424 protein-coding genes, 7 tRNA genes, 7 pseudogenes and 3 other annotated features (2 of these 441 running past the window's edge) are annotated in these 438452 nt (G+C 65.0%); of the genes and pseudogenes, 255 read left to right on the plus strand and 183 right to left on the minus strand.

Features of this window, described 5'->3' with window-relative positions; all coding sequences use genetic code 11:
* The 7 genes from ACYRGX_RS08185 to ACYRGX_RS08215 form a co-directional block, all read right to left on the minus strand.
* A protein-coding gene (locus ACYRGX_RS08185) for a type 1 glutamine amidotransferase domain-containing protein (protein ID WP_024765053.1) crosses the window boundary here: on the minus strand, nucleotides 1-605 show its 5' portion. It extends 73 nt beyond the left edge of the window; only the first 605 of its 678 coding nucleotides appear in the window; it begins with the start codon at nucleotides 603-605; the stop codon falls past the left edge of the window.
* Between the two features lie 82 nt (nucleotides 606-687).
* Nucleotides 688-1845, minus strand: coding sequence for an iron-containing alcohol dehydrogenase (locus tag ACYRGX_RS08190; RefSeq protein ID WP_010953427.1), 1158 nt, complete (start codon nucleotides 1843-1845; stop codon nucleotides 688-690).
* 252 nt (nucleotides 1846-2097) lie between these two features.
* Complete coding sequence (locus ACYRGX_RS08195; RefSeq protein ID WP_010487172.1) at nucleotides 2098-2646, minus strand: JAB domain-containing protein; 549 nt, start codon at nucleotides 2644-2646, stop codon at nucleotides 2098-2100.
* Nucleotides 2618-3568 carry a recombination directionality factor gene (locus tag ACYRGX_RS08200; protein ID WP_031299400.1) on the minus strand — a complete coding sequence of 317 codons (951 nt, stop codon included), beginning with the start codon at nucleotides 3566-3568 and terminating at the stop codon, nucleotides 2618-2620. Before ACYRGX_RS08200 ends, ACYRGX_RS08195 begins: the two co-directional genes overlap by 29 nt.
* 92 nt (nucleotides 3569-3660) lie before the next feature.
* Nucleotides 3661-4665 (minus strand): YqaJ viral recombinase family nuclease, encoded by a 1005-nt coding sequence (locus tag ACYRGX_RS08205; protein ID WP_103463258.1) that lies wholly within the window; start codon nucleotides 4663-4665, stop codon nucleotides 3661-3663.
* A gap of 79 nt (nucleotides 4666-4744) precedes the next feature.
* Nucleotides 4745-5713 carry a DUF932 domain-containing protein gene (locus ACYRGX_RS08210; RefSeq protein WP_042855646.1) on the minus strand — a complete coding sequence of 323 codons (969 nt, stop codon included), beginning with the start codon at nucleotides 5711-5713 and terminating at the stop codon, nucleotides 4745-4747.
* Between the two features lie 97 nt (nucleotides 5714-5810).
* Nucleotides 5811-6083, minus strand: coding sequence for a hypothetical protein (locus ACYRGX_RS08215; protein ID WP_178097537.1), 273 nt, complete (start codon nucleotides 6081-6083; stop codon nucleotides 5811-5813).
* 281 nt (nucleotides 6084-6364) lie between these two features.
* On the opposite strand from ACYRGX_RS08215, the gene ACYRGX_RS08220 reads away from it, so the two are divergent.
* Complete coding sequence (locus ACYRGX_RS08220; RefSeq protein ID WP_103463257.1) at nucleotides 6365-8389, plus strand: ATP-dependent nuclease; 2025 nt, start codon at nucleotides 6365-6367, stop codon at nucleotides 8387-8389.
* 123 nt (nucleotides 8390-8512) lie between these two features.
* Here ACYRGX_RS08220 and ACYRGX_RS08225 read toward each other — a convergent pair.
* A pseudogene (locus ACYRGX_RS08225) lies at nucleotides 8513-8635 on the minus strand (integrase); the annotation flags it as partial.
* A gap of 58 nt (nucleotides 8636-8693) precedes the next feature.
* Here ACYRGX_RS08225 and ACYRGX_RS08230 point away from each other — a divergent pair.
* A complete protein-coding gene (locus ACYRGX_RS08230; protein WP_103463256.1) occupies nucleotides 8694-8984 on the plus strand; it encodes a hypothetical protein in 291 nt (96 codons plus the stop codon).
* Here the strand turns inward: ACYRGX_RS08230 and ACYRGX_RS08235 are convergent.
* The 10 genes from ACYRGX_RS08235 to ACYRGX_RS08280 form a co-directional block, all read right to left on the minus strand.
* Nucleotides 8976-10226 (minus strand): tyrosine-type recombinase/integrase, encoded by a 1251-nt coding sequence (locus ACYRGX_RS08235; RefSeq protein WP_103463255.1) that lies wholly within the window; start codon nucleotides 10224-10226, stop codon nucleotides 8976-8978. The genes ACYRGX_RS08230 and ACYRGX_RS08235 overlap by 9 nt on opposite strands.
* Nucleotides 10227-10413: 187 nt before the next feature.
* Nucleotides 10414-11514 (minus strand): redox-regulated ATPase YchF, encoded by a 1101-nt coding sequence (gene ychF / locus ACYRGX_RS08240; protein ID WP_473056085.1) that lies wholly within the window; start codon nucleotides 11512-11514, stop codon nucleotides 10414-10416.
* A gap of 32 nt (nucleotides 11515-11546) precedes the next feature.
* Nucleotides 11547-12131, minus strand: a complete 585-nt coding sequence (gene pth / locus ACYRGX_RS08245; protein ID WP_473056086.1) for an aminoacyl-tRNA hydrolase — start codon at nucleotides 12129-12131, stop codon at nucleotides 11547-11549.
* 32 nt (nucleotides 12132-12163) lie between these two features.
* Nucleotides 12164-12781 (minus strand): 50S ribosomal protein L25/general stress protein Ctc, encoded by a 618-nt coding sequence (locus ACYRGX_RS08250; RefSeq protein WP_473056087.1) that lies wholly within the window; start codon nucleotides 12779-12781, stop codon nucleotides 12164-12166.
* Nucleotides 12782-12883: 102 nt separating this feature from the next.
* On the minus strand, nucleotides 12884-13825 hold the full coding sequence (locus ACYRGX_RS08255) for a ribose-phosphate pyrophosphokinase (RefSeq protein WP_473056088.1): 942 nt from the start codon (nucleotides 13823-13825) through the stop codon (nucleotides 12884-12886).
* Nucleotides 13826-13920: 95 nt separating this feature from the next.
* Nucleotides 13921-13995: transfer RNA gene (locus tag ACYRGX_RS08260), tRNA-Gln, on the minus strand.
* A 45-nt stretch (nucleotides 13996-14040) separates the two neighbouring features.
* A tRNA-Gln gene (locus tag ACYRGX_RS08265) sits at nucleotides 14041-14115 on the minus strand.
* 15 nt (nucleotides 14116-14130) lie between these two features.
* Nucleotides 14131-14982, minus strand: a complete 852-nt coding sequence (ispE, locus tag ACYRGX_RS08270) for a 4-(cytidine 5'-diphospho)-2-C-methyl-D-erythritol kinase (RefSeq protein ID WP_473056089.1) — start codon at nucleotides 14980-14982, stop codon at nucleotides 14131-14133.
* A 2-nt stretch (nucleotides 14983-14984) separates the two neighbouring features.
* On the minus strand, nucleotides 14985-15605 hold the full coding sequence (lolB, locus tag ACYRGX_RS08275; RefSeq protein ID WP_473056090.1) for a lipoprotein insertase outer membrane protein LolB: 621 nt from the start codon (nucleotides 15603-15605) through the stop codon (nucleotides 14985-14987).
* Nucleotides 15606-15609: 4 nt separating this feature from the next.
* The gene (locus tag ACYRGX_RS08280) at nucleotides 15610-17334 is read right to left on the minus strand and encodes a tetratricopeptide repeat protein (protein ID WP_473056091.1); all 1725 of its coding nucleotides are present in this window, start codon (nucleotides 17332-17334) and stop codon (nucleotides 15610-15612) included.
* A gap of 182 nt (nucleotides 17335-17516) precedes the next feature.
* On the opposite strand from ACYRGX_RS08280, the gene hemA reads away from it, so the two are divergent.
* The 6 genes from hemA to ACYRGX_RS08310 all read left to right on the plus strand — a co-directional run bounded on the left by hemA (nucleotide 17517) and on the right by ACYRGX_RS08310 (nucleotide 22842).
* Entirely contained in the window at nucleotides 17517-18785 is a 1269-nt protein-coding gene (hemA, locus tag ACYRGX_RS08285; RefSeq protein ID WP_473056092.1) for a glutamyl-tRNA reductase, read from the plus strand.
* Nucleotides 18782-19864, plus strand: coding sequence for a peptide chain release factor 1 (gene prfA, locus ACYRGX_RS08290; RefSeq protein ID WP_473056093.1), 1083 nt, complete (start codon nucleotides 18782-18784; stop codon nucleotides 19862-19864). Before hemA ends, prfA begins: the two co-directional genes overlap by 4 nt.
* Nucleotides 19865-19875: 11 nt before the next feature.
* Nucleotides 19876-20703 carry a peptide chain release factor N(5)-glutamine methyltransferase gene (gene prmC / locus ACYRGX_RS08295; RefSeq protein WP_473056094.1) on the plus strand — a complete coding sequence of 276 codons (828 nt, stop codon included), beginning with the start codon at nucleotides 19876-19878 and terminating at the stop codon, nucleotides 20701-20703.
* A gap of 3 nt (nucleotides 20704-20706) precedes the next feature.
* Nucleotides 20707-21465 carry a molybdopterin-synthase adenylyltransferase MoeB gene (locus ACYRGX_RS08300; RefSeq protein ID WP_473056095.1) on the plus strand — a complete coding sequence of 253 codons (759 nt, stop codon included), beginning with the start codon at nucleotides 20707-20709 and terminating at the stop codon, nucleotides 21463-21465.
* Nucleotides 21458-22246 carry a glutamate racemase gene (murI, locus tag ACYRGX_RS08305; protein WP_473056096.1) on the plus strand — a complete coding sequence of 263 codons (789 nt, stop codon included), beginning with the start codon at nucleotides 21458-21460 and terminating at the stop codon, nucleotides 22244-22246. The genes ACYRGX_RS08300 and murI overlap by 8 nt, the downstream gene beginning before the upstream one ends.
* A 77-nt stretch (nucleotides 22247-22323) precedes the next feature.
* Complete coding sequence (locus ACYRGX_RS08310; protein WP_473056097.1) at nucleotides 22324-22842, plus strand: acyloxyacyl hydrolase; 519 nt, start codon at nucleotides 22324-22326, stop codon at nucleotides 22840-22842.
* A gap of 68 nt (nucleotides 22843-22910) precedes the next feature.
* Here the strand turns inward: ACYRGX_RS08310 and ACYRGX_RS08315 are convergent, their stop codons facing one another.
* Nucleotides 22911-23837 (minus strand): LysR substrate-binding domain-containing protein, encoded by a 927-nt coding sequence (locus ACYRGX_RS08315; RefSeq protein ID WP_473056098.1) that lies wholly within the window; start codon nucleotides 23835-23837, stop codon nucleotides 22911-22913.
* Nucleotides 23838-23987: 150 nt separating this feature from the next.
* On the opposite strand from ACYRGX_RS08315, the gene ACYRGX_RS08320 reads away from it, so the two are divergent.
* Genes ACYRGX_RS08320 through ACYRGX_RS08340 form a run of 5 tightly spaced genes read left to right on the plus strand, consistent with a single transcriptional unit; the run spans nucleotide 23988 to nucleotide 28188 of the window.
* Complete coding sequence (locus ACYRGX_RS08320; protein WP_473056099.1) at nucleotides 23988-24890, plus strand: amino acid ABC transporter substrate-binding protein; 903 nt, start codon at nucleotides 23988-23990, stop codon at nucleotides 24888-24890.
* 8 nt (nucleotides 24891-24898) lie between these two features.
* On the plus strand, nucleotides 24899-25657 hold the full coding sequence (locus ACYRGX_RS08325; protein WP_473056100.1) for an amino acid ABC transporter permease: 759 nt from the start codon (nucleotides 24899-24901) through the stop codon (nucleotides 25655-25657).
* Entirely contained in the window at nucleotides 25654-26340 is a 687-nt protein-coding gene (locus ACYRGX_RS08330; protein WP_473056101.1) for an amino acid ABC transporter permease, read from the plus strand. Before ACYRGX_RS08325 ends, ACYRGX_RS08330 begins: the two co-directional genes overlap by 4 nt.
* Before the next feature lie 21 nt (nucleotides 26341-26361).
* On the plus strand, nucleotides 26362-27096 hold the full coding sequence (locus tag ACYRGX_RS08335) for an amino acid ABC transporter ATP-binding protein (RefSeq protein ID WP_473056102.1): 735 nt from the start codon (nucleotides 26362-26364) through the stop codon (nucleotides 27094-27096).
* A gap of 12 nt (nucleotides 27097-27108) precedes the next feature.
* A complete protein-coding gene (locus tag ACYRGX_RS08340; RefSeq protein WP_473056103.1) occupies nucleotides 27109-28188 on the plus strand; it encodes a threonine aldolase family protein in 1080 nt (359 codons plus the stop codon).
* A gap of 383 nt (nucleotides 28189-28571) precedes the next feature.
* On the opposite strand, the gene phrB is transcribed toward ACYRGX_RS08340, so the two are convergent.
* The 4 genes from phrB to ACYRGX_RS08360 form a co-directional block, all read right to left on the minus strand.
* Nucleotides 28572-29990, minus strand: coding sequence for a deoxyribodipyrimidine photo-lyase (gene phrB / locus ACYRGX_RS08345; protein ID WP_473056104.1), 1419 nt, complete (start codon nucleotides 29988-29990; stop codon nucleotides 28572-28574).
* Nucleotides 29987-30916, minus strand: coding sequence for a MerR family transcriptional regulator (locus tag ACYRGX_RS08350; RefSeq protein WP_473056105.1), 930 nt, complete (start codon nucleotides 30914-30916; stop codon nucleotides 29987-29989). Before ACYRGX_RS08350 ends, phrB begins: the two co-directional genes overlap by 4 nt.
* Nucleotides 30917-30918: 2 nt before the next feature.
* The gene (locus ACYRGX_RS08355) at nucleotides 30919-31878 is read right to left on the minus strand and encodes a YbgA family protein (RefSeq protein WP_473056106.1); all 960 of its coding nucleotides are present in this window, start codon (nucleotides 31876-31878) and stop codon (nucleotides 30919-30921) included.
* Nucleotides 31879-31956: 78 nt separating this feature from the next.
* The gene (locus ACYRGX_RS08360; RefSeq protein ID WP_473056107.1) at nucleotides 31957-32949 is read right to left on the minus strand and encodes an NAD(P)/FAD-dependent oxidoreductase; all 993 of its coding nucleotides are present in this window, start codon (nucleotides 32947-32949) and stop codon (nucleotides 31957-31959) included.
* A 184-nt stretch (nucleotides 32950-33133) separates the two neighbouring features.
* On the opposite strand from ACYRGX_RS08360, the gene ACYRGX_RS08365 reads away from it, so the two are divergent.
* From ACYRGX_RS08365 to ACYRGX_RS08375, 3 genes are all read left to right on the plus strand, one after another.
* A complete protein-coding gene (locus ACYRGX_RS08365) occupies nucleotides 33134-34039 on the plus strand; it encodes a TIGR01777 family oxidoreductase (protein ID WP_473056108.1) in 906 nt (301 codons plus the stop codon).
* Between the two features lie 2 nt (nucleotides 34040-34041).
* Nucleotides 34042-35106 carry a ferrochelatase gene (gene hemH, locus ACYRGX_RS08370; RefSeq protein ID WP_473056109.1) on the plus strand — a complete coding sequence of 355 codons (1065 nt, stop codon included), beginning with the start codon at nucleotides 34042-34044 and terminating at the stop codon, nucleotides 35104-35106.
* Nucleotides 35107-35492: 386 nt separating this feature from the next.
* Nucleotides 35493-36809, plus strand: a complete 1317-nt coding sequence (locus ACYRGX_RS08375) for a methyl-accepting chemotaxis protein (RefSeq protein WP_473056110.1) — start codon at nucleotides 35493-35495, stop codon at nucleotides 36807-36809.
* 14 nt (nucleotides 36810-36823) lie between these two features.
* Here ACYRGX_RS08375 and trmA read toward each other — a convergent pair whose 3' ends face one another.
* Together trmA and ACYRGX_RS08385 are read right to left on the minus strand one after the other, a co-directional pair.
* Entirely contained in the window at nucleotides 36824-37924 is a 1101-nt protein-coding gene (gene trmA / locus ACYRGX_RS08380; protein WP_473056111.1) for a tRNA (uridine(54)-C5)-methyltransferase TrmA, read from the minus strand.
* 81 nt (nucleotides 37925-38005) lie between these two features.
* Nucleotides 38006-39301, minus strand: coding sequence for an NCS2 family permease (locus ACYRGX_RS08385; protein ID WP_473056112.1), 1296 nt, complete (start codon nucleotides 39299-39301; stop codon nucleotides 38006-38008).
* Between the two features lie 592 nt (nucleotides 39302-39893).
* Between ACYRGX_RS08385 and dnaE the strand changes: the two genes are divergently transcribed.
* The 8 genes from dnaE to ispD all read left to right on the plus strand — a co-directional run bounded on the left by dnaE (nucleotide 39894) and on the right by ispD (nucleotide 50967).
* Nucleotides 39894-43415, plus strand: coding sequence for a DNA polymerase III subunit alpha (gene dnaE, locus ACYRGX_RS08390; protein ID WP_473056113.1), 3522 nt, complete (start codon nucleotides 39894-39896; stop codon nucleotides 43413-43415).
* A 155-nt stretch (nucleotides 43416-43570) separates the two neighbouring features.
* On the plus strand, nucleotides 43571-44521 hold the full coding sequence (locus tag ACYRGX_RS08395; RefSeq protein ID WP_473056114.1) for an acetyl-CoA carboxylase carboxyltransferase subunit alpha: 951 nt from the start codon (nucleotides 43571-43573) through the stop codon (nucleotides 44519-44521).
* Between the two features lie 43 nt (nucleotides 44522-44564).
* Nucleotides 44565-45851, plus strand: coding sequence for a tRNA lysidine(34) synthetase TilS (tilS, locus tag ACYRGX_RS08400; protein WP_473056115.1), 1287 nt, complete (start codon nucleotides 44565-44567; stop codon nucleotides 45849-45851).
* A 152-nt stretch (nucleotides 45852-46003) separates the two neighbouring features.
* Nucleotides 46004-47635 carry a CTP synthase gene (locus ACYRGX_RS08405; RefSeq protein WP_473056116.1) on the plus strand — a complete coding sequence of 544 codons (1632 nt, stop codon included), beginning with the start codon at nucleotides 46004-46006 and terminating at the stop codon, nucleotides 47633-47635.
* Nucleotides 47632-48474, plus strand: coding sequence for a 3-deoxy-8-phosphooctulonate synthase (kdsA, locus tag ACYRGX_RS08410; RefSeq protein WP_473056117.1), 843 nt, complete (start codon nucleotides 47632-47634; stop codon nucleotides 48472-48474). The genes ACYRGX_RS08405 and kdsA overlap by 4 nt, the downstream gene beginning before the upstream one ends.
* A gap of 95 nt (nucleotides 48475-48569) precedes the next feature.
* Nucleotides 48570-49859, plus strand: a complete 1290-nt coding sequence (gene eno, locus ACYRGX_RS08415) for a phosphopyruvate hydratase (protein WP_473056118.1) — start codon at nucleotides 48570-48572, stop codon at nucleotides 49857-49859.
* A 68-nt stretch (nucleotides 49860-49927) separates the two neighbouring features.
* Complete coding sequence (ftsB, locus tag ACYRGX_RS08420; protein WP_473056119.1) at nucleotides 49928-50206, plus strand: cell division protein FtsB; 279 nt, start codon at nucleotides 49928-49930, stop codon at nucleotides 50204-50206.
* Nucleotides 50203-50967, plus strand: coding sequence for a 2-C-methyl-D-erythritol 4-phosphate cytidylyltransferase (gene ispD / locus ACYRGX_RS08425; RefSeq protein WP_473056120.1), 765 nt, complete (start codon nucleotides 50203-50205; stop codon nucleotides 50965-50967). The genes ftsB and ispD overlap by 4 nt, the downstream gene beginning before the upstream one ends.
* A gap of 70 nt (nucleotides 50968-51037) precedes the next feature.
* Here the strand turns inward: ispD and ACYRGX_RS08430 are convergent, their stop codons facing one another.
* A complete protein-coding gene (locus ACYRGX_RS08430; RefSeq protein ID WP_473056599.1) occupies nucleotides 51038-52000 on the minus strand; it encodes an IS110 family RNA-guided transposase in 963 nt (320 codons plus the stop codon).
* A gap of 272 nt (nucleotides 52001-52272) precedes the next feature.
* On the opposite strand from ACYRGX_RS08430, the gene ACYRGX_RS08435 reads away from it, so the two are divergent.
* Together ACYRGX_RS08435 and ACYRGX_RS08440 are read left to right on the plus strand one after the other, a co-directional pair.
* Nucleotides 52273-52533: a helix-turn-helix domain-containing protein gene (locus tag ACYRGX_RS08435; RefSeq protein WP_473056121.1), complete on the plus strand. Its 261-nt coding sequence runs from the start codon at nucleotides 52273-52275 to the stop codon at nucleotides 52531-52533.
* A 59-nt stretch (nucleotides 52534-52592) separates the two neighbouring features.
* Nucleotides 52593-53756, plus strand: a pseudogene (locus ACYRGX_RS08440) (IS3 family transposase).
* Nucleotides 53757-53796: 40 nt separating this feature from the next.
* Here ACYRGX_RS08440 and ACYRGX_RS08445 read toward each other — a convergent pair.
* Nucleotides 53797-54108: an HPF/RaiA family ribosome-associated protein gene (locus ACYRGX_RS08445; RefSeq protein WP_473056122.1), complete on the minus strand. Its 312-nt coding sequence runs from the start codon at nucleotides 54106-54108 to the stop codon at nucleotides 53797-53799.
* 86 nt (nucleotides 54109-54194) lie between these two features.
* Entirely contained in the window at nucleotides 54195-55097 is a 903-nt protein-coding gene (locus ACYRGX_RS08450) for a LysR substrate-binding domain-containing protein (protein WP_473056123.1), read from the minus strand.
* 103 nt (nucleotides 55098-55200) lie between these two features.
* Between ACYRGX_RS08450 and ACYRGX_RS08455 the strand changes: the two genes are divergently transcribed.
* Together ACYRGX_RS08455 and fghA are read left to right on the plus strand one after the other, a co-directional pair.
* Nucleotides 55201-56316, plus strand: a complete 1116-nt coding sequence (locus ACYRGX_RS08455) for an S-(hydroxymethyl)glutathione dehydrogenase/class III alcohol dehydrogenase (RefSeq protein WP_473056124.1) — start codon at nucleotides 55201-55203, stop codon at nucleotides 56314-56316.
* Nucleotides 56317-56371: 55 nt separating this feature from the next.
* Nucleotides 56372-57220 carry an S-formylglutathione hydrolase gene (fghA, locus tag ACYRGX_RS08460; RefSeq protein ID WP_473056125.1) on the plus strand — a complete coding sequence of 283 codons (849 nt, stop codon included), beginning with the start codon at nucleotides 56372-56374 and terminating at the stop codon, nucleotides 57218-57220.
* A 48-nt stretch (nucleotides 57221-57268) separates the two neighbouring features.
* Here the strand turns inward: fghA and ACYRGX_RS08465 are convergent, their stop codons facing one another.
* The 4 genes from ACYRGX_RS08465 to ACYRGX_RS08480 all read right to left on the minus strand — a co-directional run bounded on the left by ACYRGX_RS08465 (nucleotide 57269) and on the right by ACYRGX_RS08480 (nucleotide 61932).
* The gene (locus ACYRGX_RS08465) at nucleotides 57269-59662 is read right to left on the minus strand and encodes a TonB-dependent siderophore receptor (RefSeq protein ID WP_473056126.1); all 2394 of its coding nucleotides are present in this window, start codon (nucleotides 59660-59662) and stop codon (nucleotides 57269-57271) included.
* Nucleotides 59663-59771: 109 nt separating this feature from the next.
* Nucleotides 59772-60725, minus strand: coding sequence for a FecR domain-containing protein (locus ACYRGX_RS08470; RefSeq protein WP_473056127.1), 954 nt, complete (start codon nucleotides 60723-60725; stop codon nucleotides 59772-59774).
* Nucleotides 60722-61246 (minus strand): sigma-70 family RNA polymerase sigma factor, encoded by a 525-nt coding sequence (locus tag ACYRGX_RS08475; RefSeq protein ID WP_473056128.1) that lies wholly within the window; start codon nucleotides 61244-61246, stop codon nucleotides 60722-60724. The genes ACYRGX_RS08470 and ACYRGX_RS08475 overlap by 4 nt, the downstream gene beginning before the upstream one ends.
* Nucleotides 61247-61401: 155 nt before the next feature.
* Nucleotides 61402-61932 (minus strand): Dps family protein, encoded by a 531-nt coding sequence (locus tag ACYRGX_RS08480; protein ID WP_473056129.1) that lies wholly within the window; start codon nucleotides 61930-61932, stop codon nucleotides 61402-61404.
* 192 nt (nucleotides 61933-62124) lie between these two features.
* On the opposite strand from ACYRGX_RS08480, the gene ispF reads away from it, so the two are divergent.
* The 7 genes from ispF to rpoS all read left to right on the plus strand — a co-directional run bounded on the left by ispF (nucleotide 62125) and on the right by rpoS (nucleotide 67935).
* Nucleotides 62125-62598, plus strand: a complete 474-nt coding sequence (ispF, locus tag ACYRGX_RS08485; protein WP_473056130.1) for a 2-C-methyl-D-erythritol 2,4-cyclodiphosphate synthase — start codon at nucleotides 62125-62127, stop codon at nucleotides 62596-62598.
* Nucleotides 62595-63623, plus strand: coding sequence for a tRNA pseudouridine(13) synthase TruD (gene truD, locus ACYRGX_RS08490; RefSeq protein WP_473056131.1), 1029 nt, complete (start codon nucleotides 62595-62597; stop codon nucleotides 63621-63623). The genes ispF and truD overlap by 4 nt, the downstream gene beginning before the upstream one ends.
* Before the next feature lie 16 nt (nucleotides 63624-63639).
* The gene (gene surE, locus ACYRGX_RS08495; RefSeq protein WP_473056132.1) at nucleotides 63640-64389 is read left to right on the plus strand and encodes a 5'/3'-nucleotidase SurE; all 750 of its coding nucleotides are present in this window, start codon (nucleotides 63640-63642) and stop codon (nucleotides 64387-64389) included.
* 35 nt (nucleotides 64390-64424) lie between these two features.
* Nucleotides 64425-65060 (plus strand): protein-L-isoaspartate(D-aspartate) O-methyltransferase, encoded by a 636-nt coding sequence (locus ACYRGX_RS08500; RefSeq protein ID WP_473056655.1) that lies wholly within the window; start codon nucleotides 64425-64427, stop codon nucleotides 65058-65060.
* Nucleotides 65061-65078: 18 nt separating this feature from the next.
* Nucleotides 65079-66014: a polyprenyl-phosphate transporter gene (locus tag ACYRGX_RS08505; RefSeq protein ID WP_473056133.1), complete on the plus strand. Its 936-nt coding sequence runs from the start codon at nucleotides 65079-65081 to the stop codon at nucleotides 66012-66014.
* On the plus strand, nucleotides 66011-66841 hold the full coding sequence (locus tag ACYRGX_RS08510; RefSeq protein ID WP_473056134.1) for a peptidoglycan DD-metalloendopeptidase family protein: 831 nt from the start codon (nucleotides 66011-66013) through the stop codon (nucleotides 66839-66841). Before ACYRGX_RS08505 ends, ACYRGX_RS08510 begins: the two co-directional genes overlap by 4 nt.
* Before the next feature lie 98 nt (nucleotides 66842-66939).
* Complete coding sequence (rpoS, locus tag ACYRGX_RS08515) at nucleotides 66940-67935, plus strand: RNA polymerase sigma factor RpoS (protein ID WP_473056135.1); 996 nt, start codon at nucleotides 66940-66942, stop codon at nucleotides 67933-67935.
* A 368-nt stretch (nucleotides 67936-68303) separates the two neighbouring features.
* Here rpoS and fdxA read toward each other — a convergent pair whose 3' ends face one another.
* Nucleotides 68304-68627, minus strand: coding sequence for a ferredoxin FdxA (gene fdxA, locus ACYRGX_RS08520; protein WP_473056136.1), 324 nt, complete (start codon nucleotides 68625-68627; stop codon nucleotides 68304-68306).
* Nucleotides 68628-68769: 142 nt separating this feature from the next.
* A complete protein-coding gene (mutS, locus tag ACYRGX_RS08525; RefSeq protein WP_473056137.1) occupies nucleotides 68770-71370 on the minus strand; it encodes a DNA mismatch repair protein MutS in 2601 nt (866 codons plus the stop codon).
* A gap of 117 nt (nucleotides 71371-71487) precedes the next feature.
* Here mutS and ACYRGX_RS08530 point away from each other — a divergent pair, with 117 nt between their 5' ends.
* The 6 genes from ACYRGX_RS08530 to ACYRGX_RS08555 all read left to right on the plus strand — a co-directional run bounded on the left by ACYRGX_RS08530 (nucleotide 71488) and on the right by ACYRGX_RS08555 (nucleotide 77145).
* On the plus strand, nucleotides 71488-71982 hold the full coding sequence (locus tag ACYRGX_RS08530) for a CinA family protein (protein WP_473056138.1): 495 nt from the start codon (nucleotides 71488-71490) through the stop codon (nucleotides 71980-71982).
* Between the two features lie 115 nt (nucleotides 71983-72097).
* Nucleotides 72098-73141, plus strand: a complete 1044-nt coding sequence (gene recA / locus ACYRGX_RS08535; RefSeq protein WP_473056139.1) for a recombinase RecA — start codon at nucleotides 72098-72100, stop codon at nucleotides 73139-73141.
* A gap of 2 nt (nucleotides 73142-73143) precedes the next feature.
* A complete protein-coding gene (gene recX / locus ACYRGX_RS08540; protein WP_473056140.1) occupies nucleotides 73144-73605 on the plus strand; it encodes a recombination regulator RecX in 462 nt (153 codons plus the stop codon).
* Between the two features lie 115 nt (nucleotides 73606-73720).
* A complete protein-coding gene (gene selA, locus ACYRGX_RS08545) occupies nucleotides 73721-75130 on the plus strand; it encodes an L-seryl-tRNA(Sec) selenium transferase (protein WP_473056141.1) in 1410 nt (469 codons plus the stop codon).
* Nucleotides 75127-77040: a selenocysteine-specific translation elongation factor gene (selB, locus tag ACYRGX_RS08550; protein WP_473056142.1), complete on the plus strand. Its 1914-nt coding sequence runs from the start codon at nucleotides 75127-75129 to the stop codon at nucleotides 77038-77040. Before selA ends, selB begins: the two co-directional genes overlap by 4 nt.
* A gap of 9 nt (nucleotides 77041-77049) precedes the next feature.
* Nucleotides 77050-77145 (plus strand) — tRNA-Sec (locus ACYRGX_RS08555).
* A 90-nt stretch (nucleotides 77146-77235) separates the two neighbouring features.
* Here ACYRGX_RS08555 and ACYRGX_RS08560 read toward each other — a convergent pair.
* Nucleotides 77236-77601, minus strand: coding sequence for a YggL 50S ribosome-binding family protein (locus tag ACYRGX_RS08560; protein ID WP_473056143.1), 366 nt, complete (start codon nucleotides 77599-77601; stop codon nucleotides 77236-77238).
* A 109-nt stretch (nucleotides 77602-77710) separates the two neighbouring features.
* Between ACYRGX_RS08560 and ACYRGX_RS08565 the strand changes: the two genes are divergently transcribed.
* Entirely contained in the window at nucleotides 77711-78259 is a 549-nt protein-coding gene (locus tag ACYRGX_RS08565) for a sugar ABC transporter ATPase (protein WP_473056656.1), read from the plus strand.
* A 5-nt stretch (nucleotides 78260-78264) separates the two neighbouring features.
* On the opposite strand, the gene ACYRGX_RS08570 is transcribed toward ACYRGX_RS08565, so the two are convergent.
* A complete protein-coding gene (locus ACYRGX_RS08570; RefSeq protein ID WP_473056657.1) occupies nucleotides 78265-80349 on the minus strand; it encodes a TonB-dependent siderophore receptor in 2085 nt (694 codons plus the stop codon).
* 176 nt (nucleotides 80350-80525) lie between these two features.
* On the opposite strand from ACYRGX_RS08570, the gene guaB reads away from it, so the two are divergent.
* Nucleotides 80526-81995 (plus strand): IMP dehydrogenase, encoded by a 1470-nt coding sequence (gene guaB, locus ACYRGX_RS08575; RefSeq protein ID WP_473056144.1) that lies wholly within the window; start codon nucleotides 80526-80528, stop codon nucleotides 81993-81995.
* A gap of 82 nt (nucleotides 81996-82077) precedes the next feature.
* Entirely contained in the window at nucleotides 82078-83658 is a 1581-nt protein-coding gene (gene guaA, locus ACYRGX_RS08580; protein ID WP_473056145.1) for a glutamine-hydrolyzing GMP synthase, read from the plus strand.
* Between the two features lie 345 nt (nucleotides 83659-84003).
* Here the strand turns inward: guaA and ACYRGX_RS08585 are convergent, their stop codons facing one another.
* Nucleotides 84004-84894, minus strand: coding sequence for an AraC family transcriptional regulator (locus ACYRGX_RS08585; protein ID WP_473056146.1), 891 nt, complete (start codon nucleotides 84892-84894; stop codon nucleotides 84004-84006).
* A 138-nt stretch (nucleotides 84895-85032) separates the two neighbouring features.
* On the opposite strand from ACYRGX_RS08585, the gene ACYRGX_RS08590 reads away from it, so the two are divergent.
* From ACYRGX_RS08590 to ACYRGX_RS08610, 5 genes are all read left to right on the plus strand, one after another.
* On the plus strand, nucleotides 85033-85776 hold the full coding sequence (locus ACYRGX_RS08590) for an SDR family NAD(P)-dependent oxidoreductase (protein WP_473056147.1): 744 nt from the start codon (nucleotides 85033-85035) through the stop codon (nucleotides 85774-85776).
* A gap of 18 nt (nucleotides 85777-85794) precedes the next feature.
* On the plus strand, nucleotides 85795-86196 hold the full coding sequence (locus ACYRGX_RS08595) for a VOC family protein (RefSeq protein WP_473056148.1): 402 nt from the start codon (nucleotides 85795-85797) through the stop codon (nucleotides 86194-86196).
* The gene (locus tag ACYRGX_RS08600) at nucleotides 86193-87170 is read left to right on the plus strand and encodes a saccharopine dehydrogenase family protein (protein WP_473056149.1); all 978 of its coding nucleotides are present in this window, start codon (nucleotides 86193-86195) and stop codon (nucleotides 87168-87170) included. The genes ACYRGX_RS08595 and ACYRGX_RS08600 overlap by 4 nt, the downstream gene beginning before the upstream one ends.
* 318 nt (nucleotides 87171-87488) lie before the next feature.
* Entirely contained in the window at nucleotides 87489-87899 is a 411-nt protein-coding gene (locus ACYRGX_RS08605; protein WP_473056150.1) for a VOC family protein, read from the plus strand.
* 388 nt (nucleotides 87900-88287) lie between these two features.
* Complete coding sequence (locus ACYRGX_RS08610) at nucleotides 88288-88569, plus strand: LysR substrate-binding domain-containing protein (RefSeq protein ID WP_473056151.1); 282 nt, start codon at nucleotides 88288-88290, stop codon at nucleotides 88567-88569.
* Between the two features lie 155 nt (nucleotides 88570-88724).
* Here the strand turns inward: ACYRGX_RS08610 and ACYRGX_RS08615 are convergent, their stop codons facing one another.
* From ACYRGX_RS08615 to ACYRGX_RS08630, 4 genes are all read right to left on the minus strand, one after another.
* Nucleotides 88725-89960, minus strand: a complete 1236-nt coding sequence (locus tag ACYRGX_RS08615) for an AGE family epimerase/isomerase (RefSeq protein ID WP_473056152.1) — start codon at nucleotides 89958-89960, stop codon at nucleotides 88725-88727.
* Entirely contained in the window at nucleotides 89953-90768 is an 816-nt protein-coding gene (locus tag ACYRGX_RS08620) for an SDR family oxidoreductase (RefSeq protein WP_473056153.1), read from the minus strand. Before ACYRGX_RS08620 ends, ACYRGX_RS08615 begins: the two co-directional genes overlap by 8 nt.
* A 311-nt stretch (nucleotides 90769-91079) precedes the next feature.
* Nucleotides 91080-91940, minus strand: coding sequence for a PA4780 family RIO1-like protein kinase (locus ACYRGX_RS08625; RefSeq protein ID WP_473056154.1), 861 nt, complete (start codon nucleotides 91938-91940; stop codon nucleotides 91080-91082).
* Nucleotides 91941-91980: 40 nt separating this feature from the next.
* On the minus strand, nucleotides 91981-92889 hold the full coding sequence (locus ACYRGX_RS08630) for a LysR substrate-binding domain-containing protein (RefSeq protein ID WP_473056155.1): 909 nt from the start codon (nucleotides 92887-92889) through the stop codon (nucleotides 91981-91983).
* Between the two features lie 99 nt (nucleotides 92890-92988).
* Between ACYRGX_RS08630 and ACYRGX_RS08635 the strand changes: the two genes are divergently transcribed.
* Together ACYRGX_RS08635 and ACYRGX_RS08640 are read left to right on the plus strand one after the other, a co-directional pair.
* Entirely contained in the window at nucleotides 92989-93711 is a 723-nt protein-coding gene (locus ACYRGX_RS08635; protein ID WP_473056156.1) for an SDR family oxidoreductase, read from the plus strand.
* 22 nt (nucleotides 93712-93733) lie between these two features.
* Nucleotides 93734-94243 (plus strand): nuclear transport factor 2 family protein, encoded by a 510-nt coding sequence (locus ACYRGX_RS08640; RefSeq protein ID WP_473056157.1) that lies wholly within the window; start codon nucleotides 93734-93736, stop codon nucleotides 94241-94243.
* A 57-nt stretch (nucleotides 94244-94300) separates the two neighbouring features.
* Here ACYRGX_RS08640 and ACYRGX_RS08645 read toward each other — a convergent pair whose 3' ends face one another.
* On the minus strand, nucleotides 94301-95326 hold the full coding sequence (locus ACYRGX_RS08645; RefSeq protein ID WP_473056158.1) for an alpha/beta hydrolase: 1026 nt from the start codon (nucleotides 95324-95326) through the stop codon (nucleotides 94301-94303).
* A 148-nt stretch (nucleotides 95327-95474) separates the two neighbouring features.
* Here ACYRGX_RS08645 and ACYRGX_RS08650 point away from each other — a divergent pair, with 148 nt between their 5' ends.
* Complete coding sequence (locus ACYRGX_RS08650; protein ID WP_473056159.1) at nucleotides 95475-96302, plus strand: cupin domain-containing protein; 828 nt, start codon at nucleotides 95475-95477, stop codon at nucleotides 96300-96302.
* A gap of 37 nt (nucleotides 96303-96339) precedes the next feature.
* Here ACYRGX_RS08650 and ACYRGX_RS08655 read toward each other — a convergent pair whose 3' ends face one another.
* From ACYRGX_RS08655 to ACYRGX_RS08665, 3 genes are all read right to left on the minus strand, one after another.
* On the minus strand, nucleotides 96340-96771 hold the full coding sequence (locus ACYRGX_RS08655; protein WP_473056160.1) for an energy transducer TonB: 432 nt from the start codon (nucleotides 96769-96771) through the stop codon (nucleotides 96340-96342).
* Between the two features lie 246 nt (nucleotides 96772-97017).
* Complete coding sequence (locus ACYRGX_RS08660; protein ID WP_473056161.1) at nucleotides 97018-97506, minus strand: GNAT family N-acetyltransferase; 489 nt, start codon at nucleotides 97504-97506, stop codon at nucleotides 97018-97020.
* A 317-nt stretch (nucleotides 97507-97823) separates the two neighbouring features.
* Nucleotides 97824-98078 (minus strand): DUF3079 domain-containing protein, encoded by a 255-nt coding sequence (locus tag ACYRGX_RS08665; protein ID WP_473056162.1) that lies wholly within the window; start codon nucleotides 98076-98078, stop codon nucleotides 97824-97826.
* 131 nt (nucleotides 98079-98209) lie between these two features.
* Between ACYRGX_RS08665 and ACYRGX_RS08670 the strand changes: the two genes are divergently transcribed.
* Complete coding sequence (locus ACYRGX_RS08670; protein ID WP_473056163.1) at nucleotides 98210-98608, plus strand: winged helix-turn-helix transcriptional regulator; 399 nt, start codon at nucleotides 98210-98212, stop codon at nucleotides 98606-98608.
* Here the strand turns inward: ACYRGX_RS08670 and ACYRGX_RS08675 are convergent.
* The 5 genes from ACYRGX_RS08675 to ACYRGX_RS08695 all read right to left on the minus strand — a co-directional run bounded on the left by ACYRGX_RS08675 (nucleotide 98605) and on the right by ACYRGX_RS08695 (nucleotide 102485).
* Complete coding sequence (locus ACYRGX_RS08675) at nucleotides 98605-99597, minus strand: 2-hydroxyacid dehydrogenase (protein ID WP_473056164.1); 993 nt, start codon at nucleotides 99595-99597, stop codon at nucleotides 98605-98607. The genes ACYRGX_RS08670 and ACYRGX_RS08675 overlap by 4 nt on opposite strands.
* A gap of 124 nt (nucleotides 99598-99721) precedes the next feature.
* On the minus strand, nucleotides 99722-100147 hold the full coding sequence (locus tag ACYRGX_RS08680) for an organic hydroperoxide resistance protein (protein WP_473056165.1): 426 nt from the start codon (nucleotides 100145-100147) through the stop codon (nucleotides 99722-99724).
* A 134-nt stretch (nucleotides 100148-100281) separates the two neighbouring features.
* Nucleotides 100282-100734 carry a MarR family winged helix-turn-helix transcriptional regulator gene (locus ACYRGX_RS08685; RefSeq protein WP_473056166.1) on the minus strand — a complete coding sequence of 151 codons (453 nt, stop codon included), beginning with the start codon at nucleotides 100732-100734 and terminating at the stop codon, nucleotides 100282-100284.
* A gap of 66 nt (nucleotides 100735-100800) precedes the next feature.
* A complete protein-coding gene (locus ACYRGX_RS08690) occupies nucleotides 100801-101562 on the minus strand; it encodes an ABC transporter permease (RefSeq protein WP_473056167.1) in 762 nt (253 codons plus the stop codon).
* Nucleotides 101559-102485 carry an ABC transporter ATP-binding protein gene (locus ACYRGX_RS08695; protein WP_473056168.1) on the minus strand — a complete coding sequence of 309 codons (927 nt, stop codon included), beginning with the start codon at nucleotides 102483-102485 and terminating at the stop codon, nucleotides 101559-101561. The genes ACYRGX_RS08690 and ACYRGX_RS08695 overlap by 4 nt, the downstream gene beginning before the upstream one ends.
* Nucleotides 102486-102598: 113 nt before the next feature.
* Here ACYRGX_RS08695 and ACYRGX_RS08700 point away from each other — a divergent pair, with 113 nt between their 5' ends.
* Together ACYRGX_RS08700 and ACYRGX_RS08705 are read left to right on the plus strand one after the other, a co-directional pair.
* The gene (locus ACYRGX_RS08700; protein ID WP_473056169.1) at nucleotides 102599-103336 is read left to right on the plus strand and encodes a DsbC family protein; all 738 of its coding nucleotides are present in this window, start codon (nucleotides 102599-102601) and stop codon (nucleotides 103334-103336) included.
* Nucleotides 103337-103416: 80 nt separating this feature from the next.
* Nucleotides 103417-103890, plus strand: a complete 474-nt coding sequence (locus ACYRGX_RS08705; protein ID WP_473056170.1) for a GFA family protein — start codon at nucleotides 103417-103419, stop codon at nucleotides 103888-103890.
* Between the two features lie 860 nt (nucleotides 103891-104750).
* On the opposite strand, the gene ACYRGX_RS08710 is transcribed toward ACYRGX_RS08705, so the two are convergent.
* The 4 genes from ACYRGX_RS08710 to ACYRGX_RS08725 form a co-directional block, all read right to left on the minus strand.
* Nucleotides 104751-107282: a penicillin acylase family protein gene (locus ACYRGX_RS08710; protein ID WP_473056171.1), complete on the minus strand. Its 2532-nt coding sequence runs from the start codon at nucleotides 107280-107282 to the stop codon at nucleotides 104751-104753.
* Nucleotides 107283-107358: 76 nt separating this feature from the next.
* On the minus strand, nucleotides 107359-107820 hold the full coding sequence (locus ACYRGX_RS08715) for a DUF2489 domain-containing protein (RefSeq protein WP_473056172.1): 462 nt from the start codon (nucleotides 107818-107820) through the stop codon (nucleotides 107359-107361).
* Nucleotide 107821: 1 nt separating this feature from the next.
* Nucleotides 107822-108007: an SEC-C metal-binding domain-containing protein gene (locus tag ACYRGX_RS08720; protein ID WP_473056173.1), complete on the minus strand. Its 186-nt coding sequence runs from the start codon at nucleotides 108005-108007 to the stop codon at nucleotides 107822-107824.
* A gap of 5 nt (nucleotides 108008-108012) precedes the next feature.
* Nucleotides 108013-108480, minus strand: a complete 468-nt coding sequence (locus tag ACYRGX_RS08725) for an LEA/WHy family protein (protein WP_473056174.1) — start codon at nucleotides 108478-108480, stop codon at nucleotides 108013-108015.
* Between the two features lie 137 nt (nucleotides 108481-108617).
* On the opposite strand from ACYRGX_RS08725, the gene ACYRGX_RS08730 reads away from it, so the two are divergent.
* Nucleotides 108618-109130: a hypothetical protein gene (locus ACYRGX_RS08730; protein WP_473056175.1), complete on the plus strand. Its 513-nt coding sequence runs from the start codon at nucleotides 108618-108620 to the stop codon at nucleotides 109128-109130.
* Nucleotide 109131: 1 nt separating this feature from the next.
* Here the strand turns inward: ACYRGX_RS08730 and ACYRGX_RS08735 are convergent, their stop codons facing one another.
* Complete coding sequence (locus ACYRGX_RS08735) at nucleotides 109132-109602, minus strand: YchJ family protein (RefSeq protein WP_473056176.1); 471 nt, start codon at nucleotides 109600-109602, stop codon at nucleotides 109132-109134.
* Between the two features lie 2 nt (nucleotides 109603-109604).
* A complete protein-coding gene (locus ACYRGX_RS08740) occupies nucleotides 109605-110102 on the minus strand; it encodes a DUF6231 family protein (protein ID WP_473056177.1) in 498 nt (165 codons plus the stop codon).
* A gap of 424 nt (nucleotides 110103-110526) precedes the next feature.
* On the opposite strand from ACYRGX_RS08740, the pseudogene ACYRGX_RS08745 reads away from it, so the two are divergent.
* The 4 genes and pseudogenes from ACYRGX_RS08745 to ACYRGX_RS08760 form a co-directional block, all read left to right on the plus strand.
* Nucleotides 110527-110883, plus strand: a pseudogene (locus ACYRGX_RS08745) (OmpA family protein); the annotation flags it as partial.
* 175 nt (nucleotides 110884-111058) lie between these two features.
* A complete protein-coding gene (gene dinG, locus ACYRGX_RS08750; RefSeq protein WP_473056178.1) occupies nucleotides 111059-113203 on the plus strand; it encodes an ATP-dependent DNA helicase DinG in 2145 nt (714 codons plus the stop codon).
* A gap of 66 nt (nucleotides 113204-113269) precedes the next feature.
* Nucleotides 113270-114415, plus strand: coding sequence for a serine hydrolase domain-containing protein (locus ACYRGX_RS08755; RefSeq protein WP_473056658.1), 1146 nt, complete (start codon nucleotides 113270-113272; stop codon nucleotides 114413-114415).
* 106 nt (nucleotides 114416-114521) lie between these two features.
* A complete protein-coding gene (locus tag ACYRGX_RS08760) occupies nucleotides 114522-116705 on the plus strand; it encodes an ATP-binding protein (RefSeq protein WP_473056179.1) in 2184 nt (727 codons plus the stop codon).
* A 36-nt stretch (nucleotides 116706-116741) separates the two neighbouring features.
* Here the strand turns inward: ACYRGX_RS08760 and ACYRGX_RS08765 are convergent.
* Both ACYRGX_RS08765 and ACYRGX_RS08770 read right to left on the minus strand, forming a co-directional pair.
* Nucleotides 116742-116870: pseudogene (locus ACYRGX_RS08765) on the minus strand (con-10 family general stress protein); the annotation flags it as partial.
* A gap of 152 nt (nucleotides 116871-117022) precedes the next feature.
* Nucleotides 117023-117328 (minus strand): DUF1652 domain-containing protein, encoded by a 306-nt coding sequence (locus tag ACYRGX_RS08770; RefSeq protein ID WP_473056180.1) that lies wholly within the window; start codon nucleotides 117326-117328, stop codon nucleotides 117023-117025.
* A 159-nt stretch (nucleotides 117329-117487) separates the two neighbouring features.
* Here ACYRGX_RS08770 and ACYRGX_RS08775 point away from each other — a divergent pair, with 159 nt between their 5' ends.
* Nucleotides 117488-118036, plus strand: a complete 549-nt coding sequence (locus tag ACYRGX_RS08775; protein ID WP_473056181.1) for a hydrolase — start codon at nucleotides 117488-117490, stop codon at nucleotides 118034-118036.
* 48 nt (nucleotides 118037-118084) lie between these two features.
* Here the strand turns inward: ACYRGX_RS08775 and ACYRGX_RS08780 are convergent, their stop codons facing one another.
* Entirely contained in the window at nucleotides 118085-118657 is a 573-nt protein-coding gene (locus ACYRGX_RS08780) for a cysteine hydrolase family protein (protein ID WP_473056182.1), read from the minus strand.
* A 142-nt stretch (nucleotides 118658-118799) separates the two neighbouring features.
* On the opposite strand from ACYRGX_RS08780, the gene ACYRGX_RS08785 reads away from it, so the two are divergent.
* Entirely contained in the window at nucleotides 118800-119459 is a 660-nt protein-coding gene (locus ACYRGX_RS08785) for a DUF998 domain-containing protein (protein ID WP_473056183.1), read from the plus strand.
* On the opposite strand, the gene ACYRGX_RS08790 is transcribed toward ACYRGX_RS08785, so the two are convergent.
* Complete coding sequence (locus ACYRGX_RS08790) at nucleotides 119440-120915, minus strand: helicase HerA-like domain-containing protein (RefSeq protein WP_473056184.1); 1476 nt, start codon at nucleotides 120913-120915, stop codon at nucleotides 119440-119442. The genes ACYRGX_RS08785 and ACYRGX_RS08790 overlap by 20 nt on opposite strands.
* 202 nt (nucleotides 120916-121117) lie before the next feature.
* On the opposite strand from ACYRGX_RS08790, the gene ACYRGX_RS08795 reads away from it, so the two are divergent.
* Nucleotides 121118-121834: an AzlC family ABC transporter permease gene (locus ACYRGX_RS08795; protein WP_473056185.1), complete on the plus strand. Its 717-nt coding sequence runs from the start codon at nucleotides 121118-121120 to the stop codon at nucleotides 121832-121834.
* Entirely contained in the window at nucleotides 121824-122132 is a 309-nt protein-coding gene (locus ACYRGX_RS08800) for an AzlD family protein (protein ID WP_473056186.1), read from the plus strand. Before ACYRGX_RS08795 ends, ACYRGX_RS08800 begins: the two co-directional genes overlap by 11 nt.
* 18 nt (nucleotides 122133-122150) lie before the next feature.
* On the opposite strand, the gene ACYRGX_RS08805 is transcribed toward ACYRGX_RS08800, so the two are convergent.
* Together ACYRGX_RS08805 and ACYRGX_RS08810 are read right to left on the minus strand one after the other, a co-directional pair.
* Nucleotides 122151-123152 (minus strand): NAD(P)H-quinone oxidoreductase, encoded by a 1002-nt coding sequence (locus ACYRGX_RS08805; protein ID WP_473056187.1) that lies wholly within the window; start codon nucleotides 123150-123152, stop codon nucleotides 122151-122153.
* 148 nt (nucleotides 123153-123300) lie between these two features.
* Nucleotides 123301-124194, minus strand: a complete 894-nt coding sequence (locus ACYRGX_RS08810; protein WP_473056188.1) for a LysR family transcriptional regulator — start codon at nucleotides 124192-124194, stop codon at nucleotides 123301-123303.
* Nucleotides 124195-124289: 95 nt separating this feature from the next.
* Between ACYRGX_RS08810 and ACYRGX_RS08815 the strand changes: the two genes are divergently transcribed.
* The gene (locus ACYRGX_RS08815) at nucleotides 124290-125456 is read left to right on the plus strand and encodes an MFS transporter (RefSeq protein WP_473056189.1); all 1167 of its coding nucleotides are present in this window, start codon (nucleotides 124290-124292) and stop codon (nucleotides 125454-125456) included.
* Between the two features lie 48 nt (nucleotides 125457-125504).
* On the opposite strand, the gene ACYRGX_RS08820 is transcribed toward ACYRGX_RS08815, so the two are convergent.
* The 4 genes and pseudogenes from ACYRGX_RS08820 to ACYRGX_RS08835 form a co-directional block, all read right to left on the minus strand.
* Complete coding sequence (locus ACYRGX_RS08820; protein WP_473056659.1) at nucleotides 125505-126344, minus strand: methyl-accepting chemotaxis protein; 840 nt, start codon at nucleotides 126342-126344, stop codon at nucleotides 125505-125507.
* Between the two features lie 18 nt (nucleotides 126345-126362).
* A pseudogene (locus ACYRGX_RS08825) lies at nucleotides 126363-127151 on the minus strand (MCP four helix bundle domain-containing protein); the annotation flags it as partial.
* A gap of 165 nt (nucleotides 127152-127316) precedes the next feature.
* Nucleotides 127317-127958 (minus strand): DUF1109 domain-containing protein, encoded by a 642-nt coding sequence (locus tag ACYRGX_RS08830; RefSeq protein ID WP_473056190.1) that lies wholly within the window; start codon nucleotides 127956-127958, stop codon nucleotides 127317-127319.
* A complete protein-coding gene (locus tag ACYRGX_RS08835) occupies nucleotides 127945-128535 on the minus strand; it encodes a sigma-70 family RNA polymerase sigma factor (protein ID WP_473056191.1) in 591 nt (196 codons plus the stop codon). Before ACYRGX_RS08835 ends, ACYRGX_RS08830 begins: the two co-directional genes overlap by 14 nt.
* Nucleotides 128536-128750: 215 nt before the next feature.
* On the opposite strand from ACYRGX_RS08835, the gene ACYRGX_RS08840 reads away from it, so the two are divergent.
* Genes ACYRGX_RS08840 through ACYRGX_RS08855 form a run of 4 tightly spaced genes read left to right on the plus strand, consistent with a single transcriptional unit; the run spans nucleotide 128751 to nucleotide 131107 of the window.
* Nucleotides 128751-129032, plus strand: a complete 282-nt coding sequence (locus ACYRGX_RS08840) for a BufA1 family periplasmic bufferin-type metallophore (RefSeq protein ID WP_473056192.1) — start codon at nucleotides 128751-128753, stop codon at nucleotides 129030-129032.
* A 16-nt stretch (nucleotides 129033-129048) separates the two neighbouring features.
* Nucleotides 129049-129879, plus strand: a complete 831-nt coding sequence (gene bufB, locus ACYRGX_RS08845) for an MNIO family bufferin maturase (RefSeq protein WP_473056193.1) — start codon at nucleotides 129049-129051, stop codon at nucleotides 129877-129879.
* Entirely contained in the window at nucleotides 129876-130631 is a 756-nt protein-coding gene (locus ACYRGX_RS08850) for an HvfC/BufC family peptide modification chaperone (protein WP_473056194.1), read from the plus strand. The genes bufB and ACYRGX_RS08850 overlap by 4 nt, the downstream gene beginning before the upstream one ends.
* An 11-nt stretch (nucleotides 130632-130642) precedes the next feature.
* Nucleotides 130643-131107, plus strand: a complete 465-nt coding sequence (locus ACYRGX_RS08855; protein WP_473056195.1) for a DoxX family protein — start codon at nucleotides 130643-130645, stop codon at nucleotides 131105-131107.
* 36 nt (nucleotides 131108-131143) lie between these two features.
* On the opposite strand, the gene ACYRGX_RS08860 is transcribed toward ACYRGX_RS08855, so the two are convergent.
* From ACYRGX_RS08860 to ACYRGX_RS08870, 3 genes are read right to left on the minus strand one after another with little or no spacing between them, the layout of a single operon-like run.
* Nucleotides 131144-132529 (minus strand): efflux transporter outer membrane subunit, encoded by a 1386-nt coding sequence (locus tag ACYRGX_RS08860; protein WP_473056196.1) that lies wholly within the window; start codon nucleotides 132527-132529, stop codon nucleotides 131144-131146.
* Complete coding sequence (locus ACYRGX_RS08865) at nucleotides 132526-134460, minus strand: MacB family efflux pump subunit (RefSeq protein ID WP_473056197.1); 1935 nt, start codon at nucleotides 134458-134460, stop codon at nucleotides 132526-132528. The genes ACYRGX_RS08860 and ACYRGX_RS08865 overlap by 4 nt, the downstream gene beginning before the upstream one ends.
* Nucleotides 134454-135629 (minus strand): efflux RND transporter periplasmic adaptor subunit, encoded by a 1176-nt coding sequence (locus tag ACYRGX_RS08870; protein ID WP_473056198.1) that lies wholly within the window; start codon nucleotides 135627-135629, stop codon nucleotides 134454-134456. The genes ACYRGX_RS08865 and ACYRGX_RS08870 overlap by 7 nt, the downstream gene beginning before the upstream one ends.
* Here ACYRGX_RS08870 and ACYRGX_RS08875 point away from each other — a divergent pair.
* On the plus strand, nucleotides 135610-135837 hold the full coding sequence (locus ACYRGX_RS08875; protein ID WP_473056761.1) for a hypothetical protein: 228 nt from the start codon (nucleotides 135610-135612) through the stop codon (nucleotides 135835-135837). The two genes, ACYRGX_RS08870 and ACYRGX_RS08875, sit on opposite strands and share 20 nt — an antisense overlap.
* An 84-nt stretch (nucleotides 135838-135921) precedes the next feature.
* Here the strand turns inward: ACYRGX_RS08875 and catB are convergent, their stop codons facing one another.
* From catB to rlmF, 11 genes and pseudogenes are all read right to left on the minus strand, one after another.
* On the minus strand, nucleotides 135922-136554 hold the full coding sequence (catB, locus tag ACYRGX_RS08880) for a type B chloramphenicol O-acetyltransferase (RefSeq protein ID WP_473056660.1): 633 nt from the start codon (nucleotides 136552-136554) through the stop codon (nucleotides 135922-135924).
* Nucleotides 136555-136678: 124 nt separating this feature from the next.
* The gene (locus ACYRGX_RS08885; protein WP_473056199.1) at nucleotides 136679-137104 is read right to left on the minus strand and encodes a GFA family protein; all 426 of its coding nucleotides are present in this window, start codon (nucleotides 137102-137104) and stop codon (nucleotides 136679-136681) included.
* A 152-nt stretch (nucleotides 137105-137256) separates the two neighbouring features.
* Nucleotides 137257-137708: pseudogene (locus ACYRGX_RS08890) on the minus strand (transposase).
* Between the two features lie 368 nt (nucleotides 137709-138076).
* Nucleotides 138077-138535 carry a hypothetical protein gene (locus tag ACYRGX_RS08895; protein ID WP_473056200.1) on the minus strand — a complete coding sequence of 153 codons (459 nt, stop codon included), beginning with the start codon at nucleotides 138533-138535 and terminating at the stop codon, nucleotides 138077-138079.
* Between the two features lie 113 nt (nucleotides 138536-138648).
* Complete coding sequence (locus ACYRGX_RS08900; protein ID WP_473056201.1) at nucleotides 138649-139287, minus strand: HNH endonuclease; 639 nt, start codon at nucleotides 139285-139287, stop codon at nucleotides 138649-138651.
* A 75-nt stretch (nucleotides 139288-139362) separates the two neighbouring features.
* On the minus strand, nucleotides 139363-139689 hold the full coding sequence (locus tag ACYRGX_RS08905; protein ID WP_473056202.1) for a DUF7709 family protein: 327 nt from the start codon (nucleotides 139687-139689) through the stop codon (nucleotides 139363-139365).
* Between the two features lie 579 nt (nucleotides 139690-140268).
* Nucleotides 140269-140646: a cupin domain-containing protein gene (locus ACYRGX_RS08910; protein ID WP_473056203.1), complete on the minus strand. Its 378-nt coding sequence runs from the start codon at nucleotides 140644-140646 to the stop codon at nucleotides 140269-140271.
* Nucleotides 140647-140719: 73 nt separating this feature from the next.
* The gene (locus ACYRGX_RS08915) at nucleotides 140720-141523 is read right to left on the minus strand and encodes an AraC family transcriptional regulator (RefSeq protein WP_473056204.1); all 804 of its coding nucleotides are present in this window, start codon (nucleotides 141521-141523) and stop codon (nucleotides 140720-140722) included.
* 10 nt (nucleotides 141524-141533) lie between these two features.
* The gene (locus tag ACYRGX_RS08920) at nucleotides 141534-142394 is read right to left on the minus strand and encodes a PhzF family phenazine biosynthesis protein (RefSeq protein ID WP_473056205.1); all 861 of its coding nucleotides are present in this window, start codon (nucleotides 142392-142394) and stop codon (nucleotides 141534-141536) included.
* A gap of 13 nt (nucleotides 142395-142407) precedes the next feature.
* Nucleotides 142408-143523, minus strand: a complete 1116-nt coding sequence (locus tag ACYRGX_RS08925) for a metallophosphoesterase (protein ID WP_473056206.1) — start codon at nucleotides 143521-143523, stop codon at nucleotides 142408-142410.
* Nucleotides 143524-143538: 15 nt separating this feature from the next.
* Nucleotides 143539-144498, minus strand: a complete 960-nt coding sequence (rlmF, locus tag ACYRGX_RS08930) for a 23S rRNA (adenine(1618)-N(6))-methyltransferase RlmF (RefSeq protein ID WP_473056207.1) — start codon at nucleotides 144496-144498, stop codon at nucleotides 143539-143541.
* A gap of 115 nt (nucleotides 144499-144613) precedes the next feature.
* Here rlmF and ACYRGX_RS08935 point away from each other — a divergent pair, with 115 nt between their 5' ends.
* Nucleotides 144614-145000: a hypothetical protein gene (locus ACYRGX_RS08935; RefSeq protein ID WP_473056208.1), complete on the plus strand. Its 387-nt coding sequence runs from the start codon at nucleotides 144614-144616 to the stop codon at nucleotides 144998-145000.
* A gap of 41 nt (nucleotides 145001-145041) precedes the next feature.
* Here the strand turns inward: ACYRGX_RS08935 and ACYRGX_RS08940 are convergent, their stop codons facing one another.
* The 8 genes from ACYRGX_RS08940 to ACYRGX_RS08975 form a co-directional block, all read right to left on the minus strand.
* Complete coding sequence (locus ACYRGX_RS08940) at nucleotides 145042-145896, minus strand: SPFH domain-containing protein (protein ID WP_473056209.1); 855 nt, start codon at nucleotides 145894-145896, stop codon at nucleotides 145042-145044.
* Nucleotides 145897-145923: 27 nt separating this feature from the next.
* Nucleotides 145924-146367, minus strand: a complete 444-nt coding sequence (locus tag ACYRGX_RS08945; protein WP_473056210.1) for an NfeD family protein — start codon at nucleotides 146365-146367, stop codon at nucleotides 145924-145926.
* Between the two features lie 15 nt (nucleotides 146368-146382).
* Entirely contained in the window at nucleotides 146383-148212 is a 1830-nt protein-coding gene (locus tag ACYRGX_RS08950; protein WP_473056211.1) for an SLC13 family permease, read from the minus strand.
* A 37-nt stretch (nucleotides 148213-148249) separates the two neighbouring features.
* Nucleotides 148250-148546 (minus strand): winged helix-turn-helix domain-containing protein, encoded by a 297-nt coding sequence (locus ACYRGX_RS08955; RefSeq protein ID WP_473056212.1) that lies wholly within the window; start codon nucleotides 148544-148546, stop codon nucleotides 148250-148252.
* Nucleotides 148547-148655: 109 nt separating this feature from the next.
* A complete protein-coding gene (locus tag ACYRGX_RS08960) occupies nucleotides 148656-151490 on the minus strand; it encodes a valine--tRNA ligase (protein ID WP_473056213.1) in 2835 nt (944 codons plus the stop codon).
* Between the two features lie 76 nt (nucleotides 151491-151566).
* Entirely contained in the window at nucleotides 151567-151956 is a 390-nt protein-coding gene (locus tag ACYRGX_RS08965) for a hypothetical protein (RefSeq protein ID WP_473056214.1), read from the minus strand.
* Nucleotides 151957-151958: 2 nt separating this feature from the next.
* Entirely contained in the window at nucleotides 151959-152384 is a 426-nt protein-coding gene (locus ACYRGX_RS08970; protein ID WP_473056215.1) for a DNA polymerase III subunit chi, read from the minus strand.
* An 8-nt stretch (nucleotides 152385-152392) separates the two neighbouring features.
* The gene (locus ACYRGX_RS08975) at nucleotides 152393-153889 is read right to left on the minus strand and encodes a leucyl aminopeptidase (protein ID WP_473056216.1); all 1497 of its coding nucleotides are present in this window, start codon (nucleotides 153887-153889) and stop codon (nucleotides 152393-152395) included.
* 140 nt (nucleotides 153890-154029) lie between these two features.
* Between ACYRGX_RS08975 and lptF the strand changes: the two genes are divergently transcribed.
* Nucleotides 154030-155145: an LPS export ABC transporter permease LptF gene (gene lptF / locus ACYRGX_RS08980; RefSeq protein ID WP_473056217.1), complete on the plus strand. Its 1116-nt coding sequence runs from the start codon at nucleotides 154030-154032 to the stop codon at nucleotides 155143-155145.
* On the plus strand, nucleotides 155142-156203 hold the full coding sequence (gene lptG / locus ACYRGX_RS08985) for an LPS export ABC transporter permease LptG (RefSeq protein WP_473056218.1): 1062 nt from the start codon (nucleotides 155142-155144) through the stop codon (nucleotides 156201-156203). The genes lptF and lptG overlap by 4 nt, the downstream gene beginning before the upstream one ends.
* A gap of 40 nt (nucleotides 156204-156243) precedes the next feature.
* Here lptG and ACYRGX_RS08990 read toward each other — a convergent pair whose 3' ends face one another.
* The 3 genes from ACYRGX_RS08990 to ACYRGX_RS09000 form a co-directional block, all read right to left on the minus strand.
* Entirely contained in the window at nucleotides 156244-156741 is a 498-nt protein-coding gene (locus ACYRGX_RS08990; RefSeq protein ID WP_473056219.1) for an RDD family protein, read from the minus strand.
* Nucleotides 156742-156854: 113 nt separating this feature from the next.
* Nucleotides 156855-157067 carry a cold-shock protein gene (locus ACYRGX_RS08995; protein ID WP_473056220.1) on the minus strand — a complete coding sequence of 71 codons (213 nt, stop codon included), beginning with the start codon at nucleotides 157065-157067 and terminating at the stop codon, nucleotides 156855-156857.
* A gap of 246 nt (nucleotides 157068-157313) precedes the next feature.
* Nucleotides 157314-157399 (minus strand) — tRNA-Leu (locus tag ACYRGX_RS09000).
* Between the two features lie 107 nt (nucleotides 157400-157506).
* Between ACYRGX_RS09000 and queA the strand changes: the two genes are divergently transcribed.
* From queA to ACYRGX_RS09030, 6 genes are all read left to right on the plus strand, one after another.
* Nucleotides 157507-158556, plus strand: a complete 1050-nt coding sequence (gene queA / locus ACYRGX_RS09005) for a tRNA preQ1(34) S-adenosylmethionine ribosyltransferase-isomerase QueA (protein ID WP_473056221.1) — start codon at nucleotides 157507-157509, stop codon at nucleotides 158554-158556.
* 5 nt (nucleotides 158557-158561) lie between these two features.
* Nucleotides 158562-159677: a tRNA guanosine(34) transglycosylase Tgt gene (gene tgt, locus ACYRGX_RS09010; RefSeq protein ID WP_473056661.1), complete on the plus strand. Its 1116-nt coding sequence runs from the start codon at nucleotides 158562-158564 to the stop codon at nucleotides 159675-159677.
* A 40-nt stretch (nucleotides 159678-159717) separates the two neighbouring features.
* A complete protein-coding gene (gene yajC / locus ACYRGX_RS09015; protein ID WP_473056222.1) occupies nucleotides 159718-160050 on the plus strand; it encodes a preprotein translocase subunit YajC in 333 nt (110 codons plus the stop codon).
* Between the two features lie 67 nt (nucleotides 160051-160117).
* Complete coding sequence (gene secD, locus ACYRGX_RS09020) at nucleotides 160118-161986, plus strand: protein translocase subunit SecD (RefSeq protein WP_473056223.1); 1869 nt, start codon at nucleotides 160118-160120, stop codon at nucleotides 161984-161986.
* Nucleotides 161987-161995: 9 nt separating this feature from the next.
* The gene (gene secF / locus ACYRGX_RS09025) at nucleotides 161996-162898 is read left to right on the plus strand and encodes a protein translocase subunit SecF (protein WP_473056224.1); all 903 of its coding nucleotides are present in this window, start codon (nucleotides 161996-161998) and stop codon (nucleotides 162896-162898) included.
* 86 nt (nucleotides 162899-162984) lie between these two features.
* Nucleotides 162985-163515: a glycine zipper 2TM domain-containing protein gene (locus tag ACYRGX_RS09030; RefSeq protein ID WP_473056225.1), complete on the plus strand. Its 531-nt coding sequence runs from the start codon at nucleotides 162985-162987 to the stop codon at nucleotides 163513-163515.
* Nucleotides 163516-163578: 63 nt separating this feature from the next.
* Here the strand turns inward: ACYRGX_RS09030 and suhB are convergent, their stop codons facing one another.
* Nucleotides 163579-164394: a type III secretion system regulator SuhB gene (suhB, locus tag ACYRGX_RS09035; protein ID WP_473056226.1), complete on the minus strand. Its 816-nt coding sequence runs from the start codon at nucleotides 164392-164394 to the stop codon at nucleotides 163579-163581.
* Between the two features lie 139 nt (nucleotides 164395-164533).
* Between suhB and trmJ the strand changes: the two genes are divergently transcribed.
* The 19 genes from trmJ to der all read left to right on the plus strand — a co-directional run bounded on the left by trmJ (nucleotide 164534) and on the right by der (nucleotide 181056).
* Complete coding sequence (gene trmJ, locus ACYRGX_RS09040) at nucleotides 164534-165304, plus strand: tRNA (cytosine(32)/uridine(32)-2'-O)-methyltransferase TrmJ (protein ID WP_473056227.1); 771 nt, start codon at nucleotides 164534-164536, stop codon at nucleotides 165302-165304.
* Nucleotides 165304-166071, plus strand: coding sequence for a serine O-acetyltransferase (cysE, locus tag ACYRGX_RS09045; protein WP_473056228.1), 768 nt, complete (start codon nucleotides 165304-165306; stop codon nucleotides 166069-166071). The genes trmJ and cysE (ACYRGX_RS09045) overlap by 1 nt, the downstream gene beginning before the upstream one ends.
* A gap of 164 nt (nucleotides 166072-166235) precedes the next feature.
* A complete protein-coding gene (gene iscR / locus ACYRGX_RS09050) occupies nucleotides 166236-166733 on the plus strand; it encodes a Fe-S cluster assembly transcriptional regulator IscR (protein ID WP_473056229.1) in 498 nt (165 codons plus the stop codon).
* A 44-nt stretch (nucleotides 166734-166777) separates the two neighbouring features.
* Complete coding sequence (locus ACYRGX_RS09055; protein ID WP_473056230.1) at nucleotides 166778-167992, plus strand: IscS subfamily cysteine desulfurase; 1215 nt, start codon at nucleotides 166778-166780, stop codon at nucleotides 167990-167992.
* A gap of 41 nt (nucleotides 167993-168033) precedes the next feature.
* Nucleotides 168034-168423, plus strand: coding sequence for a Fe-S cluster assembly scaffold IscU (gene iscU / locus ACYRGX_RS09060; RefSeq protein ID WP_473056231.1), 390 nt, complete (start codon nucleotides 168034-168036; stop codon nucleotides 168421-168423).
* Between the two features lie 10 nt (nucleotides 168424-168433).
* Nucleotides 168434-168757 (plus strand): iron-sulfur cluster assembly protein IscA, encoded by a 324-nt coding sequence (gene iscA / locus ACYRGX_RS09065; protein ID WP_473056232.1) that lies wholly within the window; start codon nucleotides 168434-168436, stop codon nucleotides 168755-168757.
* Between the two features lie 9 nt (nucleotides 168758-168766).
* The gene (gene hscB / locus ACYRGX_RS09070; RefSeq protein WP_473056233.1) at nucleotides 168767-169285 is read left to right on the plus strand and encodes a co-chaperone HscB; all 519 of its coding nucleotides are present in this window, start codon (nucleotides 168767-168769) and stop codon (nucleotides 169283-169285) included.
* A gap of 43 nt (nucleotides 169286-169328) precedes the next feature.
* A complete protein-coding gene (hscA, locus tag ACYRGX_RS09075; RefSeq protein WP_473056234.1) occupies nucleotides 169329-171191 on the plus strand; it encodes a Fe-S protein assembly chaperone HscA in 1863 nt (620 codons plus the stop codon).
* 7 nt (nucleotides 171192-171198) lie between these two features.
* Nucleotides 171199-171537: an ISC system 2Fe-2S type ferredoxin gene (gene fdx, locus ACYRGX_RS09080; RefSeq protein WP_473056235.1), complete on the plus strand. Its 339-nt coding sequence runs from the start codon at nucleotides 171199-171201 to the stop codon at nucleotides 171535-171537.
* A gap of 1 nt (nucleotide 171538) precedes the next feature.
* Nucleotides 171539-171739: a Fe-S cluster assembly protein IscX gene (gene iscX / locus ACYRGX_RS09085; protein WP_473056236.1), complete on the plus strand. Its 201-nt coding sequence runs from the start codon at nucleotides 171539-171541 to the stop codon at nucleotides 171737-171739.
* A gap of 102 nt (nucleotides 171740-171841) precedes the next feature.
* Nucleotides 171842-172273, plus strand: a complete 432-nt coding sequence (ndk, locus tag ACYRGX_RS09090) for a nucleoside-diphosphate kinase (RefSeq protein WP_473056237.1) — start codon at nucleotides 171842-171844, stop codon at nucleotides 172271-172273.
* A gap of 24 nt (nucleotides 172274-172297) precedes the next feature.
* Nucleotides 172298-173443, plus strand: coding sequence for a dual-specificity RNA methyltransferase RlmN (rlmN, locus tag ACYRGX_RS09095; RefSeq protein WP_473056238.1), 1146 nt, complete (start codon nucleotides 172298-172300; stop codon nucleotides 173441-173443).
* 13 nt (nucleotides 173444-173456) lie between these two features.
* The gene (gene pilW, locus ACYRGX_RS09100; RefSeq protein ID WP_473056239.1) at nucleotides 173457-174218 is read left to right on the plus strand and encodes a type IV pilus biogenesis/stability protein PilW; all 762 of its coding nucleotides are present in this window, start codon (nucleotides 173457-173459) and stop codon (nucleotides 174216-174218) included.
* Nucleotides 174215-175228, plus strand: a complete 1014-nt coding sequence (locus ACYRGX_RS09105) for a RodZ domain-containing protein (protein ID WP_473056240.1) — start codon at nucleotides 174215-174217, stop codon at nucleotides 175226-175228. The genes pilW and ACYRGX_RS09105 overlap by 4 nt, the downstream gene beginning before the upstream one ends.
* 36 nt (nucleotides 175229-175264) lie before the next feature.
* A complete protein-coding gene (gene ispG / locus ACYRGX_RS09110) occupies nucleotides 175265-176377 on the plus strand; it encodes a flavodoxin-dependent (E)-4-hydroxy-3-methylbut-2-enyl-diphosphate synthase (protein ID WP_473056241.1) in 1113 nt (370 codons plus the stop codon).
* A gap of 13 nt (nucleotides 176378-176390) precedes the next feature.
* Entirely contained in the window at nucleotides 176391-177701 is a 1311-nt protein-coding gene (gene hisS / locus ACYRGX_RS09115; protein ID WP_473056242.1) for a histidine--tRNA ligase, read from the plus strand.
* A gap of 4 nt (nucleotides 177702-177705) precedes the next feature.
* A complete protein-coding gene (locus tag ACYRGX_RS09120) occupies nucleotides 177706-178344 on the plus strand; it encodes a YfgM family protein (protein ID WP_473056243.1) in 639 nt (212 codons plus the stop codon).
* The gene (bamB, locus tag ACYRGX_RS09125; RefSeq protein ID WP_473056662.1) at nucleotides 178337-179488 is read left to right on the plus strand and encodes an outer membrane protein assembly factor BamB; all 1152 of its coding nucleotides are present in this window, start codon (nucleotides 178337-178339) and stop codon (nucleotides 179486-179488) included. The genes ACYRGX_RS09120 and bamB overlap by 8 nt, the downstream gene beginning before the upstream one ends.
* Nucleotides 179489-179568: 80 nt before the next feature.
* A complete protein-coding gene (der, locus tag ACYRGX_RS09130; RefSeq protein WP_473056244.1) occupies nucleotides 179569-181056 on the plus strand; it encodes a ribosome biogenesis GTPase Der in 1488 nt (495 codons plus the stop codon).
* A gap of 45 nt (nucleotides 181057-181101) precedes the next feature.
* Here der and cysE (ACYRGX_RS09135) read toward each other — a convergent pair whose 3' ends face one another.
* The 6 genes from cysE (ACYRGX_RS09135) to ACYRGX_RS09160 all read right to left on the minus strand — a co-directional run bounded on the left by cysE (ACYRGX_RS09135) (nucleotide 181102) and on the right by ACYRGX_RS09160 (nucleotide 185083).
* Nucleotides 181102-181899 (minus strand): serine O-acetyltransferase, encoded by a 798-nt coding sequence (cysE, locus tag ACYRGX_RS09135; RefSeq protein WP_473056245.1) that lies wholly within the window; start codon nucleotides 181897-181899, stop codon nucleotides 181102-181104.
* 68 nt (nucleotides 181900-181967) lie between these two features.
* The gene (locus tag ACYRGX_RS09140; RefSeq protein ID WP_473056246.1) at nucleotides 181968-182318 is read right to left on the minus strand and encodes a hypothetical protein; all 351 of its coding nucleotides are present in this window, start codon (nucleotides 182316-182318) and stop codon (nucleotides 181968-181970) included.
* Nucleotides 182315-182671 carry a NifB/NifX family molybdenum-iron cluster-binding protein gene (locus tag ACYRGX_RS09145; protein ID WP_473056247.1) on the minus strand — a complete coding sequence of 119 codons (357 nt, stop codon included), beginning with the start codon at nucleotides 182669-182671 and terminating at the stop codon, nucleotides 182315-182317. Before ACYRGX_RS09145 ends, ACYRGX_RS09140 begins: the two co-directional genes overlap by 4 nt.
* Nucleotides 182668-183429, minus strand: a complete 762-nt coding sequence (locus ACYRGX_RS09150; protein WP_473056248.1) for an ankyrin repeat domain-containing protein — start codon at nucleotides 183427-183429, stop codon at nucleotides 182668-182670. The genes ACYRGX_RS09145 and ACYRGX_RS09150 overlap by 4 nt, the downstream gene beginning before the upstream one ends.
* Before the next feature lie 25 nt (nucleotides 183430-183454).
* Nucleotides 183455-183715, minus strand: a complete 261-nt coding sequence (locus tag ACYRGX_RS09155) for a hypothetical protein (protein WP_473056249.1) — start codon at nucleotides 183713-183715, stop codon at nucleotides 183455-183457.
* Between the two features lie 33 nt (nucleotides 183716-183748).
* On the minus strand, nucleotides 183749-185083 hold the full coding sequence (locus ACYRGX_RS09160) for a SagB/ThcOx family dehydrogenase (protein ID WP_473056250.1): 1335 nt from the start codon (nucleotides 185081-185083) through the stop codon (nucleotides 183749-183751).
* A 218-nt stretch (nucleotides 185084-185301) separates the two neighbouring features.
* On the opposite strand from ACYRGX_RS09160, the gene ACYRGX_RS09165 reads away from it, so the two are divergent.
* Together ACYRGX_RS09165 and ACYRGX_RS09170 are read left to right on the plus strand one after the other, a co-directional pair.
* Complete coding sequence (locus tag ACYRGX_RS09165; protein ID WP_473056251.1) at nucleotides 185302-186465, plus strand: pyridoxal phosphate-dependent aminotransferase; 1164 nt, start codon at nucleotides 185302-185304, stop codon at nucleotides 186463-186465.
* Complete coding sequence (locus tag ACYRGX_RS09170) at nucleotides 186462-187244, plus strand: amidohydrolase (RefSeq protein ID WP_473056252.1); 783 nt, start codon at nucleotides 186462-186464, stop codon at nucleotides 187242-187244. The genes ACYRGX_RS09165 and ACYRGX_RS09170 overlap by 4 nt, the downstream gene beginning before the upstream one ends.
* Nucleotides 187245-187248: 4 nt before the next feature.
* On the opposite strand, the gene ACYRGX_RS09175 is transcribed toward ACYRGX_RS09170, so the two are convergent.
* Together ACYRGX_RS09175 and ACYRGX_RS09180 are read right to left on the minus strand one after the other, a co-directional pair.
* Complete coding sequence (locus tag ACYRGX_RS09175; protein ID WP_473056253.1) at nucleotides 187249-188118, minus strand: carboxylate/amino acid/amine transporter; 870 nt, start codon at nucleotides 188116-188118, stop codon at nucleotides 187249-187251.
* Between the two features lie 493 nt (nucleotides 188119-188611).
* Nucleotides 188612-189313, minus strand: a complete 702-nt coding sequence (locus tag ACYRGX_RS09180; RefSeq protein WP_473056663.1) for an endonuclease — start codon at nucleotides 189311-189313, stop codon at nucleotides 188612-188614.
* 195 nt (nucleotides 189314-189508) lie between these two features.
* On the opposite strand from ACYRGX_RS09180, the gene ACYRGX_RS09185 reads away from it, so the two are divergent.
* From ACYRGX_RS09185 to ACYRGX_RS09210, 6 genes are all read left to right on the plus strand, one after another.
* On the plus strand, nucleotides 189509-189832 hold the full coding sequence (locus tag ACYRGX_RS09185; protein WP_473056254.1) for a hypothetical protein: 324 nt from the start codon (nucleotides 189509-189511) through the stop codon (nucleotides 189830-189832).
* Nucleotides 189833-189933: 101 nt separating this feature from the next.
* The gene (locus ACYRGX_RS09190) at nucleotides 189934-190617 is read left to right on the plus strand and encodes a response regulator transcription factor (RefSeq protein ID WP_473056255.1); all 684 of its coding nucleotides are present in this window, start codon (nucleotides 189934-189936) and stop codon (nucleotides 190615-190617) included.
* Nucleotides 190607-191887, plus strand: a complete 1281-nt coding sequence (locus ACYRGX_RS09195) for a sensor histidine kinase (protein ID WP_473056256.1) — start codon at nucleotides 190607-190609, stop codon at nucleotides 191885-191887. The genes ACYRGX_RS09190 and ACYRGX_RS09195 overlap by 11 nt, the downstream gene beginning before the upstream one ends.
* A gap of 177 nt (nucleotides 191888-192064) precedes the next feature.
* Nucleotides 192065-192745: a class I SAM-dependent methyltransferase gene (locus ACYRGX_RS09200; RefSeq protein ID WP_473056257.1), complete on the plus strand. Its 681-nt coding sequence runs from the start codon at nucleotides 192065-192067 to the stop codon at nucleotides 192743-192745.
* A complete protein-coding gene (locus ACYRGX_RS09205) occupies nucleotides 192742-193422 on the plus strand; it encodes a lipopolysaccharide kinase InaA family protein (RefSeq protein ID WP_473056258.1) in 681 nt (226 codons plus the stop codon). Before ACYRGX_RS09200 ends, ACYRGX_RS09205 begins: the two co-directional genes overlap by 4 nt.
* Before the next feature lie 2 nt (nucleotides 193423-193424).
* Nucleotides 193425-193655, plus strand: a complete 231-nt coding sequence (locus tag ACYRGX_RS09210) for a hypothetical protein (protein ID WP_473056259.1) — start codon at nucleotides 193425-193427, stop codon at nucleotides 193653-193655.
* A 117-nt stretch (nucleotides 193656-193772) separates the two neighbouring features.
* Here ACYRGX_RS09210 and ACYRGX_RS09215 read toward each other — a convergent pair.
* The 7 genes and pseudogenes from ACYRGX_RS09215 to ACYRGX_RS09245 form a co-directional block, all read right to left on the minus strand.
* A pseudogene (locus ACYRGX_RS09215) lies at nucleotides 193773-194786 on the minus strand (DUF1513 domain-containing protein); the annotation flags it as partial.
* 54 nt (nucleotides 194787-194840) lie between these two features.
* A complete protein-coding gene (locus ACYRGX_RS09220) occupies nucleotides 194841-195905 on the minus strand; it encodes an imelysin family protein (RefSeq protein ID WP_473056260.1) in 1065 nt (354 codons plus the stop codon).
* Nucleotides 195906-195919: 14 nt separating this feature from the next.
* Nucleotides 195920-197320, minus strand: a complete 1401-nt coding sequence (locus ACYRGX_RS09225; RefSeq protein ID WP_473056261.1) for a di-heme oxidoreductase family protein — start codon at nucleotides 197318-197320, stop codon at nucleotides 195920-195922.
* A 133-nt stretch (nucleotides 197321-197453) separates the two neighbouring features.
* Nucleotides 197454-198809, minus strand: a complete 1356-nt coding sequence (locus tag ACYRGX_RS09230) for an imelysin family protein (RefSeq protein WP_473056262.1) — start codon at nucleotides 198807-198809, stop codon at nucleotides 197454-197456.
* Nucleotides 198810-198942: 133 nt separating this feature from the next.
* Nucleotides 198943-201003: a putative bifunctional diguanylate cyclase/phosphodiesterase gene (locus tag ACYRGX_RS09235; RefSeq protein ID WP_473056263.1), complete on the minus strand. Its 2061-nt coding sequence runs from the start codon at nucleotides 201001-201003 to the stop codon at nucleotides 198943-198945.
* Nucleotides 201004-201424: 421 nt separating this feature from the next.
* Complete coding sequence (locus ACYRGX_RS09240) at nucleotides 201425-202006, minus strand: superoxide dismutase (protein ID WP_473056264.1); 582 nt, start codon at nucleotides 202004-202006, stop codon at nucleotides 201425-201427.
* 221 nt (nucleotides 202007-202227) lie between these two features.
* Nucleotides 202228-202857 (minus strand): LysE/ArgO family amino acid transporter, encoded by a 630-nt coding sequence (locus ACYRGX_RS09245; protein WP_473056265.1) that lies wholly within the window; start codon nucleotides 202855-202857, stop codon nucleotides 202228-202230.
* A gap of 87 nt (nucleotides 202858-202944) precedes the next feature.
* On the opposite strand from ACYRGX_RS09245, the gene ACYRGX_RS09250 reads away from it, so the two are divergent.
* Nucleotides 202945-203838 carry a LysR family transcriptional regulator ArgP gene (locus tag ACYRGX_RS09250; RefSeq protein ID WP_473056266.1) on the plus strand — a complete coding sequence of 298 codons (894 nt, stop codon included), beginning with the start codon at nucleotides 202945-202947 and terminating at the stop codon, nucleotides 203836-203838.
* Here the strand turns inward: ACYRGX_RS09250 and ACYRGX_RS09255 are convergent.
* Entirely contained in the window at nucleotides 203832-204110 is a 279-nt protein-coding gene (locus tag ACYRGX_RS09255; RefSeq protein ID WP_473056267.1) for a hypothetical protein, read from the minus strand. The two genes, ACYRGX_RS09250 and ACYRGX_RS09255, sit on opposite strands and share 7 nt — an antisense overlap.
* 241 nt (nucleotides 204111-204351) lie before the next feature.
* Here ACYRGX_RS09255 and ACYRGX_RS09260 point away from each other — a divergent pair, with 241 nt between their 5' ends.
* Nucleotides 204352-205215: an ATPase gene (locus ACYRGX_RS09260; RefSeq protein ID WP_473056268.1), complete on the plus strand. Its 864-nt coding sequence runs from the start codon at nucleotides 204352-204354 to the stop codon at nucleotides 205213-205215.
* Nucleotides 205216-205274: 59 nt separating this feature from the next.
* Here the strand turns inward: ACYRGX_RS09260 and ACYRGX_RS09265 are convergent, their stop codons facing one another.
* Nucleotides 205275-206327, minus strand: coding sequence for an alkene reductase (locus ACYRGX_RS09265; RefSeq protein ID WP_473056269.1), 1053 nt, complete (start codon nucleotides 206325-206327; stop codon nucleotides 205275-205277).
* Between the two features lie 16 nt (nucleotides 206328-206343).
* Nucleotides 206344-206652 (minus strand): ArsR/SmtB family transcription factor, encoded by a 309-nt coding sequence (locus tag ACYRGX_RS09270; RefSeq protein ID WP_473056270.1) that lies wholly within the window; start codon nucleotides 206650-206652, stop codon nucleotides 206344-206346.
* A 106-nt stretch (nucleotides 206653-206758) separates the two neighbouring features.
* On the opposite strand from ACYRGX_RS09270, the gene ACYRGX_RS09275 reads away from it, so the two are divergent.
* Together ACYRGX_RS09275 and ACYRGX_RS09280 are read left to right on the plus strand one after the other, a co-directional pair.
* Nucleotides 206759-207364 carry an acyl carrier protein phosphodiesterase gene (locus ACYRGX_RS09275; protein WP_473056271.1) on the plus strand — a complete coding sequence of 202 codons (606 nt, stop codon included), beginning with the start codon at nucleotides 206759-206761 and terminating at the stop codon, nucleotides 207362-207364.
* Nucleotides 207365-207470: 106 nt separating this feature from the next.
* Nucleotides 207471-208337, plus strand: a complete 867-nt coding sequence (locus ACYRGX_RS09280) for a universal stress protein (protein ID WP_473056272.1) — start codon at nucleotides 207471-207473, stop codon at nucleotides 208335-208337.
* Nucleotide 208338: 1 nt separating this feature from the next.
* Here the strand turns inward: ACYRGX_RS09280 and ACYRGX_RS09285 are convergent, their stop codons facing one another.
* Together ACYRGX_RS09285 and ACYRGX_RS09290 are read right to left on the minus strand one after the other, a co-directional pair.
* Nucleotides 208339-209139, minus strand: coding sequence for a lysophospholipid acyltransferase family protein (locus ACYRGX_RS09285; protein ID WP_473056273.1), 801 nt, complete (start codon nucleotides 209137-209139; stop codon nucleotides 208339-208341).
* Nucleotides 209136-209888, minus strand: coding sequence for a GNAT family N-acetyltransferase (locus ACYRGX_RS09290; protein WP_473056274.1), 753 nt, complete (start codon nucleotides 209886-209888; stop codon nucleotides 209136-209138). The genes ACYRGX_RS09285 and ACYRGX_RS09290 overlap by 4 nt, the downstream gene beginning before the upstream one ends.
* A 305-nt stretch (nucleotides 209889-210193) precedes the next feature.
* Here ACYRGX_RS09290 and ACYRGX_RS09295 point away from each other — a divergent pair, with 305 nt between their 5' ends.
* Complete coding sequence (locus ACYRGX_RS09295; protein ID WP_473056275.1) at nucleotides 210194-210976, plus strand: oxygen-binding di-iron domain-containing protein; 783 nt, start codon at nucleotides 210194-210196, stop codon at nucleotides 210974-210976.
* A gap of 121 nt (nucleotides 210977-211097) precedes the next feature.
* Nucleotides 211098-212258, plus strand: a complete 1161-nt coding sequence (locus tag ACYRGX_RS09300; protein ID WP_473056276.1) for a phospholipase D-like domain-containing protein — start codon at nucleotides 211098-211100, stop codon at nucleotides 212256-212258.
* 48 nt (nucleotides 212259-212306) lie between these two features.
* On the opposite strand, the gene ACYRGX_RS09305 is transcribed toward ACYRGX_RS09300, so the two are convergent.
* Complete coding sequence (locus ACYRGX_RS09305; protein ID WP_473056277.1) at nucleotides 212307-212708, minus strand: nuclear transport factor 2 family protein; 402 nt, start codon at nucleotides 212706-212708, stop codon at nucleotides 212307-212309.
* Nucleotides 212709-212816: 108 nt separating this feature from the next.
* On the opposite strand from ACYRGX_RS09305, the gene ACYRGX_RS09310 reads away from it, so the two are divergent.
* Complete coding sequence (locus tag ACYRGX_RS09310) at nucleotides 212817-213407, plus strand: GNAT family N-acetyltransferase (protein ID WP_473056278.1); 591 nt, start codon at nucleotides 212817-212819, stop codon at nucleotides 213405-213407.
* Nucleotides 213404-214264, plus strand: coding sequence for a carbon-nitrogen hydrolase family protein (locus ACYRGX_RS09315; RefSeq protein ID WP_473056279.1), 861 nt, complete (start codon nucleotides 213404-213406; stop codon nucleotides 214262-214264). The genes ACYRGX_RS09310 and ACYRGX_RS09315 overlap by 4 nt, the downstream gene beginning before the upstream one ends.
* Before the next feature lie 216 nt (nucleotides 214265-214480).
* Here the strand turns inward: ACYRGX_RS09315 and ACYRGX_RS09320 are convergent, their stop codons facing one another.
* On the minus strand, nucleotides 214481-215128 hold the full coding sequence (locus ACYRGX_RS09320; RefSeq protein WP_473056280.1) for a tetratricopeptide repeat protein: 648 nt from the start codon (nucleotides 215126-215128) through the stop codon (nucleotides 214481-214483).
* 87 nt (nucleotides 215129-215215) lie between these two features.
* Nucleotides 215216-216739 carry a fumarate hydratase gene (locus ACYRGX_RS09325; protein ID WP_473056281.1) on the minus strand — a complete coding sequence of 508 codons (1524 nt, stop codon included), beginning with the start codon at nucleotides 216737-216739 and terminating at the stop codon, nucleotides 215216-215218.
* 111 nt (nucleotides 216740-216850) lie between these two features.
* Between ACYRGX_RS09325 and ACYRGX_RS09330 the strand changes: the two genes are divergently transcribed.
* Entirely contained in the window at nucleotides 216851-217774 is a 924-nt protein-coding gene (locus tag ACYRGX_RS09330; protein ID WP_473056282.1) for an iron-sulfur-binding ferredoxin reductase, read from the plus strand.
* A gap of 64 nt (nucleotides 217775-217838) precedes the next feature.
* Here the strand turns inward: ACYRGX_RS09330 and ACYRGX_RS09335 are convergent, their stop codons facing one another.
* Together ACYRGX_RS09335 and ACYRGX_RS09340 are read right to left on the minus strand one after the other, a co-directional pair.
* The gene (locus tag ACYRGX_RS09335) at nucleotides 217839-218915 is read right to left on the minus strand and encodes an ATP-binding protein (protein ID WP_473056283.1); all 1077 of its coding nucleotides are present in this window, start codon (nucleotides 218913-218915) and stop codon (nucleotides 217839-217841) included.
* A complete protein-coding gene (locus ACYRGX_RS09340) occupies nucleotides 218912-219646 on the minus strand; it encodes a response regulator (RefSeq protein WP_473056284.1) in 735 nt (244 codons plus the stop codon). Before ACYRGX_RS09340 ends, ACYRGX_RS09335 begins: the two co-directional genes overlap by 4 nt.
* 161 nt (nucleotides 219647-219807) lie before the next feature.
* Here ACYRGX_RS09340 and ACYRGX_RS09345 point away from each other — a divergent pair, with 161 nt between their 5' ends.
* From ACYRGX_RS09345 to ACYRGX_RS09395, 11 genes are all read left to right on the plus strand, one after another.
* On the plus strand, nucleotides 219808-220962 hold the full coding sequence (locus tag ACYRGX_RS09345; RefSeq protein WP_473056285.1) for an efflux RND transporter periplasmic adaptor subunit: 1155 nt from the start codon (nucleotides 219808-219810) through the stop codon (nucleotides 220960-220962).
* A 15-nt stretch (nucleotides 220963-220977) separates the two neighbouring features.
* Entirely contained in the window at nucleotides 220978-224115 is a 3138-nt protein-coding gene (locus ACYRGX_RS09350) for a multidrug efflux RND transporter permease subunit (RefSeq protein ID WP_473056286.1), read from the plus strand.
* Nucleotides 224112-225650: an efflux transporter outer membrane subunit gene (locus ACYRGX_RS09355; RefSeq protein ID WP_473056287.1), complete on the plus strand. Its 1539-nt coding sequence runs from the start codon at nucleotides 224112-224114 to the stop codon at nucleotides 225648-225650. The genes ACYRGX_RS09350 and ACYRGX_RS09355 overlap by 4 nt, the downstream gene beginning before the upstream one ends.
* Before the next feature lie 261 nt (nucleotides 225651-225911).
* Nucleotides 225912-226763, plus strand: a complete 852-nt coding sequence (locus ACYRGX_RS09360) for an AraC family transcriptional regulator (protein ID WP_473056288.1) — start codon at nucleotides 225912-225914, stop codon at nucleotides 226761-226763.
* 538 nt (nucleotides 226764-227301) lie between these two features.
* Nucleotides 227302-229380 (plus strand): TonB-dependent siderophore receptor, encoded by a 2079-nt coding sequence (locus tag ACYRGX_RS09365; RefSeq protein WP_473056289.1) that lies wholly within the window; start codon nucleotides 227302-227304, stop codon nucleotides 229378-229380.
* A 71-nt stretch (nucleotides 229381-229451) separates the two neighbouring features.
* Nucleotides 229452-229907, plus strand: a complete 456-nt coding sequence (locus ACYRGX_RS09370) for a hypothetical protein (RefSeq protein ID WP_473056290.1) — start codon at nucleotides 229452-229454, stop codon at nucleotides 229905-229907.
* Nucleotides 229894-230148 (plus strand): hypothetical protein, encoded by a 255-nt coding sequence (locus tag ACYRGX_RS09375; RefSeq protein ID WP_473056291.1) that lies wholly within the window; start codon nucleotides 229894-229896, stop codon nucleotides 230146-230148. The genes ACYRGX_RS09370 and ACYRGX_RS09375 overlap by 14 nt, the downstream gene beginning before the upstream one ends.
* A 4-nt stretch (nucleotides 230149-230152) precedes the next feature.
* A protein-coding gene (locus ACYRGX_RS09380; RefSeq protein ID WP_473053591.1) for an IS3 family transposase occupies nucleotides 230153-231375 on the plus strand; the annotation gives its coding sequence in 2 pieces (ribosomal slippage) (nucleotides 230153-230438 and nucleotides 230438-231375; 1224 coding nt in all).
* Nucleotides 230431-230547, plus strand: a sequence feature (AL1L pseudoknot). Its footprint overlaps the gene before it by 117 nt.
* A gap of 41 nt (nucleotides 231376-231416) precedes the next feature.
* Nucleotides 231417-233018 carry a BCCT family transporter gene (locus ACYRGX_RS09385; RefSeq protein ID WP_473056292.1) on the plus strand — a complete coding sequence of 534 codons (1602 nt, stop codon included), beginning with the start codon at nucleotides 231417-231419 and terminating at the stop codon, nucleotides 233016-233018.
* A 98-nt stretch (nucleotides 233019-233116) separates the two neighbouring features.
* Nucleotides 233117-234274, plus strand: a complete 1158-nt coding sequence (locus ACYRGX_RS09390; RefSeq protein WP_473056293.1) for an iron-containing alcohol dehydrogenase — start codon at nucleotides 233117-233119, stop codon at nucleotides 234272-234274.
* 68 nt (nucleotides 234275-234342) lie between these two features.
* Nucleotides 234343-235839 carry a CoA-acylating methylmalonate-semialdehyde dehydrogenase gene (locus tag ACYRGX_RS09395; protein WP_473056294.1) on the plus strand — a complete coding sequence of 499 codons (1497 nt, stop codon included), beginning with the start codon at nucleotides 234343-234345 and terminating at the stop codon, nucleotides 235837-235839.
* Nucleotides 235840-236231: 392 nt separating this feature from the next.
* Here ACYRGX_RS09395 and ACYRGX_RS09400 read toward each other — a convergent pair whose 3' ends face one another.
* The 3 genes from ACYRGX_RS09400 to ACYRGX_RS09410 form a co-directional block, all read right to left on the minus strand.
* Entirely contained in the window at nucleotides 236232-236633 is a 402-nt protein-coding gene (locus ACYRGX_RS09400; protein ID WP_473056295.1) for a helix-turn-helix domain-containing protein, read from the minus strand.
* A 10-nt stretch (nucleotides 236634-236643) separates the two neighbouring features.
* On the minus strand, nucleotides 236644-236928 hold the full coding sequence (locus tag ACYRGX_RS09405; RefSeq protein WP_473056296.1) for a type II toxin-antitoxin system HigB family toxin: 285 nt from the start codon (nucleotides 236926-236928) through the stop codon (nucleotides 236644-236646).
* 119 nt (nucleotides 236929-237047) lie between these two features.
* Nucleotides 237048-237944, minus strand: a complete 897-nt coding sequence (locus tag ACYRGX_RS09410) for an AraC family transcriptional regulator (protein ID WP_473056297.1) — start codon at nucleotides 237942-237944, stop codon at nucleotides 237048-237050.
* Between the two features lie 121 nt (nucleotides 237945-238065).
* Between ACYRGX_RS09410 and ACYRGX_RS09415 the strand changes: the two genes are divergently transcribed.
* The 3 genes from ACYRGX_RS09415 to ACYRGX_RS09425 all read left to right on the plus strand — a co-directional run bounded on the left by ACYRGX_RS09415 (nucleotide 238066) and on the right by ACYRGX_RS09425 (nucleotide 240401).
* Nucleotides 238066-238566 (plus strand): hypothetical protein, encoded by a 501-nt coding sequence (locus ACYRGX_RS09415; RefSeq protein ID WP_473056298.1) that lies wholly within the window; start codon nucleotides 238066-238068, stop codon nucleotides 238564-238566.
* Between the two features lie 95 nt (nucleotides 238567-238661).
* A complete protein-coding gene (locus ACYRGX_RS09420) occupies nucleotides 238662-239495 on the plus strand; it encodes an oxidoreductase (protein ID WP_473056299.1) in 834 nt (277 codons plus the stop codon).
* Between the two features lie 27 nt (nucleotides 239496-239522).
* Nucleotides 239523-240401 carry an AraC family transcriptional regulator gene (locus tag ACYRGX_RS09425; protein ID WP_473056300.1) on the plus strand — a complete coding sequence of 293 codons (879 nt, stop codon included), beginning with the start codon at nucleotides 239523-239525 and terminating at the stop codon, nucleotides 240399-240401.
* A 148-nt stretch (nucleotides 240402-240549) separates the two neighbouring features.
* Here ACYRGX_RS09425 and yejK read toward each other — a convergent pair whose 3' ends face one another.
* Both yejK and ACYRGX_RS09435 read right to left on the minus strand, forming a co-directional pair.
* Nucleotides 240550-241557 carry a nucleoid-associated protein YejK gene (yejK, locus tag ACYRGX_RS09430; RefSeq protein WP_473056301.1) on the minus strand — a complete coding sequence of 336 codons (1008 nt, stop codon included), beginning with the start codon at nucleotides 241555-241557 and terminating at the stop codon, nucleotides 240550-240552.
* Between the two features lie 227 nt (nucleotides 241558-241784).
* Nucleotides 241785-242462, minus strand: a complete 678-nt coding sequence (locus ACYRGX_RS09435; RefSeq protein ID WP_473056302.1) for an RraA family protein — start codon at nucleotides 242460-242462, stop codon at nucleotides 241785-241787.
* A 293-nt stretch (nucleotides 242463-242755) separates the two neighbouring features.
* Between ACYRGX_RS09435 and ACYRGX_RS09440 the strand changes: the two genes are divergently transcribed.
* The 13 genes from ACYRGX_RS09440 (at nucleotide 242756) to ACYRGX_RS09500 (ending at nucleotide 256373) form a co-directional block, all read left to right on the plus strand.
* Nucleotides 242756-243736: a hydroxyacid dehydrogenase gene (locus tag ACYRGX_RS09440; RefSeq protein WP_473056303.1), complete on the plus strand. Its 981-nt coding sequence runs from the start codon at nucleotides 242756-242758 to the stop codon at nucleotides 243734-243736.
* Between the two features lie 293 nt (nucleotides 243737-244029).
* Nucleotides 244030-245013, plus strand: coding sequence for a TRAP transporter substrate-binding protein DctP (dctP, locus tag ACYRGX_RS09445; RefSeq protein ID WP_473056304.1), 984 nt, complete (start codon nucleotides 244030-244032; stop codon nucleotides 245011-245013).
* A 15-nt stretch (nucleotides 245014-245028) separates the two neighbouring features.
* A complete protein-coding gene (locus tag ACYRGX_RS09450; RefSeq protein WP_473056305.1) occupies nucleotides 245029-245553 on the plus strand; it encodes a TRAP transporter small permease in 525 nt (174 codons plus the stop codon).
* Nucleotides 245553-246848: a TRAP transporter large permease gene (locus ACYRGX_RS09455; RefSeq protein WP_473056306.1), complete on the plus strand. Its 1296-nt coding sequence runs from the start codon at nucleotides 245553-245555 to the stop codon at nucleotides 246846-246848. The genes ACYRGX_RS09450 and ACYRGX_RS09455 overlap by 1 nt, the downstream gene beginning before the upstream one ends.
* A 3-nt stretch (nucleotides 246849-246851) precedes the next feature.
* Nucleotides 246852-247787, plus strand: coding sequence for an SMP-30/gluconolactonase/LRE family protein (locus ACYRGX_RS09460; protein WP_473056307.1), 936 nt, complete (start codon nucleotides 246852-246854; stop codon nucleotides 247785-247787).
* Between the two features lie 123 nt (nucleotides 247788-247910).
* Entirely contained in the window at nucleotides 247911-248654 is a 744-nt protein-coding gene (locus tag ACYRGX_RS09465) for an IclR family transcriptional regulator (protein WP_473056308.1), read from the plus strand.
* 508 nt (nucleotides 248655-249162) lie between these two features.
* Nucleotides 249163-250131 (plus strand): tripartite tricarboxylate transporter substrate binding protein, encoded by a 969-nt coding sequence (locus ACYRGX_RS09470; RefSeq protein WP_473056309.1) that lies wholly within the window; start codon nucleotides 249163-249165, stop codon nucleotides 250129-250131.
* A complete protein-coding gene (locus ACYRGX_RS09475; RefSeq protein ID WP_473056310.1) occupies nucleotides 250128-250610 on the plus strand; it encodes a tripartite tricarboxylate transporter TctB family protein in 483 nt (160 codons plus the stop codon). Before ACYRGX_RS09470 ends, ACYRGX_RS09475 begins: the two co-directional genes overlap by 4 nt.
* A gap of 18 nt (nucleotides 250611-250628) precedes the next feature.
* The gene (locus ACYRGX_RS09480) at nucleotides 250629-252107 is read left to right on the plus strand and encodes a tripartite tricarboxylate transporter permease (protein WP_473056311.1); all 1479 of its coding nucleotides are present in this window, start codon (nucleotides 250629-250631) and stop codon (nucleotides 252105-252107) included.
* Complete coding sequence (locus tag ACYRGX_RS09485) at nucleotides 252107-252895, plus strand: amidohydrolase family protein (protein ID WP_473056312.1); 789 nt, start codon at nucleotides 252107-252109, stop codon at nucleotides 252893-252895. Before ACYRGX_RS09480 ends, ACYRGX_RS09485 begins: the two co-directional genes overlap by 1 nt.
* Nucleotides 252896-253387: 492 nt before the next feature.
* Entirely contained in the window at nucleotides 253388-254368 is a 981-nt protein-coding gene (locus ACYRGX_RS09490; RefSeq protein WP_473056313.1) for a Bug family tripartite tricarboxylate transporter substrate binding protein, read from the plus strand.
* Between the two features lie 47 nt (nucleotides 254369-254415).
* A complete protein-coding gene (locus ACYRGX_RS09495) occupies nucleotides 254416-254862 on the plus strand; it encodes a tripartite tricarboxylate transporter TctB family protein (RefSeq protein WP_473056314.1) in 447 nt (148 codons plus the stop codon).
* 8 nt (nucleotides 254863-254870) lie between these two features.
* Complete coding sequence (locus ACYRGX_RS09500; RefSeq protein ID WP_473056315.1) at nucleotides 254871-256373, plus strand: tripartite tricarboxylate transporter permease; 1503 nt, start codon at nucleotides 254871-254873, stop codon at nucleotides 256371-256373.
* A gap of 240 nt (nucleotides 256374-256613) precedes the next feature.
* On the opposite strand, the gene yjeH is transcribed toward ACYRGX_RS09500, so the two are convergent.
* Complete coding sequence (gene yjeH / locus ACYRGX_RS09505; protein WP_473056316.1) at nucleotides 256614-257867, minus strand: L-methionine/branched-chain amino acid transporter; 1254 nt, start codon at nucleotides 257865-257867, stop codon at nucleotides 256614-256616.
* Between the two features lie 122 nt (nucleotides 257868-257989).
* Between yjeH and ACYRGX_RS09510 the strand changes: the two genes are divergently transcribed.
* On the plus strand, nucleotides 257990-258409 hold the full coding sequence (locus ACYRGX_RS09510) for an Lrp/AsnC family transcriptional regulator (RefSeq protein ID WP_473056317.1): 420 nt from the start codon (nucleotides 257990-257992) through the stop codon (nucleotides 258407-258409).
* A 410-nt stretch (nucleotides 258410-258819) separates the two neighbouring features.
* Here ACYRGX_RS09510 and ACYRGX_RS09515 read toward each other — a convergent pair whose 3' ends face one another.
* Nucleotides 258820-259494 (minus strand): HAD family hydrolase, encoded by a 675-nt coding sequence (locus tag ACYRGX_RS09515; RefSeq protein ID WP_473056318.1) that lies wholly within the window; start codon nucleotides 259492-259494, stop codon nucleotides 258820-258822.
* A gap of 195 nt (nucleotides 259495-259689) precedes the next feature.
* Here ACYRGX_RS09515 and argC point away from each other — a divergent pair, with 195 nt between their 5' ends.
* Nucleotides 259690-260643: an N-acetyl-gamma-glutamyl-phosphate reductase gene (gene argC / locus ACYRGX_RS09520; protein WP_473056319.1), complete on the plus strand. Its 954-nt coding sequence runs from the start codon at nucleotides 259690-259692 to the stop codon at nucleotides 260641-260643.
* Nucleotides 260644-260672: 29 nt separating this feature from the next.
* On the opposite strand, the gene ACYRGX_RS09525 is transcribed toward argC, so the two are convergent.
* Nucleotides 260673-261983, minus strand: a complete 1311-nt coding sequence (locus ACYRGX_RS09525) for a TAXI family TRAP transporter solute-binding subunit (protein WP_473056320.1) — start codon at nucleotides 261981-261983, stop codon at nucleotides 260673-260675.
* A gap of 218 nt (nucleotides 261984-262201) precedes the next feature.
* On the opposite strand from ACYRGX_RS09525, the gene ACYRGX_RS09530 reads away from it, so the two are divergent.
* The 4 genes from ACYRGX_RS09530 to ACYRGX_RS09545 are packed head-to-tail and all read left to right on the plus strand — an operon-like array spanning nucleotide 262202 to nucleotide 266025.
* Nucleotides 262202-263266 carry an acyl-CoA dehydrogenase family protein gene (locus ACYRGX_RS09530; protein WP_473056321.1) on the plus strand — a complete coding sequence of 355 codons (1065 nt, stop codon included), beginning with the start codon at nucleotides 262202-262204 and terminating at the stop codon, nucleotides 263264-263266.
* Nucleotides 263263-264057, plus strand: a complete 795-nt coding sequence (locus ACYRGX_RS09535) for an ABC transporter ATP-binding protein (RefSeq protein WP_473056322.1) — start codon at nucleotides 263263-263265, stop codon at nucleotides 264055-264057. Before ACYRGX_RS09530 ends, ACYRGX_RS09535 begins: the two co-directional genes overlap by 4 nt.
* Nucleotides 264058-264070: 13 nt before the next feature.
* Nucleotides 264071-265273 (plus strand): ABC transporter substrate-binding protein, encoded by a 1203-nt coding sequence (locus ACYRGX_RS09540; protein ID WP_473056323.1) that lies wholly within the window; start codon nucleotides 264071-264073, stop codon nucleotides 265271-265273.
* Nucleotides 265273-266025, plus strand: coding sequence for an ABC transporter permease (locus tag ACYRGX_RS09545; protein WP_473056324.1), 753 nt, complete (start codon nucleotides 265273-265275; stop codon nucleotides 266023-266025). Before ACYRGX_RS09540 ends, ACYRGX_RS09545 begins: the two co-directional genes overlap by 1 nt.
* 47 nt (nucleotides 266026-266072) lie before the next feature.
* Here the strand turns inward: ACYRGX_RS09545 and ACYRGX_RS09550 are convergent, their stop codons facing one another.
* Both ACYRGX_RS09550 and ACYRGX_RS09555 read right to left on the minus strand, forming a co-directional pair.
* Nucleotides 266073-266795, minus strand: a complete 723-nt coding sequence (locus ACYRGX_RS09550) for a pirin family protein (protein WP_473056325.1) — start codon at nucleotides 266793-266795, stop codon at nucleotides 266073-266075.
* A gap of 57 nt (nucleotides 266796-266852) precedes the next feature.
* Nucleotides 266853-267254, minus strand: a complete 402-nt coding sequence (locus ACYRGX_RS09555) for a DoxX family protein (RefSeq protein WP_473056326.1) — start codon at nucleotides 267252-267254, stop codon at nucleotides 266853-266855.
* 131 nt (nucleotides 267255-267385) lie between these two features.
* Between ACYRGX_RS09555 and ACYRGX_RS09560 the strand changes: the two genes are divergently transcribed.
* Nucleotides 267386-268294, plus strand: coding sequence for a LysR family transcriptional regulator (locus tag ACYRGX_RS09560; protein ID WP_473056327.1), 909 nt, complete (start codon nucleotides 267386-267388; stop codon nucleotides 268292-268294).
* Between the two features lie 265 nt (nucleotides 268295-268559).
* Here the strand turns inward: ACYRGX_RS09560 and ACYRGX_RS09565 are convergent, their stop codons facing one another.
* From ACYRGX_RS09565 to ACYRGX_RS09575, 3 genes are all read right to left on the minus strand, one after another.
* Nucleotides 268560-269249, minus strand: a complete 690-nt coding sequence (locus ACYRGX_RS09565; RefSeq protein ID WP_473056328.1) for a fumarylacetoacetate hydrolase family protein — start codon at nucleotides 269247-269249, stop codon at nucleotides 268560-268562.
* Between the two features lie 43 nt (nucleotides 269250-269292).
* On the minus strand, nucleotides 269293-271002 hold the full coding sequence (locus tag ACYRGX_RS09570; RefSeq protein WP_473056664.1) for an IlvD/Edd family dehydratase: 1710 nt from the start codon (nucleotides 271000-271002) through the stop codon (nucleotides 269293-269295).
* Nucleotides 271003-271116: 114 nt separating this feature from the next.
* Entirely contained in the window at nucleotides 271117-272163 is a 1047-nt protein-coding gene (locus ACYRGX_RS09575) for a LacI family DNA-binding transcriptional regulator (protein WP_473056329.1), read from the minus strand.
* 223 nt (nucleotides 272164-272386) lie between these two features.
* Here ACYRGX_RS09575 and ACYRGX_RS09580 point away from each other — a divergent pair, with 223 nt between their 5' ends.
* From ACYRGX_RS09580 to ACYRGX_RS09610, 7 genes are all read left to right on the plus strand, one after another.
* Nucleotides 272387-273538, plus strand: a complete 1152-nt coding sequence (locus ACYRGX_RS09580; RefSeq protein ID WP_473056330.1) for a mandelate racemase/muconate lactonizing enzyme family protein — start codon at nucleotides 272387-272389, stop codon at nucleotides 273536-273538.
* A 107-nt stretch (nucleotides 273539-273645) separates the two neighbouring features.
* A complete protein-coding gene (locus ACYRGX_RS09585) occupies nucleotides 273646-274620 on the plus strand; it encodes a tripartite tricarboxylate transporter substrate binding protein (protein WP_473056331.1) in 975 nt (324 codons plus the stop codon).
* Between the two features lie 22 nt (nucleotides 274621-274642).
* Nucleotides 274643-275101: a tripartite tricarboxylate transporter TctB family protein gene (locus ACYRGX_RS09590; RefSeq protein WP_473056332.1), complete on the plus strand. Its 459-nt coding sequence runs from the start codon at nucleotides 274643-274645 to the stop codon at nucleotides 275099-275101.
* Between the two features lie 39 nt (nucleotides 275102-275140).
* Nucleotides 275141-276649 (plus strand): tripartite tricarboxylate transporter permease, encoded by a 1509-nt coding sequence (locus ACYRGX_RS09595; protein WP_473056333.1) that lies wholly within the window; start codon nucleotides 275141-275143, stop codon nucleotides 276647-276649.
* Between the two features lie 55 nt (nucleotides 276650-276704).
* The gene (locus ACYRGX_RS09600; RefSeq protein WP_473056334.1) at nucleotides 276705-277625 is read left to right on the plus strand and encodes a dihydrodipicolinate synthase family protein; all 921 of its coding nucleotides are present in this window, start codon (nucleotides 276705-276707) and stop codon (nucleotides 277623-277625) included.
* Nucleotides 277618-278622 carry a 2-hydroxyacid dehydrogenase gene (locus ACYRGX_RS09605; RefSeq protein WP_473056335.1) on the plus strand — a complete coding sequence of 335 codons (1005 nt, stop codon included), beginning with the start codon at nucleotides 277618-277620 and terminating at the stop codon, nucleotides 278620-278622. Before ACYRGX_RS09600 ends, ACYRGX_RS09605 begins: the two co-directional genes overlap by 8 nt.
* A 10-nt stretch (nucleotides 278623-278632) precedes the next feature.
* Nucleotides 278633-279802, plus strand: coding sequence for an alpha-hydroxy acid oxidase (locus ACYRGX_RS09610; protein ID WP_473056336.1), 1170 nt, complete (start codon nucleotides 278633-278635; stop codon nucleotides 279800-279802).
* 42 nt (nucleotides 279803-279844) lie between these two features.
* Here ACYRGX_RS09610 and ACYRGX_RS09615 read toward each other — a convergent pair whose 3' ends face one another.
* Together ACYRGX_RS09615 and ACYRGX_RS09620 are read right to left on the minus strand one after the other, a co-directional pair.
* On the minus strand, nucleotides 279845-281095 hold the full coding sequence (locus ACYRGX_RS09615; protein ID WP_473056337.1) for an OprD family porin: 1251 nt from the start codon (nucleotides 281093-281095) through the stop codon (nucleotides 279845-279847).
* A gap of 376 nt (nucleotides 281096-281471) precedes the next feature.
* Entirely contained in the window at nucleotides 281472-281999 is a 528-nt protein-coding gene (locus ACYRGX_RS09620) for a DUF2062 domain-containing protein (protein ID WP_473056338.1), read from the minus strand.
* Between the two features lie 107 nt (nucleotides 282000-282106).
* On the opposite strand from ACYRGX_RS09620, the gene ACYRGX_RS09625 reads away from it, so the two are divergent.
* The 8 genes from ACYRGX_RS09625 (at nucleotide 282107) to murB (ending at nucleotide 288876) form a co-directional block, all read left to right on the plus strand.
* Nucleotides 282107-284326 (plus strand): DNA internalization-related competence protein ComEC/Rec2, encoded by a 2220-nt coding sequence (locus ACYRGX_RS09625; protein ID WP_473056665.1) that lies wholly within the window; start codon nucleotides 282107-282109, stop codon nucleotides 284324-284326.
* A 63-nt stretch (nucleotides 284327-284389) separates the two neighbouring features.
* Nucleotides 284390-285022 (plus strand): MotA/TolQ/ExbB proton channel family protein, encoded by a 633-nt coding sequence (locus tag ACYRGX_RS09630; RefSeq protein WP_473056339.1) that lies wholly within the window; start codon nucleotides 284390-284392, stop codon nucleotides 285020-285022.
* The gene (locus tag ACYRGX_RS09635; RefSeq protein ID WP_473056340.1) at nucleotides 285019-285447 is read left to right on the plus strand and encodes an ExbD/TolR family protein; all 429 of its coding nucleotides are present in this window, start codon (nucleotides 285019-285021) and stop codon (nucleotides 285445-285447) included. The genes ACYRGX_RS09630 and ACYRGX_RS09635 overlap by 4 nt, the downstream gene beginning before the upstream one ends.
* On the plus strand, nucleotides 285447-286463 hold the full coding sequence (gene lpxK / locus ACYRGX_RS09640) for a tetraacyldisaccharide 4'-kinase (RefSeq protein WP_473056341.1): 1017 nt from the start codon (nucleotides 285447-285449) through the stop codon (nucleotides 286461-286463). The genes ACYRGX_RS09635 and lpxK overlap by 1 nt, the downstream gene beginning before the upstream one ends.
* 1 nt (nucleotide 286464) lies before the next feature.
* Nucleotides 286465-286650 (plus strand): Trm112 family protein, encoded by a 186-nt coding sequence (locus ACYRGX_RS09645; protein ID WP_473056342.1) that lies wholly within the window; start codon nucleotides 286465-286467, stop codon nucleotides 286648-286650.
* On the plus strand, nucleotides 286647-287408 hold the full coding sequence (gene kdsB / locus ACYRGX_RS09650; protein WP_473056343.1) for a 3-deoxy-manno-octulosonate cytidylyltransferase: 762 nt from the start codon (nucleotides 286647-286649) through the stop codon (nucleotides 287406-287408). The genes ACYRGX_RS09645 and kdsB overlap by 4 nt, the downstream gene beginning before the upstream one ends.
* Nucleotides 287408-287860 carry a low molecular weight protein-tyrosine-phosphatase gene (locus ACYRGX_RS09655; RefSeq protein ID WP_473056344.1) on the plus strand — a complete coding sequence of 151 codons (453 nt, stop codon included), beginning with the start codon at nucleotides 287408-287410 and terminating at the stop codon, nucleotides 287858-287860. The genes kdsB and ACYRGX_RS09655 overlap by 1 nt, the downstream gene beginning before the upstream one ends.
* A complete protein-coding gene (gene murB, locus ACYRGX_RS09660) occupies nucleotides 287857-288876 on the plus strand; it encodes a UDP-N-acetylmuramate dehydrogenase (RefSeq protein WP_473056345.1) in 1020 nt (339 codons plus the stop codon). The genes ACYRGX_RS09655 and murB overlap by 4 nt, the downstream gene beginning before the upstream one ends.
* A gap of 162 nt (nucleotides 288877-289038) precedes the next feature.
* Here the strand turns inward: murB and rne are convergent, their stop codons facing one another.
* Nucleotides 289039-292188, minus strand: coding sequence for a ribonuclease E (rne, locus tag ACYRGX_RS09665; RefSeq protein ID WP_473056346.1), 3150 nt, complete (start codon nucleotides 292186-292188; stop codon nucleotides 289039-289041).
* A 332-nt stretch (nucleotides 292189-292520) separates the two neighbouring features.
* Complete coding sequence (locus ACYRGX_RS09670) at nucleotides 292521-292745, minus strand: hypothetical protein (RefSeq protein WP_473056347.1); 225 nt, start codon at nucleotides 292743-292745, stop codon at nucleotides 292521-292523.
* On the opposite strand from ACYRGX_RS09670, the gene rluC reads away from it, so the two are divergent.
* From rluC to ACYRGX_RS09685, 3 genes are read left to right on the plus strand one after another with little or no spacing between them, the layout of a single operon-like run.
* A complete protein-coding gene (gene rluC / locus ACYRGX_RS09675; protein WP_473056348.1) occupies nucleotides 292744-293697 on the plus strand; it encodes a 23S rRNA pseudouridine(955/2504/2580) synthase RluC in 954 nt (317 codons plus the stop codon). The two genes, ACYRGX_RS09670 and rluC, sit on opposite strands and share 2 nt — an antisense overlap.
* Nucleotides 293690-294370 carry an HAD-IA family hydrolase gene (locus ACYRGX_RS09680; RefSeq protein WP_473056349.1) on the plus strand — a complete coding sequence of 227 codons (681 nt, stop codon included), beginning with the start codon at nucleotides 293690-293692 and terminating at the stop codon, nucleotides 294368-294370. The genes rluC and ACYRGX_RS09680 overlap by 8 nt, the downstream gene beginning before the upstream one ends.
* Entirely contained in the window at nucleotides 294367-295356 is a 990-nt protein-coding gene (locus ACYRGX_RS09685; RefSeq protein ID WP_473056350.1) for a S49 family peptidase, read from the plus strand. Before ACYRGX_RS09680 ends, ACYRGX_RS09685 begins: the two co-directional genes overlap by 4 nt.
* A 9-nt stretch (nucleotides 295357-295365) precedes the next feature.
* Here the strand turns inward: ACYRGX_RS09685 and ACYRGX_RS09690 are convergent, their stop codons facing one another.
* Nucleotides 295366-295944 carry a Maf family protein gene (locus ACYRGX_RS09690; RefSeq protein WP_473056351.1) on the minus strand — a complete coding sequence of 193 codons (579 nt, stop codon included), beginning with the start codon at nucleotides 295942-295944 and terminating at the stop codon, nucleotides 295366-295368.
* Between the two features lie 110 nt (nucleotides 295945-296054).
* Between ACYRGX_RS09690 and ACYRGX_RS09695 the strand changes: the two genes are divergently transcribed.
* From ACYRGX_RS09695 to ACYRGX_RS09755, 13 genes are all read left to right on the plus strand, one after another.
* On the plus strand, nucleotides 296055-296576 hold the full coding sequence (locus ACYRGX_RS09695) for a YceD family protein (protein WP_473056352.1): 522 nt from the start codon (nucleotides 296055-296057) through the stop codon (nucleotides 296574-296576).
* Between the two features lie 13 nt (nucleotides 296577-296589).
* On the plus strand, nucleotides 296590-296772 hold the full coding sequence (gene rpmF, locus ACYRGX_RS09700; protein WP_268178572.1) for a 50S ribosomal protein L32: 183 nt from the start codon (nucleotides 296590-296592) through the stop codon (nucleotides 296770-296772).
* Nucleotides 296773-296775: 3 nt separating this feature from the next.
* Nucleotides 296776-297786, plus strand: coding sequence for a phosphate acyltransferase PlsX (gene plsX, locus ACYRGX_RS09705; RefSeq protein WP_473056353.1), 1011 nt, complete (start codon nucleotides 296776-296778; stop codon nucleotides 297784-297786).
* A gap of 106 nt (nucleotides 297787-297892) precedes the next feature.
* Nucleotides 297893-298828 (plus strand): ACP S-malonyltransferase, encoded by a 936-nt coding sequence (fabD, locus tag ACYRGX_RS09710; RefSeq protein WP_473056354.1) that lies wholly within the window; start codon nucleotides 297893-297895, stop codon nucleotides 298826-298828.
* A 23-nt stretch (nucleotides 298829-298851) separates the two neighbouring features.
* Nucleotides 298852-299592, plus strand: a complete 741-nt coding sequence (gene fabG, locus ACYRGX_RS09715) for a 3-oxoacyl-ACP reductase FabG (protein WP_473056355.1) — start codon at nucleotides 298852-298854, stop codon at nucleotides 299590-299592.
* Nucleotides 299593-299714: 122 nt separating this feature from the next.
* Complete coding sequence (gene acpP, locus ACYRGX_RS09720) at nucleotides 299715-299951, plus strand: acyl carrier protein (RefSeq protein ID WP_016493661.1); 237 nt, start codon at nucleotides 299715-299717, stop codon at nucleotides 299949-299951.
* A 220-nt stretch (nucleotides 299952-300171) separates the two neighbouring features.
* Nucleotides 300172-301416, plus strand: coding sequence for a beta-ketoacyl-ACP synthase II (gene fabF, locus ACYRGX_RS09725; RefSeq protein WP_473056356.1), 1245 nt, complete (start codon nucleotides 300172-300174; stop codon nucleotides 301414-301416).
* Nucleotides 301416-302225 carry an aminodeoxychorismate lyase gene (pabC, locus tag ACYRGX_RS09730; RefSeq protein WP_473056357.1) on the plus strand — a complete coding sequence of 270 codons (810 nt, stop codon included), beginning with the start codon at nucleotides 301416-301418 and terminating at the stop codon, nucleotides 302223-302225. The genes fabF and pabC overlap by 1 nt, the downstream gene beginning before the upstream one ends.
* A gap of 3 nt (nucleotides 302226-302228) precedes the next feature.
* The gene (gene mltG / locus ACYRGX_RS09735; RefSeq protein ID WP_473056358.1) at nucleotides 302229-303287 is read left to right on the plus strand and encodes an endolytic transglycosylase MltG; all 1059 of its coding nucleotides are present in this window, start codon (nucleotides 302229-302231) and stop codon (nucleotides 303285-303287) included.
* Nucleotides 303284-303916, plus strand: a complete 633-nt coding sequence (gene tmk, locus ACYRGX_RS09740) for a dTMP kinase (RefSeq protein WP_473056359.1) — start codon at nucleotides 303284-303286, stop codon at nucleotides 303914-303916. The genes mltG and tmk overlap by 4 nt, the downstream gene beginning before the upstream one ends.
* Nucleotides 303909-304895 carry a DNA polymerase III subunit delta' gene (locus ACYRGX_RS09745; protein ID WP_473056360.1) on the plus strand — a complete coding sequence of 329 codons (987 nt, stop codon included), beginning with the start codon at nucleotides 303909-303911 and terminating at the stop codon, nucleotides 304893-304895. Before tmk ends, ACYRGX_RS09745 begins: the two co-directional genes overlap by 8 nt.
* 32 nt (nucleotides 304896-304927) lie before the next feature.
* Nucleotides 304928-305278 (plus strand): PilZ domain-containing protein, encoded by a 351-nt coding sequence (locus tag ACYRGX_RS09750; RefSeq protein ID WP_473056361.1) that lies wholly within the window; start codon nucleotides 304928-304930, stop codon nucleotides 305276-305278.
* Between the two features lie 93 nt (nucleotides 305279-305371).
* Entirely contained in the window at nucleotides 305372-306166 is a 795-nt protein-coding gene (locus ACYRGX_RS09755) for a TatD family hydrolase (RefSeq protein ID WP_473056362.1), read from the plus strand.
* A 191-nt stretch (nucleotides 306167-306357) separates the two neighbouring features.
* Here the strand turns inward: ACYRGX_RS09755 and ACYRGX_RS09760 are convergent, their stop codons facing one another.
* On the minus strand, nucleotides 306358-307485 hold the full coding sequence (locus ACYRGX_RS09760; RefSeq protein ID WP_473056363.1) for an aminotransferase class V-fold PLP-dependent enzyme: 1128 nt from the start codon (nucleotides 307483-307485) through the stop codon (nucleotides 306358-306360).
* A gap of 73 nt (nucleotides 307486-307558) precedes the next feature.
* Here ACYRGX_RS09760 and ACYRGX_RS09765 point away from each other — a divergent pair, with 73 nt between their 5' ends.
* The 4 genes from ACYRGX_RS09765 (at nucleotide 307559) to ACYRGX_RS09780 (ending at nucleotide 311141) form a co-directional block, all read left to right on the plus strand.
* Nucleotides 307559-308200 carry a TetR/AcrR family transcriptional regulator gene (locus tag ACYRGX_RS09765; RefSeq protein ID WP_473056364.1) on the plus strand — a complete coding sequence of 214 codons (642 nt, stop codon included), beginning with the start codon at nucleotides 307559-307561 and terminating at the stop codon, nucleotides 308198-308200.
* Between the two features lie 75 nt (nucleotides 308201-308275).
* Complete coding sequence (locus ACYRGX_RS09770) at nucleotides 308276-308881, plus strand: DUF4823 domain-containing protein (RefSeq protein WP_473056365.1); 606 nt, start codon at nucleotides 308276-308278, stop codon at nucleotides 308879-308881.
* A 2-nt stretch (nucleotides 308882-308883) separates the two neighbouring features.
* The gene (locus tag ACYRGX_RS09775) at nucleotides 308884-309450 is read left to right on the plus strand and encodes a DUF1285 domain-containing protein (protein WP_473056366.1); all 567 of its coding nucleotides are present in this window, start codon (nucleotides 308884-308886) and stop codon (nucleotides 309448-309450) included.
* A 77-nt stretch (nucleotides 309451-309527) separates the two neighbouring features.
* Nucleotides 309528-311141 carry an FMN-binding glutamate synthase family protein gene (locus ACYRGX_RS09780; protein WP_473056367.1) on the plus strand — a complete coding sequence of 538 codons (1614 nt, stop codon included), beginning with the start codon at nucleotides 309528-309530 and terminating at the stop codon, nucleotides 311139-311141.
* 50 nt (nucleotides 311142-311191) lie between these two features.
* On the opposite strand, the gene ACYRGX_RS09785 is transcribed toward ACYRGX_RS09780, so the two are convergent.
* Nucleotides 311192-312844, minus strand: coding sequence for an electron transfer flavoprotein-ubiquinone oxidoreductase (locus ACYRGX_RS09785; RefSeq protein ID WP_473056368.1), 1653 nt, complete (start codon nucleotides 312842-312844; stop codon nucleotides 311192-311194).
* Nucleotides 312845-313208: 364 nt separating this feature from the next.
* Here ACYRGX_RS09785 and ACYRGX_RS09790 point away from each other — a divergent pair, with 364 nt between their 5' ends.
* The 6 genes from ACYRGX_RS09790 (at nucleotide 313209) to ACYRGX_RS09815 (ending at nucleotide 318707) form a co-directional block, all read left to right on the plus strand.
* Complete coding sequence (locus ACYRGX_RS09790; protein WP_473056369.1) at nucleotides 313209-313958, plus strand: electron transfer flavoprotein subunit beta/FixA family protein; 750 nt, start codon at nucleotides 313209-313211, stop codon at nucleotides 313956-313958.
* Between the two features lies 1 nt (nucleotide 313959).
* A complete protein-coding gene (locus ACYRGX_RS09795; RefSeq protein WP_473056370.1) occupies nucleotides 313960-314889 on the plus strand; it encodes an electron transfer flavoprotein subunit alpha/FixB family protein in 930 nt (309 codons plus the stop codon).
* Between the two features lie 344 nt (nucleotides 314890-315233).
* The gene (locus tag ACYRGX_RS09800; protein ID WP_473056371.1) at nucleotides 315234-316004 is read left to right on the plus strand and encodes a substrate-binding periplasmic protein; all 771 of its coding nucleotides are present in this window, start codon (nucleotides 315234-315236) and stop codon (nucleotides 316002-316004) included.
* An 86-nt stretch (nucleotides 316005-316090) separates the two neighbouring features.
* Nucleotides 316091-316363, plus strand: coding sequence for a DUF4398 domain-containing protein (locus ACYRGX_RS09805; protein WP_473056372.1), 273 nt, complete (start codon nucleotides 316091-316093; stop codon nucleotides 316361-316363).
* Nucleotides 316360-317160: an OmpA family protein gene (locus ACYRGX_RS09810; protein ID WP_473056373.1), complete on the plus strand. Its 801-nt coding sequence runs from the start codon at nucleotides 316360-316362 to the stop codon at nucleotides 317158-317160. The genes ACYRGX_RS09805 and ACYRGX_RS09810 overlap by 4 nt, the downstream gene beginning before the upstream one ends.
* A gap of 107 nt (nucleotides 317161-317267) precedes the next feature.
* Complete coding sequence (locus tag ACYRGX_RS09815; protein ID WP_473056374.1) at nucleotides 317268-318707, plus strand: aminotransferase-like domain-containing protein; 1440 nt, start codon at nucleotides 317268-317270, stop codon at nucleotides 318705-318707.
* Between the two features lie 165 nt (nucleotides 318708-318872).
* On the opposite strand, the gene dcd is transcribed toward ACYRGX_RS09815, so the two are convergent.
* Entirely contained in the window at nucleotides 318873-319439 is a 567-nt protein-coding gene (gene dcd, locus ACYRGX_RS09820; protein ID WP_473056375.1) for a dCTP deaminase, read from the minus strand.
* A gap of 133 nt (nucleotides 319440-319572) precedes the next feature.
* On the opposite strand from dcd, the gene ACYRGX_RS09825 reads away from it, so the two are divergent.
* Nucleotides 319573-320085 carry a sterol desaturase family protein gene (locus ACYRGX_RS09825; RefSeq protein ID WP_473056376.1) on the plus strand — a complete coding sequence of 171 codons (513 nt, stop codon included), beginning with the start codon at nucleotides 319573-319575 and terminating at the stop codon, nucleotides 320083-320085.
* A gap of 1039 nt (nucleotides 320086-321124) precedes the next feature.
* On the opposite strand, the gene ACYRGX_RS09830 is transcribed toward ACYRGX_RS09825, so the two are convergent.
* The 5 genes from ACYRGX_RS09830 to fni are packed head-to-tail and all read right to left on the minus strand — an operon-like array spanning nucleotide 321125 to nucleotide 327011.
* On the minus strand, nucleotides 321125-322054 hold the full coding sequence (locus ACYRGX_RS09830) for a phytoene/squalene synthase family protein (RefSeq protein WP_473056377.1): 930 nt from the start codon (nucleotides 322052-322054) through the stop codon (nucleotides 321125-321127).
* Entirely contained in the window at nucleotides 322051-323538 is a 1488-nt protein-coding gene (locus ACYRGX_RS09835; protein WP_473056378.1) for a phytoene desaturase, read from the minus strand. The genes ACYRGX_RS09830 and ACYRGX_RS09835 overlap by 4 nt, the downstream gene beginning before the upstream one ends.
* The gene (gene crtY, locus ACYRGX_RS09840) at nucleotides 323535-324707 is read right to left on the minus strand and encodes a lycopene beta-cyclase CrtY (protein ID WP_473056379.1); all 1173 of its coding nucleotides are present in this window, start codon (nucleotides 324705-324707) and stop codon (nucleotides 323535-323537) included. Before crtY ends, ACYRGX_RS09835 begins: the two co-directional genes overlap by 4 nt.
* Nucleotides 324697-325977, minus strand: coding sequence for a glycosyltransferase (locus ACYRGX_RS09845; protein ID WP_473056380.1), 1281 nt, complete (start codon nucleotides 325975-325977; stop codon nucleotides 324697-324699). The genes crtY and ACYRGX_RS09845 overlap by 11 nt, the downstream gene beginning before the upstream one ends.
* Nucleotides 325974-327011, minus strand: a complete 1038-nt coding sequence (gene fni / locus ACYRGX_RS09850) for a type 2 isopentenyl-diphosphate Delta-isomerase (protein WP_473056381.1) — start codon at nucleotides 327009-327011, stop codon at nucleotides 325974-325976. Before fni ends, ACYRGX_RS09845 begins: the two co-directional genes overlap by 4 nt.
* 131 nt (nucleotides 327012-327142) lie before the next feature.
* On the opposite strand from fni, the gene ACYRGX_RS09855 reads away from it, so the two are divergent.
* Nucleotides 327143-328039 carry a polyprenyl synthetase family protein gene (locus tag ACYRGX_RS09855; RefSeq protein WP_473056382.1) on the plus strand — a complete coding sequence of 299 codons (897 nt, stop codon included), beginning with the start codon at nucleotides 327143-327145 and terminating at the stop codon, nucleotides 328037-328039.
* Nucleotides 328040-328060: 21 nt separating this feature from the next.
* On the opposite strand, the gene ACYRGX_RS09860 is transcribed toward ACYRGX_RS09855, so the two are convergent.
* The 9 genes from ACYRGX_RS09860 to ACYRGX_RS09900 form a co-directional block, all read right to left on the minus strand.
* Complete coding sequence (locus ACYRGX_RS09860; protein ID WP_473056666.1) at nucleotides 328061-329035, minus strand: 2-hydroxyacid dehydrogenase; 975 nt, start codon at nucleotides 329033-329035, stop codon at nucleotides 328061-328063.
* A gap of 61 nt (nucleotides 329036-329096) precedes the next feature.
* Nucleotides 329097-329510: a lysozyme inhibitor LprI family protein gene (locus ACYRGX_RS09865; protein ID WP_473056383.1), complete on the minus strand. Its 414-nt coding sequence runs from the start codon at nucleotides 329508-329510 to the stop codon at nucleotides 329097-329099.
* A 53-nt stretch (nucleotides 329511-329563) separates the two neighbouring features.
* The gene (locus tag ACYRGX_RS09870; RefSeq protein WP_473056384.1) at nucleotides 329564-330070 is read right to left on the minus strand and encodes an Hsp20/alpha crystallin family protein; all 507 of its coding nucleotides are present in this window, start codon (nucleotides 330068-330070) and stop codon (nucleotides 329564-329566) included.
* A 110-nt stretch (nucleotides 330071-330180) separates the two neighbouring features.
* Nucleotides 330181-330537, minus strand: a complete 357-nt coding sequence (locus ACYRGX_RS09875; RefSeq protein ID WP_473056385.1) for a DUF1304 domain-containing protein — start codon at nucleotides 330535-330537, stop codon at nucleotides 330181-330183.
* An 88-nt stretch (nucleotides 330538-330625) separates the two neighbouring features.
* Complete coding sequence (locus tag ACYRGX_RS09880; RefSeq protein ID WP_473056386.1) at nucleotides 330626-331726, minus strand: AbrB family transcriptional regulator; 1101 nt, start codon at nucleotides 331724-331726, stop codon at nucleotides 330626-330628.
* Between the two features lie 38 nt (nucleotides 331727-331764).
* Entirely contained in the window at nucleotides 331765-333087 is a 1323-nt protein-coding gene (rimO, locus tag ACYRGX_RS09885) for a 30S ribosomal protein S12 methylthiotransferase RimO (RefSeq protein ID WP_473056387.1), read from the minus strand.
* Nucleotides 333088-333176: 89 nt separating this feature from the next.
* Nucleotides 333177-333440 (minus strand): hypothetical protein, encoded by a 264-nt coding sequence (locus tag ACYRGX_RS09890; RefSeq protein ID WP_473056388.1) that lies wholly within the window; start codon nucleotides 333438-333440, stop codon nucleotides 333177-333179.
* A gap of 70 nt (nucleotides 333441-333510) precedes the next feature.
* Entirely contained in the window at nucleotides 333511-333747 is a 237-nt protein-coding gene (locus ACYRGX_RS09895; protein WP_473056389.1) for a hypothetical protein, read from the minus strand.
* A 146-nt stretch (nucleotides 333748-333893) separates the two neighbouring features.
* Nucleotides 333894-333970, minus strand: a tRNA-Met gene (locus tag ACYRGX_RS09900).
* A 144-nt stretch (nucleotides 333971-334114) separates the two neighbouring features.
* On the opposite strand from ACYRGX_RS09900, the gene dinB reads away from it, so the two are divergent.
* On the plus strand, nucleotides 334115-335200 hold the full coding sequence (gene dinB / locus ACYRGX_RS09905; RefSeq protein ID WP_473056390.1) for a DNA polymerase IV: 1086 nt from the start codon (nucleotides 334115-334117) through the stop codon (nucleotides 335198-335200).
* Here dinB and ACYRGX_RS09910 read toward each other — a convergent pair.
* The 4 genes from ACYRGX_RS09910 to ACYRGX_RS09925 all read right to left on the minus strand — a co-directional run bounded on the left by ACYRGX_RS09910 (nucleotide 335177) and on the right by ACYRGX_RS09925 (nucleotide 341125).
* Nucleotides 335177-337468 (minus strand): putative bifunctional diguanylate cyclase/phosphodiesterase, encoded by a 2292-nt coding sequence (locus tag ACYRGX_RS09910; RefSeq protein WP_473056391.1) that lies wholly within the window; start codon nucleotides 337466-337468, stop codon nucleotides 335177-335179. The two genes, dinB and ACYRGX_RS09910, sit on opposite strands and share 24 nt — an antisense overlap.
* 85 nt (nucleotides 337469-337553) lie before the next feature.
* Nucleotides 337554-337949, minus strand: coding sequence for an META domain-containing protein (locus ACYRGX_RS09915; protein ID WP_473056392.1), 396 nt, complete (start codon nucleotides 337947-337949; stop codon nucleotides 337554-337556).
* Nucleotides 337946-338383, minus strand: a complete 438-nt coding sequence (locus ACYRGX_RS09920) for a hypothetical protein (RefSeq protein WP_473056393.1) — start codon at nucleotides 338381-338383, stop codon at nucleotides 337946-337948. The genes ACYRGX_RS09915 and ACYRGX_RS09920 overlap by 4 nt, the downstream gene beginning before the upstream one ends.
* Nucleotides 338384-338392: 9 nt before the next feature.
* On the minus strand, nucleotides 338393-341125 hold the full coding sequence (locus tag ACYRGX_RS09925) for an ATP-binding protein (protein WP_473056394.1): 2733 nt from the start codon (nucleotides 341123-341125) through the stop codon (nucleotides 338393-338395).
* Between the two features lie 145 nt (nucleotides 341126-341270).
* Between ACYRGX_RS09925 and ACYRGX_RS09930 the strand changes: the two genes are divergently transcribed.
* The 9 genes from ACYRGX_RS09930 to ACYRGX_RS09970 all read left to right on the plus strand — a co-directional run bounded on the left by ACYRGX_RS09930 (nucleotide 341271) and on the right by ACYRGX_RS09970 (nucleotide 352765).
* Complete coding sequence (locus ACYRGX_RS09930; protein WP_473056395.1) at nucleotides 341271-341972, plus strand: response regulator transcription factor; 702 nt, start codon at nucleotides 341271-341273, stop codon at nucleotides 341970-341972.
* Nucleotides 341972-343306, plus strand: a complete 1335-nt coding sequence (locus ACYRGX_RS09935) for a histidine kinase sensor domain-containing protein (RefSeq protein WP_473056396.1) — start codon at nucleotides 341972-341974, stop codon at nucleotides 343304-343306. Before ACYRGX_RS09930 ends, ACYRGX_RS09935 begins: the two co-directional genes overlap by 1 nt.
* A 166-nt stretch (nucleotides 343307-343472) precedes the next feature.
* Nucleotides 343473-345533 (plus strand): TonB-dependent receptor domain-containing protein, encoded by a 2061-nt coding sequence (locus ACYRGX_RS09940; RefSeq protein WP_473056397.1) that lies wholly within the window; start codon nucleotides 343473-343475, stop codon nucleotides 345531-345533.
* Nucleotides 345534-345772: 239 nt separating this feature from the next.
* Entirely contained in the window at nucleotides 345773-346618 is an 846-nt protein-coding gene (locus tag ACYRGX_RS09945) for an alpha/beta hydrolase (protein WP_473056398.1), read from the plus strand.
* Between the two features lie 106 nt (nucleotides 346619-346724).
* Nucleotides 346725-347621 carry a cysteine synthase CysM gene (cysM, locus tag ACYRGX_RS09950; RefSeq protein ID WP_473056399.1) on the plus strand — a complete coding sequence of 299 codons (897 nt, stop codon included), beginning with the start codon at nucleotides 346725-346727 and terminating at the stop codon, nucleotides 347619-347621.
* Between the two features lie 2 nt (nucleotides 347622-347623).
* Entirely contained in the window at nucleotides 347624-348967 is a 1344-nt protein-coding gene (gene rlmD, locus ACYRGX_RS09955) for a 23S rRNA (uracil(1939)-C(5))-methyltransferase RlmD (protein ID WP_473056400.1), read from the plus strand.
* Between the two features lie 91 nt (nucleotides 348968-349058).
* Nucleotides 349059-351311 (plus strand): GTP diphosphokinase, encoded by a 2253-nt coding sequence (relA, locus tag ACYRGX_RS09960; RefSeq protein ID WP_473056401.1) that lies wholly within the window; start codon nucleotides 349059-349061, stop codon nucleotides 351309-351311.
* Nucleotides 351308-352138 carry a nucleoside triphosphate pyrophosphohydrolase gene (gene mazG / locus ACYRGX_RS09965; protein ID WP_473056402.1) on the plus strand — a complete coding sequence of 277 codons (831 nt, stop codon included), beginning with the start codon at nucleotides 351308-351310 and terminating at the stop codon, nucleotides 352136-352138. Before relA ends, mazG begins: the two co-directional genes overlap by 4 nt.
* A gap of 87 nt (nucleotides 352139-352225) precedes the next feature.
* Nucleotides 352226-352765 carry a DUF2058 domain-containing protein gene (locus ACYRGX_RS09970; protein ID WP_473056667.1) on the plus strand — a complete coding sequence of 180 codons (540 nt, stop codon included), beginning with the start codon at nucleotides 352226-352228 and terminating at the stop codon, nucleotides 352763-352765.
* Nucleotides 352766-352825: 60 nt separating this feature from the next.
* Here ACYRGX_RS09970 and ACYRGX_RS09975 read toward each other — a convergent pair whose 3' ends face one another.
* The 4 genes from ACYRGX_RS09975 to purM all read right to left on the minus strand — a co-directional run bounded on the left by ACYRGX_RS09975 (nucleotide 352826) and on the right by purM (nucleotide 355739).
* On the minus strand, nucleotides 352826-352999 hold the full coding sequence (locus ACYRGX_RS09975) for a hypothetical protein (protein ID WP_473056403.1): 174 nt from the start codon (nucleotides 352997-352999) through the stop codon (nucleotides 352826-352828).
* A 312-nt stretch (nucleotides 353000-353311) separates the two neighbouring features.
* On the minus strand, nucleotides 353312-354022 hold the full coding sequence (locus tag ACYRGX_RS09980) for a DUF3108 domain-containing protein (RefSeq protein WP_473056404.1): 711 nt from the start codon (nucleotides 354020-354022) through the stop codon (nucleotides 353312-353314).
* A gap of 8 nt (nucleotides 354023-354030) precedes the next feature.
* Nucleotides 354031-354681, minus strand: coding sequence for a phosphoribosylglycinamide formyltransferase (gene purN / locus ACYRGX_RS09985; protein ID WP_473056405.1), 651 nt, complete (start codon nucleotides 354679-354681; stop codon nucleotides 354031-354033).
* On the minus strand, nucleotides 354681-355739 hold the full coding sequence (purM, locus tag ACYRGX_RS09990) for a phosphoribosylformylglycinamidine cyclo-ligase (RefSeq protein ID WP_473056406.1): 1059 nt from the start codon (nucleotides 355737-355739) through the stop codon (nucleotides 354681-354683). The genes purN and purM overlap by 1 nt, the downstream gene beginning before the upstream one ends.
* A gap of 226 nt (nucleotides 355740-355965) precedes the next feature.
* On the opposite strand from purM, the gene ACYRGX_RS09995 reads away from it, so the two are divergent.
* Nucleotides 355966-357000, plus strand: coding sequence for a DUF2066 domain-containing protein (locus ACYRGX_RS09995; RefSeq protein WP_473056407.1), 1035 nt, complete (start codon nucleotides 355966-355968; stop codon nucleotides 356998-357000).
* Nucleotides 357001-357114: 114 nt separating this feature from the next.
* Nucleotides 357115-357819: a DnaA regulatory inactivator Hda gene (hda, locus tag ACYRGX_RS10000; RefSeq protein WP_473056408.1), complete on the plus strand. Its 705-nt coding sequence runs from the start codon at nucleotides 357115-357117 to the stop codon at nucleotides 357817-357819.
* Nucleotides 357820-357871: 52 nt separating this feature from the next.
* Here hda and ACYRGX_RS10005 read toward each other — a convergent pair.
* A protein-coding gene (locus tag ACYRGX_RS10005; RefSeq protein ID WP_473053033.1) for an IS3 family transposase occupies nucleotides 357872-359037 on the minus strand; the annotation gives its coding sequence in 2 pieces (ribosomal slippage) (nucleotides 357872-358776 and nucleotides 358776-359037; 1167 coding nt in all).
* 97 nt (nucleotides 359038-359134) lie between these two features.
* Here ACYRGX_RS10005 and ACYRGX_RS10010 point away from each other — a divergent pair.
* The 3 genes from ACYRGX_RS10010 (at nucleotide 359135) to ACYRGX_RS10020 (ending at nucleotide 361607) form a co-directional block, all read left to right on the plus strand.
* Nucleotides 359135-359434: a helix-turn-helix domain-containing protein gene (locus tag ACYRGX_RS10010; RefSeq protein WP_473056409.1), complete on the plus strand. Its 300-nt coding sequence runs from the start codon at nucleotides 359135-359137 to the stop codon at nucleotides 359432-359434.
* 4 nt (nucleotides 359435-359438) lie between these two features.
* A protein-coding gene (locus ACYRGX_RS10015) for an IS3 family transposase (RefSeq protein WP_473053591.1) occupies nucleotides 359439-360661 on the plus strand; the annotation gives its coding sequence in 2 pieces (ribosomal slippage) (nucleotides 359439-359724 and nucleotides 359724-360661; 1224 coding nt in all).
* Nucleotides 359717-359833 (plus strand) — a sequence feature (AL1L pseudoknot). Its footprint overlaps the gene before it by 117 nt.
* A 40-nt stretch (nucleotides 360662-360701) precedes the next feature.
* Nucleotides 360702-361607 carry an integrase core domain-containing protein gene (locus ACYRGX_RS10020; protein WP_473056410.1) on the plus strand — a complete coding sequence of 302 codons (906 nt, stop codon included), beginning with the start codon at nucleotides 360702-360704 and terminating at the stop codon, nucleotides 361605-361607.
* A 74-nt stretch (nucleotides 361608-361681) separates the two neighbouring features.
* Here ACYRGX_RS10020 and ACYRGX_RS10025 read toward each other — a convergent pair whose 3' ends face one another.
* The 3 genes from ACYRGX_RS10025 to arsC are packed head-to-tail and all read right to left on the minus strand — an operon-like array spanning nucleotide 361682 to nucleotide 363053.
* Nucleotides 361682-362092, minus strand: a complete 411-nt coding sequence (locus ACYRGX_RS10025) for a DUF2069 domain-containing protein (protein WP_473056411.1) — start codon at nucleotides 362090-362092, stop codon at nucleotides 361682-361684.
* Nucleotides 362092-362703, minus strand: a complete 612-nt coding sequence (gene wrbA / locus ACYRGX_RS10030; RefSeq protein ID WP_473056412.1) for an NAD(P)H:quinone oxidoreductase — start codon at nucleotides 362701-362703, stop codon at nucleotides 362092-362094. Before wrbA ends, ACYRGX_RS10025 begins: the two co-directional genes overlap by 1 nt.
* Nucleotides 362700-363053: an arsenate reductase (glutaredoxin) gene (gene arsC, locus ACYRGX_RS10035; RefSeq protein WP_473056413.1), complete on the minus strand. Its 354-nt coding sequence runs from the start codon at nucleotides 363051-363053 to the stop codon at nucleotides 362700-362702. Before arsC ends, wrbA begins: the two co-directional genes overlap by 4 nt.
* 76 nt (nucleotides 363054-363129) lie before the next feature.
* Between arsC and ACYRGX_RS10040 the strand changes: the two genes are divergently transcribed.
* Together ACYRGX_RS10040 and ACYRGX_RS10045 are read left to right on the plus strand one after the other, a co-directional pair.
* Complete coding sequence (locus ACYRGX_RS10040; RefSeq protein ID WP_473056414.1) at nucleotides 363130-364362, plus strand: YihY family inner membrane protein; 1233 nt, start codon at nucleotides 363130-363132, stop codon at nucleotides 364360-364362.
* On the plus strand, nucleotides 364349-364807 hold the full coding sequence (locus ACYRGX_RS10045) for a TlpA family protein disulfide reductase (protein WP_473056415.1): 459 nt from the start codon (nucleotides 364349-364351) through the stop codon (nucleotides 364805-364807). Before ACYRGX_RS10040 ends, ACYRGX_RS10045 begins: the two co-directional genes overlap by 14 nt.
* 23 nt (nucleotides 364808-364830) lie before the next feature.
* Here the strand turns inward: ACYRGX_RS10045 and ACYRGX_RS10050 are convergent, their stop codons facing one another.
* The 3 genes from ACYRGX_RS10050 to ACYRGX_RS10060 all read right to left on the minus strand — a co-directional run bounded on the left by ACYRGX_RS10050 (nucleotide 364831) and on the right by ACYRGX_RS10060 (nucleotide 368947).
* The gene (locus tag ACYRGX_RS10050) at nucleotides 364831-365766 is read right to left on the minus strand and encodes a hypothetical protein (RefSeq protein WP_473056416.1); all 936 of its coding nucleotides are present in this window, start codon (nucleotides 365764-365766) and stop codon (nucleotides 364831-364833) included.
* An 11-nt stretch (nucleotides 365767-365777) separates the two neighbouring features.
* Complete coding sequence (locus ACYRGX_RS10055; RefSeq protein ID WP_473056417.1) at nucleotides 365778-367490, minus strand: proline--tRNA ligase; 1713 nt, start codon at nucleotides 367488-367490, stop codon at nucleotides 365778-365780.
* Between the two features lie 167 nt (nucleotides 367491-367657).
* Nucleotides 367658-368947 carry an OprD family porin gene (locus tag ACYRGX_RS10060; protein WP_473056418.1) on the minus strand — a complete coding sequence of 430 codons (1290 nt, stop codon included), beginning with the start codon at nucleotides 368945-368947 and terminating at the stop codon, nucleotides 367658-367660.
* A 432-nt stretch (nucleotides 368948-369379) separates the two neighbouring features.
* On the opposite strand from ACYRGX_RS10060, the gene ACYRGX_RS10065 reads away from it, so the two are divergent.
* Both ACYRGX_RS10065 and ACYRGX_RS10070 read left to right on the plus strand, forming a co-directional pair.
* Nucleotides 369380-369811 (plus strand): HIT domain-containing protein, encoded by a 432-nt coding sequence (locus ACYRGX_RS10065; RefSeq protein ID WP_473056419.1) that lies wholly within the window; start codon nucleotides 369380-369382, stop codon nucleotides 369809-369811.
* Nucleotides 369808-370008, plus strand: a complete 201-nt coding sequence (locus ACYRGX_RS10070; protein WP_473056420.1) for a SlyX family protein — start codon at nucleotides 369808-369810, stop codon at nucleotides 370006-370008. Before ACYRGX_RS10065 ends, ACYRGX_RS10070 begins: the two co-directional genes overlap by 4 nt.
* A gap of 4 nt (nucleotides 370009-370012) precedes the next feature.
* Here ACYRGX_RS10070 and ACYRGX_RS10075 read toward each other — a convergent pair whose 3' ends face one another.
* Together ACYRGX_RS10075 and ACYRGX_RS10080 are read right to left on the minus strand one after the other, a co-directional pair.
* Complete coding sequence (locus ACYRGX_RS10075) at nucleotides 370013-370615, minus strand: cold-shock protein (protein WP_473056421.1); 603 nt, start codon at nucleotides 370613-370615, stop codon at nucleotides 370013-370015.
* Nucleotides 370616-370818: 203 nt separating this feature from the next.
* Nucleotides 370819-371289, minus strand: coding sequence for a Dps family protein (locus ACYRGX_RS10080; protein ID WP_473056422.1), 471 nt, complete (start codon nucleotides 371287-371289; stop codon nucleotides 370819-370821).
* A gap of 524 nt (nucleotides 371290-371813) precedes the next feature.
* Between ACYRGX_RS10080 and aspS the strand changes: the two genes are divergently transcribed.
* The 14 genes from aspS (at nucleotide 371814) to ACYRGX_RS10150 (ending at nucleotide 383105) form a co-directional block, all read left to right on the plus strand.
* Complete coding sequence (gene aspS, locus ACYRGX_RS10085; protein WP_473056423.1) at nucleotides 371814-373589, plus strand: aspartate--tRNA ligase; 1776 nt, start codon at nucleotides 371814-371816, stop codon at nucleotides 373587-373589.
* 64 nt (nucleotides 373590-373653) lie between these two features.
* The gene (locus ACYRGX_RS10090; protein ID WP_473056424.1) at nucleotides 373654-374403 is read left to right on the plus strand and encodes a YebC/PmpR family DNA-binding transcriptional regulator; all 750 of its coding nucleotides are present in this window, start codon (nucleotides 373654-373656) and stop codon (nucleotides 374401-374403) included.
* A 133-nt stretch (nucleotides 374404-374536) separates the two neighbouring features.
* On the plus strand, nucleotides 374537-375061 hold the full coding sequence (ruvC, locus tag ACYRGX_RS10095; protein ID WP_473056425.1) for a crossover junction endodeoxyribonuclease RuvC: 525 nt from the start codon (nucleotides 374537-374539) through the stop codon (nucleotides 375059-375061).
* A 55-nt stretch (nucleotides 375062-375116) separates the two neighbouring features.
* The gene (ruvA, locus tag ACYRGX_RS10100; RefSeq protein WP_473056426.1) at nucleotides 375117-375722 is read left to right on the plus strand and encodes a Holliday junction branch migration protein RuvA; all 606 of its coding nucleotides are present in this window, start codon (nucleotides 375117-375119) and stop codon (nucleotides 375720-375722) included.
* A 25-nt stretch (nucleotides 375723-375747) separates the two neighbouring features.
* Entirely contained in the window at nucleotides 375748-376800 is a 1053-nt protein-coding gene (gene ruvB / locus ACYRGX_RS10105; RefSeq protein WP_473056427.1) for a Holliday junction branch migration DNA helicase RuvB, read from the plus strand.
* Between the two features lie 64 nt (nucleotides 376801-376864).
* The gene (gene ybgC / locus ACYRGX_RS10110; protein WP_473056428.1) at nucleotides 376865-377311 is read left to right on the plus strand and encodes a tol-pal system-associated acyl-CoA thioesterase; all 447 of its coding nucleotides are present in this window, start codon (nucleotides 376865-376867) and stop codon (nucleotides 377309-377311) included.
* Nucleotides 377312-377313: 2 nt separating this feature from the next.
* Complete coding sequence (tolQ, locus tag ACYRGX_RS10115; protein ID WP_473056429.1) at nucleotides 377314-378012, plus strand: protein TolQ; 699 nt, start codon at nucleotides 377314-377316, stop codon at nucleotides 378010-378012.
* A gap of 32 nt (nucleotides 378013-378044) precedes the next feature.
* The gene (gene tolR / locus ACYRGX_RS10120) at nucleotides 378045-378503 is read left to right on the plus strand and encodes a protein TolR (RefSeq protein WP_473056430.1); all 459 of its coding nucleotides are present in this window, start codon (nucleotides 378045-378047) and stop codon (nucleotides 378501-378503) included.
* Complete coding sequence (gene tolA, locus ACYRGX_RS10125; RefSeq protein WP_473056431.1) at nucleotides 378503-379543, plus strand: cell envelope integrity protein TolA; 1041 nt, start codon at nucleotides 378503-378505, stop codon at nucleotides 379541-379543. Before tolR ends, tolA begins: the two co-directional genes overlap by 1 nt.
* A gap of 5 nt (nucleotides 379544-379548) precedes the next feature.
* On the plus strand, nucleotides 379549-380847 hold the full coding sequence (gene tolB / locus ACYRGX_RS10130; RefSeq protein ID WP_473056432.1) for a Tol-Pal system beta propeller repeat protein TolB: 1299 nt from the start codon (nucleotides 379549-379551) through the stop codon (nucleotides 380845-380847).
* 56 nt (nucleotides 380848-380903) lie between these two features.
* Nucleotides 380904-381410 (plus strand): peptidoglycan-associated lipoprotein Pal, encoded by a 507-nt coding sequence (gene pal / locus ACYRGX_RS10135; protein ID WP_473056433.1) that lies wholly within the window; start codon nucleotides 380904-380906, stop codon nucleotides 381408-381410.
* Nucleotides 381411-381416: 6 nt separating this feature from the next.
* A complete protein-coding gene (ybgF, locus tag ACYRGX_RS10140) occupies nucleotides 381417-382229 on the plus strand; it encodes a tol-pal system protein YbgF (RefSeq protein ID WP_473056434.1) in 813 nt (270 codons plus the stop codon).
* Nucleotides 382230-382295: 66 nt separating this feature from the next.
* Nucleotides 382296-382970, plus strand: coding sequence for a 7-cyano-7-deazaguanine synthase QueC (queC, locus tag ACYRGX_RS10145; RefSeq protein WP_473056435.1), 675 nt, complete (start codon nucleotides 382296-382298; stop codon nucleotides 382968-382970).
* Nucleotides 382971-383029: 59 nt separating this feature from the next.
* Nucleotides 383030-383105, plus strand: a tRNA-Lys gene (locus ACYRGX_RS10150).
* A 531-nt stretch (nucleotides 383106-383636) separates the two neighbouring features.
* Here the strand turns inward: ACYRGX_RS10150 and ACYRGX_RS10155 are convergent.
* Nucleotides 383637-384632 carry a LysR family transcriptional regulator gene (locus ACYRGX_RS10155; RefSeq protein WP_473056436.1) on the minus strand — a complete coding sequence of 332 codons (996 nt, stop codon included), beginning with the start codon at nucleotides 384630-384632 and terminating at the stop codon, nucleotides 383637-383639.
* 147 nt (nucleotides 384633-384779) lie between these two features.
* Between ACYRGX_RS10155 and ACYRGX_RS10160 the strand changes: the two genes are divergently transcribed.
* The 5 genes from ACYRGX_RS10160 (at nucleotide 384780) to ACYRGX_RS10180 (ending at nucleotide 398508) form a co-directional block, all read left to right on the plus strand.
* The gene (locus tag ACYRGX_RS10160; RefSeq protein WP_473056668.1) at nucleotides 384780-385568 is read left to right on the plus strand and encodes a helix-turn-helix domain-containing protein; all 789 of its coding nucleotides are present in this window, start codon (nucleotides 384780-384782) and stop codon (nucleotides 385566-385568) included.
* A gap of 79 nt (nucleotides 385569-385647) precedes the next feature.
* Entirely contained in the window at nucleotides 385648-388023 is a 2376-nt protein-coding gene (locus tag ACYRGX_RS10165) for a hybrid sensor histidine kinase/response regulator (RefSeq protein ID WP_473056437.1), read from the plus strand.
* A 136-nt stretch (nucleotides 388024-388159) separates the two neighbouring features.
* On the plus strand, nucleotides 388160-390322 hold the full coding sequence (locus ACYRGX_RS10170; protein WP_473056438.1) for a TonB-dependent receptor: 2163 nt from the start codon (nucleotides 388160-388162) through the stop codon (nucleotides 390320-390322).
* Between the two features lie 201 nt (nucleotides 390323-390523).
* Nucleotides 390524-392299: a ShlB/FhaC/HecB family hemolysin secretion/activation protein gene (locus ACYRGX_RS10175; protein WP_473056439.1), complete on the plus strand. Its 1776-nt coding sequence runs from the start codon at nucleotides 390524-390526 to the stop codon at nucleotides 392297-392299.
* Nucleotides 392300-392343: 44 nt separating this feature from the next.
* Nucleotides 392344-398508: a YDG domain-containing protein gene (locus ACYRGX_RS10180; RefSeq protein ID WP_473056440.1), complete on the plus strand. Its 6165-nt coding sequence runs from the start codon at nucleotides 392344-392346 to the stop codon at nucleotides 398506-398508.
* A 76-nt stretch (nucleotides 398509-398584) separates the two neighbouring features.
* On the opposite strand, the gene ACYRGX_RS10185 is transcribed toward ACYRGX_RS10180, so the two are convergent.
* Nucleotides 398585-399807, minus strand: a protein-coding gene (locus tag ACYRGX_RS10185; protein ID WP_473053591.1) for an IS3 family transposase whose coding sequence is annotated in 2 segments (ribosomal slippage) — nucleotides 398585-399522 and nucleotides 399522-399807 — 1224 coding nt in all. Because the reading frame shifts where the segments join, the coding sequence is not laid out codon by codon here.
* Nucleotides 399413-399529 (minus strand) — a sequence feature (AL1L pseudoknot). It overlaps the preceding gene by 117 nt.
* Before the next feature lie 214 nt (nucleotides 399808-400021).
* Between ACYRGX_RS10185 and nadA the strand changes: the two genes are divergently transcribed.
* Nucleotides 400022-401080 carry a quinolinate synthase NadA gene (nadA, locus tag ACYRGX_RS10190; protein WP_473056441.1) on the plus strand — a complete coding sequence of 353 codons (1059 nt, stop codon included), beginning with the start codon at nucleotides 400022-400024 and terminating at the stop codon, nucleotides 401078-401080.
* 8 nt (nucleotides 401081-401088) lie between these two features.
* On the opposite strand, the gene ACYRGX_RS10195 is transcribed toward nadA, so the two are convergent.
* A complete protein-coding gene (locus tag ACYRGX_RS10195; RefSeq protein WP_473056442.1) occupies nucleotides 401089-402522 on the minus strand; it encodes a M48 family metalloprotease in 1434 nt (477 codons plus the stop codon).
* Nucleotides 402523-402631: 109 nt separating this feature from the next.
* Between ACYRGX_RS10195 and ACYRGX_RS10200 the strand changes: the two genes are divergently transcribed.
* Entirely contained in the window at nucleotides 402632-402871 is a 240-nt protein-coding gene (locus tag ACYRGX_RS10200; protein ID WP_473056443.1) for a sulfurtransferase TusA family protein, read from the plus strand.
* A 36-nt stretch (nucleotides 402872-402907) separates the two neighbouring features.
* Complete coding sequence (locus ACYRGX_RS10205) at nucleotides 402908-403969, plus strand: AI-2E family transporter (protein ID WP_473056444.1); 1062 nt, start codon at nucleotides 402908-402910, stop codon at nucleotides 403967-403969.
* Nucleotides 403970-404029: 60 nt separating this feature from the next.
* Here the strand turns inward: ACYRGX_RS10205 and ACYRGX_RS10210 are convergent, their stop codons facing one another.
* Both ACYRGX_RS10210 and ACYRGX_RS10215 read right to left on the minus strand, forming a co-directional pair.
* On the minus strand, nucleotides 404030-404494 hold the full coding sequence (locus ACYRGX_RS10210; RefSeq protein WP_473056445.1) for a peroxiredoxin: 465 nt from the start codon (nucleotides 404492-404494) through the stop codon (nucleotides 404030-404032).
* Between the two features lie 7 nt (nucleotides 404495-404501).
* Complete coding sequence (locus tag ACYRGX_RS10215) at nucleotides 404502-405059, minus strand: glycine cleavage system transcriptional repressor (RefSeq protein WP_473056446.1); 558 nt, start codon at nucleotides 405057-405059, stop codon at nucleotides 404502-404504.
* Nucleotides 405060-405227: 168 nt separating this feature from the next.
* Here ACYRGX_RS10215 and dapA point away from each other — a divergent pair, with 168 nt between their 5' ends.
* The 4 genes from dapA (at nucleotide 405228) to ACYRGX_RS10235 (ending at nucleotide 408344) form a co-directional block, all read left to right on the plus strand.
* Nucleotides 405228-406106, plus strand: coding sequence for a 4-hydroxy-tetrahydrodipicolinate synthase (dapA, locus tag ACYRGX_RS10220; protein WP_473056447.1), 879 nt, complete (start codon nucleotides 405228-405230; stop codon nucleotides 406104-406106).
* 10 nt (nucleotides 406107-406116) lie between these two features.
* On the plus strand, nucleotides 406117-407214 hold the full coding sequence (gene bamC / locus ACYRGX_RS10225; protein ID WP_473056448.1) for an outer membrane protein assembly factor BamC: 1098 nt from the start codon (nucleotides 406117-406119) through the stop codon (nucleotides 407212-407214).
* A gap of 83 nt (nucleotides 407215-407297) precedes the next feature.
* Nucleotides 407298-408164 (plus strand): phosphoribosylaminoimidazolesuccinocarboxamide synthase, encoded by an 867-nt coding sequence (locus tag ACYRGX_RS10230; protein WP_473056449.1) that lies wholly within the window; start codon nucleotides 407298-407300, stop codon nucleotides 408162-408164.
* Nucleotides 408165-408254: 90 nt separating this feature from the next.
* Nucleotides 408255-408344, plus strand: a tRNA-Ser gene (locus ACYRGX_RS10235).
* A 160-nt stretch (nucleotides 408345-408504) separates the two neighbouring features.
* On the opposite strand, the gene ACYRGX_RS10240 is transcribed toward ACYRGX_RS10235, so the two are convergent.
* Nucleotides 408505-409395: a LysR family transcriptional regulator gene (locus ACYRGX_RS10240; protein WP_473056669.1), complete on the minus strand. Its 891-nt coding sequence runs from the start codon at nucleotides 409393-409395 to the stop codon at nucleotides 408505-408507.
* A gap of 106 nt (nucleotides 409396-409501) precedes the next feature.
* Between ACYRGX_RS10240 and ACYRGX_RS10245 the strand changes: the two genes are divergently transcribed.
* Complete coding sequence (locus ACYRGX_RS10245) at nucleotides 409502-410491, plus strand: aldo/keto reductase (protein WP_473056450.1); 990 nt, start codon at nucleotides 409502-409504, stop codon at nucleotides 410489-410491.
* Here the strand turns inward: ACYRGX_RS10245 and ACYRGX_RS10250 are convergent.
* The 4 genes from ACYRGX_RS10250 to ACYRGX_RS10265 all read right to left on the minus strand — a co-directional run bounded on the left by ACYRGX_RS10250 (nucleotide 410488) and on the right by ACYRGX_RS10265 (nucleotide 414418).
* Nucleotides 410488-411252, minus strand: a complete 765-nt coding sequence (locus tag ACYRGX_RS10250) for a ParA family protein (protein WP_473056451.1) — start codon at nucleotides 411250-411252, stop codon at nucleotides 410488-410490. The genes ACYRGX_RS10245 and ACYRGX_RS10250 overlap by 4 nt on opposite strands.
* 79 nt (nucleotides 411253-411331) lie before the next feature.
* Entirely contained in the window at nucleotides 411332-411673 is a 342-nt protein-coding gene (locus tag ACYRGX_RS10255; protein WP_473056452.1) for a YdbL family probable chaperone protein, read from the minus strand.
* A gap of 10 nt (nucleotides 411674-411683) precedes the next feature.
* On the minus strand, nucleotides 411684-411872 hold the full coding sequence (locus ACYRGX_RS10260) for a YnbE family lipoprotein (RefSeq protein ID WP_473056453.1): 189 nt from the start codon (nucleotides 411870-411872) through the stop codon (nucleotides 411684-411686).
* Nucleotides 411872-414418 carry an intermembrane phospholipid transport YdbH family protein gene (locus tag ACYRGX_RS10265; protein ID WP_473056454.1) on the minus strand — a complete coding sequence of 849 codons (2547 nt, stop codon included), beginning with the start codon at nucleotides 414416-414418 and terminating at the stop codon, nucleotides 411872-411874. The genes ACYRGX_RS10260 and ACYRGX_RS10265 overlap by 1 nt, the downstream gene beginning before the upstream one ends.
* Nucleotides 414419-414931: 513 nt before the next feature.
* Between ACYRGX_RS10265 and ACYRGX_RS10270 the strand changes: the two genes are divergently transcribed.
* Nucleotides 414932-415354 (plus strand): tetratricopeptide repeat protein, encoded by a 423-nt coding sequence (locus ACYRGX_RS10270; protein ID WP_473056455.1) that lies wholly within the window; start codon nucleotides 414932-414934, stop codon nucleotides 415352-415354.
* A 3-nt stretch (nucleotides 415355-415357) separates the two neighbouring features.
* Here the strand turns inward: ACYRGX_RS10270 and ACYRGX_RS10275 are convergent, their stop codons facing one another.
* Nucleotides 415358-418834, minus strand: coding sequence for a hybrid sensor histidine kinase/response regulator (locus tag ACYRGX_RS10275; protein ID WP_473056456.1), 3477 nt, complete (start codon nucleotides 418832-418834; stop codon nucleotides 415358-415360).
* A 239-nt stretch (nucleotides 418835-419073) separates the two neighbouring features.
* Between ACYRGX_RS10275 and ACYRGX_RS10280 the strand changes: the two genes are divergently transcribed.
* Nucleotides 419074-419640: a GNAT family N-acetyltransferase gene (locus tag ACYRGX_RS10280; protein WP_473056457.1), complete on the plus strand. Its 567-nt coding sequence runs from the start codon at nucleotides 419074-419076 to the stop codon at nucleotides 419638-419640.
* 53 nt (nucleotides 419641-419693) lie between these two features.
* Here the strand turns inward: ACYRGX_RS10280 and mfd are convergent, their stop codons facing one another.
* Nucleotides 419694-423128 carry a transcription-repair coupling factor gene (mfd, locus tag ACYRGX_RS10285; protein WP_473056458.1) on the minus strand — a complete coding sequence of 1145 codons (3435 nt, stop codon included), beginning with the start codon at nucleotides 423126-423128 and terminating at the stop codon, nucleotides 419694-419696.
* 220 nt (nucleotides 423129-423348) lie between these two features.
* Here mfd and ACYRGX_RS10290 point away from each other — a divergent pair, with 220 nt between their 5' ends.
* The 11 genes from ACYRGX_RS10290 (at nucleotide 423349) to ACYRGX_RS10340 (ending at nucleotide 435255) form a co-directional block, all read left to right on the plus strand.
* The gene (locus tag ACYRGX_RS10290) at nucleotides 423349-424815 is read left to right on the plus strand and encodes a glyceraldehyde-3-phosphate dehydrogenase (protein WP_473056459.1); all 1467 of its coding nucleotides are present in this window, start codon (nucleotides 423349-423351) and stop codon (nucleotides 424813-424815) included.
* 311 nt (nucleotides 424816-425126) lie between these two features.
* On the plus strand, nucleotides 425127-426464 hold the full coding sequence (locus ACYRGX_RS10295) for a Na(+)-translocating NADH-quinone reductase subunit A (protein WP_473056460.1): 1338 nt from the start codon (nucleotides 425127-425129) through the stop codon (nucleotides 426462-426464).
* A 3-nt stretch (nucleotides 426465-426467) separates the two neighbouring features.
* Complete coding sequence (locus ACYRGX_RS10300; protein ID WP_473056461.1) at nucleotides 426468-427679, plus strand: NADH:ubiquinone reductase (Na(+)-transporting) subunit B; 1212 nt, start codon at nucleotides 426468-426470, stop codon at nucleotides 427677-427679.
* Nucleotides 427672-428460: a Na(+)-translocating NADH-quinone reductase subunit C gene (locus ACYRGX_RS10305; protein ID WP_473056462.1), complete on the plus strand. Its 789-nt coding sequence runs from the start codon at nucleotides 427672-427674 to the stop codon at nucleotides 428458-428460. Before ACYRGX_RS10300 ends, ACYRGX_RS10305 begins: the two co-directional genes overlap by 8 nt.
* Nucleotides 428457-429131 (plus strand): NADH:ubiquinone reductase (Na(+)-transporting) subunit D, encoded by a 675-nt coding sequence (locus ACYRGX_RS10310; protein ID WP_473056463.1) that lies wholly within the window; start codon nucleotides 428457-428459, stop codon nucleotides 429129-429131. Before ACYRGX_RS10305 ends, ACYRGX_RS10310 begins: the two co-directional genes overlap by 4 nt.
* Entirely contained in the window at nucleotides 429131-429739 is a 609-nt protein-coding gene (gene nqrE, locus ACYRGX_RS10315; protein WP_473056464.1) for an NADH:ubiquinone reductase (Na(+)-transporting) subunit E, read from the plus strand. The genes ACYRGX_RS10310 and nqrE overlap by 1 nt, the downstream gene beginning before the upstream one ends.
* A 15-nt stretch (nucleotides 429740-429754) precedes the next feature.
* Complete coding sequence (gene nqrF / locus ACYRGX_RS10320) at nucleotides 429755-430978, plus strand: NADH:ubiquinone reductase (Na(+)-transporting) subunit F (RefSeq protein WP_473056465.1); 1224 nt, start codon at nucleotides 429755-429757, stop codon at nucleotides 430976-430978.
* A gap of 2 nt (nucleotides 430979-430980) precedes the next feature.
* Nucleotides 430981-432000, plus strand: coding sequence for an FAD:protein FMN transferase (locus tag ACYRGX_RS10325; protein WP_473056466.1), 1020 nt, complete (start codon nucleotides 430981-430983; stop codon nucleotides 431998-432000).
* A 1-nt stretch (nucleotide 432001) separates the two neighbouring features.
* On the plus strand, nucleotides 432002-432235 hold the full coding sequence (gene nqrM, locus ACYRGX_RS10330) for a (Na+)-NQR maturation NqrM (RefSeq protein WP_473056467.1): 234 nt from the start codon (nucleotides 432002-432004) through the stop codon (nucleotides 432233-432235).
* A 74-nt stretch (nucleotides 432236-432309) separates the two neighbouring features.
* Nucleotides 432310-433704, plus strand: a complete 1395-nt coding sequence (gene sthA / locus ACYRGX_RS10335; protein WP_473056468.1) for a Si-specific NAD(P)(+) transhydrogenase — start codon at nucleotides 432310-432312, stop codon at nucleotides 433702-433704.
* Between the two features lie 141 nt (nucleotides 433705-433845).
* Nucleotides 433846-435255 carry an NAD(P)/FAD-dependent oxidoreductase gene (locus ACYRGX_RS10340; protein WP_473056469.1) on the plus strand — a complete coding sequence of 470 codons (1410 nt, stop codon included), beginning with the start codon at nucleotides 433846-433848 and terminating at the stop codon, nucleotides 435253-435255.
* A 13-nt stretch (nucleotides 435256-435268) separates the two neighbouring features.
* Here the strand turns inward: ACYRGX_RS10340 and ACYRGX_RS10345 are convergent, their stop codons facing one another.
* Together ACYRGX_RS10345 and ACYRGX_RS10350 are read right to left on the minus strand one after the other, a co-directional pair.
* Entirely contained in the window at nucleotides 435269-435763 is a 495-nt protein-coding gene (locus ACYRGX_RS10345; protein ID WP_473056470.1) for a L,D-transpeptidase family protein, read from the minus strand.
* A 23-nt stretch (nucleotides 435764-435786) separates the two neighbouring features.
* Entirely contained in the window at nucleotides 435787-436332 is a 546-nt protein-coding gene (locus ACYRGX_RS10350; RefSeq protein ID WP_473056471.1) for an NUDIX hydrolase, read from the minus strand.
* A gap of 166 nt (nucleotides 436333-436498) precedes the next feature.
* Here ACYRGX_RS10350 and ACYRGX_RS10355 point away from each other — a divergent pair, with 166 nt between their 5' ends.
* The 4 genes in view from ACYRGX_RS10355 to purT are tightly spaced (at most 36 nt apart) and all read left to right on the plus strand, a layout consistent with a single transcriptional unit that may run on beyond the window.
* On the plus strand, nucleotides 436499-437101 hold the full coding sequence (locus tag ACYRGX_RS10355; RefSeq protein WP_473056472.1) for a CoA pyrophosphatase: 603 nt from the start codon (nucleotides 436499-436501) through the stop codon (nucleotides 437099-437101).
* 12 nt (nucleotides 437102-437113) lie between these two features.
* On the plus strand, nucleotides 437114-437632 hold the full coding sequence (locus ACYRGX_RS10360) for a gamma carbonic anhydrase family protein (protein ID WP_473056473.1): 519 nt from the start codon (nucleotides 437114-437116) through the stop codon (nucleotides 437630-437632).
* Nucleotides 437629-437817 carry a DUF1289 domain-containing protein gene (locus ACYRGX_RS10365; RefSeq protein WP_473056474.1) on the plus strand — a complete coding sequence of 63 codons (189 nt, stop codon included), beginning with the start codon at nucleotides 437629-437631 and terminating at the stop codon, nucleotides 437815-437817. Before ACYRGX_RS10360 ends, ACYRGX_RS10365 begins: the two co-directional genes overlap by 4 nt.
* Nucleotides 437818-437853: 36 nt before the next feature.
* On the plus strand, nucleotides 437854-438452 hold the 5' portion of the coding sequence (gene purT, locus ACYRGX_RS10370) for a formate-dependent phosphoribosylglycinamide formyltransferase (RefSeq protein ID WP_473056475.1). The gene runs 583 nt beyond the window's last position; 599 of the gene's 1182 nt are visible here — the first part of the coding sequence; the start codon lies at nucleotides 437854-437856; the stop codon falls past the right edge of the window.

Below are 438452 nucleotides of genomic sequence, written 5' to 3' on the forward strand. Positions count from 1 at the left end.
CCGTCGGTGATGACATGTACCTGCCAGTCGGCGGTCTTGCTGTAGTGGCCGCCCTGAGCCTTGAGCATGTCCTCGACCAGGAACGGCACCACCTGGGTCAGGCCTACAGCCTCCTCTTCGCTGTTGCTGAAGCCGGTGACCGCCTTGCCGGCGACCAATGGCTGGCCGTCGCTGCCCTTGACGTGACGCAGCACCGCGGGCGCATGGCAAACCGCCGCAACAGGCTTGCCGGCGGCGATGGCGCGCTCAATCAAGGCGATGGACGCGGCATCTTCGGCCAAGTCCCACAGCGGGCCATGGCCGCCGGGGTAGAACACAGCATCAAATTCGGCGCCGTTTAAGTCGCTGAGTTTTAGCGTGTTGGCCAGCGCGTGCGTGGCGACTGAATCAATCTCGAAGCGGCGGGTGGCGTCGGTCTGGAAGTCAGGCTCATTGCTCTTTGGGTCGAGCGGTGGCTGGCCGCCATTGGGCGATGCCAGGGTCAGTTGCGCGCCTGCGTCGATAAAGGCGTAGTAGGGCGCGGCCAGCTCTTCGAGCCAGAAACCGGTCTTTTCACCAGTGTTGCCAAGTTGCTCGTGGGAAGTCAGAACGAGGAGGATCTTCATGTGATTTACCTTGCGGATAAAAGTAGTTATGGCTGTTTGGTTATGCGCCGCTAGCGTGGGTGTGCGACGCTAGCGGCACGGCTTAGAGGCTGGCTTCAAGCACCCTGCGGCTGACGTCTAAGCTGACGTCGGCATGTTCGCCGAGTGCGGTTAGGCGGTGAGCGGCGAGCTGGTTGATCAGCGCATCGATGACGTCAGCGCCAAGCTGGTAGGCCGATAGGCGCGTCGGTAGGCCCAGACTCTCGAAGAGTGTCCGGGTCTGTTGTATGGCGGCATCAATGCGCTGTTCTTCGTCCCCTTGGCTTATATGCCAAACCCGCTCGGCGTATTGCAGCAACTTGGCGCGCTTGGCTTCACGGCGAACTTCGAGATTTGCGGGTAACACGATAGCCAGCGTCCGTGCGTGATCGATGCCGTGCTGTGCGGTCAGCTCATGACCAATCATGTGCGTAGACCAGTCCTGTGGCACACCCGCACCGATCAAGCCATTAAGCGCCAGAGTGGCCGTCCACATGAGGTTGGCGCGGGTGCTGTAGTCCGCAGACTCCTCCAGCATCAGCGGACCGATTTCGATCAGTGTTTGCAGCAGCCCTTCGGCGAAGCGGTCTTGCACGCGGGCATCGATTGGGTAGGTAAGGTACTGCTCCATGACATGCACGAACGCATCTACTACGCCGTTTGCGAGTTGGCGGGTAGGGAGGGTCTGGGTCTTAGTAGGATCAAGAATCGAGAATTGCGGGAACACGTGAGGGCTGCGAAACGGCAACTTGTCTTGTGTCGCTCGGCGAGTTACCACACCGCCGTTGTTCATTTCTGAGCCAGTTGCGGGCAGAGTTAGTACGGTACCGAATGGCAAGGCTTGCCGAATACTTGCGCCCCGCGTTTCAAGGATGTCCCAAGCATCACCGTCGTAGCCAACAGCGGCGGAAACGAACTTAGTGCCATCAATGACCGAGCCTCCACCAACGGCTAGTAGAAAGTCCAAGCGATGGATGCGAACCGTATCAACGGCCCTGATTAGCGTTTCGTAGCTGGGGTTCGGCTCTATACCCCCGAACTCCTGCACCTCCCGGAAACCTAATGCCTCTCGGACTTCGTGGAGCGTCCCGCTCGCACGAGCGCTTTGGCCACCATAGAGCAGCAGAATGCGGGCTTCAGTCGGAATCAGCTCATCCAGCCGGGCAATGGTTTGGTTACCGAAGATAATTCGCGTGGGGTTGTGGAAGTCAAAATTGAGCATAGATTTCTCTATTCCTTAAAAGTAGACCAGTCGTATATTTTTTTGGTGAAATTTTTATTGCAGAAGCTCGTCGGCGCGCATTGCGCACCAAATAGCTGAAGATTGGTTAGAAGCTTGCTTCTAAAGGCAACCAAGTTGGTGTGGCATTCGTCTGCATTCCTGGTCCCGAGCCAAAGGCGTTGCCGCCAAGCAGCGTAAGCTCCGCGCGATGTCGAGGGTTGTTGCTAGGCACTGATGATAGGGCATCGGGAGTCATAGGTTTACCGTATCAAAAAAATAGACCGGTCGTCTACTTTCGGTTGTGGATAATCTATACAACGCTGTTTCGATGGTTGCTAATGAAGCAGCAGAAGCTTCATTGGCAGCGCATCGACTGATGCAGCCAAGCGTTACCACGCGGACTTCGCTTTGTAGCAGAAGGATCTGCCTGAGACCCAGTGCCTCACCGGAAGGGTGGTTGTGAACCAGCACGGTTGCCGCGGCGTTGTGCTCCAGAGCAGTCTTGACGACTTCCCGGGGATAGACGCTGGCACTGTCCAGAGTGCCCCGGAACAGTTCGTGAAAGACGATCACCCGGTGCCGGCTGTCGAGCAGAAGCAGGGCGAATACCTCATGCTCGTAGTCGCCCAGCAGCGCCTGCAGGTGGCCGAACACTTCCTTTGGTGAAGTCAGTGCTCGCCCCCGGCGCAGACGCAGATTCGCCAACTGTCGGGCCATCAGCAGGATTTCGGTTTCGGTGACCGGCGACTCGACCAGGTAGGTGCCGGTCGATTCACTGGCCTTCAGCTTGTGCAAGCGCATGGTGGGCTCCTTGAGGGTTATCGGTCGGTGGGGTATGGCGCTGGGCTTGCGCTTCCAGCTTCTCAGCCAGGCTGGGCTTGCTGGAGGTGGCTTGTGGTCTGATTGTTGAGGCGGGCACTTCACCTTCTGGGTAGAACTCTTCAACGATGGCGCTGGCATCCTCCTCGCTGTCCTCGAATGCGCCGTTGCCAAAGCCACGCCGTGCCGCCTCATCCAAGGCATCCTGATTGAATCCTGCTGCCTGTCGCCGTGAATCGAGCTCATTGGCGGTCACCAGCGCTTCGGCCATATCCATGCCGCTGCGCACCGTGAGGTCGGCGTAGAAGATCGGCGTGCCATGGCTTTGTCGGGTGGATTTCCCGCGTAAACGCAGCTCCAGCGGTAGGCAGGCCAGGCGGTTGCCCGAGATGGCCTGGAAGTAATGCAGGCGAGCTGCCAGGGTGCGGATGCTGTTGAAGCCCGTGGTGCGGAACACGAAGCTGCCTAGCGGATCCTCATCACCAATGACCACATTCAGTCGGCCATAGGGCTTGCAGGCACCGCCCTTGGCGAGCGGACAGGCATCCGGTGACGGGCATGGCATCGACTGCATGCCGTCCTGCGTGACCCGCTTGCAGGTTTCGCCATTGCCGACGCAAACCGGGCGCCCCGATTGCCGGTCGAACAGCGTGTAGTCAGCCCGGAAATTCAGCTCCGGTTCGTTGAACAGCAGGCGTACCGGAATGCTGCGCAGCTTGTCGTCCTTGCCCTGACGCAGCTCGTCATTGAGCGGGTGCAGAAGCCAGCCGTCCTTGCCCTGCACCTGGGACGTGATGGTGAATTGGTCATCCTTCTCCGGCAGTCGCTTGCCATTCTTCTCGATGACCTTACCGATGGAAATCCGCCCGAGTACCGGCGGAGTGATAGCCAGACCTTTGAGCATGGTGAGTCTCCTGGAAATGAAAAAAGGCCAGCCACGCAGCGCGAACTGCATCAGCTGGCCAAGGGGGAGGGAAGGGTTGGAACAGCTGGGTTTCAGCCGACCAGGAAGCGTCGTGCACCCGGTTTCAGCAGTGGGTACTTGGCCTGCAGGTAGGGCTTGTCCTTGAGCAACTGAGCGACATCGAGACCGATACTGTCCTTGGCCTTGCGCCAGCTGACGTAGCCGCTGGAGAACTCCGCACGGCTGGCATCGCCCATGGCCTGCTGCAGCATCTGCTTCAGTTCAGCCTCTCGTTTTTCCCGCTCAGCAATCGACTGACGAACAGCCTTCAGCTCGATGTAAGCCGCTGACAGACCAGCATGCTGGCTGAAGTCGACGACCTGGCCGTTGTCCTCCGGGTAGAGGCAGCGCAGGGCCGACTCAGCGGAGGCGGTGCCATCGGCCGGCGGTGGGGTGTCGGTTTCCACGTAGTGCCAGAACTGGCGCTCCAACTCGATCAGGCGAGCGATCATCTGCTCATCCCGCTCGATGCGGTGGATCTCCAGCGTCTGACCACCCAGCAGTACTGCTACATCCGCCGCCTGCTTGCCGGTGACGGCGAGCTGGTGCATCACCTGCAGCTGCACATACTCCGGCACGCCCTCTTTCCAGAGGCGTGCCCCGTTTATGCCGGCTGTCTTGCATTCCAGGATCTGCACATCGTCAGCCCCGATCACCTCGCGGTCGATATTGGCCAGCATCCAGGGCAGCTCTGGATCCGGGTGCTGCAGAACGGCGTTGATACGTCGAACCTTGTTCTTAGTCCGCTTGCTGTAGTGCCAGGCCACGATGGGCTCCAGCACGTTGCCCCAGTACATAGGGCTTTCCTCATCCTGAGGATCGGCCTTGGGCATGCCAGCATCACGACTGGTCTTTTCCATCCACAGCTCCAACTGCGATTTATAGGGGTTGAGGCCTACAGCAGCCGCAGCGTCCGAACTGCCGATGCCTTGCTTGCGGATCTGCAGCCAGTCCTCGCGTGGCAGTTCCTTGGTGCTAACCAGGCGCAGAGCCGGACGGGATTTGCTGGTGCTGCGATTCAATGAAGTGGCTTTCATAGCGTTCACCTTGCAGAAATAGAAACGCCCGACCTGCAACTAAGCGGGTCGGGCGTTATGGGTTGGGGTTGGTAAAAGGTCAGGCGACCAATTGCAGGGCTGTATCCAAGGCGCGTTGCTTGATCTGGGCACCCTGGCCGAACCAGGCGGAGTCGAGGCGATACTCCGTGCTGCGTGCCCGGCGCTCGTGATCGACGTACTCGGTGACGGCATTGAGCAGGCCCCAGGCAGTGCCGCGTGCTGAGTCCAGCTGGCTGCCGCGACCTCGACCTTCGTACAGCTCCTGCACTTTGCGCAGAGCGCGCTCGTTGGGTAGTTGCTCCGGCAGGGCGCCGGTCGGGCTGGTCTCGCACATCACGTTCATGAAAAAGCCTAGCGCCTCGTGCCATTGCACCTTGCGCTCAGCCAAGTGGCGCATGCGGTACATAAAGTCGTCCCATTGCGAGACGGCGATTCCGAGCTGTTTCTTCACCAGGTCGCCGTCGAAGCGGGTGCTGTGCGGAACCTTGATCGCACGACTGGTGCCGTCCAGGGCGATGGTCAGGGTGTTGTTGCAGACTACGCGGATGGTGGTGGGCGTTGCAGTGGTAGCCAGGGTGCCGTCGCAGGAGGTCGCTAGCAGCAAATAGCCATTTACCTGATCGTTGCCCTTGAGTGCAGCGCCCTGCCCAGTACGCGCCAGCGCCCAGAACTTGCGACCGCCCTTGAGCACGCCAGCGGTTTCCAGCTCGTAGCCGGAGACCTCGGTCAGGTCACGATAAAATTCGAGCACTTCCCGAGGCTGCACGGTGTGATAGCGCTGCGAGACCACTGACAGCGGTGCCTTGGTGTCCGAACGGTAGAGCACCTTCTGCTCGGGGAAGGAGTGGATCGCGCCCAGATGGCCGATGGCGTCCGACTTGAAGTGCACTGGGCTTTCCATGATCTGCCAGTCCATACCGGCTTCGCGTTGCCAGACTTCGATGGGCTGTTTCTGCGGCAGGTTGTTGCCCAAGCCGTGCCACGGAGTAGCGCCAACGTAGGCCATTTGTTCGATTTGATGAGCCATGACGAATTTCCTTTGGGTGCAGGCCGGCACAAAGCGCCGCGCAGAGCGCAGCACCGGCAATCAATGAGAGATAAGGAAGAGGAGAGCTGTGACCGGATCAGGCCGGCAGATTGAAACGGTGACCGCAGAGCAGGCAGAGGTTGTGAGCCAGGACATGACGGTCGAGCGATTCACCGAGCTGGGCACCGATCGCACAGCCACCGACGCTGCCGGCCAGGCCGCCGAGAATGGCACCCGATACCGAGCCGAGGGTGATGCCGACCGGGCCGGCGATTACGCCGAGCGCTGCGCCGGCCTTGCCGCCAGCCAAGGCAGCGCTGACGCCACGTGCGAGGCCACCGACTGCGCCGATGGCCGCGCCAGCTTTCATGGCGTGATGGAAAGAAGCGACTTTTGGGGAGTGACAGCGGGGGCACTGCAATGACATGGGACGAACCTCCTTGGTGCTGATGTCATTGCGGTAATGTGTGACTGAGATTTTTTGGAATCGGATTGTCGTTTGGCTGGGTACTTAACTGTCGGAGTGGGCCGAAAGCGACCCGATGCACCCACTCTTCGCGATAGCGGCGTCCGGCCATCCTTATTCCACTTGCTTTCTGTCTAGAATGTCCGCACCTATACAGAGTTGGGCCAACAAGACTGGGGGCAGCCATGAGGCTAGAGTCATTCCGAGTTCGTAACTATCGCTCTATCAATGACAGTGGTGAGATCGCCGTCTCTCGGATTACAGCCCTTCTGGGGCGGAACGAGAGCGGCAAGTCGAATCTGCTTCGTGCGTTGCACAGTCTAAACCCGATTGCAGGGTTTGAAGCTTTGAGACCCATCAAGGATTTTCCCCGGCACAGGCGCCTAGAGGAGTGCACAGACGATACGCCCGTTCTGTCAACGACATGGATGTTAGACGATGAGGACAAAGAGGCTCTGCTTGAGCTTCTTCCGCGAGCCACGGAGGTGTCCCAGGTCGTCATCGGGCGCAGCTATGGCAAGTCTAGGACGGTGAGATTTCCCGAGCTCAAGGCGATTCCCTTCGACGAAACGGACATCAAAGGCAAGGTCAGAAAGGTAGCTGCGGCAGTGCGCGCTGCGGCGCAGAAGCAGGAAACGCCTGGTGCATTGGATGCGGCAGCCGATGCCTTCGAGACTGCTGCATCTGCCACGAGGCAGCGTGATATATGGGCCAGCCAGACTGTGGCGGCGGCGAAGGCTTTACGGACTGCGTTGGCTGGTGCTGATGCTGATTTGACTGACAAGCAGGAGGAGGTGCTCTCCGAGCTTGAGGAGCTGGCTGAGAGCATCGTGGGCGATAAGGCTGCCCAGCAGAAGGCTCGTGACTGGGCTGTTGGCGCAATTCCAAAATTCATCTATGTCGATGAGTACCCAGAACTTGATGGCCATCAAGACATCTCCGCCTACATCCAGCGGAAGTCTCAGGGGCGGCTTGAGGACTCGGACCAGAACTTTGAGAAACTGTGCAAGGTTGCAGGTCTCAATCCCGAAGAGCTTCAGAAGCTTCATGGGCAAAACGATCACGAAACCCGGAATCAACTCGCGAACCGTGCTAGTGCTGTTGTCACCGGCGAGATTAAACGACTGTGGAAAGATCGCGCGCTTAAGATTCGTTTCAACCTTGATGGCCAACACATCGACACAATCATCTCTGATCCAACGAGCACATACGACGTTGAAGTAAATCTCAACGACAGGAGCCGAGGCTTTCAATGGTTCTTCGCTTTCTACATCACGTTTTCGGCTGATACAGACGGAGGCCATGCGGAGAACGCGGTACTCCTGCTAGATGAGCCCGGCCTGTACCTGCATGCCAAGTCCCAATCAGATCTCCTCCATCATCTGGAAGTGGATTTCACCAATCAGATTCTTTACTCCACGCATTCGCCCTTCATGGTGCCGACGCATGCGCTGGACTCAGTCCGTACCGTTAACATTGCGGAGGAAGTCGGCACCACAGTCACGAACGACCCTACGGGAGATGCTAGGACGTTGTTTCCGCTCCAGGCGGCGCTAGGCTATGACCTAGCTCAGAGCCTCTTTGTCGGCCCCAACAATCTTGTTGTCGAGGGAGTTACAGACTTCTGGATCCTGAGCGCCGTCAGCGGCTATGCGTCCGAGAAGGGAAGAACTGCACTGAGTACCGCTCTCACAATGACTCCAGCAGGAGGCGCGCAGAAGGTCTCTTACATGGTTGCGTTGCTGACTTCGGAAGCACTCAACGTTTTGGTTCTTCTCGACACCGAGCGTGACTCTAAGGTGACCAAGGACGAGCTCCTCAAGGCGAAGCTTATCCGTGACCAGAACGTCGTATTCGTATCGGAAGCGTTCTCGCCCCAACCGAACGAAGCAGATATCGAGGACTTGCTCGATCCGGCGGTCTACGAGGCTCTTGTGCGAGAGAGCTATAACAAAGAGCTGAACGGGAAGGAGTTGAAGTTAAATGCCAATATCCCGCGCATCGCCAAGCGCATTGAAGCGGGCCTTGCAGATCTTGAAATCCCTTTCCATAAGACTCGACCAACACGACTGTTTCTCAAGAAAATGGCGACGGAACCGGAAAATGTGCTGCCAGAGCAAAGCCTTGGGCAATTCGAGGCGCTGTTTGCCTTGATCAACGGGCGATTGGAAAAGCACGTTGTTCGGGATCCAAAGCCCTTCGAGAGTTAAAAGTGAATAGGCCACCTCTACGGGTGGCCTGTTCATATCGGGTGTTGCGGGACCATGCGTCCATTCATGCGACGGGTGTGTATCACCTTGGCCAAGTCCTCCACTCTGTTTGTTCGACAGGGGTTAGCGTATCGATACGACCTTTCTGTCCCGATTTTCCTTGATGGCCGACATTGAAAGGTTGCCGGTAGCTGCTTGCTGGATGTGTTCGCTCCACCAAGCCATCATCGGACGTCTGCGCTTAACTCAGTAGTGCCAGCTAAGCGGCTCGTTTATAGTCCTCTGCTTTGACATGGGAGGAGCTATGCAAGTTAAGCCAGTAGGTCAACTCGTTTTCGAGATGAACGGCGTTGAACATCAAGTTTCTGCCAGCCAGCTGTCCCAAGGGGATCTGGAAAAGCAATCAGGTCTGAAAAATAAAGATGACTCGGAGGAGTGGTCAGTAACCTTCACAGCTGAGTCGGAGTTCGGTCAGTTTGTTTGGGTAGTGTCCTTTACCCTAGGCAATGAGGGGGGCGATGTTAATGATTCTGATATGGTTAAAAAGCCCAAAGGTGTAAAAGTGGTCAGGGACGTGTCTTTCAAGTCAGCCTAAGGGCTTTTCCTTTTTCCAGCTGTCCAGCATGTCCGCCCATCTCTGCATCATCATGGCTCGATCACTCAAATACTCGGCATGGTTGTAGGTGCGGCGGACAGCGTTTTGCTCGGTATGGGCGAGCTGTCTTTCGATCCAGTCTGCTGAATAGCCCATCTCATTGAGTCTGGTGCTGCCCGTTGTCCTCGTGGCATGCGGGCTGTATTTACCTCCCCAGCCAAGTGTGTTGAGCATCTGGCGGAATGAGGCCGCAACCATTGGGCGGGTGCGTACGTCGCGGTGAGGAAATACGTGGGTGTATTTTCCTGTTATGGAATGCAGGCCTCGCAGTATTTCGACTGCCTGTCGCGGCAGTGGCACTGTGTGATCTTTGCGCTTTTTCATCCGTTCGGCGGGAATGCGCCAAAGCGCCTTCTCCAGGTCAAACTCTGCCCATTGAGCCTCTACAGCTTCATTGGGGCGGCAAAGAGTCAGCCACATGAGCTGGAAAGCGCAGAGGGTCTCATGGCGCCCGCCGTGAGATTCGACATCGCGTAACAGTTGGCCAATTTCTTCGGTGGAGAGAGGGCGTTTGTGCTGAGTCTTGTTAGCTGGCAGGGCTTTTCGAACGGGGTGTACCGGGTCGGTGCTGGCTCGCAGCGTGGAAATTGCCAGCTCGAAAACTCCGGACATGCTCCGCTTGGCTTCCTGGGCAACAGATGGGCCATTGTCTTGAGTAGCTGCTCTGAGCACTTCCAGAATGTGCACGGGGGTGATGGCCTTAATCGGCAGATCGCCTATTTTGGGAAAAACGACGCGTTCAAGCATGTTGAGTCGTCTGGACTTGGTGATCTCCTCCCAGTCCTTCAGTGAAAGCCACTCTTTGGCGACGGCTTCAAACGTAATGGCCTTCTCGTGGTCGCGCTTCACCCGCTCCTGTTGCCGGTGGTGCGCGGGATTGATGCCCTGTATGACTAGGGCGCGGGCTTTCACGCGCTCATCGCGTGCCTCCGCAAGAGTGAAGCGGCGCCCTTTGCGGCGCTCTTCGGCGTGCTCGGGTGATTCCCCTTTGGGCGCGATTACATAGTCCCCAATCGCGAACACGCTTTCCTTCCTGCCGGTTCCGTCGTTCAGCTCGAACCGATAGCGCCATGCCTTAACCCCGTTAGGCTTCACCTCAAGGTAAAGGCCATTGCCATCTGTGAGCTTGTAGGGCTTTTCCTTGGGCTTGGCGGTACGGCACTCGGTATCGGTAAGCGGCATGGCTGCTCAATCCTGTTATACCCGGTTATATGGGTAGGTGAATTTTTCGATACCCGGTAGCGTACCCGGTAAATATGCGGATCGTATAGATTCTTGTCGGACCTTTTCGGAAAAGAAAAACCCCTTGAGGCTTCATTTCTCAAGGGGTTCTGTGTCCGGTAAGGTCCGGTGAAATACAAATTGCTGTTTAGACGTTGAAGCGGAAGTGCATCACGTCGCCGTCCTTGACGATGTAGTCCTTGCCTTCCAGGCGCCATTTGCCGGCTTCCTTGGCGCCGGCTTCGCCCTTGTAGGCGATGAAGTCGTCGTAGGCGATGACTTCGGCGCGGATGAAGCCTTTCTCGAAGTCGGTGTGGATCGCGGCGGCGGACTGCGGGGCGGTCGCGCCGACCTTGACGGTCCAGGCGCGGACTTCCTTCACCCCGGCGGTGAAGTAGGTCTGCAGGTTGAGCAGCGAGTAACCGGCGCGGATCACGCGGTTCAGGCCCGGCTCTTCCATGCCCATGGTCTCGAGGAACATCTGCATCTCTTCCAGATCGTCCAGTTCGGCGATCTCGGCTTCGATCTTGTTGCACACCGGCACGACGAGGGCGCCTTCCTCTTCGGCGATGGCGTTCACCACGTCGAGGTGCGGGTTGTTCTCGAAGCCGTCTTCGGCGACGTTGGCGATGTACATCACCGGTTTGGTGGTGAGCAGGTGGAAGGTCCTGGCCAGGCGCTTGTCATCGTCGCTGAGGCTTTTCAGCAGGCTGCGTGCCGGCTTGCCTTCCGTGAAGTGCGGGATGAGTTTTTCCAGCAGCGCCTTCTGCGCCACGGCTTCCTTGTCGCCGCCCTTGGCGGTGCGGGTGACGCGCTGCAGTTGCTTCTCGCAGCTGTCGAGGTCGGCCATGATCAGTTCGAGGTCGATGATCTCGATGTCACGCTTGGGATCGACGCTGTTGGCGACGTGGATGACGTTCTCATCCTCGAAGCAGCGCACCACATGGGCGATGGCGTCGGTCTCGCGGATGTTGGCGAGGAACTTGTTGCCCAGGCCTTCGCCCTTCGAGGCACCGGCGACCAGGCCGGCGATGTCGACGAACTCCATGGTGGTGGGAAGCACCCGCTCGGGCTTGACGATGGCCGCCAGGGCGTCGAGGCGCGGGTCGGGCATCGGCACCACGCCGCTGTTCGGCTCGATGGTGCAGAACGGGAAGTTCTCCGCGGCGATGCCGGACTTGGTGAGGGCGTTGAACAGGGTGGACTTGCCGACATTGGGCAGGCCGACGATGCCGCAGTTGAATCCCATGGTGTAACCCTCGCGAGAATGTGGTGGCCGACTCAGGCCTTGTGGCTGTGCAGCTGCTGCATGGCGCGGGTGAAATTGCCGTCGAGGACGTCGGGGAGGACGTCGAGACTGCGCTCGATGGCGCCGTCGAGCAGTTCCTGCTCGCTGCGTGGTGCGCGGCTGAGGACGAAATTGCTGACCTGGCTGGCGTGGCCAGGGTGGCCGATGCCCAGGCGCAGGCGGTGGAAGCCGTTCTGGTTGCCCATCTGGGCGATGATGTCACGCAGGCCGTTGTGCCCGCCATGGCCGCCGCCGGTCTTCAGGCGTGCGCTGCCGGGGGGCAGATCGAGCTCGTCATGGGCGACGAGGAGGGCATCGGGGGCGATGCGAAAGAAGTTCGCCAGCGCCGCGACCGCCTGACCGCTGCGGTTCATGTAGGTGGTGGGAATCAGCAGGCGCACGTCGCGCCCGGCATGGGTGAACTTGCCCACCAGCCCGAAATACTTCTTGTCGGCAACCAGCCGGACACCTTTGATGTCCGCCAGGCGTTCGACGAAAAAGGCCCCCGCGTTATGCCGTGTCTGTTCGTATTCCGGACCTGGATTTCCCAGGCCGACGATCAGTTGCACGGCAGTCACGACGGGGGCCTCTCGAGGGGTCAGGAACAGCCTTATTCGGCTGCGCCTTCGCCTTCGCCTTCTTCCGGAGCCTGGACGCGCGGCTTCTGCACGTTCGCCAGCGGCAGGTCGCTACCGTGATGCAGGGAAACCAGCTCGACGCCTTTCGGCAGTTTCAGCTCGCTCATGTGCACGGTGTGGCCCAGCTCGACCTTGGCCATGTCCACTTCGATGAACTCGGGCAGGTCCTGCGGCAGGCAGGAGACTTCCACTTCGGTCACGAAGTGCAGGATTTCGCCGCCACCGGTTTTCACGCCGGCGCAGATGTCCTGGTTGACGTAGTGCAGCGGCACGGTAGCGGTCAGTTTCTGACCAGCAACCACGCGGGCGAAGTCGGCGTGCAGCACGAAGGCTTTGGCCGGGTGACGCTGCAGCGCCTTGATCACCACGTTTTCGGTGGCGCCGCCGACGTTCAGTTCGATCACGTGGCTGAAGGCCGCTTCGCTCTCGATGAGCTTGGCGAGGTCCTTGGCAACCAGGCTGATGGACTGCGGAGCCTTGTCGCCACCGTAGATCACGGCGGGAACCAGGGCGGCATTACGACGCAGGCGGCGGCTCGCACCTTTCCCCAGGTCGGAACGCACTTCGGCGTTGAGTTTGAATTCGGTCATGTCTATCTCCAATGTGTCTCCGGCCTGGCTTGCGACCAGCCTCGGCCAGAGGCGAAAAAGCCCCGCCGGTAGGGCGGGGCGCTTGTCGTCGGCGCGTCGTCCTTAACGGAACATCGCGCTGATCGATTCTTCGTTGCTGATGCGGCGAACCGCTTCGGCGACTACCGGGGCAATGTCCAGCTGGCGAATGCGCGAGCAGGCCTGGGCCGCGGCGGTGAGCGGGATGGTGTTGGTCACCACCAGCTCGTCGAGTACGGAGTTCTCGATGTTCTCGATGGCCCGGCCGGACAGCACCGGGTGGGTGCAGTAGGCGATGACCTTGGCCGCGCCATGGTCCTTGAGGGCCTTGGCCGCGTGGCCGAGGGTGCCGGCGGTGTCGACCATGTCGTCGATCAGTACGCAGGTACGGCCTTCGACGTCACCGATGATGTGCATCACTTCGGACTGGTTGGCCTTGGGGCGACGCTTGTCGATGATCGCCAGGTCCACGCCGAGGGTCTTGGCCGCGGCACGTGCACGCACTACGCCGCCGATATCGGGGGAGACGATCATCAGGTTATCGAAGCGCTGGTCTTCGATGTCGTCGACCAGGACCGGCGAGCCGTAGATGTTGTCCACCGGGATATCGAAGAAACCCTGGATCTGGTCGGCATGCAGGTCGACGGTGAGGACGCGGTTGACGCCTACCACGGTCAGCATGTCGGCGACGACTTTGGCGCTGATCGCCACACGAGCGGAACGCGGGCGGCGATCCTGGCGGGCGTAGCCGAAGTAGGGGATCACAGCGGTGATGCGCGACGCCGAGGAGCGGCGGAAGGCATCGGCCATCACCACCAGTTCCATCAGGTTGTCATTGGTCGGTGCGCAGGTCGGCTGGATCAGGAAGACATCCTTGCCGCGCACGTTCTCATTGATTTCGACGCTGATCTCGCCGTCGGAGAACTTGCCGACGGAAGCATCACCCAGCGGGATATGAAGTTGACGAACGACGCGACGCGCCAGATCGGGGTTGGCATTCCCCGTGAAGACCATCATCTTGGACACGCGCAGTACCTGCCGGCTGAGAGTGGACCTGATGAACGAAAAAGCTGCTCAAAATCAGACGCGTGAGCGGCTATTTTGAACAGCTTCGCGAAATATGGCAGGGGCGGCTGGATTCGAACCAACGCATGGCAGGATCAAAACCTGCTGCCTTACCGCTTGGCGACGCCCCTAGATAAAAAGTGCAGCTATTCCTGAGCCGCGCTCCTGGAAGGAAATGGCAGGGGTGGCTGGATTTGAACCAACGCATGGCGGAATCAGAATCCGCTGCCTTACCGCTTGGCGACACCCCTGTGGAACTTTCCCTTTCAGGACAACTGCTCGAGTACGCGGTGCGTGATCGAGAAGTTGTTGCCTCGAGCGATGAAACAAGGAAGCGTGCTCGGTAGCTGGCGTGCGACTTTAACAGCCTCGTCGCGCGTTTGGAAGCTTCCGAAGATACAGCAACCTGTTCCGGTCAGTTTTGCTGGAACAAATTTGTTCAGCAAATTCAGCGCGTTACGGATTTCCGGATAACGCCCTTCGACCACGGGTTGACAGTCATTGTGACCTCCCCGCTCAAGAACGGTGCGCACTGTAATGGCCCGCGTATTGCGTGTCAACTCCGGCGCCTGGAAAACTTCCGCTGTACTGACAGACACTTGCGGTACTCCGACGAGGTACCAGGGCTCTGGGAGTACGACCTTCTGCAGGCGTTCGCCGACACCTTCGGCGAAGGCGGCGTGTCCGTGTACGAACACCGGCACGTCGGCGCCCAGTTGCAGGCCCAGCGCAGCCAGTGCGTCGAGCTCCAGGCCGAGGCTCCACAGATGGTTCAGGCCGAGCAGGGTGGTGGCCGCATCGGAGCTGCCGCCGCCCAGGCCGCCGCCCATGGGCAGGCGCTTGTCCAGCCAGATGTCGGCGCCGAGGCGGCAATCGCCCGCCTGTTGCAGCGCGCGGGCGGCACGCACGATCAGGTTGCTGTCGTGGTCGACGCCATCGAGGGCGCCGTGCAACTGGACTCGACCGTCCTGGCGCAGGGCGAAGCCCAGCTCGTCGCCGTATTCGAGGAACTGGAAGAGCGTCTGCAGCTCGTGATAGCCGTCGGCACGGCGGCCGACGATATGCAGCATCAGGTTCAGCTTGGCGGGTGCCGGCAGGCGCAGGGTCGCGTGTTGCATGCTCACTGCCCGAGACGGCGTGGGCGCCACTCGGTGACCACCAGGGTCAGCTCCAGGTCATGGCCGTGCAGTTTGATGCGCTGGGGGAGGGTGAAACCGTCCTGCTCGGCATAGGCCAGGTATTCCACCTGCCAGCCGTCCTGCTGCAGGCGCGCCAGGCGGCTGTCGTCGGACAGTGCGATCTGGCTCGGGGTATCCGGCGCCGGCAGACCACGTACCCACCACAGCAAATGGGTGACTGGCAGGCTCCAGCCCAGTTGCTGGCGCAGCAGGGATTCGGGGGACTCGGCCTGGAACTGGCCCTGGCCGGCGATATCCAGGGTCACCTGGCCGGGGTGCCCGGTCAGGCGGGTCGCGCCGCGGCCGAGCGGGCCCGCCAGGCGGATGTCGAAATAGTCGCGGCGCTGCAGCCAGAACAGCGTGCCGCTGCCGGACTGCCCGGGCGAGCGGATGCCCAGCTTGCCGCTGATCTGCCAGCCATCGAGCTCACCGATGGTGGCCTTGTGCGCCTGCCACAGGGTGCGGTCGCCGTCGCCTTCGACGGTCTCCTGGGGCGTGATGCCGGCACAGCCGGCGAGTACCGCGAGTAGCAGCAGGGTAACGAGCGAACGAAGGGCGAACATGGCCTCAGGGGGTCTCCGAACCGGTCAGGCGTAGCAGGGTGTCACGCAGGATGGCGCTGTCGGGTTGTGCCTTGTGCGCGGCGCCCCAGACCTTGCGCGCCTCGGCCTGCTTGCCTTGGACCCAGAGCACTTCGCCCAGGTGTGCGGCGATTTCGGCGTCCTGGGATTGCTGCAGTGCGCGGCGCAGGTAGTGCTCGGCGCGCGGCAGGTCGCCCCGGCGATAGGCGACCCAGCCCATGCTGTCGAGAATCGCGGCGTCCTCGGCGTTGAAACTGTAGGCACGCTCGATCAGGCGCTGTGCTTCGTCGAGGCGCTCGTTGCGGTCGGCGAGGGTGTAACCCAGGGCGTTGAGCGCCATGGCGTTGTCCGGTTCGCGCTCGATGATGAAGCGCAGGTCGCGCTCGAGCTGCTGCGGATCGCCGCGACGCTCGGCGAGCATCGCGCGGCTATAGAGCAGGCCGAGGTCGTCGGGGAATTGCGCAAGGCCGTCCTGCAGCACCTGCCAGGCGCGATCCAGATCGCCGCTCTGCACCCAGGCCTCGGATTCGATCAGATACAGCTGGATGGCGTAGTCCGGCTGGGCCTGGCGCGCCTGGGCGAGCAGCTCGCTGGCTTCGTCGCCACGCCCGAGGGCGAAGAGGATGTCCGCCTGGCGCAGTTGTGCCGGCAGGTAGTCGTTGCCCGGTGCGACCTGTGCGTATTGCAGCAGGGCTTGTTCGGGGCGTTCCTCGGCCTCGTAGACGCGGCCCAGGTTGAAGCGCGCGGCGTCGACGTGGCTGCCGCGTTCGAGCAGTTGCTGCAGATAGAACTCGGCGTCGTCCCAAGCCTCGGCCTCCATGTTCACCAGGGCCAGGGAAAAGCGCAGGTCGTCGTCGTCCGGGAAGCGCTGCAGCAATTCGGTGAACTGATCGCGGGCATCGTTCATCCGGTCCAGTTCCACCAGCAGGCGCGCATAGGCCAGGCGTACACGCTTGTCGTCGGGGTGCTTGCGCAGACCTTTTTCCAGCAGCGGCAAGCCTTCCTCGGTGCGCCCCAGGCTCTGCAGCAGGCGCACGCGCAGCAGCAGCGGGGCGATGTCGTGATCCTGCGCGGGATTTTCTTCGAGCAGCTTCAGTGCTTCCTCGGCGCGATCGTCCTGCTGCAACAGCAGGGCCTTGCCGAACAGCAGTTGGCCGTTGCCCGGATAGCGCAGCAGCAACCGATCGAAACTCTCCAGCAGGCCGGCGCGGGTGTCCGGGTCGGTGTCCGCGGCGGACAGGGCGAGGAAGTCGAAATGGGTGTCGCCCTGGCCCTTGAGGACTTTCTCCATGTACACCATGGCGTCGTCGTAGCGTCCGCCACGGGCCAGCTGGATCGCCGCGGCGCGCTGGGCGTCGAGGTTCTCCGGGGCGTTGCGTGCCCAGATCAGCGAGGTATCCAGCGCCGCTTGCTCGGCGCCCAGGTACTCCGCGATGCGGAATGCGCGCTCGGCCACCGCTGGATCCTGGGTGACATTCGCCTGCTGTACGTAGTTGCCCAGGGCGATGTCGAAACGGTTGCGCTGTCCGGCCAGTTCGGCGGCCAGCAGCGAATACAGCGTCTCTTCGCTGAACGACCCGTAGTGCTCGGGCGCGGAGGGAGCTTGCGGCGTGGCCTCCTGTACGGGCGGCGTGCCGGAACTGTCCGGGGTAAAGGACTGACAGCCGCCTATCAATGCCAAGGCGGCGAGCAACGCAAGGGATCTGTTCATCTAGGGCGAGCGATTGACCTGCAGGTGTGATCCATCATGACACATGCCCGCAGGCAAGCCCATGGGCGGAGGCGGCCGACGAAACGGCAACAGACCATAGGTTTTCCTTGTCGCCGGACAGTTGTTCTGCATCGGGTGACGTAGGACAATTGCCGGCTTGTTCCGTTCGATCAGCGATCCGCATGGCCTTTCTTGCTCTAGGCATCAATCACAAGACCGCGTCGGTAGACGTTCGTGAGCGCGTGGCCTTCACGCCCGAGCAGACGGTCGAGGCATTGCGCCAACTGTGCCGGATCACTCCCAGCGGGGAGGCCGCGATCCTTTCCACCTGCAATCGCAGCGAATTGTACCTGCAGCAGGACCAGCTCGAGAGTGATGCGGTCCTCGCCTGGCTGGCCAGCTACCACCACCTGAGCCTCGACGACTTGCGGGCCTGTTGCTACGTGCACGCCGACGACGCGGCGGTGCGGCACATGATGCGGGTCGCCGCGGGGCTGGACTCGATGGTCCTCGGCGAGCCGCAAATCCTCGGCCAGATGAAGTCCGCCTATGCCGTGGCGCGCGAGGCCGGCACCGTCGGCCCGCTGCTCGGCCGGCTGTTCCAGGCCACCTTCAATACCGCCAAGACCGTGCGCACCGACACCGCCATCGGCGAGAGCCCGGTGTCCGTGGCCTTCGCCGCGGTGAGCCTGGCGCGGCAGATATTCTCCGACCTGTCGCGCAGCCAGGCACTGCTGATCGGCGCTGGCGAGACCATTACCCTGGTCGCCCGCCACCTCCACGAGCAGGGCGTCAAGCGCATCGTGGTGGCCAACCGTACGCTGGAACGCGCCAGCCAACTCGCCGAGGAATTCGGTGCCCGCGCGGTGCTGCTGGCGGACATCCCCCAGGAACTGGTCGACAGCGATATCGTCATCAGCTCCACCGCCAGCCAACTGCCGATCCTCGGCAAGGGGGCGGTGGAGCGGGCGCTGAAGCTGCGCCGGCACAAGCCGATGTTCATGGTCGACATCGCCGTGCCGCGGGACATCGAACCCCAGGTCGGTGACCTCGACGACGTCTACCTGTATACCGTGGACGACCTCCACGAGGTAGTCGCGGAAAACCTCAAGAGTCGCCAGGGCGCTGCCCAGGCCGCCGAGGAACTGGTCGCCGCCGGTGCCGACGAATTCATGCTGCGGTTGCGCGAGCTGGCCGCGGTGGACGTGCTCAGGGCCTATCGCCAGCGTGGCGAGCGGCTGCGTGACGAGGAACTGGCCAAGGCGCAGCGCGCGCTGGCCAATGGCGTGGATGCCGAGGAAGCGCTGGCCCAGTTGGCCCGGGCGCTGACCAACAAGCTCATGCACGCGCCCAGCGTGCAGATGAAGAAATTCTCCGCCGCCGGCCGCATCGATGCCCTGGCGGTGGCGCACGAACTGTTCGCCCTCGACGAGGGCGCGGATAAGCCATGAAAGCCTCGCTGCTCAACAAGCTCGACACCCTGCAGGACCGTTACGAAGAACTCACCGCGCTGCTCGGCGACGCCGAGGTGATCTCCGACCAGACCAAGTTTCGCGCCTACTCCAAGGAGTACGCCGAGGTGGAACCGGTGATCCTTGCCTACCGCGAGCTGCTCAAGGTGCGTGGCGATCTCGAGGGCGCCCAGGCGCTGCTCAAGGACAGTGACCCGGATCTGCGTGAGATGGCCGAGGAAGAGGTCGCGAGCGCCCGTGAGCGCCTGGACGAGTTGGAGGACCAGCTACAGCGCATGCTGCTGCCGCGCGACCCCAACGACGGTCGCAACGTGTTCCTCGAAGTGCGTGCCGGCACCGGCGGCGACGAGGCGGCGATCTTCGCCGGCGATCTGTTCCGTATGTATTCGCGCTACGCGGAAAAGCAGGGCTGGCGGGTCGAAGTGCTCTCGGAGAACGAGGGCGAACACGGCGGCTTCAAGGAAGTCATCGCCCGTGTCGAGGGCGACAACGTCTACGCCAAGCTGAAGTTCGAGTCTGGCGCGCACCGCGTGCAGCGGGTGCCGGAAACCGAGTCCCAGGGGCGTATCCATACCTCCGCCTGCACCGTCGCCGTGCTCCCCGAACCGGACGAGCAGGCGGCCATCGAGATCAATCCGGCCGACCTGCGGGTAGACACCTACCGCAGCTCCGGTGCCGGCGGCCAGCACGTCAACAAGACCGATTCGGCGGTGCGCATCACCCACCTGCCGACCGGCATCGTCGTCGAATGCCAGGAGGAACGCTCGCAGCACAAGAACCGCGCCAAGGCCATGGCCTGGCTGGCGGCCAAGCTGCAGGACCAGCAGGATGCCGCCGCGCACAAGGAAATCTCCGAGACGCGCAAGCTGCTGGTGGGCTCCGGTGATCGCTCCGAGCGCATCCGTACCTACAACTTCCCCCAGGGGCGGGTCACCGATCACCGTATCAACCTGACTCTGTATTCCCTGGGGGAGGTCATCGGCGGGGCGGTCGAGCAGGTCATCGAGCCGCTGCTACAGGAATACCAGGCCGACCAGCTCGCCGCGCTGGGCGATTGAGACGGCAGTCCATGACCAGTCTCGCCTCCCTGCTCGCCGCCGCCGAGCTGCCCGACTCGCCAAGCCCACGGCTGGACGCCGAGCTGCTGCTCGCCGAGGTGCTGGGCAAGCCGCGCAGCTACCTGCGCACCTGGCCCGAGCGCGAGGCGGATGCCGTGCAGCAGGCGCATTTTGCCGCGCTGCTGGAGCGCCGCCGCGCCGGCGAGCCGGTGGCCTACCTGTTGGGGCGCCAGGGTTTCTGGAGCCTGGAGCTGGAGGTCTCGGCGGATACGCTGATTCCGCGTCCGGATACCGAGCTGCTGGTGGAAACCGCCTTGCAGCTGCTCGACACGCAACCCCATGAGGTCCTCGACCTGGGCACCGGGACGGGCGCTATCGCCCTGGCCTTGGCCAGCGAGCGCGCGGACTGGCAGGTACTCGGTGTCGACCGGGTGCCCGCGGCGGTCGAACTCGCCCAACGCAACGCCCAACGTCTGGGGGTGAAGAATGCGGCGTTCGTGCTCAGCGAGTGGTTCTCGGCGCTGGGCGGGCGGCGTTTCTCTCTGATCGTCGGCAATCCGCCCTATATCGCCGCGGGCGATCGTCACCTTGCCGAAGGCGACGTGCGCTTCGAGCCGTCCAGCGCCCTGGTAGCGGGAGCGGACGGCCTGGACGACATCCGGGCGATCGTCGCCGCCGCGCCTGCGCACCTGCTGGCGGGGGGCTGGCTGGCGCTGGAACATGGCTTCGACCAGGCGGCGGCGGTACGCGAGCTGTTGTCCCATGCCGGTTTCGAACAGGCACACAGCCGCCGCGACCTAGCGGGCCACGAGCGCATCAGTCTCGGTTGCTGGAGGTAGAGGATGTCCCTCGACGACGAAGAACTGTTGCGTTACGCCCGCCAGATACTGCTTGCGCAGATCGATATCGACGGGCAGTTGCGCCTGAAGCAGGCGCGGGTCTTGATCGTCGGTCTGGGCGGCCTCGGCTCGCCGGTGGCGCTGTACCTGGCCGCAGCCGGCATTGGGGAGCTGCACCTAGCGGATTTCGACCGGGTGGATTCAAGCAATCTGCAACGCCAGGTCCTGCACGACAGCAGCACTGTGGGGCAGCGCAAGGTCGACTCTGCACTGGCGCGACTGGGCGCACTCAATCCCCGGGTCCGCCTGGTCCCGCTGCGCGAGGCGCTGGATGGCGACAGCCTTGGCGCGGCAGTGGCGACGGTCGACCTGGTGCTCGATTGCTCGGACAACTTCGCCACCCGCGAGGCGGTCAACGCTGCGTGTGTCGCTGCCCGGGTGCCGCTGGTCTCGGGTGCGGCGATCCGCGCTGAAGGACAGCTCTCGGTGTTCGATCCGCGGCGCAGCGAGAGCCCCTGCTACCACTGCCTTTACGGGCATGGTTCGGACAGCGAACTGACCTGCAGCGAGGCTGGCGTACTCGGTCCGCTGGTGGGGTTGGTCGGCAGCTTGCAGGCCCTCGAGGCGCTCAAGCTGCTCGCCGGCTTCGGCGAACCGCTGGTCGGAAGGCTGTTGCTGGTGGATGCGCTCAGCACGCGCTTCCGCGAATTGCGCGTGCGCCGCGATCCAGCGTGCAGCGTGTGTGGTGCACGCGATGAATAACGCGCCGGTCGGTGTCTTCGACTCCGGCGTCGGCGGGCTCTCGGTGCTGCGCGAGATCCAGGCGCGTCTGCCGGACGAAAAGCTGCTCTACGTCGCCGACAGCGCCCACGTGCCCTACGGGGAAAAGAGTCAGGACTACATTCGCGCGCGCAGTCGCTCGATCGCCGATTTCCTGCTCGCCCAGGGCGCCAAGGCGCTGGTGCTGGCCTGTAACACGGCCACCGTGGCGGCGGTAGCCGAGTTGCGCGAGCGCCACTCGGGGCTACCCATCGTCGGCATGGAGCCGGCGGTGAAGCCGGCGGTGGCGGCGACCCGAAACGGTGTGATTGGTGTCCTGGCCACCAGCGGCACCCTGGCCAGCGCCAAGTTCGCCGCCCTGCTCGACCGTTTCAGCCACGACGTGAAGGTCGTCACCCAGCCCTGTCCAGGCTTGATGGAGTGCGTCGAGCGCGGCGATCTGCGGGGGCCGCGGGTGCGTGCACTGCTCGATGGCTACCTGGCGCCCTTGCGTGCGGCGGGGTGCGACACGGTGATCCTCGGCTGCACCCACTATCCGTTCCTGCGCCCACTGCTGAGCGAACTGCTGCCTGGCGTGCGTCTGGTGGATACCGGTGAAGCGGTTGCCCGGCAACTGCAGCGCCTGCTTGCCGAGGCGGATCTGCTGGCCGCGGGCCCCGGCTCGGCGCGCTTTTACAGCAGTGGCGAGCCCAGGGCGCTGGCCGCTCTGCTGCCTGTACTGTGGAACGCCCCCGGGGAAGTTTCGCCATTACCGGAACTCTAGCGGGTTGCCAGATTCTGATGAGCGGCGGCTATACTCCAAGCCGTGTAGAAATTCTGTCAAAAATAAGGATATGCCTGATGAAGAAGCTCTCTTCCCTGGTTGCTGTAGCCGCCTTGGCAATGGGATACGGTGTGATGGCCGACGCTGCCGGGCTGACCTTTTCGGTAGGCCAGACTGGCGATTCGACGATGGTCTATCGCCTTGGCGCGCAATTCGATTTCGATCGCAGCTGGTGGGAAAGCGCCACTGGACGCCTGACTGGCTACTGGGATGCGGGTTACACCTATTGGGAGGGTGACGATACCTCCAGCAATCACAGTGTTTCCTTCGCTCCGGTATTCGTCTACGAATTCGCCGGGGATTCGGTGAAGCCCTACTTCGAAGCGGGCATCGGTGTTGCCGCCTTCTCCAAGACCCACCTCGAGAGTAACGATCTGGGCTCCTCGTTCCAGTTCGAAGACCGCATCGGTGCGGGTCTGCGCTTCGCCGGTGGTCATGACGTCGGTATCCGTGCGATCCACTACTCCAACGCCGGCATCAGCCAGCCGAACGACGGTGTCGAGGCCTACAGCCTGTATTACCGGATGAACTTCTGATTCGAGCGTTGCCCCTGCGAAGGCCGAGCCCAGTGCTCGGCCTTCGCGTTTTCAGAGGGGCTGTCGACTCACGATTCGCAGAGTGAAGACAACTCGTCGAGCATGACGTGTCTTGCGCACTCGACGAAGCGCGACACAACCCGCGAACGGGCCTGGTGCGTCGGAAAAAGCAGCCCGATGACCACCGGCAGGCTGCCGCTGAACGGGCGTGAGTCGATCTCGTTCAGCGTTGCCTCTTCCCGCGCCGCCAGCGGGTTGATCAGGCCAACGCCCATGCCGGCCCCCACCAGCGCGCAGATCGACGACCCCAGGCTCGCTTCGGCGACGATGGTGCGGTGCACGCCCGCTTCATCGAAGATCCGGTCGGTACGCGCGCGCATCGGGCTGCCTAGGGGAAACGCGATGTACGGCTCATTCATGAAGTCCTGCGGCTCGATGCGCTCCAGTGCGGCAAAGCGATGACCGCGTGGGAACACCGCCACGCAGTTGGTGGTGATGACCGGCTCGACCCGTAGATCCGGTGTGTGGCCATAGAGCATGGCCAGCCCGGTACTGCACAGGCCCGAACGGATCCACTCGTTGACCGTGGCTTCATTGCCGGACTGGATCGAGACCGTGACGTCCGGGTACTCCAACTTGAAGTGGGCCACAGCGCGCGCCAGAAGCCCACCGGCCAGCCGGGGCATCGCAGCGACGGTCAAGCGATCGCGCCCGAAGGATCGGATCACGGCCGCGGCCGATTCCAGGCTGGCAATCCCCGCGAAGGTTTTCTCCACGTCCTCGTAGAACCGCTCGCCATCCAGGGTGGGGCTGAGCCGGCTGCCATTGCGAACGAACAGCGGAAACTGGGTGAGGGCCTCCAACTGCGAAATCAGTCGGCTGATCTGTGGTTGCGAGGTGTGCAGTTGGCGCGCGGCCGTGGTCATCGATCCGCTCAGCATGACGGCGCGGAATGCTTCGATCTGCCGAAGCTTCATTCGGTCGATGGTTTCCATATCAGTTCTGAATCCAGCAATGATCAATAGGAATTGGGCATTACCCTAACCATGTCGGATACTCGGCGCCACTACCGAGCCATCTTTCGGTCGTCAGTCTCTGCATCCATTGCCCGTTTCAGTGGCCGAGCGCTCGGCCGGAGGAAGGAAATGAAAGTTGTGTCCGTCATTGCGGCATCCGCAGCACTCGCTCTGAGCATTAATGCCGCCGCCGAAGGCCGCATCGACAAGATCAAGGAGACCGGCACCATCGTCCTCGGGCACCCGGAGTCCTCGGTGCCCTTCGCCTATCTGGACGACCAGCAGAAGCCCATCGGCTATACCGTGGAGATCTGCGAGGCGGTCGCCGAAAAGGTCAAGAAGGCGCTGGCCCTCGACTCGCTGGACGTTCGCTACAACCCGACGACCTCGGCCACGCGCATCCCGCTGATCGCCAACGGCACCATCGACCTGGAGTGCGGCAATACCACCAACAAGGCGGATCGCCACAAGCTGGTGGCCTTCGCACCCACCACCTTCGTTGCGCAGGTCGTGCTGATGGCTCGCAAGGACGGCGGCGTTGATGTCAACGACCTGTCCTCCTTCAGGGACAAGACCATCGCCGCCCAGGCAGGTGGCCAGACCTTCAAGCTGATTTCGCGCCTCAATGCCGAAAACGACTATGGCATCACCATGGCTCCGACCAAGGACACCGGTGAGACCTTTTTGATGGTGGCCAGCGGCCGCGCGGCCGGTTCGGCGAACGATGACGGGCTGGCCTACGGCGCCGTGGCTTCGGCGAAGAACCCGGATGAGTTCATCGTCGGCACCAAGGGGCTGGAGCTGGCGCCCTACGGCATCGTCGAGCCCAAGGACGATCCGGCCTTCAAGAAGGTCGTCGACACCGCGGTGACCGAGCTGATCGCCGATGGCACCGTGGCCAAGCTGTACGACAAGTACTTCAACTCGCCGATTCCGCCGCGCAACATCAACCTCAAGTATCCCATGAGCGATGCACTCAAGCGGGCGCTGGCCAATCCGACCGATTCGCCTGATCCGGCCGACTACGAGTAATCCACGCGATGAACTACGATTGGCGCTGGGATGTCTTTCTCGAGCTTTCCACGGACGGCGTGAATTCCTACCTGCAGAACCTGCTGGTAGGCGTTGGCTGGACCCTGGCGCTGTCGTTGTCCGCTTGGGTCCTGTCGCTGTTGATGGGGACCGGGCTGGCGATCTTGCGTACGGTGCCGTCCAAGGCGCTGAATCTGGTCGGCACCTGCTACGTCGAGATCTTCCGCAATATCCCGCTACTGGTGCAGATGTTCCTTTGGTACTTCGTGCTGCCGGAACTGCTGCCACGGGATTGGGGCAACGCGATGAAGCAGATGGCCCAGCCCTGGGGCCAGTTCGTCCCCGCCCTGCTGTGCCTGAGCTTCTATGGGACCTCGCGGGTCGCCGAAACCCTGCGCGCCGGCATCCAGGCGTTACCCCGTGGCCAGCGCCAGGCGGGTACCGCGATTGGCCTGACCACCGCGCAGGTCTACCGCTACGTCATCCTGCCCCAGGCCTACCGGATCGTCATCCCGCCGCTGACCTCGGAATTCATGGGCACCATCAAGTACTCCTCGGTGGCCCTGACCATCGGCCTGCTGGAGTTGACCGGGCAAGCCCGGGCCATGCAGGAGTTCAGTTTTCACATCTTCGAGGCGTTTTCCGCCGCGACCGCCGGTTACCTGGTCATCAACGGTTGCGTGGTGCTCGGCATGCGCTGGCTGGAGCGGCGGGTCGCCCTGCCTGGCGTCGGTAGCCAACGGCGAGTTCGGGGGGACATGGTATGACCTTCGACTACCAGGCCATCATCCAGGCGCTGCCGTATCTGTTCGGCACCGGCATGACCTTCACGCTGACGTTGACCGCCGCTGCGGGAGTGATGGGGCTGGTGCTCGGCACCTTGCTGGCCATGATGCGCCTGTCCCGCTTCCCGCTGCTGTCGGTGCCGGCCGGGATATACGTCAACACCATGCGCTCGGTGCCGCTGCTGCTGGTGATCTTCTGGTTTTATTTTTTGATGCCCTACGTGGGGGCCTGGCTGACGGGTGCGTCCCGTCCGCTGAGCATCGGTGCCTACAAGTCCGCGATCATCACGTTCACCCTGTTCGAGGCGGCCTACTTCTGCGAGATCATGCGTGCCGGCATTGGCTCGGTCGCTCGTGGGCAGATGTCGGCCGGGCTGGCGATCGGCCTGACGCACCGGCAGACGATGCAAAGCATCATCCTGCCCCAGGCCTTCCGCAACATGCTGCCTTCGCTGCTGACGCGCTTGATCATCCTGTTCCAGGACACCTCGCTGGTCTACGTCCTGTCGCTGACGGACTTCCTCGGCGCGGCCTCCAAGATCGGACAGCGCGACGGTCGACTCGTGGAGTTCTACCTGTTCATTGCACTGGTCTACCTGATCATCTGCTTCAGCGCCTCACGCCTTGTCAGGCTCCTGGAAAAACGCACGCTGGTCGCGCGTTGAGGCCCAACCGGAAATCTACCGATGATTGAATTCAAGAACGTCAGCAAGTGGTACGGCGACTTCCAGGTACTGAGCGATTGCAGCACGCAGGTCAATACCGGCGAGGTGGTGGTCGTCTGCGGGCCGTCGGGCTCCGGCAAGTCGACGCTGATCAAGACCGTCAATGGTCTGGAGCCGTTCGAGGAAGGCGAGATCATCGTCAACGGGGTTTCGCTGCGGGACCCGAAGACCAATCTCCCGGCCTTGCGTGCCAAGGCCGGCATGGTGTTCCAGCACTTCGAGCTCTTTCCGCACCTGTCGGTCAGCGAGAATCTCTGTCTCGGTCAACAGAAGGTGCTCGGTCGGTCCCAGGAACAGGCCCAGGAGAAAGCGGAGCGCATGCTCGATCGGGTCGGTCTGCTTGCCCACAAGAGCAAATACCCGGCCGCGCTTTCCGGGGGTCAACAGCAGCGGGTCGCGATCGCCCGGGCGTTGTCGATGGACCCTGAGGTCATGCTGTTCGACGAGCCCACCTCGGCGCTGGACCCGGAAATGGTCAACGAAGTACTCGACGTGATGACCGATCTGGCCGGCGAAGGGATGACCATGATGGTGGTCACGCACGAGATGGGCTTTGCGCGGCGTGTTGCCGACCGCGTCATCTTCATGGATGCCGGCAGCATCATCGAGGACTGCACCCGTGCCGAGTTCTTCGGTGACGTCCAGGCACGTCACGAACGGACGCGTCACTTCCTCTCCAAAATTCTCTCGCACTGACGAGGCCTGATCATGTCTTCTATGGCTTCCGACCTCGGTCGGACGGATACCCTTTTGCCGGTCGACCTGCGCAGCGACACGGTCACCCGGCCGACGGCGGAAATGTACGACTGCATGCGTGCTGCCCCACTGGGTGACGATGGGCTCGATTTCGATCCGTCGGTGCGCGCTCTGGAGGAGACGGTTGCGGGGATGCTCGGCAAGGACGCAGGGTTGTTCGTGCCCAGTTGCACCATGGCGAATCTGCTGGCGGTGCTGAGTCAGGCTCAACGCAACCAGCAGGTGGTCGTCGAGGCTAACGCGCACATGTACACCTCGGAGCGTGGGTCCGCGACCTTCACCGGCACCTTCTACCAGGCCGTCAGTGGCGAGCGCGGGATGATGGACCTGGATGCCTTCGACGAAGCGATCCGCGGCGGCAAGCACAAGCCGGACACGACCCTGGTCTGCCTCGAGACCTCTCACAACAACGCCGGCGGCGCCGTCCCGTCCCTGCAATACATGGACGAAATCCGCCAGCGCAGCGCAGCGAGCGGCATACGTATGCACCTCGACGGCGCGCGGCTGTTCAACGCCGCGGTCGCGTTGGGGGTGCCGGTCCGTAAGCTGGTCGAGGGCGTCGACACGGTTTCGGTATGCCTGTCGAAAGGCCTCAGCGCACCGGTCGGCGCGATACTGGCGGGGGACTCCAGCACGCTGGAGCAGGCGCGCCGTCTGCGCCGGATGCTTGGCGGTACCCAGCGCCAGGCCGGCGTGGTGGCGGCCGCGGGTTTGTATGCGGTGCAGCACATGGTGGAGCGCCTGGCCGAGGATCACCGCAGGGCGCGTGCATTGAGCGAAGCCATCAACGGCCTGGGGCTGCCCCTGCTGGCTTCGAAACCGGACACCAATATCGTACAGGTCGACGTATCCGCTACGGGGCACGATAGCGCCACCTGGGTTGGCCGGCTGGACGCCGTCGGTCTGCGCGTCAGGCCGTGGGGGCGCGGCAAGCTGCGTTGCGTGACCCATCGGCACATCACCGATGACGACCTGACGCGGGCGATGGTGTGTTTCCGGCAGGCGCATCAAGCGCTCGAGTCCGGCCTTTGAGCAAGGCATCTCTCGGTGCGGCGATACCCCTAGCGCGCACGGCGCAGCCCTAGGGCCTGTTCCCGTTTCATTCACGGCCGCGCCGGCGCCTGTTTTGCCGCGAGACAAGGCCGCGCCCGTTCCCGACGGGCTTGCGGCATTCACTCCATCCCTGGAGATCGCGCGAGTCGCAGGGCTTACCGGGGTAAGTCCAAGACGAGCAACGCCGTATCGCGGCAAAACAGGCACCGGCCCTGCGGGTTGTGCCAGAAATGACCTGCGCTGTCGTTGCAGGACTTGCCAAGGGAGTGGCCATTGGCTGCGTCCTGCGCCTAACCGCAGGCCATTTCTGGCGAGAACGCGGGGCGGCCATCCGCGGTTCGCGAATGAAACGGGAACAGGCCCTAGGTCAGGTCGCGAAATACCGAGAGTGCCCGATGCCGAGCCTGGTCCAGATCGATGATCGGCGGCGGGTAGTCGGCATTGCCGAACAGGTCGCGGGGCGGCATGTGGATGGCACGGTCGTCCAGATGCGCCAATTCCGGCAGCCACTGGCGAATGAAGCGGCCCTCGGGGTCGAAGCGGCGCGACTGGGTGATCGGATTGAACAGGCGGAAGTAGGGCACCGAGTCGGTACCGGTCGATGCACTCCACTGCCAGCCGCCATTGTTCGCGGCGAGGTCGCCGTCGATCAGATGACGCATGAAGTAGCGCTCGCCTTCACGCCAGTCGATCAACAGGTGCTTGCTGAGGAACATCGCCACCAGCATGCGCAGACGGTTGTGCATCCAGCCCTGGGCGTGCAATTGGCGCATCGCCGCGTCGATCAGCGGGAAGCCGGTGCGCCCTCGTTGCCAGGCTTCGAGTTCGGCGGGGGCATCACGCCAGGGCAGGCGCTCGGTCTGCGGACGGAACGGGCGATGCATGCTGACCTGGGGGAAACCCACCAGGATGTGCCGGTAGAACTCGCGCCAGAGGAATTCGTCGATCCAGGTCGAGGGGCCCGGGCGATTGCCGCTCAGTTCGCCCTGGTTTTCCCGCAGCGCCGCCTGCAGGCACTGGCGTATGGAAACCATGCCCAGCGTCAGGTAAGGCGACAGCTCGCTGGTGCCGGGCTGCGCCGGCAGGTCGCGGCGGTCGTGGTAGTCGAGGATGCGCTCGTCGGCGAAACGTTGCAGGCGTTGCAGCGCCGCGTCTTCGCCGGCCGGCCAGAGTTCGCGCAGCGCGTGGGGCGGCGTCTCGAAGCCCTCCACCGTGCTCGGCAGCGGGTCGCTGGCGATCGCCAGTGTGTCCTGCTTGCGCGGCGCCGCCAGCGGCTGGGGCAAGGCGGGAGCCAAGCGCGCCAGGCAGGCACGCCGGAACTGGCCGAAGACCTTGAAGAAGCCGTCCTGGCGCGTCAGTACGCTGCCGGGGGCCAGCAGGACACCGTCCAGGTGGCTGTGCCAGCCAAGGCCGTTCTCGCGCAGGCGTTCGGCGCAGGCCTCGTCGCGGCGCTGCTCGTTGACGCCGTACTCCGCGTTGACGTGCACGGCGGCAATGGCGTGCTCCTCGCACAGCCGCTGCAGCAGCGCCGGCAGGGACTGCCAGTCTGCGCACTCGCGTACCAGCAGCGGAATGTTGAGTGCGTTCAGGTGTGGTTGCAGCGCGGCCAGGCCTCGCAGGCGCAGGTCGACCTTGGCGGCGGATTCGTCGTGGGCCTGCCATTGCTTGGGCGTGATGACGTACAGCGCCAGGGTGGGGCCTGCCTGCAGGGCGGCATTCAGCGCGCTGTTGTCGAGACTGCGCAAGTCGTCGCGCAGCCACAGCAGTTGATGACGGCTCATGGCAGTGCCCGCAGTTGACGGGTGACGTCGAGGGCTTCGGGCACCAGGGTCAGCTTCTCCAGGGCCGTGAGCTCATCCGCGTGGATGCTCGCCGCCGCGCCGCACAGCAGCACGGGAATCTGGCTCTGTTCGAGAAGCCTGGGTAGTCCGCGGCGCTGCTCGGCGGCGAGCTTGTGTGGCGCGCTGAGCAGCAGTGCGCGGGGCGCCAGATGCTCGAGCGCCAAGCTCAGTTCCGCCATCGGTGGTCCCCAGTCGAAGACCTCCAGGGGCAGGTCATTGCTCGCCAGGGTCCAGGCCAGCAGCCAGGTCTCCGGTTGCAACGGCTCGCCGAGGTTGACCAGTAGCAGAGGTGCGCCACTCTGCTGGCGGTTACTGTGGTAGAGCCGTGCGCCGAGCTTGCTGCGCAACCAGGAGTAGAGGAAGGCGCGCTCCATCTCCGCGCCGAAGCGCCCTTGCCAGCGCAGGCGCAATTCGGCCAGCAACGGCAATAACAGCCGTTCGCAGAGGGTGCGCGGCGGATAGATGGCGACCAGGCGGTTGAAGGTGTCGTCCAGGCGGCGTTCGGCGAGATCGGCTACCGCCTGGGCCAGGCTCTGACGCGCCTGTTGCCAGTCGCTCTCGCCCTCGTCGTGGGCTTCGCTGGGCGCGGCATTGGGTTCGTCGAGCAGTCGACGCACCTGGCTCACCGCCACACCTCGGGCCAGCCAGGCGAGGATGGCCTGGATGCGCTCGAGCTGTTCCTCGGAGTAGAGCCGGTGGCCCTTGGCGGTGCGCTGCGGCTTGATCAGCCCGTAGCGGCGCTCCCAGGCGCGCAGGGTGACCGGGTTGACGCCGGTGCGGCGGGCGATTTCGCGAATCGGCAACAGGGCATCGCCATTGTCGGTATCGAGGTCGAGGTGAAGCGCTGAGGCGGCTTGGTCGTGCATGTCTAGATCGCGTTACGCAGGCAAAGGTCTTCGGGGTGCGGCAGCAGGTAGGCCTGTCGTGCCAGGTAGGGTTCGGGGTGATGGCGAAGGTGATGGCGCAGCAGCGTCAGCGGCACCACCAGCGGTAACTCGCCGCGCCGGTAGCGCTGGATCAGTTCGCTCAGCTCCTGGCGGTCGCTGGCCTGCAGCTCCGCGCTGATGTGTCCGGCCATGTGCTGCAGGGCATTGCAGTGGCTGCCGCGGCTGGCGGGACGCGCCAGCGCCACCATCAGTTGTCCCAGGTAATCGCGCGCCAGCGCCAGCAGCTCGCGCCCGCGGTGCTCCGCCAGCAGGCGTCCGAGACGGGGCACCGCAAGGGGCTCGTGGGCCAGGATCAGGTACTTGTGACGGGCGTGAAAGTCGGTGAGTGCAGCCACGCCGGGTGAGTCGGCGAGCAGTTGGCGGAACTGCGCGTGGACGTAAACGCGCACCAGGAAGTTGTCGAGCAGCACCGGGTCGTTGAGCCGCCCGGCTTCCTCCACGGGCAGCTCCGGGCGCTCGGCGCAGAAGGCCTCGGCGAACAGGCCACGCCCGCGGGGCTCCGGCGGATGCCCCTCGGCGCCGTAGACCTTGACCCGGAAGAGCCCGCAGGACGGTGATTTCTGCATGAACACGAAGCCGTCCAGCTCCTCCTGCTCGCTGGCGGCGAGCCTGCCTTGGGTGCGCAGTTGCGAACTCACATCAGTGGCGCTGCTGGCGATCAACGCACGCGGGGCCGCGGGGTCGCCGACCAAACGCAGTGAAGGACGGGGTGTCCCCAGGCCAATCGCCTGCTCAGGGCACAGCGGTACGAAGTCGATATGTCGCGCCAGTTGCTCGCTGCACAGGCGTGATTCCTTGTGTCCGCCATTGAAGCGGACCGGCTGGCCCAGGAGACAGGCGCTGATGCCCAGACGAGGACGGCATTCCAGAGGGAGCTGCATGGCGGTCACCTTGGTGGCGATCGATACGGTCGAGCCGATGATACCTCAAAAGTTGTACGAGATGGTTTTCTTGTACAGTTATTGGGCGCCGGCCGCGATGATTCGCCGCGCAGCCTCCTGGCCACTTAGCCAGGCGCCCTCAACGCGTCCCGAAAGGCACCAGTCGCCGCAGGCGTAGAGACCGATGCCCGGGTCGCCCAGGCAGCCGATCTCGTGGGCTTCGCTGGGCCGCGCGTAAAGCCAGCGATGGGCCAGGCTGGCCTGCGCGGCGGGTACCGGGCAGCCGAGGGTTTCGCCGAGGGCACCTCGCAGGTGTTCGCTCACCGACTCGCCCGTGCATTCCAGATGCGCCCGGGTCCACTCGCTGGTGGCGTGGAGAATCCAGGTATCCGGCCTGGCGGCGCGCCCGGGCTTGCTGCTCTGGCGGACGATCCAGTCGAGGGCGCCCTGCTGCACGAAGCAGGCCTCCAGGGCGGTCTGCAAGGGTGTGGCGAATTGCAGGGCGACTGCCCAGGTGGGCTCCATGGTTACGCCGGCGGCGACCCCGGCGAGGGTCGGCGCCGCCTCGAGCAGGGTGACGGCCTGGGGGGAGGGGGTCGCCACCAGAACCTGTGAGAACGGGCCGTGGCGCTGGCCGTCGGCATCATCGAGCTGCCAGCCCCGCTCGCCACGGCTGACCCGCGTGACCCGAGTACGCAGGTTGGCCGGCATGTCGCCGAGCAGTCCACGGCTCAGCGCGCTCATGCGCGGCACGCCGATCCAGCGGACCTGCTCGTCCGGCGAGGGGCCGAGTTGGTTGTCGCGCCATTGGAACAAGCGTGGTGACCAGTCCTCCACCCAGCCCTGACGCTGCCAGTGGGCGACTGCCTCAGCGAAGCGGCGGTCGCGGGCGGTGAAGTACTGGGCACCCAGGTCCAGAGTGCCGAGTTCCTCGTGTCGCCGGCTGGCCATACGTCCGCCGCTACCGCGACTCTTGTCGAAGAGCAGTACCTGGCGCCCGGCGCGTTGCAAGGCGTCGGCCGCAGACAGGCCGGCCATGCCGGCCCCGATGATGGCGATGGGATTGCTCATGGAGCACCTCTGTTCTTGGGTTGTGCGTCTCGTCCCGTGGGTCGCCCGGAACGTTTCCAGCCAGTGAGGTGGTAGGCTACGCCGGGCCTTAACTCTTGTACAATCTGGCTGTAATGTATAACGAGACGCCTGGGAATATCTTCTTCAGGTTCGCTAGCTCTGCTGCGTATGAACAGGAGTTGCTATGGATGTTCTGATCAGTGGTGGCACTGGCCTGATCGGTCGCGCGCTGTGCGGGCGCTGGCTGGCCGAGGGTCATCGCCTGGTGGTCTGGAGCCGCGAGCCGGAGAAAGTCCCCGCCCTGTGTGGCGATGGCGTGCAAGGCATCGCGCGGCTGCAGGACTATCCGGCCCAGTACGGGCTGGATTGCGTGGTGAACCTGGCGGGGGCGCCGATCGCCGAGCGTCCGTGGACTGCGCGGCGGCGCCGCGTGCTGCGCGACAGCCGCATCGCCTTGACCGAGCACTTGGTCGCCTGGCTCGCCGAGCGAGGCGGGCCCGCGCCGCTGCTGCTGTCCGGCTCCGCGGTGGGGTACTACGGGGACACGGGAGAGGCACCGGTGGACGAGGCCACGCCGGCAGGTAACGACTTCGCTGCACAGCTGTGCCGCGACTGGGAAGCTGCGGCGCTGGCCGCCGAGCGCATCGGTTGCCGGGTGGTCCTGCTGCGGACCGGCCTGGTGTTGAGTGCCCGCGGTGGTTTTCTCGGGCGCTTGCGTCTGCCGTTCCGCCTGGGCCTGGGTGGGCCGATTGGTAACGGGCGGCAGTGGATGCCATGGATTCATTGGCAAGACCATATCGGCCTGATCGATTTTCTTGTCAGGCAGGGGGACGCCCGAGGTCCTTATAATCTGTGCGCACCACAACCGCAGCGTAATCGCGACTTCGCCCGTGCCTTCGGCGCTTCGCTAGGGCGCCCGGCACGCCTGCCTTTGCCGGCTTTGGTACTGCGAATGGGGCTGGGAGAAATGGCCGGGCTGCTGCTCGGCGGTCAGCGCGCGCTGCCGCAGCGTGCGCAGGCCGCAGGTTACGAATTTCACTACACGGATCTGCAAACCGCCCTGGCCGATCTGGCCGGGGACGAAGGATGACGATGAACGAACACGCGTTGCTGCTGATCAACCTGGGCTCGCCGGCTTCCACTGAAGTCGATGACGTGCGCCGTTACCTCAACCAGTTCCTCATGGACCCGTACGTGGTGGACCTGCCCTGGCCGCTGCGTCGCCTGTTGGTGTCGCTGATCCTGCTGCGCCGCCCGGCGCAGTCGGCGCACGCCTACGCCTCGATCTGGTGGCCGGAGGGGTCGCCGCTGATCGTCATCAGCCGCCGCCTGACCGAGGCCGTGCGCCCCCTGTGGACGCACGGTCCGGTGGAGCTGGCGATGCGCTACGGTGAACCTTCCATCGAGTCCGCACTGCAGAAGCTGGCCAAGCGCGGCGTGCGCCGGGTGACATTGGCGCCGCTCTATCCGCAGTTCGCCGACAGTACGACGACCACGGTACTGGTCGAGGCGCAGCGGGTGATCGCCAGCCATGGGCTGGACCTCGAGTGCAGTAGCCTGGCGCCTTTCTACGACCAGGAGCTTTACCAGCAGGCGTTGGTGGACGCTACCCGGCCTTATCTGGCGCAGGATTTCGACCACCTGCTGCTGAGTTTCCATGGCTTGCCGGAACGGCACATTCGCAAGCTGGTGAAACACCTCGATCCCCGGCACGACCTGCGCGCGGCGGACAGTCGCGGCGTCTCGCCCGAAGTGCTCGAGCGCTGCTACCGCAGCCAGTGCCTGCGTACCGCCGAGCTGTTCGCCGAGCGCGCCGGTCTGGCGCCCGGGCAATGGTCGGTGTCCTTCCAATCGCGCCTGGGCCGGGACAAATGGATCGAGCCCTATACCGAGGCGCGTCTGGACGAACTGGCGGCGAGTGGGGTGAAGAAGCTTTTGGTGATGTGCCCGGCGTTCGTCGCCGACTGCATCGAGACCCTCGAAGAGATTGGCATGCGGGGCCAGGAACAATTCGTCGAGGCCGGCGGGGAGTCCCTGCAACTGGTGCCGTGCCTCAACGATCATCCCGCCTGGGCTCGGGCGCTAGTGGCGCTGTGCGAGCCCACTCGGGACGAGGTGGTGAAGTCGCCGGTCGTCGGCGAGATTCCCCGGGTATGACGCGGCCATCGTGCCGGATGGTGGCCATATGATATTTTTTCGGCGAGTCGTGCCCTGCTCAGGGCAGGTCACCGTTGCAGCTTTCACGACCCTTGCCCATCGTCTTGAAGTGGCTGGGCGCCTTAGCCCGGCCGAGCTCCCGAGGCTGCGCCTGGAAGGTCGACAGATCATGCATTCCTGAACGCCTGTCTCTCCGCCATGACCCGTCCGGGTCCCTGGCGTGGCTTTGTCGCGCGCATATAGGCGCCAGCCGCTTCCAGTTCTACCCGTTTCCCCAATTGACGCGCCCGACATGGATGCTGGACGACCTGCGGTCTGTTCGATACAGGCCGATGACCCCCTGAGTCCGCCGCTAACGCGGGCGGTGCGATAGCGGAGCCCGAACGATGTTCAACAAGGCCCTGAAGGACGCTCTGGCCAACTGCCAGGCACAATTGGCGCGCTACCAGGCGCGCGCGGCGGCGGTGGACAAATCCACCGCGATGATCGAATTCCTGCCCGATGGCACCATCGTCACCGCCAACGAGCACTTTCTGCGTACCGTTGGCTATCGGCTCGACGAGATCGTGGGGAAGCACCACCGCCTCTTCTGCGACGCGGACTACGCGAACGGCACCGAGTATCGCCAACTGTGGCAACGCCTCGCCGCTGGCGAGTACGTTCGCGACCGTTTCCGGCGTGTGGACAAGCAAGGACGTGAGATCTGGCTGCGTGCCTCCTATAACCCGGTGCGTGGCGCTAATGGCGAGGTGACCAGCGTGCTCAAGCTCGCCACGGATATCACCGAGCAGGTACACCAGGAGCAGAAACAGGCGAACATCATCGCCGCCATCGATCGCTCCATGGCGGTCATCGAGTTCTCCCTGGACGGCACGATTCTCTCGGCCAATGCCAATTTCCTGTCCACCACCGGCTACCGGCTGGAGGAAATTCGCGGTCGTCACCATCGCATTTTCTGCGACGATGCCTACGCCAACAGCGCCGACTACCGGGTCTTCTGGGAGCAACTCAACCGGGGCGAGTTCTTCTCCGGGCGTTTTCGACGGGTGCGCAAGTCAGGTGAGGTGCTCTGGCTGAGTGCCACCTACAACCCGGTGTTCGACAGCCGCGGCACGCTCTACAAGGTGGTCAAGTTCGCCTCCGACATCACCGAGAGAGTTCTGCAGCAGGAGGCCGAGTCCCAGGCCGCGACGCTGGCCTACGACATCTCCCGCAAGACCGACCAGGACACCCATGCGGGCTCGCAGATCGTCGGTGACACCATCGCCGTGGTGCAGAGCATTGCCCAGGAAATCGCCGCCGCCGCCGATGGCATCACGGCGGTTAACCAGCAGTCCGAGCACATCGGCAGCATCGTGCAGACCATCCGTGGGATCGCCGAGCAGACCAACCTGCTGGCGCTCAACGCCGCCATCGAGGCGGCACGTGCCGGCGAGCAGGGGCGTGGCTTTGCCGTGGTCGCCGACGAGGTGCGCAACCTCGCCAGGCGCACGGCTCAGGCGACCCAGGAGATCGTCGCGGTGGTCGAGCGCAACCATGCGCTGGCGCAGGAGGCGGTGAACAGCATGCAGAGCAGTCAGGGCAAGGTGGCGCGCGGCGTGGAGCTGGCCCAGCAGGCTGGCGAGTCGATCTCAGGGATTCGCCTCGGAGCGCGCCGGGTGGTCGAGGCGATCGGCCACATCAAGGCGGCGCTGAACGACTAGCGCCTGTTGCCGTTTCATCCACGGCCCTGGCGTCGCTCCAGCAACACCCCGGACTCCATGTGATGGGTCCAGGGGAACTGGTCGAACAGCGCGCAGCGGGTCACCCGGTGGGTATCGGCCAGTTGCGCGATGTTCTGCGCCAGGGTCTCCGGATTGCAGGAGATATAGAGGATGCGCTCGAAGCGCCGGGTCAGCTCGCAGGTGTCGGGGTCCATGCCGGCGCGCGGCGGGTCGACGAACACCGTGCCGAAGTCGTAGCTCTTCAGGTCGATACCCGCCAGCCGGCGGAACGGGCGTACCTCGTTGAGCGCCTGGGTCAGCTCCTCGGCAGACAGACGCACCAGGTTGACGTTGTCGATGCCGTTGTCGGCGAGGTTGGCCAGCGCGGCGTTCACCGAGGTCTTGCTGATCTCGGTGGCCAGCACCTTGCGCACCCGGGTAGCCATCGGCAGGGTGAAGTTGCCGTTGCCGCAATACAGCTCGAGCAGGTCATCCTGGCGCTCGCCGAGTACCTCGCAGGCCCAGTTGAGCATCTTCCCGCAGACCACCCCGTTGGGCTGGGTGAAGGCGCCTTCGGGCTGGCGATAGCGGAATTCGCGGCTGCCCACCTGCATCGCTTCTTCCACGTAGTCGCGGCCGATGACGATGCGCTGGCCGCGCGAACGGCCCACCAGGCTCACTCCCAGCTCGGCGGCCAGCGCTTCGGCGTCGGCCTGCCAGGCGGCGTCCAGCGGGCGGTGGTAGGCCAGGGTGACCAGCGCATCACCGGCCAGGGTGGTGAGAAACTCCACCTGGAACAGCTTGAACGACAGGGCCTTGCTGGCCTGCCAGCCGGCCTTCAGGCGTGGCATCAACTGGTTGATGCGCGCGCTGGCGGTGGGGAACTGCTCGATGAGGATCGGCGTGTGCTTGTCGCCGGGCGCGAACATCGCGTAGTGGCGTTCCTCGTTCTCGCGCCACAGGCGGAATTCGGCGCGCATGCGGTAGTGCTCGCGCGGTGAGTCGAAGACCTCCGGCTCGGGCGCGTCGAACGGCGCGAGCAGTTCGACCAGGCGTTGGCGCTTCTCGGCGAGCTGGGCGGCATAGTGTTCGGCGGTACGGTCTTCGGCGGTCATCGGCGGCGTCGTGCTGGGGCAAAAACGAAAGCGCCGCTCACGAGGAGCGGCGCGTGGGTCGGCAATTGTACGTGTTGCGGCTCAGCCGTTGAACCAGCCGAGCTTGATCACGAACAGCACCGAGAGCACCACCAGGGCCGGATTGAGATCGCGCCAGCGACCGGCGAGCAGCTTGATCGCGGTCCAGGCGATGAAGCCGAAGGCAATGCCGTTGGCGATCGAGTAGGTCAGCGGCATGGCCAGTGCGGCGACGGTCACCGGCGCGGCGACGGTCAGGTCGCTCCAGTCGATCTGTGCCAGCGAGCTGATCATCAGCACCGCGACGAACAGCAGCGCCGGGGCGGTGGCATAGGCCGGCACGGCGCCGGCCAGCGGTGCGAAGAACAGACTGAGCAGGAACAGCGCGGCGACCACGCAGGCGGTCAGGCCGGTGCGCCCGCCGGCGCTGATACCGGCGGCCGACTCGATGTAGCTGGTGGTGGTCGAGGTGCCCAGGGCGGCGCCGGCCATGGTCGCCGTGCTGTCGGCCAGCAGGGCGCGGCCCAGGCGCGGCATGCGGCCGTTTTCGTCGAGCATCTCGCCCTTCTGGGCGACGCCGATCAGGGTGCCGGAGGTGTCGAACAGGTCGACGAAGAGGAAGGCGAAGATCACGCTGAGCAGGCCGATGTCGAGGGCGCCGGCGATGTCCAGCTGGAGCAGGGTCGGCGTCAGCGAGGGCGGCATCGACACCACGGCGTCGAGCTTCGACAGGCCAAGGACGATGGATAGCCCGGTAACCACCAGGATGCCGATCATCACCGCGCCGGTGACCTGGCGCTGGGCGAGGGCGGCGATCAGCACGAAACCCAGACAGGCGAGCAGCGCGCCGCCGGAGGACAGGTCGCCGAGGCCGACCAGGGTGGCCGGGTTATCGACCACGATGCCGGCGTTCTTCAGCGCGATGATCGCCAGGAACAGGCCGATGCCTGCGGCGATGCCGGCGCGCAGTTCCAGCGGGATGCTGTGGATGATCGCCTCGCGGATCTTGAAGATCGACAGCAGGAAGAAAATCGCCCCGGAGAGGAACACCGCACCCAGCGCGGTCTGCCAGGTGTAGCCCATGGTCATTACCACGGTATAGGTGAAGAAGGCATTGAGCCCCATGCCCGGCGCCAGCGCGATGGGGTAGTTGGCGATCAGGCCCATGATCGCCGAACCGATGGCCGCGGCCAGGCAGGTGGCGACGAACACCGCGCCGTGGTCCATGCCGGTCTCGGCGAGGATGCTTGGGTTGACGAACAGGATGTAAGCCATGGTCAGGAAGGTGGTCAGGCCCGCCAGGGCCTCGCGACGGACCGTGGTGTGGTGCGCCTTGAGTTGAAAGAGTCGTTCCAGCATGGAGGCTCCTGTCGGCATCCGGTGTTGTGGGTATGCTGCGTCGTTGCTGCTGCGAAAAGTTGTCTACTTGGTCAGCAAAAACGGCGCGCATCATAGCAAAAGGCTGTCGCGATGAGCGCGCCGGGCTCGCCGGGGCGCCGAACGGACGCAGTCACGACGCGCGTGGGTTTCGCCGGATGCAGTCTAGGGCCTGTTCCCGTTTCATTCACGGCCGCGCCGGCGCCTGTTTTGCCGCGAGACAAGGCGCGAGTCGCAGGGCTTACCGGGGTAAGTCCAAGACGAGTAACGTCGTATTGCGGCAAAACAGGCACCGGCCCGTAGGGTTGTGCCAGAAATGGCCTGCGCTGTCGTTGCAGGACTTGCCAAGGGAGTGACCATTGGCGGCGTCCTGCGCCTAACCGCAGGCCATTTCTGGCGACAACGCGGCTCGCGAATGAAACGGGAACAGGCCCTAGTGCCTCGAAACAGCTGGTGCGTCCACGGCGTTGCCGGATGACTCGGGTGCGTCTCGTCTCGTGGAGCGGCCGTGGTCGTCGTGGCGAGGCTCGCTTGCGCTACAATCCCGCGCTTGATGTTCTGCCCGGGTCCGCTCATGCCTTCCTTTGTCCACCTCCGCCTGCATACCGAATACTCACTGGTCGATGGCCTGGTCCGGGTCAAACCGCTGATCAAGGCGGTCGCTGGCGCGGGCATGGCTGCCGTGGCGGTCACCGACCAGAGCAACATGTGCTCGCTGGTGAAGTTCTACAAGACCGCCATGGGCGCCGGCGTGAAGCCGATCTGCGGCGCCGACCTGTGGCTTGCCCGCGCCGAGGAGGACGGCCCGCTGAGCCGCATCTCGTTGCTGGTGATGGATGCCAACGGCTACCGCAACCTCACCGAGTTGATTTCCCGTGGCTGGATGGAAGGTCAGGACAACGGCATCGTGGTGGTGCGCCGGGAGTGGATCAAGGAAGCGGCCGACGGCTTGATCGCGCTGTCGGCGGCCAAGGAGGGCGAGATCGGTCGGGCCCTGTTGAGCGGAGACACGGCCCAGGCCGAGCGCCTTCTGGAGGAATGGCAGGCGGTCTTCCCGGACCGCTTCTACCTGGAGGTGCAGCGCACCGAGCGGGTCGGCGACGAGGAACACCTGCACGCGGCAGTAGCACTTTCCGAGCGCAGCGGCGTACCCCTGGTGGCCAGCAACGACGTGCGCTTTCTCAAGCCCGAGGACTTCGAGGCCCACGAGACCCGCGTATGCATCGGCGAAGGCCGCCCGCTGGACGATCCGCGGCGCCTGCGCAATTACTCCGACCAGCAATACCTGAAGACTCCCGAAGAAATGTGGGAGCTGTTCTCCGACCTGCCCGAGGCGCTGGAGAACACCGTCGAGATCGCCAAGCGCTGCAACATCGAGGTCGGCCTGGGCAAGTACTTCCTGCCCAACTTCCCCACGCCCAACGGCATGAGCATCGACGACTACCTGCGGCACGCCTCCTACGAGGGGCTGGAGGATCGCCTGCGTATCTCGCTGCCGCCGGACACGCCCGACTACGCGGCGAAGAAGCAGGTCTACGTCGACCGCCTGGAATTCGAGCTGGGCACCATCATCCAGATGGGCTTCCCCGGCTACTTCCTGATCGTGATGGACTTCATCCAGTGGGCCAAGAGCAACGGCGTGCCGGTGGGTCCGGGGCGTGGCTCGGGCGCCGGCTCGCTGGTGGCCTACTCGCTGAAGATCACCGACCTCGACCCGCTGAACTACGACCTGCTGTTCGAACGCTTCCTCAACCCCGAGCGTATTTCCATGCCCGACTTCGACGTCGACTTCTGCATGGATGGCCGCGACCGGGTGATCGACTACGTGGCCGAGAAGTACGGACGCAACGCGGTCAGCCAGATCATCACCTTCGGCTCGATGGCGGCCAAGGCGGTGGTGCGCGACGTGGCGCGTGCCCAGGGCAAGTCCTATGGCCTGGCCGATCGTCTGTCGAAGATGATCCCCTTCGAGGTCGGCATGACCCTGGAGAAGGCCTACGAGATGGAGGAGCCTTTGCGCGACTTCCTGGCGAGCGACGAGGATGCCAAGGAAATCTGGGACATGTCGCTCAAGCTCGAAGGCATCATCCGCGGCACCGGCAAGCACGCCGGCGGTGTGGTGATCGCGCCGACCAAGCTCACCGACTTCTCGCCGATCGCCTGCGACGAGGAGGGCGGCGGCCTGGTCACCCAGTTCGACAAGGACGACGTCGAGCAGGCCGGCCTGGTGAAGTTCGACTTCCTCGGCCTGCGCACCCTGACCATCATCAAGTGGGCGATGGAGACCATCCATCGCATCCAGAAGCGCAACGGCGAGAGCGACCTGGTCGACATCGATCACATCCCGCTGGACGACAAGCCGACCTACCAGCTACTGCAGAAGGCCGAGACCACGGCCGTGTTCCAGCTCGAATCGCGCGGCATGAAGGAGCTGATCAAAAAGCTCAAGCCGGACTGCCTGGAAGACCTCATCGCACTGGTGGCGCTGTTCCGTCCCGGCCCGCTGCAATCGGGCATGGTGGACGACTTCATCAACCGTAAGCACGGCCGCGCCGAGGTGTCCTACCCGCACCCCGACTACCAGTACGAAGGCCTGAAGCCGGTGCTGTCGCCGACCTACGGGATCATCCTCTACCAGGAACAGGTGATGCAGATCGCCCAGGTGATGGGGGGTTATACCCTCGGCCAGGCGGATATGCTGCGCCGCGCCATGGGTAAGAAAAAGCCCGAGGAAATGGCCAAGCAGCGTGGCGGCTTCATCGAAGGCTGTGCGAACAACAAGATCGACGCGGAGCTGGCGGGCAACATCTTCGACCTGGTGGAAAAATTCGCCGGCTACGGCTTCAACAAGTCGCACTCGGCGGCCTACGGCTTCGTTTCCTACCAGACCGCCTGGCTCAAGGCGCACTATCCCGCACCCTTCATGGCGGCGGTGCTCACCGCCGATATGCAGAACACCGACAAGGTGGTGACGCTGATCGAAGAGTGCCGGCACATGAAGCTGCGCATCGTCGCGCCGGATGTGAACAACTCCGAGTTCCGCTTCACCGTCGATGACGATGGGCGCATCGTCTACGGCCTGGGCGCGATCAAGGGCGTCGGTGAGGGCCCGGTGGAAGCCATCGTCGAATGCCGCGCCGAAGGCGGGCCGTTCGAGGACCTGTTCGACTTCTGCAACCGCGTCGACCTCAAGCGCGTCAACAAGCGCACCCTCGAGGCACTGATTCGCTCCGGCGCGCTGGATCGCCTGGGGCCGCATTTCTCCGACGAGCTGCGGGCCTACCAGGCCGGCATCGACCAGAACCGTGCGGTGCTGCTGGCGGCGATGGAAGAAGCCGTGCAAGCCGCCGAGCAGACCGCGCGCAGCGAGCAGAGCGGCCACATGGACCTGTTTGGCGGGCTCTTCGCCGAGCCCGAGGCGGACGTCTACGCCAACCATCGCAAGGCCCGCGAGCTGACCATCAAGGAACGCCTGCGCGGTGAGAAGGAAACCCTGGGGTTGTATCTCACGGGGCATCCGATCGACGAATACGAAGGCGAGGTGCGCCGCTTCGCGCGCCAGCGCATCGTCGAACTCAAACCCGCGCGAGGCGACCAGACCATCGCCGGTCTGATCGTCGCGCTGCGGGTGATGAAGAACAAGAAGGGCGACAAGATGGGCTTCATCACCCTCGATGACCGCTCCGGACGCATCGAGGCCTCGCTGTTCGCCGAAGCCTTCAACCAGGCCAACGCATTGCTGCAGACGGACGCGCTGGTGGTGGTCGAGGGCGAGGTCAGCCACGACGACTTCTCCGGTGGCCTGCGCCTGCGCGCCAAGCGGGTGATGAGCCTGGAGGAAGCGCGCACCGGCCTTGCCGAGAGTCTGCGCCTGCAGGTGCCGGCCAGTGCCCTGGGTGGCGATCGCCTGCGTTGGCTGGCCGATCTGTGCCGCCAGCACCGGGGTGCCTGTCCGCTGACCCTCGACTACCGCAGCGACTCGGCGCGCGCCACGCTGCAGTTCGGAGAGGAGTGGCGCATCGACCCCGCCGATAATCTGATCCAGGCGCTGCGTGACCAGTTCGGTCGCGACAACGTCTTCCTAAACTACCGCTGATCCGCGAGCCCCAGGCCGTGGATCGCACGCACAGGTCTCGACCCCAGGCGCAGCTTTCCGTAAGGTAATGCGCCAGCATGACAAACGTTTTGCCGTTCCGGCGGCAGAACGTGCAGGAGACGAGCCGTTCGCCCGCCGAACCAAGACGGATGCCTATGAACCCGAACTTTCTGGATTTCGAACAGCCGATCGCCGAACTGCAGGCGAAGATCGAAGAACTGCGCCTGGTTGGCAACGACAACGCGCTGAACATCGGCGACGAGATCGCCCGCCTGCAGGAGAAGAGCCAGTCGCTCACCGCGAGCATCTTCGGCAATCTCTCCAGCTGGCAGATTGCCCAGTTGGCACGGCACCCCAAGCGTCCCTACAGCCTCGATTACTTCGCGCAGATCTTCGAGGAATTCGAGGAGCTGCACGGCGATCGTCACTTCTCCGATGACGCCGCCATCGTCGCGGGTACCGCGCGCCTCGACGGCCAGCCGGTGATGGTCATCGGCCACCAGAAAGGCCGCGATGTGCGCGAGAAGGTGCGTCGCAACTTCGGCATGCCGCGTCCCGAAGGCTATCGCAAGGCTTGCCGCCTCATGGAAATGGCCGAGCGCTTCAAGATGCCGATCCTCACCTTCATCGATACCCCCGGCGCCTATCCGGGCATCGACGCCGAGGAGCGTGGGCAGAGCGAGGCGATCGCCTGGAACCTGCGCGTGATGGCACGCCTGAAGACCCCGATCATCGCCACCGTGGTGGGCGAGGGTGGGTCCGGCGGCGCGCTGGCGATCGGCGTGTGCGACCAGTTGAACATGCTGCAGTACTCCACCTACTCGGTGATCTCGCCGGAAGGCTGCGCGTCGATCCTATGGAAGACCGCCGAGAAGGCGCCGGACGCCGCCGAAGCCATGGGGATCACCGCCGAGCGCCTGAAGGGCCTGGGCATCGTCGACCAGGTGGTCGAGGAGCCGCTGGGCGGCGCCCATCGTGATCCGCAGCAGATGTCCGCCAACCTGCGCCAGGCGCTGCTCGAGCAGTTGGACATGCTCAAGGGCATGGACAGCGCTGCCCTGCTCGAGCGCCGCTACGAGCGCCTGATGAGCTACGGCGTCGCCTGACGCCGACGGCGGGAGGCCGTTCGCGCCTCCCGTTACGCTTCCCGTGTCCCTCGACGCCCTGCTGCTCGATCGCCTCGCCCCCTGGGCGTCGGCGCCGCGCTGCTGGGTGGGACTCTCCGGTGGGCTGGATTCCACGCTGCTGCTGAGCCTGCTGGCGCAGCATCCGCAGCGTGAGCGGCTACCGCCTCTGCAAGCCCTTCACGTACACCACGGCCTACAGGCCGACGCCGACGCCTGGGCGCTGCACTGCCAGCGACTCTGTGCGGCCTGGGGCGTGCCGCTGAGTGTGGTGCGCGTGCGGGTCGCCGCGGGCGCCAGTCTGGAGCAGGAGGCGCGGCGCGCCCGTTACGCCGCGTTCGAAGCCGCGCTGGGCGAGGGCGAACTGCTGCTGCTCGGTCAGCATCGCGACGATCAGGCGGAAACCCTACTGCTGCGCCTGCTGCGCGGTGCCGGTGTGCGTGGCCTGTCCGGTATGCCGGCGTCCCGTTCCCTGGGGCGCGGGCAACTGCTGCGGCCCTTGCTGGATATCCCTCGGGCGCAGTTGCGCGGAGAGGCCGAGCGGCGGCGTCTGGACTGGCTGGAAGACCCGAGCAATGCCGACCTCGCACTGGATCGCAATCGCCTGCGACATCAGGTGCTGCCGCTGCTGCGCGAGCGCTGGCCGCAGGTCGATGCGCGCCTGGCCGCCGCCGCCACGCAATGCGCCGAGGACGCCGGCCTGCTCGCCGAGCTGGCGGAGCAGGACCTGGAGCGGGCACTGACACCTTCGCCATTCGCCTGGCTGAACATCGATTCGCTGGCGCTGGCTCCCTTGCTGTGCCTGTCCGGCGCGCGTCAGCGCAATGCCTTGCGTCATTGGCTGGCGCCGCGTACGGCGTTGCCCGATCGACGTCACTGGGCCGGCTGGGAGGCGCTACGCGATGCCGCAGGCGACGCCGCGCCCCGCTGGCGTCTGGTCGCGGGCGAGTTGCGTCGCGCGGAGGGGCGCTTGTGGTGGTTGCCCCAGGGTTGGGATGCAACGCCGCCCGTGACGACGGTCTGGGACGATCCGCGGCACGCATTGCCGCTGCCGGGCAATGGCGAGCTCAGTTGGCGCGGCGAAGCGCCGCCCGGGCCGCTGCGGGTCGACTATCGGCGCGGTGGCGAATCGCTGCAGCTGCCCGGGCGCGGGCGGCGCGATCTCAAGCGGCTGCTCAACGAGGCGGGCATCCCGCTGTTCCTGCGCGAGCGGCTGCCGCTGCTCTATGCCGGCGAACGACTGGTCGCGGTCGCCAACCTGGCGGCAGACGCCGGGCCACGCTGGCGCTTCGCGACGAACAGCGAGGTTTGAGCTGGAAAGGGCTTTCCAGTAGACTACGCTCCCGTCTTGATACCGCTCGCCCGGCGCCTCGTGCACCTGGTGTGCTTCGCCATTGCTCCGCGCAATCGCTCCTTTCGCTTCCCCGCGGCGCCAGCCGCCTCAACGCTGAATCTAGGGTTTATATGACGCGCTACATTTTCGTCACGGGTGGTGTTGTTTCTTCTTTGGGGAAAGGCATCGCCTCGGCCTCGCTGGCGGCCATCCTGGAGGCGCGGGGCCTTAAGGTCACGATGCTGAAGCTGGATCCGTACATCAACGTGGATCCGGGCACCATGAGCCCCTTCCAGCACGGCGAGGTCTTCGTCACCCAGGACGGCGCCGAGACCGACCTGGACCTGGGTCACTACGAGCGGTTCATCCGCACCACCATGACCCAGAACAACAACTTCACCACCGGCCGCGTCTACGCCGACGTGCTGCGCAAGGAGCGCCGGGGTGACTACCTGGGTGCGACCATCCAGGTGATCCCGCACATCACCGACGAGATCAAGCGTCGCATCGTCAAGGGCGCCAGCGATGCCGACGTGGCCCTGGTCGAGATCGGCGGCACCGTGGGCGACATCGAGTCCCAGCCGTTCCTCGAGGCGATCCGCCAGTTGCGCGTGGAAGTGGGCGCCAAGCGCGCACTGTTGATGCACCTGACGCTGGTGCCGTACATCGCCACCGCCGGCGAGACCAAGACCAAACCGACCCAGCACTCGGTGAAGGAGCTGCGCTCCATCGGCCTGCAGCCGGACGTGCTGATCTGCCGCTCCGACCATCCGGTGGACGTGTCCTCGCGGCGCAAGATCGCCCTGTTCACCAATGTGGAAGAGCGTGCGGTGATCAGCCTGGAAGACGTCGACACCATCTACAAGATTCCGTCCGTGCTGCACGCTCAGGGCCTGGACGACATCGTCGTCGAGCGCTTCGGCCTGGAATGCGGTCCGGCCAACCTCGCCGAGTGGGATCGCGTGGTCGAGGCCAAGCTCAACCCCGAGCACGAAGTCACCATCGCCATGGTCGGCAAGTACATGGAATTGCTGGACGCCTACAAGTCGCTGATCGAAGCGATGGGCCACGCCGGCATCCACACCCGGACCAAGGTCAACCTGCGCTACATCGACTCCGAGGACATCGAGAACCAGGGCGTTGGCCTGCTCGATGGCGTCGACGCCGTGCTGGTGCCCGGCGGCTTCGGTCTGCGTGGTGTGGAAGGCAAGATCGCCGCGGTACGGCATGCCCGTGAGAACAAGATTCCCTACCTGGGCATCTGCCTGGGCATGCAGGTTGCGGTCATCGAGTTCGCCCGCGGCGTGTTGGGCTGGGATGATGCCAACTCCACCGAATTCGACAAGTCCAGCACCCACCCGGTGGTCGGCCTGATCACCGAATGGGCCGATGCCGACGGCAGCACCGAAGTACGCAGCGAGGCCTCCGATCTGGGCGGCACCATGCGCCTGGGTGCCCAGGATTGTCAGCTCGAGGCTGGTTCGAACGTCTTCGGCTGCTACGGCAAGGACGTGATCAGCGAGCGCCATCGTCATCGCTACGAGGTCAACAACAAGTTGCTGCCGCAACTGATCGAGGCGGGTCTGAAGATCAGCGGTCGCTCCGCCGATGGCGCGCTGGTGGAAGTGGTGGAGGCGCCGGACCATCCGTGGTTCGTGGCCTGCCAGTTCCACCCGGAGTTCACCTCCACCCCGCGTGACGGCCATCCGCTGTTCACCGGCTTCGTCAAGGCGGCGCTGGCGAACAAGGGGAGCCGCGCATGAGCAAGGTCGTGCGCGTCGGCGCTATCGAGATCGCCAACGACAAGCTGATGGTGCTGTTCGGCGGGATGAACGTGCTGGAGTCGCGCGACCTGGCGCTGCAGATCTGCGAAGCCTACGTCAAGGTCACCGAGAAGCTCGGCATCCCCTACGTGTTCAAGGCCAGCTTCGACAAGGCCAACCGCTCTTCGATCAATTCCTTCCGTGGTCCGGGAATGGAAGAGGGTCTGAAGATCTTCGAAGAGGTGAAGAAGACCTTCGGCGTGCCGGTGATCACCGACGTTCACGAACCCTACCAGGCTGCCCCGGTGGCCGAGGTCTGCGACATCATCCAACTGCCGGCCTTCCTTTCGCGGCAGACCGACCTGGTCGTGGCGATGGCCAAGACCAACGCGGTCATCAACATCAAGAAGGCGCAGTTCCTCGCTCCGCAGGAGATGAAACACATCCTCTCCAAGTGCGAGGAGGCGGGTAACGAGCAGCTGATCCTCTGCGAGCGCGGCTCTTCGTTCGGCTATAACAACCTGGTCGTCGACATGCTTGGCTTCGGCATCATGAAGCAGTTCGAATACCCGGTGTTCTTCGACGTCACCCACGCCCTGCAGATGCCGGGCGGGCGCTCCGATTCCGCCGGCGGGCGCCGTGCCCAGGTCACCGACCTGGCCAAGGCCGGGCTCAGCCAGGGCTTGGCGGGCCTGTTCCTGGAAGCGCATCCGGACCCCGAGCACGCCAAGTGCGACGGCCCCTGTGCATTGCGCCTGGACAAGCTGGAGCCGTTCCTTGCCCAACTCAAGCAGTTGGACGATTTGGTGAAGTCCTTCGCGCCGATCGAGACCGCCTGAGGCGCTCGAAGCGAATCCTGCCGGGCTGCCGTTGTCCACTCTGACGGCCCTGGCCAACCCTTAGTGCGTCACACTGATACGGAGCAACGACAACAATGGCAAAGATCGTCGACATCAAGGGTCGCGAAGTGCTCGATTCCCGCGGCAATCCCACGGTGGAAGCCGATGTGATCCTCGATAACGGCATCGTCGGCAGCGCCTGTGCGCCGTCCGGCGCCTCCACCGGCTCGCGCGAAGCGCTGGAGCTGCGTGACGGCGACAAGAGCCGCTACCTTGGCAAGGGCGTGCTCAAGGCCGTGGGCAACGTCAACGGCCCGATCCGCGACCTGCTGCTGGGCAAGGACCCGGCGGACCAGAAGGCCCTCGACCGCGCGATGATCGATGCCGACGGCACCGAGAACAAATCGAAGTTCGGCGCCAACGCCATTCTCGCGGTGTCCCTGGCCGCTGCCAAAGCCGCCGCCCAGGACGCTGACCTGCCGCTGTACGCACACATCGCTGCGCTCAACGGCACCCCCGGCCAGTACTCCATGCCGGTGCCGATGATGAACATCATCAACGGCGGCGAGCACGCCGACAACAACGTAGACATCCAGGAATTCATGATCCAGCCGGTCGGTGCCAAGAGCTTCGCCGATGCGCTGCGCATGGGCGCCGAGATCTTCCATCACCTCAAGGCCGTGCTGAAAAGCCGCGGGCTGAACACCGCGGTGGGTGACGAGGGCGGCTTCGCTCCCAACCTGTCCTCCAACGAAGATGCCCTCGGTGCCATCGCCGAAGCGGTGGAAAAGGCCGGCTACAGCCTGGGCGACGACGTCACCCTGGCGCTGGACTGCGCTTCCAGCGAGTTCTACAAGGACGGCAAGTACGACCTGGCCGGTGAAGGCAAGGTGTTCGACGCCGCCGGCTTCGCCGACTACCTGGCCGACCTGACCCAGCGCTACCCGATCATCTCCGTGGAAGACGGAATGGACGAGTCCGACTGGGCTGGCTGGAAGGGCCTGACCGAGAAGATCGGCGCCAAGGTGCAACTGGTCGGCGACGACCTCTTCGTCACCAACACCAAGATCCTCAAGGAAGGCATCGACAAAGGCATCGGCAACTCGATCCTGATCAAGTTCAACCAGATCGGCTCGCTGACCGAGACCCTGGAAGCCATCCAGATGGCCAAGGCCGCCGGCTACACCGCCGTCATCTCGCACCGTTCCGGCGAGACCGAGGACAGCACTATCGCCGACCTGGCCGTGGGTACCGCTGCTGGGCAGATCAAGACCGGTTCGCTGTGCCGTTCCGATCGCGTGTCCAAGTACAACCAGCTGCTGCGCATCGAAGAGCAACTGGGCGCGCGCGCCAAGTACAACGGTCGCGCCGAGTTCCGCGGCTGAGTCTGACGTGTTACAAGGAGGGCGGCCCTGGCCGCCCTTTTTTCTTTTTCATCGAGCCGCGCCCGCCTATGCGTAGTCACTACTGGTTGTTCCTGATCCTCGCCTTGCTGCTCGGCGGTTTGCAGTACCGCCTGTGGGTGGGTGAGGGCAGCTTTGCTCAGGTCCGCGAGCTGGGTGATCAGATCGCCGAACAGAAGCGCGAGAACGAACGCCTGCTCGAGCGCAACCGCGTGCTCGAGGCTGAGGTGATGGAGCTCAAGAAGGGGATGGAAACCGTCGAAGAGCGCGCCCGTCACGAGCTGGGCATGGTTCGCCAAGGCGAGACGCTGTTCCAGATCAGTCAATGAGCCGAACTCCTTTCTGGGCGGTGATTCCCGCCGCCGGCGTCGGCAGCCGGATGCGTGCCGACCGCCCCAAACAGTACCTGTTGCTGGACCAGCGCTGCATCCTCGAACACACCCTCGACTGCTTCCTCGAGCATCCCGCGCTGCGGGGCCTGTACCTGTGCCTGGCGCCCACCGACCCTTGGTGGCCGGAGCTCGCCATGGCTCAAGATCCTCGCATCCGGCGTGTCGACGGCGGCGGCGAGCGTGCCGATTCGGTGCTGGCCGGGCTCGAGGCGCTGCTGCGTGATGGCGCCCAGGCCGGTGACTGGGTGCTGGTACACGACGCCGCGCGGCCCAACCTCGCCCGGGAAGATCTCGACCGACTGCTCGATACTCTCGCCGACGATCCCATCGGCGGCCTGCTCGCAGTGCCCGCGCGGGATACGCTCAAGCGCATCGGGGCGGATGGGCGGGTCGCCGCGACCGTCGATCGCAGCGTCATCTGGCAGGCCTATACGCCGCAGATGTTTCGCTTGGGAATGCTGCGTGATGCGCTGGCCGCTGTGCTGGCCACCGGAGCGGCGATCACCGACGAAGCCTCGGCGCTGGAATGGACCGGCCACGCTCCCCGCCTGGTGGAAGGACGGGCGGACAACCTCAAGGTCACCCGCCCGGACGATCTGGAAGCCTTGCGTCAGTTACGGCAGGCGCAATGTCGGCAACGGGGCATTCACCCGGATCACCCTCTCCCCAGCCCTCTCCCGTCAAGGGAGAGGGAGTAGTCCGGCGAGGGACCTGAAGCCCTGCACGAATAGCCCCTCTCCCCTCGCGGGAGAGCAACCGTGTTCCCGGTCAAGCCTGACGACTGTCCCAGGCCGGATTCCAGGGCGTTCCTGTACGCAGGATCGCATTGAGGATCACGAGCAGTTTGCGCATGCAGGCTACGATGACGACCTTGGGTGGCTTGCCGACCGCCACCAGGCGGTCGCTCATGGCTTTGATCTGGGGGTTGTACCGACGAGCGCTTTGGGTCGCCATGTACAGCGCATGGCGAACGGCTGCACGTCCACCCCAGATCCTGCGCTTGCCGCGCATCTGGCCGCTGTCGTGGGCGAAGGGAGCCACACCGACCAGCGCGGCGATCTGTTTGCGCGTGAGCTGACCCAGTTCCGGCAGATCGGCGATCAGCGTCGACGCATTGATATCTCCAATGCCTTTGACGCTTTGCAGCAAGTCATCCTTGGCTTTCCAGGCGGGACTGTCCTTGATCCGCTGACGCATCTCGTCATCGAAATCACTGACGGCCTTCTCCAGCCAGCGGATGTGTTGCTTGAGATGCTTGGAGACCCGAGGGTCGCGCGCTTGAGCCAAGCGCTGGCGCTCCATGACCAGCATCTCGACGGTCTGCCGCCGCCGTGTCAGTACCTCATCGAGTGCTCGCAGCGATTCGTCCTTGAGGGCTCTGGGTTCAACGCCGGTCATCGCGCCGAAACGCGCCAGGACACCGGCATCGACCTGATCGGTCTTGGCCAAAATACCCAACGCCTGGGCGAAACGATGCGTCTGCCGCGGATTGACCACGGCCACCGGGACACCCGCACGCGCCAACTCTGCGGCAAGCTCGGCCTCCAGGCCACCCGTGGCCTCGAGCACAACCAGCTTGAAGCGCTGTTCGAGGGCTTTGGCCACCAGCGCGTCAATGCCTGCCACCGTATTCTCATGCGCCCACGCGGTAGACGCCGGCCAGGTCGCACAGTCCAACCGAGCCTTAGAAACGTCTACACCCAATACCACTTCTGCGTCTTGCTGTTTCATGACGTTGACTCCCTGCCTTGCAATGCGAGCTTCGAGCTCAGGCAACCGTTCGGGTTCTCTAATCAAAACCGCCATAGCGACCCTCGCTCTCCCACGGTCTTGTAACCAGAGGGCTTACGGTCTGCTGCGGCGGGAACAGCCAAAACAACATACAAGGGGTTGGGGATGTCCAAACCGGCAACATGGGTAACAAACGAGACCGGGAGGATGGGTTACACAAGTTACGGTGTGAGCAGGAGGTGCTGCCCATGCCCTGGAAAGAGACTTGTGTAATGGATTTGAAGGTAAAGCTGATTGCCGACTGGCTAAGCGCCCGGTACTCGATTAGTGAGCTCGCCGTGGGCTATGGGCTTAGCCGCAAGACCGTCTACAAATGGATCGAGCGCTATCAGCGGGCGGGAGCCGAGGGTCTGATGGAGCGCTCTAAAGCCCCTCACTGCTGCCCGCATGCGGTAAATCCGCAGGTGGCTGAGCAGATCGTAGCCGTCAAGAAAGAGCATCCCAGCTTTGGTCCCAAGAAGGTGATGGTGTAGTGGTCTACTAACCCCGGACACCTTTTTAGGCGAAGATGATCGCCAGACAGAGGTGTTTGATGAGCAGACCAAGACGTACCTTCACCCCCGAGTTCAAACATGAGGCAGCCTGCCTAGTACTCGATCAGGGCTACAGCTGTGCCGAGGCAGCCCGATCGCTTGATGTGGGCGAAACGGCACTCAGGCGCTGGGTGAGTCAGTTGCAACAGGAGCGTGGCGGTATTACCCCGACAGCCAAGGCTCTCACGGCTGAGCAGCAAACCATTCAGCAGCTCCAGGCGCGGATTAACCGGCTGGAGCTTGAGAAGAAAATCTTAAAGGAGGCTACTGCGCTCTTGATGGCCGAGGAACACGGGCGCAGACGTTGAGTTCGATTCGGCGGCTGGCCGCACGCTATCCGGTACATCTGCTGTGCTCGGTGTTTGAGCTCCCTCGATCCTGCTATTACGCCCACCAGGCCCGTCGCCGTCACATCGATGTCCGGCAGGTAGTTGCGTAGTCGCATCCATGAACTGTTCAGCCAAAGCCGTCGTTCGGCGGGTAGCCGCAGCATCGTGGCCATGTTGAAGGACGAAGGCACGGAAGTGGGCCGTTTCAAGGTTCGAGGCGTGATGAAAGCGCTGGGATTGATCAGCAAGCAGCCCGGTGTTCACGTCTATAATCGCGCCAACGTTGAGCGCCCCGACATTCCCAATCGTCTTGCACGCCAATTCACCGTTGAAGCGCCCAACCGCGTCTGGTGCGGCGATATCACCTACATCTGGACACAGGGACGATGGCATTACCTAGCGGTCGTGATGGATTTGTACAGCCGCCGAGCCGTGGGTTGGGCACTTTCGGAGAAGCCAGACGCCGAACTGGTGATCAAGGCACTCGACAAGGCCTATGCCGTGCGTGGACGGCCAAGTGGCGTGCTGTTTCATAGCGACCAAGGTAGCCAATACGCTAGCCGCAGCTTCCGCCAGCGCCTATGGCGCTATCGCATGACACAGAGCATGAGTCGCCGCGGAAACTGCCACGACAACGCACCGATGGAGCGACTGTTTCGCAGCTTGAAAACCGAGTGGGTACCTGCAACGGGGTACCTGAACCAGGCCATGGCTGAGCAGGATATTGGCCGTTACCTCACGCGCTACAACTGGATCAGACCGCATCAACACAACGGCTTTGTGCCGCCTGCGGTTGCAGAGGAACAACTCAATTCTGTGTCCGGGAATTGTTGACCACTACAGGGAGAGGGGGATCAGCGATTCCCGGAAGGCCCTACTGCCGCAGCCGTCCGATCAGATTGTCCAGCGCGTGGCCCATCTTCTCCGCGGCGCCATCCACCGCCAGGTTCAGGGCATCCGCTTTGTGCGTTACCGATAGCGGCTGGTGATGCTTCATGCGTGCCTCGATCTGGCAGCGCTTGTCCTGGGCGCCGGACTTGCCGGCGTTCTCGTCGCTGATATGCACCTCGATTCGGGTGAGAAAGTCGTCGTAGCGTTCCAGCTCTGCCTCCAGGGTGGCACGTACCTGCTCCTGGCGGGCCTGGTTCATCTGGATGCTGCCGTTGCTGTTGACTTCGATATGCATCTTTCGACTCCTCTGAAGGCGGGTGAGAAAAGCATCACCCTTACCTCTTGTGACGAGGTCCGTGCAGTCGGGTTCCTGCCAAGCAATTACCGGTTGTTACCCGTGTATTCGGGGCACTCGGCGAGACCTTGGCGCAAGGCCTCGATCAACTGGCTGACCTTGGCCGAGAGTAGCCGGCGCTGAGGGTAGACGGCCCAGACCGCGGTGTTCGGTGGCTGGTTGTGCTCCAGCAGACTGACCAGGCGGCCGTCGGCCAGCGGCGCCTGCACGTAGTAGTCCGGTAGCTGGCACAGGCCGAAGCCGCGCAGGGCTGCGTCGAGCACCGCCTGTCCGCTGTTGCAGCGCCAGTTGCCACTGGGACGTACGACGCGCTCGCGACCCTCCTGGCTGAAGCTCCAACTGTCCGAGCTGCCCAGCAGACAGTTGTGTCCAGCCAGTTCGGAGAGCGTGTGCGGGCGGCCGTAACGTTCCAGGTAGGCAGGCGCCGCACACAGGTACATGCGTCGAGGCGCCAGGCGCGTGGCCACCAGCCGTGAGTCGTTCAGGCGCCCCAGGCGGATGGCCAGGTCGTAGCCGTCGTGGACCAGATCCAGGGTGCGGTTGGTCAGCTCGATGTCCACCCGCAATTGCGAATGGCGCGACATGAAGGCGTTCACCAGCGGCACGATGAAGCGCTCGCCATAGGCGGCGGCACAGGTCATGCGCAACAGCCCGGTGGGGGCGCCATGCAGGTCGTTCATCGCCTCGAAGGCTTCCTCGCGGGCTTCGATCAGGTGCTGGCAGCGCGCCAGGAAGGCCTGGCCCGCCTCGGTCAGCGAGACCTGGCGGGTGGTGCGGTAGAGCAGGCGTACCTGCAGGCGCTCCTCCAGGCGAGCGACCTGGCGGCTGACGTGGGAGGACGACACGCGCAGGCGCTGGGCTGCGCGCAGGAAGCTCGCGCACTCGGCAACGGCGACGAACTCATCCAGTCCTTCCCAGCTTGGATGCATGGATTATCCCTGCTTAGCAATAATGAATTTCATGGTGACGGATTATCCCTTAATAGCGATGAATTAAACTGGTGTTTTTCCTCCGTTGCCTGGAGTTTTCCGCATGACTATCAAATCCCGCGCCGCCGTCGCCTTCGCGCCCAACGAACCGCTGAAGATCGTCGAAATCGACGTCGAGCCGCCGAAGGCCGGTGAGGTGCTGGTGCGCATCGTTGCCACCGGTGTCTGCCATACCGATGCCTACACGCTGTCCGGCCAGGATTCCGAAGGGGTATTCCCCTGCGTGCTGGGCCACGAGGGCGGTGGCATCGTCGAGGCCATCGGCGAAGGCGTGACCTCGGTGAAGGTCGGCGACCACGTGATTCCGCTGTACACCGCCGAGTGCGGCGAGTGCAAATTCTGCAAGTCGAACAAGACCAACCTGTGCTCCTCGGTGCGCGCCACCCAGGGCAAGGGCCTGATGCCCGACGGCACCACCCGCTTCAGCTACAACGGTGAGCCGATCTACCACTACATGGGTTGCTCGACCTTCTCCGAGTACACCGTGCTGCCGGAAGTCTCGGTCGCGGTGATCCCGAAAGAAGCGCCGCTGGACAAGGTTTGCCTGCTCGGCTGCGGCGTGACCACCGGCATCGGCGCCGTGCTCAACACCGCCAAGGTGGAAGAGGGCGCCACCGTGGCGATCTTCGGCCTGGGCGGCATCGGCCTGGCGGCGATCATCGGCGCCAAGATGGCCAAGGCCTCGCGCATCATCGGCATCGACATCAACCCGTCCAAGGAAGCCGTGGCGCGTGAGCTGGGCCTGACCGACTTCGTCAACCCGAAAGAGCACAGCAAGCCCATCCAGGAAGTCATCGTCGAGATGACCGACGGCGGCGTCGACTACAGCTTCGAGTGCATCGGCAACGTGCAGTTGATGCGTGCGGCGCTGGAGTGCTGCCACAAGGGCTGGGGCGAATCCACCATCATCGGCGTGGCGCCGGCCGGTGCCGAGATCAGCACCCGTCCGTTCCAGCTGGTTACCGGTCGCGTCTGGCGTGGCAGCGCCTTCGGGGGCGTCAAGGGCCGCAGCCAACTGGCCGGCTACGTGGAGAAGTCGCAGAAGGGCGAGATCCCGCTGGATACCTTCATTACCCACAACATGGGCCTGGACGAGATCAACGACGCCTTCGAACTGATGCACGAAGGCAAGAGCATCCGTACCGTCATCCACTACTGATCGCCGGCCGGCGGTGCGCTCACGGGCGTGCCGTCGGCACCTGCGAGGAGGGGCCATGACCCTGGAAATCGTCTCCAGCAACAAGAGTTTCGGCGGCTGGCACAAGCGCTACCGGCACCGTTCCAGCAGCTTGGGCTGCGACATGGTGTTCGCCGTCTACCTGCCGCCGCAGGCCGAGCGCGAAGGCGCGCGACTGCCGGTGCTGTACTGGCTCTCGGGGCTGACCTGCACCGACGAGAACTTCATGCAGAAAGCCGGCGCGCAGCGCATCGCGGCCGAACTGGGTCTGGTGATCGTCGCGCCGGATACCAGTCCGCGCGGTGAAGGCGTACCGGACGATGCGGGCGGTGCCTACGACCTGGGTCTCGGGGCGGGCTTCTACGTCAATGCCACCGAGCAGCCGTGGGCGCGTCACTACCGCATGTACGACTACGTCACCGAAGAATTGCCACGCCTGGTCGAGGCGAACTTCCCGGTGTCCGACGTGCGCGGTATCTCCGGCCACTCCATGGGCGGCCACGGTGCGCTGGTCTGCGCGCTGAAGAATCCGGGGCGCTACCGTTCGCTGTCGGCCTTCTCGCCGATCGTCAATCCGCTGAATTGCCCGTGGGGCGAGAAGGCGTTCACCGCCTACCTGGGCGCGGATCGCGCGCGCTGGCGCGAGTGGGATGCCTGCGCACTGATCGCCGAAGCCGGCGAGAAGCTGCCGATCCTGGTCGACCAGGGCGATCGTGACGACTTCCTGGAGAACCAGCTCAAGCCCCAGGCGCTGGAAGCGGCCGCCGCGGCGGCCGGTCATGCGTTGACGCTGCGCCTGCAGCCGGGCTACGACCACAGCTACTACTTCATCGCGAGCTTCATCGAAGACCACCTGCGGCATCACGCCCAGGCACTGCTCAGATAGCACGGAGCTCCCAGGAAAGGGCATCGCATCGCCCTTTCCTGGGCCTTCTCAGAAGGTGTAGCGGGTAGTCAGGGTGACGTTGCGCGGTTCGCCCCATGAGTACGTGCTGTAGAAGTCCATGAGCGTCAGGTACTTCTTGTCCAGCAGGTTGTCGACGGTGAGGGTGGCCGACAGCGAGTCGGAGATGTCGTAGCGGGCCATCACGTTGAGCAGCCAGAAGGCCTCCTGGCCGAAATCCTCGTAGCGGCTCAACGGGTCGTTCCATACCGAGCCCCAGGTCCGATCCTGCCAGCGCGCCCCACCCCCGACGGTGATGGGCGCGAAGGCGCCACGCAGTCGATAGGTGCTCTGCAAGGTGAACTGGTTCTCCGGTTCGAGGGTGGAAATCTTCTCTCCCTGCAGACGTGCGATCTTGTGGCTGAAGCCGCCCTGGAGGTGCCAGCCGTCGGCCAGCTCGCCCGAGATCTCGGCTTCGTAGCCCTTGGTCTTCACGCCCTGTAACGCCTGGTAACCGATCTCGCTGGTGCCTGGAACGGTACCGACCGCCTCGCCGTAGTTGTCCTGCTCTATCTCGAAGTAGGCCAGGCTGGCATTCAGCCTGCCGTCGAAGAATTCCGCCTTCAGCCCTGCCTCGTAGGCGTTGCCTTCCAGCGGGGCCAGGGTCTTGGCATCCATGTTGCGGATGCTCTGCGGCTTGAAGATGCTGGTGTAGCTGGCATACACGGAGAAGGTGTCGTCGAGGTCGTAGATCACCCCCGCGTAGGGCACCGGCACGCCGCGTTCGGTGGTGTCCTCTCCGCGGTAGTCGGAGACGCGACTGCCGAGGATCAGCTTGAGGTCGTCGGCCAGGTTCAGGCGCGTGGCCAGGTACAGGCCGCGCTCGTCGATCACCTCTTTGTTGACGCCGGATACCGCGCCCCAAGCGGGCTCGGCGACGTTGCCGTCCCACGCGTAGTAGTCGTCCACGCTGCCGTCGTAGGTGTAGTTCCAGTAGCCTTTGCCATCCCAGTCGCGGTGCGCGAGGCTGCCGCCGATGACCAGTTCGTGCTCGCGTCCAAAAGCCTGGAACGGGCCGCTGAGGTAGGCGTCGGCGGCGTCGCTGACGGTCTCGCCGGTGTACTTGCCGCTCCACAGGCTGACGCCGCTTCCGGTCGCCGGATCGGGGTTGCCCGCGGCAGCGGAGCCGAGGGTGGCGTAGTAGCCGTTGATCTGGTGGTTCAACTGCAGCTTGCCCAGCCAGTCGTTGTCGAAGCGGTGTTCGAGGGTCGCGAACAGGGTGCGCGTGTACTGCTCCCATTTGCTCCAGTCGGTAGCATTGCTGAAGGTGCGCGGGCGATCGTTGAAGTTGCCGTTGGCATCGAAGATGGGATTGCCTCCCCAGGTCGAGCCTCGCGGCAGGTTGTCCTGATAGTCGGCACCCACGGTGAGCACCGTCGCATCGCTCAGGTCTGCCTCGAGTACGCCGTAATAGACGATGCTCTCGCGGCTGTAGCCGTCCTGCACGCTGTGCTTCTTCTGGTAAGCCGCTACGGCGCGGCCGCGCAGGTTTCCGCTTTCGGTCAGCGGGCCGGAAACGTCGAGTTCGCTACGGTAGGTGTCCCAGCGGCCCGCGCCCAGTGTGAGGTGGCCCTGGTAATCGTAGGTGGGCTTCTTGCGGATCAGGTTGATGGTCGCGCCCGGGTCGCCGCTGCCAGTGAGCAGGCCGGTGGCGCCCTTGAGCACCTCCACACGGTCATAGATGGCCATGTCACTGAGCGTGTTACCCGCCGAGTAGGCCGAGTTGCGCGACATCGGGATGCCATCGTACTGGAAGTTGTCGATGGAGAAGCCACGCGCGTAGTAGACGTTTCGTTCGCTGTCGTAGGTGACGATGCTGATGCCGGGGGTGCGCGCCATGACGTCGTCGATCGAGTCGAGGGCGAAATCGTCCATCTGTTGGCGGGTGACGACGCTGATCGATTGCGGAGTTTCGCGCGGGGTCAGTACCAGGCGCGTCGCGGTGGCAATGCTGCCAGGGGTATAGGAACCGCTCTGCTCGCTGATCGTGCCCAGTTGGTTGCTGGTGACCGTCGCCGATTGCAACTCGACGGCAGCGCCTTCGTGGGCGATGGGGTACAGGCTGTAGCGTCCGTCGCTTTCCCTTACGGCCTGCAGGCCACTGCCTTGGAGCAGGCGTTGCAGGCCGTGTTCGACCGTGTACTGACCTTCTAGCCCCGCGCTTTGATGGCCGCGGGTCAGGGCGGGATCGAAGGACAAGACCACCCCCGCTGCGGCGGCGAAGCGGGTCAGTGTCTGTCCCAGGTCGCCGGCATCGAGGTGATAGCTCTGGGTGCCGGGCTCGGCAGCCTGCAACGGCGCTGCCAATGGCAGGCTGAGCAGCGAGCAGAGCAGGACCAGGCGTGCCTCTCGGGATAGGGGGCGGGGTGTGAACATGGGGGGCATGGTGTGTTTCTCTGATCGTCGTTGGCAGAGGGCGCGAGGCCGTCTTTCACAGGTCGAACGAGATCGAGAATTCTTATCATCTATCGGGGGATTTTTTCATTCGCCCGATTCAGACGCGTGGAATCACCCGCGCCCAGAGCCGGGTACGCCACTCGATGTCCACCGGCAGGCTGCTCACCAGGGCGCGGAGCGCCTGCTCGGTGTCATCCAGGTCGAAGGTGCCGCTGATGCGTAGCCCGGCGATGCGCGGGTCGCATTGCAACCAGCCACTGCGATGCTGCTGCAGGCGCTGCAGAAATTCGTCCAGGCGCTCGTCGTTGGCTACCAGCAGGCCGCGGGTCCAGGCATCCTGGCCGATCCGCAGAGCCTGGGGGGGACTGGCTCCCAGGTTGTCCATGTAGCAGCGTTGGCCTGCGCCGAGGGTTTGCCTGTCGCCATTATTGGGGTGGATGCGTACCTCTTGCGCATAGACGGCCACCTCACAGGTGTCTTCTTGCTGGCAGACCGAGAAGCGCCCGCCGAGTGTCTCGATGCGTCCCTGCGCACTGACGACGTAGAGCGGTCGCCGCCGTGATGCCTCGCCGGTATCGACGAGAATCTCGCCACGGCGCAGGTGCAGCAGGCGGCGATGTTCACCGAAGGCAATGTCCACGGCGCTGTCGCTGTTGAGCTGCAACTGGCTGCCGTCCTCGAGCCGAAAGAGCGGGCGTTCGTGGGCGCCGCTGCGGTAGTCCGCCAACCAGCCATTCTGTTGTAGGCGTCTTTCACCTTCCCAGCCCAGTGCGCCGATGCCCGCCGCCAACAGCAGGCCCTTGAGAACCTGCCGGCGGTGTACCTGCTGGCGCGAAGCGAGCGCCAGGGTTCGGCGTCCGGCGGTGGGCAGTCCCTGCATGCGTTGCTGCAGCGCCTGGGCGTGCTCCCAGGCCCAGCGGTGGTCCTCAGACTGCTGCAGCCACTCGCTCCAGGCCTTGTAGCTGTCGCCGTCGGCGTCATCGCTGAGCACGCTGTACCAATGCGCCGCTTGCTCGAGCGCATCCAGGCGCTGCGGGCTCAGGGCCGTCATTGCGCGTGCCGCAACTGGTAGAGCAGGCACTGGTGCACGGCTTTGGCGATATGCCGGTGCACGGTGATAGGTGCGATGCCCAGGCGTTCGGCGATGATGCGTTGCGGCAGACCCTCGAGCTGCGAGAGAAGGAACGCCTGGCGTACCACGTGGCCCAGGCCGCTGAGCATGGCATCGAGCTCGTAGAGCGTCTCCAGGAGAATGGCTCGGCTCTCTTCGCTGATGCCTTCGGCTTCCGGCTGTTCCGCCAGTGCCTGTTGCCAGGCCCGCTCCAGGCGACTGCGGCGGAAATGGTCGATCATCAGTCGGCGGGCAATGGTCGCGAGGTAGCTGCGTGGTTCGCGTATGGCGCTCAGTCGCCCCGCATCATCGTCCTTGCTGAGTATGCGCAGGAACACGTCCTGGGCCAGGTCGGCCGCGAGGTGACTATTGTTCAAGCGACTCGCAAGCCATCCCCGTAACCAACGATGGTGGTCCTGATAGAGGCGGCCGACGCGATGCTGGAAGAGGGGCTCGTGCACGTACGGAACTTTCGATGCTAATGGGAATTATTGTCATCTTATGGTTGCGGGTCGCATCGCGCAAGCGCTCGAAAATCAACCTGTGCGGACGATGAGAGACGAAAAAGGCGCTGTCGAAATAATCGGCAGCGCCTTTTCAGTGATGCCCTGGACGTTTATTCGCTAAGGCTGGAACGCAGCATCCACGCGTTCTGCTCATGCACGCCGATACGCGCCACCAGCATGTCATGGGTGAACAGGTCGCCGGCTTCTTCGGCCATTTCGGCGAATTCGCTCATGCGTCGCGCCACGGCTTCGTTGTCGCGCACCAGCTGCGCGATCATCTGCGGCGTGGATTGGTGCGGAGCCTCATTGTCGATCACCGTCAGCTTGCGAAAGGTCTCGCCGCCGGTGGGGGCTAGTTTGCCCAGCGCACGGATGCGCTCGGCGATCTCGTCAGCGGCCTGGTGCAGCTCGTTGTACTGCTCGTCGGTCAGCTTGTGCAGGCCGTAGAAGTTCGGGCCTTGCACGTTCCAGTGCACGCCGAGGGTCTTGACGTACAGGGTGTAGCTGTCCGCCACGGCTTTACTGAGGGCGTCGGCGACCTTGTCACGCACGCCGCTCTCGACGCTGGTATTCACTTTCTTGGCACTGCTCTTGGCCTTGCTGCTGGCGGTGCTGGACTTGGGCTTGGGTGCTGCAGCCATGATTCAACTCCATGGGTTGGGAACAAATGCGGTTACTCTTATCGACTGCCAAGCGCCGTCAAACATTCCCTGTTTTTTCATTTTCATCGGGGGACGGTCGCTCGAGTGTGTTCGGCTTGCCGCCATGGGTGCCCGCTCGGTCGCGGCCTTCGGGTAGAATCCCGGGCGACTTCCTCAAGGCGTTGTTCCCGCATGCGTATCGGTCATGGCTACGACGTGCATCGCTTCGGCGAGGGCGATTCGATCGTTCTCGGCGGCGTGCGCATTTCCCACTCCCACGGGTTGATCGCCCATTCCGATGGCGACGTGTTGCTGCACGCACTGTCCGACGCGTTGCTCGGTGCCGCGGCGCTGGGTGACATCGGCAAGCACTTTCCGGACAACGATCCGAGCTTCAAGGGCGCTGACAGCCGCGCGTTGCTGCGTCATGTGCTGGGCCTGGTCAGTGGCAAAGGCTGGCGGGTCGGCAATGTCGACGCCACCCTCGTCGCCCAGGCGCCGAAGATGGCTCCGCATATCGATGCCATGCGCGCATGCATCGCCGAGGACCTGCGGGTCGAACTCGACGCGGTCAACGTCAAGGCAACCACTACCGAATCCCTGGGGTTCGTCGGTCGCAAGGAAGGCATCGCGGCCCACGCCGTGGCGCTGTTGCTGCCGGTATGAATGAAGCGCAGTTGCTGGGCCCGCGTGCCCATGGAGAGCCTTGTGGCGTCGCCGTGCTCAAGGAGACGGCCGAGGATTTCCAGGTCGACGAGGTGCTGGACATCCCGCTCTCCGGGAGTGGCGAGCATCTCTGGCTCTGGGTCGAGAAACGTGGCCTGAATACCGAAGAGGCGGCCCGACGCCTGGCGCGCGCTGCGAAGCTGCCACAGCGGGCGATCAGCTATGCCGGGCTCAAGGATCGCCAGGCGCTTACCCGCCAATGGTTCAGCCTACATCTGCCGGGCAAGGCCGACCCCGACTTCGCGGCTGCGGAAGACGACAGCCTGCGCATCCTCGAGCGCACACGGCATTCCCGAAAATTGCAACGCGGCGCGCATGCGGCGAACGGGTTCATCCTGCGTCTTACTCACCTGCAGGCCGATCATGCGGCGCTGGAGGCACGCCTGGCGCGCTTGGCCGAGGCCGGCGTACCCAATTATTTCGGCTTGCAGCGCTTCGGCATCGACGGACACAACGTGGATGCCGCCCTGGACTTCGCCGCCCGTGGCGAGCTTCCCGAATCGCGCAACCTGCGTTCCCGGCTGCTCTCGGCGGGGCGCTCCTGGCTGTTCAACCAGCTACTCGCGCAAAGGGTCGCGGAGGGAAGCTGGGATCGCGCCGAACCGGGCGATCTGCTGGCGTTCACCGACAGCAAGAGCTTCTTTCCCGCCGGCGAGGCGGAATGCCACGATCCGCGCCTGGCGGCACTCGACCTGCACCCCACGGGACCGCTGTGGGGTGAGGGCGAGCAGGGCGTCGGCGGCCGTAGCGCGAGCCTTGAGGCCGCGCTCGGCGAGCGCCAGGGAGCGCTGGTGCGCTGGTTGGAAACGGCCGGCCTGAAGGCCGAGCGTCGCATCCTGCGCCTCCCCATCGCGCGCCTGGCGTGGCATTATCCGGAGCCTGACATTCTGCAATTGCACTTCGTCCTGCCGGCCGGCTGCTTCGCCACCAGTGTGGTGCGCGAACTGCTTGATTTGCGCCCGTAGGGTAGATGGATTTTCGATGCATATTCTGATCGCCAACGACGATGGTGTGTACGCGCCCGGCCTTGCCGCGTTGCACGGTGCGCTGGCGGATTTCGCCGAGTGCAGCGTGGTCGCCCCCATTCAGGACATGAGTGGCGCGAGCAGCGCGCTGACCCTGGACCGCCCGCTGCATCCGGTACGCATGCCCAACGGCTATATCGGCCTCAACGGCACGCCGACCGATTGCGTGCACCTGGGCCTTAACGGTCTCCTCGATCCGCTGCCGGACATGGTCGTCTCGGGTATCAACCTGGGCGCCAACCTCGGCGATGACGTGTTGTATTCCGGCACCATCGCCGCCGCCATCGAAGGACGCTTCGCTGCGCTTCCCGCGTTCGCTTTCTCCCTGGTGTCGCGCCAGCCGGACAATCTGGCCGCCGCCGCGCAGATCGCCCGGGCGCTGGTGGAAAGCCATGCACGCCTGTCGCTGCCTTCTCGCACGGTGCTCAGCGTGAACATCCCCAACCTGCCGCTGGAGCACATCCGTGGCCTGCAGGTGACCCGCCTGGGGCATCGCGGGCGTGCCAAGCCGCCGGTCAAACAGGTCAACCCGCGGGGCAAGGAAGGCTACTGGATATCCGTTTCCGGTGACGCGGAGGACGGCGGGCCGGGGACGGATTTCCATGCGGTGATGAACGGCTACGTGTCGGTCACCCCGCTGCAACTCGATCGCAGCCAGCATGAAGCCTTCGGCGAAGTGGGACGTTGGTTGGAGAACGTGCTGTGACGGTGGGCGACTCGACACTGCGTGGCGGGCGCGGGATGACCTCCCAGCGCACCCGTGACCGTTTGATCCAGCGTCTTTATGAAGAAGGCTTGAGCAACCCGCGCGTGCTCGAGGTGATCCGCCGTACGCCACGCCACCTGTTCGTCGATGAGGCCTTGGCGCACCGCGCCTACGAGGATACCGCGCTGCCGATCGGCCACAATCAGACCATCTCGCAGCCGTTCATGGTCGGTCGCATGACCGAACTGCTGCTGGCGGCGGGCCCCTTGGACAAGGTCCTCGAGGTAGGCACGGGCTCGGGTTACCAGACCGCCGTGCTGGCGCAAGTGGTAGAGCGGGTGTTCTCGGTGGAGCGCATCCAGGGGCTGCAGGAACGCGCCAAGGAGCGCCTGGCCGAACTCGCCTTGCGCAACGTGGTCTTTCGCTGGGGCGACGGCTGGGAGGGCTGGCCGGCGCTGGCACCGTACAACGGCATCATCGTCACTGCTGCCGCCCGCGAGGTGCCCCAGGCACTGCTCGACCAGTTGGCTCCTGGCGGACGCCTGGTGATCCCGGTGGGGGAGGGCGACGTGCAACAGTTGATGCTCGTGGTCCGCGAGGAGCAGGGCTTCGCCCGCCATGTGCTGGATACGGTGCGTTTCGTACCGCTGCTCAATGGGCCGTTGGCCTGAGACTGACCGGAAGGATCCATGAAAGACGCTGTACTGCTGTATGCCAAGGGCCTTGCGATGGGGGCCGCCGACGTGGTCCCCGGGGTTTCCGGCGGTACCATCGCCTTCATCACCGGTATCTATGAACGTTTGCTCGGAGCGATCGCTGCGCTCCCGGCCGCTTTCGCACTGCTGCTGCGTGGCCGGCTGCGCGATGCCTGGCAGCGCGCCGACGCGACCTTCCTGCTGGTGTTGTTCGCCGGCATTCTTTCCAGCGTGTTCGCTTTCGCCGGGCTGATCGGCTACCTGCTGGCCGAGCATCCGGTGCTCATCTGGTCGTTCTTCTTCGGTCTGATTCTGGTCTCGTGCCGGCTGGTGGCCCGGGAGATCGGACACTGGCGGGGCGCCACGCTACCTGCACTGGCGCTCGGGGCGCTGCTGGCCTGGTGGTTGAGTGTCGCCGCGCCGGTGCAATGGGACGCTTCCTTGCCGAATCTGTTCTTCGGTGGCGCGTTGGCGATCTGCGCCATGATCCTGCCGGGTATCTCCGGGAGCTTCATTCTGCTGCTGATCGGTCTCTATCCGGTCGTGCTGGGCGCTATCCATGCGCTCGACCTGCCGCTGCTGGCGACCTTCGCCTGCGGCTGCCTGTTCGGCCTGCTGTGCTTCGCCCGTCTGCTGAGCGCCTTGCTCGCCTCCCGCGGGCGAGACGCCCTGCTGGCGTTCCTCACCGGGCTGATGGTCGGCTCCTTGTTCAAGGTTTGGCCGTGGAAGGCCGTGCTCACTTGGCGTACCGATAGCCATGGTCGCGAGGTGCCCTTGCTCGAGCGCAACCTGTGGCCCTGGGATTATTCGCAACTGGTCGGGCAGGATTCCCAGTGGCTCGCCGCCGTGGCGTTGGCCCTGCTCGCGGTGCTGCTGGTGCTGGTGCTGGAGTGGCTGGGCCAGCGCAACCGCCAGGAGCTTTCGCAATGATTCGCCGTGCCCCGGAATGCTGGCGTGGCGCCGCCGTGGCGCTGCTCGCGGCAGCGGTGCTGGCGGGCTGCAGCAGCGCGCCGCGTGGCGGGGTGCAGGTGGTCGAAGGCAACGGCTCGGTGCACAGTGCGCGCCATCCGGTCACCAGCGGCAGCTACCGCGTGCAACGGGGTGACACACTCTATTCCATTGCATTTCGTTTCGGCTGGGACTGGAAAGACCTGGCACGGCACAACGGCATTCCACAACCGTTCACCATCTATCCGGGGCAGGTGGTGCGTTTTGGCGGTCGTGCCGCGAGCACCGTGGCGGTCGCTCCGCCAGCACCGGTGACGGCCACCGAACCCGCGGCGCAGAGCCTTCCAGCCGCAGTCCCGACGCCACCGAAAGTCATCGCGGCGGCACCGCCACCCAGTACTCCGGCAAGTACTCCGGTGCAGCCGGTGGCGCGTTCGGCGAGCGGCTGGGCATGGCCTACGCAGGGCGCTCTGATCGGTCGTTTTTCCTCAAACGGTAGTTTGAATAAAGGCATTGATATAGCCGGGGAAATGGGCCAGCCTGTCCTCGCTGCATCCGATGGTTCGGTCGTTTACGCCGGCAGTGGCCTGCGTGGTTATGGCGAACTCATCATCATCAAACATAACGACACTTTCGTCAGTGCCTACGGTCACAACCGCAGGCTTCTGGTGCAGGAGGGTCAGCGGGTCAAGGCAGGGCAGACCATTGCGGAGATGGGCTCCACGGGCACGGACCGGGTGAAACTCCACTTCGAGATCCGTCGCCAGGGCAAGCCTGTCGATCCCTTGCAATATCTCCCCAGTCGTTGACTGCGCACATCCTCCGGTAGAAGAAGAACGGGTACGGGCCGCCAGGACACCGGCCAAGCCCCCGCCTGTTGTCTAACTTTTACGAAGGGACAACAAAAATGGTAGTCAACCAAAAAGTGCCGGGGATCGACATGGAAGACGATGTGCTGCTCATGGAGTCGCCGTTAGACGCGGACGACGCCCGGGGGACCGGGGTGCTATTCGATGCAGGCGCCACCAAGGCGGAAGCGCGGCGACAGCATCGACACGTGGACTACACGCGGGCGCTGGACGCCACGCAACTCTATCTCAACGAAATCGGCTTCTCGCCGCTGCTGACGCCGGCCGAGGAGGTGCATTTCGCACGCCTCGCCCAGCGTGGTGACCCAGCCGGGCGGCGGCGGATGATCGAGAGCAACCTGCGCTTGGTGGTGAAGATCGCGAGGCGGTACATCAATCGTGGTCTGTCCCTGCTCGACCTCATCGAGGAGGGCAATCTGGGCCTGATTCGCGCGGTCGAGAAGTTCGACCCCGAGCGTGGCTTCCGCTTCTCCACCTACGCGACCTGGTGGATTCGCCAGACCATCGAGCGCGCGATCATGAATCAGACGCGCACCATCCGCCTGCCGATCCATGTGGTGAAGGAACTCAACCTTTACCTGCGCGCGGCCCGCGAGCTCACCCAGAAACTCGACCACGAGCCTTCCGCCGAGGAAATCGCCGACCTGCTCGAGCGACCCGTCGGCGAGGTCAAGCGCATGCTCGGCTTCAACGAGCGGGTCACGTCGGTCGACGTCTCTCTGGGGCCGGACAGCGACAAGACGCTGCTCGACGTCCTCACCGACGAGCGCCCGTCAGATCCCTGCGACCTGCTGCAGGACGATGATCTTTCGCAGAGCATCGACCAGTGGCTGGGCGAGCTGTCCGAGAAGCAGCGGGAGGTTGTGGTGCGACGCTTCGGTCTACGTGGACACGAGAGTGCCACGCTGGAGGAAGTCGGGCAGGAGATCGGCTTGACCCGCGAGCGGGTGCGGCAGATTCAGGTCGAGGCGCTCAAGCGTCTGCGCGAGATCCTCGAACTCAACGGGCTGTCCAGCGAATCCCTGTTTTGCTGAAACGGAGTCGGGATTTGTAAGTGATATCTTACGAAGTTGTAGGATAAACCATTAAAAAACGGCCCGCCGAGGCCGTTTTTTAATGTGCGACTGTAATTTAACTTTTTGATTTTTATGGAGTTTATAAAATCGCCGACATGGCTTGCAGCAAGTGGCCAGGGATAAAAGGCTACTTGTTATGGTCCGGCGCGGCGATAAGATTGCCCCATGCCAACGGAAACTGGCATAGCCGATAAGGATATTGGCAAGGGATGTTCGAAGGACCGGACCATCAGGAAGATGGCAGGAAATCAGGGACAAGGAACGAAACGGGCGGGGTTATCCCCGCCCTTTTTCGTTTGTGCGCCAGAAAAGGCGCAGCGCGGGAATCAACGTTCCAGATACTGGATCTTGCCGCTGCGACCGTCCCACTCTTCGGCTTCGGGCAGCGAATCCTTCTTCTCGGTGATGTTCGGCCAGACTTCCGCCAGCTCGGCATTCAACTCGATGAACTCCTGCATGTTCGCCGGCACTTCATCTTCGGAGAAGATGGCCTGAGCCGGGCATTCCGGCTCGCACAGGGCGCAGTCGATACACTCGTCCGGGTGGATCACCAGGAAGTTCGGACCTTCGTAGAAGCAGTCCACCGGGCAGACTTCCACGCAGTCGGTGTATTTGCATTTGATGCAGTTGTCGGTGACGACGAAGGTCATTCTGATTCTCTCCTCGGACGGCGGCTCGCACATTCCGTCTGCTGCGGCTTTGTGGCGCGAATGAACGAATCGCCCGTCAGGCTAAACGGGCGATCACAAAAACGCGCGGGATTCTAGCAGTTTGTACGCGCGAAGGCGTGCGTCATAAACGTGTTTTCCATTCATAGAGCAATTCCAGCGCGCGGCGGGGGCTCAGCTCGTCGGGTTGTAGACGCTCCAGCTCCTCCAGCAGAGGGTGCGGCAACGTGGCGAACAGATCGTTCTGCACGGGCGCGGCGGGGCGGCCCGCTTCCACGCGTGGCGCTTCATGGGGCAGGCTGGTGACCTCCAGGCGTGCCAGGTGCTCGCGGGCCCGTCCGATCACGCTGCCCGGCACACCGGCCAACTGAGCCACTGCCAGGCCGTAGCTCTGGCTGGCTGGGCCGGGCAGAACGTGGTGCAGGAAGACGATGCGCTCGTTGTGCTCGGTGGCGTTGAGGTGCACGTTGGCCACTACCGGTTCGCTCTCCGGTAGTACGGTGAGTTCGAAGTAATGGGTGGCGAACAGCGTCCAGGCGCGCAGGCGCGCCAAGTGCTCGGCGGCGGCCCAGGCCAGTGACAGGCCGTCGAAGGTACTGGTGCCTCGGCCCACTTCGTCCATCAGCACCAGGCTGCGGTCGCTGGCGTTGTGCAGGATGTTGGCGGTCTCGCTCATTTCCACCATGAAGGTCGAACGTCCGCCGGCCAGGTCGTCGGAGGAGCCGATGCGGGTGAATATCCGATCGACCAGGGACAGCTCGCAGGCTGCCGCCGGGACGAAGGCGCCGATGTGCGCGAGCAGGACGATCAGGGCTGTCTGTCGCATATAGGTGGATTTACCGCCCATGTTCGGACCGGTGATCACCAGCATGCGGGTGGCATCGTCGAGCGCCAGGTCGTTGGCGACGAAGGGGGTCTCCAGCACCTGTTCGACCACCGGATGGCGGCCCTGGCTGATGTTCAGACAGGGACTGTCGCTGAAACGCGGACGGTTCAGATCGAGGTTCAGCGCGCGCTCCGCGAAGTTGGCCAGTACGTCCAGTTCGGCGAGCGCGGCAGCGCTTTCCTGGAGGTCGCCCAGATGCTCGATGAGCAATTCGATGAGCGCTTCGTAGAGCTGTTTCTCACGGGCCAGTGCGCGGCTCTGCGCGGACAGCGCCTTGTCCTCGAAGGCCTTGAGCTCGGGGGTGATGAAGCGCTCCGCGCCCTTGAGCGTCTGCCGCCGCTGGTAGTCGACGGGGGCCTGTTCGGCCTGGGCGCGCGGCAACTCGATGAAGTAGCCATGGATGCGGTTGTAGCCGACCTTCAGGCCCGGCAGGCCGGTTCGCTGTTTTTCCCGCGCCTCGAGGTCCATGAGGTATTGACCGGCGTTTTCCGACAGCGAGAGCAACTCGTCCAGTTCGGCGTCGTAGCCGCGAGCGAGCACGCCGCCATCGCGTATCACTGCGGGCGGGTTGTCGATGATCGCCTTCTGCAGCAGTGCCGCCAGTTCCGGGTAGGTGCGAATCGCGCGCGCCAGTTCGAGCAGCTGCGGGGCGATCAGGTCGGTCATCGCCTCCTGCAGTTGCGGCAATGCCGCCAGGGCGTCACGCAATCGGGCGAGGTCGCGCGGGCGGGCGTTGCGCAGGCCGATGCGCGCGAGAATGCGCTCCAGGTCGCCGATCTCCTTCAACTGCGGTTGCAGCGGTTCGAAGCGGTAGCGTTCGAGCAGGCAGGTGATGGCGTCCTGGCGGGCTTCGAGCACCTGGCGATCGCGCAGCGGGCGATTCAGCCAGCGCGTCAGCAGGCGCGAACCCATGGCGGTCTGGCAGCGATCCATCACCGATTGCAGCGTGTTGTCCCGCCCGCCCGCGAGGTTGGTGTCCAGCTCCAGGTTGCGGCGGCTGGCACCGTCCAGAATCACGGTGTCGTCCAGACGCTCGTGGCGCAGGCTGCGCAGGTGGGGCAGGGCGGTGCGCTGGGTTTCCTTGGCGTAGGTCAGCAGGCAGCCGGCGGCGCCGATGGCGAGACTCAGCTTGTCGCAACCGAAGCCCTTGAGGTCCTGGACGCCGAACTGCTGGCACAGGCTCTTGTGCCCGGAGTCGCGGTCGAAGTCCCAGGGCGCGCGGCGCTGGCTGCCGCGGCGCTTCTCGGCCGGAAGGCCCTGGGGCCAGTCGTCGGGGATCAGCAACTCCGCAGGACTCAGACGCTCCAGCTCGGCCAGCAGATTCTCCCAGCCGGCAAGTTCCTGGACGCTGAAGCGGCCGCTGGTGATGTCCAGCACCGCCAGGCCGAACAGGCGTTCGTCGCCCAGCACGGCAGCGAGCAAGTTGTCGCGGCGTTCGTCGAGCAGCGCCTCATCGCTCACCGTTCCGGGCGTGAGGATGCGCACCACCTGACGTTCCACCGGGCCCTTGCTGGTCGCCGGATCGCCGATCTGCTCGCAGATCACCACCGACTCGCCCAGCTTGACCAGGCGCGCCAGGTAACCTTCCGCGGAATGGAAAGGAATGCCCGCCATGGGTATCGCCTGGCCGGCCGACTGGCCGCGCGCGGTCAGGGTGATATCGAGCAGGCGGGCTGCCTTCTTGGCGTCCTCGTAGAACAGCTCGTAGAAATCGCCCATGCGATAGAACATCAGTTGCTCGGGATGCTGGTTCTTCAGCTTCCAGTACTGCTGCATCATCGGGGTGTGGGCGGAGAGTCCGGATTCGTTGGGCGCGGCGGCGGCCGGTCTTTTTGACATTGGGTCGTCTGTCTAATGCTTGGCGATTACGAGTGTGTATTGTCGGGGGCTTGAGGGTGGCCGGCAACCGGCCAGGCGCGGGAGAATGCGCTACAACCGCTCTAAGGAGGACGCGACGTGGACGAGATCAGCGCACTGGCCGTGCAACTGGGACGGCACCTGGCGCAGTTGGGGGCTCAGGTCAGTACGGCGGAGTCCTGCACCGGGGGTGGCATCGCCGAGGCGATCACCCGGGTTCCCGGTAGCTCGGCCTGGTTCGAGGCCGGCTATGTGACCTACTCCAATGTTCAGAAGCAGCGCATGCTCGGTGTGCCGGAGACGCTCTTCGCACAATCGGGCGCCGTCAGTCGGGAAGTGGTCGAGGCCATGGCGCGGGGGGCCGCCGAACGAGCCGGGGCCCGCTTCGCGGTGGCGGTAAGCGGCGTAGCCGGACCGGATGGCGGCTCGGCGGAAAAGCCCGTGGGTACGGTTTGGCTGTGTTGGTCCGAGGGCGAGCGGCAGATTGCCTTGCGCAAACTTTTCCCCGGTGATCGCGACGCGGTGCGCCGACAGACGGTCATCTGTGCGCTGCAGGGCCTGATTGCCCTGGCACAAGGCGGCGTGCCCTCCTGATGTTTTCTTTCCGGTGGTCGGTAGGGGTAGGCGAAGTGCACGGCCTATGCTCTAATACTGTCTACTTATACAGTTGTCCTGGCCGCCTGGCCCACTCGAACAGATGAGGAATCCTATGGACGAGAACAAGAAGCGCGCTCTGGCTGCGGCCCTGGGGCAAATCGAGAAGCAGTTTGGCAAGGGCGCCGTGATGCGCATGGGCGATCACGATCGCCAGGCCATCCCCGCCATCTCCACCGGCTCCCTGGGCCTGGACATCGCGCTTGGCATCGGTGGTCTGCCCAAGGGGCGTATCGTCGAGATCTACGGCCCCGAGTCGTCCGGTAAGACCACCCTGACCCTGTCGGTCATCGCCCAGGCGCAGAAGATGGGCGCCACCTGTGCCTTCGTCGATGCCGAGCACGCGCTGGACCCGGACTACGCCGGCAAGCTCGGCGTCAATGTCGACGACCTGCTGGTCTCGCAGCCGGACACCGGCGAACAGGCGCTGGAAATCACCGACATGCTCGTGCGCTCCAATGCCGTCGACGTGATCATCGTCGACTCCGTCGCGGCCCTGGTGCCCAAGGCCGAGATCGAAGGCGAGATGGGCGATGCCCACGTTGGCCTGCAGGCCCGCCTGATGTCCCAGGCGCTGCGCAAGATCACCGGCAACATCAAGAATGCCAATTGCCTGGTCATCTTCATCAACCAGATCCGCATGAAGATCGGCGTGATGTTCGGCAACCCCGAGACCACTACCGGTGGTAACGCGCTGAAGTTCTATTCCTCCGTGCGCCTGGACATCCGTCGTATCGGCGCGGTGAAGGAAGGCGACGAGGTGGTCGGTAGCGAGACCCGTGTCAAGGTAGTGAAGAACAAGGTCGCGCCGCCGTTCCGTCAGGCCGAGTTCCAGATCATGTATGGCAAGGGCATCTACCACAACGGCGAGGTCATCGACCTGGGCGTGCAGCAGGGCCTGGTCGAGAAATCCGGCGCCTGGTACAGCTACCAGGGCAACAAGATCGGCCAGGGCAAGGCCAACGCCGCCAAGTACCTGGAAGACAACCCGGAAGTGGCCAACACCATCGAGCAGGGCATCCGCAGCAAGCTGTTGGCCAACGCGCCCAGCGCCAAAGCGGCGGCCAATGCCGAGGAAGCGGCTGAAGCCGACGTCTGAGCATGAGCGTGCCGGATACGCCCGTCGCCGTACGCCGTGCCGCCATGGACCTACTGGCCCGTCGCGAGCACGGCCGGGTCGAGCTGGTGCGCAAGCTGGAAAAGCGTGGCGCGCCTGCCGAGCTGATCGACAGTGAACTCACCCGGCTGGCCGAAGAAGGCCTGTTGAGCGAAGACCGCTATCTGGAGGCCTACATCTCCAGTCGTGCGCGGGCCGGCTTCGGCCCGTTGCGCATCCGCGAGGAGCTGGCCCTGCGAGGTTTGCCGCGAGACGCCATCGCACAGGCATTGGATGCCGCTGAGGTCAATTGGAGCGAATGCCTGCGCGATACCTGGCAGCGCAAGTTCGCCGGGGTGCTGCCTGCAGACCAACGCGAACGTGCTCGCCAAGGGCGTTTTCTCGTCCAGCGCGGCTACTCTATGGAGATGCTCAACCGCTTGTTCTCCGGGCGCGATCTGGATTGAGCGTTTCCAGACCCGCCATTCACGGCTTGGGTCCGGCTGCGGCATTGCTTACACTCCCAAGGGTTTATCCAGGGAGTGTGTCGATGTCAGCCTCTTCGCTGCCGGGTTCCGGCGCATGAACCTTCGCCTGCCGTCCGTCGATCGATTGCTACGCCATCCCGCCAGCGTCCCGCTCATTTCCCGTTATGGTCGCGAAGCACTGCTCGCTTGCCTGCGTGAGTTGCTCGACGAGTTGCGTGGGCCAGTCCACGCCGGGCAACTTAGCGAGGCCGAACTGGCCGATGCGCTGCTGCTGGGGCGCGTTGGCGAGCGTCTCGCCGTGCGTCATGCCAGCCGGGTACGCCGGGTTTTCAACCTGACCGGAACGGTCCTGCATACCAACCTGGGGCGTGCGCTGTTGCCCGAGGAAGCCGTTCAGGCGATGAGCGAGGCCGCCCGCTATCCGTTGAACCTGGAGTTCGACCTCGCCACCGGTAAGCGGGGTGATCGCGATGACCTGATCGAGGGTCTCATTCGCGAGTTGACCGGTGCCGAGGCCGTCACCGTGGTCAACAACAATGCCGCCGCGGTGCTGCTCAGCCTGTCGAGCCTGGGGGCGCGCAAGGAAGGGGTGATTTCCCGAGGCGAACTGATCGAGATCGGTGGCGCCTTCCGGATTCCGGACATCATGGCCCGCGCCGCCGTTAAGCTGGTCGAAGTGGGCACCACTAACCGTACCCATGCGCGGGACTACGAAGCGGCGATCGGTCCTCGCACTGGACTGCTGATGCGTGTGCATACCAGCAACTACAGCGTGCAGGGCTTTACCGCCAGCGTCAGCACACCGGCGTTGGCGAGTATTGCCCACATGCACCAATTGCCACTTCTGGAAGACCTGGGCAGCGGTAGCCTGGTCGATCTGACGCGCTGGGGGCTGCCCAAGGAGCCGACCGTCCAGGAGACTCTCAAGGCGGGTGCGGATATCGTCACCTTCAGCGGCGACAAGCTGCTAGGCGGCCCCCAAGGCGGGCTCATCGTCGGGCACAAGGACCTCATCGCTCGAATCAAGAAGAACCCCCTCAAGCGGGCCCTGCGGGTGGACAAGATCACCCTCGCCGCATTGGAGGCGGTGCTGGGGCTCTATCGTGACCCGGACCGTCTTGGCGAGCGGTTGACCAGTTTCCGCCTGCTCTCGCGTCCGCAAGACGAAATTCTCGCCCAGGCCCAGCGGCTGCAGCCCGTCATGGCCCAGGCTGTAGGCCAGGGCTGGAGTGTCCAGGCGCTCGAGGCGTTGGGGATGATCGGTAGCGGAACCCAGCCTGTCGCGCGTCTGCCGAGTGCCGCGCTGTGCTTGCGCCCCCAGGTCGCCAAACGTGGCCGCGGTCGCGCCCTGCGGCGTCTGGAGGAGGCCTTGCGTGAGCTGCCGATTCCCGTGATCGGTCGTATCGATGATGACGCCCTCTGGCTGGATTTGCGCCAACTGGATGACGAGGCGGCCTTTCTCGCCGGCTTGCCCATGCTCGATGCCGAGGCGTTGCAGCCATGATCGTCGGCACCGCCGGGCACATCGACCATGGCAAAACGGCGTTGCTGCGTGCCTTGACCGGTGTCGAAGGCGACCGGCGGCGCGAGGAGCGCGAACGCGGCATCACCATCGACCTGGGCTACGTCTATGCGCCGCTGCGTGACGACGGTCCGCTCACCGGCTTCATCGACGTGCCCGGTCACGAACGCTTCGTGCACAACATGCTTGCCGGCGCCAGTGGCATCGACCTGCTGTTGCTGGTGGTTGCTGCCGACGACGGCGTGATGCCACAGACCCGCGAACACCTGGCTATCGTCGAATTGCTGGGTATCCGCCGCGCACTGGTGGCCTTGAGCAAGATCGACCGCGTGGAGCCGTCCCGCGTCCAGCAGGTGCGCGAGGAAATAGCATCCCTGCTGGCACCGGGAGCGCTTGCGGGCGCGCCGATCTTCCCTGTTTCCAGCCAGACCGGAGCCGGCATCGAGGCTCTGCGCCAGGCGCTGGTGGAGGCTGAAGTCGACACCGCCGCACGTGCCGCCGACGGTGACTTCCGCCTGGCAGTGGATCGTGTGTTCAGCGTCGCGGGCGCGGGGGTGGTCGTCACCGGCACAGCCTTCGCCGGGCAGGTTTCGGTGGGCGATGAACTGCTGCTGAGCCCGCAAGGCCGCAGCGTGCGGGTGCGTGGCCTGCACGCCCAGAACCAAGCCGCCGAGCGCGCCTGCGTCGGCCAGCGGGTGGCCCTGAATCTCGCGGGGGAGCGTCTCGCGGTAGAGGATATCCAGCGTGGGAACTGGCTGCTGGGCGACTCCTTGCATGCACCGACCACCCGAATCGACTTCGCCTTCGAACTGCTCGGCGGCGAACGGCCGTTCAAGCACTGGACGCCGGTACACATGCACTTGGGCGCGCAGGACGTCACTGGCCGCGTGGCTCTGCTCGAAGACGAGGAGCTGGCCGCTGGCACGCAGGCCCTGGCGCAACTGGTGCTTAACCGCCCCATCCATGCCGTGCATGGTGACCGCCTGGTGCTGCGTGATGCCTCCGCTCAACGCACGCTTGGCGGAGGCCGGGTACTCGACCCCTTCGCCCCCGCGAGGCAGCGCCGCAGCGAGGCGCGTCTGATGCAATTGCAGGCGCTGTCCAAGGCCGAGCATATGGAGGACGCGCTGCCCAGCCTGTTGTCGCATGCCGACAACGGCCTTGCACCCCAGGCACTCGAGCGTCAGTTCAATCGGCCCGCGTCCGGTTGGCGGCTGCCGCGGCAGGTGCGAGAGGTGCAGACCCGTCAGGGCGTGCGCCTGTTCGATTCGAGCCGCTGGGAAGCGGCGGGTGAGCAGATGCTCACCGCCCTGGCGCGCTTTCATGCGGAGCTGCCCGACGAACTGGGTCCTGATCGTGATCGCCTGCGTCGCTATGCGCTGCCGAAGCTGGAACGCCCCGTGTTCATCGCGCTACTGGAGGAACGTCTGGAGCGCGGCGAGCTACAGGCCAGCGGCCCCTGGCTTCATCTGCCAGATCACCGCGTGCGCTTGACCGACGACGAGGAAGCGCTCAAGGCGCGACTGCTGCCGCTGCTCGCCGCCGGTAACTTCGACCCACCCTGGGTGCGGGACCTCGCAAAGACACTGGAGTGTGACGACGCTAGCGTGCGCCACCTGCTGCGCAAGCTCGCGCGCCTGGGCGAATTGCATCAGGTGGTGCGCGACTTGTTCTATCTGGATGCCAGCATTCGCCGCCTGGCCGCCGAGGCATTGCGCCTGGAGCGCGAAGCAGGGATCATTCGCGCCGCGCCCTTCCGCGATGCCATCGGCATCGGTCGCAAGCGCAGCATCCAGATTCTCGAATTCCTCGACCGCATTGGCTTCACCCGCCGCTTCGGCAACGAGCGCAAGACCCGTCCCGACAGCGCCCTGGCGCAGCCTGCGGACTGACCCAGCACAGGAAGGCAATCGCACCCGGTGGTGCGGCCGGGCTTCAAACCCGGTTGGGGGCGGCAGCCGCTCCCGGGTGGGTTCGACTCCCACTGCCTTCCGCCATCTTTCCGCGTCAACTACATGACCCGCAGAACGCAAAACGCCCGCCCGCAGTGGCTGCGGGCGGGCGTTTTCGGGCGTGGCGGAGGGGGGTTATTCCCAGCCGTACCAGGCGTCGAACAGGTCGCTGGCTTCGGCGTCGGCGATTTCGCTACGGGCCTTGAGCCATTCGATGAGGACCTGACGGTCCTCCTCGCTGGGCGAGTGGTAGCGCTTGGCGGACATCACGGTACCGCGCAGGCCGCTGTCGTCGAAGCTGCCGACGAAGTCCAGTTCGCGTGCTTCTACGGTGTCGATGAAGGCTTCGAGGAGGGCATCGAGGACGTCTTCCGAGAGAGCCTCTACGAAGCTCGCCTTCAGCTCGAACGCATGTTCCTGGAATTCGCCCAGGTAGAGTTTCTTGCGCAGACGGCGCTTCATGCGGGAGAGGTGGGCGGCGTCGGGCGTGGGGTTGACCATGGGTTCGTCCTGCTAGTGTGCGGACCGCCATTATGCCGCTGCTGGGCGAGCGCGGTCACTGTTGGGCGGTGCTATATTGCGCAGCCTTCCGTTGTCTCCGCTTTTCGCCATGCCCAACCAGTTGATCGTCGTTCCGCAGATTTCCAGCATGCCAGGCCATGAGGCCAAGGCGGGTGTGATCCTGCGCTGGCTGACCAACCGTGGCATCGTCGAGGCCTTGCCGACGCGCTGTGGGCGGGGCAGTGGTGGCATGGCCTACGGGATTGGGCCGAACGCCCGGCAGGCGGCACGGCATCCGCACCGTCTGCCGTTCGGGCTGCCGCTCAACGGCATGGAGATCGTCTACAAGCGCTGCGTATTCACGCCCGAGCAGGATTTCCTGGAGGAGGCCGGTTGCCCGAATTGCCGCCGCGAAGTGGGCGTGCCCCTATTCGGCACCCTCGATGAGTGGATCGCCGGCTACAGCGACAACTTCACCTGCCCGGAATGCGGTTTCGAGGACGACATCAACGGTTTCCTCTTTCCCCAGGCCTGCGGCTTCTCCAACCTTGGCTTCATCTTCAACGACTGGGCCGATGCGGGATTGGCGCCGGCGTTCCTGGAAGGCATCGCCGAGCGCTTGGGCTTCGCCGTGCGCGTAGTGCGCGTCGACCTCTGAGTCCGTCAGAAGGCGACGCTGGCCGTCAGGCGCAATTCCCGCGGCTGGCCGACATTCACCTGTAGCGGACTACCGGTGCTCGACGGGTAGTAGTGCTTGTCGAACAGGTTGTCGACGTTCAGTTGCAGGGTGGTCTGGTAGTCCCGCACCGGCAGTTCCCAGCGCAGGAAGGCGTCGCTCACCGTGTAGCTGCTCAGGTAGTAGCTGTTGGCGTTGTCGCCGGCACGTTCGCCGACGTAGCGGGTGCCGGCGCCCAGGTGCCATTGGCCGAGGCCTTCCGCTACTCGCAGGTGGTGAGTGAGGTAGAGGCTGGCGGTCTGCCGTGGCGCCTGGGACAGACGATTGCCTTCGTCGTCCGGGTCGTCGAGGATCTCGGTGTGGGTGTAGGCGTAGGTGGCGATCATCTGCCAGCGTTCGGCGAGACGGCCGGTCAGGTCGATCTCCACGCCCCGCGAGCCGACCTTGCCGGCGGCTTCGCTCAGCGAGTCGCCGCCGACCGTGGTGGTGGTCACCACGTTCTTCTTGACGATGTCGAACAGCGCGACGTTGAGGTTGAGGCCCGGCGTCAGGTCGTAGCGCGCGCCGACTTCGTAGCTGCGACCTTCCTCCGGATCGAACACGTTGTTCTGGTCGTCGACGTCGGTGTTCGGCACGAAGGAGCGGCTGTAGTTGCCGTACAGGCTCAGCGCATCGTTGATCTGGTAGACCAGCCCGGCGAAGGGGATGAAGGTCTGGTCGTTACTGTCCAGGCTGGGCGTGCGCGTGGCGGACAGGCCCTGGATGATGTACTGGTCGTAATGTTGGTAGCGCCCGCCGAGTACCAGGATCCACCGGTCGTCGAGGTGCCAGTTGTCCTTGAAGTACAGCGAGGTCGAGGTCAGCTCGTTGCGCTGGTTGCTTTGCGTCGCGCTGACGGTGCTGGGCTCGGCCAGGTCGCCATAGCGGGGCGCATAGATGTCGATATCGTCGCGGGCACTGGCAGGGTTGCGGTAGGTCTTGCCGCGGTAGTTGTCGTTGACTTCGTTATCGACGCCCAACAGCAGTTCGTGCACCTGGCCGAACAGCTCCTGCTTGCCGATGAAGTCCAGGCTCGCGTAGCGCGTTTCATAGTCGTAGTGCGCGCCATTGCCCACGCGGAGCAACTGACCGTCGGTCAGCGAGATGGGCTGGGCGATCATCAGGCCGTAGCGGTCGTTGTTCCAGGCGTAGCTCAGGCGGGTTTTCCAGGCGTCGCTCAATTGATATTCGAAACGTGCCGTGGCGGTCTCGCTGATGCCGGTGTTGCCTTCCCATTTCTCGCCGAATCGCTTGTCGTAGTCGACGCTGGCGGGATGGCCGTCGACGAACACTGTGCCGCGGTCGAAGGGTGTGCTGTAGTCGTTGTACTCGTAGGCCAGGGTCAGGCTGGCGCGTTCGCCGGTCCAGCTCAGCGAGGGTGCGACCAGCGTGTGCTGGTCGACACCGTAGTTGCGCCAGTAGTCGCGGCTCTGACGCTCGGCGATCAGTCGATAGGCCAACCCGGTGTCGCCCAGCGGCCCGGTGGTGTCCAGGCTCAGGCTGCCGCCGCCTTCGCCGAACGCGCTGCCGCTCAGCTCTGTACGCTGCACGTACTGCGGCTGCTTGCTGATGACGTTCACCAGTCCGCCCGGCTCCAGGGCGCCGTAGAGCAGCGAGGCGGGGCCCTTGAGGACCTCCACCCGTTCGGTGGTGGCGCTGAAGTTGCGCGAAAGGTTGGAGCGTACGCCGTCGCGCAGGATCGAGCCGTCGGCGTTGGTACCGAAGCCGCGCTTGACCAGTGAGTCCTTGGTATTGCCCAGGGTGTTGCCCTGGGAAACGCCGCTGACGAACTTCATCGCCTCGTCCAGCGAGCGCACCTGGTAATCCTCGAGGACCTGCGGAGCGACCACTTGCACGGACTGCGCCTCGTCGCGAATGGCCACGTCGCTCTTGCTGGCCGTGCTGGTACGGTCCACACGATAGTCGCTGGCCTGCTCGGCGCGTGCGGTGACTTCGTCCGCGGGCAGTTCCAGTTCCGCGGCTTGCAGGGCGCAGGCCAGCGGCAGCAGGGTGAAGGGGAGGGTGCGGAGCAAGCGATGGCGATTGGCGTGGGGCACTGAGAACGTCTTTTACATGATAATGATTGGCGATAATCATATGGATGAATCTCGCGAATGAACAGTGCCTGATGCATGCGCTGGCAATTGAGTGCCCTCGCCAGGCTAGGTATAATGCCGCGCTTCCTTTTTCCCGACTGGGAGCCCCCGCCATGCTGCGCATCAGCCAAGAAGCCCTGACTTTCGACGACGTACTCCTGATCCCCGGATATTCCGAGGTGCTGCCCAAGGACGTCAGTCTGAGGACCCGACTGACCCGCGGCATCGAGCTGAACATCCCGCTGCTGTCCGCCGCCATGGACACCGTGACCGAAGCCCGCCTGGCCATCGCCATGGCGCAGGAAGGCGGCATCGGCATCATCCACAAGAACATGACCGCCGAGCAGCAGGCCGCCGAAGTGCGCAAGGTCAAACGCCATGAGTCCGGCGTGGTCAAGGACCCGATCACCATCGATGCCGACGCCACGGTCGCCGATCTGTTCGACCTGACCCAGCAGCACCACATTTCCGGTGTTCCGGTGCTCTACCACGGTGATCTGGTCGGTATCGTCACCTCCCGCGACGTGCGCTTCGAGAGCCGCATGAACGCCAAGGTGCGCGACGTGATGACGCCGAAAGAGCGCCTGGTCACCGTCAAGGAAGGCGAGGACATCGAAGTCGTCCGCAAACTGCTGCACAAGCACCGCATCGAGCGCGTGCTGGTGGTCGACGACAGCTTCAAGCTCAAGGGCATGATGACCGTCAACGACCTGGAAAAAGCCCGCGCCTACCCGCTGGCGTGCAAGGACGAGCAAGGCCGCCTGCGCGTCGGCGCCGCCGTCGGTACCGGTGCCGATACCGGTGACCGCATCGCCGCGCTGGTCGCCGCGGGCGTCGACGTGATTATCGTCGACACCGCCCATGGGCACTCCAAGGGCGTGATCGAGCGCGTGCGCTGGGTCAAGCAGAACTTCCCGCAGGTGCAGGTGATCGGCGGCAACATCGCCACCGGCGAAGCCGCCCAGGCGCTGGTCGAAGCTGGCGCCGATGGCGTCAAGGTCGGCATCGGCCCGGGCTCCATCTGCACCACCCGTATCGTCGCCGGCGTCGGCGTGCCGCAGATCTCCGCGGTGGCCAACGTCGCCTCCGCTCTGGCCGGCACCGGCGTTCCGGTGATCGCCGACGGCGGTATCCGCTTCTCCGGTGACCTGTCCAAGGCCATCGTCGCCGGTGCCTCGGTGGTGATGATCGGTTCCATGTTCGCCGGTACCGAAGAAGCGCCGGGCGAAGTCGAACTGTTCCAGGGCCGTTCCTACAAGGCCTACCGCGGCATGGGCTCGCTGGGTGCCATGGCTCAGGCACAGGGCTCCTCGGACCGCTATTTCCAGGACGCCTCCGCCGGCGCCGAGAAGCTGGTTCCCGAAGGCATCGAAGGCCGTGTGCCGTACAAGGGCGCCCTCGCCGCCATCATTCATCAACTGATGGGCGGTCTGCGTTCCTCCATGGGCTACACCGGCAGTGCCACCATCGAAGAAATGCGCACCAAGCCCCAGTTCGTGCGCATCACCGGCGCCGGCATGGCCGAGTCGCATGTCCACGACGTGCAGATCACCAAGGAAGCTCCGAACTACCGGGTCGGTTAAGCGCCTACCTTGAAATGAGAGACGACACGGGGCTGTTCTTGCAGCCCCGTGTCATTTGCGAATTCCGCCACGAGAGACGGCCATGGCCCATCAAGACATCCACGCCCATCGCATCCTGATCCTGGACTTTGGTTCCCAGTACACCCAGCTGATTGCCCGCCGCGTGCGCGAGATCGGCGTCTACTGCGAACTGCATCCCTGGGACATGAGCGACGAGGACATCCGTGCCTTCGCACCGCGCGGCATCATCCTCGCTGGCGGCCCCGAGTCGGTCCACGCCGACGGCAGCCCGCGCGCGCCGCAGGCCGTGTTCGACCTGGGCGTGCCGCTGCTGGGCATCTGCTACGGCATGCAGACCATGGCCGAGCAGCTCGGCGGCAAGGTCGAGGGTTCGCAGATCCGTGAGTTCGGTTATGCCAAGGTCGACGTGGTCGGCAAGAGCCGCCTGCTCGACGGCATCGAAGACCACGTCGACGGCGACGGCGTATTCGGCCTCGACGTGTGGATGAGCCATGGCGACAAGGTCGTGCAGTTGCCCGAAGGCTTCCACGTCCTCGCCAGCACCCCCAGTTGCGCCCTGGCCGGCATGGCCGACGACGCCCGCGGCTGGTACGGCGTGCAGTTCCACCCGGAAGTGACCCACACCAAGCAGGGCGGTCGCATCCTCTCGCGCTTCATTCTCGAGATCAGCGGCTGCGAAGCCCTGTGGACGCCTTCGAACATCGTCGAGGACGCGGTGCGCCAGGTGCGCGAGCAGGTCGGCGATGCCAACGTACTGCTCGGCCTCTCCGGCGGCGTCGACTCCTCGGTGGTCGCCGCGCTGCTGCACAAGGCCATCGGCGAACAGCTCACCTGCGTATTCGTCGACAACGGTCTGCTGCGTCACAAGGAAGGCGACCAGGTCATGGCCATGTTCGCCGAGAACATGGGCGTGAAGGTCATCCGTGCCGACGCCGAGGCGCAGTTCCTGACCAACCTCGAAGGCGAGGCGGACCCGGAGAAGAAGCGCAAGATCATCGGCCGTACCTTCATCGACGTGTTCGATGCCGAGTCCAGCAAGCTCCACAACATCAAGTTCCTCGCCCAGGGCACCATCTACCCCGACGTGATCGAGTCGGCCGGCGCCAAGACCGGCAAGGCCCATGTGATCAAGTCGCATCACAACGTCGGTGGCCTGCCGGAAGAGATGAACCTGGAGCTGGTCGAGCCGTTGCGCGAGCTGTTCAAGGACGAAGTGCGCAAGATCGGCCTGGAGCTCGGCCTGCCGCATGACATGGTCTACCGCCACCCGTTCCCCGGTCCTGGCCTGGGCGTGCGCATCCTTGGCGAAGTGAAGAAGGAATACGCCGACCTGCTGCGTCTGGCCGACCACATCTTCATCACCGAACTGCGCAACGCCGGCTGGTACGACAAGGTCAGTCAGGCCTTCGTGGTGTTCCAACCGGTGAAATCCGTCGGCGTCGTCGGCGACGGCCGCCGCTACGCCTGGGTCGTCGCCCTGCGCGCGGTGGAAACCATCGACTTCATGACCGCACGCTGGGCGCACCTGCCCTACGAGCTGCTGGAGAAGGTCTCCAACCGCATCATCAACGAGATCGAAGGCATCTCCCGCGTCACCTACGACGTCTCCAGCAAGCCGCCGGCGACGATCGAGTGGGAGTGATCCCGCGCCCGGCACTGCCCGGCACGATCTAGCAAGAAATGCCCTGAAGCCCGCGTAAGTGCGGGCTTTTGGCTTTTGTAGTCTGGTAAATTCAGGTAGCGTTCTGCATCGCCAAGCATGGTTTTTTTATGGCATGGTACGGGGTACCAACTGCATCCGATGTGACCAGCGCATGGGTACGTCTTGACCGGCAGGAATCGACCCAAAGCGGACGTTGAAGTAGGGCAATTACCGGCCAATAGTAGTAGCTCGCAAATAAGTTAAGCCGGCTCATGGAGGACGGTCAGTTCCGACAATGACCACCGCTATCGGCAGCACGCTGATCGGCGTCGGATCTCGCTAAGGTCACAAATCGGCTCTCGTTTCGCTTATGAGTCGCGCAGCATCCCGCGCAGGAGGCAGGCCGAACACCCGTGCATAATCCCGCGTGAATTGCGTGGTGCTTTCATAGCCCACCTCGAACGCGGCGGCCGTGACGCTTTTGGCGCTGGCGACCATGAGTGTTCGGGCCTGTAGCAGGCGAATCCGTTTCTGGTACTGCAAGGGGCTCAGTGTCGTGACGGCTTTGAAATGCCGGTGAAACGCCGAGACGCTCATGGCAGCTTTTTGCGCCAGGCTTTCTACTCGGATGGGTTCAGCAAAGTCTCTCCGAATCCACTGAATGGCCAGGCTCACTCGGGCCATGGCGGTGTCTGGTGCGGCGATCTCTCGCAACATCCAGCCATGTGGGCCTTGTAGAACGCGAAACAATATCTCGCGCTCGTACGCTGGGGCGAGCGCGGCAATAGCATCTGGGTTGCCCATGAGTCGAAGCATGCGCACCCAGGCGTCCATCAACTCTGGCGTGATGGCAGCAACCGAAAAGCCGGGGTCGCTTTCGTACCGCCCCATAGGTTTCGGAAGGTCAGCCAGCAATGTAGCTAGCACTGTCGGATCGAGGGTCAGGCTAACGGCTAGGTAGGGCTCGCCTGTCTCCGCAGCGTGGACAGCCCCTACCGCGGGCAGCTCGATGGACATCACAAAATACGTCGCAGGGTCATACCGAAGGGTGCGGTCGCCCACCGTCATCGTTTTGCTGCCTTGCAGGATCAGGTTGATCATCGGGTCGTAGACGGCAGCGAGCATGTGCTCGGGGATATCGCCCTGAACCATGGCGACTCGCGGAATGCCCGTCTCGGTGCGGCGATTTTCGGCCTTGGCGGCCAAAATACGTAGCTCATTCAGTTGATTTTTCATGGAAGGGATGTTGACCGGAGACCGACGCGCCGTACAAGAAAAAAGCAGAAACAGGCAAGTTTGGAGTAGGAAAGGCTGCGTCGGCGAAGCAGTGCGTCGCTACCGTGATGACTCATTTCATCGACAGCGGAGCACCATATGAGCGTGATCGTCATCACCGGCGGCAGCCGTGGTATCGGTGCCAGTACGGCACGGCACATTGCCCAGCGTGGCACGGGTGTCATCCTGACTTACAACAACAATCCCCAAGCAGCGGCGGGAGTCGTAGGCAGTATCGAGCAGGCCGGCGGTAAAGCCGTTGCGCTCAAACTCGATGTTGGCAACGCGGGCAGTTTCGAAGTGTTTCGAGAAGCGGTCGTGATGACCTTAAGAGACGTCTGGAACATCAGCACGCTCACTGGCTTGGTCAACAATGCGGGGTATGGCCTATTCAACCCGTTGCAGAAGGTCAGCGAAGCCCAGTTCGACGGCTTGTTCAATGTTCACTTGAAAGGTCCGTTCTTCCTGACCAAGGCACTTCTTCCATTGCTGGAAGAAAACGCCAGCATCGTCAACCTGACCAGCGCCACCACCCGCGTCGCCACGGCCGGGGTGGCGCCTTATGCGGCTTTTAAAGGTGGGCTGGAAGTGCTCACGCGCTATATGGCCAAGGAGTTCGGTGATCGGCGTATACGGGCGAATGCGGTTTCACCTGGAGCGATTCGAACTGAGTTGGGAGGCGGGCTCAACGATGAGTTCGAGGCGATGCTGGCTGGGCAGACTGCACTGGGCAGGGTGGGCGAGCCTGAAGATGTAGCGCAGGTCATTGCCATGCTGTTGTCCGAAGACGGCGCCTGGATCAATGCCCAGACCATCGAAGTGGCAGGCGGCTACAACATCTGAACAAGCGAGGGCTATGACATGCTGGATCATGCTTTTCTATCGGTTAGCGACATCGAGCGCTCCATTCGTTTTTACGAAGCGGCACTCTCGCCGCTTGGCATCAACGCACGCCTGGACTACGACGGCAAGGACGGCCCGCCAGGTCATCCGGATCTCAAAGGCTTCGGCGCTAATGGCCGGGTGTTCTTCTGGCTGCGCGAGGGGGTGGTTGAGGGACGGGCTGCTCACGTCGGGTTTGTCGCGAGCAGCAAGGCCGAGGTCAAGGCTGCCTATGCCGCCGCTATGAGCCAGGGAGCCGTTGACAATGGTGCGCCTGGTGCCCGGCTGCATTACGACCCGAATTATTACGCCGCGAATGTGCTAGACCCGGATGGTTACAGTGTGGAATTCGTCTACAAGAACTGGCAGCACGCGCAATGAAGACATTATTGATTTACGGCGCGACGGGTTACACCGGGCGTATGGCCGCTGAGCGAGCGAAAGCACTGGGTTTAACTTTCGAAATAGGGGGACGTACGGTAGATCGACTTGAAGATCTTGCCGCGCAACTGAATGTTCCTTACCGCGTGTTCGGAGCAGATGCTCAGGCGGCAGGGGTGCTGGATGGTATAGATGTACTGTTGAACTTCGCAGGGCCTTTCGCGCAAACAGCCGAGGCTTTGATGCGGGCGTGCATGCAGGCTGGTGTCGACTACCTAGACATCACGGCCGAGATCAATGTCTACCGACTCGCGGAGCGGCTGGGTGCTCAGGCTGGCGAGGTGGGCGTGATGCTGCTGCCTGGCGTCGGCTGGGACGTTGTTCCCACGGACTGCCTGGCTATGCATGTGGCCCAGCGGGTTGCGGGCCCTCATGCGCTGAATATTGCGCTGCAGGTTCCCGGGTCCATGTCGCGAGGTTCGGCGATGAGCGTCAGCGAAATTATCGGCGCAGGGTTGCTCGCAAGGGTCGACGGGGAGCTCGTGGTAACGCCTGGTGCGCAGTCACGCCAGTTTGATTTTGGCGACGGGCCGGTGACGTGCCAGCCGTTATCTTTCGGTGATCTGGTGACGGGGTGGCATTCGACAGGCATCCCCAACATCGCGATGTTCGTGCATATCTCGGGCGAGGCTTTTCCCAAGGGTGACTTATCACAACTGCCTGATGGTCCCAGCGCCCATGAGCGGGACACCCACCGGGCTTGCGCGGTTGCAGAAGTCATCGCGGCGGATGGCAGCGTTGCCATATCCATGATCGAAACGGTAAACGGATATTCCTACACGCCGCTGGCCGCCATTGAAGCTGCGCGCCGGGTGTTAAGCGGCGAGCGCAAGCCTGGTTTTGAAACGCCAGCTCGCATTTTCGGCGGTGAATTTGCCGAGAGCATTGCCGGAACGATCATCACTGATCGCTGACTTCCGTAGTACGCATCAACCTGCTCAGCCCTGGCCCCGTGAACACCCCGTCTCTGCGCAACGTTCTGGGTGAGCGTGCCTAGGAGGTGATTGATGCCCTTAGCGAGGGGGAGCACGCTCGGTCGGATCAGCCAGGCATATGAGATCGGTCAGGCCGCGCTCTTCCTGACGGAGCGATGCATCGAGCTATGTCAGTGGAGCTGAGCTGTTCGCCGATGGTGATGCATCACAGATTTGAGATTCATACGGACCGGCCCCGCGCGGTCAACGACGCGATCTACCAACCGACCGATTCATGAGCGTTTATGGAGATACTTGATGAGTAACTTTGCTGGGTCAACAATCGATCATGTGGGCCTCGGGGTTTCGGACATTTCGCATGCTCAAGCCTTCTACGAACCCGCACTTAAGCCACTTGGGATTGAGTTGCTGATGAGCATCATGGCCGTTCCACCAGCTTCAGCACCTCGACGACTGGGATTTGGCTCTGAAGGAAAGCCGTTTTTATGGTTGCATGCTGCGCTCCCTGCCAGTTACGGGGCGCACATAGCTCTGATCGCAGAGAGTCGTGACGCGGTCGATGCGTTCTATGCGGCGGCCATTGCCGCTGGCGGCCAAGATAACGGAGCGCCTGGCATCAGGCCCCATTACCACCCCAATTACTACGCGGCGTATGTGCTAGGTCCTGATGGAGTGAATCTGGAGGCGGTTTGCCAGCTAACTGCTTAGTGCTGAGCCGCGCACTACTTTCAATTGAGTCACAGCTAGGACGGCGCTTGATCAACATGTTGTTCCCTTGTTTCACTTGGGACATGCAGAAGCGCGTCCGACTCGAACGGGTTCTACCAAATTTCTACGGACAGGTTTGGCTCGGATACGGCTACTGCCGGATGGCTGTTTTTGAATCATCGATCTGCCCGCGGAATATTTAGGCGTTCGTCAAAGGCAGCTTTTGGCCGATTGCGGCCCGTTGCCACCGGCTGCAATCGGCCAAAAGCTGCCTGTCACGAAATACTCAAGGCTATCCCTCACTGGCAGGCAGCCTCAACCTATGCCTGACCGACTTTCGCAGTGACCTGCATAAGCTACTCTTGGGGTTTAAGAGCATCTACGAAACTTGGGGCGATTCAATGACTCGTACGTTGCGGTTGCACCGGGCGGCTCAATCTTCGCCGTTCAGGCGGCCGTAGAAGGACTGGGTATCGCGTTCGCCATCAAGCAGGTTGTCGCTCCCCATATCGCAGAGGGTCGGCTCGTCCCGCTGTTGACCCCATGGTCGGCGCCCTTTTCGGGGTTTCATCTCTGTTGTACCGCGCAACGCCAAATGGCTCTCGCACTACGCGCTTTTATCAGCGAACTTCGTCTGTCGGCTGACCCCACTGTGGGGCGAGACTATTAGCGTGTCGGTCAGGTTTGAGCTCAGGTCAGGGTGCGCGCGCTCCGCTAGCCATGTCCCGGCCTCATAACGAATCGCCTGCGAACGCATCAGGACTACCCCCTGATGACTGTGCATCGGGAGGCTGCTGCCTGCGATCTTGAGGACGAGAGCATTCGTCACACAGGTGTCTCGCGCAAGGCGCCGGCTAGCGAGGCCGATACCGGGATCAACGGCGTCACCGTCGCTTGGAAGTCGTGGTAGAGGTCCTCGCGGGTCGGATACACCACGCCGCTGGGGCGCCCGTCGGCATCGACCTCGTGTCGCCAGCCTCCGGCCTCGTCGTCGACGAGCGTCGTGGCGATGTAGTCCCAGATCTCTCGGTATATTTCCTCGAAACAGGTTTCGCCGGTGCGGCGCAGCAACATCAGCGCCGTATTGGCGGCCTCGGCCTGTACCCAGTAAGGGCGGTTAGCCACGCTGATCTCATCCCGCCAGCCTAGGGTATAGACCATGCCGGGTTTGCCATCTGCGGCCCAGCCGCGGCGCATGGCGCTGTCGAACAGGGTCCGTGCATCCGCCAGTAGCCACGAGGGCGCATCATGCCCATGGGCGATGCAGCCGGCTTCGACTTTCAGCAGCAAACCTGCCCATTCAGCGAAGTGCCCTGGCGTCAGGCCGTAAGGGCGCAGCGAGTCGGTGCGTTGGTCTGCGCCGTAGTCAGGCAACAGTGCCCAATGGGCATCGAAGTGCTCTGGCAGTCGCGCGTCGTGGCGTGTCGGAATCTCGTGGGCGAAGCGCCGCACCAGCGCCAGGGCGCGCTCGAGCCAGCTCCGTTCACCGGTGGCATCGGCCAGCGCCAGGCAGGCCTCGGTGCCGTGCATGTTGCAGTTCGCGCCACGATAGGCCTCGGTTTCGCACCAGTCCGCCGTAAAGCTCGGCAGCAGCACGGCTTCGCTGTCGCTCCAGAAATGCCGGTCGATGACGTCTATCGCAGCCAGCATGAGCTCATCGCCGCGCGAGCAGCGGGCCATGCTGGCCGAGGCGCCGGCCAGGGCCACGAAGGTGTGAAGGTAGGCGTCCTTGCGTGATGGGCCGGCGACATCTGCGAACCATCCTCCGTTTTGCCCATCCCGCAAGGGACCATCCAGCAGCGCCTGGATGCCATGCTCGGCCAGCGCGCGGGCGCCAGGTACGCCCATGAGGGTGGCTAGCGCGTAACAATGCACCATCCGCGCAGTGATGAGACCCTGCGCGGTGGCATCCGCCAACTGCCCGTCGTTGCCCAACACTGCGAAACCGTGTGGCACGAGGGCGCGGCGATAGTGCTCCAGCAAGCGTTGGCCTTCGGCCAGCAGCCAATGGCGATGCGCCGAGCGCTCCACCCACGGGATGCGCTGCGAGGCTTCAGCCATTGGTGATCATCCCGCCGTTGATGTGAAGGGTCTGGCCGGTCATGAAGCTGCTGTCCTGACAGGCGAGGAAGACATAGGCCGGACCCAGCTCGCGGGGTTGCCCCATGCGTCCCATGGGCGAGGACATCTTCTTCAGCATGTCGGCATCGAAGTCCTTGAAGGCCAATTGAATCTCGGTGACCACGGGGCCGGGGGCCACCTGGTTGACGCGGATGCCGCGGTCGAGCAGTTGCAGCGCCAACGCCCGGGTGTAGCCGACGATGCCCGCCTTGGTCGCGGTATAAGGCACCAGCGCCGCATTGCCGACGTACGCATTCACCGAGGTGGTGTTGATGATGCAGCTGCCTTCGCCCATGTGTTCCAGGGCGGCGCGGGTGGTGTAGAAGATGCCACTCAAGTTGACGTCGAAATGCTGCTGCCAGTCTTCGTCGCTGATCTCGGACTGCGCCCCGTACGCCTTCTGCATGCCGGCGTTGTTCACCAGTACGTCGATGCCGCCCCACTGGGCGCAGACCGCCTCCACCGCCGCCTGGCAGCTGGCGCTGTCACCGGTGTTGCCCCGGATCACCAGGGCCTCGGCGCCCTCGGCTTCGATGCCCTGGCGGGTTTCGCGCGCGCTGTCCTCATCCTTGTGATAGAGGATCGCCACCTTGGCACCTTCCCGGGCCATGTGCAGGGCCACGGCGCGGCCGATGCCGCTGTCGCCGCCGGTGATGAGTACGCGTTTTCCGGTGAGCTTGCCGGCGCCTTTGTAGGCATCGTCGATGTATTCGGCAGGTGGCAGGAGTTCATCGATCCGATCTTGCATGGGAATTCCTCGAGCGAGCACAGCGCAGTCGCTGCGCAGTGAGTGTTGGCTAAGCCGTTCAAGGATTACGATGAATCGATCTGCCGACAGTTCCGAGGATGTGACCGGCAGCAGGCGGTTGGGGGCCTCTATCGCGGCGCTTTGCGGACGGCACGAGAAGCCCTCGAAGCGGCTTTGGTTTCCGCCCCTGAAGTCGCGGTTCTTTTCCGTGGGCCGCCATGCCGGCGGCTCCCGGCGCGCTTCGCCGCGCTTGTAGCGTGTGTCCGGTTCGCCGGCGAGGGCGCGGTGTCACCACGCCCCTGGGGGCGTGCCTACCACTCGTCGCGTTCTTGCTCCTCGCGGCCCAACTGACGCGCCAGCGCTTCGGCGCGGGCGTCCTCGATGACCTGGCGCAGGTCGTCCAGGTCGATCTCCGAGGCGTCGGGGGTGTAGCGGCCGGTAAGGGCGGTGTCGGGGCGCAGTCGTCCGTCTTCGAAGAGCGCCCACATCTCCTCGCCGTACCAGGTATCGAGCAGCTCGGGGGCGGAGCGGCCCAGGTAGGCGGTGAGGTTGTTGACGTCGCGCAGCAGCATGGCGCGCGCCTGGTTGTTGCCAGCGGCATCCACCACTTGAGGGAAGTCGATGATCACCGGGCCGTCCGGGGCGACCAGGATGTTGTAGGCCGACAGGTCACCGTGGATCAGTCCGCAGCAGAGCATGCGCACCACCTGGCGGACCAGCACCTGATGAAATTCCCGGGCCATCTCGGCGGGGAGCTCCACCTCGCCCAGGCGCGGCGCGCAATAACCCTCGGCGTCGGTCACCAGCTCCATCATCAGCACGCCATGCACGAAGCCGAACGGCTCGGGCACGCGCACGCCGGCCCCGCGCAACTGATAGAGCGCGTCCACCTCGGTGTTCTTCCAGGCCTCTTCCTGTTGCTTGCGACCGTACTTGCTGGCCTTGGCCATCGCGCGTGACTCACGGCTACCACGGGCCTTGCGGCCTTCCTGGTACTGCGCCCGCTGCTTGAAGCTGCGTTGCGCCATGTCCTTGTAGACCTTCGCGCAACGCACCTCTTCGCCACTGCGCACAACGTACACGGAGGCTTCCTTGCCACTTTTCAGCGGACGTATCACTTCGTCGATGAGGCCGTCTTCGATCAGCGCCTGCAGGGCGGGGGAAGTCTTCATGCAGCTCCGTCATTGCCTCGTGCGGGGGAATGGAACGCCATTATTGCAGCATCGTCGCCGTGTCGCAGCCGCCGCGTACGTGCTCGATCAACGCACGTAGTTTGGCTGGCAGGTGGCGGCGCTGGGGGAAGTAGAGGAAGAAGCCGGGGAAAGGTGGCAAGTACTCCTGCAGCAGTGGGACCAACTCACCCCGCTCCAGGTAGGGACGCAGGTTCTCTTCCAGGGCGAAGGTGATACCACCGTCATTGAGGGCGGTGCGCAGCATCAGGTTGAGATCGTTGGTGGTGATCTGCGGCTGCACCTGCACATCGAACGGCTTGCCGTCCTCGACGAACTCCCAGCGGTGCGGCGCGAGGTGCAGCGACTGGCGCCAGCCGATGCAGCGATGGGCGATCAGCTCGCGCGGATGGCGCGGCGCGCCATGGGCTGCGATATAGGCCGGCGAGGCCACCGCCAGTTCGCGCTGCTCGCCCCCCAGTGGCACGGCGATCATATCCTGCTCGATCACTTCGCCCAGGCGTACGCCGGCATCGAAGCCAGCGGCGACGATATCGAATTCCTCATCGTTCACCGTCACATCCAGTTGGATCTGCGGGCAGGCCTCGGCGAAGCGCGCGAGCAAGGGGCCGGAAAGAAACGGCTCGGCGATGGAGGTGACGGCCAGGCGCAATTGGCCACTGGGCGACTGCGCGGCGCGGGTTTCCTCCAGGCCCTGGGCGATTTCCTGCAGTGGCTGGCGCAGGCGCTCGAGCAGTTGCGCACCGGCCTCGGTGAGGTTCACCGAGCGTGTGGTGCGGGTGAACAGCAGGGCCTTGCAGGCATCCTCCAGGCGTCGTACTCCCTGGCTGGCGGCCGAGCGGGTGATGCCCAGGCGGTCCGCCGCGGCGCGGAAGTTGCGCGTCTCGGCCACGGCGATGAACAGCGGCAGGAGGTTCAGGTCGAGGTTCATTGTCCAGTTTTGCTAAACAAAGGATTCATCAGTGGACCACTACCGAGTATGAGTCGGCAAGCCGAAGCTATGGCTGTCACTCGACGACGGGAGAGTCCCATGCAAAAAGTCATTCTCATTACCGGTGCCTCCAGTGGCATCGGTGCAGGCATCGCTCGTGAGCTGGCGCAGGCCGGCGCCTGGGTACTGCTCGGTGCGCGCCGCAGCGAGCGCATCGAACAACTCGCCGCGCAGATTCGCCGGGCCGGCGGCGTCGCCCTGGCTCGCGAGCTGGATGTCACTTCGCGGCAGTCCATGGCCGATTTCGTGCGCTTCGCCATGGAGACCTGGGGGCGCATCGACGTGCTGGTGAACAACGCGGGTGTCATGCCGCTGTCGCCACTGGCTGCCGGCAAGCAGGACGAATGGGAGCGCATGATCGATGTGAACATCAAGGGCGTGCTGTGGGGCATCGGCGCGGTGCTGCCGCTGATGCGCGAGCAGCAGTCCGGGCAGATCATCAACATCGGTTCGGTGGGCGCGCTGTCGGTGGTGCCTACCGCTGCCGTCTACTGCGCCACCAAGTTCGCCGTGCGGGCGATTTCCGACGGCCTGCGCCAGGAATGTCGGGACATCCGCGTGACCTGTGTGAACCCCGGCGTGGTCGAGAGCGAACTGGCCGACAGCATCAGCGACCCCAGCGCCCGCGAGATGATGCACGAATACCGTGCTATCGCCCTGCAACCGCAGGACATCGCCGTTGCCGTGCGCCAGGCGATCGAAGCGCCGGCGAGCGTCGACACCAACGAGATTACCCTCCGTCCCACTGCCGCAGCGCACTGAACGTGCGCGCAGGGAGACTCCAATGATTGACCTGCAAGCCAATACACGACGCCTGGCATGGCGCTTCATGATTCCGCTCATCATCGTATTAGGGGGGACCGCCCTACCGAGCCAGGCCAGCGAACGCCTGACCGAGCGCAACGAAGCGCTGGTTCGCGATGCCTTCGCGCGCTGGAGCGCCGGCGAGGATGTTTTCGCCGCCCTGCTGGCGGATGACATCGTCTGGCATATCCGTGGCTCCGGCCCGGTGGCTGGCACCTACCGTGGCCTGGATGATTTCGTCGAGCGCGCGGCGCGCCCGCTGACCTCGCGTCTGCGCGGGCCGGTACAGCCTCGTTTGCTTAACCTTTGGGCGCAGGGCGAGCACGTCATCGTGCGCTTCGATGGCAGCGCCACCACCCTCGCGGGTGAGCCGTATCGCAATCAGTTCGTCTGGATCTTCCGCCTGCAAGACGAGCAGGTCGTCGAGGCCGAAGCCTTCCTCGACCTGAATGCCTACCAGACGGTGGTGGACAACACGCCGCTGCCCTGAGCCGCGAACGCGCGAAGGCCGACGGAGCAACCCGTCGGCCTTCGTCATCAGGGCGGCTTACTTCAGGTGCTCGCGCAAGCCGTCCGCCGCCTGTTGCAGTGCGTTGCGCACCGCCGGCACGCCGCTCAGGGCGTTGAGCAGGCCGAAGTCATGGATCAACCCGTTGTAGCGAGTCACCGTGACCTCCACGCCGGCCTGATCGAGCTTGCGCCCGTAGGCTTCGCCCTCGTCGCGCAGCACGTCCAGTTCGGCGGTCTGAATCAGCGTCGGCGGCAGGCCGGCGAGCTGCTCTGAAGTGGCGCGCAAGGGCGAGGCGTAGATTTCGCCGCGCTCCTTGGGATCGGTGGTGTAGGCGTCCCAGAACCACTTCATCATGTTGCGGCTGAGGAAGTAGCCGTTCTCGAACTGCCCGTACGAAGCGGTCTCGAAGTTGGCGTCGGTCACCGGCCAGAAGAGCACCTCGTAGCGGATCTTCGGCGTGCCGGCGGCCTTGGCCTGCAAGGCGACCGAAGCGACCATGTTGCCGCCCACGCTGTTGCCGGCCAGGGCCAGGCGGTTGCCGTCCACACCGATCTCGGCGCCGTGTTCGGCCACCCATTGGGTCGCCGCGTAGGCCTGGTGGATCGCCACCGGATAGTGCGCCTCGGGCGACGGCGTGTAGTCGACGTAGACCGCCGCCGCGCCGGACAGGCTGACCAGGTCGCGGATCAGTCGCTCGTGGGTCGGGTAGTCGCCGAGAATCCAGCCACCACCGTGGAAGAACATGAACACCGGCAGCACCTTGCCTTCGCTACCGGCAGGGCGCACCACCACCAGTTTCAGCGGCTGGCCGTTGGCCTGGATGGTCTTCTGCGTGACCTCGGCGACGGGCAGCTGGGCGCCGGCCTGGGCGTCGCTGAGCACCTGGCGCGCGGCTTTCGGCGAGAGCTGTTCGATCGGTGTGCCGCCGCTGCCGTTCAGGGCATTGAGGAATTCGGCAACCGGACGCAGCGGTTGCGCTTGGCTGGCGTCGGCAGCGAAGCCGGTGCCGATGCTGCTGGCCAGCAGGCTGGCGGCGATCAAGGTCTGGTTCAGGGCTTTCATGGTCGATCTCCTGTCTGAGCGATGGGCGAGGTCGGTGGAACCGTTTCGCCGGGGTGTTTGGCCATTGGCTGGCGACGGGTTAACTTTGCGCTCGGATGCGATACGATTGGTTGCAATAAGTCTCTTAAAGTTGACCGGGAGTATTTTCATGGCAGATCGTCTCGAAGCCCTGCTGACGCACTTCTCGGTGTCCGCGCGGGTGTTCCACGCTGGCGCGCTGTGCGGCATCAACGACCTGGCCGGTGATGGCGAGACCGGACAACTGCATCTGATCCGTGAGGGCGCGGTGGAGGTGCGCCACCCCAGCGGCAGCCCACTGCACATCGAGCGGCCGAGCCTGCTGCTGTATCCCCGGCCGCTGGCGCACCGCTTCGTCACCGACGCCGAGCGCGGTGCGGACTTCGCCTGTGCGCAGCTGCACTTTGGCGGCGGTGCGGCGAACCCCATCGTCGCCGCGCTGCCGGCGGTGGTGTGCCTGCCGCTGGATGAGCTGGACGGTGCCGAGGGTGTGCTGGCGCTGCTCTTCGACGAAGCCTTCAAGCACAACTGCGGGCGCCAGGCGGTGCTCGACCGGCTGTTCGAGGTGGTGCTGATCCAGGTATTGAGGCAACTGATGGAGCGCGGTCTGACGCAGAGCGGCATGCTCGCCGGCATGGCCCACCCGCGCCTGCGCCTGGCGCTGGTGGCGATGCACGAGGCCCCGGCGCAGGACTGGAGCCTGGAGGATCTGGCCGCCAGCGCCGGCATGTCACGCAGCGTGTTTGCCCGCGCCTTTCGCGAAAGCGTCGGCGTCACCCCGGGCGCCTATCTGCAGGCCTGGCGCATTGCCCTGGTGCAACAGGGCCTGCGTCAGGGGCGCTCGCTCAAGCTGCTGGTGGACGAAGTGGGCTACGGCAGCGAAGCCGCGCTGTCGCGCGCGTTCAAGGCGCAGACCGGCCTGGCGCCGAGGCAGTGGCGCCAGGCGAGCGAGCGCTAAGCGCACGTGTGGCCGAATGTTCCGTCCCTGGGGCCTGTTATCCGGCGTCGTACCAAGCAGGCAGTCGAAATGGATACGTTTGCTTCACCGTATGAGTTCGCACAGGACGCCCGTTGAGCATGGCGGGTTTGAAGTACCAGGTTTTCATCGCTGCAAGTACGGCCATGCCGAACTCGACGGTACTGGCGTCCTGGATTTGTGCGCCCGCTACGCGTCCGTTCTCATCGATATGAAAGATCACGGTTGCTTGCCCCGGTATTCCGGCACGTAACGCGTCTTCCGGGTATTCCGGCGCCTGTCCACGAATAAGCGCCGGTGGCGTATCGCAATAAGGCGCTCGACAGAACAGCGCGGCGTACGATTTGAAGGCTTCGGGTTCGAGGGGATCACCCGAGCGTGAGATAAGCATCTGGCACGCGCTTACGAAAAGCAAAGAGGCGAGCGTGGCGACGAGGATCGCTTGTTTCATGGCTTCCTGCCTGTCTGTGGGCAGTGGTGGTCGCCCACTACCGTCGCGGTTTCTGATCGATTCGCTCTTTTAGCGAGATGCTGTCTCTCTCGTCAAGATTGGCCAGTTGGGGTACGTCGCTCGCTGCATTAGGGCTATGCGGCGTGTCTTCGCCGATAGCACGTAATTGTATGCCTTCACGCTCGTGCGACTGCAGGTCCTCGTCGCACTGTCATGTGAGTTCTCTCCGGAGCTGAAGGCCGTGGGCTATGCCATCAGCTCTTGATACATCACATGGCAATTCACCAATCCCAAGGTCTTGTGGCGATAGGCCTTGGGCAGGGTACCGACGATCTCGAAGCCGAGCTTCTTCCAGAGTGCGACAGCGACATGATTGGTGGACACCACCGAGTTGAACTGCATGGCGAGAAAGCCCAGCTCGCGGGCCACCTGCAGCGAGTGTTCGCAGAGCCGGCGGGCGACGCCCTTGCCGCGTGCTTCGGGCGCGGTCATGTAACCGCAGTTGCAGACGTGCTGGCCGGGGCCGGCGGCGTTGGCCTTGATGTAGTAGGTGCCGAGGATCTGCCCGTCTTCTTCGGCGACGAAGGTCGCCCGCGGCAGTTCCACCCAGGTGACCCAGGCCTGTTCGCGGGTCATGGCGGGGTCGTAGGCGTAGGTTTCCTGGGCCTGGATGACCTGCTCGATGATCGGCCAGACCTGTTCGAAGTCCTCGGCGGTGATGGGGCGGATGTTCATGGGTATTCCCTGAGGATGAAGGCGCTCAGTGTGCCATGTTGGATGACGGGCGGGCCTGCATTCTGCACCCAACGACTTACCCGCGAGGCTCGATCCACTACGACTCGGTCGGGCTTGCCACCCGTTCGCGCAAAGAGCGCCTGGGTACCTTGGCGTCAGCGGCCGTCCCGTTGCTGCGGTTATCGATCAGGAGTGCGCTGGAGTGCGGTTTCGGTTGCGAGGTATCAGCCTGCCATCCTGTCCTCTTGGAGGGCCAGACAGGCCAGGCGAGTCGGTGAATACCGGATTGGCCACGGGGGGAGCGGTCTTTTCTGACGTCATCGGGATCTGGCGGTCGTGCTCTGCGACTTGCCCGGAGCGCTGTCAGGAGAGGGTGTTGGTTTCTCCAGGCTGGGCGAGGGTTCCTGACACCATCCGCCAAAGCTGTCCCAGTCCTCGCCGAACAGCTCCTGCGGATGCTGCACCCGCTCGGCACCGTTGCCGCAGGCCAGCTCATGGGCCGGGCAATAGCGGTCGCAGCCCCAGCAAATGCGCTCGGGGTGGGCGGGGTGCAGGGGGAAGCGTTTGCTCATGGCGGGCTCCGCTGGGCTTGGAGCTAGGTTGGGACATTGCGCGCGGGGGCGTATTGATACCGCGCAAAGGATGGCGTGCGGGCCTGGTAGTCCCTAAGCTTACTTCTGGTAAGTGGGTAGGAGGGCTGAACATGGCCGAGGTCGAAATAGCGCAGGGGCTGTCCGAGCGCCTGCGGCGGGGTGAATTGATGTGTGCGGAGTGCCCGTCCCGCGAGGTGCTCAAGCACCTGACCAGTCGCTGGGGCGTGCTGGTGTTGCTGTTGCTGCTGGAGCGCATGCATCGCTTCAGCGAACTGCGCCGCCGCATCGGCGGCGTCAGCGAGAAGATGCTGGCGCAGACGCTGCGCGAACTGGAGGGCGATGGCTTGATCGAGCGCCATGCGCTGCCGGTGGTGCCGCCGCACGTCGAGTACCGGCTCTCGCCGCTGGGCGTGGAAGCCGCCGAGCGCGTACGTGAACTGGCCGACTGGATCGAGCTGAGCCTGCCGCGGATCATCGCGCACCGCGAACAGGCGCTCGAATCGGTCTAACCCATCGGCACCACGGCGTGATAGGGCTTGCCGGCGGCGAAGGCGCTGACGTTGCCGAGGGTGGTCTCGGCGATGTTGCTCAGTGCCTCCCGGGTGAAGAAGCCCTGGTGGCCGGTGATCAGCACGTTGGGGAAGGTGGTCAGTCGCATGAACAGATCGTCGCCGATTACCCGCGCCGAGAGGTCCTGGAAGAACAGGTTTTCCTCTTCCTCGTAGACATCCAGGCCCAGTGCGCCGATGCGCCCGCTCTTGAGTCCCTCGACGACGGCGCGGGTGTCCACCACCTGGCCGCGCCCGGTGTTGATGATCATCACGCCCGGTTTCATCTGCGCGATCGCCTCGCTGCCGATCAGGTGGCGCGTCTGCGGCATCAGCGGGCAGTGCAGGGAGATCACGTCCGCTTCCGCGAACAGCGTTTCCAGCGCTACGTACTCGACGAAGGGCTGGGCGTCGGTGCTGGGATACGGGTCGCTGGCGAGGATGCGGCAGCCGAAGCCGTGCATGATGCCGGCGAAGATCAGGCCGATCTTGCCGGTGCCGATGACGCCGACCGTCTTGCCGTAGAGGTCGAAGCCGAGCAGTCCGTCGAGGGCGAAGTTGCCTTCGCGAACACGGTTGTAGGCGCGGTGCAGGTGGCGGTTCAGACCCATCACCAGGGCCACCGCGTGTTCTGCGACGGCGTGCGGGGAATACGCCGGGACCCGCGCCACGGCGATGCCCAGGCGCTGCGCCGCGTTGAGGTCGACGTTGTTGAAGCCGGCCGAGCGCAGGGCGACCAGGCGCGTGCCGCCGGCATGCAGTTGCTCCAGCACGGGCGCGTCGAGCTCATCGTTGACGAAGGCGCAGATCGCCTCGAAACCCTCGGCGAGGCCGGCGGTATCCGCCGTCAGGCGGGCGTCGAAATAGTTGAGGGCATGGCCGGTCGCGGCGTTGGCCTGGTCGAGGAAGCGGCGGTCGTAGGGCTGGGTGCTGAATACGGCTACACGCATGGCGGGACTCCTGGCAAAGGCGCGGATGGATCAGCAGCGGGCCCTGGGATTCTGGTCGTATTTGCCGTGCATGAACAGGCACGCCCGGCGGAGCCGGGCATGCAGGGGGGGACCGCGCTGGACGTCAGGCCAGGGTCAGGCTGACGTCGATGTTGCCGCGGGTGGCGTTGGAGTACGGGCAGACGATGTGTGCCTGGTCCACCAGGTCCTGGGCGATGGCGCGGTCCAGGCCGGGCACGTGGATGGTCAGCGCCACTTCGATGCCGAAGCCGGTGGGGATGGCGCCGATACCGACGCTGCCTTCGACGCGCACGTCCGCCGGCAGCGGCTGCTTGGCGCGGGCCGCGACGAACTTCAGGGCGCCGAGGAAGCAGGCCGAGTAGCCGGCGGCGAACAGCTGTTCGGGGTTGGTACCGTCGCCGCCTGCGCCGCCAAGCTCCTTGGGCGTGGTCAGCTTGACGTCGAGGACGTTGTCGGAAGAAACGGCGCGACCGTCGCGGCCGCCGGTGGCTTGGGCATGGGCGCGGTAGAGCACTTTTTCGATGGACATGGTCTTTCTCCTGATTTGATGTGGCGCTAAAGTTTTGCGTACAAGGTAATGGGTGAGGTGATAGTAATCGGCGTTTATCTTGTGCGCAAACTATTTTTGAGAGAGAGCGTCGGAGACTTGGCGAAGCGCCTGCTTCAGCCCTTCTGCGCGTCCTGCAGGCTGCTGCGCAGGCTCACCAATTGCTCGGTCAGTTGCCGCAGGTCGTCCAGCGACAGGGTGCAGGCGTCGAGGATACAGCGGGGGAACTCGCGGGCCTGCACCTGGGCCTGCCAACCGGCGTCGCTGACATGCAACTGCACTACGCGCTCATCGCTGGCGCTGCGTACGCGGTGGATCAGGCCGAGGGTTTCCAGGCGCTTGAGCAGTGGCGTCACCGAGCCCGGGTCGGTCTGCAGGCGCGCCGCCAGCTCGCCGACGGTAAGGCCGTCGTGTTCCCACAGCGCGAGCATTGCCAGGTACTGCGGGTAGGTCAGGCCGATGCGCTGCAGCAGCGGCTTGTAGACCTTGGTCATCGCCAGGGAGGTGGAGTAGAGGGCGAAGCACAGCTGGTTATCCAGCATCAGCTCTTTGGGGGTCTCGCGGGCCATGGGAGATTCTCCGGAATTCCGGGGAAGGTTAATGCGCAAAGCATTGGTGTGCCAGCGTCGCCGGCCTCAGCTCTTGATGCGGTAGCCGGTGCGGAAGATCCAGGTAATCAACAGCAGACACAGGGCGAGGAAAGCGAGGGTCATGCCGAAGCTGATCGTCGGGTTGACGTCGGAGACACCGAAGAACGCCCAGCGAAACCCGCTGACCAGATACACCACCGGGTTGAGCAGGGTCACCTTCTGCCAGAACTCGGGAAGCATCGAGATGGAGTAGAAGCTGCCGCCGAGGAAGGTCAGCGGCGTGACGATCAGCGCCGGGACGATCTGCAGTTTCTCCCAGCCATCGGCCCAGACGCCGATGATGAAGCCGAACAGGCTGAAGGTGACGGCCGTGAGCAACAGGAACAGCACCATCAGCAGCGGGTGTTCGATCTCGTAGTCCACGAACAGGCGCGCGGTGAGCAGGATGATGCTGCCCAGGATCACCGACTTGGTGGCCGCGGCACCGACGTAGCCGACGACGATCTCCAGCGGCGAGATGGGCGCCGAGAGGATCTCGTAGATGGTCCCCGCGTAGCGCGGCATGTAGATGCCGAAGGCGGCGTTGGAGACGCTCTCGGTGAGCAGCGCGAGCATCACCAGGCCAGGCACGATGAAGGCGCCGTAGCTGACGCCGTTGACTTCGTTCATATGGGCGCCGATGGCCGAGCCGAATACCACGAAGTACAGCGAGGTACTGATGACCGGGGTGGCGATGCTCTGTGCCAGGGTGCGCCAGGTGCGCGCCAGTTCGAACAGGTAGATGGCGCGGATCGCATAGAGGTTCATACCGGCTCCTTGACCAGACTGACGAAGATTTCCTCCAGCGAACTCTCTTCCGACTGCAGGTCCTTGAATTCGATGCCGTGCTCGGCCAGTGCGCGCAGCAGCTCGGCGATACCGGTGTCCTCGCGCTGGGCGTCGAAGCGGTAGACCAGTGCGTAGCCCTCGTCGGCCAGGCTCAGGTCGTAACTGGACAGCGCCGGCGGCACCTCGGGTAGCGGCTGCTTGAGTTGCAGGGTGAGCTGCTTCTTGCCGAGTTCGCGCATCAGGCTGGCCTTGTCCTGCACGCGGATGATCTCGCCCTTGCGGATCACCCCGATGCGGTCGGCCATTTCCTCGGCTTCCTCGATGTAGTGGGTGGTCAGGATGATGGTCACGCCGCGCTGGCGCAGACCGTGCACCATGCGCCACATGTCCCGGCGCAGCTCTACGTCGACGCCGGCGGTGGGTTCGTCGAGAAACAGGATGTCCGGCTCGTGGGACAGCGCCTTGGCGATCATCACCCGGCGCTTCATGCCGCCGGACAGCTCGTTGATCCGTGCGTTGCGCTTTTCCCACAAGGACAGGTCGCGCAGCAGCTTTTCCAGGTAGGCGTCGTCCGTTTTCTTGCCGAACAGCCCGCGGGAGAAGCGCACCGTCGACCAGACGCTCTCGAAACCCTCGTTGAACAGCTCCTGGGGCACCAGTCCGATGCGGCTGCGCGCGGCGCGGTAGTCACGGATGATGTCGTGGCCATCCACGGTCACCCCACCGCTGCTGGGATTGACGATGCCGCAGACGATGCCGATCAGCGTGGTCTTGCCGGCGCCATTGGGGCCGAGCAGGGCGAAGATCTCGCCGCGCTCGATGGTCAGGTTCACGGTTTTCAACGCCTGATGACCGGAGTCGTAGGTCTTGGTCAATTGTTCGATGGCGATGACGGCGGGCACGGGAAGTCCTTGGGAAGCATTCAAACGGGCGAATTGTAAGCGAACTTGGGACGCGGATCGCCCCGCGGACGTTCCGTGGTAGTCTGCCGCGATCCGTAAACAGAGGTACCACCATGCGCGCGCTTTCCTTCCTGGCCTCGTCGTTGCTGGCCGTCTCCGCCATGCAGGCCTTGGCCGCCGAGCCCGACCAAGCGATCCGCGAGACCCTGCAGGCGCTGCAGCCGGACCTGCCGATCGAGTCCATCGCCCAGAGCCCGTTGCCCGGTCTTTACCAGGTCGAGCTGCAGGGCGGTCGCCTGCTGTATGCCAGCGCCGATGGCCAGTACGTCATGCAGGGCTATCTGTACCAGGTCAAGGACGGGCAGGCGCTGAACCTCACCGAGGCGGCGGAAAGCCGCGGCATCGCGCGGGAAATCGCCAAGGTGCCGGAGAAGGACATGGTGATCTTCCCGGCCAAGGGCACCGCCAAGACCCACATCACCGTGTTCACCGATACCGATTGCCCGTACTGCCAGAAGCTGCACACCGAAGTCCCGGCGCTCAATGCGGCCGGTATCGAGGTGCGCTACCTGGCCTTCCCGCGCCAGGGGCTGGGCTCGAAGGGCTATCACGAGCTGGTGGGCGTGTGGTGCTCGAAGGACCGTGTGGCGGCGATGGATGCGGCGAAGAAGGACCAGGCGCCGGACGGCACCTGCGATAACCCGGTGGAAAGCCAGTTCAAGCTGGGCCAGGCGGTCGGCGTGCAGGGCACGCCGGCGATCGTCCTCGCCGATGGCCAGATGATCCCCGGCTACCAGCCGGCGCCGCAACTGGTACAGGCCGCGCTGGAGGCCCAGAAGGCGGCCAACTAGTCGCTCATCGCGGGGTCCGAAAAGGGACCGGTGCGGCATCGCCGACCGGTCCCTTTTCTTTTGCCCGCGAGGAAATTCCGATGAAACTCGAAGGTTCCTGCCACTGCCGCGCCGTCACCTTCAGCCTGGAGTCGAACCAGGCGGTGCCCTTCATGCGCTGTTACTGCTCGATCTGCCGCAAGACGGCCGGCACCGGTGGCTACGCGATCAACCTCGGCGGTGACCATCGCACGCTGCAGGTCGAAGGCCGCGAGCACCTGGGCATCTACCGCGCGAAGATGGAAAACGGCGAGCGCAGCAGCGGACAACGGCACTTCTGTCGCGAGTGCGGCAGCGCGCTCTGGCTGTGGGACCCGGGTTACCCGGACCTGGTGCATCCGCACGCCTCGGCGATCGATACGCCGCTGCCGATACCGCCGGAAAACGTGCATATCCTGCTCGACTCCAAAGCGGCCTGGGTGCAGGTCGAGGGCAAGCCGGACGATCCGTGTTTCGCGCATTATCCCGAGGAATCCCTGGCGCAATGGCACCAGCGGCATGGGGTGCAGACCTAGGCTGACTTTCGACTTCAGGAGGCCGAGCGGAGGTGTTGCGCAGGGGCGCTGCCTGCGGTCTTTGTAGTTTGTGGTTTTCTGCTTGGGTATGGGCGCGTGGCGCTTTCCTCGGGTGGAACTACCGATTTCGCCTTGCACGGCGAGTCACTTTCTCTTGTCTCGCCAAGAGAAAGTAACCAAAGAGAAGGCGACCCACCATCCGGGTCCGTTCGCTGTGCGAACGGACTTCCCTCGCTCCGGCGCTGCTCCGGGGGCCGGCCCGTACGGTCCATCCCTGGACCGCACAGGCCTCTCGCCGCCGTCCTGGCGGCTCACTCCCCTGCGCAACGCCTGCACTCGGCCTCCTGAAGGGGACCCGGGTGCAGGACGTACCATCGGTGGTCGCTCTGTCTTTGCTTTTCTTGCACGGATTTGCAGACGGCACCGATGCGCCCCGTTGGTCCGGGTGAACGGAATCGTCGTGTAGCAGGTTGAGCCGCCTGGACGGTGGCGAAAGGCGTATCGGGCCATGGATGGCCCGTATACGCCGGGCCTGTGGAACGGCGATGGAGTGAACGAACCCCGTCCGCTCAGCGGGCGGGGCCGGATCGCCGGGGCAATGGTTTTGCGCCCTTTTGCCGGAACAAAAGGGCGTCGCCCAGGAGGGCGAAACCGGGAGTCCCGGAAGAACGCCGACAACCGTCCTTTGGCACCGAAGGCTTGATGCACTGGAGACGCGGAGCGTCGCGGGATGCGTGCCCACGCAGGAGCGTGGGCACGATCAAATCCTGTGCCGCAGCCGCAGCCGCAGCCGCAGCCTGTTTGATCATCCCCACGCGGGAGCGCAGGGAGGATCGACATCGACCGCAATCCCGGTTCCGCTATTTGCCGGGGACCAGCAACAGCCGTTGGGTGCCATACACCTTGTCGCGGTTCTGCGGCTTGAAGGGGAAGCTCAGGTACTGCCCGCGCAGCCAGGCGTCGATGCCATCGGCGTAGTGGGCACTGGCCGGGTTACCGGACTGCCCCGAGCTGTTCACCCCCTGCATCGGCTCCTCGGCGGAGAAGTCGACGACCATGCGCATCGCCGGCACCAGCCAGGTATCGAAGTCCTGCCCCCAGTGATAGGCGGACACGTTCAGCGTGCCATGGTCACCCCCGGCGGCGTAGGGACCGCGGTCGAGGTAACCCTGCACCAGGCTCAGCGAGCTGCGCTGGGACGCCGGTAGCCAGGGAGCCAGGCGGCTGCTCTCGGTACGCCAGGTGTAGCTGTGCAGCTTGCCCCACTGCCAGGCGCCACGGTCGGCGCCCAGGCGGGTCTCCAGGAATTCCACCGAAGCGGCCAGGCTGCGCGCCAGGATGGCCGGCTTGTCCTCGTGCTCGGGCGTACGGCGATCGTCCCAGAACGGGCTGTCCAGGCGTCCGAGCAGATGGTCGGCTTGTGCCGAGTAGGAGTTGTCGGCGGTGTTCACCAGTGCCTGCCAGGCCGGACTGTCCTCGGGGCCCAGTTCGTCGAGGAAGGTCGCTTTCGCGCTTTCCTGGAGGAAGGCGCTGTACAGCGCGGCGTCGGCGGAGTCCGCGGCCATGCGTCCGTCGAACGCCAGCAGGCGGCGTAGCGCCTCGCGGGCCTTGGCGCGGCGTGGCTCGGGGAGGGCGGCAATGGCCTGCTGCAGCGAGGCGACCATCGCCGGGTCCTCGAACATGGCCTTGAGCTTGGCGGCGAAAGGCGTGGTCTGGTCCAACTGCATGGCCATCATGCTGCGGGCGTCCTGACGGCCACGGGCGGCCAGTTCGGCGATGCGCTCGGCGCGCTCGGGGTAGTACCAGGAGTTGGACAGTTGCACGCCGTAGCCGCTGGGTACGCTGCGCTGGTTGGCGCTGCCCAGCCAGCCTTGCGCGGGGTCCTGATCGTAAGGGTAGAGCATCGGGTCGGCGTAGCCGTCCCAGTCGTAGCGGCCCTGCCAGCCGGGGGAGGGGATCAGTCCGCGACCGGCACGGCGGTTGGGATAGCGCCCGGTAACCTGCCAGCCGATGTGTTCGGCGTCGGCGAACACCATGTTCAGCGCCATGGCGCGGATCTTTCCGCTGGCGGCGAAGGCTTCGTCGACGTTGTCGGCACGCGACAGGTCGAAGAAGGCGTCCAGCGAGTGGTCGTCGGCATAGTCGAGGGTGCGCAGGGCAATGCCGTAGCCACTCTGCAGCGCAAGCGGTTGCAGCATGTGCTTGCGTTCGCCGAGCACGCTGTTGAGCAACGGGCCGTGGCGTGTCTCGTAGACGATCTCGCGCACCGGTCTACCGCCCTTGACGATGAACGTCTCGGGGCGTTCGCGGGCTTGCTCCCAGCGGCCATCGGCGAGGTAGTAGAGGTGTCCGTTCTGGCGCTTGAGCTGTTCCAGGAAGAGATCCTGGTTGTCACCCATGACCATGGTCATGCCCCAGGCGACGCGGCCGTTGTAGCCAGCGACCACCGCCGGCACACCAGCCACCGAGACGCCCGCGGCGCGGAATTTCGGCGAATCGATCTGCACGAAGTTCCACATCGAGGGCATCGACAGCGGCAGGTGCGTGTCGTTGGCCAGCAGGCTCTTGCCGCCGCGGGTGCGCGAGGGGGCGAAGGCCCAGTTGTTGGAGGCGGCGACGCCCAGCACGTTGGCCTGGGCGACCTGTTCGGTGGCCTGTTGCAACGCGCTCAGTCCGGGAATCTGGCCATTGAGCTTGAGGCCGGCGAGCTTCTCCGCCTCATCGAACGGCAGTGCTTCGTCCGGGTAGGTGGGCAGCAGCCAGGGCAGCTTGTCGGCGCCGACCTTCTGCGCCATGACCAGTGCGGATATCTCTTCCTGGAGGTTCTGCGCCAGGCCGAAGTTGAGCAGGCAGAAGACCAGCACCGAGTCCTCGGCGGTCCAGTACTCGGGCTGATAGCCGGACTCGGCGAGGTCCATCGGCAGGCGGTCGCGATAACGGTAGAGGTAGGCGTTGACGCCGCGCGCATAGACCTCGAAGAAACGCTGCAGACGCGGCGAGGCGTTGGCCCAGAGCTGTCGCGCATTGGCGCGCAGGTTCAGGGTACGCATGAAACGGTCGATTTCCAGCACCCCGGGGCCGGCCATCTCGGCCAGGCGCCCTTGCGCCATCAGGCGCAGTCCGACCATCTGCGAGAGGCGATCGCTGGCGTGGGTGTAGCCCAGCGCGAAGAGTGCGTCATGGAAGTTGCCAGCCTCGATCAGCGGCATGCCCAGCGGGTTGCGGCGTACGCTGACGCTGGCCGCGAGGCCCTGCAGGCGCTCGCTGCCCTGGGTGGGCGGCAGGCTCTCGGCATAGCGCTTGTCGAGCAGCGATTCGCAGCCGAACAGGCTGCTGGCGACGGTGGCGAGGAGGGTCAGGCGAAGCAGCGGGCGGAACGGGCGCGACGGCATGCGGCGGCTCCAGAAGAGGCGGTCAGTGCAGGGAGGCTAAACGTTAGTTTCGCGGCGCGAGCCGTGCAAGGGGCATTCAGGCGGCGTCGGCGGGCTTGTCCAGGCCTTCGTCGAGCAACCAGCGTGCGGCCTGGCGGGCGGCGGCCTTGTGTTGCAGTTCGAGGGCGCTGAAATGCGCCTCGTGATGGCGTTTCTCCGCCGCCGGCAAGGCCTTCCAGGCCGCGTGGGTGGGGACGTGCGCGGTAGCCTGGTAAAGCTGGTGGAAGACCTCCATGCGGGCATCCTGGCTCAAGTGCACGTCATAGTTGTCCACCAGCACCTTGATGCGGATGGCGCCCTCGATCAGCGGCAACTGCTCGTCCAGCAGGCTGCCGGCGAGGATGCGCAGGTCGTCGCCCAGGCGCGTGTGGCGTTCGCGCTGCGCTTCTTCCAGGCGCCGCCGTTGGGCCCAGACCAGGCGCCATAGGTGCAGTGCGTAGAACGCCAGCGGCAGGATCACCAGCAACGCCAGCGGGAGCGCGACCTGCAGCGGAATCATCTCAGGCCCCGTGGCATTTCTTGAATTTCTTCTGGCTGCCGCACGGGCAGGGGTCGTTGCGGCCGACCTCGCGCAGCGGGTTGCGCTGCGGCTCTTGTGGGCCGTGGTTGCAGTGCGGCCCGTGGACGTGGTGCTGATGGTCGTGCTCGTGGTTGCAATCGGGACCGTGGACGTGTTCGTGTTGCATGGGGGTCACTCTTCGAGGAAACGACTGGGGATTATCTCGCCAATGCGGAACAGGTGCACGTTGCGACCGAAAAATACTCCTCCCGTCTTCACTTCGCCGCTCAGGCGATAGGGAATCGGCCGCTCGGGATCCTTGATGGTCTTGATCACGTTCTTCAGGTGACGCCAGAGATTGGTGCGCACCGGTATCTCGAAATCGGTCTGGGCCCCTGCGGGAATCACGAAGTGCTTGTTGGATTCACCCACGGCCAGCGGTATGCCGTCGAGCGTCACGTCGTAGACCAGGCCGCGGATGGCCAGGCTCATGTCGTTGGGGTTGTCGATCCGAAAGTGAAGGACGAAGCGCTGTTCCAGCAGACGCGCGCGCTCCACCTCGACATCGGTCAGCGCCACCGTCGGGTCCTCGAAGTTCTTGCCGCTGAAGGCGCAGCCGCCCAGGGTGGCTGCCAGGGTCAGCCAGATCGCCATGGCCATGCCCGACCTTCTCGCCTGCTCGAACATCTCGTTCCTCCGTGGGTGATGGATCTAGCGTGCCACATGCCCATGGGCCTGCGTTGGTGCGTCGCACACTGCTGGGCCATACTCTGCAGCACTTCGCTGGGAGTCTGACCATGGATAGTTACGAGATTGCCTTTTCCGGGCGCTTGTTGCCAGGGGTGTCGCCGGAAACCGCAAAGATCAACCTTGCCCAATTGTTCCAGGTGGACGAGCAGCGTATCACCGCGCTCTTCAGTGGACGGCGCATGGTGATCAAGAGCGGCCTGGATGCCACCGGCGCCGAGCGCTATCGCCGAGCGCTGGAGCGCGCCGGGGCGGTGGTCGAGGTGTGCCCGCAGGCGCTCGAGGAGATCGAACTGGCGCCGCCACCGGCTCCCGTCGAGGAAACCCAGCCGAACGAGGCGCCGCGCGACAGCTACGTGGCAGCATTCGCCGATGTGCAGGCGCCGGATTTCGCGGTTGCCCCGCTGGGGGCGGACATGCAGGAAAAAACGCGCGCGCCGCTGGTGCAGGTGTTCGACTTCTCCAACTACAGCCTAGCCCCCCTGGGCAGCGACATGGGGCAGGCCAGCACCGAGCGGACGCCGCCGCCGCCGGACGTTTCCCACCTGCGCCTGCAGGAGTGACTCAAGCCAAGAAGGTGGCGCAGCACTTCTTGAACTTGTTGCCGCTGCCGCATGGACAGGGGTCGTTGCGCCCGGCGCGCAAGGGCACCCCCGCATCCAGGTAGTACCACTGGCCGTCACGCTGGACGAAGGCCGAGCGTTCGTGCTGCGCGTGCTCTCCGGTTTCGTCGTGCCAACGCGCGGTGAAACTGACGAAGGCGTGTTCGGGCTTGCCGCCGAACACCTCGCTTGCCTCCACCTGCAAGCCGAGCCAGGTGCTCGACAGGCTCCACTGCGTCATCGCCGCGCGGTCCAATGCGGCTTGCTGGGCGGGCAGGGTGGTGCGCACCAGGTAGTCGATATCGCCCAGCACGTAGGCGCTGTAGCGCGAGCGCATCAGGCGCTCTGCACAGGGCGCCACAGCGCCGGCATGGAAGCGGCCGCAGCAGTCGTCGAGGTACGCACCGCTGCCGCAGGGACAGATCGCTGGCATGGCTACCACCAGTATTTTCCGAAGTTCTGCGGGTTGGCCCAATGCTTGGCGTTGAGCCAGTCGGGCACCTGCTTGTAATCATGCAGATCATAGGTGAACAAGGTCAGGGTCTGCTCGCCACGCACGAAGCGCTCGCTCGCCTGCAGGCCGAGGGCGAAGAAGTCCGCCTCGCGCCAGTCGCCGCTGGCAAGGTCCAGCAGCAGCGCCAGGCGGTTGGCATTGAGGTTGCGCAGGCCGCCGACCAGCTCCAGGCCGACGCGACGCGGCAGGTGCTCGAGGCAATCGACCAGCAGGACCAGGTCGAAGCGTTGCCCCGCCAGCTCGGCCGGCAATGGGCCGGGGGGCGCGAATGCCAGTTGCACATCGGCCTGTGCGCTGCAGTATGCTTCGAGCGCCGGCCACTCCCGACTGCCGAGCACCAACAGGCGTGCCGGCGCATGACGTTCGAGCAAGGCGGCAAGCACCTCTTGCGGTGTGGATTCGGAAAAGCCGACTATCATTAGGGAACCTCGCAGCAGAACGGGGAGACTAACCACACGAACCCAATGGCACGGGGCCATTCAGCCCACCGCCTGGCGGACTCATATAAAGTTCTTCCAACCCTGAGTTTCGGTCGTGGTGCCGAATCTTCCAAGGAGATTTCCAATGAGCATGATAAGGAAAGCTGTACCGCTGGTTCTCATTTCGGGCGTCCTGACCGGTTGTGCCGGTGTTCAGAAGTCCGACTGGCCGACCTGCGCCGCTATCGGTGGTGTCACCGGTGCCGCCCTGGGCGCGCTGGAAAACAGCACCTATGCGGGCTGGGGTGGTCTGATCGCCGCGGTCACCGCCGGCGGTTACTGCTGGGTCCACGGTGAAGAAGAAACCATCGCTTATGTCGAGCCGGCCCCGATGCCCGCTCCGGCGCCGGCTCCCGAGCCCGCTGCCGAGAACGTGCGCGTGGAACTGGACGTGAAGTTCGACTTCGACCGTGCCACTGTGAAGCCCGAGTACATGGGTGACATCCAGTCGCTGGCCGACTTCATGAAACAGTACCCGCAGACCTCCACCACCGTGGAAGGCCACACCGACTCCGTGGGTACCGACGCCTACAACCAGAAGCTCTCCGAGCGCCGTGCCGCCGCCGTGCGTGACGTGCTGGTCAACCAGTACGGCATCCAGAGCGGTCGCGTTGGTTCGGTCGGCTACGGCGAAAGCCGTCCGGTCGCCGACAACGCCACCGACGCCGGCCGTGCGATCAACCGTCGCGTGGAAGCCGAAGTGGAAGCCCAGGTCAAGTAACAGCGACCCCGGCTCCAAGGAAAACCCCGCCCTTCGTGGCGGGGTTTTTCGTTTCCGCACGGCCCAGGGAACAGGCCTAGCGTCCGTCCGGGAGGATTTCCACTGGCGGTGGGCGTCATGGGCGCTATCATAGGCGGCCTACTGAAGATACATACAGCCTTTGCGGCGCCCGTCCATGCTCAGCACCGAACTCAAGTCCCAGATACAGGGCGCCTATTCCCGCTTCCTCGAGGCCAAATCGCTCAAGCCACGCTATGGCCAGCGGCTGATGATCGCCGAGGTGGCCAAGGTGCTGGGCACCATTTCCACCGATGAGGAAGGCCATCGCGACGGCGATCCGGCGGTGGTGGCGGTCGAGGCCGGCACCGGTACCGGCAAGACGGTCGCCTACGCACTGGCCAGCATTCCCATCGCCAAGGCCGCCGAGAAACGCCTGGTGATCGCCACCGCCACGGTCGCCCTGCAGGAGCAGATCGTCCACAAGGATCTGCCCGACCTGCTGCGCAACAGTGGCCTGTCGTTCTCCTTCGCCCTGGCCAAGGGGCGCGGACGCTACCTGTGCCTGTCGCGCCTGGATGCCCTGTTGCAGGAGGGTGAGGCGCAGAGCGCCACCGCGCAGCTGTTCGAGGAGGAGGGCTTTCGCCTGGAGGTGGACGAGCGTAGCCAGAAGCTGTTCACCCAGATGATCGAGAAACTCGCCGGCAACCGTTGGGACGGCGACCGCGACAGTTGGCCGGAAGAACTCGACGACAGCGACTGGTCGCGCCTGACCACCGATCACAGCCAGTGCACCAACCGGCATTGCCCGAACTTCGGCCAGTGCGCGTTCTACCGGGCGCGCGAAGGCATGACCAAGGTCGACGTGATCGTCACCAACCACGACATGGTGCTGGCGGACCTGGCACTGGGCGGCGGCGCGGTGCTGCCCGACCCGCGCGAAACGCTCTACGTGTTCGACGAAGGCCACCATCTGCCGGACAAGGCGATCGGGCACTTCGCGCATTTCACCCGCCTGCGCAGCACCGCCGACTGGCTGGCGCAGGTGGACAAGAACCTCACCAAGCTGCTCGCCCAGCATCCGCTGCCCGGCGACTTCGGCCGCCTGGTGGAGCAAGTGCCCGAGCTGGCGCGCGAGCTGCGTAGCCAGCAGCAGTTCATGTTCACCGCCTGCGAGGAAATCGGCGATTTCAGCGCCGGCGAAGACATGCAGGGCCGTGAGCGCCCACGCCATCGTTTCGTGGGCGGGATCATCCCCGAGCATCTGCGCGAGCTGGGCCTCGAGCTGAAGAAAGGCTTCTCGCGGCTCAACGACCTGTTCACCCGACTGGCCGACATGCTCAAGCAGGCCATGGACGGCGAGGGCGGTTCGGGCATCGCCAGCCAGCAGGCGGAGGAGTGGTTCCCGCTGTTCGGCAGCCTGTTGTCGCGCGCCCAGGGCAACTGGGAGCTGTGGACCGCCTTCACCAGCGAGGACCCGGAAGACAATCCGCCGATGGCGCGCTGGATGACCCTCGCGGACAATGGTTCGTTCCATGACATCGAGGTCAACGCCAGCCCGATCCTCGCCGCCGAGACCCTGCGTCGGCACCTCTGGCACGTGGCCTACGGCGCGCTGGTGACCTCCGCCACGCTCACCGCGCTAGGGCGCTTCGATCGCTACCGCATGCGCGCCGGCCTGCCCAAGGGCGCCGTCACCGCGGTGGTGCCGAGCCCCTTCCATCATGCCGACGCCGGCCTGCTGCGGGTGCCGGACCTCAAGGCCGACCCGCGCGATGCCGTCGCGCATACCGCGGCGATCGTCCGTGAGCTGCCGGCGTTGGTCGAAGGTGGCCAGGGCACGCTGGTGCTGTTCTCCTCGCGCAAGCAGATGCAGGACGTGTTCGACGGCCTGGATCGCGACTGGCGCAGGCGCGTGCTCATCCAGGGCAACCTGTCCAAGCAGGAGACGCTGAACAAGCACAAGGCGCGGGTCGACGACGGCGAGCCGAGCGTGCTGTTCGGCCTGGCCAGCTTCGCCGAGGGCGTCGACCTGCCGGGGGCCTACTGCGAGCACGTGGTGATCGCCAAGATTCCCTTCGCGGTGCCGGACGATCCGGTGGAGGCCGCATTGGCCGAGTGGATCGAGGCGCGTGGTGGCAACCCGTTCATGGAAATCGCCGTGCCCGACGCCTCGCTGCGCCTGGTGCAGGCCTGCGGGCGCCTGCTGCGCACCGAGGCCGACCGCGGCACCATCACCCTGCTCGACCGTCGCGTTGTCAGCCAGCGCTACGGCCGCGCGATCCTCGACGCGTTGCCGCCGTTCCGCCGCGAGATCGGCTAGGGCCTGTTTCCTTCGCGGCGCGTGGCTGGGACAATGTCCGATCCACATCGCCGCAGGAGCCGTGCCGTGCAGATCCAGGGTTATTTCGACCTGAAATTCGAAGGCGTTCGCAATGTCTTCGCCGAGCTGTTCGACGACCCTCAGCAGCGCGGTGGCGCCCTCTGCGTGCAGGTCGGTGGTGAAACCGTGCTCGATCTCTGGGCCGGGCATGCCGACAAGGACGGCCAGCAGGCCTGGGAAAGCGACACCATCCTCAACCTGTTCTCCTGCACCAAGCCGTTCGCCGCCGTCTGCGCCTTGCAGTTGGTGGCCGAAGGCAAGCTCGAGCTGGACGCTCCGGTGGCGCGCTACTGGCCGGAGTTCGCTGCCAACGGCAAGCAGGGCATCAGCGTGCGGCAGTTGCTTTGTCATCGCGCCGGGCTGCCGGCAATTGCTCGCCCGTTACCGGGCGAGGCGCTCTACCAGTGGGAGGTGATGACCGCCGCGCTGGCCGAGGAAGCACCCTGGTGGACGCCGGGCGAAGCCCATGGCTACGCGCCGCTGACCTACGGCTGGCTGGTCGGTGAGCTGCTGCGGCGGGTGGATGGATGCGGTCCGGGCGAGTCCATCGCCGCGCGCATTGCCACGCCGCTGGGGCTGGACTTCCACGTCGGACTGCCGGACAGCGAGTTCGACCGCGTGGCGCACATCGCCCGTGCCAAGGGCGTGATCGGCGACGCTGCGGCCCAGCGCCTGCTCAAGTGCACCATGACCGATCCCAAGGCGCTGTCCACCCGCGCCTTCAGCAACCCGCCCTCGGCGCTGACCAGCAGCAACAAGCCAGAGTGGCGGCGCATGCAACTGGTTTCCGCGAACGGCCACGGCAATGCCCGCAGCCTGGCCGGCTTCTACGCCGGGCTGCTCGATGGTCGTCTTCTGGAAAGCGAGCAACTGGCGGAGATGACCCGCGAGCACGCAGTCGGCGAGGACCTGACGCTGCTTACCAGCACGCGCTTCGGCCTGGGCTGCATGCTCGATCAGGCGGCCGTTGCCAACGCCACCTACGGACTCGGCCCGCGCGCCTTCGGCCATCCCGGCGCCGGTGGTTCGACCGGCTTCGCCGATCCGGACCGCGACGTGGCGCTGGGCTTCGTCACCAACACCCTCGGCCCCTACGTGCTGATGGACCCGCGTGCCCAACGCCTGGCGAACGAGGTGGCCGCGGCACTCTGAGGCGTCGCACGGCAGCATGGTCGCAGGGCGGTCTTTCGGCTACCCTGCAGCGGGGCGACACGACACGGCCCCGCCGCTTCCCCCAAGTGTCGAGGGACTTGCATCAATGGCCGCATGGCTGAAGGGCGACTCGCCCATGGCGCAAGCCATACGCGACTATCCTTGGGAAGACTCGCCGCTGGGGCCGATCGACGCCTGGCCCGATGTACTCAAAACCACGGTCGGGCTCTGCCTGGGCTCGCACTTCCCCAAGGCCATCGTCTGGGGCGCCGAGCTCATCACCCTGTACAACGATGCCTTCGTACCGATTCTCGGCGGCAAGCCGGTGGCCCTCGGGCGGGCATTCAGTGAGGTCTGGAAGGAGGTCTGGAGCGAGATCCAGCCGATCGCCGAAGAGGCTTTGGCCGGGCGCGCGACCTTCATCGAGGATTTCCCACTGGTGGTCGAGCGCGGCGGCAGTCCGGAGCGCGCCTATTTCACCTTTTGCTACAGCCCGATTCGCGACCACCATGGCACCGTGGTCGGCATGCTCGATACCGTCACCGAGACCTCCGCGACAGTGGTCAGCAACCAGCGCCTGGCGTTTCTCGACCGGCTCGGACGGGCGGTGATCGCCGAGACAGCGCCCGAACGCGTCCTGGCGACCACCACGCGCCTGCTGGGCGAGCATCTGGGCCTAAGCAATTGCGCCTACGCCGACATGGAGCCCGACGAGGATGGCTTCACCATTCGCGGTGACTGGGCGGCCCCGGGTGCGGCGCACATCGTCGGTCACTATCGCCTCGCCGACTTCGGCCCACGTGCGGTGCGTACCTTGCGGGCCGGCGAGCCATTGATTCTGTGTGACACCCAGGCCGAGTTGGAGCCCGTTGCCGCGGCAGCCTTCGCATCCCTTGGTTTGGCGGCCACGCTGTGTATGCCGCTGCTCAAGGACGGAGGTTTAAGCGCGCTGATGGCGATCCACGATCAGCACCCGCGCCACTGGTTGCGGGCCGACCTCGCGCTCTTGCAGGAGGTCACCGGACGCTCCTGGGCTCACATCGAACGGGTGCGTGCCGACAGCGAGAGGCGACGTGCCGCGGATGCCCTTGCAGCGCTCAATGCCACCCTGGAAGAGCGCGTCGAAGAGCGCAGTCAACGCCTGGCGGAAGCCGAGGCGGCGCTGCGCCAATCGCAGAAGCTCGAGGCCATCGGCCAGCTCACCGGTGGGGTGGCCCATGACTTCAACAATCTGCTGACCATCATCCGCTCCTCGGTGCACTTCCTGCATCAGCCGGAGTTGCCCGAGCCGCGCCGTGAGCGCTACTTGCAGATGATCGCCGACAGCGTCGAGCGCGGCGCGCGGCTGACCGGGCAATTGCTGGCCTTCGCCCGCCGCCAGGCCCTCAAGCCGGAAACTTTCGATGTCGGCCAGCGGCTGATTTCCATCGCCGAGATGCTCGATAGCGTCAGTGGTGCGAGCATCCACGTGCAGTTGCAACTGCCCGAGACGCCTTGCCACGTGCATGCCGATCTCGGCCAGTTCGAGACCGCGCTGATCAACATGGCGATCAACGCCCGTGATGCCATGGCCGGGAGTGGCACCTTGACGCTGGGCCTGCAGCCTGACCGGAGTCCTCCGGGCCTTGACTCGGTCAGTGCCTGCTTTGCCGCGATTTCGGTCAGCGATACCGGCTGCGGCATCCCCGCGTCGGTGCTCGGGCGGGTGTTCGAACCCTTCTTCACCACCAAGGCGCAAGGGCAGGGCACCGGCCTGGGACTGTCCCAGGTATTCGGGTTCGCCAAGCAGTCGGGCGGTGAGGTGGAGGTGAATACGGACGAGGGCCGCGGGACGACCTTCACGCTTTACCTGCCGCAGCAGAACATCGTCCTCGACGCGCCAGGCGCTGCCACGGAAGCGCCGTTGCACGTGCCGTCATTGCGGGTGCTGGTGGTGGACGACAACCCCCAGGTCGGCGCCTTCGCCGTCCAGTTGCTGCAGGACCTGGGACATCGGACGCGCTGGCTGGCCTGCGCCGAAGAGGCATTGGATCTGCTGGCGCACGATAGTGCGAAGTTCGATGCGGTACTCTCCGACGTGGTCATGCCCGGCCTGGATGGCATGGCCTTGGCGCATCGCCTGCGCGAGCGGTATCCGCACCTGGCGGTCGTACTCTGTTCCGGTTACAGCGAGGCGCTGGCCGGCGAAGGCTGGCAGGCGTTCGAGTTTCTCGCCAAGCCCTATTCGGCGCGGCAGCTCAGCGATGTCCTGCAACGGGCGATGGCGCAGTCGCGGGCGTTGGTGTCCTAGGGCGTTGCCCCGCCCGGGCGGGACAACGCCCTCCTGCTACTTCGAGCCCCCCTTGCGGCCAGCTCGCGAAGCGCGCTCGCGGTCGTTGGCGAAATTCCCGCCGCTGTTGTGACCGCCTTTACGGCCTGCTTCCGCTGCTCGCTGCCGGTCGTTGGCGAAGTTGCCGGGATTCGAGTTAGCCATGATGGCCTCCGAACGTTTTCCAGTGATGGCGATATGCCGAGTCCACGGCGGCGATCGAGTCGTCACCGTGCCTGTTGCAGACGTTCGAAGCGAAGCGTGGCAAAAACGTTCTGACCATTGATCCCCACGTCCCTTCACTCGGACGACTGGTCATTGCCGGCGCGCGTAGCGCGGCCTTCGGCCTGGCGCTGGCCAACCATGCTGTACAGGCTCAGGGAGGGGGACGCGGAGAGCGTTTGGCGCAGCTCCAGCACCAGTTGCGCCACGGCCCTGACCGAGTCCAGCCGCGCGGCGGGGACCTCGCTGATCAGCAGGGGCTTGGCGCCCTCTGCGGGGCTGATCTCGGTGATCACCTGGCCGCCTTCCTCGCGGCAGCGGCAGACGCAGGGGGCGAACGACGACTCGATGATCGTCGCCACCTTCTCGAAGGAAATGGCCATGGCAGGCGTCTCTCTTGTTGGGGCGTGAGTTGCGCTCTATGAGCATAGACGCCGTTGGTCTCACAGACGGTCCGTCTGATGGACGAACGGGTGCGTTCGTGAAGGAAGTGGCAACAGGACCTAGACTGGGTTCGTCATCAGCGATGCCGGAGCCCCGCGATGCCCCGTTCACTTCTTCGTCGCCAGCAGAGCGTGTTGTTGCTGGTGGATATCCAGGAACGTTTGCTGCCGGCCCTCGCGGACGCTGAACGACTCGTCGAACAGGCCGGCTGGCTGCTGGGCGTGGCGCGTCGGCTGGGTGTGCCGGTACTCGCCAGCGAGCAATATCCGCAAGGGCTGGGCCCCACCGTGGCCTCCCTGGGCGATCAATTGAAGGCGTTCGAAGTCATCACCAAGACGCGCTTCTCCGCGGTGGGCCTGCCCTTGCTGGAGGCGCCCGCGGGGGATCGGGAGCAGTGGGTGGTGGCGGGCTGCGAGGCGCACGTCTGCGTGCTGCAGACGGTGCTCGAATTGTTGCAGCGGGGGCGGCGCGTCTACGTGGTGGATGAGGCGGTCGCCTCGCGGCGTGCTGCCGATCGCGAGCTGGCGCTGCAGCGGATGGTGAATGCCGGCGCGCTGCGCGTCACCCGCGAGATGGTCGCGTTCGAGTGGCTGGAAGATGCGGCCGATCCGGACTTTCGCGACCTGCATCGCGAGTTCCTGCGTTAGCGGCGGTTTTCTCGGCGAGGGTTGTATCGGCGGTGAAGCGTGACCCACCTACAGTCCTGCCAGTTGCTCCAGTGTCACCACCTCGGCCAGGGGTTGCAGCAGTCGGATGGAGTCTTCGTGGTCTTCGGCGCTTGCGGCGGCACAGGCTTCTTCGAGGATCAGCACCTGGTAATCGCGGTCATGGGCGTCGCGCACGGCACTCTGCACCGCCATCGAGGTACTCACCCCGGCGATGACCAGACGCTCGATGCGCCGGGCACGCAGCGCCGGTTCCAGGGATGTGCCGTGGAAAGCGTTGACGCGTGGCTTGATGATCACCAGGTCGGCCAGGCCATCTTGCAATTCCGGATGGAAGGCCATGCCCGGTGATCCCGCGCGCAGCACGCCCAGTTCGTGCGCCTTGCCGAACAGCCGGGATTGGCGTGGCTGGTCTGCGTAGTCCTCGGCGAAACCGACCTTGACCAGCACGTTGAGCCAGCCCTTGTCGGCACCGATGGCCAATGCTCGATTGGCCTTGGCGATGGCATCGCGGCTGGCCACCTGCTCGGCGGAACCGGCCATGCGGCCCTCGGGGTGGGTGATGTCGACGATGTAGTCCAGACCGATGAAGGCGGTGTTCATTAAGAGCCTCACGATGAGTTCGGGGGTGACGGGCGGGCCGTCGCGCGTCTGCATCTGGACCACGAATGCGGCGGGATTGCTCGCTTCGTTGTGTCCCTTGATGGAGAATCGCGGCTCGTCATGAGGGAGATGGGGCAGTCGGATGACCAAGCAGGACGGTGCTTTGCTGGGACTGGGCGCAGCGATTCCAGTCTGGCTTTGCGTGGGAGTGACGCTGACCGCGCGGGCGTATCCCGGCTACAGCCACCTCAGCCAGGCCATGAGCCTGCTCGGCGCCGAGGGTGCGCCGACGCAGGGCTTTTCCGCCTGGGTGAACAATTTCCCGCTGGGTGTGCTCTTCCTGCTGTTCGCGCTGGCACTCGCGCGGCGCTTTGCGTCCTCGCGACTGGCCCTGGCGTCGGCCGCGCTGATCGCTTTGCATGGTCTGGCGAGTTTCGCCACCGGCTACTTCTCCTGCGATGCCGGCTGCGCACCACCGCAGCCTTCAGCGTCCCAGCAGTTGCACAATCTCGCCGGCCTGGCGATGTTCCTCTCGCTGACCCTGGCCAGTGCGCTGTGGGGCTTCCTCGCGGGACCGCTGCTGGGGTCCCGCGGGTTTGCTGCGTTTTCCGCGCTGTGCGTGGTTCTCGCCCTGGTCAGTGTCGCGATGATGGGGCGAGCGCTCGCCGATGGTGAGTGGTTCGGGCTCTACCAACGGATCAATTACGGGGTCTCGGTGTGCTGGATCGCTGGCCTGGCCTGGACGGTGGCGAGTCTGAGAAGTCGCCGCCCTTCACGGATCCTCAACGTCGGCCGCCCTTGAGCGAGCCGAGCAGGCCGCGGACCAACTCGCGGCCGATCTGGTTGCTCAACTGACGCACCGCGCTCTTCAAGGTCTGGCTGGCGACGTCGCCGAGCATGCCGCCGAACACCGAGGCCAGCCCGCCTTGCTCCTGGGTGTCGGGCGCGCTGGCCTGGGCGCTGCGTTCGGCAGCCCTGGCGGTGAGTATCTCGTAGGCGGACTCCCGGTCGATGGGACGGTCGTAGTGGCCGAGCAGCGGCGAGCGGCGGATGTGCTCGGCGCGCTCGGCTTCGCTCAGCGGGCCGATGCGCGATTGCGGCGGGGCGATGGCCACGCGCTGCACCGGCGCGGGCGTGCCCTTGTCCTCCAGCGTGCCGACCAGCGCCTCGCCGGTGCCCAGTTCGGCGAGCGTCGCCAGGGTGTCGAACGCCGGGTTGGCCCGGAAACCGTCGGCGACCGCGCGCATAGCCTTCTGCTCCTTGACGGTGAAGGCGCGCAGGCCGTGCTGGATGCGCAGCCCGAGCTGGCCGAGCACCTCGTCGGGTAGGTCGCTCGGCGACTGGGTGACGAAATACACCCCCACGCCCTTGGAGCGGATCAGCCTCACCACCTGCAGCAAGCGCTCCTGCAATGCCTTGGGGGTATCGCCGAAGAGCAGGTGCGCCTCGTCGAAGAACAGCGCCAGCACCGGGCGCTCCGCGTCGCCGCGCTCGGGCAACTGCTCGAACAGTTCGGCCAGCAGCCAGAGCAGGAAGGTCGCGTAGACCCGTGGCGACTCATGGACCAGGCGGCTGGCGTCGAGCAGGTGGATGCAGCCGCGCCCGTCCGGCTCGGGGTGCAGCACGTCTTCGAGTTGCAGCGCCGGCTCGCCGAACAGAGCGTCGGCACCTTGCTGTTCGAGCGCCGCGAGGCGTCGCAGCAGGGCATTGGCCGAGGCGCCGGTGAACAGTGCACGATCTTCGCCGAGCCGTTCCGGGTGCTCGCGCAGATGATTGAGCAGGGCCTTGAGATCCTTCAGGTCGAGCAGCAGCAGGCCCTCGCGGTCCGCCGCCTTGAAGGCGCCATAGAGCGCCGCCTGCTGGGCGTCGTTGAGCTCCAGCAGGCTGCCCAGCAGCAACGGGCCCATCTCGCTCAGGGTAGTGCGCAGCGGGTGGCCGCTGCGTCCGTGGACGTCCCACAGGCAGACCGGATAGGCATGGGGCTGATGCGCCAGCCAGGGCATCGAGGCGATGCGCTCGGCGACCTTGCCACTGGGTACGCCTGCCGCGCCGAGCCCGCAGAGATCGCCCTTGACGTCGGCGGCGAAGACGGCGACGCCGGCATCGCTGAAGGCTTCCGCCAGGCGCTGCAGGGTTACCGTCTTGCCGGTCCCGGTGGCGCCGGCGATCAAACCGTGGCGGTTGGCCAGGCGCAGGGGATGGGCGATGGGCTGGCCATCGGCGCCGGCACCGAGGAGCAGGGAAGCGGATTGCGACATGGCGTATTCCTGCCTTAGGGCGTTGTAGCCCTAGCATAGCCTCGTCGAGAGGCCCTTTGGCGATAGGCGAGTGCCCATTCACCCAGGTAATGGCTGGCAGCAAATTAATGCGTTTTTCACTGCACCTTGCCTCAGGCATAGTTGCCGCGCCCGTCGCGTTCGCCTTGGCGACGGAGCCCTAGGGGAGATTGGAGAAAGAACGATGTTGGAAAGCGAAGCGCATCTGCACGCGCTTGACCGGGGAATGGTCTGGAGCGGTTTTCGCGCGCTGCTGCCGCTGTCGGTATTCGTCACCCTGTTCGGCGCGGCCTTCGGCCTGGCGGCGGTGCAGGGCGGTCTGGAAAACGGTGTGATCCTGTCGATGAGCGCGCTGGTGTTCGCCGGTGCCTCGCAGTTCGCGGCGCTGGAATTATGGGGGGAACATGTCCCGCTGTTCACCCTGATGATCACCGTGTTCGCCATCAACGCCCGCCACCTGCTGATGGGCGCCACGCTGTTCCCCTGGCTGCGCGAGTTGCCGACGGCGAAACGCTACGGGGTGATGCTGGTGGCCTCGGATGCCAATTGGGCGCTGGCCATGCAGGCCTTCAACCGCCGTCAGCCGGGTCTGGGCCTGCTGCTCGGCGGCGGCCTCGCGCTCTGGACGTTCTGGCTGCTGGGCACCTGGCTGGGGATGGTCTTCGCCGGTGCGATCCAGGACCCGCGCGCGCTTGGCCTGGACATGGTGATGGGCTGCTTCCTGCTGGCAATGGTGGTCAGCGGCGAAAAGAACCTGCGTCTGCTGGCGATCTGGGGCGTGGCGGCCACGGCCTCGTTGCTCGCCTACGGGTATTTGCCAGAGAACAGCCACGTGGTGGTCGGTGCGCTGGCCGGCGGCGTGGCGGGCGTGCTGATACGGGAGAAGCGCCGTGAGCCTTGAAACCACCGGTCTGGGCGCGCTGGTCGTGGTCCTGGTGATGGCGCTGGTGACCCTCGCCACGCGCTGGGGCGGCGTCTACGTGATGTCCTTCATTCCCTTCGGCTACCGCGTGCGGCAATTCATCGGCGCCATGTCCGGCTCGGTGCTGGTCGCGCTGCTGGCGCCGATGGCGGTCGCCGGCGACAACGCCGCACGCCTGGCCCTGCTGACTACCGCGGTGGTCATGCTGCTGCTGAAGAAGCCCTTGCCGGCGATCACCGCCGGCATCCTGGTCGCGGCACTGTGCAGGCAGCTTTGAGCGGGCACCGCGCGGGGCTCAACGCAGGTCCTCGTCGGCCAGCGTGAGGATGATCTTGCCGACCTGTTCGGAGGACTCCATGCGCTGGTGCGCCTGGGCTGCGTGGGACAGGGGGAAGGTACTGTCCACTACCGGCTGCAGCGTCTTGCCGTCCGCCAGGCGCTCCATCCAGCACGCGCGGAAGCGCCCGACCATCGCCTGCTTCTCCTCCGCTGTGCGCGACTTCATCACTGTGCCGATGATCTGCAGGTGGCGGAACATGATGTCGGAGAGGGTCGGATTGACTTCGCCGCCGCCGCCCAGCAGGCCGACCTGAACCAGTCGCCCGCCGTTGGCCAGGGACGCCAGGTTGCGGGCGAAGTAGGGTTGCCCGATGAAGTCGATGATGACGTCCACGCCACGTCCCTGGGTGTGCTCGGCGAGCACGTCGGCGAAGTCCTGCTTCTGGTAGTCGATTACCCGGTCCGCGCCGAAGCGCTCGACCTGCGCGGCCTTGCCGGCCGAGGTGGTGGCGAAGACGCGGGCGCCCGTGGCGCGGGCCAACTGCACCGCCGCCGAGCCCACGCCACCGGCGGCGGCGTGGATCAGGATCGCGTCGCCTGGCTGCAGGCGGCCCAGGTGCAGCGCGGCCTCATGGGCGGTGACGAACACTTCGGGAATCGCCGCCGCTTGCACGTAGTCCAGGTGCGCAGGGATCGGCAGCGCCATGCGGTAGTCGATGCGCGCCTGCTCGGCATAGGCGCCGCCACCGACCACGCCCATGACCCGGTCGCCGATGGCGTAGCCGCTCACCTCGGCGCCCATCGCGATCACCTCACCGGCGATCTCGAGCCCCATGAGCGTCGAGTCGCCGAAGTCCGCACGGCCGTAGCCGCCTTTGCGATGGGTGATGTCCGCGCGGTTCACGCCGGCCGCATAGACGCGTACCAGCAGGTCGGTGGGGCGAACCTCCGGCGTCGGTGCCTCGCCGAGCTGGAGTACCTCGGCTGTGCCGAAGGATTCGAAGAGGATGGCTTTCATGGCGGCGATGCTCCGCTGGGCCGGTGTCACCGGCAGGGGTGGCTGTGGCGATGGCGGTCCGGCTGGGTCGCATCGCGGGGGCACCATCCTGGCGGCAAGCCGGGCGCAGGTAAAGTCATCGCCGTCGCGTCGTCGGTCTCGCGCGTTTTTAGAGGCGGTGCTGCTCGACCAGGAAATCGACGAACACTCGCACCCGTGCCGGCATCGCGGCGCCGCCGACGAACACTGCATGGATCGGCTCGCGGTCGCCGGGGTTCCAGGCGTCGAGCAGCGGCACCAGGGCGCCGCTCTTCAGGTCCTCGGTGACGGTGAATTCGCCGATCCGCGCGATCCCGGCGCCGACCCGCGCCAGCTGGGCCAGCGCCTCGCCACTGCTGCATTCGATATTGCCGTGGACCTTGAGCGAGAACGCCTTGCCGTCGCGCAGGAACGGCCAGTTCGGCTCGGCACGGCGAAAGTTGAAGCGCAGGCAGTTGTGCTGCAGCAGGTCTTCCGGCACCTGCGGTGTCCCGTTGCGACGCAGGTAGTCGGGCGAGGCGACCACCACCTGGCCGGTCTCGCCGATGAGTCGTGCGCTCAGCGGGCTGTCCGGTAGCTGGCCGAAGCGGATTGCAACGTCGGCCTGGCCGGCGAGGATGTCCACCACCTCGTCGCCCAGCATCAGGTCGACGGTGATGTTCGGATAGCGCAGGCTGAAGGCGGCCACCAGCGGCACGATGGACAGGCGGCCGTGGGCGAGTGCCGCGCTGACGCGTAACCGGCCCTTGGGCGCGCCCTGATCGGTGATGGCGTCTTCCACTTCGGCCAGGTCGGCGAGGATGCGCCGGGCGCCACGCAGGTAGGTTTCGCCCTCGGCGGTGAGGGTCAGCGACCGCGTCGTACGCAGCAACAGGCGGGCGCCCAGGCGCCGCTCGCTGCGCGCGATGATCCGGCTGACCGCCGATGGCGTCAGGCCTAGTGCTCGTGCGGCGGCGGACAGGCTGCCTTCCTGCGCCACGCACGCGAAGACCGCCATCTCACCGGATATGCCGTTTAGGTCCATCTGTGCCTCTGAAGCAAAGGTGATTTCCAGAAAAGCAGTCTACCGCCTGCGGGAGCCGAACCGTAGCATGCGCGGCACAGATAAGGAGCTTTGCCATGCGTATCAATCCACCGCTCGTCGCGCTTGCCATCGGTGCCTTCGGCATCGGTGTCACCGAGTTCGCGCCCATGGGCATGCTACCGGGCATCGCCGCCGACCTCGGCGTGTCGATCCCGGTCGCCGGCCTGCTGATCAGCGCCTACGCCATTGGCGTGCTGATCGGCGCACCCTTGATGACCCTGACCACCGGCCGGATTCCCCGGCGCTACCTGCTGATCGGCCTGATGGGCATCTTCACCCTAGGCAACCTGATGTCGGCGCTGGCCAGCGATTACCACAGCCTGCTGATCGCCCGGGTGGTCACCTCGCTCAATCACGGGGCCTTCTTCGGCGTCGGTTCCATCGTCGCCGCCAGCGTAGTCGCCCCGGGCAAGCGCGCGGCGGCGGTCGCCGCGATGTTCATGGGCCTGACCATCGCCACCATCGGCGGCGTGCCGCTGGCCGCCTGGTTCGGTGAACTGCTCGGCTGGCGCACGGCGTTCTGGGGCATTTCCGCGCTGGGCCTGCTGACCATGCTCGCCCTGTGGTTCGCCCTGCCCAACGTAGCGCCGGCGCAGAGCGGTGGGGTACTGGCGGAGTTGCGCGTCCTCGGCCGCGGGCCGGTACTGGCGGCGCTGTCGCTGACAGTGGTCGGCTCGGCCGCGATGTTCACCGTGTTCACCTACATCGCGCCGATCCTGGTCAGCCAGACCCATGCCTCGACCACGTTCGTCACCGCCATGCTGGTGCTGTTCGGTGTGGGCCTGACGCTGGGCAACGTATGGGGCGGCAAGGCCGCCGACCGCTCGGTGGAGCGTACCCTGATCGTCTCGCTGAGCGCGCTGATCCTGGTGCTGCTGGCCTTTACCGTGCTGATGCGCTGGCCGCTGCTGGCTGCCATCTCCATCCTGCTCTGGGGCATCGCCAGCTTCGCCCTGGTGCCGCCGCTGCAGATGCGTGTGATGGACGCAGCCAAGGACGCGCCCAACCTGGCCTCGGCGGTGAACATCGGCGCCTTCAACCTGGGCAACGCGATAGGCGCGGCACTGGGCGGCGCGGTGATCCAGGCGGGCCTGGGTTACCCGGCGATTTCCCTGGCCGGTGCCGGCATGGCCGGGCTGGGCCTGCTGATGGTCTTGCTGTTCGCCTGGCGCGCCCGCGGCAACTGTGCGGCGCTGGCCTAGTCTGTGTCTTGAACGACCGCACCAGCCTTCTTCCTCCTGTTTCATCGACTACACACGAAACCGCCCGACCAGATCATCCATCTGCGCGGACAGCGCCTGCAGGTCCTTGCTGGCCTGGCTCAGTTGGTCGGCGATATGGGTGGTGCCGACGGTCAGCTCGTTGATCTCGACGATGTTGCAGTTGATGTCTTCCACCACGCTGGACTGTTCCTCGGTGGCGGTGGCTACCTGGATGTTCTGATCGCTGATCTGGCCGATGTGGCTGTTGATCTGCTCCAGTGCGGCCGAGGCCTTGCCGGCGTACTCGACCACCAGGGCGCTCTGCCGTTGTCCCTTGAGCATGGCGTCGACCGCCGAGCGGGATTCGCTTTGCAGGCGGTCGATGACCTGCTGGATTTCCTCGGTGGAGGCGCCGGAGCGGCTGGCCAGGGTGCGTACCTCGTCGGCCACCACGGCGAAGCCGCGGCCTTGCTCGCCGGCGCGGGCCGCTTCGATGGCGGCGTTGAGGGCAAGCAGGTTGGTCTGTTCGGAAATGCTGCGGATGGTGTTGAGCGTGGTGCTGATCGCTTCGGTCTGTGCAGCCAGGGCCCCGATTACTTTGGAAGCCTGTTCCAGTTCGCCGTTGAGCGCGTCGATCTGCTGTTGCGCCTGATTGACCACGACACCGCCGTTGCTGGCATGCTGGGTGGCTTCGCGGGCGACATGCGCTGCGTTCTCGGCGTTGCGCGCGATCTCGTTGACGGTCGAGCCCAGCTCGTTGATAGCGGTGGCGACCTGCACGGTGCGGTCGCTTTGCGCGGAGCAGTTGCTCTGGGTCAGGTGGGCGCGCTCGGCGACGTCGCGGGCCATGCTCGAAAGCTGCCGGGAGTCGTCGGCGAGCTGGCGCATGGCGCTGTGAATCTTGTCGATGAACTGGTTGAAGCTGTGGGCAATCATGCTCAGTTCATCCTGCCCGGGCAGGTCGATACGAGCATTCAGGGCCAGGTTTTCGGCGGCCTGGCCGAGGCTGTTCTGCAGTACCGCCACGCGACGGCGCAGTTGGACGACGATCATCCAGGAAAAGATCAGCGAGACCAGTAGCCCGATGGCGATGATAACGATCTGTCGCGTCAGGCCGTTGCCGTAGCTTTTGGCGCTGTGTTCGTTTTGCTGCTCGGCCTGTTGCAGCAGCTCATCGAGCAACTGGTTGGCGTTCTGACGCATCACGCCGTAGGTCTTGGCGTACTGGTCGCGGTAGATCTGCTGGGCCCTGGCGATGTCGCCTGCCTCGAAGGCTGCGAGCATCGGGTTCAGCTCGTTGCTGACCATGCTTTCGAACTGATCCAGCAACTGTTGCGCCTGGGCCTTGCGCTCCGGGTTGACCTGGGCGGCCACCGCCTGGCGCATGGCTTCGCGCATTTCCGGAATGTCTTCGTTGCGGGCGTCCTGCACGCGCGAAGTCACCCCGCGTTCGTCGCGTAGCGGAGTGTCCTGCAGCAGCATCATGTCGAGGCCGACCCGCATGCGCGGTATGCGTGAGGCCACCTCGGCCATGGCGCGCATCGGCTCGGCAGTGTTCAGGTAGAGCGCTTCCGTATCGCGGTGCATGCTGGACATGCTGTTGAGGCTGGCCAGCGCCACGAGCAGCAGGGCGATGCAGGGGATGGCCACCGCCGCGATCAGACGGGTTTTCAGCGAAAGGCTGGTGATGTGCATGGAAAGACTCCGGTGTGAAGACGCATGCGGCGCAGCGCTCAACCATTGAGCATGGCTGATGTTTTACCTTTTGCATCGGCAGCGATAGCCGAGGGGGTAGGGTTCGGCGGGCGCGATATTATTCGATGTCGAACGCCAGCGCTCAGGTCCGATGAGGCCCGTTGCTTACCAGCGCAACAGCCAGGGTCCGAGCAGCGCTCCGGCGATGGCCGGCAGGCACATGCCCAGCAGGTACCAGACGCCCCAGAACGGCACGCCCATTTCCGGGCAGTGCAGGCAGTAGGCGAGGGTGGCGGTGGCGCCGGCGAGCAGGCCGCCAGCGGCACCGGCCAGGCGCAGGCGCGTCGGCGCGAGGCCGCGCAGGGCCCAGATCACGCCGATGAACAGCGGCACCGAGAGCAACCCGATATTTTCCGGACAGGTGCGCCAGGTCTGCCCCAGGACCAGCGCAGCGCGGGCGTCGACGGGCGCGCCGGCCAGCTCCAGCGCAGCGCCCAGCCAGACCATCGCCACCGGTAGTCCCAGCAGGCCCCAGAGCGCGCCGCCGCGCACGCCTGGGCGCGCCAGGCGACTGCTCAGCCACAGGCCGAGCACGGCGAGGCTGCCAGGGAAGGCGACCTTGGCCCAGAACAGCGGCGTTTGCGCGACGTCGGCGAGGTCCGCACGCACGCCGAACAGCGTACCGAGCAGCAGCAACGTGCATAGCCCGCCGCCGAGCAGCGCCAGGGCGAAGCGCCGCGCCAGCAGGTGCCGGGACGGTGGGGCGTCGGCAGTGGCCAGCAGGTCGATCAGGTCATCGGTCTTCATCGCGTTGCGTACCTCGAATCAGTTTCGCCAGGGCCTTGAGCCCCCGGTGGATGCCGACCTTCACGGCGGAGCTGGAAAGCCCGGTCAGGCGCGCCGTTTCTTCCACCGAAAGTCCCTCCAGCTTCACATGCACGATGGGCAGCCGCTGGCGCTCGGGCAACTGCCGCAACAGCTTGCCCAGGTCTCGGCTGGCCTGCGCCGGTTCGTCGTCCTCGGCGGCGAACAGCTCGCCCGCGTCGTCCTCCAGCGGGTCATGCAGTGCCTCGCGACGGGTGAAGGCACGGAAATGGTCGGCCAGCTTGTAGCGCGCGATGGCCTGCACCCACACCGTCAGCGGTTGCTCGGCGCGGTAGGTATGACGGGCGTTATGCACCGCCAGCAGGACTTCCTGGAGCAGGTCCTCGACCTCTTCCGGGCGCTGCTTCAGACGCCGGCGCAGATAGCCGCGCAGGTGCTTGCCGAGCGCCGCGAGGAAGGCCCGATACGCCGCCGTATCGCCGTCCATCCCGCGCAGCAGCAGGGCTTGCAGCTGCGCTTCGCGTGCGATCAACGCTTCCTGTTGGGTAGTTCGCTGCATCGGCCGTTCCGGTTACACCGCGGATGGATTCTGGCGACCGCCGGCGCCCTGGCGATAGCCGGGAGGGGTGGTCTCGGCGCGTACGTTAGCGGGCCTTTCGGGGAAATCACAAAAAATTTTGCAGGGCTGTAACCGAATCCGCGATGCCGGCGAACTACTCACCGAGCCTGCGGAAAACGCTCCGCGGCCACCCCACTCGAACTGGAGTCTGACCCATGAAAAGTCTCAGCATCGCTACCGCCGCTCTCGCCCTGTCCGCCCTGGCCGGCGCCGCCCTGGCCGACGACATGAACAGCCAGGCCGGTACCGCCATGGAGAAATGCTACGGCGTGGCCATGGCCGGCAAGAACGACTGCAAGGCCGGCGCGGGCACCACCTGCGCGGGCAGCGCCAAGAAGGACTACGACGGCATGCATTGGAAGAACGTCCCGGCCGGCACCTGCACCTCGATCAAGACGCCCCACGGCATGGGCTCGCTGACCCCGTCCAAGGGCTGAGCCGAGGCCGCCGACCATGCACGCATCGATCAGCACCGGCGCCGGGCTCGGCCTCAAGGCCGAGCACTACGCCGAAGCCCTTGCCTGCGACGCCCCGGGACTCTGGTACGAAGTGCACCCGGAGAACTACATGGTCGGTGGTCCACGCCTGGCCTGGCTGGAGCGCATCGCCGCGCGGCATCCGCTGTCGCTGCACGGCGTCTCGCTCTCCCTAGCAGCCGACGCGCCGCCGGACGCGGCCCATCTGCAACGCCTGCGCGCGCTGGTCGAGCGCGTGCAACCCTGCTTGATATCCGAACACCTGGCCTGGTCCAGCTGGCGCGGCCAGTACCTGCCGGACCTGCTGCCGTTTCCCCGTAGCCACGCGGCGCTGGCACGCATCGTCGAGAACGTCCAGCGCACCCAGGAGGCCCTGGGTCGACGCATCGCCATCGAGAACCCGAGCCATTACCTGCAACTCGATGAGCACGACTGGGACGAGCTCGACTTTCTCGCCGAACTGGCGCAACGCAGCGGCTGCGGTCTGCTGCTGGACATCAACAACGTGCACGTCAGTGCCCATAACCTCGGCTTCGACGCCGGCGCTTACCTGGCGCGCTTCCCGGCGCAGGCCGTCCTCGAAATCCACCTGGCCGGGCATAGCCAGGACGCGAACGGCGCGCTGCTGATCGACTCCCACGACGCGGCCATCGCCGCGCCGGTCTGGAGCCTCTACCAGGCGCTGATCGAGCGCATCGGCCCTCGTCCGACACTGATCGAGCGCGACGCGCAGATTCCGCCCTTCGACGCTCTGCTCGCCGAGCGCCAGCGCGCCCAGGCGATCCTCGATACGGCGCCGCGCCCATGAAACCTGCCCTCGAAGCCTTCCAGGACGCCTTCGTCGAGGCGCTCTACGGGCGTCCCGCGCCGGGCCTGGAGGCGCTCGTCCAGCAGCCGGCCTTTGAGGTCTACCGCAACACCGTGCTCAAGGGCTGCGTCGACGCGCTGTGCGACAACTTCCCCAGCGTCGAGCGACTGGTCGGCAGCGATTGGCTGCGTGACGCCGCCCGTGTGCATGCCCGCGAAACGCCGCCGGAAGATGCCCGACTGGTGCTCTACGGCGCGCGGTTCGCCGACTTCCTCGACGCCTTCGAGCCTGCTCGCGAACTGCCTTACCTGGGCGACGTGGCGCGCCTCGACCGGCTCTGGCTGGAGGCCTTCGTCGCCGAGCAGGAGCCGGCCCTGGCACTCGCCAGCCTGGCCGGAATCGCACCTTCGGCGCTCGCCGCCTGTTGCCTGGAACCCCGGGCCGGCGTGCGCTGGCGCTGGTTCGCGGACCAGCCGATCTACAGCCTCTGGCGCTACAACCGCGAGGCGCTGCCGCTGCCGGACGAGTTGCCCTGGATAGGCGAGGGCGCCTTGCTGGTCGGCCACGCCGAAGGCGTCAGTTGGCAGCCGCTGGAGCACGGCGGCTGCGCCTTCCTCGACGCCTGCGCGGCCGGCGCCGATCTCGACCGGGCGTCCGAGCGGGCGCTGGCGGCGCAGGCCGATCTCGATTTCACCGAACTGCTCGGCCGGCTGATCGCCGCCGAGGTGTTTCGTCCCCTGAACCCGACCTGAGGTTTGCCCCCATGGACATCACCCACAGCACCCCAACCCCTTCTCCACGTCGGCTCTGGAACGGCCTGGCTGCGCGGCTGCAACGCCTGCTGAGTGACGACCTGCTGTGCCTGGTGGCGCGGCTGGGGATTGCCGCGATCTTCTTCCTCTCGGGGCGCACCAAGGTCGAGGGTTTGCTCAGCATCACCCCGAGCACCTACGAGCTGTTTCGCACCGAATACCTGTTGCCGCTGATCCCGCCGACGTTCGCCGCGCACCTGGCGACCTATGCCGAGCACCTGTTCCCGATCCTGCTGATGTTGGGCCTGTTCACCCGCCTGTCGGCGCTGGCGCTGCTGGGCATGACCCTGGTCATCGAGATCTTCGTCTATCCCGATGCCTGGCCCACGCACCTGTCCTGGGCCGGCCTGCTCCTGCTGCTGATCGGCCGGGGTGCTGGCGGCTGGTCGCTGGACCGGCGCCTGGGGATTGCCTGAACTCGGCGCGGTGAGGGGCGCGTGGGAACGCCGCACCTAACGCTCCGCCTGCCAACCTCCGCCCAATGCGCGCGCCAGGCTGACGCTGGCCTGCAGCCTTTGCAGGCGCAGGGCGGCGGCGTCGTCCTGGGCGGCGTACAGGCTGCGTTGGGTGTCGAGCAGGCTGAGCAGGGTTTCCGCGCCGGCGCGGTAGCGGTGTTCGGCGAGTTCGAAGGCGCGTTGTGCCTGGATCAGGACTTCGGCTTGTGCTCGTTCCTGCGCCTGGCTGCCGGCCACCGCGTTGAGGGCGCTTTCCACGTCGGCGAAGGCGTCGATCAGCGCGCCCCGGTAGTTGGCCAGCAGTTCTTCGCGTTGGGCGCGGCTGAGGTCGAGTTCGGCGGCGAGGCGGCCGCCGTCGAAGATCGGTGCGCTCAGTGCGGCGGCCAGGGAGTACATCGGGTCGGCGAGGATGCGTCGTGCGCCGGAACCCTCGTCGCCGACGCTGGCGCGCAGGCTCAGGCGGGGCAGCAGGGCGGCGCGGGCGGCCTGTACGTCGGCATCCGCCGCCGCCAGTTGGGCTTCGGCGCGGGCCAGGTCGGGGCGCTGGGTGAGCCACTGGCTGGGAATTCCGGCGTCGAGCTGCGGTGCTTGCAGGGCCTCAAGTCGCGTCCGGCTGGCGGGCAGTTGGTCGAGGCGCAGGCCGAGCAGGATCGCCAGCGCGATGCGGGCGTCTTCCCGGGCTTGTCGCAGTGCCTGTAGGTCGCGCCGCTGCACGGCCACCAGGCCGCTCTGCTGGGCCAGCTCCAGTGCCGTGGCGGCGCCGACCTGGCGTCGTGCGGCGACGGTGTGCAGCACCTGCTCGGCATTCTCCAGGTTGAGTTGGCCGACCCGCTCACGCTCGGCCAGACCCAACTCCTGCAGCCAGGCCGAGGCCACCGCGGCGCTGAGGCTGACGCGCAGAGCGTCGCGGTCGAAGCGGCTGGCGGCCAGGCGCTGCGTGGCGGCGTCGCGGTCGGCGCGCAGGCGGCCCCAGAGGTCCAGCTCGTAGCTGGCGGTGAGGCTGGCGGAATGCAGGTTGCCATCGACATCCGGCTCGCCGCCCAGGCGCGCCTCGCGGCTGGCCTGGAGTTCGCCGTCCAGACTCGGCCATAGCGGTGCGCCGGCCAGTCGCGCACGGGCCTCGGCCTGGCGCAGGCGCGCCACGGCGGCGGCGAGATCCGGGTTGGCGTCCAGCGCCAGGTGTTGCAAGCGGTCCAGCTCGGGGCTGGCGAACACCTGCCACCAGTCGGCCAGCAGCGGCTGACCCTGGCTGGCCTCGGCGTGGCTCCAGCGCGGCGCCGGTTGGGGCAGGGCGCTGGGCGGTGTCGGCGCCTGTGTGCAGCCCAGCAGCAGAGCGCCGAGCAGGGGCGTGGAAAAACGGCAGATCATGGTAAGCGTGCTCATCGTGTGGCCAGGGCGATGACGGGGTCCAGGCGCGAGGCGGTGCGTGCCGGCAGGTAGCCGAACAGCAGGCCGGTGACCAGCGAGCAGCCGAAGGCCAGCAGCATCGCCGAGAGCGAGAACACCAGCGGCACGCCCGCCGCCAGCAGCGCGCCGCCGAGCAATAGCGCGCAGGCCACGCCGGCGCTGCCGCCGAGCAGGGTGACCAGCACCGACTCGGTGAGGAACTGCCGCAGGATGTCGCGCTGGCGCGCGCCGGTGGCCATGCGGATGCCGATCTCGCGGGTGCGTTCGCGCACCGTCATCAGCATCACGTTCATCACGCCGATGCCGCCGACCAGCAGCGACACCGCGGCGATCAGGCCGAGCATCAGGGTCATGCTCTGGCGCGTCTGCGCCTCGGCCTGCAGCTTGGCGGCGGAGTTGTAGACGCGGAAGTCGTCGCGCCCGTGGCGCTCGCGCATCAGATTTTCCAGCGCTGCCTGGGTGGCCAGTACCTGGCGACTGTCGCGTACCTCGATGACCGCGTAGCTCTCGTCGCGCAGTGCCGGGAAGACCCGCGCCACGCCGGTGGCGTGGGGCACCAGGACCTGTTCGTCGGGGTAGTTGCCGCCGGCCTCGCTGCCTTTCTCGCTCATCACACCGATCACTTCGAACGGCGAGCTGGCGATCAGCACGATGGCGCCGAGCGGGTCGCTGCCATCGGGGAACAGCTCGCGATAGACCTGCTGGCCGAGCACCGCCACCGGAGCGATCTCGCGGTTCTCCTGGGCGCTGAAGAAGCGTCCGCGTTGCACCGGCCAGTGATGGATCGCCGGCAGGTGCTCGCCGACGCCGAGCACTTCGGTTTGCAGCGCCTGCTCGCCGTGACGGATCAGCGCCGGGTCGCGCAGCACCGGCATCACGCGCGCCACCTGGGGCAACTCGGCGACGGCGCGCAGGTCGTCATCGAGCAGCACGCCGATCGGCCCGCCGCTGCGCGGGATATCGCTGGAGAGGTACATCAGCGCCGCGCCCATCACGCCCATCTCGGCCACCACCTTCTGCTTGGCGCCTTCGCCGACCGCGAGCATGACGATCACCGAGGCCACGCCGATGACGATGCCGAGCAGCGTCAGCGCGGTGCGGAAGCGATGGATCAGCAGCACCCGCCAGGCGCTGCGCAGGGTCTCGCCCAGTTCGGCCAAGCCGGGAGCGGTGTCACGGCGCGGGATGCAGGGTTCGCGGTGTGCGCTGGCCGTTGCGCCACCGCTGTCGCCGACGATTTCGCCGTCGCGGATCTCGATCACCCGCCGGGCCTGGGCGGCGACCTCACGGTCGTGGGTGATCAACACGATGGTGTGGCCCTGGGCGGCCAACTCGCCGAGCAGGGCCATGACTTCCTTGCCGCTGTGGCTGTCGAGGGCGCCGGTGGGCTCGTCGGCGAGGATGATCTGCCCGCCGTTCATCAGCGCCCGGGCGATCGACACGCGCTGCTGCTGGCCACCGGAAAGCTGCTGTGGTCGGTGATCGAGGCGTTCGCCCAGGCCCAGGCGGGTGAGCAGCGCGCTGGCGCGGGCCTGTCGTTCGGCGGCGGGCAGCCCGGCATACAGCGCCGGTACTTCGACGTTCTCCCGCGCCGACTCGGTGGCGATCAGGTGGTAGCCCTGGAAGACGAAGCCGAAGGCCTCGCGGCGCAGCCAGGCGAGGCGGTCGGCGTCGAACCCGGCGACGTCCTCGCCGGCGAAGCGGTACTCGCCGGAGGTGGGCCGATCGAGGCAGCCAAGCAGGTTCATCAGCGTCGACTTGCCGGAGCCCGAGGCACCGACGATGGCGACGAACTCGCCGGCATGGATGCGCAGGCTGATCCCCCGCAGTACCTGCACCGGCGGTGCGCCGTCCTCGCCGCCGTAGGTGCGACGGATGTCGCGCAGCTCGATCAGCGGCGTCACCACTGGAAGCGCGCCAGGCCGGAGCGCGCGTCGCGCTCGCCGGTGACCAGGCGTTCGCCTTCGCTCAGGCCGGCGAGGATCTGCGCCACCTGGCGGTCGCGGGCACCGACGCGCACCGCGCGCAATTCGGCTTCGCCGTCGGCGCCGAGCACCCGCACCCGGTAGTCACCGGGTTCGCCCTGCAGCGTGGCGAGCGGCGCGGTGAGCACGTCCTTGGCGGTGTCGGTGACGAACACCACCTGCGCAGTCATCTGCGGCATCAGCGCGCCGTCGGCGTTGTCGACGTCGAACAGCACGGTGTACTGCACCACTTTTTCCGTGGTGGCGCTGGTGGAGTTGCTGTTTTCGGTCAGCTCGCCCGGCGCCAGCGGTGGCGCGGGCAGCACCTGGCGTACCTGGCTGCGCCATTGCCGGCGGTCGCCGCCGAGGGTGGTGAAGCGCAGCGGCATGCCGTCCTGCACGCGGCGGATGTCGGCCTCGGAGACGCGGGTCCAGCCGGTCATGCTGGAGAGGTCGGCGATGCGCATCAGCGTCGGCGTCTGGTAGGTGGCGTTGAGGGTCTGGCCTTCCTTCACGTCCACCCCGAGCACGGTACCGGCGATGGGTGCGTAGAGGCGGGTGTAGCTCAGCTGCGCCTCATTGCGCTTGAGCAGCGCCTGGCTCTGGGCGATCTGCGCGCGCAGGTTGTCCAGCCGTGCGCGGGCCGCGGCGTGGTTGGCGGCGGCCAGTTGCACCTCTTCCTCGCGGGTGGCGTCCAGACGCGCCAGCGCCCGCTGCCGCTCGTCCTGCTGGCGGGCCAGCAGCAGTTGCGCCTGTTGTTCGCGCAGTTGGGCACGCAGCCCCTCCAGCGCCGCGCGGTCGGCCTCCACCGTGGCCTGGTGCAGGCTGGCATCGATCTCTGCGAGCAACTGGCCTTTCTCCACCTGCTCGCCGGGCTCGACGAGCAGGCGGGTGATCTGCCCGGAGACCTGGGCGCCAACCTCCACCGAATGCCGCGGCTGCAGCGTGGCGATGGCCACCACCGTGGCTTCCACGTCGCCGCGCGCCACCGGAATGCTCTCGTAGCGCGCCGCGGGCGCACGCAGCGACCAGGCAGCGAGCGCCAAGGCGGCAGCGACGAGGACGAGTAGAAGGAGGCGTCGGGGAACGGCAGTGCAAAACGGCAACGGCATGCGCGGGCTCGATCTCTGGCTGAGCAGGGCCTTCCCCGGACGCATGCAAGCGACCCGCAGGAGGGCGACAGAAGCCCTGATGGCGGGCTTCGCTACTGTTCAAGACGGACGAGCGCGCGCGCGCCTGCTACCGTTCGTCGGCTTCGTCGCTACTTACATCGCCATTCTGCAGCAGGACAGCGGTGGGATGGGGCGAGGCGTGCTGTGACTGGTCCCATCGAGCAGGCACCCCGGAAAGAAAGTCGTTTTCTTTCCGTATTCGAGTGGAACCAGTAAATCCTTCATTTGTTTGTCAGGTGCTTGAACGTTGCCAGGCACGATAAAGGCCCGCAATGTCAGATGAACATAAAAGAGGCATTGCCTTTTTAATATGCTCCAAGGGCCAATCCCACCACGCCATTTCCAGTAACATGGAGACTTCCTGTTCTGAAAATCGCTTTCGTAGGGCTTTGGCCGGGTTTCCGCCAACGATCGTATAAGGCTCTACATCCTTGCTTATCAAAGCCCGGCTACCAATTACTGCGCCATGGCCGATCTTTACCCCAGGCATGATCATTACCTCCGCACCGATCCATACGTCGCTTCCTATGACGGTATCGCCGGCGCGCTGGAAGGCATCCGTAGCCTCCGAGAACGCGGGTTCTTCACTCATGTAGAAGAACGGAAATGTCGTAACCCAATCATGTCGGTGGCCTTGATTGCCAGCCATGATAAAAGAAGCCCCCGTTCCTATGGAGCAAAAGCTTCCAATGATCAATTTATCAACATCATCGCGATCTGGCAGGAGGTAGCGAGCGCAATCATCGAACGAATGCCCATGGTAATAGCCTGAATAATAGCTATAGCGGCCTACCTTGATATTTGGGTTCTTGACTTGCTCCGTTAAATACTTTCCCTTGAAGGGGCTTTCAAAGAAGTTCTTCATATAATTCTTACCCGTTGTATTCAAAAAAACGGCTTGCCCCGGCTTGCATGGCGACGAAAATCGCCAGCCATTCTGGCGCCTTGCGATCGGCATAGGCGAGGGCACCTGCGGTGCCAGGCAGGCTTCAGTCTGCAGTCAGTTCATGAATGAACGTCGTTATATCAGGGAGGCCATCATGGTGCACCGCGTTCCCCGAAATGGAATCCCAGGCGGCTTTTGAAGCGGTGCAAAGATGCGCAATGATTTCAACTGAAACTGCATCCACCAGCGCGCCGACTGGAACCCAATAGTAAGCCATTCCCCTGATTTCATTAGGGGTGGGTGAGCCGCACTGGCTACAGAGGTGTGATGAGAAACCGGTTTCTCTAACCCAGCTCTTGATGTGGTCTCGATTTGATATCCAGGAGAATTTCTCAGCAGGAACGAGGGTGCTCAAGTTGGAGGCTGTCCCGCTTTGCAGGCGGCACAAGGAACAGTGGCATTGGTATGCTCTTATGGTTGGCATGTGCAACTCAAAGTGGGTTTTTCCGCACAGGCATTTTCCTTGCACTGAAGCTGCTCCTTCAATTAACTAATGCCGCGTGGTGAAGTGGCTTTCCACTCCCATGGTAAGAAAATCCGTCTGACGCTGCACTCTACATCGCTGCGCTCTGATGGTGTTTCTTATGAAATAACCGGTTACCTATCAAAAAGGGGATGGATTCATTTTCTGGGCTGTCGCTTGGGTCTGCCCTGACCTCGCAGTTCAACCCGCTGCCCTCGGATGCTTTCTACTTCATCGACAAAACGAGCGCTCCCGGTTAGCTGCCCCCTCTGCAGTGCACGGATCAGATCAATCTCGCTCACTGGACGGCTTGGTGCATGAACTCCATGTAGCGCAGACGATTTCGATAGCGCGTAGCTCGTGCCGCCAGCGCCTTCATCAACTGCCCCAGCCCGGTAACAGATTCACCGGGCGCCACCAGCAGGTGGACATGATTGGTCATCAGGCAATAGGCGTAAACCTTGACCCCGAAGACTTCTTTCAGCTCACGCAGATCAGAAATATAACGCTGATAATCCTGCTCCGCGGCAAACACCACCTGCCGGTTATGCCCTCGCTGCACCACATGGTGTGGGTGGTTCGGCAACACAATACGCCCCATCCTTGGCATAACGACCTCCATCCATTGGAATCTTCAACTTGGTCGATCTGGTGAAAAATAAATCTGTCCCTTTTTTTTGCTTTTTTTTGAAAGGCGGCATTCTGAACAGCGTAGACTTTATCATTGATCATTAAGTGCCAAAGAATATCTTTTGATTGCTGGCACTTATGCTTCCCCAAGACCTCTACGGCAGACTTTCTGTTCTTATGGCTAGTTTTATCGCCAGCCAATTTCTTTAGCTCTTCAATATTGGCTGGGGGTTCTGGAGTAAAATTACTCGTTGAGTTCTCCTTCGGTGCCGCTGGGCACGATGAACATAACGCTTTTAACACTTGACCGAAAAAGCGTAGCATTTTTGGGTCAAGTGCTTACTCTTGTTATGCTATGAGTCCGGCCACTTGGGATAATGGGATTCTTAATGATTGATCTGAAGCGGCCCATAGCCTTTGCATTACGACTATTCTTTCATCCGCTCCTTCTTTCACTCTTTTATATCCAGATATTTCTGAGCTATGTATTACGATGGCCTCATCGGACGTGCAGAGAATTGCCCAAGGTTCTGATGAGTACCAAACTACTGCAAACTTGGGCAGGCCATATTCAGGATGATCTCTGAGGGTGCGATTTCCATGGATAGAGAATAGTTGGTGAATTGAATCTTCATCTGATGTAAATGCACGCGAAAGACTATTATCCGCGCATTTTTTTGTGCCTTTCTTTAGCTGCCCGAACCTAGAGGAGTGATGTTTTCTCCAAGCAAAGTGCGTGTGTACAGCAGCAAATTCCGCACATTCATTTTCCTTGTTACGAACGTCTGACCAGGTGAAATTAGTCATTTTTTCTCCTTATTTTTCTCGCATAACGTTTGACGTGAGGGGCCGCCGCAGCGGCGAAGCCGCGAAGGGAACCCACAAGCGCAGCTTGTGGGCGGTCCCTCTCGACGGAATGGTTAGAGAACGCTTTGAGCATGGCGATTGTGATAAGCAATAAATTCTTCACCAATTTGATGCCCCGAAACGGACTTGATGTCTCCGGCTGACAGAGGTTGGGCGAAGTAATCAAGTATGACGTGACAGTTTGGGCAGACAACTATGATGTTTTCCGGTTTGTCAGGACCAAAGTGCGGAGAACCAAGGGGCTTTAGATGGTGTGCTTCCGAGTATGTTTTCCCCGATAGCATGATCTCTGTGGCACACAATTGGCATTTATTGCCATGCAAAAGTTTAATTTTCCTCGCTAACTCTGTATCTCGAAGAACACGATATGTAGTTTGCTCCGAGCGGCCAGGAGATTCAGTGCCAATAGGTAACTGACCAACATCACTTGCAATTGGGGTTTTTGCGAGATTTTTTCTTAACCCCCAAATCCCTGCGCCCAAACCGTGGACAGAAAAGAAGAGATCGTTTCCTGAAGAGAAAGCCTTTGAGTCAGATGAATTCCGCTCAATTGCTCCACGAACTGTGGGTTCGAAAGATTTTGGATGGGGTTCTGGGCGAATCTTTCGAACCTCTTTGTAGATATCAGTGAGGGTTGCAACCCCACCGAGGTTTGAAAGGGCCTGTTCGATGTCATCGGACCACGTGGCCATGGTGTTCTCTAACGCCGAAGCTCAGTTGCCGACCGAAGCGCGGCAGCGCTTTGGGCGGTCAACTGGAGTGATTTGTTAGCTTTTCTCGGCGAGATACTTTTTTGCACATCGACCAACGAAACTGCGCCCTGGGTTTTCACCGCTAATCCATTCATCTAAAGAGAACAAATCGAAAAGTCCCACCTTGATTAAGGTGGGGACAGCAGCTTCAAGTTCTTCCTCAACCGAACCTCGCTCGCCCGAGTTATACAATTCGACGTTACGCAGCATTGTTGCGACCGTGCCCGTTTGCACTCTGCTGCCATCCCGGAGAGTAACCGCTGGAAGCTTCTCTCCTTCCGCGACGATTTTCTTATTGATCGTACTTAGTCGTTCGGTATTTTCTGGCGAAATGTTGGACATGGCTAACTCCTTATAAGAACTTATAGCTAACGATTAAGCTAACTACTATTCGACACCATTTGGGTGAACAAACGCACCAACTGGTGGGTAACATTCTCTTGCTGGCGGCCGTAACGGCTCTAGATCGCGCTATCTGCGCTCCCGGGGCGTTATGCACCAGCCCTGCAAGTCCTTTTGCCAGCATGCTGGCCTGACCGCACATTAGCTTTCATGCTGAGTTCCAGACAAGGGGGCTGTGTCAGTGCCGGAATCACTGGGACGGATTGCCGCGCAATGGGGCGATTGTCCCGTGCGTTCCTGGATGCCTCTGGGCGTACAAAGGGACAGGTTTATTTTTCTGTCCTTTTCCAAGGTGCGCTGTGGGGCAGTCGGCCAGTTGGCCATCGATCAGTGTCAGGCTGTGGGCGCCGATCCTGGGGGCGCCATCGCGCTAGCTGACCTGGATGGGGCCTTCGCGCGCGATGGCGGTGCCTCGCCGGGCGCGGTAGCCGGCGGCGGGGCTTCATCCAGGTGCAGCAGGTGCGCGAGGCAGGCGTTGGCGCCGGTTATCACCGGCGCTTCCATCAGGCTGAACAGGCTCTAGATCCAGATATCGTTCTGCGCCGTGCGCTCACCGCCTTCGTCGCCGGTGTTGAGCACGCCGCGGGGTTCGATGAGCATCAGTTTCACTTCCTTTTCGGCGAAGGGCTTGTGCTCCACGCCGCGGGGCACGACGTAGAGCTGTCCGGCGTCGAGGGTGACCTGCCCATCGCGCAGGTCGATGCGCAACTGGCCTTCGAGTACCAGAAAGGCCTCGTCGGTCTCCGCGTGCGAATGCCAGATGAAGTCGCCTTGCAGGCGAACCACCTTGAACTGGTAGTCGTTCATCTCGGCAAACACCCGTGGCGACCACTGCTCCGTCAGCAGCGAGACCTTGTGCAGCAAGTCGACGGGGGTGTGGGCGATGGCGTTGGACATGGCGTACTCCTTGGAAATGGGAGTCGCCAGCCTAGGTTGTCGTGGGCGCGTCTTCTTGGACGATCGTGCAGCTTCAGCGGTCGCGAAGCATGGCCAGCCAGCGTCCGGGCGGCAGGCCGAAGCCGCGCAGGAAGTGGCGCGACATGTGGCTCTGGTCGAAGAAGCCCGAGGCCAGTGCGGCGTCGGCCAGGGAATGTCCGGCGTGCAGCAACTGCCGACAGTAGGCCAGCCGACGCATGCTCAGGTAGCGGTAGGGACTGGTGCCGTAGAGCGCGCGAAAATCCCGCGACAGGCTCCAGCGGTCGCGGCCGCTGATGCGTTCCAGTTCACCGAGATCGACGGTTTCGCGAAAGTGTTCGTGCAGGTAACCGCGGGCGCGTTCGGCGGCCGGGTAGTCCAGCGCGCGCCGCCCACGTTTACGGCCGCTGGCCTGCTGTAGCGCCAGGGCGAGGTCGTAGATGGCATCGTCTTCTTCGAGGGATTCCAGCGGTTGCTGGATGGCGCCGAGCAGGGTTGCGCTGGCGCGCAGCAGGCGCGGGTCGCTGGAGAGACCGCCGGCGATGAAGGGCAGCGGCTGGCCGCCGAGCACCTGCTGGATCAGCACTGGGTCGAGATAGAGCATGCGGTAGCGAAAGCCCTCCTCGGTGCCGGCCATACCGTCGTGCAGCTCGTCCGGATGCAGCACCAGGGCGCCGCCGGGCAGGCTGTGGCGCATCGCGCCGCGATAGCGAAAGCTCTGCACGCCGGCCAGCGTATGGCCGATGGCGTAGGTGTCGTGGCGATGCGGCTCGTAGCCGTGGCCCTGGAAATAAGCCTCGATGCGCGCGACCTTGCCGTCGTCGTCGCCGTGGATCACCCAGTCGCCGGTTTGCGCCATGGCTTGCCCTTCAGTCGGCCAGTTGGCCGTCGATCAGCGTCAGGCTGTGGCCGCCGATCCAGGGGGCGCCGTCGCGGTAGCTGACCTGGATGCGGCCGTCGCGCTCGATGGCGGTGCCCTGGCGGGCGCGGTAGCCGGCGGCGGGGGCTTCGCCCAGATGTTGCAGCAGGTGCGCGAGGCAGGCGTTGGCGCTGCCGGTCACCGGGTCTTCCACCAGGCTGCCCTGCTGCGGGATCAGCGCACGGATCTCGTAGTCGATTTCGCTGGCGGCGGGATGCCGGGCGTAGAGCGCCACGCCGACGCTGTCGATGGCTTCGGCCAGGGCTTCGACGGCGTTCAGTTGCAGGCGCGTGGCGAGGCAGTTTTCCAGCGAATCCATGGGCACCAGCAGCCAGCCGATGCCGGCGGTGACCAGTGTGGCCGTGCCGGCAGCGCTGGCGTGTTCGCCGAGGGCGCTCTGCAGCAGCGCCCGGGCGTTGTCGTTCAGCACGGTGAAGCGCGCCGGCGGGGCGCGGAAGGCGAGGCTGCCGTCGTCATGTTGCTGCAGTTCGATCAGACCGGCGCCGCACTCCTGCACCAGGCGACCGGGCGTGCGCGGCGCGAGGCCGGTTTCCAGCAAGGCGTGGGCGGTGCCAAGGGTCGGGTGGCCGGCGAACGGCAGCTCGCCGTCGGGGGTGAAGATGCGTACCCGGTAGTCGGCCTCGGGCGTGCTCGGCGGCAGCGCGAAGGTGGTCTCGGAAAGATTGGTCCAGCGCGCGAAGGCCTGCATCTGTGCGTCGGACAGGCCTTCGGCATCGAGGATCACCGCCAGCGGGTTGCCCAGGTAGGAGCGTTGGCTGAACACGTCGACTTGTTTGAAGCGGCGGGGCATGGCGGTTCTCCGGTCAGGCATGACGCAGGGTCAGCAGGGTGATTTCCGAGGGGGCTCCCAGGCGCATCGGTGGGCCCCAATAGCCGGTGCCGCGGCTGATGTAGACGCACAGGTCGCCGAGGCGGTGGATGCCGGCGACCCAAGGTTGCTGCAGGCGCACGAAGTGCATCCACGGCCAGAACTGGCCGCCGTGGGTGTGCCCGGACAGCTGCAGGCGGAAGCCGGCTTCGGCGGCGGCGTCCGCCGAGCGCGGCTGGTGCGCGAGCAGCAGCGGGTAGGCCTCGGCGGGGGCTCCACGGCGGGCGGCGCTGGGGTCCGAGCGCTGCGCCGGGTCATAGACACCGGCGGAGTAGTCGGTGACGCCGGCCAGGGCGAGCTGCGCGCCGCTGTGCTCGATCAGCCGATGTTCGTTGAGCAGCACGGTGAGGCCCATGCGCCGCCATTCGGCGACCCAGGCCTCGGCGCCGGAGTAGTACTCGTGGTTGCCGAGCACCGCGTACACGCCGTGGCGCGCGCGCAGTTGGCCGAGCGGGGCGATCTGTTCGCGCAGTTGTTCGACGCTGCCGTCGAGCAGGTCGCCGGTGAGCACCGTGAGGTCCGGGTTGAGGGCGTTGCAGCGCTGCACCACGCGATCGATCCAGCCTCGGCGGATGGTCGGGCCGACGTGTACGTCGCTCAGTTGCACGATGCGCAGGCCGTCGAGGCCCTGGGGCAGTCCCGGCAGCTTGAGTTCGACGCGCTTGATGCGCGGCGAGCGGCGCGCGTTGAGCAGGCCGGCTAGCGTCATCAGCAGGGTGCCCGCGAGCACGGCCCAGGCGCTGCCGGCGATCCAGGCATGGGGCAGTTCGACGGCGAACAGCGCGAGCACGCCGAGTACCAGCGCGCGCGCCAGGCCCAGTACCAGCAGGCAGGAGAAGCTGCCCATCCACAGCAGGGCGACCCAGGCCACGGGGCGCGGCAGGCTGCGCGAGCGCAGGCCCAGCGGCAGCAGCAGCCAGGACAGCACCAGGAAGGCGACGGCCAGCAGGCGGCCGGGATGCTCCAGCGGCAGGGCGGGAATCAGCGTAGCGCCGAGCAACAGGTGCAGGGCGGCGAGGATGGACATCAGGGTCAGGCGTGAACGCAGCATGTCGCCTCCATCGGCTCAGGGTTGGGTGGCCAGCCAGGCGCGGCGGCCGGCGGCGTCATGGAAGCTCCAGGCGAGGAAGCGGCTGCGCTTTTGGCCCTGGCTCATGGGTTGTTCGCGAATCTCCACGGCGCCGACGCGTCGCAAGGCCTCGCGCAGCGGCGGCAGGTTGCCGGACTTGGAGACCAGCGAGGTGAACCACAGCACCTGCTCGGCGAACTCCACGCTTTCGGCGGCCATGCGCTTGAGGAAGGCCAGTTCGCCGCCGGGACAGTGCAGTTCGTTGGCCTGGCCGCCGAAGTTCAGCGTCGGCAGCTTGCGCGATGGGTCCTGGCGGCCGAGGTTGCGCCACTTGCGGCGGCTGCCGGCACTCGCCTCGGCGGCGCTGGCGTGGAACGGCGGGTTGCACAGGGTGGCGTGCAGCCGCTCGCCGGGCTGCAGGATGCCGGCGAACAGGCGTTGGGCATCGCCCTGGCGACGCAGTTCGATGGCGCCGTGCAGACGGTTGGCGCGGACGATCTCGCCGGCGGCGGCGAGCGCTGTGGCGTCGATGTCGGCGCCGAGCATCTGCCAGCCGTAGTCCAGGTGGCCGAGCAGTGGATAGATGCAGTTGGCGCCGCAGCCGATGTCCAGCAGGCGCACCTTGTCGCCGCGCGGTAGCTCACCCGCGTCCTCGGCGAGCAGGTCGGCCAGGCCGTGGATGTAGTCGGCACGACCGGGCACGGGCGGGCACAGGTAGCCGGGCGGAATGTCCCAGTGCTGCACGCCGTAGAGCTGGCGCAGCAGGGCCTGGTTGAGCAGGCGTACGGCCTGCGGGTCGGCGAAGTCGATGCTGCGCTTGCCATGCGGATTGCGGATGACGAAGCGCGCCAGGGCCGGGTTGGCCTGGATCAGGCGATCGAAATCATAGCGGCCCTGGTGGCGGTTGCGCGGATGCAGGGTGCCTTTACTGGCGGGTGGTGACATGGGGCGGGACATGGCGGAAGGAAGACGGATTGTCCCACAGCCCTGCTCGGTTGTTGCACTACAGTGGTCGAGCAACAGTTGGCCTTGGGATGTTATGTTGTTGCGTCCCTGGTTGCCGGATGCTCCCATGCGCCTGCCTGCGCTATCCCTTCTTCTCTGCGCCGCCTTTGCCCTGCCGGCGCACGCCGAGCTGCCTCGCCTGATGGGCGCCGACGTGCATTGCGTACGCAGCGCCAGCATCCTGCATTGCAGCGATCCACGCGGCAATTTCTACGCGGTGGCGCAGCAGGGCAACCAGTTCTATCTGCGTGGCTTCGATGCGCGCTCGGGATTGTCCTGGGCGCAGACGCTCACGCGCCTGGGGCGTATCCAGTACTTCGCCGGGGCGAGCAGCGATTTCAACCTGTGGACCGGCAGCGGCCGGCGCATCGGCTGGAACCAGGTGAACAGCTTCACCACCGGCGACGGTGAGCGCGGCCAGGTGAGCTGCAATCGTTTGCGCGGGTGTCGCTAGGAGGGCGCGACAGTGACCTCGGCCACTGCCGCGCAGGATGACTAGCCGCGTTTGCCGAGCACGCCGCGCAGGGTTTCCTGCAGGTCCGCCGGCAGCAACACGGTCTTGGCGTTGGCGCTGCTCGCCAGGTTGTCCATGGCGGCGATGTACTTCTCGCCGAGCAGGTACATCATCGGCCCGCTTTCGTTGCCGATGGCGGCGGTGACGCGGCGGATCGCCTCGGCCGAGGCTTCGGCGAGCATCACCTGGGCGTTGGCGTCGCGTTTGGCGGACTCCAGACGGGCCTCGGCCTCGAGGATCGCGGACTGCTTCTCGCCCTCGGCGCGGGTGACCATCGCCTTGCGCTCGCGCTCGGCGGCGGCCTGCAGTTCCATCGCGCGCTGCATCGATTCGGACGGCTTGATGTCCTGGATTTCCACCGACTTCACGGTCAGGCCCCAGTCGACGGCCTCGTCGGCGATGCTCTCGCGCAGGCGCGCCTTGATCTTGTCCCGCGAGGACAGCGCCTCGTCCAGCTCCATCTCGCCGACGATGGAGCGCAGGGTGGTCATTATCAGGTTGCGGATCGCCTCGGAGAAATCAGTGACGCCGTACACCGCCTTGACCGGATCGGTGACCTTCACGAAGGCGATGGCGTTGGTCAGGATCACCGCGTTGTCACGGGTGATGACCTCCTGCTCCTGCACGTCGAGGATGATGTCCTTGGTGATCAGCTTGTAGGCGACGTTGTCCAGGTAGGGGATGAGGATGTTCAGACCCGGACGTAGCGTGGCGTGGTACTTGCCCAGTCGTTCGACCACCCATTCCTCGCCCTGGGCCACCAGGCGCACGCCCTTGGCCACGGTGACGACGACGAATACCAGGATCGCGACGGCGATGATCAGTCCCGCATTCATGTGTAGCTCCTTGTTTGGCGCGGGCCCTCAGGCCCGCGTGATCTTGAGAAAACTGCCTTCGATGGAGACCACCTTCACCCGTTCGCCGGAGGCGATCTCCTGTTCGGCGATGCAGGCCCATTCCTCGGCGCCGAGGATCGGCTTCTGGAAGCGCACGCGGCCACGCTGGAAAGGCGCCACGGCACCGACCAGCAGGCCGATCTCGCCGAGCACCGTGCCCTCCGCCGTGCCGACCAGGGTGCGCTGGCGCCGCGGACTGAATACCCGGAACCAGAGCACCAGCATCGCCAGCGAAGCGACGATCCACAGCCCCAGCTGGGCCGTCAGTGAGAGCGTCGGGACGACCAGCAGCGCCAGCGCCACGAGTAGCGCACCGAGGCCAAACCAGATCACGAAGAAGGTCGGAATCGCCAGCTCGGCCAGCACCAGGCCAAGCCCGCCGACCAGCCACCACCACCATTCGATCGCCATGCGCGACGTTCCTTGTCAGAAGGGAAACAGCCAGGGCACCAGCAACACGCACAGGGCCATGACCAGGAACGTGAATGGTACACCGACCCGCACGAAATCAGCGAAGCGATAGTTGCCCGGCCCCAGCACCAGGGTGTTCACCGGCGACGAGATGGGCGTCATGAAGGCCGCCGAGGCGGCCAGTGCGACGGTCATCGCGAAGGGGTAGGGCGAGGCGCCCAGTTGTTCGGCGGTGGCCACTGCTACCGGTGCCATCAGCACCGCGGTGGCGGTGTTGGAGATGAACAGCCCGATCAGCGCGGTGACGGCGAACAGGCAGGCGAGGATCGCCCTTGGCCCGGCTTCGCCGAGGGCACCGACCAGGGCGTCCACCGCCAGGGCGATGCCGCCGGTCTTCTGCAGCGCCAGGGCAAAGGGCAACATGCCGACGATGAGGATCAGGCTCGGCCAGTGGATGGCCTTGTAGGCGCTGTCGATGTCGATGCAGCGGAAGGCGCCCATCAGCAGGCAGCCGATCAGTGCGGCGAGCACGTTGGGCACCGCGCCGCTGACCATCAAACCGACCATCACCGCCAGGCTCAGCAGGGCGTACGGCGCCTTGCGCGCGGTGGGTGCCATCTCGTCCACCTCGGCGGGCAGGCCGAGCAGCAGCACTTCGTCGCGCTGGCCCTGCAGGCGCGCGATATCGCGCCAGGCACCGGCCACCAGCAGGGTGTCGCCGGCGCGCAGCTTCTCGTCGACCAGCAGGCCGTCCATGGCCTCGCCGCGGCGCCGCAGGCCGACCACGTTGAGCTTGTAGCGACTGCGGAAGGCCAGTTCCTGGACGCTCTTGCCCGGCAACGTCGAGTCCGGTGGCAGGGCCACTTCGGCCAGGCCCAGCTCGTGGGAATGCAGGCTGAAATAGGAGCTGGGCAGCGGCAGCGGCTCCAGGCCGAGTTCGTCGTAGGCGCCGAGCAGCGCGATGGTCGGGCTGGCGAGGTCCACCAACAGCACGTCGCCGGGTTGCAGCTGGGTATTGCCGGTGGCCATCAACAGCAGGCTGCGGAAGCGCCGCTGACGTTCCACGGCGATGACGTTGATGCCGTACTGCTTGCGCAGCTCCAGTTCGTCCAGGGCCTGGTTGGCCAGCGCTGAATCCTGGCGCACGCGCAGACGCCGCTCGCGTTCGCTCAGGCGGTAGGCGCGTGCCACGTCGGCCAGGGTGCGGCGGGCCACGGCGGCCGCATGCACCGGATTGCCGGCGAGCAATCGACCGCGCAGCAGGAGCATGTAGCCGAGCCCGGCGAGCAGTACCGCGAGGCCCAGCGGGGTGACGTCGAAGAAGCCGAAACCCTCGTAGCCGGCGCGCCGCAGCTCGGCATGCACCACCATGTTCGGCGGCGTGGCGACCAGGCTGAGCATGCCCGAGATCAGCCCGGCGAACGCCAGCGGCATCATCAGCCGGCCCGGCGGGATGTGCAGGCGCGCGGCGATGCTCAGGGTGATGGGAATGAAGATGGCGACGATGCCGGTGGAGCTCATCACCGAGCCGAGCAGTGCCACGGCGAGCATCAGCAGGACCAGCAGGCGCGCCTCGCTGTTGCCGGCGCGCGCCACCAGCCAGTCCCCCAGGCTGTAGGCGATGCCGGTACGCACCAGGCCGTCGCCGATGACGAACAGCGCGGCGATCAACACCACGCTGGCGTCGGCGAAGCCGGCCAGCGCCTCGGGCACCGTGAGCACCCCGGACATCGGCAGGGCGACCATCGCCAGCAGCGCGACCACGTCCATGCGCGGCCGGTTGCGCACGAACAGCGCCACCGCCATGGCCAGCAGGCAGAGGACCCAGAGCAGTTCCTTGGTCATCGAACGGGTGTTTCCAAAGGCAGGGAGCGGCAGTCTGTCACGGGTAGCCGAGAACGGCCTTGATGCGCGGCAAATGGCTGCCGACCCAGGCCGGATCGATCGCGCCCCAGTCGCGGATGCGGTAGAAGCCGGCGTTGTTGCGCTCGCCCTCGGCCTGCTCGAAGACGCAGTCGATGTCCAGTTCGTGCAGGGCGGAGAGGGTGTCTTGGGCGGTGCGGCGGGGCATGCCGGTGGCTTCCATCAGCGCCGGTACGCTGGTCGCGTTGCCACTGTCGATCAGCCAGGCGACGTACAGGCGGCGGTAGAAGCTGGTCTTGGTCTTGCTCGGTTCCATGGGGGCACTCCTGCGAAGTGCCCCGAGGGTAACAGAGGCGGGTTGCCCGGAACGACAAAGGCCGCGAACGACGTGAGTCGCCCGCGGCCTTTGTGATGCCGCCTGCGGATCAGAGGTTGGCGATGCGTCCGCGCTGCTCGACCAGCTGTGCCAGCGCCTGTTCGGCCTCGGCGAGCTTGGCGCGCTCCTTGTCGATCACCGCGGGCGGGGCCTTGGCGACGAAGGCTTCGTTGCCGAGCTTGCCACCGACGCGCTGGACCTCACCTTCCAGGCGGGCGATCTCCTTGTCCAGGCGCGCCAGTTCGGCGCCCTTGTCGATCAGTCCGGCCATCGGCACCAGCACTTGCATGTCGCCGACCAGGGCCGTCGCCGACATCGGTGCCTCCTCGCCGGCGGCCAGCACGCGCACCGATTCGAGCTTGGCCAGCTTGGCCAGCAGTTGCTCGAAGTCGGCCAGGCGACGGCGATCCTCGTCGTTGGCGTTGGCGAGGATCACGTCGATGCGCTTGGCCATGGAGATGTTCATCTCGCCACGGATCTGCCGCACGCCGAGCATGAAAATCTTCACCCAGGCGACGTCGTCCTCGGCTTCGGCATCGATGCGGCTCTCGTCGGCCACCGGCCAGGGTTGCAGCATCAGGGTGTCACCGGACTTGCCGGCGCTGGCCTTGATGCGCTGCCAGATCTCTTCGGTGATGAACGGCATGAACGGGTGCGCCAGGCGCAGCGCGGTCTCCAGTACGCGCACCAGGGTGCGGCGGGTGCCGCGCTGGCGTTCGATGGAGGCGTGCTCGTCCCACAGCACCGGCTTGCACAGCTCCAGGTACCAGGCGCAGTACTCGTCCCAGATGAACTCGTAGAGGGCCTGGGTGGCGAGGTCGAAGCGGAACGCGTCGAGGTGACGGGTGACTTCGATCTCGGTGCGCTGCAGCGCCGAGCTGATCCAGCGGTCCACCGGCGACAGCTCAACGGGCTCGCCATTGGCGCCGGTGTCGAAGCCGTCGGTGTTGTCGATGACGAAGTTGGCGGCGTTCCACAGCTTGTTGCAGAAGTTGCGGTAGCCCTCGACGCGACCCATGTCGAACTTCACGTCGCGGCCGGTGGTGGCCAGCGAGCAGAAGGTGAAGCGCAGGGCGTCGGTGCCGTAGCTGGCGATGCCCTCGGGGAACTCGGCCTTGGTCTGCTTGGCGATCTTCTCGGCGAGCTTGGGCTGCATCATGCCGCTGGTGCGCTTGGCCAGCAGGGTGTCGAGGTCGACGCCGTCGACGATGTCCAGCGGGTCGAGCACGTTGCCCTTGGACTTGGACATCTTCTGCCCCTGGCCGTCACGCACCAGGCCGTGGACGTAGACGGTCTTGAACGGCACCTGGCCGACCAGGTGGGTGGACAGCATGATCATCCGGGCGACCCAGAAGAAGATGATGTCGAAGCCGGTGACCAGCACGTCGGTGGGGTGGAAGGTCTTCAGGTACTCGGTCTGCTCGGGCCAGCCAAGGGTGGAGAAGGTCCACAGGCCGGAGCTGAACCAGGTGTCCAGCACGTCTTCGTCCTGGCTCAGGGGTTCGTCATTGCGGATGTTGTACTTGGCGCGCACTTCGGCCTCGTCGCGGCCGACGTAGACGTTGCCGGCTTCGTCGTACCAGGCCGGGATGCGGTGGCCCCACCAGAGCTGGCGGCTGATGCACCAGTCCTGGATGTCGCGCATCCAGCTGAAGTACATGTTCTCGTACTGCTTGGGCACGAACTGGATGTCACCGCTTTCCACCGCGGCGATGGCCTTCTCGGCCAACGGCTTGGTGGAGACGTACCACTGGTCGGTCAGCCAGGGCTCGATGACGGTGCCGGAACGGTCGCCCTTGGGCACCTTCAGCGCGTGGTCCTCGATCTTCTCGAGCAGGCCCATGGCGTCGAATTCGGCGACGATGGCCTTGCGCGCGGCGAAGCGGTCCATGCCGGCGTAGCCATCGGGCAGGCTGCCATCGACGCGGGTGTTGGGTTTGCCGTCGATGTCGAACACCTGGGCGCGGGCGAGCACCGCGGCGTTCTTGTCGAAGATGTTGATCAGCGGCAGGTGGTGGCGCTTGCCGACTTCGTAGTCGTTGAAGTCATGCGCCGGGGTGATCTTCACGCAGCCGGTGCCGAACTCGGGATCGCAGTAGTCGTCGCCGACGATGGGGATCAGTCGGTTGACCAGCGGCAGCATCACGTGACGACCGATCAGCGCCTTGTAGCGCGGGTCTTCCGGGTGTACCGCGACGGCGGCGTCGCCGAGCATGGTTTCCGGGCGGGTGGTGGCGACGATCAGGTAATCCTTGCCCTCGGCGGTCTTGGCGCCGTCGGCCAGCGGGTAGCGCAGGTGCCAGAGGTGGCCCTTCTCGTCGTGGTTCTCCACCTCGAGGTCGGAGATCGCGGTGTGGAACTTGGTGTCCCAGTTGACCAAGCGCTTGCCGCGGTAGATCAGGCCGTCGGCGTGCAGCCGCACGAAGGCTTCCTTGACCGCTTCGGAGAGGCCTTCGTCCATGGTGAAGCGTTCGCGCGACCAGTCCACGGAGGAGCCTAGGTGGCGGATCTGGCGGGTGATGTTGCCGCCGGATTCGGCCTTCCAGTCCCAGACTTTCTCGATGAAACGCTTGCGGCCGAGATCGTGGCGGCTGACGCCCTGGGCGGCGAGCTGGCGCTCGACGACCATCTGCGTGGCGATGCCGGCGTGGTCGGTGCCGGGCTGCCAGAGGGTCTTGCGGCCCTGCATGCGGCGGAAGCGGATCAGCGCGTCCATGATCGCGTTGTTGAAGCCGTGGCCCATGTGCAGGCTGCCGGTGACGTTCGGCGGCGGGATCATGATGGTGTACGGCTGGCCCTCGCCTTGCGGGGCGAAATACCCGTTCTGCTCCCAGGTCTGGTACCAGGAGGTTTCGATGGCGTTGGGCTGGTAGGTCTTGTCCATGTGAGGGGGGAACCTTGGAGCGGCTGATCGTGTGGACCGGCGAGTATACCCAAGGAAGGTGGGGAGACGCGAAGCGCTAGTGCGGCGTTCTGTCCTCTAAAGCGCGCAGTTGGCGTTCCATCTCGGCGGCCAGGCGCTGGCGCAGCTCGGCTTCGATGCGCGGGGTGAACTCGGCGAGCAGTTCGGCGAGGATGCCGGGTGCGGCGTCGCGCAGGTGGGCCTGCAGCGCTTGCGCGCGGTCCGTGGCAGCGATTTCGTCGACCGGCGCCTCGCTGGCCTGGGGCGCAGGGAGTCGCGGCGGGGTGCTTTCCGCCTCGTCCTCGACGATGTCCTGCAGCAGCGGAATGCGCTGCGGGTCGAGGTCGGCAAAGGCGTTGGGCACCGGTTCGCTGCCAGAGGGCTCCTGGAGCATCTCGTGCAGGTCGTTGAGTTCTGCGAGCAATCGCCCGCGACGTTCGTCGCTCATGCTCAGAGCTCCACACGGCGCGGCTCGTAGCCACGCTTGCGGTAGTCGCGGAAGTTCTCGCGGCAGGCGCTGAGCAGTTCTGGTTGCTGGTTGACGATCTCGATCACCCGGGAGAAGTGCGCCAGTTGCGGCGACAGGTCGGGCTTGAGGTTGACCAGCAGTCCATGGGCGGCGCTGGGCACCTCATCGATACCGATCACCACGGGCGCCAGCGGATCGTCCGCGTGAAGCCCGTGGGGCACGAAGCTTTCCTCGCGAAATTCCCAGAGCAGGGCGTCCAGCGCCTCGCACTCGGCTTCGTCGCTACCGCGCAGGAACACCGGCAGGCCGGCGCGCCAGCCCTTGCCGGCGAGCACGCAGGCCGTGCGCCGGCGCGCCTGCTCGCTGGTGTCGGGAAGTACGTAGAACTCGACGCGGGTGTCGCTCATCGCGCTGCTCAGGCCTGCTCGACGCGATCGAGCAGGTACTGGGTGAGCAGCGGGACCGGGCGGCCGGTGGCGCCCTTGTCCTTGCCGCCGCTGACCCAGGCAGTGCCGGCGATGTCCAGGTGTACCCACTTGTAGGCCTTGGTGAAGCGCGACAGGAAGCAGCCGGCGGTGATGGTGCCGGCCTTCGGCCCGCCGATGTTGGCGATGTCGGCGAAGGGACTGTCGAGCTGGTCCTGGTATTCGTCGAACAGCGGCAGTTGCCAGGCGCGGTCGCCCGCGCTGACGCCGGCGGACAGCACCTGAGCGATGAGTTCGTCGTCGTTACCCATCAGGCCGCTGGTGTTGGCACCCAGGGCGACGATGCAGGCGCCGGTGAGGGTGGCCATGTCGAGCACCGCGCGCGGCTTGAAGCGTTCGGCGTAGGTGAGGGTGTCGCACAGCACCAGGCGCCCTTCGGCGTCGGTGTTGAGGATCTCCACGGTCTGCCCGCTCATGCTCGTGACGATGTCGCCGGGGCGCGTGGCGCGGCCGCTGGGCATGTTCTCGGCGCAGGCCAGCAGGCCCACCAGGTTGATCGGCAGGCCCAGTTCGAGCACGGCGCGGAAGGTGCCGAGCACGCTGGCGGCGCCGCACATGTCGTATTTCATCTCGTCCATGCCGGCGGCGGGTTTGATGCTGATGCCGCCGGTGTCGAAGGTGATGCCCTTGCCGACCAGCACGTAGGGCTGCTCGCTTTTCTTTTTCGCGCCGTTGTATTGCAGCACCACCAGGCGCGGTGGCTGCTCACTGCCCTGGGCCACGGCGAGGAAGGCGCCCATACCCAGTTCCTTGAGTTTCTTCTCGTCCAGCACCTCGACCTTGAGCTTGGCGAACTCCTTGCCCAGTGCCTTGGCCTGTTCGGCGAGGAAGCTGGGGTGGCAGAGGTTGCCGGGCAGGTTGCCCAGGTCCTTGGCCAGGGCCATGCCGGCGGCGATGGCGCTGGCATGGGCGGCGCCGAGCTTGGCCTCGGCTTCGGCGGCGCGGCCTTCGAGCAGGATGATCTTCTTCAGTGCGCGGGGTTCGGCTTTCGTGCTCTTGAAGCGATCGAAGCGGTACTCGCCGTCGGCGAGCAGCTCGCTGGCCAGGCGCACGCGGGAGTAGGTGCCGCGCTCCTTGACCTGCAGGTCGTCCAGAGCGAGTGCCGCGTCGGCGCCGCCCAGGCCCTTGAGCACGCCGGCAACGGCGGCGATCAGTTTGCGGAAGGCGCGCACGTCGAGCACTGGCTCCTTGCCGCTGCCGACCAGCAGTACGCGCTCGGCCTTGATGCCGGGCAACGTATGGATGAGCAGGGTCTGGCCGAGCTTGCCGGCGATGTCGCCACGCTTGAGGATCGCCGCCAGGGCGCCACCACTGGCCTGGTCCAGCGCCTGGGCGGCTTGACCGAGCACGCGGCCTTCACCGAGGGTGACGACCAGGGTGGCGGTTTTCAGGGTTTCCGGGCGGGCGTTCTTGACAACGAAATCCATCGTGAGGGGTCCCCAAGACAAAGAGTCGGGTTTTCAGGATAATGCCGGCTGTTTGATCCAGGCTCGTCCAAGCGCGGGCCGGCCTCTGACAGCTAGTGTGAGCGTAGCTGGTCGAGGCTGACAACCCTGGAGTGTCCGGTTTGATCCTCTTTCGCTATCTGTCCCGCGAGCTGCTGGTGACCCTTTCCGCCGTCAGTGGCGTACTGCTGGTCATCATCATGAGCGGCCGCTTCATCAAGTACCTGGCGCAGGCCGCGCAGGGTGTGCTCGATCCGTCGGCGCTGTTGCTGATCATGCTCTATCGCATGCCCGGCTTCCTGCAGCTGATCCTGCCGCTCGGGTTGTTCCTGGCGATCTTGCTGGCCTATGGGCGCATGTACCTGGAAAGCGAGATGACCGTGCTCAGCGCCACCGGCTTCAGCCAGCGGCGTTTGGCGTTGTACAGCCTGGCTCCGGCGGCCGTGGTCGCCGCGCTGGTCGCCTGGCTGAGCATGGGCCTGGCGCCGCAGGGCATCAGTCAGGTCGAGCGCATCCTCAATGCCCAGGACGCGCTGACCGAGTTCGACACCCTGGCACCGGGGCGCTTCCAGTCGCTTTCCGACGGTACGCGGGTCACCTATACCGAGAAACTCTCGGCGGACCGTGGCGAACTGCAGGGCGTGTTCATCAGTGAGCGACGTGCCGGCAGTGCGGGCAAGGAGCCGCAGATTGGCGTGCTGGTGGCCCAGCGCGGACGCCAGGAGATTCAGCCCGACGGCAGCCGCTACCTGATCCTCGAGAATGGCTACCGCTACGATGGGGTGCCCGGCCAGGCCGATTACCGGGTCATCAAGTACGACACCTACGGCGTGCTGTTGCCCAAGCCCGAGGTCAGCCTGGAAATCGGCGAGCGCGAGGCCATCCCCACCTCGGCCCTGTTCGGTAGCGATGACCCGCGTCATCAGTCCGAGTTGCAATGGCGCCTGTCGCTGCCGCTGTTGGTCTTCGTCATCACCCTGCTGGCGGTGCCGCTGGCGCGCGTCAACCCGCGCCAGGGCCGTTTCCTCAAGCTGCTTCCGGCGATCTTCCTCTACATGATCTACCTGGCGCTGTTGATCGCCATGCGCGGCGCGCTGGACAAGGCCCGCATTCCGCCTGCCCTGGGGCTGTGGTGGGTGCACCTGTTGTTCCTCGGCATCGCCCTGGCGTTGCTTTACTGGGAGCCCTTCAGCCTGCGCCGGGCGATGCGTCGCGATGCGCGGGAGGCGCTGGCATGAACCTGCTCGACCGTTACATCGCGAAAAGCGTGATGCTCTCCATCCTCTCCGTGCTCGGGGTGATCGGGGGGTTGGCGATGCTCTTCGCTTTCATCGATGAACTGGGCGACATCGAGGGTGGCTATGGCCTGACCGATGCGCTGGTCTATGTACTGCTGACCGCGCCCCGGCGGTTCTACGATTTGCTGCCGATGGCGGCGCTGATTGGCTGCCTGGTCGGCCTCGGTACCCTGGCGAGTAGCAGCGAACTGACGGTGATGCGTGCTGCGGGCGTGTCCGTGGGGCGTATCGTCGGTGCGGTGATGAAGCCGCTGCTGGTGCTGATGATCGCCGGCCTGGTGCTGGGCGAATACCTGGCTCCCGCCGCGGAAAGCCTGGCGCAGTCAAAGCGGGCGATGGCTCAGGACGGCGGCTTGGCGCAGAGTTCGCGGCACGGCGTCTGGCATCGCCAGGGCGAAGAATACGTTCACATCAATGCGGTGCAGTCCGGTGGTGTGCTCTATGGCATCACCCGTTATCGCTTCGATGACCAGCGGCGCATGCTCTCCTCGAGCTTCGCCCGCCGTGCCGTCTACGAGGTCGACCACTGGCAGCTCGAGAACGTCGCTACCACGCGTTTTCTCGAGGGTTCCACCCAGGTGGACGAGGTACCCTCCGAGCGCTGGGACATCGAGCTGACGCCTGATCTGCTGAGCACCGTGTCGGTGGACCCTGAGGCCTTGTCGATCAGCGGGTTGTGGCGTTACGTGCACTACCTGGCGGCCCAGGAACTGAGCAACGGTCGCTATTGGCTGGCGTTCTGGACCAAGGTGCTGCAGCCGGTGGTGAGCGCTGCGCTGGTGCTGATGGCGATCAGCTTCATCTTCGGCCCGCTGCGTTCGGTGACCCTTGGGCAGCGGATCTTCACCGGCGTGCTGGTGGGTTTCGTGTTCAGCATCGCCCAGCAGTTGCTCGGGCCTTCCAGCCTGGTCTTCGGCTTCCCGCCGCTCGTTGCGGTGCTGCTGCCGGCGGCGATCTGCGCGCTGGCCGGCGCCTGGTTGTTGCGTCGCGCCGGCTAGCGTCTGACAGTTCTGCGCAGTAGCGGGCCGCTCCGGCCTGCTACTTGCGGTGGGCGTGCTTGGGTAGGCGTACCACCAGGCTGTCCGAGTACATGTCGTGCCAGGTGCGCCGGCGCCTATCCCAAAGTGCCCAGAGAAAGCCTAGCCCGCACGGTAGCCAGGCGATGATCGACAGCAGGAAGCGCAGCAGTGCCTGCCACAGGTCGATGGCGCTGCCGTCGGCGTTCTGCACGCGAATGCTCCAGACCTGCATGCCCAGCGTCTGCCCGGTGTGGGTCCAGAACTTGGCAAAGAAACCGAACAGGGCAAACAGTGCCAGGGTCGCGAGGATCGGGTCGTGGTCCAGCGCGCCGCTCTCGGAAAGCTGCAGCAGGCGCTCGCTGCCGTAGATCAGGCGCAGGATGCCCTGCTGGTAGATCAGGGTGACCACCATGACCAGCGCGATGCACAGCAGGAAGTCGTAGAACATCGCCGCCAGGCGGCGGGGTAGGGTGGCGGTGGGGAAATCCCCCTGGGGCTGCAGTAGAGGCTTGGACATGGGGTATCCGGCTGGAACGGCGGGCGCTCATTGTAGTGTGAGCGCCGAAGAAATCGCAGGCATAAAAAAACCCCGATGTTTCCATCGGGGTTTTTTCTGTCAGGCGACAGTGATCAGGCGAGAACCTGAACCTGATCGGCCTGCATGCCTTTCTGGCCCTGAACGGCGACGAAAGTCACCTTCTGGCCTTCTTTCAGGCTACGGAAGCCGGAACCTTCGATGGCACGGAAGTGCACGAACAGATCCGGACCGCTTTCGGGGGTGATGAAGCCGAAACCCTTCTCGTCGTTGAACCACTTGACGGTGCCGGTTTGACGATTCGACATGTCTTTTTCCTTGAAGCTTTGAGTTAATGGCCGTCCCTTGAATATTCAAGAGACCGGAGCTGGTTGCAGAGAGAAGGGAAGTCGAGCGGATGTAGCAAATCTTTTTGTGATCTACTGCAGGTTACGATTCAACAGCGACCCATGCAAACAGTTCAGGCACTCTACGCTAAGTCTCCGGCAATTGCCAACACCCTATTGATGTTGTTTCGCCGTTGGTCCGAGCGATAGGTCTTGGGAAGGGAGAAATGGTGCCCCGGGAGAGACTCGAACTCTCACGCTTATTAAGCGGCGGATTTTGAATCCGCTGCGTCTACCGATTCCGCCACCGAGGCAATGGCGGCGCAGTATAGGGAGGCCGGTGACGGCGGTCAATCCGGGGCGCGTGGTCAGTTTCACGCTTTTCCGCTAAGCTTCGCTCCCTTCGTTCGACGGCCTACCCATGCGTGTTTCCGATTTCAGTTTCGAGCTTCCCGAGTCCCTGATCGCCCGCCATCCGCTGGCCGAGCGCAGCGCCAGCCGTCTGCTGATGCTCGATGGGCCCAGCGGCGCGTTGAATCATGGGTGTTTTGCCGACCTGTTGTCGCGCCTGCAGCCCGGAGACCTGATGGTGTTCAACGACACCCGGGTGATTCCCGCGCGGCTGTTCGGGCGCAAGGCGTCCGGCGGGCAGTTGGAGATCCTCGTCGAGCGCATTCTCGATGAGCGTCGCGTACTGGCCCATGTGCGTTCGAGCAAATCTCCCAAACCGGGAACCCACTTGCAGATCGAGGGCGGTGGCGAGGCGAGCATGCTCGCGCGTCACGGCGCCCTGTTCGAGCTGGGTTTCGATGAGCCCGTGCTGGCGTTGCTCGATCGCTGTGGCCACATGCCGTTGCCTCCCTATATAGACAGGCCGGATGACGAGGCCGATCGCGAGCGTTACCAGACCGTCTACGCCAACCGTGCCGGTGCGGTCGCCGCGCCCACGGCCGGGCTGCATTTCGACGATGCGCTGCTCGCGGCGATTCGCGCCAAGGGTGTGGAGACCGCGTTCGTCACGCTGCATGTGGGGGCCGGGACCTTCCAGCCGGTGCGTGTGGAGCGCATCGAAGAGCATCACATGCACAGCGAGTGGCTCGAGGTGAGCCAGGCGGTGGTCGATGCGGTGGCGGCCTGTCGTGCCCGTGGTGGGCGCGTGGTGGCGGTCGGCACGACCAGCGTGCGTTCGTTGGAAAGTGCGGCGCGCGACGGTGAGTTACGGGCCTACAGCGGCGATACCGACATCTTCATCTTTCCCGGCTATCGCTTCCGCGTGGTGGACGCGCTGGTCACCAATTTCCATTTGCCCGAGTCCACCCTGCTGATGCTGGTGAGTGCCTTCGCCGGGTATCCGGAGGCGATGGCCGCCTATCGCGAGGCGGTGGCCGAGGGCTACCGCTTCTTCAGCTATGGCGACGCCATGTTCATCACCCGCAATCCCGCTCCGCGCGGCCCCGAGGAAACCCCATGAGCCATATGTCCTTCGAACTGCTAGCCACCGAGGGGCGTGCCCGCCGTGGTCGGTTGAGCTTCCCCCGTGGGGTGGTGGAAACGCCGGCCTTCATGCCGGTGGGGACCTACGGCACGGTCAAGGGCATGTTGCCCCGCGACATCGAGGCGGTCGGTGCGCAGATCATCCTCGGCAATACCTTCCACCTGTGGTTGCGTCCGGGCACCGAAGTGATCAGCAAGCTCGGTGACCTGCATGACTTCATGCAGTGGCAGGGGCCGATCCTCACCGATTCTGGCGGCTTCCAGGTGTTCAGCCTGGGCGCGATGCGCAAGATCAAGGAGGAGGGCGTCTACTTCGCCTCCCCGGTGGATGGCGCCAAGGTCTTCATGGGGCCGGAGGAGTCGATGGCGGTGCAGCGCGCGCTGGGCTCGGACATCGTGATGATCTTCGACGAGTGCACGCCCTACCCGGCCGACGAGGACGTCGCACGCCGCTCCATGGAGCTGTCGTTGCGCTGGGCCAAGCGCTCGAAGATCGCCCATGGCGACAATCCCTCCGCGCTGTTTGGCATCGTTCAGGGTGGCATGCACGAATCGCTGCGCATGCGCTCGCTGGAGGGCTTGAGCGAAATCGGCTTCGATGGTCTGGCGATCGGAGGCCTGTCGGTCGGTGAGCCCAAGGAAGAGATGATCCGCGTGCTCGATTTCCTGCCGCAGCAGATGCCCGCGGACAAGCCGCGCTACCTGATGGGCGTGGGCAAGCCGGAGGATATCGTCGAGGGCGTGCGCCGCGGCGTGGACATGTTCGATTGCGTGATGCCAACGCGTAACGCGCGCAACGGGCACCTGTTCACCGCCGAGGGCGTGGTGAAGATTCGCAACGCGGTGCATCGCCATGACGAATCACCGCTGGAGAGGGATTGCGACTGTTACACCTGCAAACATTTCTCCCGCGCCTACCTGCATCATCTGGACAAATGCGGCGAAATGCTGGGCAGCATGTTGAATACAATCCACAACTTGCGTCATTACCAGCGCCTGATGGCTGGTTTGCGCGAGGCAATCCAACAGGGTAAATTGGCCGCCTTCGTCGATGCCTTCTATGCCCGTCGCGGGCTGCCGACACCCCCTCTGGACTGATTTCCTTCCTTCTATTAAGTACGCAACAGGAGTTGCCAACATGAGCTTTCTGATCCCCGCCGCCTACGCCGACGCCGCTGCGCCTGGCGCCCCCGCCGGCAGCGGTTTCGAGTGGGTGTTCCTGGTCGGTTTCCTGGTCATCTTCTATCTGATGATCTGGCGCCCCCAGGCCAAGCGCGCCAAGGAGCACAAGAACCTGCTCTCCGGCCTGCAGAAAGGCGATGAAGTCGTCACCTCTGGCGGTCTCGCCGGTCGCGTGACCAAGGTGGCCGACGACTTCGTGGTCGTCGAGGTCTCCGACAACGTGGAGCTGAAGTTCCAGAAGGCGGCTATCGCCGCCACCCTGCCCAAGGGCACGCTGAAGGCCATCTGAGGCCTGCAGCATTCTTCCGAACCAAGCGGGGCGCCCAGTGCGCCCCGTGTCTTGAGCGAGCGGTGACATGCTCAACAGATACCCTCTGTGGAAATACCTGCTGATCCTGGTAGTACTGGCGGTCGGCTTCATCTACTCCGCGCCCAACCTCTATCCCGACGACCCGGCCGTGCAGATCAGTGGTGCGAGCACCTCGCTGCAGGTCAGTCAGGCGGATCTGGACAAGGTGCGTACGGCACTCGAAGGCGCTGGCCTGGCGGTCAAGGCGACCGAACTGGGCGAGCAGGGCGGCAGTGCGCTGGTGCGCATGCAGCGTGCCGAAGACCAGTTGCCCGCCCAGGAGCTGGCGCGGCGTACCCTCGGTGACGACTACGTGGTGGCGCTGAACCTGGCGCAGACCACGCCCGCCTGGCTACGCGCCGTGGGTGCCAGCCCGATGAAACTGGGCCTGGACCTCTCCGGCGGTGTGCACTTCCTGCTCGAAGTGGACATGGAAAAGGCCGTCGACGCGCGCCTCAATGTCTACGAGAACGAGATCAAGACCTTGCTGCGCCGCGAGCGCATTCGTTATCGCAGCATGCCGCAGCAGGACAGCGCCATTCAGTTGGGCTTCGAGGATGCCGACGAACTCGGTCAGGCGCGTGCGAAGATCGCCGCCGAATACCGTGACTTCACCATCACCAGCGTCGAGCGTGATGGTCGTCAGGTGCTGCGCCTCGCGCTGACTCCGGCCAAGCTTACGGAAATCCGCGAATACTCGATCCAGCAGAACTTGACCACGGTGCGTAACCGCGTCAACGAACTGGGTGTGGCCGAGCCGTTGGTGCAGCGTCAGGGCGCCAATCGTATCGTCGTGGAGTTGCCTGGCGTGCAGGACACCGCCGAAGCCAAGCGCATTCTCGGCAAGACCGCCAACCTGGAGTTCCGCCTGGCCGCCGCCGCGGATGCACCGCGCGCGACCACCGAGTCCTTCGAGTTCCGCGAGCCGGGGCGTCCCGCCGTGCCGCTGGAACGCAGCGTGATCATCAACGGTGACCAGGTCACCGATGCTCAGGCAAGTTTCGACGAGAACGGCCGTCCGCAGGTGAACATTCGCCTCGATGGCCACGGCGGCGACCTGATGAACCGTGCCACGCGCAACAACGTTGGGCGCAGCATGGCCGTGGTGTTCATCGAGCAGAAGCCGATCACCCGTTACACCCGCAAGGTCGTCGACGGTGTCGAGAAAGAGGTCGCGGTTCCCGGTTTCGTCGAGGAGAAGCGCATCATCAGCCTGGCGACCATCCAGTCGGCGCTGGGTAACAGCTTCCGCATCACCGGCCTGAACGGTCCGGGCGAGTCCTCGGAATTGGCGCTGCTGCTGCGTGCCGGCGGCCTGGCCGCACCGATGTACTTCGCCGAAGAGCGCACCATCGGCCCGAGCCTGGGCGCGGAGAACATCCAGCTCGGCCTGCAAGCGGCGCTCTGGGGCTTCCTCCTGGTGGCCGTGTTCATCACCGCGATCTACCGCTTCTTCGGTCTGCTGGCCACCGTTGCGCTGTGTTTCAACATGGTGGTGTTGGTGGGGCTGATGTCGGCGATCGGTGCGACCCTGACCCTTCCGGGTATCGCCGGTATCGTGCTGACCATGGGGATGGCGGTGGACGCCAACGTGCTGATCTTCTCGCGTATCCGTGAGGAAATCGCCAACGGCATGTCCGTGCAGCGGGCGATCCACGAGGGCTTCGATCGGGCCTTCTCGGCGATCATCGATGGCAACCTGACCACGCTGTTGGTCGGCGCCATTCTCTTCGCCATGGGCACCGGGCCGGTCAAGGGCTTCGCCGTCACCCTGTCGTTGGGCATCATCACTTCGATGTTCACCGCCATCATCGTCACCCGCGGCATGGTCAACCTGATTTTCGGTGGCCGTGACATCAAGAAGCTGTGGATCTGAGGTAGCGCGATGAAACGTGTCATCAATTTCATGGGCATCCGCAATATCGCGTTTGCCTGCACGCTGCTGCTGACCGTGGTCTCGCTGGGCAGCCTCGCGATTCGCGGGCTGAACTTCGGCCTGGACTTCACCGGCGGTTCGTTGATCGAGCTGAGTTACGAGCAGCCGGTGGACCTCGAACAGGTGCGTACGCAACTGCGCGAGGCCGGCTTCGCCGACGCGATAGTGCAGAGCTTCGGCTCCACCACCGACATTCTCGTGCGCGTGCCGGGCGAGGATCAGCAGATGGGCGCGCGCGTAGCGGCGGCGCTCCAGCAGGGTGGTGCGCAGTTGAGCGTGCAGCGCAACGAGTTCGTCGGCCCTGCGGTCGGTGAGGAGCTGCGCGACCAGGGTGGCCTGGGCATGCTGGTGGCGCTTGGCGGCATCCTGTTGTACGTCGCCTTCCGCTTCCAGTGGAAGTTCGGTCTCGGTGCGGTGATCTCGCTGTTCCATGACGTCATTCTCACGCTGGGCGTGTTCTCGCTGTTCCAGATCCCCTTCGACCTGACGGTGCTTGCCGCGGTGCTGGCGATCATCGGTTACTCGCTCAACGACACCATCGTGGTCTTCGACCGGGTGCGTGAGAACTTCCGTGTGCTGCGCAAGGCCGAGCTGATCGAGAACATCAACATCTCGACCACCCAGACCCTGCTGCGTACCCTGGCGACTTCGATCTCGACCCTGTTGGCGATCCTGGCACTGATGATCTTCGGTGGCGAGAACCTCTGGGGCTTCTCGCTGGCGCTGTTTATCGGCGTGCTGGCCGGTACCTACTCGTCGGTGTACATCGCCAGCGTGGTACTGGTGTGGCTCAAGCTGACCCGCGAGGATCTGATTCCTCCGGTGGTCGAAGAGGCTGACGACCGCCCGTAAGCGCAGCGGGAACTTCCGCGCCTGACTTGCCGTCGAAGGATTCGAGTCGGTCCTTCGGGATCGTAACGGCAAGTCAGGAGATGCCCATGAACAAGTCCATGCTCGTCGGAACCGTGCTCGGCGCGGTGATCGTCACCGCCGGCGGCGCGGTGGCCTACAGTGTGGTCGACCGCAGCCCCGATCATGCGAAGGTGCTGGCGGTCGAGCCCGTCAAGGAAACCATCAAGACGCCGCGTGAAGTCTGCAAGGACGTCGCGGTCACCCGTCAGCGCCCGGTGCAGGACAGCAACCGTATTGCAGGCACCGCTATCGGTGCCATTGCAGGGGGCCTGCTCGGCAACCAGATCGGCGGCGGCACCGGCAAGAAGATCGCCACCGTGGCCGGCGCCGTCGGCGGTGGTTATGCCGGTAACCAGGTCCAGGGCCGCATGCAGGCCAACGACACCTACACCACCACCGAGACCCGTTGCAACACGGTCAACGAGACCAGCGAGAAAGTCGTCGGTTACGACGTCAAGTACGATCTCGATGGTCAGGTCGGCCAGGTGCGCATGGAGCGTGATCCGGGTTCGCAGATCCCGGTGCGCGACGGCCAGTTGGTGTTGAGCCAGCAGTAAGCGTTTCAGCGATGCAAAAAAAAAAAGCGCCCCTCGGGGCGCTTTTTTCGTTTCGCGCCGGGATCAGCGCTTGAGCGCTGCCGAGAGGTGCGGCTGGATCGCGGTAAGCACGGCTTTGAAGCACTTGGTGTTGCCGGCGACGATCTGGCCCTTCTCGAGGAATTCGTGGCTGCCGGAGAAGTCGCTGGTCAGGCCGCCGGCTTCCTGGATCAGCAGCGCGCCGGCTGCCATGTCCCATTCGGAGAGACCGAATTCCCAGAAGGCGTCGTAGCGACCGGCAGCCACGTAGGCCAGGTCCAGGCTGGCGGCGCCGGCGCGGCGGATGCCGGCGGTCTGGCCGACCAGGGAGCGAAACATGCCCAGGTAGTTGTCCAGGTTCTCCAACTGGCTTTCGCGGAACGGGAAGCCGGTGCCGAGCAGGGCGCCTTCGAGGCTCTTGCGCGGGCTGACGCGAATGCGGCGACCGTTGAGTGCGGCGCCACGGCCACGGCTGGCGGTGAATTCTTCCTGGCGCACCGGGTCCAGTACGACGGCGTGCTCGAGGCGACCGCGGTATTTGCAGGCGATGCTCACGGCGAAATGCGGGACGCCGCGCAGGAAGTTGGTGGTGCCGTCGAGCGGGTCGATGATCCACTGGTAATCGGCACCTTCGCCGCTACCCTCCAGTACGCCGCCTTCCTCGCCCAGGATGGCGTGGGTCGGGTAGGCCTTGCGCAGCGCGGTGACGATCTGCAGCTCTGCGGCGCGATCGACTTCGCTGACGTAGTCGTTGGCATCTTTTTCGTTGATGGCCAGTACGTCGAGGCGCTCGATGGAGCGCACGATCATTTCACCGGCGCTGCGGGCCGCGCGCAGCGCGATATTCAGCATGGGCTGCATGGAGGGTACCTGGGTCGTTAAAGAAAGCCGGCCATTCTAGCAGATGTCTGGCGACGTTGCGTCGTCCGCTCACCGGATGAATGGAGACTTCGCGATACCTTCGGTACTATTCCAGCCCTTCGTTAGCGGGAGAGTGGACGTGCTGGAAAACATACGCGTGGTGCTGGTGGGCACCAGCCACCCGGGCAACATCGGCGGCGCGGCGCGGGCCATGAAGAACATGGGCTTGTCGCGGCTGGTGCTGGTGGCGCCGGAGGAGTTCCCCAGCCCCAAGGCGCGGGCGCGAGCCTCGGGCGCGGACGACGTGCTCGATGCGGCGCAGGTGGTCGATACTCTGGAAGAGGCGCTCAGCGGCTGCAGCCTGGTGCTCGGCACCAGTGCCCGCGACCGGCGCATTCCCTGGCCGTTGCTGGATCCGCGCGAGTGCGGATCGACGACGCTCGAGCATGCTGCGAGCGGCGAGGTCGCGCTGGTCTTCGGGCGTGAGTACGCCGGACTGACCAACGACGAGTTGCAGCGCTGTCACTACCACGTACACATTCCCTCGGACCCTTCCTTTGGTTCGCTGAACCTTGCGGCCGCTGTCCAGGTGCTGGTCTACGAGGTGCGCATGGCGTGGCTCGCGGCGCAGGGCGAGCCGACCAAGAAGCCCAAGGTCGAAGCTACGGCGATGCTCGCCGAGCAGCCCTGTACCTTCGACGAGATGGAGTCCTACTTCGGCCATCTGGAGCAGGTGATGGTCGAGATCGGTTTTCTCGACCCGCAGAATCCCCGTCACCTGATGTCCAGGCTGCGGCGCTTGTACGGGCGCGCCAACGTCAGTCGACTGGAAATGAATATTCTGCGCGGCGTCCTTACCGAAACGCAGAAAACCATTCGCGGCGAACCCCACAAGCGGAGAGGTGATTGATGTTCGAGCGCATGCGAGAAGACATCCGGAGCGTGTTCCACCGCGATCCGGCGGCGCGCAATACCTTCGAGGTGCTCACCTGCTATCCCGGGCTGCAGGCGGTGTGGTTGCACCGTGTGGCCAATGGCCTGTGGCGCAACGAATGGAAGTGGCTGGCGCGTGCGGTCTCCAACTTCGGTCGCTGGCTGACCGGCATCGAAATCCATCCGGGGGCGACCATCGGCCGGCGCTTCTTCATCGACCATGGCATGGGCATCGTCATTGGCGAGACCGCCGAGATCGGCGACGACGTGACGCTCTACCAGGGGGTGACCCTGGGCGGCACCAGTTGGAACAAGGGCAAGCGCCATCCGACCCTGGAAGATGGCGTGGTGGTCGGTGCCGGTGCCAAGGTGTTGGGTCCGTTCACCGTCGGCGCGGGGGCCAAGGTCGGCTCCAATGCGGTGGTCACCAAGGCGGTGCCGGCCGGTGCCACGGTGGTCGGTATTCCCGGTCGCGTGATCGGCAAGCCCAGCGAAGAGGACGAGGCCAAGCGCCAGGCCATCGCGCAGAAGTACGGCTTCGATGCCTACGGCATCAGCGGTGACATGCCCGATCCGGTGGCGCGCGCGATTGGTCAACTGCTCGATCACCTGCAGGCGGTGGATGATCGCCTGGAGGGCATGTGCGGCGCACTGAAGGCGCTGGGCAGTGACTACTGCGCCAAGGAGCTCCCGGCGCTGCGCGAAGAGGACTTCGAGGACGTCAAGGAAGAGCCTCGGCGCTAGGAGGGCGGCAGGCGTGCCCGCACTGGCGCGCCGCTTCGCTTGGCGCTAAAATCCGAGGCCGCTCCGCATCTATGTCCTAGTGTTTTTGTGGGTCTTTTAGTTGACTCAAACACTCGGAAAAGGGATACTGCTCGCACTCCAGCGAACCCCATTGGTATCCAACCATGCGACTCACCACCAAAGGCCGCTACGCTGTCACCGCCATGCTCGACCTGGCGCTGCATGCGCAGAACGGTCCGGTTTCCCTGGCCGATATCTCCGAGCGGCAGGGCATTTCCCTGTCTTATCTCGAGCAGCTTTTCGCGAAACTTCGCCGCGGCGCACTGGTGACCAGCGTGCGAGGTCCCGGTGGCGGCTATCAGCTTTCCCGCGAGATGGGGCACATCCAGGTGGCCGAGGTCATCGATGCGGTGAACGAATCCGTCGACGCGACCCGCTGCCAGGGCGTGGGTGATTGCCATTCCGGTGACACCTGCCTCACCCATCACCTGTGGTGCGACCTCAGCGATCGCATTCACGAATTCCTCACGGGCATCAGCCTCGGGGATCTGGTCAAGCGTCGCGAGGTGCAGGAAGTCGCTTTGCGACAGGATAACCGCCGCCTCTGCGACAACGGGCGGACGTCACGCCTGGACAAGATACAAGCCTCTGCCATCGAGTGAGCGAGGCGCGGGCCGGAAGAGCCCGAACCTGATAGGAGAACCAGATGAAAACGCCGATCTACCTCGACTACTCCGCGACCACGCCGGTCGATCCCCGGGTGGCCAAGCTGATGTGCGACTGCCTGACCAACGAAGGCAACTTCGGCAACCCGGCATCGCGCTCTCACCTGTTCGGCTGGAAGGCCGAGGAAGCCGTCGAGAATGCGCGTCGCCAGGTCGCCGATCTGGTCAAGGCCGATCCGCGTGAAATCGTCTGGACCTCCGGCGCCACCGAGTCCGACAACCTGGCGATCAAGGGCGTCGCGCACTTCTACGCGAGCAAGGGCAAGCACATCATTACCTCGAAGATCGAGCACAAGGCGGTGCTGGACACCACTCGCCAGCTCGAGCGCGAGGGTTTCGAAGTCACCTATCTCGATCCGGGTGAAGACGGCATCATCACCCCGGAGATGGTCGAGGGCGAGTTGCGTGACGACACCATCCTGGTTTCGATCATGCACGTGAACAACGAGATCGGCACGATCAACGACATTGCTGCGATCGGCGAGCTGACTCGCTCGCGCGGCATCCTTTTCCATGTCGATGCGGCGCAGTCCACCGGCAAGGTCGAGATCGACCTGGAAAAGATGAAGGTCGACCTCATGTCCTTCTCCGCCCACAAGACCTACGGTCCCAAGGGCATCGGCGCGCTCTACGTGCGTCGCAAGCCGCGCGTGCGCCTGGAAGCGCAGATGCACGGTGGCGGCCATGAGCGCGGCATGCGTTCGGGCACCCTGGCGACCCACCAGATCGTCGGCATGGGCGAAGCCTTCCGCATCGCTCGCGAGGAGATGGTCAGCGAGAACGAGCGCCTGCTGGCGCTGCGCAACCGCTTCTTCGCCCAGCTCGAGGATCTCGAAGAACTTTACGTGAACGGTAGCCTGACCCAGCGTGTGCCGCACAACCTGAACCTGAGCTTCAACTACGTGGAAGGCGAGTCGCTGATCATGGCGCTCAAGGACCTTGCCGTATCGTCCGGTTCGGCCTGTACTTCGGCCTCCCTGGAACCTTCCTACGTGCTGCGCGCCCTGGGCCGCAATGACGAGCTGGCGCACAGTTCGATCCGCTTCACCTTCGGCCGCTTCAGCACCGAGGAGGAGATCGACTTCGCCGCACAGAACGTGCGCGAGGCGGTGGTCAAGCTGCGCGCGCTCTCGCCGCTGTGGGACATGTACAAAGATGGCGTCGACCTGTCCCAGGTCGAATGGCAGGCGCACTGAGAATCGCGTCGCCGGCACCGTGATAAGAGAGGAAAGACACCATGGCATACAGTGACAAGGTCATCGACCACTACGAAAACCCGCGCAACGTCGGCAAGCTCGACGCCGCCGATCCGGACGTCGGTACCGGCATGGTCGGCGCGCCCGCCTGCGGTGACGTGATGCGCCTGCAGATCAAGGTCAACGAGCAGGGCGTCATCGAAGACGCCAAGTTCAAGACCTACGGCTGCGGCTCCGCGATCGCTTCCAGCTCCCTGGCCACCGAGTGGATGAAGGGCAAGACCCTGGATGAGGCTGCGGCGATCAAGAACACCACCATCGCCGAAGAGCTGGCTCTGCCGCCGGTGAAGATTCACTGCTCGGTACTCGCCGAAGACGCTATCAAAGCAGCGGTGCGTGACTACAAGCAGAAGAAAGGCTTGGCTGAGTAAGGAGGCACGTATGGCCATCAGCATGACCGAAGCAGCCGCACGCCATGTGCAGCGCTCCCTCGACGGGCGCGGCAAGGGCGAGGGCATTCGCCTGGGCGTGCGTACCACCGGGTGTTCCGGCTTGGCCTACGTTCTGGAGTTCGTCGACGAGCCGATCGCCGAGGATCTGGTGTTCGAAACCAGCGGCGTGAAGCTGTTCATCGATCCCAAGAGCCTCGCCTACCTCGACGGTACCGAGCTGGACTTCACCCGCGAGGGGCTCAACGAAGGCTTCAAGTTCAACAACCCGAACGTGCGTGGCGAATGCGGCTGCGGCGAAAGCTTCAACGTCTGAGGCCTTTCCGTGGGACCTTGCCACTTTGCCCTGTTCGACCTGCAGCCCAGCTATCGCCTGGACCTGAATCAGCTCGCCGAGCGTTACCGCGCCCTGGCGCGTAGCGTCCATCCGGATCGCTTCGCCGATGCGCCGGAACGTGAGCGGCGTCTGGCGCTGGAAAAGGCCGCGGAGTTGAACGAGGCCTATCAGGTGTTGAAGAATCCGCCGCAGCGCGCGCGCTATCTGCTGGCGCTCAAGGGCCGTGAAGTGCCCTTGGAAGCCACGGTGCAGGACCCGGAATTCCTCCTGCAGCAGATGCAGTGGCGCGAAGAGCTCGAGGACTTGCAGGACGAAGCGGATCTGGCCGGCGTGGCGCACTTCAAGAAGCGTCTGAAGACCGCCCAGGAAGCCCTCGGCGAAGCCTTTGCCGACTGCTGGGACGATTCCGCGCAGCACGCCGAAGCCGAGCGTCTGATGCGCCGCATGCAGTTCCTCGACAAGCTTTCCCAAGAGGTGCGGCAGCTCGAAGAGCGCCTCGACGACTAACCCGGCGCTGCCGTTGACGGCGGCGCCCGAGATGCAGGCAGTCATGGCTTTACTACAGATCGCCGAACCCGGCCAAGCACCCCGGCCGCATCAGCGCCGCCTGGCGGTGGGTATCGACCTGGGCACTACTAATTCGCTCGTCGCCAGCGTGCTCAGTGGCGTCGCCGAAACCCTCGCCGACGCCGATGGCGCGGTCATCCTGCCGTCCGCGGTGCGCTACGGCACCGATGCCGTGGTGGTGGGGGAGGCCGCTCGCCAGGCCGCGGCGAGTGACCCGCTGAACAGTATCATTTCCGTCAAGCGGCTGATGGGCCGTGGTTTGGCCGACGTTCGCCAGCTCGGCGAGCAGTTGCCCTATCGCTTCGTCGCGGGCGATTCGCAGATGCCCTTCATCGACACCGTGCAGGGCCCGAAGAGCCCGGTCGAGGTATCCGCGGAGATTCTCCGCAGCCTGCGCCAGCGCGCCGAGGCGCGCCTGGGTGGCGAGCTGGTCGGCGCGGTGATCACCGTGCCGGCGTACTTCGACGATGCCCAGCGCCAGGCCACCAAGGATGCCGCGCGGCTCGCCGGACTCAACGTGCTGCGCCTGCTCAACGAGCCCACCGCGGCGGCGGTGGCCTACGGTCTCGATCAGCAGGCCGAAGGCCTGGTGGCGATCTACGACCTGGGTGGCGGCACCTTCGACATTTCCATCCTGCGGCTCTCCCAGGGCGTTTTCGAAGTGCTTGCCACCGGCGGCGACAGCGCCCTGGGTGGCGACGATTTCGACCATGCCCTCGCGGCCTGGATCATTGAGCAGGCCGGACTTTCCGATGATCTGGACCCGTCTGCCCAGCGTCGTCTGCTGCAGGCTGCCTGCGCGGCCAAGGAGGCGCTCAGCGCCCAGCCGGCGGTCGTCGTCGAGTACGGCGAATGGCGCGGCGAGCTGGAACGCACGACCTTCGACGCCCTCATCGAGCCGCTCCTGGCGCGTAGCCTGAAGGCTTGCCGTCGCGCGCTGCGTGATGCCAGCGTGGAGGTCGAGGAGATCGCTGCGGTGGTCATGGTTGGCGGCTCGACCCGAGTGCCGCGCGTGCGCGAGGCAGTGGGCGGACTGTTCGGCTGCCAGCCGCTGACGGATATCGACCCGGACCGGGTGGTTGCCATTGGCGCGGCGCTGCAGGCCGATCAGTTGGCCGGCAACCGTCGCGAGGGTGGCGACCTGCTGCTGCTGGATGTCATTCCGCTGTCGCTGGGCCTGGAAACCATGGGCGGGCTGATGGAGAAGGTCATCCCGCGCAACACCACCATTCCGGTGGCGCGTGGGCAGGAATTCACCACCTATCGCGATGGCCAGACGGCGATGATGATCCATGTCCTACAGGGCGAGCGCGAGCTGGTCGCCGACTGCCGTTCGCTGGCGCGCTTCGAGCTGCGCGGGATTCCGCCGATGGTCGCTGGCGCGGCGAAGATCCGCGTGACCTTCCAGGTCGACGCGGACGGCTTGCTCGGGGTTTCCGCCCGCGAACTGTCCTCGGGCGTCGAGGCGAACATCGAGGTCAAGCCGTCCTACGGTCTGTCCGATGGCGAGATCGCGCGTATGCTGCAGGACTCTTTCAGCCATGCCGGCGACGACAAGGCTGCTCGCGTGCTGCGGGAGCAGCAGGTGGAGGCGCGGCGCCTGCTGGAGGCGGTGGATTCTGCCCTGGCCGCCGACGGCGAGCGTCTGCTCGATGCCGAAGAGCGCCTGGCCATCGACGCGGTGGCCGATGAACTGCGCGGACTGCTGGACGGCGAGGACGCCGCTGCCCTGGAGCAGCAGGTCCGGCGCCTGAGCCAGATCACCGATGCCTTTGCCGCCCGCCGGCTGGATTCCACGGTCAAGGCCGCCCTGGCTGGCCGTCGCCTGAACGAAATCGAGGATTGATCCCAAGATGCCGCAAATCGTATTCCTGCCCCACGCCGAGCATTGCCCGGAGGGCGCGGTGGTCGAAGCCGAAGCCGGCGAGACCATCATCGACGCTGCGCTGCGCAATGGCATCGAGATCGAGCATGCCTGCGAGATGTCTTGTGCCTGCACCACCTGCCACGTGATCGTGCGCGAGGGCTTCACCTCCCTGGAAGCCTCCGACGAACTCGAGGACGACATGCTCGACAAGGCCTGGGGTCTGGAGCCGGAGTCGCGGTTGTCCTGCCAGGCGGTAGTCGGTGACAAGGACCTGACGGTGGAGATTCCCCGTTACACCATCAACCAGGTTTCCGAGCGCCACTGACATGAGTCTGAAATGGGTCGATGTGCTGGAAATCGCCATCCAGCTCGCTGAGCGGCATCCCGACGTGGATCCGCGCTACCTCAACTTCGTCCAGCTGCAGCGCTGGGTGCTGGAGCTTCCGGAGTTCTCCGACGACGCCTCGCGCGGCGGCGAGAAGGTCCTCGAGGCCATCCAGGCGGCCTGGATCGAAGAGGCCGACTGAGGGCGCCGGCGGCTGCCGGCTTTCCGTTCCCGCAAACCCGCGTATAATCCGCGGGTTTGATCCATCTGTTATTGCAAAACCCTGCCTTTTCTGGAGTGATTCATGGCTGTCGAACGTACCCTTTCCATCATCAAGCCGGATGCCGTTTCCAAGAACGTCGTCGGCGAAATCATCTCCCGCTTCGAGAAGGCCGGCCTGAACGTCGTGGCTGCGAAGATGGTGCAGCTGTCCGCTCGTGAAGCCGGCGGTTTCTACGCCGAGCACAAAGAGCGCCCCTTCTTCAAGGACCTGGTTTCCTTCATGACCTCCGGCCCGGTGCTGGTTCAGGTTCTGGAAGGCGAAAACGCCATCGCCAAGAACCGTGAGCTGATGGGCGCCACCGATCCGAAGAAAGCCGACGCCGGTACCATCCGCGCCGACTTCGCCGTCTCCATCGACGAGAATGCCGTGCACGGTTCGGATTCCGAAGCGTCCGCCGCTCGCGAAATCGCTTACTTCTTCGCCGCGACCGAAGTCTGCGAGCGCATTCGCTAAGCGTTGCCGTACTGGGTGAATACCATGAGCACCACCGCCACCAAGACCAACCTGCTGGGGCTGACCCAGCCGCAGATGGAGCAATTCTTCGACTCGATCGGGGAAAAGCGCTTCCGTGCCGGCCAGGTGATGAAGTGGATTCACCACTTTGGCGTCGATGACTTCGACGCCATGAGCAACCTCGGCAAGGCCCTGCGCGAAAAGCTCAAGGCCTGCGCCGAGGTTCGCGGCCCGGAGATCGTCAGCCAGGACATCTCCAGCGACGGCACCCGCAAGTGGGTGGTGCGTGTCGCTTCGGGCAGTTGCGTGGAAACCGTGTACATCCCGCAGAACGGCCGTGGCACGCTGTGCGTGTCCTCCCAGGCCGGTTGTGCGCTGGATTGCAGTTTCTGCTCCACGGGCAAGCAAGGCTTCAACAGCGACCTTACCGCTGCCGAGATCATCGGCCAGGTATGGCTCGCCAACAAATCCTTCGGTACCGTCCCGGCCAAGATCGATCGCGCCATCACCAACGTGGTGATGATGGGCATGGGCGAGCCGTTGCTGAATTTCGATAACGTCCTCGCCGCCATGACGCTGATGATGGACGACCTGGGCTACGGTATTTCCAAGCGCAAGGTGACCCTGTCCACCTCCGGCGTGGCGCCGATGATCGACAAGCTCGGCGAAGTCACCGACGTGGCCCTGGCGCTGTCGCTGCACGCGCCGAACGATGAGCTGCGCAACCAGTTGGTGCCGATCAACCGCAAGTATCCGCTGGCGGTCGTACTGGATGCCTGCAAGCGCTACATCGATCGCCTCGGCGACAAGCGCTACCTGACCATCGAGTACACGCTGCTCAAGGGTGTCAACGACCTGCCCGAGCATGCCCAGCAGATGATCGAGCTGCTTGCCAACGTCCCCTGCAAGATCAACCTGATCCCCTTCAATCCGTTCCCGCACTCCGGTTACGAGCGGCCCAGCAACAACGCCATCCGCCGCTTCCAGGAGCTGTTGCACAAGGCCGGGCATAATGTCACCGTGCGTACCACCCGTGGCGACGACATCGATGCGGCCTGTGGACAACTGGTCGGCAAGGTCGACGATCGTACCCGGCGTAGCGAACGCTACATTGCCGTGCGCCAGCTGGCCGCCGAGCCCAGCGCACCGCTCGCCGCCGGGCGTAACTGATCGGAGGACCCACATGACCTTGCGCCAAGCGCTGCTCGCCTGCTTCATCGGCCTGACGGCTGCCTGCGTATCGACCGGTCATGTGGACCCGCTGAAGACCGAAAAGGGCCGTAACGCGGCCCGTGATGCCTACGTCCAGCTCGGCTTGGGCTACCTGCAGCAGGGCAACACCGAAGCGGCCAAGACGCCGTTGAAGAACGCCCTCGACATCGAGCCGGACAATGCCGACGCACATGCCGCTCTCGCCCTGGTGTTCCAGGCGCAGATGGAGCCCGCACTGGCCGATCAGCACTATCGCAAGGCGCTCGCTGCACGGCCGGGGGACGCTCGCATCCTCAATAACTACGGCAGCTTCCTGTTCGAACAGAAGGACTACGAGAAAGCCCTGCAGCGCTTCCACGAGGCTGCTGAGGACACCCTCTACGCCGAGCGTTCGCGGGTCTTTCTCAACATGGGCATGACCGCCCTGGCCCTGGGCCGCAAGCAGGAGGCGCGCGAATACCTGCAGCGCGCCCTGCGCCTGGACTCACGACAGCCTCAAGCGCTGCTGGAAATGGCCAAGCTTTCTTACGAGGCGCGTGAATACGTGCCTGCACGCAATTACTACGTCGGTTTCCTCAACCTGTCCGAGCAGAATGCCGCCAGCCTGTTGCTGGGCATACAGCTGGCCACGGTCTTCGAGGACCGCGACACCGCGGCCAGCTACGCGCTGCAGCTCAAGCGCCTCTATCCGGCCTCGCGGGAATACCAGGCTTATCTTTCGGAGCATCGATGAAAACGCCGCTCAACGAATCCGTCACGGCGACGCGCGCCAACCCCGGTGACACACTGCGCCAAGCCCGCGAGGAGCGTGGCTGGAGCCTCTCCCAGGTGGCCACGCAACTGAACTTGACCCAGCAGGCCTTGACCCAGCTGGAGGCGGGTGCCTTCGAGAAATTACCCGGGCATACCTTCGCCCGTGGCTACATTCGCGCCTATGCCAAGTTGATGGGCATGGACCAGGCGCAGTTGGTCACCGCCTTTGACCAATACACCGGTACCGACGCCAGCGGCAGCTCCGTGCATAGCCTCGGGCGTATCGAAGAACCCATGCGCCTGTCCCAGGGCATCCTGCGTGCGGTCAGCTTCCTGTTGCTGCTGGCCCTGGGCATCGCTGGCTTCTTCTGGTGGCAGGAGCATGGCGACTGGTCCGAGCTGGTGCAGGACAACCCGATCGAGCATGTCGAGGTCGAGGGTGCGGACGGCACCACGCAGATCCATCCGCTGGACGTTCCCGACAATACGTCCGAGCAGGCTGCCGATATCCAACTGCCGTTGGGCAACGCTATCCCGGATGCCAACGCCTTGGGCGGAACCCCGCCGGGCGCCGCTGCCCCCGAGGCCGCCGCGCAGGCACCCGCCAGCGAGGCCAGTCCCGCTGCGCCGGGCAACGCCGAGGCTCCCGCCGCCGCCAGCGACAGCGCGCCCAGCGCTCCGCCCGCTGCTGCCGGTGCGGTGCCCTCCGAGCCGAGCGAAGAGCCCGCTGCAGAAGCGCTCGCCGCGGGCCAGGGTCGCTTGAACATCCGTTTCAGCGCCGATTGCTGGGTACAGGTCACCGATGCCGATGGCAAGGTGCTGGTCAGCGCCCTGCGGCGCGCCGGTCAGGACCTGGACCTCACCGCCAAGGCGCCACTCGAACTGCGGCTGGGCTACGTGCGTGGCGTACAGGTGCGCTTCAATGGCGAGCCGGTGGACGTCGCCGCCTCGGCACGTGGCGAGACCGCACGAATCACCCTGGGCGGCTGACGCAGCGCGTACGGCCCCCATCACAGGATTTTTCCCATGCATAGCGAGTCACCGATCAAGCGCCGCGCCTCCCGCAAGATCTGGGTTGGCCAGGTCCCGGTGGGCGGCGATGCGCCCATCGCGGTGCAGAGCATGACCAACACTGAAACCTGCGACGTCGACGCCACCGTGGCGCAGATCCGTCGCCTGGAAGACGCGGGCGCGGATATCGTGCGCGTCTCGGTGCCGGACATGGATGCCGCCGAAGCCTTCGGTCGCATCAAGCAACAGGTGCGTGTGCCGCTGGTGGCGGACATCCACTTCGACTACAGGATCGCCCTGCGCGTAGCCGAGCTGGGCGTCGATTGCCTGCGCATCAATCCCGGCAACATCGGTCGTGAGGACCGCGTCAAGGCCGTGGTCGATGCCGCCCGTGACAAGGGCATCCCGATCCGCATCGGCGTCAACGCCGGCTCGCTGGAAAAGGACCTGCAGAAGAAGTACGGCGAGCCGACGCCCGAGGCGCTGCTGGAATCCGCGATGCGCCATGTCGACTACCTGGAGAAGCTCGACTTCCAGGACTTCAAGGTCAGCGTCAAGGCCTCCGACGTGTTCATGGCGGTGGCGGCCTACCGTCTGCTCGCCTCGCGCATCGAGCAGCCGCTGCACCTGGGCATCACCGAAGCCGGTGGCTTGCGCTCGGGCACCGTGAAGTCCGCCGTGGGCCTGGGCATGCTGCTTGCCGAGGGCATTGGCGATACCATCCGCATTTCCCTCGCCGCGGACCCGGTGGAGGAAATCAAGGTAGGCTTCGACATCCTCAAGTCGTTGCGTCTGCGCTCGCGGGGCATCAACTTCATCGCCTGCCCGAGTTGCTCGCGACAGAACTTCGACGTGGTCAAGACCATGAACGAGCTCGAGGCCCGCGTCGAGGACCTGCTGGTGCCGCTGGACGTGGCTGTGATCGGCTGCGTGGTCAACGGCCCCGGCGAAGCCAAGGAAGCGCAGATCGGTCTGACCGGGGGCACCCCGAACAACCTGGTGTACATCGACGGCAAGCCGGCGCAGAAACTCAACAACGAAAACCTGGTGGACGAGCTGGAACAGCTGATCCGCCGCAAGGCGGCCGAAAAGGCCGAAGCCGACGCCGCGCTGATCGCGCGTGGCTGACAAGGAATAGCACTTGAGCAAGACCCTGCAAGCCATCCGTGGCATGAACGACATCCTGCCGGAGCAGACTCCGCTCTGGCGTTATTTCGAGGACAGCGTCGCGCGCCTGCTCGACGGTTATGGCTACCGGCAGATCCGCATGCCGATCGTTGAGTTCACCGAGCTGTTCAAGCGCTCCATCGGCGAAGTCACCGATATCGTCGAGAAGGAGATGTATACCTTCGAGGACCGCAATGGCGATTCGCTGACGCTGCGCCCCGAAGGCACCGCCGCCTGCGTGCGCGCCGTGCTCGAGCATGGCCTGACCGGTGGCGGCCAGGCGCAGAAACTCTGGTACATCGGCCCCATGTTCCGTCACGAGCGTCCGCAGAAAGGGCGCTACCGGCAGTTCCACCAGATCGGCCTGGAGGTATTCAACCTCGAGGGGCCTGACGTGGACGCCGAGTTGATCGTGCTGACCTGGCGTCTCTGGGGGCTGCTCGGCATCCGTGATTCGGTGACCCTGGAGCTCAACAGCCTGGGCACCGCCGAGGCGCGCGCGCGTTATCGCGAGGCGCTGGTGGAATACCTGTCGGCGCGCGCCGATGGCCTCGACGAGGACAGCAAGCGCCGCCTGACCAGCAACCCGCTGCGGGTGCTCGACAGCAAGGTGCCGGAAACCCAGGCGCTGCTGGTCGACGCACCGAAGCTGGCCGACTATCTGGACGAAGAGTCGCGCGTGCACTTCGAGGGCCTCAAGGCGCGTCTCGAAGCGGCCGGCGTGCCCTACGTGGTGAATCCCAAGCTGGTGCGCGGGTTGGACTACTACAGCAAGACCGTCTTCGAGTGGGTAACCAGCGAACTGGGCGCCCAGGGCACCGTGTGCGCCGGTGGACGCTACGATGGCCTGGTCGAGCAGATGGGCGGCAAGCCGACCCCGGGTGTGGGTTTCGCCATGGGCATCGAGCGCCTGGTGCTGCTGCTCGAGACGCTCGGCAAGGTGCCCGACGCGTTGGCGCGCCAGGTCGATGTCTACCTCTGCGCCTTCGGCGAAGCGGCGGAGATCAAGGCTCTGGCCCTGGCCGAGTCGCTGCGCGATGCACTGCCGGGCCTGCGCCTGGTGGTGAATGCCGGTGCTGGCAGCTTCAAGAGCCAGTTCAAGAAGGCCGACAAGAGCGGCGCGCTGCTGGCACTGATTCTCGGCGACGACGAACTGGCGGCCGGCAATGTCGGCATCAAGCCGCTGCGCGGCGACGGCGAACAGGCCAGCGTGGCCTGGGACGCATTGGCTTCGGTCCTCGGGCAACGCCTGGCCGGTGCCGGACTGACGAGCGATAAGGAGTGATGCGGTGAGCGAAGAAGAAAACGTCGCAGCGTTGAAGGATTGGTGGCAGCGCAACGGTAAGCCGGTGACTGCCGGCGTAGTCATCGCGCTGGTGGGCGTGCTCGGCTGGCAAGGCTGGCAGCGTTACCAGGAGAATCGCAACCAGGCGGCTTCGGCGGTCTACCAGCAGATGCTCGAAGCCTCCTTCAATGCCTCCGGCAAGGCCGATGCCGCGCGCATCAGCGACCTCAACAGTACCCTGCAGGACGAGTACGCCGGCAGCCGTTACGCACAGTTGGCCGGCCTGCTGGCGGCCAAGGTCGCGGTGGACGCCAATCAGCTCGACGACGCCGCCGCGCAGCTGCGCCGAGTGCTGGATGCCGCCAAGGAGCCGAGCATCGCCGAAATGGCGCGCCAGCGCCTGGCGCAGGTGCTGGCTGCACAGGACAAGGCCGAGGAAGGCCTGGCGCTGATCGACGGCGACGCGCCCAGCGAAGCCTTGAGCGCCAGCCGCGAGGAGTTGCGCGGCGACCTGCTGGTGCAATTGCAGCGACGCGACGAAGCGCTCGCCGCCTACGAGAAGGCCATGGCCTCTCTCCACGAGGATGCCGCTCGCGGCAGCCTGCAGATGAAGCTGGATGACCTGGCCAAAGGGGATGCCTGAAGTGAGCCGTTGGAAATACGCCGCAATGCTGGCCCTCGCCGCGCTGATCGCCGGGTGCAGCAGCAACAGCAAGAAAGAACAGCCGCCTGCCGAGCTGGTGAAGTTCGAGCCCGAGGTGACCCTCCAGGAGAACTGGAGTCGCTCCATTGGCGAAGGCCAGGGCGACATCTGGAACACCCTGCGTCCGGCCGTGCTGGGCGACACCATCTACGCCGTCGACGACGAGGGCCTGCTGGTCGCCATGGACCGCTTCAGCGGTGACGTGAAGTGGCGCAAGGAACTCGACGAGCCGGTTTCCGGCGGCGTCGGTGCGGACTTCGGCATGCTCATGCTCGGCACCCTCAAGGGCGACGTGATCGTCCTCGACGCCGACACCGGGGAAGAGCGCTGGCGCGCCCGGGTCACCAGCGAGGTGCTGTCGGCCCCCGCGACCAACGGTGACGTGGTGGTGGTGCAGACCCAGGACGATCGCCTGATCGGCCTGGAGGCGAGCACCGGCAAGCAGCGCTGGATCTACGACAATTCGCCGGCTGTGCTGACCCTGCGTGGCACCAGCAGCCCGATAGTGACCAACCAACTGGCGGTGGCCGGCCTGTCCAGCGGCCGGGTCATCGCCGTGGACACCCAGCGCGGCCTGCCGATCTGGGACCAGCGCGTGGCGATCCCGCAGGGCCGTTCGGAACTCGATCGCATGGTCGACATCGACGGTAGCCTGCTGCTCTCAGGCGGCACCCTCTACGTGGTCAGCTACCAAGGGCGCGTGGCCGCGCTGGAACTCAACAGCGGGCGCATCCTCTGGCAGCGCGACGCGTCCAGCTACGTGGGTCTGGCCCAGGGTTTCGGCAGCGTCTACCTGAGCCTCGACAGCGGATCGGTGGAGGCCATCGACGAGCGTTCGGTGTCCACCCAGTGGAGCAACGATCAGTTGGCGCGCCGCCAGCTTTCGGCACCGGCGGTGTTCTCCAGCTACCTGGTTGTCGGTGACCTGGAAGGTTACCTGCACCTGCTGTCGCAGGTGGACGGTCGCTTCGTCGCGCGGATTCGCGGTGACCATGATGGCCAGCGCGTCGCACCGCTGGTCGTCGGTGACTGGATCTATGCCTATGGCAATGGTGGCGAGCTGGTCGCACTGACCCTCAAGTAGCCCGCTTCCGCGCCTATACTGTCGGCCGCTGCCCCTTGGCAGCGGCCGTCGCGTTTTATGGATTCCAACGGAGGAGCCACATGGTTCCGGTTATCGCCCTCGTGGGCCGCCCCAACGTCGGCAAGTCGACGTTGTTCAATCGCCTGACCAAGACCCGTGACGCCATCGTCGCCGAGTACGCCGGTCTGACCCGCGATCGCCAGTACGGCGAGGCCAGGTGGCAGGGGCGGACCTATATCGTCATCGACACCGGCGGCATCTCCGGCGACGAGGAGGGCATCGATGCGAAGATGGCCGAGCAGTCGCTGCAGGCTATCGAAGAAGCCGATGCGGTGTTCTTCATGGTCGACGCCCGAGCCGGGCTGACCGCCGGCGACCAGATGATCGCCGAACACCTGCGCAAGCGGAACAAGAGCGCCTTCCTGGTCGCCAACAAGGTCGACACCGTCGATCCGGACATCGCCCGCGCCGAGTTCAGCCCGATGGGGCTGGGCGACGCCGTGCCGATCGCTGCGGCTCATGGGCGCGGTATCAACCCGCTGCTGGAGCAGGCCCTCGGACACGTCCCGCGTGACGACGCCGAAGCCGAGGTCGTAGAAGGCGAGGAAGGCGCCGCCGAGGTGGTCGCCGAGGGCCAGGAGCCCAAGCGAATTCCCGGCCCGAGCGAGAAGGACGGCATCAAGATCGCCATCATCGGTCGTCCCAACGTCGGCAAGTCGACGCTGGTCAACCGCATGCTCGGCGAAGAGCGGGTGATCGTCTACGACCAGGCCGGCACCACCCGCGACAGCATCTACATTCCCTTCGAGCGCGACGAGGAGAAGTACACGCTGATCGACACCGCTGGCGTGCGTCGTCGCGGCAAGATCTTCGAGGCCGTGGAGAAGTTCTCCGTGGTCAAGACGCTGCAGGCGATCCAGGACGCCAACGTGGTGATCTTCGTGATGGACGCCCGTGAAGGGGTGGTCGAACACGACCTCAACCTGCTCGGCTTCGTCATCGAATCCGGCCGTGCCCTGGTCATCGCGCTGAACAAGTGGGACGGCATGGAAGCGTCCGAGCGCGACTACGTGAAGACCGAACTGCAGCGCCGGCTGATGTTCGCCGACTACGCCGACATCCACTTCATCTCCGCGCTGCACGGCACCGGCGTCGGCCACCTGTATCGCTCGGTGCAGGACGCCTTCCGCTCGGCGGTGACGCGCTGGCCGACCAGCCGCCTGACGCAGATCCTCACCGACGCGGTGCAGGAGCACCAGCCGCCGATGGTCAATGGCCGGCGCATCAAGCTGCGCTACGCGCACCTGGGCGGCGCCAACCCGCCGCTGATCGTGATCCACGGTAACCAGGTGGAGTCGGTTCCCAAGTCCTACACGCGCTTCCTGGAGAACACCTACCGACGCGTGCTCAAGCTGGTCGGCACGCCGATCCGAATCGAGTACAAGGGGGGCGACAACCCCTTCGAGGGCAAGGTGAACAAGCTCACCGACCGCCAGGTGAACCGCAAGCGGCGGCTGATGAGCCACCACAAGAAGGCCGAGAAGAAACGTCGCGACAAGAAGCGCTGACGCAAAAAGAAGCCCCGCTCGTGCGGGGCTTCTTTTTGCGTGCGGTCAGGCGTCTTCGTCGAGGGATTGGTCCATGTCCAGTGCTGGCTGCTCGTGACGGGGCTTGCCCGCCTGGCGTGCCGGGTTGCCGACCACCGTGGTGTGCGCCTGCACCGGGTGCAGCACGATGCTGCCGGCGCCGACCTTGGCGCCTTCGCCGATCTCGATATTGCCGAGGATCTTCGCTCCGGCGCCGATCATCACGCCGCTGCGCACCTTCGGGTGGCGGTCGCCGCATTCCTTGCCGGTGCCGCCGAGGGTCACGCCTTGCAGGATCGATACGTCGTCTTCAATCACCGCGGTTTCGCCGATGACGATGCCGGTGCCGTGGTCGAGCATGATGCCGGTGCCGATCCGGCTGGCCGGGTTGATGTCGATGCCCAGACGTTCGTTGCAGCGTGCCTGGATGTACAGCGCCAGCAGGCGCTGGCCGTTGCCGAGCAGCCGATGGGCGATGCGGTAGGCCTGCAGCGCCAGAAACCCCTTGGAGAAGAGAAACACTTCCAGTTCGTTGGCGAAGGCCGGGTCACGGTTCACGGTGGCGAGCAGGTCGAGGGCGGCTTCTTCCGCCAGGGTGTGATGTTGCCGATGAAGCTCGCCAAAGTGCTCGGCCAACAGGGCGACCTGGGTCGTGCTGCCGGTCAGGCTCAGTGCGATGCGCTGGGAAAGGGCTGAGCCGAAGTCACCCGGCTCAAGCAGTGTTTCCTGTAGCACCTCGGCGAGGGCCGGTTCGCTGCTCAGCGCGCATTCGGCCTGCTCGCGCAGTTGCGACCAGATTTGAAACAGGCAGGAAGGGCTGGGCATGCTAGGCGTCCTGAAAATGCAGGGCCGGCAAGCATAGGACAGGCACGTGGCGAGGGTAAAGCGCGGGTTCAGTTCTCCGTGCGGGGCGCTGGGAGCAGCCCGGTTTGCCGCAAGCGGGCCTTGAACGCTTTCATCACCGGTCGCGAGATGCACGTCTCCGCGAGTACCCGTTGTTCGTAGATGCGTAGGCGCAAGGCCTCGTCCGGAGTCTCGCCGGCCTCGGCGATCAGTGCGTGCATGGCATGGCCCAGGCGCTCTCCGTTGCGGTTTTCCAGTGCTCGATAGAGCGCGCTCATGATCGCTACCTCGGCATCATCCATGCGGCACTTGCCATCGAGGATCTTCAGCATCACGGCGATCGCACAGTCGATCTCCGCTGGCGCCAGGCCGTTGAGTTGCAACCAGTCGAGTGCGCTCATTGCGGACGCTCGCCAGCGGCGAAGCGCCGGGCGTACTCACACAACGAAGGTTCGATGGCTTCCCAGGCGTAGTTCGCCACCGCCTCCACGCCGCGGGCGGCGAGCTTGTCCCGCGGGCCGTCGCCGATCTTGGCGACGAACACCGCCTGGCAGTCGTGCAACGCTGCGTAGATGCCGCCCAGGGCGCTCGGGTCCGAGGCGTTGCCCAGGCAGTAGTGCGCCACCTCGCGGGTTTCCCGCAGGTGGCATTGCGCGAACTCGACGTCGTACACGAGGAAGTGCTTGGCGTGGCCGAAGTGCTCGCTGATTGCACGGCCTTCCTTGCTCGCGACCGCCAGGCGCAGGCTCGTCATGCGGCATCCGCCGTGTGCCGCAACAGGCGAAGGCAGCTACGTGAGGCGGCCAGCTCCACCGCGCGCAGGCCGTCCTGGTTGCGCAACCAGGGGTCGGCGCCGGCGGCGAGCAGTAATGCCAGTAACTCCGGGCGATCACTGGAGGCGGTGTACATCAGCGTGCTGGCGCCTGCGTCGTTACGGTTGTCGAGCTCGCAGCCGGCGGCGATCAGCGCGCGCACGATGCGTTCATCGCGTGAAACGCAGGCCAGCCAAAGGGCGTTGTTGCCATCGTCGTTGCGCCGCTGTGGGTCGGCACCCAGACGCAGCAGCTCTTCGACCAGATGGGCACGGCCATCCAGGGCGGCGCGCATCAGGGGCGTGAGACCGTGGGCGAGCGGGGCGTTGAGATCCTCGCCATCCAGGCCCTGTTCGGCAAGAAAGCGCAGGAGCAGGTCGCTGGGCCCAGCCTGGCGTGCCAGCGCTTCGCACAACGCCGGGTAGCCGCCGTCGGCGCTGTAGGCGCGGGTAAAACGAAAGTCGGCAAAGGTCTGGGCATAGGTCTGGCTGGCATTGCCGTGGTAGCAGTAGATCAACAGAGGACGTTCGCAGGACAGCCGGCGAATCCAGCCGGAGAGGCCGGCCTCGTCGAGGTGATGGGCCCCGTGCAGATGCTCGCGGGCGTAGCTGGGCGCATCGCGGGCGTCGAATACCATGAGGTCGGCTTCCTCGCGCAGCAGTCGCGCGGCGTCCTGGGGGCTGAGACGAAGTGGGGGCATGTGCCGCTCCTGGGGCTGGGGATGGTCAGTCATAGGCCGGTATGGTCTCGATGCGCGGGTCGCTGCGCGCCAGGCCGACGGTGAAGTGGTAGAGCGGCAGCAGGCCGCTGGGCTCGACGAGCGCGGCGACCGGGGTATCGAAGAAGCAGCCGATACCTGTGCCGTTGACGCCATGCGCTTCCGCTTGCAGGTAAAGGACCTGGCCGAGTAGCCCGGCTTCGCGCAGCAGCCGTCGATAAGCCGCAATCCCCTGCGTCTGCAGGGTTGCCGGCAGGTCGGCGAGCATGGCTATGGCGAAGCAGGCGCTGGCGGCCAGGTCCTAGTGGCAGTGCAGCGCCCGGGAGAGGCGCTTGAGTTCGGCGGATTCCACCTCGCGCAGTACCAGCAGCGGTGCCAGCCCTTCGACGGCTTTGGGCGGCAGGGCCGAGCCGAGTCGCTCCAGTAACCGGGGCAGGCGCGTTGCGCAGCGGGGCAGCAGGTAGAGTCCGGGAGTCAGCCCATCCACTCGATGCACGAACAGCAGCAGGTCGATGTCAGGTGCGCCGCCATCGAGCCTCCAGGGGACGCCGCCGTCGCCTTGCAGGCGTGCCAGCAGGGAGGCGAAGCGTTGTCGAGGCAGTTTGTAGCGGCTATCGAAGCGCTGTGCGCTGCGCCGTCCGAAAATCAGTTCGGCGACACCGCGTTCGCCGCAGCCGCCAGGCCAGGTGGGCTGCGCTGAATTGGGAAGGGCAGCGTTCGGAGACGTGGGTGAATAGGAGGGTAGGCGACTGGCCAGGACGATCTCCTCGACGCCTGCCCAGCGATACATTGGATGCCGGTCGATAGCGGTCGCGGGGCCGCTCCAGTCTGCGGTCTGTGCCAGTCGCAACAGTTCGTCCTCGTCGAGCGCTGGCGCGGCACCGGAAAAGTCCAGTTGAAGGAGCATTTCGGCATCCTCGCGCTCGCTGTAGGCCTCGCGCCGATAGGGGAAGTCGCCTTCCCGATCCAGACCTGCGAGACGTGCCAGGCTGCTGCCACCCAGGTCCTCGCGCAGGCTCAGGCGCCAACCCAGCGCGCTCGCGGCGAAGTCGGCGCAGGCGGCGGCATGACCGGCGTCCAGCTGGCAGTAGCGAAAGGCTCGCTCGCCGTATTTCCAGGCCTCGCGCCAGGTCACCGAGCTCAGCAGCAGCGAAACCCGCGGGCGGCCGTCGTTCTGCGAATGCCGTGCGCGCAGCTCCAGCGCATGGGTGTCCGGGCGGTAGTGGTAGAGGCCGTCGTCCAGTTCGGCCAGGCCGTTGACCAGCAGGTAGCCCTCGATGGGGTGCAGGTTGCCGCTGGAGGGATTGGCGCGCACCGCCCAGCGATCCGGGCCGAGACGTTTCCAGGCGGCCAGGCCCAGCGCCAGTTGCAGCCAGGCGCCCAGGCTCTGCAGGCCCATCGGTTGCGCCGGGCCCTGCGCGAGCTCGGCGAACGGCCGTGCCAGGACGCGCGCCAGCGGTATGTCCGCAGGCAGTGTCTGTAGCCGTGGCAGGGCGATCTGTCGGCTACCCGGAAAGTGCCGGAAGGCCGCGGGTTGGCTGTCCCAGTCCAGGGTCGACGGGCCTGCCGCATAGGCCTCGAAGGCATGCTGCGTGCGCCGGTGGTAGGCAAGGATCTGCGCCAGCGGGTCGGGCATGGTCTGTGGCTTCCAGGACGGTGACACGGTTGCCGTTTGCAAGTCCGGGGCCAGCGCTCAGTGCACGGTTTTACGGGGCTGCGCGGGTTTGCCTGTCTGTCGTTGTCGCACATCCGACAGGGCGGCGTGGTGGCCGTGACATTGCGCCCTCAGCGGTGGCGAAGTCATTTAAGCTAATGACGTTACCCCTTCGGATTCCAGGCGAGCGCCCCGCAGTCATGCTCCAGAGCAAGCTTCCCCGCGTCGGTACCACGGTCTTCACCCAGATGTCGCAACTGGCTGCCGAGCTCGGTGCGATCAATCTCTCCCAGGGGTTCCCCGATTTCGATGGTCCGCTGGCCTTGCGCGAGGCGCTGGTGCGGCACGTCATGGTCGGGCACAACCAATACGCGCCGATGACTGGCCTGGCGATGCTGCGCGAGCAGGTGGCGGCGAAAATCGAGCGCTTCTACGGGCGTCGGGTCTCGCTGGAGCGCGAGGTGACGATCACTCCGGGCGCCACCGAGGCGATCTTCTGCGCGGTGCAGGCGGTGGTGCGGCCGGGCGACGAGGTGATCGTCCTGGACCCCTGCTACGACAGCTACGAGCCCTCGGTGGAACTGGCGGGCGGGCGCTGCGTGCATGTGCCGCTGACGCTGCCGGAGTTCGCCCTCGACTGGCAGCGCCTGAGCGATGCACTGACGCCACGCACCCGTCTGATCATCCTCAACACGCCGCACAACCCGAGCGGAGCGCTGCTGCCGGCGGCCGATCTGCAGCGCCTGGCCGAGTTGCTGCGCGACCGCGATCTCTACCTGCTCAGCGACGAGGTCTACGAGCACCTGGTCTATGACGGCGCGCGGCATGCCAGCGTACTCGCCGTGGACGAACTCTACGCGCGCGCCTTCGTGGTCAGCTCCTTCGGCAAGACCTACCACGTCACCGGCTGGAAGACCGGATACGTGGTCGCGCCGCCGGCGCTCTCCGCCGAATTGCGCAAGATCCACCAGTACGTGAACTTCTGCGGGGTGACGCCCCTGCAGCATGCGCTCGCCGAATTCATGGCGGCGCAGCCCGAGCATCTCGATGCCCTGCCGGCGTTCTACCAGGCCAAGCGCGATCTATTCTGCGATTTGCTGGAGGGCTCGGGTTTGCGTTTCTCCCGCTGCGCTGGTACCTATTTCCAGGTGGTCGATTACAGCGCATGGCGTCCAGACCTGGACGATCTGGCCCTGTGCCAGTGGTTGATCCGAGAGCACGGCGTCGCGGCGATCCCGCTGTCGCCCTTCTACCAGACGCCGCCCGAGGGCGCGCGCCTGGTACGCTTCTGCTTCGCCAAGCAGGAAGCCACTCTGCGTCAGGCCGCCGAACGCCTGTGCGCCATCGCCGGGAGCGTGCAATGAGCAAGGCCGACCATCTGGACATCGGGCTGATCCAGACCCAGCTCGCCTGGCAGGACCCGCCCGCCAACCGTGCGCACTTCGAGCCCCTGCTCGAGGCCGCGCGGGGCGCCGACCTGATCGTTCTGCCGGAGATGTTCAGTACCGGTTTCAGCATGCATGCCGAGCATCTCGCCGAGGCTGCCGACGGGCCGACCAGCCTCTGGTTGCAGCAACAGGCGCAGCATCTCGATGCGGTGATCACCGGGAGCCTGATCGTGCGTGACGCCAGTGGGCTGTATCGCAACCGCCTGCTTTGGGCGCGCCCGGACGGCACCCTGGCGCACTACGACAAACGCCATCTGTTCCGCATGGCCGGCGAGCAACGTCACTACAGCCCCGGTGAGCGCCGTGCTTTGTTCGAGGTGAAAGGCTGGCGCGTGCGTCCGCTGATCTGCTACGACCTGCGCTTCCCGGTGTGGAGTCGCGATCCCTACGACACCGACCTGCTGCTGTATGTCGCCAACTGGCCGGCGGCCCGTCGAGCCCATTGGAATCGCCTGCTGCCGGCGCGTGCGATCGAGAACCTCTGCTACCTGGCGGCGGTGAACCGCATCGGCGAAGACGGCAAGGGCCATGCCTATGCCGGTGACAGCCAGGTGCTGGATTTCCATGGCGAGCAGTTGCTCGCGGCGCAGGCTCGCGACGGCGTGTTGCGCTGCCGACTCTCTGCAGCAGAACTGGCCGGCTACCGCGAGCGCTTTCCGGCCTACCAGGATGCCGACGAGTTCCGCCTGGAGTAGCCGCTCAGGCGCCGACGGCCTGCGTCCGCTGCCGACCGCGGCGATTGATCCACAGTGAGGCGATGATCACCGCGCCGCCAATGGCCAGGCGCGGCAGGTCCTCGTCGCTGTTCCAGATCAGCAGGTTGAGCAGCAGGCCGATCGGTACTGACAGGTTGTTCATCACCGCCAGGGTCCCGGCATCTACCTGGGTGGCACCTTTGTTCCAGAGGAATTGCCCCAGCGCGGTGGCCAGCAGCCCCATCCACAGCAGTACGCCCCATTGCAGTTCGGTGGAGGGCAGACGCTGGGCATTGCCGAAGGCGAGGAACGCCGGCAGCGCGATCAGCAGCGCGCCGAGGAAGAAGTAGCCGAAGCGGCGATGCAACGGTACGTCGCTCGGGTAGCGCTGTACCAGGCGACGGTAGAGCACCTGGCCGGCAGCGAAGGTACCATTGGCCAGTTGCATCAGTAAAAAGCCGCCGAGGAAGTCCTGGCTCAGACCGTCGTAGCGGATCAGTCCGGCGCCGAATACCGCCACCGCCGCGGCGAGCAACGCCCAGGGGTTGAAGCGGCGGTTCAGCGCGTCGTGGATCAGCGTCACGTGCAGCGGCGTGAGCACGGTGAACAGCAGCACCTCCGGCACCGTCAGTACGTTGAAACTCAGGTACAGGCACAGGTAGGTGATGCCGAACTGCAGGGCCCCGACCAGGGTGACGCCGGCGACGAAACCCCGTGGTACACCGCGCCAGCGGGTCAGCGGAAGGAACACGGCGAGCGCCAGCAGCACCCGGGTGAGCACGGCGAAATAGCTGTCGACCTGTCCCGCCAGATAGATGCCGATGAGGTTGAAGGACAATGCCCAGAGCAGGTTGACGAAGAGCAGGTTGGACATGCGCGCGAACTCGATCGATGGCCGGGCGCGCACGATAGCCGCTGGTGTCCGGGCTTGCCAGGCCTTCGAGCTCGAGCGCGTCGTAGGATGGGTTGAGCGCAGCGATACCCATCGTGGCGGCGTGATGGGTATCGCTGCGCTCAACCCATCCTACTTGATCGTTCACTCGGCTCTACCCGCCGCCCCCCGGAGCGGCGATGGAGTGAACGAACCTCGTCCGCGCTAGCGGGCGTGGCCGGATCGCCGGGGCAGGGGGTTTGGCTACTTTCGGCGCGGCCGGCGAGGCCAGTCAAAAGCAGCTCGCTCAGGAGGGCGATACAGGGAGCTCCGGGGGAACGCCGAGAATAGTCCTTTGGCACCCAGGACCCGGTGCACCTGCGCTAATCCAGCACCGCAGCTTATGCTTTCCGGGATTTGCGGTTTACGACCGAGGTTCCCTGATGAAAGGGCCCCGGACGCAAGCCGGATCTTCAGTGAGAACGCTCGACTGTATCTAGCGTTCGGCGTAATGCGCCTGGCACTGCTTGGCGCTCACCTCACCCACGTGCGGATTGGCATTGCCCTGGATGCAGGCGATGCGCCGGTTGCGCCAGCGTTCCCAGTCGCTGACCGGGTACTGGCGGTCCCAGGCGGCGTACAGCCGCGCATCCTGGCGGGACAGGCGCAGGCCGTAGCGCTCGCTCATGTACAGGTAGATCCGCGCGATGGCGCCTCGGGTGTATTCCGGTGGCATCGCGGTGCGCTGCTTGAAGTCCACCACGAAGGCGCAGGCGCCATACTGGTAAGGCTGGCGGGTGAGCATGCCGAAGCCGTAGTTGCTGCGGTCGCCATTGACCTCGCCCACCACCGGCACCAGGTTGTGCAGGTCTGCCTCGGCACGGCTGAACTGGGCGTCGTTGGCGCTGCAATTGCGGCGACCGCCGTGTTGCCAGCATTGCCGCTGGTGGCCGATCACCCAGGCCGGGACGATGTGTTCCCACTCGATGCGCGCCGCGCGCCGGGGTTGCTTGCGCGGTTGGTAGCCACAGCTGGCCAGATCGACCTGTTTGCCCTTGAAGCGACAGCCGCAGTAGAAGTCCACCGGTTGCTCGGCGTAGATGTCCCAGGCGATCCGCTTGGCTTCACGGAAGGTGCGTGGCGCTTCGCCCTGAGCGAGCAGGGGAACGACGAGCAGCAATAACAACAGGCGGCGCATGGCGATCTCGAATTCGGACTGAGTCGGCATCCATGCGCTGCGACAATGTTATCCAGGGAATTCAAATATCTCCAGTAGTGGCAATGACTTAGCATCGATAGTGGATGCCTGGCGGAGCTCACCCGAATAGGGAGTGCGACTGTGCCGGCTCGATCCGTGGCACCATGCGCGCCTGATCAACCAGGCAGCAGTCCCATGAGCGAACGCAACCCCATTCCGCTGATCCTCACCGCCCTCGTCAGCGTGGCCGCCACCGTGGCCGTGCTCGGTTTTTACGGCTATTTGCATTTCGCCAAGCCCGAGGATGCCCTGGAGCTGGCCGAGTTCACCATGCTCAAGACCGTTCCGGGGGAAGACTACAAGGTCTCTTTGAGCCCGGCCGACCAGGTCGCACAGTGCGTTGACGGCGTACTGGTGCTCTTCGATACCGAGCACAAGGGACTGAGCGGGGTGCTGGTCAACGGTCGGCGCCAGGCGGTGCGTTGCATGGGTGAGGAAACCCCGCAGGTGCTGCGCTAACGTCGTCAAGAAATCGTCAAAAACGCCCATAGGGCCTTAACCCATGAGAATATTCGCAGCTTGATTCCGGGCTCGACGTGGCCCTGGCTGCGAGGTTTCTCATGCGTATCCTGCTGGTCGAAGACAACCGGGACATTCTCGGCAACATGCTCGATTACCTGAGCATCAAGGGCTACAGCGTCGACTGCGCCCAGGACGGGCTGTCCGGCCTGCACCTGGCGGCGACCGAACACTACGACCTGATCGTGCTCGACATCATGCTGCCGGGGCTGGACGGTTACACGCTATGCAAGCGCTTGCGCCAGGACGCCCGGCGCGATACCCCGGTGATCATGCTCACGGCCCGCGATCAGTTGGACGACCGCCTGCAAGGTTTCGGCTCGGGTGCCGACGATTACCTGGTCAAGCCGTTCGCGTTGTCCGAGTTGGCCGCACGTATCGAGGCGGTGCTGCGTCGCAGCCAGGGCGGCGGTCGTCGCCAGTTGCAGGTCGCGGATCTGGCCTACGACCTGGACACCTTGCAGGTGGTGCGCTCCGGCAAGACCCTCAAGCTCAACCCGATCGGGCAGAAGTTGCTCACCGTACTGATGCAGAAGAGCCCGCATGTCGTACGCCGTGAGGTGCTGGAAGAGGCCGTGTGGGGTGATGACTGTCCGGACAGCGACAGCTTGCGCAGCCATGTGCATCAACTTCGCCAGGTGATCGACAAGCCCTTCGATTTGCAGTTGCTGCACACGGTACACGGCATCGGCTATCGCCTGTCGGTGGACGACGATGGAGTATAGGCAGAGCCTCGCTCGGCGCATCGTCACCGCCTTCGTCCTGCTGACCGCAGCGGTCGCGGGTTCCTTCGCACTGGGTATCGTCAATGCGGTGCATCTGGTCGAGGAGCGGCTGATCACCAACGAGTTGTCCGGCGACATGGACCGCCTGCTGCGCATGGACAGCATCGATGACTGGCGCCTGCATCCCGAGCCGGACCAGATCTTCTATTTCAGCGGCGGCCTCGAGGATTTCGAGATTCCGCCGACCATGCAGGATCTGGAGCCGGGCTTCCATGAAGTGTTTCGCGACGAGAAGGCCTATCACGTCTTCGTCCGCGAAGTGGACGGGCGCAAGTATGTACTGATGCAGGACCAGCGCGACTTCGAGACCCGCGAGCAAGTGCTCTACGCGATAGTGCTGGTGGGTTTCCTGGTCTGTCTGGCGCTGGGCGCCTTGCTCGGCTGGCTGTTGGCGCGTCGGGTCATGGCGCCCGTCGTGCGCCTGGCGGCTCAGGTGCGCCATCGAGACCAGTTGCTGGTGCTGGCACCGCCGCTGGCGCCGGATTACACCAATGACGAGGTCGGCGAGCTGGCCCAGGCCTTCGACAGCACCCTGGGCCTGTTGCGCGAGGCGCTGACCCGTGAGCGCCTGTTCACCAGCGACGTCAGTCATGAGCTGCGCACGCCACTGATGGTACTGGCCAGTTCCTGCGAATTGCTGCTCGAACATCCCGGTCTGGACGAGCGCACCCGCGCCCGCGTGCAGCGCATGTCGCGCGCCTGTGAAGACATGCGCGAGCTGGTGCAGACCTTCATGCTGCTGGCGCGCTCGGAGCATTCGGATCCTGTGGTCGAGCAGCGTGCCGGCTTGCCGCAGTTGGCCGATGAGCTGGTAAGCCAGTGGCGTCGTCCGATCGAGGAGAAGGGCTTGCGCTTCGAGGTCGTCGACGAAGGCATGGGAGACGTTGCCCAGTACAACGCTCCGCTGCTCAAGACCGTGCTAGGCAACCTCCTGCGCAACGCCTTGCACTACACCGAGAACGGCTGGATTCGCCTGCGCCTGGGGCAGCAAGGCTTCAGCGTCGAGGATAGCGGCACGGGCATTCCCGAGGAGCAGCGCGAGGCGGTGTTCCAGCCCTTCGTGCGTGGCACCCAGCAACGGGGCGATGGGTTGGGGCTCGGCCTTTCGCTGGTCAAGCGCATCTGCGAGAGCCAGGGCTGGCGCGTCAGGCTGGCCCAGGCCGATGCCGGCGGATGCCGTTTCGAGGTGGAGCTCGGCAAGGCCTGTTGACGCTCCTTTGGCGAGCCGCGGAGGCGGCCCTGCGCCTTCGTCTTGTCTCGCGATAAACCGCTGTCGGCGCGGCTGCGAGCGAAACATCGACTCGATGACATTTCCTTCACATCTGCTTGACCGCCGCTTGATCCTTCGCACTCTAAGGTGCGGCTTCCGAAGTAGGGGAGGTCGGTGATGACTGACAGGATCGAGCTGGGGTTTTCCGCGAAATACGACCGCCGTCAGGCGCAGGCTTATCTGGAAAAGCATCGTGCCGGGCACTGGCGACAAATGTCCCATCGGCGTGATCTCGCACTGGGTCGCGAGGCCCTGCGGATCGCCGGAGAGCCTGGACTGGTGCTGGACCTGCCCTGTGGCGCCGGGCGTTTCTGGCCGATGCTGGCAGAGAAGGCCAACCGCACCATCATCGCGGCGGATCGCTCCGAACACATGCTCAGCACGGGCCTGGCCAACCAGCCGGAGGAAGTGGTGCGTCGGATCAAGGCGCTACAGACCTCGGCGTTCGACATTCAACTGCCGGAGAATGCCGTCGACTCGATCTTCTGCATGCGCCTGCTGCATCACGTCGCCGATCCGGCCCACCGCATGGCGATGTTGCGTGAGTTCCATCGGGTGACTCGTGATACCGTCATCGTCTCCGCGTGGGTCTCTGGCAACTACAAGGCCTGGCGACGCGAACGTCTCGAGCAAAGCCGTCTGGAAGCAGGCAAGAATCCGCAGAATCGTTTCGTACAGTCTCCCCAGGTCCTGGAGTCGGAGTTCGCCGCAGCGGGTTTCGAGGTGGTCCGCCATCTGGATTTCCTGCCGTTGTATTCCATGTGGCGCGTTTACGTGCTGCGCAAGGTAAGAGCATGACGAATTCGCTGGTGGCGCAAGGTATGCAGGATTGGTGGCAAGCGCAGGGGGAGTGGGTAGAGCCGCCGAACGTGCGGCGTCAGGGGGAGAGTGGCGTACAGCGCCTGCAACGGGGCGACCAACTGCTCTATCTCAAGCGCCAGCATGGGCATCTGTATCGCAGCCTCAGATATCCGTTCGGACGCCCCACGGTACTGCGCGAACAAGCGGCGTTGAGCGCCTTCGAGGCCCTCGGGGTGAAGGTGCCGCGGACGGTCTACTGCGGCGCGCGAAAGACGCCCGGAGAGGGCTGGCGGGCACTGTTGGTCACCGAGGCGCTGGAAGGCTTCGTCGATCTGGATACCTGGCTGGCCGACGATGCCCGCCTGAGTCTGCCGGCGGATTGGCATGACGCGATGCTGCAACAAATGGCCGTTACCCTGGCGACGGTCCATCGTGCCCGCTGGCAGCACGGCTGCCTCTACGGCAAGCATGTCTTCGTACGCGTCGCTCAGAATGGCGAGCCGGAGATCGCGCTGCTGGATCTGGAGAAGTGCCGCCGGCGTCTGCTGCCCGAGCGTGGAGCGCGCAAGGATCTCGACCAGTTGCGTCGCCACTCGTCGTTAAAAAGCCAGGACTGGGAGCGCTTGATCTACTGTTACCAGGCTGCGTTCGGTAAGCGCATCAGGGGGTTGTAGCGATGACTTGGGGATTGGCGAGAAGTTTCTTCCTGCTTGCCGGACTGGCTGTGGCCACCTCTGCGGCATATGCCTGGTATCAGCCGGGTAGCCGGGTGATCAGCTCGCTCAGCGAAGCCGGCCCCCGCTGTACGTTGCCGTTCAATCGTGCCCAGGCGAAGAGCCGCACCGAACCCGACAGTGATCTGATCTGGTTGCTGTTCGGGCTTTCCCAGGGCGTCTATCGTTCCTGAAGACCGGCTCGCAACCTCGATCCAGCCGGGAAACAGCTCGAGGCGTGGAATTTACGCCCCGTGATCTGTGTTTACGTAGCAGAGCAGACGTGCCGCAAAGCCTGAACAGGTGTTGAGTCAGGCCACCAAATGCAGGTGGTTGTCCCAGAGCCCGCTCGGTAGCACCAGCGGGCGCATGCCAATCTCCGCCTGACGGCAGTCGTAGAGCCGACAGCGACCCTGTCCCGAGGTCACCACGAAGCCTTCGGCGACCGCGCCCACACCGGCGCAGTCGGGCAGGGGGGCGTCCAGGCGTAGCGCGCCACTGTCCAGGTCCCAGACCAGGAAGCGATTGCCCCGCGGTGCGGTGACCGCTACCAGGCGTAGCGCATCGTGCACGGCTACGCTGGCGGTGTACTGGGCCATCAGCCGCCGCTGTGCTTCGGCAATCGGGAAGGGTTCGAAGTCCTTGCCCGGACGCTTGATCGCCAGCAGCGGTGCTCGCTCCTCGGCATCGCCCATGAACTGCTGACAGGCGAGGATGCTGCCATCGGCAGCGATCGCCAGATGACGCACGCTGTTCATCTGCTCGGGCAGCGTCTCGCGGCTGATCAGGCTGCCGTCGCGGCGCATCAGCACCAGGCTGGGCTCCATGGCGTCCAGGTTCATTTCCACCCGACTTTCGGCTTCGGTACGAATGCCGCCGTTGGCCACGACCAGGGTTTCCCCGTCGGGCATCCAGGACACCTCGTGGGGGCCCAAGCCGTGAGTGCTGATCTCGCCGGCATGTTGCAGCTTCTCACCGTCGAACCGGTACACCCCGAGCACGCCGCGACCGGGATCGCGGGTATCGTTCTCGGTGGCGTAGAGCCATTCGCCGTCGCGGTGGAACACGCCATGTCCATAGAAATGGCGGTCCGGCTGTGAGGGCAGGGTCTGTAGCAGGCGACCGTCGCGCAGGTCGATCAGATAGCTCTCGCGCCCCGGACGCCGGGCCACGAACAGTGCCAGCGGACGGCTTGGATGCTGCACCACGGCATGGCAGCGCAGGGGAACGCGGGTAGCGAACTGCTCCTTGCCATCGAGTCGATAGCCGACTGCGTAATGCCCACCCTCGGCATCGTCACGGGCCGAAAGCACCAGCGGCTGGCTGCGCCGCAGGCCGCTGAACAGACGCTGGATGAAAGACATGCGTAACTACCTCGCTCAGTCGCCGTCGGCGGCGTTGAAGCCCAGTTGCACACCCAGGGCACGGGCGAGTTCGCCTTCGTGCAGGCGGTGTACGACGTTCAGGCTGTCGTAGAAAGCATTGAGCTGGGCGACGCCTTGTTCGCTTTCCAGGAGCTTCTCCAGCGGCGGTTGCAGGGCGTCCATTTTCTGCTGGGCGTCTGCGTAGGCGGCATCGATACGCTCGATGAGCGTCTGCTGGTCGCCGCCGAGCAGGGCCTTGATGCCCTTGCCGTCCACGCCGTCCCAGAGTTGACGGGCGCTGTTCAGGCTGGCGGCGAGGTTGGAGAGCGAGGCATGGCTACGCCAGGCTTCGGCCTGGTAGGGCTGCGGGATGCCCTTGCTCTGCCGACCCAGCGGCATGCCCAGCTTGCGCTTGAGGAAGTCCAGCGCGGTGACCTGCACTCGCAGCAGGTCGGTGACCGCCTCGCGGGATTCGGCGTAGCGTGCGTTGGGGAAGCTGGTCATCTGTTCGAGCATGCCGTTCTGCTGCTTCCAGCGCTGCAGGATTTCCTCCGCGAGCTGTTCCTGGTGAGCGCCGATGGCTTCCAGCAGCGGGCAGTAACGTGCCTTCTGCTCGGCGTCGGCAAGGTCGAGGTGCTCGTCGAAAAGGATGTATTCGTAGGCCGAGAGGCCTTGCACCACGACGCTGGCGTCGGCCAGGGACTGGGCGTCGATGGGCTTGCCGCTCTTCACCAGTTGCTCGACCTGGCGCGCCACCAGATTTTTCTTGTCCGGCCAGAACTGCACCTGCCAGGCCTGGTTGCCCTCACCCAGCGGCCCGACGAGCATCGGCTGCAGCTCGGCCCAGGCCTTCTGCGCCTTGAAAAACGCCTCGCGCGCCTGTTGCAGCGGCTGTTCGCCACGGCAGTAGGCGAGGGCACTTTGCGCCAGTGCCTTGTCAGCCTCGGCCCAACGGCCATAGCTGGGCAGGATCACTTGTTCAGCGAGCGCGGCGGTGGTCGCCGCCTGGGGATCCTGCGGTGCGCAGGCGCCCAGCGCGATGGCCAGACCAGTGAGCAAGAAGCGGGAACGGCGGAACATCGGGAATCCTTGGTCTAGAGGGAATTCAGGAAAGCCAGCAGCGCCTCGCGCTGGCTGGCGTCGAATTGCAGCACTCGCTGCCTGGCGGCTTCTGCTTCACCGCCGTGCCAGAGCACGGCCTCGAGCAGATTACGCGCCCGTCCATCGTGAAGAAACTGGGTATGGCCACTGACCGTTTCGGTGAGACCGATGCCCCACAGCGGCGGAGTGCGCCATTCGCTGCCGCTGGCCTGGAACTCGGACCGGCCGTCGGCGAGGCCTTCGCCCATGTCGTGCAACAGCAGGTCGGTGTAGGGATAGATTACCTGTCCGGCCAATTCCGGCTCCAGCGCATCGCTGCGGGTTACCTGGCGTGGGGTATGGCAGGCCGCGCAACCGGCCTGTGCGAACAGCGCTTCTCCGGCGGCGACACGGGGATCGTCGAGGTTGCGGCGGCGCGGTACGGCGAGGTTGCGCGAGTAGAACACCACGGTGGAGAGGATGTGCTCGCTGACTTCCGGCGTCCCCCCATTCACCGCTTGCAGGCAGGCGGTTTGCGTGGCGCTGCAGTCGGTATGCGGCAGTTGCGCGGTGGTCAGCCCCATGTCGTCGGCGAAGGCGCGTACGCTCTGCTGCTCGACGTTCGGCTGGCCGGCCTTCCAGCCGAAGCGGCCAACCCGGGTCTGACCCTCGCGCATGTCCCAGACCAGGTTGGGCCGCCCGGAAATGCCATCGCCATTGCGATCGTCGGGGTCGGCGGCGGCGAGCAGATCGGCCTCGGGAATGGCTTCGAGCAGGCCCAGGCCGATCATCGGCGGGGCGATGCGGGCGGAGGTCAGCACCTGCGGGTGCAACGGGCCATAGCCGAGATCGCTCAGGCGCAGGCGCGGCTTGCGCAATTCCACCTGCGATCCATCGGCGAAGCCCAGGGTGACCGGCGTGTAATCCACGCGCACACGTCCCTCGGGCGCGACACCGGGGATTGCCATGTCCTGGAACTGACCGCCGTAGACCGGCTCGGGGATCACGCCGAACTCGTGCAGGCGGTCTCCGTCCGCTGCGGAGGCGGGAATCGACAGGCGCACCAGCATGGACACCGCCTGGCTCGCGCCGGGTTCCGGTGGATGTCCCCGGCCATCGCGGATGTGGCAGTTGATGCAGGCGTTGGTATTGAACAGCGGGCCGAGTCCGTCGCGTGCGGTGGTGGCGGTCGGTGCGATCACCCAGGGATTGCGGAAGAAGCTGTTGCCGACGGCGAAGTCGAGCTTGCGCTCGGCCGAGAGGTTGGCCGACGGTAGGGCGAAGGCATTGCGGTCCTGACGGTTGACGCTGGTGTCTCCGCCAGGGCGCGACGGGTCGTCGGCGGCGGCGAGGAGGGGTAAGGCGCAGAGCGCGAGCAGCAGGGAATGGAGGGTACTTCGCGGTACAGCGGACATCGGGGCACTCCGTTGCGGGGCCGCGCAAGCTTATCAGTAGCGTCCAGTCCGCATGTGGAAACGGGGGGTAGCGCGATGGGGCGATTTGTCGCGCGGGAAAGGCGGACCGGGGAGTGCCCGGCCCGCCAGAGGATCAGAACTCGTGATCCGCGTTATCCGGGTTGAGGTCCTGGATACCCAGTGCCCCGGCCGCCTGCTCGATGGCGCCGGTCTGCTTGACCAGGGCCGCGATGGCGTCGCGCACGACCTGCTGGCCGGCCGTGTTGTCGGCAGCGATCAACTGATCGAAGGCCTCGCCGTTGTTGGCGTGGTCGACGATCACCTGCAGCTTGGCCTCGGTATCGGCGAGGTCGGCCTTGAGGGTCTCGTCGGCCTGGGAATCGGCCTTGGCCACCAGCGACGACAGGCTGGCTCCGGTCATCTTGCTGCCGTCGGTACGCAGGTACTCGCCCAGGTAGACGTTGCGGATGCCCTTGCCGTTGTAGAAGTGCGAGTTGTGGGTGTTGTCGCTGAAGCAGTCGTGCTCGTCTTCGGTGGAGTTGGCCTCCAGGGCGACCTTCATGCGCTCGCCGGCCAGTTCGCCGAGCGACAGGCTGCCCATGCCGAAGAGCATCTTGCGCAGACCGTTCTCGGCCGGCTCGGCGAGCAGGGTGGCGCGGTAGTTGTCGGCGTTGTCCGCGGACCACTGGCCTTCCATTTCCTGCAGGTCGGAAACCAGCAACTCGGTCACTGCCTTCAGGTAAGCGCGACGACGATCGCAATGGCCACCGGTGCAGCCCTCACCTTCGAGGTAGTCGCTGGCCGGGCGCTCGCCTGCACCGGGCTCGGTGCCGTGCAGGTCCTGGCCCCAGAGCAGGAATTCGATGGCATGGTAGCCGGTGGCGACGTTGGCCTCGGAGCCGGCCAGTTCGTTGAGGCTGGCGAGCAGGTCGGGGGTGATTTCGCTGACGTCGATCTTGTCTTCGCCGACCTGGATCTCGGTATTGGCGATGATGTTGGCGTTGGCGCCCGGGTTGCCGAGGGCGTGCTGGTAGTCGGCGTCGACGTAGTCGATCAGACCTTCGTCCAGCGGCCACGCGTTCACCTGTCCTTCCCAATCGTCGACGATGGTATTGCCGAAGCGGAACACTTCAGACTGCATGTAGGGTTTGCGCGCGGCGACCCAGGCGTCCTTGGCCGCCTGCTGGGTCTCGGCGGTGGGGTTGGCGAGGAAGTCGTCGATGGCTTTCTGCAGGGCCTGGGCGGTGCTCAGGGCATCGGCGAAGACGGCATGGGCGATGTCGGCGTAGTGGGCGACTACTGCCTGGGCGGCGGCTTCGTCGAACTTGGCCTGGCTGGCCGCAGGGGCTTCGCTGGCAGGGGCGGCGGCGGGTGCTGCCGCAGCAGCCGGCGCTTGTTTCTGCGCCTCGGGAGCGTTGTCGTCGCCGCAACCGGCGAGTGAAACGGCGATGGCCAGGAGGCTGGCCGCGGCCAGGGGCTTGCGGATCATGTGCGAAATCCTTGCATCAGTTGAGTGGGTGCAAATGCGAGCCGCTCTATGATGCGAAAGATTTTCATTTTTGTGAAGATGTCGCAAGGCATTACGGGTTGTCGCGCTGCCGCAGTCGCAGCGGGACCTCCACTCAGCGCTGTAGGGACGCGCGGCCGTTGCTGCGGCTGGCCTTCCTCAGGAACATGCCCAGCTCGCCCGCCGGGAGCGGCCGGCTGTACAGGTAGCCCTGACCCTCGTGGCAGCCCTGGGCGATGATGTAGGCCTCCTGCTCGAGGGTTTCCACGCCCTCGGCGATCACCAGCATGCCGAGGTTGCTGGCCAATTGGATGATAGCGCGCACGATGGTCGCATCGTCCTCGTCTTCGAGCAGATCCTGGACGAAGCTCTTGTCGATCTTGATCTTATCCAGCGGCAGGCTTTTCAAGTAGCTGAGCGAGGAGTAACCGGTACCGAAATCGTCGATGGCGATCAGCGCGCCGGAGCGGCGCAGGCTGAGCAGGTGCTGGGCGGCAGTGCCGATGTCTTCCATCAGGCCGGTCTCGGTGACTTCCAGCTCCAGGCAGCCGCGCGGCAGGCGGTGCATCTGCAACAGGTTGTTGACCAGGCGCGGCAACTCCGCGTGGTGCAGCTGCACGGTGGACAGGTTGATCGCCATGCGCAGCTTGTCGAAGCCTTGGTCGTGCCATTCGCGTAGCTGGCGACAGGCTTCGTCGAGCACCCATTCGCCGATGGCGAGAATGCTGCCGTTCTGTTCGGCCAGCGGGATGAACACGTCGGGCGGGACGAAGCCATGCTGCGGATGCTGCCAGCGCAGCAGCGCCTCGACGCCGACCACGCGGTGTTCGCCGTATTCCACCTGCGGTTGGTAGACCAGGTGCAGTTCGCCGCGGGAGAGCGCTTCGCGCAGGTCTTTCTCCAGTTCGCGGCGGCGGCGCATCTCGCTGTCGACGCTGGCGATGTAGAACTGGTAGCGGTTGCGCGAGCGGCTCTTGGCCAGGGTCATGGTCTGCTCGGACTTCTGCAGCAGCTTCTCGGTGCTGTCACCGTCCTCCGGGAACAGGGTGATGCCGATGGTGGCGCGCAGGCGCACCTGGTGCTCTTCCAGGGTGAAGGGCTGCTCAAGGTCGTCGAGGATGGTCTGTGCCAGTTCGGCGACCTGGTAGGGTTCGGCGACATTGGCCTGGACCAGGGCGAACTGGTCGCCGCCCAGGCGCGCCAGTGCGCCCAGGCGTCCGCTGTGGCCGCGCAGGCGGTCGGCCAGCGCCAGCAGTAACTGGTCACCGGTCTGGTAGCCGAACTGCTCGTTGATGCTCTTGAAGTCGTCCAGGCCGACGCAGAGCACCGCAACGCGGTGTTGCAGGCGGGTGGAGTCCTCGAGAATGCGGTCCAGGCGCAACTGCAATTGCAGGCGATTGGGCAGGCCGGTGAGGTAGTCGTACTGGGACATGCGCAACAGGCTGTTCTCCGCCTCGCGGCGCAGGCTGGTGTTGCGTTCGATGGAGGCCAGCAGGTCGTTGGCGGTGCGTACCCACTGGCCCAGTTCGTTGTGCTCGTGCCCCTTCAACTGCGGCAGTTTGATCTGTCCGGGGCGATCCGGGTTGATCTGGCTTAGGTGCGATATCAGACGACCCAGGGGTTTTGTCAGCAGCCAGTGGTAGATGAGGAACAGCACCAGGGCCATGGCCAGGGCGCGCAGCACGCCGGCGATGAAGAGGATCACCGAACTGCTGATGAAGTCTTCGCCATAGGTGGCGGTATCCAGGGTGATGCGCAGGTCGCCGTAGTACTCGCCGTAAGGTGGTTTGCCGACCAGGCGCGTGGAATAAGTGCGCTCGCGGCCGAGTATGGGGTCGGTAAGAAAGCGTGTGCCGCCTTCCTGCAGGGGGCGGCTGCGCTCGGCAAGCAGCGGTTCGTCAGGGTGGCCGATGGACGCCTGGCGGACGGCTTCATGCTGGAACAGGCCTTCGATGACCTGCATCGCCATCTCGCGGTCGAGGCTGTACACCGCCTGGGTCGACGGGTCTGTGAACATGGCGATGATGCGCTGCGCGTCGGCGTCGATGGCGTGGCGGGTCTTGCGGACGTCGATGACAATCTGCATGCAACTGAGCAGCACGCCGACCATCAGGGCGGCGAGAAGCACGACACGCAGTAGTTTCAGCGAAAGGCTGTTCTTCAGGGTCAGCGTCAAGGTGGCCGATTCCTTTGTCCTGTGCCTACAACTTCACGGTCCATCGCACCGGCGCTGAGTCTCGCGACGTTGGACGAGCGGCTGGGGCCGTCGCGGGCAACTGGGCGCGGAGGCGACAGCGTGCGACGTGACGTGACCGCCTGACACTGTCGCACAGCTTTGTCACGGAAGCTATCCGCTGGAGTGGCCATGACGAAAATACCCACGCCGAGGCGTGGGTATTTTCTACAGCGAGGTAGGTGCTGTTGCCGTTTCGCTCACCGCCGCGCTAAGCCGGCAGCGTCCCTCAGGGTTGCACCGGAAGGGCCTGCGCTGTCGGTGCGGGACTTGGCAGGGTGTTACCTGGCGAAGTCCTGCGCCTGACCGCAGACCTTTGCGGGTAACGGCGCGGCTCGCGTACGAGCGACAACAGGCCCTCGGATCAGCCGGCGAAGTTCTTCGCCACGAAGTCCCAGTTGACCAGATTCCAGAAGGCTTCCAGGAACTTCGGACGCACGTTGCGATAGTCGATGTAGTAGGCGTGTTCCCAGACATCGCAGGTCAGCAGCGGGGTGTCGCCGCTGGTCATCGGGTTGCCGGCGTTGCTGGTGCTGGCCAGGGCCAGGGAGCCGTCGGCCTTCTTGACCAGCCAGCCCCAGCCGGAGCCGAAGGTGCCGACCGACGTCTTGGTGAACTCTTCCTTGAACTTCTCGACGGAGCCGAAAGCGGCGGTGATGGCATCAGCCAGTGCGCCCGTGGGTTCGCCGCCGCCGTTGGGCGAGAGGCAATTCCAGAAGAAGGTGTGGTTCCAGACTTGGGCCGCGTTGTTGAAGATGCCGCCGGAGGAGGTCTTGATGATGGTTTCCAAGTCCTTGCCTTCGAACTCGGTGCCCGGGACCAGGTTGTTCAGGTTCACGACATAGGTGTTGTGGTGCTTGTCGTGGTGGAACTCCAGGGTCTCTGCGGACATGTGCGGCTCAAGGGCGTTCTTCTCGTACGGCAGCGGCGGCAATTCAAAAGCCATGGTGTTCTCCTTGATCTCATCAGGTCGGTTTCTTACGACGGAAGCCGGTCCATCACGGTAGGTCGACCGGCAGGAGGCTGGAGCCAGATGCCCCAGCGCACGCAAGGCGTCGAGGATAGCACCGGGGGCCAGCCATAACCACGCGGCAATCGTAGGGGAAACGCTTGGCGCAGCGTCTACGACGCCCTAGCGTGTGACCGAGGGTCCGCCTGGTCGTTCGCTCATTGGGCCAACATGAGCTGAACGGAAATGCTCGCCATGCCCAGCGCAACGGCCAGGTCGATCAGCCGCCAGGTGCTCGGGCGCGCCAGCCAGGGCGCCAGGCGCGCGCCGCCCAGGGCCAGGCCGAAGAACCACAGCAGCGACGCACTGCTGGCGCCGACGGCATAGGCGGCCGGGCTGGCCTGCTGGCTGCCCAGCGAACCTACCAGCAGCACCGTGTCCAGGTAAACGTGGGGATTGAGCAGGGTCACTGCCAAGGTTGCCAGCAACACTTTGCGCCGGGAGTCGCGCAGCGTGCCCTCGTCGCGCAGCAGGACCTGGGGATGCAGGGCCCGGCGTAGGGCCTGCAAGGCATAGAAGGCGAGGAACAGGGCGCCTCCCCAGCGCGCCACGGTCAGCAACAGCGGGCTGCTCGCCAGCGCTCCTGCGAGCCCGAACACGCCGGCGCCCACCAAGATTGCGTCGCAGCCGGCACAGAGTGTCGCGACCCACAGATGGTGGTTGCGCCTCAGGCTTTGTGCCAGGACAAAGGCATTCTGCGCGCCGATGGCGATGATCAGGCTGGCGCCGAGCAGCAGACCATTGAAGTAGCTCTGGGAGAGGGCCGAGGGTAATACCGAAGAAAACATGGTGGGCTCCAATCGAGGAGCCCACAGTGTGGGAAAAAGCCTATTATTAGTGAAACGAATGTTGCTAATAGATCATTAGGAAAATAGATGATCGACTACAAGCTGCTGGCCGCGTTGGCGGCTGTCGTCGAGCAAGGCGGCTTCGAGCGCGCGGCGCAAAGTCTCGGGCTGTCCCAGTCGGCGGTGTCACAACGCATCAAGTTGCTCGAGGCTCACACCGGGCAGCCGGTCCTTCTCAGGCAGACGCCCCCGGCGCCGACGGCGATCGGCCGGCAATTGCTCAATCACATGCAGCAGGTGCGTCTGCTGGAGCACGATCTGCGCCGCCAGTTGCCGATGCTCGACGATGACGCGGGGCCGCAACGCCTGCGCGTTTCGCTGAACGCCGACAGCCTGGCGACGTGGTGGGCCGAGGCCGTAGCCGATTTCTGCGCCGAGCACCAGTTGCTGCTCGATTTGCAGGTGGAGGACCAGGACGTCGGCCTGCGGCGCATGCGCAGCGGCGAGGTGGCCGGCTGTCTGTGTGCGGCGGAGCAGCCCTTGGCCGGTGCGCGTAGCGATGCATTGGGCTGCATGCGTTACTTGGCGGTGGCCAGCCCTGATTTCCTGCAACGGTGGTTTCCGGCGGGGCTCGACTGTTCCTCGCTGGCACGGGTGCCGGGGATAGTGTTTGGTCCGGACGATCGCCTGCAGCACGTGTTCCTGCAACGTCTGGGGATCGAAGGCGCGTTCGCCCATCACCTGTGTCCGTCATCGGAAGGCTTCGTGCGCATGCTGGAGCGCGGCATGGGGTGGGGCATGGTGCCGGAACTGCAGATCGAGGATGCCCTGGCCCAGGGACGGCTATGCCGGCTCGATTGCGGGGAGCCGCTGGACGTGCCGCTGTACTGGCATCACTGGCGCAACGGCGGCAGCCTGCTCAGCGAGTTCAGTGCGTACCTGCGCAAGCAGGCGCCGCGCTGGCTGGCGGAGGGTCAGTAGACCCGCTGACCGCGATAGATGCGCACCGAGGCGCCGCCTTGATCGGCAAGTTCGCGCTGGTGCTGTTCTTCCAGGGCCTTCCAGTCGATCCCCGCGAGGGCGGCGAGGGTCTGTGCCTGGCGCAGGGTCTCCGCGTCATGGCTGTCGAAACTGGTGACCAGCATCGCCGGAATCGCATCCGCCTGGCTCAGCTTCAGGCTCACGCCCAGTTCTTCCTTGAGGCGGCGGCGGAGCGACTGCATGTAATCGAGCATCTCTTTCGTCAGTTCCATGGGCATCCTCTACGACGGGGCGAGGTGATGGGCATCGGTTGCAGCGGCGCTTTCATTGCGAGTGCATTCAAGCAAAGGTCGTTCCACCTTGCCCAGAGCAGCAAACATCAGGTCCGTGTCGTTTGCTGGCGCTGTGCCATGCCCGGCGACGGTGCATGAGATGTGCATCACGCTCCGCGCTGAAGCGATGAAGGCCGCGGAGTATACTGCGCGTTTTGCATTTGCCCGGAACGAGATGCCCATGCGCAACGATGCTTTCGACGAAGTGGACCGCGTACCCAGCTTGAAGGCCGACATCGACGATCACGACGAAGCGCCCCGCGAGCGTCGTCAATCCCGCCCACCGGCGGCGCCTGTGGCGGGTGCCGGACGGCGGGGCAGCGGGCTGTTGTGGGTGCTGGTGGTGGCGCTGACCATCGCCCTGGGCGGACTGGGCTGGTGGAGCCATCAACAATTGATGGCCATGCAGGCGCAACTGGTCGCCACCCAGGAGAGCTTCGTACGCATCAGCGAGGAAGCGGCGGGGCGCATCCAGGACATCGGCGGCAAGGTGATCGCCGCCGAGTCGAGCGCCACCACCGGCAGCGAGGCGCTGCGTCTGCAGGTGCGCCAGTTGCAGCAGCGGTTGGATGAGATGAGTAAGGCCCGGCAGCAGGCGGAGGCCAGCCGTGAGGCCCAGCAGGGGCGCCTGGATATCCTGGAGCAGGGCCTGCAGGCCCAGCGGCAGAGCGTCGAGGCGCAGCAGAAGGAGCTGGCCACGTTGCGCGAGAGCCTCGCCGGCCTGAGCCAGGCGCAGTCGCAAGTGGCGCAGTTGAGCGAACGCGTCGGAGAGCTGCAAGCGGCGCAGAAGGGCCTGGACAACCTGCCCGCACGCGTCGAGGAAACCCGCAAGCAAGTCCAGGCGCTGCAGGCCGATGATCCGCAGGCGGCAATCCGCGGCTTGCAGCAGGACCTGCTGTTGCTGCGCAGTGAACTGGAGACACGTCCGGCGGCCTCCCAGGGGCCGAGCACCGCCGAGTTCGATGCCTATCGCGCGCAGGTCACGCGCAACCTGAATAGCTTGCAGAGCCAGTTGCAGAGCTTGTCCCAGCGCATCGGCCAGTAGCGGTTCGCGAAGGCAAAAACGGGACGCCTGGGCGTCCCGTTTTCATTAGGGCGTGCGGTTTACAGGCGTGGATAGTCGATGTAACCGACGGGCCCTTTGCCGTAGAAGGTCTCCGGATGCGGCTCGTTGAGCGTGGCATCCTTGGCCAGGCGTTCCACCAGGTCCGGGTTGGCAATGAAGGACACGCCGAAGGCCACCGCGTCGGCTTTGTCTTCCGCCAGCCAGGCATTGGCCTGGGCCTTGTCGAAGCGCTCGTTGGCGATGTAAACGCCGCCGAAGCGTTGCTTGATGACGTTCGGGCCGAGGCTGTCGGCGCCGGCCTTCTCGCGAGTGCAAATGAACGCTACGCCACGCTGGCCGAGCTGTTCGGCGACGTAGCCGAAGGTCTGCGCCGGGTTCGAGTCGCCCATGTCATGGGAGTCGCAACGCGGCGCCAGGTGTACGCCCACGCGACCGGCACCCCAGATGCCGATGACGGCGTCGGTGACCTCCAGTAGCAGGCGCGCACGGTTTTCCAGGGAACCGCCGTAGGCATCGCTGCGCTGGTTGGTGGAGTCCTGCAGGAACTGGTCGAGCAGGTAGCCGTTGGCACCGTGGATCTCCACCCCGTCGAAGCCGGCTTCCTTGGCGTTTTCCGCCCCCTTGCGGTAGGCCTCGACGATGTCGGCAAGCTCTTGGGTTTGCAATGCGCGCGGCGTTACGTACTCCTTCATCGGGCGTACCAGGCTGACGTGTCCGGCGGGCTTGATGGCGCTCGGCGCCACCGGCAGTTCGCCGTCCAGGTAGAGGGGGTCGGAAATGCGTCCGACGTGCCACAGTTGCAGCACGATGCGCCCGCCGTTGGCGTGCACCGCATCGGTGACCTTGCGCCAGCCGGCGACCTGCTCGGCGGACCAGATGCCGGGAGTGTCCGGATAGCCCACGCCCATCGGCGTGACGCTGGTGGCTTCGCTGATGATCAACCCGGCGGAGGCGCGCTGGGTGTAGTACTCGACCATCAAATCGCCGGGCACGCGGCCGGGCTCGGCGCGGCAGCGGGTCAGCGGCGCCATGACGATACGGTTGGGCAGTTCGAGATCGCCGATCTTGATGGGGTCGAACAACGTGGGCATGTGCGGTTCTCCTGGGTCAGAGTTGCTCGTCGAGCTGGCGCAGGAAGCGCTCTATCAGCTCGTCGTTGCGTTTGAAGAAGTTCCACTGGCCAACCCGCTGGCTGCTGATCAGCCCGGCGCGCTGCAGGGTCGCCAGGTGCGCCGACACCGTGGATTGCGACAGGCCGCTGCGTTGGTCGATCTGTCCGGCGCAGACGCCCAGTTCCAGCGAATGGTGCTGGGCCTGGAAGTGCAGGTCGGGTTCCTTGAGCCAGTGCAGGATCTGCCGGCGCAAGGGGTGCGCCAGCGCCTTGATGATTTCGTCCAGTTCTATGTCGGTGCTCATGGTCGTGTAACGGTCTATCGCGATGGAGCGAACTATATATCGTATTTTTGCGATATGGAAGCCCGCGCAAGTGCCCTTGTAAAGGCATAGGGCTTACACTGGCGGCATGAACTACCTCGCTCACCTCCACTTGGGCGGCGATGCGCCCGAGCAACTGCTCGGCAGCCTCTACGGTGATTTCGTCAAGGGACCGCTGGACGGCCGCTTCCCCGCGCCGCTGGAGGCATCGATCCGCCTGCACCGGCGCATCGACGTCTTCACCGATGCGCATGCCGTGGTACTCGCTGCCCGAGGGCGCTTTCCCGCTCGGCTGCGGCGCGTCTCCGGGGTCTTGCTGGACCTGTTCTTCGACCACTGCCTGGCGCGGCATTGGGATCGCTACGCGGAGCAGCCGCTGGACGCCTTCGTGACCCAGGTCTACCGCGTGCTGCTCGATGAACCCGCCTTGCCCGGCGCGCTGGCGCGGGTCGCGCCGCGCATGGCCGCGCAGGACTGGCTGGGCAGCTATCGCGACTTCGCGGTGCTCGAACAGGTGCTCGCGGGGATGGCTCGGCGCTTGTCTCGACCCGGTTTGCTGGACGGCGCACTGCCTGCGCTGGAAGCGTCGTACGTTGCGCTGGAGGCGGACTTCCACGACTTCTATCCGGCGCTGCAGCGCTTTGCCGCATCGGCACGCGGTTTGCGGGGCGAGGCGGGCTCCTCTAGTCTCTGATCCAGACCGAAACGCCGATACCGAGGCCGCTTGACCTGCATCAAGCGCGTCCAGGCGGCTCTCGTGCGATATAGCTACCTTCCCGTTCCAGCCACTCGGAGGCCCGATGAACAAGCTACTGGTCGCGACCGATCTCTCCAGCCGCGGCGACCTGGCGATGTTGCGCGGCGCGCAACTGGCCGGGCTATTCGGCTGTGAGTGGGTGCTGCTGCATGTGGTCGACGACGATGGTCCATCGGTGCTGGTGGAGCGCCTGCTCAGCGAGGTACACGACCTGCTGCTGCCGCGAGCGGAGAAACTGGTGGAAATCGCCGGCCAGTGGCCGCGGTTGATGGTGGTCAGCGGTGACGTTGGGCAGACCATCGCGCAGGTCGCACGCGGCCTGGACGCGAAGCTGCTGGTGCTGGGCACGCACCGCCGCGAAGGAGCCCGTGAAGTCTTCGTCGGCTCCACCAGCGAGCGGGTCATCCGCATGAGCGAGATTCCGGTGCTGCGCGTGGGCAATGAACGCCTGGCGCCGGAGCGTTTGCTGCTGGCGCTGGATGATTCCCCGGGCTCCGCGCGGGAACTGCAGTGCGTGCGCGAACTGGGCCTGCTCGACAAACTCTCCACCAGCGTGGTGCACGCCTTCGAGTTGCCGATGCAGGGCGCACTGGAAGAAGTGACCGGGCGTCGGCGCAAGTTGCGCGAGGAGACGGAAGAGCAGATTCGCCACATGCTGCGCCGCTTCTTCCTCAAGCAGCACGTGGAATTCGAGGATTACCAGCAGGTGATCGCCGAGGGCAGCCTGCTGGAAGTGCTCGCGCGCCTACCCAGCGAGTTGCAGCCGCAACTGCTGGCGGTTTCGACCAATGGCGGTACGCAGTCCGGTGCGCGCCTGGGGCACGTGGCGCTGCGTCTGCTGCGCGCGCTGGAGTGCGATCTGCTCTGCGTTCCCGGCAGCGCCGCCGAGCCCTCGACAGAGGGCGCTTGACTCACAGCGGCTGCTGCAGGGCCGCTTCGATCGCCGTGCGCGCCGCCTCGCTCAGTTCGCGACGGCTGCGTCCCTCGCTGGCGATCGGTTCCAGCAACTGAATGTGTACCTCACCCCGGCGAGCACCCAGCAGGCGGAACAGATGCTCCGGTAACTCGTCGTCGTCGATGAACGGGGCGAGAGGGTCGCGGGCACCGTCGCGTCGGTAGCGCAAGGCGACGGGCTGGACCGCCACCCCGGCCGCGATGGCGCTTTCCAGGAGACGCGCGTGGAACGGTTTGAGCGCCCGACCGTCGCCCGTGGTGCCTTCGGGGAACAGCAGCAGCGAGTGTCCCTCGGCGAGCAGGCCCGCCAGGCGTTCGGCCACCGCGCCACTCTCGCCACCGCCGCGGCGGATGAACTGGGTGCCGGCGCTGCTCGCCAGCCAGCCGGCGAGCGGCCAGCTCGCCACCTCGGCCTTGGACAGGAAGCACAGCGGCGCCAGGCCGCCGAGCAGGGGAATGTCACACCAGGAGACGTGGTTGCAGACCCATAGCATCGGTTGCCGCGGGACCTCTCCATGGCGGTGCAGCGCGAAGGGCAGGGCGCGCCCCAGGCGTCCGAGAAAAGCCTGGGTCAACCGCCTGCGCTGGCGCAGCCCCGCTGCGCGTCCCAGGCGCCCGACCAGCCAGAGCCCGCCGGCAGTGGCCAGGCCGCCGCCCAGCACGGCGGCCAGGCGCAACAGGCGCGGGGGACGGCGCAGCCGGGCGAGGGCATCGTTGCGCGGTTCTGCGCCGGCCAGTTCCTCGACCAGCGGATTCATACGGCGGCCCGGAAGTGCCGCGCATAGCGCGGGCAGAGATCGGCGGCGCGCAGCAGCACGAAGAGGTCGGCGGTGCCGAAGTCCGGGTCCCAGCAGGGCTCGCCGCAGACCCGAGCGCCGAGGCGCAGGTAAGCGCGCAGCAGAGGCGGCAATTCCGCACTGAGGTTATCCGGCAGGCTCATCGAGGGCAGACCGCGCTGGGGCACGGCGCGCAACAGTTCCTGGTCGAGCTGCCCCTGCTGGCGCACGCGGCGCATGATCGCATGGGCCTGCAGTCCGCCATCGGCCATGGATACGCTGGCGCAGCCCATCAGGTAGCGGTAGCCGCCCTGGTTGAGTTGCTCGGCCAGTTCACTCCACAGCAGGGCGATGGTCGCGCCGTTGCGGTAGGCCGGCGCCACGCAGGTACGACCAACCTCCAGCAGCGAGCCATCCAGGTGCGCCAGGCCGTGCAGTTGGAATTCCTCTTCGCTGTAGAAGCGTCCGAGCTGCCGCGCGCCCTGCTGGTCGAGCAGGCGGGTGGTGGCGACCAGCCGACCGCTGTCCAGGTCGCGCACGCCGATGTGGCGGCAGTGGGCATCGTAGTCATCGGCGTCCAGGCCCTGGGCGCTGGCCTCGAACTGCACACCGAAGGCTTCGCTGAACACCTCGAAGCGCAGCGCCTGGGCTTCGCGCAGGCCATGTGGGTGATCCAGGCGCTCGGTACGCAGACGCCGGGCGGGGCGGGGTAGGGATGCGACGTTGGACATGAAACCTCCAGGACGGCCGGAGGGGCTTGCGGTCGCCGCGGCTGGGCGTTGGGCGAGCCCCTGGGGGATCGGTTGCGCGGCTGCCGCGAAACCTCAGGCAAATCCTGGCGGGTGCCCTTGTCAGCTACATGAAGGTTCTACGACGCTTGCGTGACGCCCGGCGGCCCGCTGCGCAGCGGCGCGGGTAGCGTGATCGGGGTTGCCAATCGATCAGCCGCGACCGCTCTGGCCCGGGGCGCTTGATCCAGGTCAGTGAGTCAGTCCGCCACAGGCATACCATCGCGGCTTCCCCCAGTGAGGTTTCCATGCGACGCGATCCCATCGTCCTGTTCGACAACGGCACCCATCAATGCCTGCTCTTCGATGACCTGGTCAGCGGTGACGGTGTGCAATCCAACCAGTTCCTGATCACCGACCACGACCAGTACCTGCTGCTCGACCCGGGCGGTGACCTGACCTACACGCCGCTGTCGCTGGAGCTCTCCCGGCGTATCCCGTTGCAGGAACTGACCTACATCTTCGCCTCCCACCAGGACCCGGACATCATCGCCTCGCTGGACAAGTGGCTGCTGCACACCCGCGCCCAGGTGATCTGCTCCAAGCTCTGGGCGCGCTTCCTGCCGCATCTGACCGCCAACTACCTGTCGATCAGCCACGGCATCTCGACCTACGATCGGATCATCGCGTTGCCCGACCGTGGCCAGGCCTTCGCCCTGGGACGCAGCACCCTGAAGGCGGTGCCTGCGCACTTCCTGCATTCGGTCGGCAACTTCCAGCTCTACGATCCGGTGGCGAAGATCCTCTTCTCCGGCGACATGGGCGCCTCGCTGGTCGACGACGCCAGCCCGGTGCTCGATTTCGCCGCGCACATCCCGGAAATGGAGGGCTTCCATCGTCGCTACATGGCCAGCAACAAGGCCTGCCGGCTGTGGGCGCGCATGGTGCGGGGCATGGACGTCGAGATGATCGTGCCGCAGCACGGCCGGCCCTTCGTCGGCGCCGAGATGATCGGCGCCTTCCTCGACTGGATCGAGGCCCTGCAGTGCGGTATCGACTTGATGGGCGAAGCGGATTACCGCGAGCCCTGACGGCATATTCTTCCCTGCGGAACTCCCGTCGCCACGCCCTGGCCTAACGTGCGCAGCGAGATGGTGCTAACCGCGGGAGACGAGCAGATGCACGAGCAAGCAGGGATGGGGAGTGGCGCCCATGCGTGATGGCGCGGTATTTCCCTGGCGCTCCGGCAATCGCTTCGAATTGCTGATCGATGGCCCGCGCTATTTCCCGCCGATGCTCGAAGCCATCGAGACGGCGCAGCGCTGTGTGGAACTGGAACTCTACCTGGTGGAAGACGGTGCCTGCGCCGGGCGCCTGGTGGATGCGCTCTGCGTGGCGGCACGGCGTGGCGTCGAGGTGCGCTGTCTGTTCGACGGCTACGGCAGTCTCGGCCTGGGTCGCAGCGCGCGTCGGCAATTGGATGAGGCCGGGGTGCAGTTGCGCGAATACAACCCGCTGAACTGGCGGCGTGGCCTGCGCAACCTGTTCCGAGACCATCGCAAGCTGCTGCTGGTGGATGGCCGTTGTGGCTTCGTTGGCGGCGCGGGCGCCACCGATGAATTCTGGAATCCGCAGCAAGCCGATGAGCATTGGCACGAAGTCATGGTGCGCATCGAGGGGCCGCTGCTGGAGGATTGGCGGACGCTGTTCGACTACCAATGGCGTTGTTGTGCCGAGCGGCGTTTCTGGCGTCCCGGCGAGGCGTTGCGACCGACGCGTCTGCCGCCAGCGCCGCCGGGGGAAGATGGTTTCGGCCGCCTGGCCTATGCCGCCGCGCGGCAACACCGGGATATTCTCCAGGCCTTGCTGCGCGCGCTGGCTGGTTCGAAACGCCACGTGTGGTTGGCAACGCCTTACTTCCTGCCCACGCGCAAGGTGCGGCGGGCGCTGATTCGTGCGGCGCGGCGGGGCGTCGACGTGCGCCTGCTGCTGGCCAGCCGCAACACCGACCATGCGCCGGTGCGCTACGCCGGGCAACGCTACTACCCGCGGCTGCTGCGCGCCGGCGTGCGCATCTTCGAATACCAGCCGAGCTTCCTGCACTTGAAGATGGTCAGCGTCGACGACTGGGTGTCGATCGGCTCGTGCAACTTCGACCACTGGAACCTGCGCTGGAACCTGGAGAACAACCTGGAGGCGATCGACTCGTCACTGCGCGAGACGGTGCGAGAATGCTTCCTGAGCGACTTCCAGGTCAGTCGGGAGGTCACCCTGCAGGACTGGCGCCAGCGCCCGCTGTGGCGGCGCCTGCAGCAGCGCCTGTGGGGCAGCCTGGATCGATTGGTTGTGAATCTGCTGGATCGGCGGCGTTAGGGCCTGTTGACGCTGGGTTCGCGGTCGTGAACGAAACGTCGAAGGGCCCTAGCCAGCGACCTGGGCGATCCAGTCGTTGAGGTTGTAGTAGTTGCTGATGCGCGCGACCTTGCCATCGCGAATCTCGAAGAAGGCGCCGGCCGGCAGCACGTAGCGTTGTCCGCGCGCCGGCGGCAGGCCCTCGTCGTCGGCCAGGTATTCGCCATGCACGACGAACTCGGTGGCAGCGCGGCGGCCGTCGGCGCTGCTCATCATCACGATGTCTTCCAGGCGCTCGCGGTAGCAGCGGTTCATCTTCACCATGAATTCGGCGAAGGCGGCCTTGCCGACCTGGCGCTCGCCCTGGTTGATGTCGTGGGCCACGTCCTCGGCGAGCAGCGCGAGGAAGGCGGGCATGTCGCCGGCGTTGAACGCGGCGTAGTACTGCTGGACGAGTTCGCTGGCGGTCATGGACAAGCTCCTGTCTCCATGGGTTAAGCGGATCTGGGCGCGCATGATAAGTTGTGCCGGCCATCGGTCGATAGCCGACCGCGTCATCCGCCATACCCACGACGACCCATGCGAATCCAGACCCTGCACGGCGCCGCCATCGCGCCGCATATCGACGACCTGGCACGGCTGCGGATTGCCGTGTTCCGTGAATTTCCCTACCTCTACGACGGTGACCTGGGCTACGAGGCCGAGTACCTGCAGACCTACGCCCGTTGCGCCGAGAGTCTGTTCGTGCTGGCGCTGGACGGCGAACGGGTGGTCGGCGCCTCCACTGGCCTGCCGCTGGCCGACGAGGACGCCGCCTTCCAGGCGCCGTTCCGCGAGCATGGGCCGGCTCTGGCGTCGGTGTTCTATTTCGGCGAGTCTGTGCTCCTGCCCGAATACCGTGGGCGCGGGCTGGGCGTGCGCTTCTTCGAGGAACGCGAAGCCTACGCGCGGCGCCTGGGGCGCTTCGACTGGTGCGCCTTCTGCGCGGTGCAGCGTCCGCTCGATCACCCGCGGCGGCCAGCCGGCTACGAACCGCTGGACGCCTTCTGGCAGCGGCGCGGCTACCGTGCGCGTCCCGAGCTGCATACCGAGTTCCACTGGAAGGACCTGGACGATGCCCTCGAGTCGCCCAAGCCGATGAGCTTCTGGCTCAAGGCGCTGGACCAATGAAAGTCGCCGCCTGCCAATACGCCATCGAGCTGTTCGAGGACTGGGACGCCTACGCCGCGCACCTGCGCGCGCTCTGCGAAGATGCGGCGGGGCAGGGCGCACAACTGCTGTTGCTGCCGGAGTATGCGGGGCTGGTGCTGTCCGGCCAGCTGTCTGCGGCGGAGCGTGGCGATCTGCACGGCTCCATCGCCGGCATCCAGCCGCTGCTGCCACGCTGGCTGGCGCTGTGCGAAAGCCTGGCGCGTGAGCTGGGCATTTACCTGCAGCCGGGATCGGCGCCGATCCGCGACAGCGCGGGCGTCTATCGCAACCGTGCCTGGCTGTTCGGCCCCCAGGGCGCGCTGGGGCATCAGGACAAACTGATGATGACGCGCTTCGAGCGCGAGCAATGGGGCATCGCCGCCGGCGACGGACTGCGGGTGTTCGACACCGCGTTGGGGCGCCTGGGCATCCTTATCTGCTACGACAACGAGTTCCCCATGCTGGCGCGCCGGTTGGCGGAGCAGGGCGCCGACCTGATCCTCGCGCCCAGTTGTACCGATACCGAGGCGGGCTATCACCGGGTCCGCATCGGCGCCCAGGCGCGAGCACTGGAAAACCAGATCGCCGTACTGCAATCGCCCACCGTGGGCCTGGCGCCCTGGAGCCCGGCGCTGGACGAGAACTGTGGTCGCGCCGGCCTTTATGTACCGTCCGACTACGGCATGCCCGCCGATGGCGTGCTGGCGCAAAGCGAGGAGCTGTGGCCGGCGCAGAGCCGCTGGCTGCTCGCCGAGCTGGACCTCGAGGCGGTGTGCCGGGTGCGAAATGAAGGGCAGGTCTTCACCCGGCGTGATTGGCCGGAGCAGTTTCGCTAGGTTCGGGATTCCCCCTCTCCCGCGAGGGGCGAGGGGCTAATAAGTGCGGGGGCTTCTCGCTCCGTTTTCTCCCGCGGGGCGCGGCTAAGGGCGGCGGGGCGTTGCTTCTCGCTCCCCTTTCTCGCGAGAGAGGGGCTAACGGATGTCGGGCTTTGCTTTTAGCTCCCCTCACCCCTCGTGGGAGAGGGGGTGCGGCATGCAGAGTCGCCGCAGCCCCTACAGCAGCGTCCCCTCGCTGATGCCTTCAAGCTCACGGCGGGCCTGTTCGTGGCCCTGGTCGGCGGCCTGGCGTAGCCAGAAGGTCGCCTGTGCTTCGTCCGCCTTTACGCCCTGGCCCTGGCGATAGTATTCGCCTACGGCGTACTGGGCGTCCGGGTCGCCCTGGTCGGCGGAGGCCTTGAACCACTGGAAGGCGAGTTGATAGCTCTGGCGTACGCCCTCACCGTTTTCGTAGCACACCGCCAGGTTGTACTGGGCGTCGCTGTCTCCGCCCTCGGCTGCCTGGGTGTACCAATGCACCGCCATGCCCTGGTCCTGCTCGACGCCTTCGCCGTTCTCGTAGCTGATCGCCAGGTTGTACTGGGCGCAGACGTGGCCTTGCTCGGCGGCGCGGCGGTACCAGACGACGGCCTGCTCGATGTCCTCGGGGTAGCCGTTATCGCCATTTTCGTAGTCCACCGCGAGGTTGAACTGCGCGGTCGCATGGCCTTCTTCGGCGGCGGCCTGCATGGCTTCGCCTTCCAGCGCCGAGTAGGCGTCCTGCAGGTCGCAGGGATTGGCCTCGAACTCGGCAGCCTGGGCAGTGGGTAGCAGGTTCAACGCCAGCAGCAGGGCCAGCAGCGGGCGAACGGGAATACGGGCCATCGGCAACCTCTCCATGGCTTGAAATGGAAAACGCCGGACGATGATGCCATCGCCCGGCGTTTTATGCGCTGCGGGTGGCGGCGCGGTTTACTTCACTTCCACCGCCAGGCTTTCGGCGATCTTCTTGCTCCAGATCGCCGGGCCGGTGGTGTGTACCGACTCACCGTTGGTGTCCACGGCGACGGTCACGGGCATGTCCTTCACGTCGAACTCGTAGATCGCTTCCATGCCCAGTTCGGGGAAGGCGATGGTCTTCGACGCCTTGATCGCCTGGGCGACCAGGTACGCAGCGCCGCCGACGGCCATCAGGTACACGGCCTTGTTGTCCTTGATCGCCTCGATGGCGATGGGACCGCGCTCGGACTTGCCGATCATGCCCAGGAGACCCGTCTGCTCGAGGATCTGACGGGTGAACTTGTCCATGCGCGTGGCGGTGGTGGGGCCGGCAGGGCCAACCACTTCGTCACCGACCGGATCGACCGGGCCGACGTAGTAGATGAAGCGGCCCTTGAGGTCCACCGGCAGCTCTTCGCCCTTGTTCAGCATGTCGACCATGCGCTTGTGCGCGGCGTCGCGGCCGGTGAGCATCTTGCCGTTGAGCAGGATGGTCTCGCCCGGTTTCCAGCTCTGCACCTCTTCCGGGGTGATGCTGTCGAGGTTGACGCGACGGGCACTCGGGCCGGCTTCCCAGACGATTTCCGGGTAGGCGTCCAGATCCGGCGCTTCCAACACGGCCGGGCCGGAGCCATCGAGCACGAAGTGCGCGTGGCGGGTGGCGGCGCAGTTGGGGATCATGCACACCGGCAGGGACGCGGCATGGGTCGGGTAATCCATGATCTTCACGTCGAGCACGGTGGTCAGGCCACCCAGGCCCTGGGCGCCGATGCCCAGTTGGTTGACCTTGTCGAACAGCTCCAGGCGCAGTTCCTCGATGCGGTTCTGCGGGCCGCGGGCTTTGAGCTCATGGATGTCGATGGGGTCCATCAACACTTCCTTGGCCATCACCGCGGCCTTCTCGGCGGTACCGCCGATGCCGATGCCGAGCATGCCCGGCGGGCACCAGCCGGCGCCCATGGTCGGGACGGTCTTGAGCACCCAGTCGACGATCGAGTCGGACGGGTTGAGCATGGCCATCTTCGACTTGTTCTCCGAGCCGCCGCCCTTGGCCGCGACGTCCACCTCGACCTTGTCGCCGGGGACGATGGAGTAGTGGATCACCGCCGGGGTGTTGTCCTTGGTGTTCTTGCGGGCGCCCGCCGGGTCGGCGAGGATCGACGCGCGCAGGACGTTGTCCGGCAGGTTGTAGGCGCGACGCACGCCTTCGTTGATCATGTCGTCCAGGCTCAGGGTGGCGCCATCCCAGCGCACGTCCATACCGACGCGGACGAACACGGTGACGATGCCGGTATCCTGGCAGATCGGCCGATGACCGGTGGCGCACATGCGCGAGTTGATCAGGATCTGCGCCATGGAATCGCGCGCGGCGGGCGACTCCTCGCGCAGGTAGGCCTCGTGCATGGCCTGGATGAAATCGACGGGGTGGTAGTAGGAGATGAACTGCAGTGCGTCGGCGACGCTCTGGATCAGGTCCTCTTGCTTGATCACGGTCACGAGGGGCGCTCCTCTTGGCGAGAGTCTGTAGGCGCCGTTCACCGGCGCGAAAAAAGCGCAGCAGTATAACCCGTGCGTGCGCCCTGGCGCCGCACTTTGCTGGAGACGGAGATGCCCCTGCTGGAACTGGGTGACGCGCAATGGCCGGTGGCCGAGGGCGAGAACCTGCTCGATGCGCTGCTGCGCATCGGCGTTGCGCTGCCCTACAGCTGCCGCGCCGGGGCCTGCCAGAGCTGCCTGGTGCGCTGCCTGGAGGGCGAGCCCAACGACGCCCAGCCGCAGGCGCTTGGGCCGGATCAACGCGCCGACGGCTGGCGCCTGGCTTGCCAGTGCCGGGTCGCCGGAGACCTGCGCCTGGCGCCCTTCGACCCGGCCCGTGACGGCCTGCCGGCGCGCGTCGAGCGCCTCGAATGGCCGGCGCCGGGACTGCTGCGCCTGTGGCTGCGAGCCGAACGCCCGATCCGCTATCGCGCCGGCGAACACCTCAACCTGTGGACGCCCAGCGGCATCAGTCGCCCCTATTCCCTGGCCAGCCTGCCTGGCGAAGCCCTGTTGGAATTCCATATCGACTGCCGCCGCTCCGGCGCCTTCGTCGATCACGCCCGCACCCTGCAGGCCGGTGACGGCCTCGCCCTCGGCACCCTGCACGGCGGCGCCTTGCATTATGAGCCCGAATGGAGCGACGCCCCGCTCTGGCTGCTCGCCGCCGGCAGCGGCCTGGCGCCGCTCTGGGCCCTGCTGCGCGAAGCCCTGCGTCAGGAACACACCGGCCCGATCCACCTGCTGCATATGGCCGGGCAGGGCGTCGGCCACTACCTGCGCCGCGAACTTGAGGCCCTCGCCGAGGCCCATCCGCAACTGACCCTAGACTTCCTCACCCCCGACCAACGCCTGCCCCTGCTGCGCCCCAACCGCCAGACACGCGCACTACTCTGCGGCTCGCCCGAGCGGGTGGAGGCGTTCGCCAAGGCGATGTACCTGGCCGGTGTGCCGAGGGGGCAGGTGTTTGCGGATGAGTTTGTGGGAAGGGGGTGAGGCGTGGTTTCTGGTCTATTTCGAGTGTTGGCTAACGGCCAAATTCGGACACTGGACTAACAGACTATCTCTGAGCAACCTGCGTGCTGGCCGGCCAGGAGATAATGAACGAACTTCCCATTTCAGAGGCTCGGCACATCGCATGGCCACCATGAGCCTCTGCGATAGCTTTGACCACGGCGAGCCCCAGGCCACTACCGCCGCTTTTTCGAGAGCGCGAATGATCGCCACGACGAAAGGCCTCGAAGATCTCGCTGGTCAGCTCGCTATCGATGCCGGGACCCTCGTCTTCCACTGCTAATTGGACAAGGCCGTCTACCTCTTCAAGGCGTACTCGCAGGATGCCCGGATCGGCATGTTGCTGGGCGTTTTCCAGCAACGCCATCAGCGCCTGGCGAATGCGCATGGCATCGCACTCCACCCAAAGCGTGGCGTCCAGTTCGCTATGCAGTATCAAACCCTTTGCCGTGAGGGGCGCAGTGAAGGCCTGTACTACGGTCTCAAGTTCCTCGGCCAGCTTGACCTTGAGGTGCTGAACCTCAAGGTGACCACTTTCGTTAAGGCTCAGTACGCGCAGGTCCTCGATCAAGCGATTAAGGCCTTCTACTTGGCGCAACAGGCCCTCGAAGATCGCGCTGCTGGGCGTGAAAACCCCTTCTGCCAAGCCCTGCAAACGGCCACGCAGGATGGTCACTGGGGTGCGCAGTTCATGGGCGATGGCGGCGTTCCAGAACTCACGCTCGCGGGTCATGCTTTGCAGGCGCTCGGCCATGGCGTTGAAGTCGCGCACCAGTTGCGCGGTTTCGCCCATGGCCTGTGCGTCTAGCGGTGCGCGCGCATCGAGCTTGCCCTGGGCCACTTCGCGCAGGCTGTGCGCCACCGAGTTAAGCGGGGTGATCAGGCGCCGTGACAGGCGCATGGCAACGAACACCGCCATGCTCAGTGCGGCGATGATGGTGCAGACGATCCACACCAGTTCCACCCTCGAGGGCACCATGGTATTGGAGATGCTGCCCGGCAGGTAGGTCACGGCGAAGGCGTAGAACACGTAAGTGCCGATCACCGAGAGGCAGATGATGCCCAGCGCCATCACCGCCAGGGACTGGATGATCTGCCGGCGCAGTCCGGGGGTTGGCTTCATGGTTCGACGCCGAAGCGATAACCCACGCCCCAGACGCTGGCTGGCACGCCCTGGATATCGATAGCTTCGAGTTTCTTGCGCAATTTGCTGACGTGGCTGTCCACGGTGCGTTCCAGCGTGTCGCCTTCCGGCAGGCAGCTCTCCAGCAGTTCGGTGCGGCTGAACGCCCGTTTCGGCGTGCGCATCAGGCAGGCCAGCAGCTTGAACTCGGTCAGGGTCAGCTCCAGGGCTTGTTGCTGGCCATCGACCATCACGCTGGCCGCGTGGCTGTCCAGGTCGATCTGGAACGGCCCGACGCGCAGCATCTGCGTGGTGGCGGGAGCGCTGCCCCGTGTGCGCCGTAGCACCGCCTGCACCCGCGCCACCACCTCGGCCGGATTGAAGGGTTTGACCACGTAGTCGTCAGCGCCCAGGCGCAGCCCCATCAGCTTGTCGATGTCCTGGTCGAGCGCGGTGAGCATGATCACCGGGGTGTCGCCGCGGGCGCGAATTTCGCTGAGTACCTTCCAGCCATCGCACACCGGCATCTGCACATCGAGCAGCAGCAGGTCCGGCTTGAGCGTCTGGTGCAGGGCCAGGGCCTGCTGGCCGTCGCTGGCGTGCTGGGTGCGCAGGCCGCTGCGCTGCAGGTAGGCGATGAGGATGTCGGCGATCTCGGCCTCGTCCTCGGCGATCAGCACCAGTGCCGGGGCAGGGGAAGCAGTGCTGGTACGGGCGTGGGGATCGGACATCGGCGGGCTCGCGCGGAGGGGCGATAAATACTATCGCGGCCTCCATGCTTTCTCCACAAAGCCTCGAATCATTCGCAACAGCGCCGCTTCAGACTGCAGCCTCGATCAGCTCCCGGTCGCCATCAGGTCACCGGAGCTTAGAGTGCAACGAGGAGTTGGTTATGGACAGTAAACAGCGGCATCTGGGCATCGTGCTCGCAGGGTTTGCCGTATTGGCTCTGGCAGGCTGCGACGCGGCGCCTGAGCAAAGCGAGGCGGACGCGCCGCTGCAGGTGTCGGTGCTGGCATTGCAGGCGCAGGAGCTGGCGGTCAGCGAGGACCTGCCAGCCCGTGTGGCCGCCGTGCGCAGCGCCGAGATTCGCGCGCAGATCGGCGGCATCGTGCAGCGCCGTCTGTTCGAGCAGGGTGCCGAAGTAGAGGCCGGTGCCGTGCTGTTTCAGATCAACCCGGCGCCGTTCAAGGCAGAGGTCGATAGCGCTGCGGCCGCCTTGCAGCGCGCCGAAGCGACCCTGACCCGGGCGCGTGTACAGGCCGAGCGCCTGGCTCCTTTGGTGCGCGCCGAGGCGGTCAGCCGCCAGGTGTATGACGACGCCGTGGCGCAGCGTGAGCAGGCCGCCGCCGATGTGGCCCAGGCCCGGGCGACGCTGGCGCGGCGCAGGCTGGACCTGCAGTTCGCCAGCGTTGAGGCGCCGATTGCCGGGCGCATCGACCAGGCGCTGGTCAGCGAGGGAGCGCTGGTGTCGCCGACCGATGCCACGCCCATGGCGCGTATTCAGCAGATCGACCAGGTGTACGTCGACGTACGCCAGTCTGCCTCGATACTGGACACGCTGCGCCAGCAGGCCGGTTCGGCGACGCCGGAGCTGAACGTGGAAATCCTCGGCAGCGACGGCAAGCCACTGGGTATGCGTGGGCGCATCCTGTTCTCCGGCATCGAGGTGGATGCCGGCACCGGCGACGTGTTGCTGCGCGTGCTGGTGGACAACCCGCAGCGCCGCCTGTTACCCGGCCTCTACGTGCAGGCGCGGATACCCCGTGCGCATTACTCCGCCGCCCTCAGCGTGCCGCAGCAGGCGGTAACGCGCACGGCAGGCCAGGCCAGCGTATGGGTGGTCGATGACCAGGGCCAGGTACAGCCGGTGCCCATCGAGCTCGGTGAGCTGGTCGAGCGCCGTTACCGCGTGGTGTCCGGGCTCAGTGCCGGGCAGCAGGTGGTGATCGAGGGTATCGAACGTTTGAGCCCCGATGCCCAGGTTGCCACGCGCTCCTGGCAGCCCGCCGCCAGCGGTGAACGCCTCAGCGCCGTCGCGCACTGAGTCCGGAGACAACCCATGCCGCAGTTTTTCATCAATCGCCCGGTGTTTGCCTGGGTGATCGCCCTGTTCATCGTGCTGGTCGGCCTCATTGCGATCCCGCAACTGCCCATTGCCCGCTACCCGTCGGTGGCGCCGCCTTCGGTGACCCTCTACGCCACCTATCCGGGTGCCACCCCACAGACCCTCAACGACTCGGTGGTGAGCCTGGTCGAGCGCGAGCTTTCCGGGGTGAAGAACCTGTTGTACTTCGAGTCCTCGGTGGACACCTCGGGCACCGCGCAGATCACCGCCACCTTCAAGCCGGGCACCGATGCCGAGCTGGCCCAGGTGGACGTCCAGAACCGCATCAAGGCGGTGGAGCCGCGTCTGCCCCAGGCCGTGCGTCAGAACGGCCTGCAGGTGGAATCCGCCGCCTCGGGCTTTCTGATGATGGTCGGCATGACCTCGCCCAATGGTCAGTACGACGAAGTGGCGCTGAACGATTACCTGGCGCGCAACATCGTCCAGGAGTTGCGCCGTATCGACGGCGTGGGCCGCGTGCAGCTGTTCGGCGCCGAGCAGGCCATGCGCGTCTGGGTCGACCCGCAGCAGCTCACTGCCTATGGCCTGACCATGAACGAACTGGTCCAGGCCATCGAGCAGCAGAACGTGCAGATCGCTCCCGGCCGGGTCGGTGACGAGCCGGCGTTGCCGGGCCAGCGCCTGACCGTGCCGCTGATCGTGCAGGGGCAACTGAGCACGCCTGAGCAGTTCGCCGCCGTGGTCCTGCGCGCCGCTGCCGATGGCGCCAAGGTGGTGCTCGGTGACGTGGCGCGCATCGAGCTGGGTGCACAGTCCTATGCCTTCTCCAACCGCGAGAATGGCGTGGCGGCGACCAGTGCCGCGATCCAGTTGTCGCCCGGAGCCAACGCCGTGCGTACCGCCTCGGCCGTGCGCGAGCGCCTGGCCGAGCTGGCGCCGAGTATGCCCTTCGGCATGGCCTATTCGGTGCCGTTCGACACCGCGCCCTTCGTCAAGGTGTCCATCGAGAAGGTGATCTACACTCTGTTCGAGGCCATGGCGCTGGTGTTCCTGGTGATGTTCGTGTTCCTGCAGAACCTGCGCTACACGCTGATCCCGGCCATCGTCGCGCCGATTGCGCTGCTCGGCACCTTCGCGGTGATGCTGCTGGCGGGCTTCTCGATCAACTCGCTGACCATGTTCGGCATGGTGCTGGCCATCGGCATCATCGTCGATGACGCCATCGTAGTGGTGGAGAACGTTGAACGGCTGATGGCCACCCAGGGGCTGTCGCCGAAAGAGGCGACCCTGCAGGCGATGCGGGAAATCACCGGGGCGATCATCGGTATCACTCTGGTACTCACCGCCGTGTTCATCCCCATGGCCTTCGGCAGTGGCTCGGTGGGGGTGATCTACCAGCAGTTCACCCTGTCGATGGCGGTGTCGATCCTGTTCTCGGCCTTCCTCGCCCTGAGCCTGACGCCGGCGCTGTGCGCCACGCTGCTGCGCCCGGTCAGCGCGGATCATCATGAAAAACGCGGCTTCTTCGGCGCTTTCAACCGCGGTTTCGAGCGCATGACAGCGAGCTACGGGGCGCGGGTGGCGCGCCTGGTCGGGCGCAGTGGGCGGATGATGGCAGCGTTCGCCGTGCTCTGCGCGGTGCTGGCCGTCGCCGCCGCGCAATTGCCGTCGTCCTTCCTGCCGGAAGAGGATCAGGGCTACTTCATGACCTCCATCCAGTTGCCCACCGGCGCCACCAGCGAGCGCACGCTGGACGTGGTCAAGGCCTACGAGGCGCACGTCGCTTCGCGCCCAGGGCTGGATGCCAACATGGTGGTGCTGGGTTTCAGCTTCGCCGGCTCCGGCCCCAACGCAGCCATAGCCTTTACCATGCTCAAGGACTGGAACCAGCGCCATGGCGCCACTGCCGCCGAAGAAGCAGCGCTGGCGCAGCAGGCCATGGCCGGTAACGTCGAAGGCACGGTGATGAGCCTGATGCCACCGGCCATCGACGAGCTCGGTACCTCCTCGGGCTTCACCCTGTTCTTGCAGGATCGCGCCAACCGTGGCGAGACTGCGCTGCTGGCGGCGCAGGCGCAACTGCTGGCACTGGCGGCGCAGAGCAAGGTGGTCAGCGATGTCTACCCCGACGGCCTGCCGCCCGGCGAGAGCATCCGCCTGCAGATCGACCGGCAGAAGGCCGAGGCCATGGGGCTATCCTTCTCCGCCGTGAGCAGCACGCTGTCGGCAGCCATGGGCTCGTTGTACGTCAACGACTTCCCCAATGCCGGGCGCATGCAGCAGGTCATTCTGCAGGCCGACGCCGCGGCGCGCATGCAACTGGACGACGTGCTCGGCCTGCGCGTGCGCAATGCAGGCGGCGGCATGGTGGCGCTGCGCGAGGTGGTGACGCCGGTGTGGAGCGAGTCGCCGCAGCAGATGATGCGTTTTCAGGGGTATCCCGCCGTGCGTATCGCCGGCGGTGCGGCTGCCGGGGTTTCCAGCGGTGCGGCGATGGCCGAGATGGAACGCCTGGTCGCCCAGTTACCGCAGGGCTTCGCCGTGGCCTGGACCGGGCAGTCGCTGCAGGAGCGCCAGTCGGCGGCGCAGGCACCGCTGCTGATGCTGCTCTCGGCGCTGGTGGTGTTCCTGGTGCTGGCGGCGCTCTACGAGAGCTGGTCGATCCCGCTGTCGGTGATGTTGGTAGTGCCGCTGGGCTTGCTCGGCGCGGTGGCCGCAGTGATGCTGCGCGGCATGCCCAACGACGTGTTCTTCAAGGTGGGGATGATCACCATCATCGGCCTGTCGGCGAAGAACGCCATCCTCATCGTCGAGTTCGCCCGTCAGTTGCATGCCGAGGGGCGCACGCTGATCGACGCCGCCGTGACCGCTGCGCGCCTGCGCCTGCGGCCGATCCTGATGACCTCGCTGGCCTTCACCCTCGGTGTGATGCCGCTGATGCTCGCCTCCGGCGCCAGTGCCGAAACCCAGCACGCCATCGGCACCGGGGTGTTTGGCGGCATGCTCAGTGGCACCCTATTGGCGGTGTTCTTCGTGCCGGCCTTCTTCGTCTTCGTCATCGGCACGCAGGAGCGTTTCAGCGCCTGGCGTGCGCAGCGGGGCGGCGCCGCGCTGACCCAGGAGAACCCATGATGCGCCTGTTTCTGACCCTGCCGCTGCTTGCCTGCCTGAGTGCCTGCTCACTGACCCCGCCGCTGGAGCGTGCGGCCGCACCGGTGCCCGCGCGCTATGCCATGGCTGCTGAACCAGCCCCGACGCTGCCGGCCAGCGCCCTGGGCTGGCGCGCGATGTTCGCCGACCCGCGCCTGCAACGGCTGATCGACCTTTCGCTGGCCAATAACCGCGACCTGCGCCTGGCCATCCTCAACGTCGAGGCGACGCAGGCCCAGGCGAACGTCCAGCGCGCCGCACGTCTGCCGGCTGTGGGGCTGGAGGGAACGCGCACGCGGGAGCGCGCTTTGACGACTGATGCGAACGGCCAGGCTAGCCGCGAGGTGAACCAGCAGACCGGGGTGAACGTCGCCCTCAGCGCCTTCGAGCTGGACCTGTTCGGCCGCGTGCGCGCACTCTCCGATGCGGCGTTCGCGCGTTACCTGGCCAGTGAGCAGGGCCGCGATGCGGCGCAGATCACCCTGGTCGGCGCGGTGGCCGAGGCCTACTTCGCCCAGCGCCTGGCTGACGAGCAACTGCAGTTGACCGAGCGCACCCTGGCTGACTGGCAACAATCGTTGCAGCTGGCGCGCCTGCTCAAACAGGCCGAGCAGAACAGCAGTCTGGATGTGGCCCAGGCCGAAGGGCAGGTGGCCCTGGCCGAAGCCGACCTGGAAGCGCGCCGCCGCGCTTTGGCGCAGGCGGACAACGCCCTGCAATTGCTGGTGGGCAGCGAGCTACCGGTCGATCTGCCCGCGGCCTTGCCACTGGAGCGCCAATCTCTGATCGCGCAACTCCCGGCGGGGCTGCCGGCCGACCTGCTGCTGAGCCGACCAGACTTGCGCCAGGCCGAACAGATGCTGGTAGCGGCCAATGCCGATATCGGCGCGGCGCGGGCGGCGTTCTTCCCGCAGATTTCCCTGACTGCGTCCTTCGGTTACGCCAGCACCTCGCTCGCTGGCCTGTTCGACCCGGCGCGGCAGGTCTGGCGTTTCGCCCCGCAGATCACCCAGCCGCTGTTTCAGGGCGGGCGCCTGCGTGCTGAACTGCGCCTGGCCGAGGTGCGTAAATCCGAGGCGGTCGCGCAGTACGAGCGCGCCATCCAAAGCGCCTTCCGCGAGGTGGCCGATGCCTTGGCGGGAACAGCCACCTTCGGCCGCCAGATCGAGGCACAACTGCGTGCAGTGAATGCTGCCGAACGGCGCCTGGCGCTGTCCGATCTGCGTTACCGCGCAGGCGTCGACGGCCGCCTGGAACTGCTCGACGCCCAGCGCCAATTGCAGGCTGCACGGCAAACACTGCTGGAGTTGCGCCGCGCAGAAATCGCCAACCGAGTGGCGCTGTACAAGTCGCTCGGTGGCGGCCTGCACGAGCGCGATGTAGCAGACCGTGGAAGAACGCCTGTAGATTTCGAGGATGCGACGCTCATCCCAGCGCCTGCGATCGGCAGAAGCGGTCACGGTTCAAGCACTTTTAACAGACCGCCCCTGTCGCTGGGCCTAATCCAGGCCTCGTGAACGTACTACTTGAGTAATTCGATGGTGCTCAGGGTGAGCTCGTCGCTGGAGCTCTCTATTTGGCCCATACATTGGTGGAACAAGATCCAGGCGTGAGGACCTAGGAACGGGTTGCCCGTCGCCAGGAAAACTGGACTATCCCCTCCAGAAGGAGCCAGGCCTCGAGCGTAAGGAATGGCTAGACGTTATCGAACCGGTTGGTCATGGTATTTTCCGATTAGGCCAAAGCCTCATCGTCCATCCGAGGCTCTACGAGACAACATGTCCAGGATTGCAATCTCCGATCTAACAGTGCCATGGGACGTCGACAGCTTCTCGCGATCCGTTATGGCATTAAGTGCCACATCGATAACGAGGGACTGGGAAAACGCGAGGCATCAGCACCGCAAGGCGCAGCTGATCTACTCACTACGCGGCATTCTCAACTGCGAAATTGAAAACGGTATCTGGATCGTTCCGCCGCAGTGCGCCATATGGATACCGGGAGACTTGCCACACGCGGCGCGGGGATCGGGTGAAACGGAATGCTATTGCCTGTTCGTTGAGCCAGACGCAGCACCGGACCTTCCGAGAACCTGTTGCACGATTTCGGTATCGCCCTTGCTACGCGAGTTGCTACTGAAAGTGGCCAGTTTTCCTGAGTCATATGCTCAGGGTGGACGAGAAGACCGGTTGATTGCCGCGTTGCTCGATGAGTTGGTGGCGGCCCCCGTGGAAGGCTTACATCTGCCCATGCCGCGTGATCCCCGATTGCGCTGTCTCGTGGAAATGATTCTGGCCGACCCTGCAGACAAGACCTCGAAGGCCGATTGGGCTACTCGAATTGGTATGAGCGAGCGCAGCATGAGCCGTCTTTTGCTGCATGAAATTGGGATGAGCTTTGGGGGCTGGCGTCGGCAGTTGCACGTGATCCTTGCGCTTCAACGTTTGACCAAGGGCGAAAGCGTGCAGACGGTGGCATTGGAGCTGGGGTACGAAAACGCCAGCGGGTTCATAACCATGTTCCGCAAGGCCATGGGCAAACCTCCGGCACGATACCTATCGGATCGCATCAGCGGCTCAGAGCTCGCTTCCGTGCCCGGCATTATGCTCCCCAGTGAAATCTCACCCTGAGGCGTCAGGCTATCCTTTCGGAACCACGGCCGTTCACCGTCGCCTGTGGCCCTTCCTTGCGAAGTTGCCGACATCTCGCGACGTGGTGGTGATGGTGAAGATTGACTCCGCCGAGAGCAACGCCTTCTTCGGATGCCAGCGACTGCAGGTGTTCACGCAACACCAGGTCTTCAACGAAAACCATCCCCGCGCCAAAATGACATCGCGCTTGGCCTAAATGAATAACATTCTGGCCTGGTTTCGCCATCGCTCCCCGCTGCCTCTATTGTTAAATGCAACATCTAAATACAAATGAGTATTGTTGATGTTCATCAATTCAACTGTTGGGAAGACCCGTTGGCCAATTGATATGCGCGCAGAGCCCGAGGGCTATCCTCATCTGGATGGGCCGTACAAGGGCGTAATCAGGAGTGCTCCCCGCACCGTGCTGGGCTCGGCAGTTGCGGCGGCAGTTCTCATTAGCGCGCAGGGTGCATTCGCCGCCGAGCCAGCGCCGATCCAAACTAGGGCGAGGGAGGCGTCTCGAGAGGAGATAGCCTTGCCAACCATCACCGTAACGGGCCGCATGGATGCGGCGACCACCGAAGGTTCTGGCTCCTACACCACGGGCGAGACGGCGGCTGCCACGCGCCTGCCGCTGTCGCTGAAGGAAACACCGCAGGCGGTGACGGTGGTCACGCGTCAGCGGATGGACGACCAGCAGTTGAATTCGGTGCAGAACGTGCTGGAGAACACCGTGGGCGTCACGTCATACCAGTCCGACACCGAACGAACGAGTTTCTATTCGCGTGGTTTCCTGATCAACAATGTCCAGTACGACGGCATCCCCACCGTGGTCGGCAACATCGTCAATGGGAGCGGCATCGGTTCAGTTGATACCGCGTTCTATGATCGTGTCGAGGTCGTGCGCGGCGGGTCCGGCTTGCTGACCGGCACTGGCAACCCGTCTGCCGCCATCAATTTGGTGCGCAAGCGACCGACCCGTGACTTCTCGGCCGCCGCCTCACTTGGCGCTGGGAGTTGGGACACCTACCGGGGCATGGGCGACATCTCGACGCCGTTGACCGAGGACGGCCGTATCCGCGCGCGCCTCGTAGGGGCTTACCAAGATGGGCATTCGTATCTCGACGGCTACAAACCGGAGAGAAAGTCTTTCTACGGCATCATTGAGGCGGATCTAACGCCGGACACGACGGTGAGCCTGGGCTATGACTACCAGGACATCACGCCGAAGGGCGCCACCTGGGGGGGATTGCCACTATGGTTCAGCGACGGCACGCAGGCGGAATATTCACGCTCCAAGACTTACGCACAGGACTGGAGCCATTGGGATAACACCCTCAAAACGGCTTTTGCCGAGATCGAACACCGCTTTGACAACGGCTGGGAACTCCGCGCCATTGCTAACCAGTATCGCACCGAATCCGATGCCAAACTGGCCGGCCTGGTCGGCCGCCCCGATCGCGCCACGGGACTGGGCTTTTTTCCCTCCGGCGCTTATCCGGTAGCGCTGGCGTCCGAAGCCAACAGCCGTCAAAACACCTTTGACGTGATGGCGAGCGGCCCCTTCGAATTGCTCGGCCGCCAGCATGATCTGGTGGTAGGGGCGACGCGTTCGCGCCGCACGGCCAGCCAGGAGGATATCGCACCGTTCTATCCAGGCTTTACGCCGGTCAACATCTATGATTTGACTCCCGCCTTGCCCCGCCCCGACTTCGAGGCCATGCCTTGGATACCGACCCGCACCCGAATCAAGCAGAGCGGTGTCTACAGCGCAGCCCGCTTCTCGCTGGCCGAGCCTCTGAAACTCATCGTCGGCGGTCGCTTCAGCAACTACGAAATCGACGATAACGCCAACGGCAGCTCGTTGCACTACAAGAAGCGCAACGAATTCACTCCGTATGCCGGCCTGATCTACGACATCAACGAGACCTATTCGGCTTACGTCAGCTACACGGGCATCTTCAACCCACAGACCGACTATCGCGATAGCAATGGCAACGTGCTCACGCCGTCAAAGGGAAAGACCAAGGAAATCGGCCTCAAGGGCGCTTACCTGGACGGACGTCTGAATGCGGCCGTGGCCTTGTTCGAGACCCAGCTCGACAACGCGGCGCAGATTGTTGCCGGCACCTATACGCCAGCCGGTGGCCAGGCCTACAAAGGCGCGGACGGGACGAAATCCCGCGGGATCGAGCTGGACGTGCAGGGCGAGCTGGCGCGCGGCTGGAACATCTATGCGGGTATCGCTCATTTCACGGCGCAAGACGGCGATGGCATTCGCTTGAATTCGCAACTGCCGCGCACCACCGCGCAGCTTTTCACCACGTACCAGTTGCCGGGGGATTGGAGCAAGTTGACGCTGGGCGGGGGCATCAAATGGCAAAGCCGCTTCTACCAAGCGCCCAATACCGGCACCAGTTCGTTAGGCGGGGAACAGGGCTCCTATGCGCTGGTATCACTGATGGGGCGTTACGACATCACGAAGCAGACCAACGTCGCCGTCAACGTCAACAACGTCTTTGACAAGAAGTACGCGCTACAGAAGGGCGATTTCGACACCGTGGGTTATGGCGCGCCACGCAATGTGATGGTGACGCTGAACTATCGGTATTGATTTGAGCCCAGGCGAACGCTTCTGCATTTGCAAACCTCGCCCTACAAACATTGGTTATCGAGAAATTCCTTATGCCCCTCAAGACTCCCCTGCGCCCCGCGCAAAACCTGGCCGTGAACAATCCCAACAAGGTCGCCTTGTTCTGGTTGACGACAGCCGCTGGTGCCGTGCTGTTCGTCACCTTCCAGTTGTTCTTCTACGTCAATGACTTCGTGAGGGCGCAAGGAGCAACACCGGCGATCACGTTTGAGCCCGACGTACTGTGGATGTTTCCCGCGTTCTATGGTTGTTGGATCGTCGCGGTGCTCTTCGCGCTGATCGGAACCCGTAAGGCCCAGTGGGTTGCGCTGGTCTTGGGCAGCCTGCTTGTCGTTCTGAATACCCTCGGGGGAATAGCCGACGGGTTGCGAGACGGTTGGCACGTGGCCTTTTCGGCTGTGTTCTTCATTACGCTGCCCGGCGTATTCGCGATCGCGACCACCTGGCGTCGCATCAAAAACAAGGAAAACGGCCATGCCGATGAATAGCTCTGACTTCCCTTTGGTGTGGATGAATCTTACCCAAGAACCCGGACATGACCACCAGAAGGACTTCGACGAATTCGAGGAAAATTTGCAGCGCGGGGAGCCCTTCGTTCTCTTGACCGATACCGCGCCTGCTGAGGACCATGAGCACTCGCCGGAAGACAAGAGACGCACTGCGCTCTGGATGAAAAAGCACAATGAACTGCCCTGGGTTTCGTGGAGGCCTCAACTCTTGAGAAGATGAGGCCATGAGAAAGACCACGACCTACTCCCCTGAAGTCCGTGAACGTGCCGTACGCATGGTTCTGGAGCACCTGAACGACTACCCCTCCGAGTGGGCTGCCATTGAAGCCATAGCGCCGAAGATTGGCTGCGCCGCACAAACCCTGCATGGCTGGATTCGTCGCCATCAGACCGACGCCGGCCAACGTCCTGGGCCGACCACTGAAGAGCGTGAACGCATCAAAGCCCTGGAGCGCGAAAATCGCGAGCTGCGAAAAGCCAACGAGATTCTGCGCCTGGCCAGTGCGTATTTTGCCCAGGCGGAGCTCGACCGCCGCACCAAGTCCTGAGGGCCTTTGTCGATCAGCATCGTGACCGTCTCGGGGTCGAGTCGATCTGCCGTGTCTTGCGGATCGCCCCGTCCGGTTACCGCAAGCATGCGGCGCAGCAGCGCAACCCGGCACTGCGCTGCTGCCGTGCTCGACGCGATGACGCATTGATCTTGGAAATCCAGCGCGTATGGGACGACAACATGCAGTGCTATGGCGTGGTGAAGGTCTGGAAGCAGCTGCGGCGAGAAGGCATCGAGGCTGCCAGATGCACGGTAGAGCGATTGATGCGTCTGGCTGGATTACAGGGCATAAGGCGCGGCCAGATCCTGCGCACAACGGTGGCCGGCGACAAGTCGCTCTGCCCGCTGGATCGTGTGCAACGCCAGTTCCATGCCGACCGCCCAAATCAGCTGTGGGTGTCGGACTTCACGTATGTCTCGACCTGGCAGGGCTGGCTGTATGTGGCCTTCGTGATTGATGTCTTTGCGCGGCGCATCGTCGGCTGGCGAGTCAGTACCAGCATGAAGACCGACTTCGTACTGGATGCCCTGGAGCAAGCCCTGTATGCCCGCCAGCCACATCGCACGGGGAGCCTGATCCATCATAGCGACCGTGGCAGCCAGTACGTCTCTATTCGCTACACCGAGCGGCTGGCAGAGGCCGGCATTGAGCCCTCAGTTGGCAGCAAGGGCGATAGCTACGACAACGCCTTGGCCGAAACCATCAACGGGCTGTACAAGGCCGAGCTGATTTACCGTCAATCATGGAAGAGCCGCGAAGCTGTTGAGATGGCGACTTTGAAATGGGTGCACTGGTACAACCACCAACGCCTGCTGAGCTCAATCGGATATATCCCGCCCGCGGAGGCTGAGGCAAACTTCCACCAGCAACAAGCAAGTCAGGCCATGGCGGCCTGACTTAAACGAAACGGCCTCCACAAAAGCCGGGGCGGTTCAGAGTGTTCTGGCCTTCGATAGCTGTCATTCTCGGCGTCACCATTCCCCTGGCTCTGTTTCCTGAGTCCGGCAACCTGATCATCAAGCAGCTGTTCAGCTTCGCCACCGGCAATTTCGGTTGGCTCTATCTGTTCGCTGGCCTTGGCGCCGTGGTATTTCTGCTGTGGCTTGCCCTGGGGCGCTACGGCAATGTTCGTCTCGGTCGTGCAGAGGATCTCCCCGAGTTTTCCTACTTCAGTTGGGTCGCCATGATTTTCTGCGGCGGCATCGGTATCGCCATCGCCAACTGGGCCTGGGTCGAGCCGATCTACTACTACGACGGCCCGCCCCGCGGTCTCGCCGCGCACAGCAAGGAGGCTGCCGAGTGGGCGCTGGCTTACGGGCAGTTCCACTGGGGCCTGACGCCCTGGGCTTTCTACTGCCTGCCGGCGATTCCTATCGCTTACTCCATGTACGTGCGTCGTCAGCCGGGTGTTCGCCTTTCGGTCGCCGCGCGCGGGCTGCTGGGTGACAAAGCCAACGGCTGGCTGGGGATCCTGCTCGATACCGTGGTGGTGTTCGGTATCGTCGGTGGCGTCGGTACCTCGCTGGGCTTAGCCGTCCCCCTGGTTTCGACCATGTCTTCGGACGTACTCGGCCTGCAGCCCTCGTTCGCCTTCGACATGCTGATTCTAGGTCTGTGGACCGCGCTATTCGGCATGAGCGTGTGGTTCGGCCTGAGCAAAGGCATCAAGATCCTCAGCGACATCAACGTCTATCTGGCGGTCTTGCTGCTGGTATTTGTCCTGGCCATCGGTCCGACCCTGTTCATCATCAACGGCTGGTCCAACAGCGTCGGCCTGATGATCAACAATTTCGTGCAGATGAGCCTGTGGACCGATCCGATCGCAAAAGGCAGCTTTCCCCAGGACTGGACCATTTTCTACTGGGCCTGGTGGATCGCCTATGCACCGATGATGGGGCTGTTCGTCGCGCGTATTTCCCGTGGTCGTACCATCCGCGAACTGGTGTTCGCCGAGCTGATCTGGGGCAGCCTGGGTTGCTGGGTATTCTTCGCCGTATGGGGTGGCTATGCCCTCGACCTGCAGCTCTCGGGGGTTCTGGACGTCAGCGCGATTCTCAATCAGCAAGGTATTCCGGCGACCGTGCTGGCGATCCTGAAGACCATGCCGATGGCGAATCTGGTCATCATCACCTTCGTCCTGCTGTGCTTCATCTTCCTCGCCACCACCCTGGACTCGGCTGCGTACGTGCTGGCTTCGGTCACTTCGCGTGAGCTGTCCGGTTATGAGGAGCCTCGTCGCTGGATTCGCATCACCTGGGCGCTGCTGCTGGCGGTCGTGGGTATCGGCCTGATCAAGGTGGGTGGGCTCAAGGCGGTGCAGACCTCCACCATTGTCGTGGCGCTGCCATTGATTCCGGTGTTGGGCATCCTCGCCTGGTCGCTGTTGCGCATGCTCGAGCAGGACTTTGGCAAACGTCTGAGCTCGCCGACGCTTACCGTAGACGGCGCAGCTCCTTCCAGCAGGGCGGCCGTTGAAAGTCCTGGCTATCTCTATGGTACAGCCCCTAATCCAGCGGCACCGATGAATTCCAACCAATAGCGTAACTGCCGGGCAGCGCGCCTATTTCTTCGACAACGCATGGGATGGCCTCGCGGCTTCCACGAGGTTCTCTCATGCCCACCCAACGTGGAGTGCACATGACCAATCAAGTGATACTGCCCCGCATCATGCAGCTAGGTGCCGGTGCCAGCGAGGCCATCCCGAACGTGCTGAGCAGTCTTGGCTGTTCACGCCCGCTGCTGATTACCGACAAGATGATGGTTCAACTCGGCTACGCAACGCGTATCCAGGAAACGCTGGCCGCCAGCGGGCTCAAGGCGGACATCTTCGCTGACACCGTTCCCGAACCCACGGTCGCCTCGATTCAGGCTGGCGTGGACATGGCACGCGCTGGCGATTACGACAGCATCATCGCCCTGGGCGGTGGCAGCCCAATCGACAGTGCCAAGGCCATTGGCATCCTGGCCAAGTTGGGTGGGCAAATGCGCGACTACAAGTTCCCGCGCAACGTCAGCGAGACCGGCCTGCCGATCATCGCGGTGCCGACCACCGCCGGAACCGGCTCGGAGGTGACCCGCTTCACCATCATCACCGACGAGCAGAACGACGAGAAAATGCTCTGCGTCGGCATCGGCTTCATGCCCGTCGCGGCCCTGGTCGACTACAGCCTGACCCTCAGTCTACCGGCGCGTGTGACGGCCGACACCGGTCTCGATGCCCTGACTCATGCCATCGAGGCGTATGTCAGCCAGAAGGCCAACCTCTATAGCGATAGCCAGGCCCTGGCCGCCATGCGTCTGATCGGCCCGAATCTGCGCCGGGTCTACCACGACGGTTCAGACCAAGCGGCTCGCGAAGCCATGATGCTGGGCTCGACGCTCGCTGGCGTCGCCTTCTCCAGTGCCTCGGTGGCACTGGTGCATGGCATGAGCCGTCCGATCGGGGCCTTCTTCCATGTGCCTCATGGTCTGTCCAACGCCATGCTGCTGCCCTGCGTGACGGCTTTCTCCATCCCCGCCGCTGCCGAGCGCTACGCCGACTGCGCACGGGCCATGGGGATCGCCAGCGAACAGGACAGCACCGAGCAGGCCAACGCCAAGCTGCTCACCGAACTGCAGGCGCTCAATGACGAGCTGCAGGTGCCGACACCGGCACAGTTCGGCATCGACCGCGAACGTTTCTTCGAGCTGATGCCGACCATGGCGCAACAGGCGCTCGCCTCCGGCTCGCCGGGCAACAACCCGCGTGTGCCGACGGTTGAGCAAATGGTCGAGCTCTACAGCAGCCTTTGGTAACCCTCAATTTTTCTTAACGAGCAGGCAGGGGTTTTGTGCCCTGCCACCTAATTTTTCAGGAGTCACCCATGAACACAGTAGGACACCTCATCAACGGTCAGATCGTCAGCGACGCTGCTCGCCTGCAGGACGTGTACAACCCCTCCACCGGTGAAGTCAGCAAGCAAGTGGCACTGGCTTCGGTCGCGACCGTCGAGCAGGCCATCGCTGCCGCCGAAGCCGCCTTCCCCGAGTGGCGCAACACGCCACCGATCAAGCGCGCACGGGTCATGTTCCGCTTCAAGGAACTGCTGGAGCAGAACGCCGAGCGCATTGCTCAGATGATCGGCGAAGAACACGGCAAGATTGCCCACGACGCGCTGGGTGAACTGCAGCGCGGCATCGAGAACGTCGAATACGCCTGCGGTGCTCCCGAGCTGCTCAAGGGCGAGCACAGCAAGAACGTCGGCCCGAACATCGACTCCTGGAGCGAGTTCCAGCCGCTGGGCGTTGTGGCCGGGATCACCCCGTTCAACTTCCCGGCGATGGTACCGCTGTGGATGTTCCCGATGGCCATCGTCTGCGGTAACTGCTTCATCCTCAAACCATCCGAGCGTGACCCCAGCTCCACCCTGTTCATTGCACAACTGCTGCACGAAGCCGGGCTGCCCAAGGGTGTGATGAACGTGGTCAACGGCGACAAGGAAGCGGTCGACGTGCTGCTGCGCGACGAGCGCATCCAGGCTGTCAGCTTCGTCGGCTCGACGCCGATCGCCGAGTACATCTACAAGACCGCCAATGCCAACGGCAAGCGCTGCCAGGCACTGGGTGGCGCCAAGAACCACGCCATCGTGATGCCCGATGCGGACATGGACAACGCCGTCAATCAGCTTCTGGGCGCGGCCTTCGGCTCCTCCGGCGAGCGCTGCATGGCGCTGTCCGTTGCCGTTGCAGTGGGCGATGCCGCAGCTGACGCACTGATCGAGAAGATGCAGGCCGCCATGCAGTCGCTGAAAGTCGGTGCCTACTCGGACAAGAGCAACGATTTCGGCCCGGTGATTACCAAGGCCCATCAACAGAAGGTCGTTGGCTACATCAACAGTGCCGAAGAGCAGGGTGCGACCATCGTGGTCGACGGTCGTAAGCCGCAGGTCGCGGGCTACGAAAACGGCTTCTTCGTTGGCGGTACGCTGATCGACCGAGTGAGCCCGGAGATGCTCAGCTACAAGGAAGAGATCTTTGGTCCGGTGCTGCAGGTGGTGCGGGTCGACAGCATGCAGGCCGCGATGGACCTGATCGATGCTCACGAATACGGAAACGGTACCTGCATCTTCACCCGTGATGGCGAAGCGGCTCGTTACTTCTCCGACAACATCAAGGTCGGCATGGTCGGCATCAACATACCGCTGCCGGTGCCGGTGGCCTATCACAGCTTCGGCGGCTGGAAGCGTTCGCTGTTCGGTGACCTGCACGCCTACGGCCCGGATGCCGTTCGCTTCTACACCAAGCGCAAGACTGTGACCCAGCGCTGGCCGTCGGCAGGGGTGCGTGAGAACGCCTCCTTCTCCATGCCAACGATGAAGTAACAGCGTTCGCTTAATACGCCACCAGAGCTGCACCTCTTGATGTCAGCGGGGCAGTTCTGGATGAGCTACGAATTAAAGTCTTTAACCGCTGAGAAACAGCCCGCTGTTGGCCGATTCTGTTGAAAAAGTCGACCTCGGAGAGACCTGCTTTCCGGGGGCTCAAAATACACTCAGTTTTGGTGTTGCTACGTTAAAACCAAGACAGCCCCCGCCTTCTGAGCGAACCAGATTTCAACGTCGACCACGCTCTTTCGTGAGCAAAAATCGCGGCAGGACTTTTTCAACAGAATCGGCCGATAGCTGCCCGGAAGAAAAATCGGACAGATATATTTATCGGACTTATTGCCCCTTTACCCCGGCAATGTCGAGCCCGACGATCTTTCCGAAATCCTTCAGAGAAAAACCTCACCCGAAACCCCGAACCGCTGGGCGAGTGCTCGGATTTGTCGGACGTTGAGTTGGCGTTTGCCGCTGAGGATTTCCGATACCACCGATTGGGCGCCCACTTCGGGTAGGTCGGCTTGATTGAGACCGTGTTCGGTCATCAGCAGGCGCAATACTTCATGGCCCGGTCCCTGGAGGATGGGGTGGTGCACCTGGTCATACGCTGCGATCAGTTCGCCCATCTGCGATGCGAGTAGCATCAGGGGGTGGTCCTCCTGGCCGTTGACTTCGTCGAGTAGTTCATCGAGCGCCTCGACCAGGGTGTCGTAGTCCGCGTCGTCTCGTGGGGGCGTGAGCAGTGGGGCAACGTATTGCCAGTGCTCGGTAGCCTGTTTCAGCCGTGCGTTCATGGGCACCTCTCTACCTCCACTGATCACGGTCGTACTCGGCATGATCGAGTAGGGCACGAATGAAAACCTTCTTGAAGCGATAGTCGATGACGGCGATCAGGCGGAGCTTGTTGCCGCCGATGTCGAAGACATGCTTGTTGCCCACCTTGTCGACGCTGGGAAAGCATCGCTTCATTTCCGCAAAATCTTTGGGCTCTTGCTTACTTAGCAGTCGATACCAGGCATCAAGCGCGTTGGCGGCGTGTGGCCAGCGGGTCTTGGCAATCCAGATGCGCTTTTGCGTGATGATGTGCATGCCATGTCCATATCGCATTTTGCGATAGGCATGCTAGGACGATTCGGCTTTTATAGCAATCCGCTATTCGTCGAGCGAGCCGATCACTAAGAAGGCTCATTTGTTTTCTGATAGCCCACTCACCGCTCCTCACCGCGTCCCCCATGATCCTCCCTCGGTGATCGCCCAAAAAACGCCTTGTATGCACGGCTGAAGGCGGCCTCGGACTCGTAGCCCACGGCGAAGCCGACGTCGCCGACGCGGTTGGCGTGGGTGCCCAGCATGGTCTTGGCCAGTGTCAGTCGCCATTCGTTCTGGTAGCGCAGGGGCGCTCGGCCGACCAGGGCGCTGAAGCGTTCGCAGAAGCTGGAGCGCGACATGCCGGCCAGTTTCGCTAGCGCTTCGATGCGCCACTGTTGCCTGGGCTGTTCGTGAATGGCCTTGAGGACGCGGGCGATGCGGGCGTCGGACAGGCCGCCGAGCCAGCCCGACGCGGCGCCTTGCTGGACCCAGGTGCGCAGTACGCGGATCACGGTGAGGTCGATCAGGCGCGACACCATCAGGGCGCCGCCCGGCTGCACGTCGTGGACTTCCAGCAGCATGAAATGCAGCAGGCCTTCGGACCAGGCGGCGGCGTCGGCGTGTTTGATTTGAATCAGCCAGGGCAGGGCGAAGAGCATGGCGCGGAAGCTGCCCGCGTCGAACCAGAAGCGGCAGATGGCGAGTGTGGTGGGCGCATCGCCGGCGCTGAGCCGGAGTTTTTCCAGGGTGTGCGGCAGCAGGAACAGATCGCCAGGCTCCATCAGTGTGGCGGGCTGATCGTCACGCTGGATTCGCAATTGGCCGCTCTGCACCACGCAGACGTGGGCGCTGTTGCCGTCCAGCGCCAGCGCTTCGCCGGGCTCGAGGGCGGCGGAGTAGACGCGGTCGCCGGTCAGGCGCATGTGTGCGAGCACCTGGGAGAGCAGGTCGCCGCTGGCGAGGCCTTCCAGCTGCATTTCCGGAAGAATGGTCAAGTGTTCCGGTGAATCGGTCATGTTGGGCGAGCCGCGCTTTGACTACCGTAGAGCAGAAAGCATAGCCCGCTGCTGGCTGTCGCCAGAAGCGTTTCGACGTTGGCTGGACTATGCCGATCATCCAATCAGAAGGAGGTGCTCAATGTTCGGAATCTCTGCCCTTGGCTGGGTACATACGCTGGGCAGCCTGCCGGCCATCCCGCTGGCCGCCTACATGTTCGTGCGCCATGGTCGCATCGTTCCCCGCTCCAGGCCGGGGCTGGCTTACCTGCTCTTCATGCTGGTGGGTGCGGGCTCGGTGTTCCTGATCGCCAGGCAGCCGGTGAGCTATGCGATGGGCCTGGTCACCCTGGTGTTGTTGCTGGCGGGCTATGGCGTGGGGCGCCTGCGGGCGCTGGGGCGTGCGCGGATCTACCTGGAAACCGTTCTGCTCAGCATGACGGCGTTCCTGCTGATGCTGCCCACGGTTACGGAAGTGCTGCGCCGTGTGCCGGATGGCCATCCCTTCGTCACGGACCTGCATTCGCCGCTGCTGGTCGGTGCCCAGGTCGGTTTGCTGGGGGCTCTCATCGTGGGTGTCGCGGCGCAGGTGCTCTACATGCGCAGGCAGGCCTTGCTGCGAAGTGCGGCTCAGGTGAGTTGATAGGATTGGGCAATATCGGGATTCGATCCGGCATCGTGCATCGGTGCCTCCCGCCCTAGCATGGTCGCACCTTCATCCCTTCAGGAGTGCATGCCATGAGTGCGACCAAGACCCTGTTCATCACCGGCGTCAGCAGCGGCTTCGGCCAGGCGCTGGCCCAGGAAGCGATCGCCCAGGGGCACCGGGTGATCGGCACCGTCCGCAGCGAAGCGGCCCGCGCCAGCTTCGAGGCGCTGTCGCCCGAGCGGGCTCATGCGGTACTGCTCGATGTGACCGATTTCGACGCCATCGACGCGGTGGTCGCCCGGGTGGAGGCGGAGCAAGGGCCGGTGGACGTGCTGGTGAACAATGCCGGCTACGGCCACGAAGGTGTGTTCGAGGAGTCTTCGCTGGCGGAGATGCGCCAGCAGTTCGACGTCAACGTGTTCGGCGCGGTGGCGGTTACCAAGGCCTTCGTGCCGTATTTTCGCCAGCGGCGGGCGGGGCACATCCTCAACATCACCTCGATGGGCGGGCACATCACGATGCCGGGGATCGCCTACTACTGCGGCAGCAAGTTCGCCCTGGAAGGCATCTCCGACACCCTGAGCAAGGAGCTGGCGCCCTTCGGTATCTTCGTGACCGCGGTGGCGCCCGGCTCGTTTCGCACTGATTGGGCCGGGCGCTCCATGCGGCGTACGCCGCGCAGCATCAGCGACTACGACGCCAGCTTCGATCCGGTGCGCAAGGCCCGCGAGGAGAAAAGTGGTCACCAGCTGGGCGATCCGCGCAAGGCCGCCCGCGCCATGCTGACCCTCATCGACAGCCCCAACCCGCCGGCCCATCTGCTGCTGGGCAGCGACGCGTTGGCCCTGGTGCGTGACAAGCTGCAGCGGACGGCGGAGAGTATTGAGCAATGGCAGGCGCTTAGCTGTTCCACCGACGGCTGAGCATCGACGCGGAGGGCGGGGTAAACGATGGGTGAAGCCGAGGACCCGAGCGCTGCGCACATGGTGCGGTTGATGAGCCAACTGGCGCCGCTGGAAGGTTACAACCTGAGTCCGCTGGACGACGTGCGCTTTCTGCGTTCCAACCGTCCGCTGACGCGCACGCCGGTGCTCTATGAGCCGGGCATCGTGATCCTCTGCCAGGGGCGCAAGCGCGGTTATCTCGGTGAGCAGGTCTACGTCTACGACGCCCAGCATTACCTGGCGGTCTACCTGCGGCTGGACTTCGCCTTGGCCGCACAGCTCATCCCGCAGGTGGACGCGCTGCGCGGCATCACCATGGCGAGGCCGATGGGCATGTATGCCTCGCCCATGGACGAGCCGCTGCGTCAGTCGACCCTGCGCTTTCTGCAGGTGATGGCCGATGACAACGACGCCCGCGTTCTCGGCCCGGCGATGTTGCGCGAACTCTACTACCGCATCCTCACGGGAGAGCAGGGCGGCACCCTGCGTGCGGCTATCGCCCAGCAGGGCCAGTTCGGCAAGGTGACGCGGGCCATCCAAAAGATCCACAGCTGCTACCACGAGCGCCTGGATGTCGAGGCCCTGGCCCAGGAAGCGCAGATGAGCGTGCCCAACTTTCACCTGCATTTTCGCAAGGTGACCGACTCCTCGCCGATGCAGTACCTCAAGTCCACACGGCTGCACCAGGCGCGGCTGCTGATGCTGCGTAACGACCTCACGGCGGCCAAGTCCGCGTTTCTGGTGGGTTACGAGAGCGCCTCGCAATTCAGTCGGGACTTCAAGCGCCTGTTCGGGCGCACGCCATTGGCGGAGGTCGCCTGGATGAAGGCGGCCTACGCGTTGCCCGCCCCGCAGTCGCCGTCGCCCTTCGTTTCCTCGCACTGACGCCGCCGAAAACCCCGCCAGGGCTGCGATCACTCACGCCGTTAAAGGCCAGGCTCTTTGAGCCCGGAGGCTCCGTCGGTCGGGGCTCCTGCGGCCAGAGGCCATCCCCCACGTTTCTCCATCCTGGCGCTGAGCGCCTGCCGGGCGCTCAGTCCTTGCGGCGCTTGAGCTGGTCCTTCAACTGCGTCGGGAGTTGGCGGATGGTGAGCACGTCACGCTCTTCGTCGTAGTCCACGCGCGAGCCGAGCAGGTGCGCCTCGAAGCTGATCGACAGGCCCTCGGCGCGGCCGGTGAAGCGGCGGAATTGGTTGAGGGTGCGCTTGTCCGGCGGGATCTCCGGGGAGAGGCCGTAGTCGCTGTTGCGGATGTGGTCGTAGAAGGCCTTGGGACGGTCCTCGTCGATCAGCCCGGAGAGCTCCTCCAGGGTTATCGACTCGCCCAGGCGCGCCTGGGTGTTGGCGTAGTCGACCAGCGCTTCGGTTTTCTCGCGGGCCTGCTCCTCGGCCAGGTCTTCGCTTTCGACGAAGTCGCTGAAGGCTTTGAGCAGGGTGCGCGTCTCGCTCGGCGGGTCGATGCCTTCCTGGCAACCGATGAAGTCGCGGAAGTAGTCCGAGACCTTCTTGCCGTTGCGGCCCTTGATGAACGAGATGTACTGCTTCGACTGGCGGTTGTTCTGCCATTCGGAGAGGTTGATGCGTGCAGCCAGGTGCAGTTGCGCCAGGTCCAGGTGGCGCGCCGGGGCGACATCCAGCTGTTCGGTCACCGCCACGCCTTCGCTGTGGTGCAGCAGGGCGATGGCCAGGTAGTCGGTCATGCCCTGCTGGTAGTGGGCGAAGAGGACGTGGCCGCCGGTGGAGAGGTTGGATTCCTCCATCAGCTTTTGCAGATGCTCCACGGCCTGCCGGCTGAAGGCGGTGAAGTCCTGCTCGTCGTCCATGTATTGCTTGAGCCAGCCGCTGAACGGATAGGCGCCGGATTCCTCGTGGAAGAAGCCCCAGGCCTTGCCCTGCTTGGCGTTGTAGCTGTCGGCCAGGTCCGCCAGCAGGTCCTCCATGGCGCCGGAGACGGGCAGCTCGGCGTCGCGCGCGTGCAGCGTCGAGGGGCTGCCGTCCGGCTTCTTGTCGATGAGGTGGACGGTGCAGTGACGGATCGGCATGCGGGAATCCTGCGGGCGGGAAAACGCCCTAGTCTACCCGAGGCGCTGGCCGTCGCGGCAGGGCCGGTGAACACGGCAGCAATGGCTGCGCCACCCCGGTCTGCGTGTACCGTCCGGGCCTGGCGGCGTCAGGGACTCGCAGAGCGGGATTGGGTGGCGCACCCAGGACTGCTGACCACAGCGTGAAGAACCAGCCCCTCTGGACGAGGGGCTGGCTGACGCAGGGATCATTCGGGCAACTGGCAGCCTTTCTGGCGCAGTGAGGCGATGACCCAGCTACGGTCGTTCTCGCCGGCCGCGATGCGCTCGAGTTGGGCAATTTCCGCGCGGTTCTTGGCGTCGGCGCGCTCGAAAACGCCGGCGACTTCGTCGTAGGGCACGCAGAGCAGGCCGTCGTCGTCGCCGATAACCAGGTCGCCCGGCTCGATGACCATGCCGTCGATGGCGATCGGTACATTGACCTCTCCCGGGCCATCTTTATAGGGGCCGCGATGAGTGATGCCGGCGGCGAACATCGGGAAGTCGCCAGCGCGGATCGCGGCGGCATCGCGGATGGCGCCATTGATGACGATGCCGGCCACGCCACGTTTGGCCGCATAGGCCACCATCATTTCGCCGATCAGCGCGTTGCTCAGATCGCCACCGGCGTCCACAACCACCACGTCGCCGGGCTCGGCGATATCCAGCGCGTAATGCAGCATCAGGTTGTCACCCGGGCGGGCCTTGACCGTCAGCGCCGGGCCAGCGAGGACACCCCCTGCATGCATCGGGCGCAGGCGCGAGCCGGCCGCGGTCATCCGGTTCATCGAGTCGCTGACGCAAGCGACGGGAACGGAGCGGTAGCGCTCGACCCACTCTGCGCTCACCTTGCGCGCGGCAGACAGAACCCTGAATCCGATGGACATGATTGATACCTCGTATCGACTTTTCTTGTTGGTTAAATGAAATGCCATTTCATAAATAGCATTGGGCGAGTCTGCGCACAACCGCCTCGATGGCAGGGGTGCCAAGCTAATGTGGCTTTTCTCGCGCAAGTTTGCTGTTTTGCAGGTGTCCAGGGTGCGGGCAGGGTGTGCCGAGAAGAGTGGCGCTTTTTGATGAGTATATTGAAATGTCGTTTCGATATGCTAGTCTTGGTTCATTCGTGACCGGGCTCCCCCTGCCCGGCGGTGAAACTAAAAAGAACAAGGTACGCACCATGAATCGAAGCATCCTGGTCACAGGGCCTGCGCTGTCGCCCTCCGCCATGGCCTTTGCGGAGCAGCAAGGGGTGAAGGTGATTCCCACCCGGCCGTACGCGCCACTCGAAGAACTCCTCGATATCATCGCCAGCGAAAAGCCCGGTGCAGCCATCGTTCGCCAGGGCAAGTTCGGCCGTGAGCTGATCGAGGCGGCAAGCGATCTGCAGATCATCGCCAAGCACGGCGTGGGCTACGACACCATCGACATTCAGGCGGCGGCCGAGCGAGGCATTCCGGTGACCATCGCCCTGGGCGCCAACGCCCAGTCGGTGGCCGAGCACGCCTTCGCGTTGATGTTCGCCGTGGCTCGTCAGGTGGCCTGGTTGGACGGTCGCATGCGTGGCGGGCATTGGGACAAAGCTACCGCCAAGGGCATGGAGCTCTCCGGCAAGACTCTGGGTCTGGTCGGTCTGGGTTCGATCGGCGGCATCCTGATGGACTTGGTCGGGCCGCTGAAGATGAACGTGCGCATCTACGACCCCTATCTGAAGAGTCTCCCCGAGCGCGCCAACGTCAGCCGCGAGACGGACTTCGACCGTCTGCTCGAGGAGTGTGATGTGATCAGCCTGCATTGCCCGCTGACCGCGGAGAACCGTCATCTGATCGGTGCCGAGCAGCTCAAGCGGATGAAGCCCAAGAGCATCCTGGTGAATACCGCGCGTGGCGAGCTGATCGACAGCGTGGCACTGGTCGCCGCCCTGCGCACCGGCGAGATCGGTGGTGCCGGGCTGGACACCTTCGAGCAGGAGCCGCCAGCCGCGGACAGCGAGCTGTGGTCGCTGGGCAACCTGGTGGCGACCCCCCACGTAGGCGCCAACACCCAGGAATCCCAGGACCGCGTGGGCCTGCTGGCGGTCCAGCAGATCGTCGGCCAGTGGGCCGGCGAGGCGCTGGAGCCGCGCTGCGTGGTCAACCGCCATCTGCTCGCCGATAGTTGATTCAACGCCGGGCGCCGTATCAGGGCGCCCATCCACCCACAATAACAACAAGGGTAAAAACGCATGATCCGATCACCCAGCCCCGTCGCGTCCCGGCACCTGTCTGACGCGTACCTGCTGCCCGCTTCCTTGCACGCTCTGCGGTCCCCCCACGCCGCCGGCTGCTGACGCCCGTTCGATTACAACAAGACGGCTTTTCGTGGCCGTTTCGGGAAGCGCGCGCCTGTGGCGTCGCCGACCTGACGACTGCGCGAAGCGCCAAGCAACACAGACGTTGTCACGAGGAAATGATCATGGGATTCGCCAAGCATTGCCTGCTTTCCAGCCTGCTGCTTATCGGCAGCACCACCGGCGTGGCTCAGGCCGCCGACTGGACCGGCTACACCTACTCCGCCGTTTCCACCACTGCTGCAGTGCAGGGGATGGAGCGGATTTCCCAGCGCATCGAGAAGGAAACCGACGGTGACCTCTCGATCACCCTGCACTTGGGCAAGACCCTGCAGATCTCGTCCACCGACATCACCCAGGCTACCGGCGACGGCATCGTCGACTTCGCCGCCGACCTGTTCTTCTCCGGCAACGTGCCGATCGCGCGCATCCTCAACCTGCCGCTGCTGATCAACAACGAAGACGAGTGGAACAAGGCCTACGCGGTGATGGAGCCCTACCTCAAGGACGGCTTCGCCAAGCAGGGCGTGACCTACCTGGGCAGTTACCGCTACCCGCAGCAGACCCTGTTCACCCGCTTCGACATCAAGGGCCTGGGCGATATCGCGGGGCACAAGATCCGCGTCACCTCGCCCGAGCAGGGCGCGTTCGTCGAGGCCTTCGGTGGTTCGGCGATCACCCTGTCCGGCTCGGAAGTGCCGACCGCGCTGGAGCGCGGCGTGATCGACGGCGTACTGACCGCCAGCGCCGGCGGTGCGAAGAACTGGCATGAGTTCCTGCCGTACAACTACCGCTTGCCGGTGAACTACGCCTACAGCGCTCTGATCGCCAACCAGGATTCCTACGAAGATCTCTCCGACGCCACCCGGCAGAAGCTCGACGCCATCGTCGCGGACGAGACGGTGAAGATCGATCAGGGCTTCATGGAAGACGAGCAGGTGCAGAAGCAGAGTCAGGCCAAGGCCGGCATGAAGATCGTCGAGGCCGACGCCGCCGCGATCGAAGAGGCTCAGAAGAAACTCGCGCCATTCTGGCGCGAATGGGCCAAGAGCGCCGGTGCGGACCATGAGAAGGTCCTTGCCGAAGTGCTCAAGGCAATCGGCAAGTAAGATCCGGAGCCGACGATGAGCGAAGTTGATCTGCACAATAGCGGCCAGCCGTTATCGGGCGGCCGTGTTTTCGACGGCGTGGCGGCGTTGGTCCGCTTCGTCACCGGCCTGGCGCTGGCGCTGCTGGTGCTGCTGGTATGTTCGGAAATCGTGTCCCGCTTCTTCTTCAATTATTCATTGAAGGTCGTGGAAGAACTGGCGGGCTACCTTGTCGTCGGCCTTACCCTGTTTGGCGCCAGCCTCGGCTTGCGCCACAACAGCCTTTTCCAGGTCGGCTTCCTGCTGCATGCGCTGCCGGCAGCGCTGCAGCGAGTGCTTAACCTGTTCTATCTGCTCGTCTCCCTGGGCGTCTGCGGTGTACTGATCTGGCAGACCGCCAAGTTGGTGATGAGCTCTTTCGAGCGCGGCAACGTTGCCCCAACCACGCTGATGACGCCGCTGTGGATACCGCAGTTGCTGATGCCACTGGGGCTGCTGATGATCGCCATCTTCATCGTCGAGCACATGATCGTCACGCTGCGTAAACAGGAGGCCGACTGATGGAGGCTGCCATCGCTTTTATCCTGCTGTTGCTGCTGATCATCGGCGGTCTTTGGGTGCAGTTCGCGGTCGGCGCCGCGGCCCTGGCCTACCTTTGGCTGATGAAGGGGGTCGCCGGCTGGAAGGCCCTGGGCCTGGTCAGCTGGGGGTCGGCCAACAGCTTCACCCTGGCGGCCATACCGCTGTTCATCTTCATGGCGGAAATTCTCCTCGCCAGCGGCTTGAGCGGACGTCTGTACAACGGCATCGCGCCTTTCGTGAAGCGCCTGCCGGGCGGACTACTGCATACCAATATCGTCGGTAGCGGGGTGTTCGCTGCCGTGGCCGGCGGCAGTGCGCCGACCGCCGCGGCGATGTCCACCGTGGCGCTGCCGGCGCTTTCCGCGCGCGGTTACAACCGGCGCCTGGTGGCCGGCTCGCTGGCGGCCGGCGGCACCCTGGGGATTCTCATCCCGCCGTCGATCACCATGATCATCTACGCCACCTTCACCGAGACCTCCATCGCCAAGCTGTTCGCCGCCGGGCTCGTACCGGGCATCCTGCTGGGCGCCTGTTACAGCCTGTTCATCATCGCCCGCGCGCTGCTGAACAGAGACCTGGTGCCGCGTGATACGCAGAAGCGTTCGCTGAGCGACTACCTGCAGGCCGTTGCCGACGTGTTCCCCTTCGGGCTGCTGATCGTGATGATCCTCGGCAGTATCTATGCTGGCATCGCCACGCCCACCGAGGCCGGGGCGCTGGGTGTGGTCGGAGCGATGCTGATCGCCGCGCTGTACCGCAAACTCAACCTGGCGATGCTGCGCTCGGCGATGTCGCGCACCCTGCTGATGAGTGGCAATGTGCTGTTCATCGTGTTCATCTCGATGCTTTTCGCCTACGCCACCGCGCTCTCCGGCGTGGGTGAGCAGATGGTCGACTGGGTCGCGCATGCCGGACTGTCGAAGATCGGCCTACTGCTGATTCTGATGGTGGTGTTCGCCATCCTCGGTTGCTTCATGGAAGGTCTGGGGATGATCGCGATCATCGTCCCGGTGATCTTCCCGACACTGATGGCGATGGGCGTGGATCCGGTGTGGTTCGGCATCTTCGTGGTGGTGCTGGTGGAGCTGGGGCAACTGACCCCGCCGCTGGGCGTCATCCTCTTCGTGGTCGCCGGCTCGGATAAAGAGACCAGGGTCGAGGACGTGGTGATGGGCGTGCTGCCGTTCTTCGGCATCATCCTGGCCTTCCTGATCCTGCTCATCGGCTTCCCGGACATTGCGCTCTGGCTGCCCAACCTGACTGCTGGAGGTTGATCCATGGCATTTCCCCATCCCGACCCGGTTCTGATCGAGGCGGAAGTCTTCACCCGACTGCCGACCGCGCTGCGGCGCCCCGGTGCGAAGTCCTACTGGGCCGACAAGAACCGTCGCGGCTCGCCGGTCGATAGCTTCATCGAGGGTCCGTCGTTCGATCTGCAGGGTAATCTGTGGTTCGTCGACATCCCCTTCGGGCGCATCTTTCGCGCCTCCCCCGAGGGAGACGTGGCGCTGATGGCCGAGTATGACGGCCAGCCCAACGGCCTGAAGATCGATGCCCAGGGGCGCATCTTCATCGCCGACTTCCGCAACGGCATCATGACCCTCGATCCGGCCAGCGGTAAGGTCGAGACTGCCCTTGGCGATGCCGACACCGAGGGCTTCAAGGGCTGCAATGACCTGCACTTTGGTCCCGACGGTGCGTTGTACTTCACCGACCAGGGGCAGACCGGCCTGCAGGACCCGACGGGACGCGTCTACCGCTGGTATCCGGACAGTGGCCGCCTGGACTGCCTGATCGACAAGGTGCCCAGCCCCAACGGCCTGGTCCTCGATACCAGCGGCCATACCCTCTACGTCGCAGTGACCCGCGCCAACGCGGTCTGGCGTCTGCCGCTGTCGCAGAGCCAGCGCGTGGTGAAGGCCGGGCTGTTCCTGCAGTTCTCCGGCGGCCGCGCCGGTCCCGACGGCCTGGCGCTCACCCGCGACAACGGCGTCGTGGTGTGCCAGACCGGCATGGGGCTGGTCTGGGTGCATGATGCGTTGGGCGTACCGATTGCAGTGGTGCGCTCGCCCATAGGGCTAGGGACCACCAATTGCGCATTCGGTGGCCCGGACGGCCGCAGCCTGTTCATCACCGAGTCCGATTCGGGCTCGATTCTGCGCGCGGAACTGCCGGTGGCAGGTAACCCCATGGCGTCGGGATGGGGCGCGTAGCACTGATCGGTCGGGCGGCGGCGCGCAGTCGTCGCAACTGCCTATAAAGGCTGGCGCCGTTCGCCGTAACACCTCGATAATGCCCACTTCGCCAGAAACCTTTTTCCGATGGGGGATATTTCGATGGTCAAGGCTCGCCCGCGTCCCGCGGTGAGTGGTGTTGCCTCTGCCGACCGGGTGCTCACGGTGCTGACCGCATTCCAGGTGGGGGACATATCCCTAGGCTTGGTGGAGTTGGCCGAGCGTACCCACTTGAGTAAAAGCACCATCATGCGCCTGATGGTCTCGCTGGAGACTTTCGGGTTGATCAATCGCATGGCCGACGGCCGTTACCAATTGGCCAGCGAGGTCATGCGCCTGAACGCCGTCTACCAGGACGCCCTGGATTTGGAGCGACACGTAATGCCGGTGTTGCAGGCGCTCACCGACGAGACCGGCGAGACGGCTTCGCTCTATGTGCGTCACGGTGCCTATCGCCTGTGCCAGTACCGGGTGAACTCCCCGCACCGCCTGCGCCTGCATCTGCAACCTGGCGACATGCGGCCGATGGACAACGCCGCCGGCGCCAAGGCGCTGCGTACCTCGTTGGACGCTGCACGGTCTTTGGTCGAACCGTTCTACTCCAGTGGCGTCACTGATCCTCACGCCGCCGCCATGGCGCTGCCGATCTTCGGTGCGGGGGATGAGATGGTCGGCGCGTTGATGATCTCCGGACCGGCTAGCCGGCTTACCCCCGAGCGGGCGGTCCTGGTGCGAGACGCCTTCTGCAAGGCAGCCTCCAGTCTCGCGCGCAGCCTCGGTAGCAAGGTCCGCTTCGCCTGGGCCCAGGGTATGTCCGATGAGCTGCCAGTCGAGCTCGCTCACTAAGCGAGCGGGCAGGGCGTCAGCATTTTCTCTAAATAATGAAATGATGTTTCTTTATATCCGTTCCCTTTGGATGGAGGGATGCTGGGTAGGGGGTTATTTACTCTTAAATCAAGCCTGAACGCGGGGTGGAAAGTTCTTATGCGCATGTATTGAAATGGCGTTTCTATATGATAGGCTTCGGTCAGTCGCGATCGGGCCTGCAGCCCGCTCGATCTGGTGAAACTAAAAAAACAAGGTACGCACCATGAATCGTAGCCTCCGGGGGCCCTGTGCCTACACTATCGCCCTCTGCTCCGGCGTTCGCCGCGAGGCAGTTGAAGCTTCCCTTGCGGCCCAGTGCACCGCTCGAGGGAGGTTTCGTCCTTTCCGGCATTGAGACGTCCTTTCCCGGCATCGTTCTGTCCTGTCGGGCAGCGCGCTAGCGCGACGTGCTCGGCCGCTTGCCCTGAGGTGCACCGGCGCCGCAGGGCACTCGTAAAACCACAACAAAAATAAAGGGGAGCCCCCCATGCGCTTGTCACTCACGACAATCCTGCATCGTCGCATCCTGCCATTGCTGGCGGCGCTGCTGATGCTGCCCAGCCTGCAGGCGCAGGCTGACGACTACCCAACCCGAGCGATCACCCTGGTGGTGCCCTATGGCGCCGGCGGTACCACGGACATCTCTGCGCGCCGTCTGGCGGCGCTGGCCGAGCCAATCCTCGGGCAGCCGGTGGTGATTGAGAATCGCCCCGGCGGCGGCGGCATCAATGCCATGCGTGCGGTTTCCGCGGCCAAGCCCGATGGCTACACGCTGATCGCCACCACCTCGTCGCCGTGCTTCGTCACCCCGGCGTTGCGCCCGGTGGGCTACGACCCGGTGCAGGACTTCACCGCGCTGCTCAACTATTCCGGCCCCTACCACGGCGTGCTGGTGAATGCCGACAGTCCCTATCAGTCGCTGGACGAGCTGCTCAAGGCGGCCTCCAGTGGCACGCGCCTGACCTACGGTACCGCCGGCGCCCTGAGCGGGGCGCGCCTGGCGTTCACTGCGCTGTCGCGCAAGACCGGCGCCAACCTGCAGCACGTACCGTTCAACGGGGCCTCCGGCGCCACCGCCGCGTTGCTCGGTCGACACATCGACATCGCCCTGGTGCCGGCCTACCGCGACATGGTCAACGGCGGTCGCCTGCGCCTGCTGGCGGTGCTCGACGACAGTCCCGATCCGGACTTTCCCAAGGTGCCGACACTCGCCAGTGCCGGCTACGGCATCGAGTTTCCCTCCATCGTTGGGCTGATGGCGCCGCGTGGCGTGCCCCCCGAACGCCTCGAGAAACTGCGCTCAGCCTTCTGGCAGGCCGCGGCTTCGGATGAATTCGCCCAGGTGATGCACAAGCTCAACCAGCCGGTGCGCCTGATGAGTGGCGACCAGATGCAGGCGGTGATCGTCCGCAACCTGGGTGTCTATCGCGACCTGGCGGAGGCCTTGAAACGATGAAAACGACTTCCACGAGCGCTGCCTCGGCCGCGCAAAAGCCAACGCGCCTGGGGCTGCAGACGCTCTGCTGCGCGCTGCTACTGGCGTTCGCGCTGCTCGGCCTACTGCTTCTGCGCAGCCAGGTCACGGTATTCGACTTCGGTGACAGCGGCCCGGATGCGCGCTTCTTCCCGCGTCTGATCCTCGGCCTGCTGGCGCTGACTTGCGCCTTGCGCCTGTGGTTCGGACGACGCGGCGAGCAGCCGCGCCTGGGGTCCGCGAGCGGCTGGGGCAGGGTGCTGCTGGTGGCCGTGCTGCTGGCCGCAGCCGTCGCCGCGATGGGCAGCTTCGGCTTCTTCGCCTGCGCCGCCGTCGCTGCGGTATTGCTGGCCTGCCTGCTCGGCGAACGACGCCTGGGCTACGCACTGCTGCTGCCGTTGGCGGTGGCCGTGCTGGTCAGCCTAGGCGCGCGCTACGCCCTGAACATTCCGCTTCCCTGATCGCCTGCGAGAGTTCCCATGCTTCTAGATGCCTTCTATGCATTGTTCGATTTCTGGGTGCTGGTGGCGGCGGTCTGCGGCGTTGCCGTGGGAATCGTCATCGGCGCCATTCCCGGGCTCGGCCCGACCATGGCCATTGCCCTGCTGATTCCGGTGACCTTCGGCATGTCGCCGATCGCCGGCATCATCCTGCTGCTGGGGGTCTACCAGGGCGCGATCTTCGGTGGCTCGATCTCCGCGATCCTGCTCAACGTGCCGGGCACGCCGTCTTCGGCGGCCACCGTGCTCGACGGCCACCCCATGGCCAAGCAGGGCCGCGGCGGCGAGGCGCTGCGCGTGGCGCTGTATGCCAGCGTGTTCGGCAACCTGTTCAGTTGCGTGGTGCTGATGCTGCTGGCTCAGCCGCTGGCGTCCTTCGCGCTGGACTTCGGTCCCGCGCAGATGGCCGCGCTGATGTTCTTCGCGCTGTCGATCATCGTGCTGTTCGGCGGTGGCTCGCGGCTGGACTCGGCGATCATGGTGCTGGTGGGTATCTGTGCAGGGATCGTCGGCCTGGACCCCATCGAGGGCCTGCCGCGCTTCACCTTTGGCAGTTTCGCCGCCGAGGACGGCCTGCAACTGATCCCGGTGCTGATCGGCCTGTTCGCCATGTCCGAGGTATTCCAGCAGGTCTTCGACCGTCAGCGCAGTGCCGCCGCCGGTGCCGATCTGGCGCCGGTCTCCAGCGGCCATGTGGGCTGGTTGACGATGTGGCGGATGCGCACGACCTTGTTGCTGTCGTCGCTGATTGGCACCTTCGTCGGCATCCTTCCGGGTATCGGTTCCACCGTGCCGGCCTTCGTCAGCTACAACCTGGCGCGCTCGCGTTCGCCGCGCAAGGACGCCTTCGGCAAGGGGGAGGTGGAAGGCGTGGCGGCGCCTGAGGCGGCCAACAATGCGGTCACCGGCGGGGCGCTTGTGCCGATGCTGGCGCTGGGTATTCCCGGCGATGCGGTGACCGCGGTGATCCTCGGTGCCTTCATGCTCCAGGGGCTGACCCCGGGACCGTTCCTGTTCCGCGATCACGGTGTGGAGGTCTACGCGATCTTCGAGGCGCTGATCCTGCTGTCGATTCCCTGCATTCTCTTTGGCCTGGCGATGTTCCGCGGTGCGGTGCATGTGATCCGCATCCAGCCGCGCCACCTTTATCCCGTGATCACCATCCTCGCGCTGTTCGGCGCCTACTCGGTGAACAACAACCTGTTCGACGTCGGCGTGATGCTCGCTGCCGGGGTAGTCGGCTGCGTCCTGCGGCGCGCCGGCTTCCCGCTGCCACCGCTGCTGATCGGACTGATCCTCGGCCAGCCGCTGGAGCAGAGCCTGCGCCAGTCACTGCTGGCCAGTGGCGGTAGCCTGGATATCTCGCCGATCGCCATGGTGCTGCTGGGCATCAGCGCGGCGTGCATGCTCTTCGTCGCGCTGCGTCGGCGCCGTGCGGCGCAGCCGGGAGTCCACTGATGAGCGCGCCGCCCTGCGATTGCCACATCCACGTATTCCCCGCCGAGCGGGCCTACGAACACGCCACTTATCAGCCACCCCGCAAGGGCATCGAGGACTTCCGCCGCGAGGCGATGGTCTACGGCATCCGTCGTGCGGTGCTGGTGCAGGCGTCCATCGACGGTACCGATAACAGCTACCTGGCCGAGGTGATGCGCCGCGCGACCGGCATCGAGCTGCGCGGCGTGGCGATGATCGACGAACACACCCAGGGCCTGGATGAACTAGCCGCTGCGGGCTTTCGGGCGATCCGCGTGCAGGACCGCACGCGCCTGGGGATCAACGATCTGGCGCGCCTGCCGAGGCTGGCGGCCCGTGCGGCGGGGCAGGGCTGGCACGTAGAGCTGAACACCGAGCCGCAGCGTTACGAGGCCCTGCAGGCGCTGATGGCGAAGCTACCGAGCGGCCAGCCGCTGGTGCTGGACCACTTCGGCCACGTGGCGCCGCAGTCCGCCGAGGACCGCGCCGGGCTGTCGCGACTGCTCGACAGCGGGCGTGTCTGGGTGAAGCTCTCGCCGGCCCGGGTCAGTGGTGTTCCCGGACGTTACGACGACCTCGCCGAACTGCTGCGCTATCTGCTCGAGCGTTACGCCGAGCGCTGCGTATGGGGCAGTGACTGGCCGCACGTGATGACTTCCGAGCCGCTGCCGCGCTCCCAGGACATGCTGGCGCTGCTGGCGCGTGAGCTCGACACCCGACAGTTCCAGGCCTGTCTGATGGACAACCCCGAGCGGCTCTACCGCTTTTGAGTGGGATGCGCCGGTGGTCGCAGTCTGTAGAAATGTCATTTCGTTTTTTTGGAAGGGCTAGCCTTCGACTACCGATCCAGCCCTGAGGGTATCGCTGAAATCCGCTTTTTTGGCGCGAAATAGTGTTCGTCTCAGGTGGGCACAAGAAATTTCAGTCTGGCTGTAGCATCAGTATTGAAATGTCGTTTCGTTATGGCTAGTCTCGAGACCATTCGCGGCGGGCTCCAGCCTGCCCCTGGTGAAAGCAGAACAACAAGGTCCGCACCATGAGTCGAAGCATCCCCGGGCGGGCGCCCTCATGCCGCGCCGTCGTTTCTCGCTCCCTCCATCGTCCGTTCGTGGTCACGCGTTGCTCGCTCGCGTCGGTGTGCTATCCGCTGCCCCCTTCGCACTAGCGGGAGTCCGCTGCCGCTGCGTACCGGCAGCCGAAGAACATCCGCCACGGCGCCCCGCGGCGTGGCGATCAGGAAGAAAAACAAGAGGATCGAATCCATGATCGGCAACATCACCCGAAAACTTGGCGCAGGCGTTCTGTTCGCGATGGCCGTGGCCACCTTGCCGGCCCAGGCAGACGACTATCCGCAGGGCAACATCGACTTCATCGTGCCGTTCCCCCCCGGCGGTGGCACCGATATTTCCGCGCGTCAACTGACCCAGCAGATCGGCGAGAGCACCGGTTGGACCTTCGTCGTCGAGAACCGCCCCGGAGCCGGCGGCAACATTGGCTTGGCGCAACTGGCCAGGGCGCCGGCAGACGGCCTCAATCTGGCTATCGGGCAGACCTCCAACCTGGCGGTCAACCCCAGCCTGTACAAGGACATCCCCTACGATCCGCAGAAGGATTTCAGCCCGATCGCGGTGATCTCTACCCAGCCGATGGTGATCGTCACGCGCAGCGAGTCGCCGCTCAAGGACCTGCCGGACTTCCTCGCCAAGGCCAAGGCCGAACCGGGAGCGCTGCTCTTCGGTACTCCCGGTTCCGGCACCGTCGCGCACCTGTCACTGGAGCTGCTGGAAAGCCAGGCGGGAATCGAGCTGACCCATGTGCCGTACCCGGGCATCGCCCAGGCCATTACCGATGTGATGGGCGGGGTGGTCGACATCTACATCGGCAGCATGCCCAGCGTCCTGCCGCATATCCGCTCCGGCTCCCTGCGTCCGCTGGCGGTGACCTCGGCGCAGCGCAGCGCGATCCTGCCTGAGGTGCCAACGGTGGCCGAGAGTGGCTTCGACGGTTTCGAAACCGCCGACTGGAAAGCCGTGGTCGGCCCGGCGGGGCTTTCCGAGGAGCGCATCGCCCAGCTCAACCAAGTGATCAACCAGGCGCTGGCCTCGGACAAGGTGCGCAAGGCGATGGAAGCCGAGGGCAGCACTGTGATGAACGAGGACAGCGCCTACTTCCGCGACCTGCTGGGCAAGGAGCTTGTGCGCTGGCGGGAAGTCATCAAGGTCTCCGGAGCTACCGTCAACTGAGCCCCGCGCCAGGGTGCTCGGGCGCCCTGGCCGGCTGAGGATTTCCCATGAATCTGCGCAACTACCAGGACGCCGCCAGCGGCCTGCTGATCGCCGTGTTCGGCGTGCTGGTCACGCTTTATGCGGTCAATCATTACAACCTGGGCAGCATCCAGCGGATGGGCCCGGGGATGTTCCCGGCAGCCATGGGCGTGGCGCTGGCGGCGCTTGGCCTGCTGCTCGCGGTGCTCGTGCTGTTTCGTCCCGGTGAGGACGAGCGTCCGGCGGTGCAGTGGCGCCCGGCACTGCTGGTGATCGGGGCCATCGCGCTGTTCGCCCTGGTGGTCACTCGCTTCGGGCTGATCCCCGCCGTGCTCGGCGTGGTGCTGCTGTCGGCCTTCGCCGATCACAAGACGCGCCTGCGTCAGGCCCTGCTGCTGGCCCTGGCGCTGGCGCTGCTGGCTTATCTGATCTTCCAGCTGGGGCTGGACATGAACTTCGACCTGTTCAAATAGGTGCCGGGATGTCTTTCTTCGACAATCTGATGATCGGCCTGGAGACGGCGCTCTCCTGGTACAACCTGCTGTACTGCTTCGTCGGCGTGTTCATGGGCACACTACTCGGGGTGATTCCCGGCATTGGCGTGCTGGCGGCGATCTCCATGCTGTTCCCGATGACCTTTCACCTGGAGCCGACCGCCGCGCTGATCATGCTCGCCGGCATCTGGTACGGCACCAGCTACGGTGGCAGCACCGCGTCGATTCTGCTCAACGTGCCAGGTACGCCTTCCAGCGCGGTCACCTGCCTCGACGGCTACCCGATGGCGCAGCAGGGTCGCGGCGGGGTGGCGCTGTTGATGACCACCGTGGCGTCGTTCTTCGGCGGCTCGTTCGGCATCATCCTGCTGATGAGTCTGGCCTCGACCATTAGCCACTACGCCCTGAACTTCTCCTCCGCAGAGTACTTCGCGCTGATGCTGCTGGGGCTGGTGGCGGCCTCGAACATCTCCGGTGGTTCGCTGATCAAGGGCCTTATCATGGTCGCCTTCGGCATTCTCTTCGGCAGCGTGGGCAGCGATATCTACACCGGTACTCGGCGCTTCGACTTCGGCATCCTCGATCTGGCCGACGGCATCAACCTGGTGGCCCTGGCGATGGGCCTGTTCGGTGTGGCCGAGGTGATCTCCAGCATCGGCAAGGTGGATGGCAAGCAGGTCGACCGACGCTCCCTGAGCCTGGCGGCAATGAAGCCTACGCGTGACGACCTCAAGCGCTCCTGGTGGCCGATGCTGCGCGGCTCGAGCATCGGTTCGTTCTTCGGCACCCTGCCGGGCACCGGGCCGTCCATCGCGGCGTTCCTTGCCTATGCCACCGAGCGGCGCGTGGCGCGGGAGCCAGAGCGCTTCGGCAAGGGCGCGATCGAGGGCATAGTCGCGCCGGAATCGGCGAACAACGCCGCCGACCAGACCGCCTTCATCCCGACCCTGGCGCTGGGCATCCCCGGCAGCGCGACCATGGCGCTGATGCTCGGCGCGCTGATGATCCACGGGATCGCGCCGGGGCCGCAGTTGATGACCGAGCAGCCGTCTCTGTTCTGGGGACTGGTGATGAGCTTCTGGATTGGCAACCTGCTGCTGGTGATCCTCAACGTGCCGCTGATCGGCCTCTGGGTGCGCCTGCTGATGGTGCCGTACCACCTACTGTTCCCGGCAGTGCTGATGTTCGTCTGCATCGGTACCTATAGCGTCAACCACAGCGCCTTCGACGTGCTGATGGTGATGGGCTTTGGCGCCTTTGGCTACGCCATGCGTGTGCTCGGTTTCCCGGCGGCACCGCTGCTGCTGGGCTTCGTGTTGGGGCCGATGATGGAGGAGCACTTCCGCCGCGCCATGCTGCTTTCGCGCGGCAATTTCATGACCTTCCTCGAACGGCCGATCAGCGCCACGGTGTTGGGTCTAACGCTGCTGGTGCTACTGCTCGGCTTGCGCCCGCTGCTGCGCCGCCGGCGACGCAACGTCGTGGCTTGAGCGCCGGGGGACATCCATGACCAACGAAGACGGCATCCGGTGCGGCGGTCTTCGTTCCGGGCGTAGGGGGGGCCTGCACGGCTAGCATTGTCGGGTGCGCGTCCCGTTGCAGATGAGGACTCCGTTGAAACGATGGCCTCGTCGGAAGACCGTCGGACTCGACCGTTCGCGCAAACGCCTGGGCCCTCGCTTCCGATCATTCGCAGCGTGTAGCGCCTGAGCCGGCGGGCGCGAAACGCCCTAGCCGAGCCGAGGTAGATGCCGCCGCCGTATCCGTGACCATGGCGGCACCGTCAGCAGGCACACGGCCAGGGCGTACAGCGCCTGGCTGCCGAGGGTCGCAAACAGGCCGGCGCAGATCAGCGTGGCGAGCACCGCCAGATTGCGCCAGGCGCCCTGCAGCAGGCGCGTGCCGGCGGCCATGGCGAGCAGGTAGACGAGTACGAAGTTGCCGTTGGCCATGCGCAGCAAGGCGTCCAGCGGCAGCCCCAGGAGTTGCGAACCGAGCAGGCCCGCGGCGGCGCAGCCGACCACCAGCCAGAGCGCCCGCCCAGGGACATCGTGACGGTTGAGGCGCGCCAGCGCGGCCGGCGCCTTGCCTTCGTCGGCCAGGCTCCAGAGCAAGCGGGCGAAGCCCTGCATATAGACGTTCATGCTGGCGAAGCAGGCGAGGTAGCCGAGTAGCGCGGCCAGCGGCCGCGCACCTTCGCCGAACAGCAGCGCCAGCAGGTTGGGCAGCGAGGCGGCATCGCGCACGGCATCGCCGTAGCTGTGGAAATGCAGCACGGCCAGTGAGCAGGCCCAGTACACCAGGCCGGCGAGCAGGGTGCCGCCGAGCAGCGCCAGCGGGAAGTCACGCTGCGGCCGGCGGAACTCCTCGCCCAGATGAATGAAGGCTTCGATACCGACGAAACACCAGAACAGCAGCGCCAGGCTCGCCGGCAGACTGCTCAGCACCGCGCCGTCCAACTGCGGCAGCTCGGCGCTGGCCGGTAGACCACCGGCCCAGCAGATGGCGACCACGGCGGCGATGATGCACACCGCGATCCCCGCTTGTAGCTGGCCGGAGGCCCGCGCCGGACGTTGTCCGAGCAGCGCCAGGGCCAGCAGGGTGCCCAGCTCCACTGCCAGCGCTCCGTCGTCGCCCAGCCCCAGAGCGCGCCAGAATCCGGAGGCGATGTGCAGCGCCGCCGGCAGTCCGACCGGCAGTACACCGAGGAAAAGCCAGGCACAGAGGCGCTCGTAGCGACCGCCGAAGGCGCGTCCGACCAGGTGCGGTGCGCCGCCGGCATGGGGAAAGCGGCGGCCCAGTTGGGCGAAACTGAAGGCCACCGGCAGCAGCAGGCCGATCAACACCGGCCAGGCCCACAGCGACGCCTCGCCGGCACGGCTGGCGGCCAGCGCCGGGACCACGAAGATACCCGTGCCCAGCAACGACGTGGCCAGCAGGGCGATGCCTTGCAGCAACCCCAGTTCCTTTTTCAGTCGACTCATGCGCTATGCTCGCAACCCTTATGACAGAGGCGGCCATGTTAGGTCCGTCTGTGCGAGCAAGTTGCCGGCAATCGCCGACACAACGACGGTGACGCCGTCGAATCGACGTATCGAGAGCATTCGTGGACAAGTTCGATCAGCAGATCCTCGCCCTGTTGCGCGAGGATGCGCGCATCTCCATCACCCGCCTGGCCGAGGCCGTGGCGTTGTCGCGCTCGGCGGTGGCCGAGCGGGTACGTCATCTGGAAGCACGCGGCATCATCCGCGGCTACCACGCCCAGGTCGCCGACCCGGCGGGCAGTGAGGTAAAGGCGTTCTTCGAACTGTTCTACACCAACGGTCGCTGCGAGGAGCAGGTGCAACGCCTGCGTGCGTTGCCCGAGGTGCGTCGCTGCTGCTCGATCAGCGGCGAGACCGATATGCTGGTCTACGTCGAGGCCGCGAGCATGGCGCGGCTGGTGGCGATCCGTGATTTCATCGAGGCGCTGCCGGGCATGCAGCGCCTGAAGACGCACATGGTCGTGGCCGATTGGGATCTTTGAGGTTTGCGATCTTTGCAGCGAGGAAGCACCGTCGCTCTTGTCCATGCATACCGAGCTTTCAAGGCGTTAGGCTTCATCGAACAGGGCGCATGAGCGCCGCGCTTTCCTTGAGTGGAACTACAGGTTTCGCCTTGCACGGCGAGTCACTTTCTCTTGTCTCGCCAAGAGAAAGTAACCAAAGAGAAGGCGACCCCCTCATCCGGCCCTGTCCGCTGCGCGAACAGGGTTCCCGTGCTACGGCATCGCTCCGGGGGCCGGCCTACACGGGCCATCCATGGCCCGTTAGGCCTCTCGCCGCCGTCCTGGCGGCTCGTCCCCCTGCGCAATGCCTACGCACGGCCTACTGAAGGGGGAGTGGGGTGCTCGCCTTAACGGTGGGTTGCGCCCTTGATTGCTCTGTCGCGAGGTGCTTATACCCCGCCGAACTGCCTCACCAATCCAGGCAGTTCCTGCATCTGCCCCATCAGCGCATGCACGCCCAGCTCCTGCAGAACCTCCGCATGCTCCGGCGGGATGTGGCTGGCGCCGAGGAAGCCGATCACCTGCATGCCCGCGCGCAGCGCGGCGGTGGCGCCGGTGGCGCTGTCCTCGACCACCAGGCAGCGCGACGGATCGACGCCATTGCGCTCGGCGGCCAGCAGGTAGATGTCCGGCGCCGGCTTCGGGCGCTCCACGTCGTCGGCGCTGAACACCCCGGCGTTCACCCGCTCGACCAGCCCGGCGCGGCGCAGGGCGTGCTCGACACCGTCGCGCTGGCTGTTGGAGGCGACCGCCAGCGGCAATTCGAGCGCCAGCAGCGCATCGCGCACGCCGGCGATGGGCTCTGCCTGGTCTCGGGTCGCCGCGCGGATGTGGGCCAGCAGGTGCTCGCAGAAGCCCGCCGGCAAGGCGCTGCCGAAATGCGCTTCGATGCGTGCGAGGATGTTGCGGGTCTTCAGACCGAAGGTGCCGGCGAGCAGGCGCTCGACCTCGTCGACCTCCTCGGGAAAATGTTCGGCGAGCAGGCGTTGGCGCTCACGCTCGACGATGATTTCGCTATCGACGAGCACACCGTCGCAGTCGCAGATCAGAAGCTGGATATCCATGGGGTTCCTTGGTCGGGTAGGCCTTAGGGGCTACCGCGGTACATCGGGGGCTCTTTGTCGCACGCGATGGGCGTCGACGACAACCCGCCGAGGGGGACCGCCGAGGGGGCTCCGGGCCGGCCCCGCCTGCGGTTACAATGGGCGCCTGTCTGCGGCCGACGCGCCGCTCAATCGCCCATCGACGAGGAAACACGCATGACGTTCAAGGTATTCGTAGACGGCCAGGAAGGCACCACCGGCCTGCGCCTGCAGGATTATCTGAACGGACGCGACGATCTCGAGCTGCTGCGCATCGACGAAGCCAAGCGCAAGGACCCGGTCGAGCGCGCGCGCCTGCTCAACGCCGCCGACGTGGCCTTCCTGTGCCTGCCCGACGCCGCTTCGCGCGAAGCGGCGAGCCTGGTGACCAACCCGGACACCTGCCTGATCGACGCCTCCACCGCCTTCCGTACCGACCCTGACTGGGTCTACGGTCTGCCGGAACTGGCGCCCGGCCAGCGCGAGAAGATCCGTGCCAGCAAGCGCATCGCCAACCCCGGCTGCCACGCCAGTGCCTTCATCCTGCTGGTGCGTCCGCTGGTGGATGCCGGCCTGCTGCCGCCGGACTACCCGCTCTCGGCCTTCTCACTGACCGGCTACAGCGGTGGCGGCAAGCAGATGATCGCCCAGTACCAAGCCGGCGGTGACGCACGCCTGGACAGCCCGCGCCCGTACGCCATGGGCCAGGCTCACAAGCACCTGCCGGAGATGCGCGTGCAGACCGGCATCCTCGCCGCGCCGGTGTTCAACCCTATCGTCGGCAACTTCCTCAAGGGGCTGGCGGTGACCGTGCCGCTGCAGGTTTCGCGGCTGCCTGAACTGGTCGACGCTGCGCGCATCCACGCCGCGCTCACCGCGCACTACGCCGGCGAGCAGTTCGTGCGGGTCATGCCGCTGGAGGACGAGAGCAACCTGGACGCTGGCTTCTTCGACGTGCAGGCCTGCAACGAGAGCAACCGCGCCGACCTGTTCGTCTTCGGCAACAACGAGCGCTTGACGCTGGTGGCGCGCCTGGACAACCTCGGCAAGGGCGCCGCCGGCGCCGCGGTGCAGTGCATGAACCTGCACCTGGGTACCGACGAGGCCGCCGGGCTCTCCAGCGGCCTGTAAGTCCGTCCACGCCGCCAGCGCCGGCCTGTTCAGGCCTGCGCTGGCGGATTTTGCGCGTTTTCCAGACGGTTGATCATGTAGCGCACGTGCAGGTGCAGTTGGTACAGCTCGTGGGAGTAGGAGAGCGGTACCTCGACCTGCGCCAGTTCGTCTTCCACCTCGCGCAGGTGGTCGATGTGCCTCTGCTCCTGGCCGTGGATGGCGCCGCTGTGCAGTTTCGCTTCGATCTCGCGCAGGTCCCGATACCAGCGGTAGATGCGCGAGCGAATGCGCCATTGATAGATCGGCGACACCGATTTGAACAGCGGCAGCAGGATGGCGATGAAGGGGATCAGCAGGACGATCCAGCGATCCACCAGCGAGGCGATCTTGAACGGCAGGTAGCGCTGCAGGTAGGGCGGGCCGTTGCGGAAGTAGGCCTCGGCCTCGGTGGTGCTCTCGAAGGTCATCGGTAGCGCGCGGGGAAAACTACCGGGTTCGTCCAGCAGGTTGCCGTCGGCCAGCACGTCGCGCGCGGCCTCCAGCAGCAAGGGCGTCAGCGCCGGATGCAGGTCTCCGTTGGCCACCAGGGTCGCCATCGGGCTGAGCACTTCCAGGTTGCGGGTCGGCGCGTTGCTCGGCAGGTTGAGCAGGCCCTCGGGCACCTCGACCCGCGTCAGGTAGCTGAAATGCCGTGCATAGGCCTCGGTGCGGCGCAAACCAGCCAGCTCCAGCGCCGGATCGGCGGCCAGTTCCACCACCCGGCTGTTATTGGGTGGCGCCACCATGAAGGCTGCATCCAGATCGCCCTCGCGCAGGCGACGGCTGGCCTCCGCATCGCTCATCTCGTCCCAGCCCGGCTCGCGCTGTATCCCCGCGGCGCCGAGCAGGCGCTCGACCACCGCCAGGGTACCGCTACCCGGCGCGCCAAGGGCGACCTTGAGCCCGCGCAGGTCGGTCAGCTCGCCCACCGGCGTGTCGCGGCGATGGAACAGCCACAGCGGCTCGCGATACATCACGCCCAGCCCGCGCAACTGGTCGCGCTGGCGTTGCGCCAGGTTCAGCTCGGTGCCGCTCTGCACCAGGGCCACCTCGACCTTGTGGTCGAGCAGCTTCTGCAGGTTGTCCGGCGAGCCCGTCGAGGGCACCAGGTCCAGCTCGATGTCGTCCTCGGCCAGGCGCGCCTTCAAGCGCTCGCCGAAGGCCTGGTAGCCGCCCCCCGGGGAGCCGGTGGCCATGCTCAGGTGGTTGGGTGGCGCGGGGTCCAGCGCCCAGATGAACAGACCGACGAGCACCGCGAGGATCGGCACCAGCCAGAGGTGGCCCTTGATGAACAGCTTGAGGTCGTTGAGGCGTCCCATGTCCTGATCTCTTGTCCGTTTGCAAGTCGGACCCGGAGCAGGGCATAGGCGTTCAGCTCGCGTGATCATCCGCGGACGCCGTCGCTGGCAGTCCGGCGCCGCATGCAGGGTCGGACGGGCGCTTTTGACGGCCGCTCCGGTAACCTGGCGTTCACCCCGACCGACAGTACGGTTATCCTCTGCGTCCTCGTCGCCGTCCCCCTCGTCAAGGAGACCCCATGCGGATGCGTGCGCTTCACCACTGGCTGCAGGAGCATGCCGCGTCGCTCGATGGCGAGTCGCGGGAGGCCGAAGCACTGCTGCCGCAGTTGGTCGCCGATGGTTCGCTTGGCCTCGGCGTGCCGACCGCTCTCGGCGGTCAGGGCGGCGATCTGGGCGATGCGCTGTGTGCGCTCGCCGAACTGGCCGAGTACTCTTTGACCGCTGCCTTCGTCGGCTGGAGCCAGCGGGCTTCCATCGAATTGCTGCTGCACACGCCCAACGCGGCCCTGCGCGAAAGACTGTTGCCTGCACTGCTCGACGGGCGCCTGGCCGGCGCACCGGGGTTGTCGAACGCGATGAAAACGGTTTCCGGACTGGAGTCGCTGCAAGTGCGCGGGCAGGCGCGAGACGGCGGCTGGCAGTTGCAGGGAGTGCTGCCCTGGGTCAGCAATCTGCGTGGCGAAGGCTTCGTCGCCGCCTGCGCGGTGGCGGTCGAGGGGGCTGCGCCGCAAGTCTGGATGTTGCCCCACGATGCCCCAGGACTGACGCGCTCGGAAGACTTCGCACTGCTCGGCATGCAGGCCAGCCACACCGCGCGCCTGGACCTGCGGGACCTGCAGTTGGATGCCGGCTGGCGCTTGCACGAGCAGGCAGCGGCCTACCTGCCGGGCGTGCGTCCGCATTTCCTCGGTTTGCAGTGCGCCCTGGCCCTGGGGTTGGCGCAGCGCTGCCTGACGGTTGCGCGGGAAAACATGGGCGGTGCCGTCGCGGTGCTCGGCGAACCCCTGGAGGCGGCCGACGCCGAGCTGGGCGCGTGCCGTACGCGGCTGCTCGACGGCCTGCGCAGCGGCAGTCTGCGCGCAGACCCGGTGGCGCTCTGCGAGCTGCGCATCCGCCTGGTCGAGCTGGCCCAGGAGGCCTTGCAGTTGGAACTACAGGCCAGCGGCGGACGCGCCTTCCTCTGCGCGCACAATGCCGATTTCGCCCGGCGCTGGCGCGAAGCGGCATTTCTTCCGGTGATCACCCCCAGCCTGGTGCAGCTCAAGGGCGAGCTGCAGCGACAACGGATGGCCACGCCATGAATTCTCTCGCATCACCCAAGGTGCTGCAGGCACGCGAGCTGTGCCTGGGCTATCCCGCCACCGATGGCTGGCACGCACTGCTTGAAGACTTCTCGCTGGACCTGGCCAGCGGCGAGATCGTCAGCATCCTCGGCCCCAGTGGCGTCGGCAAATCGAGTTTGCTGCGCGTGCTGGCTGGCTTGCAGGCGCCCGCCAGCGGCACGGTCAGCGTGCATGGCGAAGTGCTTCGGCAACCGCATCCGCGGCTCGCCGTGGCTTTTCAGGACCCCAGCCTGCTGCCCTGGCTGAGTCTGGAGAAGAACGTGTCCTTCGGCCTGGACTTCGCTCGCCAGCCACGCATCGAGCGTGCCGCGCTGCACCGCCGGGTGGACGAAGCGATCGAAGCGGTGGGGCTCTCGGCGGCGCGCGAGCGCTATCCGGCGGCGTTATCCGGTGGCATGGCGCAGCGCACCGCGCTGGCCCGTTGCCTCGCCCGTGAGCCCGAGGTGCTGCTGCTCGACGAGCCCTTCGGCGCCCTCGACGAGGTGACCCGCGCCGACATGCAGCGTCTGCTGCTGCGCCTGGTCGGGCAGTGGCACACCGCCGCGCTGCTGATCACCCACGACATCGACGAGGCCCTGTTGCTGTCCCATCGCATTCTGTTGCTGGGTGGCCGTCCGGGGCGGGTGATCGGGCACTGGCAGGTGGACCTGCCGCAACCGCGTGAAGAGCTGGTCGACGAGCTCGGCGCGCTGCGTATCGAAATTCTCAAGACCCTGCGGCAGGCCAGCCGCGAACCCATTATCGCCTGATACCGGAGTACCCATGGAGCTGGATAACCTGATCCCTTCCCGCCGCGAGTTGCTCAAGCTCGGTGCGCTGTTCAGCCTCGCCGGTGCCGCGCCCCTGCTGGCCATGCAGAAGGCGCGCGCCGCGGTCGATCCGGATGCGCCGGTGCGCATCGGCTACCTGCCGATCACCGATGCCACGCCGTTGCTGGTGGCGCATGCCAACGGCCTGTTCGAGGCCCACGGGTTGAAGGCGGAGAAACCGGTGCTGCTGCGCAGTTGGTCGCAGTTGATCGAGGCGTTCCTCGCGGGGCAGATCAACGTGGTCCACCTGCTCTCGCCGATGACCGTTTGGGCCCGCTACGGCAGCCAGGCGCCGGCCAAGGTGGTGGCCTGGAACCACGTGGGCGGCTCCGCCATCACCGTCTCGCCGGACATCCTCGAGCCGCGCCAACTGGCCGGCAAGCACGTCGCCATTCCGTTCTGGTACTCCATCCACAACGTCATGCTGCAGTACTTGCTGCGCGAGAATGGGCTCACCCCGGTGAGCCTGGGCGCGACCGGTAAACCGGCGGCCAACGAGGTCAACCTGGTGGTGATGGCGCCGGCGGACATGCTCCCAGCGCTGGCCTCCAAGCGCATCGCCGGCTTCACAGCCGCCGAGCCGTTCAACGCCCAGGGCGAGGCGCTCAAGGTCGGCCGCGTGCTGCGTTTCACCGGCGACATGTGGCGCGACCATGCCTGCTGCGTGGTGTACATGCACGAGCGTGACCTGAACGAACGCCCCGAGTGGTCGCAGAAGGTGGTGGACGCGATGGTCGAGGCACAGCTGTGGAGCCAGAACAACCGCGAGCAGACCGCGCAAATCCTCTCCAAGGAAGGCGAGCAGAAGTACATGCCGTTTCCCGAGGCGGTGTTGCGCCGGGTGCTGGCGCCGGAGGCCGACGACTGGGCGCGCTACGCCAGCGACGGCGCGGCGCAGCGCATGGGCGAATGGAAGGAGAAGCGCATCGACTTCCAGCCCTATCCCTACCCGACCTATACCGAGGAGCTGGTGAAGCTGCTCAAGGTCACCCTGATGGAGGGCAACAACGCCTTCCTGCCGGGGCTCGACCCGCAGTTCGTCGCCCAGGATCTGGTCGACGACCGCTTCGTCAAAGCGGCGCTGGAAAAGGTCGGCGGGCTGGGTGCCTTCGGATTCCCGGAAGGTTACAGCCGCAGTGAAGCGATCGGCGCCTGATGAACAGACACCTGCTTTCCTGGGCCTTTGGCCTGGGTGGTCTGCTGGCGCTGTTCGGCCTCTGGGCGCTGGCCGCCTGGCGGGTCGCGGACGATCCTCTATTGGGTCAGTTCGCCCCGCTGCCGACCCTGCGCACGCTGGGCGAGCTGCTGAGCGGCAGCGATCTCTGGCAACACGTGCTGCTCAGCCTCAAGCGCATCGCCGTCGGCCTCGGCCTGGCGCTGTTCGCTGGGGTGCCGACCGGTCTGCTGGTCGGCAGCTTCCAGCGGGTGGAGTGGGCGACCACGCCGGTCTTCCAGTTCCTGCGGATGATCTCGCCGCTGTCCTGGATGCCGTTGGCGGTGATGTTGCTGGGGGTGGGCGATGCGCCGATCTACTTCCTGCTGGCGTTCGCCGCAGTATGGCCGATCATGCTCAACACCGCCGCCGGGGTGAAGGCGCTCGACCCGCGCTGGTTGCAACTGACCCGCAGCCTGTCGGCGACGCGCCTGGAGACCCTGCGCCACGTGATCGTGCCCGGCGTGCTCGGCCACGTGCTCACCGGCGTACGCCTGGCGATCGGCATTCTCTGGATCGTCCTGGTGCCCTGCGAGATGCTCGGCGTCAGCGCCGGCCTGGGCTATTTCATCCTCGATACCCGCGATCGTCTGGCCTACTCGGAACTGATGGCGGTGGTGCTGCTGATCGGCGTGCTCGGCTTCTGCCTGGACGCCGCGGCCCGTGCGCTGTACCGGCGCGTCGTGCATGCCTGAGTGACGCAAAAAAAAGCCGCCCATCCTGGGATGGGCGGCCTGTGGCGTCAGGGCATCTGCGGCAGTTCCTGCGGGCGCAGGTCGAACACCAGCAGTTCGGCGTCCACGCCGTTGCTGAAGGTCAGCTCGCCGACGTCGCGCAGACGCACGCCGTCGCCTGCCTCGAGGCTCTCACCGTTCAGGCTCACGCTACCGCGCACCACGTGTACGTAGGCGTAGCGCTGTTCGGGCAGGCTCAGCGTGGCGCTTTCCTCGCCATCGAAGAGTCCGGCATAGACGCGTGCGTCCTGGCGAATCCGTAGCGAGTTCTGCTGCCCGTCGGGCGAGAGGATCAGCGCCAGCTTGCCGCGTTTTTCCTCGTTGGAGAAATGCCGCTGCTGGTAGGTGGGCTCGACGCCGATGCGATCCGGGATGATCCAGATCTGCAGAAAATGCACGCCTTCGTGCTGCGAGTGGTTGAACTCGCTGTGCGCCACGCCGCTACCGGCGCTCATGATCTGCACGTCACCGGGCACGATTACCGAGCCGGTGCCCATGCTGTCCTTGTGCTCCAGGGCGCCCTCGAGCACGTAGGAGAAAATCTCCATGTCATGGTGCGGATGGGTGCCGAAGCCTTGCCCCGGAGTGACGCGATCGTCGTTGATCACGCGCAGGTCGGAAAAGCCGATCTGCCGCGGGTTGTAGTAGTGGCCGAAGGAAAAGGTGTGGCGCGAGGATAGCCAGCCATGGTTGGCGACCCCGCGAGCGCTGGATTTGATGGTATCGAGCATGAGGGTTCTCCTGGCTAAGCCCGGCCGCGATCAGGCAGCCGAGCGATCGTGAGTCGTTCAGTGCTGCGCCTGGCGTCGTGCATCCAGGCTGAAGGCACCCGCGCCGAAGGCCGCGACTTGCAGCAGGCCGCCGGCAATCGAGACGTTCTTGAAGAAGTTGATGAACTGCATCTGGTCGCCCAGGTTGGCGTGGAAGACGAACGCCGTGACCAGGGTGAAGGCGGCCATCGCCAGCGCGACCAGTCGGGTGCGGTAGCCGACCAGCAGGGCCAGGGCGAAACCGATCTCGACCACCAGGGCGCCCAGGTAGGCGAGGTCGACCAGCGGCAGGCCGCTGGCGGCGATGTAGGCCTTGGTGGCGGCCGGGGCGGTCAGTTTGCTGAAGCCGCTGATCAGAAACAGGGCGCTGAGCAGGGCTCGGCCGCTGAGTGCGGTGGTGTCGATGAATTTGCTGTTCATGGGGTGAGGCTCCGTGGGCATGGGCTAGGTATCGTCGGCGGGTTGTTCGCTGACCGTGGAAATAGGTTAGTGTCGCCAAGTAGAAGGAAAAACCATCTGATAGACGTAGAACCGTCAACATTGGGTAGACAATGAGCCAGCTCGAAGACATGCGTATCTTCATCGCCACCCTGGAGGCGCAGAGCTTTACGGCAGCGGCCGAGAAGCTTGGCCTGTCCAAGCAGTTCGTCAGCAAGCGAGTGATGGCGCTGGAGGCGCGCCTGGGTGTGCGCCTGCTGATCCGCACCACGCGCAAGTTGCGGCCGACCGACCTGGGGTTGGCGTATTTCGAGCAGATGCGCGAACTGATACGACAGATCGACGAAGCGGAGCAGGCCATCGCCCAGCAGAATGCTTCGCCGCGTGGCCTGCTGCGCATCAGCGCGCCGATGTCCTTCGGCACGCTGCACCTGGGGCCGCTGTTGCCGGGCTTTCTGCTGGCGCACCCGGAGATACGCCTGGAGATGGAACTCAGCGACCGTACCGTCGACCTGGTGGGGGAGGGCTATGACATGGGGGTGCGCATCGGCGTGCTGGCGGATTCCAGCCTGATCGCCCGGCGCATCACGGCGGTGCAGATTCGCTTATGCGCGAGCCCCGACTACCTGGCGCGGCGTGGCGTGCCCGCCAGCCTCGCCGAGGTGCGCGAGCACGACTGCGTGCTCTACGGCCACAGCAAGCAGGTGGAGTGGGTGTTCCAGCAGCAGGGCCGGCGGGAAAGCCTGGCGGTCAGCGGCCGCCTGCGCGCGAACAATGGCGAACTGGTGCGTGACGCGGCGCTGGCCGGGCTGGGCCTGGCCTACCTGCCGACCTTCATCGTCGGCGAAGCCCTCGCCGAGGGGCGGTTGGTCAGCGTTCTGGAGGATTGCTGCCCGCCGCCCGCGGCGGTCTACGCGGTCTATCCACAGCACCGGCAGACCTCGCTCGCGGTACACGCCTTCGTCGACTTCCTGCGTTCGAGCTTTGCCGCGCCGAGCCGGGGCGTGCCGCAGGGATTCTAGGGTCTGTTGACGCTTCGTTCACGGCCGCGCCGGTGCCTGCTTTGGCGCGAGACAAGGCGCGAGTCGCAGGGCTTACCGGGGTAAGTCCAAGACGAGCAACGCCGTATCGCGCCAAAGCAGGCACCGGCCCGAAGGGTTGTGCCAGAAATGGCCTGCGCTGTCGTTGCAGGCTTTGCCAAGGGAATAACCATTGGCTTGCAGCCTACGCCTAACCGCAGGCCATTTCTGGCGACAACGCGGCTCGCGAACGAAGCGTCAACAGACCCTAGGTGATGCTGACCTGCAACGTGCCGACCCCCTCGATGCCGCCAGCTAGCCGCTGACCGGGCTCGACCGCGCCGACCCCGGCGGGGGTGCCGGTCATGATCAGGTCGCCGGGCTCCAGGGCGAACAGCGCCGAGAGGTGCGCGATGACCTCGGCGACGCTCCAGATCTGCTCGCCCAGGTCGCCTTCCTGGCGGCGTGCGCCGTCGATGTCCAGCCAGATGCGGCCTGTTTGCGGATGGCCGATCTCGCTCGCCGGCCGCAGCGCCGAGCAGGGTGCGGCGTGGTCGAAGGCCTTTGCAACGGCCCAGGGACGGCCCATTTTCTTGGCCTGCGCCTGCAGGTCGCGGCGCGTCATGTCCAGGCCCACGGCATAGCCATAGACATGTTCCAGGGCCCGATCAGCAGGGATGTCGACACCGCCGCAGCCGATCGCCACCACCAGTTCGATCTCGTGATGCACGCTTTCGCTGGCCGGCGGGTAGGGGAACTCGCCGCCATCGGCGAGCAGGCTGTCGGGGTGTTTGGTGAAGAAGAACGGCGGCTCGCGGTCCGGGTCGTGGCCCATCTCGCGGGCGTGGTCGGCGTAGTTGCGGCCCACGCAGTAGACCCTGCGTACCGGAAAACGCTGCGGGCTACCGGCAATGGCCAGGCTGGGAATGCTCGGGGTGAAGAGGTATTCGGTGCTCATGAAAACTCCCGGGTCGGGCGTCCGGCGGGGCGGACGCGCGGTCTCATTTGGATTGCGGGATCACGGCGCGGCTGCCACGGCCACGCAGGAAGTCGAAATCGCAGCCGTCGTCGGCCTGGGTGATGCTGTCGAGGAACAGCTTGCGATAGCCGCGCTCGTCGCCTTCGCGGGGCTCGGGCAGTTGCAGTTCCTGGCGGCGCCGCGCCAGTTCCTCGTCGCTCACCTGCAACTGCAGGCTGCGCTGCTGCACGCTCAGGCGCAGGCGGTCGCCGCTGCGTACCAGGGCCAGCGGGCCGCCTTCGGCGGATTCCGGGGTGACGTGGAGGATGATGGTGCCGGCGGCGGTGCCGCTCATGCGGCCGTCGGAGATGCGCACCATGTCCTTCACGCCGGCGCGGGCGAGTTTGCGTGGGATCGGGATGTAGCCGGCCTCGGGCATGCCGGGCGCTCCCTTGGGCCCGATGTTCTTGAGCACCAGGACGTCATCGGCCTGCACGTCCAGGTCCGGATCGTCGATGCGCTCGGCGAGGTCCTCGAGGCCGTCGAAGACCACCACGCGCCCCTCGTGCTCCATCAGCTCGGGGCTCGCTGCGGACTGCTTGATGATCGCCCCGCCCGGCGCGATGTTTCCGCGCAGGAAGGCGATGCCGCCCTGGGGATAGATGGGGTTGTCCAGCGGTCGCACCACGTCCTGGGGGAAGGGCGCGATGTCGTCCAGTTCCTCACCGAGGGTGCGTCCGGTGACGGTCAGCGCATCCAGGTGCAGGAACGGCCGCAGCTCGCGCAGCACCGGGGCCAGGCCGCCGGCCTTGTGCAGGTCTTCCATGTAGTGCGTGCCGGAAGGCTTGAGGTTGACCAGTACCGGGATCTCGCGGCCCAACTGGTCGAAGCGCTCCAGGTCGATGTGTACGCCGCAACGGCCGGCGATGGCCGTGAGGTGGATGATGGCGTTGGTCGAGCCACCGATCGCCAGCAACACCATCAGCGCGTTTTCGAAGGCCTTCTCGGTGAGGATGCGCTGCGGCGTCAGCCCGGCCTCGATCATCGCCACCGCCTGGGCGCCGGTGCGCTCGGCGGTGCGGATGCGCGCGGCGGTGACCGCCGGTGGAGTGGCGCCGCCGGGCAGCATGATACCCAGCGCCTCGGCGATGCAGGCCATGGTGCTGGCGGTGCCCATCACCGAGCAGGTGCCGACGCTGGCGACCAGTTGGTCGTTGACCTCGGTGATTTCCTGGGTGTCGATCTCCTCGCCGCGGTACATGCCCCAGAAGCGCCGGCAATCGGTGCAGGCGCCGACGCGCACGCCGCGATGGGCGCCGGTGAGCATCGAGCCGCTGACCAGTTGGATCGCCGGCACGCCGGCGCTGGCGGCGCCCATCAGCTGGGCCGGCACGGTCTTGTCGCAGCCGCCGATGAGGACCACGGCGTCGATCGGCAGGGCGCGGATCATCTCCTCGGTATCCATCGACATGAGGTTGCGCAGGAACATGCTGTTGGGGTGCGCGAAGCTCTCGTGAATGGAGATGGTGGGGAAGTCCACCGGCAGCCCACCGGCGAGCATCACGCCGCGCTTGACCGCCTCGATCAGCTGCGGAGCGTTGCCATGGCAGGGGTTGAAGCCACTGCCGGTATTGGTGATGCCGACGATGGGCCGCGACAGGGCATCGTCGGTGTAGCCGGCGCCCTTGATGAAGGCCTTGCGCAGGAACAGTGAGAATTCCGCGTCGCCATAGTTGGTCAGTCCCTTGCGCATGCCGCGCGGGGCGTCGTCGTGGTTGCCGTTGTGCTTGTTGTTGTTCACGGGCGTTACCTCTCGATCGCTGGAAGGGGCGGCGTACCGCCCCCGTTGGATGGCGGGGCTCGAGCCTCAGCCGGGAGATTCGGGTGCCGGTCCGGAACTGGCACGCACGACCAGCTCGGTGGTGACCTCGACCGGCCCCAGGTGGGGTTTGCCGGCGAGGGCGTCGAGCAGATAGGCGCCGGCGCGGGCGCCGATCTGCTCCAGCTCGACACGGGTGGTGGTCAGTGGCGGGGACAGGTGACGGGCATAGTCGAAGTCGTTGAAGCCGACCACCGAGACATCCTCGGGGACGCGTACGCCGAGGTTCCTGGCCGCCAACAGGGCGCCGAAGGCGAGCAGGTCGTTGGCGCAGATCACCGCGCTGGGGCGTTCCTCGCCGCGCATCAGGTGCTGCATCGCAGCGATGCCGTGCTCCAGCGACAGGCTGATCTGCATGAACCACTGCTCGGGAATTTCCAGGCCCGCCTCGGCGAGCCGTTCGCGGGTACCGATGACACGGTCGCCGACACGGTCGTTGAAGTGCGGTTCGTTGACCAGCATGGCGAAGCGCCGGTGGCCGAGGTCGAGCAGGTGCTCGACCATGCGCCGGGATACCGCCACGTTGTCGAAGCCGACGCTCGGGCGCTGTTCGTCCTGGGTCCAGGCCTGCACGCAGGGGATGCCCTTGTTGTCGATCATCTGCCACATCTTCGCGTCGTGGGTGCGGCCGACCAGCAGCAGGGCGTCCACGCCGTGTTCGAGCATGGTCTGCACCTCCTTGAGCTCGACCTGCTCGTCGAAGCCGAAGCTGGCCACCAGCAGGGTGTAGCCGGCCTTGTGCACGGTCTGCTGGAACGCCGCCAGCGGGCGCGAGAAGGTCTCCGTGGCCAGCGTCGGCACCACTGCACCGATGGTCATGCTGCGCCGCGAGGACAGTGTGCGGGCGGCGGCGTTGAGCACGTAGCCCAGCTCCTCGCAGGCGCGCTGCACTGCCTGGCGCTTGTCGTCGCGCACCGCGGCACTGCCATTGAGCACGCGTGATACGGTGGCGGTGGACACCCCGGCGCGACGCGCCACGTCGCGTAGACCGGTGCGGGAGATCAGGCTGGGGGCGGTCGAAACGGGCTGGTTCATTGCGCTCTTCGTCTGTACCGTTCGGGATCGGCTGTTGACATAAGGAAAAACCAGAACTAGCTTTTTGTAAACGGTTACATCGCATTCGGATGCAATCGATGGCGAATCGAAGCGGCTTTCTCGACTCGCCGGATGTCTCTAGAGAGGAGCTTTGCGCTGGATATGTAACCGGTTACTTGGCTGTTCGCAGCCCGATCCACTGCCTGACAACAAGGAAAACAAGATGGCTGTCATTCGTTCCATTTCCGTCTGCGCGGCGCGCGTGCCGCTGGACCGGGTCACGTCCTTCTCCAATCGCACCGTGCATGCGCGTGACTACGGCCTGGTCAAGGTCACCTCCGAAGACGGCGTCAGCGGCATCGGTTTCTGCTACGTCGGCAGCGCCGGTGGTGAGTTGCTGCCGATTGCCGTGGAAAAGCTGCTGGCGCCGGTGCTGCTCGGGCGTGACTCCCTGGACGTCGAGGCGCTGTGGCGCGAGATGTACCAGGAGGCCCTGCTGCAGGGCCGTGCCGGCGTGGTGATGCGCGCCATCAGCATCCTCGACACCGCCCTCTGGGATCTCAATGCACGCAGTGCCGGCTTGCCGCTGCATCGCTACCTGGGCGCCGCCAGCGCCGACCGCGTGCTGGCCTACGCCAGCGGTGGCTACTACCTCGACGGCAAGACGCCCGAACTGCTGGGCGAGGAGATGGCGCACTACGTCTCCCTCGGTTTCAAGGCGGTGAAGATGAAGACCGGGCGCCTCTCGCCCAAGGAGGAAGAAGCCCGCGTCGCTGCGGCGCGCGAGGCCATCGGCCCCGACGTGGACCTGATGCTCGACGTCAACAACGGCTGGAGCGACGTCACCGAGGCGCTGCAGTACGTGCGTCGCTTCGAGCGCTACAACCCGGCCTTCGTCGAGGAGCCGTTCCTGGTCGATGACATCGACAGCCATGCACGCCTGGCCCGCGCCACGCCTATCCCGGTGGCCACCGGCGAGGTGGAGGTCGGTCGCTGGCGTCACAAGGAGCTGCTCGACAAGGGCGGCGCGGCGATCCTGCAGACCGACGCGGTGGTGTGCGGCGGCATCACCGAATGGCGGCGCATCGCCGCGATGGCCGCCGGCTACGGCGTGCCCATGTATCCGCACTGGTTCCACGACGTGCATGCGCCGCTGGTGGCGGCCACGCCTAACGCGCGCTACGTGGAGTTCTTCTGGGACGATCAGGTGCTCAACTTCCGCCGCCTGATCACCCGTCAACTGCAACAAGAAGGGGGCTACATCAAGCTGCACACGGAGCCGGGCCTGGGCTTCGATTTCGATGAACAGGCCGTGGCGCGTTATTCGATCACGGCGTCGGGTGGACCCTGGCAGGAGCTTCGCAAAGGCCACTGATCGCGACACGACGCCTTTCTCGTCGCCTGGGCATCCGCCGGGGCGACGGCGCGAACGCCGGTGCGTGCCGGCGTCGACAAACCAACAAGAAAAACGGAGTCAGCGCAATGAAAATCAACAAGAAACTGTCCGCTGTCATGCTCGCCGCCGCCACCGCGGCTTCCTTTTCCCTCGCCGCCCACGCGGAGTACGTCGCCGGTGACGAGATCACCGTGCTGCAGGGCTTCAAGCCCGGTGGTGGCAGCGACGTTCTCGCGCAATTGACCCAGCCGTACCTGAGCAAGTCGCTGGGCGTGAACCTGATCAACGAATACATCCCTGGCGCTACCGGCGCCATCGCCTGGACGCGCCTGGCCAAGCAGTCGAAGAAGGATGGCACGGTGATCAGCATCACCAACACGCCGATGCTGATGACCAACTACATCATGAACAAGGCCATCACCTACAACATCGATGAGCTGACGCCCATCGCCAATGTGGTGACCGACCCGGGCATCGCCGTGGTGGCCAAGGACAGCCCCTACAAGACCATCGAGGACCTCTTCGCCGCCGCCAAGGAGAAACCCGGGCGGGTGACCGTGGGCAACTCCGGCGTGGGCGGCGACGACTTCTTCACCACCTTGCTGGTGGAAAAGGCCACCGGCCTGTCGCTGAAGAAGGTGCCGTTCCAGGGTGACGGTCCGTCCGCCACCGCGGCCATGGGCAACAAGATCGACGTCAGCTTCAACAACGTCGGCACCGTCTACAGCCAGGTTCGCAGCGGCAACCTGCGTGCCCTGGCGGTGTTCTCCGAGAAGCGCATCGACGATCTGCCCGACGTGCCGACCCTCAAGGAAAAGGGCATCGACGTGGTTGCCGGTTCCTCGCGTGGCTACAGCGCGCCGGCCGGCATACCCGACGAGGCGCGCAAGCAACTGATCGCGGCCTTCGAGGCGCTGCGCAACGATCCGGCCTTCCTCGCCGATGCCAAGAAGCGCGCGCTGAACATCGACATCGTTACCGGCGATGAATACGGCGCGATGTTCAAGCGCATGGAGACGGAGTTCGAGGGCATCTGGAAGGACGTCTCGGACAAGCAGTGATCGACTCCCAGGGGAAGCATCCATGAACAAGTACAGGTTGCTGCTCGGGCTCTTCGGAATCGCCCTTGCTGCGTTGTTTTTCGTCAATGCCCGGCACTACCCGGCAGCGGCGGCGGAAATGCCGATGATCTACTCGGTGGGCCTGGCGCTGCTGTCGCTGGCGATGTGTGCCAGCGAACTGCGGCGACATGCGCTCAGCCGCGGCGAGGCGGCCGCGGCGGCCGAGGGTACGGGTCTGCGCCCGCGCTATCTGGCCACCGCCGCGGTGTTCATCCTGGCGATCGCCTACGTGGCGACCATCGACACCTTGGGATACCTGGTCTCGACCGTGCTGTTCATGGCCTCGGCGCTGCTGGTGATCCGCGCGGTGTCGATCCCCTTCGCGCTGCTCGGTACCGCCGCGCTGGTCGCGGTGGTTTGCCTGGTCTTCGTGCAGTTCCTCGGCTTGCCCGTACCGCTGCTGCCGCCGGCGATCTCCTGATCGCCGTCTCTTCCACGCTTTCTCGAAGGGGCATTTCCCGTGGAAAGTTCGATCGTCATGACGGGGTTGAGCAACGTCTTCACCCTGTACAACATCGCCGCCATTCTTGGCGGCACGCTGCTGGGGCTGTTCGTCGGCGCCATGCCGGGGCTCTCGGCGACCATGGCGCTCGCGCTGTTGTTGCCGTTGACCTTCAGCATGGACACCGCCACCGGACTGAGCATGCTCGCCTCGCTCTACGTCGGTGCCTCCTACGGCGGTTCGATCGCCGCCATCCTGCTGCGCACGCCGGGTACGCCGTCGGCGGCAGCCACCGTGCTCGACGGCTTCCCGATGTCGCAGCAGGGCAAGGCCGGCAAGGCGCTGGGCATCTCGCTGATGGCGTCCTTCATCGGCGGTACTTTGAGTGGCTTCGCGCTGCTGCTGGCGGCGCCGCTGCTGGGTAGCATCGTGGTGCAGTTCGGTCCCATCGAGCTGTTCGCCATCGCGGTGCTGGGTATCACCATCATCGGTTCGCTGGCCCAGGGCTCGGTGATCAACGGGCTGTTTTCCGGCGGCATCGGGCTGCTGATCAGTACCGTGGGCATGGACCTGACCACCGGCACGCCGAGGATGACCTTCGACAACATCAACCTGTTCTCCGGCATCAGCTTCACGGTGGCGTTGATCGGGTTGTTCTCGATTCCCCAGGCGCTGTCGCTGATCGAGCACTCCAACGCGCCGGCCAAGGTGGCCAGTCGCATCACCGACCGCCTGCTGCCGCGTTTCAGCGAGCTGCGCGGACTGATGCCGAACATCCTGCGCTCGAGCGGCATCGGCATCATCGTCGGGCTGATCCCCGGCACCGGCGGCGATACCGCGAGCTGGTTCGCCTATAACGAGGCACGCCGCTTCGCCCGCGACAAGAGCCGCTTCGGCCAGGGCGAGCCCGCCGGGGTGGCGGCCCCGGAGGCGGCGAACAACGCGGTGGTCGGCGGTGCGCTGATCCCCACTATCGCCCTCGGCATTCCGGGGAGTTCGGCCACCGCGATCCTGCTCGGGGCGCTGATGGTGCAGGGCATCCTGCCCGGGCCGAACCTGCTCACCGACTATGGCGATGTCACCTATACCCTGATCTGGGCGGTGATCTTCGCCAACATCGGTCTGTTGCTGGTGGGGCTGATGTTCACCAAGGCCAGCGTCATGGTGACGCGCATTCCCGACGGTTTCGTCGCCTGCGCGATCATCGCCCTGTGCATCGTCGGCGCCTATGCGATCAACAACAGCCTGTTCGATGTGAGCCTGATGCTCGGCTTCGGCCTGTTCGGCTACTGGCTGGCGAAAGCCGGCGTGTCGCCGGCGCCGATGGTCATCGGGCTGATCCTCGGGCCGGTGATGGAGAACGGTTTCCACCAGTCGATGCTGATCGGCGACGGCGACTACCGGATCTTCCTCTCCAGCCCGATCGCGGTGGTGCTGCTGTGCCTGGCGGCCTTTTCCATTCTGCAGGCCACCCCATTGTTCCGCTGGATGTTCACCTCGTTGCGCCGCCGCGGCCAGGCGGCCTGAACCCCCGGAGCCGCTCGCGGCTGCGGGCGGCCACCCATTTTCAGAGGAGAAGCACATGTCTCAAACCACGGGTCGCGTCTGGTCTCCGGTCATCACCCCCTTCGCCGAAGACCTTGCGACGGACGCGCCGCGCTTCGTCGCGCAGTGCCGCTGGCTGCTCGACAACGATGTCGGGCTGGCGGTCTTCGGTACCAATTCCGAGGCCAACTCGCTCTCGGTCGATGAGAAGAAACACCTGCTGGATGCGCTGGTCGACGCCGGCCTGCCCGCGGCGCGGCTGATGCCGGGCACCGGCGCCTGCGCGCTGCCCGATGCGGTGGCGTTGACGCGCCATGCGGTACGCAAGGGCGTGGAGGGCGTGCTGATGCTGCCGCCGTTCTACTACAAGGGCGTCTCCGACGAGGGGCTGTTCCGCTACTTCGCCGAAGTCATCGAAGGCGTGGGTGACGAGAACCTGCGCATCTATCTCTATCACATCCCGCCGGTGTCCCAGGTCGGCCTGTCGCTGGGGCTGATCGAGCGCCTGCTGGCGGCCTACCCGCGCCAGGTGGTGGGTGTGAAGGACAGCTCCGGCGACTGGAGCAATACCCAGGCGATGATCGATGCCTTCGCCGCGGACGGCTTCCAGGTCTATGCCGGTAGCGAGCATTTCCTGCTGCAGACCTTGCGTGCCGGCGGCGCCGGTTGCATCAGCGCCACGGCCAACGTCAACCCCGCGCCGATCGCCGCACTGGCCCGGCACTGGCAGTCGAGCGACGCCGATGCGCGACAGGCGGCGTTGACCGCCACGCGGCAGATCTTCGAGCGTTTCCCGATGATCCCGGCCCTCAAGGCCGCGGCCGCTCGCTACAGCGACCGGGCGCAGTGGGGACAGGTGCGTCCGCCGCTGGTAGCGCTCGACCAGGCCCAGCGCGACGCGTTGTATGCGGCACTGGACGCCGCCGCCTTCGACATGCCGGGGCTCGCCCATGGCTGAGGCGCCACGCCAGCGCGTGCTGGCCCTGCGGCGGCTCAAGGAGCCGCAACTGCGGCGCCTGCGCGAGCACTTCGAGGTGGACTATTTCGAAGTGCCCGAAGCGGAGCCCGAGGCTGTTGCCAGTGCCCTGAAACAGGCCCACGGGTTGATCGGCGGCAAGCTCCAGGTGAGTCCGGCGCTGCTCGACCAGGCGCCCTGCCTGGAGGTCATCGCCACGCTCTCGGTGGGCTACGACAACTTCCCGGTCGCCGAGTTGGAGCGTCGCGGCATCCTCCTGTGCAATACCCCCGACGTGCTCACCGAGACCACCGCGGACACCGGCTTCATGCTGATCATGGCCAGCGCCCGGCGGCTGGTGGAACTGTCCTGCATGGTGCGCGAGGGGCGCTGGAGCGGCCACGTGGGCGAGCCGCACTACGGGCGCGACGTTCACGGCAAGACCCTCGGGCTGGTCGGCCTGGGGCGCATCGGCCAGGCCATCGCCCGACGTGCGCTCGGCTTCGGCATGCGGGTGATCTACAGCAACGCCTCGCCCAAGCCGGAGCTGGAAGCACAGTGGGGGATCGAGCGGCGCGCGTTCGAGGCACTGCTGGGCGAGGCGGACTTCGTCTGCCTGACCGTTCCGCTGAGCGAGCAGACCCGCCACCTGATCGGCTATGCGCAATGCCGGGCGATGAAGCCCAGCGCGTTCCTGATCAACATCGCCCGCGGCCAGGTGGTGGACGAGGCGGGCTTGATCCGTGCGCTCGACGAGGGCCTCATCGCCGGTGCCGGGCTCGATGTGTTCGAGCGCGAGCCGCTGCCCACCGACTCGCCGCTCTTGCGCATGGACAACGTCGTGGCCCTGCCGCATATCGGCTCGGCAACCCACGAGACCCGTGAGGCGATGGCCGAGCGCGCGGTACTCAATCTGTGCCAGGCGCTGCGCGGCGAACGCCCGCAGGACCTGGTCAATCCCGGAGCCTGGCCGTTGCGTCGGGCTCTGCAACCCAGTTAGGACTCGATGCATGCCAGGGACCCATTCGCGACGCTTGGCGTCGATCCTCAACCTGCACGACCTGGAGCGCATCGCTCCGCGGCTGTTGCCGCGACCGCTGCATGGTTACATCGCCAATACGGCGGAGGACGGACATACCGCCCGTGCCAACCGCAGCGCCTTCGACGACTACGTGTTCCTGCCTCGCGCGCTGGTCGACGTGTCGCAGATTTCCCTGGAGTGCGAGCTGTTCGGCGAACGTTATGCGCTGCCGTTCGGTATCGCGCCGATGGGCATCAGTGCGCTGTCGGCCTACCGTGGCGACCTGGTGCAGGCGCGCGCCGCAGCGGCGGCCGGGATTCCGATGATCCTCAGCGGCAGCTCGCTGATTCCCATGGAGCAGGTGCGTCAGGAGGGGCGTACCGACTGGTTCCAGGCCTACCTGCCGGGCGATGAGGCGGGCATCGAGGCGCTGATCGCACGGGTGCGCAAGGCGGGCTTCGAGAAGCTGGTGATTACCGTCGATTACCCGGTGCCACCCAATAGCGACAACAACCGACGCTCGGGCTTCCAGTCGCCGCTGCGACCGAGCCTGCGCCTGGCCTGGGACGGCTTGCTGCGCCCGCGCTGGCTGGTCGGCACCTTCCTGCGCACGCTGCTCAGCCATGGCGTGCCGCATTTCGAGAACAACTACGCGCAGCGCGGTGTAGCGATGCTCTCGCGCAACGTGCAGCGCGATTTCTCCGGGCGCAGCCACCTGAGCTGGCGTTATCTGGAACTGGTGCGCCGCCTGTGGCCGGGCAAGTTGGTAGTCAAGGGCATCCTGCATCCGGCGGATGCGCAACGGGCCGGCGAGTGCGGTGCGGACGGGCTGATCGTCTCCAACCACGGCGGCCGCCAGCTGGATGGCGCGATCTCCAGCCTGCGCGCGCTGCCGGCGGTGCTAGAGGCGGCCGATGGGCTGCCGGTGATGGTGGACAGCGGTTTCCGCCGCGGCACCGACGTGCTCAAGGCGCTGGCGCTGGGCGCGCGCATGGTATTCATCGGTCGGCCGTTCAACTATGCGGCGGCCTATGCCGGGGAGGCGGGCGTCAGCCACGCCATCGCCTTGCTCGCCGCCGAGTTGCAACGGGACATGGCGTTGCTCGGTGTGACCCACCTGGATGCGCTGGGGCCAGAGTGTCTGGCGGCCAACGCCTGAGGGCGGGACGGCCCCGGTCGGGTGGTCGGGGCCGCTGCCGTGCTAGAGGATGCTCAGCGGATACTCGATGAAGGCGCGGATCTCATTGAGGTCCGCGCCAACGTCGTTGCCGGCACGGTAGACGGAGTTGCGCAGGCGCATGGACAGGTCCTTGGCCGGGCCGTTCTGCACGGTGTAACTGACCTGGTTGAAGATCTCCCGCTCGCTGCCACCGCTGCCGCTACCGGTGTCGATGTTGTCGCCGCGCACATAGGCGAACTTGTAGCGCAGGCCGGGCACGCCGTAGTCGCTGAAGTCGAGCTCGTAGCTGGCTTGCCAGGAGCGCTCGTCCTTGAGGTTGAAGTCCGAGTAGTAGGAGTTGGCCAGATAGATGCTGCCGCCGCCATCGCCGTAGTCATAGGCGAAGCCGGCATCGCCGCTGTTGCGCTGGTGCGCGAGGATCAGCGCGTGGGGGCCGAAACTGTAGCGCGCCGCCAGGCTCCAGATGGTGTTGCGATCGCCGTTGCCATCGCCACCGAAGTCGAGGGCGGCGCTGGAGCCGTCGTCATACTTGGTGTGGTAGACGTTGAAGTCGAGGTTCAGCGCCTGCTGTTCGCTAAGGACTAGGTTGTAGTTGGCGTTGCCGTAGTAGCGCCGGTACTCGTCCTCGATATCCGAGTGGTACAGCGCCATGCTGAGGTCGTCGTTGAAGCTGTAGCTGGCGCCGAACACGTCGATGCGCTTTAGGCGGTTGCTGTCGCGCGCGGCATCGCCCATCGGGCTGTTGGCGGTGAAGCGCCCGGCATTGATTTCCAGGCCTTCGATCTCGCGACTGGTGACCAGCGTGCCGGTGAAGGACTCGGGCAGCAGACGGCTGTCGTCATGGGCCAGCACCGGCAGGGTGGGGAACTGGTTACCGTAGCGGATCACCGTGTCGGAAACCCGCAGCTTCACCGCCGCGCCGGCCTGGGACAGGTCGTCCACCGGATGGCCATCGCTGTCGGTGTCGAAGAAGGCGCTGTAGTTGCGTCCGCGGCCGCTGTCGAGCTTGACCCCGACCAGGCCGAAGGCGTCGACGCCGAAGCCTACGGTGCCCTGGGTGAAACCGGATTCGAAGGTGCTGATCAGGCCCTGGCCCCAAACCTTGGCGTCGGCCCGGCCGTCCCCGTAATCGCGGTTGAAGTAGGCATTGCGCAGCAGTAGGTCGAGGCTGGCGTCCTCGATGAATCCGTTGGACTGCGACTGACTGCTGGCCTGTGCCAGCGGGGTGCCGAGCGCTAGGCTGCAGGCCACCGCGAGAAGGTGCTTTTGCATGGATGCTCCGTGGGTCGTTATCGGTTGTCGTCGGCGCGAGTCTTCGCTCGTCGCCCGCGTCCTAGAGGACCTGCAACAGTTAACAGGCGAGCTTTCGCCAGACCATTCAGTCCGATCGATACCGCCTATCGATACGTTCGATGGGGAATTTGCCGCTCGGGGCGTTAGGCTTTGCGGCGATGAAGTTTCATGGGGCGGCACCTCCGACGCTGTCCCTGCTCCGCTTCATCTCCTTTGGTTGAGGAACGCTTGGCCGCACGCTCCCCCGTGCGGCCTCTTTTTATGTGGGCGATGAAAAACCAGGCGACAGGCTGTGACCGTGTCGCTTCCCGCGTGGGCAGGTTCTGGCTCTAATGCCGGGGGAGAGGGGAGCCGCTCAGTTATCGCGTTCGGCGCGGCGACGCTGGCGCTGGCGCCAGCTGCGGCTGACCCAGTGGCGCCAGTAGAACATGGTGCCCAGGTAGCCCAGCGCGGAGAACACCAGGCCGGTCACCAGCGAGCCGAGCAGCAGCGGTTGCCAGAGCGCATGCAGGCGCTGGCCGATCCAGGCTGCGGTGATCTCTTCCGGCATGTGCATCGGCGGTACGCCGAGCAGCCAGGCACCGAGCTTGTAGGTGCAGTAGAACACCGGCGGCATGGTCAGCGGATTGGTCAGCCAGACCAGCCCGACGGAAATCGGCAGGTTGGCGCGCAGCGGAATCGCCAGGGCCGCGGCCAGCAGCATCTGCATCGGCATCGGCATGAAGGCGGCGAACAGGCCGATGGCCATCGCCCGGGCTACCGAGTGGCGATTCAGGTGCAGCAGGTTCGGGTCATCGAGCAGCCGGCCCAGAAAGCGCAGCGACTTGTTGCCGCGGATGCGATCGGGATGCGGCATGTAACGCTTGATGAAACGGCGCGGCATGAAGGCTCTCGGAAAATCAGAGGCCAGTATTATGCCTTGATTGCGTCGGCCTCGCTGCGTCCGTGCGGCAGTCTGTCGTCACAGGAGGTTACGTCGTGCGTACAGGGATGTTCGCATTGGTCGCCGGCCTGCTGGCACTGCGCTGGTTGCCGGCGCTGCCGGGAGGCACAGGGTGGATCGTTCTGCTGGGAGTGGCGGCATTCGCCAGCTGGCGTCGCTGGCCGGGCCCAGCGCTGTTCGCCGTGGGCCTGGCCTGGGCTTGCCTGAACGCCCAGTGGGCGTTGGACGAGCGCCTCGATCCGACGCTTGACGGCCGCACCCTGTGGTTGGAGGGCGTGGTCGCCGAGCTTCCCGAGCGTCACGCCGGGGTCACCCGTTTCCTGTTCGAGGATGCCGTGTCGCGCCGCGCGCAGGGGGTGCCCGGGCGCATGCGCCTCTCCTGGTACGGCGCGAAGCCGCTGCACGCGGGTGAGCGCTGGCGCCTGGCGGTGACGCTGCGAGTGCCGCAGGGGTTGCGCAATCCCCAGGCGTTTGACTACGAGGCCTGGTTGCTCGGCCAGGGCATCGGCGCCAGCGGTACGGTGAAGGCGGGGCGCCGGCTGGCCGAGGGCAGGGGACTCGCGCGCTGGCGCGATGATCTTCAGCAGCGTCTGGCACAGGTGCCGGCGGCGGGGCGTCAGGCGGTGCTGACGGCGCTGGTGCTCGGTTCGGGCGCAGGGCTCACGCGTGACGACTGGCGGTTGCTGCAGGATACCGGCACGGTGCACCTGATGGTCATTTCCGGGCAGCACATCGGCCTGCTGGCGGGGGTGGTCTACCTGCTGGTTGCCGGTCTGGCGCGGTGTGGGTGTTGGCCGGCGCGGCTGCCCTGGCTGCCCTGCGCCTGTGCTCTGGCGCTGCTCATGGCGCTTGGCTACGGCGCGCTGGCCGGCTTCGGGGTGCCGGTACGGCGGGCCTGCCTGATGCTGGCCGCGGTGCTGATCTGGCGCCTGCGCTTTCGCCGCCTGCCGCTGTCCACGGCCTTGCTGGCGGCGCTGGCGCTGGTCCTGCTGGGTGATCCTCTGGCCAGTCTGCAGCCGGGGCTGTGGCTGTCCTTCGGTGCGGTGGCGGTGCTCGCCCTGGCCTTCGCCGGGCGCCTGGGTGTCGGGCCGCGCTGGAAGGTCGTACTGCGCGCGCAGTTGGCGGTGGCGGTCGGGCTGCTGCCGGCGATGATCGCCCTGGGCCTGCCGGTAAGCCTGAGCGCGCCCCTGGCCAATCTGCTGGCGGTGCCCTGGGTGAGCCTGCTGCTGGTACCGCTGTCGCTTCTGGGAGCCGCGCTCTTGCCGCTGGGTGCGCCGGGCGAGTGGCTGCTGTGGTTGGCGGGTCTGGCTGCCGAGGGGCTGTTCGTCGTACTTGCGTACCTGGCCAGTTGGGCGCCGGCCTGGATTCCCGCTGATGTGCCGCCCTGGGCGGTGCTGCTCGGGCTGCTTGGCGCCGGCCTGCTGTTGTTGCCGGCGGGCGCAGGGTTGCGTTGGCTGGGGGCGCCGCTGCTGTTGCCGCTGCTGCTGCCGGTGGGCTCGCGGCCGGCCTGGGGCGAAGCCGAGGTCTGGATGTTCGATGTTGGCCAGGGGCTCTCGGTGCTGGTGCGCACCCGCGAGCATGCGCTGCTCTACGATGCCGGTCCGCTGCTCGGCGATTTCGACATCGGCGAGCGGGTGGTGCTGCCGTCGCTGCGTGCGCTGGGTGTCGCTCGTCTCGACCTGCTGGTGCTCAGCCATGCGGACAACGACCACGCCGGCGGTGCGCCGGGCATCCAGCAGCGCATGCCGGTGGCGCGGGTGCTCAGCGGAGAGGCCGCGGCGCTGCCGATATCCCTGGGTGCGCAGGCCTGTCGCCAGGGCGAACGCTGGGCGTGGGATGGCGTGGAGTTGCAGAGCCTGTTCTGGGAAGGGGGCAAGGAGGGCAATGCGGCGTCTTGCGTGCTGCGGGTGCGTTCGGCGGCGGGCCAGGCGCTGCTGCTGACGGGGGATATCGACGTGCGCGCCGAGGCTGGCTTGATCGCCCAGGGCGCCGAGTTGCGCGCCGACTGGCTGGTGGCGCCGCACCACGGTAGTCGCACCTCCTCCAGTGCCGCGCTGCTGGCCGCTACCGCCGCGCATACGGCGCTGGTTTCGCGAGGGCGTCACAACGCATTCGGGCATCCCCATCCCGAGGTCCTGGCGCGCTATCGCGGCGCCGGCATGCAGGTGCTCGATACCGCTGAACGGGGTGCGCTGCGCGTGCGCCTGGGGGCACGCGATGAGGCGCTGAGCGATACCTCCAGAGGGCACTTCTGGGATCGCCGCTAGCCGCGAGGGCAGCGCGTCCTGGCTGTGCTAGAGTGGCGCGATCTTGCGGGGGAGCGATACGTCGTGTGGGAGCTGGTGAAATCCGGCGGCTGGATCATGCTGCCGATCATTCTGTGTTCTATCGCCGCGCTGGGCATCGTCGCCGAGCGTTTGTGGACCTTGCGTCCGGCGCGGGTCGCGCCGCCGCAGTTGCTGGCTCAGGTCTGGCAACTGATGCAGGAGCGCAAGCTGAACAACGAGCGCCTGCGCGAGCTGCGTAGCGGTTCGCCGCTGGGGCAGGTGCTCGCTGCCGGGCTGGCCAATGCCCGGCACGGCCGGGAGATCATGAAGGAGTGCATCGAGGAGGCCGCCGCGCGGGTGATCGGCGAGCTGGAGCGTTACCTCAATGCACTGGGCACCATCGCTGCAATCGCGCCGTTGCTCGGTCTGCTCGGCACCGTGCTGGGGATGATCCAGATCTTCGGTGGCTTCGTCGACGGTGGCATGGCGCAGGCGCCGATGCTCGCCGGCGGCATCTCCAAGGCACTGATCACCACGGCTGCGGGGCTCTTCGTGGGCATCCCCGCGCTGTTCTTCCATCGCTTCCTGCAGCGCCGCGTCGACGAGTTGGTGCTGAGCATGGAGCAGGAGTCGATCAAGCTGGTGGAGGTGCTGCAGGGCGATCGCGAGGTCGAGCCCGGCGAGGCGCGTCCATGAAGTTTCGCCGCAAGCCGCGGCCACCGGTGGAAATCAACCTGGCACCGCTGATCGATGTGGTGTTCATCCTGCTGCTGTTCTTCGTAGTCAGCACGACCTTCACTCGCGAGACCCGCTTGCAGGTGGAACTTCCGGAGGCCGTCAGCGGCGAACCGCCGCGCGACACCGCGCTGCAGCAGGTCGAGATCACCATCGCCGCCGACGGCAGCTACCTGGTGGATGGCCGGCCGCTGGCGCGCAGCGATCTGGCGACCTTGCAGGCGGCGCTGGAGCAGGTCTCGAAGGGTGACAACAGCTTGCCGCTGGTGATCAGCGCGGATGGCCGTGCGACTCACCAGGCGGTGATCACCGCGATGGATGCGGCCGGTCGCCTGGGCTTCTCGCACCTGCGTATCAGCACCCTCGAGGCACCGGCGAATCCCTGATGGCCTTTTCCGATCGATTGCTCGACGCTTGGTACCGCGGGCATCCCGCGCTGGCGCTACTGCGCCCGCTGGAGGCGCTCTATCGCCGCCTGGCGGCGCGCCGCCGCGAGGCCTTCGCCAGTGGCCGTCGCCCCTCCTATCGGGCGCCGATCCCGGTGCTGGTGGTAGGCAACATCACCGTAGGCGGAACCGGCAAGACGCCGTTCATTCTCTGGGCCATCGAGCATTGCCGGGCCCGCGGGCTGCGCGTGGGCGTGGTCAGCCGCGGCTATGGCGCACATCCCCCGAGCCTGCCGTGGCGCGTCGAGGCCGGGCAGAGCGCCGCGCAGGCCGGTGACGAACCGCTGCTGATCGTGCGCCGTAGCGGTGTGCCACTGGTGATCGATCCCGATCGTCCGCGTGCCGTGCAGGCGCTGATCGAACAGGAACCCCTCCTCGACCTGGTGCTATGCGACGACGGCCTGCAGCACTACCGCCTGCAGCGCGACCTGGAGCTGGTGCTGGTGGATGCCGCCCGTGGTCTGGGCAATCGCCGCTGCCTGCCCGCCGGACCCTTGCGCGAGCCTGCCGGGCGCCTGGATTCGGTGGACGCGGTGCTGCGCAACGGCGCCACGACGGATGCCGAGAACGGCTTCGCGCTGCAGTTGGCGCCGGCGGCGCTGGTGCGCGTGGCCGATGGCGAGCGCGTGCCACTCACGCATTTTCCCCCTGGCCAGGCGCTGCATGCGGTCGCGGGGATCGGCAACCCACGGCGTTTCTTCGCCACCCTCGAAGGGTTAGACTGGCGGCCCATTGCGCACCCGTTCGCCGACCACGCCGAGTACCGTCCGGGGCAGTTCGATTTCTCCCCGCGGCTACCGCTGGTGATGACCGAGAAGGACGCGGTCAAGTGCCGTGACTTCGCGGGCGATGACTGGTGGTACCTGGCTGTCGATGCTCGGCCCTCGCCGGCATTCGTGGACTGGTTCGACGCGCGACTCACACAGCTGCTCGCCGCCCGGCGGGACAAGGACTGACATGGATACCAAACTGCTCGACATTCTCGCCTGCCCGCTGTGCAAGGGACCGCTGAAGGTCTCCGAGGACAAGCGCGAACTGATCTGCAAGGCCGACGCACTGGCCTTCCCCGTACGCGATGGCATTCCGGTGATGCTCGAGGGCGAAGCGCGCTCGCTGAACGTCGACGAGCGCCTGGATAAATGAGCGACTTCGTCGTCGTCATCCCCGCCCGCTATGCCTCCAGCCGTCTGCCCGGCAAGCCGCTGCAGGACATCGCCGGCAAGCCGATGGTGCAGCACGTCTGGGAGCGGGCCGGGGAAAGCGCGGCGAGCCGCGTGCTGGTGGCCACCGACGATGCGCGCATCCTCGAGGCCTGCGGCGAATTCGGCGCCGAGGCGCTGCTGACCCGTGCCGACCATGAGTCCGGCACCGACCGCCTGGCCGAGGTCGCCGCGAGCCTGGGGCTCGACGACGACGCCATCGTGGTCAACGTGCAGGGCGACGAACCGCTGATTCCGGCGAGCATCATCGACCAGGTCGCCGCCAACCTCGCGGCGCATCCGGAGGCGGCTATCGCCACCCTGGCCGAGCCGATCGAGAGCGCCGAGGCGCTGTTCAACCCCAACGTGGTCAAGGTCGTCAGTGATCACCAGGGCCTGGCGCTGACGTTTTCCCGCGCGCCGCTGCCCTGGGCTCGAGACGCCTTCGTCGAAGGGCGCGAGCAGCTGCCAGCCGGCGTACCGTTCCGTCGTCACATCGGTATCTACGCCTATCGCGCGGGATTCCTGCGGGACTTCGTCTCCTGGGGCCCGTGCTGGCTGGAGGAGTGCGAGCGCCTCGAGCAGCTGCGCGCGCTCTGGCATGGCGTGCGCATCCATGTCGCCGATGCCCTGCAAGCGCCGCCCCCGGGCGTCGATACGCCCGAGGACCTGGCTCGCGTCCGGCGTCTGCTGGGGGCCTGATGCGCATTCTCTTCGTCTGCCTGGGCAATATCTGTCGCTCGCCGACAGCCGAGGCCGTGTTGCGGCGTAAGGCGCAGCTGGCCGGTGTGGAGCTGGAAGTGGATTCGGCGGGCACCGGGCATTGGCATATCGGTGAGGCGCCGGACCCGCGTGCCGTCGAGTTCGCCGCGCGTCGTGGTTATGACCTGGCGCCCTTGCGTGGTCGCCAGGTGAGTGCCGAGGACTTCCAGCGTTTCGATCTGATCCTGGCGATGGACGTGGCGAACCTGCGTCATCTGCGCCAGTTGCGACCCGCCCAGGGCGGCGCGCACCTGGACTTGTATCTGCGCCATGTGGGCGAGTCCGGCGAGGACGTGCCCGATCCCTATTACGGCGGCGAGCAGGGCTTCGAACAGGTACTCGACCTGCTCGAACGCGCCAGCGACCGCCTGCTGCAGAGACTCAGCGCATGAGCCTGACGGTACGCGAGCAACATGACCTGACTGCGCTGAACAGCTTCGGCTTCCGCCTGCATGCGGCGCTCTACGCGGAGGCGGCGGACGCTGCCCAGGTACGTGAGGCGCAGGCTCTGGCGGCTGCACGCGGCTTGCCGTTGCGCCTGCTCGGCGGCGGTAGCAATCTGCTGCTGCTGGGCGATCAGCAGGCGCTGGTGCTGCGCATGAGTGGTCATGGCGTACGCCTGCTGGCCGAAGACGAGGGTCGCCTGCTGGTGCAGGCCGAGGCTGGCGAAGCCTGGCATCCCTTCGTTCGCCATTGCCTTGAGCAGGGCTGGTACGGCCTGGAAAACCTCAGCCTGATCCCGGGAACGGTAGGGGCTGCGCCGGTGCAGAACATCGGCGCCTATGGCGTTGAACTGGCCGACCGTTTCGCCGGCCTCGACGCACTGGATCTGCAGACGGGCGAGGAACGACGCTTCACGCTGGAGGAGTGCGCGTTCGGCTATCGTGACAGCCTGTTCAAGCATCAGGCCGGGCGCTGGGCGATCCTGCGCGTGCGCTTCCTGCTCTCGCGCACGCCGCAGTCGCGCCTGGACTATGCGCCACTGGCGCAGTTCTTCGAGGCCGCGGGTATCACCACGCCGACGCCGTTGCAGGTCAGCGAGGCGGTCTGCGCGATTCGTCGCGACAAACTGCCGGACCCCGCGCGGCTGGGCAACGCCGGGAGCTTCTTCAAGAATCCGACCCTGAGTGCCACCGAAGCGCAGCGCCTGCTCGACGCGCATCCGCGCCTGCCGGCCTATCCCCAGGCCGATGGCAGCGTCAAGGTCGCTGCCGGCTGGTTGATCGAGCAGGCGGGCTGGAAGGGCTTCCGCGAAGGCGATGCCGCCGTCCACCAATTGCAGGCCCTGGTGCTGGTCAACCATGGCCTGGCCACGGGCGCGCAGGTGTTGGGCCTGGCGCAACGGATCCAGGCCGACATCCAGCAGCGCTATGGCGTAAGCCTGGAAATCGAACCCAACGTCTTCTAGAGCCCGTGGCGTTTCGCTAAACGGATCATCCTGTCTTTACGTGGGGTGGAAGCGATTTTTCGCCCTCGGCCTGCGCGTACCCGAGTGAACGCTCCAGATGCTATGGCCAGTCCAATAAGAAAGGCGCCCCGAGGGGCGCCTTTCTCATGACCGGGCGTCAGCTCAAGCCTGGGGCTTGGGCTGCTCGCCGTCTTCGGTCTTGGCCTGCTCGTCATCGACGGCAGGTTCCTGCGCTTCGCTCGGGGCTTCGACCTGGGCAGCCGGAGCGTCTTCGCGTTCGACGGGTTCGGCCGCCGGCTGCGCTTCAGTATCGCTCACTTCGGCGAGGTCGCTGGTCAGCGGCTCGGCGGGTTGCTGAACCAGTGCTTCGGCTTCGCTGACCGCAGGCGTGTCGAACAGTGGCGCCTGGCTCGGCTGTTCGCTGGCCTGGGCTTCGCCGGCCGCAGCGGCTTCACGCGCCTTGCGCTCGGCTTCGCGGCGACGACGACGCTCGCGCGGGTCGTTCGGTGCGCGGCCAACGTTGCGCTCGGCGGGCTGCTCGGTAGTCTCGGCAGGCTGCGGCACGGCGACCGGCTCGACCTGAACGACGACTTCGGCAGGCGCTTCGGTCGGTGCTGCGGGCTGCGGCTCGCTGATGCTCATCAGCTGGCTGCCCGGTTCGACGATTTCCACCGTGGCTTGCTGGGGCTCTGCCTGAACCGCCGGAGCGGCGACTTCGACGACTTCGGTCACTTCGACGCTGGCTGCGGCTTGCGGCTTCTCGTCTTCGACCTGGGCTTCCTCGAACGGCGAGGTCGGTTTGAACTCGACCGGTTCTTCGCTGGCTGCGACGGACTGCTCGCTCTGCACGGCGTCGGTGTTGCTGGCGAGCACCGCGCCGGCGACCGCTGCTGCGGCGACGGTTTCGGCGCTGACGGCAGGAGCCTGCTCGGCGTCTGCGCTCTCGACTTCACCGTCGAAGCCTTCCACGCCGGCTTCACGCTGACGCTCGCGACGATTGCTGCGACGACGCTGGCCACGCGAACGACGGCGCGGACGATCACCATCGGTCTGCTCGTCCTGACCTTCCTCGGCCTGGGTGAGCTCCGTGTTCAGCTCTTCTTCGACGACCTCGGGCGCTTCGTTGCGCGGTTTGCGCTCTTCACGCGGTGCACGTTCACGGCGAGCTTCCGGAGCCTGCTCCTGACGCTCGGCGCGCGGTGCGCGTTCCTCGGCGACGCGTTCTTCGCGCGAAGCACGTTCCTCGCGGGGCGCGCGTTCTTCACGGGGGGCACGTTCCTCGCGCGGGGCGCGTTCTTCGCGGGGCGCACGCTCTTCACGGGGCGCGCGCTCGTTGCGCGGCTTGCGCTCCTCGCGGTTGCCGCGCTCGCGGCGGTTTTCCTGGCCTTCACGGTTGCCGCGTTCTTCGCGCGGGGCGCGCTCTTCGCGGTTGCCACGCTCTTCGCGGGGCTTGCGCTCCTCGTCGGCGTTGCGGCGGTCACGACCATCGCGGCGGCGGTTTTGCTGGCGACCGTTGCGGCGCTGCTCGTCGCTACGTGCCGGGCGCTTGTCGTTGCTCGGCTCTGCAACCGGTGCGGGTTCGTCCTTGCTGCCGGCGAACAGGCTCACCAGCGATTTGACCAGACCCTTGAACAGGCTCGGTTCTGCGCTGGCGGCTGCGGCCAGCGGTGCCTGGGACGGGGCGGGCGCCGGCTCGGCGGCCGGAGCCGGGGCGGGACGGTCGTGGGAAATGGTTTTCACCGCCGCTTCCTGGCGTGCCAGGGTGCGGGTGGCGCTGACCGGCTGGACTTCCTCGTCCTCGCTGGCAGCCATTTCATAGCTCGACTGGCCGACGATGAGGTCCGGGCTGTCGTCGCGCAGGCGCTGCACTTCGAAGTGCGGGGTTTCCAGGTGGTCGTCCGGAAGGATGAAGATACGCGCACGGGTGCGCAGTTCGATCTTGGTGATCGCGTTGCGCTTCTCGTTGAGCAGGAAGGCGGCGACCTGGAAGGGCACGCGGGCGCGCACTTCGGCGGTGCGGTCCTTCAGGGCTTCTTCTTCGATCAGGCGCAGGATCGCCAGCGACAGGGATTCGACGTCGCGGATGATGCCCTGGCCGTTGCAACGGGGGCAGACGATGCCGCTGGTTTCACGCAGGGAAGGACGCAGGCGCTGGCGGGACATCTCCAGCAGGCCGAAGCGCGAGATGCGACCGACCTGCACGCGGGCGCGGTCGGCTTCCAGGGCTTCGCGGACCTTGTCCTCGACGGCGCGCTGGTTCTTCGCCGGCGTCATGTCGATGAAGTCGATGACGATCAGGCCGCCGATGTCACGCAGACGCAGTTGGCGGGCGATTTCCTCGGCCGCTTCCAGGTTGGTCTGCAGCGCGGTTTCCTCGATGTCGCCGCCCTTGGTGGCGCGCGCCGAGTTGATGTCGATGGACACCAGGGCTTCGGTCGGGTCGATGACGATGGAGCCGCCCGAGGGGAGCTTCACTTCGCGCTGGAAGGCGGTCTCGATCTGGCTCTCGATCTGGAAGCGGTTGAACAGCGGAACCGGGTCCTGGTAGAGCTTGATCTTGCTGGCGTACTGCGGCATCACCTGCTGGATGAAGGACAGGGCTTCTTCCTGGGCCTCGACGCTATCGATCAGCACTTCGCCGATGTCGTTGCGCAGGTAGTCGCGGATGGCGCGGATGATGACGTTGGATTCCTGGTAGATCAGGAACGGGGCCGGGTGGTCGCCGGAGGCGTCCTTGATGGCCTTCCACAGCTGCAGCAGGTAGTCCAGGTCCCACTGCAGCTCTTCGCTGGAGCGGCCCAGGCCTGCGGTGCGCACGATCAGGCCCATGTCGCCGGGGACGTCGAGGCCATTCAGCGCTTCGCGCAGTTCGTTGCGTTCTTCGCCTTCGATGCGGCGGGAGATGCCGCCAGCGCGAGGATTGTTGGGCATCAGCACCAGGTAACGGCCGGCGAGGCTGATGAAGGTGGTCAGGGCGGCGCCCTTGTTGCCACGTTCTTCCTTCTCGACCTGGACGATGACTTCCTGGCCTTCCTTGAGCACTTCCTTGATGTTCACACGGCCTTCGGGGGCCTTGGAGAAGTACTCGCGGGAGATTTCCTTGAGGGGCAGGAAGCCGTGGCGCTCGGCGCCGAAGTCGACGAACGCGGCTTCGAGGCTGGGTTCGACGCGGGTGATGCGGCCCTTGTAGATGTTCGACTTCTTCTGCTCGCGCGCCCCGGACTCGATGTCCAGGTCGTACAGGCGTTGGCCGTCGACCAATGCAACGCGCAACTCTTCGGGCTGAGTTGCGTTAATCAGCATTCTTTTCATGTGATACCGTTCGATTCTTCCGTTTGCTACGCAAACGGCGCGCGGCACACACGACTCTCCGGGTCTGTGTCGGGTGCGTCTCGACGGTGGCGTACCACCGCGGTGTCCAGCGAGGCCCCGCAACGAGGGCGGGGGAGTCGCGACCACATCTCCCACCGCTGCCCTGGGCAGCGGCTTTAATAATGCGGGAGGAGGAATCAGGCTCCGGGGCGGACGAAAATGAACCGTCTCGAATCAGCTGGCGCTACGCCTGCCGGGGCCTGTGCATCTCCACCCGTACACGTATCCAAGAAAATCGCGTGCCGCTCGCACATTTCGCAGCGGGTTGGCATTCATCGCGGCGTCCTTTGGGTGCGCCGCGCATGGCTGAAGGCGGATTCCGAGAACTCGCCACTGGGGCGGGCGATCAGGGGACGGCCTCTCGTCCGGATGACTTTTTCGCTTAAGACCGGCGCTTGCTGCTTCTGCCGGATCGGGCCACTTTTGGCGGCATTCGCGACTATAACAGCATTCAATAAGTGCTTCAATTGCATGAAAATTGCTAAGATGCGCGGCATGACCACCTCTCCTTCTCCTGCCGTCGCGGTGCAGTTCATCGAAGTCTCCGCGGACGTCGCCGGCCAGCGCATCGACAATTTTCTGCGAACCCAGCTCAAGGGCGCGCCCAAGACCCTCGTCTACCGCATTCTGCGCAAGGGCGAGGTGCGCGTGAACAAGGGGCGCATCAAGCCCGATTACCGGCTGCAGGCCGGCGATGTGGTGCGCGTGCCGCCGCTGCGCCTGGCCGAGCGAGACGAGCCTGTGCCGGTGGCGCAGGGCGTGCTGGAGCGCCTGGAGGCGGCGATCGTCCACGAGGACGCGGCGTTGATCGTGCTGAACAAGCCCGCTGGTATTGCCGTGCATGGCGGCAGCGGGGTGAATTTCGGGGTGATCGAAGCGCTGCGTCAGTTGCGTCCGGACGTGCCGGGCCTTGAGTTGGTGCATCGCCTGGATCGAGATACCTCCGGGCTGCTGATGATCGCCAAGAAGCGCAGCATGCTGCGTCATCTGCACGCGGCATTGCGGGGCGATGGCGTCGACAAGCGTTACTTCGCGCTGGTGCGCGGTAGCTGGCCGACGTCGAAGAAGAAGATCGCCGCACCCTTGCAGAAGAACAACCTGCGTTCCGGCGAGCGCATGGTCGAGGTGGGTGTGGATGGCAAGGAGGCGCTGACGCTGTTCAAGGTGGTGCGCCGCTTTGGCGAGTTCGCCACGTTGGTCGAGGCGAGCCCCGTCACCGGGCGTACCCATCAGATTCGCGTGCATGCCACCCATGCCGGCCACCCCATCGCCGGTGACCCCAAATACGGTGACGATGACTTCAGTCGCGAGATTCGTGAGCTGGGTGGCAAGCGCCTGTTCCTGCACGCCCATGCGCTGCGGGTGACCCTGCCCGACGACGGCGTGCTCGAACTCGAAGCGCCGGTCGACGAGATGTGGGCGAAGACCCTGGAGCGCCTGGGTGCCTGAGCGCCGCTATGACCTGTTGATCTTCGACTGGGACGGCACGCTGAGCGATTCGATCGCGCGCATCGTTGAGTCCATGCGTCACGCGGCGGCGCAGCTTGGCCTGACGCAGTGCGACGAGGCCGCGATTCGCGGCATCATCGGTCTCGGATTGCCCGAGGCTATCGCCACCTTGCACGAGGGGCTGGGCGAATCGGATATCGCGGAATTTCGAGCACACTACAGTGGTCACTATCTGCGCCTGGAGGCGCAGCCGTCACCGCTGTTTTCCGGGGTGCGCGAGGCACTGGCCGGGTTTCGCGAGCAAGGCTATCGCCTCGCGGTGGCGACCGGTAAGAGCCGTGCGGGACTGGATCGGGTACTGGCCGGGCATGCCTGGCTGGATTATTTCGATGTCAGTCGTTGTGCGGACGAGACTGCCAGTAAGCCGGACCCGCTGATGCTCAACGAGATTCTCGCTCACTGCGGTGTCGCGCCAGAGCGTGCGCTGATGATCGGTGATGCGGCGTTCGATCTGCAGATGGCGGCGCGCGCCGGCATGCATAGCGTGGCGGTTGGCTATGGTGCGCAGCCGCTGGAGTACCTGCGCGGTTTTGCGCCGACGCTGGCGGTGGAGTGTTTCGATCAGTTGGTCGAGTGGTTGGCTACGGATTCCAAAGACGAGAGGTGGGCATGAGCGACGAATGGAAAGCGCCCGAGGAAAAAGCCGAACAGAAGGCCGAGGCGCGCAACTGGAAATTGCTGGAGAAGGCTGTACTCGCCAGCGTGCAGGAGCAGCGACGCTCGCGGCGCTGGGGGATCTTCTTCAAGCTGCTGACGTTCATCTATCTGTTCCTGATGCTGGCGCTGTTCTCGCCCCTGCTCAAGTGGGGCGAGAACCGTGATGCCAGCGCATCGCATACGGCATTGATCGAGGTGCGTGGCACCATCGCCGACAAGCAGGAAGCGAGTGCCGACAACCTGATCGGGGCTCTGCGCGATGCTTTCGAGGATCCGGGCACCAAGGGCATCGTGTTGCGTATCAATAGTCCGGGAGGCAGTCCGGTACAGGCGGGCTACGTCTATGACGAAATCCGTCGGCTACGCGGCGAGCATCCGGCTATCAAGGTCTACGCGGTGATCAGCGACCTGGGGGCGTCCGGCGCCTATTACATCGCCTCGGCGGCGGATGAAATCTACGCCAACCAGTCCAGCCTGGTGGGTTCCATCGGTGTCACCGCGGCCAGCTTCGGCTTCGTCGGCACCATGGAGAAGCTGGGTGTGGAGCGGCGCGCCTATACCTCCGGCGAGCACAAGGCCTTCCTGGATCCCTTCCAGCCGGAGAAGCCGGATGAAACGGCCTATTGGGAGGGGGTGCTGCAGACGACCCATCGGCAGTTCATCGACGCGGTGAAGGCTGGGCGTGGTGATCGGCTGAAGGTCGAGGGGCACCCCGAACTGTTCTCCGGACTCGTCTGGTCCGGCGAGCAGGCCCTTGGCTTGGGGTTGATCGATGGCCTGGGGAGTGCCAGCTCTGTGGCGCGGGATAAAATCGGTGAGCCGGAGATCGAAGACTTCACTCACGAGGAAACGCCCTTCGATCGCTTCGCCAATCGTCTGGGGGCGAGTGCCGCGGCCCATCTGGCGACCTACCTGGGCTTCGAAGGGCCGCAGTTGCGCTGACTAAAGTCCTTAGGGCACCTGCAGCCCTTCGGCGAGCAGCATGTCTACCAGTCGGATCAGAGGCAGTCCAATCAGGCTGGTGGCATCGCTGCCTTCGGTGGTGCGGAACAGGCTCACGCCGAGGCCTTCGGATTTGAAGCTGCCGGCGCAATCCAGTGGGCGCTCTGCCTCGAGATAGCGGGCGATGCGCGCGTCATCCAGTTCGCGGAAGTGCACGGTGAAGGGCACGCTGTCGATCTGCACGCGGCCGCTGCTGGCATCGAGCAGCGCCAGGCCCGTGTGGAAAACCACCCGCTTGCCGCTGGCGGCGCGCAGTTGACCGGCTGCGCGTTCGAAGTCGTGCGGCTTGCCGAGGACCTGTCCTTCGAGTTCTGCGACCTGGTCTGAGCCAATGATCAGGTGCGCCGGGAATTCCCCGGCCAGGGCGCGAGCCTTCTGTTCGGCCAGACGGCGCACCAGTGCGACGGGTGACTCGCCGGGCAGGGCGCTTTCATCGATCTGTGGTGAGCGGCACTCGAACGGCAGGCGCAGGCGTGCGAGTAATTCACGGCGATAGGGCGAGCTGGAGGCGAGTAGCAGGGGGCGCATGCGTGGGTTTCGACCGGGTTGCTTATATAAAGGAAGGATTCTAGCCGCATGGCGGACGCGCTGGAATTTCCTTTGACAGCGCCGGGGCACATCCCTAGAATCTCGCGCCTATGTCGAATGGGCCTATTCCACCTCACGTTGATCCTCGCAAGCTGGCAGACCGCGGCGTAACCCTGCAAGGGGATATTCCGCTGGAGAGCCTGCCGCGTTTGCGTGCGCAACTGGCCGAAGATGGCGGAGCGGTACACGCCCTTCTGGAATTCGCCCGGGACGAACAGCGCGCTGCGGTGATACGCGGTGAACTGGACGTCGAGGTACGGATGATCTGCCAGCGTTGTCTGGAAGTCGTCAGCCTGCCGATCCATGGTGAATACGACTATGCCGTGGTGCGGGAAGAGAGTGCCGTGCAAGCGCAGCCCAAGGGCTACGATCTGCTGGAAGTGGGCGAAGAGCCTCTGGATCTGTTGGCGTTGGTGGAGGATGAGTTACTGCTCGCCCTGCCCATCGTCCCGGTCCATGAACACTGCCAGCACGAAGCGGCACTGGATGAGCCCGAACCGCCAGAGGACGAGGTAAAGCGGTCAAACCCGTTCAGCGTACTGGCCCAGTTGAAGCGTGACCCAAACGTTTAGGAGTTAATGAGTTATGGCTGTTCAGCAGAACAAAAAGTCCCGTTCCGCGCGTGACATGCGTCGTTCCCACGACGCCCTCGACGCCAACACCCTGTCCGTCGAGAAGAGCACCGGTGAAGTTCACCTGCGCCACCACGTCTCCCCGGAAGGTGTCTACCGTGGTCGCAAAGTGATCGACAAGGGCGCTGACGAGTAATCCTTGTCCGCTCCGATCATCGCGATCGACGCAATGGGCGGGGACTTCGGTCCCCGTTGCATTGTCCCGGCCTGCGTTCAATGCCTGGCCGATAACCCCTCGCTGCACCTGGTCCTCGTCGGCCAATCCCATCTCCTGGAACAGTTCATCGCGAGACACTCGGGTGTCGATCGCGCGCGTTTGCACGTCCAGCATGCCAGTGAGGTGATCTCGACCCACGATCGTCCTTCGGCGGCGCTGCGCGGCAAGCCCGACTCCTCCATGCGCGTGGCGTTGGAGCTGTTGCGTGATGGTCGCGTGCAGGCGTGCGTCAGCGCGGGTAACACCGGGGCCTTGATGGCGTTGTCGCGGCACCTGCTGAAGACGCTTCCGGGGATCGACCGGCCTGCGATGGTTTCGCCGATCCCTACCCGGCGCGGCGTCTGCCACCTGCTGGACCTGGGGGCCAACGTCGATTGCTCGGCGGAGAACCTGCACCAGTTCGCGGTGATGGGTGCGGTGGCGGCCGAAGTGCTGGGCGCGCGATGGCCACGAGTGGCGTTGCTTAACGTCGGCACCGAGGAGATCAAGGGCAACCAGCAGGTGAAGCTTGCGGCGAATTTGCTGCAGCGCACCCGCGGGCTCAACTATGTCGGCTACATCGAGGGCGACGGGTTGTTTCGGGGTGAGGCCGATGTGGTGGTCTGCGATGGTTTCGTCGGCAACATCCTGCTCAAGTCCAGCGAGGGGCTGATGGAATTGTTCGGCGAGCGCATCCGTCACCAGTTCGAAGGGGGCATTGCCGCACGCCTGGTCGGACTTGCCGCGTTGCCGCTGATGCGGCGGCTGCGTCAGGATCTTGCGCCGGCCCGCTACAATGGAGCCAGCTTGCTGGGTTTGCAGGGCATCGTGATCAAGAGTCACGGCAGCGCCAGGGCGGATGCCTTTCGCAATGCGATAGACAACGCACTGGCGGAAATTCGCGAGGATCTGCCGCGTCGGCTGCATGGGCGGCTGGAGCATATGCTGCCCTGAATCGCGCAGGGTGTGACCCGCGCTCGCCGAGCGCCATCCAATTTCGAATAGGTCGTCGGATCGTGACCCGTCGGCCATCAACAGAACAGATAAAAGGGGCTGGTCCATGTCCGTATCCTTCGCCTTCGTCTTTCCTGGCCAGGGCTCGCAGTCCATCGGCATGCTCGCCGAAATGGGCGACAAGCCGGCCGTTCGCGAGACTTTCGCCGAAGCCGCCGACGCCCTGGGCTACGATCTCTGGGCGGTGACCCAAGCCGGTCCCGAAGCGCAGCTCAACCGTACCGATTGCACCCAGCCGGCAATCCTCACCGCCTCGATCGCGCTGTGGCGCCTCTGGCAGGCCGAGGGCGGCGTTCTGCCAAGCCATGTCGCCGGTCACAGTCTGGGCGAGTATTCGGCGCTGGTCGCTGCCGGTTCGCTGGGTTTCGCCGACGCGGTGAAACTGGTCGAGCGCCGTGGTCAGCTGATGCAGGAGGCCGTCCCGGCCGGCGAGGGTGGCATGGCCGCCGTTCTCGGTCTGGAAGACGCCGATGTGCTGGCCGCGTGCGAAGAGGCTGCTCAGGGCGAGGTGGTCAGTGCGGTCAACTTCAATGCGCCGGGCCAGGTAGTGATCGCGGGTGCGGCTGCGGCCGTCGCTCGCGCGGTGGAGGCCTGCAAGGCGCGCGGCGCGAAGCGTGCGCTGCCGCTGCCGGTCAGCGTGCCCTCGCACTGCGCACTGATGCGTCCGGCTGCCGAGCGTTTCGCCGAAGCGGTCGAGGCGGTCGCCTGGCAGGCACCGAGCATCGCACTGGTGCAGAATGTCAGCGCGGAGGTTCCCGCGGACCTGGACGTGCTGCGTCGTGACCTGCTGGCACAGCTCTACAGCCCGGTACGCTGGGTCGAATCCATGCAGCGCCTGGCCGACCTGGGCATCACCGATCTGGTCGAGTGCGGCCCCGGCAAGGTGCTCAGTGGCCTGAACAAGCGCTGCGTCAAGGGCATCGGCACCCATAACCTCGATACTTCCGACGCCTTCGCGGCTGCCCGCGCCGCGTTGGTCTGAATCACTCCCTAGGAGACAACGACATGAGTCTGCAAGGCAAAGTGGCCCTGGTGACCGGCGCCAGCCGTGGCATCGGCCAGGCCATCGCCCTCGAACTCGGCCGCCAAGGCGCCGTGGTGATCGGTACCGCGACCTCTCCGGCCGGCGCCGAGCGCATCGCCGAGACCCTCAAGCAGCATGGCGTCGAAGGCGCCGGCCTGGTACTCGATGTGAAGAGCGACGAGTCGGTGGCGTCCACCCTCGAGCATATCCAGCAGCACCTGGGTCAGCCACTGATCCTGGTGAACAACGCCGGCATCACCCGCGACAACCTCATGCTGCGCATGAAGAGCGACGAGTGGTATGACGTGATCGACACCAACCTCAATAGCCTCTACCGTCTGTCCAAGTCCGTGCTGCGTGGCATGACCAAGGCTCGTTGGGGGCGCATCATCAACATCGGCTCGGTCGTCGGTGCGATGGGCAACGGCGGGCAGGTCAACTATGCTGCCGCCAAGGCCGGGCTGGAAGGGTTCGGTCGCGCGCTGGCGCGTGAAGTGGGCTCCCGGGGCATCACGGTCAACGCCGTGGCACCGGGTTTCATCGACACCGACATGACCCGAGAACTGCCCGAAGCCCAGCGCGATGCGCTGCTCGAGCAGATTCCGCTGGGTCGTTTGGGGCAGGCCGAAGAGATCGCGAAAGTCGTTGCGTTCCTGGCCTCGGATGCCGCTGCCTATGTCACCGGCGCCACTTTGCCGGTGAACGGTGGCATGTACATGTGAATTGCGTAGGCCAGGCGCGCCAAGCTGCCGCCTGGCTTTGGCTTGAAAAGCTGAAAAGGCTTTCTATACACTTACCGCCAGCCCAGCTGACGGGACTTTCCTACTAGGAGTGAACACAAGGTATGAGCACCATCGAAGAACGCGTCAAGAAAATCGTCGCTGAGCAACTCGGCGTCAAAGAAGATGAAGTGACCAACAGCGCTTCCTTCGTCGAGGATCTGGGCGCCGACTCGCTTGACACCGTCGAGCTGGTGATGGCTCTGGAGGAGGAGTTCGAGACCGAAATCCCCGACGAGCAGGCAGAGAAGATCACCACCGTTCAGGAAGCCATCGACTACATCAACGCGCACGCGCAGTGATCTAGTCGACGCGACTTCGGTCGGTCCAAGCCGCACTGCCTTCACGGGCGTGCGGCTTTTGTTTATACGGCTGGAGAAACCGCTCGTCCCCCGGGACGCCGGGGTTTCTCCAAACGGCCATGTTGGCACCCTACACTGTCGGGAACATGCCCGCTGCGTGGTGCGTAGGCCGTTGCAGCCTGTCCGGCGCCGGGAGCGCCATCAATAAGAGGAATTCGCTGTGTCGCGTAGACGCGTCGTGGTAACCGGGATGGGCATGCTGTCGCCCCTCGGGACCGATGTGCCGAGCAGCTGGCAGGGCATCCTGGACGGCCGGAGCGGTATCGCCCCGATCGAGCACATGGATCTGTCCGCTTTTTCGACCCGCTTTGGCGGCTCCGTACGTGGCTTCGAGGTGGAGCAGTACCTGCCAGCCAAGGAAGCGCGCAAGATCGACCAGTTCATCCAGTACGGCCTCGCCGCCAGTTTCCAGGCGATGCGCGACTCCGGACTGGAAGTGACGGACGCCAACCGGGAGCGCATCGGCGTGGCCATGGGCTCGGGCATCGGTGGCCTGACCAATATCGAGAACAACAGCAAGGCGCTGCTTGAGCAGGGACCGCGGCGTATTTCGCCGTTCTTCGTGCCGGGCTCGATCATCAACATGATCTCCGGCTTCCTGTCGATCCACCTGGGTCTGCAAGGGCCGAATTACGCCATCGCCACCGCCTGTACCACCGGTACGCACTGCATCGGCATGGCGGCACGCAACATCGCCTATGGCGAAGCCGACGTGATGGTCGCTGGTGGTTCGGAAATGGCCACCTGTGGACTGGGCATGGGCGGCTTCGGCTCGGCCCGCGCGCTGTCCACCCGCAACGACGAGCCGACCCGTGCCAGCCGTCCCTGGGACAAGGGGCGCGACGGCTTCGTACTGTCCGATGGTGCCGGCGCGCTGGTGCTCGAAGAGCTAGAACATGCCCGTGCCCGTGGCGCGCGCATCTACGCCGAGCTGGTGGGTTTCGGCATGAGTGGCGACGCCTACCATATGACCTCTCCGCCCGAGGATGGCGCCGGTGCGGCTCGCTGCATGGCCAACGCCCTGCGCGACGCCGGGATGAATCCGGAGCAGATCCAGTACATCAATGCCCACGGTACCTCCACGCCGGCGGGTGATATCGCCGAGGTGGCTGCGGTGAAGTCGGTGTTCGGTGCGCATGCACGGGAGCTGGCGGTCAGCTCGACCAAGTCGATGACTGGCCACCTGCTCGGCGCTGCGGGCGCGGTAGAGGCGATCTTCAGCATTCTCGCCCTGCGTGACCAGGTGGCCCCGCCGACCATCAACCTGGAAGAGCCCAGCGAAGGTTGCGATCTGGACTTCGTACCCCACGAGGCACGCCCCATGCAGCTGGACGCGGTGCTGTCCAACTCGTTCGGCTTCGGGGGCACCAACGGCTCGCTGGTGTTCCGGCGTTTCGTCGGCTGATGCCCGACTGGCTCGATGGGCGTCCGGCCTCGGCCGTTGCCCTGCGCGACCGAGGGCTGGCCTACGGCGATGGGTTGTTCGAGACCCTCGCCGTGCGCCAGGGCCGGCCGCGCCTGCTCGAACGCCATCTGGCGCGCCTTGCCGAGGGTTGCCAACGCCTCGGCATGGTGTGCGACGAACGACTGCTGCGTGACGAACTGCTGGCCTTCAGCGCCGAGCTGGGGGAGGGCGTCGCCAAGCTGATTCTCACCCGCGGCGATGGTCTGCGCGGCTACGCACCGCCCATCCAGCCCGCGCGCCGGCTGCTGCTGGGCTCGCCGGTCCCCGCCTATCCGCCAGAGCATCGCGACGGCATTCGCCTGTTCGACTGCCAGTTGCGCCTGGCCGAACAGCCGGCGTTGGCCGGCCTCAAGCATCTCAATCGCCTGGAACAGGTGCTCGCGCGTCAGGAATGGCAGGATCCTGCCTATGCCGAAGGCCTGTTGCTCGACAGCGCCGGGCGCGTCGTCGAGTGCGTGTTCAGCAACCTCTTCGCGGTCATCGAGGGTGTCTTGATTACGCCTTCCCTGGAACGCTGCGGCGTCGCTGGAGTGATGCGCGCCGAGTTGCTCGAACGTGCCCAGAGGCTGGGGCTACGGGGCTGCGTGAGTGACCTGTCAGTCGACCAGTTGCTCGCCGCGCAGGAGGTGTTCTGCTGCAACAGCCAGTATGGCATCTGGCCGGTGCTCGCCTGGCGGGACGGCCGCTGGCCGGTCGGCGCGCTGACCCGTAAACTGCAGCACTCGATTCGCCCGCTGCTGGATGCCTGAGCTTTGATACGTCGCCTGCTGTTGTTTCTCCTGTCTCTCGTACTGCTGGCCTTGCTCACCCTGGGCGCGGCTGCCTGGCTGCAGCAGCGGGCGCTGAACCAGCCGTTGCAACTGGACGCCGAGCGTCTGCTGGACGTGCCGGCGGGCTCGACGCCCAGTGGCCTGCTCAAGCACCTGGAGGACGACGGCACCCTGCATGGCTCGCTCTGGTTGCGGCTGTACTGGCGCTTCAATCTGGTCGACGCGACGCTGCACAGTGGCGAGTATCGGCTGACGCCGGGCATGTCGGCGCGGGAAATGCTCGAGCTCTGGCAGCGTGGCGACGTCGTGCAGTACAGCCTGACGCTGGTCGAGGGCTGGAACATCCACCAGGTCCGCGCGGCCCTGGCGGGGCAGGCGAAGCTCGAACAGACCCTGGCTGGGGTGGACGATGCAGAGCTGATGCGCCGCGTCGGCGAGCCCGACATGCACCCGGAAGGACGCTTCTTTCCCGACACCTATCGCTACGTGCGGGGTACCCGCGATATCGACTTGTTGCGTCAGGCTAACCAGCGCCTGCGTACGGTGCTCGACGAGGAGTGGGCTCAGCGCGCCGACGACCTGCCCTACGAGACGCCCTACCAGGCGCTGATCATGGCCTCCTTGATCGAAAAGGAAACCGGCGTGCCGCAGGAGCGCGGACAGATCGCCGGCGTGTTCGTCCGGCGCCTGGCCAAGGGCATGCTGCTGCAGACCGATCCCACGGTGATCTACGGCATGGGCGAGCGTTACCAGGGGCGTATTCGTCGCAGCGACCTGCGCGAGGCGACCCCCTACAACACCTATGTCATCAGTGGACTGCCGCCGACGCCGATCGCCATGGTCGGGCGCGAGGCGATCCACGCCGCGTTGCACCCGGTGGACGGCGACGCGCTGTACTTCGTGGCGCGTGGCGACGGTACCCACGTCTTTTCCGACGACTTGCAGTCGCACAACCGCGCGGTGCGCGAGTACCAGCTCAAGCGGCGGGCGGACTACCGCTCCAGTCCGGCGCCCGCGCAGACCCCCGAGGAGGCCCAGTGAGCGGCTTGTTCATTACCCTGGAAGGCCCCGAGGGCGCCGGCAAGAGCACCAATCGCGATTACCTCGCCGAGTGCTTCGGCGCGCGCGGCATCAAGGTCCTGCTGACCCGCGAGCCGGGCGGCACGCCCCTCGCCGAGCGAATCCGCGAACTCCTGCTGACCCCCGCCGAGGAGCCGATGGCCGTGGATACCGAGTTGCTACTGGTGTTCGCCGCACGCGCCCAGCACTTGGCGCAGGTGGTGCGACCGGCCCTGCAGCGGGGCTGCGTGGTGCTCTGCGACCGCTTCACCGATGCCACCTACGCATACCAGGGTGCAGGCCGTGGGCTGCCGGCTGAGCGCATTGCCCAACTCGAGACCTTCGTGCAGGGCGAGTTGCGCCCTGACCTGACCCTGTTGTTCGACCTGCCGGTGGAAGTCGGCCTGGCCCGCGCCAGTGCGCGAGGCCGCCTGGATCGCTTCGAGCGCGAAGGCCACACCTTCTTCGAAGCGGTGCGCCAGGGCTATCTGCAGCGCGCTAGGCAGGACCCACCGCGTTATCGGCGCATCGACGCCGGACTTTCCCTGGAGCAGGTGCGCGCACAGCTGGACCAGCTGTTGCCGGAGTTACTGGAGCGCGCCAGTGGTTGAGCGCTATCCCTGGCAGGACGAACTCTGGCGCCAGTTGGCGGGCCGCCAGCGGCATGCGCATGCCTATCTACTGCATGGCCCGGAGGGTATCGGCAAGCGTGATTTGGCCGAACGCCTGATGGCTCGCCTGTTGTGTCAGTCACCCCAGGACGATGAGCCCTGTGGCCACTGCAAGGCCTGCCAATTGCTCGCCGCCGGCAGTCACCCGGATGCCAAGCGCCTGTTGCCCGAGGAGCCGGACAAGCCGATTCGCGTCGACCAGGTGCGCGAATTGGTGGATTTCGTCTCGCAGACCGCGCAGCTCGCCGGACGCAAGGTGGTGTTGCTGGAGCCGGCCGAGGCGATGAACCTGAATGCCGCCAACGCGCTGTTGAAAAGCCTCGAGGAGCCCGCCGGTGACACCGTGCTGCTGCTCCTGAGCGATCGTCCCAGTCGCCTGCTGCCGACCATCCGTAGCCGTTGCGTGCAGCAGGCCTGCCCGCTACCGAATGCCGAACAGAGCCTGGCCTGGCTGCAGGCGGCGCTGCCGGGGGAATCTCCGCAGACCCTGGATACCTTGCTCGTCCTGGCCGCCGGCTCGCCACTGCGCGCACGGCGCCTGCACGAACAGGGCGTGCTGGATGCGCGTGCACAGGTGGTCGAGGGCATCAAGCAGCTGTTGAAGAACCAGGCTTCGCCCAGCCAACTGGCCGATCGCTGGAGCGCGGTGCCACTGCTGCTGCTGTTCGACTGGTTCGTCGACTGGTCCCAGGTATTGTTGCGCTACCAGATGACGCAGGACGAAGCGGAACTGGGCCTCGAAGACATGCGCAAGGTGCTCCAGTACCTGGCCGGAAAGACCGCCGGGCCGCGCCTGCTGGCAACCCAGGACTGGTTGCTGGAGCAGCGTCAGAAGGTGCTGGGCAAGGCCAACCTGAACCGCACGCTGTTGCTCGAGGCATTGCTGGCGCGGTGGGCAAGCCTGGCCCGCGGGGGCTAGAATGCGGCCCTGAGCCCTCGCTGGACATTGCCATGAGTCTGCCGCCGAACCCGCGTAACGGAATCCTCTCGCTGACCATCAAGGACAAGTCGGTCCTTTATGCCGCCTACATGCCCTTCGTGCGCAATGGCGGGCTGTTCATTCCGACGGGCAAGCAGTACAAGCTGGGCGACGAAGTATTCATGCTCCTCAACCTGATGGATGAGCCGGAAAAGATCCCGGTGGCTGGCAAGGTCGTCTGGATCACCCCCAAGGGGGCCCAGGGCAACCGCGCCGCCGGCGTCGGCGTGCAGTTCAACGACGGTGACGACACCGCCCGCGGCAAGATCGAGACCTATCTCGCCGGCGCGCTGAAGTCCGATCGCCCCACCCATACCCTGTAATCCGCGCGGCCACTGCGCCGCCGCATCAGAAAGCCACGGGCGACAGGCCAGTGTCGCAACACTAGGGCCGCGACCCGTGGCATGGACCGTGCCATGCTCATCGATTCCCACTGTCACCTCGATCGCCTCGATCTCTCGATCCACGGTGGTTCCCTGGATGCCGCCCTGGCGGCTGCGCGAGAGCGCGGTGTCGGGCATTTTCTCTGCATTGGCGTCTCCGCCGACAACGCGGCGGCCGTGCGCGAACTGGCGGCGCGCTATGCGGACGTCGACTGTTCGGTGGGCGTACACCCGCTGGACCTGGATGCGGGGATACCCGCGCTCGACTGGTTGCTCGATGAACTACGCCAGCCGGGCGTGGTGGCCATCGGTGAAACCGGCCTGGACTACCACTACGAACCCGAGGCTGCGGAACTGCAGCAGCGTTCCTTCGCCCTGCATCTGCAGGCCGCGCAGATCACCGGACAGCCGGTGATCGTGCATACCCGCGCCGCGCGCGAGGACACCCTGCGTCTGCTGCGCGAGGCGGCGCTACCCCAGGCCGGCGTCCTGCATTGTTTCACCGAAGACTGGGAGATGGCCCGCGCCGCTCTGGACCTCGGCTTCTACATCTCGCTGTCGGGAATCGTCACCTTCCGCAACGCCGAGGCGCTACGCGAGGTCGCCCGCCAGGTACCGGCCGATCGGCTGCTGGTGGAGACGGACTCGCCTTACCTGGCGCCGATTCCCCATCGCGGCAAGCCGAACCTGCCGCAGTACGTCCGCGACGTCGCGGAGTTTCTCGCCCAGTTGCGTGGCGTGCCCTACGAAACGCTGGCTCGGCAGACGTCGGAAAACTTCCAACGGCTGTTCCCGCTCGCACGGGTGGCCACCCAGGCCTCCCATTGAGTCGCACCGCGGCACTTTTAACCCGAGCATAAAAAACCCGGGCAGGGGGGCCCGGGCAAGGTCTTCCAAGGAGGCAGCGTCATATCTGCCCCGACCGCCGCGTCCGGGGGAGAACCACAGCGGTCGACTTGAGTATGGTCGAGCTTGCCGCCGGGCTCAGACGGATTTGGAATAGACGCGCTGGGGTTGATTCACTTGGCGGCGAGCCGGGCCACGCAGCTCAGCGCCTGTTCCAGCACGGCGGTCGGTGTATAGAAGTGCGGCGAGAAACGCACGCCGGCGCCACGTTGGGCGCACACCACCTGCGCCTTCATCAGTTGTGCATGCAGCTCGACGTTGTCCTTTCTGGCCACACTGAAGGTGACGATGCCGGCACGCCGCTGCGGGTCGCGCGGGCTGTGCAGGGTCAGTCCGGAAATCGCGGAAAGATGCTCCTGCAGCCACTGCACCCGATCAGCGAGGGCCAGTTCGACGGCCGGCATGCCGACCTCTTCGAGCAGCGACAGGCTGGCGTCCAGCGCCACCGCCGCGAGCATGTTCGGACTGCCGCACTCGAAGCGCCGGGCGCTGCGCGCGGGTTGCCAGCTCGTGCGGCTGTAGTCGCCCGGGGCGTCGAGCATGTGCCAGCCGTACTCGTGCAGGGTCAGGGCCTCGCGCAGGTCGCTGCGGCAGTAGAACACTCCCAGGCCCTCCGGGCCGAGCATCCATTTGTGTCCGTCGGCCATGGCGAAGGCGCAGTCGCAGGCCTGCACGTCGAAGGGCAGGGCGCCCAGCTGTTGGATGGCGTCGACGCACAGCAGTACCCCGCGTTGCCGGCAGCCACTGCCCAGGCGTGGCAGGTCGAGGCGCAGCCCGCTGGCGTACTGCACCGCACTGATCGCCATCAGCCGGGTACGTGGGGTGCAGGCGGCGAGCAGGTTGGCTTCCGGGTCGCCCGCCAGGTTCACTTGCCTTACCTGGACGCCGTAGCGCTCCAAGGCCTCCCAGACGACGCGGTTGGAGGGAAATTCCTCGTCGCTGATGATTACCTCGTCACCTTGCCGCCAGTCCAGGCCGAAAGCGACGAACGACAGGGCCTCGGAGGTGTTCTTCACCAGGGCCAGGTCTGGCGCGGCGGCATTGAGCAGGCGAGCCAGGCGTTGGCGTAGGCGTTGCTCGGTTTCCAGCCAGTCCGGGTAGTCCCGGGCGCCTACGCTGACGTTCTGCTCGGCAAATGCGGCGACGGCCAGCTGCGCGCGTTTGGGCCAGGGGGCGACCGCGGCATGGTTGAGGTAGCTCAGTCCGGCTGCCTGGGGGAACTCGTCCTGGAATGAATACATCGATCGACTCCGTGCATTTCGCGACTGAATAGGCATAATAGTTCGCTTACACGTACTCGATGCCATTTCGCATATGCAAAAAGAACCCCGTAAGGTCCGTGAGTTTCGCCGGCGCGAACAGGAAATCCTCGACACCGCGTTGAATCTTTTCCTCGAACAAGGAGAGGACAGCGTCACCGTGGAGATGATCGCCGACGCGGTCGGCATCGGCAAAGGCACCATCTACAAGCACTTCAAGTCCAAGGCCGAGATCTACCTGCGGCTGATGCTGGACTACGAGCGCGACCTCAACGAGCTGTTCCACTCGCCAGAGCTGGACAAGGACAAGGAGGCGCTATCGCGCGCCTACTTCGAGTTCCGCATGCGTGATCCGCAACGCTACCGGCTGTTCGATCGCCTGGAGGAAAAGGTCCTCAAGGGGCATCAGGTGCCCGAGCTGGTGGAGGAGCTGCATCGCATCCGAGCGTCGAATTTCCAGCGCCTGACCGGGCTCATCGAAGGGCGCATCGCCGAGGGCAAGCTGGAGAACGTGCCGCCGTATTTCCACTACTGCGCCGCCTGGGCGCTGGTGCATGGCGCGGTGGCGCTGTACCACTCGCCGTTCTGGAGCAATGTGCTGGAGGACCAGGAGGGCTTCTTCCAATTCCTCATGGACATCGGCGTACGCATGGGCAACCGCCGTAAGCGCGACCTGGAAACACCGCCTCAGGGCTGATACGTTCGCTGGCGTAAAACCTGCATCGACTGCCCACTCGCCGGTTTTCCGTCACCGGCCCGTGGAGGCCCTACGATGCGTCACCTGATCTCTCTTTGCCTGTTGCTTGCCCTGGCGGGCTGCATGAAGGTCAGCGACATGGCCGAGGCGACCCGCTATCAACTCGGCGATGCGGGCCTTCTCGACCATTCCGCGACCTACCGTTCGGCGAACTGGCGCTTGCAGCCGGACTCATATCTTTACTTTGCGCAAAGCCACATGGTTCCGCCGGGATCGGCCTATCCGCGGCCCAACGTGGTGGCGGAGGAAGCGCTCAAGGCATTCGCCGAGTATTTTCCCCAGGTGCGGCGCGCTACCCAGCCGCTCGGCTTCGCCGAAGCCATGTCCGAAGCGCGTGCGCTGGGTGCCCACTACCTGCTGTATGCGCGTTTCGCCCAGGCTGACGACCGCATCGGTAGCGTCGTCGAATGGGAGGACCAGGAGGCACTCGATCGCCTGGGCGTGGACAATGGCGTGATCCAGATGATGCTGGTGGAGACCGCCACCGGCTATCTGGTCGACAGCGTGCGCATCCGCATGCGGGGTGGCCTGCTGACCCTGCAGGACAAGCAGCCGCAGGACCTGCTCGGGCCGCCGCTGACCAGCTACGCGCGCTCATTGATCGGACTGGGAGAGAGGTGACGATGAGTTCAAGCGACAAGACCGGCACATTGCTCGGGCAGATTCCCGCCCAGCGGGACGGATTGCCGCCGGTGCATCTGTGGAATCCGCCGTTCTGCGGCGATATCGACATGCGCATCGATCGCGAAGGGACCTGGCATTACCTGGGCTCGCCGATCGGTCGCAAGCCGATGGTGAAGCTCTTCTCCAGCGTGCTCAAGCGTGAGGGGGATGACTATTTTCTGGTAACGCCGGTGGAAAAGGTGGGTATCCGCGTGGATGTCGCGCCTTTCGTCGCGGTGACCTTGCAGGTGGAAGGCGAGGGGCGCGAGCAGCGCCTGCACTTCGTCACCAACGTCGACGAGACATTGACAGCGGGTGCCGAACACCCGATTCGCGTGGAAGAGGATCCTGCCACGGGTGAGCCGGCTCCCTTCGTTCGGGTGCGTGCCGGGCTCGAGGCGCTCATCCATCGCAACGTGTTCTATCAACTGGTCGAGCTCGCCGAAGCGCGGCAGGTGGATGGCCAGACCTGGCTCGGTGTCTGGAGCGACGGACAGTTCTTCGTCATCGGTCGCGAGCACGATTGAGTCCGGCCCGCGTTGCTGTGTACCCCACGCAGCCGCTAGTCTTCTGGACGCTGACGCCAACGGACTCGGGAACCTGCATGAATCTGTCGCTGCTCAACCGCTACGCCTTCTTTGCCGCCTGCGTGCTGTTCACCTTGGTGAGCCTGCCGTTCTGGCATCACGAGTGGCTCTGGCCGTTCACCCTGCTGACCCTGGCGTTGAGTCTGCTCGGAGTCTACGACCTATGCCAGGAGCGCCACTCGGTACGGCGTAACTATCCGGTGCTGGGTAACCTGCGTTACCTGATCGAGGGCATCCGCCCGGAAATCCGCCAGTACCTGCTCGAGGGCGATTCCGAGCAACTGCCGTTCTCCCGCGCGCAACGTTCGCTGGTCTACGCGCGGGCGAAGAACGACGGGGCGGACAAGCCGTTCGGCACGCTGATCGATGTCTACCGCGAGGGTTTCGAATTCATCGGCCACTCCATGCGCCCAGCGCCGCTGGCCAATCCCGAGGACTTTCGCGTATCTATCGGCGGCCCGCAGTGCCGCCAGCCGTACTCGGCCTCGTTGTTCAACGTCTCGGCGATGAGCTTCGGCTCTCTCAGTGCCAATGCCATTCGCGCCCTCAACCGCGGGGCGCGTATCGGTGGCTTCTACCATGACACCGGCGAGGGCAGCATCAGCCCCTATCATCGCGAGCATGGGGGCGATCTGGTGTGGGAGCTGGGCAGTGGCTACTTCGGCTGCCGGACGGAGGCCGGGCGCTTCGACCCGCAGCGCTTCGCCGAGCAGGCGGCCAGCGAACAAGTGAAGATGATCGAGATCAAGCTGTCCCAGGGCGCAAAGCCGGGGCACGGCGGGATTCTGCCCAAGGACAAGATCACCCCGGAGATCGCCGCGACCCGCGGCGTGCCCATGGGGGTGGACTGCATTTCTCCGTCCAGCCACTCGGAGTTCTCCACGCCGCTGGAATTGCTCGATTTCATCGCTCGTCTGCGCGAGCTGTCGGGTGGCAAGCCGGTGGGCTTCAAGTATTGCCTGGGTCATCCCTGGGAGTTCATGGGCATCGTCAAGGCGATGTTGCAGACCGGCATCCTGCCGGACTTCATCGTGGTCGACGGCAAGGAGGGCGGTACCGGCGCCGCGCCGCTGGAGTTCACCGATCACCTGGGCGTACCGCTACGCGAAGGGCTCCTGTTCACCCATAACGTCCTGGTCGGCGCGCGGCTGCGCGACAAGCTGCGCATCGGTGCCAGCGGCAAGATCGTCAGTGCCTTCGATATCGCCAGCGTGTTGGCGCTGGGGGCTGACTGGGCCAACTCGGCGCGCGGCTTCATGTTCGCCATCGGCTGCATCCAGAGTCGCAGCTGTCACACCAACAAATGTCCCACCGGAGTCGCTACCCAGGACCCGCTGCGCCAGCGGGCGCTGGTGGTGGACGACAAGGCCGGGCGGGTCAACAGCTTCCATCGCAATACGCTCAAGGCTCTCGCGGAGATGCTTGCTGCTGCGGGTCTGACCCATCCGGCGCAGTTGGATGCCAAGCACCTGGCCGGGCGCAACTCGACTACCGAGATCCGCCTGTTCAACCAGCAGCACCTGTTCCTCAAGCCCGGCGAATTGCTCGACGGGGTGATAGAGGGTGAGTTCTACGCACGCATGTGGGCGATGGCCCAGGCCGAAAGCTTCGATCCGCTGCCGGCGGCTTGAGGCTGGAAACCAAACAGGCTCCCGAGGGAGCCTGTTTGGTTAGGGGCGTATTACATGTTCGGGTAGTTCGGCCCGCCGCCGCCTTCCGGGGCGACCCAGGTGATGTTCTGCGCCGGGTCCTTGATGTCGCAGGTTTTGCAATGCACGCAGTTCTGCGCGTTGATCTGGAAGCGTTTGCCACCTTCGTCGGCGTCGACCACCTCGTACACGCCGGCCGGGCAGTAACGCTGTGCCGGTTCGTCGTAGAGCGGCAGGTTGCTGCCGATCGGAATGTTCGGGTCGCTCAGGCGCAGGTGGATCGGCTGGTCTTCCTCGTGGTTGGTGTTGGAGAGGAACACCGAGGAGAGTTTGTCGAAGCTGAGCTTGCCGTCCGGTTTCGGATAATCGATCTTCGGTGCCTCGTCGGCCTTTTTCAGGGCCTCGTAGTCACGTCGAGTGTCATGCAGGGTCAGCGGCAGTTTGCCACCGAGCAGGTTGTGCTCGACGAAGGCGAATGCCGGGCCCATCAGCGGACCGAACTTGTGCATAGCCGGACCGAAGTTGCGGCTCTGGTACAGCTCCTCGTACAACCAACTGGCCTTGAAGCCGTCGACGAAGCCGTTCAGTTCGTCGCCTTCCCGCTCGGCGCCGAGGGCGTCGAACACGGCTTCCGCAGCGAGCATGCCGCACTTCATCGCCGTGTGGCTGCCCTTGATCTTGGCGCCGTTCAGGGTGCCCAGGTCGCAGCCGATCAGCGCGCCCCCCGGGAAGACCATCTTCGGCAGCGAGTTGAAGCCGCCTTTGGCCAGCGCACGCGCACCGTAGGCGATGCGCTTGCCGCCTTCGAGGTACTGCGCCACCACGGGGTGGTGCTTGTAGCGCTGAAACTCGTCGAACGGAGACAGGTACGGGTTGCTGTAAGCCAGATCGACGATCAGGCCCACCACCACCTGGTTGTTTTCCAGGTGATAGAGGAAGGAGCCGCCCGGGTTGTCCTTGTCCAGCGGCCACCCGGAGGTGTGGATCACCAACCCCTGCTCGTGCTTGGCCGGGTCGATTTCCCAAAGCTCCTTGATGCCGATGCCGTAGTGCTGCGGATCGGACTCGGCATCCAGGGCGAAGCGCTTGATCAGCTGCTTGCCGATGTGGCCACGGCAGCCTTCGGCGAACAGCGTGTACTTGCCACGCAGTTCCATGCCCGGGGTATAGACGCCGTCCTTGGGCTGGCCTTCGCGGTCCACGCCCATATCGCCGGTGACGATGCCGCGCACGATGCCGTTTTCATCGACCAGTGCTTCCTGGGCGGCGAAGCCGGGGTAGATTTCCACGCCCAGGTTCTCGGCCTGCTGGGCCAACCAGCGGCACAGGTTGCCCAGGGAAATGATGTAGTTGCCTTCGTTGTGCATCGGCTTGGGCACGAAGAAGTTCGGCACCTTGCTCGCGGCCTTGGCATCCTTGAGCAGGTAGATGTCGTCGCGTTTGACCGGGGTTTCCAGGGGGGCGCCCAGTGCCTTCCAATCGGGGAACAGTTCATTCAGCGCGCGAGGCTCGAAGACCGCGCCGGAGAGGATGTGGGCGCCGACTTCGGAACCCTTCTCGACCACGCAGACACTGATCTCGCGACCGGTATCGGCAGCCTTCTGCTTGAGTCGGCACGCGGCGGAGAGGCCCGCGGGCCCGGCGCCGACGATGACGACGTCGAATTCCATGTATTCGCGTTCCACAGACAATCTCCTAATCGAGGCTCTACGGTTTTATAATTTCGGGCCACAGGCTCCCTGGCCGAGGACGGGGCATTATATAGGCAGCCCGATATGCGTCCAATACAAACGTTTGTTTGAATTTTCTCGGAGCTGCTAATCTCTCCGTCACGCGCGCCTTTGAAGAGTGGCAGTCGTATAGACACCTGTAATTGACCAGAATGCTCATTCCGGTCATGATGAGGGCAGTTTTTATCTCGCCGTTTAGGCTGGCCATCGGTACCGGCCGATGCGCAACAGGTCCTTGAGCAGGTATCGCTGCTTCAATGGCCTGAGAACGCCAGGCCTGTCTGGCGCCCCAATCCACCGGAGACTAAACGAGGAATCCATGAAGGTTCTTGTAGCTGTCAAACGAGTGGTCGACTACAACGTGAAAGTCCGCGTCAAGGCGGACAACTCCGGGGTCGATCTCGCCAACGTCAAGATGTCCATGAACCCCTTCTGCGAGATCGCGGTGGAAGAAGCCGTGCGTCTGAAGGAAAAAGGCGTGGCCAGCGAGATCGTGGTGGTCTCGATCGGCCCGTCGCAGGCGCAGGAGCAACTGCGTACCGCGCTGGCGCTGGGCGCCGACCGCGCGATCCTGGTGGAAAGCGCCGAGGAACTGGGCTCGCTGGCGATCGCCAAGGCGCTCAAGGCGGTGGTCGACAAAGAGCAGCCGCAGTTGGTGATCCTCGGCAAGCAGGCCATCGATAGCGATAACAACCAGACTGGACAGATGCTCGCCGCACTGACCGGTTACGCCCAGGGCACCTTCGCTTCCAAGGTCGAAGTACAGGGTGACAACCTGGCGGTGACCCGTGAGATCGATGGCGGCCTGCAGAGCGTCACGCTCAAGCTGCCGGCCATCGTCACCACCGACCTGCGCCTGAACGAGCCGCGCTACGCCTCCTTGCCGAACATCATGAAGGCCAAGAAGAAGCCGCTGGAAACCCTCACCCCCGAGGCGCTCGGCGTGTCCATCGCTTCCACCCTGAAGACCGTCAAGGTCGAAGCCCCGGCCGCGCGCAGCGCCGGCGTGAAGGTCGCTTCGGTGGCCGAACTGGTGGAGAAACTCAAGAACGAGGCGAAGGTGATCTGACATGGCAATCCTGGTAATCGCAGAACACGCCGCCGGCGCACTGGCCGGCGCCACGCTGAATACCGTGGCGGCAGCCGCGCAGATCGGCGGTGATATCCATGTGCTGGTCGCCGGCGAGAACGTCGGCGCCGTGGCCGATGCCGCCGCCAAGGTCGCCGGCGTGAGCAAGGTGCTGGTCGCCGACGCCGCGTCGCTGGCTCACCAACTGCCGGAGAACCTGGCGCCGCTGGTCGCTGACCTGGCGAAGAACTACAGCCACGTGCTGGCCCCGGCCACCACCAACGGCAAGAACTACCTGCCGCGCGTCGCCGCGCTGCTGGACGTCGACCAGATCTCCGAGATCACCGCGGTGCAGTCGGCCGATACCTTCCAGCGCCCGATCTACGCGGGTAACGCGATCGCCACCGTGCAGTCCAGCGCACCGATCAAGGTCATCAGCGTGCGTGCCACCGGTTTCGACGCCGTGGCTGCCGAAGGCGGCTCGGCGAGCATCGAAGCGGTGTCCGGCGCGGCGGATGCCGGCCTGTCGAGCTTCGTTGGCGAAGAATTGGCCAAGTCCGACCGTCCCGAGCTGACCGCGGCGAAGATCGTCGTCTCCGGCGGCCGTGGCATGCAGAACGGCGAGAACTTCCAGTTGCTCTACGCCGTGGCGGACAAGCTCGGTGCCGCCGTCGGCGCCTCGCGCGCTGCCGTCGATGCCGGCTTCGTGCCGAACGACATGCAGGTCGGTCAGACCGGCAAGATCGTCGCCCCTCAGTTGTACGTGGCGGTAGGCATCTCCGGTGCGATCCAGCACCTGGCGGGCATGAAGGACTCCAAGGTGATCGTGGCGATCAACAAGGACGAGGAAGCCCCGATCTTCCAGGTGGCCGACTACGGTCTGGTGGGTGATCTGTTCCAGGTTCTGCCGGAGCTTGAAAAAGCGCTCTGATCTCTATTGCAGGGCTTGACCGAGCCCGTCGCGAAGCGATTCGCGACGGGCTTTTGCGTTCTTCCGGCAGGTGGGTAGATTTTTGCGCGACCAAAGGTCGCTGGGTGCTGGGAATGCCTGCTTTACTAAGCATTACCCTGGATAAAGCAGTTTTTTGACGTTTTCATCGAACCGCCGTACGACTAGCATTCAGCTCGAGCAGGGGTTCGCTTTGCCGGGAAGTAGTCGAGGAGCGGGACTTGAGCGTATCTGAGAGAATCACGGAACGACCCCGGCGGCGCGGGCCACCGTGTGTTGGGCGAAGGCGCCTGCTGTGTAGTGCTTTGCTGGCATGCTGCATCGGTATGGTGTGGGACAGCCAGGCGGCGGGCCGCTGCGAGCGACTGGTGGCCAGCGGGAATCCGGACTATCCGCCCTTTCTTTGGCGAGACCCTGAACACCCTGGCCAACTGATTGGGGCGAGCGCCGATCTGCTTAAACACATCGGCAAGGCGATCGGCGTGGACATCGAGATACTGTATGTCGGTCCCTGGTCGCGTGCTCAGCAGGAGGCGCGCACCGGTCGCATCGACATGCTCGCCGGGGCGTTCGTCACGCTACCGCGTCTGGAGGTCATGGATTACGTCTATCCCGCGGCCTTCGAAGTCCCCAGCATGGTCTGGCTGCGCAACGATGCCGAGTGGTCCTACGGCGCTCGCGAAGACCTCGTCGGTCACGCCGGTGCAACCCTGGTCAACAACAGCTTTGGCCAGGATTTCGACGAATTCGCCCGTGAACACCTGCAATTAAGCTACGTCCCGAAGATGAGCCAGGCCTTCGACATGCTCGCGAAGGAGCGTATTGACTACGTGCTCTTCGAGCGTGACCCAGGGTTGGCGTTGACGCGAGACATGGGGTTGCAGGAAACCATGGCGTTCCATGAGCCGCCCATTTCCAGCGAGGGCCTGTACCTTACGGTCTCGCACAATTCTGCCTGTAACGATGCCTGGTTGCGTGGACAGCTGTCCCAGCAGATGGTCCATCTGGCCGTCAGTGGCCTGCCCGAGCGCTTGCTGCAGGAAAACCTGACGCGCTGGGCCAGCCAGCAGGAACACTTGCTCAGCGAGGAAGAATGATCCCTCCCGTCCGCCGTTTCCTTCCTTTCCTGTCATTGCTGACACTGCTCTGCGGATGTTCCAGCGATCCTTTGCCAACCGTACAGATGCGGGTTTCCCATGAAGCCCTGGCGCGTGCCGAGACGCTCGGTGTCGATGCCGAGCAGGTTGATCGCCAGAGCGCCGCGCTAGCGCTGCAGCAGGCCGAGCAGGCCTTGCGCGTGGGCGATGTCCATGCTGCTCGGCTGCTAGCGGAGCGAGCGGAGCTGGATGCCCGCCTGGCTGAAGCCCGCCTGTTCGTCGAACGCAGCGCGTATCGCCTGCGTCTGGCGCAAGGCGACTTGCAGCGCCTGCGTGAACAAAGTCAGGAGCAACCATGAGGAACTGCGTCGTGATTCCCCTGGCGCTGTGCCTCGCGGCCTGTGCCAGTCCTTCCACGGAGGAGGCATTGCGCCTTGCCGAAGCGCAGGTGCAGCAGACTGCGCAGAATCCCCAGGCCCAACGTGCGGCGCCCAAGGACGTCGCGCGGGCCCTGGACTCGCTACAGCGGGCCCAGCGGCTGTCCGGGTACCTCGGCAATGCCGAGGATGCGAGGCACTACGCCTACCTCGCCGAGCGTTACGCACAGATCGCCGAGGCTCAGGCGGAGGTCGCACAGAACCTGCAGCGTCTTTCCGTGGTGGAGTTGGAACAACAGCGCCTGCGTCTTCGTTTGGGCGAATCACGCCAGACCGGCGAGCGCCAGCGCAGTGCCTGGCTGGACGCGCAAATGGATGAGGCACTGGCGGGGACCGGCGACGAAGCGCTAGTGATGGAGCTCGGGGCCGGGCTCTTTGCGCCTGCGAGCGCAGAGCCGGACCCGGTGGTGAAGCGCAGCCTGTCGCGTCTGGCCGGCTTCCTGATGCAGCATCCGACCCGGCGACTGCGAGTCGAGGGTTACGCCGACGCGCGTAGCGATGGCAGCACGCAGTCGGCGCTAGGCGTGTCGCTGGCACGTGCGCAGGCTATCGCGGCGCAACTGCGTGCGCTCGGCCTGGCTGATGAGCGTATCGAAGTCGCGGGGCTGGGCAGCGCTTTTCCCGTTGCCGAGAGTGCGTCGGCGCAGGGGCGCGAGCGCAATCGGAGGGTCGAGATCGTGGTTTCCTCCAGCGACGGAAGCCTGCCGCCATTGCGATAACCTCTGCATGAATACAATTCAGTGGTTGCTTAAATTTATGGCCTAACTGTTCCGGTGCAGATGGTCTATCATCGCTACTCCTGCTGCCCCAGCCACGGACGATGGCCATGACCAATCTGCTGCTCTACCAACGCATCGCCCAGCAACTCGCCGAAGACATTCGGCGAGGTGTCTATCAGCCTGGTGAGCGCGTGCCATCGGTGCGCAAGATGAGCTCGCAGCTCAATGTCAGCCACGCCACGGTGTTGCAGGCCTACGCCAATCTCGAGGATCAGGGGCTGATCCGTGCGCGGCCGCAGTCGGGCTACTACGTGCACCGCACGCCGGCGCTGACCGCTCCGACGCCGGACATCGCGCGGGTGGAACTGCCGGGCCTGGTGACGCGCAGCAGCATCATCCATCAAGTACTCGCCGAGTCTCGCCGCGAGGGTGTGTTTCCCCTCGGTGCGGCGGTCCCCCACGTGGACTACCTGCCGGTGCGGGCATTGCACCAGCAGTTGGCCAAGGTCACCCGCTTCCAGAGTCCGCGCGCGTTCAGCTACATGTTCAGTCCCGGCTTCGAACCGTTGCGCCGCCAGGTGGCGATTCGCATGCGTGATGCTGGGGTGGTGGTCGATCCTTCCGAAGTAGTGATCACCCACGGCTGCGTCGATGCGCTGCAGATGGCGCTGCGTGTCACCACCCAGCCGGGGGACCTGATCGCCACCGAATCGCCGACTTACTACGGGCTGTTGCAGTTGGCCGATCTGCTTGGGCTGAAGGTCATCGAGATTCCGAGCGATCCGGCCAACGGCATCAGCCTCGAGGCCCTGCAATTGGCCGCTACCCAGTGGCCGGTGAAGGCCGTGGTACTCACGGCACGGCTGTCCAACCCGCTGGGCGGCAGCATTCCCGAGGATCGCCAGAAACAGCTGTTGCGCCTGGCCGGCGAATTCGACATCCAGATCATCGAGGACGATATCTACGGGGAGCTGATGTTCGAGCAGGGCCCGGTCAAGGCGCTCAAGGCGGCCGACCGGCATGGCCGGGTGATCTACTGCTCGAGTTTCTCCAAGACACTGTCGCCGGGCGTGCGCATCGGCTGGATGATCGGCGGCAAGTACCAGGACGAGGTGCAGCGGCTGCAGACCTTCACCACCCATTCCGCCTGCAGCGTCACGCAAATGGCGGTCGCGGCCTACCTGGAGAACGGTGGCTACGACCGTCACCTGCGCTATATCCGCCAGGAGTACCGCAAGAACCTATCGGCGTTCCAACTGGCGGTACAGCAGTACTTTCCCGAAGGGACCCAGATCACCCGGCCCAACGGTGGCTTCATTCTCTGGGTGAGTCTGCCGGCGCGGGTGAATACCAAGGAGTTGCACGTGCGGGCGCTGGCGCAAGGCATCAGCATCGCCCCAGGGCTGATCTTCAGTAATACCGAGCAGTTCAATCACTGCGTGCGGCTCAACTGCGGCATCCCGTGGAATCGCGAGACCGAGCGGGCGCTGTCCACCCTCGGCCTGCTCGCGACCCAGTTGTGCCAGGATGCGCCGAGCCTCAATTAGGGGCGGCGTACGTATCAGCTGTCGTCGGCTGCACGCCGCCATCGGCGAGCAGTGCAAGGGACTTTGGACGTATTGCCCAGAGGACAACGCAGCGATGGCCGTCGACGGCAAGTGCAGCCCGACATTCGATGCGTTGCGCGACACCAGGCTCGCGTCGCCTCTGACTCAGGCCTTGGGCAGGGTGACGCCGGTCTGCCCCTGGTACTTGCCGCCACGGTCTCGGTAGGACACTTCGCAGGCCTCGTCCGACTGCAGGAAAAGCATTTGCGCGACGCCTTCGTGGGCGTAGATCTTGGCCGGCAGGTTGGTGGTATTGGAGAACTCGAGGGTCACATGGCCCTCCCATTCCGGCTCCAGCGGGGTGACGTTGACGATGATGCCGCAGCGTGCGTAGGTGCTCTTGCCCAGGCAGATGGTCAGCACGTCGCGGGGGATGCGGAAATACTCGACGGTGCGCGCCAGGGCGAAGGAGTTCGGCGGGATGATGCAGACATCGCTCTTGATGTCGACGAAGCTCTTCTCATCGAAGTTCTTCGGGTCGACCACCGCCGAGTGGATGTTGGTGAACACCTTGAACTCGTCGGCGCAGCGCACGTCGTAGCCGTAGCTGGAGACCCCATAGGAGATCAGCTTGTTCTCGCCGGCGTCGCGCACCTGGCGCTCGACGAAGGGCTCGATCATGCCGTGCTCTTGAGCCATGCGGCGAATCCACTTGTCCGATTTGATGCTCATGGCGGGGTCCTGGGTCGGTATTCTCGAAGGGAGCGCGAATCTTACCGGTCGCGCGCCGGCCGTTCAAAGGCCTAGGATCTAATCCCGTTTCGTTACTTCACCTCTCGAGGCCCGATGGGCGCGGAGTCGTTGCATGCAGGTGCTGAGTAGTCTGTTGGTATTCCTCGCTAGCCTGGCGTTCATGGAGGTGTTCGCCTGGTGGGCGCACAAGTACGTGATGCATGGCTGGGGCTGGGGATGGCATCGCTCGCACCACGAACCGCGGCACGGCTGGTTCGAGAAGAACGATCTCTACGCGCTGGTATTCGCCGGGGTCGCCATCGTCTTGATCGCCCTGGGCACCGCGGGTCTCTGGCCTTTGCAGTGGATCGGCGCCGGGATGACCGCCTACGGCTTTCTCTATTTTCTCGCCCACGACGGCTTGGTGCACCAGCGCTGGCCGCTGCGCTACGTGCCGCGCTCGGGTTATCTCAAGCGGCTCTACCAGGCGCATCGCCTGCATCATGCGGTGGACGGCCGCGAAGGCTGCGTGTCCTTCGGCTTTCTTTATGCACCCTCATTGGCGCATCTGCGCGCCGAGCTGCGGCGCCTGCATGGTGGGCGCTTGGCGCGCTCTGATGAACGGGAAACACATCGGGTTGGTTGAACGAGTGCAGCTGGCACTCAAGGCTCGGTGCGCTCGCTGGCGCTAATCCTTAACTGTGAGCGTTGTAGCTGCCTCTGATGTTTGTGGTTTTGTGCTTGAGTGTAGGAGCGTTGCACTTTCCTCAGGTGGGACTACCGATTTCGCCTTGCACGGCGAGTCACTTTCTCTTGAAATGCCAAGAGAAAGTAACCAAAGAGAAGGGCACCCCAGCATCCGGCCCCAACCGCTGCGCGGTTGGGGTTCCGGGTGCGTGCCGCGTCATCGGTGGTCGCGTTGCTCGGCCCCGGCCCCGTAGGATGGGTCGAGGAGCGTAGCGACGATACCCATCGTGGCGGCGTGATGGGTATCGCTGCGCTGAACCCATCCTACTTATTGGCGGGCGGCACCCAAACGCCCCGTTGGTCCGGGTGAACGAACCCCGTCCGCGCAGCGGGAGGGGCCGGATCGCCGGGGCAACGGTTTTGCGTCCTTTTGCCACGACGAAAGGACGTCGCCCAGCAGGGCGAAACCAGGAATTCCGGAGGAACGCCGACAACTGTGCTTTGGCACCGAAGGCCTGGTGCACTGGAGACGCGAAGCGTCTCGGGAGGCCTGCCCACGCAGGAGCGTGGGCACGATCATCTTGAGCCGCTACCGCTGGGGTCTGTGGTTTTCGGTATGCGACCGCCGCGCTTTCCTCGGTTGACGCGACAGGTTTCGCCTTGCACGGCGAATCACTTTCTCTTGCGTACGGATGGCCGCCCCGCCAAGAGAAAGTAACCAAAGAGAACGGCACCCCAGCATCCGGCCCCAACCGCTGCGCGGTTGGGGTTCCCTCGCTCCGGCGCTGCTCCGGGGGCGGCCCGTACGGTCCATCCCTGGACCGCACAGGCCTTTCGCCGCCGTCCGGGCGGCTCACTCCCCTGCGCAGCACCTGCACTCGGCCTCCTGACGGGGCCCCGGGGTGCAAGCCGCACCGAGGTGAGTGCTTCTTAGGAGCAGAGGTGTCCGATCGCGTTCCCCTAGTTTTCCCGTACTCGCTTGTCCCACTGCTGCAACGCTAACTCTGTGGGCGTTGCCAGAGTCCGGCTGGCCGTGTAGCCGGCTGCTGTAGGCGCGAGGCCAGCGCGCGGCCGCCGCCGAGTAATAGCAGGCCTAGCTTCTCCGCAGTGCCGGTGGCGCTTCGCGTGTCCCAGGCGCGCGCGCCGCGGGCGCGGACCTTGTGGCCGATGCGGCGGTAGACGCCATGGGCACTGGCGATGGCCCAGGCCGAGCGTGGCGGCAGCGCCGGCAGGCCGGCGAGGGCCGAGGCGTAGTAGGGCTCCGCGGCATCCACCAGGCGCCTGGCGAGACAGGCCAGGGCCGTGCGTCGGGAGGCATCGCCGACTGCCCCGCGGGGGAGCCCTGCGTCATCCAGCCAGGTTTGTGGCAGATAGATGCGTCCAGCCTCGGCGTCCTCGACGATGTCCCGGGCGATGTTGCTGAGCTGGAAGGCCAGGCCCAGGTCGCAGGCTCGGTCGAGTACCGCCTCGTCGCGCACGCCCATCAGCATCGCCATCATCACGCCGACCACGCCCGCTACCCGGTAGGCATACAGCAGCAGATCGTCGAAGTCGGCGTAGACGTGCCCATCGGCGTCCATGGCGAAACCGTCCAGGTGTGCCTGCGGCAGCCATTGCGGGATGGCATGGCGTCCAACCACTTCGGCCAGCGCGGCGAAGGCGGGGTCGCCTGGCGTCTGCCCGGCATACACCGCTGCCGTGGCGGCGCGCAGCTCTACCAGGCGTGCGCGGGCCTGGTCCGGGTCCGGGGGGGCGAGTTCGTGGCCCAGCACCTGGCCGTCGATGACGTCGTCGCAGTGCCGGCACCAGGCGTACAGGAGTACCGCGCTGCGCCGGGTATCGGCATCGAACAGCCGTGCGGCGGCGGCGAAGCTCTTCGAGCCGACGGCGATGCTGCGTTCGGCGTGGGCCTGCAGCTCCAGGCTCATGTCAGGTCCTCGAGCATCAGCGAGGCGCTGGCCTTGGCAGAGCCGACCACGCCCGGCACGCCGGCGCCCGGGTGGGTGCCGGCGCCGACCAGGTAGAGGTTGCCGAGCGTGTCGTCACGGTTGTGCGGGCGGAACCAGGCGCTCTGGGTGAGGATGGGTTCCAGCGAGAAGGCCGAGCCCAGATGGGCGCCCAGCTCGCTCTTGAAGTCCGCCGGGGTGAAGTGCCGCTGCACCACCAGATGCCGACGCAGGCCGGGCATGTAGCGCTGCTCCAGGTAATCGAGGATGCGCTCGGCCAGGCGCGGGCCTTCCTGTTCCCAGTCCAGCGGCGCGTTGCCCAGGTGCGGTACCGGCGCCAGCACGTAGTGCGCGGCGCACCCGGGTGGCGCCAGCGAGGGATCGCTGACGCAGGGCGCATGCAGGTACAGGGAGAAATCCTCCGGCAACTGCTGGCCATGGAAGATTTCCTGGATCAGCTCGCGATAGCGTGCCCCAAAGCACACGGTGTGGTGCGCCATATCGGGCATCTGCGTGTCCAGGCCGAAGTACAAAACGAACAACGACATGCTCGAACGCTTGCCGGCCAATCGGCGCCCCTCGCGGCGCCCATGGGGATGCTCGCTGAGCAACTCGCGATAGGTGTTGACCACGTCGGCATTGGAGGCGAAGGCATCGGCGGCGAAGCGCCGTCCATCGCTACAGACGGCGGCGCTCAGGCGGCCATCCGAGGTTTCCAGGCGCGCCACGGGCGCATTCAGCTCCAGGCGCCCGCCCAGGTCCTCGAACAGTCGCACCAGCGCCTGTACCAGCGCTCCGGTACCTCCACGGGGGAACCACACGCCCCACTCGCGCTCCAGGGCGTGGATCAGCGCATAGATGGCGCTGGTGGCAAAAGGGTTTCCGCCGACCAGCAGCGAGTGGAAGGAAAACGCCTGGCGCAGCCGCTCGTCACGGATGAAGTGCGCGACCTGGGTATAGACGCTGTTCCAGGCGCGCAGTCGCAGCAACTGTGGCGCCGCAGCGAGCATCTGCCCGAAGGATTGGAAGGGTACGGCGCCGAGCTTCAGGTAGCCTTCCTCGAACACGGCCTTGGAATACGCCAGAAAGCGCTGGTAGCCGGCGACATCCGCCGGCTCGAAGGCACGAATCTGCGCATCCAGTGCGGCCTGGTCGTTGGCGTAGTCGAAACGACTGCCATCTTCCCAGCAGAGCCGATAGAAGGGCGTGACCGGCAGCAGCTCGACGTAATCCTCCATGCGCCGCCCGGCCAGCTCGAAGAGTTCGCGCAGGCAGCCAGGGTCGGTGATGACCGTCGGGCCGGCATCGAAGGTGAAGCCCTGCTCGTGATAGACGTAGGCGCGACCGCCGGGGAGGTCGCGCTTTTCCAGTACGGTGGTGGCGATGCCGGCGGCCTGCAGGCGAATGGCCAGGGCCAGACCGCCGAAGCCGGCACCGATCACCACGGCGCTCTTGGTTGGATTCATGGAGCGTCCTTGTCGGATAGCGGATGTCGGGCGAGGGCGGCACGCAGGGCTGCCCCGAGGGGCACCGGTGGCTTGCCGCTGAGAATGCGCAGCTTGTCCGCAAGCGTCGGGCGCCCGGCGTAGAAGCGCGCGATGAGGGGCTCCGGCAAGCCATAGAAACGTTGCATGACCCGCCAGCGCGCCTGAGGCTCGGCGGCGAGAAACAGCATGCGGTTGAGCAAACGGAAGAAGCCCTGACGCTGCCAGGCCCGGCGGGCTTCGTCGCGAATCTCGGCATGCAGCGCCGCGGCGTCGGGCGTGGAAAGGCGGGCGAGGCGCTCGGCCAGGCGCACGGCGTCGGGCAGCGAATAGCCGGTGGTCGCATGGAACAGCCCGGCGGCGAGGCCCGCGCGCGGCTGCCCGGTGGTTTCACGCCAGAACGCCTCGATATCGCCGGCCAAGGTGATCGGCAGCACGCCGCGCTCCTCGCGTATACAGCGTTCCACCTGCCAGCCCCGCGCGGACACATAGGCGGCAATCTCCTCCCGGAGTTGCGCTAGCTCCTGAGCGGCGCCGTCGGCGTAGCGGGTGTCCTCGACCAGTAGACGCCTGCTGTCCAGCGGCAGCAGGTAGACGAAGCGGTAGCCGTCCTGTTGGGGCAGGTCGGCGTCCATCAACAGCGGCAACTGCAGGCCGTGGGGCTCGCGCAGCAGCAGTTCCTGGCCGAGGAATTTCTGGTAGCCCAGGCTCAGGTGCGGGTTGGGGCCGGCGCCGCGTCCATCGATCACCGCCTGGGCATGGAGTGTGCGGCCATCGGCCAGGCGCACCTGGCTTGGCTTGACGTCCACGACCGGGGTGTCGAGCCACACCTGGGCACCGAGGCGAGCCTGTAGTTGGCGATCGAAGTGCGTGCTGGAGAGGCTCAGGTAGCCCTGCTCGATGCGTCGCGTGCGCTCAGGGAAACGTACCATCTGCGCCGGCCAGCGATATTCCACCAGCGGCGCCAACCAGGCGTGTTGCGTGGGCGTAAGGTCTCCCTGGTGGAATGACCAAGTGTGTTCGCCGCCCAATCGAGGCGCGGCTTCGAGCAGCAATACCCGCCACTCCGGACGGGCCTCGGCCAGGTGCCAGGCGATGAGTCCGTTGGCCAGACCGCCGCCGACCAGGATCAGCTCGGCGTCAGCACGCATCGGCGCATACCGGGCGGCCGCTGTCGAGCGCGCGCTCGACGATATCCGCGGCGCGTGGCGCGCCACCGGCCTGGCTCAGTTGCACGCCGAGCTGGGCGGCGCGCTCGCTGAAGTGGGGTTCCTGCAATAGGCGTTGCAGGCGCTGGGCGATTCCACTGCTGCCGAGCAGCGCCGGCAGGGCGCGCAGACCGCAGCCACTGTGCTGGACGCGCGCCGCGACGCCGGGTTGGTCGAAGGCAATGGGCAGGGCAAGCATTGGCGTGGCGGTGGCGAGGGCGTCCATCACCGTATTCAGACCCGCGTGGGTAATCAGTGCGTCGGCCCGCGCCAGGGCGGCGCGCTGGGGGGCGAAGTCAGTCACCCAGGTGGCTCCCTGACGCTCGAGTACGCGTTCTTGCAGGGTATTCAAGCGCCCGCAGTGCGCCAGCAGCAGTTGCGCTTCGCAGCGGTGGGCGGCGCGGGCAATGCGCTTGAACAGTTCGAAGCGTCCCCCCTGCAGAGTCCCCAGCGAGGCGAAGATAAATGGGCGCGCCGGATCTAGCGGCAGTTGTAGCGGCGGCTCGGCCAGGGGCGGGCGCAGTGGTCCGACGGCATGGTAGTGCGCTGGCGCTTCGAGGCGGGGAAAGTCGAAGGCGGCGATGGTCTGACTGATCTGCGCCAATGGCGAAAGGCACTCATGCAGGGCACGGCGCGGGGGCAGTCCGAGGTTGCGCGCAGCGGCTTCGATGACCTGGGTGTGCGGCGTCATCATGCGATCGTAGACGCCGGTGCTGCCGCGATTGAGCCCTTCGCCACGGGGCGTGCTGGCATAGCCCCAGGGCATCACCGGCAACGGTACGCGCGCCTCGCGGTTTACCGGCAGGGCGCAGGCGACGGAAACCCAGGGCACCTGCAGGTGTTCGCCGAGCAGTCCGCCGGCGGCCTCCATCTCGTCGGCGATCACCCCGTCCACCCCAAGCTCGCGCAGCGCTGCCGGTCCTTCACGGCAGAGCATCGCGGTGCCCTCGGCCATGTCCTGGATTACCCGACGCAGTCCCAGCGGCCCGCCTGGTCGCGCGGCGCGTTCGATCAGCGCCTGCAGCGAACCCGGCGGGTGACTGCGCTCGCCGAGCGGATGGAAGCCGATGCGCGGGTCGCGGAGAAATCTCGCGGCGTCGGCCCGCTGCAGGAAGGTGACGCGGTGGCCACGCTCCAGCAACGCAATGGCCAGTGCCTGCAGGGCTTCGAAATGGCTGGGGAAGGGCGGAGCGATGAACGCCAGATGGCTCATGCCATGGGCCCCAGCAACGGCGCGCGGCGCAGGGCGGCAAGGTCGGCGGAGGCGGTACAGAAGCAGGCGATGCGCAATTGCTCGATGATCTCGGTGAAGTGGCTATGGACGGCCTCGCTGGAGACACAGGCGGCATCGAGCACGGCCGCCGCCTGTCCGACCAGATCCGCGCCCAGGCGTAGCGCTTTGGCAGCGTCCACGCCGTCGCGAATGCCGCCGGAGGCGATCAGCGGCAGACCCGGGCAGGCTTCGCGCACTTGCAGCAGGGCCGTCGCCGTCGGCGTGCCCCAGTCCGCGAAGGCTTCGGCAATCACCCGCTGGCTAGACGTGCGCGCACGCTGGGCTTCCACCGCGGCCCAACTGGTACCGCCCACGCCCGCGATATCCACGACCGCGACGCCGATCTCCTGCAGGCGCCGCGCCACAGGCGCGGAGAGCCCCGCGCCGACTTCCTTGACCACCACCGGTGCGCCCAACTCGCGCACCAGTCGTTGCAGTGCGCCCAGTACGCCGCGCCAGTCGCGGTCGCCACCGGGTTGCAGGGCCTCCTGCAGCGGATTGAGATGGATGATCAGGGCGTCGGCCTCGAGCGCGTCAAGGGCACGCCGGGCCATGCTCACGCCGCCAGGATCGCGCAACTGCGCGGCACCGAGATTTCCCAGTAACGGTACGTCCGGTGCCAGTTGGCGCAACTCTCGGGTGAGGCCGAAGTCTCGGCCGGTTTGCAGGGCGACCCGTTGGGAGCCGACGCCCAGGGCGATACCCAGTGCCTGGGCGGCTTCGGCAAGATGACGATTGATGCGACTGGCCTGCTCCGCGCCGCCGGTCATCGAGCTGATCAGCAGGGGCGCGCGTAAGCGCCGGCCGAGGAAGTCGCAGGACAGATCGATCTCATCCAGATGCAACTCCGGCAGCGCGCAGTGCTCGAAGCGATAGGCCGCGAAACCTGTTTGGGCCGCTTGTGGGTGAGCGAGTCCCTGCAACACGATGCGCAAATGGTCGCGCTTGCGTTGGGAGAGGGCGTCGTCGGCCATTGGCACTCCTTGTCATGGACGGACGGGCATTTCTTGCCGTTACCGTGGTCTTGGACAAATATGATACAAGAAAGGCTGCTTGTACAAGTTTACGCCGCTGCCGATCCATCGCCCCCAGCTGGAGTGCTGCCATGGCCACCCCCCCTATGCCCTCGAGTGTGATCGACCTGTGCGACGACGTGGGCCACTTGCGTGAACGTGTAGACCTGCGTCTGGCGCAGTTGGTGCCGAGCGCGAGTGGCGATTTGCTGGGACAGGCCCTGGCCGAGGCGCTGCTCTCTCCCGGCAAGCGCGTGCGTCCCTTGATGCTGCTGATTGCCGGGCGCGAGCTGGGAGCCAGGGAAGGCCTGTTGCTGGATCTGGGCTGCGTGGTGGAAATGGTGCATGCCGCCTCGCTGGTACTGGACGACATGCCTTGCATGGACGACGCCAGTCTGCGTCGTGGGCGTCCCACGCTGCATGTGCGCTACGGCGAGGACGTCGCGATGCTGGTGGTGGTTGCGCTGCTCGGCGAAGCCTTTCGCCTGCTGGCTAGCCTGCAGGACCTGCCGCCGCTGTTGCGTACACGGATGATCACGCTGCTGGCCGAGGCGATGGGGCGCGATGGCCTGGTACGTGGCCAGTTCCAGGATCTGCGCGCGGAACCTGAAGGGCGCGCCCAGGACGAGGTCTCGGTGACCAATCACCTGAAGACCGGGGCGCTGTTCGCCTGCGCCCTGCAGATGGCCGCCGAGGCGGCCCATGCGGGGCACGAGGTGCATGAGGCGTTGGCCGAGTGCGCCCAGGAACTGGGTCAGGCCTTCCAATTGTGCGACGACCTGTCAGACGGTGATGCCGCCGAGGTGGGCGGCAAGGACAGTGGCCAGGATGCCGGCAAGGCAACGCTGGTGTCGCTGCTCGGGCGCGAGGCGGCGCGACATCGCCTGCGTGTGCACGTGCAGCGCAGCGAAGTCCTGCTGCGCCGCTGCTGTGGTGCGCAGAGCGCGTTGCCGGATTTCCTGCAGCGGCTGTTCGGACGCTATCTCTAGCGTCGGGTTCGAGCCACTGGCTCAGCCTTTCCAAACGTCGGGATTGACCAGATCGCGTGGGCGCTGGCCCTCGAGGGCGGCCACCAGGTTGTCCAGGGCGCGTTGCGCCATGCCCTGGCGGGTTTCGGCGGTGGCCGAGCCCGCGTGGGGTAGCGTGACCACATTGCGCATGCCGAACAGCGGCGATTCGCGCAGCGGCTCCTTGGCGTACACGTCCAGCCCGGCACCACGGATTTCCCCCTGCTGCAGCGCCTCTATCAATGCGGGCTCGTCGACCACGGCGCCGCGCGAGAGATTGATCAGGTAGGCGCTGGGTTTCATCAGGCGCAGTTCGCGGGCGCCGATCAGGTGGCGGGTAGCATCGCTCAGCGGAACCACCAGGCAGACGAAGTCGGCGGCGGCGAGCAACGCGTCGAGGGGCGTGAAGCGCGCGCCGAGTTCGGCTTCCAGCGCCGGCTTGGGGGTGTTGCCCGCGTACAGCACGCGCATGCCGAAACCCAGGGCGCCGCGTCGCGCAATGGCGGAGCCGATATTGCCGAGGCCGACGATGCCAAGGGTCTTGCCATGCACGTCGCTGCCGAACAGCTCGGGGCCGATAGTGCGCGCCCAGTTGCCGGCCTTGGTCCAGGCATCCAGTTCGGCGATGCGCCGGGCACTGGCGAGGATCAGCGAGAAGCCCAGGTCCGCGGTGCTCTCGGTGAGCACGTCGGGCGTATTGGTGAGCAGGATGCCGCGCTGGGTGAGGTAGTCCACGTCGTAGTTGTCGTAGCCCACCGAGACGCTGGCGACGACCTCGAGGTTGGCGGCGTCGGCCAGTTGCGCTTCCCCCAGCTTGCGACCGACGCCAACCAGCCCGTGGGCCCGGGGCAGGGCGGCGGCGAACTGGGCGTTGATGTCACCTTTGTCGGGGCTGGGCACGACGATTTCGTAGCGATCGGCCAATGGCGCGAGCAGCTCGGCAGGAATGCGGCTGAACGCCAGGATGGTTTTCTTCATCGATTCGGCTCGGCAGGACATGGGCTGGTCATCCTGCCGGCAGTCTCGCAGGCGGGCAAGATCAGTCGCGGGGCGGCTCAGGCAACAGGGGCGGGGTGGAATCGACGTAGGTCAGATAGTTGCGCCACAGGGTATGCGTGCGTTCGCGGGTCAGGCGCTGCTCGCAGCGCAGGACAATCGAGGTGCGGATGGTCCCACCGCGCCACTTGCTGTACTGGGCTCCGCACTCGGCGGATCGATAGGCTTCCCAGTGCGTCTGGGCGGTATCGATGGCGGCGAGCAACTGCGGATCCTCCTGGGCCTGTTCGCGGGCGCGTTGCAGGTAGCGCCGGTTTTCCGCCTCTATCCCTTCCAGTTGCTCGGCCAAGCAGTGGTTGATCTCGATCGTGGTAACGGCGTCCTCGCAGGATGGGGTTTCGCCAGCTTCGGCACCTACGGCGAGGCTGGCGAGCAGCATGACGAGCAGGCGCGGCATGGTGCGCTCCGTGGCAAGGGTGCCGGCCAGGACGGCCGGCACCGAGGGGTGAATCAATCGATGTTAACGCGATGCCCGCCGCTGTGGGGTTGCTCGGGAAGCTTGGGCAGCTCCACGCGCAGCACACCATTGCGATAGCTGGCGCTGGCGGCGTCGCCCTGTACCCGAGCCGGCAGCGGTACCACGCGGCGGAAGGCGCCGTAGGCTCGCTGCATCACACGCCACTGGCCGTCGGTGGTCTCGCGCTCGAAGCGTTTCTCGCCGCTGACGACCAGGGCGTCATCGAGCACCTCCAGGTGTAGGTCTTCCTTGTCCAGACCGGGCACTTCAAGGCGTACCACCAGGCGAGTGGCGTCTTCGAACAGGTCACCGCCAAGGATCGACCAGCGTGGTCGGGGCAGGCCGACATCGTCCACCTCGTGCGGCTCCGGCAGGTTGGTCTGATCGCCGGCCTTGAAGCGGGTGAGGGCGTTGGCGCTGGACTTCCACAACTGCCGCCAGCCTTCCGCCAGGTTGTCCCACCAGGATTCCATGTTCTCGCGAATCTGATCGAATTTCATCGTGGCATCTCCTCTTCGCAGTGCCTGTTTGGACAGGCTCCCACTGCCTTGGTGCCCTTTGCAAATGGGTGTTGTGCAGAGGCTTTCAAGGGCTCGGCGATCGATGGCGTCTAGTGCGCGGCGCCCCAGCACAACAGCAGCGCGAGAGCGGCCGGCAGGGCCTGGATGAAGAGAATGCGGCGGCTTGCGGTCGCTGCGCCGAAGACGCCGGCGACGAGCACGCAGGCGAGGAAGAACAGCTTCGCCGGCAACAGGTCGGCGAACAGGCCCCAGCCCAGGCCGGCGGCGAGGAAGCCGTTGTAGAGCCCCTGGTTGGCCGCCAGCACGCGGGTAGCGCGAGCCTGCTCGGCGGACATGCCGAAGGCGCGGCGGCCGATGGGTTTCTCCCAGAGGAACATCTCCAGTACCAGGATGTACAGGTGCAGAACGGCGATCAGCGCGATCAGCAGGTTGGCGATGAGGTTCATGGCTACTCCGTGTGCTGGCAAGGTGCGAGCATGGCAGTTGGTCGGCGCGTTGTCGCGGCTGATCGCGACAACCCGCAAGGCATCGCGGTCAGTCGCGCGCTGCCAGCCGCTGGCCGAGCCAGCGCGCCAGCACGGGGCCGATAGCGACTACCACCAGCAGCCTGGCGCTCTGCATGGCCATGACGAAGGGCACGTCGACCTGCGCGGAGGAGGCGGCGATGATCGCCACCGAATCGGCGCCGCCAGGGCTGGTGGCGAGGTAGGCGGTCAGCGGATCGACGTCGGCGAAGACCACCAGTCCCCAGGCGATGGCACCACACAGCAGCAGCAAGGCAACGATGGCGCCCAGCACTTGTGGCAGCGCACGCCAGGCCTCGCGCAGCACCTGGCGAGTGAAGCGCAGGCCGATGCTCCAGCCCAGCAAGGCATAGGCGGTGGCGAGCAAGGCTGGCGGCAGGGTGATCTGCAGCAGGCCGGCGTCCTGCAGCAGAATGCCGCCGATCATTGGCAGCAGCAGGGCGCCGGCGGGCAGGCGGCTGCGGGTGCCGAGCAGTACGCCGGCGGCGATCAGTGCAAGGGTCGGCAGCAGGCCAGAGAGCGGGCCGAAATTCAGCCAGTCCTGCGCCAGTGGCGAGGCCGCGTGACTATCGGGTAGCTGCCAGAGGTGGGCGACCAGTGTGGCGGCCAGTGCCACCATCAGTACGCGCAGGTACTGCATCAGCGCGACCAGGCGCATGTCGCCGCCGAAGGCCGCAGACATCAGCGCCATTGCCGAAGCGGCTCCGGGAAAGGTGCCCCAGAGCGCCGTGGTACCGGGCAATACGCGCCAGTATTGCAACAGCACGCCGAGGGCCACGGCGATGCCGATCACCGAGAGCACGCAACCGATGAAGAGCGGACCCTGCCCGAGTATCTGGGTCAGTGTCGCGGCAGGCATGCCATGGGCGATCATCGTGCCGACCACGCCTTGGGCGAACTGGAACGCGCGCGGCGGTATGCGCAGTTCGAGGCCGCCCTGGGCCAGGGCGATCGCCGTAATCATCGGCCCCAGCAACAGGGCGGCGGAAATCCGGCCTTCGGCGAAGGCGAGGGTCGCCAGCAGCGAAACGCCGATCAGCAGCGCCCAGTGTTGCCAGGAGGCCCGGCTAGCCAGCCCGTGCCTTGGCGGGGTGGGGGTGGCGTCGGACATCCTGGGTTCCTTGTGTCGTGGCGGTTACCCTGGGTGGGTCAGACCGGTTCCGCCCAGAGATCGTATTCGTCGGCATCGACGATGCGTACGCGAACCTTGTCGCCGGGCTGCAGCGTGGTGCTTTCGATGAATACGCTGCCGTCGATTTCCGGGGCATCGGCGGCGGAGCGGCCGACGGCGCCTTCGTGGTCGACTTCATCGATGATGACTTCGACTTCGCGACCGATCTTCGCTTGCAGGCGCGCGCTGCTGATGGCCTGCTGGTGTGCCATGAAGCGTTCCCAGCGCTCCTGCTTGATGTCGTCCGGCACCGGCTCCAGGCCCAGTTCATTGGCCGGCGCGCCGTCCACCGGCGAGTACTGGAAGCAGCCGACGCGATCCAGTTGCGCCTCGCTGAGCCAGTCGAGCAGGTACTGGAAGTCTTCTTCGGTCTCGCCCGGGAAGCCGACGATGAAGGTCGAGCGGATGGTCAGCTCGGGACACTGCTCGCGCCACTGCTTGATCCGCGCCAGGGTCTTGTCCTCGAAGGCCGGGCGTTTCATCGCCTTGAGCACCTTCGGGCTGGCGTGCTGGAAGGGGATGTCCAGGTAAGGCAGCAGCTTGCCGGCGGCCATCAGCGGGATGACGTCGTCGACGTTCGGGTAGGGGTAGACGTAGTGCAGGCGCACCCATACGCCCATGCTCGACAATGCCTCGCAGAGCTCCAGCAGCCGGGTCTTCACCGGGCGGCCGTCCCAGAAGTCGGTCTTGTACTTGAGGTCCACACCGTAGGCGCTGGTGTCCTGGGAGATCACCAGGAGCTCCTTGACACCGGCCTTGACCAGGCGCTGCGCCTCGGAGAGCACGTCGCCAACCGGACGGCTGACCAGCTTGCCGCGCATCGACGGGATGATGCAGAAGCTGCAGCTGTGGTTGCAGCCTTCGGAAATCTTCAGGTAGGCGTAGTGACGAGGGGTGAGCTTGATGCCCTGGGGGGGCACCAGGTCGACGAAGGGATCGTGGTCGAGCTTCGGCGGTACCACCTCGTGCACCGCGTTGACCACCTGCTCGTATTGCTGTGGACCGGTGACTGCGAGCACCGAGGGATGCACGTCACGGATGGCGTTCTCGGATACGCCCATGCAGCCGGTGACGATCACCTTGCCGTTCTCGGCGATGGCCTCGCCGATGGCATCGAGCGATTCGGCTTTGGCGCTGTCGATGAAGCCACAGGTGTTCACCACCACCACGTCGGCGTCCTGGTAGCTGGGCACTACCTGATAGCCCTCCAAGCGCAGCTGCGTCAGGATGCGTTCGGAGTCGACGGTTGCCTTGGGGCAGCCGAGGCTGACAAATCCGACTTTGGGTGTGGCGGTGGACATCGCGTAGCCTCGGTGGAAATAGGGCGCTGAACAAAAAGCGCGCAATTCTAGCGACCTGTCGAAGGCTTTGCCAGCGTCCGAGCGATCCGCTAGATCGCCAGTGGTTGCTCCGGGCGGGCGCCGAGGCGCTCGGTGGCGACCAGCTCTTCCTGGATCTCTGCCACCAGGCGCACGATGGCGGAGCTGGTTTGATAGCGATGTAGGTGCAGGCCCACCATCACCAGGCGGTTGGCGCCGCTCTCGGGGTCGATCAGGCGAATGTCGTCGCCGCCATAGTTCTGCTCGCAGATCACCCGATACTCCGGGAACGCATCGGCGAGCATCGCGCAGGCGTCACTCAGGCGCAGCAGCATGTGCGACCTCTGCGGAGCGGCGTGCAGGCGCTGGGCGCGTCATGGGCAGACGCTTGGCATGGGCAGAGGGTCAACGACGTTGCCCGGAGTGTTGGGTCACGCCGCCAGTTTCCAGCAGGTCACGCTCTTCGCGTAACTCGCGCAGCACGGTCTCGAGCTGGGCAGTGTTGAGAAATTGCTGCACAGGGACGCGCCGAGACGGAAACTGCAGTCCGTGCAAGGTAGGCGCGATGATCTCCACCTGATCTTCGTCCAGGCGTTCGGCGAGCAGGTCGGGGTTCTTCATGGCAAACCAGGCGAATTGCATGGACCATGCCTCGCGATCATCGGGTGGGTTTGGAGAGTTCCTGTCACACAGACTGGCCGCTACCTGGAACGTTCAATCGTGCAGACTGATGGCAGGCCAAATAGAAAAAAGCCCCGGCGCTTGCGCTGCCGGGGCTTCTCCTGATTTGGTTGCGGGAGCCGGATTTGAACCGACGACCTTCGGGTTATGAGCCCGACGAGCTACCAGACTGCTCCATCCCGCGTCTGATGGCGGCCATTCTACCGTCAAAGTTTCGGCTGTCAACCCCTCGGTCAGGAAAAAGTGGTTTTTCCTCAGTAAGTTAGTTCTGCTCGGGGTTATCATCGTCAGGAATGCGCCGGCAGACCGAGTGGCGCGGGGAGGGCAATTGACGGGGCAGACCCAGCCGCTACGCAAGATCATTCATGTCGATTGCGACTGTTTCTACGCGGCCATCGAGATGCGCGACGACCCGAGCCTGGCGAGTCGTCCGCTGGCGGTCGGTGGCTCGGCCGAGCGCCGTGGGGTGATCGCGACCTGCAACTACGAGGCGCGGGCCTACGGGGTGCGTTCGGCGATGTCTTCGCGGCATGCGATGAAGCTCTGTCCCGACCTGTTGATCGTGCGCCCGCGCTTCGAGGTCTACCGCCAGGCCTCGAGGGAAATCCACGGTATCTTCCGTGACTACACGGAATTGATCGAGCCGCTTTCGCTGGACGAGGCCTATCTCGACGTATCGCATTGCTCGCGCTTCGAGGGCAGCGCCACGCGTATCGCCCAGGACATTCGCCAGCGGGTCTGGAAAGACCTGCGCATCACCGTGTCGGCCGGGGTGGCGCCAAACAAGTTCCTGGCCAAGATCGCCAGCGACTGGCGCAAACCGGACGGTTTGTTCGTGATTCCGCCCCAGGCGGTGGACTCCTTCGTGCGTGAACTGCCCGTGGCGCGTCTGCATGGCGTGGGCAAGGTAACCGCCGCACACCTGTCGCGACTGGGTATCGAGACCTGCGAACAACTGCGCGACTGGAATCGGGTGTCGCTGCGGCGCGAGTTCGGCAGTTTCGGTGAGCGTCTTTGGAGCCTGGCGCGAGGGATCGACGAGCGTCCGGTGAAGATCGACAGCCGGCGGCAGTCGCTGAGCGTGGAAAACACCTTCGACCAGGACCTGCCCGACCTGCCTGCCTGCGAGGCCCAGCTCCCTGCGTTGCTGGAAGAGATGCAGGGGCGCCTGGCGCGCCTCGACGCCAGTTATCGCCCCGACAAGCCCTTCGTCAAGGTGAAGTTCCACGACTTCACCCAGACCACGCTGGAACAGGCTGGCGCCGCCCTCGATCTGAACAGCTACCGCGCCTTGCTGGGGCAGGCCTTCGCTCGCGGTGCGCGTCCGGTGCGACTGCTCGGCGTAGGGGTGCGGCTGCTCGACCTGCGTGCGCGGGGCGAGCAACTGGAGCTATTCGGCGAGGCTGACGCCTGACTGGGGCGGGAAGCCGGGGTGCTCCCGTTGGGCTAGGCGTTCCTCGATCTGCGCAACGTTCAGCGGGGGCGAGAACAGGTAGCCCTGGAAGCTGTCGCAGCCCAGCTCGTCGAGGTAGTGCAACTGCGCGTGGTGTTCGACGCCCTCCGCAACCAGGCGCAGGTCCATCTGCCGGCCCATGGCGATGATGCTCTTCACCAGGGTTTCCTGACGTGGGTTGCCGGGTACGTCGGCGAGGAACGCACGGTCGATCTTCAGCCGACTGATGGGCAGTTCGGTGAGGCGGCTGAGCGATGAGTAGCCGGTGCCGAAGTCATCGAGGGTGATCGGGAAGCCACGGGCGTAGAGCTGGGCGAAGTTGCAGCGGGTCTGCCGGGTTTCACCCAGCAGGCTGCTCTCGGTGATTTCCAGTTCCAATTCGCGGGGCTGCAGGCCGTTGCGGCTCAGGGCGGCCTCCAGGCGCAGCAGCAGGTCGGCCGACTGCATGTCCCGGGCCGAGAGGTTGATCGCCACTTGCGGCGTCTGCCCGAACCAGCTTTTCCAACGCCCCATGTGCTCGCAGGCCAGTTCCAGCACGCGCTGGTCGATCTCTACGATCAGTTCGGATTCTTCGGCCAGCGGGATGAACTGGTCCGGCGGGATCAGGTTCCCCTGTTCGTCACGCCAGCGCACCAGCGCTTCGAGGCTGTGCAGGTTGCCTTCGGCGTCCACCAGCGGCTGAAACAGCAGGAACAACTGGTCTAGCTCCAGCGCCCGGCGCAGGCGCAGCAGCAGGTCGGTGCGCTGATAGCTGCGGCGTGCGCGTTGTGCGTCATACACCGCCACGCTGCCGTCTCGGCTGTGGCGGGTCTGGGTCAGTGCCAGCTCGCAGTGGCGTATCAGGCTGAGTCCCTCGGCGGCATCGCGGGGGTAGAAGGCCAGGCCGAAGTTCAGTTGCGGACGATGTTCGATACCCGCTGTCAGGGTAAGCGCCTCGGGCAATGCCCCACGCAGGCGCTGTAATTGCTCGAAGGCGCTGGCTTCGTCGCCGATGGTTGGGCTGGCCAGGAGAAAGGTCGCCCCCTTGATGCGGGCCAGCAGGGCGTCTTTCGGGGCCGCCTGGCGTAGTTGCCGGGCCAGGCCGGCAAGCAGGGTGTTGCCTGCTTCGGTGCCGTGGGTGTCGTTGAGATAGCCGAGATCGTCGAGGTGGATGCCCATCGCGCCAATGGGGCGCTGCGGCGCTTCGTGTTGCCATTGCGCCAGGCGTGCGGCGGCGCCGGCGCGGTTGAGCAGGCCGGTGAGGGCATCCTGCAGTTGTGCCTGCTGAGCGTGATTGGTCTGTGCGCGCAGGTCGCTCTGCAACTGGCGCAGGTGCGTCACGTCGCGCAGGGTGACCAGTCTTTCGCCATGCGCGCTGGGCTCGCCGAAGCTGATTCTCAGCCAGCGAGGGGTGTGTACCCCTTTTCCGGCTAGCGTCCAGTCCTGCACCTGTTCGTAGGTCAGGAGCCTGGGCGGTTGGTTGCTGCTGCTGCGAAGATGATCGGCCAGTTTCCCGGGGGGCGCCTCGGCGATATCCAGGAGTTGGCGGGCCTTTTGGTTGATTTCGAGGATTTCGCCGTGGGGCGCGCAGATCAATGCCGGTCCAATGTTCTCGAACTGCTCCTGGTGCAGTCTCAGGCTGTGCTTGAGCTGGGCGTCCAGGGCGGCCTGGCGGTGCTTGGAACGGCTCAGGCCGTGCGTCATGCGGGCCACGGCGAGCGGCAGGCTGCAACTGAGAAAGACGTACAGCAGGGCGTTCACATAGAGGGGGCTGTTGGGCAGTTGCAGATGCAGTTGGGGCAGGCTGACCTGTTCGAGGCTCAGGGTCAGCCAGAACGGCAGGATGTTCACGAGGGCCGCCAGCAGTGCGGTAATCCAGCCGAAGAAGATCAGTGCCAGTAGCGGCGCGCAGTAGCTTATGACGGCGCCGACGCGCTGCAACCAGGGATCATCGGTGCCGAGCAGGATCACCAATCCCGCCGCGTAGAGCATCACAAGGAAGGCGGCGAAGGAGGTCTTGCGGCGATGCCCGCTGAGCCAGAGGATGCCGATCGAGGTTACGTAGAAGAGGCTTTCGACGCCGACGATCCGGTAGCGCTGGTGTCTCCAGGCGTCGAGGCCGCTTTGCAGCGTGACGGCCAGTAGCGCTATCAGGGTGCTGAGCAGCAGGATGCGCAGAACGCTGGTGCGCCAGCCTTCCGTATCGTCATCCCTGTTCGCTAATAGAAGGTAGCGCCGCAGCCTGTCCATACACGAGCCTTTCCTGCTCTATGAAATCCCGCGCGGGAAGATCGCACACTTCACTGGCGTTCGCCATAAAGATGGCGTCAAAATTCTACTCGGCTATGGGGATGAGTAGAAGCGCTTCCCTCTCGGGAGACAGCAGCTTGATCTCTTCGCCATCGCCCCGCTTCCAGCGCTGGATGCTGGAGAGAAGAGCGAGGAAGCGCTGCTCCTGTTCCTGCAGCAGGGGCGAGCAGAATCGTCGGGTACTGCCGGGGTGCTCGAAGGATAGATGATGGTGGTCGAGGTGGTAGCTGGCGAACCAGTGGTTGCAGCCGGTGCTGCCATAGGCGCGACCATCCTCGGCCAGGGTGATGCTGACCTGGGTTTCCTCCAGGCGCGGCCGTTCACCGAGCCACTGGACCTGGTAGGTGCGCTCCGTCTGCAGTTTGGCGTGGCTGGCGCAGCCGCTCAGCAGCGCCAGCGCGGCGAGAGGCAGGGCTTTCATGGTTGTTCCTTGCGACATTGCGGACAGGCGTCACCGGCCTCGCTGCGTAGCCAGCCGAGTTCGGCGATACGCTGCGTCGCAGCGGCTTCGCGAGCCGCGGCCCCCTGGCTGGCATCCACGGCGAACTGGAAGGCCTGCTGCTTGCCGCAACTGTCGCAGATCAGTTCGGCATCGAGGATCGACAGTTCGCCGAACACCGGACCACGGGTGACCGCCAGCCATTGCCCGGCGGGCTTGATCAGGTGGCGAACCTTCTCCACCTCCAATTCCATGTGCAGGTCGCGACTGCCACGCAGCGTCACCAGGAGGGTATCGCCCGCGCGAATCGAGCCGCCGTTGCCGGTGACCTGGTAGCGCCCCGGAGAAAGTGCCCGGCATTCGCTGAGGGTGTGTTGGGGGTTGAGAAGGGAGTAGCGGAAATCGTGTACGGCCATAGTCGTTCTTTAGGATGTTTCGCTGCTGGCGGTCGCCAGTTGCAGTCGTTCGATGGCCTGGTCGAGAACGACCAGGGCTGCCTCGGCACTCGGTTCGCCCTGCTTGAGCAGGGTTTCGCAGAGCTCGCAGGCGGTGCGTAGTTGAGGGACGCCACAGTAGCGGGTGGCACCATGCAGGCGATGCACCCGCTCCAGCAGCGCCTGGGCGTCGCCCGCTTCACGGGCCTGGCGCAGCGCCAGGCGATCCGCGGTGAGACCCGCGAGCAGCATGTCGAGCATTTCCCGCGCCAGTTCCGGGCGCCCGGCGGCAAGGACGAGACCCTCGTCGGGGTCCAGCACTGCCTGGCTGCGGGGAGCACGGGGCAGGGGCGGCTCGATGGGCGCTTCGCCGGAACTGGCGGACGTCCATTTGAGCACGATCTGCTCCAGCTGTCCCTCGCTGATGGGCTTGCCCAGATAGTCGTTCATCCCGCAGTGCAGCAGCTCGCGGCGCTCTCCAGCCAGGGCATGGGCGGTCACCGCCACGATCGGTACGGGGGCGCTGCCCTCGGCGACCTCGCGACGACGAATCGCCTCCGTGGTCTGGCGGCCGTCGAGGCCAGGCATCTGCACGTCCATGAGGATCAGGTCGAAGTGTTGCTCGGCGCTCGCCTGCAGGGCGGCGCTGCCGCTGTCTACCGCGACGACCCGCGCGCCCATGTCCTGCAGCAGCGTTTCGACCAGCCGCAGGTTGGCCGGGTTGTCGTCGACGCAGAGAACCCTTGGCAGCGGCTCGCGAAAGCGCAGGGGGGGATTGTTCGACGCCGTAGCCTGGGGGTTCTCCAGTGATTGCAGGGCGCGTTGCAGCTTGCGCAGGTGTGCCGGCTTGGCGAGCAGCGTCGTACTGCGCTCGGGGATGATTTCCAGATAGCGGGTCAGCTCGCTGGTGGGGCAGAAGAGCAGGCTCTGGCAACCCAGGGCATCGAGTTGCGCGAGCCATTCACGCAGCACCACGGGTGTCTCGGTCTGTGGCTGGACGCCGAGCACCGCGAGCGAGATGTCGCCGCCTGCCTGGCGTACCTGCTCGATGAGCTCTTGCGGGGTGGCGCAGACCTGGCAACTCAGGCCGCAGTCCTCCAGGCCGTGCAGCAATGCCTGGCGTGCCAGTTCGTGGCGTTCGAAGACCAGCGCACGGCGTCCGCCGAAGGGGGTGGAGAGTCGTTCCTCGGGCGTGGCATGGGCCTTGGGCAGGCGCAGCCCGATCCAGAACTCCGCGCCTTCTCCGGGCTCGCTCTGCACCCCGATCTCGCCGCCCATCTGCTCGATCAGGCGCTTGGAGATCGCCAGCCCCAGGCCGGTGCCGCCGACCTGCCGACTGATCGAGTTGTCGGCCTGGCTGAAGGCCTGGAACAGGCTGGTCTGCTCGGCTTCGCTCAAGCCGCCGCCGGTGTCCTGCACGCTGATGCGCAGTTGCGCGCGCTCGTCGCTCTCGTCCTCGACCATCACCCGTACGACGATGCTGCCCTCGGCGGTGAACTTGATGGCGTTGCCGATCAGGTTGGTGAAGACCTGACGCAGCCGTGCCGGGTCGCCGACCAGCGACAGCGGCGTGTCGCGATAGATCAGGCTGACCAGCTCCAGGCCTTTGCCGTGGGCGGTGGGTGCGAGCAGGGTGAGACTCTCCTCGACCACGTCGCGCAGGTTGAAGGGAATGCTGTCGAGCACCAGCTTGCCGGCCTCGATCTTCGAGAAATCAAGGATCTCGTTGATGATGTCGAGCAGGCTGCTGGCGGACTTCTCGATGGTTTCCAGGTAATCGCGCTGGCGCAGTGACAGGTCGCTCTTCTGCAACAGTTGGGTAAAGCCGAGGATGCCGTTGAGCGGCGTGCGGATCTCGTGGCTCATGTTGGCCAGGAATTCGGACTTGATGCGGCTCGCGGCCAGGGCCTCCTTGCGTGCAAGGTCCAGCTCGATGTTCTGGATCTCGATGGTCTCGAGGTTTTGCCTGACGTCCTCGGTAGCCTGGTCGATGCTGTGCTGCAGTTCTTCCTGGGCGCGTTGCAGGGCTTCGGCCATGCCGTTGATGCCCTTGGCCAGTTCGGTCAGCTCCTGGCTGCGAAAGTGTGGCAGGCGGGTCTGCAACTGCCCGTCACGCAGTTGCGCCACGCCTTCGCCGATGCGCCGCAGCGGCTGGCTGATGGTGCGCCCCAGGCGCGCCGCGAGCAGCGCGGTGATCAACAGGCCGCTGCCGATCAGCAGCAGGCTGGTGAATAGCCGACGGTAGCCGCGCAGCAGCGTCGGCTGGTGCGACAGCTCCAGCTCCACCCAGCCCAGCAGACGAGCATCGCCGGTGTCGACCCGTTCAGTGCCACCGACTACCGGCAGCAGCAGGTGGGTGGTATCTGCCGAGCTGCTCAGTGCCAAGCCGGTTTCCAACGGCTCCGGGCCGGGCCCGAGCATGCGCGGGCCGGCGTGCGCCAGCGGCTCACGGGCTGCGTTGAGGAAGCTCACCGAGCGCACGTCCTCCTTGTCCAGGGTGCTCTCGGCGATGCGTCGTAGACGCGCGGCATCATTTTCCCCGAGCGGCGGCGCGACCAGCGGGGCCAGCTGTTCGGCGATCATCTGCCCGCGCTGCAGCAACTGCGCCTGCAGATCGGCCAGCTGCGTCCAGATGAAGTAGCCGCCGAGCACCAGGGCCAGCAGGCTGGTGGGCAGCAAGGTGAGCAGCAGCACGCGGCCCTTGATTCCGAGGTCCTGAAACACCGTTCGCTCTGAGTCCCGCCATGAATGCCGCCAGTGTAGAGGTTGGGCCCGACGCTTTCACCTGGAGATGAGCGCAGTGGAAGAGACTGGACAGCGATGTCGGCTTCGAGAAAGAATTATTCGCATTTGTATTGGGAAGGGAATCATGCAGCCATACGACGATCGCCAGATCCTTGCCATCGAGGACGATCCGCTGCTGGGCGCACACCTCAAGGAAGCGCTGACGCAACACGGCTATCAGGTAACGCTCGCCAGCACCGGCCGCCGAGGGCTGGAGCTGGCCGCGGACCCGACCTTCGCTCTGGTGCTGCTGGACATTCTCCTGCCCGAGATCGATGGGCTGGAACTGCTCGCGCGGTTGCGTCGTCAGCGGCACGTGCCGGTGATCCTGATGTCGGCGTTGGGCAGCGAGCAGGATCGCATCAGCGGTTTCTCCAGCGGGGCGGACGACTACCTGCCCAAGCCTTTCAGCATCGGTGAATTACGCGTACGTATCGAGGCGATCCTGCGCCGGGTGGCCTACGAGCGCGGCCAGGCGCCGAGTCGGGCGCAGTGCGAGCTGGTATTCGACGAGATGCGCGCCGATGTGGCGCTCGCCGGGGCCTGGGCCGGTTTGACCGCCACCGAGTTCCGTCTCCTGGAAACCCTCAACCGACACGCCGGCGAAGTGCTGAGCAAGCCGTTCCTCTATCAGCAGGTGTTGCGCCGTGGCTACTCGCAACATGACCGCAGCCTCGACATGCATGTGAGCAACGTGCGCCGCAAACTGGCTGCCCTGGATTACCACGGCATGCGCATCGAAGCGGTCTGGGGCAAGGGCTATCTGCTCAGCCTGCAGGAGGCCTGATGCCGGGTCGTTACTCGCTGTTCTGGCGCTTGGCCGGGCTGCTCGCGTTGTTCGGCCTGTTATTGGTCAGCCTGCATGTGGACGTCGCCAGTCGGGTGACGCAGTGGTTCAACTACCTCCCGCAAACGACCCAACAACAACTGCGTGACTACGCGGGCCAGGCCCAGCAGGCCTGGGACACTGAGGGCGCAGTGGGGGTCGAGCGCTTCCTCCGGCAATTGCGCGAGCGGCATGACATCTGGGCCGTCGTGGTGCTCGACGATGGCGCGACCCCGCTTTCCACGCAGCCGCTGAGCGAGGCCGAGCGCGACAGGCTGGACTTCGTGCGACAGCTCGATGGCTGGCTCGGTCGTCCCGGTGGCACGCCGACCTTCACCGTGCCTTGGCCGAATGGCGAGGCGCGGCTGGTGCTCGAGTTGCCCCAGGCCCTGGATCCGCGGCGCTACAAGGTCTGGCTCGATCCGCTGTTGCAACGGGTGCTGCCCGCTACGCTCGCGTTGCTGCTGGGCCTGCTGCTCTACCGCGGCTTCATCGCCCCGCTGGCCGAATTGCGGCGCCAGGCCCTGGCTCTGAGCGGTGGCGACCTCTCGGCACGTGTGATTCCCGCCATCGCCCGGCGGCGCGACGAACTGGGCGAGGTCGCGCAGGCGTTCAACCTCATGGCCGAGCGCTTGCAGGGCATGCTCGATATGCAGCGCGAGCTGTTGCGCGGGATGTCCCACGAGTTGCGCACGCCCCTGAGTCGTCTGCGCGTGGCTGGCGACCGAGCGCTGCCGGTGGAGGCACTGCGCCAGCGTCTGGAGCGCGAGGTGGACGTGATGGAGCGCCTGGTGGCGGACACCATGGACCTGGTATGGATGGACGCCGAGCGCCCTCGGTTGCCTGCTGAGGCGATTCAGCTGGCGCAGCTGTGGCAGCTCTTACGCGAGGACGCGGCGTTCGAGTGCGGCTGGACGCCCGAGCGCATGCCGTGCGAGCTGCCCGAGGACTGCCGCGTGCACGGGCATCTCAATGGTATGGCACAGATGCTGGAGAACCTGCTGCGCAATGCCATTCGCCACTCTCCAGCGGACGGCGTGGTGCGCCTTGGGGGGCGCCGGGAGGGGCGCGACTGGTTGCTCTGGGTGGAGGATCAGGGGCCGGGCGTCGATGACGAAGATCTGCAACGGATCTTCGAGCCCTTCGTCCGCCTGGATGCGGCACGTCCGGACACCGGGGGCTTCGGTCTGGGATTGTCCCTGGCGAAGAACATCGTGGCGCTCAACGGAGGGCGTATCTGGGCGGAGAACCGCGAGCCAGGGCTTCGCGTGAGTTTTTGCCTGGCAGGTGTATAGATTGTAAACGAGCTTTACTCTCAAATGACAATGAATAGCATTTAACGAGTCATCGGTCCTCGCCGGTGTCACTCGAAGAGCCCCCTCATGCGTCGAGCCAGATCGCCTCCGAGTGACCTGGATGGGGGCGCTCATGCCAGGACTTTCATCTAGGAGATCACCATTCATGTTCCGTTCCCCGCGTAGCCGGCTGGCCTGTGGCGTCAGCCTGGCGAGCCTGATGGGTGCGAGCGCACAGGCGCAGGAAGCCATCGAACTGGAAAGCGTCAACGTCGTCAGCGCCGCGGGCTATGAACAGAACATCGCCACGGCGCCGGCGAGCATTTCGGTGATCACCCGCGAGGACCTGGAGAAGCAGTCCTATACCAGCATCGTCGATGCGATGAAGAACATCCCCGGTGTGTACGTCACCGGTGGCGGCTCCAACCAGGACATCAGCATCCGTGGCATGAGTTCGTCCTACACCCTCTACCTCGTCGATGGCCGGCCGATCTCCGCCGGACGCTCGGTCAACACCAACGGCAGCGATGGAGGCAAGCAGATCGCCTTGCCGCCGTTGTCGATGATCGAGCGCATCGAGGTCATCCGCGGGCCGATGTCGTCGCTCTACGGTTCGGAGGCCATGGGTGGGGTGATCAACATCATCACGCGCAAGGGAGGCGATGAGTGGGCCGGCACGCTGTCGAGCGAATACTCGCGCTCGTTCAACGACCTCAACGAGGACCAGTCGGTGACCAGCGTCTATGCCGCTGGCGCGCTGGTGCCGAACCTGCTCGGCGCCAGCGTCAACGGCAGCTTCACGCGTACCGACGAGAGCGAATACGTCGGTGGCAGCGACGGTGCCGCCAGCGAGCCGGACGGCAAGCGCAAGCAGGGCGGAATCGAGCTCTACCTGACGCCCGACGACATGAACCGTTTCGCGGTCAGCTACGACGCTTCGCGCCTGGACGAAGTGAATCATCCCGGCAAGAGCGTGTTGCCGGTCTCCGAGGGCGGGGCCCGTTCGAGCACCGAGTACGACAAGGATGTGTATGTCCTGTCCCATGAGGGCTTCTACGACAGCTTCCAGGTCAAGACCTACCTGCAGCGTGACGTCTCCGAGCGGGTCCAGGAGCTCACCAAGGAGCAGGAAGTCACCGTCCTCAACAGTCAGGCCAGCTACTTCTGGGGCCCCCACGTGGTCACCTTCGGCGGGCGTTATACCCAGGAAGACCTGACGCGCAAGGACAACGGCCTGATCGGCACCGGCGTGGCCGATGCGCCGGGACACCTGGATCGCTGGCTGGCCGCGCTGTTCGCCGAGGTGGAGTGGGGCGTCACCGATGACCTGGCGATCACCACCGGGGTGCGCTACGACGACGATGAGTTCTTCGGTGGCCAGGTGTCTCCGCGCCTGTATGGCGTCTATACCTTCTCGCCGACCCTGACCCTCAAGGGGGGTATCTCCACGGGCTACCAACAGCCGTCGCTGACCGATGCTGCCGAAGGCTTCGGCCAGACCACTGGGGGCGGTGGCTGGCAGTCCTACGCGCCGCACGCCCGCGGCGCGATCATCGGCAACCCCGATCTGCAGCCGGAAACCAGCACCAACTACGAGGTGGGCTTCAACTACGACAACCGCGAACGGGGCCTGGCCTCGAGCCTGATGGTCTTCTACACCCAGTACAAGGACAAGATCTCCGAGGTTCGCACCTGCTCCACGGACGCCACGGGTAGCGCCAACCGTGACATCTATGCGAACTGGGCCTGTAGCTACGGTGGCGAGCAGTGGTACTTCCTCAGCACCCGCGTGAACGTCGACGAAGCGGTCATGCGGGGCGTGGAATGGACGGTCGATTACGCCTTCACACCATCGATGACCTTGCGCGGCAGCTACACCTACACCGAGTCCGAGCAGAAGACCGGTGACTACCAGGGCGAGCCGCTGAACAAGCAGCCCAAGCACATGGCCAACGCATTGCTCGACTGGGCCGTGACACCGCGCCTGGACGCCTGGCTGCAGGGCAACTACCGCAGCAAGACCTCCGATTACCTGAGCCGCACCAGCATGAGCGAAGGCACGCCGGGTTATGGCTTCATCGACATCGGCATGGTCTACGCGCTGACCCGTGACGTCGACCTGAAGGTCGGTCTGTACAACGTCGCCAATAAGGAAGTCACCAACGAGGACTACGAGGCGGTGCTCGATGGGCGGCGGCTCAACGTCGGTTTGACGATGGACTTCTGATCCATCCTCGATAGCAGGCGCCACGGACGACGGTACCGCGAGGCCGTCGCCCGTGGCGTCCGTGTTTTTGGGAATTGATTGCATTTGGACGTTGCAATTCGACGCCAAGACGGCACAGTAGTCGGTGCCATTCCCTTGCTCGCCCGCCGGATTTCCCGATGCCGCTTCGCACGTTGTCTCTCTGCCTGCTCCTGGGCCTCATGCCCTGCGCCCTGGCCCAATCCCGCATCGATAGCGTCATGCCCGAGACTCTTGTCGATCATCGCTCCGCCTTCTACGACTTCAATGCACGCGACTTCGACGCCGTCGATGGCGCGCGGCACTACCGCGTCTGGATCGCCACGCCGAAGGCCAAGGCGCCGACGAAGGGTTTTGCGGTGCTCTACCTGCTCGATGGCAACGCGGCGCTGAGTGCGCTCGATGACAGCCACTTGCAGGCCCTGCAGGACGATCCGCCGGTGCTGGTGTTCCTCGGCTACGCCAATGGCCAGCGTTTCGACCTGGAGGGGCGTGCCTATGACTACACCCCGGCAGTCAACGGCGATATCGATATGCGCGACGCGCTCGCCGACGGCCGGCGCAACGGTGGCGCGGGGGCGTTCCTCGATCTGCTGGAGCGCCAGGTGATGCCCTGGGTGGCGTCCCAGGTGCCGCTGGACAGTGAGCGTCGCACCCTCTGGGGACATTCCTACGGTGGCCTGCTGACCTTGCATACGTTGTTCACCCGACCGCAGCTGTTCACCCGCTACGTGGCGGCCGATGCTTCCCTGTGGTGGCACGACGGCTACCTGCTGGAGGAGGCTGCAGCCTTCGACTCTGTGCCGGGCGAGCGGCGGCTCGCGTTGCTGGTGGGCGATGCGGACGTCTCCCGGCGCAGCGCCCCCCCGGGTGCCGACCCGGCCAGGGTCGCCGCGCGACGGGCGGCGGTGAGCGCGGTGCCCAGGGATGCGGCAAGGCAATTGGGCGCGCGCCTGGCGCAGGTGCCCGGCCTGCGGGTCGACTATCAGCGCTTCGCCGGTGCCGACCATGGTCGCATGCTGGCGTTGAGCCTGCCCGAGGCCCTGAGGATGGCGCAGGCGCGTTGAGCTGAACCCGCTTCACGGAAATATCAGGAACCGCTCGGCTAGCGCCGGGCGGCGGATTGGCGGTGGTATCATGGCGGCTCCTGTTTTTCGGATGGATTCGCCCTCCATGACTGTGCAGTACCCAACCATCGCCGAGTGCATCGGCAATACGCCTCTGGTGCGCCTGCAGCGTCTGCCGGGGCAGACCAGCAACCTGGTGCTGCTCAAGCTCGAAGGCAACAATCCGGCCGGTTCGGTGAAGGACCGTCCTGCGCTGTCGATGATCGAACGCGCCGAGGCACGCGGCGACATCCAGCCCGGCGACACCCTGATCGAAGCGACCTCCGGCAACACCGGCATCGCCCTGGCCATGGCCGCGGCGATCAAGGGCTACCGCATGATCCTGATCATGCCGGACAACTCCACCGACGAGCGCAAGTGGGCGATGACCGCCTATGGCGCCGAGTTGATCCTGGTGAGCAAGGAGCAGGGCATGGAAGGCGCCCGCGACCTCGCCGAACAGATGCAGCGCGAAGGGCGCGGCAAGCTGCTCGACCAGTTCGCCAATGGCGACAACCCCGAGGCCCACTACCGTGGCACCGGTCCGGAAATCTGGCGGCAGACGGCCGGCGGCATCACCCACTTCGTCAGCTCCATGGGTACCACCGGTACCATCATGGGCACCTCGCGTTACCTCAAGGAGCAGAATCAGGCGATTCAGATCATTGGCCTGCAGCCGATGGAAGGTTCCGCGATTCCCGGCATCCGCCGCTGGCCGCAGGAGTATCTGCCGAAGATCTACCAGGCCGAGCGGGTCGACCGGGTCATCGACATGTCCCAGGCCGAGGCCGAGGAAACCATGCGCCGACTGGCGCGGGAGGAGGGCATCTTCTGTGGCGTGTCCTCGGGTGGCGCGGTGGCTGCGGCCCTGCGTCTGAGCGCCGAGGTAGAGAATGCGGTCATCGTCGCGATCATCTGCGACCGCGGCGATCGCTACCTCTCCAGCGGCATCTATGCGCGCTGATCATGGCCAAGCGTAACGGTGGACTGCGCCTGCAGTCGGGCGGCGGCGAAAGGCGCTCGGCGGCAGCCTTGCCGGTGGGCAAGAAGCAGCGCCTGCAGGTCGAGCGCCTGGCGCACGACGGCCGTGGCATCGCCTTCGTCGAGGGGCGCAGTTGGTTCGTCAGCGGCGCGCTACCGGGCGAAACGGTCGAGGCGCGGGTGCTGGCGGCGCGCAGCCAGGTGGTGGACGCTCGTGTCGAGCGCGTCCTCGACGCTTCGCCCGAGCGGCGTACCCCGCCGTGCGAGTACTACGGTCGCTGCGGTGGCTGCTCGTTGCAGCACCTGCCCCATGCTGAACAACTTGCCCTGAAACAGCGCAACCTCGCCGATCAGTTGGAGCGTGGTGCGCGGCTGCACGTGCGGCATTGGGCGGCGCCGCTGTCTGGAGACGAACTGGCCTATCGGCGCCGCGCACGCATTGCCGTGCGCTGGGATGCGAAGCGCCAGGCGCTGGAGGTCGGCTTCCGCGCCGCTGCCAGTCAGGCGATCGTCGAAGTCAGTCATTGCCCGGTGCTGGTACAGCCCTTGCAGCCGCTGCTCGAAGCGTTACCGGGGATGCTTCGCGAGCTCGATGCGCCCCGGGCGATTGGCCACGTCGAACTCTTCCAGGGCGTTCAGGCGGCGCTCTTGGTCAGGCATACCGCGGCCCTGGGCGATGCCGATCTGCAACGCCTGCGGGCATTCACCCAGGCGCATGCCGCACAGCTCTGGTTGCAGGGGGCCGGCGAGCCGCAAAGCGACTCGCCGCAAGCGGGGTACCCACTGGAGGGCATGACGCTGGGCTATCGTCCGGGGGATTTCGTCCAGGTCAACGGCGAGCTGAACCAGGCGATGGTCGCCCAGGCGCTCGAATGGTTGGCGCCGCGGGCGGATGAACGCGTGCTGGACCTGTTCTGCGGCCTGGGCAATTTCGCCCTGCCGCTGGCGCGCCGCGCGCAGGCGGTGGTGGGTGTCGAGGGCGTCGCGGGAATGGTCGAGCGCGCCCGCGCGAATGCCCAGGCCAATGAGCTGGGCAATGCGCACTTTTTTCAGGCCGACCTGTCGAAGCCGCTGGCCTCGGCGGGCTGGGCCGAAGGCGGGTTCTCCGCCGTGCTGCTGGATCCGCCGCGCGATGGCGCGCTGGAGGTGGTGCGGCAACTGGATGGGTTGGGCGCGCAGCGGGTGCTGTACGTGTCCTGCAACCCGGCGACCCTGGCGCGCGATGCCGCGCAACTGGTCGCCCAGGGGTTTTCCCTGGTCCGCGCCGGGCTGATCGACATGTTTCCGCAAACGGCGCATGTCGAGGCCATGGTTCTGTTCGAGAGGTAGGTGGTCGCGGGCGCGACTGCATGCAGGTTATTCCGACCGGCCCATAGAAGGCCGGCGTCAAGGGCGCCCTCGGGACGCCTAGGGAAGCGAAATGGTACAGGTAAGAGCGCAACAGCCAGTCAACAACGACGGCAGCATCAACCTCGAGGCCTGGCTCGATCATGTGATCGGCCTGGACCCGGCGCTGGACCGGGAGGCCCTGCGCGATGCGTGCGAGTTTGCCCGCGAGGCCGAACAGCGCGCCAAGGAAGGGCAGCACTCCTGGGGTGAGGACGCCTCGTGCTTCACCACCGGCCTGGAGATCGCCGAGATCCTCGCCGATCTCAAGCTCGATCAGGACTCCCTGGTCGCGGCGGTGCTCTATCGCGGCGTTCGCGAAGAGAAGATCGCCCTGGCCGACGTGTCCCCGCGCTTCGGTGCGGTGGTCGCCAAGCTGATCGAGGGCGTGCTGCGCATGGCCGCGATCAGCGCCAGCCTCAATCCCCGGCAGTCGCTGGTGCTCGGCTCGCAGACGCAGGTGGAAAACCTGCGCAAGATGCTCGTGGCGATGGTCGACGACGTGCGCGTGGCGCTGATCAAGCTGGCCGAGCGCACCTGCGCGATTCGTGCGGTGAAGAACGGCGATGACGAAAAGCGCCAGCGCGTCGCCCGCGAAGTCTTCGATATCTATGCGCCGCTGGCGCACCGCCTGGGCATCGGCCACATCAAGTGGGAGCTGGAGGACCTGTCCTTCCGTTACCTGGAGCCGGAGCAATACAAGCAGATCGCCAAGCTGCTGCACGAGCGCCGCCTGGATCGCGAGCAGTACATCAATCGGGTGATGGATCAGTTGCGCGAGGAACTGGCCGCCACCGGCATCAAGGCGGACATCAGCGGGCGCGCCAAGCACATCTATTCCATCTGGCGGAAGATGCAGCGCAAGGGCCTGCAGTTCAGCCAGATCTACGACGTCCGTGCGGTGCGCGTGCTGGTCCCGGAAATGCGCGACTGCTACACCGCGCTGGGCATCGTGCACACCCTCTGGCGGCACATTCCCAAGGAGTTCGACGACTACATCGCCAACCCCAAGGAGAACGGCTACCGCTCCCTGCACACAGCGGTGATCGGCCCGGACGGCAAGGTGCTGGAAGTGCAGATCCGCACCCACGCCATGCACGAGGAAGCCGAGCTGGGCGTCTGCGCCCACTGGAAGTACAAGGGCACCGACGTCAAGAGCACCTCCAGCCACTACGAAGAGAAGATGGCCTGGTTGCGCCAGGTGCTCGAATGGCACGAGGAGCTGGGCGACATCGGCGGCCTGGCCGAGCAGTTGCGCGTGGACATCGAGCCGGACCGGGTTTACGTGTTCACCCCCGACGGCCACGCCATCGACCTGCCCAAGGGCGCCACGCCGCTGGACTTCGCCTACCGGGTGCACACCGAGATCGGCCACAACTGCCGCGGCGCCAAGGTCAACGGGCGCATCGTGCCGCTCAACTACGGGCTGCAGACTGGCGAGCAGGTGGAGATCATCACCAGCAAGCAGGGTTCGCCGAGCCGTGACTGGCTCAACCCGAACCTGGGCTACGTCACCACCAGCCGTGCCCGGGCGAAGATCGTCCACTGGTTCAAGCTGCAGGCACGCGACCAGAACGTCGCCGCCGGCCGTGCGTTGCTCGAACGTGAGCTGGGGCGCATGGACCTGGCGCAGGTGGACTACGAGCGGTTGGCCGAAAAGGTCAACCTGAAGACCGCCGAAGACATGTACGCGGCGCTCGGTGCCGGCGACATCCGCCTGGCTCACGTGGTCAACCAGGCCCAGTCGCTGGTCGAGCCGGAGCGCGGCAGCGAGCAGTTGGAACTCATTCCCCGGCGGGGCGGCAGCAGCAACAAGCCGGGTCGTCGGGGCGATATCCAGATCCAGGGCGTGGGCAACCTACTGACGCAGATGGCGGGTTGCTGCCAACCGCTGCCGGGAGATCCCATCGTCGGTTACATCACCCTGGGGCGTGGCGTCACCATTCACCGCCAGGATTGCCCGACCGCCCTACAACTGGCGGCCCGCGAACCCGAGCGGACCATCCAGGTCAGTTGGGGGCCGGTGCCGGTGCAGACCTATCCGGTGGACATCCTGATCCGTGCCTACGATCGCTCCGGCCTGCTGCGCGACGTCTCCCAGTTGCTGCTCAACGAGCGTCTCAATGTGTTGGCGGTGAACACCCGCTCGAACAAGGAGGACAACACCGCCTCCATGCAACTGACCATCGAGATCCCCGGGCTCGATGCGCTCGGTCGCCTGCTCGGGCGCATCTCGCAGTTGCCCAACATCATCGATGCGCGACGTAATCGCGGGCCCGGTGCATGAGCCGTTATTCGCTGGACGACCTGCTGGCGCTGATGGCTCGGCTGCGCGACCCGCAGCGGGGGTGCCCGTGGGATCTGCAGCAGGACTATGCGAGTATCGTGCCGCACACCCTGGAAGAGGCCTACGAAGTGGCCGACACCATTGAGCGCGGCGCCTTCGCGGAGTTGCCCGGCGAGCTCGGTGACCTGTTGTTTCAGGTCGTCTACTACGCCCAGTTGGCGAAGGAGGAAGGGCGCTTCGAGTTCGCCACGGTGGTCGATGGGATCACTCGCAAGCTGCTGCGTCGGCACCCCCATGTGTTCCCCGATGGCGATCTTTACGGCTCGCCGGACCTGCCGCGTCTTTCCGAGGCGCAGATCAGGCAGCGCTGGGAGGAGATCAAGGCCGAAGAGCGCGCCGAGCGTGCCGCGGCGCCCGAGCAGCTTTCGCTGCTCGATGACGTGCCGTCGGGGCTGCCGGCGCTCTCCCGTGCGGCAAAGTTGCAGAAGCGCGCCGCCAACGTCGGCTTCGACTGGCCGTCCGCCGCGCCGGTGGCGGACAAGCTCGCCGAGGAGATGGACGAGTTGCGCCAGGCACTGGCGGGCGACGACGCTACGGCGGTCTTTGAGGAACTGGGGGATGTGCTGTTCAGCGCGGTGAATCTCGCCCGTCACCTGCAGCTAGACCCAGAGGCCGCGCTGCGCGCGGCGAACGGCAAGTTCGAGCGACGCTTCCGGCATATCGAGGCCCGCTTGCGCGAGAGTGGACGAGCGCCGCAAGGTTGTTCGCTGGAAGAACTCGACGCGCTGTGGAACGAGGCCAAACAGGCCGAACACCCTTGCGCCTGAGGCGCCGAGCCGCCACGATTGGCGACCCCGATGCCGGTACGACCGGCGATTTCACATGACTGTCCGGATGCAAGACGACCCACGACCATGAGCATGTCCCTTCGCGATCAATTGTTGAAAGCCGGCCTGGTGAATGAGAAGCAGGCCAAGCAGGCCGATCGGCAGAAAAACAAGCAGCAGCGCATGGAGCGCAAGGGCCAGGTCGAGAAAGACGACGCCCAGCGCCAGGCCGCACTCAAGGCTCAGGAAGAGAAAGCCAGCCGCGATCGCGAGCTGAACCGCCAGCAGCAGGAAAAAGCCGATCAGAAAGCACGCGCGGCGCAGGTCAAGCAACTCATCGAGCGCTCGCGACTGCCCAAGCTCAAGGGCGAGGATTACTACAATTTCGTCGACGACAAGAAGGTCAAGCGCATCGTCGTCAATGGCATGCTGCGCGACAAACTTTCCCGTGGCTCCCTGGCCATCGTGCGGCACGAGGGTGGCTACGAAATGATTCCGCGTGAAGCGGCGTTGAGAATCCAGGAGCGCGATCCGAAGCGGATCATTCTGCTCAACACGCCGACCGAAGCGCCGGAGGAGGACGATCCTTACGCCGCCTACCAGATCCCCGATGACCTCATGTGGTGAGGCGGGGCTGGTTTGGATGAACGGGCTCCCCGGCAACGGGGAGCCCGTTTCATTTCGGCGTCAGGCCGAGAACTGTCCGTCCTCGATCTCTTGCCGGTAGGCGTGGGCCTGGGATTCGTCCTGGAAAATACCGACTAGCTGGCCATTTTGCAGTACATCCCATACGCGGGTACCCATGGCCAGGGCTTCCTGGGAGAGATGTTGTTCGTCACGCTCGGACACGATCACGTTCATTACTTCTTCTCCTTTGCAACATCTGGTTGCAACTCTTTTATACGAGCTGTTGCCGGAACGAATAAGTACGGAGATTCGAACAGTCTGTTCGAGTTGCGACGATATGTCGCACCCTGCGCACGCTCGCGCGCGCATTGAAAGCCCTCAAGGACGAGGGTTTCGGCGGGGTGATGGGTGGGCGGGGGAGAGGCGGCGCTCTGGCTGGGGCAACGTGCGTCTATTCAGTCGACGTTAAGCCAGGCCCCTCTCCCGACAGGGAAGAGGGGGAGACGAAGTGGAAAGTGACGACATACCTGGACGTGATCGAGGCGATCAGCTACCGGAAACCTTGCGGCCGTCCACTTCGCCATCCTTGAGCATGATCTGGTACTCCTTGCCGTCCTTCTCGACCTGATGCAGGCGCACCAGCAGGTAGTCCCAGTCCTTGGCGAACCAGAGGATGGTCTTGCGGTTGCTGCGGCCCGGGTCGCGCACGCGTTCGACCTTGATGGCGTCCAGCTTGCCGGCGCGGGTGCGCACCACTTCCTCGCCGAGCACGCGGAAGTCGTAGGTCTCGATCTCGTCGCCGTCGATCACCTGATAGCTCATGCTCTGCTGGCCGTCGGCGACGGCCTGCTGCAGGGCGATCTGGTAGGTGGAGCGGTCGAGCAGGCCGCGATTCAGCGGGAAGCTCACCGGGTCGCCGCGATCCTCGCCGGTGACCTGCTTGGCGCTCCAGTCGAAGTTGAGCTCCACCGACTTGCCGCTGCCCAGGCCGGTACGCTCCTGGTGATAGCGGATAGGCAGCAGGACATCTTTGTCATCGCTGAACAGGCTCTGTTCGCTGAAACCGGCGACCAGCATCGAGGCTTCGAAGTCCAGACGCCAATGGCCGTCGTCTTCGCGGGTCAGGTGGCGTTCGGCGCTGCCGCTGACCGGGACCTGTTTCCAGTCAGCGGTGTAACTGGCGGTGAAGGGTTTGAGTTCGGCGGCCTGGGCCTGCAGAGCGAGCAGGGACAGGGCGAGCAACAAGACGCGTCGCATGGCTACTCCTAGCGATTGATGAGCCGACCGCTGGCGGGCAGCGGTTCGCCGTCCAGCATCGCGGCTTGGGCCTCCAGGCGCAAGCGGCCTTGGGCAAACCAGCGCACGACCTGGGGGTAAAGGCGATGTTCCAGGGCATGCACGCGCAACGCCAGTTGCTCGGGCGTGTCGGTGGACAGGACGGGGGTGCTGGCCTGGGCGATGAGGGCACCGCCATCGAGTTCCTCGGTGACGAAATGCACGCTGCAACCATGCTCGGCATCGCCTTCCTGCAGCGCTCGCGCATGGGTGTTCAGGCCTTTGTGGCGCGGCAGCAGGGAGGGATGGATGTTCAGCAGTCGCCCGGCGTAATGGCGTACGAAGCCCGGACTGAGGATGCGCATGAAGCCGGCGAGCACCACCAATTGGGGCTCGAAGGCGTCGATGCACCGCGCGAGGGCCCTGTCGAAGGTTTCGCGGTCTGCGTATTGGCGATGGTCGAGCACCTGGGTTTCGATGCCGGCCTGCCGGGCTCGAGTCAGCCCGTAGGCGTCGGCACGGTTGCTGATGACCGCGCGAATGCGCCCCGGGTGTTCGTCCCGGGCGCAATCGTCGATCAGCGCCTGGAGGTTGCTGCCGCCACCGGAGATCAGCACCACCAGGTCGCAGGTCTTGGGCATCAGTGGTTTTTCAGGTTGTTCAGTTGGACCTGGGCGGCGCCTTCGGCGGCGGTCTGGATGCTGCCGATGACCCAGGGCTGTTCGCCGGCTTCACGCAGGCAGGCCAGTGCCGCTTCTACTGCGTCGGCGGCCACGCAGATGACCATGCCCACGCCGCAGTTCAGTACGCGGTGCATTTCGTGCTCGTCGACGTTGCCTTTTTCCTGCAGCCAGTCGAACACCGCCGGACGCTGCCAGCTGGCCACGTCGATCACGGCCTGGGCGCCCTCGGGGAGCACGCGCGGGATGTTGTCGAGCAGGCCGCCGCCGGTGATGTGCGCCATGGCCTTGACCGCGCCGGTCTGCTTGATCAGTTGCAGCAGCGCTTTGACGTAGATGCGCGTGGGCGCCATCAGCAGGTCGGTCAGCGGCGTACCGTCGAGCTGGATCTGCTCGATGTCGGCGCCGGAGACCTCGATGATCTTGCGGATCAGCGAGTAACCGTTGGAGTGCGGGCCGGACGAGGGCAGGGCGATCAGCGCGTCGCCGCTGGCGACCTTGGAGCCGTCGATGATCTCGGACTTTTCCACCACGCCGACGCAGAAGCCGGCCAGGTCGTAGTCTTCGCCTTCGTACATGCCGGGCATTTCGGCGGTCTCGCCGCCTACCAGCGAGCAACCCGCCAGTTCACAGCCCGCGCCGATTCCCGTCACCACGGTGGCGGCGACATCGACGTTGAGCTTGCCGGTGGCGTAGTAGTCGAGGAAGAACAGCGGTTCGGCGCCGCAGACCACCAGGTCGTTGACGCACATGGCGACCAGGTCCTGGCCGATGCTGTCGTGCTTGTTCAGGTTCAGCGCCAGGCGCAGCTTGGTGCCGACGCCGTCGGTACCGGAGACCAGCACCGGCTGCTTGTAGCCGGCCGGGATTTCGCACAGCGCGCCGAAGCCGCCCAGGCCGCCCATCACTTCAGGACGAGCGGTACGCTTGGCGACGCCTTTGATGCGCTCGACCAGGGCTTCGCCGGCGTCGATGTCCACACCGGCGTCTTTGTAGCTGATGGAGGGTTGCTTGCTCATGATCCAGGCCTTTGGAGAAAAAATCGCAGGGCGACCGGGACGCACGCAGGCCCGCGTGGCGGGACTGTCGGGGCCGGTCTCGGAGGCGCGCGATTCTAGCAGGCTTGGGGGGCGCTCACCACCGAGGGCGCGGTTTCTGCTGACGGGAAAGCGGCTCCAGGTTGCCCGCCGTCCGGCGGCTGTTTAAGGTATGGCTTTACGTCTGCCTCCCTGCCCGGAACCCCCCATGCGCCTGATCGCTTCGCTGCTGTTGTCCTGCCTGTGCCTGCTCGCTCTGCCGAGCCAGGCGGAAACGCTGGGCGGTCTTTATCGCGTCAGCGAACCGGTCCAGGGCCAGCAGGCAGAGGCGCGTGATGCGGCTCTGCAGGCTGCGCTGGCAACGTTGATTCAGCGGCTCACGGGTGATCCGAAGGCGGCGGATGCCTCGTCGCTGTCGGCGCTGCGGGCAGATCCGCAGCAGCTGGTGGTGCAGTACGGTTACGAGAACGACCGCCTGGTGGTCGAGTTCGACCCGCAAGCCACCGCCCGCGCACTGCGTGAGGCCGGGCTGGGGCTGTGGGGCGCCAACCGTCCTTCGCTGCTGGTCTGGTGGCTTGCCGAGGATACCGAGGGCAGCAATCTGGTCGCCGATGGTCAGCCGTCGGCCCAGCCGCTGCGTGATGCCGCGCAGCATCGCGGCCTGGCCCTGCGCTTGCCGTTGGCCGATCTGCAGGAGCAACTCGCCGCGACGCCTGACGCACTGGCCAATCTCGCGGGGCTGGAAAACCTGGCCGGACGCTACGCCGCCGATGGCCAGCTGGGCGTTTATGCGCGGCAGCAGGATGATGGCTGGCGTGCACGTTGGACCTTGCAACTGGCCGATACGCGTGAGCAGGGCGAGGCGTCGGGGGCTACCCCGCAGGCGCTGGCCGACAGCGTGTTCGCCACGGTGATCGAACGACTGGCACCGCACTACCGGGTCACCGCCGGACAGTCGGGGCCGTTGCGCGTGGAGATCGATGGCGCCAACCTGGCGCGCTATGCCCAGGTGCAACAGTTGCTAGAACCTTTCGCGGCGCAGCTCGAGGCGGTCGATGGCGATAGCCTGGTGTTCCGCGTCAGTGCCAGCAGCGAGCAATTGCGTGCGCAGTTGGCGCTCGCCCGCCTGCGCGAGCTGCCCGTGGAGGCTGCTCCGGCACCGCAACCGGCGCCCGTCGATGGCGCGCCTGTGGAGCCGCAGGCCTCGCCGCAGAGCCCTGTGGATCTGCGCTTCGGCTGGTAAACGCGGCTGCAGCCGGCGAGCGATGCGTATAAACTGCGCGCCTTCACGACCACCGCAGCGGCCGAGCCCGCTGCGCCTCCGACAAGATGCCCCCAGGGCCTGTTGAACGCCACGATGAAACCGATCCAGCTGCCACTCGGGATACGTCTGCGTGACGATGCGACCTTCGCCAATTTCTATCCGGGGGCGAACGCTGCCGCGTTGGGCTATGTCGAGCGCCTGTGCGATGCGGATGCTGGCTGGGCGGAAAGCCTGATCTACCTGTGGGGTGCGCTCGGTGCGGGGCGCAGCCATTTGTTGCAGGCTGCCTGCCTGCGCTTCGAGCAGAAGCGCGAGCTGGCCGTCTACCTGCCGCTGGCCGATGTCGCCCAGCATGGCATTCAGTTGCTGGATAACCTGGAACAGTGCGAGCTGGTCTGCCTGGACGACCTGGACGCGGTGGTTGGCGATCCGGTGTGGGAGGAGGGCCTGTTCCACCTGTTCAATCGCCTGCGCGATGCGGGACGCCGGCTGTTGATCTCGGCCAGCGCCTCGCCGCGGGAGCTGGGTGTCCATCTGCCGGACCTGCAGTCGCGCCTGAGCCTGGCGCTGGTCTTCCAGATGCGCGGGCTGTCCGACGAGGACAAGTTGCGCGCCCTGCAACTGCGCGCTTCACGGCGCGGCCTGCACCTCAACGACGAGGTGGCGCGTTTCATCCTCACCCGTGGCTCGCGGAGCATGAACGACCTGTTCGATTTGCTCGAGGAGCTGGACAAGGCGTCCCTGCAGGCGCAGCGACGGCTGACGATTCCTTTCCTCAAGGAAACGCTCGGCTGGTAGCTTCCCCTCTCCCCCAGCCCCTCTCCCGCAAGGGGCGAGGGGAGTGTAGTGGTCAACAATTCCCGGACACAGAATTGAGTTGTTCCTCTGCAACCGCAGGCGGCACAAAGCCGTTGTGTTGATGCGGTCTGATCCAGTTGTAGCGCGTGAGGTAACGGCCAATATCCTGCTCAGCCATGGCCTGGTTCAGGTACCCCGTCGCAGGTACCCACTCGGTTTTCAAGCTGCGAAACAGTCGCTCCATCGGTGCGTTGTCGTGGCAGTTTCCGCGGCGACTCATGCTCTGTGTCATGCGATAGCGCCATAGGCGCTGGCGGAAGCTGCGGCTAGCGTATTGGCTACCTTGGTCGCTATGAAACAGCACGCCACTTGGCCGTCCACGCACGGCATAGGCCTTGTCGAGTGCCTTGATCACCAGTTCGGCGTCTGGCTTCTCCGAAAGTGCCCAACCCACGGCTCGGCGGCTGTACAAATCCATCACGACCGCTAGGTAATGCCATCGTCCCTGTGTCCAGATGTAGGTGATATCGCCGCACCAGACGCGGTTGGGCGCTGCAACCGTGAATTGGCGTGCAAGACGATTGGGAATGTCGGGGCGCTCAACGTTGGCGTGCTTATAGACGTGAACACCGGGCTGCTTGCTGACCAATCCCAGCGCTTTCATCACGCCTCGAACCTTGAAACGGCCCACTTCCGTGCCTTCGTCCTTCAACATGGCCACGATGCTGCGGCTACCCGCCGAACGACGGCTTTGGCTGAACAGTTCATGGATGCGACTACGCAAACCTACCTGCCGGACATCGATGTGACGGCGACGGGCCTGGTGGGCGTAATAGCAGGATCGAGGGAGCTCAAACACCGAGCACAGCAGATGTACCGGATAGCGTGCGGTCAGCCGCCGAATCGAACTCAACGTCTGCGCCCGTGTTCCTCGGCCATCAAGAGCGCAGTAGCCTCCTTTAAGATTTTCTTCTCAAGCTCCAGCCGGTTAATCCGCGCCTGGAGCTGCTGAATGGTTTGCTGCTCAGCCGTGAGAGCCTTGGCTGTCGGGGTAATACCGCCACGCTCCTGTTGCAACTGACTCACCCAGCGCCTGAGTGCCGTTTCGCCCACATCAAGCGATCGGGCTGCCTCGGCACAGCTGTAGCCCTGATCGAGTACTAGGCAGGCTGCCTCATGTTTGAACTCGGGGGTGAAGGTACGTCTTGGTCTGCTCATCAAACACCTCTGTCTGGCGATCATCTTCGCCTAAAAAGGTGTCCGGGGTTAGTAGACCACTACAGTGCTGCCCATGCCCTGGAAAGAGACTTGTGTAATGGATTTGAAGGTAAAGCTGATTGCCGACTGGCTAAGCGCCCGGTACTCGATTAGTGAGCTTGCCGTGGGCTATGGGCTGAGCCGCAAGACCGTCTATAAATGGATCGAGCGCTATCAGCGGGCGGGAGCCGAGGGTTTGGTGGAGCGCTCTAAAGCCCCTCACAGCTGCCCGCATGCGGTAAATCCGCAGGTGGCTGAGCAGATCGTAGCCGTCAAGAAAGAGCATCCCAGCTTTGGTCCCAAGAAGGTGATTGAACTGCCCTGGGTTTCGTGGAGGCCTCAACTCTTGAGAAGATGAGGCCATGAGAAAGACCACGACCTACTCCCCTGAAGTCCGTGAACGTGCCGTACGCATGGTTCTGGAGCACCTGAACGACTACCCCTCCGAGTGGGCTGCCATTGAAGCCATAGCGCCGAAGATTGGCTGCGCCGCACAAACCCTGCATGGCTGGATTCGTCGCCATCAGACCGACGCCGGCCAACGTCCTGGGCCGACCACTGAAGAGCGTGAACGCATCAAAGCCCTGGAGCGCGAAAATCGCGAGCTGCGAAAAGCCAACGAGATTCTGCGCCTGGCCAGTGCGTATTTTGCCCAGGCGGAGCTCGACCGCCGCACCAAGTCCTGAGGGCCTTTGTCGATCAGCATCGTGACCGTCTCGGGGTCGAGTCGATCTGCCGTGTCTTGCGGATCGCCCCGTCCGGTTACCGCAAGCATGCGGCGCAGCAGCGCAACCCGGCACTGCGCTGCTGCCGTGCTCGACGCGATGACGCATTGATCTTGGAAATCCAGCGCGTATGGGACGACAACATGCAGTGCTATGGCGTGGTGAAGGTCTGGAAGCAGCTGCGGCGAGAAGGCATCGAGGCTGCCAGATGCACGGTAGAGCGATTGATGCGTCTGGCTGGATTACAGGGCATAAGGCGCGGCCAGATCCTGCGCACAACGGTGGCCGGCGACAAGTCGCTCTGCCCGCTGGATCGTGTGCAACGCCAGTTCCATGCCGACCGCCCAAATCAGCTGTGGGTGTCGGACTTCACGTATGTCTCGACCTGGCAGGGCTGGCTGTATGTGGCCTTCGTGATTGATGTCTTTGCGCGGCGCATCGTCGGCTGGCGAGTCAGTACCAGCATGAAGACCGACTTCGTACTGGATGCCCTGGAGCAAGCCCTGTATGCCCGCCAGCCACATCGCACGGGGAGCCTGATCCATCATAGCGACCGTGGCAGCCAGTACGTCTCTATTCGCTACACCGAGCGGCTGGCAGAGGCCGGCATTGAGCCCTCAGTTGGCAGCAAGGGCGATAGCTACGACAACGCCTTGGCCGAAACCATCAACGGGCTGTACAAGGCCGAGCTGATTTACCGTCAATCATGGAAGAGCCGCGAAGCTGTTGAGATGGCGACTTTGAAATGGGTGCACTGGTACAACCACCAACGCCTGCTGAGCTCAATCGGATATATCCCGCCCGCGGAGGCTGAGGCAAACTTCCACCAGCAACAAGCAAGTCAGGCCATGGCGGCCTGACTTAAACGAAACGGCCTCCACAAAAGCCGGGGCGGTTCAGATGGACCTGTTGCGCCGCGAGCGGCCTGGCCACGATTGGCCGGCGGACAGTACCGCCGGTGAGGTGCTCAAGTCTGCTGGGCTGGTCAAACAGCGGCGCTATCGTAGGCCCTATCCAGCGGCGCCCGAGCCCTTCGAGCTAGGCCGCAGCAACAATGCGTTGTGGAGCGCGGACTACAAAGGTCAGTACGTTACGCAGGGCGGGCACTGGTGCTATCCCTTGACGGTGACGGACAACGCCAGCCGTTTCCTGCTTGGCTGCCATGCCGTGCAGGCCCCTGATTACGCGCAGGCCAAGCCAATCTTCGAATGGGTTTTCCATGAGTATGGCTTGCCCGAGGGGCTCTTGACCGACAACGGCTCCCCCTTTGCCAGTCGAGGCGCGGGAGGCCTGACGCGCTTGTCGAAGTGGTGGGTTGAACTAGGCATCCGAGTGCATCGCACCCAGCCGGGCACGCCGACGCAAAATGCTCGTCATGAGCGCATGCATGGATCACTCAATCGGGCTATCGATGATCAGCTGCGTGGAACGTCGGCGCTCGCTCAACAGGCAGCATTAGCCGCATTTCGCAAGGAGTTCAATGAGCACCGTAGCCATGAAGGCTTGGACAGATATACGCCAGCGAGCCTATATCAAGCCTCGCTGCGCCGGTATTCGCCAGTGCAGCGGCCTGTCGAGTACAACGAGGACCAGCAGGTACGCAACGTTCGACAAAACGGTGAGATCAAGTGCAAAGGCCGCCTCGTTTACATCAGCGAGCTGCTAGCCCAGCATCGTGTGGGGTTACGTGAAGTCGATGATGGACGCCTGGAGGTGCGTTATAGCTTTCACCTGCTGGGTTACATCAACCTGCAGACTTCACGATTGGAGCCCGCATCCCAATGGCATGCGAGGGGAAAGGTGTAACCCATGCTGCCGGTTTAATTTGTTACCTATGCTCCGGTTGCACAGAGAGGGGCAATAGGCGCCCGCTGGCCCGCTTAGTCTTCGCCCTGACGCCGGCGCTGTAGCTGGAAGCCCCAGCGGGTATAGAGCAGTGCGGCGCTGAACAGCAGCAGGCTGAGCAGCGCCTCCAGCCAGCCGAAGATCATCCGCGCCGGATCGATGGCCGCCAGCACACCTTGTATGAAGTACAGGTTGACGATGAAGCAGGTCCAGGCGTGCGCCCGCGGGCTACCGCCGAGCATGCCCGGCAGCACCAGCACCAGCGGAATCAGGGCAATGCTCAGGACCACCCAGGTGCGGGCACCGTGCAGGTCGGCGAACACCAGGTTCCAGATGGCAATCAGGGCGAACAGTGCCAGATAACTGGCCAGCGCCACCTGGCGGGCCAGGCGCGCTCGCGGTTCCAGCCACTCCAGGGTGGGCAGGGGTTTGCGTTGGCGGGCCATCAGCGCAGCTTCTCCATGCCGGGCAGTACCTGGGCGAGATGCGCCAGGCGCAGGCCGAGGGCGCGACACAGCTCGGCTTCGTCGGCATCCAGTTCGCGCTTGCCATCGGCGCCGGCATGGTGGCTGGCGCCATAGGGCGTACCGCCACCCTGGCTGCGCAGCAGCGCCGGTTCGCTGTAGGGCAGGCCGCACACCAGCATGCCGTGGTGCAGCAATGGCAGTAGCATCGACAGCAGCGTGGTCTCCTGGCCGCCGTGGAGGCTGGCGGTGGAGGTGAAGGCGGCGGCCGGCTTGCCGATCAACTCGCCGGTCATCCACAGACTGCTGGTGCCGTCGAGGAAGTGCTTGAGCGGGGCGGCCATGTTGCCGAAGCGGGTCGGACTGCCCAGCGCCAGGCCGGCGCAGTTGCGCAGGTCGTCGAGGGTGGCATACACGGCGCCCTCGGCGGGCACCTCGGGGGCTACCGAGGCGCACTCGGCGGACACTTCGGGGACCGTGCGCAGGCGCGCCTCCAGGCCGCCGCGCTCGATGCCGCGGGCAATCTGCCGGGCCATCTCGGAGGTGGCGCCGTGACGGCTATAGAAAAGCACCAGGACGTAGGGTGGGTTCACGGCAGGATCTCCAGTACGCGCTCCGGCGGGCGACCCACCACGGCGCGGTCGCCGGCCACCAAGATCGGCCGCTCGATGAGCTTGGGATGTGCGACCATCGCCTGAATCAAGGCTTCATCGTCCAGTTTCGCGTCCGCCAGCCCCAGCTCCCGATACTCGTCCTCGCCGCTGCGCAACAGCTGACGCGGGGATAATCCCAGGCGCGCGAGCAGGGTGCGCAACTGGGCGGCGTCCGGCGGTGTCTCCAGATAGCGCACCACCTGCGGCTGCAGGCCGCGCTCTTCGAGTAGCGCCAGAGCGGCGCGGGACTTCGAACAACGCGGATTGTGGTAGTAGGTGAGTTCGCTCATGGGATCGGGCTCCTGCCTTGGGGCCGCATAGTCTAACCGCCCTGCCTGGCCAGGGGCAGATTAGAGGGAAAGGCAAATGCAAGAACGGATGGTCGCAGGGCTGGAATTTTGCTGGTTCCTGATACGGCGCTTCCTCGCCGACCACGGACCCAACAGCGCCGCGGCGTTGACCTATACGACGCTGTTCGCGGTGGTCCCGCTGATGACCGTGACCTTCGCCATGCTGTCGGCGGTGCCGGCGTTCCAGGACATGGGCGAAATCATCCAGAGCTTCATCTTCCGTAATTTCGTCCCTGCTGCCGGCAGTGCGCTGCAGGAGCATTTGCGTGGCTTCAGCACCCAGGCTCGCCAGCTGACCTGGGTCGGCATCCTGTTCCTGATGGTCAGCGCGCTACTGATGATGGTGACCATCGAGAAGGCCTTCAACACCATCTGGCGGGTGCAGCGTCCGCGGCGCGGGGTGAGCAGCTTCCTGATCTACTGGGCAATTCTCAGCCTGGGGCCGCTGCTGTTGGGCGTAGGCTTCGCCATCAGCACCTATGTCGCTTCTTTCTCACTGCTCTCGGGGCCTGACGCGCTGATCGGCACGGCGACGCTGTTTCACCTGATGCCGCCGCTGCTCAGCGTGGCAGCCTTCACGCTGCTCTATGCGGCGGTGCCGAATACGCGCGTGCCGCTGCGCCACGCGCTGGTGGGGGGCGCGTTCTGTGCGGCGCTGTTCGAGGTCGCCAAGCAATTGTTCAGCCTGTGGGTCGGCTTCTTTCCCGGCTATCAGTTGATCTACGGGGCCTTCGCGTCCGTGCCGCTGTTCCTGTTGTGGGTCTACCTGTGCTGGATGATCGTCCTGCTCGGCGCGGAGCTGGTCTGCAACCTGTCGGCGCCGAGGGCGGCGCGGCGGCGTGGCATGCCGCGTCTGCTGGCCTTGTTCGGCGTACTGCGCCTGCTGCACGATGCGCAGTTGCAGGGGCGTTCGCTGCGCTCGGCGGACCTGAAGAAGGGCGGCTGGGCGATGGCCGACGAGCAATGGCACGAGCTCATCGACTTCCTCGAGCGCGAGCGCCTGGTTTGTGCCGTGAGTGGCGGTGCCTGGGTGCTCTGTCGAGATCTGCGCAGCTATCCGGTGCTGCGCCTGATTCGCTACAGTCCCTGGCCAATGCCGCGTCCGGAGCAGTTGCCCGGTAGGCTGGAGGAGGCCTGGTATCCTGCCTTGCGCGAATGCCTGCAGCGGCTCTACGACTGCGAGGAACGCGCGTTGGAGGCGATGCTGGGGGACTGGTTGAAAGGGGAGACGCGGAGTGAAGTGGCTTAAGTTATGGGCGCTGGCGCTACTGCTCGCTGGTTGTGGTGCCGACTACGGCACGGACCAGCAGGGGCGACCGGTGGCCGCGGAGCAGTTGGACGGACACTGGTTGGTGATCAACTACTGGGCGCAGTGGTGCGGGCCTTGTCGCACGGAAATTCCCGAGCTCAATCAGCTAGCCAGCCAGCCGCCGGAGGGCGTGCAGGTGATCGGAGTCAATTACGATGGCCTGCGCGGTGATGACCTCGCCCAGGCGGTGCAGGAAATGCACATCGCCTTCCTGGTTCTGCAGCAGGACCCGGCGCAGCGGTACGGTCTGGGGCGTGCGCAGGTGCTGCCCAGCACCTTCATCGTCGATCCGCGCGGCAAGCTGCGTGAGACCCTGGTGGGGGAGCAGACGTCGGCCGGGTTGCGCGAGGTGCTGCAGCGTCTGCGCAAGGCGGATGGCGCCTAATTACACGGGGCGCGATGGCGGTGTCAGGGCGCCGCTGAAGGGGCCGGCTTGTCGAGCAACTGGTCGAGAAACGCCTGCTGCAGCTCCGGATCGTTGTGGGTCAGCTCGATCAGGCTCTGCTCCAGTTCGTTCGCCTCTTCCTCCAGGCCCAGTTCCGACAGCCGCCGTACCCGGTGTACCCATTGCTCGACACCCTCCTCTTCGAGATCGTCGAAGATCAGCGCATGAGCTTCCTGGAGCTTGCCACGCAAGTCGCGAGAAACACCCAGGCTGGCCTGCGCGTGTACGCCGTCCTGGGGATCGAGCACGCTCAGCTGCAGGCGCGTGACGCGCTCCAGTGGCGTGTCGGAGAAAGGCGCGTCGAGTAGGTTGAGGCGCAGCACGCCATTGCCATCGGTGAGCAGTTCGTGGGTTTCTTCGCCGGTGACGACGTTTACCGGACGTTGTGCCCAGGGCAAGCTGGCGTAGTCGGTCTGGCGATCGATCAAACGTTCCTCGACCGACGCCAGATTCTGTTGCGCACGGCCGTTGGACTGCACGTTCATGAACGGATTGAGCCCGGCGAAGCCGTAGCTGATCCAGCCGCGCGTGGCGCTTTCCGGCAGGCTGCCGAGCAGCACCACGTTGAGTACGTTGGCGCCGATGCCGGCGACCACCGCCACCGCGCCCACGGGAATTTCATAGAGTTCGCGCCATGCCTGGTAGGGCGTGTAGCGATCGTAGCGCCGGGTGACCTCGAAGCGGGCGACCTCGAAGGTCTTCTGGTCGAGCACCTGGATACGTCGCTGCGGCAGTTCCAGCACTGCCGGTTGCCCGGTCTCGATCTGCAACTGGTGGTCGAGCAGGGTACGTTCGATGCGTTCTTCGTGTTCGCTGCGCTGCGGAAGCTGGTTGGCGCAGCCCGCCAGCAGCAGGCAGAAGGTAGCGCCGCCGAGGCGGCGCGAGAGGTTCGAGGACATGATGGCCCGGTTTAGATGAGGCGTTGCTCGAGGAACGAGAGGATGTCCTCCTGCGCCACGGCCTGGCTTTCACTGTCGCGGCGGGCCTTGTATTCCAAGGTGCCTTCGCCGAGACCGCGCTCGCTGACCACGATGCGATGGGGAATGCCGATCAGTTCCATATCAGCGAATTTGACGCCCGGACTGGTCTTCTTGTCACGGTCGTCGAGCAGCACTTCGTAGCCGGCAGCCGTGAGTTGCGCATAGAGCGCGTCGGTGGCTTCCTTGACCGACGGGGTCTCGTACTTCAACGGCACCAGGGCGATCTGGAACGGAGCCAGGGCGGCGGGCCAGAGAATGCCGCGCTCGTCGTTGTTCTGCTCGATGGCGGCGGCCACCACGCGGGATACGCCGATGCCGTAGCAGCCCATGATCAGGGTCACCGGCTTTCCGGCTTCGCCCAGCACCGAAAGCTTCATGGCCTCGGAATACTTGGTGCCGAGCTGGAAGATATGACCCACCTCGATGCCGCGCTTGATCACCAGGGTGCCCTTGCCATCGGGGCTCGGGTCGCCGGCGACGACGTTGCGCAGGTCGGCCACTTCCGGCAGCGGCAGGTCGCGCTCCCAGTTCACGCCGAAGTAGTGCTTGTCCTCGATGTTGGCGCCGACGGCGAAGTCGCTCATCAGGGCCACGGAGCGGTCGATGATGCACGGCAGCGGCAGGTTCAGCGGGCCGAGCGAGCCGGGTGCAGCGCCGATGGCGGCACGAATCTCGGCTTCGCCGGCAAACACCAGCGGGCTTGCCACCAAGGGTTGCTTGGCCGCCTTGATCTCGTTGAGTTCGTGATCGCCACGCACGACCAGCGCGACCAGCTTGCCTTCTTCGGCGCCCTGCACGATCAGGGTCTTGATGGTCTTCTCGATGGGCAGATCGAAGCCTTCGACCAGTGCCGCGATGGTCTTGGTGTCGGGGGTGTCGACCAGGCGCAATGCTTCGCTGGGTGCGGCGCGTTCGGTTTCGCGGGGCAGCGCTTCGGCCTTCTCGATGTTGGCGGCGTAGTCGGAGCTGTCGCTGAAGACGATATCATCCTCGCCGGACTCGGCGAGCACGTGGAACTCATGGGAGCCGTTGCCGCCGATGGAGCCGTTGTCGGCCTGTACGGGGCGATAATCCAGGCCCAGGCGGCTGAAGGTCTTGCAATAGGCCTGGTACATGACGTCGTAGGTTTCCTGCAGCGAGTCCTGCGACAGGTGGAAGGAGTAGGCGTCCTTCATCAGGAACTCGCGGCCACGCATCAGGCCGAAGCGCGGACGGATCTCGTCGCGGAACTTGGTCTGGATCTGGAAGAAGCTGATTGGCAGCTGCTTGTAACTGTTGAGCTCGTTACGTGCCAGGTCGGTAATGACTTCCTCGTGGGTCGGGCCGACGCAGAAGTCGCGTTGGTGACGGTCCTTCAGGCGCAGCAGTTCCGGGCCGTACTGCTCCCAGCGGCCGGATTCCTGCCAGAGTTCGGCAGGCTGGATGGCCGGCATCAGCACTTCCAGAGCGCCTGCCGCGGCCATTTCCTCGCGTACGATGGTTTCGGCCTTGCGCAGCACGCGCAGGCCCATTGGCAGCCAGGTGTACAGGCCCGAAGCCAGCTTGCGGATCATGCCCGCGCGCAGCATCAGCTGATGGCTGATCACCACCGCGTCGGAGGGGGTTTCCTTGAGGGTCGAGAGCAGGTACTGACTGGTGCGCATAAGAGGTCGCGAGGTCCGTTGTTGTGCAGGCTTGGCTGGGCATTGTAAGGCCAGCCCAGGCAGGCGTATAGGCGCCCGGTAGCCCTCGACGGCGACTCATCGTTCTTAAACGAAGAAGCCCGGCTTTCGCCGGGCTTCTTGTTCAACGGGTAACCGTGAGTCCTGGATTACAGGATGCTCAGCGGGTACTCGATGATTACGCGGGTGTCGCTGATTTCGCCACCCTGATAGCCATCGTGACCATCGTAGTAGGCTTGACGCAGGCGGAAGGACAGATCCTTGGCCGGGCCGTCTTGCAGTACGTACTTGGCCTCGAGGTTCCACTCGGTTTCTTTGGTGGTGTCGGTGCCGGTGTCGATGTCGGTACCTTTCAGGTAGCGGGTCATGAAGCTCAGACCCGGCACGCCGAGGGCAGCCATGTCCAGGTCATAGCGAACCTGCCAGGATTTCTCGCCCTTGCCGTTGAAGTCGGAGTACTGAACGGAGTTGTTCAGCCACACAGTGCCGCCGCCATCCAGGCCGTAGTAATAGCCGGTACCGTCGTCATCACCACCGCTGGACTTCTGGTATGCCACGGTGAATTTATGAGCGCCGATCGAGTAAGCAGCAGCCAGGCTGCCGATGGTGTTCTTCTCGCTGTCACCGGAAGAGGTGACACTAGAGTCATATTTGGTGCGGTAGATGTTGAAGTCGAAGTTCAGCGACTGCTCGTCGCTCAGCGGCAGGGTGTAGTTGACGTTGCCGTAGTACTTCTTGAAAGCGTCACCCACGCCAGATGCCTCGACGTCGCTGTAATACAGGGCAACGGACAGTGCATCATTTACGGAGTAGTTGAAACCCGCAAGATTCAGGCTGGAAAGGGTCGCGCCGTCGTAAGTAACGCTGTCATGGTGGGTGGAGTCCTGGGCGTTCAGCGAGGTGAAGTGGCCAAGGTTGACGTCCAGCCCGTCGATTTCGCTGCTAGTGACCAGGAAGCCGCGGGCGGTTTCCGGCAGCAGGCGGCTGTCATCGGTGGAGAGCACCGGCAGAGCGACGAACTGGTCGCCGTACTTGATGACGGTGTTGGAGAAGCGTGCCTTGGCGGCGGCGCCGAACTCGGAGTAGTCGTCGTGGGCCTTGCCATCGTCGCCGATGGACAGGGCGCCGGTACCGGCGCGGTCCGCGCTGCTGTCGAGCTTCAGGCCGACCAGGCCGATGGCATCGACGCCAAAGCCGACAGCACCCTGGGTGAAGCCGGATTCGAAGGTGGCGATGACGCCATGAGCCCATTCCTCACGATAGCTTTGCGCGGCGCCCGAATCGTGAAAATCACGATTCATGTAGAAGTTGCGGTTCAGGACGTTCAGGCTGCTATCGCCGACGAAGCCGTTCGATTCGGACTGCGCGCTGGCCATGGCCAGTTGAGAGGTACCCGCGGCGACTGCCAGGGCGATCACGCTCCACTTCATCACTTGCATCGTGATTTGCTCCTTTGGTTGAAATCATTGCCACCCTCTATGGGGCGGCTAGTTCTTCTGGATTCCGCGGCGGGGTTATAGCACGCAGCGGAGGCCGTTGAAAGTTGGCGGTTGGACGCGCCTGTCGATCACTTTTAGGGCTTCCCCATGGCCTCTCAGGCCCCACGACCCTGTATAGAGGCTCCAGTGAGCGACGGACAGGAGATAGCAATTAGCGTGCACAACTTCGATGAGTGAAAGAAAATGGCGTGTTTTCATATCTTTACCCTAACGAAGCGGCTGGGCGGCGGGATTATGGAAGGCGCCTGGAGCAAACTTCGCGCACCCGTGGTTCTTTCTGCACCTTCTTGGTGCGTGCTCGCCAGGGAACGGTGCTTGGCGCCACTGCCGCTTGCTGCGACCATAGACCGCTGAAAATCCGAGGTTCCCACCATGTTCGAACTGGCTCCTGAACTACAGCGCGACACGCTGCCGCTGGGCGACCTGCCCTTGTGCACGGTGTTGCTCATGAACGACGCACATTATCCCTGGTTCATTCTGGTGCCGCGGGTCGAGGCGGTGAGTGAGGTTTTTCAGCTGGATGCCGGTGATCAGGCGCGTCTCTGGAAAGAAGCGGGGCTGCTGGCCGAGCAGTTGAAGGACGGTTTTTCCGCCGACAAGATGAACATCGCCACGCTGGGCAACATGGTGCCGCAGTTGCACGTGCACGTGATTGCGCGCAAGAAGAGCGATGCGGCCTGGCCGGGGCCGGTGTGGGGGCGCTTTCCGGCGCAGCCTTATGACGAGGCGGCAGTAACGGCGATTCGCGAGCGCTTGCGCACGCTGTTGCCGGATAGCTTTAAGCCTTGGGAGTCCGTGCAGTGAGTGAGCAGCGGTTGCAGGAGCTGGAGACGCGCCAGGCGTTCCAGGACGACACCATCGCGGCGCTCAACGATGCGCTTTATCAGCAGCAGCGCCGTATCGAGCGCTTGGAATTGCAGCTCGGCGCCCTGGCGCGGCGCCTGGATGACGTGCGTGGACGCCTTCCCCCCGAGGAGGAGGCGCCACCGCCGCATTACTGAGAGCTCAGTGCGCGACCACGTCTTCGGCCTGCAGGCCTTTCTCGCGCTGCATCACGGTGAATTCCACGCGCTGGCCTTCCTGCAGGACGCGGTGACCGTCGCCGCGAATGGCGCGGAAGTGCACGAAGATGTCCTCGCCGCTGTCGCGGGAAATGAAGCCGAACCCCTTGGAGGTGTTGAACCACTTCACCGTGCCCGACTCGCGACCGTTTTCACTGCTGCGCGGTGCGCTGCTGGTGTGCGTGGGGCGCACGTTGCGGGGGTTGTGGCTGGGGCTGCGATTGATGGCGATGTGCAGGAGTACGGCGATGACGCTGAGTGCCAGGGGCAGCAGGACCGCCGGTTGTTCGCCAAGGGTCGGTAATGGCGCCAGTGCTACCACTGCCTGGATGAGGGTGGCGACTATCAGCAGCGCGCAGACCACCGCCTGCAACTGGCCTTGGCCCGGGCGTGTCGTGCGCGGCAGGAGCGGCGCGATCAGCAGATGTCCCAGGCCCAGGAACGTCAGGTAGAGCGCGTCGGGATGTGCGAGGTAGGTGATTTGTCCGGGTACTAGAGACAGTAGAACGGCGGCTGCGCCGGCCACGAAATGAAGGGTCTTCAACATGCTTGGGTGACTCGACTGTAGGGATAGATTGTTGTCGAGCGGGCGAGAGGAAGAAACTGGGAGTGCCCGCCGGCGGTACTCGGGCTCGGTACCACGACGGCGTATTTAACCGCAAACCCAGATGCGGCTCAAATCAAGCGCTTAGCATTTCTTTACCGGACTCTGCCGGTGGACGAGAGCCCCCGTGATGGGGGCCCTCTGGATTACGCGGCGAGCAGGCTGCGGAGCATCCACGCGGTCTTTTCGTGAACCTGCATGCGCTGGGTCAGCAGGTCGGCGGTGGGCTCGTCGGAAACCTTGTCCAGCAGCGGGAAGATGCCGCGGGCGGTGCGCACGACGGCTTCCTGGCCTTCGACCAGTTTCTTGATCATGTCCTCGGCGCTCGGCACGCCTTCTTCTTCCTTGATGGAGGAAAGGCGGGCATAGGCGGCGTAGGTGCCCGGCGCGGGGAAGCCCAGGGCGCGGATGCGCTCGGCGATGGCATCCACCGCCAGGGCCAGTTCGGTGTACTGCCCTTCGAACATCAGGTGCAGGGTGTTGAACATCGGCCCGGTGACGTTCCAGTGGAAGTTGTGGGTCTTCAGATACAGCGTGTAGGTGTCCGCGAGCAGCCGGGACAGGCCTTCGGCAATGGCTGCGCGGTCCTGTTCGGCGATACCGATGTTGATGTCCATGGAATCTCCTCGTGACTGAATAAGGAAGGGCGACGCCGACCCCCTTGGTCGCGTCGGCCACCGGAGGGTGACACTAGGGTCTGTTGACGTTTCGTTCGCGAGCCGCGTTGTCGCCGGAAATGGCCTGCGGTTAGGCGCAGGTCGCAGGCAATGGTTATTCCCTTGGCAAGTCCTGCAACGACAGCGCAGGCCATTTCTGGCACAACCCTTCGGGCCGGTGCCTGTTTTGGCGCGATACGGTGTTGCTCATCTTGGACTTACCCCGGTAAGCCCTGCGACTCGCGCCTTGTCTCGCGCCAAAACAGGCACCGGCGCGGCCGTGAACGAAACGTCAACAGACCCTAGCATAGCTGCGCCGCTGTGCGTGCGCGGTCAATTGCGCGCAGTGGCTGCGGTCGCTGTGGGCGTTCAGGCTGTTATATACTGCCGGGCTTTTGGTGGGGCAGCCCACCGAGCCGGCGAGAAATTCAATCGCGGGCGGCGCCTGGCGCCCCTCGCGCAGATCAGTGAGAAGAACCCAGACCATGATGCGCAGCCATTATTGCGGCCAACTCAACGAAAGCCTGGACGGCCAGGAAGTCACCCTTTGCGGCTGGGTCCACCGTCGCCGAGACCATGGCGGGGTGATCTTCCTCGACATCCGTGATCGCGAGGGGCTGGCCCAGGTGGTCTTCGATCCCGACCGCGCCGACACCTTCGCCAAGGCCGACCGCGTGCGCAGCGAATACGTGGTCAAGGTCACCGGCAAGGTGCGCATGCGTCCGGAAGGCGCGCGCAACCCGAACATGGCCAGCGGCTCCATCGAAGTGCTGGGTTACGAACTCGAGGTCCTGAACCAGGCAGAGACGCCGCCGTTCCCGCTGGACGAATACTCCGACGTCGGCGAGGAAACCCGCCTGCGCTATCGCTTCATCGATCTGCGTCGCCCGGAGATGGCCGCCAAGCTGAAGCTGCGTGCGCGCATCACCAGCAGCATCCGTCGCTATCTGGACGACAACGGTTTCCTCGATGTCGAGACTCCGATCCTCGGTCGCCCGACTCCGGAAGGCGCGCGTGACTACCTGGTGCCCAGCCGTACCTATCCGGGTCACTTCTTCGCCCTGCCGCAGTCGCCGCAGCTGTTCAAGCAACTGCTGATGGTGGCCGGCTTCGACCGCTACTACCAGATCGCCAAGTGCTTCCGCGACGAGGACCTGCGTGCCGACCGCCAGCCGGAATTCACCCAGATCGACATCGAGACCAGCTTCCTCGACGAAGACGACATCATCGCGTTGACCGAGAAGATGGTACGCCAGCTGTTCAAGGAAGTGCTGGACGTGGAGTTCGACGAATTCCCGCACATGCCTTTCGAAGAAGCCATGCGCCGCTATGGCTCGGACAAGCCCGACCTGCGCATCCCGCTGGAGCTGATCGACGTCGCCGACCAGTTGAAGGACGTGGAATTCAAGGTGTTCGCGGGCCCGGCCAACGATCCCAAGTGCCGTGTCGCCGCGCTGCGCGTCCCGGGCGGTGCGAGCATGCCGCGCAAGCAGATCGACGACTACACCAAGTTCGTCGGCATCTATGGTGCCAAGGGCCTGGCCTACATCAAGGTCAACGAGCGTGCCGCCGGCGTCGAGGGCCTGCAGTCGCCGATCGTCAAGAACATCCCGCTGGACAACCTCAACGTGATCCTCGATCGCGTCGGGGCGGTGGATGGCGACATCGTGTTCTTCGGCGCCGACAAGACCAAGGTCGTCTGCGATGCCCTGGGCGCGCTGCGCATCAAGCTCGGTCACGACCTCAAGCTACTCACCAAGGCGTGGGCGCCGATGTGGGTGGTGGACTTCCCGATGTTTGAAGAGAACGACGACGGCTCGCTGTCCGCGCTGCACCATCCGTTCACCTCGCCCAAGTGCTCCCCCGAGGAGCTGGAGGCCAACCCGGCTGGCGCACTGTCGCGCGCCTACGACATGGTGCTCAACGGCACCGAGCTGGGCGGTGGTTCCATCCGTATCCACGACAAGGCCATGCAGCAAGCGGTGTTCCGTGTGCTCGGCATCCAGGCCGAGGAGCAGGAAGAGAAGTTCGGCTTCCTGCTCGATGCCCTGAAATACGGTGCGCCGCCGCATGGTGGTCTGGCCTTCGGCCTGGATCGCCTGGTGATGCTGATGACCGGTGCGGCCTCGATTCGTGAAGTCATCGCCTTCCCGAAAACCCAGAGCGCCGGCGACGTGATGACCCAGGCGCCTGGCACCGTGGATGCCAAGGCACTGCGCGAGCTGAACATCCGCCTGCGCGAGCAGCAGAAGGCCGAGTAAGCGAGGGAGCGCCCGCACTTCGTTGCAGGCGCTGCACAAACGACGAGAGAAGACGGAGTGAGTTATGGCCGGTCATTCCAAATGGGCCAACATCAAGCACCGCAAAGGGCGTCAGGACGCCAAGCGCGGCAAGATCTTCACCAAGCTGATTCGTGAGCTGACCGTAGCTGCCCAGCAGGGTGGCGGCATTCCCGCCGACAACCCGCGCCTGCGCCTGGCGGTGGACAAGGCGCTCACCGCGAACATGACCCGCGACACCATCGACCGGGCCATCGCCCGCGGCGTGGGCAGCGACGCCAACGACAACATGGCCGAGCTGACCTACGAAGGCTATGCGCCCAGCGGCGTGGCGATCATCGTCGAGGCGATGACCGACAACCGCAACCGCACCGCCGCCGAAGTGCGGCACGCCTTCAGTAAGCACGGCGGCAACCTGGGAACCGACGGTTCGGTGGCCTACATGTTCGATCGCAAGGGGCGCATCACCTTCGCTCCCGGCGTCGAAGAGGACGCGCTGATGGAAGCCGCGCTGGAAGCCGGCGCCGACGACGTGGTGGTCGAGGACGACGGTTCTGCCGAAGTGCTGACCAGCTTCGCCGACTTCATCTCGGTGAACGAAGCGCTGAGCGCTGCCGGCTACAAGGGCGAAGAGAGCGAAGTGGCGATGATCCCGTCGATCGCTGCGCCCATCGCCGATCTGGAAACCGCGCAGAAGGTGCTCAAGCTGATCGACGCGTTGGAAGACCTGGACGACGTGCAGAACGTCTACCACAACGCCGAGATCCCCGACGAGATCATGGAACAGCTCGACTGATTCCTGAGGTGTTGGCGAAGGCCGGTCCCGCAGTGCGGTTCCGGCCTTTCTTTTTGGGGGATGGCGTAGCCCTGGGCTTTTGCGGGCCTATATACTCTCGCAACTGGATAAATAGACAGTTGGGCAGTCATAGATGACCCTCATCCTTGGTATCGACCCCGGCTCACGGATCACCGGTTACGGTGTGGTGAGCGATGACGGGCGCGGCTGCCGTTATGTGGCTTCCGGTTGCATTCGTACCGGCGGCGGTCCCTTGCCTGAGCGTCTGCAGGCGGTCTATCGCGGTATTCGCGAGGTCGTGCGCGAGCATGGGCCGGTGACCATGGGTATCGAGCAGGTCTTCATGGCGCGTAACGCGGACTCGGCGCTGAAACTCGGCCAGGCGCGTGGCGCGGCGATCGTCGCCTGCGTCGAAGAGGGGCTGGAGATCAACGAGTACACCGCCAGTCAGGTCAAGCAGGCCCTGGTGGGAACGGGCAGGGCGGACAAGGAGCAGGTGCAGATGATGGTCATGCACCTGCTGGGGCTGGTGCAGAAACCGCAGATCGATGCCTCCGATGCCCTGGCCATCGCCCTGTGCCATGCGCACAATCGGCAGAGTCTGATCCCCCATGGCCTGGCGGGCGCGCGCCGCCGCGGCGGTCGCCTGCGCTTGTGACGGCGGGCTTTTCTTACCTGGCGGTGCGAGCCGCCCACAGCGAGATTGAACTGACGTGATCGGACGCTTGCGTGGCACCCTGGCGGAAAAGCAGCCGCCGCATTTGCTTCTGGATGTGAATGGCGTCGGCTATGAGCTGGAAGTGCCGATGACCACCCTTTATCGTTTGCCCAGCGTTGGCGAGGTGCTGACGCTGCACGTGCATCAGGTCGTGCGCGAGGACGCGCACCTGCTCTATGGCTTCTTCGAGAAGCGTGAGCGCGAGCTGTTTCGCGAGCTGATCAGGCTCAATGGCGTGGGCCCCAAGCTGGCGCTGGCGTTGATGTCCGGGTTGGAGGTGGATGAGCTGGTGCGCTGCGTGCAGGCCCAGGACACTTCGGCGCTGGTCAAGGTGCCGGGGGTGGGCAAGAAGACCGCCGAGCGCCTGCTGGTGGAACTCAAGGATCGCTTCAAGGCCTGGGAGAATCTGCCGGCGATTGCGCCGCTGGTGATGGAACCCAAGGCCATATCGCCTGTCTCACGCGCCGAGAACGATGCCGTGAGCGCACTGATCGCGCTGGGCTTCAAGCCTCAGGAAGCCAGTCGCGCAGTGAGTGCGGTGCTGGAAGAGGGGCTGGCCAGCGAGGAACTGATTCGCCGAGCCTTGAAGGGCATGGCCTGACGCGCTTATTGGAACAAGACCCCAGATGATCGATGCCGACCGCCTGATAACCGCCAGCAGCCGCGACCGCGACGAACAGCTCGACCGCGCCATTCGCCCGCTCAAGCTTGCCGAGTACATCGGCCAGCCGACCGTGCGCGAACAGATGGAGCTGTTCATCCAGGCTGCCCGTGGGCGCGATGAGGCGCTCGACCATACCCTGATCTTCGGTCCGCCCGGTCTGGGCAAGACCACGCTCGCGAACATCATCGCCCAGGAAATGGGCGTGTCGATCAAGACCACATCCGGCCCGGTGCTCGAGCGCCCTGGCGATCTCGCCGCGCTGCTCACCAACCTGGAAGCCGGCGACGTACTTTTCGTCGACGAGATCCATCGCCTGTCGCCCATCGTCGAGGAAGTGCTGTATCCGGCGATGGAGGACTTCCAGCTGGACATCATGATCGGCGAAGGCCCCGCGGCCCGCTCGATCAAGCTCGACCTGCCACCCTTCACCCTGGTGGGGGCGACGACCCGCGCCGGCATGCTGACCAATCCGCTGCGAGACCGCTTCGGTATCGTCCAGCGCCTGGAGTTCTACAGCAGCCAGGACCTGGCTACCATCGTCGCCCGTTCTGCAGGCATCCTCGGGCTGCACATCGACCCTGAGGGGGCGTTCGAGATCGCCCGGCGCGCACGCGGCACGCCGCGTATCGCCAACCGCCTGTTGCGCCGCGTTCGCGATTTCGCCCAGGTGCGCGGGGATGGCGACATCAGCCGCCAGGTCGCGGATCAGGCGCTGAACCTGCTGGACGTCGACGCCAGCGGTTTCGATCACCAGGACCGGCGGCTGTTGCTGACCATGATCGACAAGTTCGATGGTGGCCCGGTCGGCATCGACAACCTCGCCGCGGCGATCAGCGAAGAGCGCCACACCATCGAGGACGTCCTGGAGCCCTACCTGATCCAGCAGGGCTACATCATGCGTACGCCCCGAGGCCGGGTTGTCACGCGCCACGCTTATCTGCACTTCGGGCTCAACCCGCCCGGTCGGCAGAACGAGGTCACGGTGAACGACCTGTTTTCCGGGACTGATGGCTGAGGTCGCGGTGATACAAAAAATCCATCACGCCCCGATTGGCAAGCAGCGAGGCTGGCACTAGAGTATGCGCGCGCACAACGCAGTGCCGGAGTTCGTGCATCGCTGCCGGGTGTATTACGAAGACACCGACGCAGGCGGCATCGTCTACTACGTCAATTACCTCAAGTTCATGGAGCGGGCCCGTACCGAACGGTTGCGCGCACTGGGATTTTCCCAGTCGCAGCTGGCGGCGGAGAACCTGCTATTCGTCGTGCATTCGGCCCAGGCGCGCTACCACGCGCCGGCGCGGCTCGACGACGAGCTGGAGGTGACGGCAACGGTAAGCGAACTCAAGCGCGCCAGCCTGACGTTCACCCAGCAAGTACGCCGGGCCGATGATGGCCGGCTGCTGTGCGAAGGACATTTTCTGGTCGCCTGCGTCCGTGGCGACACCCTGAAACCCCGACCGATACCTGAAGCGCTGAGCGAAGCCTTCACTGCCGAGTCGGACCCCATTCCTGCAGGAGAGTAAGCGTGGAAGCCAACGCCGCCGTCGACCATATGTCCATGTGGAGCCTGATCAGCAACGCCAGTATCGTGGTGCAGCTGGTCATGCTCGTACTGGTCTCTGCCTCGGTCACATCCTGGGTGCTGATCTTCCAGCGCGGTGCGCTGCTGCGGGCGGCGAAACGCTCGCTGGAGAGCTTCGAGGAGCGTTTCTGGTCGGGTATCGACCTGTCCAAGCTGTACCGCCAGGCGGGTGCCGATCCGGACCCGGACAGCGGTTCCGAGCAGATCTTCCGCGCCGGCTTCAAGGAGTATTCGCGTCTTCGTCAACAGGCGGGCGTCGATGCCGATGCCGTGATGGACGGTGTCGCCCGCGCGATGCGCGTGGCCATCGCCAAGGAAGAGGAAAAACTCGAGCAGGCGTTGCCGTTCCTCGCCACCGTCGGCTCGACCAGTCCCTACATCGGCCTGTTCGGCACCGTGTGGGGCATCATGAACTCCTTCCGTGGCCTGGCGCAGGTGCAGCAGGCCACCCTGGCTACCGTCGCCCCGGGTATCGCCGAGGCCCTGATCGCCACCGCCATCGGCCTGTTCGCCGCGATCCCCGCGGTCATCGCCTACAACCGTTTCTCCGCGCGCGGCGAGACGCTGATCGCCCGCTACTACACCTTCGCCGACGAGTTCCAGGCGATTCTGCACCGCAAGGTGCATAGCAGCGAAGAGTGACGCGACGAGCCAATCAGCAGGTGCAATGACAGATGGGCAGAATCCGTAACAGACGCAAGCCGGTCGCCGAGATGAACGTGGTGCCTTACATCGATGTGATGCTGGTGCTGCTGGTGATCTTCATGGTGACCGCGCCGATGCTCAATCAGGGCGTCAAGGTCGATCTTCCGAAGGTTTCCAGCGAGGCGTTGCCGCAGGACAACAACGCTCGTGTGCTGACCATTTCCATCAAGGCCGATGAAAGCTACTACTGGAACATGGGCGACGCGGTGGAGACCGAGCAGAGCAAGGACAGCGAGAGCGCCGTGTCGCTCGACCAACTGGTGCAGGCCGCCAGCGGCATCATGGCGGAGAACAGCCGCCAGGGTCGTCAGGTGCAGGTCTTCGTGCGTGGCGACAAGGCCGTCGACTATGGCGCGGTGATGCGCGTGATGGGCGGCCTGCAGCAAGCCGGAGTGAGTAACGTCGGCCTGATCACCGAGGCACCCTGATGCCCGAGCATCGCGAGCAGTCGCCGTCGCAGAGCTATTTCTGGCCCGTGGTGCTGGCGGTCGGCCTGCATGTGCTGATCTTCGCCACCTTGTTCGTCAGCTTCCAGATGACCGAGGAGCTGCCGCCGTCCAAGCCGATCATCCAGGCGACGCTGTATCAGCTCAAGTCGCAGAGCCAGGCAACCACGCAGACCAACCAGAAAATCGCTGGCGAGGCCAAGCGAACCGCTGCGCCGCAGCACGAAACCGAGCAGCTCGAACAGCGCAAGCTGGAAGAGCAGCGCCAGGCCGTTGCACGCGCGGCGGAACAAAAAAAGGCCGAGGAGGCTCGAAAAGCCGAGGCCGCTGCCGAGGCTGCGGAAAAGGCCGCTACGGAGAAAGCCGCCGCCGAGAAGGCGGCGACTGAAAAGGCCAAGGCCGAAGCCGAACAGAAACGCCAGGCGGATATTGCCCGCAAGAAGGCCGAGGACGAGGCCAAGCAGAAGGCGGCAGAAGAGGCCAAGAAAAAGGCCGCCGAAGACGCCCGCAAGAAAGCGGCGGAAGAGGCGAAGAAGAAAGCCGCGGCGGCGGATGCCGCTCGCAAGAAGGCTGCTGAAGAGGCCAAGAAAAAGGCCGCCGCGGAAGATGCCAAGAAGAAGCAGGCCGATGCGGCGCGCAAGGCAGTCGAGGATCAGAAGGCAGCAGCGCTGGCTGATCTGCTCTCGGACAACGTACAGAACCAGCAGGCGCTGGCTGATACCCACGGCGATCAGGTGGCAGGTAACCTCGATGATCTGATCATCAACCTGATCACCCAGTACTGGCAGCGCCCGATGTCGGCACGCCGTGGCATGAGCGTCGAGCTGCTGATTCAGATGTTGCCCGATGGCACCATCACCAACGCCAGCGTGTCGCGCTCCAGCGGCGATGCGACATTCGACAGCTCAGCCGTGGCTGCGGTACGCAACGTGGGACGTATTCCCGATATGCAACAACTGGATCGCGCCACTTTCGACAGCCTTTACCGGCAGCGTCGCATCATCTTCAACCCGGAGGATTGAGCTCTGTGAACAATCTGATTCGTATCGCCCTGTTGGGGCTGGTCATGCTGGTCGGTAGCGTCCAGGCGGCCGATCCGCTGGTGATCTCTCGAGGCGCGGACCGCGCCACGCCCATAGCCGTGGTGCCCTTCGGCTGGCAGGGTGGTAGCGTGCTGCCCGAGGACATCTCGCAGATCGTCGGCAACGATCTGCGCAACTCGGGTGTGTTCGAGCCCATTCCACGGCAGAACATGATCAGCCTGCCGACAGGCGCCAACGAGATCATCTACCGCGACTGGAAGGCCATCGGCGCGCAGTACGTGGTGGTGGGTAGCATCGTGCCGGCCGGCGGCAACCTGCAGGTCCAATACGCGGTGTTCAACGTCGCCACCGAGCAGCAGGTGATGGCGGGTACCGCAGGTGGCAGCACCGACCAGTTGCGCGATATCGCCCACTACATCTCCGACCAGACCTTCGAGAAACTCACCGGCGTGAAGGGTGCGTTTTCGACCAAGTTGCTTTACGTGACCGCCGAGCAGATGGGCGGCAGCAACACGCGCTATACGCTGCAGCGTTCGGACTACGATGGCGCGCGCGCGAGCACCTTGCTGCAGTCGCGTGAGCCGATCCTCTCGCCGCGTTTCGCACCGGATGGTCGTCGTATTGCCTACGTCTCTTTCGAGCAGCGTCGTCCGCGTATCTTCCTGCAGCACATCGATACCGGTCGCCGCGAGCAGCTGACCAATTTCGAGGGGCTCAATGGTGCCCCGGCGTTTTCCCCGGATGGCAATCGCCTGGCGTTCGTCCTGTCGAAGGACGGCAACCCGGAAATCTATGTGATGAACTTGGCGTCCCGGCAGATTAGCCGTGTGACCAATTCGCCCAGTATCGAAACCGAGCCCTTCTGGGGCGCCGATGGGCAGACGCTTTATTTCACGTCGGATCGTGCGGGCAAGCCGCAGATCTACAAGCAGAGCATCAGTGGCGGGCAAGCGGAGCGCGTCACGTTCGTGGGTAATTACAACGCGAACCCGAAACTTTCCGCGGATGAAAAGACGTTGGTCATGATTCACCGTCAAGACGGTTATGCCAACTTCAAAGTAGCTGCGCAGGACCTCCAGCGGGGCAACTTGCGGATACTCTCCGACACTAACTTGGACGAGTCGCCCACTGTTGCACCCAATGGCACCATGCTAATCTACGCCACCCGTCAACAGGGCCGGGGAGTCTTGATGCTCGCCTCCATCAATGGTCGAGTTAGGCTCCCACTTCCTACCGCTCAAGGCGAAGTCCGTGAGCCATCCTGGTCCCCTTACCTGAACTGATGCGGCGTCAACAGACTCGAAAAAATACACACTTGGGGTTCATTAGGAGTTTCACAATGGAAATGCTGAAGTTTGGTAAGTTTGCTGCTCTGTCGCTGGCCCTGGCCGTTGCCGTGGGTTGTTCGTCCAAAGGCGGCGACGCTTCCGGCGAAGGTGCTGCAGTCGACCCGAACGCCGGTTACGGCGCTGGCGCCAACAGCGGTGCTGTCGACGGCAGCCTGAGCGAAGAGGCCGCCCTGCGCGCCATCACCACCTTCTACTTCGACTACGACAGCTCGGACCTCAAGCCCGAAGCCATGCGTGCCCTGGACGTCCACGCCAAGGACCTGCGTAACAACGGCGCTCGCGTCGTTCTCGAAGGTCACACCGACGAGCGCGGTACCCGCGAATACAACATGGCCCTGGGCGAGCGTCGTGCCGACGCCGTGAAACGCTACCTGGTCCTGCAGGGCGTTGCTCCGGCTCAGCTGGAACTGGTTTCCTACGGCGAAGAGCGTCCGGTCGCCAACGGCCACGACGAGCAGTCCTGGGCGCAGAACCGTCGCGTCGAACTGCGTAAGTAAGTCGTTATGAAGTATCGCCGTGCCCTGACCCTGCTGGTTGCCAGCCTGCCCGTTGTAGCGCTGGCCCAGGTTCCCGTGGAAGATGGCTCCGGTTATTCCGGTAGCACCTATTCGACACCGGCCAGCGGCACGAGCGGCACCTATGCCGGGGGCGGCGCGCAAGCGCCGTCCTCTGCGCAGGGTGAGTTGTTCATGCAACTGCAGCAGATGCAGAACGAGATTTCCCAGTTGCGCGGTCGGCTCGAAGAGCAGGAAAACGACATCCGCCAACTGAAACAGCAGGGCCTGGAACGTTACCAGGAACTGGACCGCCGTCTGAGCAGCGCTAGCCAGCAGCCGCCGCAGCAGCCTGCGTCCGGCAATGGCGCCATCGATGCCAGCGGCACGCCGACTCCGCCAGCCGGCAATAATGCGGCGGCCGGAAATGCGCCGGCGGCCGATCCGGCCAACGAGAAGCTTTACTACGACGCCGCCTTCGACCTGATCAAGGCGAAGGATTTCGACAAGGCCTCGCAGGCGTTCAATGGTTTTCTGCAGAAGTTTCCCAATAGCCAGTACGCCGGGAATGCGCAGTACTGGCTGGGCGAGATCAGTCTTGCCCAGGGCGATTTGCAGGGGGCAGGGCGTGCCTTCGCTCGCGTGAGCCAGGCCTACCCCAGTCACACCAAAGTACCTGACTCGCTGTACAAGCTGGCCGATGTGGAGCGTCGTCTCGGTAATACCGATCGTGCCCGCAGCGCGTTGCAGCAAGTCGTCAGTCAGTATCCTGGCAGCTCTGCCGCGCAGCTTGCGAAGCGCGACCTGCAATCGATGCCCTGAGCATCGGGCGTTCATCCAGAAACCCGCGCCTGTCGCGGGTTTCGTCTTTTTGCGAAGGACTTCTTCATGAGCCAAGACAAGGCGGTGGTACTGCTATCCGGTGGTCTGGATTCGGCGACGGTGCTGGCCATGGCGCGCGCCGAAGGGCGAGCCTGCTACAGCATGAGCCTGGACTATGGGCAGCGCCATCGTGCCGAGCTGGATGCCGCTCGGCGTCTCGCCGAGCATCTGGGTGTGGTGGAGCACAAGGTCGTGCGCCTAGACCTGGGTGGTATTGGCGGTTCGGCGCTGACCGACACCCGCATCGCGGTGCCGGAGGCGGCCAGCGAGGGCATTCCGGTGACCTACGTCCCGGCGCGTAACACGCTGATGCTGTCCCTTGCGCTGGGCTGGGCCGAGGTGCTCGAAGCACCAGAGATTCATATCGGTGTGAACGCTGTGGACTATTCCGGCTATCCCGACTGCCGTCCGGCCTTCGTCGAGGCGTTCGAGCGGGTCGCCAACCTGGCCACCCGTGCCGGCGTGGAAGGGCAGGGCTTTCGAATCCTTGCGCCGCTGCAGCACCTGAGCAAGGCGCAGATCGTTCAGGCTGGCAGCGCGCTGGGACTGGATTATGGGCTTACCGTGTCCTGCTATCAGGCGGACGAGGCGGGACGTGCCTGCGGGCGCTGCGATAGCTGCCGACTGCGTGCAGAAGGCTTTGCCGTTGCTGGCCTGGCTGACCCCACGCGTTATCAATGACGGTTTTTTAGAAAAGGTGTTGTTTTTCTGAATCAAATCAGTATTATACGCACCGCACCGGGTCGTTAGCTCAGTTGGTAGAGCAGTTGGCTTTTAACCAATTGGTCGTAGGTTCGAATCCTACACGACCCACCATCTTCCCTTGTGGCGATGTAGCAGTGAGATTTTCCCAGGCAGGCAGCCGACAAGGTAGCCATCTGCAGAGAATCCTGGTCGCCAATATCAAGTGAAAAGAAGCCCGCCACTGGCGGGCTTTTTCGTTTCCGGCGCCGATGTGAGGGATTACCGTCTCTCACCTACGGCTCCACCCGCGTCCGGCGCGATGCAGGGCGTCGAGTTAACCTCCCGTGCGGTTAAAGTCGCCATCCGGCAGTCACTCGGGCCGGAGGCGCGATGGCACGCTTCCAATGCGGTTACTTTGTTCAGCGGATGCTCTGGCTCTGGGTATCAGGCGCAACAGCCGCGCCTGCTCATGCTCACCGTGCACCGGCGTAGGCCATTGAGTTCGACTCAAGTGTGTCTGCATGACGGACTGTCCTCGCGTCCTCGGCATGGCTCTTGGACTCCCCGTCCTGCAGCACCTGGACAGACCGCGTGAAAGGTGGTGGCGGTCATTACGTCATTCCGTGAAGTGAGGGTTCGGCGATGTGCCGGGAGCGTTTCGCGTCATGGGCAAGCGGCGGTATCGCTTTCGAGCGCCATCAGGCCAGCGGGGGATTTGGCGAGCAGACTATCGCGCAGGTGTTGGATTAACGCCCTGGCTGCCGGCGTGATGCGTCGATGAGGGTTCGAAAGTATGTACAGCACGGCGGCTTTTGGGCGCTCCGCTTTACACGTCAGCAGGAGCTTCCCTGTCCGTAGGTCCGCAATGCAGCTATATAGCGGTACACAGGCCAGGCCCAGTCCGGCGCGGGCGCCTTCGATCATCGACTGGTAGTCGGGAAAACACATTGCCACCTTGTGAACCGACCTTTCGGTATCTTCCAGTTCCCAGGGATGCGGGCCTGTGGCGGATCTCGTAAGAAGCAGATCCTGGTCATCCACCCCATCCAGTGCGGGAGGATTACCCAGCCTTTCGACGACGTCGGGACTTCCAACGATCACTCTTTCCAGGCGGGCCAAGGCTCTGGAGACGATGTCGGATCTGCGGCTCGATACGCCGTGGAGGCTAAGCGATATATCCAGCTCATTGTTCTCCAGATCCGCTTCATCATCAGCCTGGGTCAGGCGAATATCGACGTGCGGATGCTGTTCCTTGAAGGTGCGAAGTCCAGGGTAAAGCCAGTCCGACAACACGCGGGGGGCACATACGCTCAGAGGCCCTCGGGGCACACCGCCCGTTTCTCGCACGATCTGTTCAACCGCTTCGGCCGCCTTGAGGATGTCCAATGCATGACGGTAGATAAGTGAGCCGGTTGGCGTCAGCCGCAGAGCCCTCGGCTTACGAACGAGCAACTGCAGATCCATGCGTTTTTCAAGCTGAATGATCCGGAGGCTCAGATTGGATTTCGCGATGCCGGTGCGAAGGGCCGCTGCGGAAAAGCTGCCGGCTTGGACCACATGCACCAGCCAACAAAGGTCGGCGAGGTTGGCAGGTTGTAGCAGTACGCTGGTAAGTCGTGCTTTCTGGGACGACGAGTGATCGTAGATGGGACGCTGCATCGTGTCTATCTAGGAGAGCTTTGCGGTATCTTAGTCCGCTCTCGATATCGGGCCTTTTGCTGTGGCGGACGACGCTTTTGCCGAAAGGGACGTGCAGGGATCCATCAGGGTCGCCTGCCGCGCCGATAGCCCGGATGGGACGGAATGATGCAGAACAACCTCAACAATGCACCGAACATCCTCCTTATAGATGACTCGCCTGAAGACTTGAGGGGTGTCGTAAGGCTGCTGCGTCAACAGCCTTGGCGGCTATCGATGGCCAGCGACGCCCGGCAAGGATTGCAGCGCGCACTGGCGCTCAAACCTGACCTCATCCTGCTCGACGTCCACATGCCAGGCATGGACGGCTTCACGTTATGCCGGCTGTTGCGCGAGGCGCCCGCCACCTGTCGCACTCCCATCATCTTTCTGACCTCGGCGGGGGCTGTGGAAGCTCGCCTCGAGGGCTTGTCTCTAGGTGGTGTCGATTACGTCATCAAGGGCTGTGATCCCCAGGAAATCCTGGCGCGTATTCGCATTCACCTGCGGTTGGCTCCACGTGAGCCCGCGGTGGCCACGCCCGCCAACGACGTCGAGGCCGTCGACCCGGATGAAATTTCGCTTCGCGCGGCGATGCGTCTGATCGCCCAGCATCTCGACGAGGTGCCTTCGCTGGCGGAAATCGCGCGTAAGGCCGGCACGCATGAAAAGCGCTTGTCGAGCATCTTCCGTGAACGCCTCGGCTGCACGGTATTCGCCTACATTCGCGAGATCCGGCTAAATCGGGGGCAGGAGCTATTGGCGCAGAGTGCGATGGATATCCAGGACATTGCCGATCAGGTCGGATTTCGTAGCGCATGCAACTTCACGACGGCCTTTCGTGAGCGGGTGGGCATGACGCCCAGCCAGTACCGTCAGCAAGCGCAAAGCAAGCGACCCGGCCCGCTGGGAGAATGATGTACGGATGACGAGCAGGCTTGTCCGTGAGCTTCGTTTTCGCGGTTCGTCACGGGGGATGCCTATCTGGATAACCTGGTTGTGGCGTTTGTTCGGTCTGCCGGTTCTGCTGGGGAGCTTCAGCGCCTCGGTCTGGGCGCTGGATGCCTGCCAGGCCTCGCGCGTCGACTTGGCGCCGCGCGCGCAGATTTTCGAGGACGTCGGCGGCCAGCTCGATGCGGCGCAGGTGCTCGCGCTGCCCGCGTCGCGCTTCCAGCCCGCGACCCCGGATCGCCTTGACCAGGAATACAGCCATTCGGCCTATTGGCTCAGGTTCGAACTGTATAACGGCCACGCCGATGCCTGTCGCCGGTGGCTCACCGTGGGCGAGCCTCGCCTGCATGACATTCAGGTTCATATCCTGCGCACCGAGGGCTGGAGCCACCAGGTAGCGGGTGCGGCTTATCCGCTTGAGCAGTGGCCGGTCGCCGAGCGGCAGCCGGTGTTCGAGCTGCTGCTCGAACCGGGGGAACGCGTCCAGGTACTGGTGCGGGTGACCACGCCGACCTTGCTCCTGCTGCAGCCTGTCCTCTGGAATGAAACGGCGCTACTCACGGACCGGCAGTCGATCTCGCTGAGCGATGGGATCACGCTTGGGATCGTACTGCTGGTGGTGCCTTTCAGTCTGATCGTTGGCTGGATAGTGCGCTCACGGCTCCTGGCCGTTCACGCCGTGACTGTGTTCGCCTACGTATTGGTGACCGTGGTTGCCAGTGGCTACCTGATCCTCTTGCCCGGCCTACTGGACTGGAGCCTGCCCCTCTGGTCGGCGCTGAGCATTTTGTCCTTTCTGTGTTTCCTGGCGTATGTCCGGGAACTGCTGCAGGTGCGTCAGTTACCGAGGCTATGGCACGGGTTGTACCTCATGGTGCTGGTCGCCTTCATTGTGGCGAACCTCTGGGGGCTGCTGGTCGATTCGGTTCAGGGGCGCCCCCTCTCCGAGTGGTGTACGCGCGTAGCGGCTTATGTGCTCGTGCCCGCGTCGCTGATCGCAGCCTGGCGGCGGCGCCTCGAGCTCAGCTGGATGGCCTGGGCCGTGCCCCTTTTGCTGTTGGTGCAGGGCCTCGTGCGTTACGTTCTGCAGCTCGACACGTTGCCCTGGCAAGCCCGTGCCAGCGTACTCAGCCTGTCTTCGACCCTGCCGGGGGTCGCCATCCTCGTATGCACCCTGATTACGGAGGTCGTGCGCAGTCGGCGGCGTGAACGGCATGCACTGATGGCTTTGGAGTATCAACAGAAGGCCGAGCAGGAGCGGCTCGAAAGCACCGTCGAAATCCGCACCGGACAGCTACGAGAGTCACTGCGGGCGCGCAGCTCATTGATGGCGCGCATCAGCCACGATCTGCGCTCGCCGCTGGTCAGCATCATCGATCAGGCGCGCATGGCTCAGGCGGGGAGTGCCGAGGATTTCCCGCGCAAGGTGGAACGCAATGCCAGTCGGCAACTGGAGTTGATCGATGAGCTGCTCGAGTTTTCTCGAAACGAACTTCAGCAGTTGGAGTTGATTCTTGCGCCGGGATACCTCTACGGGTTTCTGCACGAGCTGCAGGAGGAAGCGGGCTTTCTAGCCTCGAGGCAGAACAATCGGTTCGAGTGCCTTATCGCCGACGATCTGCCGCCCTTGGTACGTGCCGATTTCCGTCGCCTGCGGCAGATATTGCTCAACTTGCTGGGCAATGCCGCCAAGTTCACCCATTACGGCGTGATCGTCTTCGAGGTGAGTTGCCAGACGGCTTCGGCCGAGCACGTCCTGTTGAATTTTAGCGTCAGCGACACGGGGATAGGCATTGATCCCAAAGCGCGTGAGCGGCTACTCAAGCCGTTTCAACGAGGCCAGGGCGTTGAAGGCTACGATGGCAGCGGTCTGGGCCTGTCGATCGTCACCCAGTTGCTCCAGGGCATGGGCAGCGAGTTGGAGCTACGGCGGCTGGAGCCCACGGGCAGCCGTTTCAGCTTTCAACTGTCCCTGGCCTGTGCGCACGAAGAAGACCTGGAAAGCAATTTCGTTGAAAGCCATTCACCCCAGGTCGAGGGGGAGGGGCGGCGCATTCTGGTCGTGGATGATTTACCGCAGAATCAGGAGTGGCTCTACGACCTGCTAACCGGGTATGGCTTTGAGGTGCAGGCGGTGGGTAGTGGTGCCCAGGCTCTTGAATGCCTGCAGAGCGAGCCCTGGAACCTGCTCATTTCGGACATGCGCATGCCGGGTATGGATGGCTGGGAGTTGCTCAGCGCGGTACGACCCCGATGGCCCGATCTACCCGTACTTCTCTATTCCGCGGCGCCCGCTTTGCGTCCTGCGCAAATGTCCGTTCAGCTGCGCTTCGACGCCTCCCTGCTCAAGCCCGCCACCAGTGGTGACCTTCTGGCCTGCGTGGACAGACTCAGTCGGGTGGGGGCGGCCAGTGAGACGTGAGTCCTGGGTCTTGTGCAGCGCATTGCTCTCTACCTCCGTCCCTGCGTTGGCCCAGGGGGACGCTCAGGTGCTCGAGCTCGAGGAGGTCAGCGTCATAGGCGCCAATCATCGAAATGAACGCGCCCAAGAGGTTCCCGTGAGCGTCACGGCGATGGATGGTGATGCAGGCCTGGATGATCTCGACGCCCTGTCGCAGCGCATTCCGGGGCTGTTGATGAGTGCCCCCAACCCGCGCTATGCCTCGGTCGGTATTCGCGGGCTGGGCTCGAGTTCGGCCAATGATGGACTCGACGGAAGCGTGGCGGTGTTCCAGGACGGCGTATACCTGGGGCGGCAGGGCATGATTCCGGCGGACTTCTCCGATTTCGAGCGGGTGGAGATCCTGCGTGGCCCGCAAGCAACGCTGTATGGCAAGAATGCCACGGCCGGTGCGATCAACCTGAGCAGCCGGCTGCCATCGTTCGTCGACGAGGGGCAGGGCGAAGTCAGGGTAGGGCAGGACGGTCTACGTCATTATCGCGCGAGCCTCTCCGGTCCGCTGATCGAGGACGTGCTGGCGGCCCGCCTGAGCCTCTACGACGTGAACAGGGACGGCGATGTCGACAATCGCTTCAATGACAAGCCACTCGATGAGCAAAATCGCCACGGACTCCGGGGGCAGTTGCTCTGGGAGCCCGGCGAAGGGTTTAGCGCCAGGCTGATCGCCGAGTGGGCGGTCCAGGATGAAAGCGCCGTGCTCACGGCCAGTCATCTGAGCGACACCACGCTTCAGCGCGCCGCGTACGTTGGCTACCGGCCATTGACGGTCTCGCCGTTTGCGCGCCGCGTTGAGCAGAACGATGACAACCGCCTGGAAACCTTTCAGCGTGGCCTCACCTTGCAGCTCGACCAGTCCCTGGACAATGGCATCACCCTGACGAGCATCTCCGGTTACCGCGACTGGTCGTACGACAGTCGCTACGATGCTGACAGCATGGCGCTCTCGGTGGCGCGTTCCGCCGTTGGGCTCGATCATCACCAGTTCAGCCAAGAGTTGCGTTTCGCACAGTCGCTCGGCGAGCGGTTCGACTACCTGTTGGGGGCCTACTACCTGCAACAGCGACTGGACCGCGAGGTCGACGTCGCATTTGGTCGTGATGCGGCGGCATTCTTCTTGGGCAACCGGCCGGAGATCGCCGCGCTTGGCATCGGTCCCGAGAGCGTACCTCCCTCGCTGCTGCAGGGCGCCATGCAACATTTCCGGGGCGGACAGGACAGCGACACCCAGACACTGTTCGGCCAGTTCACCTGGCGCCCCGTCGACGCTCTGGCAATCACGCCGGGGCTGCGTTACAGCCGCGAGCGCAAGCGCGGGGAGATTACCCGTAGCGTTGACGGCCTGGCGCCGTTGGGGCTCGATCCGGTCTCTCAACTGGGCGGGCAACTGCTGCGGGACATCGCCCTGGGTGGGGCCTACGCACGCAGCAACCGGATCAGCGAGGACAGCCTGTCAGGGCAACTGGCGCTCAGCTATCGATTCAATGACGCGCTTGTCGGCTATGTCCGTTGGTCCCGGGGGTACAAGGCAGGCGGCATCAACCTGGAGGTCGTCGGCGATGCCATTGCCCCGGTATTCGATGCCGAACGCGCCACGGCGCTGGAGGTGGGGCTCAAGAGCCGCTGGTGGAACGGACGGGCGTCGCTCGACCTGGCGCTGTACCAGACTGATGTGAACGACTACCAGGCGCTCAGCAACAGCGAGCCCGCCGACGAGCTATCCCCCCCGCTGCGCGACAGCCTGATCAATGTCGGGAAGGTACGCCTGCGTGGCGTCGAGATCGATGGCCGTGTGCAGCTCACGCCGCGCGTGGCGGGGTACCTGGGGTTGGCACTGAGCGACGCGCGTTACCGCTCTTTCGACAATGCGCCATGCCCGCCGGAAAGCGGGGCGCTGGTGTGCGATTTGTCCGGCAAGCAATTGTTCAATGCCCCGCGCTGGAGCATGGTCAGCGGCTTCGCCTATCGCCGGCCATTGGCGCCCGGACTGGCGTTGTTCGCCGCGCTCGACTACGACTGGCGCAGCGGATACTACGGTGTGCTGGAGCGAGGCGAGGGCAGCTATCAACCGGCCTATGGGCTGACCGATCTGCGACTCGGTATCGAGCGGGAGGACCAGCGCTGGGCAGTGGAACTGTGGGCGCGCAACCTGTTCGACGAGGACTATGCCAGCGCTTTCTACGCGACCCTGGGCTCCGGCGACTATGGCGTATTGCCGGGGACGCCGCGCAGCCTGGGTGTGTCCCTGCGCGGTCGTTACTGAAGCCTGCACTGGGGCGCTCTTCGCGCCACTCGCCAGCGGGCTAATCGGCTCCCTCGCACCGAATTTTCCCGATTTCCGCTGCGGCAAAACTCCCGTCCGGTCGGGCAAAATTGACCCGATCGGCGCGTACGTACACTCCGCGGGGCTTTCATCCCCAGCCAAGGCCTGGAGGTGGTTTCCCAATCTTCATGGAGTTGTACGATGCCAGTTCCTTACAAGGATTCCGTTCGTTCGGGTAAGCATCTGTTGTGTTTCGCGGTGGCGCTGGTCGGGTCCGGGGCCGCACAGTTGTCGCTGGCGCAGGTGTTGCCCGATGCCGGTCAGTTACTGAATGAGCAAAACCAGACGCGGCCGTCCCAGCCAGGTTCCACCCAGCCGCCTGCCGCTTTTGAACTGCCCTCGGATACGACGCGGCGCCCCGCGACGTCGGGTTTGCGCGTGCTGCTCAAAGCCATTCGCTTCAGCGGCGACACCGAGCTGGCGGATGCCGAGAATCTTCAGGAACTGGTCAAGCCCGTCCTGGGCAAGACGCTCGATCATGCCGGTCTGCAGCAATTGGTCGAGAGTCTCACGCACTACCTGCGCGGACGAGGTTATGTCCTGGCGCGTGCCTACCTGCCACGCCAGGATCTGACCGAGGGACAGCTGGAAATTGCGCTGATCAAGGGCCGTCTGCAATCCGGTACGTCGCGTATCGTGGTGAGCGGTAGCACCCGCACTGATCCCGAGCGCTTGCGGCAGATCGCCGATGCGGCGCTGCCCGAGAATCGAGTGCTGCGTGCCGAAGAGCTCGAGCGCGCCCTGTTGTTGATCAACGATCAACCGGGTATCAGCGCGCAGTCTGCGCTGGACGTGGGCGCCGAGCCCGGCACCAGCCGTTTGCTGATCAATGCCAAGCAGGGACCGCTTGCCACCGGCAGCGTGTCGGCCGACAACTATGGCAACCGCAGCACCGGTACCGCGCGTGCCAATGCGCAGGTCAGCCTCAATGATCCGCTGGGTATCGGTGACCAACTGAGCCTGGGCCTGAGCAAAAGCACGGGAACCGATATCGTCGGAGCGTCCTACAGTCTGCCGCTGACGGCCTCTGGCCTGCGGCTGAACGCTGCCGGCTCCTACCTGCGCTATGAAGTCGATCAGGAGCAGTTCCGTGCGCTGGATTTGCGCGGTAAGGCCCGCAGTGGCTCGCTGGGTTTGAGCTATCTGCTGATTCGTTCGCGTCTGCAGAACCTGAATCTGTCCGCGACATACGAATACAAGGCTCTCGAAGACGACGCGCTAGGCGTCAACCTGCGTGACCGTGAATTGAACAACGTCATCCTGGCGATGAGCGGCAATCGCTTCGACGCATTCGCCGGCGGCGGTGTCACGGAGGCCATGCTGGCGCTGACCCTGGGGGATCTCGACCTGTCCGGCAACCGCGACGACCAGTTCGCCGATCGTGTCGGTCCCGGCAGTGACGGGGGGTTCCAAAAGCTCAATCTCCGCCTGTCCCGACTGCAAAGCCTGGGCGCCGCCAGCCCCTGGACGCTGTTCGGTGGCGTTTCGGCGCAGTGGGCCAGCGACAATCTCGATTCTTCGGAGAAGTTTCTCCTCGGTGGCCCCGCGGGTATTCGCGCCTATCCAGTGGGGGAGGCATCGGGTGACCAGGGTTGGCTGGCGACGCTGGAATTGCGCCGCAATATCGACCTGAACCTGCCAGGCGTGGTGTTGCAGGGCCTGTCCTTCCTGGATACCGGCCGCATCTGGCTGCATGAGGATCAGTGGCCGGGCTCGATCAACAACGCGGGCGACACCAACCGCTACGACCTGCACGCCATCGGCTTGGGCGCCAACCTGTGGGCCGGCAACTTCAGCCTCCGGACCGCCGTGGCACGCACCCTGGACAACAACCCAGGACGCAGTCTCTCCGGTCTCGACGCCGATGGTCGCTCCAGCGACTGGCGAGGCTGGATCCAGGTCTCGTACGGATTCTGATTAAGCCCGTTGTTGCGGTCTCTACCCAAATTTAGGAGCACACCATGAAGCGCGCTTCGTTGAATCATCTTTATCGCCTTGTCTGGAGCGATGCCGATCAGGCGTTCGTTGCCGTTGCAGAACACGCCACGTCGCGCGGCAAGCGCGGCGGCACCATCGGCTTTCTGGCTGCCTTGGGCATGCTGGGCTGCGGGACGGCGCTGGCCGCCGACCTGCCCACCGGCGGAGCCATCGTCGCCGGCAGTGGCAGCATTTCGCAGAACGGCAGCCATATGGTGGTCGATCAGAACACCGGCAAGCTGGTCACCAACTGGAATAGCTTCGATATCGGCGCCGACGCCAGCGTGACCTTTCATCAGCCCGGCGCCAACAGCATCGCCCTGAACCGCGTAGTGGGCGGTGGCAATGCGAGTCAGATACTCGGCAAGCTCGATGCGAATGGTCAGGTATGGCTGCTCAATCCGAACGGCGTCGTGATCGGCAAGGGTGCCGAGGTCAATGTCGGTGGGCTGGTGGCCTCGTCGCTGCAGATCAGTGACCGCGATTTCCTCGCTGGAGACACCACGCTCAGCGGCGGTGCGGGCGCGGGCGCGGTGGTCAACCAGGGCACGGTGAATGCGATCCACGGCGGTGTGGTGGCGCTGATCGGCCCGCAGGTCGGCAACAGCGGCAGCATCCGCACCCCCGGCGGCAGTACCGTACTCGCCGCAGGTGACAAGGTCAGTCTGGATTTCCAGGGAGACGGTCTGGTCGGCGTCAACGTCGAGCGCGGTGTGCTTGACGCTGTGGTGCGCAATGACGGGCAGATCAGCGCGGATGGTGGCATGGTCGCGCTGAGCGCGCGCTCTGCGGACGCGCTGCTCAATAGCGTCATCAACAATACCGGCTTCATTGAGGCCAGGGGGTTGGTGGAGCGCGAAGGTCGCATCCTGCTCGATGGGGATGCTGAAGGCGGGCTGACTGAGGTCGCCGGTGTGCTCGACGCCTCGTCCCAGGACGGCAAGGGCGGCAGCATCGTGGTCACCGGTGAGCGCATCAACGTGGCTGATGCCACGCTCGACGCCCGTGGCGCGACCGGCGGCGGTACGATCGAGGTCGGCGGCAGCTGGCAGGGCCAGGATGCGTCCGTAGCCCATGCCACTCAGGTAACGGTGGAACGCAACGTCAAGATAAACGCCGATGCCACCCACACCGGTGACGGCGGTACGGTGGTGTTCTGGTCTGACGGCGACAACCGTTTTGCCGGTGACATCTCCGTTCGCGGTGGCGAGCAGGGGGGCAACGGCGGCAAGGCCGAAGTGTCTGGCAAGCAGACTCTGCAATATGCCGGCGTGACGGATGCCCGCGCGGCCAAGGGGCGTACCGGCGATCTGTTGTTGGATCCGACCAACATCACGGTCTCCGGTGGCAGCGGCACCAGTGGGAACTGGTCGACAGGCAACGGTAACGTCACGGTATACGAGAAGACGCTGGAAGAGCAGACCGCCAATGTGCTGTTGCAGGCCACGGATAGCATCCGTTTCGGGGACCTGAACCTCAACGGCGGCGATGGCACGATCACCCTGCAGGACGATGTCAGCTTCCGTGCAGAGGTCATCAATAGCAGTAGTAGTACCGCCACCGTCATCAGCTTCGCCAATAAAGACAACACGCTGGAGGTTTCCGGCAGTGGCAGCATCTACATGCAGGCCGGTGGTACGCGTACAGGCTCCATCGATGGGGTGTTCAACCTGGTTGCCAAGGGCGCCGGCGTAAACCCGGCACTCGCGGACCTCCCCGATCACAATGTTGGCGTGATCGGTAGTGGCACACCCGGTGCCGGCAGTATCACTCTGCTCGGCGCCGACGGGTTGACCATTGCGGGGTCCTTGACCACCGCCGGTGGTTACGTGCGCCTGTCGAGTGACTCCGATGTGGGCGGGCGTGGCGCGCTGACCATCGATACCCCGATCAACACCAACGGGGGCAATCTCTACCTGTCTTTCGGCACCACGTCCTATTCCGAGAGTATCGCGACCCTCAACGGCGATATCACCCTGGGTGCCGGCCGCCTCTATTTCGGCGATGCGATGGGTAGCAAGGGGCTGGGCGGTTCGACCGGGGAGAAGCGTCTGGCGGGGCTCTTGAGCCTCAGCGGTGACGTGAACTTCAACACGCCGCTCACCATGCTGGGCGGGGCCTCGATCTACACCGACGGAGCGATCAACTTCACCAGCACGGTGAAGCTGGACACCGGTGCCGACCTGCTCACGCTGCGCGCCAACAATGTCGACTTCACCCAGGCGACGATGCAGAACCTGTCCACGGCCAGCATCCGTCTCGAGCCCTACGACGCAACGACGAACATCCTGCTCGATAGCAGCAGCGGCAATGCGGGTGGCGGTATTTTCCTGGATAGCGATGCCCCCGCCACTGACATCAGCAAACTGGTTGGCATCCGCAATCTCACCATCGGCCGTGCCGACGGCACCGGCACCACCCAAGTCGATGCTTCAGGCTTCAGCTTCAGTGCGAACAATAACCTGTCGTTGCTGAACGGCAACATCCAGGTGGATGGCGCCTTGAGCAACAGCAACGCCAGTGGGCATGTCATCGCCCAGGCAGGCGTCGGCGACGTCGTCATCGGCAACGGCGGCACCGTGACGGCGCAGGGAACCGGCGATGCGGTCGTGCTGGTCGCCCAGCGGAACTTCGTGAACCAGGCGGGCGCAGACGCGCTTTCCGCCAGCAACGGCCGCTGGCTGACCTACTCCAGTAGCCCGCTGGATGACGTGCGTGGCGGGCTGGACGTGGCCTTCAAGCAGTATGCCGCGCACTATGGCGACAGCGTACTGGGCAGCGGCAACGGCCATCTCTATACCTACGCGCCCAAGGTCAAGGTGGAACTGCAGGGGCAGGTCACCAAGACCTATGACGGCAATGCCAGCGCGACGGTCAGCGATGACAACTTTGCCATGAGCGGGGCTATTGATGGCGATACCATTGATGTCCTTTCGTTTGGCGACGCCTATTACGCCGACAAGAATGCCGGCTCGGGCAAGCTGGTGACCGTGGACGATGTGACGGTGTCCGAAGCCAACAGCGGCGACGTCAAGGTCTACGGGTATCAGGTCGATGCCTCCAGCGTGAGCGGCGATGTCGGACAGATCGACCGCAAGGTGATCACCGCAACCGCCGATGTGGCCAACAAGACCTACGACGGCAGCACCAGTGCGGCGCTGAGCAACGTATCGCTGGTCGGTCTCGTCGACGGCGACGAAAGCAAGGTCGGCACCAGCGGCAGCAGCGGTGCGTTCATCGACAAGAACGCCGGGCAAGACAAATCGGTGAGCGGTTCGGGCATCGCTTTGACCGGCGAAGAGTCGGGCAACTACGCCTTCGATACCGACGCGCAGATCGGCACCGCGGACATCGACCGCAAGGTGATCACCGCAACCGCCGATGTGGCCAACAAGACCTACGACGGCACCACCAGCGCGGCGCTGAGCAACGTATCGCTGGTCGGTCTCGTCGACGGCGACGAAGGCAAGGTCGGCACCAGCGGCAGCAGCGGTGCGTTCATCGACAAGAACGCCGGGCAAGACAAATCGGTGAGCGGCTCGGGCATCGCCCTGACCGGTGAAGAGTCGGGCAACTACGCCTTCGACACCGATGCGCAGATCGGCACCGCGGACATCGACCGCAAGGTGATCACCGCAACCGCCGATGTGGCCAACAAGACCTACGACGGCAGCACCACCGCGGCGCTGAGCAACGTGTCGCTGGTCGGCGTCGTCGATGGCGACGAAGGCAAGCTCGGCACCAGCGGCAGCACCGGTGCGTTCATCGACAAGAACGCCGGGCAAGACAAATCGGTGAGCGGTTCGGGCATCGCTTTGACCGGCGAAGAGTCGGGCAACTACGCCTTCGACACCGACGCGCAGATCGGCACCGCGGACATCGACCGCAAGGTGATTACCGCAACCGCCGACGTGACCAACAAGACCTACGACGGCACCACCGCCGCGGCGCTGAGCAACGTGTCGCTGGTCGGGCTCGTCGACGGCGACGAAGGCAAGGTCGGCACCAGCGGCAGCAGCGGTACGTTCATCGACAAGAACGCCGGGCAAGACAAGTCGGTGAGCGGCTCGGGCATCGCTTTGACCGGCGAAGAGTCGGGCAACTACGCCTTCGACACCGACGCGCAGATCGGCACCGCGGACATCGACCGCAAGGTGATCACCGCAACCGCCGACGTCGCCGACAAGACCTACGACGGCACCACCACCGCGGCGCTGAGCAACGTATCGCTGGTCGGGCTCGTCGACGGCGACGAAGGCAAGGTCGGCACCAGCGGCAGCAGCGGTACGTTCATCGACAAGAACGCCGGGCAAGACAAGTCGGTGAGCGGTTCGGGCATCGCTTTGACCGGCGAAGAGTCGGGCAACTACGCCTTCGATACCGACGCGCAGATCGGCACCGCGGACATCGACCGCAAGGTGATCACCGCAACCGCCGATGTGGCCGACAAGACCTACGACGGCACCACCACCGCGGCGCTGAGCAACGTATCGCTGGTCGGTCTCGTCGACGGCGACGAAGGCAAGGTCGGCACCAGCGGCAGCAGCGGTGCGTTCATCGACAAGAACGCCGGGCAAGACAAATCGGTGAGCGGCTCGGGCATCGCCCTGACCGGTGAAGAGTCGGGCAACTACGCCTTCGACACCGATGCGCAGATCGGCACCGCGGACATCGACCGCAAGGTGATCACCGCAACCGCCGATGTGGCCGACAAGACCTACGACGGCACCACCACCGCGGCGCTGAGCAACGTATCGCTGGTCGGTCTCGTCGACGGCGACGAAGGCAAGGTCGGCACCAGCGGCAGCAGCGGTGCGTTCATCGACAAGAACGCCGGGCAAGACAAATCGGTGAGCGGCTCGGGCATCGCCCTGACCGGTGAAGAGTCGGGCAACTACGCCTTCGACACCGATGCGCAGATCGGCACCGCGGACATCGACCGCAAGGTGATCACCGCAACCGCCGACGTGGCCGACAAGACCTACGACGGCAGCACCACCGCAGCACTGAGCAACGTATCGCTGGTCGGCGTCGTCGATGGCGACGAAGGCAAGGTCGGCACCAGCGGCAGCAGCGGTACGTTCATCGACAAGAACGCCGGGCAAGACAAGTCGGTAAGCGGCTCGGGCATCGCTTTGACCGGCGAAGAGTCGGGCAACTACGCCTTCGACACCGATGCGCAGATCGGCACTGCGGACATCGAGCGCAAGCAACTCACCGCCACGGTGGATATTGCCGACAAGGTTTACGATGGTCTGAGCACGGCGATCATCCGTGATGTCACGCTCGATGGTGTCATTGAGGGTGACTCGGTTGGGGCGACGGGCGAAGCCGAGTTTGATTCCCCCGCGGCGGGTCAAGGCAAAACGGTGACAGTCGTTGAACTGCTGTTGTCCGGTGACGATGCATCCAATTACCAACTGGCGGATCAGCCGGTCACCGGGATGGCGAGCATCCAACCGCCGCTCTTTATCCCGGTCGGCCTGATCAACACACCGGAAGGCGCTAACGGCACGGGCACTGCGGTCAAGCGTCCCGACAATCAATCGGTTGAATTCGAGCCCGCCTCGGTGCTGCCGTTGCCTTCCACCGCGTTGTTCAGCGATACGCCCAACCTGCTAGCCAACCCCGCCAGCTTGGTGACCGACAACAGTCTGGTCCTACAGGACGCTGTACTTTCCGGTAACGGCCGAATGAGCCTGGCGATGACGGATGGCCGCTCCGAACCCGCCGTACGCAAGAGTCTGGATGTCTACAGCACGCGTGCCGGTGAGCCGTTGCGGGGGGTAGGGCAGTACGCGGCTGCCGACCTGGGCGATAGCATCACGTTGGAGCTGGCCGCCACGGGGAGTCGTCAGGTTCCTGTGATCCAGGGTTCCGGCACCCAGTCGGCGCGAGCCTCGGTTGCACTCGCCAATGGACAGAGTCTGAGCCTGCAGGTGACGATGATGAACGATGGTGTCCTGCTGGTGCAGGTCCCGCCGCAGGCGGTGGGCCTGGATAATGAGGTATTGGCTGCATACGGTCTCGCGGTCGCCAAAAAGCGCTTGAGTGTGAGTGTCCGCGATGTCGAAGCGGTCGTGATCGAGCATGCCCTGAGGCAGGCTGAAGTCACTGCCAAGACGCTCATCGAGGTGGCAAAACGCTAGGACGCTCCCCCTCTGGTGGTCATCACGGAGGGGGCTATGAACCGCCCCGGCTTTTGTGGAGGCCGTTTCGTTTAAGTCAGGCCGCCATGGCCTGACTTGCTTGTTGCTGGTGGAAGTTTGCCTCAGCCTCCGCGGGCGGGATATATCCGATTGAGCTCAGCAGGCGTTGGTGGTTGTACCAGTGCACCCATTTCAAAGTCGCCATCTCAACAGCTTCGCGGCTCTTCCATGATTGACGGTAAATCAGCTCGGCCTTGTACAGCCCGTTGATGGTTTCGGCCAAGGCGTTGTCGTAGCTATCGCCCTTGCTGCCAACTGAGGGCTCAATGCCGGCCTCTGCCAGCCGCTCGGTGTAGCGAATAGAGACGTACTGGCTGCCACGGTCGCTATGATGGATCAGGCTCCCCGTGCGATGTGGCTGGCGGGCATACAGGGCTTGCTCCAGGGCATCCAGTACGAAGTCGGTCTTCATGCTGGTACTGACTCGCCAGCCGACGATGCGCCGCGCAAAGACATCAATCACGAAGGCCACATACAGCCAGCCCTGCCAGGTCGAGACATACGTGAAGTCCGACACCCACAGCTGATTTGGGCGGTCGGCATGGAACTGGCGTTGCACACGATCCAGCGGGCAGAGCGACTTGTCGCCGGCCACCGTTGTGCGCAGGATCTGGCCGCGCCTTATGCCCTGTAATCCAGCCAGACGCATCAATCGCTCTACCGTGCATCTGGCAGCCTCGATGCCTTCTCGCCGCAGCTGCTTCCAGACCTTCACCACGCCATAGCACTGCATGTTGTCGTCCCATACGCGCTGGATTTCCAAGATCAATGCGTCATCGCGTCGAGCACGGCAGCAGCGCAGTGCCGGGTTGCGCTGCTGCGCCGCATGCTTGCGGTAACCGGACGGGGCGATCCGCAAGACACGGCAGATCGACTCGACCCCGAGACGGTCACGATGCTGATCGACAAAGGCCCTCAGGACTTGGTGCGGCGGTCGAGCTCCGCCTGGGCAAAATACGCACTGGCCAGGCGCAGAATCTCGTTGGCTTTTCGCAGCTCGCGATTTTCGCGCTCCAGGGCTTTGATGCGTTCACGCTCTTCAGTGGTCGGCCCAGGACGTTGGCCGGCGTCGGTCTGATGGCGACGAATCCAGCCATGCAGGGTTTGTGCGGCGCAGCCAATCTTCGGCGCTATGGCTTCAATGGCAGCCCACTCGGAGGGGTAGTCGTTCAGGTGCTCCAGAACCATGCGTACGGCACGTTCACGGACTTCAGGGGAGTAGGTCGTGGTCTTTCTCATGGCCTCATCTTCTCAAGAGTTGAGGCCTCCACGAAACCCAGGGCAGTTCAGCTATCCGAGGCATCGTTGATGAAGAAAAGCCCGGCCTAGCGCCGGGTTTTTTGCACTTTCCCCCGGGGCATGGACATCGTGTGAGCGATCGTCGGATATCCCCGCTTTGCGATGAGGTAGAATCGCCCTCCATCGGCAGTCGTACCCCAGGTGCAGTGAAGACATGACGCAGATCTCCGAACGCCTCTTGGTCCAGGCCCATCTCGATGCCAAGCAGCCCAAGCCGCTGACGGCCAGCGAGGAGCTCGAATACCGCCGTACCATCGCGGCGGAGCTGAAGGCGCGTAACGCGGTGCTGGTGGCTCACTACTATTGCGACCCGGTGATCCAGGCGCTCGCCGAGGAAACCGGCGGTTGCGTCGCCGACTCGCTGGAGATGGCGCGCTTCGGTACCCAGCACTCCGCGAGCACCGTCGTGGTCGCGGGCGTGCGTTTCATGGGCGAGACGTCGAAGATCCTCAATCCCGAGAAGCGCATCCTCATGCCGACCCTGGAGGCGACCTGCTCGCTGGACCTGGGCTGCCCGGTGGAGGCGTTTTCCGCATTCTGCGACCAGCATCCCGAGCGTACCGTGGTGGTCTACGCGAACACCTCGGCGGCGGTGAAGGCGCGTGCGGACTGGGTGGTGACCTCCGGCTGCGCGCTGGAGATCGTCGAGAGCCTGATGGACAACGGCGAGACGTTGATCTGGGGGCCGGACCAGCACCTGGGGCGCTACATCCAGCGCCAGACCGGCGCGGACATGCTGCTCTGGGATGGTGCCTGCATCGTCCACGAAGAGTTCAAGGCGCGTCAGTTGGCCGACATGAAGGCGCTGTATCCCGAGGCGGCGATCCTGGTGCATCCGGAGTCGCCGGAATCGGTGATCGAGCTGGCCGATGCGGTGGGCTCCACCAGTCAACTGATCAAGGCCGCGCAGACGCTACCCAACCAGACCTTCATCGTCGCCACCGATCGCGGCATCTTCTACAAGATGCAGCAGCTGTGTCCGGAAAAGATCTTCATCGAGGCGCCCACTGCCGGCAACGGCGCGGCTTGCCGCAGTTGCGCGCATTGCCCGTGGATGGCGATGAATACCCTGGAGCGCCTGCTCGACTGCCTGCGCAGCGGCAGCAACGAGATCCACGTCGATCCGGCACTGATCCCGCGGGCGGTGCGTCCGCTGCGGCGCATGCTCGACTTCACCCGTGACGCGCGCGTGCTCGCCACGGGTAACGCCTGAGCGCGGCGTCAGTTCATCAGATCCTTGACGGCGCGCTCTTCCTCGCGCAGCGCCTGCTGGCGCGCGTCGATGCGCGAGGCCAGTGGGAAGTTGGAGCTGGCGCGGCGCTTGGCGAGCTCCAACTGGTCGATGGCCTGTTTGTAGTCGCCTACCAGGGCGAAGTACTCGGCGCGCGCCTGGTGCACGCCGATGATGTCGCCAGCCAGGCCGCGGGCCTCGGCCACTTCGTACCAGATGTCCGGGTCTTTCGGTCGTTGCTCCAGCAGGCCTTCCAGGGTCTTGCGCGCGGCCTGAGCCTGGTTGCGCTTGAGCTGCAGGTCGGCTTCCGCCTGTAGCACCGGATAGCTGTCGGGGTATTCCTCAAGCAGGCGCTTGATGTGCTTTTCCGCGTCATCGAGACGATTGGCGGTGAAATCCAGCTCGACCTGCGCCAGGTTGTAGGTGCGGTCGTTCGGCGAGCTCTCGAGTAGCGGCGCCAGGGTGCTTTGCGCTTCGTCCAGTTGCCCGCCGCGGGTCAGGGCCAGGGCCAGACCGTAGCGGGCGGCGTCGTTCTGCGGATTTTCCTGCAGTTGCGCACGGAAGCGCTTCACCGAGATGCCCGGGGTGCTTTCGAAGATCAATTGCGTGCGGGCGCGCATCAGTTGGTATTGCAGACTGTCCTCGCGACCACCGGGGGGGAATTGCGCAGCGCGGTTGCGGGTGTCGGCGATACGCGAATCGGTCACCGGGTGGGTCATTAGGAATTCCGGCGGCTTGGCGTCGTAGCGATATTGGCGCGCCAGGCGCTCGAACATGCTCGGCATCGCGCGGGGGTCGTAGCCCGCAGCCTCCAGGTTGGCGATGCCGACGCGGTCCGCTTCCTGCTCGTTCTGCCGGGAGAAGCTCAGCTGCGACTGGATCGCTGCCGCCTGGCTGCCGGCGATGGCGGCGATCCCCGCGTCCCCGGCACCCGCTGCCGCGGCGACGATCCCCGCGAGCATCGCTGCCATCAAGGGCACCTGCATGCGTTTCTGTTCCGCGACGCCGCGGGCGAAGTGGCGCTGCGCCAGGTGGCCCAGTTCGTGGGCGAGCACCGCGGCGTACTCGGCCTCGGTCTCGGCGCTCAGCAGCAGACCGCCATTGACGCCGATGATCCCGCCGGGCGCGGCGAAGGCGTTCAGCTGATCGCTCTTGAGCAGGATGAATTCGAAGCGGCGGTCCTGCACCTGGCTGGTTTCCGCCAGGTGATAAATGGTGGACTCCACATAGGCCTTGAGCTGCGGATCCGAGAGCAACGGTACCTGGCTGCGCAACTGGGCCAGCCAGGCGCGACCGAGCTTGTATTCCTGCTCCGGGGAGACGATCGCCGATGTCGAGTCGCCCAGGGAGGGCAGATCGTCGGCGAACGTAGGCAGGGCGATGCAGCAGGCGAGGGTCAGCAGGGCAGGGCGCAGGAATCTCATGCACAGGGCTCTGGATCGAGTGGAGAGCTACTTTAAGCCTTGTGCCCGGCACCTGGCCAGGGTGGCGGTCGGCTGGGGTATGCTTGTGCGCTGTTTCAGGAGGTTGTAGATGACCGCTCCCCCCCTCAGTGATGCCCAGCTCGACGCCTCGGGCCTGGCCTGTCCGCTGCCGTTGCTCAAGGCCAAACTGGAACTCAATCGGCTGGAATGCGGCCAGGTATTGGCGGTGACTGCCACCGATGCGGGTTCGCAGCGGGACTTTCGTAGTTTCGCCAGGCTTTCGGGTAACGAGCTGTTACACGAAGAGGCGCACAATGGCGTGTTTCGCTATTGGCTACGCAAGCGTTGAGTCAGAATTGCGCGCCGGAATGCGGGGTGGTCTCTGATGTTCAAGGTTTTTCGCGGGTGGTGGCAGCGCTACTTCTCCGATGAGCAAGCGGTGGTACTCGGCTTGCTGCTGGTGGTCGGCTTCGCCGTTGTGCTGGTGTTGGGCGGGATGCTCGCGCCGGTACTTGCCGGCCTGGTGCTGGCGTTTCTCATGGAAGGGCTGGTGGCTGCTCTGGAGCGCTTGCGCCTGCCTCGGTTGCTGGCGGTCTGGGTGGTCTTTCTGTTGTTCCTGGGCGCGTTGGCGCTGGTCTTCGGATTGCTGCTGCCACTGCTCTGGCAGCAGGTGATCACCCTGTTCAACGAGTTACCGCGCATGCTCGGCGAGGGCCAGCGCTTCCTCTTGCTGTTGCCCGAACGCTATCCGCAGTTGGTCTCCGACGAGCAGGTACTGCGTGGCATCGAGTCGCTGCGTGGCGATATTGGGCGCTTCGGCCAGTGGCTGTTCACGTTTTCCCTGTCCAGCCTGCCGACGCTGGTGGCGGTGCTGGTGTACCTGGTGCTGGTGCCGATCCTGGTGTTCTTCTTCCTCAAGGACCGCGAGCTGATCGGGCGCTGGTTCCGTGGCTATCTGCCGACCGAGCGCACGCTGATCCGCGAAGTCTCGCTGGAGATGAATCGGCAGATCGCCAACTACATCCGTGGCAAGTTCATCGAAATCGTCATCTGCGCGGTAGCCAGTTATGTCGTCTTCGCGGTCATGGGGCTGAACTACGCGGCGCTGCTCGCGCTGCTGGTGGGGGTGTCGGTACTGGTGCCCTACATCGGCGCTGCGGCGGCGACGGTGCCGGTGGCCGCCATCGGGTTGTTCCAGTGGGGCTGGGGCGACCAGTTCATCTACCTGATGCTGGCCTACGCGGTGATCCAGGCGCTGGATGGCAACGTGCTGGTGCCGCTGCTGTTCTCCGAAGCAGTGAACCTGCATCCGGTGGCGATCATCTGCGCAGTCTTGTTGTTCGGTGGGCTCTGGGGCTTCTGGGGCGTTTTCTTTGCGATTCCCCTGGCCACCCTGTGCAAGGCGGTGCTGGATGCCTGGCCGCGCAGCACCATGCCGGCGAGCTAACGGGACAGCTGAACGAAAAAGGCCGCAGTCACCTGCGGCCTCTTGGGCGGAGCGGGGCTGCTAGAGCGCCTGTGCGGCGGCCAGCACGGCGTCCACGTGGCCGGCGACCTTCACCCCGCGCCACTCCTGGCGCAGCACGCCCTCGCGGTCGATGAGGAAGGTGCTGCGCACGATGCCCATGTATTCCTTGCCGTAGTTCTTCTTCAGTTGGTAGACGCCGAACAGTTCGCAGAGCTCGTGATCCGGGTCGCTGATCAGCTCGAAGGGAAAACCCTGCTTGGCCTTGAAGCTCTCGTGCTTCTTCAGGCTGTCCATCGATACGCCGAAGATCAACGTATCGGCCGCCTGGAAGTCGGCGAAGCGGGCGGCGAAGTCCAGGCCTTCGGTGGTGCAGCCGGGCGTGCTGTCCTTGGGGTAGAAATACAGCACCACCTGCTTGCCGCGCAGCGCGGCGAGGTTCACCTGCTGATCGCTGGTGGCGGTGGCCTGGAAGTCGGGTACGGACTGGTCGATGGCGAGGCTCATGGGCGTCTCACGGGTTCTGCGGGCGCCAGGGTTCGATCAGGGCGTCCAGGTTGAGGGCGTCGGCGAAGTCCAGGAACTGGTCGCGCAGCCAGCTGATCTGGGTGCCGGCGGGCAGGGTGACGGTGAGCGTGCCGTTGAGCATCAGGCTGCCGGTCTGCGGGGCCAGGTAGGTATCGCAGGTCAGGTTCTCCAGGTCGATGTGGTGGTCGATGAAGAACTGGCACAGCTCGGGAAGAATGTCCGCGCGATAGGCGGCGCTGACGTAGACGACGTAGGGCAGGGCCTGGGGACGATTCTCCAGGCCGCCGCTGCGGGTCATGTCGATGATGAAATCGTTGCGCTTGGCCAGGGCCGGCAGTGCGGCTTCGAGTCGCGCCAGGGCGTCCCAACTGCCGGAAACCTGCAAGACCAGCGCGCTGTATTCGCCGTGCCGGCTCAGGCGCGAACTGACCACCGAGCAGCGGCTGTCCTGGGCTGCGCGGCAGAGCAGGCTGGTGAGCTCCATGGGGCTGCGACCGAGGGCGCTGACGACGAGGAATTGTTCGCGAACGGGCAGGGTGGACATGCAGCTTTCCTAGAACGATAAGAGGGCGGCAAGCGGGCGCCGCACGAAGGCGAAAGGGTAACCAAAAGCGAGGCGTAGGGGAATGCCGGGGCGGCGGAGGTCTGCTTGTGTGGGCCAGGTATCGCCAGTACCATACGGCTCTTTTCCTAGGCGGCAGGAGTGGTTTGCATGATTGCGGGCAGTATGGTGGCACTGGTCACGCCCATGGATGCGCAAGGCAGCGTGGACTGGGACAGCCTGAGCAAACTGATCGACTTCCACCTGCAGGAAGGCACCAACGCCATCGTCGCCGTGGGGACCTCCGGCGAGTCGGCCACCCTGAGCGTTGCCGAGCATATCCAGGTGATCGAACGCGTCGTGGCGCTGGTTGCCGGTCGCGTTCCGGTGATCGCCGGTACCGGTGGGAACTCCACCCACGAATCTGTCGAAATGACGGCCGCCGCCAAGCAGGCCGGCGCCGATGCCTGCCTGCTGGTCACGCCCTATTACAACAAGCCGACCCAGGAAGGGCTCTACCAGCACTTCCGGCACATTGCCGAGGCCGTGGACATCCCGCAGGTCCTCTACAACGTGCCCGGCCGTACCGCCTGCGACATGCTGCCGGAGACCGTCGAGCGCCTGTCCAAGGTTGCCAACATCATCGGCATCAAGGAAGCCACCGGTGATCTGGAGCGTGCCCGCGAGGTGATCGACCGCGTATCCAAGGACTTCCTGGTGTATTCCGGTGACGATGCCACCGCCGTCGAGCTGATCCTGATGGGCGGTCGCGGCAACATCTCGGTGACCGCCAACGTTGCGCCGCGTGCCATGAGCGAGCTGTGCGCTGCCGCGATGCGTGGCGACGCGGCGATGGCTCGTGGCATCAACGACCGCCTGATGCCGCTGCACAAGGCGCTGTTCATCGAATCGAACCCGATTCCGGTGAAGTGGGCGCTGCACGAAATGGGCATGATCGCCGAAGGCATCCGCTTGCCGCTGACCTGGCTCAGCCCGCGCTGCCAGGACACCCTGCGCCAGGCCATGCGCCAGACTGGCCTGCTGGGTTGAGGAGTACGCAATGAAACAGATTCTTGGCCTCTCCACCCTGGCCCTGGCCATCGCTTCGGTTTCCGGTTGCGGCTACCTGTGGGGTGAACACGGTTACTTCCGTGACCGCGGCAACGATTACCTCGAAGCACGCCAGACCGCGCCCATGCAGGTTCCGGCCGACCTTTCCAGCAAGCCGCTGGACCCGCTGCTGCCTGTGCCCGCCAACGTGCCCGACCTGCGCGCCGACAACGATTTCGAAGTACCGCGCCCGCAGGCCCTCGCCAGCAGCGGCGAGCCCAGCGACTACAGCGTGCAGGGCAGCGGTGACAACCGCTGGCTGCTGGCCCAGCGTGGCCCGGCCCAGGTCTGGCCGGTAGCGCTGCAATTCCTCCTCGACAACGGTTTCCAGGTTGCCGAAGAGCGTCCGCAGACCGGCGAGCTGATCACCACCTGGCAGCGCCTGGACGAGCTGGCCATTTCCTCGCGCCTTCGCGAAGAGCTGCCGGCCAACAGCGAAACCCGCGTGCGCTTGCGCATCGAGCCGGGCGTTCAGCGCGGCACCAGCGAAATCTACCTGAGCAGCGTGTCGCGCCCCCAGGGCAGCAGCGAAAACGTGGATTTCCCGGCCGCTGGCGGTGGTCTCCAGGTCGCCCTGTTGCAGCAGTTGCAGGCGGGCCTGGTGCGCAGCGCGGAGGAGGGCGGTTCGGTTTCCCTGCTCGCCGCTCAGGACTTCGATGCGCCCAGCCGTGTGGTCCTCGGCGAGGACGGCAATGGCAACCCGGTGCTCAACCTGAATAGCGACCTGGATCGTGCCTGGTCGGCGGTGGGGCGCGCCCTGCAGCAAGCCGACGTGCGTGTCGACGACCTCAACCGCAGCCTCGGTCTCTACTACATCGACCTTTCCCAGGGCGCTTCGCAGCCCGATCGTAAGCCAGGCTTCTTCTCCCGCCTGTTCAGCAGCGAGCCGAGCAAGGAAGAGCTCGAGGCCAAGGCCGATCGCTACCACGTTCGGCTGACCGAAGTCGGCGGCAGTGTGCAGGTCTCGGTCGAGAAGAACATCGACACCCTGGCTCCGGAAGACGTCTCGCGTCGCGTGCTCGGCATGCTGCGCGATCACCTGGGCTAAGCTCCGCGGAGCTGATGACAGGGCGAAATCCCCCTAGGGATTTCGCCCTTTTCCTTTCTATTCAATTCACGGATAACCGCAGCATGAGCGCCTCCCCGCTGAGCCTGAAGAAAATCTATTCCGGCAAGGTCCGCGACCTCTACGAAATCGACGACAAGCGCATGCTCATGGTGGCCAGCGACCGTCTCTCCGCCTTCGACGTGATCCTCGACGATCCGATTCCCGGCAAGGGCCAGTTGCTCACCGCGATCTCCAACTTCTGGTTCGCCAAGCTGGCAGGCCTGGTGCCCAACCAGTTCACCGGCGAACAACCGGAAGACGTCCTGCCGCAGGCCGAGTGGCCCGCGGTCGCCGGCCGTGCGGTGGTGGTCAAGCGTCTCAAGCCGATTGCCGTCGAAGCCATCGTGCGCGGGTACCTGGCCGGTTCCGGCTGGAAGGAATACGGCAAGACCGGCGCGGTCTGTGGCATCGCTCTGCCGGCGGGACTGCAGGAAGCCTCCAAACTGCCCGAGCCGATCTTCACGCCTTCGACCAAGGCGGCGGTGGGCGATCACGACGAGAACATCTCCTTCGCCCAGTGCGAGCAGGTGATCGGCGTCGAACTCGCCGCCCGCGTGCGCGATACCGCCATCGCCCTGTACAAGGCCGCCGCCGAGTACGCCGCCAGCCGCGGCATCATCATCGCCGATACCAAGTTCGAATTCGGTCTGGATGAAGACGGCACCCTGTGCCTGATGGACGAGGTACTCACCCCCGATTCCAGCCGCTTCTGGCCGGCCGACAGCTACCGCGAAGGCAGCAATCCGCCGAGCTTCGACAAGCAGTTCGTGCGTGACTGGCTCGAGTCCACCGGCTGGGACAAGCAGGCCCCCGCGCCGCGCATTCCGGCCGAGGTGGCCGAGAAGACCGCGGCCAAATACCGTGAAGCGCTGGAGCGTCTCGCGGGCTGAACCCTTAAGCGCAACCCGCTGAAAGCGCGTGAAAAAATTCGCGCGGCGGGGTTCGCCAAATGCGAATGAGCTGGTATCATGCGCGCCGCTGGAGAGATGCCGGAGTGGCCGAACGGGACGGATTCGAAATCCGTTGTACCTTCGCGGGTACCTAGGGTTCAAATCCCTATCTCTCCGCCATTATTGATGCCTGAACCCCCGAAGCTCGTGGAGCTTCGGGGGTTTTTGCTTTTCAGGTCGGGCAACGATGGTTTTTGCCGTGCATTGTCAGGTAAGTCAGAAAGCCTGATGTGGCGCGTGCGCTCTGGCGGGATTGCCCTGCCCATGTTGCCGCTCCATGTCATTGGCCGAACAGCGTTTGCGCCCACTCCACGAACACCCTGACCCGTTGCGACAACTGCCGGTGGGGCGGATAGAGGGCGAACACCGGCATCGCGGGGGGACGCCATTGCGGCAGGACCTCCACCAGCGAGCCCTCCTGCAATTGCCGCTGGACGTGGTAGCGCGGTGCCTGGATCAGCCCCAGTCCGGCCTCGCCGGCGGCGACATAGGCACCCGCGCCGCTGACGGCGACGCGACCGGGTAGGTCGAGTTCATGTAGGGAGCCGTCGACGTCGAATTCCATGGGGAAGTGCTTGCCGCCGATGCTGGAGAAGTAGTTGACCGCCTGGTGGCCGGCCAGCGCTTCGAGGCTGTCCGGCAGCCCGTACCGGGCAAGGTAGTCCGGGCTGGCGCAGGTGACCTGGAGCAGTTGCGCGAGCGGGCGCGCGACCAGGCTGTCGTCCAGTACCTGGCCGGCGCGAATCACGCAGTCGATGCCTTCGCGAATCAGGTCGACGGGACGATCGTTGATGCTGATGACCAGGTCGATACGCGGATAGCGCTCGCAGAAATCCGCCAGCGCCGGCATGACCAGCAGGCGACCGATCGAGCTGGCCATGTCGATGCGCAGCGTCCCCTGGGGACTTCTCCGGCTCTCGGAAAACAGCGCTTCGGTGTCGTCCAGGTCGGCGAGCAAGCGCACGCAGTGCTGGTAGTAGGCGGTACCGTCCGGGGTGGGACTGACGTGTCGCGTGGTGCGTTGCAGCAATTGCACGCCGAGGTGGTTCTCCAACTGCTTCACCAGGGTCGTGGCCATCGCTGGCGATACCTTCAGGTCCTCCGCGGCCCGCGAGAATCCCTGGAGTTCGACGATTCGGGTGAACAGGCGCATGGCGGCCAGGCGATCCATCATTATTCGCTCTCACTGAATAGTGTTTGTGGGATTAGAGCATTTATCTCTCGCGGGGAAATAACAAGAATGGATGACTCATTCACGCGCTGTGGAGAATCACCTGATGAAAATGCGCGAACTGGGCCGCAATGGGCCCAAAGTCTCAGCGATTGGCCTGGGTTGCATGGGGATGAGCGAGTTCTACGGACGTCGGGACGACGCAGAATCGGTCGCGACCCTGCAGCGGGCGGTAGATCGGGGCCTGACCTTCTTCGATACCGCGGACATGTACGGGCCTTACAGCAACGAAGAGCTGCTCGGACGGGCGCTACGGGGTCGGCGCGAGCAGGTTTTCCTGGCCAGCAAGTTCGGTATCCTGCGTTCCGCCGACCCTCACAGCCGGGGTGTGAACGGTCGCCCCGAATACGTTCGGGCCTCGGTCGAGGGCAGCCTCAGGCGGCTGGGCGTGGACCATCTCGACCTCTACTACCAGCATCGCGTGGACCCGCAGGTGGCCATCGAGGAAACCGTGGGCGCGATGGCCGACCTGGTCTCCGCCGGCAAGGTGCGCTACCTGGGTCTCAGCGAGGCGTCGGTGCAAACCATCGAACGAGCCCACGCCGTACACCCGATAACGGCGGTGCAAAGCGAGTACTCGTTATGGACCCGTGATCCGGAATTCAACGGCGTCCTCGACCTGTGCCGGGGCCTGGGCATTGGCTTCGTGGCCTACAGTCCGCTCGGGCGCGGCTTCCTCACCGGGGCTATCGCCTCGCCGGAGGATTTCGACGCCGACGACTTCCGGCGACAGAATCCGCGCTTCCAGGGCGAGAACTTCCAGCGCAACTTGCAGTTGGTCGAGCAGGTTGGCGAGATCGCCCGCGAGAAGGGTGTCACGCCTGCACAACTGGCCCTGGCCTGGGTGCTGGCGAGAGACGAGCACTTGGTGCCGATCCCCGGGACCAAGCGTCGGCGCTACCTGGAGCAGAACATCGCGGCGCTGGACGTGAGCCTGTCGGCCGAGGAGCTGGCGCAGTTGGACGCGATCTTTCCGGAGGATGCCGCGACCGGGACGCGCTATGGCGAAATGGCAATGGCCCTGCTAAATCGCTAGCGATTTTCCAGCAGGTGGAACAGCTCGACGAACTGCCCGGTGAGCTTGTGGCTGGGCTCCAAGTGGATCAGCGGCGTGCATTGCTGGTGGGATTCGCGCATCTTCACCGAGCTGCCGAGGAACACCGGCAGCAGGGGCAGGCCTTCGGCGCGCATCTGGTCGATCAGTCGCTGGGGGAGTGCCGCGCGCGGCTGGAACTGGTTGACGACGATGCCCTCGACTTCCAGATTCTCGTTGTGATCCTCACGGATGTCGTCGATCTCGTCGAGCACGCCACGCAGCGCCTGTAGGGCAAAGCTGTCGCAGTCGAAGGGGATCAGGCAGCGATCGGCGGCGATCAGCGCGGATAGGCTGTAGAAGTTAAGGCCGGGCGGGGTGTCGATGTAGACCCGCTCGTAGTCCTCGTCGAGGCGATCGAGCAGCTTGGCCAGCTTCTGTACCTTGTACTTGGCTTCCAGCTTGGGTTGCAGTTCGCCGAGCTCCGGGGAGCCCGCCAGGACATCGAGGCGGTCCCAGGCGGTGGATTCGACCTTGACCTGGGCTTTCTTGGCGGCACCTTGATGCAGCGTCTGGCGAAAGAACTCGGCGATGCCCAGTGGCGGTTCTTCACGCAGGCCAAGCAGGTAGTGGCTGGAGTTGGCCTGGGCGTCGAGGTCGACCAGCAGGGTTCGAAAGCCTTCCTGGGCACTGATCGCCGCCAGGTTGCAGGCGATACTGGATTTGCCCACGCCGCCCTTGTGGTTGAACACCACCCGTCTCATGCGCCACTGCTCCTCGTCTGGATCGGTCATTGCAGTCTAGCGGCTACGACGACCGGGGTTCGTTACGGTTGGATGACGGTCACTTCTTCACCCAGCGCCCGTTGACCATGATGTACTGCCCGGCCGGGGTTTTCTCCAGGGCTTTCTTGCCGGCCAGCGTTTCCACGTCGCCCAGGGCGATGCCGTTCTGCTGCGCCAGTTTCTGGTATTCGGCCTTGCGTGCGGCGTTGATCAGGCTGGCGATCTCGCTGGCCTGGCCGCCACTCTGCACCACGCCGAGGTAGCCGTTGGGTTGTTCGCCGAGTTGGCCGCTGGCCTTGGCGCCGCCGAGCGCGGACATGGCTTCGCCGAGGTTCATGGCCCAGGCAGGGAGGGCGAGCACCAGGCTCAGGGCGAGGACGAACAGGGATTTACGATGCATGGCTCTCTCCTCAGAACAGGCCGCTGGATTCGTCGAGCAGGTTGTCCAGGGCCTTGTCGACCTTGATGTAGATCTCGTGCTGGATCTTCACGTTGAGATTGATGTTGATTGGCTCGTTGGGTACCGCGAGTTGAACGGTGGGCGTGCAGGCGCTGCTGGCCAGCGCGAGCAGCAGGGCAGGCAGGAGGCGCAGGGGCATCAGGGTGTCTCCTCTGTGGCCGAGGGGCGTTGCAGACGCTGCTGCACGCGTTGCTGGATGGTCCGGTTGACCCGGTCGCTGAGTTGCAGGCTGGTCAGCAGGGCCGGAATGTCTTCTTCCAGATTGATGTTGAAATTGATCGGACGACCGCCTTCCAGGTCGGGATTGCGACCTTCCAGGCGCAAGCCCAGGTTCAACGTGCCGCGCTCATCATAGCCGACGGTGCTGCTCAGGTGGCCGTAGTGGAAGTTCTCCAGCGCTTCGGTCACCAGGTTCATGCCAGGGTTGGCCTGGGCCATTGCCTGTAGCCTGGGGGAGACGAAGCGCAGTACGCCGCCAGGCGCGCGGGCCGCCAGGTGACCGTTTTCCACGCTGAGGCCCGTACCGTGCCAGCGCAGCGGCAATTCGCCATCTAACTGGCCGCTGCCTTCCAGGCCCTCGGTGGGGTAGGCGCGCAGCAATGCATCCAGGTGCAGGCCGTTGACGCTCAGGGTGTGGGCATCGCCGCTGCGTCCAGCTTGCCAGCGGCCGGGCGCCAGGTGCAGTTCGCCGTCGAACAGGCCCAATTGCAGGCGCTGCCAGTCCAGGGTTCCTCTCAGTGGAGCCTTGTAGCTTGCCTCGTACTGGCCGGCGAAGCTCAGCGGGCCGAGCGTCACGCCGGGATTGATCTGGGCGACGCTCAGGTCGGGCAGGGCGAGACGCAGGCGTTCCCCGTCGAGGCTCGCGCTGAGCGTGCCCTGCAGACCGCTGAACTCGGCGCGATCATAGATGCCTCCGAGCCCCTGCGCCTGGAGCGTGCCTTGGGCACGCCAGGGGCCGCTGGCCGACGCCTGGGCGGTTGCCGACGCCTGCAGGCGACCTTCGCCGAGGCTGAGCAACTCGGGCCAGTCGGGCAGCAGGCGGCTCAACGGATTGCCCGCGCGCAGGTAGAAGGGATCGACCTCGGCGCGCAGCGCGAGGCGTGCATCGGCCTGGCGCTGGGCATCGACGGCGAGGTGCAGGGCGTCGTCTAGGCTCAGGCGCCCCTGCAGGCGGGCGGCCCCGGCCTGGAGTTGCAGCGGCCCCTGCCACTGCCAGCGTTGGACCTTCAGGTGCGCCTGATTGAGCGCGCCGCCGCTCAGCGTCAGTGGAAGCTGCAGTTCGGTGTGCCCCGCGATAGCGCTGAACGGCAGGTGCAAGGCTCCGCCGTCGGCATTCAGCTTCAGCGCCGAGGCACGTACGCCGGCGCTTTCCAGCCTTGCCATGCCGAGGTCGATGCGTAGCTGCCCGGCTTGCAGTTGCAGCTGATCCGGGTCCACCTGCAGCGAAAACTGCGCGCGGGCCGCGAGCTGTTCCAGGCGCGTACCGGGCAGGGCCACGGCGTTGCTGCCCAGCTCCAGTCGTAGGGCGGGTGCCTCGACCCGCCAGGGCGGCCGGCGGGCGAGTCGAATGTCGCCGCTCAGCGTGCCCTGCAGCTCACCGGTGCTGGTCACGCTCATCGACAGTGGGAGGTTGTCGGCGTCCTCGGCGGTGGGTGTACGAGGTGTGAGTTCCAGGTGCAGGACTTGGGGGCGCAGTCCTTCGGGACTGTTGGCCAGTAGCTCGGCCTGCGGCTGCCAGGTCAGGTCGCTGGAGAGCCGCCGGGCGAACCAGGTGTCCGTGCTGCCAGCCAGCTCGGCGTCCAGTCGCCCCTGCAAGGTTCCCAGACCCGGCACCGGCCATGGCCCCGGCAGGTCGAGGGACAGGCGGGCACCGCCACTGGCCTGGCGCAGTGTCGCTGCGCTGAGCGTTTGCCCCGGTAGCGACAGTTGCCAGTCGGCGTCGACCTTAAGGCCCTCCGGCCAGTCCTCCAGTGGCAGCGACAGGCCGCTCCATTGCGCCTGCCAGGCCGCCAGCCAGGCGAGATCGCGCTGAGCGGGGAGTTGCAGTTGCCCGCTGAGGGCGAGGCCGGCTGGCGTTTGCTGCAGTCGCCCGAGCAGGGCGATGCGCGCCTGGGCATCGATCGCCAGGCTGGCCTCCAGTTGCAGGGCCTCCGGCGTTCCATCGAGGACCGCGGAGAGTTCCAGATGATGGTTGTCGCGCCAGGCCTCCCAGCTGAGCGCCAGCGGCAGGCCGGCAGTGGCGCGATCGGCCTGCAGCGTGCTTTCCAGGGCGCATTGCCCGTCGGCGCAGGGCAGGCCGAGGCGCAGATGCTCGATGCGCAGATGGCGGGGCAGCCAGCGGGCAAGGGTGGCAAGCGCGCTGGGGGAGACCTCGCTGGCCTGCGACGGCGCGGGCTCGTCGCCGGGTTCGGAGTGCCTGTCGAGGGCGAGCGTTTCGATGTGCAGGGTGCTGGAGAAGGGGCGCAGTTGCAGCTGTTCCAGCGTCAGACGCGTGGTGGCCTCGGGCAGGTGCTGGACCACAAGCACGCGCCGTAACGTCAGGCCGCGGGCTTGCAGGCTCACGCCGTCAAGTTCCAGCATCTGGATGCCCGCAGTCCGCAACAGTAGTGCGCTGGCGAGGGCGAGACACGCCGTCAACAGTAGCAGCGGGAGGGAGGCGATCAGGAGTAAGCGACGCGGCGGCATGGAATCGGATCTTTTGTGACGAGGGTCAGACTAGCAGTCTTGCCGAACGTTTCCTGCATTCCGGTGGCAGCCTTGGGCGATGGACGGTTCCGCTGAACGGGATGTCCGTGGCAAACCCGCGTGGGCCGTGGGGTTGCATGCAGTGGCGGATCACGCTGCCCTTTAACGGGGCGCCGCGACGAAAATGCCCCTTGACTTGTGCACAATAACGAGGCCTCCCCTTGTAGCGCCCCTCAAGCACCGCTCCAAGCCCCGTATTTACTGGGTGCCAACTTTAACTTATTGATTTTAAAAGACTTTAAGGATTGGTGAAAAAACCGTCAGTTTGTAGCAAGGCCCCGTTACATCGGCTTTTCGAGCGTTACCCACCGGCTTTTCCACATCGTTATCCACAGCTTCTGTGGACGAAATCTGAACGCTTTCTGTGGAACGAGGTCTTAGCGCTGGCGCAAGTCTTTACCCAGAAAAAAAAAGGAGTAAAGTGCGCGCCCTCTCAGGTTTTCCGCTTGGCCCATGAAGTACCGCGTTTCTCATTCCTCGGTCCCGGCCCCTTCGCCCGCCGTACCCGCGCTCCCCGTGAAGCTCGCCTCCTGGCTCCTCGACAGTCCTCGCCTGGGGCAGACCCATGGTGCCAAACGTCTGGCGGGCCATCTGCTCAAGCAGCCCGCACGACGGGGTGTGGTCGAGGCGCAGAGCCGCCTGGGCCAACTGCTCTGCCGCCACTGTGGTTGCCAGCGTGATCGCCGCATCGGTCGTCAGCTGCTAAAGCAGGCTGCACGGGCAGGCGATCCCCGTGCCCAGTTGGAGCTCGGCAGGCAGCTCACCGTCTGGCCGGAAGACGCCGACGTGCAGGCGCGCTACTGGCTGGAGCAGGCCGCCGCGCAGGGCTCGCACGAGGCCAGTCGCCTGCTGCGCGAGCGCTTCGCCGACGCCTGACGGCTACTTCAGCCCGAGACGGCGCGCCAGCAAGGCGCGCAGCGCCGCAGGCTTCACCGGCTTGCCCAGGTAGTCCAGTCCGGCGGCGTGTACCTCGGTCACCAGTTCAGGGCGCGTGTCGGCGCTGATCACAACGCCCGGAATCGCATCATCCAGCCGTGAACGTAGCCAGGCCATGAGTTGCGTACCGGTGTCGCCATGGTCGAGGTGATAGTCGACCAGCACCAGTTGCGGGCGCAGACCCTGTTCCAGCAGCGTTTCGCATTCCTGGCGATTGCGTGCCACGGCCACCTGGCAGCCCCAGCGCTGCAACAGCGCACGCATGCCGGAGAGAATGCTTTCCTCGTTGTCCACGCAGAGCACGGGGCCGCCTTCGAGGGGCGCGCCCTGCGCTGCGGGGATGGGCGAAGGGATGGCGGCTGCGGCCTGGCGTGCGATGGGCACGCTGACGCTGAAGACGCTGCCGTGTCCGGGCCAGGAGCGCACCGCGAGTTTGTGACCGAGCACCCGGCAGAGGCCGTCGGCGATCGCCAGGCCCAGCCCCAGGCCCTTTTCGGCGCGCGTGCGGTGGCTGTCCAGGCGCTTGAACTCCTCGAAGATTTCCTTGCGCTTGTCTTCCGGAATTCCCGGGCCGCGATCCCAGACCTCCAGTGAAAGGTGCTCGCCCTGACGGCGCACGCCGAGCAGTACGCGGCCTTCGGCATAGCGGAAGGCATTGGTGAGGAAGTTCTGCAGGATGCGCCGGAGCAGCTTGGCGTCACTCTGCACGCGCAGCTGGCTGCCGCGCAGGTGGAAGTCCACGCCCTGTTCCCTGGCCAGCGCGGAGAACTCGCTGCCCAGCGTGTCGTAGAGGCTGGCCAGGGGGAAGGCGGCGATCTGCGGCGCAATCCGCCCGCCCTCCAGGCGCGAGATATCCAGCAGGTCGCCGATCAGGTCTTCCGCCGAGCGCAGCGAGCCGTCGAGGTTATGCACCAGTTGCCGGGCTTCCTCCGGCAGCGCGGTGTCGTGCATCGCCAGCGCGGCCGAGAACAGGCGGGCGGCATTCAGCGGCTGCATCAGGTCGTGACTGACCGCGGCGAGAAAGCGCGACTTGGACTGGTTGGCCTCCTCCGCGCGGGCCTTGGCTTGGCTCAGTTCCAGATTCAGTTCGGAAAGCTCGCGAGTACGTTCGGTCACGCGCTGCTCGAGGCTTTCGTTAGCGTTCTCCAGCGCCTTGGCGGCGGCGCGGTAGGCGCTGATGTCGCTGAAGCTCATGACGAAGCCGCCGCCGGGCATCGGGTTGCCGATCAGCTCGATCGTGCGGCCGTTGGGGAATACCCGCTCGGAGGTGTGTGCGGTGCCTTGGCGCATCCAGTACAAGCGCCGGGCCACATGGGCGTCGGGGTCGCCGGGGCCACACAGGCCGCGCTCGGCGTTGTAGCGGATGATGTCGGCGATCGGGCGGCCGACGTAGACCAGGTCCTCGGGGTACTCGAAGAGCTCGAGGTAACGGTGGTTCCAGGCGACCAGGCGCAGGTTGAGGTCGACCACGCTGATGCCCTGGGAGATGTTCTCGATCGCGCCCTGCAGCAGCGCGCGGTTGAACTGCAGCACCTCGGAGGCTTCGTCGGCGATGCGCACCACATCCTCGACTTGCATGTCGCGGCCCTCGATGGCCGCCTTCACCACCGCGCGGGTGGACGAGGCGCCCAGCACACCGGCGAGCAGGCGCTCGGTATGGGCGATCCATTCGCCATTGGCCGCCTGCTCTGGGGCGAAAGGCTTGCCCTGGCGCCGGGCGAAGCGCTCGAAGCTCTGTTGCGCGCGCTCCTCGCCGACGAAGCGCGCGGCGAGGGTCATCAGGTCGACCACCTGCACCGCCAGCAGGGGCCGACCACCGGGGCGCACATGGCTTTGCTGGCCGATGAAGCGGCTCGCCTGCCAGTGCTCCGAAACGCGGGTGCGCGAAAACAGTGATACCAGGGCGAACAGCGCGAAGTTGCCGGCCAGCGAGAGCACCACGCCGCGCGTCAGCGGGTCGACCTCCAGGCCGATCGGCAGGTGCAGCAGCGTTTGCAGCCCCGGGAAGAGCTGCAACGGCAGCCCCAGGCTGCGTGCCACCAGCGGCAGCACCAGGGTGTACAGCCAAAGCAAAGCGCCCGCCGTCAGGCCGGCGAACACGCCACGGCGGTTGGCCTGCTTCCAGAGCAGTGCGCCGGTCATCGCCGGCGCCAGTTGGCCGACCGCGGCGAAGGAGATCTGCCCGATGGTCGCCAGGCTCGCGTTGGAACCGAGCAGGCGGTAGCTGACGTAGGCCAGCAGCAGGATCGCCACGATGCTCACCCGGCGCGCCGTGAGCATCCAGTGGCGGAATACCACGAAGGGCCGCTCGGCGTTCTGCCGACGCAGCAGCCAGGGCAGCAGCATGTCGTTGGAGACCATGGTCGAGAGCGTCACACTGGCGACGATGACCATGCCGGTAGCCGCGGAGGCGCCGCCGATGAAGGCGAGCAGGGCGAGCGCCGGGTGCGCCTCGGCCAGTGGCAGGCTGATCACGTAGGAGTCATGGCTGACGCCTGTCGGAAGCAACATCTGCCCGGCCAGCGCGATCGGCACCACGAACAGCGCCGCCAGGGCCAGATAACCGGGAAACACCCAGCGCGCCAGACGCACATCCTGTGGATGGGTGTTCTCCACCACCGCCACATGGAACTGACGGGGCAGGCAGAGAATGGCGATCGCCGACAGCCAGGTCTGCACCAGCATCGACGGCCAGTTCACCGGCTCCTGCCAGAACTTCGTCAGTTGCGGGGCCTGGCGCGCGCGCTCCAGGAGGTCGGGAAAGCCGTCATAGAGGCCGTAGGTGATGAAGGCACCGACCGCGAGGAAGGCCAGCAGCTTGACCAGCGACTCGAAGGCGATCGCCAGGACCATGCCGCGGTGATGCTCGGTGACGTCCAGGCTGCGGGTGCCGAACAGAATCGCGAACAGCGCCAGAGCCAGGGAGACGATCAGCGCCGTGTCCTGGGCGCGGGTGCCGGTGGCGTCTGCGGTAGCGCCGGTGAGCAGGTTCACGCCGAGCACGATGCCCTTGAGCTGCAGCGCGATGTAGGGCAGCACGCCGACCAGGCAGATCAGTGCCACCACCACCGCCAGGGTCTGCGACTTGCCGTAGCGCGCGGCGATGAAGTCGGCGATGGAGGTGATGTTCTCCTGCTTGCTGATCATCACCGTCTTCTGCAACGCCCAGGGAAAGAACAGCAACAGCAGCACCGGGCCCAGGTAGATCGGCAGGAACGACCAGAGCTGCTCGGCGGATTGGCCGACCGCACCGAAGAAGGTCCAACTGGTGCAGTACACCGCCAGCGACAGGCTGTAGACCCAGGCGCGCAGACGCGGCGACAGCGGCTGGCGGCGGCGGTCGCCGTAGAAGGCGATAGAGAACAGGACGGTCATGTAGATCAGGGCGACCAGGGCGATCAACCCACTGGACAGGCTCATGCAGGCTCCAGAACGGACGGTTAAGCGGCGCGAGAGGCGCTACCGGCTAGTTTCGCAGTTCGGTGCACCTTGCGTCAGCGTACCTGCGACCAAGGTCGCAGGCCGGCTTGAGCGCGGCGAGCCGGGCTGGTAGCGTGTCCGCGCCCTTGCGCTGCGGGCCTGCCCGGGCCGCGTGCGGGCTCTGCGCGACCCTGTGTCGCGCAGGGGCGGGCCGCGGGCGTGAAACGAGGACTGCAACGATGTTCAAACCGCAACCGGTCACCCTGCAGCGGGGTGCCTTGCGTCTGGAACCGCTGGTCGAGTCGGACATTCCTGTCCTGGTCGAACTGGCCGATGCCAACCGTGACGAACTGATCTACCTGAACGGTCCCCTGCGGCCGGACTGGTATCGCCAGGGCCTGGCCGAAATGCGTGACGAGCGCGCCGTGGTTTTCACCGTGCGCGTGGCCGACCAGGTGGTGGGCACCACCCGTTTCGCCGACTTCAACAACGCCCTGCCGGCCGCCGAGATCGGCTGGACCTGGTACGAGCGTGGCCAGCACGGCAGCGGGCTGAACGACAGCATCAAGTTCCTGATGCTGCGGCATGCCTTCGAGGAATGGGAGTTGGTGCGCGTGCAACTGAAAACGGCGGCCAGCAACCTGCGCTCCCAGCGCGCCATCGAAAAACTCGGCGCCGTGCGCGAAGGCCTGTTGCGCAACCATCGGCGCCTGGCCGACGGGCGCCTGGACGATACCGTGATGTACAGCATCACCGATCGCGAGTGGGCAGAGGTCAAAGCCGCCCTGGAAGAGCGCTTCTCCTGAGCCCCGCTCCGAACCCGGCATGGGGCGCCCACGCGGCCCATGCCGGGCGCGATCTAGTCCTTCGGTAGCAAACGCTCGAACAGCGCCTCGATGACGTTGAAGCGCTCTTCCGCGTGTTCCATAGGCACCTGGAATTTGAAGATCGTCGCGCCCTCGAACTTGTAGCGTTTGGGTTGGCTCTGGATCAGCTTGATCAGCGTCAGTGGGTCCACCGGCGTCTGCGCACCGAACTCCAGGCGGCCGCCCTGCGGGCCGGCGTCGACCTTGACGATGCCGAGCTTCTCCGCCTGCATCTTCAGCAGCGTCAGGCGCACTAGGTGCTTGGTCGGCTCGGGGAGCAGGCCGAAGCGGTCGATCATCTCCACCTGCAGGTCCTTGAGCTCGTCCTCGTCGCTGGTCGAGGCGATGCGCTTGTAGAGGATCAGCCGCGCATGCACGTCGGGCAGGTAGTCCTCGGGAATCAGCGCTGGCACCCGCAGGTTGATGTCCGGGCCGCCGCCCAGCGGCTGGTCGAGGTTGGGCTGCTCGCCCTTGCGGATGGCCTTCACCGCGCGGTCGAGCATCTCCATGTAGAGCGTGAAGCCGACCGCCTGGATCTGTCCGCTCTGGCCTTCGCCGAGCAGCTCGCCGGCGCCGCGAATCTCCAGGTCATGGGTGGCCAGCACGAAGCCAGCGCCCAGGTCCTGGGCTTCGGCGATGGCCTCCAGGCGCTTCTGCGCGTCCTCGGTCATGCCCTTGCGCGGCGGCGTGAGCAGGTAGGCGTAGGCCTGGTGGTGGCTGCGGCCGACGCGCCCGCGCAACTGGTGCAACTGGGCCAGGCCGAACTTGTCGGCGCGCTCGATGATGATGGTGTTGGCGCTGGGCACGTCGATGCCGGTCTCGATGATGGTCGAGGCCACCAGCACGTTGCTGCGCTTGTGGTAGAAGTCGCTCATCACCTGTTCCAGTTCGCGTTCGCGCATCTGCCCGTGGCCGATGGCGATGCGCGCCTCGGGCACCAGGGCGGCGAGGTCGGAGGCGCACTTCTCGATGGTCTTCACGTCGTTGTGCAGGTAGTAGACCTGGCCGCCGCGCAGCAGCTCGCGCAGCAGCGCCTCCTTGATCACCGTGTCCTGTTGTTCCATGACGAAGGTGCGCACCGACAGCCGGCGCGCCGGCGGGGTGGCGATGATCGACAGATCGCGCATGCCGGCGATGGACATGTTCAGCGTGCGCGGGATCGGCGTGGCGGTGAGGGTGAGGATGTCCACCTCGCTGCGCAGCGCTTTCAACTGTTCCTTCTGGCGCACGCCGAAGCGATGTTCCTCGTCGATGATGACCAGGCCCAGGTCCTTGAACTTGACGTCGTCCTGCAACAGCTTGTGGGTGCCGATGACGATGTCCAGCTGGCCTTCGGCGAGCTTGGCCACGGCGGCGTCGACATCCTTGGCGGACTTGAAGCGACTCATCACCTCGACCTTCACCGGCCAGTCGGCGAAGCGGTCGCGGAAGCTGTTGTAGTGCTGCTGGGCGAGCAGGGTGGTGGGTACAAGCACCGCCACCTGCTTGCCGCTGTGTACCGCGATGAAGGCGGCACGCATGGCCACCTCGGTCTTGCCGAAACCGACGTCGCCGCAGACCAGGCGGTCCATCGGCTTGGGTGCCAGCAGGTCGGCGCGCACCGCGTCGATGGCGGACTGCTGGTCCGGGGTTTCCTCGAAGGGGAAGCCGGCGGAGAAGGTTTCGTAGTCGGCCTGCGGGTCGTTGAAGGCGTGGCCCTTGCGCGCGGCGCGGCGAGCGTAGATGTCGAGCAGCTCGGCGGCGACATCTCGCACCTGCTCGGCGGCCTTGCGCTTGGCCTTCTGCCATTGCTCCGAACCGAGGCGGTGCAGCGGCGCCAGGGCGTCGTCGCTGCCGGTGTAGCGGGCGATCAGGTGCAGGCTGGCGACCGGCACGTAGAGCTTGGCCCCCTCGGCGTATTCCAGGGTGAGGAATTCGGCGGCCTGGCCTTCGATCTCCAGCGTCTGCAGGCCGAGATAGCGGCCGACGCCGTGGTCGATGTGCACCACCGGCGCGCCTTCGCGTAGCTCGGTGAGGTTGCGGATGACGTGCTCGCCGCCGTCGCGCCCGCGCTCGCGGCGACGGCGCTGCATGACGCGCTGGCCGAACAGGGCGTTCTCGGTGACCAGGGCCAGCTCGTCGAGCAGCAGGCCCTCGTCGATCGGTGCGACGGCGATCGCCAGGCGCTGTTCGCCGGCGATGAAGGCCGGCCAGCCGTCGACTTCCTGGGGGCGGATCTTCAGGCGCGCGAGCAACTCCAGCAGGGCCTCGCGGCGGCCGGCGGATTCCGCGACGAAGAGCACGCGACCCGGCTGTTCTTCGAGGAAGCGCCGCAGCGCGCCGAGCGGCTCACTGGCCTTGGCCTGCACCGCCAGGTCCGGCAACGGGCGCGCGGCAAAGCGTTCGCGGCCCACGCCGGTTTCCAGATCGTCGCGCTGGATGACCACCCGTGGCCAGCTCTTGAGTCGGGCGAAGCAGTCCTCCACGGGAAGGAAGACCTCGGCCGGCGGCAGGAGCGGGCGCTGCGGGTCGACGCGACGCTCCTCGTAGCGGTTGCGCGCGTCGTTCCAGAAGTTCTCCGCGGCCTGTTCGATGCCCGGCAGGGAAAACACCCGGGTGTCCTGCGGCAGGTAGTCGAACAGTGTCGAGGTGTCTTCGAAGAACAGCGGCAGGTAGTACTCGATACCCGCCGGGGTGATGCCGCTGGAAAGGTCCTGGTACAGCGGGCAGCGGCGGAAGTCGACGTCGAAGCGCTCACGAAAGCGTGCGCGGAAGTCGGCGACGGCTTTCTTCTCCAGGGGGAATTCACGGGCCGGTAGCAGGTTGATCGAGTCGACCTTGTCCACCGAGCGCTGGGTCTCCGGGTCGAAGGTGCGCAGGGTCTCGATTTCGTCGTCGAACAGGTCGATGCGAAACGGCTGCGTACTGCCCATTGGGTAGAGGTCGATCAGCGCGCCGCGCACGGCGAACTCGCCGTGTTCATAGACGGTATCCACGCGACGGTAGCCGGCGGCCTCCAGGTTCGCGCTCATCTGCTCGACGTCCACCCGCTGGCCGGTTTCCAGCACCAGGCTGGAGCCGAGCAGGAAGCGCGTCGGGGCCAGGCGATGTAGGGCGGTGGCGATCGGAACTACCAGGACCCCGTGGCGTAGCGAAGGCAGGCGATAAAGCGCCGCGACTCGCTCGGAGATGATGTCCTGATGCGGCGAGAACAGGTCGTAGGGCAGGGTTTCCCAGTCGGGGAACTGCAGCACCGGCAATTCCGGGGCGAAGAAACGCAGCTCCTGCTCCAGGCGCTCGGCGCTTGCGCTGTCGGCGGTGAGCAGCAGGGCGAAGCGTTCAGCGGCGCTGGCGGCCTCGGCGATAGCCAGGGACAGCGCGGCACCCGGCAGGTTACCCCAGGCTTGCTTGCCTGAGTCGGAAAGGCGGGGAAGCGGCAGTGCGGACACGTGAGAGGACGGCTCCGAGAGAGGGGGCTTATCCGCCCGATTGTAACTATCCGCGCGCGGTGCTGTCAGTCTCCTGTCCGGGGCGGCAGGCCGCCTGCGGCGCCGGTGTCGGCAGTTTCGCTCGTGATTCGGGGCGGGTTGTCGGGGGTGCCGCGGCTTGCGACACATTGCTCGGCGCGTTGCGCGCCGTCATAATGTAGCCCCTTTTCTCAGCTCCTACATGTGGAAGGTACTGCCCGTGACTCAGAAGACCGACCAGTGTCTCGGTGAATGGATCGATCGCGAAGCCCTCGCCGAAGCGATGATCCCGCTGATTGGCCAGCTCTATCGCAACAACAACGTGGTGACCTCGCTCTACGGGCGCAGCCTGATCAACCGCTCGGTGATCGACATCCTCAAGGGGCATCGCTACACCCGTCACCGCCAGGCCGATGAAACCGAGCTGTCGGTACAGGAAACCTTCCCGTTGCTGCAGGCGATGGCCGGCCTGAAACTGGGTGCCGCTTCGGTCGACCTGGGTCGTCTGGCTGCCAAGTACAAGGCCGAGAGCAACGGCCGCAGCGCCGAAGAATTCGTCCGTGAAGAGCTCGCCGACGTGGTCGGCAAGCAGGGCACTGGCGCCTCCCGTGGCGTCGACGTGGTGCTCTACGGCTTCGGCCGCATCGGTCGCCTGCTGGCGCGCATCCTGGTCGAGAAGACCGGCGGTGGCGACGGCCTGCGCCTGCGCGCCATCGTCGTGCGCAAAGGGGCCGAGAACGACCTGGTCAAGCGCGCCAGCCTGCTGCGTCGCGACTCGGTGCACGGTTCCTTCAACGGCACCATCATCGTCGACGAGGAGAACAACTGCCTCGAGGTCAACGGCAACCTGATCCAGGTGATCTACTCCAACGACCCGAGCACCGTCGACTACACCAGCTACGGCATCAACGATGCGCTGATCGTCGACAACACCGGCAAGTGGCGCGACGCCGAAGGCCTGGCCCAGCACCTGAAGTGCCCGGGCGCCTCCCGCGTGATCCTCACCGCGCCGGGCAAGGGTGCGCTGAAGAACATCGTGCATGGCATCAACCATGGCGACATCGCCGCCGACGACAAGATCGTCTCCGCGGCGTCCTGCACCACCAACGCCATCGTGCCGGTGCTCAAGGCGATCAACGACAAGTACGGCATCGTCAACGGCCACGTCGAGACCGTTCACTCCTACACCAACGACCAGAACCTGATCGACAACTTCCACAAGGGCAACCGTCGCGGTCGTTCCGCGGCCCTGAACATGGTGCTGACCGAGACCGGCGCCGCCAAGGCCGTCGCCAAGGCGCTGCCGGAACTGGCTGGGAAGCTCTCGGGCAACGCCATCCGCGTGCCGACCCCGAACGTCTCCATGGCCATCCTCAACCTGAACCTGGAGAAGGGCACCGATCGCGACGAAGTCAACGAGTACCTGCGCCACACCGCGCTGTACTCGGACCTGCACAAGCAGATCGACTTCGTGAACTCGCCGGAAGTGGTTTCCAGCGATTTCGTCGGTTCGCGCTATGCCGGTGTGGTGGATGCCGAGGCGACCATCTGCAACGACAATCGTGTCGTGCTCTACGTCTGGTACGACAACGAGTTCGGCTACAGCTGCCAGGTGGTGCGTGTGCTCGAGGAGATGGCCGGGGTCAACCCGCCGTCGTTTCCGCGCTGAGGTAAAACGCTGAACCTGCGCTGAACGAAGTGACGGGAGCCCCAGGGCTCCCGTTTTCTTTGGGGCTGTATATGCCGGGGATAGAGGCGCGGTCTGTTCTCCAGGCGTCGTCTACTGTTACGTAATCGCCAAAAAAACACGGTGTCCGGGTGGTCAGTGCCTGGGGGCCTCTCTATAATCGAGCGGATTTTTTTCCGGGGTTGGCGCCTGCGAGCGCGTCTATTACAGGTTTCGCACGCATATCATTGGTTTTTTCCTCTGTTCCCCTGCCGACCCCTTATAAGCTTTTAAAATCAGTGGTTAGGCAACCTATGATGAAAATAAAACGAGGGCTTGAGCTGCCCATAACGGGCGTGCCAGCGCAGCGTATCGAAGCCGCAAGGCCGGTGCGTAGTGTTGCCGTGATAGGTTTCGACTATCACGGGATGAAGCCGACCATGGCCGTGCAGGTCGGTGAGCGCGTCAAACTGGGGCAGGTGCTGTTTTCCGACAAGAAGACGCCAGGCGTACATTTCACTGCGCCTGCCGCTGGGGTAGTCAGCGCCATCCATCGCGGCGAGCGGCGTGTGCTGCAGTCCGTGGTGATCGATGTCGAGGGCGACGAGCAGGAGGTTTTCGAGCGTTATCCGCTCGAGCAGCTCGACGCGCTCGACGGCCAGGCAGTCCGCGACAACCTGCAACGCTCCGGCCTGTGGACCGCATTTCGCACGCGGCCCTACAGCAAGGTGCCGGCGGTCGACGCCACGCCCCGTTCCATTTTCGTCACGGCCATCGATACCCATCCGCTGGCCGCCGATCCCCAGGTGATCATCGCCGAGCAGGCCGAGGCCTTCGAGCAGGGTCTGAAGGTGCTCGGCAACCTGGCGCCGATCTTCCTCTGCAAGGCCGAGGGCGCCAGCCTGCCGGGCGAGTCCCTGGCCAAGGTCCGTAGCGAGTCGTTCGCCGGCCCGCATCCGGCAGGCCTTGCCGGTACCCATATCCACTTCCTCGATCCGGTGAGCGCCGGCAAGAGCGTCTGGACCATTGGCTACCAGGACGTCATCGCTGTCGGCAAGCTGTTCGCCACGGGCGAGCTGTGGGTCGAGCGCGTGGTCGCTCTGGGCGGCCCGGTGGTCGAGCAGCCGCGCCTGCTGCGCACCCGCCTGGGCGCGAACCTCGACGAGCTGACCGCCGGCCAACTGCACCCCGGCTGCAACCGGGTAATCTCCGGATCGGTCTTCGGTGGTCGCACCGCTCACGGCGCGTTCGCCTACCTCGGGCGTTATCACCAGCAGGTTTCCTGCCTGCTCGAGGGCAAGGAGCGCGAGATGCTCCATTACCTGCGTGCCGGGGTGAACAAGCATTCGGTGCTGAACGTCTTCGTCTCCAAGCTGGCTGCGGCCAAACGCCTGGCGCTGACCACCACCACCAACGGCAGTCCGCGCGCCATGGTGCCGGTAGGCAACTACGAAGAGGTCATGCCACTGGATATCCTCGCCACCCAACTGCTGCGCTCGCTGATCGTCGGTGATACCGAGATGGCGCAGAAGCTCGGCTGTCTGGAGCTGGACGAGGAGGACCTGGCGCTGTGTACCTACGTGTGCGCCGGCAAGTACGAGTATGGCCCGATCCTGCGGGACAACCTCACCCGCATCGAGCTGGAGGGCTAAGCCTTGGGTATCCGTGCATTCCTCGACAAGATCGAGCACAACTTCGAAAAAGGTGGCAAGTACGAAAAGTGGTACGCCCTCTACGAGGCCGTCGACACTTTCTTCTACCGCCCCGGCAGCGTGACCAAGACCACGGCCCACGTGCGTGACGGCATCGACCTCAAGCGCATCATGATCACCGTCTGGTTGTGCACCTTCCCGGCGATGTTCTTTGGTATGTGGAACGTCGGCTTCCAGGCCAACAGCATCTATGCCGCCAATCCCGACCTGCTGGCCGCGCAGAACAACTGGCATGTGTCCTGGGTCGCTGCGCTGGCCGGTTTCGATCCGAACAGCCTGTGGGACAACTTCATCCAGGGTGCGCTGTACTTTCTGCCGATCTACGCGGTGACCTTCATCGTCGGCGGTTTCTGGGAGCTGCTGTTCGCCTCGGTGCGGCGTCATGAGGTGAATGAAGGCTTCTTCGTGACCTCCGTGCTGTTCGCCCTGATCCTGCCGCCGGACATCCCGCTGTGGCAGGTCGCGCTGGGCATCAGCTTCGGTGTGGTGATCGGCAAGGAAGTGTTCGGCGGTACCGGCAAGAACTTCCTCAACCCGGCGCTCACCGGGCGTGCGTTCCTGTTCTTCGCCTACCCCGCGCAGATGTCCGGTGACGCGGTCTGGACCGCGGTCGACGGCTTTGCCGGCGCTACCAGCCTGAGCCTGGGGGCTGCGGGTGGCATGGACAACATCCTCGGCCACGGCATTACCTGGATGGACGCTTTCGTCGGCACCATCCATGGCTCGGTCGGTGAAACCAGCACCCTGGCAATCCTCATCGGCGGCGCCGTGCTGCTGCTGACCAAGATCGCCTCCTGGCGCATTGTCTCCGGGGTGATGATCGGCATGATCGCGCTGAGTTCGCTGTTCAATGCCATCGGTTCGGAGACCAATCCGCTGTTCGCGATGCCCTGGTACTGGCACCTGGTCATCGGCGGCTTCGCCTTCGGCATGATCTTCATGGCCACCGATCCGGTATCGGCATCGATGACCAACACCGGTAAGTGGATCTTCGGCATCGTCATCGGGGTCATGGTCGTGCTGATCCGCGTGGTCAACCCGGCCTTCCCCGAGGGCATGATGCTGGCGATCCTGTTCGCCAACCTGTGTGCACCGCTGATCGACCACTTCATCGTTCAGGCCAACATCAAGCGGAGGCTGGCACGCAATGTCTAGTCAGAAAGAATCCATCGGTCGTACCCTGACGGTGGCCCTGCTGGTCTGCCTGGTCTGCTCGGTGTTCGTCGCTGGCGCGGCGATCGCGCTGAAGCCGACGCAGATCGAGAACCGTCAGGTGGATATGCAGCGCAGTATCCTCGGCGTCGCTGGCCTCGGCCAGGCGGGGATGAGTGCCGCGCAGGTGCGTGAGCTGTTCGCCGAGCGCATGGTGGCCAAGGTCGTCGACCTCGAAACCGGCGAGTTCGCCGAAAACATGGACCCCAAGAGCTACGATCCGCTGCAGGCTGCGCGCGATCCGGCGCAGTCCGAAGCCCTGCCGGGTGACGAGGACATCGCCTCGATCAAGCGTCGCGAGCGCTATTCGGTGGTCTACATGGTCGAAGACCAGGGCCAGTTGCAGGCGCTGGTGCTGCCGGTACGCGGCTATGGCCTGTGGTCGACGCTGTACGGCTTCCTGGCGGTGCAGGGCGACCTCAACACCGTGGTCGGTCTGGGCTTCTACCAGCACGGCGAAACGCCGGGCCTGGGGGGCGAGGTCGACAATCCGAAGTGGCGTGCGCAGTGGACGGGCAAGACGCTCTACGACGAGAACGGCAAGGTCGCCGTACAGATCGTCAAGGGCGGCGTGGACCCACAGAGCCCGCGCGCCGAACACCAGGTGGATGCCATCGCCGGCGCTACCCTGACCAGCAATGGGGTGAACAACCTGTTGCACTTCTGGCTGGGTGAGAACGGTTTTGGTCCTTTTATCGCTAAATTGCGTTCCGGGGAGGCATGAGCATGTCGCAACCGACCATCAAAGAAGTCCTGCTCAATCCGGTCTTCAACAACAACCCCATCGGCCTGCAGATCCTCGGGATCTGCTCGGCGCTGGCGGTGACCTCGAACCTGAAGACCGCGTTGGTGATGTCGATCTGCCTGACCTTGGTGACCGGCTTCTCCAACCTGTTCATCTCGATGATCCGCAGCCAGATCCCCAGCTCGATCCGCATGATCGTGCAGATGGTGATCATCGCCTCGTTGGTGATCGTGGTCGACCAGGTGCTCAAGGCCTATGCCTTCAGCCTGTCCAAGCAGTTGTCGGTGTTCGTCGGACTGATCATCACCAACTGCATCGTGATGGGCCGTGCCGAGGCCTTTGCCATGCAGAACCCGCCGATCCTGTCGTTCTTCGACGGCATCGGTAACGGCCTGGGCTACAGCGCCATGCTGGTCACCCTCGGGGTGATTCGTGAGCTGCTCGGTTCCGGCAAGCTGATGGGCTTCGAGATCCTGCCGGTGGTCAACGACGGCGGCTGGTACGTGCCCAACGGCCTGCTGCTGCTGCCGCCTTCCGCGTTCTTCCTGATTGGCCTGATCATCTGGGGCATCCGTTCCTGGAAGCGTGAACAGGTGGAAGAGCCGACCTACCGCATGGCGCCCCAGGTGTCCAGCAAGGAGGCTTACTAATGGAGCACTACATCAGCCTGTTCGTCCGCGCCGTGTTCGTCGAGAACATGGCCCTGGCGTTCTTCCTCGGCATGTGTACCTTCATCGCCATCTCCAAGAAGGTGGAAACGGCGATCGGCCTGGGCATCGCGGTCATCGTGGTGCAGGCCATCACCGTGCCGGCCAACAACCTGATCTACACCTACCTGCTGAAAAACGGCGCGCTGGCCTGGGCCGGCCTGCCGGAGGTGGACCTGTCCTTCCTCGGCCTGCTCAGCTACATCGGGGTGATCGCCGCCATCGTGCAGATCCTCGAGATGCTCCTCGACAAGTACGTCCCCAGCCTCTACAACGCGCTCGGCGTGTTCCTCCCGCTGATCACGGTGAACTGCGCCATCATGGGCGGCACCCTGTTCATGGTGGAGCGTGACTACAACCTCTCCGAGAGCGTGGTCTACGGCTTCGGTTCGGGCCTGTCCTGGGCGCTGGCGATCGCACTGCTCGCGGGTATCCGCGAGAAGCTCAAGTACAGCGACGTGCCCGCCGGCCTGCAGGGTCTGGGCATCACCTTCATCACCATCGGCTTGATGTCCCTGGGCTTCATGTCGTTCTCCGGTGTCCAGCTGTAAGGGTGGAATGAGTAGATGAACTACGAGATTTTCCTCGCGATCGGCATGTTCACCGCCATCGTCCTGGCGCTGGTGCTGATCATCATGGTCGCCCGCGCCAAGCTGGTCTCCAGCGGCGACGTGAACATCGAGATCAACGGCGAGAAGACCATCACCGTGCCGGCCGGCGGCAAGCTGCTGCAGACCCTGGCGGCGAACAACATCTTCCTCTCGTCCGCCTGCGGCGGCGGCGGCACCTGTGCCCAGTGCAAGTGCATCGTCGAGAGCGGTGGCGGCGAGATGCTGCCCACCGAGGAGTCGCACTTCACCCGCCGTCAGGCGGGCGAGGGCTGGCGCCTGTCCTGCCAGACACCGGTCAAGCAGGACATGAAGATCGAAGTGCCCGAAGAAGTGTTCGGCGTGAAGAAGTGGGAATGCACCGTCGCGTCCAACCCCAACGTCGCCACCTTCATCAAGGAGTTGACGCTGAAGCTGCCCGAAGGCGAGCACGTGAACTTCCGCGCCGGCGGCTACGTGCAGCTGGAATGCCCGCCGCACGTGGTCAACTACAAGGATTTCGACATCCAGGAGAAATTCCGCGGCGACTGGGACAAGTTCAACATGTGGCGCTTCGTCTCCAAGGTCGACGAGACGGTGATTCGCGCCTACTCCATGGCGAACTACCCGGAAGAGCGCGGTATCGTGAAGTTCAACATCCGCGTGGCCTCGCCGCCGCCGAATCGTGACGATATCCCGCCGGGCAAGATGTCCTCCTGGGTGTTCAACCTCAAGGCTGGCGACAAGGTCACCGTGTACGGTCCCTTCGGTGAGTTCTTCGCCAAGGACACCGACGCCGAGATGGTCTTCATCGGCGGTGGCGCCGGCATGGCGCCGATGCGCTCGCACATCTTCGACCAGCTCAAGCGCCTCAAGAGCACCCGCAAGATCAGCTTCTGGTACGGCGCGCGCTCGATGCGCGAGGCGTTCTACGTGGACGAGTACGACATGCTGCAGGCGGAGAACGAGAACTTCTCCTGGCACCTGGCGCTGTCCGATCCGCAGCCCGAAGACAACTGGGACGGCATGACCGGCTTCATCCACAACGTGCTGTTCGAGAACTACCTCAAGGACCATCCGGCCCCCGAGGATTGCGAGTTCTACATGTGCGGCCCGCCGATGATGAACGCCGCGGTGATCAAGATGCTCACCGACCTGGGCGTCGAGCGCGAGAACATCCTGCTCGACGACTTCGGCGGCTAGTCATGCGCTACCGCCTTCTGCCCGCCGGTGCCGTCGCTTTGGCGATGGCCCTGGCGGGTTGTTCGTTCAAGGACCCGCTGGAATCCTTCGGCGGTCCGACCATGGGCAGCACCTACAACGTCAAGTACGTGCGCGGCGACGGCGCTCCATCGGTCGCCGAGGCCCAGCGCGAAGTCGAGGCCATCCTCGCCGAGGTGGACGCGCAGATGTCCACCTACCGCAACGATTCCTTCATCGAGCAGTTCAACGATGCTCCGGCTGGCTGCCGCGAGGCACCTGCTCCGGTGCGTGAGCTGGTCACCTACGGCGAGCAACTGTCCAGCGAAAGCGACGGTGCGTTCGACCTGACCGTCGAGCCGCTGCTCAACCTGTGGGGCTTCGGCCCGCGCGGGCATGGCGAGAAGGTGCCGAGCGCTGAGCAGTTGCAGGCGGTGCGCGGCGAATTCGGACATGCCCACCTGCGGGTCGACGGCGAACGCCTGTGCAAGGACATCGATGCCCTGCAGGTCGACTTCAATGCCATCGCCGCCGGTTATGCGGTGGACCGCATTTCCGCGCGCCTGCAGGCAATGGGCGTGAAGAGCTATCTGGTGGAAGCCACCGGCGAGCTCAAGGCGGTAGGCCACAAGCCCGACGGCTCGCCCTGGCGGGTGGCGATCGAGGCGCCGTTGAGCGAAGCGCGCAGCGCCCAGCGCATCGTCGAGCTGGACGGCTACGGCGTCTCGACCTCGGGCGACTATCGCAACTACTTCGAGGAGAATGGCGTACGCTATTCGCACACCCTCGATCCACGCGCCGGCGCGCCGATCCGTCACTACCTCGCGGCGGTCACGGTGGTCGATCCTTCGACCTTGCACGCCGACGGTTTGTCTACCCTGTTCATGGTGCTCGGTCCGCAGGCGGGCTACGACTACGCCGCCGCCCACGACATCGCGGCGTTGTTCGTATCCCGCGAGGGCGAAGGCTTCGCCAGCCGCAGCACCCCGGCCTTCGATGCGCTGTTCCCGGCGCGAGGAGAGTGAAATGATCTGGTTGAGCGTATTCATCGTGATGCTGTTGGTGGTCGCCGGCATGGCGGTCGGCGTGATGTTCGGGCGCAAGCCCATTGCCGGCTCCTGTGGCGGCATCGCCAACCTGGGTATCGAAAAGGACGAATGTCCGATTTGCGGTGGCAACACCAGCAAGTGCGACGAGGTGAACGCCGAGAAGACCCAGGCGCAGGTCAGCGAGCTGGCCTACGACGCGGCGCGGCGCTGAGCGGTAACTGAATACGGGCCGTCGGGCAGGCGGTCGGCTGCGGGCGAAGGCGTCTGCGGCGCTGAGGAGATTCTATGGCGGTATACAACTACGATGTGGTGGTGATGGGCTCCGGTCCGGCGGGCGAAGGCGCGGCGATCAATGCCGTGAAGGCCGGGCGCAAGGTCGCGGTGATCGACGACCGCAGCCAGGTCGGCGGCAACAGCACCCACCTGGGCACCATCCCGTCCAAGGCGCTGCGCCACTCGGTGCGGCAGATCATGCAGTACAACACCAACCCGCTGTTCCGCCAGATCGGCGAGCCGCGTTGGTTCTCCTTCCCCGACGTACTCAAGAGCGCGGAGCGGGTGATCTCCAAGCAGGTCGCCTCGCGAACCGGCTATTACGCGCGTAACCGTATCGACCTGTTCTTCGGCACCGCCAGCTTCGCTGACGAGCGCACCGTTCAGGTCATTTGCAACAACGGCATGATGGACACGCTGGTGGCCAAGCAGGTGGTGATCGCCACCGGTTCGCGCCCCTATCATCCGTCGGATATCGACTTCAACCATCCGCGCGTCTACGACAGCGACACCATTCTCAACCTCAGCCATACGCCGCGCCGGCTGATCATCTACGGCGCCGGGGTCATCGGCTGCGAGTACGCGTCGATCTTCAGTGGCCTGGGCGTACTCGTCGACCTGATCGACAACCGCGACCAGTTGCTCACCTTCCTCGATGGCGAGATCTCCGACGCGCTGAGCTATCACCTGCGCAATAACAACGTGCTGATCCGTCACCGCGAGGAGTACGAGCGCGTCGAGGGTGTGGATAACGGCGTGATCCTGCACCTGAAGTCCGGCAAGAAGATCAAGGCGGACGCCTTGCTCTGGTGCAACGGCCGCACCGGCAACACCGACAAGCTGGCCCTGGAGAACGTCGGCATCGCGGTCAACGGGCGTGGGCAGATCAAGGTCGATGAGCAGTACCGCACCGAGGTGCCGAACATCTATGCCGCCGGTGACGTGATCGGCTGGCCGAGCCTGGCCAGTGCGGCGTTCGACCAGGGGCGCTCGGCCTCCGGCAGCATCGTCGAGAATGGCAGCTGGCGTTTCGTCGACGACGTGCCCACCGGTATCTACACCATTCCGGAGATCAGTTCGATCGGCAAGACCGAGCGCGAGCTGACCCAGGAGCAGGTGCCCTACGAAGTCGGCAAGGCGTTCTTCAAGAGCATGGCGCGGGCGCAGATTTCCGCCGAGCCGGTAGGCATGCTGAAACTGTTGTTCCATCGCGAAACCCTGCAGGTGCTCGGCGTCCACTGCTTCGGCTATCAGGCCTCGGAGATCGTCCACATCGGTCAGGCGATCATGAACCAGCCGGGTGAGGCGAATACCATCAAGTATTTCGTCAACACCACCTTCAACTACCCGACCATGGCCGAGGCCTACCGGGTGGCTGCCTTCGATGGCCTGAACCGGCTTTTTTGAGCGGCCCCGACCGGCGGCCTGAGGCGGCCGGGGACGATCCGTTCGCCGCTGTCGAGGGACGCTGGCCGAACAGGGAAAGCTTTTGAACGACGCCGCGAGCCGGGCCAGGCCCGCGGCGTTTTTCGTTGCTGGAGGAGTCACATGGCGCAGTCTTGGCGTGGAGTGAGCCTGTGGATGGAGCAACTCGAAGCACCGCTGCAGGCGCGTCCCAGCTTGCAGCAGGCGCTGCAGGCGGACGTGGCGATCATCGGCGCCGGCTACACCGGGTTGTGGACCGCCTATTACCTGAAGCGCCACGCGCCGCAGTTGGAGGTGGTCGTCCTCGAGGCGCAGACCGCAGGCTTCGGTGCCTCGGGACGCAATGGCGGCTGGGTGATGGGCAATCTCCTGGGGGAGGACCGCTGGCTCGCCGCGCTGCCGCCCGAGCAGCGCCAGGAAGCCTTCGAGGTGCTGCATGGGATTCCCGATGAGGTTCGTGCGGTAGTCGAACACGAGGGGATCGATTGCCAGTTGCGCAAGGGCGGTGTGCTCTATTGCGCGGCGCGCTATCCCGAGCAGGCGCAGCGGCTGCGCGAACAGTTGCGGCATGCCCGAGCGCTGGGTCTGGCAGAGGACAGCTATCGCTGGCTCGATCCCGCCGAGCTGGACACCCAGCTGCGCGTGCACAGGCCCTATGGCGCGCTGTTCAGTCCGCACTGCGCCACGCTGCAGCCGGCGCGCCTGGCGCGGGGGCTGGCTGATGTGGTTGAACGCCTGGGCGTGCGCATCTTCGAGCGTTCTCGAGTGCTCGACTGGCAGCCCGGCCTTGTGCGCAGCGAACATGGCGAGGTGCGTGCCGATTGGGTCGTGCCGGCGGTGGAAGGCTACGCCGCCAGCTTGCCACCGCTGGGGCGTTATCAGATTCCGGTGCAGAGCCTGATCGTCGCCAGCGAGCCGTTGCCCGCTGCGGTCTGGGACGAAATCGGTTTGTCCCGTGGCCAGGCATTCAGCGAGAACAGTCGGCAGGTCACCTACGGCCAGCGCACGCTGGACGATCGGCTGGTCTTCGGTGCGCGGGGCGGTTATCGCTTCGGCGGCCGTTTGCGTCAGGACTTCGATCTGAGTGCCGCGGAATGGCAGTTGCGCCGTCATCTGCTCGGCGAGCTTTTCCCGCAGTTGCGCGACGTGCGCCTGAGTCACGGCTGGGGCGGCAACCTGGGCATGGCGAGGCGCTTTCGCCCGCACATGCTGCGCGATACGCGCAATCGCCTGGCGCTGGCGGGTGGCTATGGCGGCGAGGGCGTCGGTGCGGCGAACCTGGGAGGAAGGACGCTCGCCGACCTGATTCTGGGGCGTGACAGCGTTCTGCTGCGCCAGCCCTGGGTCCAGGCTGATGGGGCGCTCGACAGGCTGTCGGCCTGGGAGCCGGAGCCCGTGCGCTGGCTAGGTTATCGCGCAGTGCTCGCCAGCTTCGCCCTCGAGGACCGGGTGCTCGCCGATCCGCGCAGCGCCGCCTGGCGGCGACGCCTGGTCGCGCGCCTGGCTGATCGTATGGAAGGGCTGATGCGCTGAGCCTGGGGCGTGCTCAGGGGCGGATTTCGATCAGCGTGCCGTCGCTGACCAACTGCCAGACCTCGCGCATGTCGGCATTGTTCAGGGCGATGCAGCCGTCGGTCCAGTCGAGGGTCTGGAAGAACCACTCGGGGTACTCGTCGTCCAGCGGCGTGCCATGGATCATGATCATGTTGCCCGGTGAGACGCCCAGGGCGCTGGCACGCGCCTGGTCACGGGCGTTGGGGTAGGAGATGTGCATCGACAGGTTGTACTTGTCGCTGCTCTTGCGCCAGTCGATCCAGTAGAAGCCTTCGGGGGTGCGCCGGTCACCCTCGCGCTCCTTGGCGCCGTGCGGGCGCTTGCCCAGGGACACTCGATAGCGCTTGATCTCGCGGCCATTGGCGAATAGCGCAAGGCTGCGCTCGGACTTCACCACCAGCACCTTGTCCACCTTGGGACCGGTGGGCGAGTTGTTGGCCGAAGCGGCGAACGCGATGAACAACAGGACGGTGCACAGCCAGCGCATGCGTCGGCCACCTCGGGTGAGATTCAGGATTGGGGGGACATCGGTCCGATCGATTCGTGGCGCAGCGGGAAGTGTGCGTCGCGGCGATCGGCGAAGAAATATTCTAGGGTGCGGTCGATGGTTGGGAAAGCCAGTTCGCGCCAGGGAATCTCGCTTTCCTCGAACAGCCGGACTTCCAGGCTCTCGTCGCCGGCGGCGAAGCTGTCAGTCTCCATCTCGGCGCGGAACAGCATGTACACCTGGCTGATGTGCGGCAGGTCGAAGAGTGTGTAGAGCTCGAGGGCGCCGACGCGGGTGCGAGCCTCTTCCCAGGTTTCCCGGGAGGCGGCCTCGGCGACGGTCTCGCCGTTTTCCATGAAGCCCGCTGGTAGGGTCCAGAAGCCGCGGCGTGGCTCGATCGCCCTCCGACACAGCAGTACCTTGCCGCGCCAGTGCGGCAGACAGCCGGCGACGATCCGTGGGTTCTGGTAATGCACTCGATGACATTGGCTGCAGACCGCGCGCTCGCGGTTATCGCCCGGGGGGATTTGCCGTTGCAGCGGGCCACCGCAATGATTGCAGAAGTTCATCGTCGCTTCCTGTCTCTGATCTGGCTGAGGATAACCTTTCGCGCAGGCTGCGTGGCCTGCCGCTGGGCGTCTCGCGATGTGCCCGGCTGGGGGCGGGCGGACGGGCTTGGGGCCTCGCGCGGATCGTGCCATGATGCGGAAAAGCCGAGAGACCGGAGAGTCCGTGATGCAGGACGAACTGCTCCAACGGGTCCGCGACCATAGCCCGCGCTTGCTGGAGTGTGCGCAGACCTTCCCCGAGGCCGCCGTGCTGGTGCCTATCATCCGTGGCGAATCGCCGGAGCTGGTGTTGACGCTACGCGCCAGCGGGCTGTCCACCCACGGTGGCGAAGTGGCCTTCCCCGGCGGCCGTCGCGATCCCGAGGACAGCGACCTGATGGCCACCGCCCTGCGTGAAGCGGAGGAGGAGATCGGCCTGGCGCCGGGGCTGGTCGAGGTGGTCGGGCCGCTCAGCGAGCAGGTCTCGCGCCATCGGATCAAGGTCACGCCTTACGTGGCGCTGATTCCCGACTTCGTCGAGTACCGGCCGAACGACGCGGAGATCGCCGCGGTGTTCACCGTACCGCTGCGCTTTTTCCTCGAGGACGTGCGCGAAACCACCCACCGTATCGATTTCCAAGGTACCAGTTGGTTCGTGCCGAGTTACCGCTTCGGCGAATACCGCATCTGGGGGCTCACGGCAGTGATGATCGTCGAGCTGGTCAACCTGCTGTTCGACGCCGGTATCGACCTGCAGCGCCCGCCGGAGCGCTTCGCCACCCTGGACTAGAGAGAGAATCCCATGATCTACCGCTTGGGCGCAGAGCGCCCCGAACTGCATCCCGATGCCTGGGTAGCGCCTACCGCCACGCTGATCGGCAAGGTGCGCCTGGAGGCCGGTGCCAGCGTCTGGTTCGGTGCCGTGCTGCGTGGCGACAACGAGTTGATCCACATCGGTGAGAACGCCAACGTGCAGGATGGCACCGTCATCCATACCGACATGGGCTATCCGCTGAGCGTGGGGCGCGGAGTGACCATCGGCCACCAGGTGATGCTGCACGGCTGCAGCATCGGTGAATACAGCCTGATCGGCATCAACGCCGTGGTGCTCAACGGCGCGAAGATCGGCAAGTATTGCCTGATCGGCGCCAACAGCCTGATCCCCGAGGGCAAGGAAATTCCCGATGGCTCCCTGGTGATGGGGTCGCCGGGCAAGGTGGTGCGCCAGCTCAGCGAGGCGCAGATGAAGCTGCTCGAAGCCAGCGCCGCGCACTACGTACAGAACGCCCGGCGCTATGCCAATGACCTGGAGGCGCTGTGAGCGGCACTAGGGTGAAGTCACCCTGTGTGAACGTTTGCGCGCTGGACGAAGAGGACATCTGCATCGGTTGCCAGCGCAGCGCCGCGGAGATCACTCGCTGGATGCGCATGGACGACGACGAGCGCCGCGCGGTGATCGCCCTGGCCCAGCAACGTGCGCAAGCCAACGGCCAGTTGATCCCGTAGAATCCGCGCCTTCTTTTCCTCTGCAAGGACATCCCCATGCCCCGTATCGGAACTCCAGGCTCGGCGAGCGCCACCCGTGTGCTGCTCTGTGGTAGCGGCGAACTCGGCAAGGAAGTGGTCATCGAGCTGCAGCGCCTGGGCGTCGAAGTGATCGCCGTCGATCGCTACGCCGATGCGCCGGCGATGCAGGTGGCGCATCGCTGCCATGTGATCGACATGCTCGACGGTGCCGCGCTGCGCGCGGTGATCGAGCAGGAGCGCCCGCACTACATCGTGCCGGAGATCGAGGCCATCGCCACCGCCACGCTGGTGGAACTGGAGGCCGAGGGCTTCACCGTGGTGCCGACCGCACGCGCCGCCCAGTTGACCATGAACCGCGAAGGCATTCGCCGTCTGGCGGCCGAGGAACTGGGCCTGCCGACGTCCGCCTACCGTTTCGCCGATACCTTCGAAGCCTACGCCGAAGCGGTGGCGGTGGTCGGTTATCCCTGCGTGGTCAAGCCGATCATGAGTTCCTCGGGCAAGGGGCAGAGCCTGCTGCGCAGTGAATCCGAACTCAAGGCCGCCTGGGACTACGCCCAGGAAGGCGGTCGCGCCGGCAAGGGGCGGGTCATCGTCGAAGGCTTCGTCGATTT

This window comes from Pseudomonas sp. R4-15, assembly GCF_055768815.1.

What these genes read in the sequence shown, in the direction of transcription:
- ACYRGX_RS08205 (WP_103463258.1), bottom strand. Translation starts at nt 4,665, where the DNA reads ATGAAAGCCACTTCATTGAATCGCAGCACCAGCAAATCCCGTCCGGCT.
- ACYRGX_RS09670 (WP_473056347.1), bottom strand. Translation starts at nt 292,745, where the DNA reads ATGCCGCGCATCTTAGCAATTTTCATGCAATTGAAGCACTTATTGAAT.
- ACYRGX_RS08195 (WP_010487172.1), bottom strand. Translation starts at nt 2,646, where the DNA reads ATGCGCTTGCACAAGCTGAAGGCCAGTGAATCGACCGGCACCTACCTG.
- ACYRGX_RS09915 (WP_473056392.1), bottom strand. Translation starts at nt 337,949, where the DNA reads ATGAAAGCCCTGCCTCTCGCCGCGCTGGCGCTGCTGAGCGGCTGCGCC.
- ACYRGX_RS09980 (WP_473056404.1), bottom strand. Translation starts at nt 354,022, where the DNA reads ATGCGACGCGTCTTGTTGCTCGCCCTGTCCCTGCTCGCTCTGCAGGCC.
- ACYRGX_RS09860 (WP_473056666.1), bottom strand. Translation starts at nt 329,035, where the DNA reads ATGAAGAAAACCATCCTGGCGTTCAGCCGCATTCCTGCCGAGCTGCTC.
- ACYRGX_RS09335 (WP_473056283.1), bottom strand. Translation starts at nt 218,915, where the DNA reads ATGAAGCCAACCCCCGGACTGCGCCGGCAGATCATCCAGTCCCTGGCG.
- ACYRGX_RS08315 (WP_473056098.1), bottom strand. Translation starts at nt 23,837, where the DNA reads ATGGAAACCATCGACCGAATGAAGCTTCGGCAGATCGAAGCATTCCGC.
- ACYRGX_RS08630 (WP_473056155.1), bottom strand. Translation starts at nt 92,889, where the DNA reads ATGAACCTCGACCTGAACCTCCTGCCGCTGTTCATCGCCGTGGCCGAG.
- ACYRGX_RS10090 (WP_473056424.1), top strand. Translation starts at nt 373,654, where the DNA reads ATGGCCGGTCATTCCAAATGGGCCAACATCAAGCACCGCAAAGGGCGT.
- ACYRGX_RS08375 (WP_473056110.1), top strand. Translation starts at nt 35,493, where the DNA reads ATGTTCAACAAGGCCCTGAAGGACGCTCTGGCCAACTGCCAGGCACAA.
- ACYRGX_RS09155 (WP_473056249.1), bottom strand. Translation starts at nt 183,715, where the DNA reads ATGCTCGCCGACCTGCCGGCAACCCTGCAGACGCAGGGGATTGCGGCT.
- ACYRGX_RS08665 (WP_473056162.1), bottom strand. Translation starts at nt 98,078, where the DNA reads ATGAGCAAACGCTTCCCCCTGCACCCCGCCCACCCCGAGCGCATTTGC.
- ACYRGX_RS09930 (WP_473056395.1), top strand. Translation starts at nt 341,271, where the DNA reads ATGCAGCCATACGACGATCGCCAGATCCTTGCCATCGAGGACGATCCG.
- lptG (WP_473056218.1), top strand. Translation starts at nt 155,142, where the DNA reads ATGAACCTGCTCGACCGTTACATCGCGAAAAGCGTGATGCTCTCCATC.
- hemH (WP_473056109.1), top strand. Translation starts at nt 34,042, where the DNA reads ATGAACGAACACGCGTTGCTGCTGATCAACCTGGGCTCGCCGGCTTCC.
- ACYRGX_RS08855 (WP_473056195.1), top strand. Translation starts at nt 130,643, where the DNA reads ATGGACATCACCCACAGCACCCCAACCCCTTCTCCACGTCGGCTCTGG.
- rlmD (WP_473056400.1), top strand. Translation starts at nt 347,624, where the DNA reads ATGGCCAAGCGTAACGGTGGACTGCGCCTGCAGTCGGGCGGCGGCGAA.
- ruvC (WP_473056425.1), top strand. Translation starts at nt 374,537, where the DNA reads ATGACCCTCATCCTTGGTATCGACCCCGGCTCACGGATCACCGGTTAC.
- ACYRGX_RS09600 (WP_473056334.1), top strand. Translation starts at nt 276,705, where the DNA reads ATGTCTCAAACCACGGGTCGCGTCTGGTCTCCGGTCATCACCCCCTTC.
- fdx (WP_473056235.1), top strand. Translation starts at nt 171,199, where the DNA reads ATGCCGCAAATCGTATTCCTGCCCCACGCCGAGCATTGCCCGGAGGGC.
- ACYRGX_RS10075 (WP_473056421.1), bottom strand. Translation starts at nt 370,615, where the DNA reads ATGTTGAAGACCCTTCATTTCGTGGCCGGCGCAGCCGCCGTTCTACTG.
- ACYRGX_RS10310 (WP_473056463.1), top strand. Translation starts at nt 428,457, where the DNA reads ATGAGCATGTCGCAACCGACCATCAAAGAAGTCCTGCTCAATCCGGTC.
- ACYRGX_RS09465 (WP_473056308.1), top strand. Translation starts at nt 247,911, where the DNA reads ATGGTCAAGGCTCGCCCGCGTCCCGCGGTGAGTGGTGTTGCCTCTGCC.
- hemA (WP_473056092.1), top strand. Translation starts at nt 17,517, where the DNA reads ATGGCCTTTCTTGCTCTAGGCATCAATCACAAGACCGCGTCGGTAGAC.
- ACYRGX_RS10270 (WP_473056455.1), top strand. Translation starts at nt 414,932, where the DNA reads ATGAAGTACCGCGTTTCTCATTCCTCGGTCCCGGCCCCTTCGCCCGCC.
- ACYRGX_RS08395 (WP_473056114.1), top strand. Translation starts at nt 43,571, where the DNA reads ATGAACCCGAACTTTCTGGATTTCGAACAGCCGATCGCCGAACTGCAG.
- ACYRGX_RS09435 (WP_473056302.1), bottom strand. Translation starts at nt 242,462, where the DNA reads ATGTCCATCGGATTCAGGGTTCTGTCTGCCGCGCGCAAGGTGAGCGCA.
- ACYRGX_RS10345 (WP_473056470.1), bottom strand. Translation starts at nt 435,763, where the DNA reads ATGCGCTGGCTGTGCACCGTCCTGTTGTTCATCGCGTTCGCCGCTTCG.
- ACYRGX_RS10200 (WP_473056443.1), top strand. Translation starts at nt 402,632, where the DNA reads ATGACCGCTCCCCCCCTCAGTGATGCCCAGCTCGACGCCTCGGGCCTG.
- ACYRGX_RS08940 (WP_473056209.1), bottom strand. Translation starts at nt 145,896, where the DNA reads ATGAATGCGGGACTGATCATCGCCGTCGCGATCCTGGTATTCGTCGTC.
- ACYRGX_RS09975 (WP_473056403.1), bottom strand. Translation starts at nt 352,999, where the DNA reads ATGAACGTGATCGTGTCCGAGCGTGACGAACAACATCTCTCCCAGGAA.
- ACYRGX_RS09570 (WP_473056664.1), bottom strand. Translation starts at nt 271,002, where the DNA reads ATGCGCAAGGGACTGACCAACTATGGCGACGCGGAATTCTCACTGTTC.
- ACYRGX_RS09480 (WP_473056311.1), top strand. Translation starts at nt 250,629, where the DNA reads ATGCTTCTAGATGCCTTCTATGCATTGTTCGATTTCTGGGTGCTGGTG.
- ACYRGX_RS09175 (WP_473056253.1), bottom strand. Translation starts at nt 188,118, where the DNA reads ATGTCCAACCTGCTCTTCGTCAACCTGCTCTGGGCATTGTCCTTCAAC.
- ACYRGX_RS09540 (WP_473056323.1), top strand. Translation starts at nt 264,071, where the DNA reads ATGGAGCTGGATAACCTGATCCCTTCCCGCCGCGAGTTGCTCAAGCTC.
- ACYRGX_RS08595 (WP_473056148.1), top strand. Translation starts at nt 85,795, where the DNA reads ATGCTGGATCATGCTTTTCTATCGGTTAGCGACATCGAGCGCTCCATT.
- ACYRGX_RS09200 (WP_473056257.1), top strand. Translation starts at nt 192,065, where the DNA reads ATGACTGACAGGATCGAGCTGGGGTTTTCCGCGAAATACGACCGCCGT.
- ACYRGX_RS09555 (WP_473056326.1), bottom strand. Translation starts at nt 267,254, where the DNA reads ATGAACAGCAAATTCATCGACACCACCGCACTCAGCGGCCGAGCCCTG.
- ACYRGX_RS09290 (WP_473056274.1), bottom strand. Translation starts at nt 209,888, where the DNA reads ATGTCCAACGTCGCATCCCTACCCCGCCCCGCCCGGCGTCTGCGTACC.
- ACYRGX_RS08360 (WP_473056107.1), bottom strand. Translation starts at nt 32,949, where the DNA reads ATGAGCAATCCCATCGCCATCATCGGGGCCGGCATGGCCGGCCTGTCT.
- ACYRGX_RS09360 (WP_473056288.1), top strand. Translation starts at nt 225,912, where the DNA reads ATGTCCAGGATTGCAATCTCCGATCTAACAGTGCCATGGGACGTCGAC.
- ACYRGX_RS09815 (WP_473056374.1), top strand. Translation starts at nt 317,268, where the DNA reads ATGACCAATCTGCTGCTCTACCAACGCATCGCCCAGCAACTCGCCGAA.
- ACYRGX_RS10275 (WP_473056456.1), bottom strand. Translation starts at nt 418,834, where the DNA reads ATGAGCCTGTCCAGTGGGTTGATCGCCCTGGTCGCCCTGATCTACATG.
- ACYRGX_RS08210 (WP_042855646.1), bottom strand. Translation starts at nt 5,713, where the DNA reads ATGGCTCATCAAATCGAACAAATGGCCTACGTTGGCGCTACTCCGTGG.
- ACYRGX_RS08910 (WP_473056203.1), bottom strand. Translation starts at nt 140,646, where the DNA reads ATGTCCAACGCCATCGCCCACACCCCCGTCGACTTGCTGCACAAGGTC.
- ACYRGX_RS09405 (WP_473056296.1), bottom strand. Translation starts at nt 236,928, where the DNA reads ATGCACATCATCACGCAAAAGCGCATCTGGATTGCCAAGACCCGCTGG.
- lpxK (WP_473056341.1), top strand. Translation starts at nt 285,447, where the DNA reads ATGGCCTTTTCCGATCGATTGCTCGACGCTTGGTACCGCGGGCATCCC.
- ACYRGX_RS09535 (WP_473056322.1), top strand. Translation starts at nt 263,263, where the DNA reads ATGAATTCTCTCGCATCACCCAAGGTGCTGCAGGCACGCGAGCTGTGC.
- ACYRGX_RS10350 (WP_473056471.1), bottom strand. Translation starts at nt 436,332, where the DNA reads ATGAACTTCTGCAATCATTGCGGTGGCCCGCTGCAACGGCAAATCCCC.
- ACYRGX_RS09340 (WP_473056284.1), bottom strand. Translation starts at nt 219,646, where the DNA reads ATGTCCGATCCCCACGCCCGTACCAGCACTGCTTCCCCTGCCCCGGCA.
- ACYRGX_RS08705 (WP_473056170.1), top strand. Translation starts at nt 103,417, where the DNA reads ATGAAACTCGAAGGTTCCTGCCACTGCCGCGCCGTCACCTTCAGCCTG.
- ACYRGX_RS08220 (WP_103463257.1), top strand. Translation starts at nt 6,365, where the DNA reads ATGAGGCTAGAGTCATTCCGAGTTCGTAACTATCGCTCTATCAATGAC.
- secF (WP_473056224.1), top strand. Translation starts at nt 161,996, where the DNA reads ATGAAACGTGTCATCAATTTCATGGGCATCCGCAATATCGCGTTTGCC.
- ybgC (WP_473056428.1), top strand. Translation starts at nt 376,865, where the DNA reads ATGCGCGCGCACAACGCAGTGCCGGAGTTCGTGCATCGCTGCCGGGTG.
- ACYRGX_RS09415 (WP_473056298.1), top strand. Translation starts at nt 238,066, where the DNA reads ATGTTCGGAATCTCTGCCCTTGGCTGGGTACATACGCTGGGCAGCCTG.
- ACYRGX_RS09420 (WP_473056299.1), top strand. Translation starts at nt 238,662, where the DNA reads ATGAGTGCGACCAAGACCCTGTTCATCACCGGCGTCAGCAGCGGCTTC.
- ACYRGX_RS09140 (WP_473056246.1), bottom strand. Translation starts at nt 182,318, where the DNA reads ATGAGCGCACTCGACTGGTTGCAACTCAACGGCCTGGCGCCAGCGGAG.
- ACYRGX_RS08920 (WP_473056205.1), bottom strand. Translation starts at nt 142,394, where the DNA reads ATGCCCCGCCGCTTCAAACAAGTCGACGTGTTCAGCCAACGCTCCTAC.
- ACYRGX_RS08700 (WP_473056169.1), top strand. Translation starts at nt 102,599, where the DNA reads ATGCGCGCGCTTTCCTTCCTGGCCTCGTCGTTGCTGGCCGTCTCCGCC.
- yjeH (WP_473056316.1), bottom strand. Translation starts at nt 257,867, where the DNA reads ATGAGTCGACTGAAAAAGGAACTGGGGTTGCTGCAAGGCATCGCCCTG.
- ACYRGX_RS08950 (WP_473056211.1), bottom strand. Translation starts at nt 148,212, where the DNA reads ATGACCAAGGAACTGCTCTGGGTCCTCTGCCTGCTGGCCATGGCGGTG.
- ispF (WP_473056130.1), top strand. Translation starts at nt 62,125, where the DNA reads ATGCGTATCGGTCATGGCTACGACGTGCATCGCTTCGGCGAGGGCGAT.
- pal (WP_473056433.1), top strand. Translation starts at nt 380,904, where the DNA reads ATGGAAATGCTGAAGTTTGGTAAGTTTGCTGCTCTGTCGCTGGCCCTG.
- bamB (WP_473056662.1), top strand. Translation starts at nt 178,337, where the DNA reads ATGCCTGAAGTGAGCCGTTGGAAATACGCCGCAATGCTGGCCCTCGCC.
- ACYRGX_RS09575 (WP_473056329.1), bottom strand. Translation starts at nt 272,163, where the DNA reads ATGAACCAGCCCGTTTCGACCGCCCCCAGCCTGATCTCCCGCACCGGT.
- ACYRGX_RS08795 (WP_473056185.1), top strand. Translation starts at nt 121,118, where the DNA reads ATGTTGGAAAGCGAAGCGCATCTGCACGCGCTTGACCGGGGAATGGTC.
- bufB (WP_473056193.1), top strand. Translation starts at nt 129,049, where the DNA reads ATGCACGCATCGATCAGCACCGGCGCCGGGCTCGGCCTCAAGGCCGAG.
- rne (WP_473056346.1), bottom strand. Translation starts at nt 292,188, where the DNA reads ATGAAAAGAATGCTGATTAACGCAACTCAGCCCGAAGAGTTGCGCGTT.
- ACYRGX_RS08480 (WP_473056129.1), bottom strand. Translation starts at nt 61,932, where the DNA reads ATGGCTGCAGCACCCAAGCCCAAGTCCAGCACCGCCAGCAGCAAGGCC.
- ACYRGX_RS10155 (WP_473056436.1), bottom strand. Translation starts at nt 384,632, where the DNA reads ATGCAGCGTCCCATCTACGATCACTCGTCGTCCCAGAAAGCACGACTT.
- recX (WP_473056140.1), top strand. Translation starts at nt 73,144, where the DNA reads ATGAGCGTGCCGGATACGCCCGTCGCCGTACGCCGTGCCGCCATGGAC.
- ACYRGX_RS09495 (WP_473056314.1), top strand. Translation starts at nt 254,416, where the DNA reads ATGAATCTGCGCAACTACCAGGACGCCGCCAGCGGCCTGCTGATCGCC.
- ACYRGX_RS10255 (WP_473056452.1), bottom strand. Translation starts at nt 411,673, where the DNA reads ATGCATCGTAAATCCCTGTTCGTCCTCGCCCTGAGCCTGGTGCTCGCC.
- ACYRGX_RS09935 (WP_473056396.1), top strand. Translation starts at nt 341,972, where the DNA reads ATGCCGGGTCGTTACTCGCTGTTCTGGCGCTTGGCCGGGCTGCTCGCG.
- ACYRGX_RS09185 (WP_473056254.1), top strand. Translation starts at nt 189,509, where the DNA reads ATGAGCGAACGCAACCCCATTCCGCTGATCCTCACCGCCCTCGTCAGC.
- ACYRGX_RS09515 (WP_473056318.1), bottom strand. Translation starts at nt 259,494, where the DNA reads ATGGATATCCAGCTTCTGATCTGCGACTGCGACGGTGTGCTCGTCGAT.
- ACYRGX_RS09690 (WP_473056351.1), bottom strand. Translation starts at nt 295,944, where the DNA reads ATGCGCCCCCTGCTACTCGCCTCCAGCTCGCCCTATCGCCGTGAATTA.
- ACYRGX_RS09270 (WP_473056270.1), bottom strand. Translation starts at nt 206,652, where the DNA reads ATGAGCACCGACATAGAACTGGACGAAATCATCAAGGCGCTGGCGCAC.
- eno (WP_473056118.1), top strand. Translation starts at nt 48,570, where the DNA reads ATGGCAAAGATCGTCGACATCAAGGGTCGCGAAGTGCTCGATTCCCGC.
- ACYRGX_RS08650 (WP_473056159.1), top strand. Translation starts at nt 95,475, where the DNA reads ATGGCAGATCGTCTCGAAGCCCTGCTGACGCACTTCTCGGTGTCCGCG.
- ACYRGX_RS08790 (WP_473056184.1), bottom strand. Translation starts at nt 120,915, where the DNA reads ATGTCGCAATCCGCTTCCCTGCTCCTCGGTGCCGGCGCCGATGGCCAG.
- ACYRGX_RS09870 (WP_473056384.1), bottom strand. Translation starts at nt 330,070, where the DNA reads ATGAAATTCGATCAGATTCGCGAGAACATGGAATCCTGGTGGGACAAC.
- ACYRGX_RS09780 (WP_473056367.1), top strand. Translation starts at nt 309,528, where the DNA reads ATGAATCTGTCGCTGCTCAACCGCTACGCCTTCTTTGCCGCCTGCGTG.
- selB (WP_473056142.1), top strand. Translation starts at nt 75,127, where the DNA reads ATGATCGTCGGCACCGCCGGGCACATCGACCATGGCAAAACGGCGTTG.
- ACYRGX_RS08770 (WP_473056180.1), bottom strand. Translation starts at nt 117,328, where the DNA reads ATGGCCATTTCCTTCGAGAAGGTGGCGACGATCATCGAGTCGTCGTTC.
- ACYRGX_RS09795 (WP_473056370.1), top strand. Translation starts at nt 313,960, where the DNA reads ATGGCAATCCTGGTAATCGCAGAACACGCCGCCGGCGCACTGGCCGGC.
- ACYRGX_RS08310 (WP_473056097.1), top strand. Translation starts at nt 22,324, where the DNA reads ATGAAGAAGCTCTCTTCCCTGGTTGCTGTAGCCGCCTTGGCAATGGGA.
- ACYRGX_RS10210 (WP_473056445.1), bottom strand. Translation starts at nt 404,494, where the DNA reads ATGAGCCTCGCCATCGACCAGTCCGTACCCGACTTCCAGGCCACCGCC.
- ACYRGX_RS08715 (WP_473056172.1), bottom strand. Translation starts at nt 107,820, where the DNA reads ATGATTCCGCTGCAGGTCGCGCTCCCGCTGGCGTTGCTGGTGATCCTG.
- ACYRGX_RS09285 (WP_473056273.1), bottom strand. Translation starts at nt 209,139, where the DNA reads ATGAATCCGCTGGTCGAGGAACTGGCCGGCGCAGAACCGCGCAACGAT.
- ACYRGX_RS08605 (WP_473056150.1), top strand. Translation starts at nt 87,489, where the DNA reads ATGAGTAACTTTGCTGGGTCAACAATCGATCATGTGGGCCTCGGGGTT.
- ACYRGX_RS09940 (WP_473056397.1), top strand. Translation starts at nt 343,473, where the DNA reads ATGTTCCGTTCCCCGCGTAGCCGGCTGGCCTGTGGCGTCAGCCTGGCG.
- ACYRGX_RS09255 (WP_473056267.1), bottom strand. Translation starts at nt 204,110, where the DNA reads ATGGAACTGACGAAAGAGATGCTCGATTACATGCAGTCGCTCCGCCGC.
- ACYRGX_RS08660 (WP_473056161.1), bottom strand. Translation starts at nt 97,506, where the DNA reads ATGAACATCCGCCCCATCACCGCCGAGGACTTCGAACAGGTCTGGCCG.
- rpmF (WP_268178572.1), top strand. Translation starts at nt 296,590, where the DNA reads ATGGCTGTTCAGCAGAACAAAAAGTCCCGTTCCGCGCGTGACATGCGT.
- aspS (WP_473056423.1), top strand. Translation starts at nt 371,814, where the DNA reads ATGATGCGCAGCCATTATTGCGGCCAACTCAACGAAAGCCTGGACGGC.
- ACYRGX_RS10175 (WP_473056439.1), top strand. Translation starts at nt 390,524, where the DNA reads ATGCCAGTTCCTTACAAGGATTCCGTTCGTTCGGGTAAGCATCTGTTG.
- ACYRGX_RS08455 (WP_473056124.1), top strand. Translation starts at nt 55,201, where the DNA reads ATGACTATCAAATCCCGCGCCGCCGTCGCCTTCGCGCCCAACGAACCG.
- ACYRGX_RS10230 (WP_473056449.1), top strand. Translation starts at nt 407,298, where the DNA reads ATGAGCGCCTCCCCGCTGAGCCTGAAGAAAATCTATTCCGGCAAGGTC.
- ACYRGX_RS08200 (WP_031299400.1), bottom strand. Translation starts at nt 3,568, where the DNA reads ATGCTCAAAGGTCTGGCTATCACTCCGCCGGTACTCGGGCGGATTTCC.
- ACYRGX_RS08680 (WP_473056165.1), bottom strand. Translation starts at nt 100,147, where the DNA reads ATGTCCATCGAAAAAGTGCTCTACCGCGCCCATGCCCAAGCCACCGGC.
- dnaE (WP_473056113.1), top strand. Translation starts at nt 39,894, where the DNA reads ATGCCTTCCTTTGTCCACCTCCGCCTGCATACCGAATACTCACTGGTC.
- pilW (WP_473056239.1), top strand. Translation starts at nt 173,457, where the DNA reads ATGACCTTGCGCCAAGCGCTGCTCGCCTGCTTCATCGGCCTGACGGCT.
- purM (WP_473056406.1), bottom strand. Translation starts at nt 355,739, where the DNA reads ATGAGCAAGCAACCCTCCATCAGCTACAAAGACGCCGGTGTGGACATC.
- ACYRGX_RS08975 (WP_473056216.1), bottom strand. Translation starts at nt 153,889, where the DNA reads ATGGATTTCGTTGTCAAGAACGCCCGCCCGGAAACCCTGAAAACCGCC.
- ispE (WP_473056089.1), bottom strand. Translation starts at nt 14,982, where the DNA reads ATGCAACACGCGACCCTGCGCCTGCCGGCACCCGCCAAGCTGAACCTG.
- fghA (WP_473056125.1), top strand. Translation starts at nt 56,372, where the DNA reads ATGACCCTGGAAATCGTCTCCAGCAACAAGAGTTTCGGCGGCTGGCAC.
- ACYRGX_RS08735 (WP_473056176.1), bottom strand. Translation starts at nt 109,602, where the DNA reads ATGCCAGCGATCTGTCCCTGCGGCAGCGGTGCGTACCTCGACGACTGC.
- fni (WP_473056381.1), bottom strand. Translation starts at nt 327,011, where the DNA reads ATGGCCGACGACGCCCTCTCCCAACGCAAGCGCGACCATTTGCGCATC.
- relA (WP_473056401.1), top strand. Translation starts at nt 349,059, where the DNA reads ATGGTACAGGTAAGAGCGCAACAGCCAGTCAACAACGACGGCAGCATC.
- rlmF (WP_473056207.1), bottom strand. Translation starts at nt 144,498, where the DNA reads ATGTCCCGCCCCATGTCACCACCCGCCAGTAAAGGCACCCTGCATCCG.
- der (WP_473056244.1), top strand. Translation starts at nt 179,569, where the DNA reads ATGGTTCCGGTTATCGCCCTCGTGGGCCGCCCCAACGTCGGCAAGTCG.
- ACYRGX_RS09970 (WP_473056667.1), top strand. Translation starts at nt 352,226, where the DNA reads ATGAGCATGTCCCTTCGCGATCAATTGTTGAAAGCCGGCCTGGTGAAT.
- ACYRGX_RS09875 (WP_473056385.1), bottom strand. Translation starts at nt 330,537, where the DNA reads ATGAACCTCATCGCCAACCTGCTGATCGCGCTGATCGCCGTTCTGCAC.
- ACYRGX_RS09890 (WP_473056388.1), bottom strand. Translation starts at nt 333,440, where the DNA reads ATGCTGCTGCGCCTGAGTGACGCCTGCGCGATGCTCGCCGATGCGTTC.
- dinG (WP_473056178.1), top strand. Translation starts at nt 111,059, where the DNA reads ATGCTCAGCACCGAACTCAAGTCCCAGATACAGGGCGCCTATTCCCGC.
- ACYRGX_RS09565 (WP_473056328.1), bottom strand. Translation starts at nt 269,249, where the DNA reads ATGAGCACCGAATACCTCTTCACCCCGAGCATTCCCAGCCTGGCCATT.
- ACYRGX_RS08805 (WP_473056187.1), bottom strand. Translation starts at nt 123,152, where the DNA reads ATGAAAGCCATCCTCTTCGAATCCTTCGGCACAGCCGAGGTACTCCAG.
- ACYRGX_RS08435 (WP_473056121.1), top strand. Translation starts at nt 52,273, where the DNA reads ATGGATTTGAAGGTAAAGCTGATTGCCGACTGGCTAAGCGCCCGGTAC.
- ACYRGX_RS10180 (WP_473056440.1), top strand. Translation starts at nt 392,344, where the DNA reads ATGAAGCGCGCTTCGTTGAATCATCTTTATCGCCTTGTCTGGAGCGAT.
- ACYRGX_RS09320 (WP_473056280.1), bottom strand. Translation starts at nt 215,128, where the DNA reads ATGGCCCGTATTCCCGTTCGCCCGCTGCTGGCCCTGCTGCTGGCGTTG.
- kdsB (WP_473056343.1), top strand. Translation starts at nt 286,647, where the DNA reads ATGAGCGACTTCGTCGTCGTCATCCCCGCCCGCTATGCCTCCAGCCGT.
- ACYRGX_RS10215 (WP_473056446.1), bottom strand. Translation starts at nt 405,059, where the DNA reads ATGTCCACCCTGCCCGTTCGCGAACAATTCCTCGTCGTCAGCGCCCTC.
- ACYRGX_RS09390 (WP_473056293.1), top strand. Translation starts at nt 233,117, where the DNA reads ATGACCAATCAAGTGATACTGCCCCGCATCATGCAGCTAGGTGCCGGT.
- ACYRGX_RS08830 (WP_473056190.1), bottom strand. Translation starts at nt 127,958, where the DNA reads ATGAAGACCGATGACCTGATCGACCTGCTGGCCACTGCCGACGCCCCA.
- ACYRGX_RS08670 (WP_473056163.1), top strand. Translation starts at nt 98,210, where the DNA reads ATGGCCGAGGTCGAAATAGCGCAGGGGCTGTCCGAGCGCCTGCGGCGG.
- ACYRGX_RS09610 (WP_473056336.1), top strand. Translation starts at nt 278,633, where the DNA reads ATGCCAGGGACCCATTCGCGACGCTTGGCGTCGATCCTCAACCTGCAC.
- ACYRGX_RS09995 (WP_473056407.1), top strand. Translation starts at nt 355,966, where the DNA reads ATGCGCCTGATCGCTTCGCTGCTGTTGTCCTGCCTGTGCCTGCTCGCT.
- ACYRGX_RS09275 (WP_473056271.1), top strand. Translation starts at nt 206,759, where the DNA reads ATGAACTACCTCGCTCACCTCCACTTGGGCGGCGATGCGCCCGAGCAA.
- ACYRGX_RS09410 (WP_473056297.1), bottom strand. Translation starts at nt 237,944, where the DNA reads ATGACCGATTCACCGGAACACTTGACCATTCTTCCGGAAATGCAGCTG.
- ACYRGX_RS09370 (WP_473056290.1), top strand. Translation starts at nt 229,452, where the DNA reads ATGCCCCTCAAGACTCCCCTGCGCCCCGCGCAAAACCTGGCCGTGAAC.
- ACYRGX_RS09485 (WP_473056312.1), top strand. Translation starts at nt 252,107, where the DNA reads ATGAGCGCGCCGCCCTGCGATTGCCACATCCACGTATTCCCCGCCGAG.
- ACYRGX_RS08960 (WP_473056213.1), bottom strand. Translation starts at nt 151,490, where the DNA reads ATGGACAAGACCTACCAGCCCAACGCCATCGAAACCTCCTGGTACCAG.
- ispD (WP_473056120.1), top strand. Translation starts at nt 50,203, where the DNA reads ATGAGCCGAACTCCTTTCTGGGCGGTGATTCCCGCCGCCGGCGTCGGC.
- ACYRGX_RS08450 (WP_473056123.1), bottom strand. Translation starts at nt 55,097, where the DNA reads ATGCATCCAAGCTGGGAAGGACTGGATGAGTTCGTCGCCGTTGCCGAG.
- ACYRGX_RS10050 (WP_473056416.1), bottom strand. Translation starts at nt 365,766, where the DNA reads ATGTCCTCGAACCTCTCGCGCCGCCTCGGCGGCGCTACCTTCTGCCTG.
- cysE (WP_473056245.1), bottom strand. Translation starts at nt 181,899, where the DNA reads ATGCCCAGCCCTTCCTGCCTGTTTCAAATCTGGTCGCAACTGCGCGAG.
- recA (WP_473056139.1), top strand. Translation starts at nt 72,098, where the DNA reads ATGGACGAGAACAAGAAGCGCGCTCTGGCTGCGGCCCTGGGGCAAATC.
- ACYRGX_RS08585 (WP_473056146.1), bottom strand. Translation starts at nt 84,894, where the DNA reads ATGAAAAATCAACTGAATGAGCTACGTATTTTGGCCGCCAAGGCCGAA.
- ACYRGX_RS08470 (WP_473056127.1), bottom strand. Translation starts at nt 60,725, where the DNA reads ATGACGGCCCTGAGCCCGCAGCGCCTGGATGCGCTCGAGCAAGCGGCG.
- ACYRGX_RS08620 (WP_473056153.1), bottom strand. Translation starts at nt 90,768, where the DNA reads ATGCAAGATCGGATCGATGAACTCCTGCCACCTGCCGAATACATCGAC.
- nqrM (WP_473056467.1), top strand. Translation starts at nt 432,002, where the DNA reads ATGATCTGGTTGAGCGTATTCATCGTGATGCTGTTGGTGGTCGCCGGC.
- ACYRGX_RS08710 (WP_473056171.1), bottom strand. Translation starts at nt 107,282, where the DNA reads ATGCCGTCGCGCCCGTTCCGCCCGCTGCTTCGCCTGACCCTCCTCGCC.
- ACYRGX_RS08925 (WP_473056206.1), bottom strand. Translation starts at nt 143,523, where the DNA reads ATGCTGCGTTCACGCCTGACCCTGATGTCCATCCTCGCCGCCCTGCAC.
- ACYRGX_RS09645 (WP_473056342.1), top strand. Translation starts at nt 286,465, where the DNA reads ATGGATACCAAACTGCTCGACATTCTCGCCTGCCCGCTGTGCAAGGGA.
- ACYRGX_RS08445 (WP_473056122.1), bottom strand. Translation starts at nt 54,108, where the DNA reads ATGCATATCGAAGTCAACAGCAACGGCAGCATCCAGATGAACCAGGCC.
- phrB (WP_473056104.1), bottom strand. Translation starts at nt 29,990, where the DNA reads ATGAGCCGTCATCAACTGCTGTGGCTGCGCGACGACTTGCGCAGTCTC.
- ACYRGX_RS08725 (WP_473056174.1), bottom strand. Translation starts at nt 108,480, where the DNA reads ATGGCCATGGCGATCTGGCTGACCCTGGCAGCCACCCTGGGCGGCTGC.
- ACYRGX_RS10305 (WP_473056462.1), top strand. Translation starts at nt 427,672, where the DNA reads ATGTCTAGTCAGAAAGAATCCATCGGTCGTACCCTGACGGTGGCCCTG.
- ACYRGX_RS09305 (WP_473056277.1), bottom strand. Translation starts at nt 212,708, where the DNA reads ATGACCGCCAGCGAACTCGTCCAGCAGTACTACGCCGCGTTCAACGCC.
- ACYRGX_RS09525 (WP_473056320.1), bottom strand. Translation starts at nt 261,983, where the DNA reads ATGGGACGCCTCAACGACCTCAAGCTGTTCATCAAGGGCCACCTCTGG.
- ACYRGX_RS08870 (WP_473056198.1), bottom strand. Translation starts at nt 135,629, where the DNA reads ATGCCGTTGCCGTTTTGCACTGCCGTTCCCCGACGCCTCCTTCTACTC.
- ACYRGX_RS09375 (WP_473056291.1), top strand. Translation starts at nt 229,894, where the DNA reads ATGCCGATGAATAGCTCTGACTTCCCTTTGGTGTGGATGAATCTTACC.
- ACYRGX_RS10065 (WP_473056419.1), top strand. Translation starts at nt 369,380, where the DNA reads ATGTTCGAACTGGCTCCTGAACTACAGCGCGACACGCTGCCGCTGGGC.
- ACYRGX_RS09880 (WP_473056386.1), bottom strand. Translation starts at nt 331,726, where the DNA reads ATGTCCGACGCCACCCCCACCCCGCCAAGGCACGGGCTGGCTAGCCGG.
- ACYRGX_RS08250 (WP_473056087.1), bottom strand. Translation starts at nt 12,781, where the DNA reads ATGACCGAATTCAAACTCAACGCCGAAGTGCGTTCCGACCTGGGGAAA.
- ACYRGX_RS09350 (WP_473056286.1), top strand. Translation starts at nt 220,978, where the DNA reads ATGCCGCAGTTTTTCATCAATCGCCCGGTGTTTGCCTGGGTGATCGCC.
- ACYRGX_RS09280 (WP_473056272.1), top strand. Translation starts at nt 207,471, where the DNA reads ATGAACAAGCTACTGGTCGCGACCGATCTCTCCAGCCGCGGCGACCTG.
- ACYRGX_RS08340 (WP_473056103.1), top strand. Translation starts at nt 27,109, where the DNA reads ATGTCTTCTATGGCTTCCGACCTCGGTCGGACGGATACCCTTTTGCCG.
- ACYRGX_RS09775 (WP_473056366.1), top strand. Translation starts at nt 308,884, where the DNA reads ATGAGTTCAAGCGACAAGACCGGCACATTGCTCGGGCAGATTCCCGCC.
- ACYRGX_RS10040 (WP_473056414.1), top strand. Translation starts at nt 363,130, where the DNA reads ATGCAAGAACGGATGGTCGCAGGGCTGGAATTTTGCTGGTTCCTGATA.
- ACYRGX_RS08330 (WP_473056101.1), top strand. Translation starts at nt 25,654, where the DNA reads ATGACCTTCGACTACCAGGCCATCATCCAGGCGCTGCCGTATCTGTTC.
- hda (WP_473056408.1), top strand. Translation starts at nt 357,115, where the DNA reads ATGAAACCGATCCAGCTGCCACTCGGGATACGTCTGCGTGACGATGCG.
- ACYRGX_RS10010 (WP_473056409.1), top strand. Translation starts at nt 359,135, where the DNA reads ATGGATTTGAAGGTAAAGCTGATTGCCGACTGGCTAAGCGCCCGGTAC.
- ACYRGX_RS09765 (WP_473056364.1), top strand. Translation starts at nt 307,559, where the DNA reads ATGCAAAAAGAACCCCGTAAGGTCCGTGAGTTTCGCCGGCGCGAACAG.
- ACYRGX_RS09655 (WP_473056344.1), top strand. Translation starts at nt 287,408, where the DNA reads ATGCGCATTCTCTTCGTCTGCCTGGGCAATATCTGTCGCTCGCCGACA.
- ACYRGX_RS08335 (WP_473056102.1), top strand. Translation starts at nt 26,362, where the DNA reads ATGATTGAATTCAAGAACGTCAGCAAGTGGTACGGCGACTTCCAGGTA.
- rimO (WP_473056387.1), bottom strand. Translation starts at nt 333,087, where the DNA reads ATGTCCACCGCCACACCCAAAGTCGGATTTGTCAGCCTCGGCTGCCCC.
- ACYRGX_RS10160 (WP_473056668.1), top strand. Translation starts at nt 384,780, where the DNA reads ATGCAGAACAACCTCAACAATGCACCGAACATCCTCCTTATAGATGAC.
- ACYRGX_RS09895 (WP_473056389.1), bottom strand. Translation starts at nt 333,747, where the DNA reads ATGCAATTCGCCTGGTTTGCCATGAAGAACCCCGACCTGCTCGCCGAA.
- iscU (WP_473056231.1), top strand. Translation starts at nt 168,034, where the DNA reads ATGGCATACAGTGACAAGGTCATCGACCACTACGAAAACCCGCGCAAC.
- ACYRGX_RS09830 (WP_473056377.1), bottom strand. Translation starts at nt 322,054, where the DNA reads ATGAGCCTGGAGCTGCAGGCCCACGCCGAACGCAGCATCGCCGTCGGC.
- rluC (WP_473056348.1), top strand. Translation starts at nt 292,744, where the DNA reads ATGACCACCTCTCCTTCTCCTGCCGTCGCGGTGCAGTTCATCGAAGTC.
- ACYRGX_RS08655 (WP_473056160.1), bottom strand. Translation starts at nt 96,771, where the DNA reads ATGAAACAAGCGATCCTCGTCGCCACGCTCGCCTCTTTGCTTTTCGTA.
- ACYRGX_RS08350 (WP_473056105.1), bottom strand. Translation starts at nt 30,916, where the DNA reads ATGCACGACCAAGCCGCCTCAGCGCTTCACCTCGACCTCGATACCGAC.
- nqrF (WP_473056465.1), top strand. Translation starts at nt 429,755, where the DNA reads ATGAACTACGAGATTTTCCTCGCGATCGGCATGTTCACCGCCATCGTC.
- secD (WP_473056223.1), top strand. Translation starts at nt 160,118, where the DNA reads ATGCTCAACAGATACCCTCTGTGGAAATACCTGCTGATCCTGGTAGTA.
- ACYRGX_RS08365 (WP_473056108.1), top strand. Translation starts at nt 33,134, where the DNA reads ATGGATGTTCTGATCAGTGGTGGCACTGGCCTGATCGGTCGCGCGCTG.
- ACYRGX_RS08835 (WP_473056191.1), bottom strand. Translation starts at nt 128,535, where the DNA reads ATGCAGCGAACTACCCAACAGGAAGCGTTGATCGCACGCGAAGCGCAG.
- ACYRGX_RS09810 (WP_473056373.1), top strand. Translation starts at nt 316,360, where the DNA reads ATGAGGAACTGCGTCGTGATTCCCCTGGCGCTGTGCCTCGCGGCCTGT.
- ACYRGX_RS09165 (WP_473056251.1), top strand. Translation starts at nt 185,302, where the DNA reads ATGCTCCAGAGCAAGCTTCCCCGCGTCGGTACCACGGTCTTCACCCAG.
- ftsB (WP_473056119.1), top strand. Translation starts at nt 49,928, where the DNA reads ATGCGTAGTCACTACTGGTTGTTCCTGATCCTCGCCTTGCTGCTCGGC.
- ACYRGX_RS08320 (WP_473056099.1), top strand. Translation starts at nt 23,988, where the DNA reads ATGAAAGTTGTGTCCGTCATTGCGGCATCCGCAGCACTCGCTCTGAGC.
- queA (WP_473056221.1), top strand. Translation starts at nt 157,507, where the DNA reads ATGCGTGTTTCCGATTTCAGTTTCGAGCTTCCCGAGTCCCTGATCGCC.
- ACYRGX_RS08775 (WP_473056181.1), top strand. Translation starts at nt 117,488, where the DNA reads ATGCCCCGTTCACTTCTTCGTCGCCAGCAGAGCGTGTTGTTGCTGGTG.
- ACYRGX_RS10295 (WP_473056460.1), top strand. Translation starts at nt 425,127, where the DNA reads ATGATGAAAATAAAACGAGGGCTTGAGCTGCCCATAACGGGCGTGCCA.
- ispG (WP_473056241.1), top strand. Translation starts at nt 175,265, where the DNA reads ATGCATAGCGAGTCACCGATCAAGCGCCGCGCCTCCCGCAAGATCTGG.
- ACYRGX_RS09770 (WP_473056365.1), top strand. Translation starts at nt 308,276, where the DNA reads ATGCGTCACCTGATCTCTCTTTGCCTGTTGCTTGCCCTGGCGGGCTGC.
- ACYRGX_RS09945 (WP_473056398.1), top strand. Translation starts at nt 345,773, where the DNA reads ATGCCCGAGACTCTTGTCGATCATCGCTCCGCCTTCTACGACTTCAAT.
- ACYRGX_RS09245 (WP_473056265.1), bottom strand. Translation starts at nt 202,857, where the DNA reads ATGTTTTCTTCGGTATTACCCTCGGCCCTCTCCCAGAGCTACTTCAAT.
- dcd (WP_473056375.1), bottom strand. Translation starts at nt 319,439, where the DNA reads ATGAGCATCAAATCGGACAAGTGGATTCGCCGCATGGCTCAAGAGCAC.
- ACYRGX_RS10020 (WP_473056410.1), top strand. Translation starts at nt 360,702, where the DNA reads ATGGACCTGTTGCGCCGCGAGCGGCCTGGCCACGATTGGCCGGCGGAC.
- ACYRGX_RS08810 (WP_473056188.1), bottom strand. Translation starts at nt 124,194, where the DNA reads ATGGACCTAAACGGCATATCCGGTGAGATGGCGGTCTTCGCGTGCGTG.
- tgt (WP_473056661.1), top strand. Translation starts at nt 158,562, where the DNA reads ATGTCCTTCGAACTGCTAGCCACCGAGGGGCGTGCCCGCCGTGGTCGG.
- murI (WP_473056096.1), top strand. Translation starts at nt 21,458, where the DNA reads ATGAATAACGCGCCGGTCGGTGTCTTCGACTCCGGCGTCGGCGGGCTC.
- ACYRGX_RS08970 (WP_473056215.1), bottom strand. Translation starts at nt 152,384, where the DNA reads ATGAGCGACACCCGCGTCGAGTTCTACGTACTTCCCGACACCAGCGAG.
- ACYRGX_RS10340 (WP_473056469.1), top strand. Translation starts at nt 433,846, where the DNA reads ATGGCGCAGTCTTGGCGTGGAGTGAGCCTGTGGATGGAGCAACTCGAA.
- ACYRGX_RS08405 (WP_473056116.1), top strand. Translation starts at nt 46,004, where the DNA reads ATGACGCGCTACATTTTCGTCACGGGTGGTGTTGTTTCTTCTTTGGGG.
- ACYRGX_RS09615 (WP_473056337.1), bottom strand. Translation starts at nt 281,095, where the DNA reads ATGCAAAAGCACCTTCTCGCGGTGGCCTGCAGCCTAGCGCTCGGCACC.
- cysE (WP_473056228.1), top strand. Translation starts at nt 165,304, where the DNA reads ATGTTCGAGCGCATGCGAGAAGACATCCGGAGCGTGTTCCACCGCGAT.
- ACYRGX_RS09315 (WP_473056279.1), top strand. Translation starts at nt 213,404, where the DNA reads ATGAAAGTCGCCGCCTGCCAATACGCCATCGAGCTGTTCGAGGACTGG.
- argC (WP_473056319.1), top strand. Translation starts at nt 259,690, where the DNA reads ATGACGTTCAAGGTATTCGTAGACGGCCAGGAAGGCACCACCGGCCTG.
- ACYRGX_RS09530 (WP_473056321.1), top strand. Translation starts at nt 262,202, where the DNA reads ATGCGGATGCGTGCGCTTCACCACTGGCTGCAGGAGCATGCCGCGTCG.
- ACYRGX_RS08325 (WP_473056100.1), top strand. Translation starts at nt 24,899, where the DNA reads ATGAACTACGATTGGCGCTGGGATGTCTTTCTCGAGCTTTCCACGGAC.
- ACYRGX_RS08740 (WP_473056177.1), bottom strand. Translation starts at nt 110,102, where the DNA reads ATGATAGTCGGCTTTTCCGAATCCACACCGCAAGAGGTGCTTGCCGCC.
- ACYRGX_RS09055 (WP_473056230.1), top strand. Translation starts at nt 166,778, where the DNA reads ATGAAAACGCCGATCTACCTCGACTACTCCGCGACCACGCCGGTCGAT.
- crtY (WP_473056379.1), bottom strand. Translation starts at nt 324,707, where the DNA reads ATGCGTGCTGACGCCGAGCTGATCCTGGTCGGCGGCGGTCTGGCCAAC.
- ACYRGX_RS09205 (WP_473056258.1), top strand. Translation starts at nt 192,742, where the DNA reads ATGACGAATTCGCTGGTGGCGCAAGGTATGCAGGATTGGTGGCAAGCG.
- ACYRGX_RS08730 (WP_473056175.1), top strand. Translation starts at nt 108,618, where the DNA reads ATGGATAGTTACGAGATTGCCTTTTCCGGGCGCTTGTTGCCAGGGGTG.
- ACYRGX_RS09490 (WP_473056313.1), top strand. Translation starts at nt 253,388, where the DNA reads ATGATCGGCAACATCACCCGAAAACTTGGCGCAGGCGTTCTGTTCGCG.
- ACYRGX_RS09160 (WP_473056250.1), bottom strand. Translation starts at nt 185,083, where the DNA reads ATGCCCGACCCGCTGGCGCAGATCCTTGCCTACCACCGGCGCACGCAG.
- ACYRGX_RS10245 (WP_473056450.1), top strand. Translation starts at nt 409,502, where the DNA reads ATGAAAATGCGCGAACTGGGCCGCAATGGGCCCAAAGTCTCAGCGATT.
- ACYRGX_RS08430 (WP_473056599.1), bottom strand. Translation starts at nt 52,000, where the DNA reads ATGAAACAGCAAGACGCAGAAGTGGTATTGGGTGTAGACGTTTCTAAG.
- ACYRGX_RS08505 (WP_473056133.1), top strand. Translation starts at nt 65,079, where the DNA reads ATGAAAGACGCTGTACTGCTGTATGCCAAGGGCCTTGCGATGGGGGCC.
- bamC (WP_473056448.1), top strand. Translation starts at nt 406,117, where the DNA reads ATGAAACAGATTCTTGGCCTCTCCACCCTGGCCCTGGCCATCGCTTCG.
- ACYRGX_RS08860 (WP_473056196.1), bottom strand. Translation starts at nt 132,529, where the DNA reads ATGAGCACGCTTACCATGATCTGCCGTTTTTCCACGCCCCTGCTCGGC.
- prfA (WP_473056093.1), top strand. Translation starts at nt 18,782, where the DNA reads ATGAAAGCCTCGCTGCTCAACAAGCTCGACACCCTGCAGGACCGTTAC.
- ACYRGX_RS10265 (WP_473056454.1), bottom strand. Translation starts at nt 414,418, where the DNA reads ATGCCGCCGCGTCGCTTACTCCTGATCGCCTCCCTCCCGCTGCTACTG.
- ACYRGX_RS09625 (WP_473056665.1), top strand. Translation starts at nt 282,107, where the DNA reads ATGTTCGCATTGGTCGCCGGCCTGCTGGCACTGCGCTGGTTGCCGGCG.
- ACYRGX_RS09825 (WP_473056376.1), top strand. Translation starts at nt 319,573, where the DNA reads ATGCAGGTGCTGAGTAGTCTGTTGGTATTCCTCGCTAGCCTGGCGTTC.
- ACYRGX_RS09300 (WP_473056276.1), top strand. Translation starts at nt 211,098, where the DNA reads ATGCGTGATGGCGCGGTATTTCCCTGGCGCTCCGGCAATCGCTTCGAA.
- ACYRGX_RS09355 (WP_473056287.1), top strand. Translation starts at nt 224,112, where the DNA reads ATGATGCGCCTGTTTCTGACCCTGCCGCTGCTTGCCTGCCTGAGTGCC.
- ACYRGX_RS10195 (WP_473056442.1), bottom strand. Translation starts at nt 402,522, where the DNA reads ATGAGATTCCTGCGCCCTGCCCTGCTGACCCTCGCCTGCTGCATCGCC.
- ACYRGX_RS09550 (WP_473056325.1), bottom strand. Translation starts at nt 266,795, where the DNA reads ATGCTCGATACCATCAAATCCAGCGCTCGCGGGGTCGCCAACCATGGC.
- ACYRGX_RS09265 (WP_473056269.1), bottom strand. Translation starts at nt 206,327, where the DNA reads ATGCCCACGTTGTTCGACCCCATCAAGATCGGCGATCTCGAACTGCCC.
- ACYRGX_RS08560 (WP_473056143.1), bottom strand. Translation starts at nt 77,601, where the DNA reads ATGGTCAACCCCACGCCCGACGCCGCCCACCTCTCCCGCATGAAGCGC.
- ACYRGX_RS08850 (WP_473056194.1), top strand. Translation starts at nt 129,876, where the DNA reads ATGAAACCTGCCCTCGAAGCCTTCCAGGACGCCTTCGTCGAGGCGCTC.
- purN (WP_473056405.1), bottom strand. Translation starts at nt 354,681, where the DNA reads ATGCCCAAGACCTGCGACCTGGTGGTGCTGATCTCCGGTGGCGGCAGC.
- ACYRGX_RS09585 (WP_473056331.1), top strand. Translation starts at nt 273,646, where the DNA reads ATGAAAATCAACAAGAAACTGTCCGCTGTCATGCTCGCCGCCGCCACC.
- iscX (WP_473056236.1), top strand. Translation starts at nt 171,539, where the DNA reads ATGAGTCTGAAATGGGTCGATGTGCTGGAAATCGCCATCCAGCTCGCT.
- ACYRGX_RS08895 (WP_473056200.1), bottom strand. Translation starts at nt 138,535, where the DNA reads ATGACTAATTTCACCTGGTCAGACGTTCGTAACAAGGAAAATGAATGT.
- ACYRGX_RS08990 (WP_473056219.1), bottom strand. Translation starts at nt 156,741, where the DNA reads ATGTCCAAGCCTCTACTGCAGCCCCAGGGGGATTTCCCCACCGCCACC.
- sthA (WP_473056468.1), top strand. Translation starts at nt 432,310, where the DNA reads ATGGCGGTATACAACTACGATGTGGTGGTGATGGGCTCCGGTCCGGCG.
- ACYRGX_RS08385 (WP_473056112.1), bottom strand. Translation starts at nt 39,301, where the DNA reads ATGCTGGAACGACTCTTTCAACTCAAGGCGCACCACACCACGGTCCGT.
- iscA (WP_473056232.1), top strand. Translation starts at nt 168,434, where the DNA reads ATGGCCATCAGCATGACCGAAGCAGCCGCACGCCATGTGCAGCGCTCC.
- ACYRGX_RS09800 (WP_473056371.1), top strand. Translation starts at nt 315,234, where the DNA reads ATGGTGTGGGACAGCCAGGCGGCGGGCCGCTGCGAGCGACTGGTGGCC.
- ACYRGX_RS09330 (WP_473056282.1), top strand. Translation starts at nt 216,851, where the DNA reads ATGCCCCTGCTGGAACTGGGTGACGCGCAATGGCCGGTGGCCGAGGGC.
- trmA (WP_473056111.1), bottom strand. Translation starts at nt 37,924, where the DNA reads ATGACCGCCGAAGACCGTACCGCCGAACACTATGCCGCCCAGCTCGCC.
- ACYRGX_RS08840 (WP_473056192.1), top strand. Translation starts at nt 128,751, where the DNA reads ATGAAAAGTCTCAGCATCGCTACCGCCGCTCTCGCCCTGTCCGCCCTG.
- ACYRGX_RS08820 (WP_473056659.1), bottom strand. Translation starts at nt 126,344, where the DNA reads ATGCGCCAGCTCGCCGACGACTCCCGGCAGCTTTCGAGCATGGCCCGC.
- ACYRGX_RS09580 (WP_473056330.1), top strand. Translation starts at nt 272,387, where the DNA reads ATGGCTGTCATTCGTTCCATTTCCGTCTGCGCGGCGCGCGTGCCGCTG.
- ACYRGX_RS09220 (WP_473056260.1), bottom strand. Translation starts at nt 195,905, where the DNA reads ATGTTCCGCCGTTCCCGCTTCTTGCTCACTGGTCTGGCCATCGCGCTG.
- ACYRGX_RS08945 (WP_473056210.1), bottom strand. Translation starts at nt 146,367, where the DNA reads ATGGCGATCGAATGGTGGTGGTGGCTGGTCGGCGGGCTTGGCCTGGTG.
- ACYRGX_RS09260 (WP_473056268.1), top strand. Translation starts at nt 204,352, where the DNA reads ATGCGCAACGATGCTTTCGACGAAGTGGACCGCGTACCCAGCTTGAAG.
- fdxA (WP_473056136.1), bottom strand. Translation starts at nt 68,627, where the DNA reads ATGACCTTCGTCGTCACCGACAACTGCATCAAATGCAAATACACCGAC.
- ACYRGX_RS09180 (WP_473056663.1), bottom strand. Translation starts at nt 189,313, where the DNA reads ATGCGCCGCCTGTTGTTATTGCTGCTCGTCGTTCCCCTGCTCGCTCAG.
- ACYRGX_RS09865 (WP_473056383.1), bottom strand. Translation starts at nt 329,510, where the DNA reads ATGCCGCGCCTGCTCGTCATGCTGCTCGCCAGCCTCGCCGTAGGTGCC.
- ACYRGX_RS08565 (WP_473056656.1), top strand. Translation starts at nt 77,711, where the DNA reads ATGCCCAACCAGTTGATCGTCGTTCCGCAGATTTCCAGCATGCCAGGC.
- ACYRGX_RS10355 (WP_473056472.1), top strand. Translation starts at nt 436,499, where the DNA reads ATGCAGGACGAACTGCTCCAACGGGTCCGCGACCATAGCCCGCGCTTG.
- truD (WP_473056131.1), top strand. Translation starts at nt 62,595, where the DNA reads ATGAATGAAGCGCAGTTGCTGGGCCCGCGTGCCCATGGAGAGCCTTGT.
- ACYRGX_RS10290 (WP_473056459.1), top strand. Translation starts at nt 423,349, where the DNA reads ATGTGGAAGGTACTGCCCGTGACTCAGAAGACCGACCAGTGTCTCGGT.
- ACYRGX_RS10060 (WP_473056418.1), bottom strand. Translation starts at nt 368,947, where the DNA reads ATGCAAGTGATGAAGTGGAGCGTGATCGCCCTGGCAGTCGCCGCGGGT.
- ACYRGX_RS08300 (WP_473056095.1), top strand. Translation starts at nt 20,707, where the DNA reads ATGTCCCTCGACGACGAAGAACTGTTGCGTTACGCCCGCCAGATACTG.
- ACYRGX_RS08685 (WP_473056166.1), bottom strand. Translation starts at nt 100,734, where the DNA reads ATGGCCCGCGAGACCCCCAAAGAGCTGATGCTGGATAACCAGCTGTGC.
- ACYRGX_RS09210 (WP_473056259.1), top strand. Translation starts at nt 193,425, where the DNA reads ATGACTTGGGGATTGGCGAGAAGTTTCTTCCTGCTTGCCGGACTGGCT.
- ACYRGX_RS09195 (WP_473056256.1), top strand. Translation starts at nt 190,607, where the DNA reads ATGGAGTATAGGCAGAGCCTCGCTCGGCGCATCGTCACCGCCTTCGTC.
- ACYRGX_RS10360 (WP_473056473.1), top strand. Translation starts at nt 437,114, where the DNA reads ATGATCTACCGCTTGGGCGCAGAGCGCCCCGAACTGCATCCCGATGCC.
- ACYRGX_RS09605 (WP_473056335.1), top strand. Translation starts at nt 277,618, where the DNA reads ATGGCTGAGGCGCCACGCCAGCGCGTGCTGGCCCTGCGGCGGCTCAAG.
- rlmN (WP_473056238.1), top strand. Translation starts at nt 172,298, where the DNA reads ATGAGCACCACCGCCACCAAGACCAACCTGCTGGGGCTGACCCAGCCG.
- ACYRGX_RS08645 (WP_473056158.1), bottom strand. Translation starts at nt 95,326, where the DNA reads ATGAAAGCCCTGAACCAGACCTTGATCGCCGCCAGCCTGCTGGCCAGC.
- ACYRGX_RS09635 (WP_473056340.1), top strand. Translation starts at nt 285,019, where the DNA reads ATGAAGTTTCGCCGCAAGCCGCGGCCACCGGTGGAAATCAACCTGGCA.
- ACYRGX_RS09470 (WP_473056309.1), top strand. Translation starts at nt 249,163, where the DNA reads ATGCGCTTGTCACTCACGACAATCCTGCATCGTCGCATCCTGCCATTG.
- selA (WP_473056141.1), top strand. Translation starts at nt 73,721, where the DNA reads ATGAACCTTCGCCTGCCGTCCGTCGATCGATTGCTACGCCATCCCGCC.
- guaB (WP_473056144.1), top strand. Translation starts at nt 80,526, where the DNA reads ATGCTGCGCATCAGCCAAGAAGCCCTGACTTTCGACGACGTACTCCTG.
- ACYRGX_RS09450 (WP_473056305.1), top strand. Translation starts at nt 245,029, where the DNA reads ATGAGCGAAGTTGATCTGCACAATAGCGGCCAGCCGTTATCGGGCGGC.
- ACYRGX_RS08625 (WP_473056154.1), bottom strand. Translation starts at nt 91,940, where the DNA reads ATGAAGACTTCCCCCGCCCTGCAGGCGCTGATCGAAGACGGCCTCATC.
- ACYRGX_RS09240 (WP_473056264.1), bottom strand. Translation starts at nt 202,006, where the DNA reads ATGGCTTTTGAATTGCCGCCGCTGCCGTACGAGAAGAACGCCCTTGAG.
- ACYRGX_RS09170 (WP_473056252.1), top strand. Translation starts at nt 186,462, where the DNA reads ATGAGCAAGGCCGACCATCTGGACATCGGGCTGATCCAGACCCAGCTC.
- kdsA (WP_473056117.1), top strand. Translation starts at nt 47,632, where the DNA reads ATGAGCAAGGTCGTGCGCGTCGGCGCTATCGAGATCGCCAACGACAAG.
- ACYRGX_RS08355 (WP_473056106.1), bottom strand. Translation starts at nt 31,878, where the DNA reads ATGCAGCTCCCTCTGGAATGCCGTCCTCGTCTGGGCATCAGCGCCTGT.
- ACYRGX_RS08935 (WP_473056208.1), top strand. Translation starts at nt 144,614, where the DNA reads ATGCGCCTGCCTGCGCTATCCCTTCTTCTCTGCGCCGCCTTTGCCCTG.
- ACYRGX_RS09590 (WP_473056332.1), top strand. Translation starts at nt 274,643, where the DNA reads ATGAACAAGTACAGGTTGCTGCTCGGGCTCTTCGGAATCGCCCTTGCT.
- ACYRGX_RS08190 (WP_010953427.1), bottom strand. Translation starts at nt 1,845, where the DNA reads ATGCTCAATTTTGACTTCCACAACCCCACGCGAATTATCTTCGGTAAC.
- ACYRGX_RS09030 (WP_473056225.1), top strand. Translation starts at nt 162,985, where the DNA reads ATGAACAAGTCCATGCTCGTCGGAACCGTGCTCGGCGCGGTGATCGTC.
- ACYRGX_RS08955 (WP_473056212.1), bottom strand. Translation starts at nt 148,546, where the DNA reads ATGGAACCGAGCAAGACCAAGACCAGCTTCTACCGCCGCCTGTACGTC.
- ACYRGX_RS08615 (WP_473056152.1), bottom strand. Translation starts at nt 89,960, where the DNA reads ATGGCTGAAGCCTCGCAGCGCATCCCGTGGGTGGAGCGCTCGGCGCAT.
- ACYRGX_RS09910 (WP_473056391.1), bottom strand. Translation starts at nt 337,468, where the DNA reads ATGGACAGGCTGCGGCGCTACCTTCTATTAGCGAACAGGGATGACGAT.
- ACYRGX_RS09500 (WP_473056315.1), top strand. Translation starts at nt 254,871, where the DNA reads ATGTCTTTCTTCGACAATCTGATGATCGGCCTGGAGACGGCGCTCTCC.
- ACYRGX_RS10260 (WP_473056453.1), bottom strand. Translation starts at nt 411,872, where the DNA reads ATGCCCCTGCGCCTCCTGCCTGCCCTGCTGCTCGCGCTGGCCAGCAGC.
- catB (WP_473056660.1), bottom strand. Translation starts at nt 136,554, where the DNA reads ATGAAGAACTTCTTTGAAAGCCCCTTCAAGGGAAAGTATTTAACGGAG.
- fabG (WP_473056355.1), top strand. Translation starts at nt 298,852, where the DNA reads ATGAGTCTGCAAGGCAAAGTGGCCCTGGTGACCGGCGCCAGCCGTGGC.
- nqrE (WP_473056464.1), top strand. Translation starts at nt 429,131, where the DNA reads ATGGAGCACTACATCAGCCTGTTCGTCCGCGCCGTGTTCGTCGAGAAC.
- ACYRGX_RS08900 (WP_473056201.1), bottom strand. Translation starts at nt 139,287, where the DNA reads ATGGCCACGTGGTCCGATGACATCGAACAGGCCCTTTCAAACCTCGGT.
- ACYRGX_RS09455 (WP_473056306.1), top strand. Translation starts at nt 245,553, where the DNA reads ATGGAGGCTGCCATCGCTTTTATCCTGCTGTTGCTGCTGATCATCGGC.
- ychF (WP_473056085.1), bottom strand. Translation starts at nt 11,514, where the DNA reads ATGGGATTCAACTGCGGCATCGTCGGCCTGCCCAATGTCGGCAAGTCC.
- ACYRGX_RS08815 (WP_473056189.1), top strand. Translation starts at nt 124,290, where the DNA reads ATGCGTATCAATCCACCGCTCGTCGCGCTTGCCATCGGTGCCTTCGGC.
- ACYRGX_RS10080 (WP_473056422.1), bottom strand. Translation starts at nt 371,289, where the DNA reads ATGGACATCAACATCGGTATCGCCGAACAGGACCGCGCAGCCATTGCC.
- ACYRGX_RS09760 (WP_473056363.1), bottom strand. Translation starts at nt 307,485, where the DNA reads ATGTATTCATTCCAGGACGAGTTCCCCCAGGCAGCCGGACTGAGCTAC.
- ACYRGX_RS09400 (WP_473056295.1), bottom strand. Translation starts at nt 236,633, where the DNA reads ATGAACGCACGGCTGAAACAGGCTACCGAGCACTGGCAATACGTTGCC.
- ACYRGX_RS08600 (WP_473056149.1), top strand. Translation starts at nt 86,193, where the DNA reads ATGAAGACATTATTGATTTACGGCGCGACGGGTTACACCGGGCGTATG.
- ACYRGX_RS08235 (WP_103463255.1), bottom strand. Translation starts at nt 10,226, where the DNA reads ATGCCGCTTACCGATACCGAGTGCCGTACCGCCAAGCCCAAGGAAAAG.
- ACYRGX_RS09755 (WP_473056362.1), top strand. Translation starts at nt 305,372, where the DNA reads ATGCTCATCGATTCCCACTGTCACCTCGATCGCCTCGATCTCTCGATC.
- ACYRGX_RS09835 (WP_473056378.1), bottom strand. Translation starts at nt 323,538, where the DNA reads ATGAATCCAACCAAGAGCGCCGTGGTGATCGGTGCCGGCTTCGGCGGT.
- ACYRGX_RS09310 (WP_473056278.1), top strand. Translation starts at nt 212,817, where the DNA reads ATGCGAATCCAGACCCTGCACGGCGCCGCCATCGCGCCGCATATCGAC.
- ACYRGX_RS09475 (WP_473056310.1), top strand. Translation starts at nt 250,128, where the DNA reads ATGAAAACGACTTCCACGAGCGCTGCCTCGGCCGCGCAAAAGCCAACG.
- ACYRGX_RS09750 (WP_473056361.1), top strand. Translation starts at nt 304,928, where the DNA reads ATGAGTCTGCCGCCGAACCCGCGTAACGGAATCCTCTCGCTGACCATC.
- ACYRGX_RS08675 (WP_473056164.1), bottom strand. Translation starts at nt 99,597, where the DNA reads ATGCGTGTAGCCGTATTCAGCACCCAGCCCTACGACCGCCGCTTCCTC.
- ACYRGX_RS08510 (WP_473056134.1), top strand. Translation starts at nt 66,011, where the DNA reads ATGATTCGCCGTGCCCCGGAATGCTGGCGTGGCGCCGCCGTGGCGCTG.
- suhB (WP_473056226.1), bottom strand. Translation starts at nt 164,394, where the DNA reads ATGCAGCCCATGCTGAATATCGCGCTGCGCGCGGCCCGCAGCGCCGGT.
- ACYRGX_RS09805 (WP_473056372.1), top strand. Translation starts at nt 316,091, where the DNA reads ATGCGGGTTTCCCATGAAGCCCTGGCGCGTGCCGAGACGCTCGGTGTC.
- ACYRGX_RS09790 (WP_473056369.1), top strand. Translation starts at nt 313,209, where the DNA reads ATGAAGGTTCTTGTAGCTGTCAAACGAGTGGTCGACTACAACGTGAAA.
- arsC (WP_473056413.1), bottom strand. Translation starts at nt 363,053, where the DNA reads ATGAGCGAACTCACCTACTACCACAATCCGCGTTGTTCGAAGTCCCGC.
- ACYRGX_RS08905 (WP_473056202.1), bottom strand. Translation starts at nt 139,689, where the DNA reads ATGTCCAACATTTCGCCAGAAAATACCGAACGACTAAGTACGATCAAT.
- ndk (WP_473056237.1), top strand. Translation starts at nt 171,842, where the DNA reads ATGGCTGTCGAACGTACCCTTTCCATCATCAAGCCGGATGCCGTTTCC.
- mazG (WP_473056402.1), top strand. Translation starts at nt 351,308, where the DNA reads ATGAGCCGTTATTCGCTGGACGACCTGCTGGCGCTGATGGCTCGGCTG.
- fabD (WP_473056354.1), top strand. Translation starts at nt 297,893, where the DNA reads ATGTCCGTATCCTTCGCCTTCGTCTTTCCTGGCCAGGGCTCGCAGTCC.
- ACYRGX_RS09105 (WP_473056240.1), top strand. Translation starts at nt 174,215, where the DNA reads ATGAAAACGCCGCTCAACGAATCCGTCACGGCGACGCGCGCCAACCCC.
- ACYRGX_RS09230 (WP_473056262.1), bottom strand. Translation starts at nt 198,809, where the DNA reads ATGATCCGCAAGCCCCTGGCCGCGGCCAGCCTCCTGGCCATCGCCGTT.
- ACYRGX_RS09685 (WP_473056350.1), top strand. Translation starts at nt 294,367, where the DNA reads ATGAGCGACGAATGGAAAGCGCCCGAGGAAAAAGCCGAACAGAAGGCC.
- acpP (WP_016493661.1), top strand. Translation starts at nt 299,715, where the DNA reads ATGAGCACCATCGAAGAACGCGTCAAGAAAATCGTCGCTGAGCAACTC.
- ACYRGX_RS09345 (WP_473056285.1), top strand. Translation starts at nt 219,808, where the DNA reads ATGGACAGTAAACAGCGGCATCTGGGCATCGTGCTCGCAGGGTTTGCC.
- ACYRGX_RS09145 (WP_473056247.1), bottom strand. Translation starts at nt 182,671, where the DNA reads ATGACGAGCCTGCGCCTGGCGGTCGCGAGCAAGGAAGGCCGTGCAATC.
- ACYRGX_RS08785 (WP_473056183.1), top strand. Translation starts at nt 118,800, where the DNA reads ATGACCAAGCAGGACGGTGCTTTGCTGGGACTGGGCGCAGCGATTCCA.
- ACYRGX_RS08690 (WP_473056167.1), bottom strand. Translation starts at nt 101,562, where the DNA reads ATGAACCTCTATGCGATCCGCGCCATCTACCTGTTCGAACTGGCGCGC.
- ACYRGX_RS08230 (WP_103463256.1), top strand. Translation starts at nt 8,694, where the DNA reads ATGCAAGTTAAGCCAGTAGGTCAACTCGTTTTCGAGATGAACGGCGTT.
- nadA (WP_473056441.1), top strand. Translation starts at nt 400,022, where the DNA reads ATGACGCAGATCTCCGAACGCCTCTTGGTCCAGGCCCATCTCGATGCC.
- ACYRGX_RS09150 (WP_473056248.1), bottom strand. Translation starts at nt 183,429, where the DNA reads ATGCCCCCACTTCGTCTCAGCCCCCAGGACGCCGCGCGACTGCTGCGC.
- ACYRGX_RS08590 (WP_473056147.1), top strand. Translation starts at nt 85,033, where the DNA reads ATGAGCGTGATCGTCATCACCGGCGGCAGCCGTGGTATCGGTGCCAGT.
- ruvB (WP_473056427.1), top strand. Translation starts at nt 375,748, where the DNA reads ATGATCGATGCCGACCGCCTGATAACCGCCAGCAGCCGCGACCGCGAC.
- ACYRGX_RS09295 (WP_473056275.1), top strand. Translation starts at nt 210,194, where the DNA reads ATGCGACGCGATCCCATCGTCCTGTTCGACAACGGCACCCATCAATGC.
- ACYRGX_RS10205 (WP_473056444.1), top strand. Translation starts at nt 402,908, where the DNA reads ATGTTCAAGGTTTTTCGCGGGTGGTGGCAGCGCTACTTCTCCGATGAG.
- ACYRGX_RS09225 (WP_473056261.1), bottom strand. Translation starts at nt 197,320, where the DNA reads ATGTCCGCTGTACCGCGAAGTACCCTCCATTCCCTGCTGCTCGCGCTC.
- rpoS (WP_473056135.1), top strand. Translation starts at nt 66,940, where the DNA reads ATGGTAGTCAACCAAAAAGTGCCGGGGATCGACATGGAAGACGATGTG.
- ACYRGX_RS10055 (WP_473056417.1), bottom strand. Translation starts at nt 367,490, where the DNA reads ATGCGCACCAGTCAGTACCTGCTCTCGACCCTCAAGGAAACCCCCTCC.
- ACYRGX_RS10280 (WP_473056457.1), top strand. Translation starts at nt 419,074, where the DNA reads ATGTTCAAACCGCAACCGGTCACCCTGCAGCGGGGTGCCTTGCGTCTG.
- ACYRGX_RS08500 (WP_473056655.1), top strand. Translation starts at nt 64,425, where the DNA reads ATGACCTCCCAGCGCACCCGTGACCGTTTGATCCAGCGTCTTTATGAA.
- yajC (WP_473056222.1), top strand. Translation starts at nt 159,718, where the DNA reads ATGAGCTTTCTGATCCCCGCCGCCTACGCCGACGCCGCTGCGCCTGGC.
- ACYRGX_RS08780 (WP_473056182.1), bottom strand. Translation starts at nt 118,657, where the DNA reads ATGAACACCGCCTTCATCGGTCTGGACTACATCGTCGACATCACCCAC.
- ACYRGX_RS08995 (WP_473056220.1), bottom strand. Translation starts at nt 157,067, where the DNA reads ATGTCGAATCGTCAAACCGGCACCGTCAAGTGGTTCAACGACGAGAAG.
- ACYRGX_RS10240 (WP_473056669.1), bottom strand. Translation starts at nt 409,395, where the DNA reads ATGGATCGCCTGGCCGCCATGCGCCTGTTCACCCGAATCGTCGAACTC.
- ACYRGX_RS09190 (WP_473056255.1), top strand. Translation starts at nt 189,934, where the DNA reads ATGCGTATCCTGCTGGTCGAAGACAACCGGGACATTCTCGGCAACATG.
- queC (WP_473056435.1), top strand. Translation starts at nt 382,296, where the DNA reads ATGAGCCAAGACAAGGCGGTGGTACTGCTATCCGGTGGTCTGGATTCG.
- ACYRGX_RS09620 (WP_473056338.1), bottom strand. Translation starts at nt 281,999, where the DNA reads ATGCCGCGCCGTTTCATCAAGCGTTACATGCCGCATCCCGATCGCATC.
- ACYRGX_RS08720 (WP_473056173.1), bottom strand. Translation starts at nt 108,007, where the DNA reads ATGCAACACGAACACGTCCACGGTCCCGATTGCAACCACGAGCACGAC.
- ACYRGX_RS09855 (WP_473056382.1), top strand. Translation starts at nt 327,143, where the DNA reads ATGGCCACCCCCCCTATGCCCTCGAGTGTGATCGACCTGTGCGACGAC.
- tolA (WP_473056431.1), top strand. Translation starts at nt 378,503, where the DNA reads ATGCCCGAGCATCGCGAGCAGTCGCCGTCGCAGAGCTATTTCTGGCCC.
- ACYRGX_RS10025 (WP_473056411.1), bottom strand. Translation starts at nt 362,092, where the DNA reads ATGGCCCGCCAACGCAAACCCCTGCCCACCCTGGAGTGGCTGGAACCG.
- dctP (WP_473056304.1), top strand. Translation starts at nt 244,030, where the DNA reads ATGGGATTCGCCAAGCATTGCCTGCTTTCCAGCCTGCTGCTTATCGGC.
- ACYRGX_RS09545 (WP_473056324.1), top strand. Translation starts at nt 265,273, where the DNA reads ATGAACAGACACCTGCTTTCCTGGGCCTTTGGCCTGGGTGGTCTGCTG.
- yejK (WP_473056301.1), bottom strand. Translation starts at nt 241,557, where the DNA reads ATGCCGATCCGTCACTGCACCGTCCACCTCATCGACAAGAAGCCGGAC.
- lolB (WP_473056090.1), bottom strand. Translation starts at nt 15,605, where the DNA reads ATGTTCGCCCTTCGTTCGCTCGTTACCCTGCTGCTACTCGCGGTACTC.
- ACYRGX_RS09395 (WP_473056294.1), top strand. Translation starts at nt 234,343, where the DNA reads ATGAACACAGTAGGACACCTCATCAACGGTCAGATCGTCAGCGACGCT.
- ACYRGX_RS08760 (WP_473056179.1), top strand. Translation starts at nt 114,522, where the DNA reads ATGGCCGCATGGCTGAAGGGCGACTCGCCCATGGCGCAAGCCATACGC.
- ACYRGX_RS09920 (WP_473056393.1), bottom strand. Translation starts at nt 338,383, where the DNA reads ATGGCCGTACACGATTTCCGCTACTCCCTTCTCAACCCCCAACACACC.
- ACYRGX_RS08635 (WP_473056156.1), top strand. Translation starts at nt 92,989, where the DNA reads ATGCAAAAAGTCATTCTCATTACCGGTGCCTCCAGTGGCATCGGTGCA.
- ACYRGX_RS08915 (WP_473056204.1), bottom strand. Translation starts at nt 141,523, where the DNA reads ATGGCGCAAACCGGCGACTGGGTGATCCACGGCGACGACGACGGCAAG.
- ACYRGX_RS09425 (WP_473056300.1), top strand. Translation starts at nt 239,523, where the DNA reads ATGGGTGAAGCCGAGGACCCGAGCGCTGCGCACATGGTGCGGTTGATG.
- tolR (WP_473056430.1), top strand. Translation starts at nt 378,045, where the DNA reads ATGGGCAGAATCCGTAACAGACGCAAGCCGGTCGCCGAGATGAACGTG.
- ACYRGX_RS09440 (WP_473056303.1), top strand. Translation starts at nt 242,756, where the DNA reads ATGAATCGAAGCATCCTGGTCACAGGGCCTGCGCTGTCGCCCTCCGCC.
- pabC (WP_473056357.1), top strand. Translation starts at nt 301,416, where the DNA reads ATGCCCGACTGGCTCGATGGGCGTCCGGCCTCGGCCGTTGCCCTGCGC.
- ACYRGX_RS10250 (WP_473056451.1), bottom strand. Translation starts at nt 411,252, where the DNA reads ATGAGACGGGTGGTGTTCAACCACAAGGGCGGCGTGGGCAAATCCAGT.
- ACYRGX_RS09250 (WP_473056266.1), top strand. Translation starts at nt 202,945, where the DNA reads ATGATCGACTACAAGCTGCTGGCCGCGTTGGCGGCTGTCGTCGAGCAA.
- hscA (WP_473056234.1), top strand. Translation starts at nt 169,329, where the DNA reads ATGGCTTTACTACAGATCGCCGAACCCGGCCAAGCACCCCGGCCGCAT.
- prmC (WP_473056094.1), top strand. Translation starts at nt 19,876, where the DNA reads ATGACCAGTCTCGCCTCCCTGCTCGCCGCCGCCGAGCTGCCCGACTCG.
- ACYRGX_RS08215 (WP_178097537.1), bottom strand. Translation starts at nt 6,083, where the DNA reads ATGAAAGCTGGCGCGGCCATCGGCGCAGTCGGTGGCCTCGCACGTGGC.
- ACYRGX_RS08465 (WP_473056126.1), bottom strand. Translation starts at nt 59,662, where the DNA reads ATGCCCCCCATGTTCACACCCCGCCCCCTATCCCGAGAGGCACGCCTG.
- mutS (WP_473056137.1), bottom strand. Translation starts at nt 71,370, where the DNA reads ATGTCAAAAAGACCGGCCGCCGCCGCGCCCAACGAATCCGGACTCTCC.
- ACYRGX_RS09560 (WP_473056327.1), top strand. Translation starts at nt 267,386, where the DNA reads ATGAGCCAGCTCGAAGACATGCGTATCTTCATCGCCACCCTGGAGGCG.
- dapA (WP_473056447.1), top strand. Translation starts at nt 405,228, where the DNA reads ATGATTGCGGGCAGTATGGTGGCACTGGTCACGCCCATGGATGCGCAA.
- iscR (WP_473056229.1), top strand. Translation starts at nt 166,236, where the DNA reads ATGCGACTCACCACCAAAGGCCGCTACGCTGTCACCGCCATGCTCGAC.
- murB (WP_473056345.1), top strand. Translation starts at nt 287,857, where the DNA reads ATGAGCCTGACGGTACGCGAGCAACATGACCTGACTGCGCTGAACAGC.
- ybgF (WP_473056434.1), top strand. Translation starts at nt 381,417, where the DNA reads ATGAAGTATCGCCGTGCCCTGACCCTGCTGGTTGCCAGCCTGCCCGTT.
- ACYRGX_RS09695 (WP_473056352.1), top strand. Translation starts at nt 296,055, where the DNA reads ATGTCGAATGGGCCTATTCCACCTCACGTTGATCCTCGCAAGCTGGCA.
- guaA (WP_473056145.1), top strand. Translation starts at nt 82,078, where the DNA reads ATGGCCCATCAAGACATCCACGCCCATCGCATCCTGATCCTGGACTTT.
- ACYRGX_RS09460 (WP_473056307.1), top strand. Translation starts at nt 246,852, where the DNA reads ATGGCATTTCCCCATCCCGACCCGGTTCTGATCGAGGCGGAAGTCTTC.
- ACYRGX_RS10325 (WP_473056466.1), top strand. Translation starts at nt 430,981, where the DNA reads ATGCGCTACCGCCTTCTGCCCGCCGGTGCCGTCGCTTTGGCGATGGCC.
- ACYRGX_RS08640 (WP_473056157.1), top strand. Translation starts at nt 93,734, where the DNA reads ATGATTGACCTGCAAGCCAATACACGACGCCTGGCATGGCGCTTCATG.
- ACYRGX_RS08280 (WP_473056091.1), bottom strand. Translation starts at nt 17,334, where the DNA reads ATGAACAGATCCCTTGCGTTGCTCGCCGCCTTGGCATTGATAGGCGGC.
- cysM (WP_473056399.1), top strand. Translation starts at nt 346,725, where the DNA reads ATGACTGTGCAGTACCCAACCATCGCCGAGTGCATCGGCAATACGCCT.
- ACYRGX_RS09845 (WP_473056380.1), bottom strand. Translation starts at nt 325,977, where the DNA reads ATGAGCCATCTGGCGTTCATCGCTCCGCCCTTCCCCAGCCATTTCGAA.
- ACYRGX_RS08965 (WP_473056214.1), bottom strand. Translation starts at nt 151,956, where the DNA reads ATGAGCGACGAACGTCGCGGGCGATTGCTCGCAGAACTCAACGACCTG.
- surE (WP_473056132.1), top strand. Translation starts at nt 63,640, where the DNA reads ATGCATATTCTGATCGCCAACGACGATGGTGTGTACGCGCCCGGCCTT.